The sequence below is a fragment of the Paenibacillus sp. JGP012 genome, assembly GCF_014203995.1.
Taxonomy (GTDB): domain Bacteria; phylum Bacillota; class Bacilli; order Paenibacillales; family Paenibacillaceae; genus Paenibacillus; species Paenibacillus silvae.
On sequence record NZ_JACHKG010000003.1, the window covers coordinates 57,672 to 406,933 of the forward strand.

Annotated in this window: 292 protein-coding genes, 8 pseudogenes and 1 riboswitch (1 of these 301 only partly in view); of the genes and pseudogenes, 224 read left to right on the forward strand and 76 right to left on the reverse strand. The window is 46.1% G+C overall.

The window, feature by feature from the left end; genetic code table 11:
• Positions 1-15, reverse strand: the 5' portion of a protein-coding gene (locus tag HNR77_RS05085) for a stalk domain-containing protein (RefSeq protein ID WP_184181418.1). The gene continues 1,266 nt to the left of window position 1, outside the view; only the first 15 of its 1,281 coding nucleotides appear in the window; it begins with the start codon at positions 13-15; the stop codon falls past the left edge of the window.
• Between the two features lie 264 nt (positions 16-279).
• Here HNR77_RS05085 and HNR77_RS05090 point away from each other — a divergent pair, with 264 nt between their 5' ends.
• Positions 280-648, forward strand: coding sequence for a hypothetical protein (locus HNR77_RS05090; protein WP_184181420.1), 369 nt, complete (start codon positions 280-282; stop codon positions 646-648).
• Between the two features lie 17 nt (positions 649-665).
• Positions 666-1,898 (forward strand): beta propeller repeat protein, encoded by a 1,233-nt coding sequence (locus HNR77_RS05095; RefSeq protein WP_184181422.1) that lies wholly within the window; start codon positions 666-668, stop codon positions 1,896-1,898.
• Between the two features lie 85 nt (positions 1,899-1,983).
• On the opposite strand, the gene HNR77_RS05100 is transcribed toward HNR77_RS05095, so the two are convergent.
• The gene (locus tag HNR77_RS05100) at positions 1,984-2,409 is read right to left on the reverse strand and encodes a hypothetical protein (protein ID WP_184181424.1); all 426 of its coding nucleotides are present in this window, start codon (positions 2,407-2,409) and stop codon (positions 1,984-1,986) included.
• Positions 2,410-2,626: 217 nt separating this feature from the next.
• On the opposite strand from HNR77_RS05100, the gene HNR77_RS05105 reads away from it, so the two are divergent.
• The 10 genes from HNR77_RS05105 to HNR77_RS05150 all read left to right on the forward strand — a co-directional run bounded on the left by HNR77_RS05105 (position 2,627) and on the right by HNR77_RS05150 (position 13,635).
• A complete protein-coding gene (locus HNR77_RS05105) occupies positions 2,627-2,935 on the forward strand; it encodes a hypothetical protein (RefSeq protein WP_184181426.1) in 309 nt (102 codons plus the stop codon).
• A gap of 159 nt (positions 2,936-3,094) precedes the next feature.
• Positions 3,095-3,709 (forward strand): esterase/lipase family protein, encoded by a 615-nt coding sequence (locus HNR77_RS05110; protein WP_184181428.1) that lies wholly within the window; start codon positions 3,095-3,097, stop codon positions 3,707-3,709.
• 114 nt (positions 3,710-3,823) lie between these two features.
• A complete protein-coding gene (locus tag HNR77_RS05115) occupies positions 3,824-4,822 on the forward strand; it encodes an AraC family transcriptional regulator (RefSeq protein WP_184181430.1) in 999 nt (332 codons plus the stop codon).
• Positions 4,823-4,951: 129 nt separating this feature from the next.
• Positions 4,952-5,746 carry an SDR family NAD(P)-dependent oxidoreductase gene (locus HNR77_RS05120; RefSeq protein ID WP_184181432.1) on the forward strand — a complete coding sequence of 265 codons (795 nt, stop codon included), beginning with the start codon at positions 4,952-4,954 and terminating at the stop codon, positions 5,744-5,746.
• Between the two features lie 223 nt (positions 5,747-5,969).
• Positions 5,970-6,710 carry a LytR/AlgR family response regulator transcription factor gene (locus tag HNR77_RS05125; RefSeq protein WP_184181434.1) on the forward strand — a complete coding sequence of 247 codons (741 nt, stop codon included), beginning with the start codon at positions 5,970-5,972 and terminating at the stop codon, positions 6,708-6,710.
• A 1-nt stretch (position 6,711) separates the two neighbouring features.
• Complete coding sequence (locus tag HNR77_RS05130; RefSeq protein WP_184181436.1) at positions 6,712-8,010, forward strand: sensor histidine kinase; 1,299 nt, start codon at positions 6,712-6,714, stop codon at positions 8,008-8,010.
• A gap of 111 nt (positions 8,011-8,121) precedes the next feature.
• Complete coding sequence (locus HNR77_RS05135; protein WP_184181438.1) at positions 8,122-10,173, forward strand: serine hydrolase domain-containing protein; 2,052 nt, start codon at positions 8,122-8,124, stop codon at positions 10,171-10,173.
• Positions 10,174-10,335: 162 nt separating this feature from the next.
• On the forward strand, positions 10,336-11,325 hold the full coding sequence (locus HNR77_RS05140) for an SDR family NAD(P)-dependent oxidoreductase (RefSeq protein ID WP_311768579.1): 990 nt from the start codon (positions 10,336-10,338) through the stop codon (positions 11,323-11,325).
• A 491-nt stretch (positions 11,326-11,816) separates the two neighbouring features.
• Complete coding sequence (gene murB / locus HNR77_RS05145) at positions 11,817-12,710, forward strand: UDP-N-acetylmuramate dehydrogenase (RefSeq protein ID WP_184181440.1); 894 nt, start codon at positions 11,817-11,819, stop codon at positions 12,708-12,710.
• A 286-nt stretch (positions 12,711-12,996) separates the two neighbouring features.
• Positions 12,997-13,635 carry a hypothetical protein gene (locus tag HNR77_RS05150; protein WP_184181442.1) on the forward strand — a complete coding sequence of 213 codons (639 nt, stop codon included), beginning with the start codon at positions 12,997-12,999 and terminating at the stop codon, positions 13,633-13,635.
• Between the two features lie 25 nt (positions 13,636-13,660).
• On the opposite strand, the gene HNR77_RS05155 is transcribed toward HNR77_RS05150, so the two are convergent.
• Positions 13,661-14,434, reverse strand: a complete 774-nt coding sequence (locus tag HNR77_RS05155; RefSeq protein WP_184181444.1) for a DUF817 domain-containing protein — start codon at positions 14,432-14,434, stop codon at positions 13,661-13,663.
• Between the two features lie 255 nt (positions 14,435-14,689).
• Here HNR77_RS05155 and HNR77_RS05160 point away from each other — a divergent pair, with 255 nt between their 5' ends.
• The 8 genes from HNR77_RS05160 to HNR77_RS05195 all read left to right on the forward strand — a co-directional run bounded on the left by HNR77_RS05160 (position 14,690) and on the right by HNR77_RS05195 (position 22,330).
• On the forward strand, positions 14,690-15,034 hold the full coding sequence (locus HNR77_RS05160; RefSeq protein ID WP_111271225.1) for a YojF family protein: 345 nt from the start codon (positions 14,690-14,692) through the stop codon (positions 15,032-15,034).
• 20 nt (positions 15,035-15,054) lie between these two features.
• Positions 15,055-15,732: a bacillithiol biosynthesis deacetylase BshB2 gene (gene bshB2 / locus HNR77_RS05165; RefSeq protein WP_184181446.1), complete on the forward strand. Its 678-nt coding sequence runs from the start codon at positions 15,055-15,057 to the stop codon at positions 15,730-15,732.
• Positions 15,733-15,901: 169 nt separating this feature from the next.
• Complete coding sequence (locus HNR77_RS05170) at positions 15,902-17,356, forward strand: right-handed parallel beta-helix repeat-containing protein (protein ID WP_260410322.1); 1,455 nt, start codon at positions 15,902-15,904, stop codon at positions 17,354-17,356.
• Positions 17,353-17,967 (forward strand): nitrous oxide reductase accessory protein NosL, encoded by a 615-nt coding sequence (locus tag HNR77_RS05175; protein WP_184181448.1) that lies wholly within the window; start codon positions 17,353-17,355, stop codon positions 17,965-17,967. The genes HNR77_RS05170 and HNR77_RS05175 overlap by 4 nt, the downstream gene beginning before the upstream one ends.
• A gap of 24 nt (positions 17,968-17,991) precedes the next feature.
• Positions 17,992-18,813 carry an ABC transporter permease gene (locus HNR77_RS05180; RefSeq protein WP_184181450.1) on the forward strand — a complete coding sequence of 274 codons (822 nt, stop codon included), beginning with the start codon at positions 17,992-17,994 and terminating at the stop codon, positions 18,811-18,813.
• Positions 18,806-19,519 carry a heme ABC exporter ATP-binding protein CcmA gene (ccmA, locus tag HNR77_RS05185; RefSeq protein WP_184181452.1) on the forward strand — a complete coding sequence of 238 codons (714 nt, stop codon included), beginning with the start codon at positions 18,806-18,808 and terminating at the stop codon, positions 19,517-19,519. Before HNR77_RS05180 ends, ccmA begins: the two co-directional genes overlap by 8 nt.
• Positions 19,520-19,569: 50 nt before the next feature.
• A complete protein-coding gene (locus HNR77_RS05190; protein WP_311768580.1) occupies positions 19,570-20,163 on the forward strand; it encodes a redoxin domain-containing protein in 594 nt (197 codons plus the stop codon).
• 235 nt (positions 20,164-20,398) lie between these two features.
• Positions 20,399-22,330 carry a fructose-1,6-bisphosphatase gene (locus tag HNR77_RS05195; RefSeq protein ID WP_184181454.1) on the forward strand — a complete coding sequence of 644 codons (1,932 nt, stop codon included), beginning with the start codon at positions 20,399-20,401 and terminating at the stop codon, positions 22,328-22,330.
• Positions 22,331-22,421: 91 nt separating this feature from the next.
• Here HNR77_RS05195 and HNR77_RS05200 read toward each other — a convergent pair whose 3' ends face one another.
• From HNR77_RS05200 to metE, 3 genes are all read right to left on the reverse strand, one after another.
• Positions 22,422-22,703, reverse strand: a complete 282-nt coding sequence (locus HNR77_RS05200; RefSeq protein WP_184181456.1) for a GNAT family N-acetyltransferase — start codon at positions 22,701-22,703, stop codon at positions 22,422-22,424.
• Positions 22,696-22,947 carry a (4Fe-4S)-binding protein gene (locus HNR77_RS05205; RefSeq protein ID WP_184181457.1) on the reverse strand — a complete coding sequence of 84 codons (252 nt, stop codon included), beginning with the start codon at positions 22,945-22,947 and terminating at the stop codon, positions 22,696-22,698. The genes HNR77_RS05200 and HNR77_RS05205 overlap by 8 nt, the downstream gene beginning before the upstream one ends.
• Positions 22,948-23,575: 628 nt before the next feature.
• Complete coding sequence (metE, locus tag HNR77_RS05215) at positions 23,576-25,873, reverse strand: 5-methyltetrahydropteroyltriglutamate--homocysteine S-methyltransferase (protein WP_184181461.1); 2,298 nt, start codon at positions 25,871-25,873, stop codon at positions 23,576-23,578.
• A 404-nt stretch (positions 25,874-26,277) separates the two neighbouring features.
• Between metE and HNR77_RS05220 the strand changes: the two genes are divergently transcribed.
• Entirely contained in the window at positions 26,278-26,946 is a 669-nt protein-coding gene (locus tag HNR77_RS05220) for a hypothetical protein (protein WP_184181463.1), read from the forward strand.
• A 100-nt stretch (positions 26,947-27,046) separates the two neighbouring features.
• Here HNR77_RS05220 and HNR77_RS05225 read toward each other — a convergent pair whose 3' ends face one another.
• Positions 27,047-27,859: an undecaprenyl-diphosphate phosphatase gene (locus HNR77_RS05225; protein WP_184181465.1), complete on the reverse strand. Its 813-nt coding sequence runs from the start codon at positions 27,857-27,859 to the stop codon at positions 27,047-27,049.
• Between the two features lie 215 nt (positions 27,860-28,074).
• Between HNR77_RS05225 and HNR77_RS05230 the strand changes: the two genes are divergently transcribed.
• Entirely contained in the window at positions 28,075-29,187 is a 1,113-nt protein-coding gene (locus HNR77_RS05230; protein WP_260410323.1) for an ABC transporter substrate-binding protein, read from the forward strand.
• A 90-nt stretch (positions 29,188-29,277) separates the two neighbouring features.
• Here the strand turns inward: HNR77_RS05230 and HNR77_RS05235 are convergent, their stop codons facing one another.
• Positions 29,278-29,733 carry a MerR family transcriptional regulator gene (locus tag HNR77_RS05235; RefSeq protein WP_184181467.1) on the reverse strand — a complete coding sequence of 152 codons (456 nt, stop codon included), beginning with the start codon at positions 29,731-29,733 and terminating at the stop codon, positions 29,278-29,280.
• Between the two features lie 206 nt (positions 29,734-29,939).
• Between HNR77_RS05235 and HNR77_RS05240 the strand changes: the two genes are divergently transcribed.
• Complete coding sequence (locus tag HNR77_RS05240) at positions 29,940-30,980, forward strand: NAD(P)-dependent alcohol dehydrogenase (protein WP_184181469.1); 1,041 nt, start codon at positions 29,940-29,942, stop codon at positions 30,978-30,980.
• Between the two features lie 247 nt (positions 30,981-31,227).
• On the opposite strand, the gene HNR77_RS05245 is transcribed toward HNR77_RS05240, so the two are convergent.
• On the reverse strand, positions 31,228-32,208 hold the full coding sequence (locus HNR77_RS05245; RefSeq protein ID WP_184181470.1) for an aldo/keto reductase: 981 nt from the start codon (positions 32,206-32,208) through the stop codon (positions 31,228-31,230).
• 336 nt (positions 32,209-32,544) lie between these two features.
• Here HNR77_RS05245 and helD point away from each other — a divergent pair, with 336 nt between their 5' ends.
• Positions 32,545-35,019 (forward strand): RNA polymerase recycling motor HelD, encoded by a 2,475-nt coding sequence (gene helD, locus HNR77_RS05250; protein WP_184181472.1) that lies wholly within the window; start codon positions 32,545-32,547, stop codon positions 35,017-35,019.
• A gap of 78 nt (positions 35,020-35,097) precedes the next feature.
• Here helD and HNR77_RS05255 read toward each other — a convergent pair whose 3' ends face one another.
• From HNR77_RS05255 to HNR77_RS05265, 3 genes are all read right to left on the reverse strand, one after another.
• Complete coding sequence (locus tag HNR77_RS05255) at positions 35,098-35,928, reverse strand: carbohydrate ABC transporter permease (RefSeq protein WP_111268873.1); 831 nt, start codon at positions 35,926-35,928, stop codon at positions 35,098-35,100.
• Between the two features lies 1 nt (position 35,929).
• Positions 35,930-36,802, reverse strand: a complete 873-nt coding sequence (locus HNR77_RS05260; RefSeq protein ID WP_184181474.1) for a carbohydrate ABC transporter permease — start codon at positions 36,800-36,802, stop codon at positions 35,930-35,932.
• 109 nt (positions 36,803-36,911) lie between these two features.
• Entirely contained in the window at positions 36,912-38,177 is a 1,266-nt protein-coding gene (locus HNR77_RS05265) for an ABC transporter substrate-binding protein (protein ID WP_184181897.1), read from the reverse strand.
• A 261-nt stretch (positions 38,178-38,438) separates the two neighbouring features.
• Here HNR77_RS05265 and HNR77_RS05270 point away from each other — a divergent pair, with 261 nt between their 5' ends.
• The 3 genes from HNR77_RS05270 to HNR77_RS05280 all read left to right on the forward strand — a co-directional run bounded on the left by HNR77_RS05270 (position 38,439) and on the right by HNR77_RS05280 (position 42,621).
• On the forward strand, positions 38,439-40,205 hold the full coding sequence (locus HNR77_RS05270; RefSeq protein ID WP_184181476.1) for a sensor histidine kinase: 1,767 nt from the start codon (positions 38,439-38,441) through the stop codon (positions 40,203-40,205).
• A 17-nt stretch (positions 40,206-40,222) separates the two neighbouring features.
• On the forward strand, positions 40,223-41,740 hold the full coding sequence (locus tag HNR77_RS05275) for a response regulator transcription factor (RefSeq protein ID WP_184181478.1): 1,518 nt from the start codon (positions 40,223-40,225) through the stop codon (positions 41,738-41,740).
• Positions 41,741-41,871: 131 nt separating this feature from the next.
• Positions 41,872-42,621 carry a gamma-glutamyl-gamma-aminobutyrate hydrolase family protein gene (locus HNR77_RS05280; protein WP_184181480.1) on the forward strand — a complete coding sequence of 250 codons (750 nt, stop codon included), beginning with the start codon at positions 41,872-41,874 and terminating at the stop codon, positions 42,619-42,621.
• A 105-nt stretch (positions 42,622-42,726) separates the two neighbouring features.
• Here HNR77_RS05280 and HNR77_RS05285 read toward each other — a convergent pair whose 3' ends face one another.
• The gene (locus tag HNR77_RS05285) at positions 42,727-45,048 is read right to left on the reverse strand and encodes an MMPL family transporter (protein ID WP_184181482.1); all 2,322 of its coding nucleotides are present in this window, start codon (positions 45,046-45,048) and stop codon (positions 42,727-42,729) included.
• Positions 45,049-45,131: 83 nt separating this feature from the next.
• A complete protein-coding gene (locus HNR77_RS05290) occupies positions 45,132-45,749 on the reverse strand; it encodes a TetR/AcrR family transcriptional regulator (RefSeq protein ID WP_260410325.1) in 618 nt (205 codons plus the stop codon).
• A 955-nt stretch (positions 45,750-46,704) separates the two neighbouring features.
• On the opposite strand from HNR77_RS05290, the gene HNR77_RS05295 reads away from it, so the two are divergent.
• Together HNR77_RS05295 and nspC are read left to right on the forward strand one after the other, a co-directional pair.
• Positions 46,705-47,949, forward strand: coding sequence for a saccharopine dehydrogenase family protein (locus tag HNR77_RS05295; RefSeq protein ID WP_184181484.1), 1,245 nt, complete (start codon positions 46,705-46,707; stop codon positions 47,947-47,949).
• A 1-nt stretch (position 47,950) separates the two neighbouring features.
• The gene (nspC, locus tag HNR77_RS05300) at positions 47,951-49,078 is read left to right on the forward strand and encodes a carboxynorspermidine decarboxylase (protein ID WP_111268865.1); all 1,128 of its coding nucleotides are present in this window, start codon (positions 47,951-47,953) and stop codon (positions 49,076-49,078) included.
• A 139-nt stretch (positions 49,079-49,217) separates the two neighbouring features.
• Here nspC and HNR77_RS05305 read toward each other — a convergent pair whose 3' ends face one another.
• The gene (locus tag HNR77_RS05305; RefSeq protein WP_184181486.1) at positions 49,218-50,000 is read right to left on the reverse strand and encodes an SDR family NAD(P)-dependent oxidoreductase; all 783 of its coding nucleotides are present in this window, start codon (positions 49,998-50,000) and stop codon (positions 49,218-49,220) included.
• Positions 50,001-50,113: 113 nt separating this feature from the next.
• Here HNR77_RS05305 and HNR77_RS05310 point away from each other — a divergent pair, with 113 nt between their 5' ends.
• Together HNR77_RS05310 and HNR77_RS05315 are read left to right on the forward strand one after the other, a co-directional pair.
• Positions 50,114-50,470, forward strand: coding sequence for a MerR family transcriptional regulator (locus tag HNR77_RS05310; RefSeq protein WP_184181487.1), 357 nt, complete (start codon positions 50,114-50,116; stop codon positions 50,468-50,470).
• Between the two features lie 145 nt (positions 50,471-50,615).
• Positions 50,616-51,488, forward strand: coding sequence for a YitT family protein (locus HNR77_RS05315; RefSeq protein ID WP_145402370.1), 873 nt, complete (start codon positions 50,616-50,618; stop codon positions 51,486-51,488).
• 97 nt (positions 51,489-51,585) lie between these two features.
• On the opposite strand, the gene HNR77_RS05320 is transcribed toward HNR77_RS05315, so the two are convergent.
• Entirely contained in the window at positions 51,586-52,257 is a 672-nt protein-coding gene (locus HNR77_RS05320) for a cyclase family protein (protein WP_184181489.1), read from the reverse strand.
• A 311-nt stretch (positions 52,258-52,568) separates the two neighbouring features.
• On the opposite strand from HNR77_RS05320, the gene HNR77_RS05325 reads away from it, so the two are divergent.
• Entirely contained in the window at positions 52,569-52,766 is a 198-nt protein-coding gene (locus tag HNR77_RS05325) for a hypothetical protein (RefSeq protein ID WP_111268858.1), read from the forward strand.
• Between the two features lie 222 nt (positions 52,767-52,988).
• A complete protein-coding gene (locus tag HNR77_RS05330; RefSeq protein ID WP_184181491.1) occupies positions 52,989-54,122 on the forward strand; it encodes a serine hydrolase domain-containing protein in 1,134 nt (377 codons plus the stop codon).
• Positions 54,123-54,184: 62 nt separating this feature from the next.
• Here HNR77_RS05330 and HNR77_RS05335 read toward each other — a convergent pair whose 3' ends face one another.
• Positions 54,185-54,718: a TetR/AcrR family transcriptional regulator gene (locus tag HNR77_RS05335; RefSeq protein WP_184181493.1), complete on the reverse strand. Its 534-nt coding sequence runs from the start codon at positions 54,716-54,718 to the stop codon at positions 54,185-54,187.
• A 117-nt stretch (positions 54,719-54,835) separates the two neighbouring features.
• Between HNR77_RS05335 and HNR77_RS05340 the strand changes: the two genes are divergently transcribed.
• Positions 54,836-55,879 carry an SDR family oxidoreductase gene (locus HNR77_RS05340; RefSeq protein WP_221443707.1) on the forward strand — a complete coding sequence of 348 codons (1,044 nt, stop codon included), beginning with the start codon at positions 54,836-54,838 and terminating at the stop codon, positions 55,877-55,879.
• Between the two features lie 71 nt (positions 55,880-55,950).
• Here the strand turns inward: HNR77_RS05340 and HNR77_RS05345 are convergent, their stop codons facing one another.
• The gene (locus tag HNR77_RS05345; protein ID WP_311768581.1) at positions 55,951-57,030 is read right to left on the reverse strand and encodes a DMT family transporter; all 1,080 of its coding nucleotides are present in this window, start codon (positions 57,028-57,030) and stop codon (positions 55,951-55,953) included.
• Between the two features lie 265 nt (positions 57,031-57,295).
• Between HNR77_RS05345 and HNR77_RS05350 the strand changes: the two genes are divergently transcribed.
• From HNR77_RS05350 to HNR77_RS05390, 9 genes and pseudogenes are all read left to right on the forward strand, one after another.
• Positions 57,296-58,285, forward strand: a complete 990-nt coding sequence (locus tag HNR77_RS05350) for a LacI family DNA-binding transcriptional regulator (RefSeq protein WP_184181496.1) — start codon at positions 57,296-57,298, stop codon at positions 58,283-58,285.
• Positions 58,278-59,156, forward strand: coding sequence for a ribokinase (gene rbsK, locus HNR77_RS05355; protein ID WP_184181498.1), 879 nt, complete (start codon positions 58,278-58,280; stop codon positions 59,154-59,156). Before HNR77_RS05350 ends, rbsK begins: the two co-directional genes overlap by 8 nt.
• A gap of 260 nt (positions 59,157-59,416) precedes the next feature.
• Positions 59,417-59,818, forward strand: a complete 402-nt coding sequence (gene rbsD, locus HNR77_RS05360) for a D-ribose pyranase (protein WP_184181500.1) — start codon at positions 59,417-59,419, stop codon at positions 59,816-59,818.
• Positions 59,819-59,835: 17 nt separating this feature from the next.
• Positions 59,836-61,317: a sugar ABC transporter ATP-binding protein gene (locus HNR77_RS05365; RefSeq protein ID WP_184181502.1), complete on the forward strand. Its 1,482-nt coding sequence runs from the start codon at positions 59,836-59,838 to the stop codon at positions 61,315-61,317.
• Positions 61,318-61,327: 10 nt separating this feature from the next.
• Positions 61,328-62,290: an ABC transporter permease subunit gene (locus tag HNR77_RS05370; RefSeq protein ID WP_373288458.1), complete on the forward strand. Its 963-nt coding sequence runs from the start codon at positions 61,328-61,330 to the stop codon at positions 62,288-62,290.
• Between the two features lie 15 nt (positions 62,291-62,305).
• Positions 62,306-63,238, forward strand: coding sequence for a ribose ABC transporter substrate-binding protein RbsB (rbsB, locus tag HNR77_RS05375; RefSeq protein WP_184181504.1), 933 nt, complete (start codon positions 62,306-62,308; stop codon positions 63,236-63,238).
• 239 nt (positions 63,239-63,477) lie between these two features.
• Complete coding sequence (locus HNR77_RS05380; protein WP_184181506.1) at positions 63,478-64,221, forward strand: YggS family pyridoxal phosphate-dependent enzyme; 744 nt, start codon at positions 63,478-63,480, stop codon at positions 64,219-64,221.
• Between the two features lie 20 nt (positions 64,222-64,241).
• Positions 64,242-65,447, forward strand: coding sequence for a benzoate/H(+) symporter BenE family transporter (locus tag HNR77_RS05385; protein WP_184181508.1), 1,206 nt, complete (start codon positions 64,242-64,244; stop codon positions 65,445-65,447).
• A 26-nt stretch (positions 65,448-65,473) separates the two neighbouring features.
• Positions 65,474-66,733 (forward strand): annotated as a pseudogene (locus HNR77_RS05390) (serine hydroxymethyltransferase).
• A 65-nt stretch (positions 66,734-66,798) separates the two neighbouring features.
• On the opposite strand, the gene pdxR reads toward HNR77_RS05390, so the two are convergent.
• Positions 66,799-68,229: a MocR-like pyridoxine biosynthesis transcription factor PdxR gene (pdxR, locus tag HNR77_RS05395; RefSeq protein WP_184181510.1), complete on the reverse strand. Its 1,431-nt coding sequence runs from the start codon at positions 68,227-68,229 to the stop codon at positions 66,799-66,801.
• Positions 68,230-68,487: 258 nt separating this feature from the next.
• Between pdxR and HNR77_RS05400 the strand changes: the two genes are divergently transcribed.
• The 4 genes from HNR77_RS05400 (at position 68,488) to HNR77_RS05415 (ending at position 73,610) form a co-directional block, all read left to right on the forward strand.
• Positions 68,488-70,563 carry a serine hydrolase domain-containing protein gene (locus HNR77_RS05400; RefSeq protein ID WP_184181512.1) on the forward strand — a complete coding sequence of 692 codons (2,076 nt, stop codon included), beginning with the start codon at positions 68,488-68,490 and terminating at the stop codon, positions 70,561-70,563.
• A gap of 349 nt (positions 70,564-70,912) precedes the next feature.
• The gene (locus HNR77_RS05405; RefSeq protein WP_184181514.1) at positions 70,913-72,361 is read left to right on the forward strand and encodes an amino acid ABC transporter substrate-binding protein/permease; all 1,449 of its coding nucleotides are present in this window, start codon (positions 70,913-70,915) and stop codon (positions 72,359-72,361) included.
• Positions 72,354-73,082: an amino acid ABC transporter ATP-binding protein gene (locus tag HNR77_RS05410; RefSeq protein ID WP_184181516.1), complete on the forward strand. Its 729-nt coding sequence runs from the start codon at positions 72,354-72,356 to the stop codon at positions 73,080-73,082. Before HNR77_RS05405 ends, HNR77_RS05410 begins: the two co-directional genes overlap by 8 nt.
• A 165-nt stretch (positions 73,083-73,247) precedes the next feature.
• Entirely contained in the window at positions 73,248-73,610 is a 363-nt protein-coding gene (locus tag HNR77_RS05415; RefSeq protein WP_221443708.1) for a D-aminoacyl-tRNA deacylase, read from the forward strand.
• Between the two features lie 84 nt (positions 73,611-73,694).
• Here HNR77_RS05415 and HNR77_RS05420 read toward each other — a convergent pair whose 3' ends face one another.
• Together HNR77_RS05420 and HNR77_RS05425 are read right to left on the reverse strand one after the other, a co-directional pair.
• Positions 73,695-74,984 carry a glycoside hydrolase family 27 protein gene (locus tag HNR77_RS05420; RefSeq protein WP_184181518.1) on the reverse strand — a complete coding sequence of 430 codons (1,290 nt, stop codon included), beginning with the start codon at positions 74,982-74,984 and terminating at the stop codon, positions 73,695-73,697.
• A 116-nt stretch (positions 74,985-75,100) separates the two neighbouring features.
• Positions 75,101-75,982, reverse strand: coding sequence for a helix-turn-helix domain-containing protein (locus tag HNR77_RS05425; RefSeq protein WP_184181520.1), 882 nt, complete (start codon positions 75,980-75,982; stop codon positions 75,101-75,103).
• A 267-nt stretch (positions 75,983-76,249) separates the two neighbouring features.
• Between HNR77_RS05425 and HNR77_RS05430 the strand changes: the two genes are divergently transcribed.
• The 9 genes and pseudogenes from HNR77_RS05430 to HNR77_RS05465 all read left to right on the forward strand — a co-directional run.
• Positions 76,250-78,568, forward strand: a complete 2,319-nt coding sequence (locus HNR77_RS05430) for a glycoside hydrolase family 95 protein (protein WP_184181522.1) — start codon at positions 76,250-76,252, stop codon at positions 78,566-78,568.
• Between the two features lie 369 nt (positions 78,569-78,937).
• Positions 78,938-80,515 (forward strand): response regulator, encoded by a 1,578-nt coding sequence (locus tag HNR77_RS05435; RefSeq protein ID WP_184181524.1) that lies wholly within the window; start codon positions 78,938-78,940, stop codon positions 80,513-80,515.
• The gene (locus HNR77_RS05440; RefSeq protein WP_221443709.1) at positions 80,515-82,251 is read left to right on the forward strand and encodes a cache domain-containing sensor histidine kinase; all 1,737 of its coding nucleotides are present in this window, start codon (positions 80,515-80,517) and stop codon (positions 82,249-82,251) included. Before HNR77_RS05435 ends, HNR77_RS05440 begins: the two co-directional genes overlap by 1 nt.
• 119 nt (positions 82,252-82,370) lie before the next feature.
• On the forward strand, positions 82,371-84,050 hold the full coding sequence (locus HNR77_RS05445; protein WP_184181528.1) for an ABC transporter substrate-binding protein: 1,680 nt from the start codon (positions 82,371-82,373) through the stop codon (positions 84,048-84,050).
• Positions 84,051-84,197: 147 nt separating this feature from the next.
• Positions 84,198-85,169 (forward strand): ABC transporter permease, encoded by a 972-nt coding sequence (locus tag HNR77_RS05450; protein ID WP_184181530.1) that lies wholly within the window; start codon positions 84,198-84,200, stop codon positions 85,167-85,169.
• Between the two features lie 16 nt (positions 85,170-85,185).
• Positions 85,186-86,106, forward strand: a complete 921-nt coding sequence (locus HNR77_RS05455; RefSeq protein ID WP_111268835.1) for a carbohydrate ABC transporter permease — start codon at positions 85,186-85,188, stop codon at positions 86,104-86,106.
• A gap of 139 nt (positions 86,107-86,245) precedes the next feature.
• Positions 86,246-86,599, forward strand: a pseudogene (locus HNR77_RS30845) (carbohydrate-binding protein); the annotation flags it as partial.
• Positions 86,600-86,989, forward strand: a pseudogene (locus tag HNR77_RS30160) (carbohydrate-binding protein); the annotation flags it as partial.
• A gap of 18 nt (positions 86,990-87,007) precedes the next feature.
• A pseudogene (locus HNR77_RS05465) lies at positions 87,008-87,988 on the forward strand (glycoside hydrolase family 30 beta sandwich domain-containing protein); the annotation flags it as partial.
• On the opposite strand, the gene HNR77_RS05470 reads toward HNR77_RS05465, so the two are convergent.
• The 3 genes from HNR77_RS05470 to HNR77_RS05480 all read right to left on the reverse strand — a co-directional run bounded on the left by HNR77_RS05470 (position 87,966) and on the right by HNR77_RS05480 (position 89,709).
• Positions 87,966-88,253, reverse strand: a complete 288-nt coding sequence (locus HNR77_RS05470) for a barstar family protein (RefSeq protein WP_260410326.1) — start codon at positions 88,251-88,253, stop codon at positions 87,966-87,968. The pseudogene HNR77_RS05465 and the gene HNR77_RS05470 sit on opposite strands and share 23 nt — an antisense overlap.
• Complete coding sequence (locus HNR77_RS05475) at positions 88,253-88,693, reverse strand: ribonuclease domain-containing protein (protein WP_184181532.1); 441 nt, start codon at positions 88,691-88,693, stop codon at positions 88,253-88,255. The genes HNR77_RS05470 and HNR77_RS05475 overlap by 1 nt, the downstream gene beginning before the upstream one ends.
• Before the next feature lie 122 nt (positions 88,694-88,815).
• Positions 88,816-89,709, reverse strand: coding sequence for an AraC family transcriptional regulator (locus HNR77_RS05480; protein WP_184181534.1), 894 nt, complete (start codon positions 89,707-89,709; stop codon positions 88,816-88,818).
• 208 nt (positions 89,710-89,917) lie between these two features.
• On the opposite strand from HNR77_RS05480, the gene HNR77_RS05485 reads away from it, so the two are divergent.
• From HNR77_RS05485 to HNR77_RS05505, 5 genes are all read left to right on the forward strand, one after another.
• Positions 89,918-91,402 (forward strand): glycoside hydrolase family 43 protein, encoded by a 1,485-nt coding sequence (locus tag HNR77_RS05485; RefSeq protein ID WP_184181536.1) that lies wholly within the window; start codon positions 89,918-89,920, stop codon positions 91,400-91,402.
• Positions 91,403-91,417: 15 nt separating this feature from the next.
• Positions 91,418-92,953, forward strand: coding sequence for a glycoside hydrolase family 43 protein (locus HNR77_RS05490; protein WP_184181538.1), 1,536 nt, complete (start codon positions 91,418-91,420; stop codon positions 92,951-92,953).
• A gap of 191 nt (positions 92,954-93,144) precedes the next feature.
• Entirely contained in the window at positions 93,145-94,836 is a 1,692-nt protein-coding gene (locus HNR77_RS05495) for an extracellular solute-binding protein (RefSeq protein WP_184181540.1), read from the forward strand.
• A gap of 38 nt (positions 94,837-94,874) precedes the next feature.
• A complete protein-coding gene (locus HNR77_RS05500; RefSeq protein ID WP_184181542.1) occupies positions 94,875-96,632 on the forward strand; it encodes a sensor histidine kinase in 1,758 nt (585 codons plus the stop codon).
• Positions 96,617-98,254 carry a response regulator gene (locus HNR77_RS05505; RefSeq protein WP_184181544.1) on the forward strand — a complete coding sequence of 546 codons (1,638 nt, stop codon included), beginning with the start codon at positions 96,617-96,619 and terminating at the stop codon, positions 98,252-98,254. Before HNR77_RS05500 ends, HNR77_RS05505 begins: the two co-directional genes overlap by 16 nt.
• Before the next feature lie 147 nt (positions 98,255-98,401).
• Here the strand turns inward: HNR77_RS05505 and HNR77_RS05510 are convergent, their stop codons facing one another.
• Positions 98,402-99,166, reverse strand: a complete 765-nt coding sequence (locus HNR77_RS05510; protein ID WP_184181546.1) for a helix-turn-helix transcriptional regulator — start codon at positions 99,164-99,166, stop codon at positions 98,402-98,404.
• A gap of 273 nt (positions 99,167-99,439) precedes the next feature.
• Here HNR77_RS05510 and HNR77_RS05515 point away from each other — a divergent pair, with 273 nt between their 5' ends.
• The 14 genes from HNR77_RS05515 to HNR77_RS05580 all read left to right on the forward strand — a co-directional run bounded on the left by HNR77_RS05515 (position 99,440) and on the right by HNR77_RS05580 (position 120,571).
• Entirely contained in the window at positions 99,440-100,795 is a 1,356-nt protein-coding gene (locus HNR77_RS05515) for an extracellular solute-binding protein (protein WP_184181548.1), read from the forward strand.
• 106 nt (positions 100,796-100,901) lie between these two features.
• Complete coding sequence (locus HNR77_RS05520) at positions 100,902-103,799, forward strand: extracellular solute-binding protein (RefSeq protein ID WP_184181550.1); 2,898 nt, start codon at positions 100,902-100,904, stop codon at positions 103,797-103,799.
• A gap of 58 nt (positions 103,800-103,857) precedes the next feature.
• On the forward strand, positions 103,858-104,775 hold the full coding sequence (locus HNR77_RS05525) for a carbohydrate ABC transporter permease (RefSeq protein ID WP_229729797.1): 918 nt from the start codon (positions 103,858-103,860) through the stop codon (positions 104,773-104,775).
• Positions 104,772-105,653, forward strand: coding sequence for a carbohydrate ABC transporter permease (locus HNR77_RS05530; protein ID WP_397366182.1), 882 nt, complete (start codon positions 104,772-104,774; stop codon positions 105,651-105,653). The genes HNR77_RS05525 and HNR77_RS05530 overlap by 4 nt, the downstream gene beginning before the upstream one ends.
• A 66-nt stretch (positions 105,654-105,719) precedes the next feature.
• Positions 105,720-107,144, forward strand: coding sequence for an NHL repeat-containing protein (locus tag HNR77_RS05535; protein ID WP_184181903.1), 1,425 nt, complete (start codon positions 105,720-105,722; stop codon positions 107,142-107,144).
• Entirely contained in the window at positions 107,128-107,763 is a 636-nt protein-coding gene (locus HNR77_RS05540; protein ID WP_111268824.1) for a YIP1 family protein, read from the forward strand. Before HNR77_RS05535 ends, HNR77_RS05540 begins: the two co-directional genes overlap by 17 nt.
• A gap of 16 nt (positions 107,764-107,779) precedes the next feature.
• On the forward strand, positions 107,780-110,350 hold the full coding sequence (locus HNR77_RS05545; RefSeq protein ID WP_184181554.1) for a DUF5696 domain-containing protein: 2,571 nt from the start codon (positions 107,780-107,782) through the stop codon (positions 110,348-110,350).
• Positions 110,347-111,249, forward strand: a complete 903-nt coding sequence (locus HNR77_RS05550) for a carbohydrate ABC transporter permease (protein ID WP_184181556.1) — start codon at positions 110,347-110,349, stop codon at positions 111,247-111,249. Before HNR77_RS05545 ends, HNR77_RS05550 begins: the two co-directional genes overlap by 4 nt.
• 17 nt (positions 111,250-111,266) lie before the next feature.
• A complete protein-coding gene (locus HNR77_RS05555) occupies positions 111,267-112,214 on the forward strand; it encodes a carbohydrate ABC transporter permease (RefSeq protein ID WP_111268821.1) in 948 nt (315 codons plus the stop codon).
• Positions 112,215-112,440: 226 nt separating this feature from the next.
• On the forward strand, positions 112,441-114,144 hold the full coding sequence (locus HNR77_RS05560; protein ID WP_221443723.1) for an RICIN domain-containing protein: 1,704 nt from the start codon (positions 112,441-112,443) through the stop codon (positions 114,142-114,144).
• A 327-nt stretch (positions 114,145-114,471) separates the two neighbouring features.
• Complete coding sequence (locus tag HNR77_RS05565) at positions 114,472-116,796, forward strand: helix-turn-helix domain-containing protein (RefSeq protein WP_184181560.1); 2,325 nt, start codon at positions 114,472-114,474, stop codon at positions 116,794-116,796.
• A 289-nt stretch (positions 116,797-117,085) separates the two neighbouring features.
• Positions 117,086-117,940 (forward strand): ABC transporter permease, encoded by an 855-nt coding sequence (locus HNR77_RS05570; RefSeq protein ID WP_397366251.1) that lies wholly within the window; start codon positions 117,086-117,088, stop codon positions 117,938-117,940.
• 27 nt (positions 117,941-117,967) lie between these two features.
• Complete coding sequence (locus HNR77_RS05575) at positions 117,968-118,894, forward strand: carbohydrate ABC transporter permease (protein WP_184181562.1); 927 nt, start codon at positions 117,968-117,970, stop codon at positions 118,892-118,894.
• A gap of 69 nt (positions 118,895-118,963) precedes the next feature.
• The gene (locus HNR77_RS05580; protein WP_397366253.1) at positions 118,964-120,571 is read left to right on the forward strand and encodes an ABC transporter substrate-binding protein; all 1,608 of its coding nucleotides are present in this window, start codon (positions 118,964-118,966) and stop codon (positions 120,569-120,571) included.
• A 105-nt stretch (positions 120,572-120,676) separates the two neighbouring features.
• Here HNR77_RS05580 and HNR77_RS05585 read toward each other — a convergent pair whose 3' ends face one another.
• Complete coding sequence (locus HNR77_RS05585) at positions 120,677-121,819, reverse strand: family 8 glycosyl hydrolase (protein WP_184181566.1); 1,143 nt, start codon at positions 121,817-121,819, stop codon at positions 120,677-120,679.
• Between the two features lie 336 nt (positions 121,820-122,155).
• On the opposite strand from HNR77_RS05585, the gene HNR77_RS05590 reads away from it, so the two are divergent.
• The 7 genes from HNR77_RS05590 (at position 122,156) to HNR77_RS05620 (ending at position 129,483) form a co-directional block, all read left to right on the forward strand.
• Positions 122,156-123,439 (forward strand): SGNH/GDSL hydrolase family protein, encoded by a 1,284-nt coding sequence (locus HNR77_RS05590; protein ID WP_184181568.1) that lies wholly within the window; start codon positions 122,156-122,158, stop codon positions 123,437-123,439.
• A 57-nt stretch (positions 123,440-123,496) separates the two neighbouring features.
• Positions 123,497-124,264: an alpha/beta hydrolase gene (locus HNR77_RS05595; RefSeq protein WP_184181570.1), complete on the forward strand. Its 768-nt coding sequence runs from the start codon at positions 123,497-123,499 to the stop codon at positions 124,262-124,264.
• Between the two features lie 34 nt (positions 124,265-124,298).
• Positions 124,299-124,931, forward strand: coding sequence for a glycoside hydrolase family 11 protein (locus HNR77_RS05600; protein ID WP_184181572.1), 633 nt, complete (start codon positions 124,299-124,301; stop codon positions 124,929-124,931).
• An 88-nt stretch (positions 124,932-125,019) separates the two neighbouring features.
• Positions 125,020-125,862: an SUMF1/EgtB/PvdO family nonheme iron enzyme gene (locus tag HNR77_RS05605; protein WP_184181574.1), complete on the forward strand. Its 843-nt coding sequence runs from the start codon at positions 125,020-125,022 to the stop codon at positions 125,860-125,862.
• Positions 125,863-126,112: 250 nt separating this feature from the next.
• Positions 126,113-126,826, forward strand: a complete 714-nt coding sequence (gene bglS, locus HNR77_RS05610) for a beta-glucanase (RefSeq protein WP_184181576.1) — start codon at positions 126,113-126,115, stop codon at positions 126,824-126,826.
• A 222-nt stretch (positions 126,827-127,048) separates the two neighbouring features.
• A complete protein-coding gene (locus tag HNR77_RS05615) occupies positions 127,049-127,615 on the forward strand; it encodes a hypothetical protein (RefSeq protein ID WP_184181578.1) in 567 nt (188 codons plus the stop codon).
• Between the two features lie 182 nt (positions 127,616-127,797).
• Positions 127,798-129,483: an extracellular solute-binding protein gene (locus tag HNR77_RS05620; RefSeq protein WP_184181580.1), complete on the forward strand. Its 1,686-nt coding sequence runs from the start codon at positions 127,798-127,800 to the stop codon at positions 129,481-129,483.
• 149 nt (positions 129,484-129,632) lie between these two features.
• Here HNR77_RS05620 and HNR77_RS05625 read toward each other — a convergent pair whose 3' ends face one another.
• Both HNR77_RS05625 and HNR77_RS05630 read right to left on the reverse strand, forming a co-directional pair.
• On the reverse strand, positions 129,633-131,273 hold the full coding sequence (locus HNR77_RS05625; RefSeq protein ID WP_184181582.1) for a response regulator: 1,641 nt from the start codon (positions 131,271-131,273) through the stop codon (positions 129,633-129,635).
• A 9-nt stretch (positions 131,274-131,282) separates the two neighbouring features.
• The gene (locus HNR77_RS05630) at positions 131,283-132,992 is read right to left on the reverse strand and encodes a sensor histidine kinase (protein WP_184181584.1); all 1,710 of its coding nucleotides are present in this window, start codon (positions 132,990-132,992) and stop codon (positions 131,283-131,285) included.
• Positions 132,993-133,137: 145 nt separating this feature from the next.
• Between HNR77_RS05630 and HNR77_RS05635 the strand changes: the two genes are divergently transcribed.
• The 7 genes from HNR77_RS05635 to HNR77_RS05665 all read left to right on the forward strand — a co-directional run bounded on the left by HNR77_RS05635 (position 133,138) and on the right by HNR77_RS05665 (position 142,354).
• The gene (locus HNR77_RS05635) at positions 133,138-134,088 is read left to right on the forward strand and encodes an ABC transporter permease (RefSeq protein ID WP_397366189.1); all 951 of its coding nucleotides are present in this window, start codon (positions 133,138-133,140) and stop codon (positions 134,086-134,088) included.
• Positions 134,089-134,103: 15 nt separating this feature from the next.
• Positions 134,104-134,982: a carbohydrate ABC transporter permease gene (locus HNR77_RS05640; protein WP_145402318.1), complete on the forward strand. Its 879-nt coding sequence runs from the start codon at positions 134,104-134,106 to the stop codon at positions 134,980-134,982.
• Positions 134,983-135,023: 41 nt separating this feature from the next.
• Positions 135,024-139,511, forward strand: a complete 4,488-nt coding sequence (locus HNR77_RS05645) for a carbohydrate binding domain-containing protein (protein WP_184181586.1) — start codon at positions 135,024-135,026, stop codon at positions 139,509-139,511.
• A gap of 378 nt (positions 139,512-139,889) precedes the next feature.
• Entirely contained in the window at positions 139,890-140,264 is a 375-nt protein-coding gene (locus HNR77_RS05650) for a response regulator transcription factor (RefSeq protein WP_111268804.1), read from the forward strand.
• Positions 140,254-140,880 (forward strand): chemotaxis protein CheC, encoded by a 627-nt coding sequence (locus tag HNR77_RS05655; RefSeq protein WP_111268803.1) that lies wholly within the window; start codon positions 140,254-140,256, stop codon positions 140,878-140,880. The genes HNR77_RS05650 and HNR77_RS05655 overlap by 11 nt, the downstream gene beginning before the upstream one ends.
• Positions 140,881-140,882: 2 nt before the next feature.
• Positions 140,883-141,857 carry a sensor domain-containing diguanylate cyclase gene (locus tag HNR77_RS05660; RefSeq protein ID WP_184181588.1) on the forward strand — a complete coding sequence of 325 codons (975 nt, stop codon included), beginning with the start codon at positions 140,883-140,885 and terminating at the stop codon, positions 141,855-141,857.
• Positions 141,858-141,925: 68 nt separating this feature from the next.
• Positions 141,926-142,354 carry a DUF3237 domain-containing protein gene (locus HNR77_RS05665; RefSeq protein WP_260410328.1) on the forward strand — a complete coding sequence of 143 codons (429 nt, stop codon included), beginning with the start codon at positions 141,926-141,928 and terminating at the stop codon, positions 142,352-142,354.
• Positions 142,355-142,603: 249 nt separating this feature from the next.
• On the opposite strand, the gene HNR77_RS05670 is transcribed toward HNR77_RS05665, so the two are convergent.
• Positions 142,604-143,161 carry a DEAD/DEAH box helicase family protein gene (locus tag HNR77_RS05670; protein ID WP_184181590.1) on the reverse strand — a complete coding sequence of 186 codons (558 nt, stop codon included), beginning with the start codon at positions 143,159-143,161 and terminating at the stop codon, positions 142,604-142,606.
• Positions 143,162-143,380: 219 nt separating this feature from the next.
• Between HNR77_RS05670 and HNR77_RS05675 the strand changes: the two genes are divergently transcribed.
• Both HNR77_RS05675 and HNR77_RS05680 read left to right on the forward strand, forming a co-directional pair.
• Entirely contained in the window at positions 143,381-144,013 is a 633-nt protein-coding gene (locus HNR77_RS05675) for a TetR/AcrR family transcriptional regulator (protein ID WP_311768582.1), read from the forward strand.
• 1 nt (position 144,014) lies between these two features.
• Positions 144,015-144,362 (forward strand): DUF4260 domain-containing protein, encoded by a 348-nt coding sequence (locus tag HNR77_RS05680; RefSeq protein WP_184181594.1) that lies wholly within the window; start codon positions 144,015-144,017, stop codon positions 144,360-144,362.
• Between the two features lie 96 nt (positions 144,363-144,458).
• On the opposite strand, the gene HNR77_RS05685 is transcribed toward HNR77_RS05680, so the two are convergent.
• Both HNR77_RS05685 and HNR77_RS05690 read right to left on the reverse strand, forming a co-directional pair.
• On the reverse strand, positions 144,459-145,022 hold the full coding sequence (locus tag HNR77_RS05685) for a GerMN domain-containing protein (protein WP_184181596.1): 564 nt from the start codon (positions 145,020-145,022) through the stop codon (positions 144,459-144,461).
• Between the two features lie 54 nt (positions 145,023-145,076).
• A complete protein-coding gene (locus HNR77_RS05690) occupies positions 145,077-146,510 on the reverse strand; it encodes an N-acetylmuramoyl-L-alanine amidase family protein (protein WP_184181598.1) in 1,434 nt (477 codons plus the stop codon).
• A gap of 493 nt (positions 146,511-147,003) precedes the next feature.
• Between HNR77_RS05690 and codB the strand changes: the two genes are divergently transcribed.
• The 4 genes from codB to HNR77_RS05710 all read left to right on the forward strand — a co-directional run bounded on the left by codB (position 147,004) and on the right by HNR77_RS05710 (position 151,710).
• Entirely contained in the window at positions 147,004-148,281 is a 1,278-nt protein-coding gene (codB, locus tag HNR77_RS05695) for a cytosine permease (protein WP_184181600.1), read from the forward strand.
• On the forward strand, positions 148,250-149,518 hold the full coding sequence (locus HNR77_RS05700; protein WP_184181601.1) for a cytosine deaminase: 1,269 nt from the start codon (positions 148,250-148,252) through the stop codon (positions 149,516-149,518). The genes codB and HNR77_RS05700 overlap by 32 nt, the downstream gene beginning before the upstream one ends.
• Before the next feature lie 471 nt (positions 149,519-149,989).
• A complete protein-coding gene (locus HNR77_RS05705) occupies positions 149,990-151,054 on the forward strand; it encodes a polysaccharide deacetylase family protein (protein ID WP_111268794.1) in 1,065 nt (354 codons plus the stop codon).
• Positions 151,055-151,227: 173 nt separating this feature from the next.
• Positions 151,228-151,710: a hypothetical protein gene (locus HNR77_RS05710; RefSeq protein WP_260410330.1), complete on the forward strand. Its 483-nt coding sequence runs from the start codon at positions 151,228-151,230 to the stop codon at positions 151,708-151,710.
• Between the two features lie 88 nt (positions 151,711-151,798).
• Here the strand turns inward: HNR77_RS05710 and HNR77_RS05715 are convergent, their stop codons facing one another.
• On the reverse strand, positions 151,799-152,662 hold the full coding sequence (locus HNR77_RS05715) for a LysR family transcriptional regulator (protein ID WP_184181603.1): 864 nt from the start codon (positions 152,660-152,662) through the stop codon (positions 151,799-151,801).
• 116 nt (positions 152,663-152,778) lie between these two features.
• Between HNR77_RS05715 and HNR77_RS05720 the strand changes: the two genes are divergently transcribed.
• The gene (locus tag HNR77_RS05720; RefSeq protein ID WP_184181606.1) at positions 152,779-153,834 is read left to right on the forward strand and encodes an alkene reductase; all 1,056 of its coding nucleotides are present in this window, start codon (positions 152,779-152,781) and stop codon (positions 153,832-153,834) included.
• On the opposite strand, the gene HNR77_RS05725 is transcribed toward HNR77_RS05720, so the two are convergent.
• Positions 153,817-154,167 (reverse strand): winged helix-turn-helix transcriptional regulator, encoded by a 351-nt coding sequence (locus HNR77_RS05725; protein WP_184181608.1) that lies wholly within the window; start codon positions 154,165-154,167, stop codon positions 153,817-153,819. The genes HNR77_RS05720 and HNR77_RS05725 overlap by 18 nt on opposite strands.
• Before the next feature lie 183 nt (positions 154,168-154,350).
• On the opposite strand from HNR77_RS05725, the gene HNR77_RS05730 reads away from it, so the two are divergent.
• On the forward strand, positions 154,351-155,265 hold the full coding sequence (locus tag HNR77_RS05730; protein WP_184181610.1) for a DsbA family oxidoreductase: 915 nt from the start codon (positions 154,351-154,353) through the stop codon (positions 155,263-155,265).
• Positions 155,266-155,458: 193 nt separating this feature from the next.
• Here the strand turns inward: HNR77_RS05730 and HNR77_RS05735 are convergent, their stop codons facing one another.
• Complete coding sequence (locus HNR77_RS05735; protein WP_184181612.1) at positions 155,459-156,022, reverse strand: GNAT family N-acetyltransferase; 564 nt, start codon at positions 156,020-156,022, stop codon at positions 155,459-155,461.
• Positions 156,023-156,378: 356 nt separating this feature from the next.
• Here HNR77_RS05735 and HNR77_RS05740 point away from each other — a divergent pair, with 356 nt between their 5' ends.
• The 9 genes and pseudogenes from HNR77_RS05740 to HNR77_RS05775 all read left to right on the forward strand — a co-directional run bounded on the left by HNR77_RS05740 (position 156,379) and on the right by HNR77_RS05775 (position 165,790).
• Complete coding sequence (locus HNR77_RS05740; protein ID WP_184181614.1) at positions 156,379-157,758, forward strand: cytochrome ubiquinol oxidase subunit I; 1,380 nt, start codon at positions 156,379-156,381, stop codon at positions 157,756-157,758.
• Complete coding sequence (locus HNR77_RS05745) at positions 157,755-158,768, forward strand: cytochrome d ubiquinol oxidase subunit II (RefSeq protein ID WP_184181616.1); 1,014 nt, start codon at positions 157,755-157,757, stop codon at positions 158,766-158,768. Before HNR77_RS05740 ends, HNR77_RS05745 begins: the two co-directional genes overlap by 4 nt.
• A gap of 100 nt (positions 158,769-158,868) precedes the next feature.
• Entirely contained in the window at positions 158,869-160,668 is a 1,800-nt protein-coding gene (gene cydD, locus HNR77_RS05750) for a thiol reductant ABC exporter subunit CydD (RefSeq protein WP_184181906.1), read from the forward strand.
• Between the two features lie 2 nt (positions 160,669-160,670).
• Positions 160,671-162,482, forward strand: coding sequence for a thiol reductant ABC exporter subunit CydC (gene cydC, locus HNR77_RS05755; RefSeq protein ID WP_184181908.1), 1,812 nt, complete (start codon positions 160,671-160,673; stop codon positions 162,480-162,482).
• Positions 162,483-162,996: 514 nt separating this feature from the next.
• Positions 162,997-163,259, forward strand: a pseudogene (locus tag HNR77_RS30595) (lysostaphin resistance A-like protein); the annotation flags it as partial.
• A gap of 27 nt (positions 163,260-163,286) precedes the next feature.
• Positions 163,287-163,517 (forward strand): hypothetical protein, encoded by a 231-nt coding sequence (locus HNR77_RS30600; protein ID WP_311768586.1) that lies wholly within the window; start codon positions 163,287-163,289, stop codon positions 163,515-163,517.
• Between the two features lie 249 nt (positions 163,518-163,766).
• Positions 163,767-164,366 carry a hypothetical protein gene (locus tag HNR77_RS05765; protein ID WP_184181618.1) on the forward strand — a complete coding sequence of 200 codons (600 nt, stop codon included), beginning with the start codon at positions 163,767-163,769 and terminating at the stop codon, positions 164,364-164,366.
• Positions 164,367-164,535: 169 nt separating this feature from the next.
• Positions 164,536-165,327, forward strand: a complete 792-nt coding sequence (locus HNR77_RS05770; RefSeq protein ID WP_260410356.1) for a MerR family transcriptional regulator — start codon at positions 164,536-164,538, stop codon at positions 165,325-165,327.
• Positions 165,314-165,790: a hypothetical protein gene (locus HNR77_RS05775; protein ID WP_184181622.1), complete on the forward strand. Its 477-nt coding sequence runs from the start codon at positions 165,314-165,316 to the stop codon at positions 165,788-165,790. The genes HNR77_RS05770 and HNR77_RS05775 overlap by 14 nt, the downstream gene beginning before the upstream one ends.
• 436 nt (positions 165,791-166,226) lie before the next feature.
• Here the strand turns inward: HNR77_RS05775 and arfA are convergent, their stop codons facing one another.
• On the reverse strand, positions 166,227-167,738 hold the full coding sequence (arfA, locus tag HNR77_RS05780; protein ID WP_111270964.1) for an arabinosylfuranosidase ArfA: 1,512 nt from the start codon (positions 167,736-167,738) through the stop codon (positions 166,227-166,229).
• A 239-nt stretch (positions 167,739-167,977) separates the two neighbouring features.
• On the opposite strand from arfA, the gene HNR77_RS05785 reads away from it, so the two are divergent.
• The 6 genes from HNR77_RS05785 (at position 167,978) to HNR77_RS05810 (ending at position 175,495) form a co-directional block, all read left to right on the forward strand.
• A complete protein-coding gene (locus HNR77_RS05785) occupies positions 167,978-168,913 on the forward strand; it encodes an ArsR/SmtB family transcription factor (RefSeq protein WP_184181910.1) in 936 nt (311 codons plus the stop codon).
• 244 nt (positions 168,914-169,157) lie between these two features.
• The gene (gene licT, locus HNR77_RS05790; RefSeq protein WP_184181624.1) at positions 169,158-170,006 is read left to right on the forward strand and encodes a BglG family transcription antiterminator LicT; all 849 of its coding nucleotides are present in this window, start codon (positions 169,158-169,160) and stop codon (positions 170,004-170,006) included.
• 160 nt (positions 170,007-170,166) lie between these two features.
• The gene (locus tag HNR77_RS05795) at positions 170,167-172,146 is read left to right on the forward strand and encodes a beta-glucoside-specific PTS transporter subunit IIABC (RefSeq protein ID WP_184181626.1); all 1,980 of its coding nucleotides are present in this window, start codon (positions 170,167-170,169) and stop codon (positions 172,144-172,146) included.
• A 90-nt stretch (positions 172,147-172,236) separates the two neighbouring features.
• A complete protein-coding gene (locus tag HNR77_RS05800; RefSeq protein WP_184181628.1) occupies positions 172,237-173,703 on the forward strand; it encodes a glycoside hydrolase family 1 protein in 1,467 nt (488 codons plus the stop codon).
• Between the two features lie 176 nt (positions 173,704-173,879).
• Positions 173,880-174,182 (forward strand): ArsR/SmtB family transcription factor, encoded by a 303-nt coding sequence (locus HNR77_RS05805; RefSeq protein WP_123066653.1) that lies wholly within the window; start codon positions 173,880-173,882, stop codon positions 174,180-174,182.
• A 140-nt stretch (positions 174,183-174,322) separates the two neighbouring features.
• On the forward strand, positions 174,323-175,495 hold the full coding sequence (locus tag HNR77_RS05810) for an MFS transporter (RefSeq protein ID WP_184181630.1): 1,173 nt from the start codon (positions 174,323-174,325) through the stop codon (positions 175,493-175,495).
• A 9-nt stretch (positions 175,496-175,504) separates the two neighbouring features.
• Here HNR77_RS05810 and arr read toward each other — a convergent pair whose 3' ends face one another.
• Positions 175,505-175,921: an NAD(+)--rifampin ADP-ribosyltransferase gene (gene arr / locus HNR77_RS05815; RefSeq protein WP_184181631.1), complete on the reverse strand. Its 417-nt coding sequence runs from the start codon at positions 175,919-175,921 to the stop codon at positions 175,505-175,507.
• Between the two features lie 187 nt (positions 175,922-176,108).
• On the reverse strand, positions 176,109-177,035 hold the full coding sequence (locus tag HNR77_RS05820; protein ID WP_184181633.1) for a LysR family transcriptional regulator: 927 nt from the start codon (positions 177,033-177,035) through the stop codon (positions 176,109-176,111).
• A 157-nt stretch (positions 177,036-177,192) separates the two neighbouring features.
• On the opposite strand from HNR77_RS05820, the gene HNR77_RS05825 reads away from it, so the two are divergent.
• A complete protein-coding gene (locus HNR77_RS05825) occupies positions 177,193-177,939 on the forward strand; it encodes an acetoacetate decarboxylase (protein WP_184181635.1) in 747 nt (248 codons plus the stop codon).
• A 13-nt stretch (positions 177,940-177,952) separates the two neighbouring features.
• The gene (locus tag HNR77_RS05830; protein ID WP_184181637.1) at positions 177,953-178,990 is read left to right on the forward strand and encodes a ketopantoate reductase family protein; all 1,038 of its coding nucleotides are present in this window, start codon (positions 177,953-177,955) and stop codon (positions 178,988-178,990) included.
• Positions 178,991-179,071: 81 nt separating this feature from the next.
• Here the strand turns inward: HNR77_RS05830 and HNR77_RS05835 are convergent, their stop codons facing one another.
• Entirely contained in the window at positions 179,072-179,782 is a 711-nt protein-coding gene (locus HNR77_RS05835; protein WP_184181639.1) for a MerR family transcriptional regulator, read from the reverse strand.
• 151 nt (positions 179,783-179,933) lie between these two features.
• On the opposite strand from HNR77_RS05835, the gene HNR77_RS05840 reads away from it, so the two are divergent.
• On the forward strand, positions 179,934-180,821 hold the full coding sequence (locus tag HNR77_RS05840) for an alpha/beta fold hydrolase (protein WP_184181641.1): 888 nt from the start codon (positions 179,934-179,936) through the stop codon (positions 180,819-180,821).
• 143 nt (positions 180,822-180,964) lie between these two features.
• Here the strand turns inward: HNR77_RS05840 and HNR77_RS05845 are convergent, their stop codons facing one another.
• The gene (locus HNR77_RS05845) at positions 180,965-181,621 is read right to left on the reverse strand and encodes a TetR/AcrR family transcriptional regulator (protein ID WP_184181643.1); all 657 of its coding nucleotides are present in this window, start codon (positions 181,619-181,621) and stop codon (positions 180,965-180,967) included.
• Positions 181,614-182,816 (reverse strand): MFS transporter, encoded by a 1,203-nt coding sequence (locus HNR77_RS05850; RefSeq protein ID WP_184181645.1) that lies wholly within the window; start codon positions 182,814-182,816, stop codon positions 181,614-181,616. Before HNR77_RS05850 ends, HNR77_RS05845 begins: the two co-directional genes overlap by 8 nt.
• Positions 182,817-182,955: 139 nt before the next feature.
• Here HNR77_RS05850 and HNR77_RS05855 point away from each other — a divergent pair, with 139 nt between their 5' ends.
• The 6 genes from HNR77_RS05855 to HNR77_RS05880 all read left to right on the forward strand — a co-directional run bounded on the left by HNR77_RS05855 (position 182,956) and on the right by HNR77_RS05880 (position 189,609).
• Entirely contained in the window at positions 182,956-183,708 is a 753-nt protein-coding gene (locus tag HNR77_RS05855) for a class I SAM-dependent methyltransferase (RefSeq protein WP_260410331.1), read from the forward strand.
• Positions 183,709-183,772: 64 nt separating this feature from the next.
• A complete protein-coding gene (locus HNR77_RS05860; protein ID WP_184181647.1) occupies positions 183,773-183,961 on the forward strand; it encodes a hypothetical protein in 189 nt (62 codons plus the stop codon).
• Positions 183,962-184,214: 253 nt separating this feature from the next.
• Entirely contained in the window at positions 184,215-184,916 is a 702-nt protein-coding gene (locus HNR77_RS05865) for a response regulator transcription factor (protein ID WP_184181649.1), read from the forward strand.
• Positions 184,916-186,160: a HAMP domain-containing sensor histidine kinase gene (locus HNR77_RS05870; protein WP_184181651.1), complete on the forward strand. Its 1,245-nt coding sequence runs from the start codon at positions 184,916-184,918 to the stop codon at positions 186,158-186,160. The genes HNR77_RS05865 and HNR77_RS05870 overlap by 1 nt, the downstream gene beginning before the upstream one ends.
• A gap of 112 nt (positions 186,161-186,272) precedes the next feature.
• Positions 186,273-186,965 carry an ABC transporter ATP-binding protein gene (locus HNR77_RS05875; protein ID WP_184181653.1) on the forward strand — a complete coding sequence of 231 codons (693 nt, stop codon included), beginning with the start codon at positions 186,273-186,275 and terminating at the stop codon, positions 186,963-186,965.
• Positions 186,958-189,609, forward strand: coding sequence for an ABC transporter permease (locus tag HNR77_RS05880; RefSeq protein WP_184181655.1), 2,652 nt, complete (start codon positions 186,958-186,960; stop codon positions 189,607-189,609). Before HNR77_RS05875 ends, HNR77_RS05880 begins: the two co-directional genes overlap by 8 nt.
• A gap of 71 nt (positions 189,610-189,680) precedes the next feature.
• Here HNR77_RS05880 and HNR77_RS05885 read toward each other — a convergent pair whose 3' ends face one another.
• Complete coding sequence (locus HNR77_RS05885) at positions 189,681-190,298, reverse strand: TetR/AcrR family transcriptional regulator (protein ID WP_184181657.1); 618 nt, start codon at positions 190,296-190,298, stop codon at positions 189,681-189,683.
• A 139-nt stretch (positions 190,299-190,437) separates the two neighbouring features.
• On the opposite strand from HNR77_RS05885, the gene HNR77_RS05890 reads away from it, so the two are divergent.
• From HNR77_RS05890 to HNR77_RS05915, 6 genes are all read left to right on the forward strand, one after another.
• Complete coding sequence (locus tag HNR77_RS05890; protein ID WP_184181659.1) at positions 190,438-190,683, forward strand: hypothetical protein; 246 nt, start codon at positions 190,438-190,440, stop codon at positions 190,681-190,683.
• Between the two features lie 2 nt (positions 190,684-190,685).
• Positions 190,686-190,823, forward strand: coding sequence for an alpha/beta hydrolase (locus HNR77_RS05895; RefSeq protein WP_184181914.1), 138 nt, complete (start codon positions 190,686-190,688; stop codon positions 190,821-190,823).
• 273 nt (positions 190,824-191,096) lie between these two features.
• Positions 191,097-191,804, forward strand: a complete 708-nt coding sequence (locus HNR77_RS05900) for a response regulator transcription factor (protein WP_184181661.1) — start codon at positions 191,097-191,099, stop codon at positions 191,802-191,804.
• A gap of 41 nt (positions 191,805-191,845) precedes the next feature.
• Positions 191,846-193,231 (forward strand): sensor histidine kinase, encoded by a 1,386-nt coding sequence (locus tag HNR77_RS05905; protein ID WP_184181663.1) that lies wholly within the window; start codon positions 191,846-191,848, stop codon positions 193,229-193,231.
• Positions 193,232-193,346: 115 nt separating this feature from the next.
• Entirely contained in the window at positions 193,347-194,063 is a 717-nt protein-coding gene (locus HNR77_RS05910) for a hypothetical protein (protein WP_184181664.1), read from the forward strand.
• A gap of 255 nt (positions 194,064-194,318) precedes the next feature.
• Positions 194,319-195,218 (forward strand): cation diffusion facilitator family transporter, encoded by a 900-nt coding sequence (locus tag HNR77_RS05915; protein ID WP_184181666.1) that lies wholly within the window; start codon positions 194,319-194,321, stop codon positions 195,216-195,218.
• Positions 195,219-195,483: 265 nt separating this feature from the next.
• Here HNR77_RS05915 and HNR77_RS05920 read toward each other — a convergent pair whose 3' ends face one another.
• Positions 195,484-195,822, reverse strand: coding sequence for a cupredoxin domain-containing protein (locus HNR77_RS05920; protein WP_184181668.1), 339 nt, complete (start codon positions 195,820-195,822; stop codon positions 195,484-195,486).
• 545 nt (positions 195,823-196,367) lie between these two features.
• Between HNR77_RS05920 and HNR77_RS05925 the strand changes: the two genes are divergently transcribed.
• The 10 genes and pseudogenes from HNR77_RS05925 to HNR77_RS05970 form a co-directional block, all read left to right on the forward strand.
• Positions 196,368-197,672, forward strand: coding sequence for an ABC transporter substrate-binding protein (locus HNR77_RS05925; protein ID WP_311768583.1), 1,305 nt, complete (start codon positions 196,368-196,370; stop codon positions 197,670-197,672).
• A 138-nt stretch (positions 197,673-197,810) separates the two neighbouring features.
• The gene (locus HNR77_RS05930) at positions 197,811-198,692 is read left to right on the forward strand and encodes a carbohydrate ABC transporter permease (protein ID WP_184181672.1); all 882 of its coding nucleotides are present in this window, start codon (positions 197,811-197,813) and stop codon (positions 198,690-198,692) included.
• Positions 198,692-199,510, forward strand: coding sequence for a carbohydrate ABC transporter permease (locus HNR77_RS05935; RefSeq protein ID WP_184181674.1), 819 nt, complete (start codon positions 198,692-198,694; stop codon positions 199,508-199,510). Before HNR77_RS05930 ends, HNR77_RS05935 begins: the two co-directional genes overlap by 1 nt.
• Positions 199,511-199,528: 18 nt before the next feature.
• Positions 199,529-201,235, forward strand: coding sequence for a protein O-GlcNAcase (locus tag HNR77_RS05940; protein WP_184181676.1), 1,707 nt, complete (start codon positions 199,529-199,531; stop codon positions 201,233-201,235).
• The gene (locus tag HNR77_RS05945) at positions 201,222-202,751 is read left to right on the forward strand and encodes a DUF4127 family protein (protein WP_184181678.1); all 1,530 of its coding nucleotides are present in this window, start codon (positions 201,222-201,224) and stop codon (positions 202,749-202,751) included. The genes HNR77_RS05940 and HNR77_RS05945 overlap by 14 nt, the downstream gene beginning before the upstream one ends.
• 53 nt (positions 202,752-202,804) lie before the next feature.
• A complete protein-coding gene (locus HNR77_RS05950; RefSeq protein WP_184181680.1) occupies positions 202,805-203,497 on the forward strand; it encodes an N-acetylmannosamine-6-phosphate 2-epimerase in 693 nt (230 codons plus the stop codon).
• Positions 203,484-204,317 carry a MurR/RpiR family transcriptional regulator gene (locus tag HNR77_RS05955; RefSeq protein ID WP_184181681.1) on the forward strand — a complete coding sequence of 278 codons (834 nt, stop codon included), beginning with the start codon at positions 203,484-203,486 and terminating at the stop codon, positions 204,315-204,317. The genes HNR77_RS05950 and HNR77_RS05955 overlap by 14 nt, the downstream gene beginning before the upstream one ends.
• A gap of 18 nt (positions 204,318-204,335) precedes the next feature.
• Complete coding sequence (locus HNR77_RS05960) at positions 204,336-205,289, forward strand: ROK family protein (RefSeq protein WP_184181682.1); 954 nt, start codon at positions 204,336-204,338, stop codon at positions 205,287-205,289.
• Positions 205,282-206,868, forward strand: coding sequence for an FAD-dependent oxidoreductase (locus HNR77_RS05965; RefSeq protein WP_184181683.1), 1,587 nt, complete (start codon positions 205,282-205,284; stop codon positions 206,866-206,868). The genes HNR77_RS05960 and HNR77_RS05965 overlap by 8 nt, the downstream gene beginning before the upstream one ends.
• Positions 206,869-207,028: 160 nt before the next feature.
• Positions 207,029-207,191, forward strand: a pseudogene (locus HNR77_RS05970) (transposase); the annotation flags it as partial.
• A 134-nt stretch (positions 207,192-207,325) separates the two neighbouring features.
• Here the strand turns inward: HNR77_RS05970 and HNR77_RS05975 are convergent.
• From HNR77_RS05975 to HNR77_RS05985, 3 genes are all read right to left on the reverse strand, one after another.
• Positions 207,326-207,796 (reverse strand): ferritin-like domain-containing protein, encoded by a 471-nt coding sequence (locus HNR77_RS05975; RefSeq protein WP_184181685.1) that lies wholly within the window; start codon positions 207,794-207,796, stop codon positions 207,326-207,328.
• 105 nt (positions 207,797-207,901) lie between these two features.
• Positions 207,902-208,375, reverse strand: a complete 474-nt coding sequence (locus HNR77_RS05980; RefSeq protein WP_184181687.1) for a hypothetical protein — start codon at positions 208,373-208,375, stop codon at positions 207,902-207,904.
• A gap of 80 nt (positions 208,376-208,455) precedes the next feature.
• Positions 208,456-208,641, reverse strand: a complete 186-nt coding sequence (locus tag HNR77_RS05985) for a hypothetical protein (protein WP_184181688.1) — start codon at positions 208,639-208,641, stop codon at positions 208,456-208,458.
• A 111-nt stretch (positions 208,642-208,752) separates the two neighbouring features.
• On the opposite strand from HNR77_RS05985, the pseudogene HNR77_RS05990 reads away from it, so the two are divergent.
• The 3 genes and pseudogenes from HNR77_RS05990 to map all read left to right on the forward strand — a co-directional run.
• Positions 208,753-208,908: pseudogene (locus tag HNR77_RS05990) on the forward strand (family 1 glycosylhydrolase); the annotation flags it as partial.
• Positions 208,909-209,068: 160 nt separating this feature from the next.
• A complete protein-coding gene (locus HNR77_RS05995) occupies positions 209,069-211,072 on the forward strand; it encodes a glycoside hydrolase family 16 protein (protein ID WP_397366257.1) in 2,004 nt (667 codons plus the stop codon).
• 266 nt (positions 211,073-211,338) lie between these two features.
• Entirely contained in the window at positions 211,339-212,079 is a 741-nt protein-coding gene (gene map / locus HNR77_RS06000) for a type I methionyl aminopeptidase (RefSeq protein ID WP_184181692.1), read from the forward strand.
• A gap of 160 nt (positions 212,080-212,239) precedes the next feature.
• Here map and HNR77_RS06005 read toward each other — a convergent pair whose 3' ends face one another.
• Positions 212,240-213,466 carry an NAD(P)/FAD-dependent oxidoreductase gene (locus HNR77_RS06005; RefSeq protein WP_184181694.1) on the reverse strand — a complete coding sequence of 409 codons (1,227 nt, stop codon included), beginning with the start codon at positions 213,464-213,466 and terminating at the stop codon, positions 212,240-212,242.
• A 185-nt stretch (positions 213,467-213,651) separates the two neighbouring features.
• On the opposite strand from HNR77_RS06005, the gene HNR77_RS06010 reads away from it, so the two are divergent.
• Both HNR77_RS06010 and HNR77_RS06015 read left to right on the forward strand, forming a co-directional pair.
• Positions 213,652-215,079: an MFS transporter gene (locus HNR77_RS06010; RefSeq protein ID WP_260410334.1), complete on the forward strand. Its 1,428-nt coding sequence runs from the start codon at positions 213,652-213,654 to the stop codon at positions 215,077-215,079.
• Positions 215,080-215,142: 63 nt separating this feature from the next.
• Positions 215,143-216,342: a macrolide family glycosyltransferase gene (locus HNR77_RS06015; RefSeq protein WP_184181696.1), complete on the forward strand. Its 1,200-nt coding sequence runs from the start codon at positions 215,143-215,145 to the stop codon at positions 216,340-216,342.
• Positions 216,343-216,524: 182 nt separating this feature from the next.
• Here HNR77_RS06015 and HNR77_RS06020 read toward each other — a convergent pair whose 3' ends face one another.
• Complete coding sequence (locus HNR77_RS06020) at positions 216,525-217,886, reverse strand: alkaline phosphatase (protein ID WP_397366258.1); 1,362 nt, start codon at positions 217,884-217,886, stop codon at positions 216,525-216,527.
• A 434-nt stretch (positions 217,887-218,320) separates the two neighbouring features.
• Between HNR77_RS06020 and HNR77_RS06025 the strand changes: the two genes are divergently transcribed.
• From HNR77_RS06025 to HNR77_RS06070, 10 genes are all read left to right on the forward strand, one after another.
• The gene (locus HNR77_RS06025; protein ID WP_184181699.1) at positions 218,321-219,619 is read left to right on the forward strand and encodes an NCS2 family permease; all 1,299 of its coding nucleotides are present in this window, start codon (positions 218,321-218,323) and stop codon (positions 219,617-219,619) included.
• Between the two features lie 238 nt (positions 219,620-219,857).
• Positions 219,858-220,838, forward strand: coding sequence for an alpha/beta hydrolase (locus tag HNR77_RS06030; protein WP_184181701.1), 981 nt, complete (start codon positions 219,858-219,860; stop codon positions 220,836-220,838).
• A 233-nt stretch (positions 220,839-221,071) separates the two neighbouring features.
• Positions 221,072-223,450, forward strand: coding sequence for a glycoside hydrolase family 95 protein (locus HNR77_RS06035; protein ID WP_184181703.1), 2,379 nt, complete (start codon positions 221,072-221,074; stop codon positions 223,448-223,450).
• A 196-nt stretch (positions 223,451-223,646) separates the two neighbouring features.
• Entirely contained in the window at positions 223,647-224,666 is a 1,020-nt protein-coding gene (locus tag HNR77_RS06040) for a LacI family DNA-binding transcriptional regulator (RefSeq protein ID WP_184181705.1), read from the forward strand.
• Between the two features lie 227 nt (positions 224,667-224,893).
• Entirely contained in the window at positions 224,894-225,880 is a 987-nt protein-coding gene (locus HNR77_RS06045; protein ID WP_184181707.1) for an ABC transporter permease, read from the forward strand.
• Between the two features lie 14 nt (positions 225,881-225,894).
• Positions 225,895-226,782: a carbohydrate ABC transporter permease gene (locus tag HNR77_RS06050; RefSeq protein ID WP_111272952.1), complete on the forward strand. Its 888-nt coding sequence runs from the start codon at positions 225,895-225,897 to the stop codon at positions 226,780-226,782.
• A gap of 54 nt (positions 226,783-226,836) precedes the next feature.
• On the forward strand, positions 226,837-228,480 hold the full coding sequence (locus HNR77_RS06055) for a type 2 periplasmic-binding domain-containing protein (protein WP_184181709.1): 1,644 nt from the start codon (positions 226,837-226,839) through the stop codon (positions 228,478-228,480).
• 50 nt (positions 228,481-228,530) lie between these two features.
• Entirely contained in the window at positions 228,531-229,904 is a 1,374-nt protein-coding gene (locus HNR77_RS06060; RefSeq protein ID WP_184181711.1) for a glycoside hydrolase family 30 protein, read from the forward strand.
• Between the two features lie 314 nt (positions 229,905-230,218).
• Entirely contained in the window at positions 230,219-231,856 is a 1,638-nt protein-coding gene (locus tag HNR77_RS06065) for a response regulator (RefSeq protein WP_184181713.1), read from the forward strand.
• A gap of 46 nt (positions 231,857-231,902) precedes the next feature.
• On the forward strand, positions 231,903-233,657 hold the full coding sequence (locus HNR77_RS06070; protein ID WP_184181715.1) for a cache domain-containing sensor histidine kinase: 1,755 nt from the start codon (positions 231,903-231,905) through the stop codon (positions 233,655-233,657).
• Between the two features lie 372 nt (positions 233,658-234,029).
• On the opposite strand, the gene HNR77_RS06075 is transcribed toward HNR77_RS06070, so the two are convergent.
• From HNR77_RS06075 to HNR77_RS06085, 3 genes are all read right to left on the reverse strand, one after another.
• On the reverse strand, positions 234,030-234,920 hold the full coding sequence (locus tag HNR77_RS06075; RefSeq protein WP_184181717.1) for a carbohydrate ABC transporter permease: 891 nt from the start codon (positions 234,918-234,920) through the stop codon (positions 234,030-234,032).
• Positions 234,921-234,935: 15 nt separating this feature from the next.
• Complete coding sequence (locus HNR77_RS06080) at positions 234,936-235,826, reverse strand: ABC transporter permease (protein WP_111272945.1); 891 nt, start codon at positions 235,824-235,826, stop codon at positions 234,936-234,938.
• Between the two features lie 100 nt (positions 235,827-235,926).
• The gene (locus HNR77_RS06085) at positions 235,927-237,519 is read right to left on the reverse strand and encodes a type 2 periplasmic-binding domain-containing protein (RefSeq protein WP_184181719.1); all 1,593 of its coding nucleotides are present in this window, start codon (positions 237,517-237,519) and stop codon (positions 235,927-235,929) included.
• Positions 237,520-237,821: 302 nt separating this feature from the next.
• Here HNR77_RS06085 and HNR77_RS06090 point away from each other — a divergent pair, with 302 nt between their 5' ends.
• From HNR77_RS06090 to HNR77_RS06140, 11 genes are all read left to right on the forward strand, one after another.
• Positions 237,822-239,051: an RNA polymerase sigma factor gene (locus HNR77_RS06090; protein ID WP_184181721.1), complete on the forward strand. Its 1,230-nt coding sequence runs from the start codon at positions 237,822-237,824 to the stop codon at positions 239,049-239,051.
• A gap of 280 nt (positions 239,052-239,331) precedes the next feature.
• Positions 239,332-240,315, forward strand: a complete 984-nt coding sequence (locus HNR77_RS06095) for an alpha/beta hydrolase (RefSeq protein ID WP_260410335.1) — start codon at positions 239,332-239,334, stop codon at positions 240,313-240,315.
• A 563-nt stretch (positions 240,316-240,878) separates the two neighbouring features.
• Positions 240,879-241,499, forward strand: a complete 621-nt coding sequence (locus HNR77_RS06100) for an NAD(P)-dependent oxidoreductase (RefSeq protein ID WP_184181723.1) — start codon at positions 240,879-240,881, stop codon at positions 241,497-241,499.
• 283 nt (positions 241,500-241,782) lie between these two features.
• Positions 241,783-242,250, forward strand: coding sequence for a hypothetical protein (locus tag HNR77_RS06105; RefSeq protein ID WP_184181725.1), 468 nt, complete (start codon positions 241,783-241,785; stop codon positions 242,248-242,250).
• A complete protein-coding gene (locus HNR77_RS06110; RefSeq protein WP_184181727.1) occupies positions 242,247-243,368 on the forward strand; it encodes a CehA/McbA family metallohydrolase in 1,122 nt (373 codons plus the stop codon). Before HNR77_RS06105 ends, HNR77_RS06110 begins: the two co-directional genes overlap by 4 nt.
• 5 nt (positions 243,369-243,373) lie before the next feature.
• Positions 243,374-244,132, forward strand: coding sequence for a glycerophosphodiester phosphodiesterase (locus HNR77_RS06115; RefSeq protein ID WP_184181729.1), 759 nt, complete (start codon positions 243,374-243,376; stop codon positions 244,130-244,132).
• A complete protein-coding gene (locus HNR77_RS06120; protein WP_184181731.1) occupies positions 244,110-245,147 on the forward strand; it encodes a LacI family DNA-binding transcriptional regulator in 1,038 nt (345 codons plus the stop codon). The genes HNR77_RS06115 and HNR77_RS06120 overlap by 23 nt, the downstream gene beginning before the upstream one ends.
• Positions 245,148-245,149: 2 nt before the next feature.
• Positions 245,150-245,974: an ABC transporter permease gene (locus HNR77_RS06125; protein WP_184181733.1), complete on the forward strand. Its 825-nt coding sequence runs from the start codon at positions 245,150-245,152 to the stop codon at positions 245,972-245,974.
• A 48-nt stretch (positions 245,975-246,022) separates the two neighbouring features.
• On the forward strand, positions 246,023-247,060 hold the full coding sequence (locus HNR77_RS06130; protein WP_184181735.1) for an ABC transporter ATP-binding protein: 1,038 nt from the start codon (positions 246,023-246,025) through the stop codon (positions 247,058-247,060).
• Between the two features lie 14 nt (positions 247,061-247,074).
• Positions 247,075-248,241, forward strand: a complete 1,167-nt coding sequence (locus HNR77_RS06135) for an extracellular solute-binding protein (RefSeq protein WP_184181736.1) — start codon at positions 247,075-247,077, stop codon at positions 248,239-248,241.
• The gene (locus HNR77_RS06140; RefSeq protein ID WP_184181738.1) at positions 248,238-249,077 is read left to right on the forward strand and encodes an ABC transporter permease; all 840 of its coding nucleotides are present in this window, start codon (positions 248,238-248,240) and stop codon (positions 249,075-249,077) included. The genes HNR77_RS06135 and HNR77_RS06140 overlap by 4 nt, the downstream gene beginning before the upstream one ends.
• A gap of 147 nt (positions 249,078-249,224) precedes the next feature.
• Here the strand turns inward: HNR77_RS06140 and HNR77_RS06145 are convergent, their stop codons facing one another.
• A complete protein-coding gene (locus HNR77_RS06145; protein ID WP_184181740.1) occupies positions 249,225-249,647 on the reverse strand; it encodes a VOC family protein in 423 nt (140 codons plus the stop codon).
• Positions 249,648-249,845: 198 nt separating this feature from the next.
• On the opposite strand from HNR77_RS06145, the gene HNR77_RS06150 reads away from it, so the two are divergent.
• The 7 genes from HNR77_RS06150 (at position 249,846) to HNR77_RS06180 (ending at position 261,497) form a co-directional block, all read left to right on the forward strand.
• Entirely contained in the window at positions 249,846-251,666 is a 1,821-nt protein-coding gene (locus tag HNR77_RS06150) for a glycoside hydrolase family 43 protein (protein WP_260410336.1), read from the forward strand.
• Between the two features lie 233 nt (positions 251,667-251,899).
• Positions 251,900-253,252, forward strand: coding sequence for a glucoamylase family protein (locus HNR77_RS06155; protein WP_184181742.1), 1,353 nt, complete (start codon positions 251,900-251,902; stop codon positions 253,250-253,252).
• Between the two features lie 1,060 nt (positions 253,253-254,312).
• A complete protein-coding gene (locus HNR77_RS06160; protein ID WP_184181744.1) occupies positions 254,313-255,281 on the forward strand; it encodes an ABC transporter permease in 969 nt (322 codons plus the stop codon).
• 16 nt (positions 255,282-255,297) lie between these two features.
• Positions 255,298-256,179 carry a carbohydrate ABC transporter permease gene (locus HNR77_RS06165; protein ID WP_184181746.1) on the forward strand — a complete coding sequence of 294 codons (882 nt, stop codon included), beginning with the start codon at positions 255,298-255,300 and terminating at the stop codon, positions 256,177-256,179.
• A 32-nt stretch (positions 256,180-256,211) separates the two neighbouring features.
• Complete coding sequence (locus tag HNR77_RS06170) at positions 256,212-257,732, forward strand: extracellular solute-binding protein (RefSeq protein ID WP_260410338.1); 1,521 nt, start codon at positions 256,212-256,214, stop codon at positions 257,730-257,732.
• 305 nt (positions 257,733-258,037) lie between these two features.
• Positions 258,038-259,891, forward strand: a complete 1,854-nt coding sequence (locus tag HNR77_RS06175; RefSeq protein ID WP_184181748.1) for a sensor histidine kinase — start codon at positions 258,038-258,040, stop codon at positions 259,889-259,891.
• Entirely contained in the window at positions 259,872-261,497 is a 1,626-nt protein-coding gene (locus HNR77_RS06180) for a response regulator (RefSeq protein WP_184181750.1), read from the forward strand. Before HNR77_RS06175 ends, HNR77_RS06180 begins: the two co-directional genes overlap by 20 nt.
• 35 nt (positions 261,498-261,532) lie before the next feature.
• On the opposite strand, the gene HNR77_RS06185 is transcribed toward HNR77_RS06180, so the two are convergent.
• Positions 261,533-262,570, reverse strand: a complete 1,038-nt coding sequence (locus tag HNR77_RS06185; RefSeq protein ID WP_184181752.1) for a LacI family DNA-binding transcriptional regulator — start codon at positions 262,568-262,570, stop codon at positions 261,533-261,535.
• A gap of 128 nt (positions 262,571-262,698) precedes the next feature.
• Here HNR77_RS06185 and HNR77_RS06190 point away from each other — a divergent pair, with 128 nt between their 5' ends.
• The 5 genes from HNR77_RS06190 to HNR77_RS06210 all read left to right on the forward strand — a co-directional run bounded on the left by HNR77_RS06190 (position 262,699) and on the right by HNR77_RS06210 (position 269,598).
• A complete protein-coding gene (locus HNR77_RS06190) occupies positions 262,699-264,060 on the forward strand; it encodes an FAD-dependent oxidoreductase (protein WP_184181754.1) in 1,362 nt (453 codons plus the stop codon).
• A gap of 58 nt (positions 264,061-264,118) precedes the next feature.
• Positions 264,119-265,246, forward strand: a complete 1,128-nt coding sequence (locus tag HNR77_RS06195) for a SurA N-terminal domain-containing protein (protein WP_184181756.1) — start codon at positions 264,119-264,121, stop codon at positions 265,244-265,246.
• 162 nt (positions 265,247-265,408) lie between these two features.
• Complete coding sequence (locus HNR77_RS06200; RefSeq protein WP_184181758.1) at positions 265,409-267,991, forward strand: beta-xylosidase family glycoside hydrolase; 2,583 nt, start codon at positions 265,409-265,411, stop codon at positions 267,989-267,991.
• A gap of 372 nt (positions 267,992-268,363) precedes the next feature.
• Positions 268,364-268,723, forward strand: a complete 360-nt coding sequence (locus tag HNR77_RS06205) for a hypothetical protein (RefSeq protein WP_184181760.1) — start codon at positions 268,364-268,366, stop codon at positions 268,721-268,723.
• A gap of 119 nt (positions 268,724-268,842) precedes the next feature.
• The gene (locus tag HNR77_RS06210) at positions 268,843-269,598 is read left to right on the forward strand and encodes an SDR family oxidoreductase (protein WP_184181761.1); all 756 of its coding nucleotides are present in this window, start codon (positions 268,843-268,845) and stop codon (positions 269,596-269,598) included.
• 124 nt (positions 269,599-269,722) lie between these two features.
• Here the strand turns inward: HNR77_RS06210 and ureC are convergent, their stop codons facing one another.
• Both ureC and ureA read right to left on the reverse strand, forming a co-directional pair.
• On the reverse strand, positions 269,723-271,435 hold the full coding sequence (ureC, locus tag HNR77_RS06215) for an urease subunit alpha (protein ID WP_184181763.1): 1,713 nt from the start codon (positions 271,433-271,435) through the stop codon (positions 269,723-269,725).
• A complete protein-coding gene (gene ureA, locus HNR77_RS06220) occupies positions 271,432-272,058 on the reverse strand; it encodes an urease subunit gamma (RefSeq protein WP_184181765.1) in 627 nt (208 codons plus the stop codon). Before ureA ends, ureC begins: the two co-directional genes overlap by 4 nt.
• A gap of 314 nt (positions 272,059-272,372) precedes the next feature.
• Between ureA and HNR77_RS06225 the strand changes: the two genes are divergently transcribed.
• The 4 genes from HNR77_RS06225 to HNR77_RS06240 all read left to right on the forward strand — a co-directional run bounded on the left by HNR77_RS06225 (position 272,373) and on the right by HNR77_RS06240 (position 276,202).
• Complete coding sequence (locus HNR77_RS06225) at positions 272,373-273,257, forward strand: AraC family transcriptional regulator (protein WP_184181767.1); 885 nt, start codon at positions 272,373-272,375, stop codon at positions 273,255-273,257.
• A 121-nt stretch (positions 273,258-273,378) separates the two neighbouring features.
• A complete protein-coding gene (locus HNR77_RS06230) occupies positions 273,379-274,593 on the forward strand; it encodes a hypothetical protein (RefSeq protein ID WP_184181769.1) in 1,215 nt (404 codons plus the stop codon).
• A 114-nt stretch (positions 274,594-274,707) separates the two neighbouring features.
• Complete coding sequence (locus HNR77_RS06235; RefSeq protein WP_184181770.1) at positions 274,708-274,905, forward strand: hypothetical protein; 198 nt, start codon at positions 274,708-274,710, stop codon at positions 274,903-274,905.
• 316 nt (positions 274,906-275,221) lie between these two features.
• Entirely contained in the window at positions 275,222-276,202 is a 981-nt protein-coding gene (locus HNR77_RS06240) for an ROK family protein (RefSeq protein ID WP_184181772.1), read from the forward strand.
• On the opposite strand, the gene HNR77_RS30605 is transcribed toward HNR77_RS06240, so the two are convergent.
• Positions 276,186-277,421, reverse strand: a complete 1,236-nt coding sequence (locus tag HNR77_RS30605; RefSeq protein WP_184181774.1) for a helix-turn-helix transcriptional regulator — start codon at positions 277,419-277,421, stop codon at positions 276,186-276,188. The two genes, HNR77_RS06240 and HNR77_RS30605, sit on opposite strands and share 17 nt — an antisense overlap.
• A gap of 265 nt (positions 277,422-277,686) precedes the next feature.
• Here HNR77_RS30605 and HNR77_RS06250 point away from each other — a divergent pair, with 265 nt between their 5' ends.
• The gene (locus HNR77_RS06250) at positions 277,687-279,042 is read left to right on the forward strand and encodes an MFS transporter (protein WP_184181776.1); all 1,356 of its coding nucleotides are present in this window, start codon (positions 277,687-277,689) and stop codon (positions 279,040-279,042) included.
• Between the two features lie 75 nt (positions 279,043-279,117).
• A complete protein-coding gene (uidA, locus tag HNR77_RS06255; RefSeq protein WP_184181778.1) occupies positions 279,118-280,917 on the forward strand; it encodes a beta-glucuronidase in 1,800 nt (599 codons plus the stop codon).
• 291 nt (positions 280,918-281,208) lie between these two features.
• Here the strand turns inward: uidA and HNR77_RS06260 are convergent, their stop codons facing one another.
• The 3 genes from HNR77_RS06260 to HNR77_RS06270 all read right to left on the reverse strand — a co-directional run bounded on the left by HNR77_RS06260 (position 281,209) and on the right by HNR77_RS06270 (position 284,636).
• Positions 281,209-281,946, reverse strand: a complete 738-nt coding sequence (locus tag HNR77_RS06260) for an AAA family ATPase (RefSeq protein ID WP_311768585.1) — start codon at positions 281,944-281,946, stop codon at positions 281,209-281,211.
• Positions 281,947-282,045: 99 nt separating this feature from the next.
• Complete coding sequence (locus tag HNR77_RS06265; protein ID WP_184181924.1) at positions 282,046-282,567, reverse strand: DinB family protein; 522 nt, start codon at positions 282,565-282,567, stop codon at positions 282,046-282,048.
• A 1,271-nt stretch (positions 282,568-283,838) separates the two neighbouring features.
• Positions 283,839-284,636, reverse strand: coding sequence for a helix-turn-helix transcriptional regulator (locus HNR77_RS06270; protein ID WP_184181782.1), 798 nt, complete (start codon positions 284,634-284,636; stop codon positions 283,839-283,841).
• Between the two features lie 221 nt (positions 284,637-284,857).
• Here HNR77_RS06270 and HNR77_RS06275 point away from each other — a divergent pair, with 221 nt between their 5' ends.
• The gene (locus HNR77_RS06275; RefSeq protein ID WP_184181784.1) at positions 284,858-286,279 is read left to right on the forward strand and encodes a family 43 glycosylhydrolase; all 1,422 of its coding nucleotides are present in this window, start codon (positions 284,858-284,860) and stop codon (positions 286,277-286,279) included.
• Positions 286,280-286,399: 120 nt separating this feature from the next.
• Here HNR77_RS06275 and HNR77_RS06280 read toward each other — a convergent pair whose 3' ends face one another.
• Positions 286,400-287,308: an AraC family transcriptional regulator gene (locus HNR77_RS06280; RefSeq protein ID WP_184181786.1), complete on the reverse strand. Its 909-nt coding sequence runs from the start codon at positions 287,306-287,308 to the stop codon at positions 286,400-286,402.
• A gap of 184 nt (positions 287,309-287,492) precedes the next feature.
• Here HNR77_RS06280 and HNR77_RS06285 point away from each other — a divergent pair, with 184 nt between their 5' ends.
• The 4 genes from HNR77_RS06285 to HNR77_RS06300 all read left to right on the forward strand — a co-directional run bounded on the left by HNR77_RS06285 (position 287,493) and on the right by HNR77_RS06300 (position 293,639).
• The gene (locus tag HNR77_RS06285; RefSeq protein WP_184181787.1) at positions 287,493-288,371 is read left to right on the forward strand and encodes a fumarylacetoacetate hydrolase family protein; all 879 of its coding nucleotides are present in this window, start codon (positions 287,493-287,495) and stop codon (positions 288,369-288,371) included.
• A gap of 39 nt (positions 288,372-288,410) precedes the next feature.
• Positions 288,411-289,874 carry an alpha-ketoglutaric semialdehyde dehydrogenase GucD gene (gene gucD, locus HNR77_RS06290; RefSeq protein WP_184181790.1) on the forward strand — a complete coding sequence of 488 codons (1,464 nt, stop codon included), beginning with the start codon at positions 288,411-288,413 and terminating at the stop codon, positions 289,872-289,874.
• Positions 289,875-289,891: 17 nt separating this feature from the next.
• Complete coding sequence (locus HNR77_RS06295) at positions 289,892-291,952, forward strand: YjhG/YagF family D-xylonate dehydratase (RefSeq protein WP_260410347.1); 2,061 nt, start codon at positions 289,892-289,894, stop codon at positions 291,950-291,952.
• Positions 291,953-292,049: 97 nt separating this feature from the next.
• Entirely contained in the window at positions 292,050-293,639 is a 1,590-nt protein-coding gene (locus tag HNR77_RS06300; RefSeq protein WP_184181792.1) for a glycoside hydrolase family 43 protein, read from the forward strand.
• Positions 293,640-293,761: 122 nt separating this feature from the next.
• Here HNR77_RS06300 and HNR77_RS06305 read toward each other — a convergent pair whose 3' ends face one another.
• Positions 293,762-295,336: an FAD-dependent monooxygenase gene (locus HNR77_RS06305; protein WP_184181794.1), complete on the reverse strand. Its 1,575-nt coding sequence runs from the start codon at positions 295,334-295,336 to the stop codon at positions 293,762-293,764.
• Between the two features lie 119 nt (positions 295,337-295,455).
• Between HNR77_RS06305 and HNR77_RS06310 the strand changes: the two genes are divergently transcribed.
• Positions 295,456-296,094: a TetR/AcrR family transcriptional regulator gene (locus tag HNR77_RS06310; RefSeq protein ID WP_184181796.1), complete on the forward strand. Its 639-nt coding sequence runs from the start codon at positions 295,456-295,458 to the stop codon at positions 296,092-296,094.
• A gap of 31 nt (positions 296,095-296,125) precedes the next feature.
• A complete protein-coding gene (locus HNR77_RS06315) occupies positions 296,126-296,479 on the forward strand; it encodes an SH3 domain-containing protein (RefSeq protein ID WP_184181798.1) in 354 nt (117 codons plus the stop codon).
• Here the strand turns inward: HNR77_RS06315 and HNR77_RS06320 are convergent.
• Together HNR77_RS06320 and HNR77_RS06325 are read right to left on the reverse strand one after the other, a co-directional pair.
• Positions 296,474-297,043 (reverse strand): GNAT family N-acetyltransferase, encoded by a 570-nt coding sequence (locus tag HNR77_RS06320; protein ID WP_184181800.1) that lies wholly within the window; start codon positions 297,041-297,043, stop codon positions 296,474-296,476. The genes HNR77_RS06315 and HNR77_RS06320 overlap by 6 nt on opposite strands.
• Before the next feature lie 69 nt (positions 297,044-297,112).
• A complete protein-coding gene (locus tag HNR77_RS06325; protein WP_397366261.1) occupies positions 297,113-298,003 on the reverse strand; it encodes a LysR family transcriptional regulator in 891 nt (296 codons plus the stop codon).
• A 123-nt stretch (positions 298,004-298,126) separates the two neighbouring features.
• Here HNR77_RS06325 and HNR77_RS06330 point away from each other — a divergent pair, with 123 nt between their 5' ends.
• Positions 298,127-299,290 carry an MFS transporter gene (locus HNR77_RS06330; protein ID WP_184181804.1) on the forward strand — a complete coding sequence of 388 codons (1,164 nt, stop codon included), beginning with the start codon at positions 298,127-298,129 and terminating at the stop codon, positions 299,288-299,290.
• Between the two features lie 129 nt (positions 299,291-299,419).
• On the opposite strand, the gene HNR77_RS06335 is transcribed toward HNR77_RS06330, so the two are convergent.
• From HNR77_RS06335 to lpdA, 3 genes are read right to left on the reverse strand one after another with little or no spacing between them, the layout of a single operon-like run.
• Positions 299,420-300,571 carry an ABC transporter permease gene (locus HNR77_RS06335; protein WP_184181806.1) on the reverse strand — a complete coding sequence of 384 codons (1,152 nt, stop codon included), beginning with the start codon at positions 300,569-300,571 and terminating at the stop codon, positions 299,420-299,422.
• Complete coding sequence (locus tag HNR77_RS06340; protein WP_184181808.1) at positions 300,555-300,977, reverse strand: HlyD family secretion protein; 423 nt, start codon at positions 300,975-300,977, stop codon at positions 300,555-300,557. Before HNR77_RS06340 ends, HNR77_RS06335 begins: the two co-directional genes overlap by 17 nt.
• 18 nt (positions 300,978-300,995) lie before the next feature.
• Positions 300,996-302,381: a dihydrolipoyl dehydrogenase gene (lpdA, locus tag HNR77_RS06345; RefSeq protein WP_184181810.1), complete on the reverse strand. Its 1,386-nt coding sequence runs from the start codon at positions 302,379-302,381 to the stop codon at positions 300,996-300,998.
• 230 nt (positions 302,382-302,611) lie between these two features.
• On the opposite strand from lpdA, the gene HNR77_RS06350 reads away from it, so the two are divergent.
• The 6 genes from HNR77_RS06350 (at position 302,612) to HNR77_RS06375 (ending at position 307,378) form a co-directional block, all read left to right on the forward strand.
• Entirely contained in the window at positions 302,612-303,226 is a 615-nt protein-coding gene (locus HNR77_RS06350; RefSeq protein ID WP_184181812.1) for a TetR/AcrR family transcriptional regulator, read from the forward strand.
• Positions 303,227-303,230: 4 nt separating this feature from the next.
• Positions 303,231-303,653, forward strand: a complete 423-nt coding sequence (locus HNR77_RS06355) for a GNAT family N-acetyltransferase (protein WP_184181814.1) — start codon at positions 303,231-303,233, stop codon at positions 303,651-303,653.
• 10 nt (positions 303,654-303,663) lie between these two features.
• Positions 303,664-304,032, forward strand: a complete 369-nt coding sequence (locus HNR77_RS06360) for a DUF4180 domain-containing protein (RefSeq protein ID WP_184181816.1) — start codon at positions 303,664-303,666, stop codon at positions 304,030-304,032.
• A gap of 227 nt (positions 304,033-304,259) precedes the next feature.
• The gene (locus tag HNR77_RS06365; protein ID WP_184181818.1) at positions 304,260-305,864 is read left to right on the forward strand and encodes a xylulokinase; all 1,605 of its coding nucleotides are present in this window, start codon (positions 304,260-304,262) and stop codon (positions 305,862-305,864) included.
• Positions 305,865-306,289: 425 nt separating this feature from the next.
• The gene (locus HNR77_RS06370; RefSeq protein WP_184181820.1) at positions 306,290-306,895 is read left to right on the forward strand and encodes a TetR/AcrR family transcriptional regulator; all 606 of its coding nucleotides are present in this window, start codon (positions 306,290-306,292) and stop codon (positions 306,893-306,895) included.
• Between the two features lie 36 nt (positions 306,896-306,931).
• Complete coding sequence (locus HNR77_RS06375) at positions 306,932-307,378, forward strand: DoxX family protein (RefSeq protein WP_184181822.1); 447 nt, start codon at positions 306,932-306,934, stop codon at positions 307,376-307,378.
• Between the two features lie 156 nt (positions 307,379-307,534).
• Here HNR77_RS06375 and HNR77_RS06380 read toward each other — a convergent pair whose 3' ends face one another.
• On the reverse strand, positions 307,535-308,416 hold the full coding sequence (locus tag HNR77_RS06380) for an alpha/beta hydrolase (protein WP_184181824.1): 882 nt from the start codon (positions 308,414-308,416) through the stop codon (positions 307,535-307,537).
• 103 nt (positions 308,417-308,519) lie between these two features.
• Here HNR77_RS06380 and HNR77_RS06385 point away from each other — a divergent pair, with 103 nt between their 5' ends.
• From HNR77_RS06385 to HNR77_RS06435, 11 genes and pseudogenes are all read left to right on the forward strand, one after another.
• The gene (locus HNR77_RS06385; RefSeq protein WP_184181826.1) at positions 308,520-309,434 is read left to right on the forward strand and encodes a LysR family transcriptional regulator; all 915 of its coding nucleotides are present in this window, start codon (positions 308,520-308,522) and stop codon (positions 309,432-309,434) included.
• Between the two features lie 153 nt (positions 309,435-309,587).
• Positions 309,588-310,439: a DegV family protein gene (locus tag HNR77_RS06390; protein WP_184181828.1), complete on the forward strand. Its 852-nt coding sequence runs from the start codon at positions 309,588-309,590 to the stop codon at positions 310,437-310,439.
• Positions 310,440-310,776: 337 nt separating this feature from the next.
• On the forward strand, positions 310,777-311,790 hold the full coding sequence (locus HNR77_RS06395) for a phosphotransferase enzyme family protein (RefSeq protein ID WP_221443714.1): 1,014 nt from the start codon (positions 310,777-310,779) through the stop codon (positions 311,788-311,790).
• Between the two features lie 44 nt (positions 311,791-311,834).
• A pseudogene (locus HNR77_RS06400) lies at positions 311,835-312,065 on the forward strand (alpha-amylase family glycosyl hydrolase); the annotation flags it as partial.
• A gap of 105 nt (positions 312,066-312,170) precedes the next feature.
• On the forward strand, positions 312,171-312,440 hold the full coding sequence (locus HNR77_RS06405) for a metal-sensitive transcriptional regulator (RefSeq protein WP_184181930.1): 270 nt from the start codon (positions 312,171-312,173) through the stop codon (positions 312,438-312,440).
• A gap of 124 nt (positions 312,441-312,564) precedes the next feature.
• Entirely contained in the window at positions 312,565-312,885 is a 321-nt protein-coding gene (locus HNR77_RS06410) for a rhodanese-like domain-containing protein (RefSeq protein WP_184181830.1), read from the forward strand.
• A 50-nt stretch (positions 312,886-312,935) separates the two neighbouring features.
• Positions 312,936-313,334 (forward strand): rhodanese-like domain-containing protein, encoded by a 399-nt coding sequence (locus HNR77_RS06415; RefSeq protein WP_184181832.1) that lies wholly within the window; start codon positions 312,936-312,938, stop codon positions 313,332-313,334.
• A 276-nt stretch (positions 313,335-313,610) separates the two neighbouring features.
• Positions 313,611-314,234, forward strand: coding sequence for a DUF2239 family protein (locus tag HNR77_RS06420; protein WP_184181834.1), 624 nt, complete (start codon positions 313,611-313,613; stop codon positions 314,232-314,234).
• A 61-nt stretch (positions 314,235-314,295) separates the two neighbouring features.
• A complete protein-coding gene (locus HNR77_RS06425) occupies positions 314,296-314,730 on the forward strand; it encodes a DUF1330 domain-containing protein (RefSeq protein ID WP_221443715.1) in 435 nt (144 codons plus the stop codon).
• Positions 314,731-314,746: 16 nt separating this feature from the next.
• The gene (locus HNR77_RS06430; RefSeq protein ID WP_184181836.1) at positions 314,747-315,640 is read left to right on the forward strand and encodes an alpha/beta fold hydrolase; all 894 of its coding nucleotides are present in this window, start codon (positions 314,747-314,749) and stop codon (positions 315,638-315,640) included.
• Positions 315,641-315,870: 230 nt separating this feature from the next.
• The gene (locus HNR77_RS06435; RefSeq protein ID WP_184181838.1) at positions 315,871-316,851 is read left to right on the forward strand and encodes a patatin-like phospholipase family protein; all 981 of its coding nucleotides are present in this window, start codon (positions 315,871-315,873) and stop codon (positions 316,849-316,851) included.
• Between the two features lie 328 nt (positions 316,852-317,179).
• Here the strand turns inward: HNR77_RS06435 and HNR77_RS06440 are convergent, their stop codons facing one another.
• On the reverse strand, positions 317,180-318,337 hold the full coding sequence (locus HNR77_RS06440) for a serine hydrolase domain-containing protein (protein WP_184181840.1): 1,158 nt from the start codon (positions 318,335-318,337) through the stop codon (positions 317,180-317,182).
• 171 nt (positions 318,338-318,508) lie between these two features.
• Between HNR77_RS06440 and HNR77_RS06445 the strand changes: the two genes are divergently transcribed.
• Positions 318,509-318,952, forward strand: a complete 444-nt coding sequence (locus HNR77_RS06445; RefSeq protein ID WP_184181934.1) for an Lrp/AsnC family transcriptional regulator — start codon at positions 318,509-318,511, stop codon at positions 318,950-318,952.
• A 7-nt stretch (positions 318,953-318,959) separates the two neighbouring features.
• Here HNR77_RS06445 and HNR77_RS06450 read toward each other — a convergent pair whose 3' ends face one another.
• Positions 318,960-320,159, reverse strand: coding sequence for an MFS transporter (locus tag HNR77_RS06450; protein WP_184181841.1), 1,200 nt, complete (start codon positions 320,157-320,159; stop codon positions 318,960-318,962).
• A gap of 546 nt (positions 320,160-320,705) precedes the next feature.
• Between HNR77_RS06450 and HNR77_RS06455 the strand changes: the two genes are divergently transcribed.
• The 4 genes from HNR77_RS06455 (at position 320,706) to HNR77_RS06470 (ending at position 325,254) form a co-directional block, all read left to right on the forward strand.
• The gene (locus HNR77_RS06455) at positions 320,706-321,281 is read left to right on the forward strand and encodes a phosphotransferase (RefSeq protein ID WP_184181843.1); all 576 of its coding nucleotides are present in this window, start codon (positions 320,706-320,708) and stop codon (positions 321,279-321,281) included.
• Positions 321,282-321,663: 382 nt separating this feature from the next.
• Positions 321,664-322,500: a class I SAM-dependent methyltransferase gene (locus HNR77_RS06460; protein ID WP_184181845.1), complete on the forward strand. Its 837-nt coding sequence runs from the start codon at positions 321,664-321,666 to the stop codon at positions 322,498-322,500.
• A 413-nt stretch (positions 322,501-322,913) separates the two neighbouring features.
• Complete coding sequence (locus HNR77_RS06465; RefSeq protein ID WP_184181847.1) at positions 322,914-323,660, forward strand: ABC transporter ATP-binding protein; 747 nt, start codon at positions 322,914-322,916, stop codon at positions 323,658-323,660.
• Positions 323,644-325,254, forward strand: coding sequence for a hypothetical protein (locus HNR77_RS06470; protein WP_184181849.1), 1,611 nt, complete (start codon positions 323,644-323,646; stop codon positions 325,252-325,254). Before HNR77_RS06465 ends, HNR77_RS06470 begins: the two co-directional genes overlap by 17 nt.
• A 93-nt stretch (positions 325,255-325,347) precedes the next feature.
• On the opposite strand, the gene HNR77_RS06475 is transcribed toward HNR77_RS06470, so the two are convergent.
• Positions 325,348-326,400: a YeiH family protein gene (locus HNR77_RS06475; protein ID WP_184181851.1), complete on the reverse strand. Its 1,053-nt coding sequence runs from the start codon at positions 326,398-326,400 to the stop codon at positions 325,348-325,350.
• A gap of 180 nt (positions 326,401-326,580) precedes the next feature.
• On the opposite strand from HNR77_RS06475, the gene HNR77_RS06480 reads away from it, so the two are divergent.
• The 4 genes from HNR77_RS06480 to HNR77_RS06495 all read left to right on the forward strand — a co-directional run bounded on the left by HNR77_RS06480 (position 326,581) and on the right by HNR77_RS06495 (position 329,855).
• Positions 326,581-327,477 carry a LysR family transcriptional regulator gene (locus tag HNR77_RS06480; protein ID WP_184181853.1) on the forward strand — a complete coding sequence of 299 codons (897 nt, stop codon included), beginning with the start codon at positions 326,581-326,583 and terminating at the stop codon, positions 327,475-327,477.
• A gap of 230 nt (positions 327,478-327,707) precedes the next feature.
• A complete protein-coding gene (locus HNR77_RS06485; RefSeq protein ID WP_184181855.1) occupies positions 327,708-327,869 on the forward strand; it encodes a hypothetical protein in 162 nt (53 codons plus the stop codon).
• Positions 327,870-328,338: 469 nt separating this feature from the next.
• Positions 328,339-328,605 carry a CD3324 family protein gene (locus HNR77_RS06490; protein ID WP_184181857.1) on the forward strand — a complete coding sequence of 89 codons (267 nt, stop codon included), beginning with the start codon at positions 328,339-328,341 and terminating at the stop codon, positions 328,603-328,605.
• A 158-nt stretch (positions 328,606-328,763) separates the two neighbouring features.
• On the forward strand, positions 328,764-329,855 hold the full coding sequence (locus HNR77_RS06495; RefSeq protein WP_184181859.1) for a nucleotidyltransferase domain-containing protein: 1,092 nt from the start codon (positions 328,764-328,766) through the stop codon (positions 329,853-329,855).
• Between the two features lie 110 nt (positions 329,856-329,965).
• On the opposite strand, the gene HNR77_RS06500 is transcribed toward HNR77_RS06495, so the two are convergent.
• The 3 genes from HNR77_RS06500 to garR all read right to left on the reverse strand — a co-directional run bounded on the left by HNR77_RS06500 (position 329,966) and on the right by garR (position 333,742).
• Entirely contained in the window at positions 329,966-331,285 is a 1,320-nt protein-coding gene (locus tag HNR77_RS06500) for a gluconate:H+ symporter (protein WP_184181861.1), read from the reverse strand.
• Positions 331,286-331,410: 125 nt separating this feature from the next.
• Positions 331,411-332,847 carry a four-carbon acid sugar kinase family protein gene (locus HNR77_RS06505; protein ID WP_184181863.1) on the reverse strand — a complete coding sequence of 479 codons (1,437 nt, stop codon included), beginning with the start codon at positions 332,845-332,847 and terminating at the stop codon, positions 331,411-331,413.
• Positions 332,834-333,742: a 2-hydroxy-3-oxopropionate reductase gene (gene garR / locus HNR77_RS06510; protein WP_184181865.1), complete on the reverse strand. Its 909-nt coding sequence runs from the start codon at positions 333,740-333,742 to the stop codon at positions 332,834-332,836. The genes HNR77_RS06505 and garR overlap by 14 nt, the downstream gene beginning before the upstream one ends.
• 291 nt (positions 333,743-334,033) lie before the next feature.
• Between garR and HNR77_RS06515 the strand changes: the two genes are divergently transcribed.
• On the forward strand, positions 334,034-334,684 hold the full coding sequence (locus tag HNR77_RS06515) for a GntR family transcriptional regulator (protein WP_184181867.1): 651 nt from the start codon (positions 334,034-334,036) through the stop codon (positions 334,682-334,684).
• A 91-nt stretch (positions 334,685-334,775) separates the two neighbouring features.
• The gene (locus HNR77_RS06520) at positions 334,776-335,081 is read left to right on the forward strand and encodes a histidine phosphatase family protein (protein ID WP_184181868.1); all 306 of its coding nucleotides are present in this window, start codon (positions 334,776-334,778) and stop codon (positions 335,079-335,081) included.
• Between the two features lie 181 nt (positions 335,082-335,262).
• On the opposite strand, the gene HNR77_RS06525 is transcribed toward HNR77_RS06520, so the two are convergent.
• Positions 335,263-335,619, reverse strand: a complete 357-nt coding sequence (locus tag HNR77_RS06525) for an AMP-dependent synthetase and ligase (protein ID WP_260410350.1) — start codon at positions 335,617-335,619, stop codon at positions 335,263-335,265.
• Positions 335,620-335,756: 137 nt separating this feature from the next.
• On the opposite strand from HNR77_RS06525, the gene HNR77_RS06530 reads away from it, so the two are divergent.
• Positions 335,757-337,199 carry an amino acid permease gene (locus HNR77_RS06530; protein WP_184181870.1) on the forward strand — a complete coding sequence of 481 codons (1,443 nt, stop codon included), beginning with the start codon at positions 335,757-335,759 and terminating at the stop codon, positions 337,197-337,199.
• A gap of 343 nt (positions 337,200-337,542) precedes the next feature.
• On the opposite strand, the gene HNR77_RS06535 is transcribed toward HNR77_RS06530, so the two are convergent.
• The 3 genes from HNR77_RS06535 to HNR77_RS06545 all read right to left on the reverse strand — a co-directional run bounded on the left by HNR77_RS06535 (position 337,543) and on the right by HNR77_RS06545 (position 341,095).
• On the reverse strand, positions 337,543-339,051 hold the full coding sequence (locus HNR77_RS06535; RefSeq protein ID WP_184181872.1) for an amidase: 1,509 nt from the start codon (positions 339,049-339,051) through the stop codon (positions 337,543-337,545).
• 180 nt (positions 339,052-339,231) lie between these two features.
• Positions 339,232-340,212 (reverse strand): DMT family transporter, encoded by a 981-nt coding sequence (locus HNR77_RS06540; RefSeq protein ID WP_184181874.1) that lies wholly within the window; start codon positions 340,210-340,212, stop codon positions 339,232-339,234.
• Between the two features lie 144 nt (positions 340,213-340,356).
• Positions 340,357-340,508, reverse strand: a riboswitch (FMN riboswitch).
• Positions 340,509-340,591: 83 nt separating this feature from the next.
• The gene (locus HNR77_RS06545) at positions 340,592-341,095 is read right to left on the reverse strand and encodes a DinB family protein (protein WP_184181875.1); all 504 of its coding nucleotides are present in this window, start codon (positions 341,093-341,095) and stop codon (positions 340,592-340,594) included.
• A gap of 159 nt (positions 341,096-341,254) precedes the next feature.
• Between HNR77_RS06545 and HNR77_RS06550 the strand changes: the two genes are divergently transcribed.
• From HNR77_RS06550 to HNR77_RS06575, 6 genes are all read left to right on the forward strand, one after another.
• The gene (locus HNR77_RS06550) at positions 341,255-341,851 is read left to right on the forward strand and encodes a CGNR zinc finger domain-containing protein (RefSeq protein WP_184181877.1); all 597 of its coding nucleotides are present in this window, start codon (positions 341,255-341,257) and stop codon (positions 341,849-341,851) included.
• Between the two features lie 213 nt (positions 341,852-342,064).
• On the forward strand, positions 342,065-343,438 hold the full coding sequence (locus tag HNR77_RS06555) for an amidohydrolase family protein (protein WP_184181879.1): 1,374 nt from the start codon (positions 342,065-342,067) through the stop codon (positions 343,436-343,438).
• Positions 343,439-344,000: 562 nt separating this feature from the next.
• Complete coding sequence (bcaP, locus tag HNR77_RS06560; protein ID WP_221443717.1) at positions 344,001-345,410, forward strand: branched-chain amino acid transporter BcaP; 1,410 nt, start codon at positions 344,001-344,003, stop codon at positions 345,408-345,410.
• Between the two features lie 175 nt (positions 345,411-345,585).
• Positions 345,586-346,677 (forward strand): hypothetical protein, encoded by a 1,092-nt coding sequence (locus HNR77_RS06565; RefSeq protein WP_184181881.1) that lies wholly within the window; start codon positions 345,586-345,588, stop codon positions 346,675-346,677.
• A 75-nt stretch (positions 346,678-346,752) separates the two neighbouring features.
• On the forward strand, positions 346,753-347,679 hold the full coding sequence (locus HNR77_RS06570; protein ID WP_184181883.1) for a tyrosine-type recombinase/integrase: 927 nt from the start codon (positions 346,753-346,755) through the stop codon (positions 347,677-347,679).
• 66 nt (positions 347,680-347,745) lie between these two features.
• Positions 347,746-349,011 carry a chromate transporter gene (locus HNR77_RS06575; RefSeq protein WP_184181885.1) on the forward strand — a complete coding sequence of 422 codons (1,266 nt, stop codon included), beginning with the start codon at positions 347,746-347,748 and terminating at the stop codon, positions 349,009-349,011.
• The last annotated feature ends 251 nt before the right edge of the window (positions 349,012-349,262 follow it).

Here is a 349,262-nt window from a genome sequence, read left to right on the forward strand (position 1 = left end):
ACGTTGAATGAACATGAATTTGCTTACCTCCAGATGTGGTTGTTTTCGTATGCTCCAATGAATCATTAAGAACACATATAATTGATTTGAATTCGACTCAGCATTATGGTTCTACAAGTCTATTAATTAAATCTGGCAAGTTTATTGATTATAGGAATTAGCCAAATCTATCATAACAAAATTTTCATATTGTTCCAATACGAGAAAGCATAGAGTGTGCATAACACAAGCTTAATGGAAAGTATAGTGGAATATATGGTGCGAAAGGAGTGTGACTCTTTGCCGAACTCTACAGGATTTATCTACAATCCGACTTCAGGCCCGACCCAGTCTACGCAGATTATTGTCACTTGCATTAATGACTCACTTAATGCTCCTGTTAATGTTGAACTGGAAGTATTCAGATGGGATACTACACAACTAGCACGGGTTCCTATTGGTCATGATTTAGTTGAAATCTTGCCTCAAGCAACAAGAACCTTCATCTATCCGCTGATTAACGCTGCCTTTTTTGAAGTGCAGAGTGATTTTTTCAGTGCGACGAGCACCATCATTCATGTCTATGGCGTGGATTCTACAGGTCAGATTATACAGCGGATTCTTCAATCGGAAATGACGTTAATTGACCGGTTCACGAATATCCCTTAGAAAAAGAGGTGATGAAATTGGCTGTTGTAAATATTACCGGCGCTTTGGGAGGGAACCAGTTTGAGCCTTCCATTGCAGTTAACATATTAAATCCTAATATTATGTGTGTGGTAGCTGTGGATACGAGTACCGGGCCAACGCTTACGGGATTTTATCGTTCTATTGATGGGGGGCTGACATGGTCCACTACCGTTCTTGCACAACCCGCAGGTTATTCAGGGGCGGAAGCACCGACTATAGACTATACGTTTCCAAGCACTTTTATCGTTACAGTGCATGTATTTAACGGAATCAATGACGGAACCATTGTAAGTTATACTTCCTTCGATGATGGGGCAACTTTTCAACCTCCAGTGATTGTGCAATTAGGGTTTGGAACAATCGTGCATAATGATGAACCTTTCATTGCTGTAGATCGTTCCCCAGGCAGTCCATATCGAGGTCATGCGTATGTAGGGTATACCCCGCTTGCTACAACCTCTTCTGCTATCTTTACTCAAAGATCTGTGGATCAAGGAATCTCGTGGGAACCCCCAGATCGACAATCGAGTCCACGTGGAATTCACGACCGGGCAGCTTTAGCCGTTGGCTTCTCTGGCGAAGTCTATGCAGGTTATATTATTACAGGGCCAGCAAGCCCCTCTGCATTGCTACGCATATCGTATGATGGCGGAATCAACTATCAACCCCCTATAGAACGTCAGTCTACGTTTATTTCTTCCGTTGTACCATCGCCATCGCCGCTACCTGTGCCGAACTATAATTTTCGGGTGCAAACCAATCTGAGTTTAGCAGCTGATATATCCGTTGGACCGAACAGCGGAACCGTTTATGCCGTATGGAATGACGCTCGTGCTGGATATACCGATGTTTTGCTTTGTGAATCTCCAGATGGACTTCTCTGGTCTGATCCGATAAGCATCACTGGCGCGCCCGCAGGTACACAGAACTTTTTTCCAGCCATCACCGTTTCTCCATTTGCGGGAACGATACGGGTAATTTACTATACGAATCAAATTGATGGCTTTCTGCTTGATGTATTTGTCGCCGAGTCCTTTGATGGCGGAGCGAGCTTCAGCAATCGTCGTCTAACAACAACGTCATTTAATCCCAATGGTGTTGCTCCGGTACCAACACCGTTAATCGGAGATTATATTACAGCGGCTACATATGCTCCGGATAACCTGGCTGCTGTGTGGATGGCAACCACGCCGCCAACGGGCAAGCTGGATGTCTATTTCGGCAATTAGCTTAACGTACAAACGCATCCATCCCTGTTCTCTACAATCCAGATGTAGATCACAGGGATGGGGTGTTAGTCATCAAAAGCAAAGCTTAATCTGAAACGATAAATCCGTCGAAATTTTCAGGACCTACCCGGACGGTGCCAAGCAGATTGGTACTGATAAAGGCAGTATAGGTTAACTGTGGAGCAATAGGTGGATTAAAGTCATTGGCAGAAAACATGATGACCTCTGGCACAAGTAATCCGCCCAGACCGTACGTGTGATTGGCCGAATAAATGATCGGATCGCTTGCAACTGTGCCTCGTACAATCGTGATTCGGACCTGAAACAGAGCAAGTGGAAGCTGTACGGTAATCGTTCCCTTCAAAGAAACTCTTGGATTGGAACCTGAGCCTGCAGTCAATAAACCGATCTGTGCAAATAATGTAGGCGTATTAATGACAGGAATAGGAATGGCAATGGAATTAAAGGTAGATGCATTCACTGACACTCTCGCATCAAGTAATTTGGTCAAGGGATATTCCTCCTTATCATTCAGATAGAATACTATATTCAATGTGACCGCGTTCGCATGGACGAGCGCTCATGTTTATCTAAATTGGGAGATTCAGGTACATATCAACTAAACAATCTTGACGTGTATTTTGACATAGCCATAATGAAATGAGAAAATATGTTGTTATGAAATGAATCAGAGAACACAAATTAAATGAAGTTGGGGGCATAACAAAATGAATCAGCGTTTTAAAATAACCAGATCGATGCAGGAAAACAATCCGGAACAACAAATCTCGCTGGAAGAATGCAAAGCTTACTTTGCCTCCAAGCCGGAATTCACTTATTCGACAGTACTTAATATCGTTGGAGCGGAGAGCACGATGACCATTGAAGGGGATTTCTTTATGTGGGAGCATGAAGGGCAAGAGTATCCGTTCCGATTATATATGGGGGAGTTATACGCTGCTATTTCGAATGAGGCTATCGTTCCGGTGATGATGGAAGCGGCGTCGCATCTGCATGCGGATATCGTGGAGGGATAGTCAGGCAGTGTAATGGGCCAAGTAAATTGAGAACCTTAGCGCTGCTTAAACAAAATCATTAGAAGTTAACATCATACTCATTTGGTGAAATGAGACTAAAGATCCATTTTATTTCCATTTTTAAAATTATAAAATATGGATATCTCATTTCACAGGAGGATGATCTTTTTGAGAAAGTTAAAGCTGCTGCTAATGGTTTGCATGAGCATGGTCTTTATTTTTACTTTGCCTGGTATTGGACAGAGCTTGAAGGCTTCTGCTGCAACTGAACGCACGCCAATCGTTTTTGTCCACGGTTTAACCGGGTCAGACAGCAATTTTGCTTTAATTGAGAGATATCTGCGGGGAGAGGGATGGTCGAGTGATGAATTATTTGCCATTGATCTCCCGAGCAAAGCTGGGAATCAACTGTTGAATTCTGCGGCAATCAGTCGATTTGTGGACGATGTGCTTCGCCAAACGGGGCATTCAAAAGTCCATATCGTTGCTCATAGTATGGGCGGAGCCAACAGCCTGTATTACATATTGAACCGTGGTGGCATAGGTAAAGTGGATAAACTGATTACGCTGGGCGGGGCGAATCGACTGACAACAAGCAGAGCACCAGACGGCATTAGAGTTACCTCGATCTATTCAACGAGTGATACCATTGTATCACCTGCCTTGTCCAGGCTGGACGGTGCGAACAATATTTCGGTTAATCTGGTGACTCATATCGGGTTGCTCTATAACTCAAGGGTTAATGCCTTGATCAAGGCTGCACTTATCGAATAGTCGTAACAAATGTTCATGACACGATTGACCATTCTTGGTCAGTCGTGTTTTGCTGAATGGGGGCTTGCTATGAAAAGGCGATGTCTCAGGTACAGAGCAAAGGAGATGATAACGATGAAGTCTGCTTCCTCTCCCTGGATTAAAATACATCCCGGATTCTGGGACAGTTTACATCAACTTGGCATAACGATAGAAGATATAACAAAAGAGGCGGGATTACCCCAGTCCTCTCTCCATGAGTCGAAGGTCACTCAAGATCAGTACTTTGCTATTTGGCAGGCATACGCAAATCTTGTTGGAGATACAGCCGAAGCTATAGTGAGGCTTGCAACGTCATTTGAGGTTTTCAAATATCCTCCAACCGTACTGGCAGCTTATCATGCCAGGGATTATCGGGAAGCACTGGTGCGTATGACACGGTACAAGCAGATATGTCCGCCGGAACGGTTGCATATGACGGAAGAAGGGGATCAATGCATTATTGAACTGGATTGGCGCCAATCCGGGCAGACCGGTCCTGCTCTCCTGGTTGGCACAACGCTGGCTTTCCTGCTTGAGCTTGGCAGGCGTGGAACAGGACAACCTTTGGTTGCGCAATCAGTCGATTTCATACATCCAATGGGGAAGGTCAGCACTCTTGAGGCTTTTTTTGGGTGTGAGGTACGCACGGAGTCGCAGCTGAATCAACTGAGGTTGAACAGATCAGACCTTGACCTGAAATTTCAGTCTTATAATGAGGAACTTCTAGACATGTTGACCCCGATGTTGGATCAATCCTTGAGCCGAGAGCAGCGTCAATCCATGGCCCAGACTGTGAAGTGTATCTTCAAGCGGAATCTTTCAGACAAACGTCTCGATATATGTACTATTGCAAGAGAATTGCATATGAGCGAGCGATCCCTTCAGCGTAAACTGATGCAGGAGGGTACCACCTTCAAACAACTGTTGACCGAGGCGCGTCACGAGCAAGCCCGGGCATATCTGTCCGATCTCTCGCTTGATATTAAAGAGATTGCTTATTTGATCGGTTATCAGGATCAGAATTCATTTTATCGTGCTTTCCGTACCTGGGAAGGAGATACGCCGTCCAATTGGCGTGTCACGCATGTGTGATGGCGCTCGGGACTAGTTACGGAGCAGCGCAGATTCTGTAATATCATCCTTATCCGAAACACGCGGCTGCTGCAGCTGCTGATGAGTTGAATATCGGACAGTTTTTACACAAAAAAGGAGATATACAGGATGGATATGGAGTTAAAAGGAAAAACAGCATTAATTACCGGATCAACCAGAGGTATTGGCAAAGGCATTGCCATAGAACTCGCCAGAGAAGGCGTTCACGTGCTCATTAATGGACGGCACGACAATGAGGTTGAGCAAACGGTTCTTGAACTGCAGGCGATGTTTCCTGATACATCTCCGCAAAGGGCAACAGCTGATCTTACAGACCGAGCGGAGAGGGAAGCCTTGTTCGGGAAGCATCCAGAGGTCGATATTTTAATTAATAGCATGGGGATCTATGAGCTGATGAGTTACGAGCAAGTGAGCGATGAAGTATGGGAGACCTATTTCCGTACCAATGTGCTTGCCGCCAACGCATTATGCCGTTTTTATATGCCGGGAATGATAAGCAATGGCGCCGGCCGTATTGTTTTTATTGCAAGTGAAGAAGCAATTATGCCGTCGGGTCAGATGCCGCAGTACTGCATGACCAAGAGCATGCTGTTGTCTCTGTCCAAAACGCTGTCCAAGCTCACAGCCGGAACAGAAGTAACCGTGAATACGATTCTACCGGGTCCAACTCTTTCGGAGAATGTCCAGAGCATCATCGAAAGCATCTATGCGGATGAATTGCTTGATTTCGAGGCCAAAGAAATTCACTTTATGAAAAAAAATCTGCCTCAATCCGAGCTGCAGCGATTCATCAGGCCGGCTGAAATCGGAAAAATGGTTGCCTTTGTATGCAGCCCATTCGCTTCAAGCTTCAGAGGATCACCCATCCGCATGGATGGCGGTATGGTCCCTACCATTTTTTAAGCCCGTAATTGAAAAAGAAATACAATCAGGACGAGGCAGTGTAACCGCTGCATTGTCCTTTTTCTTGTGTTCTGGGTTATGGCTTAGCAGAGCTCATCACTGCAATTTTTGCTGCTCAGGGTCTGCTGTATGCACTTCGCCCTTAATTCTTCTACAGCGGAAGACAACATAGTATATTAATAGAATGACTGAATGGATCTGCATTAACGAAAGGCGGGATTAAATGTACCATATAGCCATATGTGATGATGATGTACAGCAGAGGCAGATTGTAAAAAGCATGCTGGCCAAAATCTCCCTCAAAACGGATATGGAGTTTCATACCATGATGTTCAGCTCGGGAGAAGAGCTCATCACATATTATAAGGACCAGGGGGATACGTTTCATCTGCTTATTCTTGATGTTGAGATGGGCGGGATTAATGGTATACAGACAGCAAATGAAATCAGGAAAATGAAGATGATGGATGTGCAGATCATGTTTCTGACCAGTTATCCCGAGTATATGGTTCAAAGTTTCGATGTCATGACGTTTCAATATTTGATCAAGCCTATTCAGGAGAGCGTACTGGAAGAGAAGCTGATCAAACTTCATCAGTATTTCCAAGCTATGGATAAAAAGTACGTTGTGATTAAATCGGATTACGATGATTTGATGCTGAAATATGAAGATATTTTATGGATTGAGGTCATCAAAAGCCTCACGGTTAAAAACAAGCTAAAGATTATCACTAGTGATCACTCCTATGAAACGAAAGGTATTTTATCGACTTATGCTGCCACGCTGAAAGAGCATGGTTTTATGCAGATTCACCGATCCGTTCTTATCAATCTAATGCATGTACACAAGTTTACGGGAGCACAAGTAACGATGCTGGATGGAACCTCATTGCCCATAGGCCGTTCCAAAATCAAAGAAGTCAAAGATACGTATACCAAATTTATGATCATGAGGGTCCAGTAAGATGAATATTTTGCATCTGGTGCCCGTCATTTTTATGACCCTGCTCATGACCTTTCAAGCGAATTATTATTTTGATTCTGTGTTGGGCAAGACCAGACGCAAACCTCGCAGAGTAATCTATTTTATTGTGTTTATCCTGTTGAATTTCTTTTATTTGGCTACGCGATTACCTTCAGTTCTATCGACTGCTCTTGCATTGATCTATATCTTCACTCTGGCACAATCCTATCGGGTAGAATTAAAATTGAAGATTATGTTTACGGTTATGTATGCAGCCCTGCTAACGACGGTAAATATCATTTCAGTTTATGTTGTAAGTGAGTTTGACGGCATCGACTACCTTAAAGAGGCTGTCTATGGCCCGGAAGCTATATGGCTGTTCTCCAAAGTTCTGCTGTTAGGATGCAGCATCATGTTTGTGGTGATTACCATTGTTCATCTCATTGCCAAACGCCGGAGCTTTGCCGTGCATTATCGGTTTTATGTTTTATTTTTAATTGTAACCGTGATTTCGGTATATCAGATTAATGTCATTTCTATATACAGTGAAAAAAATATCTATTATATTTTTTCGGTGCTCGGCTCCCTTTTTCTCAACGTGTTCATTGTATATGTGTTCGATAATATCGTAGAGAAGGCGCAGCTTGCTCATGAGAATGAACAATTGCAGCGGCAGATGGATTATCAGGATGCCAATTATGAGAAGACCGTACACAGTTTCAAAAGCATAAAAAGTATTATCCACGATATCAATCAACAGTTTCTATATATCGAAGAATGTGTGAAGCGTAATGAGCTGTCAGCAGCAACAGAGCATATGCACGTAACCTTGAATACGATTGAACATGCTTACCAACGTGTGAATAGCGGTAACCTTGTCATTGATGCTCTGGTTACAAATACGCTGGCGGTTGGGCAGGCAAACGGAATTCGGGTCGATACGCGCATACAGCTGCATTCCCAGCATATAGGCATCGAACGATACGATTTGTGCGTGGTACTTGGTAACATTCTGGATAATGCTGTTGAAGCATCCAAAAAAGTACGGATTGCCGAAGATCGCTATATGTTAGTATCCATTCATTCCACAGCTTCTGCACTGGTGATCCAGATTATGAATCACACAGCATTACCCGCAACGAATCTAAAGAGTGACAAAACGGATTCAGAATTTCATGGTTTTGGCCTGACCAATATATCGAGAATATGCAGCAAATATGGAGGCCACATGACGATTGAGCAAGGGCAAGGATCGTTTAACAACATGGTTGTTCTTCCTTATAACACAAACAACGTCTGAACTGTCGTTCAGGGGTTGTTTTTTTCCATTCGGGGTTCTTTTCCGCAGGCAACTTCTTTGTCGGGTATGATGAATCCATTCATGCATATCTATCCAAAGGAGGAAGTCTGAATGAAAAGGATAATCACGGTTTTATGTGCCTTGATGCTCGTCATCATGCCTGTATCCGGAGTCAAAGCCCAGGCGGGTGAACAGCAGACGATTCAAGGAAAAGCCAAGCAAATTGCTGAGATGCTTGTTCAACATTACGGTGTCACAAGTCTGCAATATGCCATTATGGACGAAGGGGAAATTATTTTATCGGATGGTGCTGGATTTCATGACAAAGCGAGCCAGAAAGCCGTGGACAAAGACACTATGTACGGCATAGGCTCCGTAAGCAAAATGGTGGTGACTACTGCGGTTATGATGCTGGTCGATTCTGGTCAGGTTGACCTGGATCAGCCACTTACCACGTATATTACCGATTTCAAAATGGCAGATCCCCGCTATAAAGAAATCACTCCGCGTATGTTAATGAACCATTCATCCGGGTTATACGGTTCGCAGTATGGAAACAGCATGTTGTTTGATGATAACGATACACGTAACCATGATGAATTACTGATCAAACTTCAGGCCGAACGGCTCAAATCCAAGCCTGGCGAATACTCGGTCTATTGTAATGATGGATTTCAATTGCTGGAGATTTTGGTGGAGCGCATAAGTGGACTAAGTTACAGCAAATATGTGGAACAGTTTATCAGTAAGCCGTTGCAGTTGGATTCAACGAAGACTCCGCTGGATTCTTTCAATAGAGACAGGTTAGCTGAGACCTATTGGCCAACACTCGAACCGAAGATGCCTGTTGAAAATGCGAATATCATCGGCACGGGTGGCATTTATTCAACGGCTGAGGAGTTGACGCGATTTGCTGAGATGTTAATAGGCAACCGCCCGGATCTTCTATCGGATGCTTCCGTCAAGGCAATGCAAAGTCCTGAATATCGCAAAGGCATATGGGTATCTGACGAAATCAATTCTTTCAACTTCGGGCTTGGCTGGGATGCCGTTGAGCTTGCTCCATTCAGTGAGTATGGTGTCAAGGCATTGACCAAGGGAGGTGATACGATGATGTATCACGCTTCTTTAATTACAATTCCAGAGCATGACATCTCTATGGCTGTATTATCTTCGGGCGGTTCTTCCGTTTTTGATCAGATGTTTGCCACTAAAGTGTTGCTGGAAGTACTGAACGAACAAGGCATCATTGACAACATCAAGCCGGATCGCACCTTCTCTGCACCGGTCCGGACCGAGATGCCTGCTGAGCTGAACGATTACTCCGGTTTGTATGGAACCGTTGGTGCAACGACGGAAATCGATATTCAGAATGCAGCATTCACATTACCAGCTATGCTGGGCGGACTGATTGCTGAACAAAATTATGTGTATACAGGGGACGGGTATTTTACCAGCAAGGACGGAAGTGTGAAGGTGAGCTTTGTGAAGGAACGAAATGCTAAAACATATGTGAAAGTTCAAGGGTATCTGACCTTGCCTGGGCTGGGACAAATGAGGATGAGCGCATATGATTATCAAAAGCTGGAGCATAACAAACTGGATGCGGTTATCAGTGAGAAGTGGACTGCACGGAATGGCTTGCGATATTTTGCGCTGGACGAAAAAATTACATCTATCTTCTATCTGCTCCCATCACAGCTGATTAAAACCTTCAAGGTCAATGCAGAGCACGGCTATGTGAACGGGACGAAAATTACGGATGTGAATCACGCTGTCAATGTGGCCGAAATCCCGATCATGAACGGCCGAGATGCTTTTGACTTGGAATTAATGAAGAAACAGGATGCTGAAATTCTCACGCAGAACGGACAGCAGTACATCTCGGAAAAGGCCATTCGGCCGATTTTTAGTGGAAAATCAGGAATGGTGACCATTCCAGCGAACGGTCAGGCACGATGGTATGCCATCGGTGGAAAATCTGCAGAAAAAACGATAACAGTGAGCTCTCCTGAGCACGGCGGTTATGCGGTTTATAATGATCAAGGTGAAGTGCTGCAATTCTCCATCGCGACTGGTGAACAGATAACCAAACTTCCGAAGCAAGGGTTTATCGTATTTGGCGGCAACGCTGGGGATGTCTTCCAGCTTCATCTGAAGTAGAGTAAAGCCGCCGTAATGGCGGCTTTTTTCGTCCTTCACTCTTAACGGGCATCATTTGACTTCGAGTGTACTCTAAGGTGTAGACTGTTTATAGAAGTCCCAACCGGGATCAATACGATTAGCAATTACAGTGACTAATGAGAGTATAAGGAGCTAAATTGAATGGATATGAACAAAAATACAAATACACAACAGCAAAAAATGAATTCAGGTTTTGACAAGAGCAGTACAGCGGATGAGGTTTTACGCGGCCTGGATCTGTCTGGACGTCTTGCCGTTGTAACTGGCGGATATTCAGGTCTGGGCCTGGAGACTACACGGGCACTGGTTCGTGCAGGAGCACATGTTGTTGTAACTGCACGCAGACCTGAAGCTGCGCGGGAAGCTTTGACGGATTTGAAAAATGTGGAGGTTGATGAGCTTGACCTTGCCGATCTGTCAAGTGTTCGTGCATTTGCCGAGCGTTTTCTGGCAAGCAAACGCAGTATTAATATGTTGATCCTGAATGCAGGCATTATGGCATGCCCCGAGACACGAGTAGGTCCAGGCTGGGAAGCACAATTTGCCACGAACCATCTGGGGCACTTTGCTTTGACCAATCTATTATGGTCTGCTCTCGTGAATGAGGGCGGAGCACGTGTTGTGTCTGTTTCCTCTACAGGGCACCATTTCTCTCCGATTCGCTGGCATGATATCCATTTTGAACAGGGATACGAGAAGTTTCCGGCTTATGGCCAATCCAAAACAGCCGTCAGCTTGTTTACGGTGGAGCTGGACAGACTTGGCAAGCAGCATGGCGTTCGTGCGTTTGCGGTTCATCCCGGTGGAATCATGACTCCATTACAGCGCCATATGCCCAAAGAAGAGATGGTTGCACTCGGCTGGATTGATGAAGCTGGCAACGTAGCTAACCCAGCATTCAAATCACCTGAACAGGGGGCTGCAACTCAAGTGTGGGCGGCAACGGCTCCCAAGCTTGAAGGCATGGGCGGAGTGTACTGTGAAGATTGTAATATCAGTGAGATGGCTCCCGAAGACGGTGCTTTTTACGGTGTGAAGCCATATGCTATTGATCCAGAGCAAGCTGTTCGGTTATGGGCGTTATCTACTGAATTGACGAAGACTGATATTCCAGTCGACGGACGGGAATGAAACGGGCTTGTACTCAAAAGATAGATGATATCCAGAATATGTGGTAGAATGTTCAAGCGCTGCGGTGGATAAATCCGCAGCGCTATTGTTTTTTATGCCAACCGATTCGAATATTCATGTTCATTTATAATTTAGCTTGTACTTGAGTACCTATTCAATAAACAGGCGAATATCATTATAGTATACGGTTGAATTTCATCGGTCTGTACAGGGAAATATAAGGAAATATAAGTTGAACTATTCGTTTACACGTGAACGGAGAGGACAGAAAAAACCTGAAAAAGCGAAGCGGTCGCCTTTATCACCGGATTTTTCCCTTTGGAAAAGGGAATCGAAAAAATCTGGGGATAACAGCGATTGGAAGGTTGTTCTGTCATCGGAGTGGATTGTGTAAATTCTTTAGTTCAACTTATATAGATTGTCTTCGGAGTGTGTTTCGATTTACAATGTAGGAATCATGTTCTTTTTGAAGAACGCAGGGAGAGAAAATCATGAACATTTTTGAGAACCACATACCTAGTGAAAAAGTGAAATTTAATGAACCTTTAAAAAACCATACGTTTATTCAAATTGGAGGCAAAGCGGACATTCTCGTGCATCCGACTACGGTTGAGGAGATTACCAAAGTTGTGGAGATCGCGAACAGCCATCAGCTGCCCCTGACCGTCATTGGCAAAGGCTCTAACGTGATTATCAAGGATGGAGGCATCCGGGGGGTAACGATCTCGCTAAGCCACTTTGACCAGATCAAGGTAGAGGGAACGCGCATTATGGCACAGAGCGGATCGGATATTATTGATGTATCCCGTACTGCTTTGGCGCATAGCCTGACCGGGCTGGAATTTGCTTGCGGCATTCCTGGCAGTACCGGGGGGGCTCTTTATATGAACGCTGGCGCTTATGGTGGTCAGATTGCGGATGTCATTGAAAAGGCGACGGTCATTACCCGTGAAGGCAACGTTGTTGTTATCCCGCGAGAAGAGATGAAGCTGAGCTACCGCAACAGTCTCTTCAAGATGGATCATTATATTATTCTCGATGCTGAATTTTCGCTACGCCAAGGTAACAAGCAGGAGATCGCCAGCAAGATGGATGAATTGACATTCCTCAGAGAATCGAAGCAGCCCCTGGAGTACCCGTCTTGCGGAAGTGTGTTTAAGCGCCCGGAGGGATATTTTGCCGGTAAACTGATTCAGGATTGTCAGCTTCAGGGCACCCGCATCGGTGGAGCTGAAATTTCGATGAAGCATGCAGGCTTTATCGTAAATGTGGATCATGCCACAGCCAAGGATTATGAGGACTTGATTCAGTTTATTCAGAAAAAGGTGTGGGATACGTTCCAGGTGGAACTGGAAACAGAAGTGATCTTCCTTGGAGAATATTAATTCAGGACAGGACATATGAACAATCTTCACCAGGGTTGCCTAAGGCATGACTATGCGACCTTAATAAGATGAAGCCGCCGAATGGCGGCTTTTTTGCCGTACACTATAAAAATGAAAGAACGATTATGATAATTATTGTAATATTAGATTTGTTTGTGTGTTATATTGTTAATTTATCTATTCTTAAGAAGGAGGCTTGAACATGAGTAAAGGGAAGAGAAATTTTAAGATTATAATCGTAACGGTTGCATTTTTAACGCTCTCTTTGATAATGGTCTATACATATATGTATATAAAAGAAAGACCTGGTGGTCTGGCTGACCAGACCATGTCCAAAGCCATGGGGCTAGACGAAACTATGTCGATTCCGATCGGCAGCACACCTGAGGATGCCGTTGAACAATTCAGAAGTTCATCTCATCATGTCCGTGTTGTTCATCAGGAACCCGCTGACGGTGGTATGATCTTGTTTACAGAAAGAACGAACAGTGGGGCATCCAGTAATCTGCAGCTGGAGTATGTGCGTAAAAGCCTGTTTGGATGGAAATGGGTATGGGGCGGCGGTTATGGTACCAGCCAGATTGACCCGTCTGAATATACGTTACATTATATGAATATGCCAAGGCTGGAGGGCTTGGAGACACCATTCCCAATGGTGTTTGGTACGATAGAGCATTCGGGAGTAGTCCGTGTTACTGCTGAATCGAAGCCTCATGGTGAAGACGCTGGGTTTAGTACGGAAGCGAGGGTCGTCCAAGCAGGTATAGACAAGCTGATCTGGTTTGCCATGCTGCCTGTGTCAGACCATGCCGCATATACGATCCAAGTATACGATGAAGCAGGGAAACAGGTCGGCGAGAAGCAGGTGGAGATGACAAATGATAGCGGATCACTGACGTTCGGAAAACGAATTTCTTCCATGTGATAGTGATCCGCAGGCCAACTCTCCCTTAGGATTGCAACGTCCTTTTCGCTTTCACATATTTAAGCTGTGCAACGATGATTACGCTGATAATCACGAGCAGAAACCAGGAGCTGATCTTGCTGAAGCTGACCAGCTGCCAGCTTTCATGCTGATCTGGATATTTCCAGGCCCCTAGAAAAGTAGAGATATTTTCGGCCAGCCAGATAAAAAATCCGACAATGATAAACGCAAGGGACAACGGCATTCGATAAGTAACGGATCGTACCCGGTAGATGATCCACGTTTTCCAGAAGACCACAAATACAAGAGCCGTGAGCCACCAGCGAAAGTCAGGAATAAAGTGATGAGTGAAAAAATTGAGATAGATGGCTCCGCCGAGCAGTGCAGAGGGTAGCAGACCAGGCCAGCCAGTCATATCCATCCGCAGTCTTCGCCAGATTTGACACATAAAGCTGGCCACGCTGGCATACATAAATCCGCTATAGAGCGGAACGCCGAAAATTTTACTATACGCAGGTTCAGGGTATGACCATGATCCCATATGTACTTTGTAGATTTCGAGAAGAAGACCAATCAGGTGAAACACACAGATGACCTTGATCTCGTCCCAGGTTTCCAGCCCGCTGCGAAACATCAAATATTGTACAGCAAGCAGAATGAGCAGGATTGCATCATACCGATGAATATAAGGAAACGGAATGACACTGGACAACGCAAGTGTTCCAAAAATGGCTACAGGAAAAATGCAGCTCATGGCCTGATGATAGCCAAAATGTAATAACTGAATAAAAGATTTCATGGAAGCAGCCCCTTTTAAAACAATGAATCGGCAATGCTGAATTCTGATGAGTTTCAGAAATTTTGTGTTATATCTAATGTAATCGATCAGGCGACCAATGAAAAATAGAAAAATAAACAGAAGAATGTTCCTGTTTTAGTGAATACATCTGAGGCAGACCACCTCATTTTATGCTGCAAGCCAGCTTTGAATGTATATTCCTTGTTGCATATGATAAAATAGAGTTCACACTTTACATGAAACAGGGAGGCCGTCATGCAACTGATACAACCACAAGATATCCAGCTTCGGCTCGATCGCCTTGTTAATCAGGATGTATATATGCATCTTGAAATGACAACGGGCGCTTACGCTCAACATTACGATAGTTCACGGCATCCAGCTTCAGCTTTTATTACCAATGCGGCCATTCGATATACACAAGGCTCTATTTCAGGTGAGGGACCTTACCGTGTCGGTTTGAAGACGACAGATGGCTGGGTTTATGCTGAAGGACTTACACATATTGATGAGCAGGAACAAGAAAAATTGATTATGGCCGGCCATGACAGCCAAGGCAAACTGGTTGTAGCTTTACAGCTGAGCCGGGAGAAGTTCTAATGGGAGCGGAGGAACAACATATGACAAAGAATGCACAAGATGAGCACCAACGCATCCTGGTGGTTTATCCCCATCCAGACGACGAAGCATTCTCGGTATCGGGCACATTAGCCAAATACATTGATCGTGGAGCACAGGTTACATATGCTTGCCTGACCTTGGGCGAGATGGGACGTAACATGGGGATTCCGCCTTTTGCCAACCGTTTAACGCTGCCTTCCATTCGTAAAAACGAGCTTATTGAAGCAGCAAGCGCCATCGGGATTCAGGATCTGAGGATGCTTGGTTTCCACGATAAAATGGTAGAGTTTGAGGACCCGCAGCTGCTGGATGGCAGCATTATGGCCCTGCTTGAGGAAATCAAGCCCACTCTGGTCTTTACTTTTTATCCGGGATACAGCGTACACCCTGATCATGATGCAACGGGAGCCGCAGTGGTCAGAACGATAAGCCGTCTTCCAGCAGACGAGCGTCCTGTCGTGCAATGCGTAGCCTTCTCCAACAATCACGAGCAGCATATTGGCAAACCGGATGTGACTGTAGATGTCAGCGGGTTTTTGGAGCAAAAGCTGGCTTCCATTCGTGCCCACCGCTCTCAGTTCCAGGCCGCCGAGCTAATGGGCAACCGCAAGCTGAATGATGAGGAGCTTCAGGCACGTTTCGGACGCGAGCGGTTCTGGACCTATACATTTGAATAATTCATGTTTCAAAGTCGCCTATGTGGCGGCTTTTTTTCGTTTCCATCACAATTTGGACACAAAACGAACAAGCCTATAGCCTGATGGAGCTATATGGGAAATGATACATTTTCGATACACTGTGTAGAGGACTGTGATAACGCTTAACTGTACAAGGAATCATGAAAGAATGGAGGGAAGCGGCGATGCAATGGAGGGAAAAAGCAGAGGGAACGGGGGCATACACATCCTGAATATGAACGATCAAAGTAATGCAAACAAACGATTCGGGCCGGGCTGGCTGCCTTCTCTTAAAGTTGGTTTCATGATGACGACTGCCCTGTTCCTTATACTGCTGCTCCCGCTGCAAGCAGCCAGGGCAGCGGAGGTCAACCGGGAACGGATTCCGCTTCAGCCCATCATCGATAATGCGGCCCCAGGTGCTGTGATCCAGTTACAAGCGGGCATTTATTCGGGTCCGGCAGTTATTGAAAAACCACTTTCTCTGATTGGTGATGCTGCTGTAACGATTATTAACGAGCAGGATAAAGCGGCAATATTCATTCAGGCAGACGATGTGAAGCTTCGTGGTTTTACTATGGAACATCATGGAGGACAGCCGACTGCTGCTGTGCACATAACGGGCAGCAATAATGAAATCAGTGAGCTTACCATTCACACGGAAGGTGCTGGCTTGCTCCTGCGTGATGCTGCTTCAGCGGTGCTGCGTCACAACACGATTGAATGGGCAGGGGCAAGCACAGCCTCCAGCACGCAAAAAGGGAACGGTATCGATCTCCTGAATTCGGATAACAGCCGGATTGAGGGGAACCACATTCAAGGCGTGCTCGACGGAATCTACCTGGAGAACAGTCGGAACGCACGGGTACAGGATAATCGGTTACTTCGAACAAGGTATGGCATTCACTGCATGTATATCGACGGTTCCTCTGTGCTGAACAATACGGGAGAAGAGAACATGACGGGCGGCATGATCATGGGTGTGAAAAATACGATTGTCACAGGTAACACGTTCCGCAAACAAAGCACAAATGTGCATTCTCAAGGCATTTTGCTCTATGACGTACACCAGTCCGAAATTACCAGCAATACGGTTGAGGGGAACCGTGTTGGCATGAATATTGCGGAATCGTCGAATAACGAAATTCGGGATAACGACGTTACGCGCAATTTTGTGGGAATCCAGATGGTGCTGGCAGAGGGCAATACGTTCACGCAAAATCGGTTTGTTTCCAACGTGATTGATGCATCTGCGATGGACAGTAAAGCCAACAAGATGAAGGGTAATTATTGGGATTCCTTTCAGGGACTTGACGTGAATCAGGATGGAATGAGCGAGCTGTCTTATGCGATCAATCCGTTCTATGAGCAGCTGATTAGCCGGAATGCTGCATATCAGCTTTTCTTTCAATCACCTGGCATGGTGTTTCTGAGTGATTTGCATTCGGAAGGCAAGGGCAGCTGGACAACCGACGAAACACCGCAGATTCGAATCGGAGAAGAACATACAGGAGCAGCTGCAGCTGATGGGCACACCCGATCAGGGTTAGTGGGGCTGCTTGGTTTGCTTCTGGTCGGTTTATCTGCAGGTACGATGATCTATATGGGGGTATGGAGAAAATGAATAGAAGATTGATACAAAGATGGATGCTGGCGATGGTGCTGCTTCTGGGCACAGTGATGTTAACGGCTTGCGGACAGAAATATGCGGCTGTACCGATTAACGAGGACGTAGACATCTGTGCAATCTGCAATATGCAGGTGAAGGATGATGCATTTGCTACACAACTCACAACAAAGGACGGCAAAAACTACAAATTTGATGATATCGGCTGCATGAATGAATGGAAGAAACAAAACGGCACGGACAATATCGGCATGGATTATGTTCGGGATTACAATGACAAAGAATGGATTGAATTCAGCAAAGCGACGTATGTGTATGATGCTTCCCTGAAGACACCGATGGCTTATGGTGTGTTGAACTTCAAGGACAAAGCTTCAGCCGAAGCGTTTGTAGCGGAGCAGGGTGTAGGCACAATTATGACAGCAGATGAACTGGCCACCCATGACTGGACTCAAAATATGGATAACATGAACATGGAAGGCGATGGGCATGGACACAGCCATGACGGGGACGGAATGAATCATGATATGGATCAAGGCTCGGATCATGACATGAGTGAAGGCGACCATCAAGAGGGCCAATCGAAAGAGAACTCGGGTCATCACTGATGCTGATAAGGAATGGTGAATGTAATGTCTGACATGATACAGATCGCCAGAAGAGAGTTGAAAACAGGATTTCGCAATCCCTGGGCGTACTCGTTTCTGGTCCTCTTTTGTACATTCAGCTTAAGTTTGTTACTGCTAAATGCGCAGAATCCGGTGCAGGGATACTCCAGCACGACAGGTTCGATGCTGAATCTGATTCTGTATCTCTTACCCTTGATGACACTGTTTCTGGGCTCCTTCTCGTTGACTGCTGAAAAGGAGGACGGAAGCTGGCAGCTGTTATCCACGTATCCTATAAGCACCTTGTCTTTCATTACAGGCAAATATATTGGGCTGGCTGCGGTGTTATTGACGATTGTTGCCTTTGGATATGGGCTGATGGGAGTCATTAGCTGGCTGCTTGGCAATCCGATCGATCTGCTGACATATGGGCTGTTTCTTGCATTTTCCTGCGGACTTGTTCTGTTGTTTCTCGGGATTGCGCTCTTGATTGGATCATTGTCACGTAACCGCTGGCAGGCCTTGACGATATCCGTGTCGATCTGGTTCTTTGCCGTTATCGGCTGGCCGGCATTGTTACTTGCCGTATTGGGATTGATGCCATATCTCTGGATCAAGCCACTTCTGGTGCTGCTGACCTTTCTTAACCCGGCTGAGCTGGTGAGACTGTATATTGTAATCAAGCTCGGCGGCGGCTCCATCCTGGGACCTGAATATTATCAATGGGTGACATGGGTCCAGCAGCCAGGCGGAAGTGCAATATTTATCGGAATCTGCTTGTTATGGGTGCTCTGCTCCATTCTCATTGTATACACGATTTGGGAAAGGGGGCGCTCGTATGCATGAACCGCAAGTTAAAGTGTGTGAGCTAAGTAAACGTATTAAAAATCAACTCATTGTGGATAAGATATCTTTTGAGCTGGAAACGGGTCATGTACTCGCAGTATGTGGTGGAAACGGTGCGGGGAAGAGTACGCTGCTGCGAATGTTAGCGGGTATTTTACGGCCGACCTCTGGAGAAATCACGGTGAATTCTTTACGCTGGGCACAGGATCGCAAACGGTATGCCCATCAGATCGGATATATGCCGGATGACTATCAATTCAGCCAAGGGCTCACAGCGGAGGAGGCTTTATTGTTCTGGGCATCTCTGCGCAAGCTTCCGAAGCAGCGAGTACAGGAAGTATTGGAGATGGTGGGTCTGGACAGTCAGAAGCATAAACGAGTCACCACGTTCTCTAAAGGGATGCGGCAGCGGATCTTGTTCGCTCAGGCTATGCTTGCCAAGCCTGCACTGCTAATTATGGACGAGCCTACGAACGGACTTGATCCGTTCTGGATGCAGGAGTTTGTACATCTGCTCAGTGAGATCAAACAAGAGGGGCATATGGTCGTTTTTTCTACTCACCAGCTCGAAGTTGCGAATGATATAGCGGATCAAGTGCTGTTTATGAATCAGGGACGAAATGTTGGGGAAGGCTCGACGACAGCTATTCGAGAGCAATATGGCTCGCTTCATGCAGCGTTTCATCATAGCTTGGGCTTGAAGTGAGATGATGAAGGTGAGTGTGAAGTAAAGACGAAGATGAGTGTGAACTAAAGGTGAATGATAAGTGTGAAGTGAAGGTGAATACAGTGCCAGATCAAGCGCAGGAGAATAAGCCCGGACGAAAAATAAGGCGTACCGTTACCATGTTGATTGCAATGGTGGCGCTAGGTGTTGGCATATGGGCTATAGTGACCAATCTATTGAATGCCGAATCCAAAAGCAGCACTCCTATTCGTGCAGGAGCAGAAGCACCCGATTTTGAAGCGGTAAACTCCAAAGGGGAGCAAGTCCAGTTGTCTGATTACCGGGGCAAAGCCGTGATGCTTAACTTCTGGGCGTCCTGGTGCACGCCATGTGTTAGAGAAATGCCGCTGGTGCATGAGCTGGCGCAGCAGCATAGCAGCAACGTAGAGACACTGTTTATCAACGTGGGGGAGAGCAAAGGCACTATTAACGAGTTTATGAAAAGCCATCAATTTGACTTTCCGGTGATCATTGATGCGACAGGCAAGGTATCCAGTCTCTATCGTATTACGGGTCTTCCGGCCACGATGGTTATTGACCAAGCCGGGCAATTCAAACATATTTTGCTTGGTGAACTGACGGAGGATACTCCTTTGCAACAATGGCTGGAGGAAAGTATGTGAATGTTGACGATTGGTCAAACGCATAAATAGGGCTCAAATGGGCGGTAGAAAGGGCAACGATTAGATATCGTTGCCTTTTCTTGTTTCATAGTTAAATACAGAAATTTGTTCATGTATGATGAACTGGAGTATGATTAGGGAGGACAATGCTGATAATCTTCATATAAGTAAAAGTCCCTTGGAAACTTACTATAAAATCAATACCACATAACTTCTTTGAAGGGGGACATCTGTTTTGGATGAGCAGTTTCTAGATTTATTGGCCCAGAAATATGATACCGAAGAAAAAATCATCACAGAGATCATCAACCTTGAAGCGATCTCCAATCTCCCAAAGGGAACCGAGCATTTTGTCAGTGATTTGCATGGGGAGTTCCAGGCTTTTCAGCATGTACTACGAAACGGTTCGGGTACCGTCAAAGAAAAAATCAAGGAATTATTCCGGGAGGTATGGACGGATCAGGAAATCAATGATTTTGCAGCGTTGGTTTATTATCCGGAAGAAAAAATACAGCTGGTTATAGGGGAACTGAGCAATAAACCGGCTCTAGACCAGTGGTATAGACAAACGATTGAACACATGCTTAAGCTTATTTCTTATGCCTCTTCCAAGTATACGCGCTCGAAATTGCGTAAAGCTCTGCCGGAGCAGTATGTATATATTGTAGAGGAGCTTCTGTACAAGACGGATTCGACCAACAATAAGGATCCTTATTATGAGGAAATATATCGGCAAATTATATCCCTGGGCCAAGCGGACAAGCTCATTATTGGCCTTGCTTATACGACCCAGCGCCTGGTGGTTGACCATCTTCATGTGGTTGGAGATATTTATGACCGGGGTCCGGACCCCGATAAAATTATGGATACGCTCATCAATTACCATTCTGTAGACATTCAGTGGGGGAATCATGATGTCCTCTGGATCGGTGCTTACGCGGGTTCTCTGGTCTGCCTTGCGAATATTATCCGGATCTGCGCCAGATACGACAATCTGGACATCATAGAAGATGTATACGGAATCAATCTGCGCCCACTGCTAAACTTGGCGGAGAAATACTATGAAGACAATCTGCCCTTCAGACCTAAGCTGCAGGCTGGCCATAATGTATCAGAGCAGGAAATTCTGCAGATCACCAAAATTCACCAAGCCATTGCCATGATCCAGTTTAAACTTGAAAGCCCGATTATCAAGAGACGCCCATACTTTAATATGTCTGAAAGACTTTTGCTGGAGCAGATTGATTACGACAAAAATGAAATCACGATCTGCGGAAAAACGTACCAGCTGGAAAACACCTGTTTTACAACCGTAAATCCGCAAAAGCCTGAACAATTGCTGGAGGAAGAACGTCAAGTGATGGAGAAACTGCTGTTCTCCGTTCAGCATTCCGAAAAGCTGGCCAGACATATGAATTTCCTCATGAAAAAGGGAAGCCTTTATTTAAAATACAACGGGAATTTGTTAATCCACGGCTGTATTCCTATGGATGAAGAAGGAAATATGGAAGAAATGCAGATTGAAGACAAGACATATGCGGGCCGTCAATTGCTTGATGTTTTTGAGGATTATTTACGTTACGCCTTTGCCCATCCGGAAGAGACTGAAGATCTGGCGACGGATATGGTATGGTACATCTGGACAGGAGAATGTTCTTCACTCTTTGGCAAGAGAGAAATGACCACTTTTGAGCGTTATTTTATTCAAGAAAAAGAAGCACATAAGGAGAAAAAAAATCCTTATTACCATTTACGTGAAAATGAAGAGATCTGTCGAAGAATCTTGCAGGAGTTTGATTTGAATCCGGATCATGGACATGTCATTAACGGCCACACGCCAGTCAAAGAAATCAGTGGAGAGAGCCCTGTTAAAGCAAACGGAAAAATGATCGTGATTGACGGCGGTTTTTCCAAAGCCTATCAATCTACAACAGGCATTGCAGGATATACCTTGCTTTACAATTCTTTTGGCATGCAGCTCGTCGCCCATCAAAAATTCAATTCAAAAGAAGATGTGTTATGCAACGGAACTGACGTATTGTCTGTAAAAAGACTGGTGGATAAAGAGCTGGAACGGAAACTGGTGAAGGAAACCAATGTCGGGGAGAAGCTGCTACAGAAAATCTCAAACTTGAAGGATCTGCTAGACTATCGCTACATGAAATGAGAGAAAATGATAAAAGTACAAAAAGTTCCCATGCGAGGGGGCTTTTTGTACTTTTTTTCTGCACTTATAAAAATCAACTACAAATATAGTATTATTGATGGAGAACATCCGCATATTCAGAGATACGCTCGAAACGACCCTTGGCAAAGGGACATAAAGGTAAAATCTTAATACCGTTTTCCCGCGCGTATTCCACCATAGCTTTGATAAGCTGATCACCAAGCCCTTGTCCCCGGTATGCATTTTCGACCAATGTGTGATCAATAATGTACAGCTCTGGACTTGAGATTACATACGTCATCACCGCAGCAATGTCGCCGTTATCTTGAATAATAAATCTTTTATTGGCAGCTTCATGTTCTACATTATGCATGTTCATCCTCTTTCTTCGTTGAGACTTCATCGTTCAGAAGTTTATACGTCAATGCTCCGCTTGGACATGTGTCAATATGCCGGGCAATAGCCTCCGAAGTGTCACCATCGGGATCAACCCAAGGACGCTTGCTCAAATCAAAAACAGCAGGGAGGCCCTTTACGCAGATACCGGAATGAATGCATACATCCGAATTAAACATGACCTCGATATCTTTACCGTAATACAACTTCTCCTTAATCATAATCTCTTCACATCTTTCACTATAGAGTTTGAGTTTGTATACAGATCGCTCTCCCATGCATTCATGGTTCATGTCTGCCAGGCTCTCGATGTCCGAATTATAATGAGGAATCATGGATTAGTCAACGAGACGAAATACCTAATACGTTGATGTCTGGTCTGCTGAACCCTGGAGAAGCTCTGCTCTTGCTCCCGCTGCTTCAGGCATTGTACTTAGTTTGCATAGTGCGATCGGACAAGTTGGAATGGCTGCCGGTGCTGGAATCGGGGGTATTGCTGTCAACAGCAACTTGTTGAACTATATTCCATGGATTGGTGCGCTTGCTCTTGTGATTGGGGTTGTAACAGCGTTACTTGATAACTCCCTAGCTAAAAGAAAACAAACTAAACCATGGTTGCAATGACAACTGGAAAGTTGTTTTTACAGGAATTTTATGCTCTATGATACTGTAGTTGGAGTCATTAAAGATTACAATATTGATTTTAAACGTGCATATCTTTAAAAAGCCGGAATCCTGTATCATGCAGGATTCCGGCTTTTTAAGTGTTTTTGTTTAGCGCATAACAGTTACTCTACAGGTTATTCTGTTGGTGAAACCTCTGTATAAATCATCAGCTGTTCAGTTTATCTAGTTCAAAACAGGAGTAGCATTGTACTTCGCCCGTGCAATCCGGGTAGCATCCACCATGTTTTTCAGAGAAGCCACGGTTTCTTCCTGTCCTCGGGTTTTCAGACCGCAATCCGGATTGATCCAGAACAGCTTCGGATCGAGCACACGCAAAGCACGTTCAATCATGTTACTCATTTCTTCGACGCTTGGTACACGCGGGCTATGAATGTCGTATACGCCAAGTCCAATACCGAGCTCATACGTATTCTCTTCAAAGCTATGAATCAGCTCGCCATGACTGCGCGATGTTTCAATGGAGATGACATCGGCATCCATCGCTTCAATAGAGTCGATCATATCATGGAATTCGCAATAGCACATATGGGTATGAATCTGGGTTGTTTGTTGTACAGTACATGTCGTAATGCGGAATGCTTTGACTGCCCAATCCAGATAATTGGCTTGTTGATCTTGCTTGAGCGGCAAGCCCTCACGAACGGCAGGCTCATCCACCTGGATCATGCCGATGCCTGCTTTTTCAAGAGCCTCAACCTCTTGTCTGAGTGCATATGCCAATTGATAGGCGATCGTTTCCCGTTCAATATCCTCCCGGACAAAGGACCAGTTCATGATGGTGATCGGGCCAGTCAGCATGCCTTTGACAGGGCGATCTGTTTTCGACTGAGCATATTTCGTCTCTTCAACGGTCATCTCATTCGTAAATTCAACATCACCATAAATAATCGGTGGTTTCACACAGCGAGAACCGTAGGACTGTACCCAGCCGTATTGGGTGAAGGCAAACCCGGCAAGCTTCTCTCCGAAAAATTCAACCATGTCGGTGCGCTCAAATTCACCGTGTACCAGCACATCAATGCCGATTTCTTCTTGAATGCTAATCCAGTTGTCAATCTGATCACGGATAAAGGCACTGTACTGTTCATTGCTGAGTTCGTTTTTGCGCCATTGCTGGCGAGCCTTTCTGACCTCCGTTGATTGCGGGAAGCTGCCAATTGTTGTTGTCGGGAACAAGGGCAACTGCCATTTTTCCTGCTGTGCAAGATGACGTTTTTCAAACGGATGTGAACGATTAGGCTGCTGCACACGGATGGAAGCCACAGCATCCTGTACTGCCTTGCGATTACGATCTCCTGAGCGCTGCAATGCTTGCAGCTTCAGCTCAGCTTCATTTATTTTAGCGGTGATGTCTGCATCGGTAAGCTTGAGTGCTTGGGTCAAAATAACGATCTCATCCAGCTTTTCATCCGCAAATGCGAGTGCCTCTTTAAGTTCAGCAGCAAGCTTTGTTTCTTTTGCTGTTGTCACAGGCACATGCAGCAAGCTGGAAGAGGACTGTACAATTAACCTTTCAGGTGTAACCAGTGAGGTAAGGGTGCCCAGCAATGTCAGCTTGTCCTGAAGGGATGCTTTCCAGATGCCGCGTCCATCAATGATGCCTGCGCCAAGCACTTTGTCTGCTGGAAAACCGCTCGTTTGAATGGATTGCAAGTTGCCTTCAAGTCCGTGTACAAAGTCGAGACCGATGCCTTGTACTGGCAATTGAATGATTTCGTTATAGTTTTCGACGGATTCGAAGTACGTTTGCAGCAGGATGTTCAAGTTCGGAACGGCGGATGCAAAAGCAGCATAGATTTTGTTCAAGCGCTGTACATCACCGTCATTCAATTTTGTCACGAGAACGGGCTCATCAATCTGCACCCACTGTACACCAGCGTCCGCAAGTTCCTGTAATACCTGGGTGTAAAGAGGAAGCAGCTGATCCAGCCAAGCATCGGTTTCGGCTGCATCATAGCCTTTGGAAAGCTTCAGGAAGGTCAGCGGTCCAACGATGACTGGCTTACCTTCAATACCTAACTTTTCTTTCGCTTCAAGGTATGCAATCAGCGGCTTGTTCTCGGTCAGAAAAGGAGAAGCATCATGAAGCTCAGGTACAATATAGTGATAGTTCGTGTTGAACCATTTGGTCATTTCACTGGCTGCGGCATCTTTCGTTCCACGGGCGATGCCGTAATAGACGGAGAGAGGCACAGCACCTCCGGTATAAGCGAAGCGTTTTGGCACAATACCAAACATCACGGCTGTATCCAGAATATGATCATAATAACTGAAGTCGTTCACTGGAATCAGATCGATGCCTTTGGCTTGCTGTTTGCTTAAATGATTCAAACGAATCTCTTGTAATCTCGTGTGAAGCTCATTTTCTTCCAATTTTCCTGACCAGAATGCTTCAAGTGCCTTTTTCCATTCCCGATCGGCTCCGATTCGTGGATACCCCAATACGCTGCTTTTTGTCATTTGTCATAACCCCTCTGCAATGTGTTAACAGTAAGGTATCATATAAGCATGGCTATTAAGTAATTCCATTAAATTATATCCAGCTATAGCTTGTGGCTATATCGGAGAAAGTGGACATGATGATGTTCCGATGGTTAACTATATAATTGACCTAAGAATTTACACAATCCACTCCGATAACAGAATAACCTTCCAATCGCTGTTATCCCCAGATTTTTTTGATTCCCTTTCTTAAAGGGAAAATCCGGTGATAAGCGTATGCTTCCGAAGCAGCTTTCTTTCAGAAAGCTTTTAGGCGACCGCTTTGCTTTTTCAGGTTTTTTCTGTCTTCTCCGTTCACGTGTAAATTAAGAATAATTCAACTTATATAGGTTTATGGCATGATAGAAGGGATGGATGCATTCATGAATTTGTTTTATATTCAGTCCGCTGTAGATGGTGTAAATAAAGTAAAAAGTTATCTGAAAGATCATTATGTGGGCATTCCGTGGTCAGCGCTTGGTGATCTTGAGCAGGTGGCAATGGATAGCATTGTCGAACAGCTGGAACGGCGTTATAGCCTTATTGGCGGAGAATTGAACGATGCGGTTGAGACGGTACATACCTTTGTCAACCTGATGGAAGACAGTGATTATGTCGTGATGAAGGATGAGGATTGGATGTATGTCGGAGACCTCGGCGATTATTATTATGACGACTCGATTGGCACAAGTGACGATTTGATCTGCCACCGAAGGGGCGTAACCTGGCTTGGGCGAGTACCGCTTGAGGAGATCAATGAACATATGCAGAAATTGCTGAGCGAGCCCAAATTTATTGCTCAATTTATGTTGCCCGTAACGCAGGCTAAGCTGGAACAGGCCCTTAGGGGAACGGAGGGGGCAGCGGGCACAGCATTAACCGAAACGACAGAACTTGCAGCAATCAACACGTTAACAGGTAATATACCAGCGAGAGTTGAGCAAACAACAATCAATGCAGCACTGGAGGTTCTTAAATGTGCTTTGCAAAGTGAGAACGAACAGCTTCGAGTACAAGCGGCAGCAGCGATTCTGCAATATGCCAAATGCTAGCTCCCAAATTCGAGACGCAGTCTCTTACGGATCGTTGAAGTAAAGCAGCAGAAAAGGGACAACCGCTGTGGTTGTCCCTTGCCGTGCATAGAGAATCTTTTTACAAAAAGATAAGCAACAATGTTCCTGCCGCAAAGCAGTAGTATGAAAAATACTTCAGATTGCCACGAGCCATAATGCCCATAAACCATCTCATCGAGAAATAGGTAACGACCAGCGTGGTGATAAACGCAATCAGGTAAGGAATAGCCAGCTGAGCACGATTAGGATCATGCGCTATATCTGAAGCACCCATAATCACACCGCCCAAACTGATAGGGATGTAGAGCATAAAGGAAAACTTTAACGCCGTTTCCTGTTTCATGCCGACTGCAATGGACGAAATAACGGTAGCTCCTGAACGGCTGATGCCCGGAATAAGAGCAACGGCCTGTGCGAGTCCAACAAGCACAGCGTCCTTTGTTTTTAAATCACCGTCCTGTTTGCGACCGCGCAGATTACGAATAAGCCAAAGGGCCACACCTGTAATTAACAGGGCAAATGCAACTGTATAGACAGATGAGAAAATGTTTTCAATCGTATCCTTGAAAAATACAGCGATAACAGCAGCTGGAATCGTTCCAATCACGATATATAAGCAAAACATAAAGTCTGCCCGATATTCCGGTTTGCGGGTGCGCAGGTAACCCCATCCACCGGTGATCAGCTTCATGATGTCTTCCCGAAAAATAAATACAATCGCAATTAATGAGGCGGTGTTTGTCAAAATTTCAAATGAAAGGCCATTTTGCTTTAGCCCCATTAACCGCTGGGCAATAATCAAATGGCCGCTGGAAGAGACCGGGATCGGCTCCGTTCCGCCTTGAACAATGCCCAAAAGAAAGTACTTTAACCACAGTATAATCTGATCCATCTTGTCCTCCTTGAAACATTTCTTTACATTTTCTGGAATCATTCTCTTTGTTAAATCTCTCTATCCACTCTAATGATGATAGCCTTTTAACTTACTAGATGGCAAGTTTGGAATGAAATTGTCAGGGTAAAATGGAATATGAAGCCTGTTTCTGCAAGGAATAGATGAAGTTCGGAATGAATATATGAAGCTAGTATTGTCAAAAGGCTAGAGTCATGATATCGTTGATAACGATTATCAATATCATTTATTTGATTGAATCCAATACATTAAAGGTGGGGTTATTTTTGCGTATTACAAAAAGAAGTTCAATATGGATGATGATGGCTCTTGTATTTGTACTCATCCTGAGTGCGTGTGGTCAGTCTGTTTCAAATACAGCTAAAGACGGGGCAGAGAAAACGGCTGCATCCTCAGATGCCGCAGGCAAAACAAGTAACAATTCAGATGGTTCGACCGACACGGGAGCAGGTGCAGAAGATGAGATGGTTTCATTCCAGTCCGATGCTGGTGAAGTGAAAGTGCCGAAAAATCCGAAGCGGATTGTGGATCTGACAGCTTTCACCACAGGATATTTCGTAGCATTGGATGCTCCTGTCGTTGGAGCTGCATCAGGCTCGATGAAAAACAAATACATTAAGGAACAGCTTGCTTCACAAGGCACAACGGATTTAGGTGATCAGCCGCCTACGCCGGAGCAGCTTCTTGCTCTGAAGCCGGATCTGATTATTGTGTACACTGGTACGGAAGGCATCGACAAGCTGTCACAGATTGCACCTGTGGTTCAGATCGAATATGGTAAGCGCAACTACAAAGACTTGATGCTGGAACTGGGCAAACTCACCAACAGGGAAGATGCAGCTAAGGCCTGGATCAGCAAGTGGGAAGCTCAGATTAATGAATTGAAACCGAAGGTAGAAGCTGCTGTGGGCAAGCGAACCGTATCGATCCTGAATCCGTATGACAAAGGATTGTATGTGTTCGGTCATAACTATGGACGCGGGGGAGAGATTATTTACGGCGAGTTTGGACTGAAGGCACCAGCCAAGGCTCAGGCAGAAGCGATTGATAGCGGAACTGGCTGGGCTTCCATCTCCATCGAAGTGCTGCCGGATTATGCAGGGGACATTATTTTCACCAGCCCGTGGTCCGGGGACACAAGTGATTCCAAAAAGGTATACGAAAATGCGCTATGGAAAAACCTTCCGGCTGTAAAAGCCAATCATGTATTCCAGCTTGATCCATCGTCGGACACCTATAATGATCCGGTATCGTTGGAAGGACAGCTTAAATTTATTACAGACAGCTTGCTCTCGGCTTCCAAGTAGTTTTACAGATAGACTGGATATCTTACGATATAAAAAAGAAAAGAGGCTCTCATCATTAAGTGAGGGCCTCTTTTTGCACGTGGCGGGACATTAACAAACAGGCGAAATCCCCGTTCTCTTGCTCAACGAGCTTGCAACATGCTCACGGTTAGGAGCCAGTACAGTTTTGTGAATGCTTTCCGTTCCAGCTTCAATGGCCTGCTGATAATAGCTGCGTTTATGCTCAATAACCTCCATTGTTCTTCGGAGTTCTTCCATTTGGGCCTCGACGCTGGCTTTGCGCTCGGTAAACATGTCATACCTCTGACGCAAGGTTGTATCACCTTCCGAGCACCAGGCAATGAATTCTCGGATATCCTTGATCGGCATTCCGGTAGCTTTCAGACATTGGATTATTTTCAGGAAATCAATATCCGAGTCCTTGAATTGCCTCGTTCCGGTCGAATTGCGTTCGACGAAGGGCATCAGGCCTTCTTTATCATAGTAGCGTAATGTATATACAGTTAGATTCAGTTTTTTAGCGACTTCACTAATGGAATATGTCATATAGGTTTGTTCCTTTCAGTTCTAATCAGATCGAGATTAAAGCCGTATGGTACAGGCCATTAATTGATGCGAATGAATTCTATCATGCGGTCAGGAGTGATGTCAAAACGAACACTTTTAAAAAAAGTAGAGCAAAACATTTGACCTAGAGTTAACTATAGGGCGTAAGATAAAGAGGATTCCAAAATCATGAGGAGGTTATAACATTGATTACAGCTAAAGCCAGAGCCGTGGATGGACCAGATCAAGCCTTTCGTTCCGCAGAAATTAACCGCCGTGATCTGGATACCACAGATGTGTTAATTGAAATTAAATTTGCCGGCATCTGCCACTCGGATATTCATACAGCCCATGGGGAGTGGGGGCCAGTCAATTATCCACTCGTACCAGGGCACGAAATTGCAGGGATCGTCACTGAAGTAGGAAGCGGTGTATCAAAATATAAAATAGGCGACCGTGTAGGTGTTGGCTGTATGGTCGACTCTTGCGGCGAATGTGAGAATTGCCTTAAAGGTGAAGAGCAGTACTGTCTGAAAGGCAACATTCCAACCTATGCAGGTGTAGACAAATACGGTGAACCGACCCAAGGCGGCTATTCCACACATATTGTAGTAACCGAGGATTTTGTAGTACGCATTCCTGACAATATGGAGCTGGATGCTGCTGCACCGCTGTTATGTGCCGGAATTACCACCTACTCTCCGCTGCACCATTGGGGTGCTGGTCCAGGTAAGAAGGTAGCTATCGTAGGTATGGGCGGCCTTGGTCATATGGCAGTTAAAATCGCACATGCGATGGGAGCAGAAGTTACTGTTCTCTCTCAATCCCTGAGTAAAAAGGCAGATGGCCTGCATTTTGGCGCAGATCACTACTACGCAACGAGCGACCCGGAAACATTTGCAAAGCTGGCAGGATCATTTGATCTGATCCTTAATACGGTTAGTGCCAGCATTGACATCAATGCCTATTTCTCTCTGTTGACGCTGGATGGCACACTTGTCAACGTAGGTGCTCCGCCAGAGCCTCTCGCTGTCAATGTATTCTCATTGATCGGTCACCGCCGTTCATTTGCCGGCTCCCTGATTGGCGGCATACGGGAAACACAGGAGATGCTCGATTTCTGTGCCGAACACGGTATTGCACCGAGCATTGAGGTCATTTCTGCTGATCAGATTGATGAAGCATACAAGCGCGTACTTGCTTCTGATGTGAAATATCGCTTCGTTATTGATACCAGCACGATTTAAGGTAGAGAGCTCACAAGAAAGCCAATTTTGCCGAATTTTCGTTCCAAGCAAGGAAGTTTCCCGCAGGCGTGCCGAGGCACTTCAAGGGAAAGTGACGTAGCAGGGGGCGAAAAGGGGGGAAGATGCACTTCAGTAGGTTTCAAGACACGCCCTAGTAAAATAAAGATAATGCATCAGCAAAAGGAGCCCCTGTTTCCGAATATGGAAGCAGGGGCTCCTTGTTTCTTGCATCACGTAAGACGATTTTTTATTGCGCACCAACGACAGCATGAGGGATATATGGCTCTTCCAGAAAAGCGATGTCCTCCAAGGTCAGGTTTACGGATAATGCGCCTGTAGCGACATCCAGATGGGAATGTTTCGTTGCACCGATAATCGGTGCAGTCACCGGATCCTTTTGTAAAAGCCATGCCAGCGCAATGTGTGTGCGAGGCACATTGTACTTCTCGGCAATAGAGGCCACTCGTTCCACAATAACGCGATCCGCGTCACTAGTGGCATTATACTTCGATTTTTGTATCGCATCCGTCTCAGACCGATGCGTAGTCACAGACCAGTCTCTTGTCAATCTGCCAGAAGCGAGAGGGCTGTAGGGAGTAACGCCGATTTTTTCCTCTTTGCACAGAGGCAGCATCTCACGTTCCTCTTCACGGTAGATCAGGTTCAAATGATTCTGCATCGAAACAAACCTTGTCCAGCCGTTCTTCTCAGCCACATACAATGCCTTCTGGAACTGCCATGCAAACATGGCGGAAGCACCGATATATCGGGCTTTACCAGATTTGACCACATCATGCAGTGCTTCCATTGTTTCTTCAATAGGCGTGTTATAGTCCCAGCGATGAATGATATACAAATCCACATAATCCGTTTCGAGTCGTTTCAGACTTTTGTCGATTTCACTTAAAATGGCTTTCCTGGACAAGCCGGAACCGTTGGGGCCTTCATGCATTCGGCCATGAACTTTGGTTGCAATCACAACCTCATCACGGTTGGCATAATCCTTCAATGCTCGTCCAAGGTACTCCTCACTTGTGCCGCCGGAGTAAACATTTGCTGTATCAAAGAAATTAATGCCCAGATCAAGCGCCTTTCGAATAACAGAACGGGAGTCTTCTTCGTTAAGCACCCATTCGTGAATCCACTTGGTTGCATCCCCAAATCCCATACATCCGAGGCAAAGTCGGGATACATCGAGTCCTGTATTGCCCAGTTTGACGTATTCCATCGCGATCACATTTCCTTTCCATTCAAAAATTGCCGCGTATACGACAGGTTGGCTGTTTTCTGTTCTATTATGTCACAGTTCATGAATCAATCCCCTTGGAAGCAAGGGGGGCGAATAAAAGTATGGTTAAGTTTGAAAAACCAGGTCACTTGTACTTAGGTTACGAAAAAAGATTGAACGCAAAAATGCGCTATGATATAATCATGAGCGCAGTTGATATTTCATCGAATTAAAAAGGTGTAACATTATTTCTCCTAATTTAATCTTACATCGAATTCTTTGTTTTGTCAACCTGCTTTTTTATTCCAATAAATGGGTTAAGGAGTGGTTAAAACGATGACAGAAACAAATGATCGACAGTGGGAAAAGGAAAGACTGGCTCATGTTCGTCAAGAGCTGCAAGAACGACTTGATGAGCTAGAACCTCAAGTGGCTGGACTTGCAGAACAGGCGGCTGATATTCGCAAGCGCTTCTGGGAAGAAGTAACGATAAATACGAGTTCCTATACCGATTTTGAAGAGGCTTTTTATACGATAAACCAGCAATCACGCGTACTGGCTGAGCGAGAACGGGGACATCAGCTGCTCGTGCAGCAATGGAAAAGCGTGAATCGTCTGCTTCCTTCACCCTATTTTGGCCGAATTGACTTTAAGGAGAAGGGAATTAACTTCACCGAGCAGGTTTATATTGGCGTGTCCTCATTTACGGATAGGGAAGGGTTGAATTTTCTGATCTATGATTGGCGTACCCCGATCGCAAGTCTTTATTATGATCATGCCTCTGGTCCGGCAGATTACGAGACACCGATGGGACGAATCGAGGGTAGCGTGGAGCTGAAACGCCAGTTTCAGATTCAGGATGGTCAGCTGCTTGGCATGTTTGATGCCAGTGAGACGATTGGAGACGCTTTGCTTCAGGAGGTACTCTCCAAGGGAGCCAATTCTCAGATGAAAAGCATCGTGGCAACGATTCAAAAGGAGCAGAACGCGATCATCCGCGACGATCGAAGCCGAATGCTGATCGTGCAGGGGGCAGCGGGCAGCGGCAAGACGTCAGCGGCGCTCCAGCGAGTGGCCTATCTTTTATATAAACACCGCCAGAGCGTTAAAGCGGATCAGATGGTTCTTTTTTCGCCAAATCCGATGTTTGCCAGTTATATCTCGACCGTATTGCCTGAACTGGGTGAAGAAAATATTCAACAGACCACGTTTCAGGAATATTTGAATTACTGGCTGGGATCTTCCCTGAGCCCGGAGGACCCGCTCGACCAAATGGAGTATGTGCTGACAGCTGGAGAGGAAGCAGGGTATGCCGCACGATTGGAAGGAATTCGGTACAAAGCGTCCCCTGCATTTCTGGAGGCGTTGAAAAATTACGGTGAATGGCTCGGCCGGGAAGGCATAAAATTTGTTGGCATTCGATTCCGCGATCGCGAGTTCATTACTTCAGCACAGATGAAGGCGCAATTTTCCAGCTATGATGTGAAGTTATCGTTGCCCAGTCGTATTCTGCTATTGCAGGAATGGCTGCTGAAAGAGCTGGCCCTGTTGGAGCAGCAGGAGCGGCATGCAGATTGGGTGGAGGAAGAATTGACTTATCTCGATATGGATGATTACGCGGATGTGTATCGCAAACTGCACAAAGAGAAGCCTGTTTTTGAAGTGGCTGAGCAGTATGCAGCTCGTGAGAATGCGAGTAAACGCCCTGATCTGGATGAAGGAGCCTTTGATTTTGTGGAGCGAGAGGAGCGACTGCTGCGGCGTAATGTTGTGAAACAGATGTTCAAACCGTTAAGACAGCGGGTGCGGAAGTTCAAATTCGTGAATGTTCAAGCGGTGTATGAGCAGTTATTTGTAGACGAGGCTGCTTATAAGGAACGCACGAGTGGTGCAATTGTTCCGCCTTACTGGGACGAAATCTGCAAACAAACGATCGACATGCTGCATCAAAACAAACTGTTTCATGAAGATGCTACTCCGTATTTATATGTCAAAGAAATCATTGAAGGTGTGCGCATCAACACGGATATCCGTTATGTATTTGTGGATGAGGGGCAGGATTATTCGGCATTCCAGTATGAATATATCAAAAAGCTGTTTCCCCGCGCCCGATTGACCGTGCTGGGTGATTTCGGTCAGGCCATCTATATGCAGGCAACGGAGCTTGCTGCTGCGGATTCTCCATTAACCGGATTATACGGTGAAAAAGAAACCAGACTTATCCGGCTGCTGCAAAGTTATCGTTCAACACGTGAAATTGTCGAATTCACCAGAGCCATGCTGCCAGGCGGCGAAGAAATTGTTGCTTTTGACAGAAGAGATCAGAAGCCGCAGCTCATACAAACGGGCATAGCAGAGAGCCGACATGATGCGCTTATTAGCAAAGATGTTGCCGAGCTGCAAGCGGAGGGCTTTCAATCGATTGCCATCATAACCAAAACAGCAGCAGAGAGCCGCATGGCTTATGAGCGTCTACAGGCACAAGGGATGGGAAAACTGAAGCTGATTACGAAGGAAACCGAACAGTTTGAAAAAGGCTGCATGGTGATCGCGGTTTATCTAGCCAAAGGTGTGGAATTTGATGCTGTGCTCGTATATGACGCTTCAGCGGAACAATATGGCGAAGAGTATGATCGCAAGCTGCTCTACACGGCCTGTACTCGCGCGATGCATCGTTTGCATTTATATGCCAAGCAGCATTGGTCACCTTTTGTGCAAGCACTGCCTGAAGGACTTTATGAGAAACGCGAAGAAACTTGTGCTCCTGGAAAAGCTGCTGACCAGCTGCCTCTCCATGATCTGGAGGATTGAGTTTTCGACTCATGAATTACATGAATTACACATCGAGCCCTCGTCATGTTTGGTGACGGGGGCTTGATGTTGTAAGGTTTAACCTTTGACTGCGCCGGCTGTAAGACCGCTGACGATATATTTTTGACCAAACAGATAAAGAATGAACACAGGCAGGGAGGTCAGTACGAGATTAGCGAAGATCAGATTCCAGTCCCGGCTGTACTTGCCGTAGAAGTTGTAGATGGATAGCGGCATGGTCCAGGTCGAGCTGTCTGTCAGGAAATAGACGGGAATTGTGATATCGTTCCACACGGACATAAATACCATGATGGCTACCGTGGCATTTACAGGCAGAATGAGCGGTGTAACGATGCGGAAGAACACACCGAACACACTGGCACCTTCCAGAAAAGCAACTTCGTCCAGTGCTCTTGGAATGGTTTTGATAAACCCGCTGTACAGGAAAACACTAAACGCTGTATTAAGTGCAGCGTAGATCAGGATCACACTTGTGATGCTTCCGTAAAAGCCCAGGCCTTGAACTACACGGATGGTTGTGATGATCGACATTGGCGCGATAAGCCCCATGAAAAAATACATATAGATCGTTCCGGACCAACGGGTATCCCGTCTGGCGAGAATAAAAGCAGCTGCCGATGAAGCGGCAATGTTAATAATAGAAGAGATTCCCGTGATCCAGATGCTGTTAAGGAACGCCCGTGACAAGCCACCCTCCTGAAAGACACGAACATAGTTCGAAAATTGCCAGCTTTCCGGCAGGCTTAGCGAGAAGCTTAGCACTTCTGCACTTGTTTTGAAAGATCCCAGGATCAGAATGACAAGTGGCAGCAGAACAATCAGGGAAGCGAGAATCAGGAAACCTTCTACAATGAAGTCGCGGATGGCGAGTTTGCGAGTATAGCTCATATTATTCCGTAACCTCCTTGCGCCGCATGAAAATCAGGAGTGGTATAGCGATAATGGTCACAACTACAAACAGAAGGGTGTTCACAGCCGTTCCAAGCCCCCAGTTTCCTTCTCCAAAGGAACGCAGAATGATTGTACCTACAACCTGAGATGCATTGCCCGGACCTCCGCCCGTCATAACGTAAACCTCCGAGAACACTTTCAGTCCGCCAATTAAAGTCAGCATCAGGTTGATGTTAATCGCGGGCAGCAGGAGAGGCAGTGTAATTTTGAAAAAGCTTCTCCATGAGCTTGCTCCGTCGATTTTGGCGGCTTCATAATATTCCTGTGAAATGGATTGCAGACCGGCCAGATAGATAGCCATCTGAAACCCTGCGCTTTGCCAGATCGAAACGATGGCAATCGTCCAGATGACAATCGAAGGATTCGTCAGCCAGGCTTGACTCAGGGAGCTGAGTCCGATGGCTTCGAGCAGGTTGTTTATTGTGCCCTCGGTACGCAGCATCGGTGTAAACAGAATACTGATCACCAGGATGCTGAGGATGGAGGGAGAGTAGAAGATGGCTCGCAGCAAATTTTTGGTGCGAAGTCTCATATTCAGACCTACGGCGAGCAGCAGACCGATGACATTTTTGCCAACCACCGTCACAATGGCAAAGATGGCTGTGTTCTGAAGCGCCAGAATCAGCGTTTTGTCCGAAAAAATTTTCCTGAAATTATCCCAGCCAATGAAACTTAACTCCAGCCGATCCAGCCGCCAATCTGTAAAGGAATAATAAAAACCCGTGATGGCCGGAATAACAAAGAAGACAGAGTAGATGATCAGCGCAGGAAATATCATATAGTATGAATATAAATTTTTAGCCCGTTTCATATGTCACGCTCCGTTATAGGCAGACAGCATAACCTGTCATCAGATGAAGCTGACCGTGTTATGCTGCCTTGGTTTTGTATTGGATGTGTATTGTTCTGCTTGCTGTAAACTAGAAGCCGGAAATGCCTTTGTCCTGCATCAGCTGGCTGAATTTCTCATCCCATGATTTCAATACTTCCTCCGGTGTCAGGCCGCCTGCGAACTGGTCCTGCAGCAAACGGTACAGCTCACTGCGGTCAACCAGCATGTAGGCATCTGTTGTGAGCACGGTTTTCTTCGGTGTAATGTAATTGTCGACAATATCCTGTTTGTATGCCGGCAGTTCAGGTGTAGTAACGTCATTAAGATTGGATACATATCCTTTGGCGTCCACAATTTTTTGTGCAACGTCTTTGGAGGCAATGTAATCAAGGAACTGTTTGGCTTCTTCCAGATGTTTGGACTTTTTCGGGATAAACAGCTGGCCGCCGAGCGGACTTGCACCCAAACTTGCATCTTCGGAAGATGGAATCGGGAAGACCCCCAGCTCCATGCCTGGGTCCTGTTCTGCTACGCCTTCAATCAGCCAGTCTCCCATAAACATCATGGCAACTTCCTTGTTGAGGAATTTGCCTACCGCCATATCATAGCTGTCACTCAGCACATCCGCGTTGGTGTATCCTTTGGAATACACCTCGTACTGCTGCTCAAGAAAGGTTTTGAACTCAGGCACATCCGACCATTTTTTCTTGTTGCTATTCACATCGTCAAAAAAAGTGGGGTCATGTTTAGCGGCAAAATCAGCAAAAGCGGCAGCGGGCCAAATGTTGGCTGCCCAGGCATCTTTATATGGCATGAATACAGGGGTGATGCCGCTGGCTTTGATTTTCTCGCAGATGGCTAGAAATTCTTCATAATTCTTCGGAATGGATAAGCCGAGCTCCTCAAATATCTTCTTGTTGTATACAACGCCCTGCATGCCTGTATCCTGACTGACATGGAAGCTATAGATGTGACCGCCAGAAGAAAGCACGTCTTTATTCACAATTCTGCCGGCCCAAGGTTCGTTGTCCAGAATCTCGAAATTGCGCTCCAGATTCAGGTCAGTGACGGCGCTTGCGAGGTTGTACTGAATAATGTCGGGTGTCTCGTCAACAGCCAGCTTGGTCTGAAGCACCGTAGTCGTTTGCTCTGCGGGAATCAGCTGCAGATTCACTCGTATATTTGTCTTTTTCTCGAAGTCATCCAGCACATCTTTTTGAATGAAGGCGGAATCCTGTGAGCTTTTGGATATGGCAAGTTCAAGCGTGACCTTGGCGTTTTTGCCCTCCTCACCTGCTGATGAGCCGTTGTCCGAGCTGTCTGATCCGCAGGCTGTAAGTCCGATCGTTAACATGCTTGCCAATATCAAGGCTGGTACTTTTTTTGCTTTATGCAATTTCAATGTGAAATCCCCCTCTAGATCATCTCTTGAATCCGTTTGCACATCCGATTATAGATATATTCATGCTGTGGGTACATGTCTGTGGTTGAACATTCATGTGTAAAATACTGAACTTGAAATCGCTATCATTTCATAAAGACCCGTGATACAGTGGTCATGGAACGTTGAAGCACGGATATAACACCATGGTTATTCAGGAGTGTGATGCAGGACATGTTTAATCTTGTAAAGAGCGCACCACAATTCAGCTTGCAAACGAAGGTGCTTCTGACCTTCTTGGTTTTGCTTTTATTTGTGCTAGGATGCTTCATTGTCTACGTTAATGTCGTGGTGGTTACCCCGCTTAGACAAAAGACAGAGCAGGATTTGCTCGTTGCTGCAACAAAAGTGCGAGAGCAGGTGGATTTGTATGTTGAGCAGCAGAATCAGATGTCACAGCGCATATTGTCTAACAAGGATATTTTCACCGCAATGAACAAAAGCTCGCTTGCTCCGAATAATTATGAACGCTTGAAGCAGATTCGCGTCCTGAAGGATATTATGTTCCAGGCCATTGGGCCAAGTATGAACATAAAGGACATGTCCATTTATGATAAGCAGGGTGTGCTGCTTACATCGTATCTGGGCATCAGTAACCCTGCTGCTCTCCTTCGGGATATGCTGGATAAAAGTCGTGCAGGACGCGCATGGCAGGAACAGGGGTTTGTGCTGGTGCGCCAGTCCAACCATATCTCCTTTGTACGTACGATTAATGATCAGAACGGCAAAGTATATGGTTATCTCAGCATTCAAATGGACCAGGCGTATATTCAGAATCTGACCGGAGGTATTACGGTAGGGGATGTCTATATTCTGAATAAGCATGGAGAACAGATGACGGGCTCGCAAACCGAAAGCGGACGGTTACAAGAATGGACAAATCCGTCAACTTCGGAAGGGTTGAATGTCAACAGGTTTGATCAATACATCACACATGCCATGTCTCCACAAACAGGCTGGATTACAACCATTATTACGCCCAAAGCATCTGTTCTGGGCTCCATTCGCTCCGTGCAGACGATGTCCATTCTTCTGATTACTGGCCTTATGCTGTTTTCCTTTGTATACATTTTTGTGTCGACACGTAATCTGCTGCTTCCGATTCGTAAGCTCCGCAGTCAGATCTGGCGTATGAATTACAGTAATTTGCATCTCAAATTGGAGAAGACCCCTAAAAATAATGATCTGTTGCTTCTTAATGAAGCTTTCCAGGATTTACTCCATCGGTTACAGCGATCCATTGAGCGTGAAAAGGAGGCTTTGCATGAAGAGGTAAAAGCTCGCAATTCGGCTCTACAGGCTCAGATTGCGCCTCACTTCATTCATAATGTGCTTTATCTGATCAGTATTGCTGCTCAAGAAGGCAGGAACAGGGCTGTATCCGATATGTGCAAACATCTCTCGGATAGCCTGCGCTATATTGTGTCATCACCCTATGCACACGTGACTCTGGATGAAGAGCTGGAGCATACCCGTCATTACCTGTCGCTGGTGCAACAGAAATATGAGGAGGATCTGGAGTGGGAGATTGTTGCTGATGAGATGGGCAGTGAGGTCAAGCTTCCCCGGCTGGTCATTCAGCCATTTGTGGAAAATTGTATAGAGCATGCCTTTACCCGGACAGCACCTCCCTGGCGTATCCGGATTACAGTGAAACAATATAACGGACTATGGGCTCTTGAGATTACAGACAACGGCGATGGGTTCCAAGCAGACAAAATCAAGGAAATCATGGACAAGCTGCAGACAACAGATGACGAATCACAGATGGTCCTGAGTCAGCAGCCAGCACTCGGCAATATGGGTATAATCAACAGCGTCAATAGACTCAAACTCATGTACTGCAATCGATTGTTTGTGAATATATTCAATCATTCATCCGACAAGGAACAGGGTGCTACCGTTCAGATCATCGGTTCATTGACCAAGGATTTTTATTAATACAGGAGGGACAGCAGATGTACAATGTGATGATTGTGGAAGACAGCAAACCGATCCTGCGCAACATTCAAATGCTTCTCTCTTCCCTGGAGTATCCTGTGCAAGTGGCGGCTACAGCCGCCAACGGAGAGGAGGCGCTGGAGGTGATTCAGAAGCATCATATTGACTTGATTCTGACGGATATCCGTATGCCGCGAATGGATGGATTGGCGCTGATTGAACAGGCCAAGGAGGCCAATCCCGATCTGAAGGTTGTATTGATCAGCGGGTATAGTGATTTTGTATACACCAGAAAGGCACTAAGCTTGCAGGTATTTGATTACTTGTTAAAGCCGGTGGAACGGGAGTCGCTGGAGGAGGTCATCGGAAGAGTTGTAGAGCAGCTGGATCAACGGAAAGTGAAAAATCTGGTTGATCTGCGTGAAATTATTGACGTGCAGCATGTTGATGCAGGCCAAGACTCTGGTGAATATGCACCGCTCTATACTCAGGTGATGATTATGATGCGCAGACAACCTTTTACAGGAGACAAAGGGGCTTGGGGGCTGGAACAGCTTCAGGCCATGATGAACTCTTTTTTCACACCTCATTACTGCCGGGTGTATTTAAGCCAAAAAGAAGATCAGTATGTCGTTTTTGTTCATCACCGTGCAATGGATTCGTATACTTCCATGTATGAATGTCTTGAAACGTTACGCAGAACCCTTGCGACACATGAGATCCATGTCATGATCGGAGGACAGCCGCTGTCTTCTGAACGGGATAAGGTAACTGACATCTACCATCGTATAGGTTCCCTGCTGGCTGAACAGCAGCGTCTTATGCAGGGCATCACCCTGGATACAGGTAATCCGGTCTCTATGGTTCGGTCCGAAGCAGGCGTGCTGGACCGTGCAGCAGAAGCTTCCTTTGTGCAAATGATTCAACTGCTTCGCAAAGAAAATGTTACGCTCAAGCTTACGGAACTGCTTCAGCGCTGGCTTGACGAGCATGTGCATATGACGGAGATTGAACGTTTCATGGGTTTGATCGTTGATACGTTTGCTCATTTTTTTGAAGAGCAGGGGTCGGGAATGAGGCTGGCATTAGAGATGAGATGCAGACAGCTGATGGACTTGCCAGTATACACTGATTTTTGCAAGGAACTGACGGAATGGATCGAGCAATGCTTTGATATGCTGCAATCTCAGGTTCGACGGAGCGGTTCGCTATTATTTGAGAAGATTGATGAGTATATACGTTTAAATAAATACTCTGCCTTGTCCATTCGTGATATTGCGGACAAGTTCCACATCAGTCCTTCTTATGTTAGCCGGGTTATCAAGAGTGAAACAAGTGTTACTTTTGTGCAATACTATAACCGCCTTAAAATTGAGGAAGCCTGCCGTCTGATGGCCGATCAGCCCGAGATGAAATTCAGAGAGCTGGCTGAGCTGCTTGGCTTCACCGATCAACATTATTTTTCCAGGGTGTTCAAAGAATATAAGGGACTTCGTCCAACGGAATACAAGCAACAGCTGATCGATCTTTCATAAGCAGAGAGTTGGAGCAGGCGTTCATTCAGGTGCAGAAGTGCAAGGTTTTATGCAAATTATTCAGTAGAAATTCTGATAAAATAGAAGCAAGTTTTCAGAGGATAAAAAGTATGCTTAGGAGGTCGCACGGCATGAACAAACCGATGATTGGGGTACTGCCTTTGTATGATACGGACAAAAAAAGTTACTGGATGCTTCCTGATTATATGAAGGCGATTGAAGCGTCGGGCGGGATACCGGTCATGCTGCCATTAACGACGGACGAGGACATGATCACAGCGCTGGCGAACACCTTTGACGGATTTCTGTTTACCGGTGGACATGATGTGAATCCGGAGCTTTACGGTGAGCGGATGCAGAGCGTCTGTGGCGAGTTATGTATAGAGCGGGATAGAATGGAGGCTGTTCTGTTTGAAAAAGTGATTGCGCTGGGCAAACCTGCCTTCGGCATATGCCGTGGATTACAGCTGTTTAACGCTATATTAGGCGGAACGTTATATCAGGATATCCCCACAGCTTTTGATGCAGAGCAGAAAATTGCTCATCAGCAAAAACCCCCGTACACCAATCTCGTACATTTCGTACATATTGAAAAGCATAATTTGCTGCATGATATCTTGCAGACGGACCAGATTCGGGTTAACAGTTATCACCATCAGGGCATTAAAACGTTGTCCGATCAATTAGTAGCTGCAGCGATTGCGGAGGATGGGCTGATTGAATCTGTCGTCATGCCTGGCTGCTCGTTTGTGCTCGCTGTTCAGTGGCATCCGGAGTATAGTTATGCCGTGGACGAGTACAGCCAGCAGCTGTTTACAGCTTTCGTGAGCGCCTGCTGTTCAGCTCGATTCAATAGTCCGATGCAGGATATTATAGCCTGATTCAATGTGTAGGGCGTGGTCAAGGGACATTCGGTGAATATGACAAAGACCTTCTCATTTGACTGAGGAGGTCTTTTGCAGAAGAACATGTTAGTTGAAAATATGTCACAATCCGGATTCTGCTTTTGCATTCCCTTCATTGGCACTGAGGGTAGCAATCAGTTTTTCGCCTTCAACGTCGAGATTAGGCAGGATGCGATCCAGCCATTTCGGAAGAGACCAGGCTTTGTCGCCAAAAATCGCCATAATGGCAGGCACCAGAGCCATTCGGATGATAAAAGCATCGATTAGAATGCCGATCGCCAGCGTGAATCCAATCTGTTTAATCATTACATCATCGGTAAAGATAAAACCAGCAAATACGGAAACCATGATAACTGCTGCTGCTACAACGACACGACTAACCTGATTATAACCATGTACAACCGATTCGGTGCCGCGGTGACCGTGGACATAGGATTCGCGCATGGAGCTAACCAGGAACACCTGATAATCCATGGCAAGACCGTACAGAATCCCGGTTACAATAATAGGCATGAAGCTAAGCAGCGGGCCGCCTGTATCGAAACCGAAGAGGGAATGCAGCCAGCCCCACTGGAACACAGCTGTCGTCATGCCGAATGTAGCCAGGATACTAAGCAAGAATCCGATGGTTGCTTTGATCGGAACGATGATCGAACGGAATACAAGCAGCAAGATAATTAATGAAAGTAGAATGATAATGCCTACATAGATCGGGAAAACCTGAGCCAGCTTGGCGGACATATCAATATTTACGGCGGTAAGTCCGGTGACGCCAAGTTTGACGTCATATGTCTTGGCCATGCTGGAGTCTGCCGACCGCAAATCGTAGACTAGCGTTTTTGTCGCATTATCGTTAGGACCTGTCTTGGGAATCAGACTGAAAATAGCCATTTCCTCCGTCATGCCTAAAGGTGAGACTTGAGCCACGTTATTCTGGCCTTGCAGCTCCATGGCGAGTCCGCCCAGAAGCTCAGGTGTCATTTTGGCAGAGGCATTACGCGGTTCAGCGACCAGGATCAATGGTCCGTTGAAGCCTTCTCCAAAACCTTTCGAGATCGCATCATAGCTCTGTCTTGCATCCGTATCCAGGTTCGCTGACGAAGCACCCGGGATACCCATTTCCATTTTTGTAATCGGAGTGGCGGCAAACCCCAGAACGAGGATAATCGCAATAATGGTCGCCCAGCGATTTTTAATGATGAATTTGACCCATCTGTTGGCCACGCCATGACTTGACGCCTCTGATGTACTGGCAGCTTTCGCACGTGCTTTTTTCGAGCAGATTCGTTCACCAACAAGACCAAGCAAGGCGGGCAGAAGGGTTAACGCAACGAATACGTTGATCAGTACTGTCGCAGCTGCGACGAGTGCCATCGTGGACAAGAAGGTCAGTCCAATGACAAGCATACCGCATAGGGCGATAATGACCGTTAATCCAGCAAAAAACACAGCACTGCCCGATGTGCCAATCGCCCGGGCTGTAGCTTCCTGTGCGCTCAGGCGCTGATCAATAATCATCCGGCGCTGACGGTTGACGATGAAGAGTGCATAGTCGATGCCGACAGCCAGACCTACCATCAGAGCCAGAACGGATGTAACACTTGGCATATCAACAAATTTGGAGATTGAGAATGCTCCGCCGACCCCGATAGCTACTCCAAGAAGGGCTGTGATCAGTGGCAGACCTGCTGCAACAACGGAACCAAGGGTAATCAGCAGTACGATGACCGCGATAACAAGCCCCACAATTTCAGCAGAGCCAACCCCGATGGATACCGATTTAAGCGTTTCACCTGGCAATACTTTAATCTGTGTTCCTTGTTCAACTTTCATGACCGAATGAATGACGGAATCGAAGACATCCTGCGTAATGGCGGATTGTTCAATTGTGAACTGGAACTGAAACAGCGCCGTGCTCCCATCGGAAGAGATCAATACGCCTGGAACAGGAACATTGTTCACTATTAATGGGCCATATGGAGGCGGAGAAGCTGTAGCTGACTGAGCCATGCTCATCGCTTGAGCTGCGTCCGCAGATGCTCCTGAGCTATTCGCTTGCGCAGCTGCTGCATAGTCGGCTGGATTGATCACTTTCTCCAGCCCGTAAACTTCGCTGACACCTTTCATGATGGCAGCTCCACGCTCGGGTGTATCCAGCCGCTCATTGTCCGGCGCTTTGAACACAACGCTTCCTTGACCGCCGGAGGCCGCAGGCAGTTCTTTTGCAAGCTGATCCAGAACTTTCTGTGATTCTGTGCCTTCAATTTTCATTTCGGAACTGATACGGACGCCGTTGATGCTGATCATGGAGATAACAATCCCCAGAATAATCACCCATCCAATAATGAAATAAGCGGGCTTGCGAAAAGCGGTTTTTCCTATTTTGTATAATAAGGTAGACATTTCTCTCTTTTACACTCCTTCTATTATAAGTATGGCATTTACGATGATGGATTATTAAAAGGGTAGGGCAGGAATGGAAGAGATTAAAACCCTTTCCGCAAATGATCAAACACCGTTTCCATAAACTGCTCAAACGGGACTGCATCAGAGGCAGCGCTGGCAGCGATCTGCTGCCCGGGCAAACGCACATTCAATCTTCCCTCAATCAAGGGCAGCACGGTGCCATAGATGGCGCTGATCAGCAAGTACGTATAGATCTCGTCGTATTGTCCGTTTGACAGGTCGAGCAGGGTTTCCTGAGCCTGAGTCTGCAGCCGGTGCATCGCAGCCAAATAGTGAGGTTCAAGCACGGGATAGGTTCGGGACAAGATGACAAGTTGATGCAGTCTGCCAATCAATTCGGACGTGAGTTGCATTTTAACCAGTTCATACATAATCTCCAGCAATGTTGCATGGTCCGGAAGCTGGGTGAGCAGATGTTCCAGCTCAGCTGTATTCGGCACGGACAGGGCCCCTAGCGCAACCGCTTCTTCCTTGCATGTAAAGTAGTTGGCAAATGTTCTGCGCGAACATCCGACCTGCTGCACGATATCTTCTACCGTGAACCCGTCGAGTCCATGCTCTAGCGTCAGGTTAAAAGCCACTCCTGCGAGTGCTTTCTCCGTGGCTTCTTTTTTTAAATGTCGCAAAGTTCGTTTCATAATGGTATACCGCCTATGCGTTCGCCTCCTTGGGATGGATAGAAGAAAATAAATGGTTGTTTCATTTGTGAAAATAATCATAACAATAACTTGCTCATTGTGCAAATTTACTCATTGTGCAATATTTTTCGTGGATGAATATCCAGTAAAAATTTATGAATATACATTGAGGTTCAGTTCAGATTGTACAAAGGTATTCATAAAATCTATACAAACATTAATAGGGAACAATACAAGTACGTGAACGGGTAGATTAAAAGCACATGATTATTCGTTTAGCTTCGATTACGTATACAAAGGAAGGAAGACAAACGGAGAGTATATTTATACAAAAATACGTTTTGACGTATCTATTCCATTTTCCATCCTCAACAAACGAATAAAATTAATTTTAAAATATCCCTTGATTTTTAGAGAAACGTCTGATAGTGTAATACCTGTGATTTTGGAAAGTTGATTTATCAATATGAATTGGAGCTTTCCAGCAGATAATTTTTGACCACTTCTACCAAGGAGTTAAGGCCATACGGACAGCCGGGTCAAATGCCGATTGGCAACTTCTGTTGCCTTATTGATTGAGTTCAAAGCTCAAATTTTATAAGTTGGTTACTTTACAACCAGTGCATCTGCACATCAACTTGTGAAACGGTCAATAAGAGTGGTAAAGGCGAATTATTTGCTATATAGACTCTGATCCAATATTGATATACATGAAGGAGCTTTCCGCCGAAGGAGTTCTTGTGGACTTTTTTGGTCATGGAGTCTTCACGTCTTTTTTATGATGTATATCGACAAGCAAGTGTGATGGTGTGCGCAAATGCGACATTTTTCACCTTGCTTTTTTTATTGTATCCGGAGCGGGTGGACGTTGCATAATGAAACAATACAACTGCGAACGTCTTGGAATTTTATGAAAAAACAAAAAACCTAATTATGGGGATAGGAGAATGAGAAAATGGGAAAAGCACTAATCATCGGCGCCGGCGGCGTGGCTTCTGTAGCAGTACACAAATGCGTTCAAAACAGCGAGGTTTTTGAAGAAATCTGTATCGCAAGCCGTACGAAATCCAAATGCGACGATTTGAAAGCAAAGCTGGATGGCGGCAAAACTAAAATCTCGACTGCTCAAGTAGACGCTGACAACGTGGATGAACTGATCGCTTTGATCAATGAGTTCCAACCAGATATCGTCATGAACCTTGCACTGCCATACCAGGATCTGACGATCATGGATGCGTGCCTGGCTACAAAAACACACTACATGGATACAGCAAACTATGAGCCGGAAGATACGGCGAAATTCGAATACAGCTGGCAGTGGGATTACAAAGAGCGTTTTGAAAAAGCAGGCATCACTGCGCTGCTGGGCAGCGGATTCGATCCGGGAGTAACAGGTGTATTCTCTGCATACGCATTGAAGCACTATTTTGACGAAATCGAATATATTGATATCCTCGACTGCAACGGCGGCGATCACGGTTATCCGTTTGCTACCAACTTCAACCCGGAGATCAACATTCGTGAAGTTTCTGCGAACGGCAGATACTGGGAGAACGGTGAATGGATCGAAACAAAACCGATGGAAATCAAACGTGTCTATGACTTCAAAGAAGTGGGCGAAAAAGACATGTACCTGTTGTATCACGAAGAGCTGGAGTCTCTCGCGAAAAACATCCCTGGCTTGAAACGTATCCGTTTCTTCATGACATTTGGTCAAAGCTACCTGACTCACCTGAAAGCTCTGGAAAACGTAGGCATGACTTCGATCGAGCCAATCGAATTCGAAGGCAAACAAATCATTCCTTTGCAGTTCCTGAAAGCTGTTCTGCCTGATCCGGCGTCCCTTGGACCTCGTACTGTAGGTAAAACAAACATCGGTTGTATCTTCAAAGGTAAAAAAGATGGTCAAGACAAAACGTACTATGTGTACAACATCTGTGACCATCAGGAGTGCTACAAAGAAGTTGGCTCCCAAGCCATCTCTTACACTACAGGTGTTCCGGCAATGATCGGCGCAGCGATGGTGATGACAGGCAAATGGAACAAACCAGGCGTATACAACGTGGAAGAGTTCAACCCGGATCCGTTCATGGAAGAACTGAACAAATGGGGCCTTCCTTGGGTAGAAGACTTCAATCCGGTTCTGGTTGATGCACTTCCGGAAGAGTCCAAAGCAAAAGAATCGGAGCTTGTTCGCTAAGATGCAGTTTGAACAGCTGCCTACGCCTTGTTTTGTTGTTGATGAAGCTTTGATTGAGAGAAACTTGAAAATCCTGAACGGTGTAATGCAGCGTACAGGTGCGAAAATTGTACTTGCACAGAAGGCATTTTCCATGACAGCTATGTATCCGCTGATTGGAGAATACTTGAGCGGTGCGACCGCAAGTGGTTTGTATGAAGCACGTCTCGGACATGAAGAGATGGGCAAGGAAAATCATGTTTTTGCTCCGGCTTTTCGTGAGGAGGAGATGGATGAGATTGTTTCGATCTGTGATCACATCATTTTCAACTCCTTTTCACAGCTGGCGAAATTCAAGGATAAAGCACTGCAAGCTGGCTGTAAGGTTGGTTTGCGTGTGAACCCGGAATGCTCCACGCAGGAAGGACACGAGATCTATGATCCGTGTTCTCCAGGTTCACGCTTCGGCGCCAAGCAGGAGGATTTCCGTGCAGAGCTGCTGGAAGGCGTATCTGGACTGCATTTCCACACTCTGTGCCAGCAAAACTCGGACGATCTGGAAACAACGCTGAATGCTGTTGTTGAAAAGTTCGGACAGTGGCTGCCGCAGATGGAATGGATTAACTTTGGCGGGGGACATCATATTACCCGTGAAGATTACGACATTCCAAGACTGGAAGCATGCATTAAACGGATGCAAAATGATTACGGCTTGGAAGTATATCTGGAGCCGGGAGAAGCAGTTGCCCTCAATGCAGGCTATCTGGTGACTTCCGTTCTGGACTTCCACAAGAACGGTATGGATATCGCCATTTTGGATACTTCTGCTACTTGCCATATGCCGGATGTGCTTGAGATGCCATATCGTCCGCCGTTGATCGGTTCAGGTGAAGCGGGTGAGAAGCCTCATCTGTATCGTCTTGGCGGCCAAACATGTCTGTCTGGTGACGTCATTGGCGACTACTCCTTCGATGAGCCTTTGAAAGAAGGCGACCGTCTTGTATTTGAAGACATGGCGATCTACTCCATGGTTAAAACAAATACGTTCAACGGCATGCCACTGCCAGCGATTGCGGTGAAACGCAAAGACGGCGATTGCGAAGTCGTTCGTGAATTCGGATATCAGGATTTCAAAATGCGCTTGGCTTAAAAAAGAGAGCTGCTCCAGGGTCACATCTGATGTGATCAGGAACAGCTCTTTTCGCGTATTTTCCCGGTTCCACTGCTCATTTGGCACGGCTTCGGGTTCATTTATATTGCGGTCAGTATAGTTAGCTGTACTATTTGAATTAATGCTGTGAATCGACAGGCTTGCTGGCTGCTCTTGCGGCATAAGGAAAGATCGGATCTTTCAGTTCAAAATCATAGGTTAAACCGTTCACAAGACCTACAACATATTCGCTATCGTAGAGGTCCAGCAAAAATCCAGCCATCTGCTCCGCAGTATGGAACTTGGGTACACGGCCTTCATATTCAAACTGATCCAGATCAAAGGCACGTTCGGCAAACTCGGTCTCTGTGGCAGCAGGGGCAAGCACTTTGGCTTGCATCGGTACATTTTTGCTTTTCAATTCTTGTGCCAAGCCTTCTGTAAATGCACTTACATAAAATTTGGTTGCACAGTATGTTACCGCATCCGCGACGATGGTATACCCGCCTCCTGAAGAGATGTTAATAATCTGGGTACCTGGAACCGCGGCATAATCTCGAACATACAGGGTGGAGAGGATCGTAAGAGCTTCAATATTAAGATGAAGCATTTGTTCAATTTTGGGCAGATGCTGCTCGCCAACGGAAGCAAAATTGCCAAAGCCCGCGTTGTTAATCCACGTTTCAATGGAATAATCCTTCAAGCTTTCATAGAAGGCATGTACTTCTGTGGCAATGGACAGATCCACGGTACGGATTACAACATCCAGCTGCGGATGAAGTTCAGCTATTTTATTTTTTAACGAATTCAATGCTTCTGTTCTGCGGGCAGCGAGAATTAAATGTTTGCCTCGTGCTGCAAAAGCAAGAGCGGCTTCATATCCAATGCCTGAGCTGGCGCCTGTAATGACCGTATATTTCATGTGAATTCCTCCTGGGATCATTTCAATCTATATTGTGGGATGACCACGAATTGATTATACTGATTAGAGTTTACTCTAAGTCAAGCACTCAGCTGAAGGAGGTGAAAATAACAATGCATACCATCGGAGAAGTTGCCGAGATGTTAGGCATTAGCGCACATACGCTGCGTTATTATGAGAAGGAACAGATCATCATCCCGCTGCGTGATTCCAGTGGAGACAGACGATATAACGAGTCACATCTGAAATGGCTCCAGTTTGTCATCAAATTAAAGGAAACACAGATGCCGATTGCGGTAATCAAGCAGTATGCTTCATTATTTCAGCAAGGTGAGCATACCGCCGTTGAGCGGCTGAAGCTGCTGGAGGACCACAAAAAGTCAGTGGAACAGCAGATGAATACACTCCATGCGGCGAATGAAATGCTGGAACTTAAAATTATAGCATATCGCTCATTGATCGGGAAATAATGTAAGGAGGTCAAATAATGCGATGAGCAGACTAACCTGGGTTTTGCAATGACCTTCTATTGCCAAATGTGTGATTTTTGTTATAGACTATTTTTTATGTTTATTGATTATTTAGCTGTTTATCGTTCACCAAGGGGGAAAAGGAATGCATCAACACAAAGCGCACAAGTCAAACCAGCTTAAAATCCTCTCCAAGGCTCTGCTCATCATTATCGGAGGATTCATCACAGCGTATGGCCTGGAGGCCATACTGATTCCAAACAAGGTATCCGATGGTGGTGTTACGGGTCTGAGTATCGTCGGCTCGAATTTGTTCGGATTACCGCTTGGATTATTGATCGGACTATTAAACATTCCGTTTGTATGGCTCGGATACAAGCAAATTGGTAAAAGTTTTGCGCTGTACTCCGTGATTGGTATTGCATCACTTGCCATCAGCGCCAGTCTCATGCACCATGTGCCGACGATTATTGAAGGGGACACACTGCTGGTTACGGTTGTGGGCGGTATCATTATCGGTTTTGGTATGGGTCTCGCACTGCGTAATGGCGGAGCACTGGATGGGATCGATATGCTGGCCGTGTTGTTATCCCGTAAGCTGCCCTTCGGAACGAGTGACCTGATTTTGTTCCTGAACATGTTTGTATTTATCGTCGTTTCAACCGTATTTGGCTTGCAAGGTGCTATTTTGTCTGGACTGGCATACTTTATTGCTTCCAAAGTAATACATATCGTCGAGGAAGGTTTGAGCGGTTCCAAGACGTTCAAAATCATTACGACTCAACCTGAAATTATGGTGGAGACCATTCGTGACCGGCTTGGACGGGGAGCAACGTATACGGATGCGTATGGCGGTTATTCCAACGAGCAGTTCAAGGAAATCACCTGTGTCATCAACCGGATGGAAGAAAGTAAAATCAAGGATATCATTAACGAGATTGACCCTGCAGCCTTTGTTGTTGTCTACGACGTAGCCGAAGTGAAGGGCGGAAATTTCAAGAAGAAGGACATTCACTAAGAACAAGCGTTGATAAGAGTAACCCTCTTGTCGGCGCTTTTTCTTATTTTTTTAAAACTAGAATCAATCAGTCAACCAATTAATAACCAGCCAAGCGTTAATCTTCTGTAAAAACTGTAGCAAAGCTGCTATCTACACCTTCGATATACAGAGGGATAGCGTAAACTTTCGTAAAGTGGGAAAGGTCTTGATTCAGATTGAGATCTTCAATGACAAGAATGTACTTGCCATCGACCCGGTCTTTGCCCAAAATCGTTTGATGGAAAGCAATGGCTTCGTCTGGATGATTCGCTGCACCAGCGGATATCATATCAATACCAATGGCACGCAAGGATTCAAATATCATCAGATAACGTGCTGCGGAGGATGATAGGCCCGGATTGTGATTAGCGTACCGTTCAGGATCAGATGAGCGAATTTTGCCAAAACCCGTTCGAATAAGCAGCAGATCCGCTCCAGCGATTTGATGTTCAAAAGGCTGTAGATCAGCTTTGGTGATCAACTCATCATCACTTTTGGGAATATCAATAATGACAGGGTGGGTAAAAATAAAATCGTCAATCGCAATCTCACTGATTTTCTTGCCTTGAGGATTAAAGTGCCATGGGGCATCAATATGTGTTCCGTTATGATTAAGGCTTGTGATGACAAACTGGTTATACGGATCACCTTGAGCGATACTGGCTTGCTGCTGTATAACGACTGGAGGATTATCTTTGTATACCGGCGTGTTCACACCTAGCGGATAAGACAAGAGAAGACGCTTCATTTTTGGCGTTAACTCCTTTCCTGACGCATTGACTTGGATTACTTGCATAAGTAAGGCTTCGGTATGGAAAACTTGAGTATATAAGTTGAACTTATTGGTTTGCATAAAAACGGAGAGGACAGAAAAAACCTGAAGAAGCGAAGCGGTCGCCTTTATCACCGGATTTTCCCTTTCAGAAAAGGGAATCAAAAAAAATCTGGGGATAACAGCGATTGGAAGGTTATTCTGTCATCGAAGTCCCGTGCAAACCTTCTTTAGTTCAATTTATATAGTGAAGAAATACATGACATTTCAATAAGGAGGTTAGCGAGATGACAAAGCAGGACCCGCAGGAACTTTTGAAGCAGAAGCACGAACAGGACGAGCACAAAAGACAATTCACCAATTTCTCCCGCAACGTATCCGGTCATAGTGAGATGGAAGCAGGGCAGGAATTCAGTCAGGATCATGTGACGGATGACCAGAACCGTATGAAATCGGTTGAGAATAGACGAGCTTATCCAAATTAGTGTGCAAATACGATGGTAGGGTTATAAGCTGGTCCAGTTATGGATCAGCTTTTTGCCATTAGAATTGCAATACTTCACCTAACGAAATTAACATTTAATCAAGCTGGTCAACAGGTTAAAAAGGTCGTATAGTAGTATATGTTAAACGGAAGAGAAGTATATTTCGCTAAGTGCTCTTGATGGGCACAAACCAAACAATTTTACATATAAGGATGGGGAAATATGGACTTTACACCGGTTGCTTCATTAATTGATCGCTTAACATCATGGAGAGTCCCATGGGCAGAAGTGCTTGTTATGCATCATAACGAAATCGTTTTCCAGTATCGGAACGGATTCGAAAATGTGGAGGAGAAGACGCCCATTCGGGAGAATGCGATCTTTAATCTGTACTCCATGACCAAGATCATGACTTGTGTGGCTGCACTGCAGCTGGTTGAAAAAGGGTATATCCTTTTACTCGACCCACTGTCTCAGTATTTACCTGAATTTGCAGAAATGCAGGTGAAGAAGGCACTGCCCAATGGCGAAGTTTACTATGAGAAAGCGGCCAGACCGATTACGGTACGTGATCTGTTTACGATGACTGCGGGCTTTTCATATGATATCCATGCGCCAAGTATCAAGGAAGCGGTGGAACGTACCCACGGAACACTGCCTACACGGGAGTTTGCGAGAGCTTTGGCGAAAGAACCACTGATGTTTGAGCCAGGTACACACTGGAATTACAGCATGTGTCATGATGTGCTTGGCGCGCTGGTGGAAGTGGTAAGTGGTAAACGATTCGGCACATATTTGCAGGATGAGATTATTCAACCGCTCGGCATGTATGACACCACTTTTGATCTGAAGGAAGAACAGCGGTCTCGCTTGATTCCGCAATACCTTTTCGATGAACAGCAAGATAAAGCGGTACGAATGGATGGCAATGGCTTCCGTGTAGGTACAGAACTGGATAGTGGCGGTGCGGGATTGTTTTCCACCGTTAACGATTACGCCAAGTTCTTGAATGCACTGACCGGATTTGGCACAAGTCCGGAAGGTATTCGCATATTGTCCCGGGCTTCCGTGGAGTTGATGAGAACCGATCATCTGAACGACATGACACGGCCAGATTTTTCATGGGATCATATGTATGGTTACGGTTATGGTCTCGGGGTTCGTACACATATCTCCAAAGCAGGCAGTGGTTCATTAAGTCCAATTGGGGAGTTTGGATGGGCTGGAGCGGCTGGCTGCATGGCTATTATAGACCCGGATTCCGGGCTGACGGTGATGTATGCGCAGCATCTGCTGAACAGCCAGGAGCATTATGTGCATCGTCGGTTGCGTAATGCAGTGTATTCTTGTCTTTGATGTCAAAGAACCTTCTACAGGATTCCTGTAAAAGGTTCTTTTTTTGTGAGCGCCCGGTGATTTTATTTATGGAACAGTCGTATGAGTGATGATATTTCTTCTATGGTTTCTTGTTGTCCATTTTTGATCCACGTCATCCAAATTTCAAAAACACCGGCACTCATAAAGTGAATCCAATAATTTCGTTTTGCACCTGTCCAGTTTGGAAAGGGAATGAGCTCATCATAAAATTGAGTAATATGGTTCTTGAAAATTTGATAAAGTAACCCTGTGTACTCACTCTCAATGGACATTTTTATGTCATTGGAAATGACCAGAAAAAACTTGGTCAAATCTTTTATTTTTTGTTCGTTATTCTTTTTGTGAGCAAGTTTATTGAATATATCAGCAAATTTAGGCTCGTAGTACTCCACTAATACCTGTTCGAGGTTTTCATAATTTCTATAGAATGCCATTCGACTGACACCGGCTTTTTTTACGAGTTCTGAAATGGTTAATTGTGATATTTTTTTCTTTTTTAGTAGCTCCAGCAATGCAATCGTAATCCATTCTCTAGTGTCTTTTTTTATAATTTGTGCGTGATCCGTTGCTGCCATTACAAATCCTCCAATCTGTCACATATGCTTGATACTTGCTTGCGTTTGATAATGCCTGATCTTATTATAGGGTAAAACATGTTACAAGTGTAACGTCAATTGAAGGGAGTTTTTATGGTGGAAGACCCTAACAAATCTTTAGTGCTGGTAACCGGAGGTTCAGGATTTATCGCTGTTCATATAATCTTAAAATTACTGGAGGAGAAGTATCGTGTCCGGGCCACCCTTCGTACAATGAGCAGACAAGATGAAGTAAAAGCCATGATCATATCGGGCGGGGCGACAAATCTTGAGAATTTGTCATTTGTTCAAGCAGATTTAACTTCTGATAATAACTGGGATAGTGCTGTTGAAGGGGCGGATTATGTCATTCATGTGGCATCTCCAACACCCAATAAAATATATAAAGATGAAAATGAAATGATTGGGCCGGCACGTGATGGTGTTTTACGAGTGTTGAGAGCCGCACGTAATGCAGGGGTTAAACGCGTTGTTCTAACTTCTGCTTTCGGAGCAATCGGTGTGGGACATAAGCATCACACAGGGCCATACACCGAAGAAGATTGGTCCAATATAGACGCAAAAATTCATCCCTATCAAAAATCCAAGACAATCGCTGAATTAGCTGCCTGGGAATTTATTAAAATGGAAGGGGATGGTTTGGAATTAGCAACCGTAAATCCTGTTGGTGTGATGGGGCCAATTCTAGGAAATGATTATTCCCATTCAAATGATATTGTTCGTCAGATGTTAGAAGGTAAACTAAAGTCTGTCCCCAAAATTTATTCAGATTATGTGGATGTTCGAGATGTTGCAGAGCTGCATATCTTGGCGATGGTTCATCCCGAAGCAAGTGGAGAGCGATTTATAGCTTCTAGTGCAGAAAACCTCTCAACCTTGGAAGTTGCTAATATATTGCGAGAAAATTTAGGGCATGATGCCTTAAAAGCTCCAAAGAGAGAGGTCCCAAATTATATTGTTCGTGTTATGGCAATTTTCAATCCTAAATTAAGAATGATTGCAACACTCTTGGGAAAAGATATGTCAACGAGTAACCAAAAAGCCAGACGTATTCTTGGTTGGACACCACGTTCGGCAGAAGAGGCAATTATAGCAACTGGAAAAAGTATGATGAAAGTCATCAAAGGTCAGATGAAGTAACAAAAATAAAAAGCTAAGATCAACGGCCATAGAGTAGCATATTAAAATTTTTACTGATACGAAACATCATTTTATTCACGTAACGTTCCCAATGAACGGTCAATACGTACCCGGTTCACCAGATAAATACCTACGGACACCAACACTAACGCGACCAGATTTTTCATTTCCCAGATGGTTTCACCCAGAAATAGTGCAGACAACAGTGCGCCAAAGATGGGAATCAGGAAGTTATACACGGATACCTTGCCGACCTTGTTGTATTTCAGCAGCACATTCCATAAACAGAAGGCTACAGAAGATAACAACGCCAGATACACGAGATTCATCGTGGATTCCCATGTGAAATGAGTAACCCGACCGCCTAACGAGAGCCCGAGCAGGGTTAGCACCAATCCGCCTACCAGCAGGCTCACACCTGTAATCATCATAACATCAATAGCCGCTGTTAAACGCTTCGCGTAGATGGCTGTAATCGAAAATACCAGCGCTGCCATAATGATGAATCCCTCTCCAGTAAAAGAGAATGAGAACGTAAGCAGGTCTGCATGAAAGTTGACGATAATAACGCCGATGAATCCGAGCACACAGCCAATAACTTTGTTGCGGCTCAGCTTGTCGTTTTTATAAATGAAATGCGCCAGTACAACACTGAAAAACGTCGTGGTTGCGTTCATGATGGAGCCTTTGACACCAGTTGTATTCGCGACGCCTACATAGAAAAACATATATTGCAGTCCCGTCTGCAGCACGCCGAGTATACTCAAACTTGCCCATTCACGTCCGCTAAGCTTCAACCTGCGTCTAAAACCGACACGATATAATAGCAGGAGCAATATACCCGCCAGGCTGAAACGATAACCGGCAAAAACGTATTTTGAAGCAATATCAGCAGGCAGAATATGAAATGCAACGTATCCGAGCTTGATGGAAGGGTAGGCACTTCCCCATAACAGGCAGCACAGAGCGGCAATTAACATAACGATGATGGGATCGCTGAATCTGCTCCGCGGTTGTTCCAACTCTCTATGGTCTGCGTTCGCTGCGTCAGTCCGTTCGTTCGCAAGAGGGATATTAGCCGCTTTTCCTGTAGAACTTTCGACTTTTGCCGAGCTCTCGATTGTTACTGTTCTTTCTGTTCTTTCGATCACACTTAATCTTCTCCTCGCTTATTGTACAGAACGATATGTATGTATAAAACAAAATATCATGCCTTATAGACCATATCATAAAATGCAGCGTTTGTGTTGGGAGAAAACAGGGTAAGGGAGCATTCATCATCCCGGCTTGCAATGAGAGCGTATGCTTCGTAAAAATGGAGTTGGGACTTAATTCCAGTTAGAGAAGGCTTGCTAAACGGCTAAGAATGTGATAATTTATGTCTGTAACCGGTTACACATAAGGAGAACATATTCCATGACAACGATTAAAGATGTAGCGAATCTGGCCGGTGTATCGGTAGCCACTGTGTCCAGAGTAATTAATGACAGAGGTTATGTGCATGCCGACACACGTAAAAAAGTGGAAGATGCGGTAAAAGCACTTCACTTTTCCCCAAACGAAGTAGCACGGTCACTGTATACACGCAAGTCGAAACTGATTGGACTGCTGCTGCCCGACATTGCCAATCCGTACTTTCCCCAGCTCGCACGAGGTGTGGAGGATCGGATGCAGGAGCAGGACTATCGATTGATATTTGGAAATAGTGATGAGGATGAGCGGAAGGAGCAGGATTACATCCAGACGTTCATCCAGAATAACGTGGTGGGTGTGATCTCGTCCACCAATTATCCTCACTCTTCAATATATGAAAAGCTGAAGATTCCCGTCGTATTTCTGGACAGAACTTCACTGGATCGCCCCTCGGTATATGCTGATGGGAGAGAAGGAGGCAGACTGGCCGCAAAGGAAATCATTGAACGGGGCAGCAAGCGCATTACCGTTATGCAGGGGCCTTCACACATTAGACCGGCTCAAGATCGGTTTGAAGGTGCAATTGAAATTATCCGCAAAGCCGGGCTCAACTATGAGATCGTTCAAACCACCTCGTTTTCATTTAATGAGGCGGGAATGTGGGCTGAAGAGCTGTTCAGAGAGTACCCTGATACGGATGGGGTAATTGCCAGTAACGATATTGCGGCAATGGCCGTACTGCATGAAGCTTATCGCATAGGCAAAAACGTACCAGACGATGTGCAGGTCATCGGGTTTGACGATATCCCCATGAGTGGTTTGTTGTCGCCAGCGTTGTCCACGATCCGTCAGCCAGCATATGAGATGGGGCGGGAAGCGGCCGGATTACTTATTCAATTAGTAGAGCAAAATAAGCTGGAGAATAAAAACATACAGTTGCCCGTGTCCTTTATTGAACGGGGAACAACAAGAAAGGTGAGAAATGATGGCTAACATATGTGTAATTGGCAGCAGTTCAATAGATCTGGTGGTGACTTCTTCGAGAAGACCGGGCGCAGGAGAAACTGTGCTTGGTCAGAGCTTCAAAACGGTTCCCGGCGGTAAAGGCGCCAACCAGGCTGTGGCGGCGGCCCGCTTGGGTGCAGAAGTAGTGATGATCGGTCGAGTAGGTGATGATACCTTCGGTACAGATATTTTAGAGAACTTCAAGGCGAATCATGTTAATACAAGCAATGTGAAACCGGTTACACATTGCGAGAGCGGCACGGCTCATATCATATTGGCTGAGGGAGATAATAGCATTGTAGTGGTCGAAGCGGCTAATCGTGAAGTTACACCTGCATATGTTGACGAGGCTGCCGAAGTGATTCGTCATGCCGATATTGTACTGATTCAACAGGAGATTCCAGAAGAAACGGTAATTCATGTCAGCCAATTGTGTGCTGAATACCAGACGCCATTGCTGCTCAACCCGGCTCCAGCACGGGAGGTTCCACAAGAGGTAATCGACAATGCATCCTACATTACACCGAATGAGCATGAGGCTGAAATCTTGTTCAAGGGCATGAAGCCTGCTGAGGCATTACGTCAATATCCGAACAAGCTGTTTATTACGGAAGGCAGCAAGGGTGTCCGCTATTTTGACGGTAATGAAGAGATTCTCGTTCCAACGTATAAAGTCGAAGCCGTAGATACAACCGGAGCTGGCGATACCTTTAATGCAGCATTTGCAGTGGCTTTGGCTGAGGGCAAGTCCATTCAGGACAGTGTGCGTTTTGCCAATCGGGCAGCGTCATTATCCGTAACCAAGTTTGGTGCACAGGGAGGCATGCCGACTCGGGACGAAGTAGAAGCAAGTCTGTAAGAAGAAGCTGAACATAGATTTTTATATAAGTTCCACTATCTCATTTACACTTTAACGGAGAGGACAGAAAAAACCTGAAAAAGCGAAGCGGTCGCCTTTATCACCGGATTTTCCCTTATGGAAAAAAGATCGAAAAAATCCGGGGATAACCGCTACTCTCCAGGTTGTTCTGTCATCGGAGTGGATTATGTAAAATTTTTAGTTCAACTTATACAGTGAAATAAATGTGAATTTGCGAAAAAGATAAAGGGGAACTCGTAATGAAGAAAAACGGCATCCTGAACAGTCATATTTCAAAAATATTATCTGATCTCGGTCACACGGACCGGATTGCCATTGCGGATGCGGGCTTGCCCGTTCCGGATGGTGTGCTCAAGATTGATCTGGCACTCAAGCTCGGTACACCGAGCTTCCGTGAAGTGCTGGACGTCATTGCAGACGACATGGTTACGGAGAGAGTCATTGTAGCCAGCGAGATTCGGGAGGGGAATCCACAAACGCTTGCTTATCTGACAGAGAAGTTTGGTTCAGAGATTATTGATGACAGCTTGGATCATGAACAATTCAAGGCCTTGACCCGGCAGGTAAAGGCGGTTATTCGCACAGGCGAGGCTACGCCGTATGCCAATTGCATTTTACAATCGGGAGTAAATTTCGGTTAAAAGGAGGCACCATAACCATGCACATTCAGATGCATAACATTCATAAAGCGTTTGGCACCAACCAAGTGTTAAGCGGCGTGGATTTTGATCTCAAAGAAGGTGAGGTTCATGCCCTGATGGGGGAGAACGGCGCTGGCAAATCCACGCTCATGAACATTCTGATTGGCCTGCACCAGCGTGATCAAGGAACCATCGAGATTGACGGCAAGGAAACGTATTTTGGCAGTCCAAAGGAAGCTGAGCAGCTTGGCCTTACGTTCATTCATCAGGAGCTGAATGTGTGGCCGGAGATGACGGTGCTGGATAATCTGTTTATCGGCAAGGAGATATTCTCCTCCACGGGATTGCTAAACACCAGACAAATGAAAGCGCTTGCCAGTGAACAGTTTGCCAAATTATCTGTAGATATTCCGCTGGAACGTCCTGCTGGAGAGTGCTCTGTCGGGCAGCAGCAGATGATCGAGATTGCGAAAGCATTGATGACCGATGCAAAAGTGATCATTATGGACGAGCCTACAGCGGCTTTGACGGAGCGAGAGATTCAGAAGCTGTTCGAGGTGATTCGTTCCTTGCAAAAGAACGGTGTCTCCATCGTATATATCTCTCATCGAATGGAGGAAATCTTCACGATCTGTGATCGCATCACCATTATGCGTGATGGTCGAACCGTGGACACCAAAGCCATTCCCGAGACCAACTTTGATGAGGTCGTGCGCAAGATGGTAGGCCGCGAGCTTACGGAGCGTTATCCGGCGCGCAATCCGAAATATGGCGATGTTGTGCTTGAGGTGCGCAACGCAAGCCGGAAGGGTTTGTTTGAAAATGTCAGCTTTGACGTCAAAGCTGGCGAGGTCCTCGGATTTTCCGGACTGATGGGATCGGGGCGTACGGAGATCATGAGAGCTATCTTTGGACTGGATCGGCTGTACAGCGGAGAAATCAAGATCCGCGGGAAAAAAGTAAACATCCGCAAGCCGTCAGATGCGGTGAAGCATGGCATCGGTTTTATTACCGAAGACCGGAAGGATGAAGGGCTGGTGCTCGATTTTTCCATCCGTGAAAATATGGCATTAACGAACTTGTTCAGCTTTTCAAGCAAAGGCTTCATCTCCACTGCCAAGGAACAGGAATTTGTGGACACCCTGATCAAACGGCTTCAGATCAAAACACAATCCTCGGAGACAGCGGCCCGGAACTTGTCCGGGGGGAACCAGCAAAAGGTTGTCATTGCCAAATGGGTAGGTATCGGTCCGAGCGTTCTCATTCTGGACGAGCCTACACGCGGGGTGGACGTTGGTGCGAAGCGTGAAATCTATCAGCTGATGAACGAACTGACGGATCGCGGGGTGGCTATCATTATGGTTTCGTCCGAACTGCCTGAAGTGCTCGGGATGAGCGATCGTATTGCAGTGGTACATGAAGGTCACATTACCGGCGTGCTGCCGAAGGAAGAAGCGACACAGGAACATATTATGACTTTAGCTACAGGAGGACTGTAACATGACAACGATGCAGGAAAATAAAACAGCCAAAAGCGGCTTCCGCTTCTCAGGTGTAACGCAGAAACTTGGACCACTACTCGGATTAATCATTCTGATTGTTATCGTATCCGTGCTGAATCCCAGCTTTTTGGAACCGCTTAATATTCTGAACCTGCTGCGCCAGGTTTCCATTAATGCGCTGATTGCATTTGGCATGACGTTTGTTATTCTCACTGGCGGGATTGACCTCTCGGTTGGTTCTATTCTTGCGTTATCCAGTGCGTTCGTAGCCAATATGATGTTATCCGGCCTTGATCCGATTCTGTCCATCATTATCGGGGTTGCGCTGGGTGGTGTCATGGGTATGGTAAACGGACTCATGATTACGAAGGGCAATATGGCACCGTTTATTGCAACACTCGCAACGATGACTATTTTTAGAGGTCTGACGCTGGTTTACACCAATGGTAATCCGATCACAGGTCTTGGTGACAGCCTGCTGTTCCAGTTGTTTGGACGCGGATATCTGCTAGGCATTCCAGTGCCAGCTATTACGATGCTGATTACGTTTGTTATTCTTTGGACCATCTTGCATAAAACGGCCTTCGGCCGCAAAACGTACGCCATCGGCGGTAATGAAAAAGCGTCTATTATTTCAGGTATCAAGGTTTCCCGTGTCAAAATTATGATCTACTCCCTCGCAGGTATGCTGGCCGCGCTGGCAGGTGCAATCCTGACCTCGCGTCTGAACTCTGCTCAGCCTACGGCGGGTACTTCTTACGAGCTGGATGCCATCGCAGCGGTTGTACTTGGGGGAACAAGCCTTTCCGGTGGACGCGGACGCATCGTAGGTACATTAATAGGTGTACTGATTATCGGCGTACTGAATAACGGTCTGAACCTGCTTGGTGTGAACTCCTTCTACCAGATGGTTGTAAAGGGTGTCGTAATTGCCATCGCCGTCCTGCTGGACCGCAAGAAAACCGCATAAGGGAGAGAATTCAACATGAAAAAATGGACATTAACACTTGTAAGCATGATCCTGATCGTTGTGCTCGCCGGATGCTCGCTGGAGCCGCCGGGATGGGCAAAACCTAAGACAGCTGGAGGCAAGGAACAGAAGAAAATCGGCTTGTCAATTTCTACACTGAACAACCCGTTCTTCGTATCTTTGAAAGATGGTGTTGTGGCGGAAGCGCAGAAACAAGGCATTCAGGTTGTGGTCGTGGATGCACAGAACGACTCTGCGAAACAAACCAATGATGTGGATGATCTTATTCAACAAGGTGTAGATGCCTTGCTGATTAACCCGGCCGATTCCGCGGCGATCTCGACAGCTGTGCAATCTGCCAATACGGTAGGTATTCCGGTGATTACACTTGACCGTTCTGCAGATAAAGGGGAAGTTGCAGCACTTGTCGCTTCCGATAATGCGAAGGGAGGCCGGATGGCAGCGGAATATATCGTGAAACAGCTGGGCGAAGGAGCCAAAGTTATTGAGCTTGAAGGTGTGCCAGGGGCATCGGCGACAAGGGAGCGCGGCAAAGGATTTCATGAGATTGCTGACCAGAAGCTTGACGTGGTTGCCAAACAATCTGCTGACTTTGACCGCTCCAAAGGTCTGAATGTCATGGAAAACCTGCTGCAAGGCAACCCGGGTGTACAGGCGGTATTTGCCCATAATGACGAGATGGCACTCGGTGCGATTGAAGCCATTCAAAGCTCGGGTAAAGATATTCCGGTGATCGGGTTTGACGGCAACGACGATGCCATTAAATCCATTCAGGATGGTAAACTGACAGCAACCGTTGCTCAGCAGCCTGAGCTGATTGGACAGCTTGCGCTGCAAGCGGCACTCGATGTACTGAGTGGCAAGCAGGTGGAGAAATCCATCCCGGCTGAATTGAAGCTGGTAACGAAGGAAAACGTGAATCAATAACTCAATATTTAAAAGGTTTAAAGATAATCAAACGAATCCCGCTCTGGCTCAAAAAGCCTGAACGGGATTTTTTATCGTGGAAATCATAGTTGATTGAACTCGAAATTAGACTCGTACCTGACTCCAATTGAACACTACAAAGTTTTGGATTGCTCTAAACTCACATCTTTGGATATACATATTCAGTCCATAGATTGTTATACTGGCATTCAAATGGTGAGTAGAAAGGGGGATCCTGCTTGGATCATCCGGTTGAAGAAAATTTGAAGATGGTTAGAAAACAAATGGCACTGGCTTGCAGGGCTTCTGGACGAAGCGTTACCGATGTGCAGCTGCTTTTAGCCACGAAAACGGTCCCGCTTGAGAAGTTACAGATAGCTGTACAGGCAGGTGAACAGCTGTTTGGAGAAAACAAGGTGCAGGAACTGCGAGATAAATATCCTCTTATGGAGCAGTCCAAAGCGGTGGAATGGCATTTTATCGGACATCTGCAGACGAATAAAGTAAAGGAGGTTGTTAAGTATGTGACAATGATCCATTCGGTGGATCGTCTGAAGCTCGGGCAGGTCTTACATGACCAGCTTGTCAAAGAGCAGCGGACTATGGACATTTTAGTACAAATCAATACGTCCTATGAAGAGAGTAAATTCGGAGCTTCTCCAGAGGATGCAGTGAAGCTCGTTGAACAATTATCTCAATTCGAAACACTGCATGTAAAAGGTTTAATGACGATTGGGAAACTGCATGCATCAGCTGATGAGACCCGTCAATGTTTTCGGTTGTTGAAACAGCTCAGCATACAGATCAGAGAGAAAAACATCCCACGCGTTGAAATGGAAATGTTATCGATGGGCATGTCCGGTGATTTCAGTATGGCGATTGAAGAGGGGGCGACTATCGTTCGTGTGGGAACCAATGTATTTGGCCCGCGTTATGTACCCGATGAATACTACTGGAACGAACATACAAAGATAGAAGATTAGTTGAGGGGCAGGGGTTTACATTGAAAACAGCATCTAATAAGATTCGCGGGCGCGATCTAATATCGCCAGTGACCGCCGCTTTAATTTCTGTAATTGTCAATTACGGAGGGACCTTCATTCTTGTGTTTCAAGCGGCCAAAGCAGCAGGGTTAAGCCCGGAAATGACCGCTTCCTGGATATGGTCCATTTCGATTGGCGTCGGGATCACGGGTATATGGCTTAGTTACCGCTACAAAGAACCTATCATTACAGCGTGGTCTACTCCAGCTGCAGCCTTCCTTGTCTCCATGCTGGCTGTGACTCCTTATTCCGAAGCCATAGGTGCTTATATGATATCAGCGGTTGGTTTTGTCATTTTGGGCATGTCTGGCCTGTTCGAGCGGTTCGTCCGATTAATCCCGCCAGGGATCGCTTCTGGTTTACTTGCAGGAATTCTACTCCAGTTTGGTATCTCCGCGTTTGAAGGGGCCAAGGTCGAACCTGTACTTGTTATTCTGTTGTTTACCGCCTATATCGTGTTAAAACGGTTTACATCCCGCTATGCAATCGTTGGTATATTGATTCTCGGCCTGATCTACCTGGTGATTATGGGGAAAACCGATTTCAGCTCCATTCAGCTCGCGGTCGCTTTACCTGTATTCACAGCTCCCGAATTCTCAATTCAGGCGCTGCTCGGTGTGGCCCTGCCGTTGTTTATTATCACACTGACGGGGCAGTACATGCCCGGTATGCTGGTTCTCCGCAATGATGGTTTTCGGACGAGTGCCAACCCTATATTAACGGTAACCGGCCTGGGTTCACTTATCGCTGCACCATTCGGCTCACATGCATTTAACGTGGCAGCCATTACCGCAGCCATATGCACAGGGAAAGATGCGCATGAGGATGCATCCAAGCGTTATATTGCGGGCATTGCCTGCGGAGTCTTCTACATAACTGTCGGAATTTTTGGCGTAACCTTAGCCGCATTATTTTTAATTCTTCCCGCAGCATTTATCGCTACATTAGCAGGCTTGGCTTTACTTGGAACGATCGGCGGCAGCCTGGCTAACGCTCTAGCGGACCCAAAAGGACGGGAAACGGCATTAATTACATTTTTAGCAACAGCGGCTAATGTAACTTTGTTTGGCATCGGCGGTGCATTTTGGGGACTTGTGGCTGGAGTCATGGCGCATCTTCTAATTCATCAACAATTTGCCAAAAAACAACTTGGAACGAGTGGTTAAGAAACCAGGAAGGGACGATGATCAGGATGTTAAAACATATAGAGAGCCAAGATAAAAATTTGGCAGCAGCAGCCCGTCACGAGCTTGCGAGACAGCGAAATACGATAGAACTGATTGCTTCGGAGAATTTTGTGAGCCAAGCCGTAATGGAGGCCACGGCCAGCGTATTAACCAATAAATATGCAGAGGGCTATTCGGGCAGAAGATATTATGGTGGCTGCGAGCATGTTGATACGGTAGAGGATATTGCTAATCATCGCCTGAAGCAACTATTTGGTGCTGAACATGCGAATGTGCAGCCTCATTCCGGTTCACAGGCGAATATGGCTGTATATCTTGCATCAGTCGAGATGGGTGATACGATTCTTGGAATGAATCTTGCTCATGGCGGTCATCTGACACATGGAAATCTTGTTAATTTTTCAGGAAGATTTTATCACTTTGTTCCCTATGGTGTGGATCCAGAAACAGGTCTTATTGACTTTGACGAAGTTCGAAAACTAGCTCACAAACATCGTCCACGAATGATCGTTGCAGGAGGAAGTGCATACCCGAGGCGTATTGAATTTGAGCTTTTTGCACAAATTGCTTCCGAAGTGGGAGCCTTGCTGTTTGTAGATATGGCACACATTGCGGGCATTGTTGCAGCAGGATTACACCCTAACCCCGTACCGCATGCACATATCGTATCAACCACGACACATAAGACGCTGCGAGGTCCGCGTGGAGGAGCTATTTTGTGTAAAGAATCCTGGGCAAAGGCCATCGATAAAGCTGTTTTTCCGGGAACGCAGGGTGGGCCATTTATGCATATTATTGCGGGAAAAGCAGTCGCTTTTGGGGAAGCAATGCAATCCGATTTCATTGTTTATATGAGAAACGTTCTGAATAATGCCAAAGTAATGGCGGAAACGCTAATGAATGAAGGGCTTTCTCTAGTTTCTGGAGGTACCGATAATCATCTCATTCTCGTGGATCTGCGCAGCGTCGGCCTTACGGGTAAAGACGCTCAAATTATGCTGGATGAAGCAGGCATCACGGCAAACAAAAATTCGATTCCTCATGATACAGCAAGTCCGTTAGTTACAAGCGGTATTCGATTTTGAACTCCTGCCATAACAACCAGAGGACTTGGTGCCGGGGAGATGAAAGAAATTGCCGAGCTTATCGCACTTGCATTTAAAAATCCAGGGAACACTAAAGTAAAGCAGCACATAACAGGTTGTGTGCGCGAGATCACATCACGATTTCCTCTGTACGAAGCAGGGGCATCGTTCACCTCGTAAATAGATACAGCCCGTCTGCAATCTTCTTATCCGATTCTGGATTGCTGGCGGGCTCTATTCAATGGTTATAATACGGTCCGGGCAAATCGGGAGATGCCTTCTTCGATTCGTTCCTCATCTACTTTAGCAAAACCTAATACCCACCCCTTACGATCACTCTCCAGACAGTATCTGCTCAGCGGATAAACACAGACACCCTGCCTGCGGGCGGCAGAGGTGATTGCTGCTTCATCACATGACGCATCGGCTTCAAGAAGCATATGTAATCCCGTTTCTACTCCGCTTAATCTAAAACGCGAACTAAGACCGGAAGAATGGATGGCTTTGGTCATAACCTCGTGTCTGCGGCGATAAATGTTACGAACCCTTCTCATATGGCGCATAAATTGCCCCCGCTCAATAAAATGATTCAGCGTTAGCTGCTCCATTATGGGTAAATGGCGATAAGTCAGTTCATGAATCTGGGTAAGCCGCTCAACCGCTGCTTGAGGTCCTATAATGGCGGATAAACGTATACCTGGCGCAATCATTTTGGAGAAACTCATCATATAAAGCGTATTCTGAGGCAGTTGGCTGAACAGGGTCGGGATGGGGTCTCCACGGTATCTGAATTCGCTATCGTAATCGTCCTCGATAATCCACATTCCACGTTTCCCGGCTAATTGCATGAATTGCTGTCTGCGCGGCTCTGACATCATGATTCCGGTGGCGCATTGGTGCGAAGGGGTGACAAATACGAGTCTGGATTCTGGATGGATGCGATCTACACATAGTCCCTGCTCATCAACAGGTACGGCATCGATCTGCATATTTCGGTATTTCATGGTGGTCCAGGCAGCAGGAAAACCGGGGTCCTCCACGGATACTCTGTCACCTTCGGTCAGAAGTGCCTGAGCAATCAAATCAATGCTGTGCTGTGCACCTGAAGTTAACAAAATCTGATCAACTTCAATATGGATTCCTCGTTCCAGTGATAAATAACGCTGAATTTGCTCCCGTAATGGCATAAAGCCTCTGGCATCCCCATACGACCAGATATCAAGGTCGGGTTCAGCAGACACCTGCAAAAATGATTTCCTCCAGGAATGCGTGAACGTTTCATCGATGTAAGGCTCGTGCGGGTTGAAATCAATGTCCACCTGGGTTGCATCTCCATCTCCAAACCAGCTCTGCAGTTTGGCAATGGATTCGTGTACTACGGGCAGTACGGGAGGTACAGGCCCGGACGCTGGCTCCTCTTCTGAAGAACGGAGCACTTGAATCGAGCGGCTGACTCTTGTTCCACCGCGACGTGAAGTTACCGTATAACCCCGGCTGAATAATTCTTCGTAAACGATCTGGATTGTAGACCGTGAAACACCGATACGAGCGGCTAACTCGCGTGACGGAAGCAGCAGCTCACCTGGAGGCCAGTTCCCTGTTGTAATGTTGTGAATAGCCTGGTCAAGCAGCTGCTGCCAGATCGGACGCTCATCATTTCGATTCACTTTTAACATCTTGACAACTCCATTGTTGTTGGAATTATGGATTGTAAATTATTTAACAATGCTAATATATAAGGCAATCCATTGTTGGAATACTATCATGATAACGGTTCAAGCTGCAATGATGAATCACGATTAATATATTTATTTGGCTGTTCATCCCCAGTTCATATTCAGGACGTGGGCAGTTCATTTTCTTTTTTTATACTGCGTTAGGTAACTGCACGAATACTACAATCACAGAGCAGAGCAGGATAGGAGAAGATGAATATGACACGTAAAAAAAGAACCTCTATCGTTGCCATGACCTTGGCATTTGCGATGTTAGTTCCCACAGCTGCATACGCAGCTGAAATTCCAGGGAAGCTAGATTATGGATTAACTCAAAAAGCAGTCACTGCAAAAACCAAAACATTGACTGAAAATTACGGTGTTGCAAGTGTGCAGTACGCGCTGATCGATGGAGGAGACATTGTTCTCTCTGGACAGACAGGAATCAACGACCCGTCGAATCATGTACCTCTTACGTCAGATATCATGTATTGCATAGGATCAACAAGTAAAATGTTCCTCACAACCGCTGTCATGAAGCTGGTTGATGAGGGCAAAGTGAAACTGGACGATCCTGTAGTGGGCTATATTCCTGAATTTAAAATGAAAGACAAGCGTTTTGCTCAAATTACAGTACGTATGCTGTTAAATCATTCATCGGGACTGCTTGGCACATCCAGTAATAGTGCTATTTTATTTGAAGATCCGGACACTCACGCTCATGATACATTACTGGAACAGTTATCCTCACAGCATTTGAAGGCAGATCCGGGAGCTTATTCGGTTTACAGTAATGACGGGTTCTCTTTAGCCGAGATTCTGGTGGAGCGAGTCAGCGGGCTGAGTTTTACAGAATTCATGCACCGTAATATTACAACGCCTCTTGGCATGAATCATACCAAGACGCCACAAGATCCGCTCGATTTGAATCAAATGGCAGCGACGTACTCCGCCAAGAAAGAACAGCAGCCTTTGGAGACAACCAACATGATTGCTTCTGGCGGCATCTATTCCACAGCCGAAGACTTGGTGAAGCTGTCACAAGTATTCACGAATGAGAAGAATGGTGTTCTTTCCAAAGAATCAGCGAAAGCTACCGGACAGGAAGAGTACAAACGTGGAATGTGGCCAGAGGACAGCGATTCGTCTATTGCCTATGGACTGGGATGGGACAGTGTTAACCTGTTTCCTTTCAATCAATACGGGATCAAGGCGTGGACGAAAGGCGGAAATACGATAGCCTTTCATTCATCTCTAATCGTATTGCCCGAGCATAACATGGCCGCAGCCGTTACATCATCGGGAGGTTCAAGTTCAACGAATCAATTAATAGCAACGGAGCTCTTACTCGGTGCGCTTGAAGAAAAGAAGCTGATTCCGGAGCGTAAATCGGAGAAGTCACATGGAGTGCCTGTAAAAGCGGATATGCCAAAAGAAGAGATGAAACATTCAGGAATCTATGGCGGCGGCGCCAACATGTTAATGAAACTGGAAGTGCAGGAGAGTGGCCAACTCACGATCTCGATGTTAGCGGCTCCCAATAGTCCGAAGCAGACGTACACATACATTGCTGATGGCTCTTTTGTTAATGAAGCAGGTACGGAGAAATTGAAGTTTGTTAAGGAAGATAACGGAAATACGTATCTCTGGACACGTTCGTATCAATCGGCACCTGGACTCGGGCAGCTTGCTTCCTCAGAGTACAAGGCACAGAAGCTTCAAGCGAACCCTTTGTCGGATGAGGTGAAAGCAACGTGGCAGTCACGTGCAAATAAAGCATATGTGCTCGTGAATGAGAAACATACCTCAACACTATATAATACAGCGATGCCGCTTATCCCTATTCAGTTGTTAAGTGAACTGCCAGGCTATATTTACACCAACGTGATTACGGGCGCGGATCAAGCTATGAATCGATTACAAATTCCTGGTGTAGCCGGACGTGATACGATGGAATTTACATTTTTTAAACAGGACGGTGTAGAGTTTGTTTCACAAGGAGGCAATATATATGCCAGCCAGGATATTGTTAAACCGATGTATGCAGGTCAGCAATCGAAAACGACAATTCAGGCGAATGGTTACGCCAGATGGTTCTCGATCCCGACTTCGGCTGGAGGGAAAGAAATGAAAGTGAACGTCCCTTCAGATGGTTCTTTTGTTGTGTACGATGCGACTGGTGCTAGCCTGAATCATAGCGTAGTTAGCGGTCAAACAACAATGATACTTCCAGAGAAAGGCTACATTGTCTTTGCAGGTGAAGCGGGATCTGTTTTTGAGATTAAGTTAAAATAAAGGCTTGAAAATTTGTTTATAGACGTAAGCGTATTGTTTTAAAACATCGTTGATTGATTTTATTTATTAATATTTTTCCATCGAGAATGAATGCTTTTCCATAAGATAGCTAAAAAGTCGCATTTTGCGGCTTTTTTGACGTTTTAATGTTTCAAATTTTAAACTTAGGTTTCGCATACCTCACCCCCGGGGTAAGTATAATAGAATTTTACAAGTACATTTGAGGAATGCCATGGAAACATTAGATGAAGGTGGGGAGAAAGAGCATTGATTGGTCAAGAGCTGAGAATAATAAGCTTGGCATGATGCGGAACATAACGATGGTATGACGTCAAGACGAGGAGGACATATGAAGAATAACAGGATTACAATACTTATACTTACGATGGTACTGCTTCTGGTGTCCGGCTTTGCAGGTTGGATAGGAAGCGTACAGGCACAATCCGGAACAGAAAAGACTTATGTCATCGGTACGGATGTCACCTTTGCACCCTTTGAGTTTCAGGACATCAATGGTGATTTTGTCGGAATTGATATGGATATACTGGATGCCATTGCGAAGGATCAGAATTTCAAGTATGAAATCAAGGCATTAGGCTTCAATGCCGCAGTGCAGGCGCTGGAATCCAATCAGGTGGATGGCGTAATCGCAGGCATGAGCATTACAGATGAGCGCAAAACGAAATTTGATTTTTCCAATACTTACTTTGAATCTGGCGTCGTGATGGGTGTTAGCGTTAACAATAATTCCGTAAAAAGCTATGAGGATTTGCGTGGTCAAAAAGTAGCCGTTAAAACGGGTACGGAGGGATATCGCTTTGCTGAGGCGAATGCTTCAAAGTATGGATATACGATTGTGCCATTTGATGATTCAGCGCAGATGTATGATGATGTCAAAACGGGCAATTCCGTCGCTTGTTTCGATGATTTTCCTGTACTGAAATATGGAGCGAATCAGAATAACGGACTGAAAGTGGTTACGGAACAAGAAAAAGGAGCACCTTACGGTTTTGCTGTAAGCAAGGGCAAAAATCAGGAGCTGCTACAGAAGTTTAATGCAGGTCTTGCAAACATCAAGGAGAATGGTGAATACCAGCGTATCGTCGATAAATATCTGGGTGATAACGCCGAAACGGTTGCAAACCTGGGACGAATGGAACTTGTCATCAAATCCCTTCCAGCTTTGCTGAAAGGTCTGTGGCAAACGCTGTTATATACGCTGATGTCGCTATTTTTTGCTTTTATTATCGGTTTGATTTTTGCCTTTATGAAAGTAGGACATAACAAAATTTTGCGTGGCATCGCTACAGTATTTGTTGATATTTTCAGAGGTATTCCGCTGCTGGTGCTTGCGTTTTTCATTTATTTTGGTATCCCGCAAGCCTTTGGCTTTACGATGCCACTGTTTCTTGCAGCTATCCTGACGCTGAGCTTGAACGCAGGCGCCTATGTCACCGAAATTATCCGTGGAGGTATTCAATCAATTGATCGCGGGCAGATGGAGGCGGCTCGTTCACTGGGTCTTCCTTATCGGAAAGCGATGATGAAAATTGTCATTCCTCAAGCGATTCGTGTGATGATCCCTTCATTTATTAACCAGATGGTCATTACGCTGAAGGATACATCGATTCTCTCCGTTATCGGTCTGGTTGAGCTTACCCAATCGGGTAAAATTATTATTGCCAGAACGTTTGCTTCCTTTGACATCTGGTTAACCGTTGCGGTGATGTATCTGATCGTTATCATTACACTGACCAAAATTGCTGATTATATGGAGGTGAAGATCCGCCGTGGCTAAAATTAAAGTAGAAGGTCTCAAGAAAAGTTTCGGTTCCAATCAAGTGCTCAAAGGCATCGATGTTGCAGTGAACGAAGGTGAGGTCGTATGTGTCATTGGCCCCTCCGGTTCAGGGAAAAGCACATTTCTGCGCTGCATTAATCGACTGGAGGACATCACTGCAGGTCATGTGATCGTTGATGATCAGGATTTGAACAGCAGTGAAACCAATATCAATAAAGCTCGTGAGAACATTGGCATGGTATTCCAGCACTTTAATCTGTTTCCGCATTTCAGTGTACTCAAAAATATTATGTTTGCGCCAATGGAACTTGGCAAATTGAATCAAGCACAGGCACGGGACACGGCGCTTCGCTTGCTTGACCGTGTTGGTCTGGCGGATAAAGCGGATAGCTTTCCGAGCCAGCTCTCGGGTGGACAGAAGCAGCGGGTAGCTATTGCTCGTGCACTTGCGATGAACCCGGATGTGATGCTGTTCGATGAGCCTACGTCGGCGCTTGACCCCGAAATGGTTGGCGAGGTGCTTGGCGTTATGAAGGACCTCGCTAGGGAAGGTATGACGATGATCATTGTTACGCATGAGATGGGCTTTGCCCGCGAAGTTGCGGATCGGGTTATTTTTATGGATGGCGGATATATTGTTGAGGAAGGTAACCCTGAACAGATCTTCGGTAAACCGCAGCACGAACGTACAATCAGTTTTTTGGAGAAGGTGCTCTGATCCAGTTCTATCATGGTTCAACAAAAAGGTCGCGATATGCGGCTTTTTTTGTTTTGTACATTTATTCCGTATAGGACTATAATAGGATTCCTGAAAACAGTGAACGTATTGTATCTACATCCATATAACAGCCATTTTAAATCCCTTGCAAAGGAGCATTATCCTATGATCGAACCCGTACCTGAGATTGTACAACGACAATCCATTGAAGCATTTCAGTCTGCGATCCGCAAATCGGAAAACGCGCTGAAGAACATGAAGGGAAAGGAAGCGAATACATCTGTTATAGAGAAACGTCTTCATGCGCTAATCGTCAGTTTATATACATTGGAACACACCTGGAATGGGAGAGATGACCAACATTATAGCAGCTTGGAAATATCCGAGGCACGTCAAGTGATGAACAATCTTCTTCCTTCTCTTGAACGAATGATGGAAAAGTCGGCAGCTGGAACACCTCAACATACGTTGCTTGAAAGAAGAATTCGGGCTTTTCAACTTGCTATCCAAGCCATGGAGCAGTTCTGAATGTGCAGGTCGTTTACAATTTAAAAATGAAATAACGAAAGAAGAGGTCTGTCACAAACGACAGGCCTCTTCTTGATGAAAATCTCACGCAAAAAGGTACAAGCGCACGCCATGTGACGGCACATCGGCGTGTAAAATGTCCCCATCGACTTTGGCCGCAACGCCGCTCCATAGTTCCGTTCCTTGTCTTGCAACGGAAGCAGATAAACCGACCGTTTTCAGGTCAATTTCCACCGGGAGCACTTGCTGTTCACCTACATTAAACACAGCCACGTAAGTAGAACCATCCTCATGTTCAGCGGTCCACACAATCAGATCGTCCTGCCGCAGTGCTTCCCTTGCCCCATGACTTTCACGATGCATCCGCAGTACCTCGCGATTCGTCAGCAGAGACAGTGTCCAGTCATCGTTATCCCGCAGTTCACCGCCAAAGATGAGAGGAGAACGGAAGATGCTCCACAGTGACATCATCGTTAACTGCTCGTCCGGGGTGAATCTGGTCCATCGGTCAGCACCGCCTCCATCTACAGAACGAATACCGATGTGTCCCAGAGGCAGCATATCACAATCTGGCCAGCAACCCTCCTTCGGAATACCCTGCCATGTACGGCAGCGGTCGAACATATCGAGCAGCAGGGGCCATCGATCCCAGAAATCGTCCGTAACCCGCCACATATTGGCCTGTTCTGCAAAAAATGCTGCATATTCTACCGGAGCAGGACCAGGAGAAAGGCTGAGCACCATAGGGCGTCCGGCACGCTGTATAGCTGTTGCGATCATCGCAATCTCAGGCTGATGTGTGTCGTATAATCTGGAAGCGGCAATATCGTCCACCTTTACCAGATCCACGCCCCATGAGGCGTATAATTCAAACAATGAATCATAATAGGCCTGTGCGCCTTCTTTGTTGTGATCCACGCCATACATATCCGTATTCCACGGACAGATGGAATTGGTGTGAGCGATATCACGAGCAGTGGCCTCGGTTCCTAGAAGAGCCGTACCTGCATGAACAGCTTGCCGCGGGATACCGCGCATAATATGAATACCGAATTTGAGTCCAAGACTGTGTACGTAGTCAGCCAGTGGTTTGAAGCCCTGTCCGCCGGCTGCGGAAGGGAAACGGTTCTCAGCTGGCATCAGACGAGAGTATTCATCCATAATCAGCGGCACAAAGGGTCGATATAGAGAGGATTGCGCCAAAGGTTCATACCACTGAATGTCTACGGTGATATATTGCCAGCCATATTCCTTGAGATGTTCAGCCATGTAATCTGCATTACCGCGAATCTCGGCTTCCGTTACGGCAGCGCCGTAGCAGTCCCAGCTGTTCCAGCCAAGAGGGGGTGTTGGTGCCGCATGAGTATGGTTCATGTGTATGCTCCTTTGGTTCAACGGATTTAAATTATTGCTCTGAATATCTTCATCTTAATCAAGAGAAATATAATTATCTACAGTAAAGTTGAGCCTTGGATAGCAATATATTGCGGTCAGTCAAAAAATAGCTTGCGATACACCAGACTCTCGCCGCCGCTCCGAAAATCTCCAGGCGTAAGTCCTGTTAATCCTCGAAAAGCTTTAATAAAATAACTTCCGCTGGAATATCCAACCTGTGATGCAATCTGTTCAATGCTTAGTGTTGTGCCCCGCAGCAATTCCATCGCTTTTTCGATACGTACGCGCGTAAGATACACACCTGGAGTGATCCCGGTACTTGCGGAAAACCTGCGGATGAGATGATATTTGGACAGGGAAACCTGCTCTGCGAGCTGATCCATACTGATCATGCTGGCATAATCGTTCTCGATGTAAGCCGCTGCCTGCCGAATATGCTCAGACCAATTCTCACGATTATGACGTGTTGTCGTCTGCAGACGAACCAGCTCAGTCATGAACTGATATACACTGGAGGAAGCGATGAACGGGTCCGTAATTCGTCCTGCTGCAGCATCGGTTACAATCATGCGCAGAAGGCGAACAGGTGCAGAGTCCATGTGCAGAGAAGGCACTTCACCGGCCTCACGTTTAAACTTCCTCCAGTGAGCGGAGATGAGATCCGGCCGAAATAACAGGAAAATGAAATGCCATGGTTCAGTGGCATCTACAGGATAGTAATATCGATGCGGTCCCGGAATTTTTGCCATAAAAGCTTGTCCGGATCTGACGCGATATGTTGTGCTGTTATTTTCAAAGATGCCTTCTCCTGAAAACGTATATTGAAATAAAAGAAGTGGGCCGTCCGTGCGCTCCAGCCCGTCCCAATAATATGAAGAATCCGTGATGATATCAGCCCCCGCAGCATACAGTTTGCATAGAGCAAGCTCATGATCATCTGCAAAGCGAAAGCCGTATGTACCTTTTGAAATATCCATGAAGGTCCTCCTGAAGATTGATTGCGGTTACAATCCATTATATCGTATCGTGCTACATCTGAAATGGCTGTATGCTGGCGCTGAAGCCTGTAAAAATAAAAGTGCTCTCAACTGTAGCGTTATAGAGAAAAAAGGTTAATATCGTGAAGCTCTAGGTTAGTTTTCTACATTCTGTCATGCGGGTGAAGCAGGTAAACTGATTAAATAGACTATGAGGCCTACCTATGGTGTCGTAGCGGACTGAGCATTTTTCATTGGAGGTGCAGGATGAACTTGAATAAAATCTCGTTTGATAACGCAGCACAGCAGTGGGAAGAAGCATTTCCGATTGGAAACGGAACCCTTGGCGGTATGGTTTTCGGAAGAGCACATCTGGAAAGAGTTCAGCTTAACGAAGACAGCTTGTGGTATGGCGGGCCGATGGAACGGAACAATCCGCGGGCACTGGACTCACTGGATGAAATACGGCAGCTGCTGTTCCAGGGCCGGATTCAGCAGGCCGAAGAGCTAGCACTCACATCGCTGGTGGGTGTACCCGACGGGCAGCGTCATTACGAGCCGCTTGGTGATTTTTATATGGCTATGCATAATACCAATGAGGAAATAACGGATTACCAGAGGCATCTTGATCTGGAGCAAGGGCTCGTTGAGATGCAGTATACTTCCGGCAAAGTAACGTTTACGCGCAGCTATTTTTCGAGTTATCCCGATCAGGTCATGGCTGTTCACCTATCCGGCAGTATGCCTGGACAGTTATCATTGACTGCACTTTTCGGGAGAGGTTCCGTGCTGAACTGGTCTCCGTTATCCGGTGCATTAAGACACCCGGTTGGCTTCCAGTCGCTGCTTGATCGAATTGAACAGCGCAGTAATGGCGATATGATCATCCGGGGAAGAAGCGGCGGCGAAGGTGGCGTTCGCTTCTGCTGTGCCATTCGGGTTATACACAAAGGCGGAGAGCTCCGATACTCGGGTGGTCAAATATCGCTTGGGAATGCGGATTCGGCAACTGTGCTGATTGCAGCCTGCACCGATTTTCGCTATGCCAAAGAAGAGCTTGTTACGGAATGCCTGCGAAGAATAGAAGCAGCCGCTGCCAAGTCATACGAGCAGCTGCTTGAAGATCACATTTCGGATTATCAAGCTCTGTTCAAACGGGTAGATCTGCGTCTTGAAGGTGGAGGTAGAGACCGGGATTACATCCATCTGCCCATAAATCAGCGTCTAGCGAGACTTCAGAGCGGAGCTAATGATCCTGAACTGGTCAGTTTGTATTTTCAGTTTGGACGTTATCTGCTCATTTCCAGCAGCCGTCCGGGTTCACTGCCTGCTAATTTGCAAGGTATATGGAACAAGGACATGCTCCCGGCGTGGGACAGCAAGTATACCATTAACATCAACACTGAAATGAATTATTGGCTTGCGGAAAGCTGTAATTTGGCAGAATGTCATATTCCTCTGTTTGATTTTATCGACAGATTGAAGGTGCATGGGCGGGAAACGGCACGCCAGATGTACGGATGCAGGGGTTTTGTAGCGCACCATAATTCAGATATATGGGCGGATTCTGCACCGCAGGACGTATGCCTGACATCTACTTTCTGGACGATGGGTGGCGCATGGTTATCTCTACATCTGTGGGAGCATTATGCATATAGCGGGGATAAAGCTTTCTTGTCCCAAGCATATGAAACAATGAAGGAGGCAGCCCAATTTATACTGGATTTCCTCGTGGAAGACCCGGAGGGCAATCTTGTCATATGTCCATCATCCTCGCCAGAGAATATTTACATACTAGAAAATGGTGAGTCAGGTGCGCTTTGTTACGGGGCATCGATGGACAACCAGATCATTCGTGAGCTATTTATCCGTTGTATAGAAAGCGCACATATTTTGCAGCAGGATCAATCGTTTGTTACACAGTTACGCGAAGCATTATCGCGTATTCCTGACATTGACATCGGGAAGCATGGACAGATCCAGGAGTGGAGCAATGATTACGAGGAGCTTGAACCAGGCCATCGGCATATCTCTCACTTGTTTGCTTTACATCCGGGATCACAGATCACTCCGCGCACAACACCTGAACTGGCCAAGGCTGCTCGGGTTACGCTGGATCGCAGACTTCAGCATGGGGGAGGGCATACGGGCTGGAGCCGTGCCTGGATTCTCAATATGTGGGCCAGACTGGAGCAGGGTGAGCTGGCACATGATAACGTAGTTGAGCTGCTGCGATCTTCTACGCTGCCTAATCTGTTCTGTGATCACCCCCCGTTTCAGATCGACGGTAACTTTGGGGGGACGGCAGGTATTGCCGAGATGCTGCTGCAAAGTCATGCGGGAGAGATTCGCCTTCTTCCTGCTCTGCCAAGTGCATGGCCCAGAGGCTCAGTTCGGGGGCTGCGAGCACGTGGTGGAATTGAGGTGGATATGGAATGGCTTGATGGAGAATTGATCTCAGCTACGCTGCGTTCAAGTGCAGCTGCGACCGTTACCGTATCATATTTGGCACAACAGACCGAGCTGGATTTTAAGCATGAACAGCATTCGATTTCATTAAAAGGGAAAGAGTTGGTGTCTGGCTGACACCTTGGTGGAATCAGGGGACAGTTATCAACGCATATTTTTCTTAATGATATAATTTCGAGAAGAGCGAAACGTCCGGGTACATTACCTGGTACGGGTCGCTTTTTTGCTTTTTACCGATGATGATGCATACTTTCGCGCAATAAAATGCATCATTTTCGCATTGAAAATGGTCACAACAAACTATAGAATGGAAACAATCTCATGATTTATCCATAAAAATGTAAGCGTTTACTATTATATGGATACATACTTTAGATTGCTTATTATTTTTGGTAGACAGCTTACGCACCACGTCTTATCGTATTCCGTCTGAAGAAGATTTACGGCAGATGGATTATTTTTCGTTACTGTGAAGGGGAGGATGTCATGTTAAAAGTATTGCTGGTCGACGATGAAATGTTTATTCGCAAAGGGATGTATGAGCTGATTGATTGGCATAGTCTGGGCATGGAAATTGCTGGTGAGGCAGAGAATGGACTGGAGGCGCTCAAAAAAGCGGAATGTTTGCAGCCCGACATCATTATTACCGATATTCGAATGCCAATCCTCGATGGATTGGAGCTAATCCGGGCTGTAACCAATTCACCGACTATGGAGCCGGTTTTTATCATTATTAGCGGATACCATGATTTCAAGTATGCTCAACAGGCCATTCGATATGGTGTGCAGGATTATATCCTGAAACCGATTGACGATGAAGAGATGACGGCAACGCTGCAAAAGTCGGCTGACTTGATTCGAAACAAGCGGAAGCATGCCTTTTTGGCAGAGGAACAGGCGAGTCGCATTATGCTCAAAGACATGATCAAGGGACAGGTACGCAAAGAAGATGAGAACCGTTATGCAGACATGCTCGGTATGGATCGTCAAACTTCACTCATGATTGTGTTGATTGAAATTTTGATGGGGGCAGAGATGAGACATATCACGGTTCAGCATATTAACGATTTGCTGCAACCGTTAGAGGGGGATTTATTCAAGTTATACGTCATTGAGGAGCAGCGAGGCAGATTTGCCTTAGTCCTTCTCTGGAAAGAATCACACAAGAAACATCGTACAGATGACGTAGAAGATCAGATTCAGAAAATTCAGAACAGATTAAGTGAGCAGCTGCAGGCAGATGTGGCGCTGTATGCCGGTACGATGGTGAATGACATGAGTGATGCACCACGGTCTTACGCTGAAGCAGATGAAGCATCCCGACATAAATTTGCGGAACACGGTAATGTGATCTGGTATTCCGAAGTAAAGGACAAGCCTTTATACGTTTTTAATGTAAATCACGAAGTGGTTGATCCGTTGATTTTGAGCCTGGAAGAGCGTAATCGTGCCGCTTGTCATACCGTGGTGGAGGAGATGTTCAAGCTGTTTCATTCCCGCCGTTTCTCTCCTCAAGCAGTCACGGGTTCACTTGTGCGCTGCATGACGGGCATTCTCGCTGTAGTTCATGAGATGGGAGGCAGTGAGGCGGGATTGCAGCAGCTCAAGTCACTCGCGGAGCAAGGAGAGGATGGCTGGAATTTGCGTCTTCTCAAGGAAGCGTTTGTTTCTGCACTTGAGCAAGCGGAGCAATATATTGCGCAGCTGCGTTCAGAACAGTCCAAGGGTGATATCAACAAGATCAAACGATATATCGATTCCCATTATACGGAGAATATCAGCCTTAAAAGCATTGCAGCCGAGTTCTATATGAACCCGGTCTATCTGGGTAGGCTTTTTCGCAAAAGCTATAATCAGTATTTTAATGAATATTTGCTTCATCTTCGCATTCAGGAGGCACAGAAGCTTTTACGTCAGACAGACCTGCGAATGTATGAGGTAGCTGCCCGCATCGGATTTCAGAATGCAGATTATTTTGTGACGCAGTTTGAGAAAATCCTCAACATGACTCCTACAGCCTATCGTAATCTGCTGAAAGATGAAGGACTGCGGGGGGCCGAGTGATGCGCTGGAATCTGAATTATATGAAGCTTCGGGACAAGCTGCTGTTAATGTATGTATTATCCGTATTTATCCCGATCGTGTTTACCAATATTGCTTTCTACCAGGTGACAACTGCGAATATTCGCAGTCAGAAGACACGTGATGCAGGAGTTGCGTTAAACAATCTGAAGAATGAGCTGCGCGTTACGATTGATCAGGGAGTAGGGCTATCATATTCTCTGTATGCCGATCCCGTATTTAATGAGACATTATCCCGTTCGTTTAGCAGTCACTCGGAGTACATTCGTGCGTATAATTCCTATCTCAAGAGTGAGTTCTCTGGTCAAATGAGCCAAGGCATTCGTTGGTATCAGGTGTTCACGGATAATCCGACCATTTTGTCATCGGGCTACATTGAGCATCTGACCGAAGCCGTGCGCAAGTCAGGCTGGTACCAACAATTGAAGAATCACACAGCACCCTATCCAACCTTGGTTACTGGAGATCAAGGGTTAAGTCTTGTGCAGCGCTTGAACAACAGTGATACCGGGGGAATTGAACAGCTGCTCAAAATTGACTTTAACATGGACCTGATGAAAGAGCAGTTTCGCAACAGCGGTTTTGATGGCAGTGTGTATCTGGTTGATCCTGAAGGATATATCCGTTTTTCTAATCGTTCCGGTTCAGGGTCGGCTTCTGTTGGAGAGCTGTACGGCAATATGGAGTTTCCCAACAAGACCATTCGCTTTGAGCGGGTCTATTCAGGCATCAACTATCTCGAAGGCTGGTCATTGCAAGGGGTCATGGATGAAGAAATTGTGCTGCAGGAGGTACGCCAATCCAGGTCTTTTGTAGTCTGGCTGGCATGTATCAACTTTGTGCTGCCTACTATCATTATTGCGGCGATGTCCAGATCCATACATGTAAGACTGGTCCGAATTCTGAAACATATGAAGAAGGTGAAAACCCAGAACTTTCAGACGATTCCACCTGAGGATGCCAGAGACGAGATCGGTCAGTTGACCACTGAATTTAATCGAATGACCGAGACGATCCGAAATCTGATCGATGAAGTATACCTGGCTGATATTCAGAAAAAAGATCTGGAGCTGAAGCAGCAGCAGGCTCAGCTGCATGCGCTGCATAGTCAGATTAATCCGCATTTTCTGTTTAACACGCTCGAATCTGTGCGGATGCGAAGCTTGATTAAGGGAGAGAAGGAAACCGCCAAGATCGTGCACCATATGGCCAAAATGTTCCGCAAGTCCATTAGCTGGAACCAGCATGAAGTGACCGTAAAAGAAGAACTGGAACTCATCGACAGCTTTTTGCAAATTCAAAAATATCGTTTCGGAGAGAAGCTTCAGTATCAGATTGAGGCGGATGAGGCTGCTTTAAAATATCGGATTCCTAAAATGGTTATTTTGCCATTTGTAGAGAATGCCAGTATTCACGGTATTGAGTCAACCCCCGGAGTAGGTTTAATTCAACTGTTCGTACGTGTAGAGGAGCAGGAGCTGCATATCCGCCTGGAGGATAACGGGATTGGCATGTCTGCCGCCAGATTGCAGGAATTGCTGCTGTATCTGGATCAGAATGTAGATATGGGCGAGCATGTTGGCATGAAAAATGCATACAGCCGATTGAAGCTTTGTTACATGGATCGCTTTTCTTTGACCATACAATCCGTAGAAGGCCAGGGAACAACAATTCATATCAATCTTCCTCTTGAGCATAATTTACTTAAAGGCGAATAATGGAACGATATACTTTTTAAAGAACAAAGTACATTTTTGTGGGTAACTATGAAAGCGTTATCTTGATATATTGAAAGTGCTTACAGACAACGCTTAATTAAAAAGGGGGAACAAAACACATGTTAAAACCGCTTCTGAAAACGACAGGCTTAGCCTTGTTACTGGCTTCCCTTCTGGCTGGTTGCAATTCAAGCAGCTCCTCTCCAGGGGATTCGTCTACAGCCGAAAAGGATGATAACAGTCCGGTAACATTCTCGTATTACATGTTCTCTTCAGGGAAGAAGGATACGTTGGCCAGCGAAACGACGATTGGCAAGGAGCTTCAGAAACAGACTGGCGTAGACTGGAAAATGGAATATCTCGTTGGCGACAGCGCGACCAAAGCTGGCGTCATGATTGCGAGTGGAGATTACCCGGATGTTATCGCCTCCAGTGGAGAAATGTCCAAGCTGCTGGACGCTGGTGCTTACATACCGCTAGATGATCTGATCGAGAAATATGGACCAAACATTAAAAAGGTATACGGGCCTTATTTTGACAAAATGAGAAATCCGGAGGATGGCAAAATATATGCGCTTCCTTATACGGCAAATCAGGGTGAGTATGCAGCAAGTCCAAATTTCGGGGGCGGAGCCTTCTGGATTCAACGTTCTGTACTGAAGGAATTTAACTATCCGAAAATTTCAACACTGGATGAATATTTCGACCTGATTGAGGACTATAAGGAGAAACATCCAACCGTTGACGGGGCAGAAACGATCGGTTTTGTATCTCTTGCAGGAGTACCCAACAACTTCTTCACGCTGCAGAATCCAGCCATGCACCTCGCAGGATATCCGAATGACGGTGGCGTTATGGTCGATATGAACACCCATGTAGCCAGAACCGTTGCCGGAACGGAAGAGCAGAAACGATGGATCAAAAAGCTGAACGAGATTAATGCAAAGGGATTGCTTGATCCGGAATCATTCACGATGAACAAGGACCAATATCTCGCCAAACTGACCTCGGGTCGTGTTCTTGGTTATTTTAACTACGCATGGCAGGTTGGAGATGCATCCAAAAACCTGCTTGCAGCAGGTATTGATGAGAAGCGTTATGCGCCTCTTCCGATCGTCTTCGACAAAAGCATAAAGGATCAATACATCGATCCTCCGGGCTTTGTAAACAACTATGCAACCGGAATTACCGTCAATGCGAAAGATCCGGTGCGGATTATCAAGTATTTTGACAATTTGCTCAAAGAAGAGAATCAGATTCTCACGCAATGGGGCATCAAGGATCAAACCTACAGTGTAGATGAAAATGGCCGTTTCTATTATGCGAACGACGAGCAACGTAAAATACATGATGACGTCGAGCTGGGCCGCAAGTTCGGGTTCACCTACTTCAGCAATGACTGGCCTCGTTATGGAGGAGAATCCACTCTGTCCGATGGAAACGCATTCAGCCCGGGGAACCAGCCGGAGGTGGTTGCAGCAACTTACACCGAAGGAGATAAAAAATTTCTGGAAGCGTATGGCGTCAAAACATTTAGTGAGCTCTTCAACAAGCCGGATGACCGTCCATGGTTCCCGGCATGGTCTATCGCTCTGGAGCAGGGTTCACCTGAGCAGCTTTTCACAACGAAATCAGATGACCTGCAGCGCAAATATTTGCCTGAAATGATTCTCGGTGCGCCATCGAATTTTGATAAGATCTGGAACGATTACATGGCTGAGTTCAACAAGCTGGACAAAGCAGGTTACGAGAAAAAAATCACCGAGGTAGTGCAGAACCGGGTTGCAGGTAAATGGTAATTCGTTAGAGCTAACCAGAAACAGAACGATTTAGAGCTGTTAGAAGCATACAAACTGTTGCGTGCGCCGAAGAAAACGGGAATCCATCAAGGGTAGCTCTTTATCTTGGCGCACGAATGACAGCATAGGGAAAGGAGTATCTGCATCATGGAGAAGCCAAATGTATCCCTTCACTCTGTTCCACCAGTCAATAACGCCAAAAGGGAACAGAAAAACACATTTTATAGACGGCTGTTACAGCAGCGAACCTTGGCATTTATGTGTATACCCTTTGTGATCTGGGCATTTATATTCAAATATTTGCCGTTATGGGGCTGGACGATGGCTTTCCAGAATTTCAAACCGGCAAGAGCCTTCGCCGATCAGCAGTGGGTAGGCATGAAACATTTCCAAACGCTGTTTGAGGACAACACATTCTATCGTGTACTGCGAAATACACTGGTGATGAGTTCCATCAAGCTGGTGCTTGGCTTTGTCACAGCGATTACACTCGCACTGCTGTTAAATGAGCTCAAAAATATTATTTTCAAACGTTTTGTGCAAACGGTAAGTTATTTGCCTCACTTTATTTCCTGGGTTGTTGCTTCAAGTATTGTACTCACGGTCCTGTCTCCTGACGGTATCGTCAACCTTATTCTTACGAAGCTTCATCTGATCGACAGTCCTGTACTCTGGATGGGAAAAGGGGAGTATTTCTGGGGTATACTGGGGGCCACCGAAGTTTGGAAGGATGTGGGCTGGAACACGATTATCTATCTGGCAGCCATAACATCCATTGATCCTGCCCAGTATGAAGCCGCAGAGATTGATGGGGCGAGTCGTTTCAAACGCATGTTATACATCACCCTGCCAGGCTTGAAGCCGGTTATCGTAATTTTGTTGATTATGAATATGGGAAGCATCCTGGAATCCGGATTTGAACCGCAATATTTGCTGGGCAACGGAATGAACATGGATTATTCAGAAAACCTGGATATCTTTGTCCTGAAGTATGGTTTGGGACTCGGGAACTTCTCCTTGGGTACAGCAGCCGGTATTTTCAAAACGGTGGTCAGCTTCATCTTCCTGTTCACCGCCAACTATATCGCCAAAAAAATGGGAGAAAGCAGACTATTCTAAGAGGAGGGCCTAGGCCATGCCAAAAGCAAAATCATCCCGCTTGCGGAACAGCAGCGCCGGGGACCGTGCGTTTGATGCATTTAATATCATTTTCATGATCTGTCTAATGATTGTTACCATCTATCCGTTTATCAATATGATTGCTGTGTCATTAAATGATGCCAACGATGCGATTCGCGGGGGGATCTATCTGTGGCCGAGGGTATGGACACTCGATAACTACAAATACATCTTCGGTGAATCCGATATCTATCATGCCACGCTGATCTCGGCGCTTCGTACGATTATTGGTACCATAGTGTCCGTATTCTGTACTGCGATGCTTGCGTACACGCTCAGTCGGCAGGAATTTGTGCTTCGCAAGTTTGTCACCATGTTCTTTGTATTCACGATGTACTTCAGTGGTGGATTGATTCCTGGTTACCTGCTGATTCGTGACCTCGGTCTGATTGGCTCATTCTGGGTTTATATCATTCCGGGAGTCATTGGTGTATTTAATATGATTGTCATTCGTTCATTTATTGAAGGGCTGCCTGAAGGAATTCTGGAATCGGCCCGCATTGACGGAGCCGGCGAATTTACGACATTTATCCGGGTTGTGCTGCCGTTAACAATACCGGCTATGGCGACCGTATCTCTTTTCGTAGCCGTAGGTCAATGGAATTCCTGGTTTGACGTTTTTCTATACAACTCGTCTAACAAGGAGTTAAGCACACTTCAATATGAATTGATGAAGATTCTGCAAACCTCGACCACCTCCGCAACTTCTTCAGCAAGTGATGTGTATCAATCTGCCGATAATAGCGGCGTTGCCGTTACACCGACCTCCATTCGGGCAACCATGACAATTATTGCGAGTGTTCCGATACTGATGGTGTATCCGTTCCTGCAAAAATACTTTGTTCAGGGTATGACGATTGGCGGCGTGAAAGGGTAGTCAAGGATTAAGTCATAGTGTCAGGAGTAAAGGAGTAAGGAGTTGTGCGGAAGCTTCAGGTTTCGTAACCAGCTTCATATCTTATACGTCGGGAGATGAGCAGCACGTGAATTCATTGATCAAAAAATCCTTATGTACGATGTTGGCCGCGGTAACAGCATTACCCTTGTTTTATGTTCCTGCTTCCTCCAATGTAATGGCAGCTAATGATGTAGTCGTTAATGCATCTGCAACAAAACAATTGATACGTGGTTTTGGCGGCATGACACATTCCGGCTGGATTGGCGATCTTACTGCGGCGGAGCGGGAAACCGCTTTTGGCAACGGGGCAGACCAGCTTGGCTTTTCGGTACTCAGAATTCCGATTGATGAGAATAAGGACAACTGGCAGCGGGAAGTAGCAACGGCCAAAAAAGCGATTGAGCATGGTGCCATCGTATTTGCATCGCCCTGGAATCCACCTAGCGATATGACAGAGATTTTCACGCTTAATATGAGCTCTGGCGGCGGCTCAACGTATGAAGCCGAATCCACAACAACGCTCTCTGGTGGTGCCGTAGCAGCCACAGCCTTTACAGGATACACAGGCACGGGGTATGTTTCATTCCAAAACGCGAGCGGAGCAGCTGTTCAGTTTAATACGATTCTCATTGGCAGCACCGGTACTAAAAATATCAAGATACGTTATTCCCAGCCGTCCGGCACGAGTAATGTGGATGTCTACGTCAACGGTTCATTAGCTCTGAGCAGTGTAGCATTTGAAGCTACGGGCAGCGGAAGTACGTGGAAGGAAAAGTCAATCCAGGTGCCGATGGTGAACGGTACAAGCACCTTAAAGTTCGTGACTACAGGAACAGGTGGACCAAACATCGACAATATCAACGTGACTGCATTTGTACAGGACACACAGGCCAAACGTCTCAAATACGACAAGTATGAGGCATATGCGCAGTATTTGAATGAGTTTGACACATTTATGAAAAATAACGGGGTTAATCTGTACGCCATCTCCGTACAAAACGAGCCTGACTATGCGCATGACTGGACCTGGTGGTCTCCTGAGGAAATGCTGCGCTTTATGAAGGAAAATGCCGGTTCCATCAACAACCGGGTCATTGCTCCGGAATCCTTTTCTTATGTGAAAACCATGTCAGACCCGCTGCTTAATGATCCCCAGGCGTTAGCTAATATGGATATTCTCGGCGCACATACGTATGGTACACAATACAGCGATTTCCCTTATCCGTTATTCGAACAAAAGGGAGCAGGGAAAGAGCTATGGATGACAGAAGTGTATTATCCAAACAGCGAAACGGATTCTGCAGACCGTTGGCCTGAAGCTCTCGGCGTGGCAGAGCATATGTACAATGCGATGGTTGAAGGGAACTTCCAGACCTATGTTTGGTGGTACATTCGCAGACACTATGGTCCGATCAAAGAGGACGGTACGATAAGTAAACGGGGTTACAGCATGGCGCATTATTCGAAGTTCGTTCGTCCAGGCGATGTTCGGGTAGATGCAACCAAAAATCCGGTGAGCGGCGTATATGTATCGGCATACAAAGGGGAGAACAATAAAATCGTGATTGTGGCCATTAACAAAAATACATCCGTCGTGAATCAACGATTCACGGTTCAGAATGCAGCGGCCTCCTCGGTGTCCTCCTGGATTACGGACAGCACACGCAATCTGGCAGCAGGTTCTCCGCTGCAGGTATCAGGCAATGGATTCACGGCAAATCTTCCGGCTCAAAGTGTGACAACTTTTGTTGTTCAGCCAAAAGCAACAGGGAGAGTAAGCTACAAAGAAACGATGACTATACAACAGCAAAATAGGCAGCCCGCGGGCTGCCTATTGGTCATGGTCTTAATTCCAGTGTAAAGCCGTGAATCTCTTGCTGCGCCTCGCGCATAACATCAATGACTTGGTCAGCATAATCACCGAGCATTTCTCTCGTTGAATCCAGAAAACTCCAGTGAATGGTTAGCGGCATATGCACTTCGCCTGTCAAGGCATCCCACAAGGCATCCAGGTTGCGTCCATAATGCTCGCCCAATTGAAGCCTGTCCTGAAGCAATTGATGGAGCGCTTCACGGCTATGTAATTGCCGCCCGTCAATCTCAATGATACGCATATGTTCCTCCATTATTTAACCTGCTGAAATGACTTGTAATGATCCGTCGTTTGATAGATCAGTCCGTCACTCGAATATAGTATTCGGTCGCTTCCGCGTTTCCCGCCAGTGTAATGAATGTCCGCCTCATACCAGATTCGTCCTTTTTTGTTAGGAAGCAAGCCTTCGCGGTTTCTGAAAACATCGCCGCCGATGCTTTTGCCTGGGGCGACCTGCTGTAAATTGCCCTCGCTCGGCTCCCAGCCCAGTGCCCGGGCATCTTTCTTGGTGATATAATTGGGCGGAAGCTCGTGGTGCTCCCTGATGTAATCGGCAACCTCCTGAAAGCCCATTTCCTTCGAGATGTGAGCAGCGCCGGAGCCGGTATCGGATACGATCTGCGAAGTGCAGCCTGCAAACAGCAGTGCTGATAACAGGATGAACAGAGGGTACAGCCACTTTCTTAAAAGCATGTTCAGATCTCCTTTTAACGATGACAATGTTTTTAATGTTAATCCGTTTTGCACAATAAATCAATTCTCACGAACAGCGGCTGAGACTTTGCATGCACCTCATAAAAAAAACACCAAGCCGTTTATGGCATGATGTTGTTGGTTATGATCTGCTGACTAAACGTGGAAGCCACAGCTTCACGTCGCTGCTTCATATATTTTCCTGGCGAGATGCCTACAATTTTGGTAAAGCTTCGAATGAAATTGGCATAGTCACTGAATCCAGACTGATAACAGGCATCAGTAATGCTCATTCCATCTCTAAGATGTAACTTGGCTAATTCAATGCGCCGACCCAGAATGTAGGAACGAAGGGTAAGCCCGGTATGCTTTTTAAATTGCCGACTTATTGAAGTGCTGTTCATGTAGAATTCTTCAGACAGTACGCCAAGAGTAATATCTTGAGTAATATGTTTATCAATATACTGCATCGTTTTTCGCACCAGCTCTGGCATAATATCCTGAGGCACAAAGGTATTATGCTGAAACCACTGATTGATCAGGACCAGTATCTGAGCCATTGCTGCATTGGTTCTGACATCAGCGCCGAACATGTTACATGAAGCGTAATGTTCGATCTGCCGGGTCCAATAGAGCAGCTGGTTTAACTGATCATCATGCAGATGAATAATGTTGCCTATACCCTGAGGACGATGGTCAAAACAGGACAATAAATTGGTCAGCATGGTAGAAAGCTGGGAGATATACGTTTTCTTCAAATTAATGGTGATGCGTTCATATTCCGTTTCATCCAGAATGAGCGTGCGATGCATCTCGTCCGGAGAGATGACAAGAAGATCTCCACGCTGCATGGGATAACAACGATGATCCACATAGAAATGCACATGACCTTTCAAAAATAAAAAGATTTCGTATGCATTATGCCGATGATAACTGGATTCAAGCTTATATGACGTTGAAGGATGACGGTACAGCAGTTCAGGCTGAATGGGGTCATAAAAGTACTCGGAAGACATCTGAAATGGGCACCTCCGGTCATTTCACGCAATAAATCAAGCAAACAACGCAATGAAATGGGATTCAGGTTCACTTAAAATGTAATCATCCTATCACGAAGGCGTTTGTTTTGCAAACGCTCTCTATTTGCTATGCCCAAAAAGCTGCAAAATCTCATTGAAGTTAAAATATGAGGTGCATTCATTCTATTTTAGGGAGGAATACGAGATGAATAATGAAATGATGCCGCAGGTTGTCTGGCAGCAGGAGATCGGCAAGCTTCGTCCAAACGCTAACCCTCTGGTGGCTCACAAATTCGGTGCTGATCCATATGCGCTAGTGCACAATAATCGTGTCTATCTGTATATGACAAGTGATAAGCTGGAATATGATACAGACCAGATTCCTCAGAAAAACAGCTATCAGTCCATTAACAAAATAACGGTCATCTCTTCGGAGGATCTGATGAACTGGACGGATCATGGCGAGATCAAGGCGGCTGGTCCGGAAGGAGCGGCTACCTGGGCCTCCCAATCCTGGGCTCCGGCAGCGGCACATCGCAAAATTAACGGGGAAGACCGTTTTTATTTGTATTTTGCCAATAACGCAAGTGGAATTGGTGTATTAAGCGCTCCAACCCCGACAGGTCCCTGGTCAGACCCGATCGGGAAAGCGCTGGTGACAAGAGAGACCCCTGGGGTGGAGGACGTCACCTGGTTATTTGATCCGGCTGTGCTGGTGGATGATGACAATCAGGCCTATCTCTATTTTGGCGGAGGTGTTCCAGAAGGAAAGCCTGAAAGACCGGACACAGCGCGCGTGATGCGACTTGGAGCGGATATGGTCAGTGTTGAGGGGAAGGCCGAGGTGATTCCAGCTCCCTTTATGTTTGAGAATTCAGGCATACATAAGTATGACAACATATATTACTATACGTATTGCTCGAACTTCTTTCAGGTGGAACGGGATGAAGACAGTCCGCCGCCGGGGGAAATTGCATATATGACGAGTATGCATCCGATGGGTCCCTGGACGTATCAGGGAACCATTCTGAAAAATCCGGGTCATTTCTTTGGAATTGGCGGTAACAATCATCATGCCATTTTCCCGCTTGGAGATCAATGGTACATCGCTTATCATGCGCAAACACTGTGTCAGGCTATGGATATTCCCGAAGGGTATCGTTCTACACATTTGAATCTCGTAGAATACGAGGAAGGGAGCGGAAGAATCAAGGCTATCCAGGCGGATTACGCAGGGGTGGAGCAGTTGAAGCCTTTGAACCCGTTTCATATAGTTAGCGGTTCCACAATCGGGTGGAGTGCTGGAGTCACCACAAGTGAAATGCAAGAAAATGCCCAGAGTCAGTCCGTGAATCGGAATACGGTGGTTAGTCAACTGCATGCGGGCAGCTGGATTGCTCTATCCCGTGTCGATTTTGGCGAGCAAGGAGCGGCTGGTTTTACAGCATGGTTACGCAGTCAAGCCGGACCAGGTGCACTGGAGCTGCGATTGGGCAGTGAAGAAGGGGAACTGATTGGTACGGTGCAAATTCCTGCATCAGAAGACAGCCGGGGGTGGACGGAAGGCTGGACTTCGATTACGGGAGCGGAGCGTGTCCATGATCTGTATCTTGTGTTGAAGTCGCCGGATAATCACCCGAACAGCAACCCGTGTATTCTTTTGCAGCAATGGACATTTGAAAAGGCATAGGAGGTGTGTGACAACATGCATGCAAACCCAATCATTTGGGCGGATTATCCGGATGTAGATGTCATTCGGGTAGAGGATACGTATTACATGGTGAGTACAACCATGCACATGATGCCTGGCTGTGTCATTCTGCGTTCTTATGATCTCATGCAATGGGAGACGGCTGCGTATGTGTATGACAGACTGGACAATACGCCAGCGCAGCGGCTGGAGAATGGCAAGCAGATTTATGGCAAAGGCATGTGGGCCGCTTCATTGCGTTATCATCAGGGCAAGTTCTATGTCATCTTTGTGGCCAATGATACTCGTCAAACGTATCTCTATACTGCGGATGAGATTACGGGACCGTGGCACAAACAGATTGTGGAAGGATTCTATCACGACTGCTCGCTGTTTTTTGACGATGACGAGCGGGTGTATCTGGTGCATGGCAACAGAGAGATTCATCTGACCGAATTAAACGCGGATCTGTCCGGGCCGAAGCCTGCCGGGAGGCACCGCATCATTGTAACGGATCATCAGCCGCATTATCTGGGCTATGAGGGTGCACATTTCTATAAAATGGATGGCATTTACTATGTATTTCTGATTCATATGACCAAGGCGGCCGGACGCAGAACACAAGCCTGCTACCGGGCTGATTCGCTGGATGGAACATTTATTGGCGGTGAAGTGTTTAACGATGATATGGGGTACTTCAACTCGGGAGTCGCTCAGGGCGGCATTGTGGATACACCGGAAGGTGATTGGTATGCCATGCTTTTTCAGGATCATGGTGCGGTCGGCCGAATTCCGGTGCTGGTGCCCATGAGCTTCAAAGCAGGCGTACCGGTATTTGCCAAAGAGGCTCCGAAACAAGTGCAAATTGCCAGTACAAGACCGGGTTATTCATACAAACCGCTGGTAGCAAGCGATCGTTTCGAATATACACTGGATGATCGGGGCCAGGTGCGGCTTAGTGATGTCTGGCAATGGAACCACACGCCGCATGATGAGTTATGGTCTGTAACCGAGGTTCCGGGTGTATACCGGATTCGCACAGGTCAGCTAAGTCCAAATTTGACGTTTGCGGTCAATACACTAACCCAGCGTTCCATGGGACCGGCTTGTGCAGCCCGCGTAACACTTGACGGCAGCGGGCTGAATGACGGTGATTATGCAGGATTGTGCTTTCTCATTGGCACTTACGGTCTGATTGCACTTACCAAAGAAGCGGGTCAATATTATCTTGTAATGCAGTCAAGAGAGAGTCAGGATGCCAGCATCTTCGGCAATTTGATCGATCAGGAGCCTGCGACAGAGCATGCACGAATCCCTATACAAGGTGCCGTTGTGACGCTGCAGGGATCGGCCAATTTTGTGGAAAATCAAGATGAATGCCGTTTTGCTTATCTCGACGGCTCGGAGTGGAAGAGTCTTGGCATTGCTCATAAAATGGTCTATAAGCTGGATCATTTTATGGGCTGCCGAATAGGTCTGTTTCTTTACTCCACACAAGAGATTGGCGGACGGGCTGATTTTTCCAATTTCGAATATGAACTTCTGGAATAGACGGTTTGAAAAAGAGTCAATAAAAGTCGCCGGGCGGCGGCTTTTTTCGTACTCAAGGCGGATAAGATGTTGTACAATAATAACAATTCTGGATGATTGGTTTTGAAAAAGTGGATGATTGATTCAGGAAAAATGGAATCGTGACACAGATCATGAATATGTTCATTCAATCAAACTGGGGGCATGTTATCATGCATAAGAGATGGATGTACAAAACAAGATGGACCATCATCATTATTTTAACGGTTTGTATGCCTGCCGGACACACACAAGGGAATTCTGGACAACTACTTTCTTCTTCCGGACAGCAAACGGAGACTTCGGAGGAGGCGTATTCTCCGCCTATTCAGGTTTCTTTTGTCAGGGAAACGGGGGAGGATTTGCAGCGAATGATTGATCAGCTTCCGGGTGAGACACTGGTAGATAATCGCTGGACCCGTCTGTATGAGCAGGAGCTGGGCATTCAGATTCGTTATGACTGGATTGCAACAGGGGACGTATACAATCAAAAGCTGGGCGTTTCGTTAGCTGCCGGGCGCTTCCCTGACGTGGTCAAGGTCAATCCGTACCAGCTCAGGCAGCTAAGCAATGCCAATCTGATCGAAGACCTGACAGACGTATACCGTGATTATGCTTCACCACTTACCAAACGAATTCTGGAAGCCGAAGGCAAAGGTGCATTTGATGCAGCAACAATTAACGGCAAGCTGATGGCTATTCCAGAGTCTTCTTCTTCGATTGAGACAGCACAGTATCTGTGGATCAGAACGGATTGGCTGGATAAACTGGGCCTGCATGCGCCGGAAACGATGGAAGACGTGCTTGAAATATCGAAAGCGTTTACAAAGCTTGACCCTGACGGTAATGGAAAGAAGGATAGTTATGGTCTGGCTTTAACGAGTTATCTCTGGGACCCTGTCATGGGTGTATCTGGATTCATGGCCGGTTACGGTGCTTTTCCAAACATATGGATTCGTAATCAAGAGGGAGAGCTGATGTATGGCGGCATTCAGCCTGAGGTGCGCAAGGCACTCAAAATATTACAATCCATGTACAAGGAGGGGCAGCTTGATCCGGATTTTGCCTACAAAAATGGCAGCAAGGAATACCGACTGATTCAGCAAGGAAAAATCGGCATGTTATACGGGGAGCAATGGACCCCGTTTGCTATTCAATCCACTCGTGAACAGGACCCTGAAGCAGAATGGCAGGCTTATCCTATTGTAGCGGAGGAGGGTCGGAACAGAGCTGTACCGCTTCGTTCCAATACAGGGCATTATTTTGCGGTGAGAAAAGGGTTTGCTAACCCTGAGGTTGTTGTCAAGCTGATGAATCTGCATCTGGACAAAAACTGGGGCCAGCACGCGGAGTATGAAACGTATTACAATGATGATTCTCGCGCTGTATGGATGCTTTCACCGGTTACACCTTTTCCGGGTACCAAAAATATAGACGCGTATAGAGACATTCGTGACGCCAGACGTTCTGGTGATTTCTCCAGGTTGGAGAATGAAGCCCTTGCGATCCACAAGCGAATCGCGGCTTATGAAGCAGAAGGCTTGCAGAGTGGCTGGGGGTGGAGACAGACCTACGGCCCGACAGGTGCCTTTAGCATTGCAGACCATTATGAGCAGAGCGGTCAGCTGCTTTATGATCAATTCACAGGTGGAATCACAGCAACGATGGTGGACCGTCAAGAGATCCTTCGTGATCTCCAGCTTGAAGCGTATATGAACATCATTCATGGTTCACCCATCGAAGAGTTTGATCAATTCGTAGAAGATTGGTTTGAGCTGGGAGGAAGAGAAATTACAGCAGAGGTGAATGCATGGTATAAAACCACGGCTGCACGTTCACCACAAGCGTTTGTCCTATCGTATTAAGGCAGGTATTCTTGAACTGAATTCAGGAGGGGAGTGCATTGTTCAAGATACCCGCTCAGTCGTGGTTTAACAGTATATTTGCACGACTGATTATGACCTACCTTGTTTTTGTGATTCCATTAATTCTGCTTGGCGTTTATCTTTACCACTGGAGCTATGATACTGCGAGCCAGGAAATTTCCTTGTCTACAGAGAGGCGGCTCAGTCAATATGCGAATGAGCTTGGCAGAGAGATTGAATGGATGGAGCTGCAGCAGTTTGATATTGCAGAGGACCGCAAGCTGAATCGGCTTGCGATCCTCTGGAACAATATGGGTCAGATTGAAAGACGTGAAACGTTAAATTACTTATCTGATCGGCTTGCTGGCTTCAAGAACAGCAGCGCATATATCAAGAATGTGTATGTACATATACCTGCAGTCAACAAGAGCATTTCTGCGATGCAGGGCATTGATGAGTACAATCGGGCCTCTTATGAATTTTTCAGTTCACATCCGCAGGGCGAAGCGACCCGATTTACTGTAAAAGATGATGCTCTGAATCTGAGTGCGGTACGATTAACAGGTAAAATGGGAGAAGCGCCGTTGTTTGTCATACAGGTAGAGCTTGATAACGCCGCCTTTCAGAATGAACTTTCCCAGCTTAATCTGTATCCGGAGAGTGCCTCTCTGCTCATTGAAGAGAAGACCGGTTTTGCTATTTCCGATCAGAAGGAACGAAAGATCATTCTTGACAATTATCTTGAATATAGTCAAAAGAACTCGCTCGATAGCTTTGAGGTCAACGTAGAGAACACTTTGTATTATGTCAATCAGCATCATATGGAACCACTGGGATTATCCATTGCTACGTATTTGCCTGAAAAGATGGTCACCAAACCGCTGAGCAAATTTTACAAATGGGCCTGGATTTTTGCGATTACATCCTTTATAGCCATTACAGCCTATCTCTATTCTACGTACAAGTTAATTCATATTCCGCTCCTGCTGCTAGTGAAGAGATTCAAAAAGATGGAGGGAGGTGTGCTCGATATTCCGATTGTACATCACCGCAAAGATGAATTCGGATTCCTGTATGACCGCTTTAATCACATGATTGAAAATCTGCAGCAGCTGATTGACCGTGATTTCAAAAAAACGATGATGATGCAGCGAGCTGAATTGAAGCAGCTTCAATCACAGATTAATCCGCATTTTCTCTACAACAGTTTCTTCATTCTCAACTCGCTTGCAAGAACGGGGGAGACGGACCGGATCGAGCAGTTCACGAATATGCTGGGTGAGTATTTTCGTTTCATCACACGAAATGGAACCGATCATGTACCAATGAAAGAAGAAGTGCATCATTCCCGTATCTACACCGAAATTCAGCAGCTTCGCTTTTCCAGACGAATCAAGGTTGATTTTGGGGAAGTGCCACCAGAAATGCAACAAATTCAGGTTCCACGGCTTGTCATTCAACCCATTATTGAAAATGCCTATGAACATAGTCTCGAAAAAAATACGGCTGAAGGGCTGCTGCGTGTTCAATTCCAGATGCAATCATCCTTTGCGGAGATCATTGTAGAGGACAACGGGAATGATCTTCAGACGGAAGATATCAAGAAGATGCAGCAGCTCTTGCATAGCGATTCAACGACGGATGACGTGACAGGACTAATGAATATTCACAGGCGTCTTGTTCTGACATTTGGACCAGAAAGTGGCCTGTTTCTGACCAGAAGTGAATTGCATGGATTAAAGGTTGTCATTCGAATCCAGTGGAAGGAAGGGGAAAACGAATGTATCGTCTTCTGATCGTGGATGATGAGGAAATCATTACGGATAGTCTTTATGAAACATTTTCCAGACATATGCCTGACCAGTTGGACGTATATAAAGCCTATTCGGCTGCAGAAGCATTGTCCTTGATGCGGCGTTCAAGAATAGATATGGTGCTGACGGATATCCGTATGCCAGGTGTCAGTGGACTGGAACTAACCGAAGAGATTCAAAGCCGCTGGCCGCTGTGCCGCATTATTTTTCTTACAGGACACAGTGATTTTGAATATGCATACCAGGCCTTTCAGATGAATAATGTTCGGTACCTGCTCAAAACAGAAGGATATGACAAAGTGATGCACGTTGTGACGCAGGTTATGGAAGAGATTAGACAAAGCCATGATATGAACAAGCTGTTACAGCAGCAGCGCGAGATGACTTCACGGTTGACCGCATTCAAGCAGGATGAGATGCTCCGCAAGCTGCTGCAGGAGGGGGCATCCGCAGGGGCATTGAATGAGCTACAGCAAGTTTTGGCGGAAACGACCGCCGATTTAAAGCTTGATTCTCCCATATATCTGGTACTGGGACGCTCCAATCAACTGCACGAATCGGTCACTGAGCAGGAAGGAACACAAGCCTCTGTACGTATCATTGGAACCTCATTATTGGGAAAGCATACACAATGCGTCAGCACAACGGATCATTACGGAGATGTTGTCTGGTTATTGCAGCCTAAGAGTGAGCAGGGAACAGCAGATCAACATTTTGCCCGATACATTGAAGGCACGCTTGAGCTTGTACAGGAATCCTGTGCTGCTTCACTGGGGATATCCATTACGTTTACATTCAGCGGACACGAATGCGACTGGAGTCAGATTCCTAGACAATACGAGCGACTGAGGTTGCTGCAGTGGATGAGGATCGGAGACGGTGTGTCGATGGTATTAATGGATAGATACGATGAACCTTGGGTTGCTTCTCCGAAAGAGGCTGTACGGATCTCAAGCCGTGTGGAAGCCATGTCGGGTTTTCTCGAAACAGGACGGTTTCAATCCTTCTATGAACTGTTTGAAGAGCTTGTCGGTGAACTGCTTCAACAGGACATGACGATGGAGCGTGCGATGGAAACGTATTATCATTTGGCTTTATCGCTGCACACTGCATTTAATCGTTGGGGCCTGAAGCAGAGAACACCGGATCAGCGAAGTTTGCTTCATTTAAACCATTTCCCCAGCATGAAGGAGGCCGTTCAGTATCTGTATCAAGCGGCTGATGAGCTCGTTAATTTCAAACGTGCCAATGAGGAGGAACGAGCCAATCTGGTCGTGCAAAGTTTATGTAATTATATCAAGGACAATCTGGAAAAGGATCTTACTCTCGTTCGGCTGGCTGAATTGCATCACTTTAATCCCTCATATTTGTCACGGTTTTTCAAACAGGAGATGGGCATTAATTTGTCCGAATTCATTGATGACAGCCGTATTCGCAAGGCCAAGGAGCTGCTTCTGGACAACGAACTCATGGTGCGCGAAGTCGCACTTCAGGTCGGTTATGAATCCGCCCATTCGTTCACCCGGCTGTTCAAGAAACTGACGGGTATGACCCCGCAGGAGTATCGGGAATCCCTGCTTACACGCTCATCAGCACATCGATAAACCCATCATTAGCACAGCAATAAACCGATCAATAGCACATCGATAAACCCATCAATTAATCCATAAAACAACATAAAACACGCAGGAGCATCTCCTGCGTGTTTTATGTTTAATGCTCTGCTGCAAATAGTCTGAAGTAGCGAATCCTTATGCAGTGTTGGCTTTTTGCCTGCGATAGGCATTGGGACTTGAGCCTGTGCAGGCTCTGAACTTTTTGTAAAACCAGTCAATATCACGATAACCGACCTCAAGCGCAATTTCGTATATTCGCAGATTGGTGGTTAAGAGGAGGTGCTTCGCTTTTTTCATGCGCTCCTGGAGCATGTAATCATTAAAGGATACCTTTTCTTCTGTTTTGAACTTTTGCCCGAGATAGGCACAATTAAAATGCAGCATATCGGCAATGCGCTTCAGCGTAAGTTCTTCATTCAGATGATCCCGTACATATGCTTTGACAACCCGGATGACATGGCTGGAATCCATCGCTTTGCCATTAAGCTGAATCGGCGGCTTGAGCGCAGGGCGTTTCTTGGCTGGAGCTGGCCCAAGTCTGTCCTGTACCCCATGCAGACTATGCAGCAGTGCTTCTGGTTTAAAGGGGGCTGGCAAATAGTCATTCACCTGATAGGTCATTGCTTTGCGTACCAGACTGAATTGATCTCTGCCACCCAGCAGCACGATCGGAATATCACTTATTTGTCGGATATGATGACACAACCACAATCCTGCGGCATCGTAACGTTCTGTATGCACAATAACAACGTTAAAATCCTGTTTAGACAGTGCAGCAAGGGCCTCGCTGGAATTGGAGACGTGATGTTTGATGACAAATGGAGATTTGCTTTCTTCCAGAAGTGATCCGAGAATTCGGACCAAGTGGTGGCTATAATCTACAAGTAAAATATGGTGCATGAAACATGACCTCACCTTCTTGTTATATTCCGATCAATGTTTAACTGAATTAAGGCTTAGTTTCATTATGTGAACAAAAGAAAGCGCATACAATGTGCATTTTTTTGCAGAGCGTGCATTTCTTTACCAATTGCAGATGAAAAAGCTCGCTTCCTTCCTCAAATCAACCCGATCTATATTTTGACCGGGTAAATACCTGCATTTAAGCAGGTTGTTTGCGCTTACATTTGGACGATACACTGTGGAAGCACACGATAATCAGGGGGGAAGACAATGAAGAAAAACAAGTTTATGCTGCTCAGTCTGATCTTTGCCGCGCTGTTGCTCATTAACGCTTGCAGCTCTGCGCCTGCAGCTGAGCCTGCACCCGAAAAGCCGGCTCCACAGGAGGAGCAAGCACCAGCGGAAACCGAACCAAAGAATGAAAATTCTACGCCTGAGATGGACTTCGACATGGGCGGCAGAACGATCAAAGTTGTAGCTTGGTGGAACATGGAGATTACAGACAACAACCCGGACAACATCAAACGTCTGGAAAATCTGGAAGCATTGAAAAAGAAGCATAACTTTAATATCGAATACATTTCTATCGACTTTGGTGAGTATCAAGAAAAGGTTGTAGCCTCCCTGATGGCAGGTGAGCCGCTGGGCGACTTTGTAAGACTGGGTAAAAGCTACGCTATTCCAGCATTGACCAAGCAGAATCTGTTGTGGCCACTGGATGATTATATCAAGAACGATAAAGTGTTTAATCAGAAAACGACGAAGGAATATATGCAGTATGAAGGCAAAGGTTATGGCTTCACAGAAGATCAGTCCTCGTTTATCAACGGCATTTTCTATAACCGTACACTGATGCAGGAGCTGGGCTTAAAGCCGCTTCAGGAATATGTCGATGCAGACGAATGGAACTGGGATACCTTCTTGAGCGTAGCAAAGCAAGCCAATAAAGACCGCAACAATGATGGCAAGCTGGATACATGGGGTCTCGCCCAAACAGGCCTGCTTGAGCCGATTTTGTACTCCAACGAAGCTTCTCTGACCAAAGGTGATAAACAAAACCTCGACGATCCGAAAACAAAAGAAGCGCTCAATTTCTTGAACAAATTGGCTACAGAGAAAGTGGGCAGACCGACAGAGGGCGGCGACTGGACTGAACCGGCAACATTCTTCCGTCAAGGCAACACGTTGATGTACTCTGGCGCGATGTATGAAATTGAAGGCATCAAAAATGATATGCCGGATTATGATATCGGTTTCCTGCCTTATCCGAAAGGACCGAGCGCTACAGCATATCACTCAGGTGAATCCCAATATCAAGCGATTACGATCCCTAAGGCTGTCGAAAATCCGGAGCAGCTGATGTACATCTGGGAAAAAATCAATGAGATTGATTCCATCTATGACTATCCGGAGCAATCCACACTGGAAAGACATCTGACGGACGAAGCTGATATTAACAACGCCAGAGAAGTTGCAGCTGGCATGCTTGTTCTCGACCATAACACCTTCCCATCCCTTCCTTATTGGGATTTTGATGGAGAGCTGAAAGAAGGCGTGTCCGTATCCACACTGATTGAGAAATACAAGGCTCCTTTCCAGGCCGCAATTGATGAGGTATACAAATAAGCATTCCTAATTACGGGCAGAACGCACGGGCAGCAGGTGCGGTCTGCCCGGGTTAGTCAATCGTTCAATTGTCGATACGCTTACAGGAAAGGGGATACATTCGAACATGCGGTCACGTAAGAAAAAGGGACTGATTCTGGTACTTGTTCTGGCTTTGGTGTTCTCGATCATCGTGATCTATCCATCGCAGGATAAAAGCCCCGGAACGGTACATGCACTTGAGGATTTTGAAGCTGTATCAGGCAGCAAGGATTCACGAAGCTATGAACATTATCGGGAAACGTATGCGAGCACTGCCAAACCGGATGCAACCGTCCGGGTTGAAGGCGAAGCTTACACGCAGGCAGACAGCTCGGAGTTCGAAGTGGTGCAAGGTTATGCCGATTTGGACGGCAGTGCGGTTATTACTCCTGAATCCGGAACCATTCGCTGGGATGTACCCGTACAAGTGAGTGGTTTATATCACGTTCGCATTCATTATTATCCTGTTGAAGGCAAGAGCTCGGGAATTGAACGCAAGCTGGAGCTGAACGGAGAGGTTCCCTTCCGGGAAGCGGATGTGCTTCTCTTCGACAGGGTATGGGGAAATCGCGAAGATCACATCCGGCAGGATGATCGCGGCAACGATCTCAGACCGAGACAGGTGGAGCAGCCGGAATGGCAGCTTGCTTCGTTCAGAGACAGTGGCGGGTATTTCGAGGAACCATTTCAGTTTTATTTTGAAAAGGGCACCCAGCAATTATCATTAACCTCTCTGAGAGAAAGTATGGCGATTGATTACATTGAGTTATACCAGGAAGAGGCGGTTCCTTCGTATGCAGAGCTGAAGAAGAATTATGAATCGTCAGGCTTGAAACCAGCCAGCTCTGTGATGCTGAAGGTTCAAGGGGAAGAGGCTATCACCAAATCATCTCCTACCCTGGCACCTATATCGGATCGCTCCAGTCCTTCGCTTGAACCCTACGATGTCTCCAAAATCCGGATCAATGCCATTGGCGGCGTGAACTGGAAGCTGCCTGGGGAATGGGTCGAATGGGAGCTTGATGTACCTGAAGATGGACTGTACCAGATTGCGTTAAAAGTGAAGCAGGATCAGCTTCGCGGCATCTATGCCACGCGCAGCCTGACCATTGACGGCAAGACGCCGTTCGAGGAGATGAAACGAATTCGCTTTAATTACAGCCCTTCCTGGCAGACAGAAGTGCTTGGAAATAGTGAAGATGAGCCTTATCTGTTTCATCTCAAGCAGGGCAAACATCGCTTGCGCATGACGGTTACACTTGGCGACATTGCTCCGCTGCTGCGAACCGTGGAATCAAGCGTGCTTGAATTAAATGAGTTGTATCGCAAAATTTTGATGATCACCTCCAACAAACCTGATCCTCTCCGGGACTACCAGCTGGAGAAACGTATTCCGGAGATGACCGAGGTATTTAACAGACAGGTGGAGGTTCTCAGCTCTGTTGCTGACTATTTGGAAAAAGCAACGGGCGAGCAGAGTGATAAAGTCGCTATTCTGCACGCGATGGTAGTACAGCTCAAAGATATGGCTGCAAGACCGGAGACGGTTCCTAAACGGCTGGATACGTTCAAAATTAACGTTGGCGGTCTCGGAACATGGATTCTGACTGTACGGGAGCAGCCGATTACGATGGATTATTTGATGGTAACTGCGCCTGGTCAAGAGCTGCCCAAGGCAGAAGCGTCTGCACTGCAGCAGGTGAAGCATGAACTTGGCGCTTATGTTGCATCGTATACCGAAGATTATGACAGCATCGGTAATGTGGAGAAGAAGAAGGATTCCATTACAGTATGGATCACTACAGGACGGGATCAGGCTCAGGTGCTGAAGGGAATGATCGATGATACGTTCACGCCAGACACTGATGTTTCCGTGCAGCTTCGGCTTGTTCCACCCAATATTCTGCTGCCTGCAACACTGGCTGGGGAAGGGCCTGACGTTGCGATGCAGATGGGCGAAGATATTCCAGTGAACTACGCGATGCGGAATGCAGCAGCTGATCTGAGTCAATTCCCGGATTATGAGGAGGTTGCAAGCCGTTTCCGTGCGAGCGGGTTAACACCTTATCAGTATAATGGCGGCGTGTACGCACTGCCAGAGCAGCAGCATTTTCCGATGCTGTTCTACCGCAAGGATATTCTGGATGAGCTCGGTTTGGAGCCGCCAAAAACGTGGCAGGATGTGTACAATGCAATCGCCGTATTGCAAAAACACAACATGGAGTTTTATCTGCCGATCGAGGACACAACGAATAACGCCAATATGGTTCCAAATGCTACGTTTGCAATGCTCTTGTACCAGAATGACGGAACATTTTATACCGAAGACGGGAAGAAGAGTGCACTTGATTCGGAAATTTCCATGGATGCGTTCAAACGCTGGACACAGTTTTATACCAATTACAAATTTCCGCTCAAGGCTGACTTTCCTAACCGTTTCCGTACAGGCGAAATGCCCATCGGTATTGCTGATTATACAACGTACAACATGTTGACGGTGCTCGCTCCTGAAATACGGAATCTGTGGGACTTCACCATCGTGCCAGGTACGCAGCTTCCTGATGGCTCCATCCGACATGAAGTAGCGAGTGCAACGAGCGCGGTCATGATGCTCGAAAATGCGGCTAATAAGGAAGCGGCATGGAAGTTCTTGAAATGGTGGACGGATGAGTCAACCCAGATCGAGTACGGACGTGAAATGGAAGGTCTGATGGGTGCAGCTGCTCGTTACCCTACGGCAAATATTGAAGCGTTAGAGCAATTGCCATGGCCGGTTAAGGACTATCAGAACCTGGAGAAGCAGTGGGAGTGGGTGCAGGGTATTCCACAGCTGCCGGGAGGATATTTTACAGGCCGACACTTGGATAACGCCTTCCGTAAGGTTGTTAATGCCAATGAAAATCCGCGAGAAGCTTTGTCGGACTATGTGCTTTATATTGACGATGAGATCGAATTGAAACGCAAGGAATTCAATCTGAAATAAAGGAAAGGGAGGGTAACGGTTGCAAGCCAAAACATCCGAGACAGCCGCCGCTCCTGTCATGCATACTCGCCAGGTCGGCTGGTGGTCGCAATTAAGAAGGAATCTGTATCTCAGCAGGCACTATTACGTATTAATGGCACCGTTTATGCTGATCTTTTTCATGTTTACGGTGATTCCGGTCGGCATTTCACTGGGGCTCAGCTTTTTTCACTTTAACATGCTGGAATTTCCGCGATTTGTCGGTTGGCAAAATTATTCACGGTTATTTCTGAACGATGATGTATTTTTGATCGCGCTTAAAAACACACTGCTCTTTGCCGTGATTACGGGTCCAGTCAGTTATATCGCCTGTTTTTTGTTTGCATGGATCATCAACGAGCTTTCTCCGAAAGTTCGGGCAGTCATGACACTGGTTTTCTATGCACCCTCTATATCAGGCAACGTGTTTTTCATCTGGCTGATCATTTTCTCGGGCGACAGCTACGGTTACATGAACGGATTCCTGATGCGGCTCGGCATCGTGCTGGAGCCCATTCAATGGCTGGCCAACGAGAAGTATGTACTAGGCATCGTTATTCTCGTACAGCTCTGGCTTAGTCTTGGAACGAGCTTTCTCGCCTTTATTGCCGGTTTACAGACAATTGACCGCTCACTGGTGGAAGCAGGAACGGTGGATGGGATCAAAAACCGCTGGCAGGAGCTATGGTACATTACGCTGCCATCCATGAGACCGCAGCTGATGTTTGGTGCAGTCATGCAGATTACAGCCTCGTTCGCTGTAGCCGAAATCTCGATAGCGCTTGCCGGATTCCCGAGTGTTAACTATGCGGCGCATACCGTAGTTACGCATCTGATGGACTATGGCACGATTCGCTTCGAAATGGGGTACGCCTCCGCGATCGCGACTGTTCTGTTTGCACTCATGCTCGGCACCAACGTGCTCACGCAAAAAATGCTTAGAAAGATAGGTGAATGACGATGACCAGCAAAGTTCGTGCCATCTTCGGCATGCCGAAGAGACTCAATCGGTCATTTGCCGTCAGTTTCATGTTGTTTGCGCTGCTGGCTGTGTTTGGGGCATTTATGGTGCTTCCTTTGATTTATGCCGTTAATAATGCCTTCAAGCCGCTGGATGAACTGTTTATATTTCCGCCGCGCTTCTGGGTGAACAATCCAACCACTGAAAATTTTGCTGATTTGATTAACCTGATGGGCAATTCATGGGTACCGTTATCCCGTTATATTGCCAACACATTGCTCATCACGCTAGTGGGCACGGCCGGACATATTCTGCTTGCCTCGGCAGCAGCTTATCCGCTTGCCAAATACCGTTTTCCAGGGTCCAAAATATTGTTTACCATTGTGATTCTGTCCCTGATGTTCTCGCCGCATGTTACGGCAATTCCAAACTACATGGTCATGTCCTGGCTTGGCTGGATCAACACCCACGCATCCATCATTGTGCCTTCACTGGCATTTTCGCTCGGTTTGTTTCTGATGAAACAGTTCATGGAGCAGATTCCCGATGCATTGCTGGAGGCGGCGAAAATTGATGGGGCGAATGAATACCGGATATTCTGGAGCATTGTGATGCCTAATGTAAAGCCAGCATGGCTAACATTGATGATTTTGCAATTCCCTGCACTGTGGGGAACGGACGGCGGCAGCTTTATCTACAGCGAAAATCTGAAAACACTGCATTATGCACTCAGTCAGATCGTTCAGGGGGGGATTGCACGGGCAGGTGTTGGTGCGGCGGTAGCTCTGCTGCTGATGATCGTTCCAATCACCCTGTTCATTATCTCTCAGAGCAGTGTGATGCAGACCATGGCGACTTCTGGCATGAAAGAATAGAAAGGAGGCAGCAAATTGCAGCGTTACACGCCAAAAAGCAAATGGAAACAACGAAAATGGGTCATCATGAGCATGGTCTGCCTCCTGCTGTTCAGTTCAGCAGCATTACCTGCGAGCGCAGACGGTAAAGCCGATGCTTACCATTATTCATTCTATGGGGATGCTGTTCCGGCTCCGGCTGCATACGAAGCAACCATGATTATTACTGGCAAGAAGCTGAATATCAGCGCGTTCAAAGAGCCGAGTGATATGCATGTTACCGAGGATGAGCGTGTTTATGTGCTGGATTCAGGCAATGGCCGCATCGTAGAGCTGGATCGGAATTTCAAGCTTGTACGGACCATTGATTCGTTTATAAACGAAGGCAAGAAAGATCAGTTTAAAAATCCTCAAGGTCTGTTTGTTACAGGTAAAGGAAATATCCTCGTTGCCGATTCGGATAATCACCGGGTTGTTCATTTGGATGACAAAGGGGAACTCGTCAAAATTGTGGCTGAACCGAAATCGGATTTGTTAAAAGAAGATTTTCAATTCAAGCCGATTCGGATCGTGATGGATAAAGGGGATCGCATCTATGTGATGGCCGAAGGGGTATTTGACGGCTTCATGGAGTTCAGTGCCGATGGTGTATTTTCCTCCTTCATCGGGGCTAACCGGGTTCAGGTTGATCCTGTGGAGTATCTGTGGAAGCGACTCGCCACCCGCGAGCAGCGCAGTCAGATGGTCATGTTCACACCGACCGAATTCACCAATCTGGATATGGACGAAGAGGGCTTCATCTATGCAACCAGCGGGGATCGTGGTAAAGATCCGATCAAAAAGCTGAATGCGCAGGGAACGGACATTTTGCGGAGAGAAGGGTATTCAGCACCCCAAGGTGATCTGCGATACATGAATGAAAGCGGGCCATCACGTCTGATTGATGTGGATGTAGGGGACAGCGATATGTACTCCGTGCTGGATTCAAACAAAGGCCGGATCTTCACCTATAACGGTGACGGCTACTTACTTCATATCTTTGGCGGAATCGGTAACCGGATAGGCCTGTTCAATACCCCTGTCGCATTGGAGAGGGCAGGTGACCGCATGCTTGTACTGGATAAAGCACTCGGTGAGATCACCGTGTTCCAGACAACCGAATACGGACGCACCTTGCATGATGCGGTACGTAGTTATTACAACGGCGAAGAAGATAAGTCCTCGCAGCTCTTTGCCAAGGCGGCCGAGATGAATGCCAATCTGGAATATGCCTATGCGGGTATTGGCAAAGCGCTGCTTCGCCAAAAGCAGTATGCCGAGTCAGTCGAATACTTCAAACAAAGCATGGAGCGCAAAGGGTACTCCAAAGCGTTCCTGCTGTACAGGAAAGAACTGATGCGCGAGCATTTTTCATGGGTGATGTCCGGTATATTCCTGGCTGTAGCTGCGTTCGTCACCGTTGTTATCGTTCGCAGACAGAGAAGGAGGACAACGAATGCAGGCATCAAGTAAACAATTGTACCAGTACCCGCTCCATCTGATTTTCCATCCCTTCGACGGTTACTGGGAACTGAAATATGAACGGAATCAAAGAACGACATTGCTAATCTCGTTTATGATTATGGCTTTGCTCGTAATCACCAAAATTTTGCAGGCGCAGTACAGCGGATTTTTGATTAATTTTAACAATCCCAAATATCTGAACAGCCTGCTTGAAACGGTATATGTGATCGTTCCTGTCCTGTTCTGGTGTGTAGCCAACTGGTCATTAACGACATTGATGGACGGGGAAGGCAAGTTCTCTGAAATATTTATGTCCACCTGTTTTGCGCTGGTGCCGATGTTCCTGGTGCATTTTCCATGGATTTGGCTGAGTCTTGCAATTTCTGCACAGGAGACGGCATTTTATTATTTCTCTAACGCGATAGCCGTGTGCTGGACGGTTTATCTGCTGTTTGTGGGCAACATGACCGTGCATCAATATACACCAGCCAAAACCATTCTGACGATGCTGCTCACCCTTGTGGCTATGGCATTTATGGCATTTCTATGCTTGTTGTTCTTCAGTCTTATACAGCAGATCGTATCCTTTGTATACACCATCTATCAGGAATTAGTGCTTCGGGGCTAGGAAGGAGGAAATCACAATGAAATACGCCGCAGCCAAAAAAATTACCGGAATCCTGCTGATCAGCAGTTTGCTTCTTAGTGGTTGTCAACTCTCGCCATCACCAGCGGCTCGCGAGACGGCAGCAGATGTTAGTCAAGTAGAGACTCCTTCCCTGCCTCCCGGAGAAAAGCTGAAATCTGCGTTTAGCGATGCCCGCATCCCTGGCATGATCGGCATTGCCCGGAATGACGCCTTACAGCTGTTGATTAACGAAGAGACCGCCGAAATTGCAGTAATTCATAACCAGAGCGGACAGATCTGGCGCAGTAACCCGGCAGATCGTGAGAAGGACGGCATTGCCGCCGGGATCAACAAGGATCTTCTATCCGCTCAATCAAGGCTCAGTTTTTTCAATAGCTCAGGACAGAGCAGTATGGTCAACTCCTACACAGACAGCACGCGGCATAAGCAGGTGAGCTACGAAGCATTACCGAACGGAGTACGGGTTCACTATCAGTTTGGCAGCACCGAACGTTCCATCGAGGATTTGCCTGTAAAACTCAGCAAGGAACGCTTCGAGCAAAATCTGCTGGCAAAGCTCGACAAGTCCGGGGAACGTGCCCTGAAGGTCGGGTATGCCGAGGACAAGGATGAAGGAGTGTATGTCCGAATCGACAAGGCGATGCAGGGACTGCAGCTGACTCGTGCCTTGAAGGCTTTTGAAGACGCCGGTTACACAGAAGAAGATCTGGCCCAAGACAATGCCGAGCATGGCATCGAACATGAACGAAGCGGGCCGCGTCTGTTTATGCTAACGATGGAGTATGAACTGGATGGAGAGCAAATGCTCGTTCGTGTACCTGCATCCGGTATTCACTTCCCGGAAGAGTATCCGATCAACACCTTGTCGGTGCTTGAATATTTCGGAGCCGGAGGCTCCAAGGATGAAGGATCAATTCTCGTTCCCGATGGCTCGGGAGCACTCATTCATTTTAACAACGGCAAATTGCAGTACCCTTCCTATCAGCAGGACATTTATGGTCCAGATCTGACGATGAAGCTGCGGGAAGCAAGCTCGAATGAAAGCAAGGCCAGATTGCCAGTCTTTGGAGTGATTCGGCCAGAGGGGGCTTTCCTCGGCATCATCGAACAAGGCGATGCGGTAGCTATGGTAAATGCGGATATTAGCGGCAAGCTCAATAGCTACAATAACGTGTATCCCAGCTTCTATGTCGTAAACAAAAGTGATATCACCCTGCAGTCGAGTGACATGGTTCGTACGCTGCCGAAGTTCCAGAATAAACCGACCTCTTCCGACTTTGTTGTTCGATACGCATTTGTTGGAGCAGAGCAGGCTTCCTACTCAGGGCTGGCTTCACTGTACAGGGAGCATTTGCTTTCAACAGGAGGACTGCCGGAGATGCAAGCTGATCAAAAGCCTGCAGGTGTGCCGTTTTACCTCAAGCTGTTCGGCGGCATGTCCACCAGACAGCATATGCTTGGTATCCCGTATAATTCCACGGAGGCACTGACTACTTTTGAAGAGGGTCAAACGATACTTTCGAAGCTGATGGAGAAAAATGTGTCCAACATTCAGGTCCGCTATGCCGGATGGTTCAATGACGGTCTGCACCATCGCCTGCCGGATTCCATCAAGGTGGATAGTGTGATTGGCGGGAAAAAGGGAATGAAGGCATTCAGCGAATATACGAGTGGCGCAGGCATTGGCTTTTATCCGGATATGGCTATGTTGAATGTGCAGTCCAAAAAAGGATTCAGTCCTTCGAAAGAGGCATCCCGGACTTTAACGCAGGAACCTGCGATTTTGTATCCGATGGACCCGGCTTTACAGCGCCGAGCCAAGGATTTATCCGCATCCTATGTGCTTTCTCCGAATGAGATTAATGAAGTAACGACAGATATGCTGAAGGACCTGAAACCGCTGCAAGCAGGCGGCATTTCGCTTAAAGATATGGCTGAACAATTAAATAGCGACATGAATCCGAAAAAACTGCTGGATCGCACACAGGCATTGGATACGGTTCGTAAAGCTTTGGATCAGATCAGGCAGCAAGCTGGCTCAATCGTAGCCGAGGGCGGGAACGGTTATGCTCTGCCTTATGTTAAAGGGCTTACGGATGCTCCCATGACAAGCAGCAGGTTCAAGCTGGAGGATGAAGAAATACCGTTCTTCCAACTGGTTGTGCATGGCAATATCAGCTATACCGGTTCTCCGTACAATCTGTCCACGTATACCGATGCAAGACAATATGTCCTGAAGCTGATTGAATACGGCGCGAGTCCTTATTTCGCTTGGTTTAATGCACCTAACCATGTTGTGAAAGAGACGGACTACAACAATCTCTATGCTGCGAATTATGAGCAGTGGATTGATCTGGCCGCTGATATTTACAAGGAAGTGAGTCAAGTCAATTTGCCATTTAAGGGGCAGTCGATGATCGCTCATGAAGCTGTTGCCGAAGGTGTATACCGAACAACCTATGAAGGCGGAGGCTATGTGATTGTGAATTACAATGATTTCTCTGTTGAAGCAGAAAATCACAAGATTGAAGCCCTAAGCTATGTGACGGGTGGTGGGCAGCAATGAAGACACTCATGAAATTGAAATGGGGAAATCGAACGTATGCCCAGCAGAAAGCCATGTGGGGCGTAATCTATGTACTGCCGTGGCTCATCGGCTTTGTATTATTTTTCTTTGTTCCGCTGCTCGCTTCGCTGCGATACAGCATGAGCAAGATTCAGGCGAATGCAGATGGAATTGCTATTCAATTCACGGGATTCACCAATTATATTCAGGCGCTTACCGTAAACACCAGCTTTAACCGGGCGCTCATTGAGTCCATAACCGATGTACTCGTCAATGTGCCGTTGATCGTCATCTTCAGCTTGTTCCTTGCGGTGATTCTGAATCAAAAGTTCAGAGGGCGCGCCGTGGCCCGATCGATCTTTTTCCTGCCGGTTATTCTGGCATCCGGCGTTATCATGTCGCTGGAAAGCACCAGCCTGATCGAAGCGGTTAATCAGAGCAATTCAGGGGGAAGTACGTTCGGAACATTGGAACTGGAAGGCCTGATGCTTAATGCAGGCGTAAGTGAATGGGTTGTCACCTATTTGAGCGGTGCAGTGGATCGAATCTACCAGATTGTCAGTCAATCGGGTGTACAGATTCTGATCTTCCTCGCTGGCATCCAAACCATCTCGCCCCAGCTGTACGAAGCATCCAAGATGGAAGGTGCGACAGGGTATGAAGCATTCTGGAAAATAACATTTCCGATGGTGAGCCCGCTTATTTTTGTCAATGCGATCTACACGATTATTGATTCATTTGCTAATAACGCGATGACGGAGCTGATCCGTGATACAGGATTTGTCAAATTTGATTTTGGTCTTAGCTCTGCCATGGCCTGGGTGTATTTCGCAGCCATTGCCATCATTCTTGTCGTTGTATCTATCATTTTCTCGAAACGAGTCTTCTATCAAGATTAGAAAGGAGGGCATTCCGCGTGACGACATCACGATTATTATCACTTGAGCATTGGAAAAGCTGGCTGTGGTCTGTCATCCGCTTTGTGCTGATTACCGGACTTTCCTTTGTAATTCTGTTTCCGATTTTTCAGAAAATCTCGACAGCGATCAAAGCTAAAGGGGATCTGTATTCGGCTGTAGTCGTATGGATTCCCCAAAATTTCTCCATCGATAATTTCAAACAGGCCATTCGTGTTATGGATTACTGGGCAACATTGTTCAATACGTTTGCGCTTTCGGCAACAACAACGCTGCTGACAACTGCTTCTTGCGCACTCGCAGGTTACGGATTCGCAAGATTGAAGTTCAAGGGCAGCAACTGGCTGTTTGCCGGTGTCATTCTGACGATTCTTGTACCGCCAACGACCATTCTTATTCCGGTGTACCTGAATCTGAAGAGCTTTGATCTCATGGGGCTGATGACGCTGATTGCGGGCAAGCCTGTGAATCTGCTCAATACGTACTGGCCGTTTATTCTGACCGCAATTACGGCGAATTCGCTCAAGGCAGGTCTGTATATCTTTATTTTCCGACAGTTCTTCAGAGGTATTCCGAAGGAGGTAGAAGAAGCTGCCTATGTGGATGGAGCAGGTATTGGACGTACCTTCTCTCGAATCATGCTTCCTAATGCGATTCCTTCCATGGTCACGGTGATGCTGTTTTCCTTCGTGTGGCAGTGGAACGACAGCTTCTATACGACAACATACCTGACCTCCAGCAAAGTGATGTCTACACAGTTATCGTCGCTGCCGTACAATCTGGCACAACAGGTTACGGATGGTGCAGCTTCCCAGGCTGATCCGTTCTATCTGAGCATGATTCAGGATACAGGTATTTTGCTGGCGATCCTGCCGTTAATTATCATTTATTTATTCGTGCAGCGATATTTTGTTGAGAGTGTAGAACGTACAGGTATCGTGGGATAACAAGAGTAGCTTGAGGGGCAGACCGATGATACCCAATACACCAAATAAAGGGGGGATATTGTGATAACTCCCGTGACAAACAGTCACTCGCATTGGATATGGAATGGCTTGAGGGAGCGAGCGCCAACGAGATTGTTACAGCTTGTTGAAACGATGCCTTTCGGCCGCTTCCTATCGCAGTAATGTAAACCAATTTAATCAAACAGGAGGAATAGCAGTGAAAAAGATGTTGATGTCCTGCAAGCTTTTACTCGTTTTGGCATTACTGATTACGATTGCTCCATGGGGAGGAAACCGGGCTGATGCCTGGGTAGGCATGCCTATGGGAAAACTGCATGTCAGCGGTAAACATCTGGTGAACAGCAACAATCAACCGGTGCTTTTGAATGGATGGCATCAGCCTTCCGGTGCATACTGGACGTATCAAGACAGCAATTATTATCTGAATCTTCATGGAAACAACCGCCACGCAGCAACACTTGCCTATCTGAAAGATATTACAGACACCTTCGCAGATACCAGCCCGAAATATGGCAGCAATCATGGCTGGAAGATGAATCAGGTACGTCTCTTTATTGATCGTCAGGACATGGGGGATGTGGCGGCAGGTACATACAACTTTGCCGGCGTGCAGACTGTAACACAGAACGTGATCATCCCGTATATTCAGTACGCCAAAACCAAAGGCGTATATGTGGTTCTGGGACTGGACTTCACCTTGAAGGATGATCAGGCGACAACAGCAGCGAATTTGCAAAAATTCAATCAAATCTGGGGTTATCTTGCCTCCCGTCCGGAGATTAAAAGTGCAGACAACGTTCACTTCGAGCTGATCAATGAGCCGGTGAAGTCGTATGCTAATGGACATTGGGGTGGATATAACGGGGAAAATGATTTCGTGGATCACTGGAATGACCTGCGTAACTTCCAGAATTCCATAATCTCAACCATTCGTAATCAGGGAGCAGACAACGTCATCTGGGCAGCTGGTCTGGGTTACAATCAGTTCTACAGTCTGACAGCAAGTCATCCGCTTACGGACCCGCTGAACAACTACGGTTATGCCGTTCACTGGTATCCGGGCTACGGAGCATATGACAACTTTAACATTTTGCAAGATCAGTGGAATACCAACGTTAAAGCAGCGGCTGATAAATATCCAATTAACATTACAGAAGTAACCTGGTTCAAAAACAAACCTGGAGATTCCGCATACTGGAACCTGTTCAACGGAAGTAACGAAGGTTTCGGTACGAATACCAAAACGATCTTCAACGCAGCAGGCAATGTCAGCATCGCAGCTCATATGAACGGTTTCATTCTGGAGCCGGGTCCACGCAGTTCTTTCGCTGATCCTACAGCAGGACTGAAATGGGATGGAGATGCATCACGCAGTGCGATGGGACGATTCCTGTTCAACTGGTATAATGAACGTTCCCAGAATTATGGAAGCGGTAATCCAACGAATCCAACGAATCCAGGTACCGGTCTGGTGTCTGGTGCAACCTACAAAATTGTAGCACGCCACTCCAACAAGGTTATTGATGTTCCTGGCGGACAAAATGCGAATAACCTGCAGCTCCAGCAGTGGAGTGATCTGGGGGGAAATCCTCAGAAGTGGGTGCTCACTTCAATCGGAAACGGTAACTATACTTTAACAAGTGTCAATTCCCCGGATAAGGTGATTGATATTCGCAACGGCACAACGACAAACGGGGAAGCCGTGCAGTTGATGGTCAATCTGAATACCACTGCACAGCATTTCAAAGTCAATGATCTTGGCAATGGCTACTATAGTATTATTAACGTCAACAGCAACAAAGCGATTGAAGTTGCAAACGCCTCCACAGCGGATGGAGCGGTTCTGCAGCAAAATACGTACACAGGTGCTACGAATCAACAATGGAAATTTGTTGCTGTGAGCAATTAATGCGATAATCAGCTTTTCTATCACATGTTAAATAACCTTTTCAAGTCCATGAGTGACTTGGGAGGGTTATTTTTTTCGTTTATTTATTTTCAAATCGCCCGTTAGAAAGATTTACAAGGGTGCTATAACTGCTATACTTAGCCAAGCAACACAGTACAGCACAGTACAAATCAGATTCGTAAATCAGTTTTGTTTCATTACGGGGGCAAATGTACCATAAGGAAGAAGTTGTACCTTCACTGTTAAGAAAAGCCCGTTGTATCATGAACTAACCATTATGCAAACTCAAAATGTAAGCGCTTGATCAGAAAAAAGGGGGGAGTACATTTGAAACTCCTATGGTCCAAATTTTCACCGATGTTCCGCAGATTTTTGATCTCTTATTTAATCATTCTCATGATCCCGCAGATTGCCGGATATGCCTCTTACAGGGCATCCATTGAAGCGGCTCGGGCGAGCTCGATCGAGAATAGTCTGAAATCCCTGAATCTCGGTAAAGAAATCATCGAACGGAATTTGCTACAAGTGGAAGCCTTCACCCGGCAGCTCGCAATCAATCAGGATCTCTACCGTTTGATTGCCGATCCAAAGCCGCTTGATGTGTACAACGTCTACGGCATAGGCCGCATGCAGCGCAGCTTGTCCATGTACAGCAGTACAAACGAGTATTTATCTCATTTTTTCATCTATATCCCTAATTACAATGTCATTATTACACCAACCACAGTGTATTACAGACCTGAGCACTACTATGCAGCCAATGCACTTGAAGGTATGACCTATGAGCAGTGGAGCGAAAACATTTTAAAGAAACCACATTTCAACGAAATCATTCCGCTTCGAAATTATAAACGTGAAATAAGCAGCAATGTACTTACTACTGTTCCGGCTATTACATTTCTGCAATCACTGCCGCTTAACAGCTTTAACAAACCGCAGGCAACAATCGGTGTGTTGATTAACGAAGACAAGATGGCTAATCTGACACAGCACATTGTGGATCAGTATGGCGGCTGGACGCTGGTTCGGGATGCTGACGGGAATGTGATCTTTTCACGTGGTATTGAACAGGCGGAGGCGCAGCGTATGGCGGAAACTTATAATCGTGATGCACATCAGGTACAGCCGATTGAAGGTGGACGATTGCTCCTGTCTATTGAATCGGGTCAGAACGGCTGGAGCTATATGGCCGGTATTCCCGAGAAAGCACTTATGACCAATGCAGAACAGATCAAACAAGTTACGTTTGCGTTCACACTTGCGACGCTGGTGCTTGGGCTTGCGATCGGGCTGGTATTAGCTTACCGCAACAGTGCACCTATCTATAAATTGCTGTCCGTATTCCGTGAGCAGACAAGTGAGCCTTTGGGCAAAAGACGCAATGAATATGATTTTCTCGCGAGCCACATTCATCATCTGATTGCCAACAATCATTCACTTGAGAATGCGCTGAATGAACAGATTCCGCTGCTGCGGGACGGTTTCATTAAACGGCTGCTCACGGGTGAATTCTATACAACGAGAGAGCTGGAGGCCATCTCTTCCCAGACTCAGATTGCACTTCAGAACACACATGGAATGACAGGGCTGCTCAAGGTGAATGGGTATGCAAGCCTGGATAGTGAGGAGACAATTCAGGAGCTTGGTGTGGCGAAGCTGATTGTCAGGCAGACCATTACAGAGTGGAACGCGGAGGTGCTTATGACAGACTGGGGAACAGATCAGATCGCATTTATCTGTCCTGCCTCTAATGAACCGCTGGAACAAGCCATACACCATTGTGAGTCTGAACTGGAACGGCTGAGAGAGCTGATCTATAAAGACTACCGCATATCAACAACCATTGGCACAGGAGCAGCGTATGAGGTGTGGAATGATGTAGGACGTTCATTTGACGAGGCAAAGCAAGCGATGGATTATGCTATTCATTGCGGGGCCGATCAGCTTGTCAAATTTGAAGATACACTCAAGGAAAATGAAATGTATTATTATCCGATTGAATCGGAGCAGCGTCTGCTGAATACGGTCAAGGCGGGTGAGGTGCAGGAGGCGCTTCGCATTCTGGACCAGCTGTTTGTACGTAATTTCGAAGAACGAGAGCTTTCTTATGAGATGGTGCAGCAGTTCATTATGGAATTGAAGGGAACGTATCTGAAGCTGGATGAGTCCAAAATCAAACTCGGCGATTCGTTTACGGATGAATACAAAAACTGTGTCGCAAGCATCCAGACCACCGATTCCATTCCCGCATTACGTGGCAAATTCAAACGTCTGACCGAAGAGATGTGTTCGGAGGTTGTCAAAAAAAGATCATCCACTCATGCCGATACCGTCCAGGAAATCATGAGCTACATTGAAAACAACTACGGCGACGCGAATCTGACCATCTACCGCATCGCTGAACATATGGGAAAATCCGAAAAATTCATCTCCCAGTTATTCAAAGAGCATACGGGAGAGAATTTGTCCGATTACGTGGAGCGTGTCAGAATCAACGCAGCATCAGGACTTCTCCTGGAGAGTGGTCAAACCATTGATGAAATCGCACTGACTACAGGTTATAATAGCGCGCATTCATTCCGTAGAGCATTCAAACGTGTACGCGGCATTTCACCAAGTGTATTTCGCAAAATGGACAATCAGAGCGGTTAATGTACCATCCGTTATTGAAACGATATTCGTGTAATGTACCTTGAAAGCCGAGATGTACCTTTACCTCAATTCCCGGTCAACCGTATGATTACAGCACAAAGAAAGCGCTACCACATTTGGCTTGAAGGGGTGGCGTGAACTTGATCATAAGGTATCGTTGACTGGGGGGATGATTCTGAGAACAATAACGACAAGTGAACGCAAATCTGATGTGCAGGAGCGCAGGCGATCCACATTACAGCATGCGCTGGCAAGAAGTTTCAGGAGACATTGGCAGCTGTATCTGCTGATTTTGCCTCCGGTGGTGTATTTTATCATTTTCAAATATGTGCCGATGGTTAATACCGTGCTTGCATTCAAGGACTACAACGTGATCAAAGGTATATGGGGCAGTCCGTGGGCTGGAACAAAGTATTTCGAGATGTTATTCCAGAATCCCGCATTTGTGATGTTAATCAAAAACACGCTGCTGATTTCGTTCTACAGCCTGATTGTTGGATTTCCGATCCCGATCTTGCTGGCACTGGCCTTAAACGAGATCAAAAACATCAGGTTCAAGAAAACAGTACAGCTGGTCACTTATGCTCCTTATTTCATATCAACCGTCGTTATGGTATCCATCATTATGCTATTTCTGTCGCCACGACTGGGGATTGTGAACACCATTGCTGGTGCACTCGGCTTTGAAGCAGTGAATTTCCTGGGAAATCCAGACATGTTTCGGTCGATATACGTACTCTCAGACGTATGGCAGAGCATGGGATATTCTGCTGTAATCTACCTGGCCGCGCTGGCGGGCATTGATCCCTCCTTATATGAAGCCGCCAAGGTGGATGGAGCCAATCGGCTGCAGAAGATCATCAATGTCGATTTGCCAGGACTGCTTCCGGCGGCCGTCATTATTTTGATTTTGAGTGTGGGCAATATTATGGCGGTGGGCTTCGAGAAAGTCTATTTGCTGCAAAATCCGTTAAATCTGTCTGCTTCCGAAATAATTTCAACTTATGTGTACAAAATGGGTCTGTTAAACGCCAATTACAGCTTCGCTACAGCGGTAGGTTTGTTTAACTCTCTGATCAACCTCATTCTGCTATTGGCGGTCAATTCTGCTGCGAAACGATTGTCCAACACAAGTCTATGGTGATCACACGGGAGGGAGGAGATTTCATAGATGGCTAACGTACACACACAGGCCGGACGTCCGGGAAGGAAGAGAAACACCGTCATCCGCGAATCGACGGGAGACCGCCTGTTCATTACCTGCATCTACATCGTTCTGTCACTCGTGCTGGTTGTTGTGCTGTATCCCTTAATCTACATCGTCAGCTCGTCGCTGAGCAGCCCGGCAGCGGTATCGTCGGGTAAAGTCTGGTTGTGGCCGGTTGATCTGTCACTTGAAGGATACAAGGCCGTTTTGCGCAATGATCAGGTGCTGACGGGATATGCGAATTCCTTGTTTTATACAGCGGTTGGCACGTTTATCAGTGTAGCTCTTACTATTATGATCGCGTATCCGCTATCCAAAAAAACCTTTGTCGGACGCAGCACACTTATGATTTTCATTACTTTTACGATGCTTTTTGCCGGAGGGTTGATTCCGACCTATCTGGTTGTCAAATCACTGGGATTAATTGATACACGGTGGGCACTGCTGATTCCGAATGCGATCTGGGTGTGGCAGGTCATTATCGCCCGAACCTTTTTCCAGAATTCCATCCCGGATGAACTGTCAGAAGCTGCTGACATTGATGGCTGCAGCGATATTCGCTTTATTTTCAGTGTCATTTTGCCGCTTGCCAAGCCGATTGTAGCTGTATTGTCACTGATGTACGCCGTTGGGCAGTGGAACGCCTATTTCGACGCACTGATCTATCTGAAAACACAGTCGCTCTACCCGCTACAGCTGATATTACGAAGCATTCTTATTTTGGGCAGTTCGGGCAACATGGACGCTTCAGAGATGATCAAGCAGCAGCAGATGGCAGAACTGATGAAGTATTCCCTGATTGTCATGGCGAGCTTGCCGGTTCTGATTATTTATCCGTTCGTACAGCGGTATTTTGTGCAAGGCATGCTGATTGGTTCGGTTAAAGGATAAGCTGTAGTTACAACTTACATGAGGGAGAGGATTTTATTGAGGAAAACGGGTGCATTACTGTTAGCTTGTATGCTGCTGTTTACGTTGGTCATGGCGGGCTGCTCGTCGTCTGAGAAGGGAAGCGGCGAAGTGGATGCTAACGGAAAAATTCCGATGAATGTATTTGTACACCAAGGCTCGGATATGAATCTGGCTACGAACAAATTCACCAAAAAGATGGAGGAAAAGTTTAATATTCAGTTCAACTGGACAACGGTCCCGTTTGACGGCGCAGCTGAAAAAAGACAGATTTCACTTGCATCGGGTGACTATCCAGATCTGTATTTGCTTATTCCATGGGTGGACCGCTTCTCACAGACAGACCTGTTGAAGTTTGGTCAGCAGGGCGTTATTCTGCCGCTCAATGATCTTATCGATCAGCACGCGCCGAACATCAAAAAAGTGCTCGATAGCAATGAATACTATAAAGCGATGAATACGGCCCCTGACGGTAAAATCTATGGATTAACCGGACTGAATGAATGCTTCCACTGTTCTTACCCGAACAAAATGTGGGTGAATACCAAGTGGCTGGATCAGCTTAATATGAAAGTACCCACAACAACAGAAGAATTCAAGGAAATGCTCAAGGCATTTAAAACGAAGGACCCGAACGGTAATGGCAAAGCGGATGAAGTGCCGCTCAGTGGTTCGACCGAAAACTTCGGTGTACACATTATTCCGTATTTGATGAATGGATTCATCTATGACGATGATCGCAATTATCTCATTTTGAATCAAGGCAAAGTGGAAATGGCAGCGAATAAACCCGAGTGGAAAGAGGGGCTGACCTATATCAAATCCTTATACGATGAGGGTTTGATTGACCCGGGAGCATTTACGCAAAATGTAGGCGCATTCAAGAAAATCGGTGACAATGCGGACGCACAGCTTCTCGGAGCAGGTGCAGCCATGCACCCGTCGTTGTTCGTTACTACGGCTGAAGGTTCCCCATACGGTAATGATTACAACGCGATCCCACCACTGAAGGGACCACATGCAGAGTATGCAACGTACAACTATCCGATTGATCCGGGAGCAACGTTTGTATTAACCAACAAAGCCAGTGAACAAACCCAGATTGCAGCAATACAGATGCTCGATTACTTCTACACCCAAGAAGGTGGAATGGCTGCGTACCTGGGAGAAGAGGGCACAAGCTGGCGTAAACCGGAGGCGGGCGAGGTAGCACTGAACGACCAGGTCGAGCCACTCTACAAGGCAATCCCCGTTCCATCCGGGGAAGAACCTCGCAATGACAGCTGGTCCGCACTGAGTCAATACAATCATCACCGCGCTTATCGGGATGCAGAAGTGCAGGGAACTGATATCTACGCTAACGATGGTTATGAACGCCGTTTATATGAAGCGACATTGTTAATGGAAGGCAAGGAGCCTAAAGAGGTGTTCCCGCATTGGGCATTATGGGTAGATCCGTCACTTGCTGATGAAACGAGCATGATGCAAACCAATATCAAGGATTACATCGATCAGAACGCGCTTCAGTTTGTAACAGGTGCAAAGAGTCTGGATAAGGACTGGGATGAGTATGTGAAAGGACTTGAAGGGTTGAATATCAGTCGATACCTGGAAATTATGCAGTCCGCTTATGATGCGTCTTCGGTATCTTCGAAGTAAATAAAGGTGAATCAAAGAGAAAGACGTCCTCATTCGCTCATGCGAACGAGGACTTCTTTTGGCTGGTGCATGCATGGTGTTAGCTGAGTGAGAGTGAATGAAGGCTCAATACATCCGGTAGTTCCCACTTAATGCAAGCATGGCGAAGAAATACAGGCAGTTATCGTAATAACGGTGTTTCCCTTGCCGGAGAGGTGTATTCCAGAACAGTTTAACGAAAGCATCAGCATCAGGACCATCAGCGGCGAGTGATGCCATAGCATTGGTGGCCAGCAGGCCTACTGGGTGGAGAGCGGGTTCATCGAAAGGTTTGCCCTCAATGGTATAGCGTCGGTAATCCGATACATCAATACTGCTGAAAAAAGCTTGAATTCGATTGGACTGCTGTACCTGCCACGGGTCCTTGCGGAACCACTCCCAGTCCAGTGCAATGTTGGCTGCAACACGATAGGCGTCACTGTAAAAATGTCTGAAATCACCATGCTGCTGTACGGGTGCAGGAGTGCCATCATAATTGGCATATTCCGGCGAAAGTCCGGTTACAGGGTGGCAGGCAGTATGAAGATAGGCTCGGCTTGCCTCAGCCGCTTCTTTCCAGAACGTACGATCCTGTTCATTGGCATATTGTGCAAACAGCTCATAGAAATGAGGAAGATGATAGGATGGATCACTGAATGGCAACTCTGGAATAAACTTGATCAGCCGATTGCTCGGCTCCCACATGGGATCACCCTCGCCATGTTCCCCTTGATGCAAACAGGCATGAAGAATTTTACGCGCCTGAGCTTTATAGTCGTATGGAGCTGTGCCATCTCCCCAGCGATTAGACGCAAAGAAGAGCGCCATAGCAAAGAACTCTTCACCGTCCGGGGCAGGCCCCGGAGACAAGCGTGTTCCATCCGGCTTGCAATGCCAGGCAAAATAGTCTTTGTATCGACCTTCTGTATGCTGCATATATGTATATGCATAATTCCAGAGACGATCGAACTCTTGCTTCTTATCCATCTGCACAGCCATCATCATGCCATAGGACATGCCCTCGGAACGAACATCGTCGTTTCCTGTGTCGAGCATATATCCTTTGTCTTCTCCTGCAGGGTAATAGATTCGAGTATGCTCATCCCCGTAAAACAGATCATTCCAGGTCTGCTCCAGCCTCGCGTTTATCTCCTCTTCACTGTAACCAGACCTTAGAAAGAGATTGGTATATGTACCTGTATCAATAGCGCCTTTGCCTGTTAAATTCATACGTTCCTCCTATAGAATGTTTCGTTAAAGTTTCCATTGAATTTTTCATTAAAGCGTTTATAAGCGTTCATATAAGCAAGTATAACATCCAGTATACTACTCAAATTAAAGCGTTTACATGGAAAATTATAGGTGTAACATTCCATCTATTTCCATATATCGTGGTTGATGATATATTTAGGCAAGTCCTATAGTTTATCAGGTTGTTGCTAAATTATGTAAGCGCTACACTCGGAGAGAAGGAGCCGCCTGATAGTGACATCATTAAGTTCTGGTTCCTTCACACGGTATCACTTGGAGTGTAAATTTTCGCTGGAAGGCTGGTGAACATGTAACATGATTGGCAATTCTGGAGATGTAGAACTGAATCAAGGAACCCATGCACCGCGTGACCCTGTGCAGGTCGGAGTTTCATTAGCAGAAGCCGAATTCGATTACACTTCTCCAAATTATCTGGATATGATCGACCGTTCTCTACTGAGTACGGGGAATAATGTCAGATTGAAGAGAGTCATTGAAAAGGCGAAGCGAGGTGAACCTGTTGTTCTTGCGTTTATCGGGGGCTCCATTACTCATGGCGCTGGTGCAGCACCGATTCATCTCCAAAGTTATGCCTACCACTCGTTCAAGCATTTTAAAAAAATGTTTGCTCCATTGGACAGCAATACAGTTCAATTGATCAAAGCGGGTGTAGGCGGGACGCCCTCACAGCTTGGCGTCATACGATATGAGCGGGATGTGCTCCGGAATGGCAGTGTGCAGCCGGACATCGTCGTTATCGAATTTGCGGTAAACGATGCAGACGATGAAACGAGAGGTAACTGTTATGAAAGCTTAGTGTTGAAAGCGCTTGCTTATGATAACAAACCCGCGGTCATCCTGCTTTTCAGTGTATTTAAAAACGACTGGAATCTTCAGGACAGGCTTGCTCCCGTAGGGTTTCATTATGATCTGCCGATGGTGAGCATGAAGGATGCTCTTGTAGAGCAATTTCGAAAGACCAAGCACGAGGGTAACGTCATAACCAAAGAACAGTATTTCCATGATATTTATCATCCGACCAATGTGGGACATCGCATTATGGCTGATGCGCTGGCCAACCTGTTTCAAGTAACAGATCGTTCCCCTGTGGACCAGGAAGAGAACGAATTGAACAGGGCTCCAATGATCGGGAACGATTATGTGAACGTGCAGCTGATGGATCGGGAAAATGGTGAGCAGATTGCCAGAATCGAGCCAGGTGGCTTCTGTCATATCGACACTGAGCTGCAGATGGCGGAGATGGATGATCATGCTTACGCAACACCACTTTTTCCGAATAACTGGATGTATATCCCCGATGATACAGCAGAGCATCATGGTTTCAAACTGTATTTGCGGTGCAGTCGTCTCATTCTGATCTTCAAAGACTCCGATAGCGACGTATTCGGAACGGCTCATATCAAGGTAGATGGTGAGCTTGTCAAACAAGCTGATCCGCATGAAGTGAACTGGACACATTGCCATGCGATGCTCCTGTTCAGTAACCAAGAGGCTGCTGAGCATATTATTGAGATCGAGATGGCACCAGGACATGAGGATAAGCGGTTCACTATTTTGGGCTTCGGATATGTAGAATAACGGAAGTCGACATGAACGCAAACGAATTATGCTAACCGTGAAGGGAGTAGGAGACTAATGATAGCTTCAGCATCAGCGGGTTTTGACCAATATCGCGATCATATTGAGCGAGGTAAGGTCGAGACAATCGAGTATGATTCCAAGACAGTTGGTAGTGTGCGCAAGGCGATGGTGTACACGCCGCCGGGCTTTTCCCCGGAGCGAACTTATCCTGTACTCTATCTGTTGCACGGTATTGGAGGGGATGAGACGGAGTGGCACACTCACGGTGCTCCTCAGATTATTTTGGACAACCTGTACTGTGATAATCTTATCCAGCCGATGATCGTGGTCTGTCCCAATGGGCGCGCGATGATCAATGACCGGGCAGAGGGTGACTTGTTTGCTCCTGAGAAAATTCGGGCCTTTGAAAGATTCGAGTCTGATCTGATTCAGGATCTTATTCCACATATCGAGTCACACTATCCGGCAGCAAAATCAAGGGATAAGAGAGCAATCGCTGGTTTGTCCATGGGAGGAGGACAGTCCTTAAACATAGGGCTTCTCAATCTGAACCATTTTGCCTGGGTTGGAGCTTTTTCGGCAGCGCCGAATACGAAAACCCCGGAGGTGCTGATGCCGGAACCGGATAAAGCATCGTCGCTGCTGTCTTTATTGTGGGTGTCATGTGGAGATCAGGATAATCTCATTCAGATCAGTATGGATGTTCATGAATACTTGAAGCAGCAAGGTGTGCCCCATGTCTGGTACGAAGAAAGCGGGGGACATGACTGGCCAGTGTGGAAAAATGATTTGTATCTTTTCTCACAACGTCTTTTTAAGTAAACCAAAAATTTAAAATTCCAGGAGGTATTTCGTTATGTTCAAATTCGGTAAAAAATTGTTGACTGTTGTTCTTGCAGCTTCCATGAGTTTTGGTGTTCTCGCCGCTACAACAAGCGCTACAGATTACTGGCAGAACTGGACAGATGGCGGGGGTTACGTTAATGCTGTGAACGGCTCTGGCGGGAATTACAGCGTAACCTGGCAAAATACCGGGAATTTTGTAGTTGGTAAAGGCTGGACTTACGGCACACCTAATCGTGTAGTTAATTATAACGCTGGCGTATTTTCGCCTTCCGGCAATGGTTATCTGACGTTCTACGGCTGGACTCGAAATGCCCTTATTGAATATTATGTAGTGGATAACTGGGGCACATATCGCCCGACAGGAACTTACAAAGGCACGGTAACTAGTGACGGAGGCACGTATGACATCTATACAACGATGAGATACAATCAGCCATCCATTGACGGGTATTCAACATTCCCGCAATACTGGAGTGTTAGACAATCCAAACGTCCGATCGGTGTGAACTCCCAAATTACGTTCCAGAATCACGTAAATGCGTGGGCGAGCAAGGGAATGTACCTGGGTAGCAGTTGGTCCTATCAGGTTATGGCAACGGAAGGATATCAAAGCAGCGGTAGTTCGAATGTGACTGTTTGGTAAGCGTTTTCATTATACTAAACTCCAGCAAGGCAGGTCTGTGATCTGTCTTGCTCTCCATTCCAGTTTCAAAGTCAAAGGAGACATACAGATGAGAAAGTGGCTTATATTTCTGCTCATCGCAGCAGTTGCCGGTTTGAGTGCTTGTTCAACGAGCAGTAATACCACTGTAAGCGATGATCTTGTACTGGTTGAGGGCGGTGCTTTCAAGAGCAGCAAATCCAGCTTTACAGATAAGGACATTACACTGTCTGACTATTATATTGGCAAATACGAGGTGACACAGAAGCAGTGGATGGAAGTTATGGGGGACAACCCTTCCGGTTTCAAAGGTGAAGAGCGGCCAGTTGAAAGAGTGACCTGGTATGATGCAATAGAATATTGCAACGCACGGAGCGTTAAGGAAAATCTGAAGCCGTATTACACGATTGATAAAGAAACTACGGACCCTGACAATAAAAATGGAAATGATAATATAAAATGGACAGTAACTATCAATGAAGGCGCGAACGGGTACCGTCTGCCAACTGCAGCAGAGTGGGAATATGCGGCGAGCGGAGGACAAAAAAGTCAGAATTTCACCTATAGCGGAAGCAATAATCCAGACGAGGTCGCATGGTACTGGATGAATGCCGGGGAAAAACCGTTAACAGGAGACTGGAACTGGCCGGCAATCGAGAATAATCGGAATCAAACCAAGCCAGTCGGTCAGCAAAAAGCAAACGAGTTAGGCATTTATGATATGTCTGGCAATGTGAGAGAATGGTGCTGGGAATGGCACAGTCATCCGGAAACCCCGGAAAACACCTGGAGAATCAGCAAGGGGGGCGGCTGGGTCAGCAGTGTGAACACGGCAGAGATTTCATATCCAGGCAAATTTGATGCAAACGGTCTCGGTCCCGATCAGGGATTACGAGTGGTACGCAGTAAGTAACATGGCCTCTTCGATTAACGAAGGGCCTTTTGGCATAAGATGTCTTGCCGGAAAACATCTTTAAAAGTGAATATCTATTCTTTAAACTTTGCTATGGTTCGTGAATCGAACTGGATATAAAATGGAAATACCAACCGTGTAAGCGCTTTATAAAATGCGAGGAGGCTGAATATCAGCATTAGGCTGCAGGATCTTGAAGACGTTTCCTATCCTTTGTTTAAATGGTTGGAATCAGAGACGGAGGTGTATGATGAAAAGGAAAACATGGTTCACATTAATGGTATCGGGAGTGGTTTCATTATTTATTTCAGTAAGCGCTTTCGCGGGGTATGTATTTTGGGAGCCGCTGACGTATCACAATGCAAGCACGTGGCAGAAAGCAGACGGTTACTCCAACGGTTCAATGTTCAACTGCACATGGCGAGCGAACAATGCTAATTTTACCAATGACGGTAAGCTGCGCTTGAGTCTGACAAGTCCTTCAAACAACAAGTTCGATTGCGGCGAGTATCGGTCAACGAATACTTACGGGTATGGTCTGTATGAGGTCAGCATGAAACCTGCTAAAAATACAGGCATTGTATCCTCGTTCTTTACGTACACAGGTCCAGCCCATGGTACACAATGGGACGAGATTGATATTGAGTTCCTTGGCAAAGACACCACCAAAGTGCAATTCAACTATTATACAAACGGTGTAGGAAATCATGAGAAAATTGTAAATCTTGGCTTCGATGCGTCCCAGGGATTCCATACGTATGCATTTGATTGGCAGCCAGGGCATATCAAGTGGTATGTGGATGGAGTGCTCAAGCATACAGCTACAACAAACATTCCAAAGACGCCAGGCAAAATTATGATGAATATCTGGAACGGTACAGGTGTTGACAGCTGGCTTGGGTCATATAACGGGGCTAACCCGCTGCATGCAGAATATGATTGGGTGAAATATACGAGCAACTGATAAAGGTTGAGCTGCGTGCGACGTTTGAAGCATGCACATGAAAATATGCAAACATGCACAACAGAGGAGCGGAGTTTATCCGTCATCCTCTGTTTTCTATTTTTGATTAAATTCATTCCCAACCATGATTGTATATCATCTGAGACTTTACAGAACTAAAGAAACGTAAGATGATGAGGGAAAAGGGTGGATTACCACTTCATTTCGAGAGGATGGAAATACATGTTCAGTAACGATAATCGAACTCAAGCATCCGAGCAGTTAATCGAGCTGTTAGGACAACCATATGATGCCAAGCAGATACAAGCTATACTAGAAATATTCGGTGTAAAAAGAATAACGAAACCGGATAGTCCTTTTCAAGACGACATCATCTGGTCTGTCAAGGCATCTGTTCGTATCGATGTGTATCGCTCCCCGAAAATCAACAAGCTAACCGGACGTGATGATCTCTCTGGCGATCAGTGGATCGTTGGAGCTATTTTATTTCTTGCACCGGGATCGGATGATCGTATTAAAAAACCGTTTCCCGGACAACTGCCCAAAGGAATAACGATGGATGCAAAACCTGATGAATGGATCAAGGCATATGGCCAACCGGATATTTATGAGCAGGGTGACTGGCTTGGCGGCAGCGGCCCCTATCTGGCATGGCGCAAGTCCGGAATCAATATTTCTGTTGAGTATGAAACCGATGAAGACACCAGTGTGCTAACTTGTGTGAAATTCTGTCTGATTGGCTGCATGGGTGCATGGCGAAGCGATTACCCGGAAGTGTTTGCTCCTTGATAAGAAAGAAAGAGAACAGTGAGACATTATACACATTGTACTAATGCAACATCCGTATTCACTTTTTAATATCCTAAATTAATGCAATAAATGTTGCAATATTAGTATGGGCATACATATAGGTCATTCATTATGATGGACTCTGTAGACAACATCATTACATAGACAGGGGGACACACAAGTTGAAAGCATTGAAGAAAAGAAAGATGGGCGCTTTAGCTTTGGCAGGAATGTTCGCGCTTACAGCAGTATTAAGTGGATGTAACAGCGGGGCGAGTAAAGAGGCTGCTCCAAGCACGCCAAGCACTGCACTGGAAATGAAGGACGGGAAGTATGATCCACCCGTAAAACTAACTTATTTGCGTCCTTGGGGACCTGAAATCAAATTCAAATCTGGTGAAGATCAGGACAATAACGTGCACACGAAATGGGCAAAAGACAAGCTCGGTATTGAATTGAAAAATCAATGGGTCTCACCATCCACAAACAACGCGTTTGAAACGAAGCTTCGTCTGTCGCTGGCTTCCAATGCAGAAATGCCGGACATCATCTCGTATCGCGGCGACTTCAATCTGGCACGTGAGTTGATTGAAACGGGCAAGTTCGTTGATGCTGGTGAATTGTTTGATCAATATGCAAGTGATACCTGGAAAGCCGCAGTGAATGAAGATCCTTCTGTATGGTATCCGTACATGCAGGATGGTAAACGGATTGGTATTCCGATTCTCGATTACTCCTACAATAGTGATCCAGTGATGTGGATTCGCGAGGATTGGATGAAGAAGTTTAATTTGAAAGCACCTGAAACGCTGGCTGATCTTGAAGTAATTATGGAAACGTTTACGAATAAAGACCCGGATGGCAATGGTAAAAAAGACACATACGGTCTCACCATCGGATTCAAAAACTGGTTGAGCACATGGATGTCTGATGCTGGCTGGATCTTCGGAGCCTACGGCACGATGCCAAATCAGTGGAATCTGAACGCAGAAGGAAAACTGGAGTACGGCTCTGTAAACCCTGGAGCAAAACAAGCTTTGGCAACACTGGCTGACTGGATGAGCAAAGGATACATTCCAGAAGAAGCCGGGGTATATGATGAAACCAAAGCAGCAGAAGAGTTCACAGCAGGTAAAGCAGGGATTGTTGTCGGGCCTCACTGGATGCCGTCATGGCCGCTCGAAGATGTGAAGAAAAACAATCCGGAAGCGGAGTACAAAGCTTACCCGATTCCATCTGGACCTGATGGCAAGGCAGGCAGACGCGGTACCGCGAACGACAACGGTGTAATTCTGATTAACAAAGATATGAAGAACCCGGAAGTCTTTTTCACATATCAAAACTATCTATTTGATCACTATGCCAATCCATCAGCAGGTGATGAATTCGAACATGGCTTTGCTGAAGGATATGACTGGGCAATGAAAGACGGCAAAGTAACAACGGATGCTAGTGTGACAGGCGGTTATGCACCTGAGAAATACACATTAACGTTTGATGGTGCACGTATTCCGAGTCTGAACATGGCTACGCTTGCGAAGTTTGCTAACGGTGAAGAAGCAACAACACCTTTCGAGAAAAAACTCAAATCTGGCGTACCGACACCAATGGTGGAAGCGGCCAAGATTGTTCAGGATCAAAAAGATATCGCATTAAAACAGATGTTCACAGGTGCGCCAACGATGTCGATGCAAATGAATAACGATATCTTAACCAAAATGGAAAAAGATACGTTCTCTCAGATCATTTACGGTAAAGCTCCAATCGACGCATTCGATACGTTCGTAGAGAAATGGAATTCTTCAGGTGGAGAACAAAATACGAAGGAAGTTAATGAGTGGTATCAATCCGTAACTAGCGGCAAGTAAACTGGAGAAAAACAGAGCAATAGAGAAAATGCCTTGCTGGAGTAAGCTCCGGCAAGGCATTTTGCTGTCTCAATCTTTTACAAAATTGACGAAATACTCGTGCCGCTTAAATCAGGCAGGCAGCTAAGCAAGGTTTTGAACAGATTTCATCAAACAGGCAGGTTCTCTCTGTATTCCTGTGGAGTCAAATCGTAAAACTTCTTGAATACCCGAATGAAATAAGCGGTGTTGTTGTACCCGACAAGCTCGGCAATTTCAAATACCTTGGCGCTGGAGGAACGCAAATAATATGCTGCTTTTTCCATCCGCAATCGATATACATAAGCTGTTAACGCCTCACCGGTCTCGGTTTTATATACTTTGGACAAATATACCGGGTGCAGGTGGACATGCTCGGCAATGGCCGGGAGTGAGACATCTGATGCGAGGTGCTGATCCACAAAGCTTTTGACACTTCGAACGATGGTGCTGTGATTGTCCTTCAGCTCTTGTTCTGCATCCTCACTGATCGAAGACAGTGTCCGTATGGACCAGTCCTTCAGCTGCTGTGCTGTGGCATATACGGGAGCCTGGAAGTACTTATAGCTTTCTGCAGGCAGAACAGAAGAAATCTGTTTGCCATTCTTATGAATGATATAAGCAAATGCACCGGCCAACGCGTGGTAGACCTCAATGGTTGTTTCGGCAATATCGTGATGCTGTCCTGACTCCAGTAATTCTTCAAAAATAACTTCAATTTTCTGCTCAACCGCATCAAACCGTCCCGCTTCCAGCAGACTGATCAGTGTCGGTGGATTGTAAAGAGATCGAATGGCAGGCAGGGGATGTACATCCTTGTCATCGGATGCGGTGATAAAAAGACCCTGTGCCTGACCCATACGCTTCCGCATGGACCGAACAGCACTTTCATAGATTGCTCCGATCTCGTAAGGAAACTTGCCCCAATGGGAGACGGAGATCGAGATGGCTCCTTTGAGGTACAACTGAACATTGGTCTGAATTTGCGCCGCATAATGCTCCAGCAACGTCTGAGGTTTCTCTTCTTTGTTCATGTTCTGCAAGGCGCCCTTTTTAACACTGACCAGGACCACCAGATAGTCATGCACGTCCCGTGTGTGCCAGATGTGAAAATGATGCTGCATCACTTCACTGATGATATTGCTAATGGCGTACTGCATCAGTGACAGATCGTGATCTCCCATCTCGGATAGATGCTCCTCCATGCGAATGACCAGCATGCCGAGTTCCTCGCCAATGGAGTAGGGCAATTCAAGCAGCTCCAGCTTGTCCGCCAGCGCAGAAGGAGAGTAGGTTTTGCCTGTAAGCAATTCGTGAAGCATGGTGGACCGCAGCAGTGGCAGATTATCCTGGAACGCATGCAAAGCCCGTTGATAGGATGCGGCCGTTTCCCACTTTTCCTTGATCCGATCGACCAGTCGCTGCACGGTTTCAATCAGGTCCTCATCACTCACGGGTTTCAGCAAATAATCAAAGCTCTCCTGAGCCATCGCTTGCTTGGCATATTCAAAGTCGGCAAAGCCCGACAGTAAAATCGTTTGCACATGAGGCCACTTCTCGTGAATGGTCGTAATCAGATCAATGCCGGACATCTCTGGCATACGAATGTCGGTGATCACAATATCGATATCATGGTTTTCCATAATTTCAAGTGCGACAGCACCGGATAATGCCTCGTGCACCGTACTGATTCCGCAGCTTTCCCAAGGGATCGTTTCAGCCAGTGTTTCTACGACGGATCGTTCATCGTCTACCAATAAAATTTGTAACATGTACTTCACCTACTCGTTGATATTGTTGTACCATGTGATGCTCACTTTGACTCCGCCGCGTGACCCATGTTCATAACTCAGACCCGCTCGTTCACCATACAAAAAAGACAAACGCTGATGAACATTCCAGGTCCCGCATCCCATGCTGCCGTCAAGCGGTTTGTGCAAATTATTTGTTAACTCTTGCATCTGATTTTCTGTCATACCCCGTCCGCTGTCCTCCACAGTTATCGTGCTTAATTCATCCGTATGATGGCCTGTTATCGTGATATGCCCATCTTCTGTACGAGGTTCGATGCCGTGAATGATAGCGTTCTCAACGATCGGCTGCAGGGTTAATCGGGGTAATGTTTTATGCAGCATATCATCTGGCACATCAATCGTAAAATGCATGCGTTCCAGCCGGAGCGCCTGTATTTCCAGGTAGTTTTTCACCATCGTAAGCTCTTCCTTGAGGGTGGCCTGATCATTCTCTGATCTCGTTATGTAACGGTAATATTCGCCCAGATTAAGCGCCATCGCCACAACAGCTTTTTCATTTTTCATCCTTGCCATATTTTTGATATAGAAGAGACAGTTGTACAGAAAATGCGGATTAATCTGTGACTGCAGCTGCTTCAGCGTAGCTTCACGTCTTCTAAGCTGCTCCTCATATACATTCTCGATCAGCTCTTGAATCCGCTGAGCCATGATGTTAAATCGTGCAAATAACAAACTGAACTCATTACGAGAAGTATAATGCAAACGAACGGAAAAATCTCCAGTCGATAAACGATTCGTGCCCTTAACAAGCTGAAGCAGTGGAAGCTGCACACTTCGGTACAGCACATACAGCACAACTACACTCATCGCGATCAGAACGGCGATGGAAGCATAAAAGAGGTTACGGCTGTTTGTAATGGGGCCTAAAATCTGCTGCATCGGTACATAATCCACGTAGTACCATCCAAGACTGCCCGATTGAATATACGAGACATAGTACTCCGTGTGGTCAAGGGTTGCGGTAAATCCGCCTTTATCCGAAAGTTCCGTCGCTTTGAGCTTGGACTGGATCGCATTCAAGGTGTCATTTGCGCTGCTGTTGCTAATTAAGCCCAGATCGGGATGGAACATAAAGGGGTCACCTTTATTATTCAGCTTGTTCTGATCGAGCATGCTGATTAAATGATGTACCGGGAAGCTGATCTTGGTGATAAGTCTAGATTTTCCCGGAGTATCCATAGCCGTTGTGGGGTCCGTTGTGTACCACTCAAACTGCTCATGTGTATAAGCCCAGGATTTTGAAAGCGGTTTGGAAAATTCATCCTTCCTGTATGGGATATAAGCATAATAATCCGTGGAAATGACTTTTTGCAACCTTGGAAAATACAGTGTAATCGTCGAATGCCATTTGCTGGCAGCGTTATACAGATTTATTTTTTCGAGAATAGCACTCCCAACCTTGACACGTTCATAAGGTACATCCTTGTAATCCGGGCGTTGATATTCCTGAATGCTGGAATCCTGTCCAATAGACAAACCATAAAGTGATAATTGGTATATATTGGATTCTACCGAGTCGGCAAAAGTGGACAGATGGTTCATCGTGTTGTTCTGAATTTCATGTTTAATCACACGTACACTTTCCCGGTTCGAATAGGTGTAAAGGAACAGCACCAGGACAAGCAGCGCCACGAAGAGCAGCGTAATTTTGGTAAAGACATTCAGACGAGCGAACAATGCTTAACCTCCTCAAGTCATTAAAATATTGATATCGTTGTTGCAATATTAGGATATAGATCGCTAATAACCGTTGCTATAATTTTAATATACAAGTTCATATCCACTTGTAAAATACAAAATTTAGAACATGGGGGATGTAGGGGTGAAGGAACATACGTTAGAGACGCCTCGTAAGGGGAGAGCCGCCAAGGTGAAACAGCGCTGGAATATGCAACGGAATTGGTCCTTGCATATGATGCTTGTACCGGCAGTTTTGCTGGCTATTATTTTTCAGTACATACCAATGGGCGGTATTGTCATTGCCTTTCAGGATTTTAAACCGTACCTCGGATTTACCGAATCCAAGTGGGTAGGTTGGGATAACTTCAAGTATTTATTTTTATATCCAGACGTAGGTCAGGTCATCTGGAACACACTGGTTATTGCATTTTTCAAAATTATTGCAGGTCTGGTTGCTCCATTTCTGTTCGCCATTTTGTTAAATGAAGTACGTTTGACTGCTTTTAAAAGGGTCAGCCAAACGCTCGTATACCTGCCGCACTTTCTGTCCTGGGTTATCCTTGGCGGGATATTGCTGGATATTCTCTCTCCGCAGGGAGGTATGGTGAACCAACTGATTGTTGCACTGGGCGGTCAGCCGATATTCTTTTTGGGAGATGGAACATGGTTTCGGATAACACTGATTGTCAGTGATGTCTGGAAAGAGTTTGGCTTTGGTACCATCGTATTTCTGGCCTCGCTGTCCGGTATTAATCCGGCTTTGTACGAAGCAGCTGAGGTGGATGGAGCGAATCGTTTCAAGCAGACGCTGCACATTACGATTCCTGCACTGATGCCGATCACAATTGTACTCATGACACTCTCCATCGGTAATATTCTGAACGCAGGCTTTGATCAGGTGTTCAACCTGTACAATCCGCTCGTTTATGACAAAGGCGACATCATTGATACGTTTGTATACCGTCTTGGTATCCTGAACGGCAAGATGAGCTTTGCTACTGCTGTAGGGCTTTTCAAATCTGTCGTAGCTACCATTCTCATCGTGATCTCATATCGTATGGCTTACAAATTAGCGAACTATCGCGTGTTCTAGAGAGGAGAAAAGGGCTTGTATTACAAAACTCGAGGCTATCGAATATTCAGTGTTGCCAATTATATTTTTCTGGGCGTATTATCCTTGCTTTGCATTTTGCCAATCATTCATATTTTGGCCGTATCGTTCAGCAGCATGGCACCGGCTTCGTCCAATCTGGTCGGCTTCTGGCCGATCGGCTTTACGACAGATGCATATGTGAAGACGTTTGGCAATTCAAACTTTATCAACTCATTGCTCGTTTCGGTGAAACGTACAGTGATTGCAACGGTCATCGGTATGGTCATCATGCTGATTACCGCATTTCCGCTGTCGAAGGAGGACATTAACTTCAAAGGCCGTTCCATGTACACCTGGTTCTTTGTGTTCACAATCCTGTTCAGCGGTGGTCTGATTCCAAGCTACATCCTGATTCAGAAGCTGGGGCTCATGGATACGATCTGGGCGCTGGTGCTTCCGGGAGCCTTGTCTGTATGGAATGTCATTCTGATGATGAACTTCTTCCGGGGTCTGCCTAAAGAGCTGGAGGAAGCGGCTTATCTGGATGGTGCAGGTCACATTAAAACGCTGGCGCTGGTTTACATTCCGTTGTCCATGCCAGCGATTGCTACACTCTCCTTGTTCACCATGGTTGGTCAATGGAATTCCTGGTTTGACGGCATGATCTATATGTCCGATATCAAAAATTATCCACTGGCCTCCTTGTTGCAAACCATTATCGTGCAGCAGGACCTTAGTAAAATCAACGTTGACCCGTCCATGCTGGAAAACGTATCACAGCGTACGGTTCGTGCAGCTCAGATTTTCATCGGGGCATTGCCGATCTTGGTGATTTATCCATTCTTGCAGCGCTTTTTCGTGAAAGGCATCGTTATCGGGGCAGTGAAAGAATAGCACTGCCCTGCAAGTGAAACACATTCGAGGGAGGAATATGGGTGAAAAAAGGGTTGGCTTGTCTCGTAGCAGGAAGCATGATCGTTTCTCTAACCGCTCCGGCAACAGTCGGGGCAGAACAGGGGAAGCAGCAAACAGCAGCGGAGCAGGTGCAGGCATCAAGCCTGCTTCTGTCCCCGTACAAAGATTTGAAGGGCCATTGGGCCGAGAACGCTGTGATGCGTATGCAGAACATGGCATTAACCAAAGGTTATGCAGACGGTACATTCAGACCGAGTGAACGTATTAGCCGCGCCGAGTTCGTGGTGATGCTGGACCGGGCATTCGGATTCACAGGTGGACCTGAAACGGCAGCATTCGCGGATGTAAATGAAAAAGACTGGTATTATGACGCTGTCACACGGGCTAGTGCATCAGGCATCATTCAGGGAACCGATGAAACCCATCTCTCGCCGCACCTTTCAATCACGAGACAGGATGCTGCAGTGATGGCCGATCGTGCATTTCAGCTATCGACGGGCAGTGAGAGTGAGCAGCTTGGGTCTGCATTTAGTGATGAGCAGGATGTGGCTGAGTATGCCAGAAAAGCGCTAGGATATCTTGTTCAAAATAAAATTGTAAACGGATACAACGGGAAGCTTGCGCCGCAGTCAGCTATAACACGAGCCGAAGCTGCTATGCTGATGTCATCATTAATTGCAGATATTAAACATGTTCCAGGCACATACGAATCCAAAGTGGATGGCAATCTGATCGTACGCTCAGCAGATGTGACATTGAAAAATACAACCGTTAACGGTAATTTGCTGCTTACAGAAGCGATTGGTGAAGGAACAGTAACCCTTGACGGTGTGACTGTAAGTGGAAGTGTCATCGTGAAGGGCGGAGGAAGCCATTCGATCGTTATTCAGAACTCCAAGCTGAAGCGTATTGTAGTGGACAAGAGCAGCAGTTCTGTTCATATCGAGATGACAGGCACAACAGAGGTTGAAGAGATGCTGGTTGCACGTAAAGCAACAATCGAGCTGTCTGCCGAGAGCTCCATTGATACATTAAAAGTAAGCAGCAAGGCACGTCATACGACGATTGATGGCAAAGGGAAAATCAAGCTGCTTGACGTAGAAGCGGATAACGTTTTGTTTAATGGGAAAGCGGTTACACCAGGCAAGCACAGTGATAACAATACACCTGGAACTGGTCAGACTGAACAACCCAAGCCAGATGCAGCAGGCAATTCCGGTGGTGGCAGCAGCAGTTCCAATGCAGGCGGCGATGGCGGGTCCTCCAATTCGGGTGGACAGACACCTTCCGTGCCTGGCACACCAGCGGGCGAGAAACCGGTTCCGGCGACTACAATTCCGGATGAACAATGGGAAATGGTCTGGAATGATGAATTTAATGGCTCTGCTGTAGATGCTACGAAATGGACAGTACAGGATACAGAGCTGGTCTATAACAATGAGCTGCAATATTACAGCCCGAACAACACACGTATCGTAAAGGATGGCAATCGTAACGTACTGCAGATTGAAGCGAAACGGGAGCAAAAGGGCAGCAAAAACTACACTTCCGGCAAATTGATCACCAAGGAAAAAGGGGATTGGACTTACGGCAAAGTAGTCGTGAGAGCCAAGCTTCCCATCCAGCAGGGCATGTGGCCAGCCATCTGGATGATGCCTACGGATGAAGCTCATTACGGAGGATGGCCAGCTTCCGGGGAGATCGACATTATGGAGCTGATCGGCGGCCAGAACAAGGATCATGAGATCTACAGCACCATTCACTATGATTCGATCCAAGCCGATGGCTCTCATGGGCATGATCAAGGCAAGTTTACGCTGCCGCAAGGCGAATCCTTTGCCGATGAGTATCATGATTTTCAGGTGGAGTGGCTGCCTGGTATGATTCGCTTCTATGTAGACGGACAGCTGCATCACCAAATCAACAACTGGGAGACAACAGCGGCAGGACAGCCGGAAAGTTATACGTTCCCTGCACCGTTTGACCGTCCGTTCTACCTCATTCTCAATCTTGCCGTTGGTGGAGACTGGCCGGGATCACCAGAAAATGCATTTGTGTCTGATAAGATGAATGTCGATTTTGTGCGAGTGTATTCGTATAAAAATATGAATGAATGGCCGGACGTAACCTCCAGTCCAATCCAGCCTGAAGAGCTGCGCGCACCGCAAGAGAATGGAAACCGGATTTACAATGAACATTTCACACAAGGCGTTGATGCAAACGGTGTTCCTGCTGACTGGCAATTCATCAAGAATGCCGGCGGAGAGGGCAAGGTAGAAGTTGTCGATGATTCAATGAAAGGCAAAGCAGCCAAAGTCACGATCACTAACGCAGGCACGGAAACCTATTCCGTTCAATTAACCCAAATGCCGATGTATCTGAAAAAAGATAAAAAATATAAAGTTCAGTTTGAAGCCAAAGCTTCAGAGAATCGGATTATCCGCTCCAAATTGACGCAGTTTGAGAAAAGCTGGACGAACTATTCCGGCGAAAAGGAATTCTCCGTGACAACGGATTGGCAGCGGTACGAATATGAATTCAATATGCGGAATGGTTCAGACAATAATGCAAGGTTTGAATTCAATCTGGGCAAAGCAGAAGGCGAGGTACTGGTGACCAACGTGATACTTACAGAGGAAGGCGATGCCGATCCGCTTGAAGTAGAACGCAAAGCTCTGCCTGATGGCAATTACGTCTATAATGGTACGTTTGATCAAGGAAAGCAGCGGCTTGGCTTCTGGAACACTCAGATTCAAGAAGATGCGGATGCGCACGTATCGGTCAATAACTTCTCGAAGTTCCCGATCATGGAAAGACAGCTTGTTGTCGATGTGAAGCAAACGAACGGACAGCCGGAGCAGGTTGCTGTTGCTCAGCCTGGCATGAAGCTGGAAGGCAATACGTCCTATGGCTTCTCCTTTGATGCCAAGGCAGATGCCGAAGGCGTTATGGATATTGGTTTATCTACCGCTGAGGGTCACAACGTACAGGTTCATCAAGGACAGCAGATTCAGATCGGGCCAGAGTTGAAAACGTACACAGGTGAAATTGTGATCGGAGAGGGCGAAGCAACTGCAACGTCTGAATTACAGCTTTTGTTTGGCAGATCTTCTGGCAAGGTTTATGTCGATAACGTACGCCTGACGAAACGTGGAAAACCGGTAACCATCCAGGGTTATAACCACATTCAGGCTGCCGATGCTTATGTGATGCAGGGACTGCAGCTCGAAGATTCCGATGAAGGCGGCAAACATGTCAGCTACATGGATGAAGGTGATCTGCTCCAGTTCAAGATTGATACAGCGAACGATGGGGTATATGCCTTCTCTACACGGATGGCAAGTGCCGAGGCTGACTCAAAAGTACGTTTTACGGTCAAAGATGAGGAAGGCAATACCGTTGCAAACTCCAATCTTGTGCTGGGAGATACGGGCGGCTGGCAAACGTATAAAACCGTATATCTGCCAGCGGTTTCCCTGCAAGCAGGAAAAACCTACTACGTAAATTTTGAAGGAAACGAGTATAATACACGCTGGCTGGACATTTCACAGAGTAAAGTGAAAAATGGCGGGCTGAATGCAGATGCCTCGGGGTGGATGCTGCCGCAGAGCATAACTACAGCGACCTACAGCAACAGCGTGGATAATGGCCTCAGCATGACTTTGTCTGGCACGACGGAGAATTGGTGGGACGACATCCTGCAGCAGGGCGAGCTTTCGCTTGAAGCAGGTAACACGTATCGTCTGAGCTTCGATGCTTCATCATCCGCACCAAAAACGATGCAGGTTGTTGTATCGAAGGCTGATAGTAACGATGTCAAGTATTTGGAGCAGCCGGCAGAACTGACAGCAACGAAACAGCCGTATACGTATACCTTCACGATGGGGGAGAACGGTGATCCAGCAGCATTGTTGAACTTCGGTCTCGGGAAGCAGCCCGATCCAGCCGGTGAGCATACTGTATCTATTCAAAATGTAATGCTGTTTGAGGTGAATCCGGGTGCAGAAGAGGGTGGTCAGCCGGTAAACGTCAACCTGATCAAAAATGGTGGCTTTAATCAGGGAACAGACGGCTGGTTTGCTTATACGGCTAGTAATAAACCAGAAGACTTGTCTATTAGTGCTGTTAATCAGCAGCTGCAAGCCAAGATCGGTCAGGTTGGAGAGAATCCATGGGATCGGCAATTGATCCAGGAGGGCTTTGCAATGCAACAGGGTTACACCTACAAGCTGACATTCAAAGCAAAAGCGGATAAGGCGCGCAAGCTGGGCGTGGGCATCGGTTGGGTAGACGTTCCTGCAGGTTATAAATGGACTGGATTCTATGGTAATCAAATGGAACTCACGACAGAAGAACAAGAATTTACATTTACGTTCCCGGTGACTGAAGCGAGTTATCCGAATAGTCGAATGGTGTTTGATATGGGGAAAATTAAAGGGGATGAACAGGCAGACACCACGATAACATTGTCTCATGTTAGTCTCGTCAATTTGGGAAAAACGCAATAAAACAGGGATGCAATCTTATTCTTTCATTGGAGTAAAAAATGATTCATTTAATGTAGCTTTTATAACTAAAAAGGGACGAAGCAGATTTATTCTGCCTCGTCCTTTTAGAGTCATTCAACTGCGATCCAGGTCTGCAGTTTTTTGCGTTGACTACAGCCAGGAGCTTCACAGGATTGACAGATGAATGCGTTCTATTTTAATCTATAATGTTGTTGACAATCTAATTTTATAATTAATATAATTATATTGTTTTGCCGTTCCAACGGTCAGTCACTTTTAAGGGGTTCCACCTGTGCGCGAAGCTCCTTCTCAAGAACTGTCTACAGCGCCTGCTTTCCCTGCGCCCCTAATACGTAATCGAGGAGACTGAGTTGAATCATGAAAGTATTAATTGTGGAAGACTCAATATTTGTACAGAAGATGATGAGTAAGTTAATTGGCGATCATATCCCCAATTGTGAGATTCGAACGGCTACCAATGGAGAAGATGGCTTCCGGCTTTATCAGGAGTTTGAACCGGATATAATCACCACAGACCTTTTGATGCCTGGATTGAATGGACAAGACATGCTTCGCATGATTCGGGAGATGGATCAGGACGTCAAAATTATTATATTATCCGCGGATATTCAGAAGGCTACTCGTGAGGAAGTGGAGCAGCTTGGGGTGTCGGGATTTCTGAACAAACCATTAACGGCTGAAAAAGCCAGTACATTGCTTCAAATGATTCAGGTGGCATATCATGCTGAATGAGCTGCAGAAAGATCTGCTTACTGAGCTCGTGAACGTTTATGTTGGACAGGCAGCTAATATGTTATCGGAAATTGTAGACAAGCATATTGTGCTGAGTATCCCTGAAGTTGAACTAATCTCTATCACCGAGGTTGATCCCGAGGATCGGAGATACAATATTCTGTTTACAGAAGGCCATTTATTTCGATCCTCGCTGCAGTTTGGATATCAATTTCAAGGTAAAGCCTTTCTGATGTTTCCGGCGGAACAGGCAAAAGTGCTTGCTAACATGTGCCTGGGAGAGCTTACAGAGCATGTAGACCCAAACGATTTCAGGTTAATGGATACCGATCTGGATGTGCTTCAGGAAGTCAGCAATGTGCTGCTTAATGCAATTATTGGTGAATTTGGGAACTTTCTCGAAATGAAGCTGGAGTACGTGTTGCCTGAAATAGAGCTGATTCATGTCACTCGCTCCGACCCGCAAGTTCTGCTCCAAAATGAAGTCTACATACTGGTGCTGCATACGTCCTTTTTACTTGCCGATACAGATGTAAAGGGGATTATTGTTATTGCGCTCAGCATGGATTCCATCTCCAGTCTGCTGGATAAAATAGATGCTCTACTGGGGGGATAACCATGGACAATCTCATTGTACAAGCGCTGAACAAAACGAAAATGGGCATTTTAATTGTGGATAGACAACTGAAAATTATCGTATGGAATGGCTGGCTTGAACGTTTTACAGGCTTGGCTTCTGAGGATGTGCTGGGGAAAAACTTGCTGGAAATCTGCCCTAGGTTCAAGATTAAGATGTATATGGATATATTACAAAATGCACTTTATCACGGGCAGAGCAGATTTTGCTCCAGCGCTTTACATAAGACGTTCTTTCTTCCGAAGGACGCGGGAGAGGAAACCCTTTACAGACAGAACTTGCATGTAGAACCGCTCTATGATAATGACCATAGCTATGCAATGCTTCAGGTTAGTGATACGACCAATACAAGCACTCGCGTATATAAACTTAAAAACCTCATCAAAGAACTGGAGAGCGAGTATACCGAGATTAAAAAGGCTGAGAAAATCAGTAAACATCTTTCCTTGCATGATTCATTGACTGATCTGCCCAATCGTCTGGCATTCAAGGATCGCCTGGCGTGGTCTGTCAGCAATGCGCTGCGCAACGAATCACGGTTTGCCTTGATGTTTGTAGATACTGACGGATTCAAAAAGGTGAATGATACCTATGGTCATGAGGTTGGGGATCTGGTTTTACAAGAAGTGGCTGAGCGTCTGAAGGGAAGAATACGCAGTACAGATAGCGTAGCCAGATTGGGCGGGGATGAATTTTGTATTATTTTGAATCATCTCAAGCAGGATGAGGATGCGAGTACCGTTGCGGCTAATCTGCTGAATGCCTTCGATCTGCCATTTCATGTGAATTCCATTGAGATCAACCTGTCTGTCAGCATTGGGATCAGCTTGTTTCCATTGCATGCGCAAGACCCTTCTGAGCTTCTGAAATTTGCAGATATGGCGATGTACAGAATCAAGAAAAATGGGAAGCGTGGATTTTCGTTCTATGATCCTGAGATGGAGCAGCTCTGGTAATATAAGCAAGCTGTATCCGATTTTTTATTCATGATTATTCCTGAGTGGAGAGGATGCTGTGATTAACGATGACGCTGGAGATGGAAGAGATGTTTACTGTACATGTGCAGATCAAGGATACCATTCAACTGGAGAATAAACACGGTGAATCGGTTATACTGATTACTTTCGGCGGGCATGTTACCGGAGCGATGTTCGAAGGCATTGTACTGGAGGGCGGCGTGGATACCCAGATTATCGGAAAAGATGGAGCAAGTCACAGCCTGTCAGCCAGATATATGCTGAAGGGACAAGATTATACCGGACAGCAGTGTGAAATATATATCGAGAATAACGGTTATATCGGAAAACCGCAGGGGACGAGGCTGTTTCGTACCTCTCCACGCATCATAACCAACAGCCAAGCCTTGGCATATCTGAATCTGGAACCATTGATAGGTGAGGGCTTTTCTGCAGCCGGCGGCGTTGATATTAAGTTTTTCAGGGCAATATCCTGAAACTGACAAGGCATAATATCCGATACCTTTGCAAGCATCATTATTCGAAGGTCAGATCGTTTACATACATTTCAAAAAAAGCGTTGGCCTGAAGAACAACGCTTTTTTGACATATATGCAACGTTAACGTCTCAAAATTCTCCGAATCAGTCCGATTACAAGAACCAGAAAAATGATCAAAACAATCATACCCGGTATGCTTACACTACTCAGCATTGTCTGAAACCTCCTGTATGTATTCTAAAATGATTATAAAGCGAATCTGTTTTTAATGGTCTCAGCAACTTCACTAGCACTTAGATTAGAGTTGTTAATTCTGATATAATTTGCTCTTTTGATTTCTTCCTCGAAGGAGTTTAATCGATGTTGCTCCATTGTCTGTATCAGGTTCTGTTCAGAACGTGTAACATCTCTTTTGGTTGGCTTGTGCTCAAGTCTGTGAGGCGTCTTGTTACGCTCAATTCTTTTCTCCAGATCGGCTTCAAGCTCGACAAAATACACTTCTCCGTCTTTATCTTCAATGATTTTGCAAATTTTATCAATATAGTCCCAATCCTGCTGCAGATCGAATCCCCATACATAAGTGAAAATCATTCCATACATATCACTACTAGCGGCGGCTTCAAATATGTCTTGACGAAATTGATCTACTAATCTCCACATTTCACTATTAAAACCGAATAGGGGAGCTAACATTTCAATGGTTACGTGATTGTGGAACAACTTTAGTTCAGTTACCTTCTCCAATTGATGTCCTACTGTCATTTTTCCTACCGCCTGCGGGCCAAAGATTATAACCAATTTCATTCATTCATCTCCTTGGAAGATATTTCAATAATACTACCATAATTCGAACCATAATAGTGCCTTTATCACAGATGGTTTGTTCGAAATCATCGATTATCAACAATCTGATTTAATGATGAATTTATTTTTGGAAAAGACTATTGACTGTTCGATCAAACAGTTTTATGATGAGTACATGAAATTGACTGTTCGACCAAACAGTATTGGAGGAGAATGGAAGTGACAAAACAACCAGCAACAAATCAGGACGAACGTAGAAATGCAATCTTGCAAGCCGCTTTTACACTTTTCGGGCAGGTAGGTTACAGCAAAGCTACAATGAAAGAGATTGCAGCCAAAGCGGGCGTAGCACAGGGACTAATCGGATACCATTTTAATACCAAAGAAACGCTTTTGGTGGAGGTAGTGCGAGAGTGGATGATTAACCGGGGCATGCAGCAGGCCCTTCAGCAGCTGGACATGAAGGCCGCACCGTCAGAGCTTCTGTCGCAGGCTTTGCTGCATGTTGTGGAATTTCGCAAAAATAACCCGGAGTGGTTTACACTTCTCATCAGCTTGTGGACTGAAAGTGTGAACAACGAGAAGCTGGCTCAAGAGTTAGCGAAGCTGTACCAGGAGATGAAAGCAGGTATCCGGTTAATTATTGGACGGTTGGAGCTGCCGTTGAATGAAGCGGAGCAGGAGACCTTGGCATCCTTGATTCAAGCCGTTTTTGATGGACTTACGCTCCAATCACCAGTGCTGCTGGCAAGTGATCCGCTCTCTCACAAGCAGGTATCGCAAGGCATCGGCTGGATGCTTCAAGGTATCAGCACTTCTCACACTATCGAACCAACAAAGGAGAATAAATAAAATGACCAGATTATGGATTCGATTAGAAGGGTTGTTCGTATTTGCGGCAGCAGCAACGATGTATTTCTACAATGATTATTCCTGGTGGCTCTTTCTGCTGCTGCTGCTCTTCCCCGATGTATTCATGATCGGTTATACAGTGAACAATAAGGTCGGAGCCTGGATTTATAATTTGGCACATACGTATATTACGCCAATGATATTTCTGGCGGCAGGGTTTATGATGAAGGTGGACTTCCTGATATTGATCAGCTTCATCTGGATTGCACACATCGGCATGGACCGGATGTTCGGCTTTGGTTTAAAGTATGAAACAGAGTTCAAGGATACTCATCTACAGCGTGTGTAGAGCCTGATTGTGCCAAAGCTATATTCGTACACACACTAAAAACCTTGCTTCCATTACAGAAAGCAAGGTTTTTAGGCCAATGAAAACTCCGTTGTTTTATTCTGATTCACGGAGTATAGGATTTGGCAGCTCGGCATGGCCCATCAGGCTCTCGGTTTCTTGCCCATCCACCAGAAGCTGAATGCTTTTCACTTCTTCAAACTGAAACATCGTTTGCTGCAGCACAGAGAGAAAAAGAAGCTCCCCGCCAGCACCTAGTCTGGCTTCATCCGGGATGTGAATGTCTAACGTTAGCTTTCCGTCTTGAAAATCCATGGATTCAAGCTCGATGTCACTCCATAAGGAGATGAATGCCGGATCATCCGAACGCTGCATGACATCAAAAGCTTGTCTATATTTTTCGCTGCTATCCGAAAATGTGATTTCGGCTTTTTTAGTTTTGACCTCAGTCAGCTCAGCGTCTACATAACCCACTTCAATTTCTTGTTTCGTTGGCTCGTTATCTGGCGTGGTGGGGGAAGAGGCGTTCGATGTAGACGGGTTGGCGGCTTCAGACTGCTTGTTACCAGGGTCTACAGCTGGTTTATCGCCGCAGCCGGCAAGCACAAGCATTAAGCTGATCAAGGAGAATACGAGTGTGTAGCTAGACTTTTTTCTCATATAAGCACATCCTCATCGTTACATTCGTTTTTGGCTTGCTGCAAGCGGTGTTTTTTATGACGGCTGGTGCAGAAACTCCTTGATTGCATCAACAATCGCCTGAGCAGCTTTATCCTGGACCGTTTCGCTCAGCATCGCTTGTTCCTCGGCAAGGTTGCTTAGAAAACCGATTTCAAGCAGCACAGCTGGCATCGTTGTGTCCCTGAGCACTTCCAGATTACCGTTCTTGACACCTCGATCTTTAAAGCCTAATGCATCAACCAGATGTCTGTGCATTATATCTGCCAGTGCTTTACTGCTGCTGCGTTTGTAATAAAATGTCTCGGTACCCGTGGTCTGTGGAGAAGCCTCTACACTATTCCCGTGAATGGATACAAATACATCTGCATTTAATGTGTTGGCGAGCTGCACGCGTTCCGGACGAGTGGGATAAACATCTGTCTCACGTGTCATCACCACCTCTATATCAGGCTCCTGGGCTAGGAGCGCCTGAACCTTCAAAGCAAGCGGCAGCGTGAAGTTTTTTTCCTGGGTTTTCGAGATGCCAATGGTACCGGGATCCTTGCCTCCATGGCCGGGATCAATGACAACGATGCTTTTGCCGTTATCCTGCTGAGCAGGGGAAACCGGGATTCCGATTATGCCAGTTACAGCTAAATCCACAATCAGCTTGCCGCTGACATATTGAACATTAACCTGAACGTCACTCAGATTGTTCAATTCCATGACAACTCTGACTTGTGCCGGATCATTGGTAAAAAGTGAATATCGAACTTCTGTCACATTTGGTATACCGCTGACATCAAGCTTTCCCATTGTGCCTTGCTTCATGCCTGGCGCCATGTCTCCGAAGGTTGTGTCAGGAAGATCCACCACAATCCGATCCGGGTTGCTCAACCTTGTAATCCGTGGTGTAACCTCATGGTCGATGGATACAACAAGCTGATGATTCGCAAAGCTGATATCGTTCACTTTGCTCCATACGGTGGATAGATCCGGACCAGAAACAACAGGAGGCGGAGAAGGCGCAGGTTCAACAGAAGGTAGAGCAGCACTTGTCAGACCAACAATCTTGTCCTTGTTGTTCCAGCTTACCGAAAGTCCCATTTCTTCACTCACAAAACGCAGGGGAACAACAACCGTATTTTTAATCAGCTGTGGTGCGGTGTTCAGAGTGACTTTTCCATTCTGCCCGTAAGCTTCCGTCCTGCCTACATGCAAGGAAATAACCTTATTGTTTTGTTCAATGCTTACATTCTGTTTTTTTTGATCCCATTTCACCTTAAACTTCAAATTTTCAGCCACAACACGAATCGGAATCATCACGTTTTTGTTGATATTGACAACTTCAACATCGGAAGGCAGCACCAACTCGTGTCCATCTAAAATAATTTTGGTTTGCGGGGATGCTGTGGCAGCATGTCCCGAATCAGTCAAGATGAGCAGAAATAACAAACTGAATAAAAGCAAACTTGCCATTTTTTTCATTGTACACCTCTGTTTTAATCGATATTACGGGAAGGGCAGAGCAAGCAGCCAGCAGACAACACTTATGACAATATTCTACATATATGCGAAATTCCCCTGCCTGTTTGCAGTTTCTTTTTTAATAAAATGATCTGCGGTGCTCCTGTGGTAAAAACAGTTTTGAAGCCTTGTCTATTCCGGTATTGAGCCTGATTGTCCTGTTTCATGCAGAAAAAATTAATATTCATTGGAACATAATTACATTGACAATTTCAGGTTTTTCCAAAATAATAGAAAGCAATTGAACACTGGTACCTTTAATTCAGTCCAGAGAGGCTGGCAAGGGCAGCGGATTTTATAATCACGCGACAGAAGGGCATTCTTTCCACAGAATGCTCTGCGTCTTCGCGCGGATTATGATGCAAAAAGAGGCTACTTGTCAGCATAAATGGCGACGAGTAGCCTCTTTTTCTGCTTTTTACGGTATCAGAACACTTTATCTGGAGGGTTTCTGATGAGCAAACAAGATCAAGAGTTTTCATGGCAAGAGGTGCCCAAGACACAGCGTAACAACTTCTGGAAGACATTATCCGTTATGCTTGGTTTTACGTTCTTCTCGGCTAGTATGCTGGCAGGAGGTACACTCGGTGTCAGTCTGACGTTTATGGAATTCATGGGCATTGTGCTGGCAGGCAATCTGGTGCTGGGCATTTACACTGGAGCGCTGGCCCATATCGCTGCCAAGACAGGACTATCTACCCATCTACTGGCGAAATATTCGTTTGGTGAAAAAGGCTCTTATCTGCCCTCATTTTTGTTAGGCTTCACACAGGTTGGCTGGTTCGGGGTTGGCGTAGCCATGTTTGCTATTCCCGTTGCCAAAGCGATGGATTGGAATGTGTATCTGCTCATTTTCCTGTTTGGTCTGGCGATAACAGCTTCAGCGATCTTCGGTATGAAATCACTTGTCATTCTTGGATATATTGCGGTTCCGGCTATTGCTATTCTCGGAGGATATTCCATGTTCGAGGGGGCCGGGGCGCTGGGGGGACTGCAAGGCTTGCTGGATTACACACCAACACAGACGCTTACTGCGGCTGCGGCTCTGACGATCTGTATCGGTTCTTTCATAAGCGGGGGTACACTCACTCCCGATTTTGCACGCTTTTCCCGTACGTCCCGTCAGGCTGTGACCGCTACCGTAATTGCCTTTTTTCTCGGTAACTCGCTGATGTTCCTGTTCGGCGCAGTTGGCGCTATGGCTTATAATCTCGCTGACATATCAGAGGTAATGTTCCTGCAAGGTCTGCTGATTCCCGCCATCATCGTACTGGGTCTGAATATCTGGACAACCAATGACAATGCGCTGTATGCTTCGGGTCTTGGCTTTGCCAATATTACGAAAATTTCGAAGAAATTTTTTGTAGTGGTCAACGGTATTATCGGAACTGTGCTCGCGATGTGGATGTACAACAACTTTGTAGGGTTCCTGAACGTGCTGGGCGCAGCCATCCCTTCGATTGGAGCCATCATTATTGCAGATTATTTTATTGTCAAAAGAAGAGTCTACGCACCGTTTGCTGATATGAATTTCAAAAAAGTAAACTGGGCTGCCATGGCCGCATGGGCCATTGGCGTTGCCTTTGCACAGCTTGCTCCTGGAGTAACGCCACTTAATGCACTGCTCGGTACAGCTGTAGCTTATATCGTAATCATGGGCATCGTGTCCATGACATCATCCAAAGAAAAGGGGAAGACAAATGATTATACAGAACGCAAAATTGCGGGGTAAAGAAGGACTATGGAACATCATCGTCAGAGACGGGAAATTTGAACAGGTTACACAGGAACAGCAGGCTGCTGAAGACGAAGAGACGCTGGATGTGAACGGTGCCCTGGTGCTGCCTCCATTTATCGAGCCACATATTCATCTGGATACTACCTTGACAGCAGGGGAGCCGGAGTGGAATCTGAGCGGGACCTTGTTTGAAGGCATTCAGCGCTGGTCGGAGCGTAAAGCATTTCTGACACAAGAAGACGTAAAAAAACGTTCCAAAACCGCATTGAAATGGCAGATGGCTCAGGGCATTCAGCATGTAAGAACACATGTAGATGTCACAGACCCAAGCCTGACGGCAGTCAAAGCGATGCTGGAAGTGAAGCAGGAGCTGGCTCCTTATATCGATATTCAACTGGTGGCTTTCCCGCAGGAGGGCATTCACTCTTATCCGAACGGCGCTGAACTGCTGGAAGAGTCGTTGAAAATGGGTGTAGATGTAGTCGGCGGCATCCCACACTTCGAGTTTACCCGTGAATATGGTGTGGATTCGATGCGAGTGGCTTTTGATCTGGCGGAAAAATATGATCGTCTCATCGACATTCACTGTGATGAAATTGATGATGAGCAGTCCCGATTCATCGAAGTTGTAGCCAAGGAGGCATATGAACGCGGCCTAGGCTCACGCACCACGGCGAGCCATACAACAGCGATGGGCTCTTACAATGATGCGTATACGTACAAGCTGTTCCGCCTGCTGAAGATGGCTGACCTGAACTTTGTGTCCAATCCGCTAGTGAACATTCACCTTCAGGGACGTTTTGACACGTATCCAAAAAGAAGAGGTTTGACACGCGTGAAGGAGCTGCAGGAGGCAGGCCTGAATGTATGCTTTGGACATGATGACATTTTCGATCCATGGTACCCGCTCGGTACAGGCAATATGATGCAGGTGCTGCACATGGGCATACACGCGTCTCAGCTGCTGGGGTACGACCAAATTGTAAATTCTATTGACCTGATTACGCAAAATAGTGCAAGAACACTGCACATCGAGGATCGTTACGGTATTGAGTCAGGCAAGCCGGCCAATTTCATCGTGCTTGAGGCGGAGAATGAATACGAAGCGGTTCGCAAGCAAGCAGCGGTTCTGTATTCCTTCAGAGAAGGGCGCAAAATCGCAGAATCGAAACCGCGTGACACATCCATTATTCTGGATGGCAACATGGAGAAGGTTACGTTTAACAAATAGTTACAGAACAACTATGGTTTTGAGATGTAGCTTATAACCAAAACGTTGCTATACAATTGTGCCAAGCGAGATATCTTCTCTCCCTTTATGCAGGGCTAGACTTCTATAAGGAGGATAGCCCTGTATCAGGGAGTTTTCTTTTTATTGAAAAAATCTGGGGATAACAGCGATTGGAAGGTTGTTCTGTCATCGGAGTGGGATTGTGTAAAATCTTTAGCTCAAATTATATAGGATATATTGTAATAATTTGAATTTACTTCAATATAAACATCGTTTATACTAGATTCAACCCGAAGTTTCATAGATGACATCCAGAGAGAGGAAGTTTGCTTATTTTATTTTGAAAGCGCTTCATCACAAGCGGCATATCAAAATATTGAGAGGAGGGATCAGAGTCCTGGCAGTAAAAGCACCAGATTAAAACAAAACAAAATAAATATTATGTAAACCAAAATATTCGGAGGTGTGTTCATGTTTAAGTCCAAATTGTTCAAAGCTGTTATGTCCGTTGCTCTCCTTGGTTCTATATTTGCAATTCCGCCGCTTCCTTCAGCTACTGCCGCTGATGCGAGCTGCCCTAACGGGTACGTTGGCCTTACCTTTGACGATGGGCCTTCCAACAATACAAACAATATTCTTAATGCATTGAAGCAGGCAGGCTTGCGTGCCACAATGTTTAATACAGGACAAAATGCGCAGAACAACCAGGCTTTGGTGCGGGCACAGGTGGCCGCCGGGATGTGGATTGGCAATCACTCCTATACCCATCCCGATATGACAAAACTGAACGCTTCCCAGATGGCTTCCGAGATCACTCGAACACAGCAGACTATTCAATCCATTACGGGTACAACGCCAACGCTTTTCAGACCGCCATATGGTGCTACCAATGCAACCTTGAAATCCGTTATAAGCCAGAACGGTTTAAGGGAGATGCTCTGGAATGTCGATTCACAGGATTGGAATGGAGCTAGTGCTTCTCAGATCGTAGCAGCCGTAAATCGCATGGCGAGCGGTGACGTCATTCTGATGCATGATCAGTACCAGACTACACTTCAGGCAATTCCGCAGATTGCCCAGAATCTGAAAAATCGCGGCCTGTGTGCGGGTATGATCTCCCCGGCTACTGGACGTGCTGTAGCACCGGATGGAGGCACGAACAACCCGCCGGCAACCACCGTACGAATTGAGACGGAGAATATGACCAAGAGCGGTCAATATACTTCCAACATCAGCTCGCCATTCAACGGTGTAGCCTTGTATGCCAACAATGATGCTGTGCGGACCACACATAACTTTACGACGGGAACACATTCCTTCTCGCTTCGCGGGGCATCCAACAATAATAATATGGCAAGGGTGGATCTGAAGATTGGCGGTCAGACCAAGGGGACGTTTTATTTTGGAGGCAGTAGTCCCGCTGTGTATACGCTGAATAATATCAGTCATGGTACAGGAAACCAGACCATTGAGCTGATTGTAACCGCAGATGACGGTACATGGGATGCATATCTGGATTATCTGGAGATCAGCTAATCAGTCGATTTTTCTTTATGAGTGGGCATCCATCTGAAGGACAGATCATGAGTATCTAGTATGCTCGAACATTTATTTTAGGGAGTGTCTGAAAACGCTGAAGGCGGTAAAAGATGCACTTCAGTAGGTTTCAAGACACACCGAATTCTGCTGACAAGGGGATTAAGGCAAGCATGCTGCCGTTAGTTGTTTACCGTGACCATGTGTATACGGAATCTGCAACGACGCTGGAGGGCGCGGATGCTTTGGCGCTTCGAGGTGCGAAGCTCGGTACAACTAGCGGCGGCATCCATGAGTTGAGCAGTAAGGACGACTACAAAGAGCTGGCTTCGACGATCGGTGAGGCAGATATCTACGCTGTGAAAGGATATGATACCGATTTTCGGGTGATGTCTTATACCGAGATAGACGGTCAAGTATATGCGCAGCTGTTTGATAAAACGAATGATATGACAATCAGCGGCGGAGCAGAACTGGAAGAACGGCTCTATGGAAAAGAAGATCGCAAACTGATTTACTTGACTTTGGAAGATAAAACAACGGTTGCCCTTGTGCTGTTTGGAGAAGAAGGGTTGGTGCGTTACGGTCATGTGCCTGTATTTTTTGAAGTAGAGCAGGGGGCATTCCAGAAATTCTGGAACAGCTTGGGTAAATAAGTTACATTGGAATCGAAGAGAGCAGCCCCGGGCTGCTCTTTTTTTATATGTGAATTGTTGTCAAAAAGGAGAAGTACGAGCTGCCGGTTCAGAAGGTGATACACTTCTCGTTTAACAGTCTCATGAACTGCTGAAGCGCGCTGCTGATATATCGATTCTCACCCCGAACAAAAGTGGTGGAGGTTGGCGTAAGTACATCAGACAGATCATGCAGTGAATAGGCTTCGGGATGATTGTGCACAACGCTGCACGGCATAATGGTAACCGCAATGCCGGATTCTACGCAGCTAAGCAGATTTTCCATTGTACTGACTTCAATCAGCTTTTTTGCAGACAGTCCTTCCTCCTGAAGAAACTTCTCCGTAATTTCCCGATAAGGGCAGCCTTGCGGAAACACAACCCATGAAAGTTGACAAAACGTTTCCAGAGGGGTGTCGGTCCGTTTGGATATGATGTGAACCGTATCCTGCATCTCGTATTCAACCTTCAACCCTTCTGTAACACAAGCGCCGCTGATAAAAGCGCCATCGAGCTCGGAAGACTCGATTTTATGCCGCAGTACCTTGGGTGAGGTAGCATTCACAAGCGATATGGACACGTCTGGATACAAGATCTGATACTCGTTCAAAATGTCGATGAAACGACGTGAGGCGGCTGTTTCCACAATCCCGATACGCAATGTGCCGGATGGCTCCACCGGGTCTGTCATCTCCTGTTCCAGATCATACAGCAGATTGCGAATGCGTGCAGCATAAGCAAGGAACTGCTCTCCTTTTTCCGTAGGCATCACACCCTTGGAAGAGCGGTTAAACAGCTGCACCCGGTATTCTTCCTCCAGCTTTTTAATACGTGTCGTCACATTGGACTGGGCATAGTTTAGTTCTTTGGCGGCTTGAGAGATTTTGCCCGAGCGACCAACGGCGAGCATGATATCAATATCGGATAATTCCATGACAGCCTCCTGCAAGGTATCTCTCTGAGTGATACACCTATATATTTTAATCATTTTACGATATGTCTTATCCATTCTACAATAGCTTTAATTTCAAACAGAGAGAAGGAAAAGACATGTCAAATTCAGAATTAACCATTTTTAAACCAGTAACGATCAACCAGTGGAACCTGCGTAATCGTATCGTCATGGCTCCGTTGACCCGGGGGTTTGCACGAGATGAGGATGGGACAGTAACCGAAGAAATTGCCGCATATTACGAACAACGTGCCAAAGATGGTGCGGGACTAATTATTACGGAGGGCATCAACCCTATGCGCTCAGGCAAAGGGACTTATGGCATACCCGGATTATATACGGAGGCACAGACGGCTTCATGGAAAAAAGTAACCGAGGCGGTTCATCGGCACGGCGGCACGATCATCGCGCAGTTATGGCATGTGGGCCGCCTGTCGCATTCGGACCTGATTGGCGGGAAGCCACAGGCCCCATCGAGCATACAGGCTGAAGGAAGGGTTCATAAACTTCATAAGCCTTATGAACTCCCTCATGCAATGACGATTCGAGAGATTGAGGACGTGGTTGCTCATTTTCAGCTGGCTGCTCGCAATGCGGTTCTGGCAGGATTTGACGGAGTGGAAATTCACGCAGCACACGGTTATCTGATTGATCAATTTATCAATGAGCGCACCAATCTACGGAATGACGAGTATGGGGGAGACCTTCAGCAGAGACTTCGTTTTTTGAAAGAAGTTATTGCAGCCGTACAAAAAGAAATCAGCGCAGATCGTATAAGCATCCGATTTTCCGAGAAAAAGGATGACGATTCATCCTATGAATGGGCCCTTAAAGCAGAGACACTGGCCGCATATCTGGAGCTATTCCGTGAAACGGGCATCACCATCCTGCATCCCTCGACTGAAAATTACACCAAGGCGTGGTCAGATGGACTTCACTTTCATCAGGCGGTGCGGGCACAATGGGAGCATATTGTAATTGGAGTAGGGAACCTTGATTTGCAGACCGCGGAAAAGGCGATCCATGACGGAGTTATCGACCTTGCAGCCTTTGGTCGGCCATTTATTGCGAATCCCGACCTGGTACAAAGGTGGCAATCCGGACTTCCGATAACTACGTACAATCAAAATGAACATTTATCCATTCTGCGGTGATTCGGTAACTCTTTGCATATTTTTCTGACCCCACAGCACCATCGATTCAATGAGTGGAACCAGCTCCTTACCGGATGATGTGAGTGAATACTCCACTCTTGGCGGTATCTCATTGTACTGCTCCCGATGAACAATTCCATATTGAATCAGGTCCTTCAGGCAGTTCGTTAACATCGTTGGTGTGATCCCGGGAAGTCTTCTTTTTAACTCGTTATATCGAATGCTGTCATCTTCACTCAAAATAGCCAGAATCGGAAGATTCCACTTGCCGCCAATCACTTGAAAAGCATATGTCGCCGGGCAAAGCTGATCAAAATTAAAGTCATATTTCAATTGAAAAACCTCCAGAGAATGGTTAGTGTGAAACAATGATTTAAGAAAAACGTTGATGTGACTCAATAGTATACTTTTTGATACTTAGTCAGAAAAAGAATCGTACTTGTTCTAAAGATTATAGATATTATAATCATACTAACACATTAATCTATTGAATAAGATCAAAAAGGCGGGATAACGATGAGTCATGAATCGATGATGTGTGACCTGGAAACAGGTGTATGCGGCATAAATGATGAAGAAGAGATGCAGGTTATTGATCTGAAGCAGGAAGAGAAGAAAATAACGTTGTATTATGCGACAGACCCGATCTGTTCACACTGCTGGGCACTGGAGCCTGTGCTGAATCGGTTTATAGAGGAGTACGGTCATTATTTTCAGGTGGAAACTAAAATGGGCGGTTTGTTAGCAAGCTGGGAAGGGTTTTCCGATGGGGCAAACGGGATTCAGAAGCCTTCGGATGTGGGTGGACATTGGAGAGAAGTAGGGGAGCACTCACGGATGCCAATTGACGGTTCCTTGTGGTATGATCATCCGATTCAGTCTTCCTATCCGCCGTCTCGTGTATTTAAAGTCATTCAACGTATGGTTCCGGGGAAGGAGCAAGTGTTTCTAAGAGCTGCACGTGAAGCTGTCTTTGCATTGAATCGTAACATCGGGGAAGATGATGTGCTTGTTGAGCTTATTGATGATCTGGGGCTGAATGGCAAAGTAATCGTAGAAGCAGCATCACAGCAATCGGCACAAGATCTATTGGAAGAGGATTTCGAGATGGTGGCCCGGCTGGGAGTTAGAGGTTTTCCATCGATTATTATTGTGAATAAAGAGCAGCAAGGCATCAAGGTGGTTGGTGCCCGTACACTGGAGACGTATGTTCAAGCGCTGCAGCAGGTTTTGGGTGAAACACCGAAGCCGAAGAAGATCAAAGCATTGTCTCACAAAATTGAAGAAGGACATCTTCTGTTTTCCAAAGAAATTGAAGTGCTGTACGACATCGAGCAGCAGGATGTGGAGTCTTATGTACAATCCCAACTACAGGAAAACACGTACCGGGTACAGCAAATTCTAAATGAAATGGCTATTCAGCGGGTGTAATGTCTCAGGAAAAAGATGACAGCAGAATTAGTACATTTATCCATGTATTATTACAAATTCCCCGAGGGATATACTTTGAAAAAGTCACATTAATACATGTTTATTTGTTAATTGAACAAACGTGAAAAAGCAGCTGCTCTGAACATGGGCAGCTGCTTTTTAGATATACATCTTAGAATAGACGAAGTCCGTATCACAGGTTTTTGTAATAAACGAGATGATCCACCCATTCCTCATGTTCATAGATAAAGCCTTTGCGGACACATTCAAATTGCAAGCCGACACGTTCAGCAAGCTTGATCGAAGCATGATTATCCAGATTAATATGGGCCTCCAAGCGGTGAAACTTCAATATTTCAGCCGCAATCCGAAGCACCTCGCTTACGGCCTCTTTGCCATATCCGTTTCTCCAATGCTGATTGTGGATCGTGTAACCAAAGCTGGCCCATTGAAATGGTTCCCTAGCCAGCGTGGCGATATCAATCATGCCCAGGTGGGTGCCATCTTCTTTGCTGAATACTCCAAATATATAAACCTTATCGGTACGCGCCAATTCCTGGTGCCGTTCAACGAGTCGTTCGAACCATTCCGGTGTGCATTCGCTCATATCTATTTTTCCAGGATCATGGCGATGCAGGGAGGGAGCGCGGCTTTCGAATTCATGCAGCCAGTTCGCATAGTCTTCGTTCCGTAATGGGCGGATCACTAATCGTGTCGTCTCCGACAGATGATCAAATGGACCTTCAATAATATTCAATAAAACATCTCCTTATGTATGGGTTTATCCGAATAATACAGTATGTCTGAATCAAGCAACAGTGAGACAAGCGTGCGAGCTTCCTCAGTTTAACATAAATCGTTGCTCTTATAATGGGTTTCATCCGATAAATCAATAGCCCGAAAGGGTGGTTGTGAACAATTTCACCAACTTGTCAGAAAATGTTGAGCCTTTCTTGAACGTTTAGAGGCGAAGACGTGTCATCGATTGAATTGCTTCAAATTGAGGATATACTAATTTTGAATATTAGGTCTGGGTCTAGTGGCAATCTATCACTTTCATTTGAATTGTGAATTTTTTTCATGAGACATTTACTACAGAGGAGGCATTACAAGATGGCAATCGATACGGTGTTATGGAGCAGACTAGTAACAGGTCTGACCCTAGGTTTTCACGTCATTTTTGCAACACTTGGTGTGGGTATACCCCTGATGATCTCGATTGCAGAATTCATCGGCATTCGCAAGCGGGACCCTCATTACATACTGATGGCCAAGAGGTGGTCGCGAGGATTTGTCATTTCAGTGGCCGTAGGGGTGGTGACTGGTACGGCGATATCCCTGCAGCTGGCTCTGGTCTGGCCAAACTTTATGAAGCTGGCCGGCAATGTCATCGCACTGCCGTTATTTATGGAAGTGTTCGCGTTTTTCTTCGAGGCGATCTTCCTGGGCATCTATCTGTACACGTGGGATCGGTTCAAAAATCCTTACATCCACTGGCTGTTAACCATTCCCGTTGTAGCTGGAGCAGGCATGTCGGCTGTTTTTATTACAACTGTGAACGGATTTATGAATCAGCCAGAAGGTTTTGTCATGCAGGCAGGGCAGTTCGCAGCCGTCAATCCCGTGCAGGCCATGTTAAATACGGCATCATTCTCCAAGGTATTTCATGTGCTTAGTTCTGCTTATGTTACAGGAGCCGCTCTGCTCGCGGGCATCGCCGCGCTGGCGATGCTAAGAAGAGGTGCATCAGCCTACCACAAAAAAGGCTTAAATCTGATGATGGCCGTTGTGCTGGTGTTCAGTTTGCTAAATACACTTGCTGGTGATGTATCCGCCAAATTTTTGGCTGAGCATCAGCCGGAGAAGCTGGCAGCTGCAGAATGGCATTTTGAAACAGAACGTGGTGCGGATTTGATTCTGCTGGGGTGGCTGAATGCCGAGCATGAGATTATAGGCGCACTGCATCTGCCCAAGGTGCTCAGCTTTCTGGCCTTTGGGGATTTTAATGCCGAGGTCACTGGGCTGAACGAATTCCCGCCTGATGAGCAGCCGCCATTGCTGGTGCATTACCTCTTTGATCTGATGGCAGGTATCGGGTTCGCGCTGTTAGCCGTGTCTGCTTTGTACTTTCTCTTTGTGCTCTGGAAGAAGCGTAACCCGCTCAACAAATGGCTGCTTCGTCTGGTTGCTCTCAGCGCGCCGCTTGCCTTTCTGGCAGTAGAAATGGGCTGGTTCTATGCCGAGATCGGGAGACAGCCCTGGATTATTCGAGGATACATGCGCGTAGAGGAGGCTGCTACGACATCCCCGAGTGTACGCATTTTATTTTTTGTTTTCCTGCTCTTATATATTGTGCTGGGTGTGATATGTGCGCTCGTTCTGAAGCGTTTGTTCAATAACAACCCTGCCGAGCTTGAAATGGAGAAATGGATCAAGACGAGGGAAGATCGGGATCAAGCTATTGAAGCAGGGAAGGGAGGACATTTGACATGAGTTATGAATTGATTGGCATTTCGGTGCTCTGGCTGTTCCTGTACGGATATCTGATCGTTGCATCGATTGATTTCGGAGCCGGATTTTTTGCCTTTTACGCACGCCTGACCAAGCAGGACCATCTGATTAATCGTTTAATCTCTCGTTATTTATCTCCTGTATGGGAGATTACGAATGTATTTTTTGTATTTTTCTATATTGGCATCGTCGGTTTTTTTCCAGATACGGCTTCATATTATGGCGCGGCATTGATCGTTCCGGGCAGTATTGCCGTCATTCTGCTCGCCATTCGGGGATCGTTCTACGCGTTTGAAAATTATGGCTCCAAGAACAACATCGTATACCTGTTCTTATATGGAGCTACCGGATTGCTTATTCCCGCATCCCTGTCCGTGGCACTGACCTTGTCGGAAGGGGGATTTATTCTGAAGCAGGGTGAGACCGTGTCGCTGGACTATTGGGCCTTGCTGACTAATCCGTTGTCATGGAGCATCGTTGGTCTCGCCATCGTTTCGGTCTTATTTATCAGCGGCTCGTTTCTAACGTTTTACGCCTCGCGGGCAGAGGACGGTGCTGCACTTCAACTCATGCGGAATTATGCCTTGTTCTGGAGCACGCCAACGATCATTTTGGCCCTGACCTCCTTTATATATCTGGGGCAGCACAATGCGCGTCATTTTCAAAATATGATGGACCTCTGGTGGCTTCTCGCCTTATCCGTGGCGTTCTTCATGATTGCGATGTGGCTGCTGTACAACGGTCGCCGTTACGGACTGGCATTTATCAGTGTTATGCTGCAATTTTTCTGTGCGTTCTTTGCCTATGGCATCGGTCAGTATCCTTACATTCTAGATCCGTATATCACCATTCATAGCAGCGCAACTCCGCCAGCGATGGGTTTCGCCCTAGTCGTCGTATTTATTGGAGGGCTATGTCTGCTCATTCCTTCCCTGATTCTGGTGTTCAAGCTGTTTCTATTTGATGCCGATTATGTCAAAGGAAAAAGATAAAGGAGGGTATCTTGTGAAAAGGCAAAGGAAAAAGCGGGCCGAACAATCAACAACCAAGCAAGCTGCACGGCAAAGGAAACCATCTGGTCGGCGGAAGTCCATGCTGATTCAGCAGCAAATGTCATCACTTCGTAAAAGCAGGCTTCTCCTTATGGCCTTTTCACTAGCCCTTGGGGCAGCTGTGATCGCTCAGGCCGTATTCACAGCTGAAGCAGTGCAGCGAATCTTTGTAGAGAAAGCTGCATTGGGCTCGATTGTGCTGCTACTCGGCACGCTGCTCGCGGTTATGATCATCCGAACTCTGCTCATGTACGGTAACGGAAAGGTTGGTCTGCATATGGCAGCCCATGCCAAGACACGGATGCGAGCCATGGTGCTGCAGCACCTGACCCGGGCCTCCATGTTTTCCTCGTTACAGGGGCAGACAGGAGGTAAAGTCAGTGTTGCACTGGACGCGGTAGATGAAGCGGATAGCTATTTTAGTCAGTACACTCCGCGTATGATGGAGGCAGCGATCATTCCGATTTTAATATTAACGGCTGCCTTCATCTTACATGCGAATACAGGCTGGATTATGCTATGCACTGCACCCTTTATTCCACTCTTTATGATTCTGGTGGGTCTGCAAACCAAAAACAAGTCTGAAGAGAAGTATGAACAGCTGGCTATGTTCTCGGGAACGTTTCTTGATTCACTTCAGGGGCTGGTGACACTGAAGATATTCGGTCGTGCAGACCGTCAGCAGCAGGAGATTGAACGCAGCAGTCTGGGATTCCGCGATACAACGATGAGCATTCTGAAAATTGCGTTCACCAACACATTTATGCTGGAAGCGATTGTTATGTTAAGCATCGGCATTGTTGCACTGGAGCTCGCCCTTCAGCTGCTGGTGTTCAAGTCCATGAGCTTCCATACCGCTTTTCTGGTGCTGCTGCTCGTTCCTGAATTTTATAGTTTGCTCAAAAATACAGGAACGGCCTTCCACACCGGACGCACAAGCATGGGGGCTATTCGCAAGGTTGAGCAATTGTTAGAAGAGGCATCTCAAAAGGAACATCAAATATCACGGTCACCTCAGGACGAGATGACTCATCCGTTTGCACAATCGGAAATGGAGACATACAGCGTATCCGAAGAGGAGCGATCTGCATCTTATCTACCGCCAACGATTGAACTTCAAAATCTGCGTTTTCGCTATGCTTCGGAGGGGTTTGAACTTGAAGTGGAGCAGCTGGGGCTTAATCCGGGAGAACAAATCGCAATCGTTGGCAAAAGCGGCTCGGGGAAAACGACCTTGCTGCATGTCATTTCGGGTTTATTACAACCGACAGCAGGAGCTGTACTCGTTAATGGAAGGCCGCTCGCGCAATGGAGTGAAATCAACTGGTTCAAACAGATCAGCTATATTACACAGCATCCGTATATTTTTGCAGGCACGCTTGCTGAAAATATCGCTATCGGTGCAGGGAAGGATGTATCCCGAAAGGATATCGAAGCAGCGGCTGAGCAGGCAGGTCTTGCTGACATGGTTGCCGGGCTGGAAAACGGATTGGACACCCCTGTGGGAGAAGCAGGCAGAGGATTATCTGGCGGGGAAAAGCAAAGACTTGCTCTTGCTCGCGCGTTCCTGAAACGACCTGCCGTTATTTTGTTTGATGAACCAACGGTTGGACTTGATCTGCACACAGAGCGAATACTGCAGCGCTCGATCGCATCACTGGCTCAGACAGCAACGATGATTACCGTAGCCCACAGGCTGTATACCATTCAGCAAGCGGATCGGATTTTGTTTATGGCAGATGGCGTGCTCGCAGATCAAGGCACACACCAGGAGCTTATGGAGCGTTTACCCGCATACGCCGAGATGGTTCATATGCAGCAAAGAGGAGGGATCGCATGAAGGTGAAGGAGCTGGCCGTACTTTCCAAAGCCATGATGCAGGAACGCAAAGACATTCTGTTATCCATTATGTTCGGATTTATTGCTGGTACAGCGGGAGTAGCACTCTTCTCCGCCAGTGGATACATGATCTCTCAGACCGTATTTGCGCCGCCGTTATACACGCTGATTGTGCTCACATCGATGGTTAAACTGCTTGGGTTTGTGCGTGCAGCGAGCCGTTATGGGGAACGACTCGCCTCACATCGGGCAACGTTCTCCATTCTGAGCCGTTTGCGCACCACATTTTTTGCCAAGCTGATTCCTCTCACTCCGGGAATATTGAATAAAAATCGAAGCGGAGACCTGCTGGCGCGCATCGTTGGTGATGTGGAAAGCTTGCAGCATTACTTTTTACGTGTAGCCTATCCTCCAGTGATGGTCGTGATGGTGTTCCTGTGCACCGTCATATTTACCGCCGTTTATTCCTTCTGGATTGCATGTTTGCTTGTGGCAGGCATGCTGATTACAGCGTTTGTTGTACCCGGACTGGTGGTCAGCTGGCAGCGTAAACGAAGTGATCAGGTGCGTCAGCAGCGCGCAAAGCTGTCTACCGAAGTGACTGAAGTGTTATATGGCTTCCGTGATCTGAAAATATATGGACAATTGGCACAGCGGGAGCAGATGCTGGAGCAGGCCTCTGATTTGCTTGCCCGTGAACAACAGAGATCAGCCACACAGCTGCTTCGAGGACAGTCGATGCACATATTGGTCACCTACCTGGTAACCTGGGGAGTGCTTGCAATCGCTGCTTTTTTGATCGGAAAGGGGGAGCTGTCCGGTGTATTCCTGGGGATGCTGATTCTTGCGGCACAGACGGTATTTGAAGAATCGGCCGCAATGGCTGTGCTGCCTGCTTATAAACAAGACAGTGAGTATGCAGCCAAACGCCTCGCGGAGGCTGTACAGCCCGGTCATGTGCAGGATATACAAGCTGAACGAGCCGAACAAGATGAGCCGGGTCAGCAAGTGAAGCGAGGTAAGCCAAGTCAGGATCTGCAAGGAAATCACTCAATGATCGTAGACGTATCAGCGGTTGCGATCGAGCTTGCTAATGTTTCTTTTCAGTATGAGGGCGAGTGGCGTTCTGCCTTGAAGGAGGTTTCTCTTCATTTTGCAGCCGGCTCCAAAACGGCCATTGTCGGACCCAGCGGCTCAGGCAAATCAACCATTCTGGATCTGCTGCTCAAGCTGCGTACTCCGGCATCCGGCGTTCTGAGACTGAATGATGTCTCGATTAATGAACTGCCTGAAGAGAGTATCTGGCGCAATACTCACGTTGTACTGCAGCAGAGCCATTTCTTCCGTGGCACAATTCGGGACAACCTGCTGGCAGACGATCAGAATCTGGACGAGGAACGGGAGGCAGAGCGGTTACTCCGTGTGCTGAATGCGGCTCAATTACAGCATCTGTCTCTGGAAGACATCGTGTATGAAAAGGGTGAAAATCTGTCAGATGGTGAGAAGCAGCGCCTGGCCATAGCAAGAGCAATGCTTCGCCCTGGAACATTATGGCTCCTGGATGAGCCTACATCTGCGCTGGACTATGTGACAGAAGCTCGTGTACTGAAGAACCTGATGGCCCAAGCAGTGAATGATACACTGCTGCTCATCTGCCATCGGTTGACGGGGCTTGAACAGATGCATCAGATTGTCGTAATGGATCAGGGCCGAGTCGTGGAAACGGGTACGTTCGATGAATTAATGAGTCAAAAGGGTTATTTTTATGAGATGAAGCAAATTGAACTGCAGATGATTGGAGATCAGGACGCTTAACCTGTGAAGAAGAAAAGCCGCATATTGCGGCTTTTTTGCGTTAAAAGTTACGGGCATATTCCAAGTTACATATACACCCAAGCATGACAACTGATTTCTGAATGTTTGAAGTGAAAGCAGTGTTGCAGATATTGACGAAATATATCAGTTCCAGAATTTAGACATAGATGTATAATATAAGAAGTCAGTCCAACACTTGAAAGAAGGGTTTGTTAAGATGAAAAAAAAGATGAGAACGATGATTCAATTCCCGTTGATATGGGTGATTACAGGCGTGATTTTTCTAGGAGTATCAAGCTTCATCACTCAAAGGATGTTCACTAGAACAGAAGGCATCATGTCAATTGTGCTGGCGCTTGCGGGAAGCGCTCTATCCATTGCGATATACATACTAATTATGAAGCTCATGGCAGGTCGAAAAGTACAGGAATTACATAGGCAACGGATGATAAGAGAGTTAATGTTCGGTGCAGGAGTTGGACTGCTGCTGATTGGAACCTCTGCCTTGATCATTATGCTGCTAGGCGGATACAGCTTCACACGGTCGCAGGAGCACGCCGCTGGTTCAATTATTGCTTTGGCGATTGGTGCAGCTGTGGTAGAGGAGTTGATCTTTCGCGGTTTGTTCCTGCAGGCGATTGAGAAGCGCGGCGGAAGCTGGATTGCTCTGGCGGTAACGTCTCTTTTTTTGGTCTGGCTCATCTGCCGAACCCGGGAGCAACACTGTGGAGTTCAATTGCAATTGTCATTGAGGCGGGTGTTCTGCTTGGGGCAGGCTTTCTGTGGCGACGCAATTTGTGGTTTGTGATCGGACTTCATTTTGCGTGGAATGCAGTGGAGGGCATGCTGGGCATTCCGGTTTCGGGGATTGTTTCCCAAGGATTTTTTGATGTAGAGCTGTCAGGGCCAGCCTTGTTGACAGGCGGCAGCTTCGGACTTGAAGCATCTATTGTACCTGTCATGATCAGTTTAATGATTGCCATCCCTATGTTGATCCGTGCACAGCGTAAAGGACATATTCACTCCAGGAAATAAGGGAGCGATCTCATTATCACACCGTATTTTCACCATATTCGCAAACAAGAGGCAGGCCGGGAAACGGCTTGCTTTTTTTTTGTGTTGGCATGTATACGCGGGAAGGAAAAGATTAAATATGATCTGATGCTGCCTCGTTTCACCCGCGAAGCATTTCCTGTTTTGAACTGAAAGCTGTGTTATTCGCACAGGCAAGTCGTCCACCCATTGCGTAGACTACAGTAGATCAAGTCGAGTGAGGTGAATTCCATGGCTAGAACCAGTGAAATACACGACAAGGCAAAGCGATTCAAGGATCGCCCGGTCTGCGTGACTCTTCATAATGGCGAAACGTACATCGGGTACATCTCTGGCGTGAACGACGAGGGCGTAATGCTCAGCGGTGGCGGGAAACTTGCAAAATCTCAAACATCCACGACCAAAACCAAAACAGCAGGTACAGCACACAGTGCTTCTTCTAAAATGAAACCCAAGTCAGCCGGAGCTGGTAAAACCACATCCTCCCGAAGTCGGAGAAAGGTCAATGGTGCTCGCAAGTCAGGCACACGATCTCGGGCTGCTTCCCGTACTTCACCGCATCAAGCTCAAGTGTCGTCCTTTATGCCAATGATGGGCTCCCTGTTGGGCGGCTTTGGTGGATTGGGCGGAGCAGGGGCGGTTGGCGGTATGCTTGGCGGCGGGATGCGCTTGTTTGGCATGATTCAGCGTTTCGTGCCTGTTGTGAAAATGGGCTACGGCATGATCAAACAGATCCAGCCGTTTATGGGTGCTGTGCAGGGCCTGATGACACCGCAGAATCAGGCTCAAGCCACACAGGCCGAGGCTGAAGCGGAGGAGCAAGAGGCTTGAACATTACCAAATAACAGAGGGGAAATTGCAGCTTCCACCAAGGGCGATGGATACATCGCCTTTTTGGCGTTCTATTTTGAAGCAAAAGGAGTATGTGAGAATTTACAGGCTTTACAATGACGTTAACGTTATTGTTTATAATGGTTGAAGGAAGGAGTGAAGAACCGTGATGCTCATTGGAGAATTAGCCCAAAAAACGAATATTAGCAAAAGAACACTTCATTACTATGAACAGATTGAGTTGTTACACCCCACACGTATACTGGAGAATAAATATCGTTACTATGATGAACATGCCATCCTGAGACTTCAAAAAATTCTTCTGTTGAAATCCATTGGCTTTACGTTGGAGCAGATTAAGGAACTGTTTCAAAACAAGAACAATATGAAAGAAAACGAAGATTGGGTGACCTCTTTAAACGAACAAATAGAGCTTATTGAACGGAAAAAGCAAGAATTGAGCCGGAAGCAGTATTATCTCAGGTCAACGATTCACAGCATTCAACTCAAAGGAACCAATGATCTTGAAGACTTGTTACAAGTTATATCCAAGATGGAGGACCGCCCCCTTCAAGAGGGGATAATTCAATCTGAATTCAGCGATGATTTACAATTAACTTCAAGAGAAAAGGATATATTGCATCGTCTGCCTGTCCTCGGCAGTAATGATCCACGAACAGAAGAGCTTATCACGATTTTCCAGCACATACGTGGATTGATGTCTTCTTCTCCTTATTCTCCAGAAGCCCAGATGGTTGCCGGACATTTGTACGAAAAGGCATTAGCGTTATTTGATCAGGATGAAAGCCTGCTGGACAAATACTGGGAACTTATCATCCCCAAAGAAGATGGTGTGGAGCCTGTAGTGATGGGAATGGACAAGGAATTCATGTCTTATGTGAATGAGATGATCGACTATTTTCTCAAACAAAGAGAGGACAATGGACATGCTGGAACGTAAAAAAGTACGGTTGTACAGTAACAATGCCTGGCTCCTGATCTTGCTGACAGGTCTACTGATTATGCTTTCTGCTTGTGGCAATATAGAAGATGCATCCGATGAAATGAATCGTGAACATTCAAAAAGCCAAGCTGAGCAAAACTCAGATGTAATTAATGTAGAGGTACTGGTGGAAAGTGATCTGGATTCGGTCGTTGACCTGAAGGTAGAGATCGATGCTCGAAAACATCCGCAAAGTGTTTATTCGGAATCGGTTGAAGTTCCTTACAGGGAGAGCTTTGTCATTCCCAAAGACACCTTCATTCCGCTGACATCCACCCATGTTGAAGCAAGCATACAGGAAGGTGCCAGCTGGATAAGCTGTTCTATTCTGTATGATGGAGAATTAGTAGTAACTCACAAGTCACGGGGGAAGGGGGCAAAAGCCCTTTGCGAGAAAAATTTCCGACTGGGCCCCGGGTGACCTTGTGGAGTAAAGTAGTTGCCAGAGGTTACTTTACTGCAGGACGTCATGTGAGCGCTAACGATTCCCAGCGAGCTTATTCGGGCAAAAATCGAGCATTGGAAAATCTAACGATTCTGAGGAACGCTATTTCGCTCTGAAATAGGTTTTCGGTGCAGAAAACAGCCAGTTTGTTCAAAATAGTGTCTTCTGGGATCGTTAGCTCATCAATTGGGCTTAACAGAGGCAAATAAGCCTCCCTGAGATCGTTAGAGCCATGCCTAAGATTAGGTAGTTAATTCGTTGTTTAGCATCGCTTGTTGGAGGAGGGGGGATACGGTCGCAAGTGTGCCAAAGTCTCCTGTTCTTATCTACAGCAAATCACCCCGTACCACAATCCAGGTACGGGGTGAAAAGTCTTGAAGTTACTACATCAGGCGGAACGACTAAACAGCGATTAGGCCTGTTTTGTTGTTTTCAAACGAATGACGTTCCAGGAAGCCTTGTTCAGCACAGCTTGCACTTTCCCTTGATCCACTGTAGTGTGTCCACCGTTGTGAGGCAGCACGTTATGTGGATTTTCTTTCGTGTTGGTTGCTTTAATGTCATTGCTCTCCAGCACGATATGTTCCACAAATGTCGTTTCTCCGAAGGAACGAAGATCAACATTCAGTTCCATGGACTCATCCAGATGGCGATTCACTGCAAAGATCGTGATGGTGCCGTTTTCCTCATCGTGTACACTGATTGCTTCAAGATAAGGCACATCAGTGAATTCTTTGGAATCATATTTAGGCGAATTTGTGATAGAGCGCAGCACTGTACCACGTCCAAAGTTGGAAGCGTGCAGGAACGGGTAATACGTTGTCTGGAGCCAGATCGCTCCGTTGTTTTCCGTCATGATTGGAGCAATCGTGTTAATCAGCTGTGCGAGACACGCCATTTTTACACGGTCAGCGTGCTTCAGGATCGTAATCAGATAACAGCCCACGGCAAGTGCATCTTCATGCGTATATACATCTTCGAATTCTGGCGGGGCAATCTGCCAGCGCTCCTCCATACGGCTTGTTCCGATGGAGTTCCAGACATTCCACTCATCCAGAGAGAGCATCAATTTCTTTTTACTGCGTTTTTTGGCTTGTACAAAATCACAGATCGAAGCAACACTATCAATAAATTGGTCCAGATCCAGCGATGTCGCCAGGAAGTCATACGTGTTGTCCTTGTTATTGTTGTAATACTGGTGCAGGGACAAATAATCCACATTATCATAAGTGAGATCGAGCACAGTTGCTTCCCAATCGGCAAATGTACTCATGCCGGAGCTGGAGCTTCCGCACGCGACAAGCTCGATATCCTTGTCTACCCATTTCATCGCTTTGGCCGTTTCGTTAGCAATACGTCCATACTCATGAGCAGTCATTGCACCAATCTGCCAAGGGCCGTCCATTTCGTTACCGAGACACCATGTTTTGAATTTATGAGGGTCTTTGTAGCCGTGCGAGACACGCAGGTCACTCCAGTATGTTCCGGATGGATGGTTGCAGTATTCAACCAGATTTCTGGCTGCATCAATACCGCGTGTTCCCAGGTTAACCGCCATCATCACTTCGGTGCCGACCAGCTTGGCCCAATCCGCAAATTCGTTTGTGCCCACCGCATTGGTTTCAATCGTCCACCAAGCAAGCTCAAGTCTGCGTTTACGCTCCGCTACCGGACCAACACCATCTTCCCAGTTGTAACCGGATACGAAATTACCGCCTGGATAACGAACGATCGGTACATTCAGCGCTTTGATTGCTTCAATTGCATCCTGACGGAAGCCTTGTGCATCTGCTGTTGGATGACCCGGATCGTAGATACCGCCGTATACGGCACGTCCCAGATGTTCTATAAATGAGCCATAGACACGCGGGTCTACTTCAGCGATTTGAAAATCTTTATCGATCAGCATTTTGGATTGCAGCATAACGAAAACCTCCATAAGTTTGAATTGGTGTTTTTGTAATACAACGACTAATTATTTTGTTTTCATCTAAATTGAATTCGCTTAAAAGCAAAATCAATGCATTGATTTGTTATCTAATATGTATCATAATGCTAATATATTGAGCAAGTTCATTTTATACAGTTCGCTAAATAACGAATCCTAAAAAAGGGGAGCAACCATCCTCAAGATGAATATATATGATCAAGGAAGTGGAATTTATGATGCTTGGAACCGATGCGAAGTCGCTGCTTGTGTACGAGGCTCTGGCAAGTGAAGCTCGTCTAAATATCGTGCGGCTGCTGCTTCAAAACAGAGAGATGCACATTAATGCTCTCGCCGGGGAGCTTTATCTCAGCAAAGCTATCGTCAGCACACATGTCAGCAAGCTGCAAAAAGCAGGCATTGTCGGCAGTCGAATGAAACGGGAAAACGGCGGCACCTACAAATATTGCTTTATCGTGCAAGAATTCATGACCATCCATCTGTCACCACCCTTGCCCGTGAAGACTTCTTACCACGAAGTATCCATCCCGGTAGGACAATATACAGATTATGAAGCATGGCCAACTTGCGGGATTGCAACAACAACCCAGGTTATTGGACAATTCGACACACCCGCCTGCTTTATGGACCCCGATCGGGTTAATGCGGGAATTCTTTGGATGGCAAGAGGTTTTGTTGAATATAAGATTCCCAATTATCTGCATAATGATCAGCATCTGCGAGAGATTGAAATTTCACTTGAACTCAGTTCGGAAGCACCTAAAGTCAACGAGAACTGGCCATCCGATATTCGCTTTACACTTAACGGTTATGATCTTGGAACATGGACAAGTCCAGGTGACTTCGGTGATCGAAAGGGTAAGCATACCCCTTTATGGTGGAAATTAGACGTTAATCAGTATGGAGTATTGAAGGTGCTGCGTATCAACGAGGAGGGTACGTTTATGGATAGCCAGCGAATCTCGGATGTTTCCATATCAGACCTGAAGCTCCAGTCAGCCACGTATTGGACGTTTGGATTGAAGCCCGAGGAAAGCGCGGCGGGACGTGGAGGACTTACACTCTTTGGCAAGGGCTTTGGCAACTACGATCAGGATATTATGATTCGATATTATTATGATGCACAGAAAAACAATACTTCGAATGAATAGAATATGCTATTTGTTATCAATTTAAATAAAGGCGGTATCAGGCATGAAGTCAGATACCCAAAAAGCATATCATTATTCCAGAGGTATAGTATTGACAACGATTACATGGCTGGTATAGAATACAGCTATATAAGGAGTGTCACTGATTCGATCAGGCACCACCACAGTCTGGATTTCACAAGTGTATTGGCTTGTGTATTCGACCATGGTGGTGCTTTTTGCATATTGGGGGGGTGAGAACATCATGAGGTTCAAGAAATCATTAAACAACAACATCGCCCTGGCGGAAGACGCCGAAGGCTGTGAAGTCATTGTCATCGGGACAGGCGTTGGCTTCAAAAAAGTAAAGGGACAGCCGATCGAGCAGAGCCAGATTCAGAAAATGTTCCGGGTTGGTTCGAATGATAAATATCAGCGAGTCGAGCAATTTCTTAGCGATATCCCTCTGCAAGTCATTGATATCACGGATCAGATTATTGAAGAAGGCAAAGAGATTATCGGAAAAAAGCTGAATGACTCCATCCTGTTAACCCTTGCGGATCATATTCATTTTGCTCTGGATCGTTTCAGAAAAGGGGTGGATATGCAAAATCCGCTTCACTGGGATATCAGGCATCTGTATCCTGCGGAATACCGCGTTGGAGAATTGGCAGTCAAAAGAATCAATGACGCTTTTCTGGTCTCGTTGCCTTCTGGTGAGGCCAGCTCCATTGCCCTTCATTTTGTGAATTCGCAATTTGATTCGGGCAGTATGAACCAAACGATCAAGATCACACAGATGATTAACGACATTTTAGGTATCATGACTGCTCATTATGGAATGGCGCTGAATCAGGAGTCGGCTGATTTCTCCAGATTCATCACCCATCTGAGATACTTCATCGTTCGACAAATGAACCGGGAAGTGCTCTCATTCAAGGATCAGCAGTTTTTATATGATGTATTGTCGGAGCGATATCCTGTCAGCTTCCAATGCGCACTCAAAATAAAGGAGGCGATGGAGCAGCAGCGCGGATTCGTGATTACTCCCGATGAGATGGTATACCTCATGATTCACATCGAGAGAGTGACATCCCGTACCGACGCGGGTTGACCTCAATGCAACCAGTTTGAAGTTATACCATTATGCATGTGAATTGAATATGGAGTGTTACTGATACGATCAGGCACCACCAAATGTTTCCGATTCCGCTTCTGCAGCGGGCCGGGTTTACATTTGGTTTTTTTTTTTCGCCAAAAAAGGAGGAAGCAGCATGAATCACCGGGAGTTGTCCAAAGAGATTATTCGTTTAACGGGAGGACAAGAAAATATTACACAGGCTTGGCACTGCATTACTCGCTTGCGTTTTAATGTGCGGGAAGAAAACAAGGTTCAACTCGAGCAGATCCGCGCACTGGATGGTGTTCTTGGGGCACAGTTCCAAAGCGACCAGTTTCAAGTGGTGATTGGCAACAAGGTTGCTGCGGTGTATGAAGAGCTGGAGGAGCAATTGAAGCAAAACGGCGTAGTAAGAGCAGAAGCGGAACCGGAACCGAAGCGTTCCAGAGGCATCAATGCCGTACTGGATACGATCTCGGGCATATTCACTCCGATCCTTCCTGCCATTGTAGGTACAGGTATGCTCAAAGGCATATTGGCATTACTCGTGACCTTGGGAGCTATACAGGAGACAAGTGGTGAATATCAGATTTTGGCGTCTGTAGCCAATGCAGCCTTTTATTTCTTGCCTTTCCTGCTTGCTGTATCGTCTGCACGAAAGTTCAAAGTGAATGAATATATCGCTTTAACCCTTGCAGGCACATTATTATATCCGACCATTCTGAATGCTTATCTGGAAAATCATCTGGAACCGATTCGTTTTCTCTCGCTGCCGGTGTCCATCGTCAATTATACCCAGTCTGTCATTCCGATTATTCTCGGAGTATGGCTCTTGAGTTATGTACATCGCTGGGTGGATCGGTTCATTCCTGGACCTGTCAAAGTGATTTTCACCTCAATGATCGTACTGGTTATCACTGTTCCTATCTTGTTAATCGCCATTGGACCACTTGGGAATTACATCGGTATTTATCTGGAGATCGGCACATCCTGGCTTTTTGCTCACTCGGGTCCATTAACAGGCATCGTGCTAGGCGGACTTATGCCAGTGATTGTTATGACGGGTATGCATTATGCGTTTTTCCCGGGAACATTACAGAACTTGAGCAAGCTCGGTTATGACGTGCTGTTACTGCCGCTCAACCTTGTAGCCAATATGAGTCAAGCTGGTGCCGTAATGGCTGTATTCCTCAAAACCAAAAACAAATCGATGAAATCCATTGCTTTATCCAGCGGTATATCTGCTTTTCTGGGCATTACAGAACCTGCAATCTATGGTGTAACGCTGAAGCTGAAAAAACCGTTCTATGCTTCTATTATCGGTGGAGCAGCTGGCGGTGGTTTTATTACAGCAGTTGGGCTGAAATGCTTCGGTTTTGCCGTACCGGGCCTGTTGTCACTGCCTTTATATATCGGTCCAGATGGGGGTATGGCAAACTTCTGGTATGCGCTCATCGGAATTGGCATCAGCTTTGTCGTTTCCTTTACGGTGACCTTGCTGCTCAAGTGGGATGAACCCAATGCTGTGCAGGCTGCAGCGCCAACTGCATCCCAGCAAGGAAATGCAACCAAGTCAGAGCAGGCAGCAGCGACAACAACTTTGGCATCAACAGCATCAACAATATCGTCTGATCAAGACATGTCTCCGTCTGTAACGGTTCATTCCATTGAGGAAAAGAAAGGTGAAATTTACAGCCCGCTCACTGGCGATCTGGCCTTGCTCAAGGAACTGCCTGATCCTACTTTTGCAGAAGAAATGACAGGAAAGGGTATTGCGATTTATCCCAAAGAGGGACGTGTAACCGCGCCGTTTGACGGAACCGTAACGATGGTAGCCAAAACGAAGCATGCAATTATGCTGACCTCCTCCAGCGGAATTGACATTCTCATTCACGTTGGGCTGAACAGTGTGTCGCTCAAAGGCAAGTTTTTTGACGCCAAGGTGACTGCCGGACAAGAGGTGAAGAAGGGCGATCTGCTGCTTGAATTTGATATGCAAAGCATTCAGTCGGCCGGCATTAATCTGGTAACCCCGGTGATTGTAGCCAACACGCCAGATTATCTTGATGTGGTTCCCGTTCAGGTGAAGGGGGTGATTCCAATGAATGAATTGCTGCTGCTCACCGTTCGTTAAAAGTTTATTACAAAACGAATGAAGGCTTTCTATTGTACAGGAGTTTTAAATTTAACGTTATATTTACACAAAAAAAGGAGAGAAACCATCATGACAAAAACAACAAAACACACATTTCCTAAAGGCTTCCTATGGGGCGGCGCTACCGCTGCCAACCAGCTTGAAGGCGCATTTGACGCTGACGGCAAAGGACTTTCCACCTCTGATATGGCACCTTATGTGCCGCATGAGGAACGGAATGGCAAGGATTTCACGTTTGACGTTAATTCCGTGGAGCTGGAGCAATATTTGAGCGGCAACACCGATGTGTATTTCCCGAAACGTAATGGCGTAGATTTCTACCACCGATACAAAGAGGATATCGCCTTGTTTGCAGAGATGGGCTTCAAAGTATTCCGCCTTTCCATCGCTTGGCCACGAATCTTCCCGACAGGAGAAGAAGCGGTTCCTAACGAAGCAGGGCTTGCTTTCTATGATAAAGTGTTCGACGAACTGTTGAAATACGGCATTGAACCGCTGGTTACGATCTCGCACTATGAAATGCCAATTGAGTTAACCCGCAAATACAACGGCTGGGAAAGCCGCGAGATGATTGATCTGTATTTGAAATTTGCCAACACGCTGTTTGACCGTTACAAAGATAAAGTGAAATACTGGATTACCTTCAATGAGATGAATATGATGCTGACAAGCCTGTATACGGGCGGCGGCATTTTGGAAGATAAAATCAAGGGCACACCGGAACAAGTAGCCTACCAGGCAACGCACCATCAGTTTGTAGCGAGTGCGCTTGCTGTGAAAAGTGGTAAAGAAAAAATGCCGAACGCTCAAATCGGTTGTATGATCTGCCGTCTGGAGACATACGCTGCATCCAGCAAACCGGAAGATGTGCTGCAGACCATGAAGGAAGATCAGATGAATCTGTTCTATCCGGAAGTACAGGCGCGTGGGGAGTACCCGTCCTACATGCAAAGATATTTTGAAGAACAAGGCATTGAACTGGTGAAAGGCCCTGAAGATGATGCGATTATCCGCGACAATACGGTGGACTTTATTGCATTCAGTTATTACATGACGTATATCGGAAAATACGATCCGAACGACAACAGCAACTCCGGTATGCTGGTAAGTCAGATCAAAAACCCGCATCTGAAAGCAACCGAGTGGGGATGGCCGATCGACCCAATTGGTCTTCGCATCGCGCTGAATCGCTTGTATGACCGCTATCGCATGCCGCTCTTCATTGTGGAGAATGGACTGGGTGCTACGGATACGCTGGAAGAGGACGGATCGGTGCATGACCCGTATCGCATCGATTACCTGCGCAGCCATATCGAGCAGATGAAGGAAGCAGTAGCTGACGGTGTGGAACTGATGGGTTTCACAAGCTGGGGACCGATCGATATCATCAGCTGCTCTACTTCCGAGATGGGTAAACGTTATGGCTTTATCTATGTAGATCAGGACAACGCGGGCAATGGATCGCTTGAAAGAACCCGCAAAGATTCATTCTTCTGGTACAAACAAGTGATTGAGTCCAATGGAGAGATTCTTTAATTCAATTGCAATCACGACTCATCATTTTTAGCCCAAATTAGTTTAATACAAATATAAGAAGGCTGCCCCCTAAGGCGGTCTTCTTATATTTGATCTCACATCCCTGAAGTCTGACCAAAAAAATCAATAAACCATTTTAAATTGACATATCGCAAAAGATCGATATAATAATGATTATGAATCCAATTGACATTTTAAAAGCTGTCTCGAATGAATCCAGGTTTCAGATCTTACAATGGCTCAAAGAACCATACGAGCATTTCAAACCCCATGAAGGAGTGGATATGAACGAAATAGGGGTATGTGTAAGTCAAATAACCGACAAACTTAACATGACACAGTCAACGGCTTCCCAGTATCTTACGATATTGCAGCGGGCAGGGCTGATCACAACAAAACGGATAGGCAAATTTACGTATTATCAGAGAGACGAGGAAGCGATAGCTGAATTTACTCGTTATATGATGAGTGATATGTAAGTTGCAGCTGAGTTCTTACCAAGAATTCAGTTTTTTTTCAGCCTATTATATCGACAATTCTTAATATGTCATTCTGTGATTATGTATATCTATAATTTTAGATATAACATTTTATTAATTTATCAAGGAGTGGTGTTCAATTGAGGTCGTCAAGTTCGAAAGTTTACATTTTGGCAATCGTTAGTTTTTTGGTCGGGACTTCCGAGTATGCTTTATCAGGTATTTTAGATAAGGTAGCCGCCTCTTTGGATGTCTCACTGGCTGCAGCAGGTCAGCTAATCACCATTTTTTCTTTGATCTACGCTCTGTGTACACCCATTTTAATGGCGCTCACCGCGAGTATGGACAGAAGAAAGTTAATCGTTATCAGTATGGGCATATTTGTTGCTTCCAATATTCTTGCATTTGTCCTGCCAGGATATGGACTCTTTGTCGTTGCTCGTATCCTGATGGCGATTGGAGCAGGAGTTGTCGTGGTCACTGCTTTGAACATTGCCGCTAAAATTGCACCGTCAGGTAAACAAGCAAGTGCTATTGCTACAGTGGTCATGGGTTTCACAGCGTCATTAATCATTGGTGTTCCGCTCGGGAGAGTCACAGCCGATACTCTGGGTTGGAAATCGATTTTTGGAGGAATTTCGATTTTAGGAATTTTGGCTATAATCATTCTTTATCTCGTAATTCCACGTATTGATGGGGACGTGCCTGTGCCGCTCAAGCAGCAGCTAAGTCTATTGAAAAAACCTAAGGTCGCGTTAGGCTTGGCGATCACTTTCTTTTGGCTGGGTGGTTACTCTATCGCTTATACTTATCTTTCACCTTATTTACTTCAAGTATCAGCATTAAATGAACAATTTCTCAGTGGAGCTTTGCTTGTATTTGGTATAGCAAGCATGATTGGTTCCAAACTTGGTGGCCTCAGTGCGGATCGGTGGGGAGTTAATCGAACATTATTCGGTGGATTTACACTGCATATTATCATGCTGATCCTGTTATCCGTTGTAACCCATACATTAGTGGGCGTAATAACCGTACTTTTGTTGTGGTCCTTTTCCGCCTGGTCCTCCGGTCCAACGCAACAATATCATTTAACGACCATTGAACCGGAAGCTTCAGGAGTGATGCTAAGTCTTAATCAGTCCATGATGCAGCTTGCTATGGCAGCTGGCGCTGGTATGGGAGGAATCGCGATTGAAATGTTCTCTCTCTCATCGATAACCTGGATTGGTGCTGGCGGGATTGCGATCGCAATCATGGCATTGATCGTCCTAAATAAAGTGAATGTCGCTGCAAAAGTGAATGTCAATCATTAATTAGAGTGATTAATCATATATCACATTTTTACCTTCTTCACTCAGCTTTTGCAAAGAGGCCACCATATGATCAATTTCTTCATCGGAGTGTCTTTCCCATGAACCTAATTCGGCAACTATTTTTAGCGGTGATTTGGATCGATAGGAGCGAGTGGGATTTCCAGGGAACCTTTTATCCGTTACATTGGGGTCATTTTCGAAATCTCCTAATGGCTCGACAATGTAGATTCTTTCCTTTGCACTCGATCGAGCTAGTTCAGCACCCCACTTGGCGGCATTCAAGGTTCCAGTGAAGTAGATGTGATTCGACTTTTTGTCTTGATAATTGGATAAAAATTGTGGCTCTAATAAATCGCCAATGTTTAATTCTGCTTTTGTACCGTGAAAAAAAGGACCTGGATCCAAGACATTTTTTTTGTCATCCATACGGACACACCTCTACTTTTTTGGATTTGTATTTAGCAGTATAGTGTACGAATCACCAAAAAAACAGTCTATAAAAGAGGATAGAAAAAAGGTATAATTGAAGTAGAGAACGAGATGTGAATCAGAAGAAGCTGTACATTTATTATTCCCATCAAGACCGATCATAAATCCCATCAAAGCCGCTAATTCAGCGGCTTTTTTTATTCAAATCTGGATGGGGCACGTTGTACGTTTTTTTGTACGCCGGAGTATTCAAAGTGTAATAAGAGGTAATGAAGTCACGAAATTGCGACACAGCCGGGGAGTGATTGCGATGTTTAGTCCAAGATAAGCTGATAGGATACACCGAGGACTCGTCAGCTATAGATACATAATGCAAGCCAAGATTATGGCAAACGGAAATGGGCAGTAATGCAACACCACGATCCATCCTGATAATCTCCATGAGCGTGTGTGAATCCACCTCAAAAGCGAGATGAGGCACAAAACCAGCCGTTTCACATAGTGTCATTGTAAAACGGCGGTACTCATCGTTGTCAGCGAGTGAAAGGAAGGATTCGTTAGCAACTTTATGTAGAGAGATTTGCTTTTCCCCACCATATTCATGTGCGGACGGCAAAACGAGAACAATATCTTCCTCCACAAGCACACAACTTTCAATATCCTCATCCTGAATCGGATAACCTGTGATCCCCAGGTCAATCTCTCCCTTTTTCAACTGCATAATAATATCACTCCGGCTTGCAATACCTTGATGAAGCTGCGAATCAGGGAACTCTTCAATGTACTCGCTAATCAGCCCCGAAAGAAACCTTGAATTCGAGATCGCAATACGGATCAGCCGTGACAGTTCATCATGCTTTTCCTTTAATGCCAGCGTAGCATTTTCCAGCTCCACAAAAATTCGATTGACATGTTTTAGCAGCACTTCACCAGCCGCATTCAGCTCAATATGTCGACCTTTCCGATGAAACAGCGCTGTCCCAAGCTCGTCCTCCAATCTCTTGATCGTAAGACTCAGCGAAGGCTGAGCAATGTTTAACTGAGCTGCGGCTTTGGAGATATGTTCCGTATAAGCGACGGTTTGAAAATATTTCAGTTGAAGAAGCTCCATTCATATGCACTCCTTATTTATTTTGATAAATATATATAGTGCTTATTATGTATTATATTAAATTTAAAGAAAGATGTAGACTTTATTTATAGCCAATAAACAAATAAGCCAACAACACAATCAACCAATAATTTAATGTAAAGGCAGGTGTCTGTTTATGAAAATCGATGTGCACAATATTGCCAAAAATCTGAATACACCTTTAACAGCCCCGGCATACCCAATGCCACCTTATAAATTCGTCAACCGTGAATATCTGAACATCATATATCGGACGGATGAGCAAGCTTTACGCGCAGCCGTTCCCGAGCCATTGCAAATCACCGAACCGCTGGTGAAATTTGAAGTGATGTGGATGCCGGACGTTTCTGGACTAGGTGCATATACCGAGGCAGGACAAGTGATTCCGGTTCAGTTCAATGGCGAAGAGGGCGATTATGTGCATTCAATGTATGTGGACAACTTTCCTGCAATCGCCAGCGGAAGAGAGTTAACGGCTTATCCGAAAAAACTCGGCGCTCCCAAGCTGTATACGGACTCTGATACACTCGTGGGCTTGCTGGACTACGGATCACTGCGCGTTGCCACAGCAACGATGGGTTTCAAACATGTGGAGATGGACAAAGAGCTTGCGAAAAAAGAAATCTGCCGTCCCAACTTTATGATCAAAATCGCTACGGATTATACAGGTAATCTTCGCATCTGTGACCTGATTCGTACCCAAATTACCGATATCGAGGTGAAGGAGGCATGGACAGGCCCGGCCCGGCTGCAGCTATTTGAGCATGCACTTGCGCCTTTGGCAGATTTGCCGGTGCTTGAAGTCGTGTCCGCTTCCCACATCCTGACGAACTTAACGTTGAATGCAGCACAGCCTGTATATAACTATCTGGAACAAAAATAAGGAGGTTACACATATGAGAATTGCGATTGTAGGTGCAGGTTCACTAGGAACTATCGTTGGAGCTTATCTGGCCGATGGTGGAATGGATGTAGAGTTAATTGATGCGTACCAGGAGCATGTCAATGCGCTTAATCAGACGGGTGCGAGAGTAACTGGAACAACCGAGTTTCAGTCCAAAGTAAAAGCAATCACCCCTGAACAAAAATCAGGGAAGTATGATCTTGTACTGCTATTGACCAAACAGCTATACAATGAGTCCGTGCTGAATGCACTGCTGCCATTCTTGCATGCGGAAAGCATCGTATGCTCTCTCCAGAACGGGATTCCTGAAGATAGCGTAGCATCCATTGTAGGAGCTGAACGGGTCATCGCGGGTTCGGTTGAATTTGGCGCTACATTCATGGAACCTGGCGTATCCAGTCTGACCACGGCGTATCCTCAATTCAAGCAGTATGCGTTCCAGATCGGAGAATTGAACGGAGCAACGACCGAGCGAATTCAGCGTGTAAAAGAAGTGCTGGATCTGGTTGGCGGTACACATATCTCGGATAACCTGGTAGGAACCAAATGGTCAAAACTGCTGATCAACAATGCTTTCAGCGGCTTGTCCGCTGCACTGAACGGGACGTATGGAGATATTCTGGATCATGAGACAGGTATTCGAAGTGCTGTTCACATTATTGACGAAACAATCAAGGTTGGACATGCAAACGGTGTTTCTTTTGTCACCATGAACGGATTCGATATGGCTTCACTGGAGCTGCAGAGCGAAAACGAAATCCCGGCACGTATTCAAACGCTGCGCCAGGTAATGGAACCTTCCAGATTGCTTAAAGCAAGCATGCTGCAGGATCTGGAGAAACAACGTAAAACGGAGATTCATTACATCAACGGCGTAGTTTCGAGCAAGGCAAAGGGTACAGGGATTGCAACACCGTATAATGATATGGTGGTTAAACTCGTCGAAGCCGCAGAAAAAGCACAGAACGTACCTGAGTTTGCAACCAACATTCATGCTTTTGAACAGCTTTTGAATGTGTCACAGGCTTAGACTTAAACGATAAACAATAAAAAAGCTCTCCACCTCATGATTACGAGAAAAAATCATGGGTGGAGAGCTTCTTTTGTTTTCTTATGAATTCATTTTTTGGTGAAAGTGTATATAATTCATCAGTTCTGCAATTCCTTTTAATTGAAGGAAGAGTTGATTGTTCAGCTTTTCCAATGCTAATTGAAAGGAATGTTCAATTTTATCATATTTTTGTGTGTCTATATCGTTTAATAATTTCTTCACATTTTCGATATAATAAACGGTTTTTCTCAAACTGCTTATGATCAGTATTTTCCGAAGTTCAGATATCGAATATATTCTATAACCGTTTTCATTATTTCTTTCGGAATGGACTAATCCTTCGTTTTCCCAATGGCGGATCGCTGAAGTATTTACTCCCGCTATTTTGGCGGCCTCTCCAATACGCATATATTTATTTAATTTCACATTTTTATATTGCTTAAATTCACCATGCTGAATCATAGTCAGGATTTCTTCCACTCGCTGTTTCTCCACTTGTATCTGGAATTGCTGTTCATTCACTAACCAAAGAGCTTCTTCACACCTCGAACGTTTAATCATTCTCATCGCTTCATATACAACAGGTATATTATACCCTTTTAACAAGGCTCTGACGGTCGTAAAAGCATGGAAGTGAATCGATGTATAAAAACGGTGATTACTATTCGTTCTCGGTACAACTGGAATGAGGTCTTGTTCTTCATATCTTCTCAACGTTGTTGTACTAACATGTAAGGCGTTTGCAATTTGTTTAGGGGTATATGTCTCCATGGATTGACTCCTTATTCAAGTAAAACCTTCAAGTGCTACGATAACATAGTTTGAATAAAAACCCCAATAGATAAAGGGAAAATGCCGGGAAGCCGAAATATTGCATGAATGTTATAAGATATATAGTACAAACAAGTGAGGAGTGATAAATATGGAGAAGAACATAAAACTTATGGATGAATCAGAATTAAAGGTTGGCTTGGTTGGGAATTCTGACTCTCCTACAATCATGCTTCCGGTTGCTAAAGAATCTGTATGTGGACAAGAGGCTGAACACTTGAAATTGTGGGGAGTAGACCCCGAATCAGGAAAACATTTTATTGAGGGACTCATGGACAAGTTTCGGATTCTATATTTTGACTATGAGGGACACCGTCTGCAGAATCCGAACCCTGATAATCTCACACCCGAACATATAGTAAAGGATTTGTTAACCATTGCGGATGAAATGAATGTTAAGAAGTTTAGCTATTACGGATATTCCTGGTTAGCTTTAGTCGGGTTACAATTGGCGATTCGCACGGATCGATTAGAAAGCTTAATCATGGGTGGTTTTCCTCCAATAGAAGGTCCATATAAAGAAATGATGGCGGTAACATATAAAACATACGAGCAAGCTCTGGGTAAAAAGAATTCTCCTGATATTAAGGGACATGATCATATGAATCCAGAAAAGGTTGATTGGGATAACATACAAGTAAAGATCGACACGAACCAAACTAAACAATTTGTTACATTATACGAAAATCTGATGGATTTTGATGATCGTGAAATTCAGCATAAACTAAGTATTCCAAGATTGGCATTTGCCGGGGAGAAAGACACGATAGTTTATGGAGAAAACTTTGGCAGTGTAACCGTAGATATCATCGGTATACTTCAAAAAAATAAGGAAGTGTTAGAACACCTTGGATGGGATATAGAAATCATAAAAGGAAATGATATGGATCACACCAGAGCCATGCAGCCTGTAACGGTGGTATCGCTGATAAAACACTGGTTGATTAAATGTTTGAATAAGAGTGAAGAACTGAGTTGACTAGGAGACAGATAGAGTTAATGCAAGAATGGCTATAGCCACAATTGAAGAAAAAGGGTCACTTCATGACCCTTTTTCTTTTTCAGCATAAAATCTGAATGCCTGTTTTCATATCATATTTTGTTGGAGGTGTTGTGATCAATCTATTCGTTCATTCTTTCTTCAGTACTATTATTGCTTGCAAACTGCAGCAGCATATCGACCAACTGCTTTGTCATCTGATCATCCAGTTGATGCAGTTCATGAGATCGATGTGTAAACATTTTCTGCAACATGCCCATCATCACCGTAAATATGAACTGAGCCAGCTTAAGCGGAGGTGTAGCATTACGGATGCTGCCGTCGGCAACTCCTGAGTTCAGCGCTTCCAGCAAAAAGTGGTTCTCTTTACCGTTTTGGATAAACCGTTCATAGGTATCTTTCAGTTCTTGCTTAAAATGAACAACTTCATAATTGATATCGAACAACTGGATAAAACGAATATGGTCAGGATTCATCTTGGCAAAAGAAACCCATGCGTTCAGCATTGTAGCTAGTTGTTCACGGCCACTACCACTCGGCTTTGCAGCTTGTCTTACATGATCCGTCATGGTTTCAACCAATTGCATCTGAATAGTGAGCAACAGCTCATCGATCGATTGAAAATGTTTATAAAAGGTCACCCGGCTAAGATTCGCCTCGGCGCAGATGTCCTTGATCTTCACTTGAAGCAGTCCATGCTTTAGAAACAGTTGCTTGCCAGCTTCAATCAGCTTATCTCTGTGCTGGTTTTTCAACTGCTGATGCCAACTCTCATTCACTTGCATACCGGTTTCCTTTCCTGGAACGTTGTGTCTTCAGCGTAAGTGATAACGCCGCCAGTAACATAAAGGCACCAAAAATATACGGGAAGTTCACGTTTTTGTCAAACAGCAGACCGGCAACGAGAGGGCCAAAGACGGTTCCCAGACTGGAATAGGTCGTATTCAGACCAGAGGCATAACCTTGCCGATCTCCAGCGTTTTGCGAAATTAGCGAGCTGACAGTTGGGCGCAGAAATGCATTAAAAGCAAAGTATAGTGCTGACGCAAATAATAGAAATGCCAAATTAACTTTAATTAACATGAGCAAAAGGGCAATCGGGGTCATGATTAAGGACAGACGGATGAGCTTGATTTCGCCCAACCGTTTCACAAAAAAGTCCAGTAGCCAGATTTGGATCACGATGCCTATAATCGCTCCCATGGTAATGATAATCGAGATGGTTGAAGCATTAAAGCCATATTTATATTCAGCAAACAGCGAGAAGACGGTCTCATAACTCATCAAACCGAAGGTCATCACCAGAATAATCAACAAGTATCCGAAATAAGGCACCTTGAACGAACTCCAGATTTGCTCGCTCATGGCGAACCCTTTTTTCTTCGACGTTGAGATCGTTCTTTTTTCAGGCGGAAGAGTCTCCGGCAAGAGAAGGGTAAGAAGTGCCGCAACCAAACCCAAACCGGAAGCGACGAAATACGGCATACGCACACCCATCTCGGCAATAAAACCGCCCAGACCTGGCCCAAGAACCATACCCAGGTTCATCGATGCACCGAAATATCCCATCCCCTTGGCACGGGTCTCCGGGGTTGTAATATCGGCAACATAAGCCAGATTGGCTGGAACCATCAGACCTAGACTGATTCCCCCGATGAAACGAGCGATATAGAGAAGAGGCAGAGATGTGGATACCGCAAAAATAAGATCAGACACGACAACCAGAAACATGCCTGCCATAATCAGCTTTTTACGTCCAAAACGGTCAGCCCATTGTCCTCCGAGCGGCGAAAATAGAAACTGGGCTGCACCAAAGGCCGCGACCAGAAAACCAGCAACGGTGCCCCCTGCATGGAACAGCTTGAGATACTCCGGTAAAATCGGAATCAGCATCCCTTGGCCTAATAAAGCGATAAATAGATTTAACATCAAAATAAACATTGGAAAGCGGGTGGATGGTGTCATCGTGCTCATATGTTTAAATTTCTCCTTCTCCATCATTTACATTTATTATAATGGTATACAATAAGTTAACCTTTACTCGATGTAAACTATTATATTGTGTTATGATCACTGTTGTAAATACATTGTTATGGAAGAAGGTTGAGACGTATTGATTGATCACAACAATCAGGAAGAGTACCTGGATCCAATGAACTATGATCTGGAATTTGGCGGCGAAACTGATAAATACGAATTTTTTCTTCAACTTGCCAAGAAATATCCGGGGCACGTGCTGGAGCTTGCTTGTGGAACCGGACTAGCCACACTTTATTTAGCCGAAAGAGGTGTTCGAATCACAGGAGTGGATATCGTGGAGCCCATGCTAGCCTATGCGAGGGTCAAAGCAAAGGAGCTATCGGTTGAGTTTCCGGCTGAATTCCTTGAAGCCGATGCTCGTACGTTTGAGACGGATCAGCGGTATTCCATGATCTATCTAACGGGGAATGCATTTCAGGCTTTTTTGAGTGATGATGATCAGCAAGCATTGCTGCAAACCGTGTATAACCTTCTGGAGCCCGGCGGTATATTTGCATTTGAAATGCGAAATCCAGACGGTAATGATTTATCTGATGAAGAGGAAGAGAGCTGGGGCACATTTGTTGATGTTGATGGTGTTACCGTCAAGGTATCTGGCACCCAGACGTATGATGCCGAGAACCAGATCATGCACTGGGTAACCATTCGGGATTGGGGACATCGGCGTACGACGTCACGCATTGCTTGCCGATTTACAGATGTGCAGTCCCTTCAGCAGTTGCTGGACAAGCAAGGGTTTATTGTTGAACATCAGTATGCAAACTGGGATCACACGGCGTTTCAACCCTCAAGCCCGATGGTCATAAGTGTGTGTAAGAAAGGGTAAGTATGCATTGAAATGATTGAAATGATGGATTGAAATTACATAAGAAGAAAGGGGAATGTTTGATATGACAACAACATCCAAGACTTGTAACGACTGTGGAGGTACATCCTTTGTCGAAGCAACCGACTTTATTAATTTGCGGCCTTTGGATAAAAAGCTGTCGCTTGGTTCTGAACGCGTATATACGATCTGTCTGAACTGTGGTGAAGTTGTTTCAATTAAGGTGAAGAATCCGGAGAAGTTGATGAAATAAAATGAGTCTCGGGAGAGAGTGCAAAAGGAACCCTGCACCTCTAGCACGACTTGACCGTTTGATCATTTCTCGTCAAAGGCAACCGATAAATACATCGGTTGTCTTTTTTTGTTGTTTTTCCCGTGAGCATCGGAACATCTTCATACAACAAACGGCAAACGAGCCCCTCCTTGTATTTCAAATGTGACATTTAGTAGAATGATGAGGCAAATACACTTGGATTTAAGAGGTTACGCTAGGATAGGGGGCAGCAATGAATCGCATTTTACTTGTTGAAGATGATGACAATTTTGTGTTTGGAATAGAGTATACGTTAACCAATGAAGGTTATGAGGTCACTCATGCGGGAACCTTGAAGGAAGCTCGCGATGCTCTTGTGCAGAACGAAATAGAACTTATTTTGCTCGATATTAACTTGCCTGACGGAACGGGATATGAATTATGCAAGGAGATTCGTGTGAAATCACAGGTGCCGATCATTTTTCTCACCGCGCTGGATGAAGAGATGAATGTGGTCGCAGGACTTGATCTGGGTGCTGATGATTATATGACCAAGCCGATTCGTACCAAGGAGCTGCTTTCCAGAATCAAGGCTGTTTTACGACGACACTCCCGCCCTGATCAGCATTCAAACATTTGGAAATCTGAGGCGTTGGAAGTTCGCGTGCTGGAAGGAGTTGTTCTCAAAAATAAAAAGGAAGTTCCGCTGACAACGCTGGAGTTCCGGCTGCTTCTTATGTTAATGTCCCATCCCAAACAAATATGCAGTAGGACATCACTCCTTGAGAAGTTATGGGATGTTTCTGGCGAATTCATTGATGATAATACGTTGTCCGTTCATATACGCAGATTAAGGGAAAAGGTGGAGGAAACGCCCGCCGCGCCTACGTATATTGTTACGATTCGTGGAGTTGGATACAAATGGAACGCTGAAACGACAGGAGCGTACCGCTGATGAACGAAGTCATCCGTAATCCGGAATGGAAATCTGTTTTCACCAAATTCATTCTTGTTCAATTAGGCTTGACTGCAATCATTTACGTTGTGATGAACCTGCAGATCCAAAGCATCAATGAAACGGTTGTCAATCAGCATGCGGCCTTTGTTGGGCAAGTATTAAGCAAACAGCCACAACTCGAAGAGCAGCTCATTCACAATATCACTCAAGGCTCAGACCAACAGGATCTTACGTTAGGTAAACAAATATTGTCTCAATACGGGTATACGGAGCAAATGAACATTCAGGATCAGCCTGCCCTGTCGGGCACAGCATTACCTGGGAATACAGCGTTGATCTTTTTCCTGTGTGGTATCCCGATTTTAATGCTTTTATTTTGGGAGTACCGCAAGCTGTTTTCCAGAATTCGCGTTGTAACGTATGCAGCGGAGCAGGTGGTGGAAGGTCGATTCGATACATCTCTGCCTGAGAATACAGAGGGAGACTTCAGTGCCCTCGGCCATAGCTTCAACATGATGGCAGAAAGATTAAGCCATAGTGTAGATCAGCTAAAGCAGGAGAAAACATTTCTAAGCCATCTGCTTACGGATATATCGCATCAACTCAAAACACCGTTAGCTTCCCTGCTTGTGTTTAATGACAATATGCTGCATGACCCACATATGAAAGAAGAGATACGAACCACTTTCCTGGAACGAAGCAGGCAGCAGATTGAACGGATGGAATGGCTGATTATCAGCTTGTTGAAGCTGGCAAGAGTGGAAGCGGGAGCTATCGTTTTTCAACTGCAAAACATTAGACCCAAAGACATCATTGAATCCACTGTGCAGACCTTGCAGCCCTTGGCGGAGCAGAAGAAACAGACGATCATCGTTCAAGGCGGCGAAGGCATGTTGCTGCATGCAGATGAAGAATGGTTAACCGAGGCGATTATTAATCTGACTAAAAATGCGCTGGAGCACTCTCCCGTATCAGGCAAAGTGTACATTACGATGGAGGACGAGGGATTGTTTCACTCTATTATCATCCGGGATGAAGGAGAAGGAATTAACACGGATCAAATTCCTCATGTGTTCACCCGATTTTACCGCGGAAGAAGTAATGCCAAACCCCACAGTACCGGGGTAGGTCTGTCCCTGACGAAGTCTATTATTGAAGGTATGGGTGGAACCATCTCGGTATCAAGTGAACCTGGAAAGGGAGCCGAATTCCGAATTACTTTCATGAAAACAGTATATTAAGAGGAAGCTTACAATAACGTAAGCTTCCTCTTCACTTTAACGTAAGCTTCCGAGCCGATAATAACCCATATGAATACATCAATTGTTCAAGCTCTTGAAGGAGGCACATGCTTTGGAGATTTTAAAAACGCATGATTTATGTAAAACATACGGAAGCAACGACGCCAAAGTCGATGCACTGAAACATATTAATTTAACGGTTCAACAGGGTGAATTTGTCGCTATTGTTGGTGCCAGCGGTTCGGGGAAAAGTTCGTTACTGCATCTGCTTGGCGGTGTGGATCGTCCAACCAGTGGACAAGTCCATATTGATGGGACAGATTTGTATTCTCTGAACGAGACGGATTTAGCAATTTTCAGAAGACGAAAGATCGGATTCATTTTTCAGGCCTATAACTTGATTCCGGTTCTAAGCGCAGAGGAAAATATTAAACTGCCTATGCTGCTTGACCATCGTCAAGCCGATGAAGACTATGCAGACGAACTAATGAACGTACTGGGTCTAAAAGATAGAAAGCATCATCTCCCTAACCAGTTGTCGGGTGGACAGCAGCAACGCACAGCCATTGGACGAGCCTTGATTAACAAACCTTCGATCATTCTGGCTGACGAACCGACGGGGAATCTGGATAGCAAAAACAGCAAGGAAATTGTAGATTTGCTCACCTATTCGGTTCGAAAATACAATCAAACCTTAATCATGATTACACATGATTCCAATATAGCCCGGAGAGCGGATCGGATTGTGAACATTAAAGACGGGGTTCTTTTCGATCAGCAATTTGAGGGTCAGCACGATGCATAAGTACACGGGACTCACGGAGAAATATTTACTTGGCCAGAAAAAAAGATCCATTCTCACCATTGTTGGCATTATTCTATCCGTAACGCTTCTTACTGCTGTCGGCACACTTGCCATGAGTTATCAGGACAAGCTGGTACGTCAGACGATTCAAGATTACGGTAATTATGAGGTGTCCTTCAATGGGGTTCCAGGCCAAGATGTACCTCACATCGTAAATCAGGCCGTCATAGGCAGTGCGGGAGTCATACATCGTATTGGTTATGCAATCATAAGTTCCACGAGTGAAAAGGAGCAAAAGGAAAACCCGTTTGCTGCGCCGTATCGTTATTTGAATGTGAAAGGATACGACTCGCAAGCCATGTCCAAGCTTCAAGTTCAGTTAGAGAGTGGACGCTTGCCACAAAAGCCTAATGAAATCATCCTGTCATCCTGGAGCCTGAATACTTTCGCTTCGAAACCAGCAATTGGAGATAAGATAACGCTAAACCTGGGAGATCGGATCGAAGCTTCCACTGGAAAGGTGAAGAGTGCGAACTCCGTTGGTGATTATGGGTGGGACCTGGATGAGAAATTCAAACCGCGCATGAAACAGCAATATACCGTCGTCGGTGTGATGAAACCAGCCAAAAATGTAATGTGGTCATCCACCTTTATCTATTCAGCAATTACGTATGATGATCATCAAAAAATCGATCCTTCTCAGACTTTCTTTATCTATGCAACCATGAAATCAATGGACAACATAAAGGATAAAACGGAAGCCATTCTGTCGTCCTTGGGTTGGGAAAGTGTAGATCAGGATTCAGCTCAGGAGCTGAACCGGGAATCGATAATTAAAAATATTCGGATCGAATATAACAATGAATTGCTCAAACTGTTTGGCAAGAGTACCTATACCAATGTTAATCAAAGTTCAATGTATGCATTAGCAGCCGTTGTTCTTATCATTATGGGATGCACAAGCGCAGTTATTTACAATACGTTTCATATTTCAGTGCTCGAACGCATTTCTCAATTTGGCATGCTGCGATGTATCGGTGCAACACCCTCTCAGATCCGCAAGATTGTATTCAAGGAAGCAACGGTGCTTAGTCTGATAGCCATTCCGATCGGTTTATTTACAGGAACCATTTTGATGAAAGTTTTATTCTATAACATCAGTTTCCAGACATTAGGTTTTCTGAACGATATGCACATGATTATTTCAGTGCCTGTTCTACTAGCGGCTGCCGGTTTAGGACTGATTGTTGTCAATGTGTCAGCGCTGGGTCCGGCGAAGCTGGCATCCAGCGTCTCACCACTTGAAGCACTGAAAACTTCAGGCAGCACGGTGGTTGAGCAGGGGGATTTCAAACGCTTGTCCTTTGCTGGAAGCAAATGGCTTGGATTCGAAGGGCGGTTTGCCAGTCGAAATATTCGGCGGAACCGAAAGAGATTTCGCATTACGGCATTTTCGATGATTATCAGCATTGTCATGTACATTGTGTTTAGCGGCTTGGTGAGCGTTCTAGGCACAACTTCTACATCGGGCATCAATTACTCTTACTCCTTGGACTATCAGGGTATGAAAAAACGTATCCCTAATTCGGTTTATAACAAGGTGGCTACACTTGATGGAGTTAAACAAGCCTATCCTTTTTACAATCATCAGCTCCAGGCGATCATTCCCAAAGAGAAAGTGAATCCGGATTATTACCAGCAGCGAAAGGAAATGTACTCCGTTGAAAAGGAAAACGGATATCGGACGGGCAACAATTTTTTGATGTCTTTCGGTATAAACGGACTTCAGGAGCTTCGTCCCAAGCTCACTTCCGGAAGCATAGATGCGAGCCAAATGAACGACGAGAACGGTGTAATCATCATTCAGAAAATCAGCATGACCACAGAACAAGGAACGAATATGATCATTGATCAAACCCGTTTCAAGGTTGGGGATAAAATTAGAGTCCGGTCAATGGATGATAAGCAGTCATACAAAACCGTTACTGTTGTCGGGATTGCAGATCAAGGTCCTCTCTCTGATAAATACTCCGAAAGTGCGATTATTCAAATGATAACAACACCAAAGGTGATTGAAAACATCACTGGTGATAACACCTACGACAGAATTTTCATTCAAGCCAATCCTGAGACAGATAAAGGGGCAATTGTAGATTATTTCAAAAGCCTTGTCCAAAAGGATGCAGGGTATAGTTACCAGAATCGGGTAGAGGAAATGAAGCAAGCCCGGAACGATGCGATGACGTTAAATATTTTCCTATATGGCTTCATAGGTGTCATCTCAGCCATTGCGTTCCTGAATATTTTGAATACGGTGAGTACGAATCTCATTCTGCGAACCAAAGAGTTTGCTGTATTAAAAGCCATTGGCATGACTCAGAAGGAAATTCGCAAAATGGTGCTGCTGGAAGGCATGTTCTACGGCATATTCGCAGCGATGTATGGAAGCCTGCTGGGAACAGCTTTAAGTTACGGCGTATCTTATCTGATGAGAAACGCTGTGCAGATGGAATGGTTAGTCCCATGGAGCAGCATTCTAATCGCCAGTGCAGGAGCCATTGCAGCTACACTGTTAGCTACATATTGGCCGCTCAGACGGCTTGAGCGCATTCAAATCACAGATGGTTTGCGTGGGGAAAACTAACCGCGTCAAAGAACCCTCGTTGCTGAGCTTTCGAGCGAAGCGCGGGGGTTCTTTGACCTTCATAACAAGATCTAAGATAAGGTCACGCCTTTGAGAAAAACACGTACAATCTTCTCCGCCAGGACGTGATGCGACTCATATTTCTTCATATCATGTTCGCGATTGCCCATTAACATTAACGTAGAGAACGCCTCTGCCAGAAATAACGGATCCTCCTCGCGGAACATCTGCTGCTCCATGGCAAGCTTGAAATGCGCAGCCAATACTACATGAATCTGATGCTCCGCCTCTCGAATTGCATGAATGTGTGTCTCCTCCAGCAGCGGCTCTGCTTCTCGCATCATCGTTTCAATCTGGCCATGCGGATTGGCGAGCCGGGCCTCGGCTAATTGAATTAATCCATCCTGCAAATGCGCTGCTTCCTCCAGCATACGCGCGGTAATTTTTCTTACATTCTGCAGCATCGTTGTCATGGCCGCCTGGAATAGATCAGCTTTGCTCGCAAAATGATAATATATGGTCGGTTTGGATACACCGCATTTCTTGCCAATCTGCTGGAGTGTTACCGTCTCGTATCCAAATTCTTTAAAAAGGGTGGAGGCAGTATAAATAATCGTTTGCTGGATGGAAATATCATTGTCCGTCTGTTTAGGTCTGCCCCGTAAACGTTTAGGTACTTGTGCTGGCATAGATTCGTACACGCTCCTTCATCAATATTTTATGTTAAAAGATACATTTAAGCAAAGAGGCTTGTAATTTTACTTACCAGTAAATATAATAAAAATCGTCAAGGAATACGATAAGTTATAAAAGGTGGGTCATCAGGTTATGGCGAAGACAGCAGCGCGCAGGAACAGACGGAAAAAATTTGCGATATGGGCCAGCGTGATCATTATTGCCTTGGTTGCAGGATTGTTTGCCTATTTGGCATCCGTAACCTACAGCCCGTCCAAACAAGCAGAAGCCGCAATGAAAAGCGACGGCAAGGTGCTTGTAAGTGAAATCAGGCATGGGTACCAATTTGAACCGAAGAATCAGGATATCATACAGCCTAATGTTGTTTTTTTACCCTAAGCATTGAAGGCAGAAATCATGGTCAATTTGGCTCCTATGGCATGCAGAAGGGAGATAATACACCTCAAATTACAGAAGAAGAGCAGCTTCAGCAGGTGGTTCATGCCCTGGAAGTGTGGTTTGAGAAATGGAATAAATAAATATACAACTGTTCCAACTAAAAAGACTCAAGGCGATAAACCGATCGAGTGGTTTATCGCTTTGAGTCTTTTTTTAACGTCTTCGGAATGCACCGCATTGCATTTGTCTCCTTTCCGTTGGTTTCTTTAAGTTATGTTTGAAACAGAGCAACTTGAACCAGGAAGCCGATGTTTTTTTGACAAAGCATTGTTATAGTAAAGACATTGAGTTCTTAAGCGATGAAGGATAAGCAGAAAATGAATGTGCGGATATACCGAACTGGAGGAAATCCCTTGAAGAAAATTCTAGTGATCGATGATGAAATTGCAATTCGAGATTTAATTGAGCTGGTGCTTAGACGAGAAAACTATGATGTGCAGACCGCAGAGGATGGCAGAGCTGGCCTGCAGCTGCTGGACTCCTTTCAACCTGATTTAGTAGTGCTTGATCTGATGCTGCCAGATTGCTCCGGATATGATTTGTGCAAGGAAATTACGGGAAAACGCGCCATTCCGGTGATCATGCTTTCTGCCAAAAATGAGATTATAGACAAGGTACTGGGGCTTGAGCTGGGAGCGGAGGATTACATGACCAAACCCTTTGACAATCGGGAATTGCTGGCCCGCATCAAGGTCATTCTGAGAAGAAACGAGAGCAGGGAGGACACAAGTGAAGGAACAGAGGTGCAATCGACACGCATCATTCATGAAGAGCTGACATTTGATCTGGAAAGCCGAAGGGTGATGAAAAATGATATCCCTGTGTCTTTAACAGCCAAAGAGTTTAAAATTCTGGAAACGCTGCTGAAAAGGCCTGACAAAATCTTTACGCGGGATGAATTGTTACAGATTGGATGGGGTTATGACTTTATGGGAGACAGTCGCAGCGTAGACATGACCATCATGCGTTTGCGGAAGAAGCTGGAGGATAACGCGGATGATCCGAAGTATGTCAGAACCATCTACGGTTTTGGCTATCAGCTTGGAGGTGGGCCGGTCTGAAGTATGCAACACGGTTACTGCTGAATTATTTATTTTTCTCCGTGCTTTCCTTTGGCATCATCATATTTGCAATCAACAAGGCGATTGATTACTACAGCTTCGTTACCATTGAGAAGCAAATGACGGAGAAAGCCGATCTCTCCGAGTTGTCCTTCCGAGAGGTTTTATCACAGCACAGGTCATCATCTGGAGAGCCGCAGACCAAGGAGATTGTCAGACTTGCTCTGGAGAAGCTGAAAGCTTCTGGCAAGGAAGTACGTATCTACGACAGTTCCAGGCAGCTGCTGGGCCTGGCTGTAGATGGCATCATCATTAATGATGGCAAACCGATTGTTTTTGCAAAAAATATAGAGAAAGCTCTTGGCGGCAGCTATGCCTACACGGTTACGGATGATCATCTGCTTTATTTTGCGACTCCGATTCAGGACCAATACTACCAGAACGCTTATGTGTATGAGTTCGTTGAGGATATATCGTACTTTTATACAATGATGGATCAGATACGTTATATCCTGTTTGCAGGTGCAGGCGGATTCATTGTGCTGATTACCTTATCCAGTCTCTGGATTGCACGCAATACAACCAAACCGGTCAAGGTACTGCTCGGCGCTGTGCAAAGCTTCTCCAGACAGGAGTTTCGCAGAGTGCATCTGAAGCGGAAGGATGAGCTTGGCATGCTGGCTGAAGGGTTAGACCAAATGGGGAAGCAGCTTCATGATTACATTCAGTACCAGAAACAATTTGTCTCCAATGTATCGCATGAGCTCAAGACACCCTTGGCAGCCATTCGCGGTTTCTCACAATACCTGTATGAAGGAGAGACGGAGGACAAGCAGCTTCATAAGATCTATGCTCATCTGCTGCAGGAATCGGATCGACTGACCCGTTTGATCAATGAATTGTTATTACTATCCCGATTCGACAAGGCTGGTTCTGACGAGCTGGAGGTCGAGAAGACAGAAATGAACGAGCTTATTCAGCAAGTCGCTATCAATATGGGAGGCAAGGCCAAGGAAAAAGGAATCGCAATCATAATCAACAGAGCAGAGGCAGCAACGCAGGGTGAGGGTACAACCAAAATTTATGCGAACGTAAACCCCATGCTGATGTCTCATGCGATCGCTAACCTTGTGGACAACGCCATCAAGTACTCGGAAAATCCGTCACAGATTGAAGTGCAGATCGAACATACTTCGAGTGAAGTGGTTATACGGATATGTGATCAAGGCATCGGCATCGCGGGAGATGAGCTGGAGCGAGTACAGGAACGTTTTTACCGGGCAAAAAATGCAAATACAGCGAACGGTTCAGGTCTTGGTCTGTCCATTTGCAAAGAGATTGTGGCACGGTTTAACGGATACATCGACATCGAAAGTGAACTGGGAGAAGGCACGACCGTTACGATTGTTTTGCCTCGAACATCATAAATCAGCCCGGTCAAGTAACGTTACAAGATTGATACAATTCTGTTATGAGACTAACAAATGCATTTTTTATAATCACTTCATAAGAAGAAATCACACACATTATGGAGGGATCATGATGAAATTAACAAACCAATCTGCAAGTCTTATCCTGCTTAGTGCTTTACTAACGATGGCACTGACGGGCTGTCAGTCCGGTAACTCCAATTCTCCAGCTCCTGCACCGAACTCGGCTGAACAAGGTACATCGAATGAACAGAACAAAGGCGAAGGTGCAGCAAATTCCAATACGTCTCCTTCCGAAAGTTCCGAGGGAGAGGGCGGTGAAGTCATTAAAGAAGGTTCGATGGAGAAGGAAGGCAACGTGGTGCTGAAGGAGCTTGCTTTTGTCTATAACGAGCACACTATTGCGATCTCCGATACAGCGAATGAAGAGCAGATGGAACAGATGCTGGGCAAACCGGATAACCTGAAATCTCATACCTACAGCGCTGACGATGGAACGAATATGGACACATTAATCGGTTTTACGGAAAAAGTGTACTCGTATCCGGGTCTGGAGATCAAAACAATCAGTATACCGGAGGGGAAACAAGACTCCATCTTTCATATTGAAATAACAGAACCCACATATACGACAGCGCGGAATATTAAAGTAGGAGACAGCCTGGATACACTAAAAAGTGCTTATCCTGAAGGGAAATTGCTCGGTGACGGAGCCCCGAATGAAGAGGACGATTTCCGTTACGAGCCGTCCAACTATGTGGATGTAATGTCGTTTCATATCAAGGATGCGAAAGTGGAGAGCATTCAGATTTATACGCTTCTGGATTAATTTTTGAATGATGTTTAAAGCTAATTTATAAAATTTGTTTAAAAAACCTGCCCGGAGACGGACAGGTTTTTTAAATTGTCAAAGACAAGGGACACAAGTTTTCCAGACGCAACTTTTTTGGTTTCTCGTTAAACTCTTGCCGCCCTCAGACTATGTTGTCTTACACTTAAAACGTTTCTCTAGACCCACACAAATGTTCAATGATACCATCATACGAGTGTTAGTAGAGTTGAAGATTGCAGGAGGAATTTGAAGGTGGATCAGCAGAGATACGATAATTTAAAACTCGGGGAGCGCGGGGCGATCATCAGTATCGTCTCTTATATATGTTTGACTGCACTGAAGCTGATTATTGGTACTATGGCGGGTTCCGAAGCGCTCAAGGCAGACGGACTGAATAATGCAACGGACATCGTGGCATCTATTGCGGTGTTGATTGGCTTGAAGCTTGCACAGCGTCCAGCAGACAAAGATCATACATATGGGCATTGGAGAGCAGAAACGGTGGCGTCTCTGGTTGCTTCGTTCATTATGATGGCTGTCGGACTTCAAGTTTTGTTCGAAGCCTTCGGTTCTGTTTTTCAAGGCAAACATGAATCCCCCGATCTTCTTGCGGCGTATGCCGGGGTTTTCTGTGCGGTGATTATGTACCTGGTTTATCGTTACAACAAGAGGCTGGCTACACGAATTAAAAGTCAGGCTGTGATGGCTGCCGCACGGGACAATATTTCGGATGCATGGGTAAGTATCGGTGCAGTCATCGGGATTGTAGGCTCACAATTCGGTCTGCCTTGGCTTGACCCGGTAACGGCGATTATCGTCGGTTTGCTGATCTGCAAGACGGCATGGGATATTTTTAGAGAGGCTACACACCATCTTACGGATGGCTTTGATGTTGAATTGATTGAGGAATATTGTGATACGATTGCCGGAATTGATGGTGTCGAGACGGTGAAGGATGTACGGGCACGTAATTATGGCAGCAATGCTGTAGTGGACGTTGTGATCACGGTTCGAGGTGATTTGGACTTGCAGCAGGCCCATGATATCTGCACAGATGTCGAGAACGAGTTGCTGGAAGAACATGATGTATATACGGTGCATGTGCATGTAGAGCCTGAGCCCGAGCAGGAAAGTGTCAAGGAATCCTTGTGATCATAGAGAATCATATACACCCGAGAAGAACGTGAAAGGGGCTGTCCGATAAGTCATAAAATGGCTAGGATCAGTCCCGCCAGGTGTATCTGGAGGATGCCAGTCAATTCCAGTACACAGAGGCACGGCATAGGCCAGACAAGTTCAGGTTTGTTGATTTTGCCCGGCGTAGGGGATACAAGTTAATACTAGTCTAAAAAGGAGAGTACCTTTTCACTATTTATTGGTGATTAAGGTACTCTCTTTGTGATTAGTACGAATTAAATTATTTTACGACTACTGAATAATACATCCAGTTTCCATTACCAAAATCAGCTCTTATAACCGTAACCCCTGGTCTGAGAGCATAAAACGCATAATCGTTATAGGGTTCTATGATAACGCTCCCATCGGTAGTGATGATCTGAAATGAATAGCCAGTAGCCCAAGTACGTTGGCCGACATTTAAATTAATAACTGCTCCAAAATCCTGATAGGGTTGTATCACTGGTGAAGGAGAGGATGCAGCTTGACTCATTGTAGAGTTGTCTGAAGCAAATGATGTTGATCCAACAGAAAAGCATGCAGCAACAGTTAACAATCCAATTAACATTTTCTTTTTCATATTAAGTGCTCCTTTTCTATTATTTGGTTACAAGTTTAGTATAGAACAATAACAAATATTTGTAAATATAAGTATTATATTACATTTTATTTAAAATATAAAATAACTTTTTGATTGAATTAAAATCCGAAGATCTTCCATCAAGAACAGCTTAATGTCAACGTTCTTCCTTCTTGCCTGAGCACATGATCAAAATATATACGAGTCTAAGGAGTAAATGGATTGACATCACGATATGGAAGGGGCAAAGGTTAGAGTATGGGAAGAAATCAGAAATATCACGACCCACGGTACAGGCAATCCGAATCAAAATACGATGTTTCTTGAAAAGCGAATCGATCGGGAAAGTCGGGGAAGGTGTTTCCGTTACTTCTTAAAATCAGTACAAAAAAAGAAAAATTATTTCTCTTTTTAATTTAATTTTGGAAAAATACTTCATTTTAATGTGAATTCTGCTATACTCTTTGCAAAGAGGGAGCAACAAGTCAGGAATGCTTACGCGGGAAGGGCGCTCACCTCACACTTATACTGAGGGGGAATGTTGTGTGAGAACGAACAGGAAGGGCTTCACAGTATTGTTGCTGCTGACGGTGTTTATGCTACTTGCGGCTTGCGGAGGGAATGGCAGTACCAAGGGTACACCGGATACAGGAAGCACGGGGCAGTCAACGGCTGCTGCGAAGGACGTAACTCTCGAATTCTGGACGATTGCACTTCAGCCTACGTTCAATGATTACTTCAATGATCTGATCGCCAAGTATGAGGACAACCACCCGGGAGTGAAGGTCGAGTGGAAGGATTATCCTTATGATGCCATCTCGCAGCGCCTGTTGACCAGCACGGCCAGCGGCAAGAGTCCCGATGTCGTAAATCTGAACACCGAATTCGCCAGCCAGTTAGGCAGCAAGGGGGCACTGCTTAATCTGAGCGAGTATCTGACGGATGAGCAGGCGAAGAATTATTTTGAGGGAATCTATAATTCTACCGTGCTCGGCGGCAAAGCTTATGCGCTTCCCTGGTATACAGGCACCGAGGTGCTGTTCATGAACAAGAAGCTGGTGGAAAAAGCCGGCCTCGACCCCGCGAACCCGCCGCAGACCCGCGAGGAGTTGGTGGAGTGGGCCCGTCAGGTTCATGAGAAGACCGGAGCAGCCGGGTATGCCCAGCAGTTGGTCTCCAAGTTGTTCCCGATCGATGGCATTCCGATTCTGAATGAAGACAAGACAGCCGCCGCGTTCAATACGCCGGAAGCCGAAGCGATGATTACCCAGATGCGTGATCTGATGAAGGAAGGCGTGGTGCTCAAGGAGGACGCGGATTTCAGCAAGCAGATCCAATATTTCTCCGGTGAGCAGGTAGCCTTCCAGTTATCCGGCCCGACCTTCATTAACTTCATTAAGACCTCCGCGCCGGATGTCTACAAGAATACGATCGCGGTCCCGCTGCCAACAGGCAAGGCAAATCTGCGTCTCTCCAACTCTATGAACCTGGTCGTGCCACAAAAGTCGAAGAACCCGAAGGAAGCCGTGGAGTTCGCCGCCTTCATTACGAACGCCGAGAACCAGACGGCCTTCTCCAAAGTCGCCAATACACTGCCGTCAAGCAAGGCTGCCATACAGGACCCGTTCTTCACCGATTCCGACGGCTCACTGGAAGCGGAAGCGAAGGTGGCATCCTCGCAGAGTCTGGATAAGGCTACTGATTACATGGTCGGTGTGCCAAGCGCCTCGGATATCAACTCTGCGCTGACGCGGGGACTGCAAGAGATTCTGATGAACGGCGCAGATATCAAAGAGACGTTGAACAAGGTAGAGAAGGAAGTTAACGACATTATCAGTCAGGGTTCCTAAGCTGCTGAAACATAGCTGGATCGGGGATTCCCCCAACAAGAAATTTTATATGTTTTGGGTACCCGAAAGTATCTGAGTAAACATCTAAGCTAAAGACACACTTTGTGGGGTTATTTGAAGGAGAGGGAGGTGTAGAGGATGTATAAAGGAATTCGTTCCGAGACGTTTACCGCATGGGCTTTTATGGCGCCGGGCCTGCTGTTTCTGGCGGTGTTTACCTTTTGGCCGATCATATACGGAATACCGCTCTCATTGACAGATTATTCGGTTATTACCGAGACGCATTACGTGGGTCTGGATAACTTCACCCGGGCCTTCCAGGATCATAATTTCCTGATTTCACTATGGAACTCACTTGTGTATGTGCTGATTGTGCCGGTAATCCAGATCCTCTCAATCCTGATGGCGATTCTGGTGAACAGTAAGATTCCGGGAGTCAAAATGTTCCGGGCCGCCTACTACATCCCGGTAGTAACGTCCATGGTAGCAGTGGCGCTGATCTGGAGCTGGCTGCTCGGCAATAACGGAGTGGTCAATTATCTGCTGTTGAAGGTGGGTATTCTCAGTGAGCAGGTCTCCTGGCTCTCCACTAGCAGTACAGCGCTGTATGTCCTGATGTTCATTACGATGTGGAAGGGTCTCGGTTATTACATGATGCTTTATCTGGCCGGGCTTCAAGGCATTCCAGCAGACCTGTATGAGGCAGCCAGAGTAGACGGAGCCGGGCCGGTTAGGCTGATTGTGCATGTGACGCTACCGCTGCTGCGCCCGCATATTCTGTTCTGCACGCTGATCTCGGTCATGGGGGCAATCCGGGTATTCGATGAGGTCTACATACTGACCAAGGGCGGACCGGGGACGTCCACGCTGACCTCAAGCGTCTATATTTTTCAAAAAGGGCTGGAGCAGTTCAATTTCGGCTATGCCTCGGCTCTCGGACTGATCGTCAGTGTGCTGGTGGGGGCGCTTAGCGTGCTGGTATTCCGGCTCAACCGGAGAGGCGGGGTGAATTCCTATTGATGCCGCGTAGCTTGCGTTATCTGATTACTTACATTCTGCTGATACTGCTCGCCCTGTTCATGATGGGGCCGTTCTTATGGCTGCTCAGCGTATCGCTGATGCCGGGGCGCAACGTGTTTGCGAATCCGCCCGCCATTCTGCCGACCTTCATCGGTTTCGAGAACTATGTGCAGGTGTGGAACTTCATGGATTTTCCGCGTTATATTCTGAATACGGTGGTTATTACGCTGCTTGGGGTTGCCTTCAATATCTTGCTGTCCTGTCTGACTGCATACCCACTGGCGGTCTTTCGATTCAAGGGCCGGAATCTGGTGTTCACGCTGCTAATCTCGACCATGATTATTCCGTCGGCTACCGCTATGATTGTGCATTATTTGACGATTCAGGCTTTTGGGCTGGGCAATACCTTCCTGGGTGTGGTTCTTCCAGCAGCGGTGTCGGTGTTCAATATCTTCCTGATGCGGCAGACATTCCTGGGCATTCCTGTTGACATCCGGGATTCGGGTAAAATGGACGGGGCATCCGAGCTGCGGATCTTTATGCAACTGGTGATGCCGCTCGTCAAGCCGGGGATTGCCGTCATCGGGCTGCTGGAGGTCATGGCGTTCTGGAACAACTTCCTGTGGCCGATTGTTGTCCTGGACGACCCGCAGAAGTATCCGCTCGCCGCGGCGCTGACTTATCTGAACGGGCAATTCTCTTATAACTTCGGCTGGATTGCCGCCGGAACGATGATTTCAGTGCTGCCGATCATCATCGTGTTCCTGTTCACACAGAAGTATTATATGGAAGGAATTGCCGGAGCAATTAAAGGGTAACTAAGGAGGTATAACTCAATGGGAATTTCGTTACGGGACTGCCAGTATCTGTTCCGCGACTATTATACGCAAGGCAAAGAGCTGGTTGTGGAGGGTCCGCAGCTGCGCTGCGAGCTGGCTTCCCGGTATGCGATGAATCAGGATGTCCACGGGCTGCTGGAGGAAGGCGGCATCGTGATTCTGGAGCCTGCCGGTCCGGGTGTAGCTACCGCAGACAAGGGGAATGCACAGCTGATGCTGGAGTATGACTGCGGGCTTGCTGCAGACGGATACCGCCTTGTGATTGGAGAGGATGCGAAGCTGGTCATTACTGCGTCAGGCCGGCGGGGACTAAAATACGGTCTGGATGCGCTGAATCGGCTACTTACGGTGGAGGAGGACCGTTGCCGCCTGCCGGTGGTTACAGTGGAGGATGAGCCTTCTTTTGCGGTGCGGGGCATTATTGAAGGGTTCTATGGTATACCATGGAGCTTCGCAGACCGCATGGATTCGGTCAAATACATGAGTGAACACCGGATGAACGCCTTCATGTATGCGCCGAAGGATGATCTCTATCACCGGAAGCTGTGGCGTGAGCCGTACCCGGACGATGTGTTCGCCAAGATTCATGACCTGAAGCAGGAATGCGACAAACATCTGGTAGATTTCTACTATTGTATCAGCCCGGGCAATGATCTGGAATTCCGCAGCCGGAAGGACTTCGCGAAGCTGGAGGAGAAACTTGCTGCGATGATCGCGATTGGGGTGCGGCATTTCGCGCTGCTGATGGATGACATTGATTATGTGTTAAAAGGTGACAACAAGCAGTTCCTGGAGCGCTCCGGGAACGCCCATGCCTATGTGACGAACCGGGTCTACGATTATCTGGCCGGTTGTCTGCCGCACTTCTCCCTGGTGATGTGTCCTTCAGAGTACTGGTCGTATTGGAATACGGAGTACAAGAAGGATATCCGGGAGCAGCTTCATCCCGCTGTCAAAGTCTTTTGGACCGGCTACTTCGTCTTCGCCCCGGAGATCGGCCGCAAGCATGCGGAGGATAACTTCAATTATTACGGGCATGAGCTGTGGCTGTGGGACAATATTCCGGTGAATGACTGTGACAAGGACCGGCTGTTCCTTGACCCGGTGCGCGGGCGCAGCTCACGGCTCGGCCAACTCGGGCATACCGCTGTCGTGGCCAACCCCATGAACCAGTGGGAATGCTCCAAAATTACGCTCACCACCATGTCCCACTATATGTGGAACAGCGAGCGCTACATGCCGGAGCTGTCCTGGGAGCTGTCCGTGCGTGAATTCTCCGGGGAACTGGCGGATGAAATGATGTTCTTCTGCCGCCAGAATCTGAACAGCCGCCTGTACTCCGGTGGCTACCCGGAGCTGGACGATGCGCTGTCGGAGCGCGATCTGGATCGGCTGGATGCTTATTTCAGCCGGCTGGATCAGACGGCCGTGTCACTGGGCGGATTAGACAATACCAAGTTCATCGAAGAAGCAGGGCCGTGGCTGCGCCGGGCCATCGCAGATTCAGCGCTCTGGAGGGCGGTGCGCAGGCAGTTGGAGGACCCGCTGGAGCCGCAGGCTGCAGCAGAAGTCCATGAATGCATGGAGAATTGCCACGGTTATGGTGTACGGCTCGGCAGTGATCCGGCCGTCCGTGCGGCTAAGGCGCTGGGCATCGAACTGCCGGAGGAGACAAAGGAGGAGAACGGACATGACGAAGCCTAGGAAGTTGATCCTGGTCCCGCTGGATGAGCGGCCCTGTAATTATGAATTCCCTTATCTGTTGGCCCAGGGAACAGATTATATAGTGGAGCGCCCGCCTGCCGAAATCATGGGGCTGAAGAAGCGACCGGGTGATGTAGAACAGTTGTGGTCCTGGTTCGAGGCTGCCTGCGAAGGAGCGGACAGCGCAGTAGTCGCGCTGGATACGCTGCTCTACGGCGGGATCATTCCGTCAAGGCTGCACGGACTGAAGCCCGATGAACTGGATGCCCGTCTGGAGCAGCTGCGGGAGATCAAGCGACGCTATCCGCAGCTTAAGCTGTATGCGTTCCAACTGATTATGCGCTGTCCGCAGTATTCTCTATCAGACGAGGAACCGGATTATTATGCCGACTGGGGCCGGGAGATCTTCCGCAAAGGCTTTATTGGCCACCGGCTGGAGCTCGGAATTGCCACTGACGAGGAGATCCGTGAGCTGGCCGATATTGATCTGCGGCTCCCGGCCGCAGTACTGCAGGATTATCTCGGCCGCAGAGCTGTTAATATTGAAGCCAACAAGCAGGCGCTGGAACTGGTCCGGGACGGAGTGATTGACTTCATGATTGTGCCGCAAGATGACTCGGCCCCGTACGGGCATACCGCTAAGGATCAGGAGAAGGTACGGGCGCGGATCATGACGCTTGATCTGGAGCTTAAGGTCTATATGTATCCGGGAGCAGATGAGGTGGGTTGTACGCTGCTTGCCCGGATGTTGAACATGGCCGAAGGGCGGAGGCCGCTGATCTACCCGCGTTTGTCCGCTGTGCAGGGGGCGTTCGTGACGCCGCTGTTCGAGGACCGCTTCTTCTATGAGACGCTGAAGTATCAGATTCTGGCCGCAGGCGGGCTAATCGCGTCCAGCGCTGCAGAGGCGGATCTAGTCCTGCTGGTCAGCACACCGGGCGAGACGATGGCGGAGGCGGTATCGCAGCATCATGCTTATTTCAGCTATGATATACACCGGAACCTGATGGATCTGGTAGAATATGGGTCGTACTTGCTGCGGCACAAGAAGATGCCAGTAGCTGTAGCCGATGTCGGCTATGCCAATGGAGGCGACCAAAAGCTGGTCAAAATGCTGCGTCAGAAGAACATGCTGTTTGACCTGGCTGGTTACGCTGGCTGGAACACGAGCTCGAACTCGCTCGGAACCGTCATCTCCCAGGCGATGATCTATCTGCACTGCGGGCGGACACAGGAGCATCTGGATTTCCTGGCGCTCCGCTACGCGGAGGATGTCTGCTATTGCTCGGTTGTGCGGGGAGAGCTTAGTGACGGCCCCGTTCAGGAGATGGGTTACGGCAAATATGAGCTTGACGGGCCGCGCGGCCGTGTGGCTGCACGTGTACAGGAACGGCTGAGCGAGGAACTGGCGGTGCGAATCGACAGTCCGGAGGGAAGCGTAAAGATTACGGACTGCTATATGCCTTGGAACCGGATGTTTGAGGTGGGCTTGTCTGTGCAGTATGTGTTCGGTTGAGGCAGGCTGATTATAATATAAGAGAGAGGGTGGGGATCCTGAGCAAAAGTATAATGGAAAGCCTGCACCTCGGATTAGTTGTCTCCTGCCAGGCACTGCCGGATGAGCCGCTGCACGGGTCGGAGATCATGGCACGGATGGCCGTAGCCGCTGCGGAGGGAGGAGCTATCGCCATCCGGGCGAACGGGGCGGCAGATGTAAGGGCGATCAAGCAGGCGGTTTCGCTGCCGGTGATCGGCATCGTGAAGCGTGATTACCCTGATTCTGCCGTCTACATTACGCCTACACTGCGGGAGATAGAAGAGCTACTGGAAGCCGGAGCCGATATTATTGCTTTTGACGGAACTCTGCAGAGGCGTCCGGGGGGGTGTACATTGGAGCAGATCATTGACCTGCTGGGCACAAGCTCTGCCGCTTCCATGGCGGATATCTCTACGCTGGAGGAAGCGGTCTATGCCGAATCGCTGGGGGTCAGCTGTGTCTCGACCACCCTGTCGGGGTATACGCCGTATTCGCGGCAGCAGGAGGAACCGAATCTAGAGCTGCTGGAACAGGCTGCCCGGCGGCTGCAGATTCCGGTCATTGCCGAAGGTCGGATCAGCCAGCCCGCTCAGGTGGAAGCGGCGCTGGACCTGGGAGCCTACGCGGTGGTGGTAGGCTCGGCCATTACCCGGCCGCAACTGATTACCCAGCCGTTCGCAGCAGCGGCGAGAAAAGTGAGGATGAACCGCAATGGAAATGAATGACCGGATTAATACGTATTATCCTTCAATGACCAAATCAGAACAGAAGGTTGCCCGTTGTGTGCTGGAGCACCCGGACAATCTGATCTATCTGTCAGTCACCGAGTTGGCTGACTTCGCAGGAACGGGCGAGACTACGGTGATGCGCTTCTGCCGCAAGATCGGCTTCAAGGGATATCAGGATTTCAAGCTGATGCTGGCCCAGGGACTGCCAAAGCGTCAAGCCCAGCATCATGGAGAGCAGGGGGCAGGCGAAGGTGACTATGCCGACCATCTGTATGCCTCGATGGTTGGTGTGCTGCAATCCAGCCTGGGGATGCTTGACCGGGAGCAGCTGCGGCAGGCCGTAGATGATCTGGACCAGGCGCGGTTTGTCCAGTTCTTCGGCGTAGGTTCGTCAGGAATCACAGCACTGGAAGCCAAGAACCGCTTTCTGCGTATCGGACGGCGGGTTGAAGCAAATTCCGACAGCCACATCCAGTCGATGATGGCGGTCACCATGGGGGAGGGGGACGTTGCTGTGGGGATCAGTGTCTCCGGCAGCACGCTGGATACGAATGACATGCTGATGAAGGCGAAGCAGAACGGGGCCAAGATCATTGCCATGACCAATTATGCGAAATCCCCGATTGCTTCCATTGCCGACATTGTACTGCTGACCGCCGGGAAGGAGTCGCCGCTGGAGGGCGGCTCTGTCGGGGCTAAGATCTCACAGCTGTTCATTATTGACCTGCTCTGCCAGGGACTGGAGCGCCTCCATGGAGAAGAAACCAAGCGGATGAAGGAGCTGACTGCCCGGGCAGTTATTGATCGGATATATTAAATAGTGGAGGCGGAGCGAATGCGGCAAGTCATAGGTGTGGATATCGGGGGGACAGGCATCAAGGGGCTTGTGACCGATGAAGAGGGGACCTTTCTAGCGGAAGCCGTGCGCGATACGGAGGCCCGGCTGGGCCGGGATTCGATTCTGGGCCAGCTCAACAGCCTCGTGGAGGAACTGCTCGCGGGGCATCCCGCGGTGAAGGCAGTGGGAATTGCCTCGGCGGGCCGGATCAACGCAGACTCCGGCGAGGTGGTCTACGCCACCGATAATCTGCCCGGCTGGCAAGGAGTGCAGCTTACGCAGTGGGCGGAGGCTGCCTTTGGCCGGCCTGCGGCGGCCGATAATGATGCAAACGCCGCGCTGCTGGGCGAGGCCTGGCTGGGCGCCGGGCGCGGCCGGCCGAACCTGGTCATGCTGACCTTGGGCACCGGGGTCGGTGGGGCTAATATGGCCGACGGGCTGCTGCCGCGCGAGGCCTCTTGTAGCACGGGCGACTGGGGCCACAGCGTGCTGGTGCCGGATGGTCGCCCCTGTAATTGCGGAAAGCGGGGCTGCGTGGAGCAATATGTGTCCGGCCGGGCGCTGCTGCGGCTGGCAAGGGATGAGACCGGCCGGGAATATACGCACGGTCGTGAGGTTATGGCAGCCGCTGAGCAGGGCGACGCGGCTGCGCTGGCTGTGCTGGAGCGCTTTACTGCGTATCTGGCGCAGGTGACAGCGAATATCGGGGCGACGATAGACCCCGAGTTGATTATTATTGGCGGAGGCGTTATCCAGAGCCGTGCCGTCTGGTGGCCGCTGCTGGTCGCTAAGGCGGGCAAAAAACCGGCCGGCCGGATCGTGCCGGCGAAGCTGGGCAACCGGTCCGGCTGCTTCGGTGCGGCACGGCTGGCACAGGAGCTGCTGCACCGAATTGAGATAGACAAAGGCGGGGATACCTGCCGGGACAAGGAGGAGAGGGAGCATGGCTAGTGGAGAGGAGAAGCGTTCGGATGTTGTAATTATCGGCGGCGGCCTCGGAGGAACGGCAGCTGCGCTGGCAGCTGCCAAGGCAGGGCTGCGCGTGATTGTTACGGAGGAGACAGACTGGCTGGGCGGGCAATTAACCTCGCAGGCTGTACCACCAGATGAGCACCGCTGGATTGAGCAATCGGGCAGCACGGCCACATACCAGGAGTTTCGCAGCAGGGTCAGGGACTATTACAGGCGAAATTATCCGCTCACGGATGAAGCCCGGAGTAATCCCGTGCTGAATCCCGGGAACGGCTGGGTCAGCCGGTTAGCACATGAACCGAAGGTGGCGCTGGCTGTTCTCCAAGAGATGCTTGCTCCGTATGTGAACACCGGGCGGATCGAGGTGTTCTATCATACGGTGCCAGTGGCGGCTGATACTGAAGGGGATCATGTTACTGGAGTCACTGTCCGGCAGGGGGTGGGCCGTAACCTGATCCGGCTGCGCGGGGACTACTATCTGGATGCTACAGAATGCGGCGATCTGCTGCCGCTTGCTGGAGTAGAGCATGTCAGCGGCGCAGAAGCCCGTAGCGAGACAGGGGAGCCTCATGCATTGGAAGCAGCGGACCCGCTCGATATGCAGTCTATCACTCATGTGGCGGCCGTGGACTATGTGGAGGGCGGGGACTACACGATTCCGCGCCCAAGAGATTATGATTACTGGCGCGAATATGTCCCATCGTTTTCGCAGTATCCGATCTTGAGCTGGTTCGCTTCGGATGCTGATGATACGAGCAAGCTAAAGCAGTTCACGATGTTCCCGAACGATCAGGGAATTGTCTCCTTGTGGGATTACCGGCGGATCGTGGACCCGGCCATATGGACAGAGCCGCTGAATGACGGCGAAGTTACGCTGCTGAACTGGGCGCTGAACGATTATTATGCCGGGCCCATTATCGGCGTATCGCCGGAGGAACGGGACCGGCACCTGGAGGGAGCACGGCAGCTCACCCTCTCACTCGTGTACTGGCTTCAGACCGAAGCGCCCCGCCTGGACGGCGGGAAGGGCTATCCGGGCGTACGGCTGCGCGGGGATGTGCTTGGCACAGAGGATGGATTGGCCAAGGCACCTTACATCCGGGAATCCCGGCGCATCTGCGGCCTGTACACGATAGCCGAGCAGGATGCGAGCAAGGAGCTGCGCGGGCTAGAGGGACCGAAGCGTTATGAGGACAGTGTGGGCGTAGGCAGCTATCATCTGGATCTTCATCCTACCACGGTAAGCCAGCGGACTTTCTATATTCCGAATCATCCTTACGAGATTCCACTGGGCGCTTTGATTCCGGTTCGGGTCAAAAACCTGCTTCCAGCCTGCAAGAACATATCCATGACCCAGATCGCGAACGGCTGCTACCGCCTGCATCCAACCGAATGGAATATAGGCGAAGCGGCGGGAACGCTCGCGGCCTATTCCATCAAGCAGCAGGTAGAGCCAGCTAAGGTCAGGGAGTTAGCCACGCATCTTGAGGCATTTCAGCAGCAGCTGATTGCCCTTGGCGTCCAACTGCACTGGACCAACGAGGAACTGGAGTCCTAACTGGACTCCTTCCCCTATAATCCAGCCAGCTCAGCCGTCTATAATCAGATATACAAGGTAAGGGGGCTATCCCATAACATAAGTCATCAAATGGTTAGGACCAGCCCCTTCTCCAAAATTGTACATTCAATCTTCCCTGGCAAGGGACGCCACAGCTCACAGCTATCATCCCCAAATGCTCACTAAAATCATCATCTACACCTACACCCAGCGCATCTATTCTTCCGGGCAAATCGCCAAGGCGGTTCTCGAAAATATGATGTTCATGTGGCTCGCTGGGCAGCAGAAACCAGACTTCCCGTACCATTAATCGTTTCCGTTTTTAGCGGATGAAAGAACTATTGGAAACCGTGTTTACCCATGTCCTGGAGCTGCTGAATCTGCTCAGAAATGCGTCAATGGTGGAAAAACGCAAACGGGACAAAGCAAGATAAACCTCGAATCCCGGTCTGCGAAATTACTTAGGCATATTGTAAATAATGAGATTATTGTACTTGTCCGCATGTTTCTGCTCATCGAGAATAATGCCCCATACCGTGTTCTTGTAAATGCCGTAGGGCAGACCAAACCATATCTTTCTGTATTTCTCTACCGCAGCAAGTTCACCCTGGAATGCCTTTTGCAAGCCGCCAAGATAGGATGAGACCGTTTCCGGGGCTTCACTGCTGACCCCTGTGATTTCCTGACCTGTGAGGTCCTTGTACATTTGTCTGAACATCATGTTATGTCCGCGTTCATCATCGCGTATGCTTGTAATGATAGCCACTTGGTGTGAATCAGGGGCCATCCGAATGAGCGCATCATAGAACATCTCGTCGTTACGCTCTCCCTGAACAGCCGATTGAATTAACCCCAGTGCTTCTGCTGTCGAAGTTGCCCATACGGGAGTGAATGTGTCTCTGTAAAAATAAGGATACGCTGTGTACATACTATCCCTCCATAACCATTATGGATTAGGATATGCGCACATGCCTAGACACGTTAATCCGATTTGGAATATTTTGCGCAAGACAGTTTGAATTTTACGCATACTTCATTTTTTAGATGGAGCCCTCTCCTGACGCTCTGGAAAGGTCATCTTTAATAGTTTACTGTATCCGTAAGCGAGCACAAAGGGCAGGAAGTAAGACCAGAAAGTCCAGAAAATATTCCAGCCATTAAAATAAACGACATGTCCCATCAACTTAGCAATCCACTCGATTAATGTTAATAAAAGTGCCGAAACAACGATACTCGGCCAAGGTCTGGTGTGTTTGACTAAGATCAGATACATCATAATACAGCCCGTAACGGGATATATGCCAAGATCCATCGGAAGGGCCGCAAAGGACTCATTGCGAGTATGCGGTAAGATATTCCAGAAGAAATTAAAACCAACATTGTTAATACAACTGGATACAGCAACACCAAGCGGATAATAGATAACGAACAGTCTATAGCGGCGCCGTAAAATCCATGCACCCAGCAGCAGGGGAAGTACCATACCAATAACCCAGTTGCCCAGCATATCATTTCCCTCCTAACTTAACTGTGAGCTTTGAATCCACGCTCAGGTTTATAAATCTTATATATCTGACATCGTGCATTTCAATCTGTTTTGTTCTGTTCGAGGAGACGGTTCACTTTATCCGTAAGTGCATCTAATTTTTGATCATAATGCCTGTACGTGTACCAGCCAATAACAGCTTTGACTGCAAAAAAGAGCAAGGCAGCGATGACAATCAAGATGTAATTATGTGCGATATGTTTTAACCAATCATTAATGTGCTGCATTGTTTACAACCTCCGTCGTGTACATATATCATCTGGTTAAGATGCCCAATAAAACCTAAGGTAATGCATACAAGATAATAAGATCCTTTGCGTAGGCTGGAAACGGTTAGCGGTAATACGATGGGTGGCGTGAAAAACCCTTTCCTGCCTGTCAGTGATTGGGGATGGCAGATCGATCCAATTGGACTGAGACTTGCGCTTAACAATCTGTACAGCCGTTATCAGGTTCCTTTATTTATCGTGGAAAATGGTCTGGGTGCTTACGAAATTATAAATATATCTTTCAGCACATTCTTCTTTTCGGTAGAATAGAGTTATCTGATCTGTAATCTTTTTCCTTATTGATAACGGATTGGAAAAATGATTTGAAGGAGGAGAATGAATGAAATCGGCTGCTTGCAGGGAGAGGCAATTGGTGTACAGAAGGATGGGTGTGATGCTCGTATTCATCATGCTGACCAGTGTTTTACTTGGGCCCGGCTCAACGGCTCGGGCTGCCGGAAAGACGATTACGTCCATGGAGTACTTTTCATCTGCTGACGGACCTGTCATATCCAAATCCGGGGTTGGCAAGGCCAGTTTCGGGTTCGTGATGCCTAAGTTTAATGGGGGTTCTGCTGCATGGAGCGAAGTGAACGGGGATTTAGGTGTTAATGTCAAGGTAGGAAGCCAATGGGTGGATATTAATCAGGCGGAAGGCTTTACGTACAACCAAAACTGGGGGCACTGGACTGACGCCGGCTTTCATGGGTATTGGTTCACTCTCTCCTCAACAACCGATGTTCGATTGTATTCCAAAGCGAACGGAATAAAGCTTGATTATCGACTGGTCTTTCAAAACATTAACGAAACAACGATCACAGCAATGAGCCCTACACAGGGGCCTGACATCATTGCCAGCAGCACCGGAGGCGCAGGATTCACGTATCCCACATTTAACAATAATCCATCAGTCACCTATGAAGCCGTCGCTCAGGATCTCAAGGTGTATGTGAAACCTGTGCAGAGCAACACGTGGATTGATATTGACAATAACGCAGCCAGCGGCTGGATTTACGATCAGAATTTCGGCCAATTCACTGAGGGTGGAGGAGGATATTGGTTTAACGTAAACGAGTCTATTCACGTCAAGCTGCAGTCCAAAACATCGGCTGTGAATATTATTTACACCATTACATTCAATGAACCTGTGCGTAATTCATTCGTAGTTACTGCCTATGAAGGGACAAGTTTCACAGCAAATGAAAGCGGTTCCATAGGTATCCCATTGCCCAAGATTGGCGGGAGCGCACCTATTGCGAAGGAATTACAAAATTTTGTATACCAAATCAATATCAATGGTCAATGGGTAGACTTAAGTAATAGTGGTCAAAGTAAATTTACGTATTCCGGCAATGGCTACAATCCGATTTCCGATGCCAATCAGTGGGGATACTGGGCCGATCATATCTATGGTCTATGGTTCAGACCTATTCAGGAAAATATGCAAATTCGAATCGGCTATCCGCTTAACGGACAGCCCGGTGGAAACGTGGGCAGCAACTATGTGAACTATACACTCATTGGCAACCCGGATGCCCCACGTCCCGATGGTTCGGATCAAGAAGACATCTCCATAGGTACACCGAACAATCCGGCGATTGAAGGCATGAATCTTATTTGGCAGGATGAGTTCAGTGGTTCTGCGCTGGATACAAGCAAATGGAATATAGAAACAGGGTATTATCTCAATGATGATCCGGGAACCTGGGGTTGGGGCAATGCTGAGCTGCAGCACTACACTACCAGTCCGCAAAATCTTTTTGTTCAGGATGGAAAATTAAATATCCGTGCAACACATAGTAACCAATCATTCCCTCAAGACCCGAATCGTTTTGCGAAATATGCCTCCGGTAAGGTGAATACCAAAGACAAGTTATCCTTGAAGTACGGGCGTGTCGATTTCCGTGCCAAGCTGCCTACAGGGGATGGCGTCTGGCCTGCACTCTGGATGCTGCCGCAAGATTCGGTATATGGCACATGGGCTGCATCAGGTGAAATTGACGTGATGGAGGCAAGAGGTCGTCTGCCTGGAACAACCAGTGGAACGATTCACTTTGGCGGGCAATGGCCTGCCAATCAGTATGCAGGTGGAGAGTATCACTTCCCCGCAGGACAAACTATTGCTAACGATTATCATGTATATTCTGTAGTTTGGGAACCGGACAACATCAAATGGTACGTGGACGGCAAATTCTTCTATAAAGTTACCAATCAGCAGTGGTCGTCTGCAGCTGCACCGAACAACCCTAATGCTCCATTTGATGAACCGTTCTATTTAATCATGAACTTGGCAATCGGCGGTAATTTCGATGGTGGTCGCATTCCGGATGCTTCCGATATTCCTGCAACCATGCAGGTGGATTATGTTCGGGTATACAAACAGCAATAATGGTTTTAATGTAGTTCACTTGAGTTAATTTAGCGAGAGCGAAATCCATCATGCAGCAAGATCATTAACGTTACTTACCAGGGGTGAACTTCGGTTCACCTCTTTTTCTGCATGCTGTGAGGTCAGCAGCTTTTTCATAAAGAAAATAGTTGAGTTTTGCCTTTGCGCCAGTACATCAAATCCTAAAAATGTTGCAAACAACGCTGATTTATGATGCAATCAAAGTGAAACACGTTAATAATGATGAAAATAGTGAGGTACCGGTTATGATTGCAAAAACAGAAGAGGATTTTAATGGTTTGAAGGAAATTGGTAGAATCGTTGCTTCCATTCGGGATACGTTGGTGGAGCGCACGGTTCCGGGTGTAACGACAAAAGAGCTGGATGATTTGGCTGGAGAGCTTTTTGACAAAGAAGGCGCCATCTCTGCTCCCAAAAGTGAATATGACTTTCCCGGTTTTACGTGCATTAGTGTCAATGAAGAAGTCGCTCACGGGATTCCGGGCAATCGGGTCATTCAGGAAGGCGATATCGTCAATATTGATGTTTCCGGCTCCAAAAACGAATATTTTGCGGATACAGGCATTTCGTTTGTTGTAGGTCAGGGAGAAGAAGTATTAACGAAAATATGTGAGGTAGCCAAACAAGCGTTTGAAGCAGGTCTGAAAAAAGCAAACCCTGGCTCCAAAAAGAGCGGCATTGGCAAAGCTGTTTTCCTGACTGCACGTCAGCATGGCTTAACCGTTATTCGCAACCTGACTGGACATGGGGTGGGACGCGCAATTCACGAAGCACCAGACCATATCTATAATTATAATGATACGTCAGATGATGAGCTGTTGAAGGAAGGTATGGTTATTGCCTTTGAACCCTTCATATCGACGTCCGAAGAAGAGGTATATCAAAAAGGCGATGGCTGGACGTTTGCTACGAAAAACAGCTATGTGGCACAGATTGAACATACGATTATTCTCTCTAAAAAAGGCCCGATCATCATCACGCTGTAAGGGCGATTCTTTCCTTTTAGGATTGATACTGTCCTTGTGAGGCTTAGCTATGTTATGCAGACACAGCAAAAAACCGATTCCACCTAAGGAGTCGGCTTTTTTGTGCATGAGTGCGAGTATATACTAAACAACCGGATGATCTAATCCTAGACGAAGCAAGCTAAACTTTCACTTTTTCAAGAAGGGGTCTGTTCTGCAAATAAAGTTCCATATCCGGGCTGGAGCCATGCACAATCTGATCTGTAACGATCTTTGCCAGGACCCCGTTATATACAGTCCCATTGTCTCCGTAAGCCATAATGACATAACAATGCGGATATGTTTCGTAACGACCGATCACAGGCAGACCATCATGTGTTCCTCCGTAAAAAGCTCCTAAATAATAATCTGCTTCCACAGGGATATTCGGGAAAAGCTTTGTGAACTCGCTGATCAGTTTATCTTTGCTGGCCAGGATTTTGGAGTCCCTTGTGTCGGCGTATGCCGTATCTTTATCCATACCACCGATAATGATACGGTTATCCGGGGTCGTGCGCATATATACATATGGACGTGCCGTTTCCCAGATTAGCGTTCGTTTGTACCAGTTTTCCAACTGTTCTACCGGCTTGGTAATCACCGCATACGAGCTGGAGAGCGTAGCATTTTTCTCTACTTTGAAATCTTTATCCTCATACCCGGCAGCGATAATCACATGTTTGGCGCGAATTTCGCGGCGCTCCTTGGTGAAGAAAACAGCGGCATCCTTTTCAAAACGTTTACCCGCAATTTCGGTTTCCTCGTAGATTTGAACACCTTCCGACCTCGCTTTCTCCAAAAGTCCATATACAAATTTTAACGGATTCATCTCCGCGTCATTGTAATAATACAAGGCAGAGGATTTACGGAAAGGATATACACTCCCTATACGCTGTTCATCCCACAGCTCCACATTGAAACCATGTTTACGAAGAAGAGCATACTCCTCCTGCAACGAGGGGATGTCTTCCTGGTAACTCGCATAGTACAAACTGTCACGTCGAATAAAATCGGGATCAATAGGCAGCTCGCTGCTGATCTGCTCAATATGACGGATCGCTTGCTCACATAATTTCAGATGACGTGTGGCAGAGGCTTCACCAAAGGTGTGGCTTAATGAAACAAAGCTTTTCTCCCCGGCATATTGAATTAATGCAGTATTGGTGCTTGTACTGCCTTCACCAACCTTGCGCTTGTCCACAACAACGACGGATAATCCTTGATTACATAAAAAATGAGCACACTGCGCGCCTGAACTGCCCGCACCGATAATGAGAACATCACAGGTAACATCCTTATCAAGCCGGGGGTAGGAAGGTGGTTTGGTTACCGTAGTTGGCCAATATAGTTTGCCGCTCTGCAGATCCATGTCGATCTCTCCTTATATATATTCGGTACGTAGTATGAGCACTTTTTTGGAAGTCGATGCAGAGGTTCCCTTGGTTGCTTCTACTTTTTAAACATTTTAGTTTACAAAGTACACTGGTTACTCTATATTAAAGATACATCTGCAGGTGTATTTTACTAATATTTCAATTTTTATGGGAGGTGTGAATGAAAGAACATAAAAGCGTTGGTATTTTTAACAAACAATACAGAGCCATGACCCTTGGTATTATGCTGGTATTAACGACTTCAGCATTTGAAGGACTAGCGATAACAACAGTTGCCGCGAAGATCGCTCAGGAACTGCAGGGCATTCATTTATACGGCTGGATTTTTAGCGCATTTTTGTTATCTCAGCTTGTAGGCACATTAGTGATGGGACAGCAGGTGGATAAACGAGGCGTATACACATCCTTGCTTATATCTTTTACCATCTTTGTACTTGGAACCGTTGCTGCTGCTGCTTCCATTAACATGTATATGCTCATTGGGGGAAGAGTCTTTCAAGGCTTTGGTGCCGGCGCTTTAATTACATGTGTCTATACATGTGTTACGTTATATTATCCAGATATGCTGCGATCACAGATTCTGGCGGCGTTCTCCATGGCTTTTGTGCTGCCGTCGTTGATTGGACCTTATTTGGCAGGACTGCTTGCTTCCTTTGCTTCCTGGCGGCTTGTTTTCTGGATTGTCATTCCTTTGATTGCTGTGGCATTGCTGCTTACATACCGTTCCTTCCAAGCTTTACAGCGCAGTCAGGAAGTCATTGAAAGCGTACAGGGAGGGGACTCAAGGATTAGTCAAGCGATTCTGCTTGCTATTGGAACCGGCTTGTTACTCACAGGACTTGGAATGGTAACTCAATGGCAAGGGGCCGTTCTATCCCTTGGGGGTTTACTGATCATGATACCGTTAATGTACAAGCTGCTGCCTCAGGGAACATTTCGGGTGCAATCCGGTTTGCCAGCAACACTTGTAACCAAAGGATTGTATGTCGCCTGTTATTTTGCAACAGAGAGCTTTGTCATATTGGGACTGACGGAGATGAAAGGTTTATCTGCACACAATGCCGGATTGTTAGTCGCAGCTGGCTCCTTGAGCTGGTCTGCAGCAGCATGGCTGCAAGCCAAGTGGGACGCCAAAGACAAGGGCGCAGGGCGTAAGCAGAGAGTTATGCTGGGCATCGGAATCATGATTAGCGGAGTAATTCTTGTAATGCTCGCATTGTTTTTATCGGATACCGGAATCACACTCATTCTGCTCTCCCAGATCATTATTGGATTTGGAGTGGGTCTGGCTAACCCGACAACAGCGGTCATTGCTCTGCAGTATGCCGAGTCTGGACATGAGGGGAAGATGTCGTCCAATCTGCAGTTTGTTGATTCCTTCTATGTAGCGTTGAGCATTGGTGTCAGCGGGGCATTGATTGCTCTAGCAGAGAACATGGGATGGGGAATATCGACAGGCATTTTCATGGTATTAACGCTTCAACTTGTATTGGTTTTATGCAGTTTCCTTTCTTCGTTACGAATCTCAAGTCTCGCTTGGCACAAACATCAGCCCGCTGGGCAGAAAACAGATACACTTCCGATGTAAGATTCACAACCGGTCAGACAGCGTAAGGATCGGAGAAAATATTACATTCAGGAGGTGGGCAGGATGGCGCGTGTTTTGGTTGTTATCACCCCGGCTGAAGGTCATGTGAATCCATCGCTGGGATTAATTACGGAGCTGGTCAAGCTTGGAGAAGAAGTGGTTTATGTATGTGTAGAGGAGTATCATTCACGGATCGAGCAGACTGGGGCTCAGGTTATCACATATCCTTTTTTATATGATGCATTCTCACATGACCCGATTCTGCAGCCCTTGGAATACAGCCACCCTTATCAATTCATTCACATGGTCACGTGTGGTATCATTCCCAAAATGATTCCCGAAGTGCTTCGAGTTATAGAGAATCAGACATTTGACTATCTTATCTATGATTCTCTGATGGGCTGGGGTGGCCAGATTCTGGCTGAGAAATTGGGCATCCCGGCTGTATGTACAATCTCCTCCTTTGCTTTGGTGGAGCCTTCAGGTCTGGATGACAAACCTATAGATACGGAAGAACTGTATGAAGGCATCATGAATACAGCACGGAAAATCTCATCAGAGCTTCAAGTAAGTCTACCTGCTGTGGAGGACATGATGGCACATCAAGGTGCATTGAACATTGTGTACACCAGCCGTTTTTTTCAGCCGCGAGCAGATGAGCTGGACGACCGATATTGTTTCTCAGGGCCATCCATCATCCCGCGTCAGGATGCGCCTGTATTTCCTCTGGATTTGCTCCGCGAGCATCCGCGTGAGAACGTGTATATCTCGATGGGAACGATTCTGAATAAAAACCTGGAGTTTTACAAATTGTGCTTTGATGCATTAAAAGATCTACCGATAAACGTCATTCTATCTTCTGGCAAGTACACGGACATAGAGCCACTTCGCGAATTAATCCCGGATAATTTCATAGTAAAACCATACGTTGCACAGCTTGAGCTTCTGCAGTATACGAACGTTTTTGTTACTCATGCAGGCATGAACAGTGTCAGCGAGGCATTATATTTTAATGTACCGCTTGTGATGATTCCGATGACTTCAGATCAACCGTTTGTTGCAAACCGGGTTCAAGAACTTGGGGCAGGGATCGTATTGGATAAAAATAACCTGTATGCAGTCGACTTGCGAGAAGCAGTCATGGAAGTGCTAGGCAATCACGTGTACAAAGACAAAGCTCATCGGATCGGTGAATCGCTGAGACAAGCAGGGGGTTGCGCTCGTGCTGCCACAGCCATTATGCAGCAGTTTGCTAAAGTATAAGCAGCGTAGTATCCACTATACTTAATGGCAACAGTGATTACATCAACATCATAACCCTTCCCTGCTTTTTTTGTTGAAAGCAGGGAAGGGCTTTGGATTTAAAGGCGTATTTTATTAGACCGAAACTTCAAGCAAAAACGGCAAGCTAAAATTCAAGTCAATTAGAACTTGTAGAACTCGTATTATTTGCTCTTTTTCAAAATATCGAAAATGATTTTTGCATTGTCCGTGTTATCAATCAGGCCGGAGAAACGATCACTTCCAGGACCATATGCATAAACCGGTACATCTTCACCTGTATGACCACCTGTTGTCCAGCCTGTGAAGGAGCGGTTATTGATAATGGCTTCAATGGCATCATCAATTTTGGTAAGATCAGCACTTTGGGCAGCATCCTTAACGGATTGAAGCTCTTCTGCTGTCAGCTCCAGTTTAAGATATTTGTTTAAGGTTTCCTCTACGGAAGCCCCTTTGGCAATCTGGGCAGCCATGAAGTCAGGTGTACGAGTTGCCGCTTTGATCGGATCAACAAAGAAATTGTATTCACCGTCTTTGCCCAGTGTAAGACCGCCTGTAGAGTGGTCAGCCGTAGCCACTACGAGTGTCTGGCCGTCTTTTTTGGCAAAATCAATAGCAGCTTTGAAGGCTTTGGCGAAATCGTCCATTTCACTCATTGCACCCACAATATCGTTATCATGGCCTGCCCAGTCGATTTGACTGCCTTCAACCATAAGGAAAAATCCTTTTTTGTTTGTTTTCAACCGATCAATTGCTGAATTGGTCATCTCGGCAAGTGAAGGCGTTGCATTTGTACGGTCGATGTATTTGTCGAGTCCGCCGTCAGAAAACAGTCCCAGCACCTGTTTATTTTTGTTTGCAAGCAGGGATGTACGGTCGGTGACGTAACTATATCCTGCTTTTTGAAATTCTTTGGTGAGATCGCGATCCTTGCGAACAAAATTGTTTTTTCCACCGCCCAGCAGCACGTCCACTTTATGCTTGCCATTAATCATCTCATCAAAATAATCATTGGCAATGGCGTCCATGTTTTTACGGCTGATGTCATGCGCACCAAAAGCAGCAGGAGTGGCATGTGTAATCTCCGAAGTGGCTACCAGGCCTGTGGATTTACCGATTTGTTTGGCTTGCTCCAGCACGGTTTTGACCGATTTTTTATTCGTGTCTACCGCGATGGCTGCATTGTATGTTTTTACACCCGAGGACATGGCCGTTGCTGCGGAAGCAGAATCGGTCACATTTTGCTTGTCATCATCCGGATATGTCATTTGTGCACCGACGAGATAAGGGTCGAAAATCGTTTTTTCCATCACTTTGGTTGAAGGGTTATCCTTCATATACCGATAAGCTGACGTGTAGGAGGTTCCCATCCCATCTCCGATGAGGAATATAATATTTTTGATTGGTTTCTTTGCTGCACCCGCAGCCTGAACAGTTCCTGCTGGTCCGGCAGACAAGAGGGCAGAGGCTGATACAGCCAGGGTTAATGCGAATGCGGGCAATGTTTTTTTGGACAATTTCACAATAAATTCCTCCTCGTTATATCTCTAACATGAATGCATGAAGCCTTGTTCATGTGTTGATTCTTATGAAGATTATCATTCATTTGTAAATAAAAACCATCATCATTGTATGTTTAATGTAAAATTAAAAAACGCACAAAAGTAAGAGATTCCCCTTAAAAGCGAATATAACAAATGAGTTATCATAAAATAGTTCGTAAATAATGTGAACAAACACGTTATTTCATTGACAATGCATGTTATATTTAATAAAATTCGAAATGGACTTCAGGTTAATAACAAACAATAGATTTCCTTATCTTTACATTCGGAGCTATTTTGATCCTAATGACGAATATAGGAGCTAAAGAAATCCAATCCTATGTGAATTAGGATTTTTTGTTTTTGGCAATGAGGATTCATGCAGAACAATATGAAAGTTGGAGGCTGGCTTTACAATGAACAACTGGTTTAAGCTGAAGGAAAGAGGCACCACGGTTTCGACAGAAATCATTGCGGGTATTACTACATTTTTCACCATGGTATACATAGTGATTGTCAATCCCGGAATCCTCAGCGGCACAGGAATGAGCTTCAACGGGGTATTTATTGCTACGATTTTGGCGAGTATTGTCGCAACTTTGATTATGGGACTGTGGTCCAATTACCCGATCGTCATTGCACCTGGCATGGGTTTGAATGCCTTTTTCGCGTTTAGTGTTGTACAGGGATATGGCGTATCCTGGCAGACAGCACTTGGTGCCGTATTCATTGCGGGGATTTTATTTATCATTCTGTCGCTCACTTCATTTCGTTACATGCTGTTGGATGCGATTCCGGCGAGTCTCAAACATGCCATTACAGCTGGTATTGGATTATTTATTACAACCGTTGGTCTGCAAAATGCGGGCATTATCGCTAATTCCGAATCGAACCTGATTACACTTGGTAATTTGGCGCAGCCTATGACGTATCTGACGATTATCGGATTGATCATTACGGTTACGCTGATGGCCTACAATGTGAAAGGATACCTTTTCATAGGCATGGTCGTTACGGCAATCATTGCCTGGTTCATGGGTCTGTTCCAAATGCCGGATTCCATTGTAGCCATGCCATCGGGTCTGGGGGAAACGGCGTTCCAGATGGATCTCGCAGGCGTTTTCTCCAATGGGCTGTATACGATCATCTTCACCTTTTTGCTCATTACTTTGTTTGATACGACCGGAACGATGCTGGGCGTTGCAGAACAAGCCGGATTGCTCAAAGACGGAAAATTTCCGCGTTCCCGCGGTGCGCTGCTGGCTGATGCTGTGGGTACAACGACGGGGGCCATGCTCGGGACAAGTCCGACCTCGGCCTATATTGAGTCCAGTACAGGGGTTGCAGCTGGAGGAAGAACGGGACTGACTGCGGTGACTGTAAGTATACTGCTCGCACTGACTCTGTTTTTCAGCCCGATTGTGAGTGTTATATCCAGCATTCCGGCAATCACATCTCCTGCCCTGATTATTGTCGGGTTCTTCATGATCAGTGTCATTAGCAAAATGAACTGGAGTGATCTCGAAGAGGCCTTCCCGGCGTTCCTGATCATTATTCTGATGCCACTGACTCACAGCATTGCCACAGGCATCGGTATTGGCTTTATTTTCTATCCTGTGCTCAAGCTGCTACGGGGTAAAGGTAAGCATGTTCATCCGATCTTCTATATTTTCGCGATACTGTTCTTTATTCAACTTGTTTTCCTTGACCATTAAGAGACGGTCTGAAGTGAATCTGAGATGCACAGAGAGAGCTGCTTTCAATAAAGCAGTTCTCTTTTTTTGATTTAATCATGTATCTATGTTGAACAATCTATTTATATCTTCAGCTTGTATTCCTGTTCATACTCCGTTCATATTGGCGTCATTGTGACGACATCTTGCCAGCTTATACTGTACAGAACAGAAGTCAACAAGACTCTTTATTAGACTCAAGGAATGGGAGAAGATTGCAATGGGAGAGAGCGTAAAGATCAAACAGAAAGAGAAGAAACCGGGCAGAAAACGAAAGTTATTATTTAAAATAGGTGGGGGAATCATCGCAGCGCTTGCATTGTTCATGGGCATTGTGTTTGTGGTCAATGTGATTTGCAACGGAATTGAAAAAAAACAAATTGACTCATACGGACAGTACGTGCAAGTGGATGGTAAAAAAATGAACGTATCCATACAGGGTGACGGTGAGCAGACGATTGTATTGCTTCCAGGGCAGGGAACCCCATCGCCTATACTGGATTTTAAATTGTTGATTGATCAATTGACCTCCGATTATAAAGTGGTAGCGATCGAACCCTTCGGCTACGGATTGAGTGATCGTACGGATAAGGAACGTACCTCGGAGAACATTGTCAGCGAAATTCATGAAGCTGTAGAACAGCTCGGTCTTGATCGGTACATCCTGATGGGTCATTCCATCACAGGGCTGTACGGTGTGTCGTATGTGAAGCAATATCCAGATGAAGTCATGGCCTTTGTTGGCATTGACAGCAGTGTTCCGAATCAGCCTGGCATGGATGTGAAATTGCCTTTGAAATCCATGCAGTTCCTTCAATCCTCGGGGCTGATGCGATTGCTCAAAAAGGTAAGCGCAGATCCCTACGATGCGATGGATTACGATGAACATACCAAAGAGCAGATGAATTTGATCTCTAATCAGGTTTCGAGTAACTCGACATTGATGAATGAATTGAAAAATCTGGGTTCTAACTTCATAAATGCAGAGAACATGATATATCCGCGTGAGCTGCCGATGCTGCTATTTGTGCAATCCAACAACGATAAAAATCCGAACTGGCTACCTCTGCATGAGCAGCAGATCAAACAATCCGATCAGGGCAAACTGGTTCCGATGGAGGGCTCGCACTATCTGCATCATACGAAATATAAAGAGATTGCCGAGCAATTCAAAGATTACATGAAACATATTAAACTGTAATAATACTCTGATATAGAAAAGCGTCACCGACCTGGTGGCGCTTTTGTCCTCTCAATTATAGAAATAAACAGATCGATCTGGGATTTTAAGTTATATCTGTAATTCGTTTAAGTTTTTCCACACCATTTTTATCAAAATATATATCCTCTCCTTGAATTGAAAGATATAATGATTGCTGAACAAGTTATCAGAACATCTCCAAAATACAAGTGCATTCGGAGGGAACAATCAGCATGAATATTCAGTTTGGTTCTCCAGCCACCTATTGGGTTGAAGCACTGCCTATCGGCAACGGCAAGCTGGGCGGAATGGTCTTTGGCGGTATTGAAAAGGAACGCATTGCATTAAACGAGGATACGTTATGGTCAGGATATGCTCAGGACTGGAACAACCCGGAGGCCCGGGAAGTATTGCCTCGGATCAGAGAGTTGATTGCGAATAAACAGTATGCAGAGGCTGATCTGCTGAGTAAAAAAATGATGGGGCCTTTCACACAATCATACCTTCCATTCGGTGATCTGGAGCTGGTTATGGAGCATGGTCAGTTATGTGAGCGGAAAACATATCAACGCAAGCTTGATTTGTCAACAGGCGTTGTAAGCGTTTCCTATGAAATCGGTGGCGTGCGTTATGATCGAGAGGTATTCGCCTCACATCCCGATCAAGGCATCGTCATTCGTTTGACAGCGAGCAAGGAAGGAAGATTAAGCTTCCGTACTCGACTGGGCAGCCCTTTAAGACATACAACCTCGGTTGCTAATTCTCAATTCGAGTTGTCGGGTACAGCTCCGGAATATGTATCCCCCAACTATCATGATGTTGAAGTTCCTGTACGTTATGGAGACCCCGCTTCTACACAAGCGATGTCCTTCCATGGCAGACTTGCAGTTTCTCATCGGGGCGGCACACTGCTTACAAACGGTACTGAGCTGCAAATCATTGATGCTACCGAAGCAGTGATCTATTTTGCAGGAGCTACGAGTTATGGGGCAGGAGAGCGGGGGAGTGACAAGCTGATCTCTCCCGAGGCAAAAACCGCAGACGTCATAAAGCAGATTATGGCACATGATTACCAGGATCTGCGTCAACGTCATGTTGAGGACCACCAGGCGTTGTTTAATCGTGTTCAATTGCATCTGGGTGACAGCATTGCACCTGAGAACATGTCTACAGATGAACGGATTGAGAAATACGGCAGCAGTGATCCAGGCCTGGTAGAGCTGTTGTTCAACTATGGCCGTTATCTGATGATTGCCAGCTCCAGACCCGGTACACTGCCGGCGAATCTTCAGGGCATCTGGAACCAGGATACACGGGCTCCCTGGAGCAGCAACTATACGTTAAATATTAACGCCGAGATGAATTACTGGCCTGCGGAGACATGTAATATGGCCGAGCTGCATCAACCGCTGATTGATTTTATTGGCAAGCTTGCAGTCAATGGACGCAAAACCGCCGAGATCAACTACGGAGCTCGAGGCTGGGTTGCTCATCACAATGCGGATATATGGGGACAGACGGCTCCGGTTGGAGATTATGGCGCAGGTGATCCGGTATGGGCACTGTGGATGATGGGCGGCGTGTGGCTGACACAGCATCTGTGGGAGCATTACGCATTCTCGGAAGATAAACAGTTCTTGCAGGAAACGGCCTATCCGATTATGAAGGATGCTGCTCTGTTCTGTCTGGATTGGCTGATCGAAAATAAAGAAGGACACCTCATTACATCACCTTCCACATCACCTGAGATGAAATTTGTCGTTAATGGTGAACAGGCGGCGGTCAGCGAAGCAACGACCATGGATATTTCACTTATCGCCGAGTTGTTCGATAACTGTATTGAGGCAGCAGAAGTGCTGCACACGGACAGCGAATTCGTTGAACTTCTGCGGACAAAAAGGGCGCAGCTGCTTCCACTGCAAATCGATGGACAGGGACGACTTCAGGAGTGGAGTGAAGACTTCACTGAGGAAGATCCGCAGCACCGCCATGTTTCCCATCTGGTTGGTGTATTCCCTGGAAGGCTGATTACGCACAAAAAATCACCTGATCTGATGCGTGCAGCCCGCACTTCCCTTGAAATTCGCGGCGATGGCGGAACAGGCTGGAGTCTGGGCTGGAAAATCGGTCTATGGGCCAGGTTCGGAGAAGGCAGCCGTGCCGAGCAGCTGATCTCTAATCTCCTGACCCTCGTCAAGGCGCATGAGCCAGGCAAACATGAGCAGGGCGGAGTATATGCCAACCTGTTTGATGCTCACCCGCCGTTCCAGATCGACGGTAATTTCGCAGCAACAGCTGGTATTGCCGAGATGCTGCTGCAATCCCATCAAGGATATTTGGAGTTCCTGCCCGCACTGCCAGAGCGATGGTCTACAGGCTATGTCAAAGGCTTGAGAGCAAGGGGCGGGTTCGAGGTCAGCCTTCGCTGGGAGAATGGCAAGCTGATTGAAGCTGAAATTCTCTCACATAAAGGTAATGTATGCTACCTGCAGTCTACTGCTGGCTTGAAGGTGCGTCTCCATGAAACGGAAGTAGAGACACATGCGGAGAAAGACGATCAGATAAGCGTGCCAACGCAAAAAGGACAAACGTATATTATCTCATTTGAATAGAATGAACGACATCGCATGAACCTTATGAATGCTCAGAGCTTTGGCAGTATGCAATGCTTGAGATCATGTGCCGCTGATCACTCCCGATCAGCGGTTTTCTTTTTGGGTAATTTCGTAAGTTTAAGGTTGTAATGAAAACGGTTTTATGCTATTTTGAATGTATTAAAACGTTTTTATAGCAAAGGAACCGGAACTTATGGGAAAAATCACAATTAAAGATGTGGCAAGGGAAGCTGGCGTGTCGATCTCTACCGTCTCGAATGCGTTGAATGGCGTGGATGTACTGAACCCGGAGACCAAGTCCCATGTGCTTAAAGTGGCGGAGCGACTGAACTACATACCGAATCTGAATGGCAAACTTCTGAAATCGGGACAGACCAAAATGCTCGGTTTTTTCACTACGAGTGTATCGGGGCCTTATTTCTACAAGCTTGTTGAAGCGATGTCGCGTGAATGTGACCGTCTCGGATATGGACTGAATGTATTTGTTACCCGGGATAAACATGTCATTATGAGCAATATTCTGGGCAGACGGGTGGATGGCGTTATTATTTACGAAGAGCTTCGAATTGATGAACAGGACATTCTGTCTATGGAGAAAGACAAGATCAAGGCCGTGTTTCTCGACCGTGAATATGAAAGTGAACGCATGGGGAGTGTTATTTTTGACTCGTACGTTGCCAGCTACGAAGCCACCAAATATTTGATCGGGCTCGGGCACAAGAAAATCGCCTATATCTGCGGTGTGGATACGATGTTTGACAGCGTGCAGCGGAGAGAGGGATATCTGGCGGCGCTGCGTGAATATGATCTGCCTGTCGATGAGGACTGCATTATTCAAGGCTACTTCGAGGAGGAAGCCACCTACAGTGCTATCAAATCCTTCATTCATCAGCAACCTGGCAAGCTGCCTGATGCTTTCCTGGCCGGCAATGACCTGAGTGCAATTGGTTGCATTCAAGCCTTGAAAGCACATGGTTATGAGGTTCCGAGTGATATCAGTGTGGTGGGGTTTGACGATATTGATATTGCTCAGTATTACTCTCCGCCACTAACAACGGTACGGAATCAGATTGCAAGACAGGGAATTCTGGCGGTTACTCAATTGGTCCATATGATCAAGGGGCAGGAGCAAGGAGTCGCACAGAAGCTTGCGGGAGAGCTTATTGTAAGAGGTTCAAGCCATGTGAAAATGGACCGAAGAGACGTGCGTTAATACGGATGAAGCTTGATGCCGTTATTTTCTCCAATCTAAATAAGTTGAACTATTGTTTACACGAGCATAACTGCTGCTCTCCAGATTATTCTGCCGTCAGAGTGCACGGTGTAAAATCTCTGGTTCAACTTATATATTCCAAGGAAAGGAGTTTTTTGGCGCAAAATAAAAACGTTTTTATTGTAGAGTGACTAAACTTATATAAGCAGAGGGGAGCAGCGAATACAATGAGTCATCTGACCACCGCGGCAAACAAGCAGCAGCCTCACCAGCCCGGATGCAAACCGCCGTTAGCCCAGCGCTTTAAGGCATTCTGGGCCGATTACACCAGGCAATGGGAGATTCAATCCATGGTTATACCCGGTATAATCTTTATGATTGTTTTCTGCTACATACCTATCTATGGGTTGACCATTGCTTTCAAAAACTACACTGTTATTGATACCCTTTCTACTGCACCTTGGGTTGGCCTGGATAATTTCAGAATTATTCTGTCTGATAAATATTTCTGGGACGCAGTCGTCAATACGCTTGGTATCAGCTTTCTGAAGCTGGGGATCGGCTTTGTCATCCCGATCATATTGGCCATCATGATTTATGAGTTGAATAGCGGACGCTTCAAGAAATTTGTGCAAACGGTTTCATATCTACCTCACTTTCTCTCCTGGATTGTACTCGGCGGCATGCTGATTACCTGGTTCTCCACGACAGGATTGTTCAATGAGCTGCTGGTTGGACTAGGCATCATCTCCCAACCGCAAAATATTTTGCTGGACGCGGGCAAGTACTGGTGGATTGCAACGCTGTCCGATATCTGGAAAGAAGCAGGCTGGGGTACGATTCTGTATCTCGCCATTATGTCAAAGATTGATCCGACCTATTACGAGGCTGCCAAAATAGATGGCGCCAGCCGGCTGCGGCAAATATGGAACATTACGCTGCCTAACATGAAATCCATCATCAGTCTGAATCTGATCCTGACGGTCAGCGGTCTGCTTGGCTCGAATCTGGATCAAACGCTGGTGCTGATGAATTCACAAAACCGTGAAAAGGCGGAAGTGATCAATTCCTATGTCTATCGCATGGGGATGTCACAGGGTGATTTTTCCTATGCAACCGCAGTAGGTTTGGGTGTTTCAATCGTGTCCGTCATTCTGCTCGTCACCGCAAACAAAATTACAAGCAAACTGAATGACAATCAATCAGTGCTGTAGAAGGAGGCCTCCCCGTGAACGGAAAGGTGGCAAAGGAAGATCTGGACAGCCGGGTCTTCGATACCGTCAATGTCATGCTGCTGCTGTTATGTACGATTGTGATTGTCGTTCCGCTCTGGAATGTGATCATCTCATCCTTTAGCTCCGGCAGAGCCCTCGCAGAAGGTGGATTTATCTTCTGGTCCCCCGAGTTCTCGCTGGAAAACTATCGAGCTGTGTTCAACGACTCCAGCATCTGGCAGGCATTTTTTATCTCTGTATCCAAAACAACGATCGGTGTAGCAACACATGTTTTCTTTTGTGCCATGGTTGGCTACGGTTTAAGCAAGAAATATTTGCGCGGCCGCAAATTATACGTCACGATGGGTGTCATTACGATGTTTTTCTCCGGCGGAATGATTCCAACATACCTCTTGATCAAATCCCTTGGTCTTCTCAACAGCTTCTGGGTGTACATCATACCCGCCTTGTTCAGCTTCTATGATGTCATTATTCTGATGAACTTCTTCCGCAATGTACCCGATTCTCTCGAGGAATCAGCCAAGATGGATGGGGCGGGAGACTGGCATATTTTTCTGAAAATATTTATTCCGCTGTCGATGCCGGCGATGGCAACGATTGCTTTGTTTAACGGGGTAGGCCAGTGGAATGACTTCATGACCACCAAGCTGTATATCACAGATCAATCGTTATATCCGCTTCAGATGATGTTATATGAAATTATTGTCCAGTCACAGACACAATCCATGCAAAACATTGGCGGATCAGCAGTCATAGAAACAACAACCAAAGGGGTGCAGCTCGCCACGATTGTAATTACAACGCTGCCCATTGTGCTGATCTATCCTCTACTTCAAAGATACTTTATATCAGGAATGATGCTTGGAGCGGTAAAGGAATAACGAAGCAACCCAATACATCTGCATATTTGCATTTCATAATGAGGAGGCAAACACATGTTCAATTCTCATGAATGGTCCAAAGTAAAAGGAGTAAGGGGCTTTGCAGCGCTGCTGGCGGCAGTTCTCATGGTTACCGGATGCAGCGGCGGCTCCAGCGGTACGGGTGAAGGCAATTGGATTTCCATTGAAGACCGTTATACGGTTGATCCGGATAAGCCTGCCTGGCAGCTGGACCAGAAGCAAGAAGCTACCGATCTGACCTGGTATGTGAATGCAGATTGGTGGAATACAGATTTTGGCAAAGACATTGTAACGAAGAAAATCAAGGAGGATTTGAATATTAATATCAAGTTCATCACGGGAGATGACACGAAATTAAATACCTTTTTTGCAGGGGGAGATATGCCTGATCTGCTGACGGTGTTTGATTCCAATTCAGCCGTGGTGCATAAGGCATCCACCTGGGCGATGCCCCTGAATGAACTGGCCGAGAAATATGATCCATATTTCAATAAGGTTGCTGCTGCGGACACGCTGAACTGGTTCCAGCAGGAGGACGGTAAAACCTATGGTTACCCTAACTATTCGAACACGCAAGAGGATTATGATAGCGGTAACATTCCAGCGAAAACGGCGTTTATCATTCGTAAGGATGTATATGAAGCTCTGGGCAGTCCGGTTATGGGCACACCCGAGCAATTCCAGCGTGTCATGAAGCAGATCAAGGAAAAGTTCCCTTCCTTAATTCCATTTGGTTTTAATGCGATTGGTGAAGGCACAGGTTCACTGGGCGATACACTTCAGGATTTTATCGGCGTGCCGCTGGAGACGGACACTGGCGAGTTCTACGATCGTAATCTGGACGAAGACTACCTGACCTGGCTGAAAACAATAAACGCTGTGTACAGAGATGGCAATATTAGTGACGACAGCTTTGCGGATGATGGGACGGCTTTTGAAGAGAAGGTCAAGTCGGGCAAATATGCTACGATGCTGCTGGATGGCACACCTCAACAGGGAGGAAATCTCCAGATTTATATGAGTGCTAATGAAGGCAAGGAGTATATTGCCATTGACGGGCCGCAGAGCACCAAGGGGCATGCACCAACGCTGAATCAATCCGGAATTACAGGCTGGATGATCAACTTTATCTCCAAGGATTGCAAGGACCCGGCAAAGGCCATCCAGATTTTCACCTATTTGTTGAGTGAAGAAGGACAGATGCTGATGAATTACGGCATTGAAGGAGAGACGTTTACCAAAAAAGCAGATGGTACGGTGGAATTACTCCCTGCGGTGAAGGACCTGCAGCTGCATAACGCGGATCAATTCAAAAAGGATTACCGCATGGGCGAGTTTATGTTCTTTGGTCATGACCGTCATAAAGCACTGAGCGCTGATGCTTTTCCCGAGGCCATCAAGCAGATGCAGGAATGGGGCAAAGGCAAGCTGACGCCACATTTTATTTTGGAAAATATTAATCCAAATCTGGGAACGCCCGAAGCCCGTGCGCTGTCAGCGATCCAGACCAAGTGGAACTCTACGCTTGTCAGTATGCTGCGGGCCAAAGACGATGCCTCGTTTGATAATGCGCTTGCTGCGTACCAGACATTTCTGGAAGAGAATCGCTGGCCGGACATTGTGAAGATTCGCAGCGAGAAGATGAAGCAGAACAAAGAGAAATTAGGCATTCAGTAAGCTGAAAACAAAAACCGTCTCATAATACACACCTGAAAGGGAGCTGCGCAATGACCACATATAAAATATACAGGACTACAAGTGAGAATGAGCTGTTTCGGTCCGTAAGTCTGGAGCAATGCCGTGCTGACATGTCAAAAAATACGGGCACAGCCAATGCCGCTTCAACTGTAAGCGTTCGATTAAATGATCGTGAAACGTATCAGGAGATGGATGGTTTCGGCGCTTCGTTTACGGATGCCGCTGCCTATCTGATGCATCAGAAGTTAACTGAGGAACAGCAGGACGAAGTGATGACACGACTGTTTCATCCTGTGGAAGGCATAGGTTTGTCTGTGATCCGCAATCCGATGGGCGCTTCGGATTTTGCACGCACGGTCTATAGTTACAATGATCTGCCGGAACATCAGACTGACCCGGATTTATCCGGGTTCACCATTGCCCATGATGAAGCAGATATCATTCCGTTAACCCGCCAGGCGCTGGCTCTCAACCCTGAGTTAAAGCTGTTTGCTTCGCCATGGAGCGCACCAGGCTGGATGAAAACAAGCGGGTCGATGATTACAGGACAGTTAAAGCCCGAGTGGTATTCGGCATATGCAGCGTATTTTGTAAAGTACATTCAGTCTTACGCAGCGCACGGTCTGCCTATCTATGCCGTTACACCGCAAAATGAAGCATTGTATGAGCCTGGGCATTACCCCGGCATGCTGATGCCTGCCGAAGCACAGGCCGAGTTTATCCAGCACCACTTGAAGCCTGCTTTCGTACGCAATAACCTCCACACCAAAATCCTCTGTTATGACCATAACTGGGATCGCCCGGACTATCCGCTCACGGTGCTTGAGCAGGCGGGGGAAGCCGTCGATGGGGTCGCCTGGCATTGGTATGGCGGCAATGCGGCTGCGCAGACTCAGGTATATGAAGCATTTGCAGGTAAAGAGGTGCATTTCACAGAAGGGTCTGGCGGCGAATGGATACCTCCATTTGAACAGGCGTTCTCCAATGTGATACGAACAGGTATTCAGATTCTTCGAAATTACAGCAAGTCCATGATTTTATGGAATATGGCACTGGATGAGCAGAATGGGCCTACTGTGCCTGGCTTTGGACGGAGCACTTGCCGGGGGATCATACAGATCAACCAGCAAACCGGCGAGCTAGTGTATACGCTCGATTATTATGCGCTGGCGCACTTCAGTATGTTTATCCGCCCCAAAGCAGTCCAGATTCAATCCATCTCCAGTGATGAAGCAGTATTCACGGTTGCTTTTCGCAACACGGACGGATCTACAGCATTGGTCCTGTTCAACGACGGGCAGGAAAGCAAACAGATTATGGTGGAGATGCAGGAAGGAGAGCAGGTTAGTCTGTGGATGGAGCCAAAGTGTGCATTGTCGATACTAATGAGCGATATAAGTTGAACTAAAGATGGTTTACACGGACACTCCGATGACAGAACAACCTCCTCTCCGTTTTAGTGTAAATCAATAGTTCAATTTATATAGAAAGTGGCTATGACTTTTAAATGGTAAAATACACAAGATATCAAATATACATGTAATGTCTCTGCAAACCCAGGACCGCCGAATTCGGCGGTCTTTTAATCGTTTTATGTTTTTTTAAAGGAGATTTCCAGCATCAACTCCGAATACTTTACAAGATGGAACACATTTGTCTGATGTTTGCATTGCTCAGGGCGAAGACTCATGATAAATAACAACTTGGGAGGAAGTACATGTATAAACTGATCATTGTGGAAGATGAACTGCTGATGCGTGTGGGCATTCGCTCCATGCTGAATTGGGAAGAGCACGGCTTTTGCGTGGCGGGTGAGGCCAGCAATGGCAGAGAAGCCTTGGAGATGGCGCTGGAAAAGGCTCCAGACCTGATCATTACCGACATTAAAATGCCTGTCATGGATGGACTGCAGCTGATTCAGGAAGCGTCCAAGTCCAATAAAATAAAACATTGCAAATACGTCATTCTCAGCAATTTCGACGAGCTGCATTATGTGAAAAGGGCACTAAAGCTTGGTGCTGCAGATTACCTAATCAAAAGTGAGATCAACGAATATTCTCTCATCCAACTGCTGGAGACGATTCGTGAGAAGCTGCAGAGTGAACAGAAGCTTATACACGGTTTCCCGCCTGCGGCAGCAGATTATTCGAAGAGCCTCCGATATTTGAAGGATAGCTTTTTCCAGGATGTTGTAAGCGGATTCATATCTAATCACGACATGTTAGTCAAAGCAGAGGAGCTTCAGTTTCGCATTCAGTCAGACGATCTGGTCGTCATCAAATTCATCGTCAATCATGTGGAGCAGGTCAAACGCAAGTACATTGAAAAAGGGGAGAAGCTGCTTCGTTTCTCTATCCTTAACATTATGGAGGAAGTAATTCCTTCCCGGTGGGCCAAGGAGATTTTTGTGGAGAGCTCATCCGAATACTGGGTTGTGGTGAACGCAGGTTCAAGCGTCGAATCTGACGTGAAAGCCACACAGACTGATCTGGACAAACTTATTCGCAAAATAATGTCCTCTTTAAAAGATTTCATGAACCTGTCTCTTACAGCAGGTGTAAGCTCGGTTGTTTCTGATTTTACAATGATACGCAGGGCATGTCAGGAAGCAGAGGCCGCATTAGAAGAACGATTTTTCGCTGGTGCTCATCCGATTTTACATGTTCAGGATGTACGACAGCAGCCAGGCAGGCAAGAGGTTGTCATTATGCTGAACACAGAGCAGGAACAGCGGTTCAAAAAGATTTGTGTCAGCCAGAACAAGGAGGGCATGCAGCAATTTATGGATGAAATTCGCTCTGAACTGATGACCATGCAAGCGGATGAGAGCAGTGTTCGCAAGCAGTACATTGTAATGATGGAGACGATGCATGCTCACTTATTACACGTTTCATCACGAAGCAAGCTCCCCGTTTCCAGGAAATCACCTTATGAAATTGTACTGCATGGAGAGTGCTGGCACGAAATCCATGACAACGTCGTAGCTCATATGTTAGATACTTTTCATGCTTATTCGCAATCTGCACAGGAGCTTTCCTATACAGACCTCGCCATTGATCTGATTCACAAGTATTATGCAGAGGATATTTCGCTGCAAAGTGCAGCCAGCCAGATTAACGTGAACCCGTCCTATTTAAGTCGATTGTTCAAGCAAGAGAAGGGGGAGAACTTCATCTCTTACCTGACTCGGGTTCGTATTGAACACGCGAAGGCTTACCTGCTCAATAGAGAGCTGAAAGTATATGAAATCGCCGATAAGGTGGGATACCACAACTACACCTATTTCAGTAAAATTTTCAAAAAGAATGCGGGTCTTACGCCAGAGGAATATCGGGAGCAGCAGCATGTGAACTAATCGCGAACCCGAATAATGGATATTACATCAGATAGAGGTGTAAGGAATGAAGCATACCCGGCCTTTCCAGATCAAGTACAAAATTATGGTGATCTGCATCATCGTTATTATTTTTCCTGTGTTCGTGATGACGATTAACTCCTATTATTCTTCTGAACGTTTGTTATCGCAAAATTATACAACTCTGCTCACTGATTTGACCAAACAGACCAATATTCGCATCGACGAGTTTCTGAAGGAGATTGAAAAAATCACCCTGCTTGCGAGCAATGGTCTCAGTGACAGCTTATCGGCTACCCATGAAGGCAGCTTTCCTATTCAGGATTTTCTGCGTGTAGGTGATGAAAACAATGAGATCGCTGCATACAACATCCTCATGAATTACATTATGATGAAGGATCGTGTATTTTCCATCTATCTGTATAATATGAACGGGGGACAAGACCTGTTTGTAAGTCCACACCAACCGATTGACCCCGCCTTTAACGTCAGAAACGAGCTTTGGTTCAAAAAATTCATGCATGATGATGATCGAACGATTACGTTAACCACCCGGCTGGACAAGCAGCTGGAAAATAAAGTGCTCGCCGTATCCCATGCCCGAAAGATTCATGATGTATCTAACGGGAAGCTGCTTGGTGTCATCGTTGTCAGCATTGATATCAAGTTTATTGAGATCGTCAACCGCAACCTGCAGGAAGGGCTTCGCTCAAGATTTATGATTATCGACGAAGATGAGAAGATTGTGTACAACGTCAATGAGCAGCTGATCGGCACCTTGTTTCGGGATAACGTTCGCCCGCCCGAAGCCTATAATGTGGTCGTGACGAGCCCGCTCAGTCAGCAGAAATGGACTACATATGTCTATATGCCGCTTGAAGAGCTGACCGCCGATGGCAAAATTTTAGGCCGCAATCTCGTAACCTTGGCGATCGTCATGTCACTCTTTGCCGCAGTCATTTCTGTTTTCCTGTCTCATGTGATAACAAGGCCCATCAAAAAGCTGCTGAACAACATTCGGCTCGTCGAAAAGGGACAGTTCGAGCATGTACAGGATATCCGCTCTCGTGATGAGATCGGTCATCTGTCGACCCGGTTTAATCGCATGTCTCATGAATTGAAACGTATGGTTGAACGAATGCAGCAGGAGGAGGTTGAGAAGGCTGCAGCCGAGATGCGGGCGCTGCACGACCAGATCAACCCGCACTTTCTGTATAACACTTTGGGCTCTGTGAAGTGGATTGCATCCATGCAGCATGCTGACAAGATCGTAGATATGACCGATGCACTCATCTCCATGCTGCGATATGCAACGAGGTCGGATGGCAGTCTTGTCCGAATTCGGGAGGAGCTGAATCACATTATGCATTACGTGACCATTCAGAAGGTTCGATATTACGGCAGTATCCAGATGAGGTATGAGATTGAAGAGAGATTACTGGATTATGTTATGCCCAAAATGATTTTGCAGCCTATTGTTGAGAATGCCTTCTTTCATGGTCTGGCGGAGGTGGAAGAGGATGGGGTTATCACCATTCGAATCCAGCCGCAGGGCAGCGAGATTTGTATTGAAGTTGGTGATAACGGTACAGGTATGGACGCGGATACGATTCGAAGTCTGATGGAGGACAGAAACGAACCCGGAAGCGGCGGGCGGGGCATTGGACTTTATAACGTGCAGCGCCGGATTCAGCTTCATTTCGGGAGTCCGTACGGGGTAAAGGCGCACAGTGAGATTGGAAAAGGAACTACATTTACGATCCTGCTGCCTGCGATCACCTGTTTGCCAGAGAACAAGTGAGGAATAACCTTCGACTTTAAGGGAAAGACGTTTATACGATAATAATGACCTCTTCTTGAGGTTAAGTGTGGAAGAAAATGAAGAAAAGGCCTGCAGACGAATCTGCGGGCCTTCTCTGTATGCTTGCAGCACTTTACACGTTAACGGAGAGGACAGAAAAAACCTGGAAAAGCAGAGCTAAAAGCTTTCTGAAAGAAAGCTGCATCGAAAGCACAGGCTACGCCTTTATCACCGGATTTTCCCCTTTAGAGAAGGGGATCGCAAAAATCTGGGGATAACAGCGATTGGAAGGTTATTCTGTCATCGGAGTGGATGGTGTAAAATATTTAGCTCAATTTATATAGTAAGCCCGTGATGATACTATTGAATTCCTCAACCTTTAACACTGCCAAGCACCAGACCTTTGGTAAAATATTTCTGCAAGAAAGGATAGATCAGCAGGATCGGGATTGCACCAAGGAACATCTGCGCTGCACGTCCTGTTCTTGCATTCATCATAGACAGCAGATGGGTGTAGTCTGATCCGGATTTCAGCATCATCTGCTCGAAGCTTTGAAGCAGCGTTTGCAGATAACTCTGCAAAGGATAATTCGCCGGATTATTCATATAAATTATGCCATCAAACCAGGAATTCCAATGCCCCACGATGCTGAACAAACCAACGGTTGCGAGAGCCGGCTTGAGAAGTGGCAGCATAATTCGAATCAGTACCTGCAAGGGGCCAGCCCCGTCAATGATGGCTGATTCTTCGATCTCTTCAGGCAGGCCTCGAATAAAGTTCATCAGAATAATCATGCTGAACACAGGCAGAGCTCCCGGAAGAATCAAAGACCAGATGGAGTTAATCAGACCCATTTTGACGACAACCAGATACGTAGGAATCAAACCGCCGCTGAACAGCATCGTTACGATGAAAAAGCCCATGTAGAGGTTTCGTCCCGCAACCTTCTGTTTGGTTTTGGAGAGCGGATAGGCTGTGAGCACAATCAACACCAGATTGACCAGTGTGCCCAGAACGGTACGCTGAATTGCAACCCACAGCGAGGAATAAAATGCCCCTCCAGATAAGGCAAACTCGTAAGCCTTCGTGGTGAATTCTATGGGCCAGAACGTCACACTGCCCGCCGACACTGCCGAGCTGCTGCTGAAGGACACGGCGAGTAAATTCACAAACGGCAGGACACAGAGCAGTGAGATGGTCAGCAATATCGTGTAATTCAAAATGTGAAAGAGACGCCTGCCTATACTTTTATCATAAACCATGCCAATGTGCCCTCCTTAGAAAATACGATAACCTGCCACGCGATAAGCCAGAATGTAAGAAACAGCGACCAGAATACAGGAAATGACCGATTTGAACAAACCAACTGCGGTTGCAATCGAATATTGTGCCTGCTGAATACCGAGACGGTACACATAAGTATCAATAATATCCCCGGTCTGATACACCACAGGTGAATAGAGATTATAAATCTGATCAAATCCGGCATTTAACACGTTCCCCAGTGATAAAACCGACATCAAAACAATCGTTGGCATCAGGAGAGGAAGGGTGATATAGATCGTTTGCTTCCAGCGTTTGGCCCCGTCGATTACTGCGGCTTCGTATAATCCGGGGTCGATGCTGGTCAGGGCTGCCAAATAGACAACGGTGCCAAAACCAAAGCCTTTCCAGATATCACTCACAATCATCGTCCATGGAAAAATGGAAGGTGTGCCAAGAAAGGAGATCGGTTTAACGCCAAACAGACTGAGAAATGTGTTCACGATGCCATCAGCACTCAGAATGTCCAGCATAATGCCCGCCATAATAACCCATGACAGAAAATTAGGGATATACACGAGGGTCTGAAAGGTGCGTTTGATTCCGTTATGCATCACCTCGTTCAGCAGCAGCGCAAATACAACCGGTACAACGATACCCCCAATCATCTTGAAGATGGACATGTAAAGGGTGTTCCAGATCGTTCTTATGAAATTAGGTTGGTTGAATACATGTGTGAAATTATCCCATCCGACCCAGGGAGAGCTGAAGCCAAGTCCGGGGTTATATTTCTGAAACGCAATAATGAGCCCATAGAACGGGATGTAGCTAAAAATAAATACCAGCACGACGCTGGGAATTAACATGAGGTGATACGGACTTTGCTGCTTCCATTTTTTCAGCATGACTGTTCCTCCGTTCGGCATAACTAGATCAGTTGTACCTTTTATCAAAAAGAGGGGGTGAGAACAGGCTCAACCCCTCGGCATTCACACTGCAGATGCTCTATTTGCCGTAGGCCTCGTTTACTGCTTCAATCGCAGTATCCCCGCCGGCTGCACGCCAGTTCTGTACCACAACGTCAAAATAATCAATGCTTTCACTGCCCATAATGATTTTCGTAAAACCTTCGGTCAAAATATCATCAAGGGTTGTGCCATAGCTGGACAGCGCTTCGGGGGATACTCCCCAGAGTGCCGTTTTGATATAGTTCTCACTGTCGAGCACTTTTTTCGCCAGACCATATGCATTTTTGGGAGCACCCTGCTGCAAATAATCACCAACCGATCCCGGTGTAGCATTTTTCTTGAACTCCACACTGTTGTTATATTTCTGCCACATCCCTGAAGTAGTAAGCCCGCTGGTGTCCTCTGTTTCCAGAGCCTTGGATACGGCCTCATACTGCTCATAGTCCGAGTTCGGGTTAAGCACACGGAATGCGCCAACGACATGTGCAATATCATTGTCCAGCAGGGCGGACAGAGTCTCGGGTGATTCCTTGCCGTTGCCCTCGTCAACGATATAGGCATAATCATTCAGAATCTCGATCACTGCCTGCGGGTTGGCAGCATCCTTTTTCATGACGATGTAATTGTTGTTTGCAAAAAAGATAGACTGCTTCGCTTCCTTGCCATCCACTGTTGGAATGAGATATGGATAGAAGATGGCGTCCTTGCCCAGGTTCGCGACCGTATCAACACCGGGGTTATAACCCCACCATTGATAGTAGGGCTGAACGCCGACTTTGCCCGCGACAATGTCTGCATTCATCGCATTAAAGTCCTTGATGGCAAACTCCGGATCAATGATGCCCCGCTTGTACCAATCGGCCCATTTCGCAAGCGCGGCCTTCATCTCGGGCTGAATGGAGCCGTAGGTCAGTTTGCCCGAGCCGTCATCAATCCACATGTCTGGATGTGCATTCCAGGCAATGGCAAGCAGGTTCAGATAGTCAAGGGATTGATCTACAGCGATACCGTATCCACCGTGTTTTTCCATAAATTTGAGAGCAATATTTTCAATATCATCTACCGATTTCGGGTCCTGCAGTCCGAGCTCTTCCTTCCAGTCATTGCGAATCCAGATAAAGTCCGGCTGATCAATCAACCCCCAATGCATCTGCGGGATGCCGTAGAGCTTGCCGTCTTTTTTCCCTGATTCATAGCTGTCTGCATCCGCTTTCATATATGATTTGAGTCTCTCCGAGGCATGTTGTTCAAATGCTTCCGTCAAGTCCATGACCATATCGGCCTCAACCAGCTGACGCAGCTGAGAAGGATTTACGCGAAATACATCAGGCAGCTCATTGGATGAGATAGCCAAATTCAATTTGGTTTCATATTCATCACTCACCCAGTCCGTTTTGACGTTAATGTTTAATTTCTCTTTGTAACGGCGCGTCCAGACGTTATTCGTAATATCGTCGCCCTTTGGATATTTTGCCGAGCTGTATTCAGACGTTACGGTGTGAATGGTGACCGCCCCTGTGTCGTCCTGATCAGCATCCGTCGGTGTTTTCTTTCCTCCATCACTGCACGCTGCAACGAGCAGAGCGGACATGCTCATGGACAGCACCAGAAGCTTCATCTTTTTGTTCATTAGCGTTCCCCCTCAGATTCAAGTTGTCATGAATAAATGTTGTACTTGAAGATATTGTAATGGAGAATACAGGGAGAGGATATAAACGGAATTGACCAGAACCTGTATGATTTTTTACTTTAAACGGTAGTGAGAGAGCCAGTGGAGATTAAATGCACAGCACTTATTTGAACTGCATTGCACTTTTTTGACCTGAGCAAGCTGGTAGCAAGACGGGGACGTATACATATTTTGAGAAATACTTGTGGCTAATCGGTGTGCTTCGGTGTCTAATTCATTGTAAATCAAGAGGAGGTTACACCATGTCAGGAGCTCAGGACCAGATTTTAACTTCTGTTCAACCGGATGAACAGGAGAGCACACACTCGATCGAATACATCTATTCACGATATCGTGATCGCATCAGCCGTTACTTTTCAATGAAACTGGATGCTGCCTCTGCGGATGATCTTACACAGCAGGTATTTATGAAAGCCGCCAAGAACATGCATCGTTTTAAAGGCAACGCCCATATTTTCACATGGGTCTTCAAGATCGCCCAGAATACGCTCAAAAATGAATATCGCAGGCTTGCACGCCAGCACGAAACACCACTTGACTTTACACAACTGGAATCACAGTCCATTTCTCTTGAATTTACCAAATATGTTGACTTTCGTATCGACATTGGAGCGGCATTGAAGAAGCTGAGTGAGAAGGATCAGGAGATTATAGTGCTGCGATTTTTTGCAGATTGTACGCTGCCTGAGATCGCAAATCTGGTGGGCATGCGGGAGAGTGCAGTGAAGAACAGGCTGTACCGCGCACTTGCAAAGCTCAAAAATGAACTGAATGAATGGGGGAGCATGGCTAACATGTCAATGGAGCAATTTATTTCGATCGTTAATAAAGGAAATTCCGAACATTCAGACGATCAGTTGAAGAAAGCGAATCACGACCTCTTTACAGAACTTGACGCACACATTGAACGACTCGCGGTCAAATATCATTATCAGCCTTCACGAAAAGTCATCATTGAGATGTACTCTGATCTACCCACATTTCACCAGGCTGTAGGGGAGAAAGATGCACCGAACTGGTTTACGGGGACATACCAGGATGAGATTCTGAAAATCGTATCGCCGCTGAATCCAGGTCCTGAGCACACGTATGAATCTATCATCAAAGGTACCGTTCATCTGTTTGCGATGTGGATAATTGAAGAGATTAACCCTAAGGCCCCCAAATGGATCAGACAGGGAATTGGCGGTTACGAAGCCAAATTGATGACCCCGGAATATATCCAAAGCTCGATTAAAGAGACCGTTCGGAACCATGCGATCCCGACTTTTGCTCAGCTGCAAGATGATACTTGGGATTTTGAAACCAAAAAAGGCTTTCAATTCTCATATCTGTTCGTTGAGTTTGTACTTGAAACGTATGGGATCGAAGCGATGAATCAGCTGATTCGAGATCCGCAGCATGTTGAACGCATTCTGAATTGTTCTGAGGCGGCACTGCATCAACAAATCGTTGACTCTTTGCAAAATTAACCTGCTCGGTAATTAAACGTACAACGATACGTATTTTCAACAACATCTTCAACAACATCTTCAACAACATCTTCAACAAGGCCTCACTCTGTTGCAGCATAGGAGTGACCTGCTTGAAGGTGTTTTTTAGTATAGTCTCAAGTTCATCTTCTGTTCATGTTTCATTCATCAACAGGACATTTTCATTCATTACAATGGAATAGCTCAACTGAGAAATAATTCAACGGATATGAAAAGAATCAGTCGGGTGCATTTACATCATTGAAGGAGATGAAGAGTCTTGACACATACAAAGGGTAAACATCAACAACCATATTCCAGATTACGGCGTATACTGCGTATTTTGCTGAAAGTCATCATGATCATCATATTGGCCATTGTGCTGTTTGTTGGCATTGTGTATACCGTGAATCGGGTCAGCAGCCATTCCGAAATGCAAAAACTTGAGCCCTACGGGCAGCTCGTATCGGTTGCCGGAAAACAGATGAATGTGCTTGTTGAGGGAGAAGGAGAGGAAACGATCGTTATTCTGCCTGGATTTGGTATGGCTTCTCCTGCACTTGATTTCAAGCCACTGCTATCTAGGCTGAAGTCTGATTACAGGGTCATTGTTATTGAACCTTTTGGTTACGGATTGAGCGATCAGACCGAGAAGGAGCGCAGTACAGCCAATATCAGCAGCGAAATTCACGAAGCGTTACAACGTCTCGGGACAGATCGTTATATTCTCATGGCTCACTCCATCTCCGGGCTCTACAGTCTGGATTATGTGAACCGTTACCCGGACGAGGTAGAGGCATTTATCGGGCTGGATCACAGTGTTCCATCGCTCAGCGAACAGAAAGTGGAAACATCGGATATTGTACCGGTGAAATGGTTCCGCAACCTGGGGTTTGCCCGTTTACAATTGAAGCTGGGTGACGACCCTTATGAAGGGCTGCCTTATGATGAGAAGACCCAAGAGCAGTTAAACATTCTGATTCGCAAAAATATGTATAATGACACGCAATTAAACGAAGCGGTGAGTATGTATTCCAACTTTCAAGCGGCAAAAGCATTAACGTTTCCTGCGGATTTGCCAGTGCTTTTCTTTGTGCAGAAGAATCACCCTGTAGTGCACGAGTGGGTTTCGGAGCATGAGAAGCAGATCGTGAATTCTGAACAGGGAGAGATCGTTCTGCTTGAGGCTGATCATTATCTGTATCGCTCCCACTCCACCGAAATTGCAGATAAAATTAAGGATTTCACGGAAAGCAGGATGTAACCGCAGGAAATATCCCAGTTTTTTGAAAAGGGGATTAGTTAGTTATATAAGTTGAACTAAAGATTTTACACCATCCACTCCGATGACAGAACAATCTGGAGAGTAGCGTGTACCGGGAGCTGCACACGCTGCGAAAATGCAAAACTTTATAAGCTGTTGGGCTCTAACGATTCTGTGAAACCTTATTTGGTCGATTTGGCAGCGTTTTTACCGCTAACGATTCGCAGAGACACTATTTCATAGGGATCGTTCAGATTGGCGTCGAAAAGCTGACTTTTTCCCAAAATAAGGTTTCTACGAATCGTTAGATTTTCAAGATGCTCAAAAATGGCGAAATAAGCTTTCTGGAGAGCGTTAGCCGGCATTAATTATGGAATCAGAGCCGTCTAAGGCGAAATGATCCATTTCATTTTGCTTTATCCTGATACACCATGAGTGATTTTTCTGTTATTCTATTCTTTTGGAATCGAAATCCACCGAATTCAATTCCATAGACAACGGTATTCAAATCTCAGATCAAAAATATGGAAAATCAAGATTGAACCCTGAGGAGGATGCTTCACTTGCACATATTATTACTAGGAGCAACGGGACGGGTGGGAAGCCATATCCTTGCACAAGCTTTACAAGAGGGGCATCAGGTGACAGCGCTCGTTCGTTCCCCGGAGAAAATAAAGAGTCATCACGAGAACTTGACTATTGTACAAGGTAATGTGCTGAGTCAGGAGGAATTGCTTCGCGGTATTCATGGCACCGAGGTGGTTATCAGCGCGCTGAATACAGATGGAACCAGCACCCTGTCTGACAGCATGCCACTGCTTATCGAGGCTATGTACAGCGAAGGTATAAAGCGTATTATTGCGGTGGGCACGGCCGGGATTTTGCAAAGCCGAACCGAGCCTGACAAACTGCGCTATCAATCCAGTGAATCCAGACGCCGTTCAACTCGCGCCGCCGAGGAGCATGAACGGGTATACACGCTGCTGCAGCAATCTTCGCTGGATTGGACCATTGTATGTCCAACGTATTTGCCGGATGGAGAGCGGGTAGGAAGCTACCGGGTAATGCCTGATTTTCTACCCGAAAACGGCACTGAAATTTCTGTAGCGGATACCGCTGCATTCACCTATCAACAGCTTACGGATCGTCAATATATCCATAAACGTGTGGGCATCGCTTACTGACTGTTGTGCATCTGTTTCAAGTAAGTGAGGCGCGGAGCAAGTATGGTTCCGTTTGGTAAAACACGGTAAATGATGTTGTCCATGCGAAAACAATCTGCTCAAGACATACCAAAAGGACCTGACTTCTTTTAATAGAAGACAGGTCCTTTTGCGCTTTACAGAATATTAACATGTGCCAGAAACAGTGCTGATGATTTCACTTTAACATAAGTATTGGATGTGGGAACGGTCCCACAAGAATGAATGCTTTTTTAATAGTCTACTGAAGGGTGGTGTGCTTCGAATGAAGCAGCTGGATCTACAGGGAAGCCTCACTCCCAATGATTCCAAAACACATATCCGCGTGCCGTTTGTTGTCGAAGCCGGATGCGCGAAGCTGCATATACGTCTGCAATACAGTCCCAAAATCCTTGAAGATCGGCACCGATCCATCGAGTTGCTCAATGAAAGTTATAAGCTGTATATTCTGCCTGAACATCAGGAATATGCCACAGCCCATGCAGATCAGCATCTTCCGTTGAAAAACCTGATCACCCTCTCGCTAGACGATACCAACGGGTATCGCGGGGCATGTCATCGCCATGACGACATTCAGGAGCTGTATATCAGCAAACAGGAGGCCTCGCCCGGACTAATGGCAGGTATTCTGCCTATGGGTAACTGGAGTATCACATTAAGTGTGCATTGTATCGTGACCGAAGCGTGTGCATATCAGCTGCAAGTCTGGACAACAGAGGAGGATGTGTTATGAAATGGTTTGCCAGTGAACTGCACACCCATACCCTGCATAGTGATGGCCGCCAGACACTGGAGGACCTTGCTGCGGGTGCGGCCGAGCTCGGGTTCGATGCCATTGCCCTAACAGATCATAATACAATGTCAGGCTTGATCGGGAGAGCCGAAATCGGGCAGAAGTATGGGATACATATCATCCCGGGAATGGAGTGGACCACCTTCTACGGTCATATGGTGACTATTGGGCTGGAAGCATTCGCAGATTGGCGGGATGTGAACCGCCATGATATCGGCAAGGGAATTGCTGCCGTTCATCAGCATGGCGGAATTGCCGGGATTGCACACCCATTCCGCATTGGAAGTCCGGCATGCACAGGATGTTACTGGGAGTATGAGCTGAACGACTGGAACCAAGTCGATTATATCGAGGTATGGTCAGGCACATTCCCCTCAATTCTGCGAAGTAACCACCGGGCGTTCAAGCTGTGGACCCAAAAACTGAATGAAGGATACCGCATCACCGCCACTTCAGGTCGGGATTGGCACACACAGGAACCGACGGATGATCCAATCTCCGTAACCTATCTTGGCATTGAAGAGATAGATGAAACGAGGCAAAGCGAGAGTTCGCTGGAAGGTCATTCGGGGATGAATACATATGCTGAGTATGGTGAAGCATGGAGTGGTTCCGTTGATGAGAGAAGCTTGATCAACTCACTGCGCAAAGGCCGGGCCACTGTCACTATGGGCCCTCTGCTTACACTGACAATCAGCAGTGATGAGATTATATATTCTCTCGGTGCTGTCATTCCGGCGCAGCAGAACAGGTCGCAGTCTGTCGATGCAAAGCTGCTCGCGCATGTGGCCCTGGACTTCACGGTACGTGCCGGAAAGTGGTCGATGCCAGAGCAAACTTTAACCTTGAAGCTTTGCTCCAATCTGGGCGAGGAGCAACAGGTGAAGACAGAGTGGCATCCAAACCAGCAAAGGATCAACTTCAGTATGCCTCTGAAGATCGGTATTGCGCCTGAATCTTGCCGCAAATGGATTCGGGCCGAATGCTGGGGAACGATCAGAGGCGCATATGTACAAATCGCCTTTACAAATGCGATCTATTTCGAGGAAGGAGATTGACAAACATGAACAGCTTTCCGCTGATTACGGCACATACCGGCAGCATGGGGTACCCGGACCATTCCCTTGAATCCCTGCAGGCTGCCTTGTCACTCGGGGTAGATATTTACGAAGATGACATCCGTGTAACCCGAGACGGGATTCCCGTGCTGGCACATGACGATGAGGTCATATTGACGGAAGGTGTGCAGAGCAGTCTCGAAAGCTTGACATGGCAGGAGCTGGCTGAAGAAAGTGGTGTGGCGCTCCCCACCCTTGAGCATACGCTAAGTCACATTCGTGACGCTGACAACATGATGAACCTGGATATTAAAACAACGCTTGCGCTTGGACCGATAGCGGCTCTGATTGAGCAGCTGCATATGCAGGAACAGGTATTTCTCAGCGGCTGTTCTTATGAGATGGCTTGGAAGGCCGCCAAATTTGCACCTCGCATTCGCCGGCTGTTAAACGTAAACCTGCAGCATTTCGAACGTCTTCCCTATACGGAAGCAATTGTTCAGATGTGCAGAGAAGCTAAAGCTGCTGGTTGTTTCGGGCTGAATTTACCTTATCAGGCTGTTCAGGAGCAATGTATAGATATTGCAGTCTCAAATGGATTGAGTGTGTATGTATGGACCGTTATGGAGGCAGACGATATGCGCAGGCTTGCACGTTGGGGAGTGCATTCAATTACAACTCGTAATCCACTGTTGCTGACAGCAGTACGGGAAGAAATGAAACGAGCGGAGGAGAACGGATTTGAATCAAAAGCTGAACTATAGCTTGCGGGAACTTGCAGAGCTGGCGGGTGTATCGAAATCAACAGCATCCCGTGTCATCTCCGGTAACGGATACGCAAGCCCGGACGTACGAGAGCGCGTGCTCCAGGCCGCTGATCAGCTGCGCTACAAACCGAGCGCGGTTGCCCGAGCCATGGTTGCCAAGCGTACGTACAACATCGGTGTTATCGTCTTTCGCGATAAGCTGCCGATTGTATCACACACCTTGTACGGGCGTATTATTGATGAGATTCTGATGGCGGCTGAAGCACTCGGCTATTCCATTTTTCTGAAGACAGATCGGGAAATGTCGCTGCGCTCCACCGACTATATGCTGGAACAGCGCGTAGACGGACTCATCCTGATTAGCAGATTGCAAAAAAATGTAATTGATTACGTTAAAAAATTTAACATTCCCTATCTAATGGTTAACGGCTCAACGGAAGACCCCGATGTGGTGCATCTCGTCAGCAATGATGAGGCGGGAGGTGAGCGCGCCGCTGAACATCTCGTAGCTAGTGGTCATCGCAATTTTTTTGTTATTGCCGGACCCGGCGAGCATCGAAGCCACTCCTTACGCTTGAAAGGCTTTTGCCAACGTCTGGAATCCCTTGGTATATCGTCCTCTCAAGGACAAGTCACCATTGTGAAATCACTCGACTCCAGCTTTGAATCCGGTCACGAGCTGATGGAGCAGCATTTTAATTCATTTCTGGAGGCACAGTACAGCGCAATCTTCAGTACCAATGACATGCTTGCGCTGGGGGCGATGAAGGTGATGCTGGATCGCGGAATGAAAGTGCCGGAAGAGGCCGTTGTCATGGGGTACGATAACACAGAACTGTCGAGCATGGTTCACCCCTCATTGACTACGGTTAGCGTGGATGCCGCAGGCATCGGACGAGATGCTGTATCCATACTGGATCGCCTGATACGTGGGGAAGAGAATATACCTCGTCTGACCGAATATGAGAGCCGCGTACTGGTTCGACAATCAACGACAAGAGAGGAGAAGTAGATATGCTGTGGTACTGGAAACATGTTGGAGCCAGAAGAATTATTGAATTCTTTTTACTCACCATCTTTGCCGTTTTCTTCGCCGGACCTCTGGTCAATCTGCTGGTACTCGCTTTCAGTGAAAAATGGAACTACCCGGACATTCTACCTCAGGTCTGGGGCTTCAAATGGTGGAATTTCGTGCTCGCCAAGGACGATATCGTGTCATCCATCTCGCTGTCATTCCTGATTGCCGCGCTTGTAACACTGTTTTCTATCGTGATCTGTATTCCGGCAGCGTATGCTTTCGCCAGATTGCAGTTTCCGTTCAAGCGTATGTTCCTGTTCTCGTTTCTGCTGACACATGCCTTTCCCAAAATGGGGCTTTACGTATCCATCGCCGTGTTATTCTATCAGATCGGACTGATGAACACGCTGCTCGGTGTTGTGCTCATTCATATGATTAACGTGTTGATGTTCATGACGTGGATTCCTACCTCCGCATTCCGCAACATACACCGGGCACAGGAGGAATCTGCAAGAGACGTTGGTGCAAGCCCGTTCAAGGTGTTTCGCAGCATTACATTGCCAATGGCCATGCCTGGTATTATGGTCGCGTCCATCTTCACATTTCTAAACTCACTGGATGAAGCACAAGGCACATTTTTGGTCGGTATCCCGGATTTCAAAACGATGCCGATTGTGATGTACTCAATTATCTCCGATTTCCCGAGCAGTGCGGGAGCCGTCTTCTCGATTATTTTAACACTGCCCACCATTATTCTGCTGCTGGCAGCCCAGCGGCTGGTTAGTGCAGATGTGCTGGCAAGTGGTTTTCAGATGAAATAACAATGTTTCGGTAGTCCACACCAGGGGAAAAGGGAGGCCATACGTACCATGCAGTTGTCTGTACGTGAGTTAAGCAAACGATATAAAACCGGTGATGGTGTCAGCGGCATCAACATCGATATTCAGAAGGGCGAGCTGGTCACCCTGCTCGGGCCATCAGGCTGCGGTAAAACAACAGTACTGCGGAGCATCGGTGGATTTCTGGAGCCGGACTCGGGAGACATTTTAATAGAAGGCAAAAGTGTCATCCAGCTACCCCCGGAAAAACGCCCCACCTCCATGGTGTTCCAGAGCTATAATCTCTGGTCCCATATGTCGGTACATGACAACCTGGCCTTTGGTCTGAAGATCCGTAAAATGCCAAAGGCCGAGATTCAAACCGCTGTAGAGGATGCACTCAAGCTGGTTCGGCTGTCGGGCTATGGCAAAAAATATCCCGCAGAGCTGTCCGGTGGACAGCAGCAGCGCGTTGCGCTTGCACGTTCACTGCTGCTTCATCCGGCTGTACTTCTGCTGGACGAGCCCTTCTCGGCGCTTGATGCCAAATTGAGACATGAGATGCGCGAGGAACTGCGTGAGATTCAGATGAAAACAGGGCTTACCATGGTGTTTGTAACACATGATCAGGAGGAAGCCTTATCCTTGTCGGACCGCATTATTGTCATGAATCACGGGCGCATTGAACAAATTGCAGAACCACAGCGCATCTATGATGAGCCCGCTTCATTATATGTTGCCGGTTTTATCGGCAAAATGAATTTCTTGAGAGGGGTGGCAGCAGGGGAAAGCATTCAGATCGGAGATATGTATCTCCCAAACGAAAAAAAGCTAGACGGAGAGGTAGTGGCAGCGATTCGTCCAGAAGATGTGCAGGTGGGAACAACTAAAGGTCAGCAGAGCCTGGCGGGTAAAATCAAACAGGTCATGATACTTGGACATTATGCCGAGGTTACCGTTGATCTGGAGCAATGGGGCGTCATCCGTGCGTTTCTGAACAAAGACCGGGTGGAGCAGCTTCACACAGGCAAGCGGGTTCACATTTCGATCAGCAAAATGACTGCATTTCCACATGAGGAATCATACTGAGGAGGATGAAGAGAATGCGTAAAAACAAACCATTGTTATCACTGTTGACCGTAGTTGGCTTGTCGATGTCTTTGCTGGCGGGCTGTGGCAGCGCAAGTGATGCCAAGAGCACTGCAAGTGAGAGCGGAACGGCTGCATCCAGCAGCACGCCGGCATCCTTTAACTTTTATTTTACCGGCTCGCAAAATGTGAAGGACCTCTGGGATTCTCTCGAACCGATGTTTGAAAAGGAACACCCGGATATTGACGTGAAAATGGTCTACATTCCGTCTGGAACCGGGGCGGAGCCAACATATGACCGAATCGTAGCCGCGAAGAAGGCTGGCAAGGGATCAGGCGATATTGACCTGTATGAAGATGGCATCGTTTCTGTCTCTCAAGGCATCAAAGATGGGGTGTGGGCACAACTGGACTCCAAGGACATTCCTAATCTGAACAAAGTCAGCGCAAGCACCATGAAGGATGTGAACAACTATGCGGTTCCGTATCGTTCCTCCGCAGTAGTCCTGGCTTATAACAGCAGTAAAGTAAGCAGCCCGCCCAAAACACTGGATGAACTTCTGACATGGATCAAAGCAAACCCTGGTCAATTTGCATACAATGATCCGTCCACAGGAGGTTCCGGCAGCTCATTTGTGCAGACGATCGTATATAAAGACCTGCCGGACGAAGACATTCACAACGCTGACCCGGCTGTTATGGACAAATGGAGCACAGGCTTTAATACACTCAAAGAGCTGGGCCCATATGTGTACGGCAAAGGCATCTATCCTAAGAAAAACCAGGGTACGCTTGACTTGCTGATGAACGGAGAGGTGTCCATCATTCCGGCTTGGTCCGATATGGTGCTGCAGCAGCTGAACGAGGGTTTACTGCCGGATACGATTAAAATGCAGCAGATTACACCAGGCTTCAACGGTGGGCCAACCTACTTGATGGTCAATCAGGCGTCCGACAAGAAAGAAGCGGTGAACACCTTCCTGAATTTCGTGCTGTCCCCAGAAGCGCAGGAAGTGATTGTGAACAAAATGAACGGTTTCCCCGGTATTGAGCTTTCCAACATGCCACAGGAAGTGCAGAGCAAATTCGACGGGGTAGCTGAAGGCTTCCGCACATTTAACATCGGGGATCTGGGCACAGAGATTAATAAACGCTGGCAGAGTGACGTAGCTGCCCAATGAGCAAGGACATCAGACAGTCCATTACAGGGTTAGCGATGGTGCTCCCCTCCTTCGCAATTCTGCTGATAGTGGTCATTATTCCGATCATTCAATCCTTTGTAATGAGTCTGAGCAATGATTCAGGCGGATATGATCTGAGCCGATATACGTTTTTGTTTACGGATAAAGGCATGCGTGACAACATCATCTTTACACTGAGGATCACAGCCATCACTTGTATTGCCGTGATGCTTGTCAGCTACACCTTGGCAATCTACATGCGTTTTAACAACGGGCCCATTGTGAACCTGATTCGTAAAACATACATGATTCCGCTTTTCATTCCAGGGGTCATCGCAACGTATGGATTGATCAATCTGCTTGGCAATCACGGCTGGCTTGCCCGCATGCTTGAAGTCGCAGGCATCACGCTGCCACGCATCATTTTTGATGAAAAAGGCATTATCATTGCCAATCTCTGGTTCAACATTCCGTTCACCACAATGCTGCTGAGTTCCGCGTTGTCGGGTATTCCTTCATCGGTGATTGAGAGTGCAAAGGATGTGGGCGTAGGAAAGCTCGCCCTGTTTACCCGGTTTATTTTCCCGCTGTCGTACAAAACGTTCCTCGTTGCTTTAACCTTTGTCTTTATGGGTGTTATCGGATCGTTTACCGCGCCGTTCCTGATTGGAGCCAACTCTCCTCAGATGCTCGGTGTATCGATGCAGCAGGTATTTAGTGTATTCCAGGAACGCGAACAGGCAGCTGCCATTGCATTTTTCTCGTTCTTGCTCTGCTCGGTGCTGGGGGCATTCTATATCCGTTCCATGGCGGAGGAAGAGAAGGGGAAGATCTAAAAGTGATGTACAGTTAAAGTACGCAAACAGTATATAAGTTCAATCATTTCATTACTTATGCTGCCCCTCAAACAGAGGGGCATTTTTGTCTTCTGTTTTCTGTTTTCCAATCTGCCAGTACAGTTACATAATTTCATCCCAAATACATTACATCATCCGTTTGGAGATGGGATGATCCTCGTTCATCTGGAGCAAGTCCCACAGGTTTCCGTACAGATCTTTGAAGACAGCAACGATACCATAGGATTGCTCCTTAGGCTTACGAACAAATTCGATTCCTTTAGCTACCATGTCATTGTAATCTCTCCAGAAATCATCCGTATTCAGAAAAAGGAATACACGCCCTCCGGCCTGATTGCCAATAAACGGCTCCTGTTCAGGCTTGGAAGCTCTGGCCAGCAGAATTGTTGTGCCTACGGAGCCGGGAGGGGAGATGACAACCCATCTCTTGTCCTGCTCGGGTTGATAGTTATCTTCAAGCAACGTAAAGTTCAGCTTTTGAGTATAAAATGCGATCGCTTCATCATAGTCGTGTACAACGAGGGCGATATGTATAATTGATTGAATCATAACGCTTTAACTCCTCCATTTCGTAGCTTGCTCAGCTGGGCAGCTATACCATTGTATATGATGGCATAGAGTCAGTAAATAAACGAATCCGGCAAGTTTTTCTACTCCTGTGGCACATTTTGAAGTATGATACTAAATAAATTAAGCGCTTTATTTTCCTGAAAATCATGCATAATTATCGTGGGGAGGCTAATCAATTTGTCGAACACTAATGAGAATATGAACTACGCCGGATATCTTTTTGTGCATTTTATAGGTGAGCAGCCTGACGGAGAGCAGGTTTATTTCTCATACAGCGAGGATGGTCTTCACTGGAAAGACCTCAATGCGGGCAGACCTGTACTACGTTCCAATCTGGGAGAACAAGGCGTACGTGACCCGTTTCTCATTCGTTCTGCGAAGGATAACAAGTTTTATCTGATTGCAACCGATCTGCGCATCGCAAATGGCAAAGGCTGGGATACTGCCGTTCATGCAGGCAGCCGCGATATCATCGTCTGGGAATCCGACAATCTGGTGGAATGGTCATCTCCCTGGAACGTTACGGTTGGTGTTGAAGGTGCAGGGTGTGTGTGGGCCCCTGAAGCAGTCTATGATGAAAAGACAGCCGAGTTTCTTGTGTTCTGGGCTTCTGCCACACAGGAACCACATGAAACTGAACGTAAACAAAAAATTTACAGTGCGCGTACCCAAGACTTCCGTAGCTTTACCCCATCGGAGAAGTACATAGAGCGAGAGAATCATATTATCGATACGACCATTCTTCCTTCATCCGGTTTTTATTATCGCTACTCCAAGGATGAAACAACCAAGAACATTCGTGTTGAAAAGGGAACTTCACTTGAAAAGCATACTTTTGAACCATTGCATGCTCCGCTTCTGGAAGCAATTGAAGGGGTAGAGGGACCTCAGATTTTCAAATTGAATGACCGGGAAGAGTGGTGCCTGATTGTGGATCGCTTTGCTGAGGGCAAAGGGTATCTGCCGCTGCTGACGACCGATCTGCACAGCGGTGATTTCCGTATTGTTCCAGAGCTAGAGTTTGATATGGGAACAAATCAGAAGCGGCATGGTGGCATTCTGCCCATCACGGCGGAGGAGTGCAACCGTTTGCTGGCTGTATACGGGGATGGGCAGCAGGTGCTTGCTGGACAGTATGCTGATCCTGACGTGGCAAAATTCGGCGACCGCTATTACATGTATCCAACCACCGATGGCTTTGAAGGATGGTCAGGAACACAGTTTAAAGTATTCTCCTCCAGCGATCTGAGGCATTGGCAGGATGAAGGCGTTATTTTGGATTTGGCAACAGATGATGTGCCTTGGGCAGTAGGAAATGCATGGGCACCAGCAATCGGCAGCCGTAACGGCAAGTATTATTTCTATTTCTGCGGTAAAATGCCTAATGATGAAAGTGCCATTGGTGTCGCTGTAGCGGATTCTCCAACTGGACCTTTTCATGCCGAGCCGCAGCCTCTAATTACGATGGATCAATTAAGGCGTCTTGGCATCACGATGAGCCAGGCGATTGATCCTTCCATTTACATTGAAGAGGATGGGAAAGCGTACATGTTGTTTGGCAACGGAGATGCCGCCATTGTTGAGCTGCATGACAATATGATCCGTGTACGTGAAGAAACGATGCGTAATCTTGCAGGCCTGTATGATTTCAGGGAAGCCGTCACTGTATTGAAGCGTGATGGGGTCTATCATTTTACATGGTCCTGTGATGATACGGGCAGTGAAGATTATCATGTAAATTACGGAACCTCGGAGCATTTATACGGCCCGGTTACGTATCACTATACGGTTCTCAGCAAAAATGTGGAGAAAGACATGCTTGGTACAGGTCACCACTGTATGGTTTATGATCCGAAAAGCAAGCAGTATCACCTGGCATATCACCGCTTTGTTACGCCGCTTTCCCGCTTCTCCACTGGCAAAGGATATCATCGTGAAGTGTGTATTGCCCCTGTCTTTTTTGGAGAGGATGGCCGGATGAAACCCGTTGTACTATAACGAAAATATATGTATGGAAGCCGCTGCATTCAGCGGCTTTTTGTATGCTGTTTGTTCTGGCACAATTCATGTTCAGGATGAACTATGAAACGTTTCGAAAATTAAGTGCACTCGAAAAATGATCATCACCCCTTAGAAAGTAAGGGTTTTCATTTTTGTGTTTACCAAATATGTACATCCATGATATCATAAACACGAAACGTTTCGAATTTAGTATTGAAAGGAGAAAAGGGATGAACATTGTAAAAAGGTTAGGATTTGTAATCAATTTTTGTTTGTTTGCCACCACAGCTTTCACTCCTGTCATATCGGCACATGATTCAGGCAAGCCTCCAGGCTTCAAGCCAGAATTGAAAGCGGTTGCCAAGAAAACGTACACATATTTCGAGGACTTTACCGACCCGACAACCGGGTTGACGTTTGATGAGGTCAGAATGAAGGACAAAGGGATGGAAGAAGCGAAGCGCACCTCACCCACGAACATTGCCATGTATATGATGAGTACCGTTTCAGCGGAACAGATGGGGATCCTTTCGAAGAAAGAAGCGGTATCCCGCTTGAGAAAAACACTAAACACGCTGGAAAAAATGGATAAGTGGAACGGATTATTTTATAACTGGTACAACACGGACGACGGCTCCGTCAAAAAAGATTGGGGGCAATTTATATCTCAGGTAGACAACGGCTGGATGTCCGCAGGGTTAATCGTTGTGGGTCAAGCCTACAAAGAATTGAATGCACAGACCAGTACACTGGTTAAACAGATGAACTATACAACTCTGTATGATCCTGAAGTCGGCCAATTCCGGGGTGGTTATGATGTCGCTAAAGGCGCACTGACAGAGCACCACTATGGATCATTTTATACAGAACCTCGTGTAGCAAGTTATATTGCCATTGGCAAAGGGGATGTGCCGCAGGAGCATTGGTGGAAGATGTATCGTACCATGCCTCTGGAGTGGGATTGGCAGTCTCAGACCCCGCAGGGACATACGGCAAATTATGATGGTGTCGATGTTTTCGAAGGAAGTTATGAGTATAAAGGGAAAAAGTTTGTCCCGAGCTGGGGAGGCAGCATGTTTGAAGGGCTTATGCCTGGTTTGGTGATTAAGGAAAAAGACTTGGGCACGAAGGCCTTAGGTTTGAACAACAAACGTCATGTTGAACTGCAAATCGAATATGCCAAAGAAAAAGGGTATGCTGCATGGGGATTCTCCCCGTCTGCAACACCAACCGGATATAGTGAGTTTGCTGCAACACCGCTTGGCATCTCGGGTTATAAAGACGGAGCTACAGTAACCGCACATGCAACATTCCTCGCTCTGGACTATGCGCCTGAAGAGGCACGCAAAAACATCAAAACATTGAAAAAGCTAAACATGATGGGCAAGTACGGATTATACGACTCCATCAATCTGGAAACCAAAGAAATCGCCAAAGCTTACCTGGCACTGGATCAAGGTATGATCATGGTATCCATTGCGAACTATCTGGAGGATGGAGTTATTCGTGATTATTTCCACAGTGATCCCATCGGCCAGAAACCTGAAGCGTTATTGAAAAAAGAAGTGTTCTCCATTCAGTAGATCCTAACAGAAACCTTTCTTGCATATCAAAAGTAATAAATGGACCGAGGCATCGCTTGATGACGCTTCGTTCCGTTTTTGTTTTTCGGGCACATGCGAGCTCATTCTCAGCATATGGCATCGCATCGTAACCGACGATTGGATTGATGGATTTAAGATGGATGTAATTAAGATGCATGCATTTAAATGTGTTCTCAACACACCTATTTATTCTAACGATCTCAGATGAGCTTATTTAAGCAAAATAGAGCCTTCTGGAATACTAACGATCCCCAGAAAGCTTATTTCACCGAAAACACAAGATAAACAGTCATTTTCTCATCAATTTCTAAAAATAAGCTCTCCTGGGATCGTTAGAAATGAAAAACGTTTGATTTCGCCTAAATAGCGTTTGTGGAGATCGTTAGAGAAGCAAACCTCCCCGGGACAACGATATATGGATTAACTCTACAAGCGGATAGCGGTTCATCCCCTTGAAAATTGGAGATAAACCAGCTCATGCTTCAATTAAAGAACCCAATCGGCAGCTTCGCAGAAGACATACCCTACGTCCTCACCATGACCCTCCGTAGCAGACCTACACCTACGTCCCCACCACGCCTCTTTGCAGAAGATGTACCTCACGTTCCTCACCATGACCCTTCGCAGGAGACACACCTTACGTCCTCGCCACGACCCTTTGCAGAAGACATACCTTAACGTCCTCACCATGCCCCTTTGCAGAAGACATACCTTACGCATACCGTACGCACTCTCGCCACCAACCTCTACTATTTGGAAGCCTGTGCCTAAGACAACCCTACAAAAGCCTGCCTACGATATTCTCCTTTTTGCAAAGACAAGCCATCTTCATCGTCTTCTCATGAGCGTTCTTCGTTTTCATTTCCGGTAGTTGAAGTGGCCTATGTCATCCATTGGATTATGGACTTCTATGCAAATAGTCATCAAATTCACCTAAACAGTCATGGGATTGGTCTTAAAGCAGCGTATGTTCGGAAGGTACAATGAGAGTGTTCACAGAGAACATCAACGAGGAGAGGCACAACGAAGAAGAGGAGGTATGCTAGTGGCATCAGATGTGGCAGCGCTGGAACAACCAGAAACTCCCGTACCCCGCAAGGTCAAACCCGAGCGATTCAGATCCTTTAAAAAATATTGGGACTTATACTTGATCATGCTGCCAGGGCTCGCGTATTTTATCATCTTTAAATACTTGCCGATGGGGGGCATCGTCATTGCATTTCAGGATTTCAGCGCATTTGCCGGCATACGCGGCAGTGAGTGGGTAGGACTCACCCATTTTAGAAACATGTTCATGGATAGTGAATTCTATTCGGTTTTCAAAAATACGCTGTTAATCAGTCTTTACAAGCTGGTCTGGGGTTTCCCGGGGCCGATCATTCTGGCTTTGATGCTGAATGAAGTTCGCAACATGTTGTATAAACGCTCCATTCAGACGCTCGTGTATTTGCCGCACTTTTTATCCTGGGTCATTATCGGAGGTATTCTGATTAATGTCTTATCCCCGTCTACGGGCATCATTAACCAACTTCTGGGCATGATTGGGCTGGAGCCGATCTTTTTCCTCGGAAGCAAAGAATGGTTCAGAACGATTCTTGTAGCCAGCGATATTTGGAAGGAGGTAGGCTGGGGGGCGATTATCTATCTGGCGGCGCTTTCCTCCATTGATCCCCAAATTTATGAAGCCGCAGTGGTGGACGGAGCAAACAAGTGGAAGCAATTGATTCATATCACGCTGCCGTCCCTCATGGGAACGATTGTTATTTTGTTTGTGCTTCGTTTGGGAAGTGTGCTGGATGTGGGGTTTGAACAAATTTTTGTGCTTTACAATCCACTCGTCTACGACGTCGCCGATGTCATCGAAACCTATGTGTACCGAACGGGTATCACCCAGGCCCAGTACAGCTTTACAACAGCCGTAGGTTTATTCAAATCGGTCATCAGCCTCATTCTGGTCGTACTCGCAAACAAAGCAGCCAGAAAACTCGGGCAGGACAGTTTATGGTAGAGGAGGAGCAAATCACGTGAGACTTACAAGGGGAGAACGACTGATATCCCAACTGAATGTTGTGCTGCTTGGCCTCTTCGCGGTGCTGGCCTTGCTTCCTTTCCTGCATGTCGTTGCCCAGTCCTTCAGCAGTCACCAGGCCATTACATCAGGGCGAGTACACCTGTGGCCCGTCGATTTCAGTTTCGAGGCCTACCAGAAGGTGCTGGCAGAGCAAGCTTTTCTGAACGCTTTTCAAGTGAGCTTGCTTCGTACGGTCATCGGAACAGCGGTAAATGTCGTGATCACATGTATGCTTGCCTATCCTTTATCCAAGTCCTATATTCAGGGGCGTTCAGCCATTATGTTTCTGATTGTATTTACGATGTTGTTTAGCGGGGGTATGATTCCAACGTTTCTGGTAGTGAAAGCAACAGGGCTTCTGAACTCGTTCTGGGTGTATATTATACCTGGAGCTGTCAGTGCGTTTAATGTAATTATTATGAAAAACTTTTTTCAAAGTGTGCCGCTCGAACTTGAGGAATCTGCCAAAATTGACGGCACTTCCAATGTCGGGACATTAATACGCATCGTTGTTCCACTATCCATGCCTGTGATCGCAACGATCACACTGTTCCACGCTGTCGGGCATTGGAATGCCTTTTTTGACACCGTATTGTATGTGACCGATCGCAAGCTTTTCCCACTTCAAGTCTATTTGCGAGAATTAGTGATGTTCAATCAATCCAACATCAGCAATAATAATGGATATTCCGCCAACATCGATAGCACCTTGCTCGCTTTGGAGTCGTTGAAGGCTGCGGCACTGATCGCAAGTACACTTCCAATATTGCTGGTCTATCCTTTCTTGCAAAAACATTTTGTCAAAGGCATTATGCTTGGCTCTGTAAAAGGATAATATACAGCTGACCACACGGAGGGGATTGTCATATGAAAAGAAATAAAAGTAATGGTTCAAGTATGGGGATTTATATGAAACGGTCTGTAACTGTGTTGGCTCTGGCCGCCCTGTTCATCGTTACCGCATGTTCTTCTGGTGCAAAAGAAGCAGCAACAGATGGAACCGGTGAAAAACCGTCCATCGAGATTGTATTAAATAATGCGGGTCGGAAGTTTCCGGAAGGCATGGACGAAAACAAAAACCCGTACATTGATTACATTCGTGAAAATACGAATATGGACATCAAGCTGACTACCCCGCCAGCAGACGGTTATGGGGAAGCATTGAATGTCATTATGGCATCAGGTGATCTACCGGATATGATTCTGTCCTACGACCCGAACTGGTTTGAAAGTTATGTTAGACAAAAAGCATTAACACCATTAAACGATCTGATTGATCAATACGGGCAAAATCTGAAAAAAAATATACCTGAAGAAGCGTGGAAAACAGTAACCGTCGACGGGAAAATTTATGCCATTCCAAGTCTGAATCCGATCCCGGGAAATGAAATTATATTTGCACGCAAAGACTGGCTTGATAAACTGGGGTTGAAGGCACCCAAGACCCTTGAAGAGTATAAAAATGTGATGCGTGCTTTTGCACAGGAGGACCCGGACGGAAACGGTAAAAATGACACCTTTGGATTGATCCTGCAAGAAAATCTGGGCAAAACAGCTCCGTTCATCGGTGCATGGGGAATTCAGCGCGGTCAATGGACAGAACGAGACGGCAAGCTGGTGATGTCCAGCACTTTACCTGAAATGAAAGAAGCTTTGGCGTATCTCGCCGACCTGTATAAGGAGAAATTAATTGATCCCGAATGGGCTTTAAACAAAATGGCGAATGTGGATGAGAAGGTTGCGAGTGGTAAAGTCGGGCTGTTCTCAGGGAACTGGTATGATACGAGAGGACCTATTTTAACCAATCAGAAGAATGATGCCAATGCCGAGTGGATCACGCTGGAGTACCCGACTGGGCCGGATGGTAAACAAGGAACTTGGGGCAATAATTATGTATCCGGTTACAATGTAATTCCAATTACAAGCAAAAGCCCGGATGCGGTCATTCGCATGCTTGATTTCATGATTGGTGATGGATATCGTACACTTGTTCTCGGCTTCGAAGGGGAGGTGTGGAACACGCAGGACGGAAAGGTTGTCACCAATTTTGATGAACACAACAAACATATTTATCGTCAGACACTGAGTGAAGCCATCGTTCCGTTTGAAGCGGAAGTTTCCAGAGACCGCCTGGATTCACTCGGGATGGAGTTCAAACTCAATGAAATTATTGATCAGATCAATACGGTTGCCATTCGAAATCAATACCTGGGAGTTCCGACAGCTGGTATGGGGAAATATGGTCCGAAACTCGGAAAAATGGAGAACGAAATCTTCACCAAAATCATTATGGGTGATTTGCCGTTGGATGCCTTCGACCAGTTTGTTGAAGACTGGAAGAAGAACGGTGGAGAGGAAATTACGAATGAAGTGAACCAGAATAATTGAACTTAAATGTTTTACACGTACACTCCGATGACAGAATAACCTTCCAATCGCTGTTATCCCCAGATTTTTTCGATCCCCTTTTGAAAGGGGAAAATCCGGTGATAAAGGCGAACGCTCCGCTTTTTCAGGTTTTTTCTGTCCTCTCCGTTCCAGTGTAAAAAAAGTTCAATTACTATAGGTAGAGAAAGGCAACTTTGAAACAGCGCTCAAATCGGGCGCTGTTTCAGCTGGTTCAACAAGTAACACCCTTGCTAAGCCTATCAGTAAACGCAACATATCGCATTTGTCATTGGGGAGGGCAGCGTATGAAATGGCTCAAACGATTCCAGCATCTTTATTCCCAGTCCATTCAGGTAAAGTTGACCTGTTATTTTCTCTTGATTCTGCTTCCACTGGTGGCGTTCAGTATCTATGCCAATGTGAAATCCCAGCAGATTCTGGAGCAGGAGCTTGGAGAGCGGACGATTAGTGCAATGAGTTCGGGTCTGGAGTTTGTGGATCTGACGCTCGGCAGCATCAAAAACTTGTCTACGCTCATTTCAACAGACTCTAATTTATTATCTTTACTTTCTCATGAAGAAGAGACCCTGAGCCCCAGTGCCATTATGGATTTCTCCCGCGTGATTGAGCGAATCACAGACATCACTGCGGTTAACGATTATTTAAGCAACGTCATGATCTATCATCACGCCTCAAATTCATTAATGACAACCAAGCTTGGTTTGATACACCTGGATTCCTCTGATTCGGAGAGTTGGCATGCGCAAGCCCTGAAAGCAAATGGTGCAAGTATCTACTACTTGCCAGACCGTTACAAAGAGACAATGGCAGGAAAAGCAGACTCCATCTATAATCGTAACGACCTCATCATGATGAGACTGCTTGATTTTTACCGTATGGATAAGGGTGAAAACGTACTGATGTTGTCCATATCCAAAAGCAAGCTGCTGCGTTCTCTGTCCTCGTTAGTGGAAAAAAATCAATCCAAGCTCTATCTGTACGATGATCAGGATCGAATGATTGTCTCCAATGCTGCCGGAGAGCCGCAAACTTTTGAGCTTCATGAGTTTCAGGCAGATCAAATCATTGTGCAAGACAGCCTGGAGAGCAACGAAAAAAACATGATACTACGGGTGACCTCACCCCGAAGTGGATGGTCCATTTTACTGGTGCAGCCTGAGAAAGAAGTATATATGAAATCAAAACCGCTGCAAATTTTCACCTACGGTATCATTGTGCTCAGCGTAATTCTTGCTTTCTGGATAGCTTGGCTGGTGTACAGTGGAATAGCTTCGCCCATTTCCGGCCTGGTCTCAGGCATGAGGCAGCTGCGAAAGGGAAATTTAAACATCCGGCTTGAGAATAAAAGACAGGATGAATTGGGCTTTTTGACGGATTCCTTTAATCAGACGGTGACTCAGCAGCGGCATTTAATCAAAGATATCTATGAACAGCAGCTGCGCATGACCAAAACAGAGCTAAAGCTGCTGCAAGCGCAGATTAATCCGCATTTTTTGTACAACACACTCGATTCCATCTACTGGACAGCCAAAAATTATGATGCCGAAGAAATCAGTACCATGGTATTGAATTTGTCGAGCTTTTTCAGACTTAGCCTGAGCAAAGGTCAAGAAACGTTTACGGTAGAGGAAACGTTCAAGCATTTGCATTATTATGTACGCATTCAGCAAATCCGTTTTTCCGAACAGTTCTCCATCGCCTACCACGCCTCTGAGAATAGTCGTCATCTGCATATTTTGAAGCTGCTGCTTCAGCCGTTAGTTGAGAATGCCATTTTGCACGGGCTTGAAAAGCGAAAAAAAGGCGGCGCTTTGAACATAAGTACGAACGTTATTCGAGATCGATTAATCATTCAAGTTCGTGATAACGGGCGCGGAATCCCGGAAGAACGGTTAGACCAGATTCAGGAAGCAATCACACTCACGAAGAAAGGAAATTTAACGCTGCCTTCGGAACGAAATTCATCGTTTTTTGCTTTGCTCAATGTACAAGCACGTATAGGCATTTATTACGGAGAGACCGCTGATCTGATCATTGAAAGCATAGAAGGTGAAGGCACAACGGCCACCATGAACTTACCCGTCAACCGCTGCAACAATGACAGAAGGGAGTCAGAACATGAACTTGATGATCGTTGAAGATGAGATTCGAATTATGAATAGTCTGGTTAACAATATCCCGTGGAATGAGCACGGCATTGAGGTGGTGGCTGCTGCCGAGAACGGGCACGAAGCGTTAAGTCTCATCGAACGTAAAAAACCGGATATTGTACTGCTTGATATTGAAATGCCGGAAATGGACGGTCTGACTTTGGCTAAATGCGTTCGAGAAATGGAACCACAGATTAAATTGGTTGTGCTCAGCGGCCATGACGATTTTCATTATGCTCAAGCTGCGGTGGGACTGGGCGTGATGAAGTATTTGCTGAAACCTGCCGGAGATCAAGAGATTATGGAGGCTGTTCTACACGCTGCTGGGGAGATTCGTAAAGAACTTATGGAGAAACACAGCATGCTTGAATTAAAGCGGAAGTGGCAGGATCGGCTGCCTCAGCTTCAAGATGACTTTTACCGAAACTGGATGCTGGATCGCTACGCCACATGGGAATTGCAGAAGCATATGCAGGAGTTAAATCTGTCCCTGGATGCATTCACGCGCTTTGTCGTTACGGTATGTGAAATAGACCCGCTTCCTGAGGAGGAGGGAAGATATACATCGTCCGATCAATCCCTGCTGCAATTTTCGCTGGAATGCATTAGCTCCGAATGTCTTCAGGATGAGGACTGCCGCGTGTTTGCAGATGCTGACGGGGCCACTGTACTGTTATTTCTGGGAAAAGCAGAAGAATCCGAGCAGCACATGATCCAGCGAATCAATGTTAACGTATCGCGGCTGTTAAATGTCGTTAAGGAATGCTTGAAAATTACAGCCAGTGCTGGTCTGGGCACCTTGGGCGCTCTGGATCATGTATCGCTTTCATATCGTCAAGCGCGCAGAGCTTTACAAGAGCGAGCGATCTATGGGAGCGACATGTTCATCCCGTATCTGGATGTGACAAGCAACAGACACCACGTACAATTTGATTCTGAATTTGAAAAACAACTGGAGATCGCTGTTCACACTGATGATTCAATTGCAGTCACCCGATTGATCGACAATTACTTTGAGCAGTTGTATTCACATGAAGTGTCTACCCACCGCGTATATGAACATCTCTTGTATTTGAGCACTGTGTTTACCAGAATCATTCAATCTAGACGCTGGTCGATGCAAGAGGTGCTTCAAGAAGACTATTCGGCTTTTCTGTCCTTCGGATCGTTGTTGTCCAAGGATCAGATCGTGGCGTGGGCGAAACGAGTCGCTGGGCGAATCATTCTCTATCGGGAGAAAGAAAGGACGCATTCCAGTCATGAGCTTGTTAAAAAGATGATCGAGGCGGTTGAGCTTATGCTGGGAAAAGAAGAATTGACATTGCACACGCTTGCCGAGCGTTTATATGTCAACCCTTCGTACCTCAGCCGCCTCTTTAAAAAAGAAGAGGGGAGGTCGTTCTCCGAATACGTTCTGAAACGCAGTATGGAATACGCCAAAGAACAGTTATTAAACGGGGTTAAAGTCTATGATGCCGCTGAAGCAGCCGGTTACCGGGATGTCAGTTATTTTGCCAAAGTGTTCCGCAAATATTGGGGAGTGGCACCGGGCGAATTCAAACGACAGGAACGTACTGGACCTGAAGCAGAGTAGCGCGAACACAATGGGTATTATTCTCATGTTTATGGTTACGTAATATCTTTTACGGTTGCTCCAGAGTGAAATCCGCCTTGCAGCCGGATATGTTCAAACGGCAGACTCGGGTTGGAAATTCTCCATAACATCCGATCAGCACCCCGTACACCGACCTCTTTCACAGGCAGTTTAGGCCGGGTCAAATCAGGAATCAGCTCTGGAGCAGCATGCTCCAAGCCAATCAGAGAGCAATCCTGAGGGATTTGCCGGCCCAGCAGGCTGCAGCCGTAATAGATCCAGGCCAGATCATGCTCCATGCCAACCAGAATCGCCGTTGGTTTTTCTTTCTCCAATAGGTCCGTCAACTGCTGGATATACGTCTCTTTGGACTGCAAACGTGTCAAATGCCGCTCTTCACTCACCGAAATGCCTTCCAGTTGCAAAGCTTCCTGAAAAGCATGCCAGCGCAGCCGGAAGCCGCGATGCATACGTATATTGCCAATATACAATATCCGGCGGTGTCCTTTGTGAACTAGATATTGAACAGATTGATGAACAGCAGACGATACGTCCCATATGACACTATCCACCTGTGCAATGGATGGCGGATAATTAAGCAGAATTTTGGGGAGCTGAAGCTCCATTAACTTGGCCTCCACAGGAGGAAGAATCATCGGCCCGATAAAGAAACCGTCCAGATAAAGTACTTCATTCTCTTCCATCCAATCGATAAATTGCGAATCAGAAACGGTACCCTGTGGTGCAAAAAGCATTTCCAGTTTGTGTCCAAACTCGGCTAGCCTGGACTTGATTCCTTCATATAAAGAGTGATGAATAAAAGCCAGTTCAGTGCTCGGAACGATAAACGCGAACCTTCTTGACTTGGAGGAATAGATTGGAATCTGCTCTACTGCCATACTGCGTTCCTGTTCCTTGGTGCGATACCCCAATTGTGCGGCAAGAGCAACCACCTCGTTACGTGTATGTTCAGACATCCCTGGTAGACCACGCAGCGCTTTGGAAACCGTATGTACAGTCAGATCAAGTTGATCTGCAATCATTTTTAACGTAACTTTTTTAGGAATGGGCATATGAACCACCTTTGTGACTACTTTTACGATTATTATAGAAAAAAACAAAACAAAAGTGAAACTAAAATGTAACTAAAAATCATGCTCTATGGCAGTTAAAATGAAAGTAATTCATGGAGGTGGTTCACATGACTCACACAAAATCTGAAATTCATGTCCCGGAGCGTCGTATTCCGTTATATAGCGAAGTAGATGTTGTGGTTGCTGGAGGAGGGCCGTCTGGTGTAGCCGCAGCACTTGCTGCTGCAAGAAACGGAGCATCCGTTTTACTGATAGAGCAGCGAGGTTACCTTGGAGGCATGGCAACGGTATCTCAGGTTCCCGCCTTTTGTCCCTACACGGATCAGGTTAAACCCGTGATTCGCGGGATCGGGCTCGAAATTTTGAATGATATGAAGCTTAATATGGAGGAAACGTTCCGTAAGGACTGGCAGGATTTACTCGACTGGGTTCCGATTGATGCCGAAGTATTAAAACGAGTGTTGGACAAAAAGTTGATGGAAGCTGGCGTTCAAGTGCTGTACCATACGTTCGTTGGCGATATTTTGCATAAAGATGGCTATGTAGAAGCTGCTGTGATTCATAACAAAAGTGGCACACAAGCCGTGAAAGGAATTATCTATATCGATGCAACCAGTGACGCGGATATCACCCATCTTGCTGGCGGACAGCTCATAAAAGGCGGAGAAAACGGAGAGCTGCAGCCAGGAACGATGTGTTTTGTGCTGAACAATCTGGATCGGAGCAAGTTCTTATCCAGCGTGGAGGTGCACGGCAAAGATTTAAAACACGCCATTCGTCAAGCTAAAGCAGAAGGACGTTTGCGTGTAGCAAGAGAGTGGGCGGGAATTTCATGGCTGAACAACCATACGGCAGGTCTTAACTTCGGTCATGTCTTTGGTATCGACGGCTCGAATGCGGAAGATTTAACACGCGGGGCGATTGAAGGGCGGGCATTAGCTGCGCATATCACCGAATGGCTGCGTGAGACCATCCCTGGCTTTGAGAATGCTTTCCTAACGGTGACAGGTGAACAGGTTGGCATTCGGGAGACCCGGCGCATTGTGGGCGACTATACGATTACAGCTGACGATTTTATGGCTTGCCGTTCATTCCCTGATGACATCGCACGCAATGCTTATTTTATCGATATTCATATGGCCAAACCGACAAGTGGTATGACGATGATTCATCTGCCGGCAGGGGAATCACATGGCATTCCTTACCGTTCTCTACTTCCTGCGGGTATTCATAATGTCATCGTTGCCGGAAGATCAATCTCCACGGACCGAGCAACTCAGGGCTCTGCGCGCGTTATGCCGAATTGTTTTGCCATGGGTGAGGCCGCCGGAACAGCTGCTGCGATGCTTCGAGAGAATGGGGCGAAGGAGACACGAAGCATAGATGTGAGTGCCTTGCAAAGCAGACTTGTTCGTCAAGGGGCTTGGCTTGGGGAAGGCATAAACGAGCGTTATTTGGAAAAAGCGTAGGCCTAGCAGAATAAAAGGATCAAGAACTTTGGATGATGCTGAAGGGGGCGTATTGAATTTGAGAATAAAAAAGAGAAGCCGAATGAAGCGGTTCACATTAGCTGCCGCCATTTTCATACTCGCTGGCTCTGCTTATTTTGCTATTTCAGGTCATGCGCCTTCGGAGGACACTTACGTTGCCAAGGTCAATGGGAGCTGGGTGACCCAACATGAATTCAAACGTGAGATGCAGCAGCAGAGGGCGAGGGCTATTCAATATTTCCTATCCACATACGGAGCGCAATACAACAAAGATTTCTGGAAAACTGATTTTGAAGGGGAGAATCCCGAACAGTACTTGAAACAACTCGCCATGAAAGAGATCACCAGGGTTAAAGTAGAGTTGGAGCTTGCACAAAACAAAGGCCTGATTAGTGGCTCAAGCCATGATGATCTGATGCACGAAATGAAGATCGAGAATCAGCGCAGAAGGGAAGCGTTAGCTTCTGATCAGCCTATTTATGGGCCAGAACAATTCGATGAAGTCTCCTTTATGAATTATTATACGAGTAAAGTACGGAACAAACTCAAAGAGACCTTATCCGTTAATGAATTAAAGCCGACAGACAAGAAGCTTGAAGAGCACTATACACTGGTTAAAGATCAGCTGTTTATGAGAGAGAATACAATAAAATTCCATAAAATATCGGTATCCTATAAACATGCTAATCGGAAACTTGATCTGGATTCCAACCGGAATCAAGTACATAAACAGACGGCCAAAAAGGTCATTGAAGCTGCACAGCCACTTTTGGAGCAGGGGGCCGAGGGAGAGATGTCTGATACGGTCAAAATTCTCCAAAACAAATTCAGCAGCACAATCCTTCACCATACGATAGAAGAATTCAATCCTCATACGGCGAGCACATATTTCAAATCACAACCTGTATTGTACGCAGCTCTCCAAAACCATTCGAATGCTGAGCATAACAGCTTTATCATCGACGAACCAGCACAGAGCCAGTACGTTCTGATCAGAACCTTCGGAGAACAGAAATCAAGCGATAATCAAGGTTATACAGCGGATCAGAATCTCCTCTGGCAAAGTTACCTGAACCAGGCATACTCCCGTTACATCCTCAAACTAACTTCCGATGCTCAAATCGATATTCACTCTGAAGCGTACCAACATGTCTCGATCGAATAACTATTATACGTTGATCTTGAAAGCGATTACTTTGGATATAAAAGTTGAACCATTCTTTTACACTTAACGAAGTGGAGTGTGTAAAATTTTCAGCTCGACTTATATAGAAACGGTAATTTGCTATTAAGATAAATACAATTTATTAAGGAGGTTCATATGCAATTGAGTAATGTCAGGGTTAAACACTGGTTTAGCTGCGTTGTCGCTTTTATGATTATGGTATCAGGCGTTATTCCTCTATCGGGAGCAACTGTTTATGCAGAGAACAGCGTATATTACGTAGATTCGGTGAACGGGAGTGATGATAACAACGGGAAAACTCCAGAACTTGCTTGGCAAACTCTTGATAAAGTAAACGCGACTGAATTTCAGCCCGGTGACACATTAATGTTCAAAGCTGGCGGTGTATGGACCGGAACCCTTCATCCTAAAGGTTCAGGGGAAGAAGGTAATCCCATCAAGATTGACAGGTATGGGGAAGGGAGTAAACCTTTCATTTCGGGGGCTGGCGCACCCGCAGCGGTCTATTTTCACAATCAGGAGCAATGGGAAGTTCGCAATCTTGAGATTACGAACGATGCGCCAACCAAAGGAGTACGACGAGGCATTCATGTCGATGGCAGCAGCGGCACCTGGTCTAATCCAAAGGTGTATAAACATTTCGTGTTTGAAAATTTGAACATCCATCATGTTAAAGGTGACGTATCCAACGATTATGCGCACAATGGGGGAATCATCGTTTGGGGCACGGCTTGGGATTATCATGTATCCGATGTTGTCGTGAACAATTGCAAAATTTACTCTCTTGATAGTGTAGGCATATATCTGAACGGCGCTCAAACGAAATATTCCTCGAATCTGAAGGTGACCAACAACCTGATTTACGATGTGGCTGCAGATGGCGCGTTTATTCTGAATACAACCGATGGTCTCATTGAAAACAACGTTGTTCATGATACTCATGTACGTGCAAGCGGTTACCATGTACCTCTGTGGGTGTTCTCTGCTGAAAATAATATCATCCAGTTCAACGAGGTATACAACACAGCACCTGGTGGCGATGCCATGGCCTATGATGCGGATTATGACAGTGACGGAACGATCATTCAATACAATTACAGTCATAATAATGCTGGTGGAGCCTTTCTCGTAGTCAATAACGGGACTAATGCTGCCAACAAAAACACCAATACAACGATACGATATAACATCAGCCAGAACGACAGTGGTGCTGTCTTTAATTTTAGCGGCTCACCCGATACAACGACGATCTACAACAATACGGTTTATTTGCCAGCACACGCCAATACCAAAATTATAGATACGCTGGACTGGGGAGGATACGCCAAGAATACATTTTTCTATAATAATCTAATCTACAATCTGGGCTCTGGAGGGTACAATTTTGCCAGCAGTACAAACAATGTGTTTGAAAACAATCTATTCTTCGGCTCTCATCCAACGAACGAACCAGCTGACCCTTACAAAATTACCGCAGACCCGCTGCTGGCTTCACCCGGCTCTGCCGGTATAGGTCGAGATACGCTTGCCGGTTACCAATTGCTGAGCACATCACCAGCCATCGGCGCAGGCAAGATCATTGCCAATAACGGAGGACGGGACTACTATGGCAACCCGGTTTCTTCAACTACCGCACCCAATATCGGAGCATACCAAGGTCCTGGACTTGATCCAGATAATCTGCCTCCTTTGCCAGAAGCCCCTTCCGGGGAAAACTTATTAGCGAATCCGGGGTTTGAAACGGGAGATTTCTCGGACTGGCCTATCCATTATAATGGAGCATCCATAGAAAATAACAACGCTCACAGCGGAACTTATGCCGCCAAGCTGACCGGAAGCACCGCTGGTGCAGAGCAGACTGTAGACGGACTGTATCCGAATACGATGTACAAATTAGTCGGGTGGGCGAAAAGTGTAGATGGCGGCCGTGCTGTTTTAGGTGTGAAAAACTATGGTGGAACCGCCAAAGATGCACATATCAGTTCAACCGATTATAAAAGAGTGGAGCAGATCTTCACTACAGGAAACACTAACAACAGTGCAACGATCTACCTCTATAAAGCGGGTGGCAACGGCCACGTATACTTTGATGACCTGGAGCTCATTCAGTACAGTGCTTCCCCAGGACAAGAAGAACCTCCTGTAACGTACCCAGAAGGCACCGACGATGATTTTGACTCCACCACACTAGATGAGCAGTGGCGCTGGGTAAGAGAGAATCCGGCCAAATGGTCGCTTGGATCGAATCCGGGGTACATGCAGATCACTAGTGAGCAGGGGGATATCTCGGGTGCAACCGGGGATGCCAAAAATATTCTGCTGACGGGTGCACCTTCAGGGGACTGGACCATCGAAACCAAACTGGAAGGTAAACCTGCTTCAAAATGGTCCCAGGGCGGGCTGGTTGTATATGTAAACGATCAGACGTATATTCGAATGACACGTTTGTATGGAGAAGGCAATCAATTTCAATTGGATACGAAAATCAACGGGGTTCGCGACCATACAGAAACTCCAGACATGCTCTCATCCGAAATTTCTTATCTGCGTATTGTAAAAGAGGGAGATACGTATACCGGCTATTACTCTGCCGATGGCACAAACTATACACAAGTCGGAGATGCACAAACAGCCTTTCTGGAAGATCCGAAAATCGGCCTTATTACATGTGCAGGCACGGGACTTGTCGCCAACTTTGATTATTTTCACATCATCACTGAATAGGCTGAATCCATAGAAAACAGCTCTAGATCCAACGTAAGCCGCAACTAAAAAGGCATATGCAAACGGAACGAAACAGAGAATTTTCCCTGGATCGTTCCGCTTTTTGTTTCTGCCTAAGGTGAGCTTCAACCTTTCCTGATAAGCCTGACATTTCTATTCATTAAATGCCGAACCGTAACTAACTCACGGCATTATGAATTTGCGGCAAACGTTTTTTAATATATTCGGCCATCACTAGACTAAGCTCTGAAGGAAAATTCGCATAAAATATTTAGCGTAATTTTCCACTATGCATAACGAAAATGCTTCACTATAATGCAACAGGGCATACGTAGATCATGATTTAAAAATAGACTAAAATGAGGATTACATGTGATTAACTTGTTATGGACGATTTATCTTGGACTACTTGGAACAGCATCCCTTGGTTATTTGCTAAAGGGTAAGTACAAATCAATACCCGGCAAAATCGATTTTGTTGTATCTGTTATCACTTGGATTGGATTGTTAGGATATGTAAAACACATTCAATGGCTGAACCCTCTGACTTGGAAAGTAATCACAATTTCGGCGTTGTTGTGGGATATACTGTTCGGGATGCTGCTTAAGGATCACCAAGGTGAAGACATTTTACAAGAAATCTCGATAGGAAAGAGAAGAGCGTTAATGTTCGTTACCTTAGTACTCGCGCTTGGGCCTCTTTACTACGGGCTGTTCAGATATTCATTTTAAGGAAAGAAGTATAAAGCCTATACTAAACTATAAATTGGACAGAGATGTTTAATAAGTCACTTCTATTCACTATAATTGACGAGAACAATACACGTCTTTTATATGAGGAGGTCAATAGAATGACTCAAAACCACAGAAAAATTGCAATCATCACAGGTGCCAGCGGCCCGAGAGAGATGGGGAGTGCCTTTTGCCGCAAGTTAGCTTCACGAGATATAGACATTTTCTTCACACATTACAAGGCTGATCCTGAGTGGATCATAGCATTTCACAAGGAAATAGAGGACATGGGTGTGCGTTGTGCGTCACTGGATGTCGATCTGGCTGAACGATATGCAGCGCAGCAAGTATATGAAAGTGCAGTCGAGAAGCTGGGTCAGCCCTCTATTTTGATTAATAATGCGGCTTATGGTGTAAACGCAGATTATCGAGACTTTGACGCTGATCTCATGGACAACCACTATGCCGTTAATATGCGATCTACTTTTCTCTTATGTACGATTTTTGCGCGCGAATTTGAAAAATCCAGCCTAACCTCAGGCAGAATTATCAACATGACGTCTGGACAGGATATATCGCCAATGCCTGGTGAATTAGCATATGTTGCGACCAAAGGGGCGATCTCTGCTTTTACCAGGTCCTTGTCCCGTGAACTGGCACCACTCAAGATTACCGTAAATGCCGTAAACCCGGGGCCGACGGATACAACGTGGATGGATGACTCCGTTCGTGACTATCTGTTGCCCAAATTCCCATTGGGGCGGATCGGAGCACCAGAGGATGCAGCCAACATCATTGATTTTCTGGTGAGTGAAGCAGGGGCGTGGATCACGGGTCAGGTGATTCATTCAGAAGGCGGCTTTATTCGGGAGTAGTCTGAAGAATCGGATGATACAACTAGAAATAAAGTCAAAACGTAAAAAGCTCAGCTGCATCAGCTGGGCTTTTTTGACGATTATACGAAGCGTTTGAAATAAGTCCGATGACCCTCTAATCATGTTAACTCAAGAAATAGCGCTGGGCCATCGGAAGTTCATCAACCGGCAGGCACTGCAATGTTTCTCCATTAACGGATACGGTGTAATTTTTCGGATCGACCATGATATTCGGTGTTTCACCATTCAAAATCATGTCTTTCTTGCTTGCTGCACGACAGCCAGTCACAGGCTTTAATGACTTGCTCAACCCGAGAGGGGAGAGGGTGCCGACATCAATTGAAGCCTGGGAAACAAAGGTCGCACAAATTGCTGAACGTGCCCTGCCATAGCTGCCAAACATAGGTCTGTACATGTACGGCTGTGGTGTCGAGATGGTGGAGTTTGGATCGCCCATCACACTATGGATAATCATGCCGCCTTTAATGACAAGCTCCGGTTTAACGCCGAAGAAGGCTGGTTTCCAGAGGACAAGATCGGCCATTTTACCGACTTCAATAGAGCCTACATAAGTGGAGATGCCGTGGGTAATGGCCGGATTAATCGTGTACTTGGCAATATAACGTTTGACGCGCGCGTTATCTGCCTGGTTATCACCGGTAAGGGAGCCGCGTTGTTTTTTCATTTTATCCGCCGTCTGCCACGTTCTGATCGCTACTTCACCTACACGACCCATTGCCTGTGAATCCGAACTGGTCATACTGATTGCCCCGATATCATGTAAAATATCTTCCGCACCAATCGTCGTTTCACGAATTCGTGAAGCGGCGAAGGCCACATCCTCGGGAATTTTGGGATCGAGATGATGACAGATCATCAGCATATCCAGATGCTCATCGACCGTATTTCGGGTGTAAGGCATGGTTGGACTGGTAGAGGAAGGCAGCACGTTAGGCATGGAAGCGACACGTAATAAATCCGGCGCGTGACCACCACCCGCACCTTCCGTATGATAGGTATGGATGGCACGACCGTTAAACGACCGCAGGCTGTCTTCTACATATCCGGCCTCATTCAGCGTATCGGTATGGATATTGACCTGAATATCATACTGCTCCGCCACGCTTAAACACTTGTCGATCACATAAGGCGTACTGCCCCAATCCTCATGAATCTTCAAACCGCCGACACCTGCGAGCACTTGCTCCTTCAGCGCTTCAGGCCTTGAGCTGTTGCCGCGGCCAAGCATCACAAAATTCATAGGAAGTGAATCGAGCGCCTGCAGCATTCGTTCAATGTGCCATACACCTGAGGTACAGTTGGTCGCGAGTGTCCCTGTCGCTGGCCCGGAACCTCCGCCGATCATCGTAGTAACACCACTTTGTAGCGCAATCTCAATTTGCTGCGGAGAAATAAAGTGAACATGGCTGTCTACGCCGCCAGCAGTCACGATCAAATTTTCACCAGAGATAACTTCTGTACCAACGCCGATATACATATCCGGATCAACGCCATCCATCATAAACGGATTTCCCGCTTTGCCGATCCCCTGGATCAATCCATCCTTAATCCCGATATCGGCTTTGACGATGCCCCAGGTGTCTATAATGACAACGTTGGTAATGACCGTATCCAGCACACCTTCATCCCGTGTCGCCAGAGGGTGCTGGCCCATGCCGTCCCTGACTGTTTTTCCTCCGCCAAAAACACATTCATCTCCGTACACGGTAAAGTCTTTCTCGATCTCAATCTTTAACGAGGTGTCTGCGAGCCGAATCCGGTCTCCTGTCGTTGGTCCATACATGCTTGCATACGTTGCGCGATCTATTGTGTTCATGACTCAACCCTCCCGTTTGTTAACCCGGCAAATCCATAGATTTCTTTGGAGCCACCAATTTCAACCAGCGTGATGTCATGTGTTGCTCCCGGTTCGAAGCGAACGGAAAGGCCTGAAGCAATATCCAGCCGATAGCCCTTGGTGCCTTCGCGGTCGAACGATAACGAGGGGTTTGCTTCAAAAAAGTGAAAATGTGATCCGACCTGAATCGGTCGATCTCCCGTGTTGGTCACGGAACGCGTAATGCGTTTACGGTCAGGCAGCAGCACTATAGGATCGTCAGCGAATTCATATTCACCAGGTATAATCGCACCATCTATACGGGCAATAGGCTCATGTACGGTCACCAGCTTCGTTCCGTCTGGAAATGTAGCCTCAATCTGAACCTCGCTCATCAGCTCGGCCACACCATCCATGACCTGTGATGCAGTTAAAAGGTGACGTGCTTCTTCCATCAGCTGTTTCACTGTTTTTCCATCCCGTGCACCCTCGACAACAAACCCGGAAATATAAGCAGCGGCCTCCGGATAATTCAGTTGAACGCCCCGTTTCAGACGCTTTTCAGCCATATCCGCAGCCAGATACATCAGTAATTTCTCACGTTCCTGTACCGTTAAATGCATAGACAGCAGCTCCTTTGTAATCATTTCCAGTTCTTGCTTATGTATGAAAATGTAACATGTGTATCGGTTCCAGTCAAATAAATATGTCAAATAACATAACATAATTGATTTGATTTGTGCGAGATGACAAACAGAGAGAACTTACGGAAAATATTTCGTAGTATACGAAGGGAAGATAAAGTATTCTTAAACTTGATGTTTGTTATACTCGACAATATGCTTCTGCAACATCCCATTACGAAACTAAAGTGTGCACAAATCGTTGCGAAACAGGACCGACAGAACATTATACTTTGATCGAGAGGAGGGATCAGATGGATTGGCTGATGAGAATGAACCGCGCTTTGGATCATATTGAAATGAATCTAGCAAATGAGATTATGCTGAAAGACGTTGCTCAGTGTGCTTGTTGCTCATCCCATCAATTTCAGCGAATGTTCTCGTTTATTACTAATGTTTCACTTGCAGAGTATATAAGGAGAAGGCGGCTTACTCTGGCGGCCATCGAACTTCAGAACAGCGATACCAAAGTGGTTGATATTGCAGTCAAGTACGGCTACGAATCTCCAGTATCGTTTGCAAGAGCATTCTATGCGTTACATGGTGTGAATCCTGCCAAGGCTAGAGAAGAAGGAACAGCCCTCAAAGCCTATCCGCGGCTGTCCTTTCTCATCTCGATTAAAGGGGCTGAGCCTGTGAATTATCGGATTGAAACCAAAGAGAGCTTTGAAGTGTTTGGAATGGAGCGCATATTCAGTCTAAATGGACAAGAAACTCCGGCTGACTTCTGGAAGCAAAGTCATGAGAACGGTGAGGTTGAGCGCCTTGCTGCGAATGCAGGAGGAGTGCCTGATTTCTTGAATCCGCACTATCATCAGGTTCATTCGGTGTGTAGTTATACAGCGACGGAGGAAGAGACATTTCCATATATGCTGTGTGCTTTCAAAAAGGAAAAAAGCACAACCAAAGGGTACACGGTAATCAACATACCTGCGTATACTTGGGCGATCTTTCCATCCGAGCCGTTTACTTGGGATCAATTCGATGGGGTCATGGAAACCTTATACCAACGTTTCTTTACCGAATGGCTCCCTACGGCGGGATATGAGCAGGTGAACGGTTTGGAATTTGAAATTACAGGTAGTAAGGATGGACAGCAATTTGTAGAACTTTGGTTTGCTGTACGCAAAATAACTTAGCTTGCTTTGCGTGCAGCAGCTCACCCAAACAGCAGCCTTTCATAAGAAGGCTGCTGTTCATTTTACTAGAATAATTGACGATAATTAATTTGTAATTAATAAAAAAGAAAAGGTGATCTTCTTGTTTCATGTTAAACGTTGGTTAGCTTTAGTAATCATTATGTTATTGAGCAGCACACTTTCCACCTCTGTTTCTGCTAGCACGATTCAGAGCCTGCCAAAACCGGCATGGACATTTGCCATTCCAGAAGGGCACGACTATATTTCGGATAGTAACGTACGAGTTACAGATCAAACATTCCACTTTATGAGTATGGATAATGAGATGTACATTTTGGACAAAAAGACAGGCAAGCTATTATCCAAGACCAGTTATACAGCAGGAAGTAACATGTTCTTTAGCTTTTTCGGTACATATGCACAAGTTGCTCCAAACGGTAATGTATATATTCTCACTCCTGTTAAAAATGGCTCTGGCATCGAGAAGCAGCGTTTAACTGCCTATCATGCAGACGGAAAAGTGCTGTGGACTCGCTACTTTAATGAAAAGGTTCGCTCCATATCAGGAATATCAATCATGCCTGATGGCAATTTATTTATCTACCTGGAAACGGCATCTGAGCGTGTAACAAGTTATCGATATACTCCGCAAGGCAAGTTTTTGGGCAAAAACAATTGGAATTCATCCATTTTTAACGGCTTTGTCAACGGATTACTTCAAACCATCAACAGCACTAGTAAAGCGTCCAGTCGTATGACGTATTATGATTTTAGAATGAAGCAGCAGTTCCAGTACCTTTTCGATTTTAAAGAGGGCATGTTCTCAGGATTAGGACCTGACGGATTACTTCATTTTCAGAAAAATCATGGGAACAATGTCATAAGCTTTACGGCTAAAACCAAAAATGGTAAAGAAGTATGGAACAAAAAAATTAGCAACGTGAGCTCCTATGATGATCTCGAGACATCGATGACGGTGAAGAAAAACGTATTTTCGAATGGTTTCACAGGTATTCAATCAAATGGCAACTTTTTTATTATAGATCGCAAAGGTGTCATGCAGACCGTTCCAGCCTCAGCAAAAATGTATCAGACTGCTCCAGATGGAACCGTAATGTTGGTTGAAAAATCCAAAATATTGATCTACAAGACAAGTGAGTCAGCATCTACCAAACTAAAATTGCTCTATACCCTTGATACTTCTGAACTTATTGGTGCTGATCCCACTTTTGTGTATGAAGGCGGAGGGGTTGTATATGTCATGACCGATAGAAATCTCATAAGCCGTTTGGATTTGACTAAGCAGCCTTCGAGCAATACAGCAACAAATAAATAAATATTCCTTTCAAAGCCGCCGATAAAGCGGCTTTTGTTTTGTAAATACAATTCATTCTCGTTCTCTCGTATAAAGAATTACCTAATCTGAGCAAGTGCTGCCGTAATTACCGAGATGACTTTTGCATGGCTCGTTCATCGTTTTGCTTCTCTAATACGTTTCAAAGGAGCGCAGGCGCTATTCGGTACCAAACCAATGCAACCAAGCCCGATATATTTTGTTGCCGCAGCTTCATCCGCGCTCGTCGTGTTAATGATCTGCATTGAAGCAGCTGAAGGACCATTGGAACAACTGATGCGGCGATGGGAATAAGTACATGTGAATGACAGACTTTCACCATATTGGTTTATATGGTTTAATGAATTAAATATTTCTATATAAGTTGAACTAAAGACTCTACACAGACCACTCCGAGGACAGAATAACCTTCCAATCTCTGTTATCCCCGGATTTTTTCGATTTCCTTTTCTAAAGGGGGAAAATCCGGTGATAAAGGCGAAGCTTATGCTTCCGATGTAGCTTTCTTGCAGAAAGCTTTTAGCTCCGCTTTTCAGGTTTTTTCTGTCCTCTCCGTTCACGTGTATATGAATAGTTCAACTTATATAATAAACAGAATCGGGGAACTGCAATGAGTAAATATATTATCGGGATTGATCTCGGCGGTACGAATATCAAATCTGCTGTATTCACTACGGAATTCAAAAAAATTCACGAACGAAGCGATGCAACAGAAGCAGACCAAGGGCCCATTCATGTGCTGAATAAAATGGTGAACATTGCTAAAGAGCTGATGCTGCTTGTCGGTATCCAGCCGGATGCAGTTCAATGCATGGGAATTGGTGTGCCGGGATTGTTGGACCCTGAAACGGGCAACTCTGTTTTTTCGCCTAATTTTCCTGAATGGGAGAATATTCATGTAGTCAACCATATGAAACAGCATTTTGAGTTTCCTGTGTTTATTGATAATGATGTGCGCGTAAATCTGTATGGTGAATGGTTGTTTGGTGCGGGGGTCGGGTATCGCAGCATGGTACTGATTACATTGGGCACCGGGTTGGGGTCTGGTATTGTCAATGACGGGAAGGTGATCTATGGTACAACCTCCAGTGCCGGGGAAATAGGTCATATGAATATGTACAGAGAGGGCCGCGCTTGCCGTTGCGGAAGCTCAGGCTGTTTGGGAAGATATGTATCGGCTATCGGCATGGTCAGAACACTGACGGATAAGCTTGATGCAGGCAAGCTTAGTATCATTACGGAATGGGTAGAGGGAGACCACACCAAAATTACAGCTCACATGATCTCCGATGCGTACGATCTTGGCGACACACTTGCCATGGAGGTTATGCATGAAACAGGAGAGATTCTTGGCTTTGGCCTGGCCAACGTAATCAATCTGTTAAATCCGGAACGGATTATCGTAGGCGGAGGCATGTCGGCAGCAGGTGATCGTCTTCTCAACAGCGTTCGGGACACCGTTCGAAAGCATTCATTACAGCTCGCTTCAGGCGCTTGTACAATCGTACAAGCGAAGCTGGGTGGACAAGCCGGGATGATTGGTGCTGCTGCTTATGCGAGTCGCAGGATGTCTTTTATTTTTGGTCCTTGAATTGTTTCGGCGTACAGCCCGTATAGGTTTTGAACACTTTCGCAAAATAACTCTGATCATTAAAGTTCAAAAGAGTAGCGATCTCTGCAAGAGAATAATTAGAATATGTCAATAAATTTTGAGCCTCTTCTATTTTGGTTTTCAACATAAATTGAGATATGGAGATCCCTACTTCTTTTTTGAACAGATTGGATAAATAATTAGGATGAAGTGAAGTCAGTTCAGCCAGACGCGCAATGGTGATCCGTTCATGCAGGTGATTGAAGATGAAATCTTGACAAATATTAATAGGTTTGGAGTATTTATTTTTTTTGCTGTGTTCCACACGTTTCGTAAAGTCCAGCAAGGCATCCTCCATCAAATCATCTAACGCTTTACTATCCGTCAACTCCTCAAGTTTAAGAATATACAGATCACTGAGATTGTAAGCAATTTCTTGAAATACACCACCTTCTACCGCTGCTCTGGTTGCAAGCGTAATAAGGGAGATGGCGAGATTTTTCTGACTTCTTACATAACTGGTTTTGGACAGAACACTTTTCTTACCTTGTTTATGGATGGAATGAAAAGTTTCCAGCACTTTATCTGTTCTGCCTAACCGAATAAAATCCAGCAGTTTTTTCTCCTTATGCATCTCGGTGTGTATGAGATTATTTTGGCGCGCATCCATAATTTGATGATACGGGTGTTCGATCTCAAGTGCTGTTTTTCTCCAGTCATCCTTCTCCAGATTATCCAATACATCGGCCAACGTTAACTGCTCCTGATAGAGCATGAAATAAACAACCATCGCAAAATTGATAAATGTGTAATTGCTCATTACAGGAACATGATCGTAGTAGATACTCAGTTCCTTATTATTTGCCTTGGTTAGCAAATCACTTAACGTGACATGAATGATGGCCTCGGTCATTTTGAAATGAATCACAGGTCCCGCAACGAGGCGTCCCATCCGCTGATCGTCAACAAAGAGGTTTATAGCAAAAAACTTCTCCAGATAGACCGTTTCCCGAATAATCGGATATCGCCGATCCTCCGTGCCATCAAACAACGCTGCGATCATCTCGTGATCCGAGGAAAACAGAGGATTATGTTCAATATTCACAGGAATGCGATAAAGCAGTTGATTATGCTCTCCGAAATAGTAGAAGGGTACATTGTATAAATGATGGGCCACCGTACATATAAACTCCAGATGTTCATCCGTAAAGCTTTGCACGTCAATACCTCCAATTCAATTCATTCCTATCAAAATCAAACGTGAATCATCCGATTTATCTGTGAAAAATACCATATCAAACGGATCATACCGATTATAATTTTCCATGAAATCGATTTCAAGCATAGATTTGAAGGAGGTCACATCACTGGAACTTGCGTAAAGAGCTGTTGTATTCCATAAATTGAGAACGTTATCATTCTGTCTCATATCATCCATGATCATTCAGAGATATGCCCAATTAAACATAAAAAGGTGGGTTACTATGCGTCCATTCGGATATAAAGATAAATTCGGTTATTTGTTTGGTGATTTCGGGAATGATTTCTTTTTTGCATTGGTAGCTTCGTTTTTGATGGTGTATTACACGGACGTATTCCATATTCATCCTGCAGCGGTGGGGGGCTTGTTTTTGTTAGCACGCTTATGGGATGCCGTAGCGGATATTACCTGGGGGCGTTTTATTGATACGAGAAAAGCATCGAAGCATGGGAAGTTCAAGCCATGGATTTATCGTATGTCCTTCCCGCTGGTCATCTCAGGTGTGCTTATGTTTGTATACATCCCGGGAATGTCCGACGGATTCTATCTTGCCTATGCTTATGTGACTTATATCTTGTGGGGAACGTTGTACAGTACGGTCAATATTCCTTACGGCTCCATGGCTTCGGTTATTACCGCAGACCCTGTAGAGCGAACCGTGCTGTCCACCTGGAGATCACTCGGCGCAACTCTCGCTCAGCTTATCGTTGGCGTGCTTGGCCCGTTGCTGATGTTTGTGAATAATGAAGCGAATGCCAATCGATTCCTGATGGGTGCTGTCATTTTCGGAGTTTTGTCAATCACGTCGTATATGGCATGTTATAAACTTTCCATCGAACGTGTTGTCATGGATGAGAACGAGAAGCCCAACACAAACTTGAAGAAAACATTGCAGGGGCTGCTGAAAAATAAACCGCTGATCATTTTCCTGATCGGATCATTAATATTTTTAATCAATCTCATGCTGATTGGTACTGTAAACACGTACTTGTTCAAGGATTACTTTGGTAACGCGCAACTGTTAAGTGTGCTCAGCCTGGTTCAATCGGCAGCGTTATTTATCGGCATGCCCTTAGTTAAACCGCTAGTTGCGAAATTTGGTAAAAAAGAAGTCGCCGCTGCCGGATTTTTACTCTCAACCGTGATCTATTTGCTTTTGTATCTCATTCCTGATCTGTCAGTGGTGCAATATATGATCATTTTGTCCGTCGGTTTGTTTGGTTACGGTCTGTTTAATCTGATCAGCTGGGCGTTTATAACAGATCTGGTAGACTATCATGAGTATTTGACAGGGCTTCGAGAGGACGCCACGATCTACTCCATTTATTCCTTTTCACGCAAAGTCGGACAGGCTGTTGCCGGAGGGATCGGTGGTTTAGCCGTTGCGGCCGTTGGATATAACGCTTCACTGCATGTGCAGACTGCGGAGACACTTAAAGGGATTTACCTGCTAGCAACACTTGTACCCGCAATCGGATTATTTCTTGTCTTTGTATGTATTGCTGTGCTGTATCCTTTAAACAAAAAACGCACGGCTCAACTTGTAAGCGATATCAACGCAAAGAGAATGAGCAATTAGCTGACTAACAAGATATACAGTGAAAGGAGGTAGAGCAAGGATACCTTTTTAAAAGAGAATGAAGGAGATGTTCATATGTTATACCCTATACTTACCGAGACTCGCAATGTGATCGATCTGAACGGAATATGGAATTTCAAACTCGATTCAGGCCAGGGATTTCAGGAAAATTGGCAACAGGAAAAGCTCAAAAATACTCTATGCATGGCTGTACCTGCTTCATATAATGACATTGGAGTAAATGCAAAAATTCGTGATCACGTGGGCTGGGTGTGGTATGAGCGAGACATCACCATTCCGGATTTGTTAACCAGGGAGAGAGTAGTTTTACGGTTTGGTTCGGTCACTCATGCTGCAAAAGTGTATGTGAATGGCGAATTTGTAGTGGAGCACAAAGGCGGATTTCTGCCTTTTGAGGCTGTGATTAACCCTTATCTGCAAAGAGGGAAAAATCGGTTAACCGTTGCTGTCCATAATGTTGTGGACGAAACAACCTTACCCGTCGGTTCAGTCGTTGAGAAGCACGTAGCCGGTGTAGGGAAGGTCGTGCAGAACCTGCCTAATTTCGATTTTTTCAACTACGCCGGTCTTCACCGTCCCGTCAAAATATACACCACCCCTGCAACTTACGTCCAGGACGTCACCATCGTTGCTAAATTGGATGGACAGGTTGATTACGCAATCAAGATTGACGGTTCGGCAGCAGTTAAAGCGAAAGTGAAAGTACTGGACGAATCAGGAGCGGTTGTGGCAGAATCTGCAGGTGCATCAGGTCTGGTACACATTCCAGACGTCAGATTGTGGGAGCCGCTGCATGCCTACTTGTACACGCTTCGTGTTGAACTGGAAACGGAATCTGAAAATGAAACCGTAGATGTCTATGAACAGCCATTCGGGGTGAGAAGCGTTGAGGTAAAGGAAGGCAAGTTCCTCATTAACAACAAACCGTTCTATTTCAAAGGATACGGCAAACATGAGGATACCGCGATGCATGGCAGAGGTTTTGATGAAGCAGCCAACGTGCTCGATTGTAATCTGATGAAGTGGAGTGGGGCGAATTCATTCCGCACCGCGCACTATCCATATTCGGAGGAGATGATGCGGCTGGCCGATCGGGAGGGCTTTGTTGTTATTGACGAGGTGCCCGCAGTGGGTATGCATCTGAACATGCTGGTTCTCCATCGCGGCGGGGTATTGAAAAATACGTGGGATGAACTGGAAACGTTTGAACATCATCAAGACGTGATTCGGGAGCTTATTCAGCGGGATAAAAATCACCCCTGTGTTGTCATGTGGAACATCGCTAACGAGCCTGCTTCAGAAGAAGAGGGCGCCTACGAATACTTCAAACCGTTGGTGGAGTTAACCAGAGCATTAGATCCGCAGAAGCGTCCAATTACGATTGTCACTCAAATTGAATCGTCTCCGGAGAAGGATCAGATTGCAGAGCTGCTGGATATGCTCACCTTCAATCGTTATTACGGATGGTATGTGGATGGCGGGGAACTGAACCTGGCAAAACAGAAACTACGCGCTGAACTCAATGGTTGGCTAAAAAGATGTCCACACACACCTATGATGATGACAGAGTATGGAGCAGATACCGTTGCCGGATTACACGATGTCGAGCCCGTTATGTTTACTGAAGAGTACCAGGTTGAATTCTACAAAGCCAACCATGAAGTGTTCGATGAGTTTCCACAGTTTGTTGGAGAACAGGTTTGGAATTTTGCTGATTTCGCAACCAGTCAGGGCATCATTCGAGTGCAGGGCAATAAAAAAGGCATTTTCACACGCGATCGTAAACCAAAGGCAATTGCACATGAACTTAAAAGACGCTGGACAAGTATCCCGGATTTCAACTATAAGGGTTAAAAAGAAGTATACACAATAGGGTACAGTAGAATTAAGAGGAATAGAGGAAGAAGACAGCTCATCATATAAAGTGGCTGTCTCTTTCTCATGGAAATAGAATAAAAATATAATAGGGGATTTAGTATATCATTTATATCACTCGCTGCTTCAAGGGTATAACGCCTCGCTGAGTGACAGGAATTGATCAAAGCAAAGACCTACCCGCGTATATCGCGTCAAAATTGCTGCTCATGCTCTTCTTTTTACATTATCCCTTATTCTTCGTTGCAGGTTTGCTTATGCATGTGCCCTTTATCCCTCAGAGTCAGCTTCCTCAAATAACTGTTGGAGCATCTTATCCTTGTTGTTCAGAAATTGCTTCATGATCTGATAATGATCGGTTTCCTCCAACGTCTGGAGCTCGATGCCTTCTGAACTCAGATTATAGATCTGTGAATCCGGGTACGCCATTAAAATAGGGGAATGGGTGGCAATGATGAATTGTGAGTTTTGCTGCACCAGTTCATGAATGCGAGCGAGCATAGCCATCTGGCGAAGCGGTGACAAAGCCGCCTCGGGCTCGTCCAGAATATACAGACCATGGCCCCCAAAACGATGTATAAACGTAGCAAAAAAAGACTCTCCATGAGATTGCTCATGTAAAGATTTTCCCCCGTACGAATCTTTTATCGGAGGTCCATACGAAGGCTCGTTGTCCAATTCATCGATCGTTGTCGCCAGATTATAATAACTTTCAGCCCTGAAAAAGAAGCCGTCCCTGGGACGCCGAGCCCCTCTGACCAGTTGGATATACTGAAACAGATCAGAATGCGTGGCCCGGGTAGAAAATGAAAAATTCATCGTTCCGCCTTCGGGATTAAATCCCCAGGACACAGCAATAGATTCCATCAACGTAGACTTGCCCATTCCATTTTCACCGACGATATACGTGACCTTGGGGTGGAAATCCAGCGTATGTAGATGTTGAATCACGGCCAAGTCAAACGGATATTGATTAAAAGCAGCAATTTGATCACGCTTCAGCCGAATCTGGCTTAAATAAGATGCAGATAAGTTCAACTGGCTTCACTCCAGACGATAGAATAGATGGGCTGTTGTCGTCGTTCTCACTTCTATACTGCCATTGCGTTATACACGTACTTCATAACGATCACGAAGAACAGATAAATGATGCAGCTCATGTCCAGTGATCACCCAGGCAATTGCACGAGCCGTAGTCGAGTAATCATTTACGACACCTGTGCGCAGCCATGCTTCAGGACTGAGGCGGCGAAGCATGAGCAGGGTGGAATGCCGAACAGCTTCATATTCTTCTGCCAGATCGGCCACTGTATACGAGTCAAATGGATGACTTCCCATCAGTGTGTCCTGATCATATCCCGGAAGCGATGTCATATCACCTCTCGCAACCCGAAGCAAGCGACCGCTCATAATACGTTCATTGTCAATAAGATGGCCGAAAACCTCTTTAACACTCCATTTCCCTTCGGCATAGCGGTAATTCGCTTGATCCTCAGTCAAGGATTGAAGAGCTGCAATCACTTGTTTAGCTTGCTTCTCAAGCAGTTCCAACACATTGCCTTCAGGAACCTGACGAATGTATCCTTCATAAAAGGAAGCATATTCTTGTGGCTCAGGTCTTTCGTTCATGTGGTTGTTGTTCATATTCATGCTATAACCCCTTTAAGTAGAATTGATTTTTGTTTATTTTACCATTAATCAAGTTAGAACCCCAGCGCACATCACATTGATAGCATGATATTACAGTTAGAGTCCCGCCATGGTTACAATATTGGTGCACAGTTCCGTTTTGACTCTGGTTCGGATTTAACCCTTCATTTATCGGAAACTCCAATGGATTACTTTCTCCAATTATCGGATTTACCCGCCAAACACCGATTTATCAGCAGCCTTTCTCAGAAGAACCTACCTATCTAGCTATCTACCTGCTCTAACGAATCCAGATGAGCTTATTGGAGTGATTTGGAGCGTGCTGGAATTGTAACGAATCCTACAAACCTTATTTTGCTGAAATCGCAGAATAAACAACCTTTTTCCCACCAAATGCCGAAGAATAGGGTCCCCTCGATTCGTTAGAATTGAAAAACGCATAAAATCGACCAAATAGCGTTACCTGAGATCGTTAGAGGAAATAGAGCTCTTTGCAGCATCGGCGGAGCTTGTCAGTCTTGAAAGGAGCAGGTTTAAAGGAGCGAGCTCTAGTGGTGCATTTTTACAGATTCGCATTATAATATACAGATCACGGTCAATAACATTTTTCTGAAAGGAGGGATCGACATCATTACGCTGACGGAAGGCTACATTATTATTTTTGGATCTATTTTTCTATTCATTCTGATTTATATAGGAATTCCGGCTATCCTGATCTTTACAACCTATATGACGTTCCAAAAACGCAAAAAGCTGAACCAACCGACAACTCTAAACCAACTGAATCACCTAAACAATCCAGATAGCCCGAACAACGTGGACCACCTGAACAACGTAGACAAATTAGATAACCCAAACCATGTAAATCTAGACAATGCTGACAATCCAGATCTTCTATACAAACCTAAGCCTTTTCACCAATACAAAGTTAAACCCTAGCAAGCAGCAGACTTTCCAACGTGAGACCTATGATAAAAAAATTCTTAACCCCAGATACATAATCCACCACCAAGCCGCCGTTAATTCGGTGGTTTTTTCATTTTACAGAATTCAGCATAAGCTGATTCGTATGAAAAGCATATGAGGATTGATCAAAAAACCATCAGTATATATCATTGCATCTGAATGCTCGATAGCTTACCCTGAATTTATAAGTAAACGCTACCATCACATAATCAGAGAGGATCTGAACATAGGCTGAGCGTAAATACAAAATGAAATAACCTTCAAATGTCTATTTCGTCATTGAACTATTTATCAAGATTGGCTCTGGCCGTCAATACGTTGACGCTCTGCTGCTTGAACCGCTTGGGTGATACCCCTGTGATCTGTTTAAACTGTCTGCAGAAATGCTCCACATTGCGATACCCGCAGCGGTCAGAGATTTCGGCTACCGAGTAGAGGTGATGCCTGAGGTATTCTTTGGCTAAACGAATGCGGCTGTGGATGACATCATCCATACACGATACACCAAAGGATTTCTTATAAATCAGCTGCAAATACCCTGGACTGATACTCATCGTTTTGGCCATAGCCGCAACCGTCCATGGGTGACCGGGATTGTTGTGAATCGCCGTCCGCAGTTTCATTAGAGGATAATGCTGCGGGCCAATATTCTCAAGAACACAGGACTCCAGCAGCTTGTTAAACAGCGTTCGAAGCAAGAAATCCATCGAGGATTCCTGGTAATCCTTCTTGAAAGAATGCTCTGTAACCAGTAACTGAAACAGCTTGTGACAATATTCAGGATCATCTAACGGGAAAGGCTTCCCGCGCGGGATGCGGCTTTCGGTGATATAAGGCTCATCACTATGCAAACGAATCCAATCATTTACATACTGCTCCGCACACGCACGATAATAGATTTTCTGATGGGGTGGATATAAAACAGCGTGATGGGGCGGATATTCCTTCAGCTCACCATCTACCCAGAACTGTGCTGCCGTCTTTGTGATGACCAAAAGCCAGCAATCATGCCCTTCGGGCACATCAAACACAAACCCACTGTGATGTACCGCATCATGCTCAACGTAAAAAATAATATTCATTGTTCTTCACCTTTACTATGCAAGTTGTGGAATAGATGATCTTGGACACCTTTACTCCTGCTTTCTAAAATATGGTTACTCCTGATTTCTATTATACGGTTACTTTTGCTTTCTATTAAACGGAAGTTTGTCTCAAACGCTCGGTAAATACAATCATCTATTTTCATCTATACCTTTTCATCAATATTTTCAATATCTTTTCAATAAGGAGTGCATCTCGAATGAAAAAGCAAGCGTTTAATCCCTACCTCCCGGCGTGGGAGTATGTTCCTGACGGTGAGCCTTACGTATTTAACGACAGAGTATATGTGTACGGGTCGCATGACCGTTTTAACGGGCATGTGTTTTGCCTGAACGATTATGTATGCTGGTCTGCACCAATAGACGATCTTGGTAACTGGCGCAATGAGGGCGTCATTTATCTGAAAACAGATGATCCGCTGAACCCGGACGGCCATATGTGTCTGTACGCGCCCGATGTAACGGTAGGGCCGGACGGACGATATTATCTATTTTATGTGCTGGATAAAGTGCCGGTTGTTTCCGTTGCCGTGTGTGATACACCCGCTGGTAAATATGAATTCTATGGTTATGTAAAATATGAGGATGGCACCCGTCTCGGAGAACGAGAAGGGGATGAGCCGCAGTTTGATCCGGGTGTACTGACGGAAGGACAACTGACTTATCTGTATACCGGCTTCTGTGCACCTGGAGATCGTTCCAGACACGGCGCCATGGCAACCGTACTTGGCCCGGACATGTTAACGATTGTGGAGGAACCCGTTTTCATCGCACCAAGTCAGCCGTACAGCGAGGGCAGTGGATTCGAAGGACATGAATTTTTTGAGGCACCTTCGATTCGCAAGAGGGGGGACCTCTACTATCTCGTTTATTCCTCGATTGTGATGCATGAATTATGCTACGCCACCAGCATATCCCCAACGGCAGGTTTTGAATACGGGGGCGTAATTGTGAGTAACTGTGATCTCCACATCGATACCTACAAACCGGCCGATATGCCGATATATTACGGAGGCAACAATCACGGCAGCATCATCGAAATGAATGCAGACTGGTATATTTTCTATCACCGGCACACGAATGGAGATGCATTTAACAGGCAGGGTTGCATAGAGAAAATTTCATTTCAAGAGGACGGATCGATTCCCCAGGTGGAGATGACCTCTTGTGGCGCCAATGGAGGCGCACTTGAGGGTAAAGGACAGTATCCTGCACACATTGCATGCAATCTGTTTACTCGTGATGAACAAATATACACCGGGGGTTTCGGTGCAGGGGCCTGGCTGGACAGTCGCTTTCCGAAAATTACACAGGACGGCAGAGACGGTGATGAAGAGATCGGGTATATTGCCAATATGGTTGATTCAGCAACAGCAGGCTTTAAATACTTCCATTGTCATGGCATTCGCCAGGTTACCCTGAGGGTAAGAGGATACTGCAGCGGAGCTTTCGAGGTGAAAACCTCATGGGACGGCCCGGTTCTGGGAACCATCCCGGTTCACTTTACCAATGAATGGAAGGCTTACACCGCGCCAATCACCATCCCGGACGGCACACAAGCATTGTATTTTACTTATAGAGGAAATGGCGGAGCAAGTCTTGCTTCATTTGCCTTGGATTAAGATGTTAGGCGGAATTCTAAAAATGCCTCAGGAGAAGCGGTTACACGCCTTTTCCGGCATGTGATGTATATCTGCATCATCTGATCGGTGGATAGCAGCTATTGGAGAGTCAATCGTCCATTAGCTGCTTTTTTCATGCTCTGCCTGCTGTGAATGGCTGCGAAACTCGCTTGGTGCAATGCCCGTCCACCGCTTGAATTGACGACTGAAATGCGCATTGGTCTTATATCCCAGCATCATGGCAATATGGTCGATCGTCAGGTCTGTCTGTTTAAGGAGCCGCTGTGCTTCGTTCAGAAGTGTCTCGGATAAAAATTTGCGTGGCGGCTGACCATAGATTTCGCGAAAAATCCGATTCACCTGAGATGTGCTCATATTCAGCGATTTGGCGATATCCTGAATCCATGTACGGTTATTCTCCTGAATCTCGCCATGAAGATGAATGTAGTTTACTGAGTCCTCGATGTGCTCCGCGATCTGATGGGCAATGATTTCTTTTCTGGATAATGTAACGGAGGCGTGATCAGATAACTGTCCAACCAGCGAGCCAAGCAGCTCAAATACGGCAGCATGCACCTTCATCTGCTTGGAGGAGGATAATGAATCGGACAAATGCTCCGTAGACAGCTCATATAATGCAGACAGGGAGGCCGATAGTCCCGAGGCCAGATTGGAAGCAGCCGGATAATAGATATCATTACAACGGTTGAGCTCCCGGCAGAAGGATGTATCATGCACACTGAAATGCACTGAAAAATAACTGAATCCCTCTGGCCCTGCGCCTGTACAGGAATGGGTCATTCCAGGGCGGATGAACAACAGGTCACCTTTGGACTGTTTGTAAAGCTGCCCATTAACCACCATATCCATCTGACCCTCCATCATCCAGTGTATTTCGTACATCGTGTGCTCGTGAGATGGATAGGTCCAGTTCGAATCTGCCTTTCGGGCATGCAGACCCATGAGTTGAAAAGACATGCGAACATCAGGAAGACGGCCCAGATACATCGCTTCCGCATGTTTGGTCATACCAGCTCAGCTCCTTTTTCAAGTTTCATCTGGAACGATTTGTTCAACACATAACCTTATCTTACCAGAAAAATAATGCGTGAAAAGGGTAACTCTTTGGATGGATTAGAGCATCGTCATGAGACATCCATGATGCTAAGGTATAATTATCAACCCGCCAAGGGAAAACAGGGGGCACGCTTACATGCGAATTATTCGATTTCTGGATGGAGAACAGAAGTGGCTTGCAGCGGTTACGGATGATGAACAAGCCTATCGTTTGCCACAAGCCGATTTCATCACACTAATCCATCAGTCCAGAGAGCAGGGGGTATCTCCAGTACAGCTTGTTGAAAGCGCTCTTAAACCCGTGAACCGTTTGACAGAGGATTGGACATCCCTGCATTTTATTAATCCAATTGACGCACCGGAGGTGTGGGCTGCGGGTGTGACGTATCAGCGAAGCCGGGAAGCGCGGAATTATGAAGCGACAGACGGCAAGCTGGATGCGAACACCTTTTACGATAAGGTCTACGATGCAGAACGGCCGGAAATCTTTTTCAAATCAACAGCTGCCCGGACCGTGGGACCTAATGAAGCCGTAACACTCCGCAGCGATTCCACCTGGCAGATTCCAGAGCCCGAGCTCGGGCTGGTAATTACCGCTGATGGCAGCATTGTGGGATACATCGTTGGAAATGACATGAGCTGCCGGGACATCGAGGGTGAAAATCCGCTGTATCTGCCGCAGGCCAAAATATGGCGCAGCTCCTGCGCTATAGGTCCAGCTATACGTTTGGCAGAAACGGTAGCTAATCCTTATGATCTTGACATCGTCTGCGAAATTTATCGCGATAGCAAGGTTGTGGTGAATAGTGAGGCCAGTACAAGCGAATTAAACCGGAAGCTGGATGAGCTGGTTTCCTTTTTGGCAAGAGACAATGATTTGTTTGACGGAACAGTGCTGCTGACAGGTACAAATATCGTACCGCCTAACGATTTTACACTACAGCCAGGAGACCGCATTGAAATTACAATCAGCGGCATCGGCACACTGGTGAATCCTGTTATTTCAAACCAATAATCGATGAATTCGAATAAATGAACAGGGAGGATGAGCGCAATGGGTTTTCAGTTAGAGCAGACGTATAACAATTTTATTAACGGTGAATGGGTAAAAGCAGGTTCCGGCCAGACCGAATCCAGCCTTAATCCGGCGAATCGCAAAGAAATTGTAGGTTATGTTCCAGCCTCTGGTGTGGAGGACCTGAATCAAGCTGTGGCAGCAGCCAAAACGGCAGCCAAAGCATGGCGCAGGTTAACTGGCGCGGAACGCGGAAATTATCTGTTTCAGGCTGCCAACGTACTCGAACGTCGGGCAGATGAAGTAGCCGAAGCGATGACAAGGGAGATGGGGAAGACCTTCCCTGAAGCCAAGGGAGAGACGATGCGCGGCGTTGCGATTCTCAGGTATTACGCAGGAGAAGGCATGCGCAAAACAGGTGATGTTATTCCGTCAACGGACAGCGAAGCCCTGATGTTCACAACTCGTGTACCGCTTGGTGTGGTAGGTGTGATTGCGCCATGGAATTTTCCGGTGGCGATCCCGATCTGGAAAACAGCGCCTGCGTTGATCTACGGCAATACCGTTGTACTCAAGCCAGCTCAGGAAACGGCGGTTACCGCAGCCAAAGTAATAGAATGCTTTGAGGAAGCGGGTCTTCCAGCAGGAGTTCTGAACCTGATATGTGGTAAAGGTTCCGTTATCGGTTCCGCGCTGGCAGAGCACCCGGATGTTAATGGCATCACATTCACCGGCTCCAATGAAGTCGGTAAACGGGTTGGTGCGGCAGCACTCGCTCGGGGCGCCAAATACCAGCTTGAAATGGGTGGTAAAAACCCGGTGATCATTGCCGCAGACGCTAATCTCGATCTGGCTGTAGAAGGAACGATCAGTGGAGGTCTGAAATCAACAGGGCAAAAATGTACAGCGACCAGCCGCGTTATTATCGAACGAAAAATATACGATGCTTTCAAGGAAAAGCTGCTGTCACAGGTTCAGGAGATTCGTTTGGGAGACGGCATGTCTGCTGGCAGCTGGATGGGGCCGTGTGCAAGTGAAGCGCAGCTGAACACCGTGCTGAGCTACATTCAGAAAGGACAGGATGAGGGCGCAGTTCTGCTTGCTGGGGGAAAAAGACCAGACAATCCCGAGCTTGCAGCAGGCTTTTATGTAGAACCGACCGTATTTGAAGGTGTCGAATCCCATATGTCTATTGCCAGGGAAGAAATTTTTGGTCCGGTGCTGGCCTTGATGCCCGTCGACTCCATTGAGGAAGCGATAACACTTGCCAATGACAGCGATTATGGTTTAAGTGCTTCAATCTACACGCAGAACGTTGGTTCGATGCTCTCGTTTATCCGGGATATGGATGCAGGACTTGTCAGAATTAATGCAGAAACCGCGGGGGTAGAGCTGCAGGCACCGTTTGGCGGTATGAAAATGTCCAGCTCGCATTCCAGAGAGCAGGGACAAGCGGCTATTGAATTTTTCACCGCGATCAAAACAGTCTTCGTGAAATCATAACCTGCGGGGAGGGTATCATGTACGAACAGATCCTATCAATTATGCAGGGAAAAGCAGCTGTTCTGGAGGGAACGGCGTCTGAACAGGATGGAACAGTGCCCGAACTGAAGGGAACGGAGTCTGATCCAGAGAATAAGGCATCAGACCGCTACGAGATTACAGCTCACGCTTCAGGGCCAAATGGTCATCTGCCATTGACCGATGATTTGCTGCGTAATGCTCCAAGCGGTGACTTGTTCGGCATGTCCCAGAATGTTGGCATGGGCTGGAAGCCAGGAGAGCTAAATGGAAAACAGTTTCTTATTTTAAGCACACAGGGCGGTATTCGCAATGAGGACGGCAGCCCTGCAGCTCTTGGTTATCATACGGGCCACTGGGAGGTTGGGCTGCTGATGAAGGCAGCAGCAGAGGAATTGTGCAGCCATGGCGGCATCCCCTTTGCCGGTTATGTCAGCGACCCTTGCGACGGCAGATCACAAGGAACAACCGGCATGTTCGACTCGCTTCCGTATCGGAACGATGCGGCGATGGTCTTCCGCCGATTGATTCGATCTTTGCCCACGCGAAAAGGTGTGCTTGGTGTTGCAACCTGTGACAAGGGATTGCCCGCCATGATGCTTGCGCTTGCAGGTATGCCGCAGCTGCCAGGCGTGATCGTTCCGGGCGGTGTTACCCTTCCGCCTACGGATGGAGAGGATGCTGGCAAAATTCAGACTATTGGTGCAAGGTATTCGAATGGAGAGCTTTCACTGGAGATGGCATCAGAGCTGGGGTGTCGGGCTTGTGCTACACCTGGCGGGGGATGCCAGTTTCTAGGTACCGCTGCAACTGCGCAGGTTGTCGCGGAGGCTTTGGGCATGACGGTACCTCACGCCGCTTTGGCCCCATCAGGACAGCCGATCTGGACCGAGATGGCACGTCAATCCGCGCGCGCGCTCATGCATATGGAGAAGCAGGGTATGACGATGTCTGACATTATTACCGATGCTTCCATTCGCAATGCCATGGTTGTACATGCCGCATTCGGCGGGTCTACGAATCTGCTGCTTCATATTCCAGCGATTGCTCATGCGGCAGGGTTAACCCTGCCGGGTGTACAGGACTGGATTCAGGTCAATAAACAGGTGCCCAGACTGGTAAGTGCGCTGCCGAACGGCCCCGTCTTTTACCCGACCATTCGGGTATTTCAGGCCGGCGGTGTTCCCGAGGTCATGCTTCATCTCAGACGCCTGGGTCTGTTGGATGTCTCTGTACCGACCGTAACGGGCATGCCTTTGGATCACGTACTGGATTGGTGGGAATCGTCAGAACGTCGTCATGTCATGCGCAAGCAGCTGCAGGAGAGGGATGGCATTGATCCGGAAACCGTCATTATGAGTGCAGAACAGTCGAAGCATCTGGGGATTTCCTCCACGGTGACCTTTCCAACCGGAAATATCGCTCCAGAGGGCTCGGTTATTAAATCGACCTCCATCGACCCGGATGTTCTGGATGAGCATGGTGTATATCGTCACCGGGGCACTGCAAAGGTGTTTACCACCGAACGTGCAGCCATTCGTGCCATTAAAACAGGCGGGATTCAGGCAGGAGACATTATCGTACTGCTTGGACGCGGTCCTTCAGGCACAGGCATGGAGGAGACCTATCAGCTAACGTCTGCACTCAAACATCTGTCTTTTGGCAAATACGTCTCACTGATTACGGATGCAAGGTTCTCGGGTGTGTCCACAGGTGCATGCATTGGTCATGTTGGTCCTGAAGCTCTGGCGGGCGGGCCAATTGGCAAGCTGCGGGATGGTGATCTGATTGACATTGTAGTGAATCGAAGCACACTGGATGGAAGTATTAATTTTGTCGGAACAGTGGGCATGGAGGTAACCCCGGAGGAAGGATCCTTTATTCTGGCACAGAGATCGTTTCATCCGAATATGCGTGCAGATGAAGCGCTGCCAGATGATACACGCCTGTGGGCCGCACTTCAAGCGGTCAGCGGGGGAACCTGGAGAGGCAATGTGTATGATGTCGATCGAATTATCACCGCACTCGAAGCGGGTAAAAAAGCACTGGGTTGGCACTAAAAAAACAGGACCTGGACAAACAAGTCACTCTGGCATCGGTGCTCTGGCCTGTATATATTTTGGAACAGATATTACTCATGTACCGGAGGTTTCTTCAATGAATACGATCAATCCTGTGATCACCAATCCCGTTCTTCCGGGGTTTCATCCCGATCCCTCTATATGCAGGGCGGGAGAAGATTATTATATCGCTACATCTACGTTTGAGTGGTTCCCGGGTGTACGCATTCACCATTCCAAGGATCTCGTTCATTGGCGCGCAATGCCGTATCCGCTAACTCGTACGGCGCAGCTCAACATGGAGGGCAACATTAATTCAGGCGGCGTATGGGCGCCCTGCCTCAGTTATGATAACGGAATGTTTTATCTAATATATACCGATGTGAAGAGCCGGGTGGGTGCTTTTAAAGATACACATAATTACCTTGTCACCGCATCGGATATCGAAGGGCCATGGTCTGACCCGATTTATCTGAACAGCAGTGGTTTTGATCCATCCTTATTCCATGATGAAGACGGGCGCAAATGGCTGGTTAATATGATCTGGGATCACCGTAAAGGCAAAAATCACTTCGCAGGCATCGTGCTGCAGGAGTATTCAGTTCAGGAACAGAAGCTGATCGGACCAACAGTTAATATTTTCAAAGGGACAGAGCTGGGACTGACAGAAGCACCGCATCTGTATAAGCATAACGGCTATTATTACTTGGTCACCGCAGAAGGTGGAACGGGCTATGAGCACGCCGTTACCGTTGCACGTTCACGGACGTTACAAGGCCCTTATGAGGTTGACCCGGCAAACCCGATACTCACATCCAATGGCAGAACGGATTTACCCCTGCAAAAAGCAGGTCATGGCAGTCTCGTGGAAACACACACTGGTGAATGGTACATGGCACATCTCGTAGGAAGACCCGTGCAGGATAAGCACTGCATTCTTGGTCGAGAGACGGCTCTGCAGCGCTGTATCTGGAGTGAAGAAGGATGGCTGAAACTTGCTAACGGAGATCGTTATCCAGAGCTTCAGGTCGCTGCACCTAACGTAACACCGCATCCTTTTGAAGCGCTGCCCGATAAGGATCACTTTGATCAGACCGTGCTTCGAAACGACTGGAACACACTTCGCATCCCGCCTGACCCGTCGTGGCTTAGTTTGACGGATCGCCCCGGATACTTGCGTCTGTATGGTATGGAGTCGATGAGCTCTACGCATCGACAAAGTATGGTTGCCCGCAGACTGCAAACCTTTGAAGGTGAAGCAGAGACCTGCCTTGAGTTCGCCCCGGATCATCCACAGCAGATGGCTGGACTGATTCTTTATTACGATACTCAGGATTATCTCTATCTGCGAGTGACACATCATGAAGAGAAGGGACTGTGCCTCGGGATCATTCAATCCAGATATGGAGTGTATGATGAGCTTTTGGAGGAAGATATTCCACTGACGCAGGGGAATCGAATTCGTCTGAAAACGGTGATTGATCATGATCGTGCCTGTTTTTACTACAGCTTGGACGAGCATTCCTCCTGGATTGAGGCTGGTAAGTGGACGGATATTACGCATTTATGTGATGAATCTCCGGAGTACATTCGCTTCACCGGAACCTACATTGGGCTTTGTGTGCAGGATCTTGGCGGAACACGCAAGCATGCTGATTTTGATTATTTTCGTTATACCACATCTTAAAGACTAAGAAGAAGGCTCCCGTTATCTGGGAGCCCTTTTTAGACATCAGGAACTTTTAATCTATAATCTACTCATCTCAAGTGAGACTCGAATAATGGTTGTTTTATGAATAAAAGCCATGTTCAAATGAGTTCGAGTGATATTCTGGATTTGAAATATTCAAAGATCGCCGGGCTGTCATGGATGGAGGTGCGGAGTGCGATGTAACCATCGGGACGAATTAATATAAGTTCTTCGATGGCTACATCGTAAATTCGATAGGCATTTCCTGCTTTGTCGATTATATTTTCCACACCCTCCGCATACGATGGCAGAATGACATGTAGATGAATTTTGTCGTATGTGAGGTTCTCGAGAGGAAGGATATCTGCGGAGTCTACAAAAGCCAGAAGAGTCCAGTGGGGACCGCGAAACAAGTCAAAAAGACTTCCCGCAAACCCTGCACCCTGCAATCCCTTCGCATCAGGAGCACGATCGCCGGGCATCAAACGAGAAATATTCGTTTGATGAGATGGATAGGCAAGAGAACTCGACCGATAGGAAATGAGTAACCCGCTCGTCAAATCGTCGGAAACCGTACTTAACGATTGGGATAATGCTCCGCGCTCACTAGCCGTTCTGATGACTCCTCCCATCTTTTTGGTACTATCCTCAAGCACGGCTTGAGCCACAGGTCGGCGCTCCTCATCGTACGTGTCAAGCAAGGCTGCATCCGCTCCTCGCAGGACGGTGTCCAGCTTCCATCCCAGGTTATATGCATCCTGAATCCCCGTATTCATGCCCTGACCGCCGGCTGGCGAATGAACATGAGCAGCATCACCCGCAAGGAATACCCGGCCGTTACGGTAACTTTCAACCATGCGCACATTAATGCGGTAGATGGACAACCAGGAGGCTTCCATAAGCCGAACCCCCTTGCCACTCGCTCGTCGGTCAAACATAGCTTGGTACACTTCTAACGTCGGCTCATCCGGTTCCTTGATTTCAGCCGGAATTGTGGCCTGCAATTGCCAAATGTCGGATTTCGGCAATGGTGTCACCCCAACCATACCTTCCGAAGAAGTCCAGATATGAATATGATTACGGTCCAGCCCTTCCAAACGCACGTCACCAAGATACCATCGCTCATGATCGTGTGTTTCACCAACCAGCGGCAAATGAATAAACTTCCGTATATTACTTTTCCCCCCGTCAGCACCAACTACATAGCGAGCGTGAATCTGTTCTTCTCCTTGTGGCGTGTTCACAGTCACCACTACACTATGCCAATCCTGAACAAGCTCTACAGCTTCCTTCCCCATCTCAATTTGGCCGCCAAGCACCGAATATCGATTGCGCAATGCTTTTTCCACATCGAATTGAGCAATCCATAGTGGATCACGATAGGGGGTCTCAAGTTCAGCGCTGGCTGCAACTGTAATTGGCGGCTTATCTACAAACCCGCCATCTTCAGTGTAATAACGAACAGGCAAATCCACGACACCTGTGTCGATAATGTACTGAACAGCCTCCAAATCATCAATGATTTCAAGTGAGCGAGGTTGGATTCCTTTGGCTCGAGAGGCTGTGTTATACGAGATGCTTCGTTCAATAATACGATGATCAACGTTTCGACGGGCAAGGTCGCAAGCAAGTGTAAGTCCTGTTGGTCCTGCTCCGACAATAAGAACATCAACAAAAGACTGCATGGCTTTCATGGACAAAATCCTCCTTGATTCATATTTTAGTATGTCACAAATACTAAACTACACCGTGCAGTGTAGTTTGTAAAGTGGAACTTATTTTTGATAGTATATCTATAAGGGGGAACTTACGAATGGATATTACGGAAAACAAAAAAGTTCGCAAAGGCTCTTTAGACAAACGAGCTAAAATTATCGGGGCAGCCAGAGACCTGTTCCTTTTAGATGGATTTGATCGTTCCAGCGTCGATGCAGTGGCAGCAAAAGCAGGAGTTTCCAAACGGACCGTTTATGATTATTATGGTGACAAGCAGAGCTTGCTGCTTGCCGTTGTGGAAGAAACGAGCGGGGCGGTTCTCGAACTGATCAAACAAGGGATTGCAAACCATCTCTTCGAATTCGAGGATTTGGAGCAGGCACTTGTCACATTTTGCGAACAATTCGTGGCTTCTGCCAATGGTTCGTCTGATTACAGTGCTTTGATCCGTCTGGTTACGGTAGAAGCTGATAATCTACCAACCTCTTTTCTGGAAAAGCTGGATCATGCAACGGAAGAGGGGATTATCAGAAGGTTTACCGAGTTTGGAGAAACCGGATTGCTCCATGTAACTGATCCTGAAATGGCGGCAAAACACTTTGCTGCATTAACGTTTTTATTGGTATTTAATCAACCTAAAAAAAATGGGGCTTTGGAGAAAGAACAGACCAAACGTATCATCACTGAAGGTGTACGTGTCTTTCTTTGCGCTTATGGACATCATTCCATGATGTAGAATACAGCCTTGAATTATGGAGGGAATACATATGAAACAGTATAAAGTCATTCATACGCATCATTCGAATTATCCAGATCCGATTGTGTTGTGCAAGGGCGATGTGGTTCTGTACGGAAAAGAAGATACCGAATTCCCGAACTGGATTTTCTGTGAAGCAGTGCACTCCAAGAAGAAAGGCTGGGTACCAAAGCAAATCCTGAGTGCACCTGATGATAAACTGATGGCAAGGGTTCAACAAAACTATTCTGCACATGAATTGAATGTTACCCCGGGCATGATCGTTGAGAAGGAATCGGAGTTGAATGAGTGGAGTCTCGTATTCACTGCTGATGGGGAGAAGGGGTGGGTACCGAATAAAGTAATCACCCCATTGAAATTATAAACGATACGGCTTGTCTATCCATTCTGATCTTAAAACTGCATATTGATACTCATCTATCCACTGACCCTTGGACATGTAATTTTCGAGCATATGCCCCTCCTGTCTCATTCCTAATCGTTCAAGCACTCGAATGGATTTGGCATTACGCACATCGGCAAAAGCAATCACTTTATGTTTGTTTAGTGAGCCAAATACATAGTCAAGCAGGGCGCAAAGTGCTTCATGCATATACCCCATACCTTGGTACTCGGGGGCAAGTGTGAAGCCAAGCTCGACAATACGAGGTTCAGCTCCAAGGGTATGGATCGCACAATCCCCGATCAATTGATTATTCTCGGACAAGGCAATGGCGTATTGAAACCACGCCCCGGCCTGATCGGGGGATTGTGCCATTTGTTTGCTGACAAAGGCTTCGGCATCCTGGAGGGTGTAATTTTCCCAAGATTGAAAACGAGCAACCTCCGGATTAGCCCTGTATTGATAAAAAGCCTGTATATCCTGCATATTGAATGACCGAATAACAAGTCTCTCCGAAACCGCATACTCTTCGTTTGTTTTCTCCATCTATAAATCACCCTTTTACTTTAATAATCTTCGCTGTTCTCCGTAATGTTCAAACAGGCCTACTGAAGCTCAGTCTACTCTCGATTTAAAAAAGTCAATCAGCCATTCCATTAACTGCTGTTGAGCCTTGCTAATAAAACGGTCCGCATAATAAGTCAGCTCCATATGCCTGACAGGCACAGGTCCAGCAATCGGTATGGATACGATATCAGACCAGCCGGAATGCTGTTTCAGCAGATCTCTTGGCTGTATTGTGGCACCGATGCCTGCCGCAACCAGCTGCAGCAGGGAAGACGCAGACCCAACCTCCATAACTGTACTTAATTCCAAGCCATGTTCCCGGCAAACATCATCCACCAAATCTCTGCCCAAATATCCCTTCGGATACATGACAAGAGCATGCTCCGTCAGTTCTTCAAGAGTAATCTCATGTCTCTTCGCCAGCTCGCTTGAGGTATGAACAAACACTTCATACGGCTCACTGCCTAGCGGAATCTGTACCAGCCTTTTATCCACAGCAGCACGCAGACCAACCCCGAGATCGACTTGATGTGCCAGCACTTCATCCCTAACGTAGATGGTGGAGAAGGCCTGCAGTTTAGTGTCAGGATAGCGGGTTTTGAACTCAACAAAGAGCGGAACGAGCTGAAAATCAAGGTCAGAGGGTAATACAGCCAGACGCACGGTTCCACGTTTCTCGGATAACAGCTCTTTAATCGCATTCTTCGCATCCATCTCCGCCTGAAGCATTTTCATTCCGTATTGATGGAGAAGCCTGCCTGCCTCGGTTGCAATGACTTTTTTGCCGATCCGGTCAAAGAGAGGTGTACCCAACTCCGCTTCCAGCAGACGAATCTGCTGACTCAGCGTAGGCTGGGAAATGCCCAATTCTTCTGCTGCTTTTGTAAAATGAAGATGCTCAAATACGGCCATAAAATACGTAATATTTCGAGTATCTATATATTTCACCCCAATGAATAATAGTATTTTACTATCATAATAATACGAATTATTGGATTGATCAATGGAACAGGCGGGCTTATACTCAAAGTGACTTCAACAAGACTCAGGAGGAAGAACACGATGAAAAAAACATTCTTATTATTGGCGCTATCGATTGCGGCATTGAACCTGCGTCCTATCATTACTTCTGTAGCTTCAATGATGGGCATGATTCAGTCCGAGCTTGGGATAAGTGCATTAACAGCAAGTCTGCTAACAACGCTGCCTGTGCTGTGTATGGGACTGTTTGCCCCTGCTGCCACAGCGCTTAGTCAGCGGTTGGGTCTGGAGCGAACGCTTTTTATATCACTGCTGCTGATTACACTAGCGACTGCACTGCGCGGTGCAGATCAGTCCGTCACTATGCTTCTGGTTACCGCTTTTTCGGGAGGAATTGGGATCAGCTTCGCTGGCCCACTGTTATCCAGCTATATCAAAAAGTATTTCCCCGGCAGCCCCGGCATTGTCAGTATCTACTCCGTCTCCATGACGATTGGAGCAGCGCTGGCATCAGGGTTGACCATTCCGATCTATCATCAGGCCCAAAATAACTTAACACTCGCTCTGTCCTGCTGGACTGTGCTGGGAATACTTGCTTTGATGTTCTGGCTGCCACTTATTCGCAAAAAACAATCTTCCAGTAGCAGAATGCAGCGTCTTCGGCTGCCGCTGGGCAACAAAAAAGCGATTCGATTCACCTTGTTCTTCGGCTTTATGGCCAGCATGTTCTACAGCCTGACAGCCTGGATATCACCGATTGCTCTCAGCTTTGGATACAGTACACAAGATGCATCGATCCTGCTTACCTTGTTTACATTGATTCAAGTGCCTGCTGCGCTGCTCATTCCGAATCTGGTGAATCGCTCAGGCAAGCTCAAGCTGTGGCTGGTCTTGTGCAGCATTTCGGAACTCATTGGTCTAGCATTACTCTTATCACCAGTTCCCATGCTTCCAGCCGTACTTTTTCTCGGCATAGGTGCCGGTGGATTATTCCCTTTGGCCTTAATGCTGCCTATTGTAGAAACGCGTACGGCAGAGGAAGCGGGAACCTGGTCGGCCATGTCACAGATGGGTGGTTATACTATGGGTGCTTTCGGCCCGCTAGTTATCGGAGGGATTTTTGATCTGAGCGGACATTTCAACGCCTCGATCATTGCTATGCTGGTCATTGTAGTGCTGATGATCAGTGTACAGCTGTCCATGTCGATGGGGAGCAAAACGGTAGAAACACCTCATAAACTATGAGCTGTAAGCACTACAAAACTGATGATACGCCACCGTGTAACGAGTAGACTCCAGTGTACTTCAGCTTATATACAACAATCGCCGCCAGCCTGTCGTAGTAACAATAACAGGCTGGCGGCGATTTTCATGTTATACAGCAGCTTCAGCGTAGGCTTGGGATGACTGTTTCCGCAGCTCTCGCCGCAGGAATATCCCAATCCCTAGTGAGGCCAAACCTATGATGAGAATACAAGCTCCCAGCTCCAGGCTGTAAAAACCCAATTCACCGTGCCGGAAGGCCATTCCCCGGATTATGCGATTGAGCCAGTTCATCGGCAGAGCCCATGCAGTTACCTGGAAGAATGTCGGGAACGCAAGCGGTGTTAATTGAATACCGGTTACCAGAAATGAAGGGTACAGAATAATACTCATTCGTGCACCAACCTTGGACACATTTCGAACAGAGTAACCGAGCAACACTGCCAGCAAACATAATGCCATGGAATACAGCAGTAGAGGCACAACAAAGATATAAGGTGCTGCTTCAAATCGCATATGTCCTACCTGCTTTAACATCCCGTAACTGAGCAGGGAAGAGCAGGTACACAATAACGCGTAAGGCACAGCTCTGATCCAGAGATGGAAAGGCGAATCTCCCGCCGACATCAATTTTCCTTCCTGCCGAAGGCGGGGAGCAATTGCACCAGCCGCACCTGTCGTAAGCATCAGTATAATGATGTTTACAAAGCCAATCACCATTGTACCAACATAACTGGAGGTTGGATTATATAACATGCGTTGTGCCATAGATAGTGGGGACAACAGATTTCTGGCTGATTCCATGTCCATACCGCTTTCAGCAAGATGGGTTAGAGAAAGCGTCATATTTTCGGTCGTTATAATCTCCTGAATGGCAGGCCGAATCCCGCTCAGGCTGGAAGGCATCGTATTGTCCATCCAGATTCCAATACTTGAAGACAACCTCTTGTCTTTACGCTGCTGCAAGCCTTCCGGGATGTATATAACAGCCACAGCCTGCTCATTAGCCAGCAGCATATCGGGAGAGAGTCGATTGGCAAACACATTGGTGATATCCATATATTGAGATGCATTGATTTTCTCAATAAGTTGTCTCGAATAGGAGGAATGGTCCTCATCCACCACGACAACAGGTGTTTCGCTTAACTGATTTCGGGAGAACATAAGCCCGAAAAATACAGCAGCAATCAGAGGAGCAATGAAAATAACAATAATCCATTTACTCCCGCGTATGTGTTTCCACTCATCAGCCAGTGATTTCATCAACCCGCACCTCCGCTGTCATCCCGGGAAGCAGCTCTTTACTGGATGGAATGGATACTCGAATCAGGAACATACTCAAATCTGACTGCCCCTTATCCCGCGTCATGCGCAGGTTGGCGAACTGGGGAGAGGGAGTTACCGAAGTAATCACACCTTGCTTTACAAGAGGTTCTTCCAAATAAGGAAAATGAACATTTATCTTTTGCTGAGTACGAAACTGCTTAATCTGTGATTCCGGGATGTACAGGTCTACATAAAATGCTTCTGTCTCGGGCTCTGTATTCAAAATAGCTTGCTTTGTATTCTCAGCCTGACTCACAGCGTCTGTACCTGCAGCAACTAACAAACCGCCTGCCAAAATAATAATTACAGCTATGACCATATAAATTACCCATTTAAACTTCACAACGATCTCTCCCTATTTTTAATTTTTCCCCATTTTCCGGCAGGCATGTTCTGCTGCCTCCATGATGATCTCCCCCAACGTCGGGTGGGGATGAATGGTCATCGCCAAATCCTCCACCGTTGCGCCCATCTCAATTGCAAGCGACAGCTCGGATATGAGGGTAGAAGCCTCAGCACCAACAATCTGTGCACCTAATACAAGACCGGTTGTGGCATGAGCAACGATTTTGACAAAACCTTCGGTTTCCTTCAGAGCCAGAGCACGACCATTAATAGAAAAAACGGATTTCCCAACGATAACCGGGATGGATTGTTGCTTGCACGACGTCTCGCTTAACCCTACACTTGTTACTTCTGGATGTGAGAACACAACCAGCGGAAGTGCCTTGTAGTCAATCGCGGACGGTTGGCCTGCGATCGCTTCTGCTGCAATCTTTGCTTCATACGAAGCTTTATGAGCGAGAGCAGGGCCTTGAACGATATCGCCAATCGCATAAATATGCGGGATAGCCGTTCTGCACTGCTCGTCGACCTCGATAAAACCTCTTGAATCAGAGGTCAAACCGATATGTTCGAGCCCGAGAGCTCCGTCCGTATTGGGTTTTCGACCCACGGTTACCAGTGCATATTCAGCCTGTATAACATACGGTTCATTCTGACGTGTGTAATGCAGATCAATATAGCTGCTATGCTGCTCGGCACCTGAAACCTTAGCACCTGTAATCATCGTGATGCCATCCTTCTGCAGCTGGCGAATGACAGGGGACACAATTTCACTTTCGAATCCGGGCAGCACTTGCTCACCGCCCTCCAGAATGGTTACGTTAGCACCGAACCTGCCAAACATCTGACCCAGCTCTACTCCGATATAACCACCGCCAACGACAACCAGACTCTTGGGAATATGAGGGAGGGACAGTGCTTCAGTGGAGGACAGGATGCGACCGCCAAAGGGAAGAGAAGGGATCTCAATCGGGCGAGACCCCGTTGCCAAAATGAGATGTTTAAAGCCGATCTGCTGCTCACCGTTTTCAGCATGATGTATCCGGGCCGTATGAGCATCGATTAAGCGAGCTTCGCCTTCCAGAAGGGTAACACCCGCCGTTTTTAGCAAAAACTGAACTCCTCCAGACTGCTTGTTAACCACTGCCTGCTTGAAAGCTTGAGCTTGCGGATAAGCATCAGCTTCGTGAACTGCCCCGAACTGCTTGCGTATATGAAAACGCTCTGCTTCTGCAATCAGCGCTTTGGAAGGAATACATCCCACATGTGTACACACACCACCAACCTGCTCACGCTCTACAATGGCGGTCTTCATACCAAGCTGTGACGAGCGCAATGCGGCAACATAACCTCCTGGTCCTGAGCCAATGACTAAAGTATCTACGAGTTCTAACTGTTTCATTGTGGAGCACCTCCGGGTTTAAAATATGATGAACGTAATATATTATAGTCATCATATTTTAAAGGAGTCAATATGCGATTTGGATTGTATTTTGTTTGTACAACGTACTCTCATCAGAATTGACACCCATACAATATGATGGTTATAATATTTTATAGCTACATTAAAAACTATTAGAACTACTATATGAATTGGAATATTTTAGAGTTATATTAAGGAGTGGAAGTCACATGCCTTATCCCGAAGGGCATAAGCTCAAAGTGCGACAGCATATTATCACCAGTGCGGCAAAAGCTTTCCGAACCCACGGGGTTCAAAACATCAGTCTTCCCTACATTATGAAGGGGGCGGGGCTGACACATGGAGGGTTCTACTCTCATTTTGAGAACAAGGATCAGCTTGTGATGGAGACATGTCAGTTTGCCATTGGTGATACCATTGAAACGTTACAGCGCGTCGCTGACAAAAACAAGGATGAAGATAAGCTGCGCATTGAGGCCGTGATTGAATTTTATTTAAGCCCCCTTCATCGGGATCAGTCAGAGATTGGGTGTATTCTGCCCGCTTTGTCGGGAGAAATACCTCAATTATCGAAGGAGATTCGCGAAGCCTACACCCAGGAGTTACAGCGCTTTATCGAGTTTGTCACAAACATGGCAGAGATCGATACTTCTGCCGGGTACGCGCTGGTAAGCAGTATGGTCGGTTCAGTTGCTCTGGCACGTGCGGTCAGCGATTCAAAGCTCAGCGATGACTTGTTGCAAGCTGGACTGATGCAGGCCAAACGAATTATAGAAACGGCCACCCATGAAACCACAACACCAAATAAAGAGCAGGGGGATTGATCGAATGATCATAAGAGAAGCGAATATTGAAGACATTCCACAATTAAGAAAAATATATCTGGATTCCCGTCGTGAAAGCTTCCATTGGGCCAATGCCGATGAGATGTCGCTTGACGATTTTGATCGGGATACATCAGAAGAACAAATTCTGCTGGCAGAGGAAGACGGTCAAGTGCTTGGATTTGCTTCGCTGTACGTACCAGACCGCTTTATTCATAATTTATTCGTGCACCCGTCTGCTGCGGGCAAAGGCGCGGGTAAACTGCTGCTTCAGCAATCCGTCGAAGAACTGGGAACACCCGTTACATTGAAATGTGTGTCTGACAACCATAACGCACTTGGTTTCTACAAGAAGCAAGGCTGGCAGCCTGTTGTAGAAGAAGGCGAACCTGGGTCAAGATATTGGGTCATGAAATTTGAGAAATGAGTGAATAAAAATGAACATTAAAAAAATCAACGAAAATGGCGTAACTATTGCTTACGTTACTGGCAGTGAACAATTAATTACAGATGTTCAGTCTGCGATCGATCTCATGGCAACGGTTAGATATGAAGTCGATTGTCACCGCATTATTGTTAACAAAGCTGATGTATGTGAAGAGTTCTTTGATCTGAAAACACGTTTGGCAGGAGAAGTGCTTCAAAAGTTCATCAACTATCAGACCAAAATTGCAATCGTCGGTGACTTCTCGAGTTACACCAGTAAAAGCCTCAAAGACTTTATTTATGAGAGCAATAATGGTAATGATATATTCTTCCTGCCAGATGAACAGCAGGCTGTTGAAAAGCTGAGCAGCTTAAAGTGAGTAGGGAGATATTTAGACAACACTGATGAGACATGTTTTGTTCTCATTTGCGTAGACGGTTGGTCATCCTTCTAATTAACGCAAAGAGAGAATAAGAGATGTCTTTTTACATTTTATCAACAAACTTAGTTTATCCAATATACAAAGTCTCTTGAACATGTTATCATCTCATCATAAATACAATTTAAAGCGCATTCATCAACATATAAGGTGGTGCATCGAGCCCAATGGATCAACATCTTAAACAAGCGATCGTCAGCGGAGAAAGCTCACTTGGTATTGAATTTGGTTCTACACGAATCAAAGCTGCCCTGATCAATAACCAGTTTGAAATTATCGCTTCCAGCAGTTATGAATGGGAAAATCAACGAATCGGTCATTATTGGACCTATCATCAACTTGAGATGGTTCATGGGTTACAAGATGTATATGGTCAACTCAAGCAACAGGTTATGACAAACTATGGAGTAAAGCTGCAAAAAATAGGTGCCATCGGATGCTCTGGCATGATGCAGGGGTATATTGTTCTGAATGAATCAGGAGAACTATTAGTTCCATTTCGTACATGGCGTAATGCCACCACGAGTACAGCAGCAACTTGCTTGACCCGACAATTTCAATTTAAAATTCCAGAGCGATGGAGTATTGCACACCTGTATCAAGCCATCTTAAACAATGAGGAACATGTCAAGCACATTAAATATATAACAACGTTGTCAGGTTACATGCACTTTCTTCTAACAGGAAGTAAAGCTATCGGTGCAGGCGATGCTTCAGGCATGTTCCCGATTGACAGGACAACATGCAGATACAATGAGAAGATGCTTGCACAGTTTAACGAGCTCATTAGCGATAAAGCTTACCCTTGGCATGTTGAAGACATTTTACCTTCTGTACTTACGGCTGGTGAACATGCTGGTTATCTTCACGAGACCGGTGCACGACTTATCGACCCATCTGGCGATCTGCAAGCTGGCATTCCGTTCTGCCCCCCGGAAGGTGATGCCGGAACAGGCATGGTTGCTACGAATAGTATCCAAACGCGCAGCGGCAATATATCGGCAGGCACATCCATTTTTGCAATGTTCGTTCTGGACAAAGATATCGGGGTGTATCCCGAGATTGATATTGTCGCTACACCTGATGGAAACCCGGTTGCCATGGTCCTGGCCAACAATTGCACCAGTGATATCAACGCATGGATCAGAGTGTTCCATGAATGCTGTGAGGCCATGGGATTAGAAATTGACCACAATCATTTATTTCATGTTCTGTTTAATAAAGCGATGGAGGCAGACCCCGACGGCGGCGGTTTGTTGAGTTATGGTTACTATTCCGGTGAGAACATTACTAAAATAAGCAAAGGGCGTCCGCTATTTGTCCGTTCTCCCGAAAGTCGATTTAATCTGGCTAATTTGATGAGGACACATCTGTTCAGTGCATTTGGCGCATTAAGACTTGGAATGGATATTTTGACGCAAAAGGAGAATGTAACTGTCGACCATATTCTGGCACATGGAGGATTATTTAAAACGCCCCTTGTCGCTCAAAAAATATGTGCAGCTGCACTTGATGTTCCCGTATCCGTGATGTCAACTGCTGCTGAAGGCGGATCATGGGGAATAGCCGTATTAGCTTCCTATATGATTCAGAAGAAGAAAAACGAGAGCTTGGTGGATTTTCTAACACTTCAAGTGTTTAATGGTATAGAAGCGAGCAGGGTGGAGCCAGACCGTATTGACGTGCACGGATTTGCCCGATTCATGGAACGTTACAAGAAAGGGCTTGCCATTGAGCAAGCCGCAGTAGATCATTTTATAGAAAAGGATTGAGAATGATTGACAGATAAATACGTCTGGGGAATATTCGTCGCGGATGTTTCGGCCAATTTCCCCAATTTCTATCCCATAGGCATATACAGCACAAAAGAGTCAGCCATGAAAGAAATCCTTTCTCTCCCACGAGATCACAATGTTCAACTACTGCAGCTGCCATTGAATCGTAATTTTGCATATTATCACAAAAAGAACGGTAAATTGGTGGGCATGGATTCCGTATCTCATGAGCATTTTCATTTTAAAGATGAAGACTGCGATTGAAACGATCAGGCTGTAACGCAACTTGAGGCTGTGGTGCAGCAATACGACTCGTTTTCCATACGTTGACGTTCTTAGGAAAGAGGAATGTCATCGCACACCTATTTACAAACCGCTGGTCGGTTTATATAATGGAGGTAACATATTGGGGAGGACTTCTGATGAAAAATGAAGATCGACGTAAACAGACAACAGAGCAGCTGTTAAAAGCAACAAAGGAACTTCTGCATGAGAAGGGCTGCCATTCCATTACCTTGAAAGAAATTATGGAGCGATCCGGCTTGTCCAAAGGGGCCATCTTTCATTACGTTAAAACCAAAGACGAAATTTTTGTCTGGATCCTTCTTGAGCATCTCGACATGATTCATGAAGCTGTATTAAATAACGTTGCTGAAGCCGAGATCAAAACGTTCGAGGGACCGATGCAGATTATCGCAGCCAATCTATCGGGGATGGAGGACCGGGAGCTGATTACGAATAAGGTTCTAGCGTATTTGCTTGGGAAAGAAGATGATCCTGAAGTATCCGAAGCTTTGCAGCAGTTCTACGATACCTCGGTTAAACATTCTGCTCACTGGATTAAACTTGGGCAGCAGCATCAGGTCATTAACCGTTCTGTTGACGCTAATAGTATGGGAGAACTCTTTGTACTGCTTTCCATGGGATTACGTGTGCGAAGCTTTATGAAAACGAACAATCAGGACGGACTTAAACCAAAGGAACTTGCTTCATTTATGGCAGAGACATTAAGAACTGCTTCACAATAACACATTCACTAACGAATGATGAAAAGGGGATGCACCATGGCACCATTTATCGTATTATGTACAACGTTTCTCCTGTTCCGTGGAATCGGCTGGCTTGGCGTTCCAATGCTGGATCATTGGTATCCCGCTCTCCAGCTTGCAGTAGCGCTTATGTTCCTGATGACCGCATCGGCTCACTGGGGCAAACGAAGAACAGATCTGTTGAATATGGTCCCGCCGGGCATCACGAACAAAGAGCGGGCAGTAACCTGGACAGGCATACTCGAAATTGCAGGCGCTGCAGGCCTTCTTATACCTGGGGTTGACTGGATTGCCTCAATTGGACTTTTGTTTATGTTGATCGGTATGTTTCCTGCAAACATCCATGCGGCACGCAAAAAATTGACCATCAATGGAAAGCAGGTACTGCCCGTGTTTCCCCGCTTGCTGCTCCAATTATTTTTTATCACGGCCGTTGTCCTGGCCTCACCATGGTTCAAATAAAGAAACTGGCCCAACCTTCAGCTCAGGCGGATGTTGGGCTTTTTGATGTTTCTGAACATTCTTTTCATATAACGTATGATCACAGTCAGGACACTTCCAGATGTTCAACAGGGCAGTATTTTCGGTTGCTTATATCTGAGGAGTTGATCTCAGCATTTAGCTTTTGATGATATCGACAATTTGCTTGAGTGCCTTTTTGGCTTCGGGGATTGGGAACACCGGGAATACATGGTTCATCTTAGGGTATTCAAAGTAGTTGATAGCAACGGATTGCCGGGCTGCTTTTTCTTTGAATTTACGTGCATCCGGAAGGAAAAATTCATGGGTTCCGATAAACACCGATATTTTACCCAGGTTTTTGATCTCGCCATGGAGTGGGCTGACCAGGTAATGCGAGCGTGGCAGTTCACCTGCATATCGTTTGCCCGACTCAACCAACATGTCCCAATTCAGCATCGGCTCCTTATCAATCATAGCCATGACCTCGGGGCTGCTCAATGTAACATCAAGCCATGGTGACAATAAAATAATGTCTTTTGGCTGCGGCAATCCTTGTTCTTTCAAATACTGCGCGAAGGCGAGAGAAAGGCCACCACCCGCGGAATCACCCATAATGGTGATGTTTTCTGGTTTAGCTATTTTCAAGATATGCTGATAGACGTTCAGCACACTTTCAATCGCTTCCATACATTGATGATTCGGAGCCTTTGGATATATTGGGGCATATACCGTACAATTTAATTGCTCCGTCAAATGATCCAGAAAATGCCAGTGCCATGTCAGCGGCTGCTCAACATATCCTCCGCCGGGCAAATATAGAACGATCCGTTCATCAGATCGAGACTTGGATTTCATCATATAAGTATCTACCGGGAGGCTCTGATCCTTGGTTATACTGTATTTATGTTTTAGCTTTGAAGGAACTTCATAAGGCACACTATTGATCTTTCTGCGTTCTTCCATGAAATCATGTACATTCATTTTTCTTTTGGTTATTTTGAGCAACAATTCTACAAGAAAACTTCGAATACTACGCATAATACCGACCTCCTTGGACCCCATCATACATGATTAGCATTATAAAAGATATTTAATTATAATTTAGTATCATAAACTTTTATTTAAGGATAGGGAGAATGAGATGAACATTACCCAGTTGCAGTATTTGATATCCGCTGCACAATTCGGTTCATTTACCAAGGCAGCAAGTGTGCATCATCTAACCGTACCTACAATCAGCCAATCCATCAGGCAGCTTGAAGAAGAGATGGACACCATTATTTTTCATCGCACCAAAAAGGGGGTTGCTCTCACAGCCGAAGGCGAGTTGGTCTTGAAGCATGCAGCAGCTATTTTGAAAAATATAGAAAGCATGCAGCACGAATTGCTCACGCTAAAGGAAGATCATATAGAGAGCATCACGATAGCCACCATTCCCGGATTTGTTCCGCAAGTCGTTCAGGGTACGTTAGAGCTCATGCAAAGTTATCCCGCACTCAAGGTGCAGATGATCGAAGGGGATACACAAACTGTGATGAAGCATGTACAGGACGGTTATGCAAACATGGGTTTATTATCCTACAGTAAAAGTCAACAGAACTCTTCGTTTGAATGGGCGCCGCTCGTAGACGGTAATGCCGTAATCATTATGAATACTAGTTCACCACTACGTTATTTCAAAACGATATCTCCACAAATTCTGGAAAATGAGGTGTTTGTTCTTTATAAAGATGAACATATCGAAAATATTGCCCATTATCTGATGTCTGCCAGTGCTGGTAATCGTATATCTCTGATTACAAATAATACGGATGCATTGGTTCAGATGGTCGTTAAAGGGAATGCAATTACCATTGCGCCCGATTTCATCGTTAACGCCTTGTCCTCCACCTATAAGGAACAGCTCGTCACAGTCCCAATTGAACAGCTCAGTTCTGATAACAAAGCTATATTGGGCAGAATTACAAAAGTGAATGAGCCGGTTCCTAAAATGGTTGAAGAATTTACAACCAGACTTACAGATCGGGTTAATCATATTAGTCACCAGATGGATTAAATGACATACCTGGAGTAAATATGAGTATCAACTTTCTATCGTTCTCATAGAAAAGTTGACTCGCATCCCAAAATGATATAATTTTGTATCAAATGATATTTCAATTTATACATTTAACAAATCCTACGAGAATGGATGGATGCAGCTATGGGAATGACCTCGAACATTAAATTAATGGTGGACAGCACCTCAGATTTATCTAAGGAACTACTTGACCGTTACGATATCAGCGTTGTGCCGTTATATGTCGTTATGGGTTCTCAATCGTACAAGGACAATATAGATATCACCACTGGAGAGCTGTACCGCCGCTCCGATGAAGAGGGCATCATTCCCAAAACTGCCGCGCCATCACCGGCTGATTTCATTCGTTTTTTCGAACAGGAGCTTGAGGAAGGCAAACAGATCTTATATATCAGCATGTCATCCAAGGTGTCGTCTACTAATCAGAATGCACACATTGCAGTCTCCGAGCTGCCGGATGGGCAGATTCATATCGTCGATTCAATGCACTTGTCTGCAAGTTATGCCATACTGGTGGTACGGGCAGCCCGGGCACTCGAAGCAGGACACTCGCTGGAGCAGGTCATCAAGGATATTGAAAATGTACGAGAGAAGGTTAATATTGACGTATTAGTGGACCGTTTGGATTATTTGTATAAGGGTGGTCGAGTGAGCAGTTTACAGCATTTAATTGGCAATGTCCTCAAAGTACGCCCTGTGCTGAATATTATTCAGGGAGAAGTGCGCTCTATTCAGAAGTATCGCGGAAAAATGGAAAAGGCGCTGGACGGAGTAGTACAGAAAATCGTTACGCGTAAAAGCGAAATTTGTCCAAACGTACTTATTATCGCTCAAACCTTTGCAGAGAAAATGACGGAAAGATTACATGCTTCGCTTATGCAGACAAATCATTTTAAAGACATTATTCTGATTGAAGGCGGTTGTGTCATCGGCTCTCATACGGGTCCTGGTACAATTGCTGTCAGCTATATCGATTTGTAAATATAGATCCAACCATCTCCTCCAAGTATACTTGGAGGTTTTTTTGTGAAAAAACAGGAAGTTGTTGAATTAAGTATAACCCTGAATTGAATTCAAACTTGAATGAGAAAGGCTGGTAATTACACTGAATCATGCCGCGCATACATCCGGTCATTCCAACGAGCACAAGAATGATGAGCTGGGCGCTCCCATCATCTTCAGGAATGTTATGTAAGGAATGAATATAAAACAGACTCTGCCTATAATTGAAGATCAGCTTCCCTGTAAACTACAGATATGGATACTTTGTAATACATGTTCATATGACACTAAACGTCAGGAAAAGGGGATACTCATCATGTTTCATTTTGAATCAGAGAAAGAACTTCAGCAGACGCTGCTTCAATGTAAACAGGCCGCTTTACAGGCACTATCCAATTATCAGCTGGACTGGGAGCAGATTCGATTCAACCAGCTCTCGGGCACATGTACCTTTGTATTGGAAACACAGGAGAAGCAAAAGCTTTTGCTTCGAATTCATTCGGGAACGGATATACAGGAGATTGAATCTGAATTATTATTCCTTGAATCTCTTCATACAAACAGTGATCTGATCATACCTCAAGGGCTTGTAAGCGCTGCCGGCTCCAGAGTAATTGCACTCGAACGAGATGGTGATGTTGAATATCATGCCACATTACTAAGATGGGTTGAGGGTGAGCATTCGCATGGGGCGCTTACGGATGATCAGGTGTATCAGGAAGGTGTGCTTTTGGCTAAACTGCATCAAGCCACCGAGGGTTTGACGTTCGCCCAAAGCTCCAATTTCAAACTTCCTGCATGGGGTCAGCAGACATTTCAGCAAGCCTGGGCTCGATTAACGAAGTATTACAGCAACTTTCTGCGTGAAGCAGAATTCCAGCTTTATCGTGAAGCCGCCGACCGGGTTTCCTCATGGCTCGCCACACTTTCGGTTGGAAATAACAGCTACGGCTTGATCCATGGAGACCTCCATCAGGGCAATATTGTTTTTCATGACGGGCAGCCTCGCGCCATTGATTTTGGAAGATGTGGCTACGGATTCTTTACATACGATATGGCCCATGTGATTCTGGGACTGTATCCCGCACAAAGAAAATTAGTCATTCAAGGCTACGAAAGCATCAGAACGCTGGATCAAGATTGGTATGCTGCATTAGAGGCATTTGCCGTGATGGTCCTGATTGAAAATACCAGCCATCATGCCCCCAATCCTCGGGAAACCGAGAGTCTTCAAGCGGAGCAGCCATACGCTCAAGCGATCCTTCAGCACTATTTAGACGGAAAACCATTTCTGTTTAATGCCATTGAGATTCATCAGGATTCCAGATGACTTGGAACATCCCGATGTGTTTGCTTACAAACGAAAGTTACATGTACATCTGGAGAGACGGCAGGAACGAAGAGGAGCCCAACAACTGGGAAAGCATCTTTGGCGGCTCGGCCTGGCAATACGACGAAACTACAGGGCAGTATTATCTTCATCTGTTCTCCAAAAAACAACCGGACCTCAACTGGGCCAATGCCGAGGTTCGTAAATCCATCTACCAGATGATGAACTGGTGGATGGACAAAGGCATTGACGGCTTTCGGGTGGATGCGATCAGCCCCGCTGGTTCGAATATGAACCAGCGCTTTGTGTGTAAATTGGTACAATGGCGAATTTTCATTTATAATATACCCATACAGGTATGCATAAGGAGCGACATCGAAATGGAGTATAACTATACAGATAGCTTGAAAACACGTTTACGGAGAATTGAAGGTCAGGTTCGGGGTGTTTTGCGTTTAATGGATGAAGGAAAACCATGTAAAGAAGTCGTGGCTCAACTGTCTGCGGTTCGTAATGCCTCTGACAAAGCACTTGCTCAGATGGTTGCCGAGAATCTCCAGCAGTGCATCATGGCAGAGCAGGAATCAGGCAACAAGGATACAGACAAGCTGGTGAAAGAAGCGATCGAACTGCTTGTGAAAAGCAGATAGCTGAACATATTTCCATTCAGAGCTTGAGCAGGCTCTAATCTCACGTTATAATACCCATAGGGGTATATGTTTATTTACGTAGTTAGCTGCGTTTCAAACCAAAACAGATTGGAGACAGATTGAGATGGCGTTTCAGATTCCAAAGGCAATTACACCGCAAGAGGTAGCAGCACAGTTAAAACAAGGAAAACAGCTGTTTCTGCTGGATGTTCGGGAGGAAGCGGAGTGGATTGAAGGTCATGTACAAGGGGCAAAACATATTCCGTTAGGACAGTTAATGGAACGGGTAGAAGAGCTGCCTGAATCTGAGGAGATCATCGTGATGTGTCGTAGCGGTAACCGCAGTGGTCTGGCCTGTGAGCTTTTGCATGAGAAAGGACTACAGATTGTGAATATGACAGGTGGTCTTGGCAGCTGGACGGACTACGATCAATTGGTTAGATGAAGCCTGTGAACTGTTGTAACCCAAGCACGTGTGAAGAAAGGATGTCATGAATGACACTGGTATTTATCGCAGTCGCAATCGGTATCATATGGCTTATTATTCAGCTGTGGCCAGTCTCCTCACTAACCTATGTGAACAGCAAGGAGTGGGACCCGTCACACCAACGGTGGTCTGATGTCAAAATGCTGGATGTCAGGGACTCAAGCGAGTTTTGGCAAAATCATATCCCGGGTTCAATCAATATTTCCATTGGCCGTTTGTCCGCAGTCTGGATGAAGGAGCTGTCACCGGATCAGGAAGTCATGATCTTCTCACGGAATTGGCTTTCCCGTCAAAAAGCTGCACGCATTCTGGCACGCCGTGGCTTCAAACGTTTGTATGCCGTCAAAAGCTGTTATTTTGCTATGAATGGAAAGGAAGATTCCTGTGAGCGCAAATGCTGTTATTAATATCGGCATTCTAATCTTCAAGGCGGCATAATGGAGCAAAACCTATTCTCAACATGCATTAGAAAATATCATAGCATTTCTTGAGGGAAGTCCAGTTCGAAAGCTCAGTGTATAAACTCTAAAAAAGTATGAACTACAAACTTGACTATAATTGATAACAGCAGTCCATCCATCGGGCTGCTGTTTTGTTTTAGCTAAAATAATTAAACCCGGGTAATATTGACTTTGTGTTTTTATCCGGGTAATATTAGTAAAGCATCAAAAAGGAGGCATTCTATGCAAGCTTCATCAAATCCAATCAGCTGCACTGCTTTTGTAGATCAAGCATGCTTCGCCAAAGGCTCATTACAGCATGTTGTGACCACCGTGAAGGATTCTCTGGAGGACAGCAAACTTGCACAAATTGTTATTTTCAATGATGGAACAGGTAAGCCAATCGACGTTGACTTTCGCGGGAGCACAGTTGAAGTGCTTGACCGATTAAGTAGTGAGAGTGGGGAAGGGTATGCTTCGGTTACAAAAGAAAAAGAAAATGAGCAGCCCGCTCGCAAGGTTGGTCGTCCCAAGCTAGGCGTCGTATCGGGTGAAGTTACGCTGCTCCCCAGACAATGGGAATGGCTCAAGGCTCAACCCGGGGGCGCTTCTGTAACACTCCGAAAACTGATTGACGAGGCCCGCCGTGTGGGAGAGAGCGAAAGTAAAGTTCGCGCCGCTCAAGAAGCAGCGTATCATTTTATGACTGCAATGGCAGGGGATCTTAATCAATATGAGGAGGCTTTGAGAGCATTGTATGCCGGAAATGAAGCTCTCTTTCACGAATTAATTGATGATTGGACACCAGATATCAGAGACTATGTTAAGTCTTTAGCCAAGGGTGCGTTTATGCAGGAAGACAATTAATGCAGCACTAACCCTGTGTGCAAAAGCACAACAGATCCAGAAGGAAAGTGAGGAGTACAACTTGATTGAAGCAGCTCGTTACATTGAACCGACTCAAAATAGCGGCATGAAGTTAATGCGACGAAAACTTAAAGGCAGTATATTCATGTTGAATCTGTTGCATTTTCGTGAAATCGCTGACTATTCCTCTCATCCTGATCTAACCCCTGAGCAGCCGATTAGCGGAGAGGAAGCATTTCAGCGTTACATTCAGCACACACTTCCGTTTTTAGAAGAAAGCGGAGGCGAGATTGTTTTTATGGGCAAAGGCGGAGAGTTTCTGATTGGTCCCGAAGCTGAGCAATGGGATTTTGTCATGTTGATCCGACAGAGCAGCATAGAGTCATTCGTTGCCTTTTCGGATCATGCATCTTACCTGGAAGGGATCGGACATCGAACTGCCGCCATCGAAGATTCACGACTATTGCCTATTACAGAGTTACCGAAATATAAATAAGAAGGAGAACATAACAATGAATATGTTAAACGTTAACGGTATTGATCTTGCTTATGACAGTTATGGCGATGAGCACCATGAAACCATTCTCTTGATTGCCGGACTGGGAACACAAATGATCCGATGGACTGTTCCATTTTGCGAAATGTTGGCGGAAAAAGGATACAGAGTAATTCGTTTTGATAATCGGGACACCGGGTTATCTACCCATTTTAGTGATCACGAAACACTGGATTTTGAAGCACTTGCCAGAACACTGATGTCAGGACAACGCCCGAATATTCCTTACACGCTTGAGGATATGTCCAATGATACGATTGGATTGTTAGATGCACTGGGCATCGCGAAAGCACATATCGTCGGACGTTCCATGGGCGGCATGATTGCCCAGCTTACTGCTAGCCGTTATCCCGAGCGTGTGCTCTCGCTGACTTCTATCATGTCAACCACAGGCAATCCCGAACTTCCGCCAACCTCGCCAGAAGTGATGGCGTTAATGACTCGTCCGGCTCCAAACCCGAGAGAAGATGAAGCAGGTTACCTTGCCCAAAGCACAGCTTTTGCCAGACGGATTGCAGGGAAGGGCTATCCGTTTAACGAGAACGAGTATCACTCGATGATTCGTGAGGAATTGCAGCGAGCTTATGATCCGGGTAGTATCGGAAGGCAAATTGCAGCTATTGCCGTATCCGGCGATCGGCGTCCCCAACTCGCAAAAGTAGTTGCGCCAACGTTAGTCATCCATGGAGCGGAAGATCCCATGTTTGTGCCAGCATGTGGTGAAGACACGGCGAAAGCTATCTCGGGTGCTGAGTTTATGTTGCTTGAAGGCATGGGGCATGATTTGCCAGAACAGCTATTTGAAAAGGTCATTGACGGAATTGTGCGAACAGCTCGGCGCAAAGTTTAGCAGGTTGAAATGGCAAGCGACTAGACAGGCATATGGACGAATTACGGGCCACAATCTTTAAATGACATGTACCATTGCGATAAACATTTAATTGTAATTCTAACAGCAGCGCCTCTTAGGCTGCTGTTTTTTTAGTTGTGCAAAGAAAACCATTTCTTAAAGTGAATAATTTAGTTTACAAAACCAATAATACAAAAATTAAAAATTTCATTTTGTAAGGAGGATAAAAAATGAAGGCAGATGCGGTCTTTGAAGGTGGGGGCGTCAAAGGAATTGCTTTTGTGGGTGCCTTAGAGGTGATGGAGGCCAAAGGGTATACTTGGAACAAACTTGCAGGGACATCAGCTGGAGCAATTGTTGCAGCATTATTAGCCTCCGGCTACAACAGTGCTGAGATTCGCAATTTGATGAGTTCGCTTGATTATACGAAGCTGCTTGGACGGACAGGAATGAACAAATTGCCTCTGTTTAACAAGACCCTTCCATTAATATTTGATTCTGGAATCTATAGCAATCACATTTTAGAGCAAGTGATACACGATTGGCTGAAACGAAAGAACATTGTAACGTTTGGCGACCTTCCAGAAGGAAAGCTCTCAATTATCGCCTCCAATATAAGTAATGGTAAGATCGTCGTTTTCCCCAATGATTTGCCTCATTACGGACTGAAGGCTTCCGAGTTTCCCATTGCTGCAGCTGTGCGAATGAGCACGACACTGCCTTTCTTTTTTAAACCTTATCTGTGGCATACGCCATTACAGAAGAAACCGTATTATATGTTGGACGGAGGCATGCTCAGTAATTTTCCTATCTGGCTCTTTGATGTGGATGGGATTCCACGGTGGCCAACCTTTGGATTCCGGTTATCAGAAAAGCGTACGTATGCGCAATCTATGGATATTAACGGTCCGGTTTCTTTGCTCAAAGGAATATTCAAAACCATGCTACAGGCCCATGATCAAAGACATGCAGATGAACATACGGAAGAACGAACCGTGTTTATTCCCACTGGAAAAGTAACAACGACGAAGTTTGATTTGACGGAAGAAGATCAGAATTTCTTACTCTCATCGGGGCATGCTGCAGCAGAGAAATTTCTGGAACATTGGGATTTCGAGATGTACAAGAAGAAGTTCAGAGAAAATCAGGCACCCAATCCGATGGGAATGTATTTCGAGGAACAGCAGGAGACATCCCGAATTTATCACTAACTCTGTCTTCCCATGATATATAGACATTAAGGAACAAACATGACCACTCGGTGAACGGGTGGTCATGAAGACTTAACAGTCATATATCCTGCCTGTTTTATTATCCACTGCACATCGATCCTCTTTAGCTGGCTGCGCAACAATCGTACTCGCAAGACGCTTTTCAAGTTCATCGATATCCATCGTTGCACCTAACGAAACAAAAGATTTTATAACAAGTTTGTGGGGCGCGAACAATTGCAAAAAAACAGCCACAGTCCTCGACTCGAAAAATAAAGTCATGGACTGCGACTGGTGTAACGACCTCTTTATGCGTCTAAGTAAACATTTAAAGCAATGCTTTGTAAACAGATTCACACAGCTCCGTGGTAAACCTGCCTGACATGCCCTCAATCGCAGTATTGGTAAATGCTACAACACTAAGCTCCTCACTCGGATCAACAAACCAGGAGTGACCATAGGTACCACCCATGCGCCATGTACCCGGCGATTCAGGTGTATTGGCAGCAGCCGGGTCTTTTAACAGCGTAAATCCAAGTCCAAAACCTCGCCCAGGCCAATAGGGCATGGCAAGATCACCAATCTGATTGGTTGTCATTTCTGTGACGAGATTCCTCGGCAGAATCGGATGTCCTCCTTGTCGTAAAACTTCCAGGAGTTTAAGAAAATCTCCCGCGCTGCCAATCATACCGGCTCCCCCGGAAGGATATGCTGACTGATCAGCAAACCTGTCAGGTGAAAGGAGGAAGCCCGCAGTTCCCTCCAGGAAAGGTACCGAATCCAACTCATGCAATCGCCGCGGTTCTTCCTCTCCGTCTGCGTATGCCGTGGTCAATCTGTCTATATCCACAGGGCTGAAATCGGTGTCCATCATAAAGAGGGGATGTGTTACAAGCAGCTGAACCGCTTCACGCAGCGGCATGGCCGTAACCTTTTCAATAACTGCTCCAAGTACATCTGTTGCGATAGAATACCTCCACATGGTTCCCGGCTTATACAGAAGCGGGGCAGAAGCAAGCCTGCGCAGATTCTCTTCCAAAGTTATTCCCGCTAGTTCCATGCCGTCCGATACCCCTGCCAGCGCATAAGTTCCCCCTTCTTCCTGAAAGAATCGATAGGTTAAGCCAGCAGTGTGTGTCATCAATTGTTGGATCGTTATAGAGGTATGTTGTCCGTTTGGCAGCTTGGGACAAAATCCAGGCAGCCATTTCTCCACAGGATCATCTAAATGCAGTCTGCCTTTCGAAATTAATACTAAAGCTGCCGTGGATACAACAGGCTTGGTTACCGAAGCATATCTGAACAAAGCATCCTCCTGCATCGGTCGTTGCTGCTCGCGGTCGGCCCAGCCGGCAGGCCTGCTGTATACAAGCTCCCCGCCTTTTGAGATTTGCACGACAGCACCTACAATTCTTTTCTCCTCAAGTGTGCGATTAATGACTGCATTAACTTCATTATGCAGTAATTCAATATCCATTTTTCTCATCGTCTTACTCCTTTTCTACAGTGATTTACTTGATTATTTATAGCAAGTGTGTTTATTATATAAATAATTTGTAACGCCTTACATAAGACAAACAAGGTAAATAAATTGATTTGCAGTGATTACAAAGGTATTCTGAAGAAATTACTTTATAAAAGAAGGATGGCGATCACCCTGGACGAAATTGATAAACATATACTGCTCCATCTGCAGAATCAGGCCAGATTATCGATGACAGATTTAGGAAAGCTGGTGGGGCTGTCTCAGCCAGCCGTTACTGAACGTGTAAAACGCATGGAAGAAAAGGGAGTTATCGAGGAATACCGAACCGTCATATCTTCGCAAAAATTGGGAAAGCAATGCACAGCCTATATGCTTGTTCGGACTCGGAATTGTTATCCTTTTCTTGATTTTTGTCGTTCTTCACCAGAAGTCATAGAATGTTCCCGCATCAGTGGAGAGCATAACTATTTATTGAAGGTCCTCACAGAAACAACTCAGGAACTGGAGGAGTTTGAAAATCGTTGCGATCAATTTGGCACCTATACTACGCTAATTGTGATGTCTTCACCGATTGCTTACAAAAACCTGATTGAAGAAGCGAATTTACTCACATAAGACTCCTTCAGGAAGGAAAGCCATGCTTTCTAGTCAGCCATACTGCAAGCAGGGAGGGAATCAAGAGGAGCAGTAAGGTGCCTGGAAGAAAGGCGGCTCCAAGCCATTCGAGAAATAAGCCGCCAATAATACCTCCCCCGCCGATGGCCACATTCCATGTTGTAACCAGCATGGATTGGGCTATATCTGCATTTTCCCTCCCGGCTTGTGCAATGGCTGTTTGCAGCAAAGTGGCAGCTCCGCCAAATGTGAGTCCCCATACAGAAACCCCGATCATGATGATGGCCGGTTGATTCATTCCCAAGCCCAAGGATAGAGAAGCCAAAGCAAAGCCCGTGATGCTGATTAGAACCAGTATTCTTAGAAAGCGGTCAATCAGCAGACCTATCACCCAAATGCCAGCAACCGAGGTGACTCCAAAAATAAGCAGAACCAAATCCACGCGTTCAGATAACGCAGTTTCCGCAAGATACGGTGCAATATAAGTGTATAGAATATTATGAGCTAACACCCATGCAAGCACGACAAACAGAATCGGTCGTACCCCCGGCATCAGGAACACCTTGTGAATCGGGAGCTGTTCACCTGCAGTTTCTCCTTTAAAATCCGGTACCTTCCAGAGTAACCAGCCAATAAGGACTACAGTTAGCAACGATACTGCTCCAAAAATAAGACGCCATCCTGTATAAGCACCTAAAAAAGTGCCTAAGGGAACGCCCAGCGCCAACGCCAACGGGGTGCCCATCATCGCTACAGCCATTGCTTTACCCTTCTGCGCATCAGGCACCATACGCCGTGCATAACCAGCTGTCATTCCCCACAGAACTCCTGCCGAGACACCTGCAAAGAAACGCGCCACAAGTGTAAGCACATAAACGGAAGATAGTGCGGTGATCGTATTAAATACAAGAAAGCCAACGATACACAGCAGCAGAAGCGGGCGACGTCTCCAGCCTCGGGTAGCTGTTGTTAAAGGAATGGCTGCCAGAAGTGATCCAACCGCGTAGAGCGTAATCCATTGTCCAGCGAGTGCTTCTGTGACCCCTAGATCTTTTGCAATCTGCGGCAGCAATCCAGCAGGCAGGCTTTCTGTAAGAATGCAGATGAATACTGCCATGGCCAAGGCCAGCAGCTCAATCCACGGAAAACGTTTGGAAGACGACAACTCAGCGTTGTCTTTCCTTACAAGAGCAATGTTTGAGTTCACGAAAAAATCTCCTTTATTTATTTTGGCCGCTATAGAAAATTCAGCCTCCATATAAGCATATATAAATCAAACACGGAGCTACATAGATGAATAAAGGCAGATACAGCGAAAAAAGAGGAACTTGCTTTTATTTTTATAGAAAATTCATGATTTTAAAGGCAAAAAAGCAGCATCGTCAGATGCCGCCTGTGTATGGTGTCAAACACTTCCAAAAATGATCTCAGCAAAGCTATTGTTTACTGACTATTGAGTTATATCGATTACTATAAAGATCAACTAAAGCACCCGGTTGACGTAGAGTAGATATATTTTCCTGAAACAGGTATATTTCTAGTGAGCTGACTTTATTGGTAAAGGCCAGCTGGTTCCATATTTTATACCGTATACTTATGAATGGATGAGGGCAATTGATGGAAATGAATCATGAGCTTCAAAATCTTTTGCAGCACACAATAAAGGAATATATACATCCTACAGCAGAAATTCTAAACATCGAGACCACGCCTATACATTCGGGTACACAGGCCGTGCATTTGATGCGTCATCATGTACAATGCAAGATATCCTATCAAATATCAAGTATATCTCTTGTTTCAAAACAAGCTGCCCGAGATAGACACTCGCTATGTTGAAAAAATGATTGGCGAGTATTGGAAACCGCAGTGGCAAGCAGTTAAACAATATGAACAATTCATCGAGCTTTTTGGCGACTATATACCCATTATAGAATCAGCAGCAGATGCCATTTTAAAGGACATACAGCATGTATTAAACGATCAGAGCAGTCAAACCTTGATTCATAACGATCTTAACCCAGGCAACGTTCTGGTTCGTCAAAATACGGAGGTCATCTTTATTGATTGGGAGGAGGCTAAATACGGCTCATTGTTCCTCGACATCGCTATGCGCTGTAGGACGCCGGAACAAATGAATGGCTACAGGGAATTGCTATCTGCCCAGAACATAGAATTTACAGATCATCATTGGAATCAAATGTACACCATCGCTTCTCGTTACCTGGGGCTTCGATACATGACTGGGAATCTGGGAGCTTGGACTACTCAGCCGAATGCCAAAGATCAGCTGAGAGGGTATTTGGATATGGTGGCGGGAGATCGCTAATGGATTCGCAAGGGCATGGTTCGACGTATGATGAATGATCAAGACAAACGCTGCTGACGGTTAAGGAAGCACATGATCATGTCACACGTGGTCTAGAGCCTGACGAAATAAATCAATCAAAAGTGACATTAGATAAGTTGTACCGAAATGTGAGAGAAGATTAATTAGAATTTATACGGGTAATGCACTCGACCATAAACATGCCATAGCATGTAAATAAACTGAATTCTATTCGACTATGTCTTGGGAATTTCAGGATGATAATCAGGTCAGGTCGCAGTAATAAATGCAAGCGGATTTGGAGGAGGTGGTTGTATGAGTGAAAGCGATATTACTGATATTGCTCCGATTTTAGAACTAAATAGTAAAGGGAGATGCTTTCATGAGTTACAACCCCGAAATTCCAAGAAACCGATATGATAACTATGGTGACCGTGAATGGACACGTCTTGAAAAAGATGGACATGGCGAGCTTTTGTATCAGGTACATCTTGATATTTTGAAGCGTTATGTTAAGCCTGCGGATAGAGTGTTAGAGATTGGTGCGGGATCAGGAAGATATACGAAAGATCTCGCCGTCATGTGTTCCGAATTAACCGCTGCTGATCTATCCAGTCATCAAATTGAATTCAACAAAGCCAAAATGCGCGAGCTGTCGCTGATTGACAAAATCAAGGCATACCATGTTCTGGATGTTCTGGACATGCGTATTTTCGAGAACTCTTCCTTCGATTGCGTTGTATGTATAGGCGGCGTAATCAATTACCTTTTGGACAAAGAGAACGATGGAATTCAAGAAATGTTAAGACTTCTCAAACCGAATGGCATATTAATTGTGGGTGCTATGAGCTTCATCGGGGCTTCGCTGTATTATCTTGAAGGAATCAGGTATGAAAAAGACCAGTTCGGGATGGAAGCAACAAAATGGCTCATGGACACAGGGGTTCAGGATGAAGAGCATTATCCCGTCCCAAGCAAGCATTTCATTCATATGATGAGAAGCACCGAATTGGATGCATTACTTGCTCTGTTTCCAGTTAGGGTTCAGGAGAGAAGCTCTGCCGGACTATACACGCAAGCTGGAGATTCTGCCCTGGATCATGCGCGCAACGATCCGGAATTTTGGAAGCTGATTGTTGAAAAAGAAATTGAATTCACCAAATTACCGGGCACTCTTGATGCTGGCATGAATCTCATCTATGTTGTACAAAAGCTGTAAATTGCAAGGAGTGAGCATTTGAAAATAGAATTGCCTCATTTTAGATTTCTTGCGTTTAATCACAATAATCAGCTTGTGGGGCAGGTTGGTTTAGACTAATCCGATCATACGTATCGAAGGACAAACATAAAATCCTCATTGAAGTCGCTATTTTAGCGACTTTTTTGCTATGCCGAGTCTTCTCTTTTATGTGAATACAAGGAATTACATCGTTCGAAATAGAATACAAATAAGATTGATTGTCTTATTTTCCAATAATGATCAAACGGGTTAAGTAAGACGATTCAATTATAAAAGGATGTTCATCGTTGTCCTTTTATGAAAAAAATCGAAGGGATGGATCTGTATGAAAACTGAACAATTATTAAATATGAATATAAAAATGAAATGTTTTGAAAGCGAGGAACAAATAAATGAAATTGGTATTACAGCATGTAAGGAAGAGTTTTGGTGAAAAAAAGGTATTAAACGATTTACATTTTCAATTTGAAAAGGGAAAGATTTATGGTCTGCTCGGGCGAAATGGCGCTGGAAAAACAACTTTATTTAATTGTTTAAGTGGTGAGCTTCCAACAGATAACGGTACGATGAAACTTGTTCATGAAGCAACAACCCGTAATTTAGAGATGCATGACGTAGGTTACGTGTATTCTCTGCCTATGCTGCCAGAATTTCTGACGGGATATGAGTTTGTACGTTTTTTTATCGAGGTTAATGCAGATGTCATCGAAGGGCGAGGAACGGATCTAGATGCCTTATTCGATATGATGCACATTGCGGAGGATGACCGGCACAAGCTCATTAAGCATTACTCGCACGGAATGAAAAATAAAGTTCAAATGTTGTTATTTTTACTTATAAAACCTACGGTGATTCTGTTGGACGAACCATTGACTTCCTTCGACGTCATCGTTGCAAGCGAGATGAAACAATTGCTGCGTGATATGAAAAAGGATCATATCCTCATCTTCTCCACGCACATCTTACAATTGGCAACGGATCTGTGTGATGAATTAATTATTTTAAATCATGGCAGTTTGACTCCAGTTTCACCTGAAATCCTCACTCAACCCGACTTTGAGGAACAAATTATTGAGTTATTGCGAGATGACAACGAGCAGGATGCCCAGAAGGAGAATGCCGATGCAGGGAATCTTTAGTACGATTTCTCGCATGTGGCAGCTGCAGGTAATTTCGCTAGTCAACCGCTTAATATATTTCATGCAAAGCTTGCCGGTTATAGGCACGTTAATCCGTGATCAAACGTATGCTGCTTTTCGCACGAAACGTATATTAGGTGCAATCGCCGTAATTTTAAGACTTGGTGCTGGTTTGTTCGAAAGTATACTCTACTTTGGAGGATTACTCATATGGCCCATACTGTTATGGACGGAAGGGCCTGATCCGGAGCGGTTTACACTTCTTCTTCATATGTATTTATGCATCAGTGGCATAATGGGCGGGGTAACTGGTGCAAAAGTGTTGGAATCCAACAAGATGAAGTATACTGCTGTCCGACTTATGCGAATGAATCCAAACCGGTTTATACGGGCTGTGCTCCTTAACAGGTATACAACGTTTTTCTTGTATCAAGGCATTGCATTGACCCTTGTTTCTGTATTTTTTAACTGTTCGATCATTCACGCATGGATAGCCGTAGGAATCATGACGTTTTGGCGAGTGCTATGCGAATTTTTTCATTTGCAGCTGTTTCAACGGAAAGGCATCGTTCTTGTCCGGAAAACATGGGTTATGAGTTTGACCATGTTACTTACACTGACTGCTGCTTATCTTCCCTTGACGCAATGGAGCATTCCTCCATTTGGAGCCGCAGTATTTGATCAACGATGGCTTGTTATATTGATATTGCTGTCAGGAGCTGTCGCTGGGTATGTGCTGCTTAAACATACGGATTATACATCAGCAGTCCGCGCAGTAACCAATTATGCTGATCCATTGTTGAACACAGAAATTATGATGGCCGATCTCCAGCAAAGAATGGTTCAGTCCAAAGACAATGATCTGGCCAACCTCCATGTCGGTGAACAGAGTACTCTAAACAACAAGGGATACAAGCAAATGCACGCACTGTTTGTTGAGAGGCACGCTAATCTCTTTCGGCCACCGTTCCGCAGACGTTTAATCGCGATTATGGTCATTGGTTTCATATTATTTTTCCTGGCACTGATCTTCAAAGATCATATTTCTGTTGAATTCATTGCAAGATTTTCTCCTTTACTCATTGTAGTTATGCTGCATCTAACTGTAGGAAGCCAGATTTGCAGAGCTTTCTTCTACCATTGTGATAGACCCTTGATGCGTTATCCATTTTACCGTGAGCATGCGCAACAGCATTTTCTGTTAAGATTGAGAAGTATATTAAACTTAAATCTAAAATTAGGTCTATGTTTAGCAGCTGTGCTAAGTGTACCAATACTCATACTAACTGAAGGGACAAAAATAAGTGCACTACTTCCCGTTTGGGTTATAACCGCTTCACTTGCTGCATTTTTCTCAGTACACCATCTATTGTTATATTATCTGTTTCAACCTTATACAGTGGAGTTAGAGACAAATAGTCCTTTATTCTCATTCGCAAACGGCTTCATTACTTTGGGTTTTATTGTGACGATGTATTTGGCACCTCCACTATGGGCATTAACCGTTGTTTTAATGGTCCTGACTGCGGCCTATTCGTATAGCGCTGTTTTTCTCGTAAAAAAATATGCTCATAACCGTTTTAGATTAAAATAGACGGAGAATCTTCGCTGTGTTAAAACCGTTGATCCGAAAGGGCTCAACGGTTTTTAGCATTCTGGGATTGGAAATGAGAGCTTAATCGCCCTATCAGCCAAGCCCAAACATTTGGATCAAGGCATACCCCAGAAGGGAAAGAATCACAGAGCCAATAAAACCGGCCGTAAAAGCCTTTAAACCCTTCTGTCGAAACGAGGCTGTATCTACAGTAAGACCCAGACCCGCCATCGCCATTGCAATAAGCAAATAAGCAACAACAATGATGAGATTGGTTAGATCATGTGGGATAATATGCAACGTATTGACTGCACTCATTATGAGGAAACCCAATATAAACCAAGGGATCGGCAGAGCTTTCCAACTTCTCTTACTTAATGCGCTGTTACCCGTATCGTTAGAATGAGACTGACGATTGGACCAGAATCCCAACAACATAGCAACCGGAACCAGAAGGGCAACCCGTGTTAATTTTACCATGACTGCCAGATCCACAGCCTCTTTATTCACAGGTTCCGCAGCTGCAATGACATGAGCGATTTCGTGCAGCGTTGCTCCTGCAAAGATGCCATATCCTGATGTAGACAAGTGCAGAAAGGGATATAGAAGCGTATAGGCGATTGTAAAAATAGTTCCGAGAATGGCTACGGTAGCCGCACCGATTGCTGCTTCTTCATCCTTGGCTTTGATTTGCGGGGCGATGGCCACAACGGCTGCCGCGCCGCAGATGCCTGTTCCACATGCCGTTAACAGCCCCAAGTTTTTTTCAACCTTGAACCATCTTGCAAGGCCGTACACAACAAATATCGTTATCGTAACGTTTAGAATGGAGATTACAGCAACCTTAGGACTTGCATGGAGGATATCACGTAAGTTCAATCGCATGCCAAGCAGAATAATTCCATATCGTAGAAGCTTTTTGGATGAAAAAGAAATGCCGCTTGCCATGTGCTCAGGCACATTGCGAATAGCCCGCCAGATCATGCCAAGCAGGATCGCAAGCACGAGCTGGCCCATAATGTTTAGCAATGGAAAGCTGGCTGCATATTTGGCAGCCAGCGCCAGGATGAGTGTTAAGGCAATGCCGGACAGGAATCCTCGTTTTTCCTTGTGGTTCTCCTGCTGTAAAACGTAAATTTGACTCATGCAGATCACATCCGATTCCTTTATTTCGTGCTCATCTATAACTATAATTAGTTATGATTCAGAAGAGAAATACAGAAATGTAATGCTTATCATCATTAAAACTAATTATTAAATGAATTGAAGCCGTATGAAATAGAAAATGAATTAGAGCGATCTAAACGAGAAAAGGAGACCTTCATCATGATTGTTGAAAGCTTGAAGTTATACGTCACGGTGGTCGAACAGCGTAATTTTTCAAAGGCAGCAGAAATATTGCACATGTCACAACCTGGTGTGAGTTCGCAAATCCGGAATTTGGAGAAGGAATTTGATGTAAAGTTAATGCATCGTTCGCCCAAGTGGGTCAAATTGACGGAAGCAGGAGAGCTGCTCTATGTGCGTGCCAAGGAAATGCTGAATCTGTATGAATCGGTGAAATTGGATATAGCCAGGTTACAAGATAACGTAAGTGGGTCACTACAGATCGGAGCAAGCTTTACTATTGGAGAATATGTTCTTCCTCGCCTGTTCTCATCCTTTGCCAAGCAGTACCCCGACGTGTTCATGGAAGTATTCATCCGAAATTCGTCTCAGGTTATTGAAGCTGTTCGACGTAATGATATCGATTTTGGTTTGGTTGAGGAAGACATCGAGGCTCCTGACTTGAATGTGACAACATTTATGCGGGATGAATTGATTATCGTGGCTGCGGAAGGGCATCCGCTAAGTCTTTCCATGAATATGGATCTGGAGCAGCTGCAGCATCAAGTATGGGTACTTCGGGAGACAGGTTCGGGAACCAGATCTGTTAGTGACCGATTTCTAGCTCAGACGGGACTCCGCATAAGCCGTTCATATGTGTTTAACAGCAGTCAGAGCGTGAAGGAAGCCGTGTTCTCTGGTTTAGGCATCGCGATGTTGTCTCGCTGGGTTGTAAAAAGGGAGCTGTCCGCAGGAGTGCTCAAGGAAATTTCTATTCCGGGTATTCTGATGGAGAGAAACTTTTCTCTCGTTCGACGAAAGGATCAAATACCTACCCGAGCCAACGAAGTATTCTCTGAAAAACTACTGAAGCTGGACAACCACTTTATTTGGTGAATTCGCGAGTAAGGTTTAATGGAAATCGCACTGCAATGCATGGCTTGTCCTCAATTGATCCCGTAGGAAGAAAAAACCTTTTACAATCATTGGTATTACGATATAATGCAGTAAACAAGTGCATTATCCAACAATAAAAGCGAAATCCTGCTAGCTGATGAATGAACCCTGTGAGAATTCATGTTAATGAACCGGAAAATGAAAATCCTATCTACATTGGAGGTATCGTTATGGTCAAAAAGAAAATGTCCAAAGCCCTCAGCGCAGTCTTAGCCGTATCCATGCTGGCTGCTGGCGCGATCGTGTTTATCCAGGATAATCCAACATTAGAGATAGCAAAAACAGCAGGGGATAAGAAGGTCGAAGTAATTAAAGGTATTCAAAGCGCCTGATGCGTTATTAACGGAATCAGAACGCTACCTCAGCTGGTTTAACCGAGCTGAGGTTTTTCATTTTGCTATATAAGTTGTTGAACTATTCATTTACACGTGAACGGAGAGGACAGAAAAAACCTGAAAAAGCGGAGCGGTCGCCTTTATCACCGGATTTTCCCCTCTAAAAAAAGGAACCAAAAAAAATCTGGGGATAACAGCGATTGGAAGGTTGTTCTGTCATCGGAGTGGATGGTGTAAAATTTTTAGTTCAACTTATATAGAAAACAGTTTTCATTAATCTGGGGAGGTGAATCTGTTGAAAGAAATCGGAGTGGGGTTCTTACATGCTAGGCTCTATGCAAAGCCAGTGAACGATATGGCAATGCTTTGTGTAGAGCTGATTAATAACCAAAATTGCCAACGTTGAATCCTAGTATTCAAAACTGGCTTTGCACCTTATTGATCCATTAAATAAGGAGTGAGGCCCATGAAATATTCCAATGCCGAATCTATTCTTCCTGAAGAACTGCTGCGCACCATTCAAGAATACGTTCAAGGTGAACTGATATATATCCCGAAACCCAAAGAGGCCCATCTGAAATGGGGCGAGAAAACACATAGCAAGAGCAGGGTATCTGCTCGAAATGCGGAGATTCAATCGTTATTTCGCAATGGGCTCAGCATAGAAGAATTGGCGAGTCAGTATTTTTTATCCTACGAAAGCATTAAGAAAATTGTTTATAAAAAAAACTAATGTCATCCGCTAAATGGTCGTATCGACCCTTTAGCGTTTTTTTGTGCAAAGATGGATTAAATCAACTTATACATAGTCACCGCACTACTGCATTGTTAGACTCAAGTTGAGGTGGCCGGGAAGAGGAACGAGCCGCTTGTACAAAAGGAGTGTAACGAATGAACGAAATGATTAAGAAGAAGCTGCAGAACAAAAATGAACAGCTGATTAACATGGTTATTGAACGCGCAAAAAGAGATTTCCCCGATGATATCGCCATTATTGGTCTTACAGGTTCATTTAGCACAGGGGATTTTCATGAGAAGAGTGATCTTGATCTGATTATTATCAATCATACAGATCGGGGGTGGGGAATATCCGATTGCTTCATTCTGGAGGACGTTGGATATGACATCTATTGCACGCCATGGGATACAAGAATACGAGCGCAATCCACCTTGGAAAGTCCCGCGGTATCGAGCTTGACCAACTTAAAAATTCTCTATTATGCAGCGCCAGAGGATTTGGAGAGATTGAACGATTTCCGGCAAAAAGCTCTTGATGCACTTGCAGCCCCAATTGAAGAAGCATGTCTTAACCGGGCAAAGGAATGGATCAATCAGGCCAAGCAAGCATACAGCGACACCATGCTGGGCGAAAATATCGGTTCAGTGCGACAGGCATCTGCCAATGTTCTGTACAATCTGGTTCATGCCCTGGTTAGCATGAATAATACATGTATCCAGCGAGGTATCAAGCGATATCTGGAAGAAATCCAATCGCTTCGTTATGTACCGAATGATCTTGAATTCTTATACATGTCAATTATCGACGCTCACACTATTGAAGAGATCCGCACGGCATCCTTTAATATGTTGAAAAGCGTTGAGATGTTACATCGTACGCTGTGTGATATGTTTATCGTAAAACCCGCTCCAAGCTTTGATAATCTGGGAGGAACGTACGAGGAATTATGGTGTAACTATCGCCATAAAATCGCGAACAGTGTTGCTACAAACGATGCCGCCTATGTCTTCCTTTCTGCTTTTGGAGCACAAGAGTATCTTGATGAAATGGCTATGACAAGAGGGACGAAGAGATTTGATCTGATGCAATACTTTAATGCAAGTGATCTTCCTGTCATGAAAGAGCGATTCCTTGAAGTAATGGATGAATATCTGGTTGAGTATCATAAGGTCGGCAGGGAAGTCAAACGTTTTGCAACCTTTGAGGAGCTATATCATGATTATATGAAGGGCCATGAAGAGTAACCTGCTCCTGACAATCGAAAATACGAGCGGGAATGACCGAAAACATTAAAGAGCCGAAGCGAGATGACCTCTGCTTCGACTCTTTCTTCACTTCTAGTTAAGCTAATACATCACATAAACATGTCCAAAATCAGAACACCCGCAAGTCCTACCAAGGATATAATCGTTACCATGACGGACCAGGTTTTTATCGTTTTGCCTATACTCAGATTAAAATACTCTTTGTAAATCCAGAAGCCTGCATCATTTACATGAGAGAACGTCACACTACCTGCACCAGCTGCCAGAACCATAAGTTCCGGACTGACCCCGGTTGCGGCAACTAGTGGTGCGGCAATACCAGCTGCTGTCATACCAGCCACCGTTGCAGAACCAACAGCAATTCTCAAGATGGCTGCAATCAACCATGTCAGTACGAGGGGAGAAAGAGTGGAGCCTGCCATAAGATCAGAAATATATTGGTCAATATGACTGTCAATCAACACTTGCTTGAACGCACCGCCACCAGCAATGATGAGAAGAATCATACCGATTCCGCTTACAGACTCACTCAGCGATTTCATGATTTCCGGCATTTTTTTGCCCAGATTCAATCCAAACGTGAAGATAGCAACCATGACAGAGATCAACAAAGCCACATTAGCATTACCGATAAAATCAGTCACGGGTGAGATTACCGATCCAGGTGCAAAAATATGCACAATCGTTTGCAGCGCAATCAAAATGACGGGCAGAAGTGCTGTGAAAAGGCTGATTCCGAATTTAGGCAGCTCTTCTTCCTTGAATTCCTTCGGATCAAATAGCCCTTTGGGGATGTCAATCTGCAAGGCTTCTTTTTTAAACAACTTGGTATACACAGGGCCTGCAAGGATAAATGCAGGGATTGCAATCAGGATGCCCAGGATCATCGTTAATCCGATATTGGCTCCAAAAACATTAGCAACAGCTGTTGGACCAGGGTGTGGAGGCACGAATCCGTGCATCGTTATAAGGGCTGCAATGACAGGCATTCCAAGATAAAGAACAGGCACACGTGCAGCTCTGGCGATGGTAAATACCAACGGGATCAATACCACCACTCCAGTTTCGAAAAATAAAGCGATTCCAACAATAGCTGCTGTAATAACGGCTGCCAGCTGCGTTCGCTTCTGACCAAAAGCGCTGATCATCGTTGTTGCAATTCGCTGTGCGCCACCGGAATCTGTCATTAATTTACCGAGAATACCTCCAAAGATGATAATCATCGTTAAATGACCAAGTGTTCCACCTAAACCGGATTCGATGGACTCAACCGCCTGAAGCGGTGTCATTCCTTCCAGCACTCCAACAGCCAGAGACACAATAATCAATGATATGAAAGCGTTTAACTTAAAGGCCATCATTAAGATGAGCAGTAGAACAACTCCAATGGTAACGGAGATAATTGGCATATGTTTTCCTCTTTTCTGATTGGTCTTGATCCAAAAGACCGCATGCAGGGAGGGCACTGTTTTCATATTTATAGACAGACCAGTGCTGCTCCATACATAAGGGTCATATTAAACCTGTATTTGAATCACTTGGCACTTAACATTTCAACGACTTCTCTTAAATCCGTTTTGGTACCCACGTTACCAGGGAAGATGACATAGGAAATGCCCGGGAACTTGCTTTCATTACCTGTGGTCCACACGGGAATCCCTGGACGAATTTGCCCCGCAACGGTAGCTCTTTTGACTTCAAGACCGTTGGTTCCAATATCGCTTGAAGTAATGCCGCCTTTAGCGATGATGTAGGCCGGTCGAACTTCCAAACGTTTCACAATGCTCGTAACGGCATCGGAAATTTGAACGGACAGCTTTAATTCATCTTCTTTTCTGTCCTCTCCAAGATCTAATCGCTCCCTTTTGGTGTAGACAGCGACATTTTTACCCTCGAGAATCCATTTATTCGTCGTTTCAACAACTCTGTTCAGTTCGTTCTCAAATTGATCAGGTTCCAGAACAAGATGTACGTTAAACTCAACAAACTCAACTGCATTCGATTTCTTTAGCTCTTCGAACTGTTCTGTTGTTTTTTGGACGTGTGACCCAATAATAACTAATCCGCCATGATTGGTTTCGTCACTCATCATCTCTGCACGCGTAAGCAGACTTCGGTCACTAATGCCTCCAATGACCTTGGTCAGTGCAGCAGCACTTCTAAACATAAACTGTTTACCTTTATGGATCGCTCGAATCAAAGCGATGGTGAAGAGCTGTACGTCGGTATAATCAACCGCATTGACAATGACTTTATTAAAATCCTTAACACTCAACAACTGATTTTCGATCAGGTCAATGTTCATGCTGCGCAGACTTTCGAGAGAGATGTAAGTCATATGTTCTGCTGAATACTGGCCATTCGACTTTTCTTCAGCCCATTCGCCTAAGTGTGATCGGGAGTAACCAAAGGTGCGATCTTTAGCAAACTCGGTTTCTCCAGCAGGCACCAGTTCCGTACCATATTGAACATAGTGAACATTATCAATGGTGAAGCGTCCGCCTTCTTTGAAAAAGGGAAGAATGATCTCACCGTCAAATTGCATATCTGACTTGGCTTCAACTGTATCCTTCAGCACTTCCGTCTCTAACGGGTAGTGACCTCTTAATGTGGAATCTCCACGACTAATAATCGTAAACTTGCGATTATTTCTCTTTGCAGCTTCAACAATATTTGCACCAATCTCCTGATGTGCCTTTGTTGTCTCGGCAGCTGTAAATCCGCGTGAGTTTGTAAGAATGAAGAACATAGGATGATCTTCCTTAAAACCTCTGTCGATGCTTTCCAGTGACCAATCCGTATAGACCGATACACCATGTACCGTTTGCACACCCGTTGGATCATCATCAAGCACGATAATTTTGTGATCGAATCGTTGGAGTTCCTTTTCCATCATTTGCTGAACAATGGACGTATCTACAGAGGGTATGTTATTGAAAACTTCCTCAACAGATCGATTATTGTTTTGCATGATCAAGACCCCTTACTTCAACATTCGCTAATTTTTCATAATACTGCACAATCCCGCCGTGGTCATCCATCAATTTCCCGACAACCTTCAGCGCGTGGAACATCTCTAACAGATGACTGGATAGGGGAAGAGGTACACCAATCTCGTGTGCTGTCTCCATGACGTTAGTGATATCTTTCATATTAATCGCGATCGTGCCCCCTGGAGCAAAGTTTCTTTCCAGAATCAGCGGAACTTTGGCGTCCAGAACTGCACTGCCTGCTAAACCGCCTCGGATGGCCTGGTACATTTTCTCGATATCTATACCTGCTTTCGCTGCAAGGACAAGCGCTTCAGACATGGCAGCAATGTTCAAGTTTACGATGATCTGGTTTGCGAGCTTGGCTGTAACTCCGCATCCGCTATCCCCAACGAGAGTGACTGCCGTCCCCATATCAAACAATACTGACTTGGCTTGCTCGAATACGCTTTCTTTACCGCCCACCATAATTGCCAGAGTTCCATCAATAGCTTTAGGTTCCCCGCCGCTAACCGGCGCATCCAGAAAGCCAACTCCTTTTTTGGCCGCTTCTTCTGCCAGAGCGATGGAAACAGCAGGAGTGATGGAGCTCATATCGACAATAATAGAGCCTTCTTTTGCTCCCGATAAAATGCCATGTTCACCCAAAACAACAGCCTGCACATGCTGAGAAGCAGGCAGCATCGTAATAATAATTTCACAGTTCTCAGCGACTTCTCTTGGCGAGGAAGCTGCAGCAGCACCAGAGTCTATCAATATCTGAACCGCTTCCTGATTAAGATCGTTGACGGTTAATTCATGTCCTTTTTTTCTAAGATTTAGAGCCATTGGTTTGCCCATGATCCCCAGTCCGATAAAACCTACTTTTTTAGCCATAATGTAGTCCTCCTAAACCTTTTCTAAACTAGAGCCTGTTAATCTCCATGGAAGAATATTGTTCAACAAGCTGCATCAAAAATCATTAAAGCAGCTTGAGAGCAAATTAATAATGAAATCCTGTCAGCAACCGCTTACATCGTTGTTTGCGTTTTCATTGTATACTAAAAATATAAAATTGTATACATTAAAATCTTATTTTGTATACAATTTTTAAATTTTTGTATATTTTAATTGCGAATTCTCGTATATTGGAATGCTTTTATGAACATAATTTGGTACTATATTGATATGAGAAATGAAACTGAGGTGAAATTAGTGCATGAAAATAATAGTTCGCGACCCGCGTATCACCAGTGTTATGAAATTCTCCGGGACAAAATATTGAATGGTGAGCTTCCTAGCGGTACGAAGATCGTTGAAGAGAAGCTGGCTGCAGAGCTCGGAGTGAGCAGAACACCCATCAGGGATTCGATACGCAAGCTTGAGAACGAGGGCTTAATTCTTCAGAAGAAAGTAGTCAAGCCTACCGAGAAGGATTTACGTAATTTATTTAATGTTCGCATCTTGCTAGAAGGGTATTCGGCCAAATGCGCGGCGAATTTCCTGAAAGACAATGAGATTGAGGAGCTGTACAAGTATGTGGAGATCGGAAGATCGGGGACCAAGGACGAGATCATGTCAGCCAACGAAAGTTTCCATAACGATATTGTAAAAGCGAGTAATAATCCACTCATGATCGATATTATAGATCGGATGCAGGCTATTATTTATCTGTTCCGAAAAACAGTTGTGATTTATAATCGTCCTCATCTTATTGATGAACACGAGGAAATTTATAGTGCAATAAAGTCCAGAGATGGAGAGAAAGCAGAAGCATTGATGAAAAAACATTTAGAAAACGATCTGAACTTTTATTTGCACGTGATGAGCAATCAATAAGGAATCGGAATGTTGGAATAAAAATGGATAACAAGGGGGAACGTAGGAAGAAAAAAGGTGGAGTTCCATGTACCGTTTATGCGTTTTGTTCATGAGTCTTTTTCTCATCGTTGGAGCATCTTATAAAGCCGATGCCTCGGAAATTTCCGGAGCTTCTATCCTAAATGATCTGCAAAAAGGTGGTTACATCCTTTATGTTCGTCACGGGGATGCAACAGTAGGGGAAGATCAGCAAAATTTTAGTCTGGCAGATTGCTCCACACAGCGGAATTTAAGTGCACTTGGAAGGGAACAGGCAGAGAAGTATGGTAATGCTATTCTTGGAGATCATAAAGGGTATCAAGTTGTTGGAACATTGAAGCTAGAAGATGTTTTGCAGCTCGCCGGAATGCAGTAATCCTATAGAAGTTTCTACATTCTGGAGAACACTATTTTTTGTTGAATGAATCAGGACCACCCGCATAGCGGGTGGTTTTTTGTTTCGCGCGTTTCACGCACTCAACTGGCTAAAGCATACCAAAAAAAGAGCCCAATTTTCGGGCTCTTGCTTTGGTATAACCAGTATAGTATGCAGAGATTTATTGGCGATGCTGATTTGAGAAATTGCCGAAAGACTGGCCTTGACCTTGAATCGAAATGTTAGGTGTGTTGTAAGGTTGGTCGATGTATGAACTGTGTTGTGAAGAAGTATTCGCAAGCTGCTGAGCCAGGTTGGCAATTTGCTGCAGCTGTTGAATGGCTGTCTGATGTCCTTGAAGTGCCGTCTGAATAATATGAGCTGCTTGCTGCTCGCGCTGAGCCAGCTGTTCAAGCTGTTGGGCATTGCTTTGCTCTTGTCTCATTAGTTGTTGATACTGCATGGAAGCTTGTTGCGTTTGCTGTGTTAACTGTTGGGCGAGCTGTGTAATTTGTTGTGTCTGAGAGAATTGGTTCATGAGTGGTTCCTCCTATGTGTTTGAATTTACCTGTATATTATGATGTTAGATTTTTAGAAATATTCAGGGAGATGTTTTGGTCTAAACAGGGCAAGCTACCTTGTAGTGATTAAATTACATCGGAAAGGATTGACGAAATGTCACAGGGCTCAACCAATTCCACAGCAGAAAAAAAACTGAAATGGTGGCAGCTCAGTTTGTTAGGTGTAGCAGGTACGATAGGAACCGGATATTTTCTGGGCTCAAGTCTGGCCATTTCAATTGGCGGTCCAGCTGTATTAATCGCTTATGCTCTGGCCGCTGTAGGTACATATATCGTTTTTGATGCTCTGGCACGCATGACCTCCAAGCAACCAGAGCAAGGCTCGTTCCGCTCTTATGCGAAGAAGGCATTTGGCGCTTGGGCAGGTTTTGCCAGTGGCTGGGTCTACTGGTTTTCCGAATTGCTTATTATGGGGAGTCAGTTAACGGCGTTATCTATATTTTCACGTTTCTGGTTCCCGTCAGTGCCTTTGTGGATTTTCGCCGCGGGCTTCGGGCTGGTTGGATTATGTATTGTTTTCTTTGGAAACAAGGGTTTCGATCAGGTGGAAAATGTACTGGCCATCATTAAAATTGCGGCGATTATTATGTTTTTAGTTCTTGCTATCGCTTTGCTCGCCGGCTGGATTGGTGGTACAAAGTATGCTCATAAAGTGCCTATGGACATGGCTTCTATTTTTCCTAAAGGCGGTCTGGGATTGTGGTCCGCATTTCTATTTGCGTTTTATGCTTATGGTGGAATTGAAGTGCTGGGTATTATGTCATATCGACTAGAGAAGCCGGAAGATGCACCGAAGGCGGGCAAAGTCATGCTTACTGCCCTGTCTATTGTATATATCGTATCCATCGGGCTCGCACTAACGATGGTTCCATTAAGCGCGTTTAATCCTAAGGAAAGTCCGTTTGTGCTTGCACTGAGCAGTGATCATCTCGCCTTTGTACCGCACGTGTTCAATGGGGTGTTGATTGTTGCCGGATTTTCCACAATGACAGCATCGCTCTATGCGGTAACGTCCATGATGATTACACTTGCACAGGAGAGTGATGCTCCACAGATATTTTCACGGAAATGGAAGGACAAATATCCCCTTTTTGCACTCTCTTTGATCGGATGCGGTCTTGTGGGGACAATTATTATGTCACTTCTTTTACCCGGAAAAGTATACGAATATATAACTACAGCTGCGGGGTTAATGCTGATGTATAACTGGCTGTTCATCCTGCTTTCTTCAGCTCGCCTATTGGAATCCAGAACGTTGGACGTAGTCAAACGGTGGACAGGGTTTGTATTAATCAGCTTGGCTGTAATAGGAACGCTGTTTCACAGCCTGAGTCGACCCGGTTTCCTAATCAGCTTGTTATTGGTTTGCCTGATTGGCATAAGTGATTTCATCGTGCAGCGAATGCGAAAGAAAAAGGGGATGGAAAACGATATGAAACAACAGGACATGAAGAACACGGTAGACGAAAATGCTCATTCAAAAGGCACTCACTTTCATATAACAGGGATTCGAAAGAAAAAAAGCAAAATAAAGTGAGCTTCTATACGTTGCATAGAAGTGTAGCGGACAAGAACATTGTCGAGAACAATGATAAGGTATTATTGAACAGCGTGCAGACAGGCTACCGTGAACCGTCAGGCTGTTCAAGTGAAATACGCAGAACAATAAACATAGAGACAAAGAGATGACATGTCTGATTTCCCAGCCATTTGCCCCTTGCAATAATGAATCGACTTCTACTAAAGTATCTTTATGGGTACATCATAATTATTATGTAAACTTATATGCTTTTTATGAGCCTCAGAGCAGCCGAACGAGTTTCAAAAGGAACCCAAAAAGCCAGCAGAATCTGCTGGCTTGATCGGGATTTGTCCAAATTTTAAGTATTGCTTGAATTAGGAAACATCGGGTTGTCTTTCATGCCAACCCATAGATCAGATAATTCCAACTGTCCCGCCAGATGTAATAACCAGTCTTCACGGCCTTTGGTCGCCATGACCTGCACACCCATCGGTAAGCCTTCTGCAGTTAAATGCAGTGGAAGACTTATGGCGGGCTGCCCTGTTAAATTCGCAAGCTGCGTGAACGGGGTGTAGGTAAGGCTTGGCTCGAACATATCATAGATCAGCTCTTGCTGGGCCCCTTTGTCGAGATCACTGACACCCATTAATTGCTGGATGCGCTCTGCATGAGGTGTTAGTTCTCCAACCCGTGGAGCGGCAAATGCATTAACAGGGGAGATGTAAAAGTCATACCGTTCAAACAGCGTGGACATTTGCGCAGCAGCTACGTCCCATTCTGCCAGGCTATGTACGAATTCGGCAGCAGATACTTTTTTACCAGCTTCGGCCAGTACCCAGGATTCAATCTCCATATCCTCGGCAGTAAGTGCACGGCCCATGCTATATTCCATAGACGAGATCATCGCGGCCATCTCGCCGCTGTTCATCATATAATAGTTCTCCATCAGCCGCACGCCGTTGACAGGACTGAGCTTCTCTTCGACGTGATGACCCTGAGCTTCAAGGAAACGAACAAGTTTCATGACGGCTTCTTTGGCATCTTCGCTGACAGGTGTGCCTACAGGAGAGTCTACTGTATAGGCGATTCGCCAAGTGCGTTGATGCGGATAATTCATATCCGCCAGATAACTTCCCGGGAATAACGGGGCATGAAATGCAGCTTCCGGCTGAAGGATCTGCAGCGTATCCAGCAGGGCAGCACTGTCTCGCACGGAGCGGGATAATGCAAAATCAATGGAAGCTCCTTGCCACTGTCTTCCGACACCCGGTCCAACCGGGGTACGTCCGCGTGTAGGTTTTAGTCCGAACAAACCGCTGAACGAAGCCGGAATGCGGATTGAACCTCCACCATCGCTTGCACCGGCAAGAGGTACGATGCCTGAAGCAACAGCGGCTGCGGCCCCGCCGCTTGAGCCGCCTGGCGAATGATTCACATTCCACGGATTGCGCGAGGGTCCGTGCAGCCGGGGCTCTGTTATATTTTTTAACCCGAATTCCGGAGTGTTGGTATGACCAATAACAATAAAGCCGGCCTGCTGCAAACGAGTTACAAAGTTGGAGCTCCGCTTGGCGCGATGCTCGCTGAACAGACGTGAACCAGAGGTGAGAATTTCACCTTCCAGTGCTTGAGAAATGTCTTTTAACAGCAAGGGTACACCCGCAAAGGGCTGTTCCCCTGGCCGAACTGCATCGGCTTCCTGCCGGGCACGGGTTTCATATGTACGAATGACCGCATTCAACTGCGGATTAACTTCCTCCAGACGTGCGAAAGCGGCTTCGAGCATTTCCACTGGAGATACTTGCCGGGAGCGGATCAATTCAGCCAGACCAATAGCGTCATAAGCTGTATATGTGAATGAAGACATGGGTTATCGTTCCTCTCTAATCCTGGATCATGTAGTTTACCGAGGCACACGAAATCTTTGTGTTCCTTATCTCATCGTACCACCCCAGAGGACAAAAGACAAAACAAGCTGTAAAGATAGAAAAAGCACGGCTCCCCTTGAAGGTGAAGCCGTGCTTTCGTTGAGTTGTTGTTGTAAAGGTTACTCTGTACGTAATTTTGGTGCAGCATCAGCGATCGGTACTGAACGCTCACGCTGTTTGGAGATCGCGAACAGGGCAATCCAGATCAGGATAAAGCCGATTAATTGTTCCCATGTCACCAGCGTACGGAAGGCAATCCAGTTCACAAGCACACCAGCCATAGGGAAGCTGAGTTCTGCAAGTGTTGCAACAGAAGCTTTTGTTGATGACAAGCCTTTGTAATATAGAAGCAGACTAAGCAAACCGGGCAGCAAAGCCTGACCAAGAATATTCAGAATAACAGCAGTTTGTGCTCCGGCACCGGCTGGCAGTGTCCACGGTGCACCTTCATTCCAGGTCATAAAGATCAGGAGTGGAAGTGCAACGACAAAGCGAAGGGCGGTCACTGTCTCATATCGAGCTTGCCCCAGCATCAGACGACCCATGACGGTTGAACCGCCCCACAACGCTGCCGCACCCAGAGAGAGCAGGCTGCCTGCATGAATCCAGTTATCCCAATTGCCCAATGGCAAGGTAAAGCCAAATGTGAGCAGGTATGTTCCTGCAAGCGCAATGATGAAGAGGCCGCCGAAATGACGCGGCAATGTTTCTTTCAATAACACTTTGGCGAGTACAATCGCAAAGAGTGGCTGCATTTTTTGCAGTAACAATACGGTGTTGGGATCGTTATGAGTCAGAGCCAAAGTAAACAATACCGTAGCGAGTGCCGATCCACCCCAGGAGATAAAAATCACAGCGATCCAGTGACGTGCGCGCAGCTGCTTCAGATCATCACGGAATTTCCATAGCACAGGAAGCGCAACCAGACTCACGATAATGTGTTCTACGAGCACAATCTGTGTAGAGGTCATCGTTTCAAGCAAAAGGATACGGAATAACGGGTCTACACCCCAGAGGGCCGCCCCCAGTACGACAAGCCAAAAGCCGGTGTTGCTTCGTTCCTTGCGATAAAGCGTTGATGCAGATGATGTGTTTTCCATATTCAGAACTCCTTCGTCAGAACACGGAATCTTCAGTTGGCAAAATCGACAAAATCCCCCGTCTTGGCGTACGCCAAATAAACGGGGGACCATTCAAAGACAAGACGTCAGGGAAAAAGACTCCCAAAACAGGCCTGTCATTGTGTTGATCTTCTCTCATCCGGACTGTACCGTCGGCCTTGGAGTCTCACCAAGTCAGTCGCTGGAAGTCATCGTAAGCACAAACAGCGAGTCGCGGGCTGGTTCATCAGAACATCACCGCCGGTTGGGAATTGCACCCTACCCCGAAGATCCTATTCAATTCATTAGTATATTGAACAAGTTGTAACCTTATGGATTCCATCTTATCCTTGTAAGCGCTAGCAGTTCAAGTGTTTTTTTAGAAAACAATACTCCAGCTTCCTTGCTGTCTGCGGAGCAGAACGATCTGCCCGGAGTGATAAGCATCGTGCAGAACCCACCGTGCAAGGGTTTGAGCCCAGTTTTGTTCGGAATCCATATAAGCTTCTTCGAGCTTCGCTTCCTGCAATGTACGAAGGTGATTGTGCAGTTGCTCTGCCAACTGAGCGGTATGCTCCATAAGATTGTTCCAGTCAGCCTGGTTCAAGGCATCACCGGTTGTACCAAACGTAGCTACGTTCGATTCCGCGGCGGGTAAAGAGGGATTAATACCCTGAAGGCGCGCAAGAATACGTTGATTGTAATAATACATATGATTCACCAGCTGCCATATGCTTAATCCTCCTGAAGGGGGAACCCAGGCTGCTTGCTCTGCGGTAAGGCCCTCCAGTGCCTTCGACAATGGAACAATCCAGTTGCATTGATCCCAGGTATCTTCTTTTTGAATAAGCAGAACATCTAATGCCGTTGTCGCTGACTTCATCTTTGGTTTCATTCCTCTCTTATGGACTCATTTCACTCTTATGTCTTGCCTGGATGTAACTAGCTAACGAGGATTGAAATGGTTACAATTAATATAACACAATTCGAAGAGGAGTAACCACCTTTTCCATTTTAGATAGTTACATAAGCGGAGGTATGTATGGACAGATTATGGACCGATTTTGTGAACAGTGATTATCATGACTGGCGTGGTGGGGACCGATCAGAAGACAGGCTGGGGAAAGCAAGCTGGCAGCAGAATTTTTTGAATCGTTGGCAATTAAAAGCAACGGTACCCGCCTCGAGTGCAGAGGAATTCACGGTGAGAAGTTTTAGAGATGAATTACAGGCTCTGGCTATTCGCATGTCTGCTGGAGGTCTGTTAACGGATAAGGATCAAGCCTGGTTAAATGACTGGTTGCAGGCTGGCGGGGTAACCAGACGACTGATCTCACAAGAAGAAGGACTGGATGTTGTACTGGTTCCGATGCATGCTCATTGGCAGCAGGTCATCGCAGAAGTGGCCGCTGATTTTGCCATGACATTAGTAAAGGGAGAAGGACAGCGCATTCGAAGCTGTGACAATCCGGATTGCCGCTGGATCTTCTATGATGATACCCGGAGCAGAACACAGAAATATTGTGATGACAAAATGTGCGGTAATCTTATGAAGGTTAGGCGGTTTCGGGCTAAACGAAAAAAGGAATCTAGTGAGGAATCTAGTGAGGAATCTGGTGAGGTAAAGAATGAAATTTAACCCGGTAGCTTTACCTTGTAAGATCAGTAAACACTAACAGAGTAAAAGTGAGCTGTACCAGAATTGATAAATATTAACACTTGATATATAATGTATATATACTAGCGAAAATATAGTCATAAGTAAAAAGAAATGAAGCAATGCGAATCAGATCTTTTCACAAACCACTATGTCAGATCATTTTACAAACCAGTATGATGGGAGAGATGTCTCATGGGGACAAGTTATCTTTTGAAAAACGGTTGTGTAATATCGATGGATGCTCGTATTGGTCAGTATAAGAGGGCAGATGTGCTGATTCAGGATTCTGTCATTGCAGCTATTCAACCTGATCTAGAGGTGCCAGGTCCCGAGGTTGAGGTGATTGATGCGTCAGAGATGATTATTATGCCTGGACTGGTGGATACACATCGGCATATGTGGGAATCGCTTGTCAAGACAACTGGAACGAACTGGTCACTGCCCGTGTATTTGCAAAATCTGTATTATGGCGCAATGGGAAGCAAGCTTCGGCCGCAGGACAGCTACGTTGCCAATCTGCTCGGATCGTTGGAAGCGCTTAATGCCGGAGTCACTACAGTACTGGATTGGAGCATGCCCTATTCGCCTGAACATACAGAGGAATTGATTCGGGGCCTGCAGGATTCAGGCATTCGGGCCGTTTTTGCTCATGGTGTACCGGGGGAGACAGAATATTGGAATCGGGAGAGCAAGCTCTCTTATCCAGAGAATGTCAGAGCGGTGAAAGAGCGTTATTTTTCCTCCAAAGATCAGCTGCTCACGTATGGTCTCGCCATCCGCGGCCCGGAATTCAGTCACTGGGATACCACGGTGCAGGATATTCGGCTTGCGGAAGAGCTGGATGCAATTTGTTCCATGCATGTCGGGTTTGGCAGCTGGGGATCAGCAGATCGTTCGATCAGCCGAATGTATGAGGCAGGACTACTTAATCCACGCATCAATGTAGTTCATGGCAATACAATGGGCATGGATGAATTTAAAATGCTTGCAGACAGTGGGGCCTCCTTGTCGGTTACCCCTGAAGTCGAGATGATGATGGGGCATGGTTATCCGGCTACAGGATATTTTCTCGAACATGGCGGCACACCAACCCTTGGGGTCGATGTGGTGACTTCGACAGGTGGAGATATGTTCTCACAGATGAAGTTTGCGCTGCAAGCAGAGCGTTCCAGAACCAATGAGTCACTGCTGGCGCAGGGAGAAATGCCAGGGGAATTAAGTCTGCAGGCAAGTCAGGTGCTGCGCTTTGCAACTTCGGCGGGCGCTCAGGCGTTAGGGCTGGAGCAGAAAACAGGCTCACTTACACCGGGAAAGGAAGCGGATTTGATCATGATTCGCACGACGGACCTGAACGTGTTCCCTGTGCATGATCCGATTGGTGCTGTTGTGCAATTCGCGAATCCGTCCAATGTGGATACGGTTTTTGTTGCCGGAAAACCGGTGAAGCGGGGTGGCACGCTGCTGCATGTGGACCTGGATGCCATTCGCAGCAAAGCGATGCAGAGTAAGGAGTATTTGTTGACGCAGTATCGGATGTCCGATGCGGAGCGGATTGTTTTTTCATAACAGGGAAGAGCAGGGAAATAACCTACCAGATTATGAGATAAATGTAGAAATAACATAGCAAGCAAACAGAGTCCCATACTATTGTGCGGCTCTGTTTGATGTGCCAAAAGTGTAAACGTTTATTGATTTCAGTTAGCACGATACGCCCAAAGACGACAGAGTATAGGAACGAACGACAGCGGAAAAAGACGAAAAGGGATGCTATTTTATAAAATGCATATAACAACGTATTTTAATGATAAAAGTCGCAAATTGTGATTTCAAAAAACTGCGCATAATATAAATTATACGCAGTTTTTATTTAAAGCGATTTTCTTTCTAAGGCGCAGGCAACAGATCATGATAAATTTCGCGGAAAAAGGCCAAAATAAGCTGTTATCCAAAATAATTTTAATCATTCAACGCGATAACGTGTAGAATTCGATAGGTTTTTATAGGTAATCGATAAGATAGAACAAATGAGTTTTTCGTAGAACAGATGAGATGAAACCATACCATGCTCCATCGTTATTATGCGATAACACATAACACATTCCAGATTCATCATGAAAGGAACATGCTTATGCGCACAAATGAAATATTCAGCTTATTATTCCGTAAAAAACCGATTGTCAGTGAAGGCAACGAGGGCGGTGCATTGAAGAGGGCGCTTGGACCCCTGGATTTGACAACACTTGGAGTTGGAGCCATCATTGGCACAGGAATCTTTGTGCTGACAGGTGTGGCGGCAGCCAGATACGCCGGACCCGGGCTGGTGTTATCCTTCCTGCTGGCAGGTATCATCTGTGCGTTTGCCGCCTTGTGTTATTCTGAATTCGCTTCTACGATTCCGGCATCGGGCAGTGCATACACGTACAGCTATACTGCATTTGGTGAAGTGATTGCGTGGATTTTGGGCTGGGACCTAATTCTGGAGTATGGTTTTGCGAGTGCGGCGGTAGCAAGTGGCTGGTCGGGATATTTTCAAACGTTATTGTCCGGGTTCGGACTGGAGCTGCCTCATGCTTTAACCAGTGCATTTAATCCTGAGAAGGGCACATATTTTGACATCACCGCGGCTGTAATTACTCTGATTATTACGTTTCTGCTCACTCGCGGTGTAAAGGAAGCCGCCCGTGCGAACGGGATTATGGTAGGGATTAAAATTATTGTAGTGCTGATTTTCATTGGAGTCGGTGTGTTCTATGTTCAGCCAGCAAACTGGCATCCTTTCCTGCCATTTGGCTTTTCGGGGGTAACGGCTGGTGCTGCTACTGTATTTTTTGCTTATATCGGCTTTGATGCAGTTTCCACAGCAGCGGAAGAGGTGAAACGCCCGCAACGGGATCTGCCGATTGGTATCATTGCCTCGCTTGCTGTGTGCACGATCCTGTATATCGTGGTGTCTCTTATTCTCACGGGCATTGTGCCATTCAACATGTTAAATGTAAGTGATCCGGTGGCCTTTGCTTTTGAATTTGTTCACTTGAATGGTTTGTCCTGGATTGTATCTCTTGGTGCAATTACGGGCATTACGACGGTATTGCTCGTCATGATGTATGGTCAAACACGTCTGCTTTACTCGATGTCTCGTGATGGTCTGTTATCTCCCGTATTCTCTAAAGTTAGCGGCAAAAGCCAGACTCCGGCGGTCGGAAGCTGGCTGGCAGGTATTATCGTAGCCTTGTTTTCCGGGTTTATCTCTCTCGGACATTTGGCTGAGCTGACGAATATCGGAACGTTATTTGCTTTTGCTGTCGTGAGTCTGGGCATTATCGTGCTGCGCAGAAATAACCCTGATCTCAAACGTGGCTTCCGGGTTCCGTTGGTACCGTTCATTCCCATTCTGAGCGCAATCGGTTGTGTATATTTGATGACTCGCCTTGCAGCATTAACCTGGATTACGTTTTTTGGCTGGCTGATTATCGGATTAGTTATTTATTTTGCCTATGGACGTCACCACAGTCACCTGAATCCGCTTAGAAGAAAGTAATTACTCGATAGTCCATTATAGGTACTAATGTAGGATGCGATCTGCCAAATCCCTGTTTACTTTCGCTGGACGAAGGTGAGCGGGGATTTTTGTGTTCTGGATTAAACTTGCGGCTGAGCCAAATATGAAATATATTTGGTGGGTATGATCTGCGACCAAAGAGAGGGGTTACTTTATGAATATACCATTACATAATGATATAAATGAGCACTCATCCCATTTTGCATTTGCACTCTCGGATTCATCCGTTCTCACCGAGGCGAAGCTAATCATATCGCATGGAGATCAAGCAGATGAAGTGCCACTGGATATCGATCCGCAGTCACATCTCAAAGATGGTCGCAAGGTATCTGTCATTGCACAGCTATTTCAAAATCCGCTGCAGCGTGAGGAGGCCAGCGTTCTCTATGGACCTGAGCTGTCCTATGTACAATATGCAGTCTCTCTAACAGACACTAGCAGCATAAGCATTGCGTCTATTCAGGGTGTAGACTACCCGATTACACTTGATCTGGGACCTTATATAGCAGGAGATTATGAGGTTCGCATTGCGCTGCACCGAAAAACACCTCGAATCGCTGAAGGTCCATTAGAACCCGAGCAGCTGGCGATGGTGAAATACGCACAAGTGAATACGGTACATATCATGCTGTTTCCAGCAGAATTTTCACAATTTGCTTCTTCATCTGCCGCGGTATGGACACGAAATCATCATGTGTTTGATTCCTATGGCAGAAGAGGTTTTATTCTTGCTGATCTGAAACGACTCTCTGGACGAGTAGAGGAGATGTTCGGGCCAGGCCATCATAATTTATTGGAACATTTTACAGAAGGACGGCTCGATTCATTGCTGGAAGAAGGACTTATGGCTATTGTATGGGGGATTACGCCATGGTGTTATTCGCTATACTGTCCGCCAAACGAGCAGGCAGCTCAAGTGCTTGCGTGGGACAAGTTAGGAGAAGAGCCTGCAAGACAAGGGATATATTACATCGATCCCGAAGTACAGCGTTTAAGTATTATTCCAGCGAATGAACTGGCCTTCTGGGCAGACTGTATCCGCAAAGAGTGGCCTGTCGTGGAGGTTTCGGGAGAAGGAGAGACACTTCATCTGGATCTGTATGTGCAGATTGCCGAATCGGTGAATGGGCTGCATGAAAATCCGCTTCCAACCTTTGTACTCACTCGTAGTGAGGGTAAACCGGACATGATCATGCTCATGGCGAATGTCGTAATTGTGGAAGAGATTGATTTTCCAATGGCTTAGATGTTCACTTTCTATAATGGAACTAGCAATTTTTCGTAAAAGTGTGCAGGAAATATCGGTGGAGGTGACAAGCAGATGATGAACGACGAGATTCAGGAGCAGTACGCTGACGAACTGGAGGCATTTCATATCTGGATGAAGGATGCAGGTTATACTGGCCATACGGTTAAATCATACACAGGTGATGTGGTGGAATTCCTCATTTCCATTCAAGGTAAACCGCTGGAGCAGGTGAAAAAGCTGCATGTGCTTTCGTATCTGTCCCGTGCACGGGAGCGTGGTGTAAGTGATGCTACCCGGAATCGTAAACATGCGGCAGTCAACTGCTTTTACAAGTCCCTCATCGAACTGGAAATATTGACGAATAATCCGGCAGCGGGCATCAAAAAGTCCAAAACCGAGAAAAATCGGGCTCCCGTTTTCCTGGATGAAGGCGGGTTGACTCGTTTTCTGGCTTCTGTAGACGGCAAGTACCGCACACGTAATTTGGCAGTTTTTTTGCTAATGGGTTATATGGGGCTGCGGGTTGGCGAGGTGCATGCACTGAACTGCAAAGACTATAATCCGGAGCGGCGTACGCTCGATGTATTTGGTAAGGGTCGGAAATGGCGTTCCATCCCTGTGCCTGAAACTGTAGCAGAGGTGTTAACCCTTGCTCTTCAGGAACGGCTGAAGCCGTGGCGCGGCGAGAAGGAGGAGGCTCTGTTTATTTCGCAAAAAGGAAAACGTCTATCCATCCGCAGCATTCAGCTGATCTCCACAGAAACCTTCCAACGCTTCCAGCAGGAAGCGCCAGCTCACGAGCGTCAAAGCTACTCCAGCCATAAGCTGCGTCACTCGTTTGCAACGATGATGCTTCGGCGCGGAGCTGATTTGCGAACGGTGCAGGAGCTGCTGGGACATGCCTCGATCCAGACAACAACAGTCTACACCCATGTCACCAGCCGGGAAAAAGAAGAGGCGATGGCTCTGCTTGAAGTACAACTTCCGGCAGTGAAATGAAAAGAGAGTACGTAAAGTCAGTGACACAACAGCAGCATATCTATCTGCCAGGAGAGATGAACGAGCATGAATGAACGAAAGCAGGCTGCAACTGTTCAAGATCGCGATGAACTTTCAACTCAATCTGAACTTCAATCTCAACCTCAAGCTCAACATGTTCAGCCAAACCGACTGCTGGCTCTGTGGGAAGTGCTGTTGGTTGCAACAAAATTAGGGCTGACGTCATTCGGAGGCCCTACAGCACACCTGGGTTATTTTCACAACGAATATGTACGCAAACGAAAATGGATGGACGAGCACAGCTATGCTGATCTGGTTGGACTGTGTCAATTTCTTCCCGGGCCGGCGAGCAGCCAGGTGGGCATTGGTATTGGTGTCATGCGTGCCGGGCTTCTGGGTGGATTGGCGGCCTGGATTGGCTTTACTCTTCCATCGGTGCTTGTCTTAATAGCATTTGCCTTACTGTTAAAAGGGGTTGATGTGAGCCACGCTGGCTGGATCAGCGGACTGAAAATGGTAGCTGTAGTGATTGTCGCTCACGCTATTCTAGGCATGGCCCAGAAGCTTACGCCGGATAAAGAGCGAATTACACTGGCCGTGCTTATCGCTGCCGCGGCGTTAGTGTGGACGGTGCCCTACAGCCAGGTCATGCTGATTGTGCTTGCAGGTGTGGCTGGATGGAGCATGTACCGAAAATCACCTGTTATTCCCGCTGCAACGATGAAAATCCCTATACGCCGCAGCTTTGCCGTAGGCTGCTTGGCCATATTTGCAGGCTTGCTCGTTGTGTTACCCGTCCTTCGCCAGACCTTTAACGTAGAGTGGATCGCTCTGTTTGATTCCATGTATCGTGCAGGCTCGATGGTATTTGGCGGTGGACATGTCGTGCTTCCTCTGCTGGAGCAGGAACTCGTGCCTCATGGCTTCGTGAGCAAAGATGACTTCCTTGCGGGTTATGGTGCAACGCAAGCTGTACCGGGGCCATTATTTACGTTTGCTGCATACCTCGGTGCTGTTTCAATGGGCGGAGGAGGGGCGATCATCGCCACAATTGCGATATTTTTACCGGCATTTTTGCTGATTATCGGGGCATTGCCCTTCTGGAGTGCGCTGCGCAGCAACTCTCACATGCAGGGTGTGCTTGCTGGGGTTAATGCAGGTGTAGTAGGTATTCTACTTGCTGCACTCTATCAGCCTTTATGGACAACCGCTGTGCTGTCATCCGTTGACTTTGCGCTGGCATGTATTTTATTTGTGCTGCTTACCTTCTGGAAATGCCCGCCTTGGGTCATTGTTTTACTGGGAATCGTCGGAGGCATGATCGTGCATTGAAAGAATAGTGAACTTTTTGAAATAGAGCAATAGTGTTTCCGTCATTATTATTATGTAAACCATTGTCGCAACGATACAAAGATCAATTTTTTAGTGCATTTGATAAAAGTAATATTTACGTCAGCCTTTTGTTAAATCACGCGATAGCATTGCTGGAATCGAGTAGGAGGCTACCCATTAGTTGAGTAGCCGACCTCTCACACCACCGTACGTACCGTTCGGTATACGGCGGTTCAACCGCTTGCGTGCAA

What these genes read in the sequence shown, in the direction of transcription:
- rbsB (WP_184181504.1), top strand. Translation starts at nt 62,306, where the DNA reads ATGAAAAAATGGACATTAACACTTGTAAGCATGATCCTGATCGTTGTG.
- HNR77_RS05475 (WP_184181532.1), bottom strand. Translation starts at nt 88,693, where the DNA reads ATGCTTTTAAGAAAGTGGCTGTACCCTCTGTTCATCCTGTTATCAGCA.
- HNR77_RS05605 (WP_184181574.1), top strand. Translation starts at nt 125,020, where the DNA reads ATGAGAAAGTGGCTTATATTTCTGCTCATCGCAGCAGTTGCCGGTTTG.
- HNR77_RS06330 (WP_184181804.1), top strand. Translation starts at nt 298,127, where the DNA reads ATGAAAAAAACATTCTTATTATTGGCGCTATCGATTGCGGCATTGAAC.
- HNR77_RS05945 (WP_184181678.1), top strand. Translation starts at nt 201,222, where the DNA reads ATGACGAAGCCTAGGAAGTTGATCCTGGTCCCGCTGGATGAGCGGCCC.
- HNR77_RS05960 (WP_184181682.1), top strand. Translation starts at nt 204,336, where the DNA reads ATGCGGCAAGTCATAGGTGTGGATATCGGGGGGACAGGCATCAAGGGG.
- bglS (WP_184181576.1), top strand. Translation starts at nt 126,113, where the DNA reads ATGAAAAGGAAAACATGGTTCACATTAATGGTATCGGGAGTGGTTTCA.
- HNR77_RS06375 (WP_184181822.1), top strand. Translation starts at nt 306,932, where the DNA reads ATGGCACCATTTATCGTATTATGTACAACGTTTCTCCTGTTCCGTGGA.
- lpdA (WP_184181810.1), bottom strand. Translation starts at nt 302,381, where the DNA reads ATGAAACAGTTAGAACTCGTAGATACTTTAGTCATTGGCTCAGGACCA.
- HNR77_RS06500 (WP_184181861.1), bottom strand. Translation starts at nt 331,285, where the DNA reads ATGCCAATTATCTCCGTTACCATTGGAGTTGTTCTACTGCTCATCTTA.
- HNR77_RS05115 (WP_184181430.1), top strand. Translation starts at nt 3,824, where the DNA reads ATGAAGTCTGCTTCCTCTCCCTGGATTAAAATACATCCCGGATTCTGG.
- HNR77_RS05140 (WP_311768579.1), top strand. Translation starts at nt 10,336, where the DNA reads ATGGATATGAACAAAAATACAAATACACAACAGCAAAAAATGAATTCA.
- bshB2 (WP_184181446.1), top strand. Translation starts at nt 15,055, where the DNA reads ATGACAAAGAATGCACAAGATGAGCACCAACGCATCCTGGTGGTTTAT.
- HNR77_RS05615 (WP_184181578.1), top strand. Translation starts at nt 127,049, where the DNA reads ATGTTCAGTAACGATAATCGAACTCAAGCATCCGAGCAGTTAATCGAG.
- HNR77_RS05655 (WP_111268803.1), top strand. Translation starts at nt 140,254, where the DNA reads ATGCTGAATGAGCTGCAGAAAGATCTGCTTACTGAGCTCGTGAACGTT.
- HNR77_RS05105 (WP_184181426.1), top strand. Translation starts at nt 2,627, where the DNA reads ATGAATCAGCGTTTTAAAATAACCAGATCGATGCAGGAAAACAATCCG.
- HNR77_RS05840 (WP_184181641.1), top strand. Translation starts at nt 179,934, where the DNA reads ATGGAGAAGAACATAAAACTTATGGATGAATCAGAATTAAAGGTTGGC.
- HNR77_RS06210 (WP_184181761.1), top strand. Translation starts at nt 268,843, where the DNA reads ATGACTCAAAACCACAGAAAAATTGCAATCATCACAGGTGCCAGCGGC.
- HNR77_RS05665 (WP_260410328.1), top strand. Translation starts at nt 141,926, where the DNA reads ATGACGCTGGAGATGGAAGAGATGTTTACTGTACATGTGCAGATCAAG.
- HNR77_RS05455 (WP_111268835.1), top strand. Translation starts at nt 85,186, where the DNA reads ATGCCAAAAGCAAAATCATCCCGCTTGCGGAACAGCAGCGCCGGGGAC.
- HNR77_RS06035 (WP_184181703.1), top strand. Translation starts at nt 221,072, where the DNA reads ATGAATATTCAGTTTGGTTCTCCAGCCACCTATTGGGTTGAAGCACTG.
- HNR77_RS06030 (WP_184181701.1), top strand. Translation starts at nt 219,858, where the DNA reads ATGGGAGAGAGCGTAAAGATCAAACAGAAAGAGAAGAAACCGGGCAGA.
- HNR77_RS06550 (WP_184181877.1), top strand. Translation starts at nt 341,255, where the DNA reads ATGGACAGATTATGGACCGATTTTGTGAACAGTGATTATCATGACTGG.
- HNR77_RS05860 (WP_184181647.1), top strand. Translation starts at nt 183,773, where the DNA reads ATGACAACAACATCCAAGACTTGTAACGACTGTGGAGGTACATCCTTT.
- HNR77_RS05230 (WP_260410323.1), top strand. Translation starts at nt 28,075, where the DNA reads ATGATATCGTTGATAACGATTATCAATATCATTTATTTGATTGAATCC.
- HNR77_RS05580 (WP_397366253.1), top strand. Translation starts at nt 118,964, where the DNA reads ATGCTGCTGTTTACGTTGGTCATGGCGGGCTGCTCGTCGTCTGAGAAG.
- ccmA (WP_184181452.1), top strand. Translation starts at nt 18,806, where the DNA reads ATGCATGAACCGCAAGTTAAAGTGTGTGAGCTAAGTAAACGTATTAAA.
- HNR77_RS06535 (WP_184181872.1), bottom strand. Translation starts at nt 339,051, where the DNA reads ATGTCTTCATTCACATATACAGCTTATGACGCTATTGGTCTGGCTGAA.
- HNR77_RS05125 (WP_184181434.1), top strand. Translation starts at nt 5,970, where the DNA reads ATGTACCATATAGCCATATGTGATGATGATGTACAGCAGAGGCAGATT.
- HNR77_RS05700 (WP_184181601.1), top strand. Translation starts at nt 148,250, where the DNA reads ATGATTATACAGAACGCAAAATTGCGGGGTAAAGAAGGACTATGGAAC.
- HNR77_RS06320 (WP_184181800.1), bottom strand. Translation starts at nt 297,043, where the DNA reads ATGGAGAAAACAAACGAAGAGTATGCGGTTTCGGAGAGACTTGTTATT.
- map (WP_184181692.1), top strand. Translation starts at nt 211,339, where the DNA reads ATGATTGCAAAAACAGAAGAGGATTTTAATGGTTTGAAGGAAATTGGT.
- HNR77_RS06555 (WP_184181879.1), top strand. Translation starts at nt 342,065, where the DNA reads ATGGGGACAAGTTATCTTTTGAAAAACGGTTGTGTAATATCGATGGAT.
- HNR77_RS06190 (WP_184181754.1), top strand. Translation starts at nt 262,699, where the DNA reads ATGACTCACACAAAATCTGAAATTCATGTCCCGGAGCGTCGTATTCCG.
- HNR77_RS05775 (WP_184181622.1), top strand. Translation starts at nt 165,314, where the DNA reads ATGCTGGAACGTAAAAAAGTACGGTTGTACAGTAACAATGCCTGGCTC.
- HNR77_RS05660 (WP_184181588.1), top strand. Translation starts at nt 140,883, where the DNA reads ATGGACAATCTCATTGTACAAGCGCTGAACAAAACGAAAATGGGCATT.
- HNR77_RS05575 (WP_184181562.1), top strand. Translation starts at nt 117,968, where the DNA reads ATGGCTAACGTACACACACAGGCCGGACGTCCGGGAAGGAAGAGAAAC.
- HNR77_RS05930 (WP_184181672.1), top strand. Translation starts at nt 197,811, where the DNA reads ATGTATAAAGGAATTCGTTCCGAGACGTTTACCGCATGGGCTTTTATG.
- HNR77_RS06235 (WP_184181770.1), top strand. Translation starts at nt 274,708, where the DNA reads ATGACTTTTGCATGGCTCGTTCATCGTTTTGCTTCTCTAATACGTTTC.
- HNR77_RS05985 (WP_184181688.1), bottom strand. Translation starts at nt 208,641, where the DNA reads ATGCAGCACATTAATGATTGGTTAAAACATATCGCACATAATTACATC.
- HNR77_RS06480 (WP_184181853.1), top strand. Translation starts at nt 326,581, where the DNA reads ATGATTGTTGAAAGCTTGAAGTTATACGTCACGGTGGTCGAACAGCGT.
- HNR77_RS06355 (WP_184181814.1), top strand. Translation starts at nt 303,231, where the DNA reads ATGATCATAAGAGAAGCGAATATTGAAGACATTCCACAATTAAGAAAA.
- HNR77_RS05715 (WP_184181603.1), bottom strand. Translation starts at nt 152,662, where the DNA reads ATGGAATTATCCGATATTGATATCATGCTCGCCGTTGGTCGCTCGGGC.
- HNR77_RS05650 (WP_111268804.1), top strand. Translation starts at nt 139,890, where the DNA reads ATGAAAGTATTAATTGTGGAAGACTCAATATTTGTACAGAAGATGATG.
- HNR77_RS06070 (WP_184181715.1), top strand. Translation starts at nt 231,903, where the DNA reads ATGAAGCATACCCGGCCTTTCCAGATCAAGTACAAAATTATGGTGATC.
- HNR77_RS06335 (WP_184181806.1), bottom strand. Translation starts at nt 300,571, where the DNA reads ATGAAATCACTGGCTGATGAGTGGAAACACATACGCGGGAGTAAATGG.
- HNR77_RS05745 (WP_184181616.1), top strand. Translation starts at nt 157,755, where the DNA reads ATGAGTTATGAATTGATTGGCATTTCGGTGCTCTGGCTGTTCCTGTAC.
- HNR77_RS05825 (WP_184181635.1), top strand. Translation starts at nt 177,193, where the DNA reads ATGAAAATCGATGTGCACAATATTGCCAAAAATCTGAATACACCTTTA.
- HNR77_RS06415 (WP_184181832.1), top strand. Translation starts at nt 312,936, where the DNA reads ATGACACTGGTATTTATCGCAGTCGCAATCGGTATCATATGGCTTATT.
- HNR77_RS06520 (WP_184181868.1), top strand. Translation starts at nt 334,776, where the DNA reads ATGAGTCTTTTTCTCATCGTTGGAGCATCTTATAAAGCCGATGCCTCG.
- garR (WP_184181865.1), bottom strand. Translation starts at nt 333,742, where the DNA reads ATGGCTAAAAAAGTAGGTTTTATCGGACTGGGGATCATGGGCAAACCA.
- HNR77_RS06110 (WP_184181727.1), top strand. Translation starts at nt 242,247, where the DNA reads ATGAAATGGTTTGCCAGTGAACTGCACACCCATACCCTGCATAGTGAT.
- HNR77_RS05155 (WP_184181444.1), bottom strand. Translation starts at nt 14,434, where the DNA reads ATGAAATCTTTTATTCAGTTATTACATTTTGGCTATCATCAGGCCATG.
- HNR77_RS05290 (WP_260410325.1), bottom strand. Translation starts at nt 45,749, where the DNA reads ATGAAACGAACTTTGCGACATTTAAAAAAAGAAGCCACGGAGAAAGCA.
- HNR77_RS06275 (WP_184181784.1), top strand. Translation starts at nt 284,858, where the DNA reads ATGAAAAAGCAAGCGTTTAATCCCTACCTCCCGGCGTGGGAGTATGTT.
- HNR77_RS06370 (WP_184181820.1), top strand. Translation starts at nt 306,290, where the DNA reads ATGAAAAATGAAGATCGACGTAAACAGACAACAGAGCAGCTGTTAAAA.
- HNR77_RS05175 (WP_184181448.1), top strand. Translation starts at nt 17,353, where the DNA reads ATGAATAGAAGATTGATACAAAGATGGATGCTGGCGATGGTGCTGCTT.
- HNR77_RS06305 (WP_184181794.1), bottom strand. Translation starts at nt 295,336, where the DNA reads ATGAAAGCCATGCAGTCTTTTGTTGATGTTCTTATTGTCGGAGCAGGA.
- HNR77_RS05560 (WP_221443723.1), top strand. Translation starts at nt 112,441, where the DNA reads ATGTTGATGTCCTGCAAGCTTTTACTCGTTTTGGCATTACTGATTACG.
- HNR77_RS05330 (WP_184181491.1), top strand. Translation starts at nt 52,989, where the DNA reads ATGGACTTTACACCGGTTGCTTCATTAATTGATCGCTTAACATCATGG.
- HNR77_RS06295 (WP_260410347.1), top strand. Translation starts at nt 289,892, where the DNA reads ATGTACGAACAGATCCTATCAATTATGCAGGGAAAAGCAGCTGTTCTG.
- HNR77_RS05850 (WP_184181645.1), bottom strand. Translation starts at nt 182,816, where the DNA reads ATGAGCACGATGACACCATCCACCCGCTTTCCAATGTTTATTTTGATG.
- HNR77_RS06265 (WP_184181924.1), bottom strand. Translation starts at nt 282,567, where the DNA reads ATGAACGAAAGACCTGAGCCACAAGAATATGCTTCCTTTTATGAAGGA.
- HNR77_RS06065 (WP_184181713.1), top strand. Translation starts at nt 230,219, where the DNA reads ATGTATAAACTGATCATTGTGGAAGATGAACTGCTGATGCGTGTGGGC.
- HNR77_RS05995 (WP_397366257.1), top strand. Translation starts at nt 209,069, where the DNA reads ATGGGTGTGATGCTCGTATTCATCATGCTGACCAGTGTTTTACTTGGG.
- HNR77_RS05135 (WP_184181438.1), top strand. Translation starts at nt 8,122, where the DNA reads ATGAAAAGGATAATCACGGTTTTATGTGCCTTGATGCTCGTCATCATG.
- HNR77_RS05835 (WP_184181639.1), bottom strand. Translation starts at nt 179,782, where the DNA reads ATGGAGACATATACCCCTAAACAAATTGCAAACGCCTTACATGTTAGT.
- HNR77_RS05805 (WP_123066653.1), top strand. Translation starts at nt 173,880, where the DNA reads ATGAATCCAATTGACATTTTAAAAGCTGTCTCGAATGAATCCAGGTTT.
- HNR77_RS05310 (WP_184181487.1), top strand. Translation starts at nt 50,114, where the DNA reads ATGCATACCATCGGAGAAGTTGCCGAGATGTTAGGCATTAGCGCACAT.
- HNR77_RS05420 (WP_184181518.1), bottom strand. Translation starts at nt 74,984, where the DNA reads ATGAACCATACTCATGCGGCACCAACACCCCCTCTTGGCTGGAACAGC.
- HNR77_RS05950 (WP_184181680.1), top strand. Translation starts at nt 202,805, where the DNA reads ATGGAAAGCCTGCACCTCGGATTAGTTGTCTCCTGCCAGGCACTGCCG.
- HNR77_RS05370 (WP_373288458.1), top strand. Translation starts at nt 61,328, where the DNA reads ATGCAGGAAAATAAAACAGCCAAAAGCGGCTTCCGCTTCTCAGGTGTA.
- HNR77_RS06040 (WP_184181705.1), top strand. Translation starts at nt 223,647, where the DNA reads ATGGGAAAAATCACAATTAAAGATGTGGCAAGGGAAGCTGGCGTGTCG.
- HNR77_RS06280 (WP_184181786.1), bottom strand. Translation starts at nt 287,308, where the DNA reads ATGACCAAACATGCGGAAGCGATGTATCTGGGCCGTCTTCCTGATGTT.
- HNR77_RS06460 (WP_184181845.1), top strand. Translation starts at nt 321,664, where the DNA reads ATGAGTTACAACCCCGAAATTCCAAGAAACCGATATGATAACTATGGT.
- HNR77_RS06465 (WP_184181847.1), top strand. Translation starts at nt 322,914, where the DNA reads ATGAAATTGGTATTACAGCATGTAAGGAAGAGTTTTGGTGAAAAAAAG.
- HNR77_RS05280 (WP_184181480.1), top strand. Translation starts at nt 41,872, where the DNA reads ATGAACAAACCGATGATTGGGGTACTGCCTTTGTATGATACGGACAAA.
- HNR77_RS05170 (WP_260410322.1), top strand. Translation starts at nt 15,902, where the DNA reads ATGGAGGGAAGCGGCGATGCAATGGAGGGAAAAAGCAGAGGGAACGGG.
- HNR77_RS05600 (WP_184181572.1), top strand. Translation starts at nt 124,299, where the DNA reads ATGTTCAAATTCGGTAAAAAATTGTTGACTGTTGTTCTTGCAGCTTCC.
- HNR77_RS05830 (WP_184181637.1), top strand. Translation starts at nt 177,953, where the DNA reads ATGAGAATTGCGATTGTAGGTGCAGGTTCACTAGGAACTATCGTTGGA.
- HNR77_RS06250 (WP_184181776.1), top strand. Translation starts at nt 277,687, where the DNA reads ATGCGTCCATTCGGATATAAAGATAAATTCGGTTATTTGTTTGGTGAT.
- HNR77_RS05265 (WP_184181897.1), bottom strand. Translation starts at nt 38,177, where the DNA reads ATGTTAACGATCGGACTTACAGCCTGCGGATCAGACAGCTCGGACAAC.
- HNR77_RS06440 (WP_184181840.1), bottom strand. Translation starts at nt 318,337, where the DNA reads ATGAGAAAAATGGATATTGAATTACTGCATAATGAAGTTAATGCAGTC.
- HNR77_RS06240 (WP_184181772.1), top strand. Translation starts at nt 275,222, where the DNA reads ATGAGTAAATATATTATCGGGATTGATCTCGGCGGTACGAATATCAAA.
- HNR77_RS05730 (WP_184181610.1), top strand. Translation starts at nt 154,351, where the DNA reads ATGAGTCATGAATCGATGATGTGTGACCTGGAAACAGGTGTATGCGGC.
- HNR77_RS05120 (WP_184181432.1), top strand. Translation starts at nt 4,952, where the DNA reads ATGGATATGGAGTTAAAAGGAAAAACAGCATTAATTACCGGATCAACC.
- HNR77_RS06225 (WP_184181767.1), top strand. Translation starts at nt 272,373, where the DNA reads ATGGATTGGCTGATGAGAATGAACCGCGCTTTGGATCATATTGAAATG.
- HNR77_RS05110 (WP_184181428.1), top strand. Translation starts at nt 3,095, where the DNA reads ATGATCTTTTTGAGAAAGTTAAAGCTGCTGCTAATGGTTTGCATGAGC.
- HNR77_RS06470 (WP_184181849.1), top strand. Translation starts at nt 323,644, where the DNA reads ATGCAGGGAATCTTTAGTACGATTTCTCGCATGTGGCAGCTGCAGGTA.
- HNR77_RS05260 (WP_184181474.1), bottom strand. Translation starts at nt 36,802, where the DNA reads ATGAAACGGGCTAAAAATTTATATTCATACTATATGATATTTCCTGCG.
- HNR77_RS05525 (WP_229729797.1), top strand. Translation starts at nt 103,858, where the DNA reads ATGCATACTCGCCAGGTCGGCTGGTGGTCGCAATTAAGAAGGAATCTG.
- HNR77_RS05490 (WP_184181538.1), top strand. Translation starts at nt 91,418, where the DNA reads ATGCATGCAAACCCAATCATTTGGGCGGATTATCCGGATGTAGATGTC.
- HNR77_RS05940 (WP_184181676.1), top strand. Translation starts at nt 199,529, where the DNA reads ATGGGAATTTCGTTACGGGACTGCCAGTATCTGTTCCGCGACTATTAT.
- HNR77_RS06145 (WP_184181740.1), bottom strand. Translation starts at nt 249,647, where the DNA reads ATGATTCAATCAATTATACATATCGCCCTCGTTGTACACGACTATGAT.
- HNR77_RS05670 (WP_184181590.1), bottom strand. Translation starts at nt 143,161, where the DNA reads ATGAAATTGGTTATAATCTTTGGCCCGCAGGCGGTAGGAAAAATGACA.
- HNR77_RS05225 (WP_184181465.1), bottom strand. Translation starts at nt 27,859, where the DNA reads ATGGATCAGATTATACTGTGGTTAAAGTACTTTCTTTTGGGCATTGTT.
- HNR77_RS05495 (WP_184181540.1), top strand. Translation starts at nt 93,145, where the DNA reads ATGCATAAGAGATGGATGTACAAAACAAGATGGACCATCATCATTATT.
- HNR77_RS05975 (WP_184181685.1), bottom strand. Translation starts at nt 207,796, where the DNA reads ATGTACACAGCGTATCCTTATTTTTACAGAGACACATTCACTCCCGTA.
- HNR77_RS05685 (WP_184181596.1), bottom strand. Translation starts at nt 145,022, where the DNA reads ATGAGAAAAAAGTCTAGCTACACACTCGTATTCTCCTTGATCAGCTTA.
- HNR77_RS05430 (WP_184181522.1), top strand. Translation starts at nt 76,250, where the DNA reads ATGAACTTGAATAAAATCTCGTTTGATAACGCAGCACAGCAGTGGGAA.
- HNR77_RS06085 (WP_184181719.1), bottom strand. Translation starts at nt 237,519, where the DNA reads ATGAACAAAAAGATGAAGCTTCTGGTGCTGTCCATGAGCATGTCCGCT.
- HNR77_RS05520 (WP_184181550.1), top strand. Translation starts at nt 100,902, where the DNA reads ATGCGGTCACGTAAGAAAAAGGGACTGATTCTGGTACTTGTTCTGGCT.
- HNR77_RS06080 (WP_111272945.1), bottom strand. Translation starts at nt 235,826, where the DNA reads ATGCTGAAAAAATGGAAGCAGCAAAGTCCGTATCACCTCATGTTAATT.
- HNR77_RS05510 (WP_184181546.1), bottom strand. Translation starts at nt 99,166, where the DNA reads ATGCACCATATTTTACTTGTAGATTATAGCCACCACTTGGTCCGAATT.
- HNR77_RS06060 (WP_184181711.1), top strand. Translation starts at nt 228,531, where the DNA reads ATGACCACATATAAAATATACAGGACTACAAGTGAGAATGAGCTGTTT.
- HNR77_RS06385 (WP_184181826.1), top strand. Translation starts at nt 308,520, where the DNA reads ATGAACATTACCCAGTTGCAGTATTTGATATCCGCTGCACAATTCGGT.
- HNR77_RS05305 (WP_184181486.1), bottom strand. Translation starts at nt 50,000, where the DNA reads ATGAAATATACGGTCATTACAGGCGCCAGCTCAGGCATTGGATATGAA.
- HNR77_RS06390 (WP_184181828.1), top strand. Translation starts at nt 309,588, where the DNA reads ATGACCTCGAACATTAAATTAATGGTGGACAGCACCTCAGATTTATCT.
- HNR77_RS05545 (WP_184181554.1), top strand. Translation starts at nt 107,780, where the DNA reads ATGAAATACGCCGCAGCCAAAAAAATTACCGGAATCCTGCTGATCAGC.
- ureC (WP_184181763.1), bottom strand. Translation starts at nt 271,435, where the DNA reads ATGAACACAATAGATCGCGCAACGTATGCAAGCATGTATGGACCAACG.
- HNR77_RS06045 (WP_184181707.1), top strand. Translation starts at nt 224,894, where the DNA reads ATGAGTCATCTGACCACCGCGGCAAACAAGCAGCAGCCTCACCAGCCC.
- rbsD (WP_184181500.1), top strand. Translation starts at nt 59,417, where the DNA reads ATGAAGAAAAACGGCATCCTGAACAGTCATATTTCAAAAATATTATCT.
- HNR77_RS05325 (WP_111268858.1), top strand. Translation starts at nt 52,569, where the DNA reads ATGACAAAGCAGGACCCGCAGGAACTTTTGAAGCAGAAGCACGAACAG.
- HNR77_RS05785 (WP_184181910.1), top strand. Translation starts at nt 167,978, where the DNA reads ATGATGCTTGGAACCGATGCGAAGTCGCTGCTTGTGTACGAGGCTCTG.
- HNR77_RS05285 (WP_184181482.1), bottom strand. Translation starts at nt 45,048, where the DNA reads ATGTCTACCTTATTATACAAAATAGGAAAAACCGCTTTTCGCAAGCCC.
- HNR77_RS05865 (WP_184181649.1), top strand. Translation starts at nt 184,215, where the DNA reads ATGAATCGCATTTTACTTGTTGAAGATGATGACAATTTTGTGTTTGGA.
- HNR77_RS06170 (WP_260410338.1), top strand. Translation starts at nt 256,212, where the DNA reads ATGAAAAGAAATAAAAGTAATGGTTCAAGTATGGGGATTTATATGAAA.
- HNR77_RS06380 (WP_184181824.1), bottom strand. Translation starts at nt 308,416, where the DNA reads ATGCGTAGTATTCGAAGTTTTCTTGTAGAATTGTTGCTCAAAATAACC.
- HNR77_RS06155 (WP_184181742.1), top strand. Translation starts at nt 251,900, where the DNA reads ATGAACATTGTAAAAAGGTTAGGATTTGTAATCAATTTTTGTTTGTTT.
- rbsK (WP_184181498.1), top strand. Translation starts at nt 58,278, where the DNA reads ATGGCTAACATATGTGTAATTGGCAGCAGTTCAATAGATCTGGTGGTG.
- HNR77_RS05365 (WP_184181502.1), top strand. Translation starts at nt 59,836, where the DNA reads ATGCACATTCAGATGCATAACATTCATAAAGCGTTTGGCACCAACCAA.
- HNR77_RS05295 (WP_184181484.1), top strand. Translation starts at nt 46,705, where the DNA reads ATGGGAAAAGCACTAATCATCGGCGCCGGCGGCGTGGCTTCTGTAGCA.
- HNR77_RS06515 (WP_184181867.1), top strand. Translation starts at nt 334,034, where the DNA reads ATGAGAAATGAAACTGAGGTGAAATTAGTGCATGAAAATAATAGTTCG.
- HNR77_RS05820 (WP_184181633.1), bottom strand. Translation starts at nt 177,035, where the DNA reads ATGGAGCTTCTTCAACTGAAATATTTTCAAACCGTCGCTTATACGGAA.
- HNR77_RS06430 (WP_184181836.1), top strand. Translation starts at nt 314,747, where the DNA reads ATGAATATGTTAAACGTTAACGGTATTGATCTTGCTTATGACAGTTAT.
- HNR77_RS05870 (WP_184181651.1), top strand. Translation starts at nt 184,916, where the DNA reads ATGAACGAAGTCATCCGTAATCCGGAATGGAAATCTGTTTTCACCAAA.
- HNR77_RS05740 (WP_184181614.1), top strand. Translation starts at nt 156,379, where the DNA reads ATGGCAATCGATACGGTGTTATGGAGCAGACTAGTAACAGGTCTGACC.
- HNR77_RS06315 (WP_184181798.1), top strand. Translation starts at nt 296,126, where the DNA reads ATGAAACAGTATAAAGTCATTCATACGCATCATTCGAATTATCCAGAT.
- HNR77_RS06090 (WP_184181721.1), top strand. Translation starts at nt 237,822, where the DNA reads ATGTCAGGAGCTCAGGACCAGATTTTAACTTCTGTTCAACCGGATGAA.
- HNR77_RS06490 (WP_184181857.1), top strand. Translation starts at nt 328,339, where the DNA reads ATGAAATATTCCAATGCCGAATCTATTCTTCCTGAAGAACTGCTGCGC.
- HNR77_RS05935 (WP_184181674.1), top strand. Translation starts at nt 198,692, where the DNA reads ATGCCGCGTAGCTTGCGTTATCTGATTACTTACATTCTGCTGATACTG.
- cydD (WP_184181906.1), top strand. Translation starts at nt 158,869, where the DNA reads ATGCTGATTCAGCAGCAAATGTCATCACTTCGTAAAAGCAGGCTTCTC.
- HNR77_RS05130 (WP_184181436.1), top strand. Translation starts at nt 6,712, where the DNA reads ATGAATATTTTGCATCTGGTGCCCGTCATTTTTATGACCCTGCTCATG.
- metE (WP_184181461.1), bottom strand. Translation starts at nt 25,873, where the DNA reads ATGACAAAAAGCAGCGTATTGGGGTATCCACGAATCGGAGCCGATCGG.
- HNR77_RS05485 (WP_184181536.1), top strand. Translation starts at nt 89,918, where the DNA reads ATGAATAATGAAATGATGCCGCAGGTTGTCTGGCAGCAGGAGATCGGC.
- HNR77_RS06135 (WP_184181736.1), top strand. Translation starts at nt 247,075, where the DNA reads ATGCGTAAAAACAAACCATTGTTATCACTGTTGACCGTAGTTGGCTTG.
- HNR77_RS05245 (WP_184181470.1), bottom strand. Translation starts at nt 32,208, where the DNA reads ATGGAATACGTCAAACTGGGCAATACAGGACTCGATGTATCCCGACTT.
- HNR77_RS06300 (WP_184181792.1), top strand. Translation starts at nt 292,050, where the DNA reads ATGAATACGATCAATCCTGTGATCACCAATCCCGTTCTTCCGGGGTTT.
- HNR77_RS06015 (WP_184181696.1), top strand. Translation starts at nt 215,143, where the DNA reads ATGGCGCGTGTTTTGGTTGTTATCACCCCGGCTGAAGGTCATGTGAAT.
- HNR77_RS05505 (WP_184181544.1), top strand. Translation starts at nt 96,617, where the DNA reads ATGTATCGTCTTCTGATCGTGGATGATGAGGAAATCATTACGGATAGT.
- HNR77_RS06285 (WP_184181787.1), top strand. Translation starts at nt 287,493, where the DNA reads ATGCGAATTATTCGATTTCTGGATGGAGAACAGAAGTGGCTTGCAGCG.
- HNR77_RS05890 (WP_184181659.1), top strand. Translation starts at nt 190,438, where the DNA reads ATGGCGAAGACAGCAGCGCGCAGGAACAGACGGAAAAAATTTGCGATA.
- codB (WP_184181600.1), top strand. Translation starts at nt 147,004, where the DNA reads ATGAGCAAACAAGATCAAGAGTTTTCATGGCAAGAGGTGCCCAAGACA.
- gucD (WP_184181790.1), top strand. Translation starts at nt 288,411, where the DNA reads ATGGGTTTTCAGTTAGAGCAGACGTATAACAATTTTATTAACGGTGAA.
- HNR77_RS06055 (WP_184181709.1), top strand. Translation starts at nt 226,837, where the DNA reads ATGTTCAATTCTCATGAATGGTCCAAAGTAAAAGGAGTAAGGGGCTTT.
- HNR77_RS06175 (WP_184181748.1), top strand. Translation starts at nt 258,038, where the DNA reads ATGAAATGGCTCAAACGATTCCAGCATCTTTATTCCCAGTCCATTCAG.
- HNR77_RS06495 (WP_184181859.1), top strand. Translation starts at nt 328,764, where the DNA reads ATGAACGAAATGATTAAGAAGAAGCTGCAGAACAAAAATGAACAGCTG.
- HNR77_RS05220 (WP_184181463.1), top strand. Translation starts at nt 26,278, where the DNA reads ATGAATTTGTTTTATATTCAGTCCGCTGTAGATGGTGTAAATAAAGTA.
- nspC (WP_111268865.1), top strand. Translation starts at nt 47,951, where the DNA reads ATGCAGTTTGAACAGCTGCCTACGCCTTGTTTTGTTGTTGATGAAGCT.
- HNR77_RS05445 (WP_184181528.1), top strand. Translation starts at nt 82,371, where the DNA reads ATGTTAAAACCGCTTCTGAAAACGACAGGCTTAGCCTTGTTACTGGCT.
- HNR77_RS05530 (WP_397366182.1), top strand. Translation starts at nt 104,772, where the DNA reads ATGACGATGACCAGCAAAGTTCGTGCCATCTTCGGCATGCCGAAGAGA.
- HNR77_RS05770 (WP_260410356.1), top strand. Translation starts at nt 164,536, where the DNA reads ATGCTCATTGGAGAATTAGCCCAAAAAACGAATATTAGCAAAAGAACA.
- HNR77_RS05205 (WP_184181457.1), bottom strand. Translation starts at nt 22,947, where the DNA reads ATGATTAAGGAGAAGTTGTATTACGGTAAAGATATCGAGGTCATGTTT.
- HNR77_RS05550 (WP_184181556.1), top strand. Translation starts at nt 110,347, where the DNA reads ATGAAGACACTCATGAAATTGAAATGGGGAAATCGAACGTATGCCCAG.
- HNR77_RS06505 (WP_184181863.1), bottom strand. Translation starts at nt 332,847, where the DNA reads ATGCAAAACAATAATCGATCTGTTGAGGAAGTTTTCAATAACATACCC.
- HNR77_RS06540 (WP_184181874.1), bottom strand. Translation starts at nt 340,212, where the DNA reads ATGGAAAACACATCATCTGCATCAACGCTTTATCGCAAGGAACGAAGC.
- HNR77_RS06565 (WP_184181881.1), top strand. Translation starts at nt 345,586, where the DNA reads ATGAATATACCATTACATAATGATATAAATGAGCACTCATCCCATTTT.
- HNR77_RS05400 (WP_184181512.1), top strand. Translation starts at nt 68,488, where the DNA reads ATGACACGTAAAAAAAGAACCTCTATCGTTGCCATGACCTTGGCATTT.
- HNR77_RS05765 (WP_184181618.1), top strand. Translation starts at nt 163,767, where the DNA reads ATGGCTAGAACCAGTGAAATACACGACAAGGCAAAGCGATTCAAGGAT.
- ureA (WP_184181765.1), bottom strand. Translation starts at nt 272,058, where the DNA reads ATGCATTTAACGGTACAGGAACGTGAGAAATTACTGATGTATCTGGCT.
- HNR77_RS06350 (WP_184181812.1), top strand. Translation starts at nt 302,612, where the DNA reads ATGCCTTATCCCGAAGGGCATAAGCTCAAAGTGCGACAGCATATTATC.
- HNR77_RS06185 (WP_184181752.1), bottom strand. Translation starts at nt 262,570, where the DNA reads ATGCCCATTCCTAAAAAAGTTACGTTAAAAATGATTGCAGATCAACTT.
- HNR77_RS06545 (WP_184181875.1), bottom strand. Translation starts at nt 341,095, where the DNA reads ATGAAGTCAGCGACAACGGCATTAGATGTTCTGCTTATTCAAAAAGAA.
- HNR77_RS06485 (WP_184181855.1), top strand. Translation starts at nt 327,708, where the DNA reads ATGGTCAAAAAGAAAATGTCCAAAGCCCTCAGCGCAGTCTTAGCCGTA.
- HNR77_RS05255 (WP_111268873.1), bottom strand. Translation starts at nt 35,928, where the DNA reads ATGAGCTATACTCGCAAACTCGCCATCCGCGACTTCATTGTAGAAGGT.
- HNR77_RS06125 (WP_184181733.1), top strand. Translation starts at nt 245,150, where the DNA reads ATGCTGTGGTACTGGAAACATGTTGGAGCCAGAAGAATTATTGAATTC.
- HNR77_RS05920 (WP_184181668.1), bottom strand. Translation starts at nt 195,822, where the DNA reads ATGAAAAAGAAAATGTTAATTGGATTGTTAACTGTTGCTGCATGCTTT.
- HNR77_RS05625 (WP_184181582.1), bottom strand. Translation starts at nt 131,273, where the DNA reads ATGTTACAAATTTTATTGGTAGACGATGAACGATCCGTCGTAGAAACA.
- HNR77_RS05880 (WP_184181655.1), top strand. Translation starts at nt 186,958, where the DNA reads ATGCATAAGTACACGGGACTCACGGAGAAATATTTACTTGGCCAGAAA.
- HNR77_RS05680 (WP_184181594.1), top strand. Translation starts at nt 144,015, where the DNA reads ATGACCAGATTATGGATTCGATTAGAAGGGTTGTTCGTATTTGCGGCA.
- HNR77_RS05150 (WP_184181442.1), top strand. Translation starts at nt 12,997, where the DNA reads ATGTATATAAAAGAAAGACCTGGTGGTCTGGCTGACCAGACCATGTCC.
- HNR77_RS05690 (WP_184181598.1), bottom strand. Translation starts at nt 146,510, where the DNA reads ATGAAAAAAATGGCAAGTTTGCTTTTATTCAGTTTGTTATTTCTGCTC.
- HNR77_RS05335 (WP_184181493.1), bottom strand. Translation starts at nt 54,718, where the DNA reads ATGGCAGCAACGGATCACGCACAAATTATAAAAAAAGACACTAGAGAA.
- HNR77_RS05200 (WP_184181456.1), bottom strand. Translation starts at nt 22,703, where the DNA reads ATGCATAATGTAGAACATGAAGCTGCCAATAAAAGATTTATTATTCAA.
- HNR77_RS05705 (WP_111268794.1), top strand. Translation starts at nt 149,990, where the DNA reads ATGTTTAAGTCCAAATTGTTCAAAGCTGTTATGTCCGTTGCTCTCCTT.
- HNR77_RS06105 (WP_184181725.1), top strand. Translation starts at nt 241,783, where the DNA reads ATGAAGCAGCTGGATCTACAGGGAAGCCTCACTCCCAATGATTCCAAA.
- HNR77_RS05425 (WP_184181520.1), bottom strand. Translation starts at nt 75,982, where the DNA reads ATGGATATTTCAAAAGGTACATACGGCTTTCGCTTTGCAGATGATCAT.
- arr (WP_184181631.1), bottom strand. Translation starts at nt 175,921, where the DNA reads ATGGATGACAAAAAAAATGTCTTGGATCCAGGTCCTTTTTTTCACGGT.
- HNR77_RS05440 (WP_221443709.1), top strand. Translation starts at nt 80,515, where the DNA reads ATGCGCTGGAATCTGAATTATATGAAGCTTCGGGACAAGCTGCTGTTA.
- HNR77_RS05470 (WP_260410326.1), bottom strand. Translation starts at nt 88,253, where the DNA reads ATGGAGGAACATATGCGTATCATTGAGATTGACGGGCGGCAATTACAT.
- helD (WP_184181472.1), top strand. Translation starts at nt 32,545, where the DNA reads ATGACAGAAACAAATGATCGACAGTGGGAAAAGGAAAGACTGGCTCAT.
- HNR77_RS05980 (WP_184181687.1), bottom strand. Translation starts at nt 208,375, where the DNA reads ATGCTGGGCAACTGGGTTATTGGTATGGTACTTCCCCTGCTGCTGGGT.
- HNR77_RS05885 (WP_184181657.1), bottom strand. Translation starts at nt 190,298, where the DNA reads ATGCCAGCACAAGTACCTAAACGTTTACGGGGCAGACCTAAACAGACG.
- HNR77_RS05480 (WP_184181534.1), bottom strand. Translation starts at nt 89,709, where the DNA reads ATGTCTTCCGAGTACTTTTATGACCCCATTCAGCCTGAACTGCTGTAC.
- HNR77_RS06005 (WP_184181694.1), bottom strand. Translation starts at nt 213,466, where the DNA reads ATGGATCTGCAGAGCGGCAAACTATATTGGCCAACTACGGTAACCAAA.
- arfA (WP_111270964.1), bottom strand. Translation starts at nt 167,738, where the DNA reads ATGCTGCAATCCAAAATGCTGATCGATAAAGATTTTCAAATCGCTGAA.
- HNR77_RS06180 (WP_184181750.1), top strand. Translation starts at nt 259,872, where the DNA reads ATGAACTTGATGATCGTTGAAGATGAGATTCGAATTATGAATAGTCTG.
- HNR77_RS06420 (WP_184181834.1), top strand. Translation starts at nt 313,611, where the DNA reads ATGCAAGCTTCATCAAATCCAATCAGCTGCACTGCTTTTGTAGATCAA.
- HNR77_RS06395 (WP_221443714.1), top strand. Translation starts at nt 310,777, where the DNA reads ATGTTTCATTTTGAATCAGAGAAAGAACTTCAGCAGACGCTGCTTCAA.
- HNR77_RS05180 (WP_184181450.1), top strand. Translation starts at nt 17,992, where the DNA reads ATGTCTGACATGATACAGATCGCCAGAAGAGAGTTGAAAACAGGATTT.
- HNR77_RS06475 (WP_184181851.1), bottom strand. Translation starts at nt 326,400, where the DNA reads ATGAGTCAAATTTACGTTTTACAGCAGGAGAACCACAAGGAAAAACGA.
- HNR77_RS05515 (WP_184181548.1), top strand. Translation starts at nt 99,440, where the DNA reads ATGAAGAAAAACAAGTTTATGCTGCTCAGTCTGATCTTTGCCGCGCTG.
- HNR77_RS06455 (WP_184181843.1), top strand. Translation starts at nt 320,706, where the DNA reads ATGTACAATGCAAGATATCCTATCAAATATCAAGTATATCTCTTGTTT.
- HNR77_RS05795 (WP_184181626.1), top strand. Translation starts at nt 170,167, where the DNA reads ATGAATCACCGGGAGTTGTCCAAAGAGATTATTCGTTTAACGGGAGGA.
- HNR77_RS05235 (WP_184181467.1), bottom strand. Translation starts at nt 29,733, where the DNA reads ATGACATATTCCATTAGTGAAGTCGCTAAAAAACTGAATCTAACTGTA.
- HNR77_RS05450 (WP_184181530.1), top strand. Translation starts at nt 84,198, where the DNA reads ATGGAGAAGCCAAATGTATCCCTTCACTCTGTTCCACCAGTCAATAAC.
- HNR77_RS05435 (WP_184181524.1), top strand. Translation starts at nt 78,938, where the DNA reads ATGTTAAAAGTATTGCTGGTCGACGATGAAATGTTTATTCGCAAAGGG.
- pdxR (WP_184181510.1), bottom strand. Translation starts at nt 68,229, where the DNA reads ATGTTAAAAGTGAATCGAAATGATGAGCGTCCGATCTGGCAGCAGCTG.
- HNR77_RS05540 (WP_111268824.1), top strand. Translation starts at nt 107,128, where the DNA reads ATGCAGGCATCAAGTAAACAATTGTACCAGTACCCGCTCCATCTGATT.
- HNR77_RS06435 (WP_184181838.1), top strand. Translation starts at nt 315,871, where the DNA reads ATGAAGGCAGATGCGGTCTTTGAAGGTGGGGGCGTCAAAGGAATTGCT.
- HNR77_RS05585 (WP_184181566.1), bottom strand. Translation starts at nt 121,819, where the DNA reads ATGAATTTAACAGGCAAAGGCGCTATTGATACAGGTACATATACCAAT.
- HNR77_RS06360 (WP_184181816.1), top strand. Translation starts at nt 303,664, where the DNA reads ATGAACATTAAAAAAATCAACGAAAATGGCGTAACTATTGCTTACGTT.
- HNR77_RS06115 (WP_184181729.1), top strand. Translation starts at nt 243,374, where the DNA reads ATGAACAGCTTTCCGCTGATTACGGCACATACCGGCAGCATGGGGTAC.
- HNR77_RS05315 (WP_145402370.1), top strand. Translation starts at nt 50,616, where the DNA reads ATGCATCAACACAAAGCGCACAAGTCAAACCAGCTTAAAATCCTCTCC.
- HNR77_RS06410 (WP_184181830.1), top strand. Translation starts at nt 312,565, where the DNA reads ATGGCGTTTCAGATTCCAAAGGCAATTACACCGCAAGAGGTAGCAGCA.
- HNR77_RS06575 (WP_184181885.1), top strand. Translation starts at nt 347,746, where the DNA reads ATGAATGAACGAAAGCAGGCTGCAACTGTTCAAGATCGCGATGAACTT.
- HNR77_RS06530 (WP_184181870.1), top strand. Translation starts at nt 335,757, where the DNA reads ATGTCACAGGGCTCAACCAATTCCACAGCAGAAAAAAAACTGAAATGG.
- HNR77_RS05910 (WP_184181664.1), top strand. Translation starts at nt 193,347, where the DNA reads ATGAAATTAACAAACCAATCTGCAAGTCTTATCCTGCTTAGTGCTTTA.
- HNR77_RS05350 (WP_184181496.1), top strand. Translation starts at nt 57,296, where the DNA reads ATGACAACGATTAAAGATGTAGCGAATCTGGCCGGTGTATCGGTAGCC.
- HNR77_RS06130 (WP_184181735.1), top strand. Translation starts at nt 246,023, where the DNA reads ATGCAGTTGTCTGTACGTGAGTTAAGCAAACGATATAAAACCGGTGAT.
- HNR77_RS05955 (WP_184181681.1), top strand. Translation starts at nt 203,484, where the DNA reads ATGGAAATGAATGACCGGATTAATACGTATTATCCTTCAATGACCAAA.
- HNR77_RS05160 (WP_111271225.1), top strand. Translation starts at nt 14,690, where the DNA reads ATGCAACTGATACAACCACAAGATATCCAGCTTCGGCTCGATCGCCTT.
- HNR77_RS05320 (WP_184181489.1), bottom strand. Translation starts at nt 52,257, where the DNA reads ATGAAGCGTCTTCTCTTGTCTTATCCGCTAGGTGTGAACACGCCGGTA.
- HNR77_RS05800 (WP_184181628.1), top strand. Translation starts at nt 172,237, where the DNA reads ATGACAAAAACAACAAAACACACATTTCCTAAAGGCTTCCTATGGGGC.
- licT (WP_184181624.1), top strand. Translation starts at nt 169,158, where the DNA reads ATGAGGTTCAAGAAATCATTAAACAACAACATCGCCCTGGCGGAAGAC.
- HNR77_RS06140 (WP_184181738.1), top strand. Translation starts at nt 248,238, where the DNA reads ATGAGCAAGGACATCAGACAGTCCATTACAGGGTTAGCGATGGTGCTC.
- HNR77_RS06010 (WP_260410334.1), top strand. Translation starts at nt 213,652, where the DNA reads ATGAAAGAACATAAAAGCGTTGGTATTTTTAACAAACAATACAGAGCC.
- HNR77_RS05720 (WP_184181606.1), top strand. Translation starts at nt 152,779, where the DNA reads ATGTCAAATTCAGAATTAACCATTTTTAAACCAGTAACGATCAACCAG.
- HNR77_RS06365 (WP_184181818.1), top strand. Translation starts at nt 304,260, where the DNA reads ATGGATCAACATCTTAAACAAGCGATCGTCAGCGGAGAAAGCTCACTT.
- HNR77_RS05710 (WP_260410330.1), top strand. Translation starts at nt 151,228, where the DNA reads ATGCTGCCGTTAGTTGTTTACCGTGACCATGTGTATACGGAATCTGCA.
- uidA (WP_184181778.1), top strand. Translation starts at nt 279,118, where the DNA reads ATGTTATACCCTATACTTACCGAGACTCGCAATGTGATCGATCTGAAC.
- HNR77_RS05595 (WP_184181570.1), top strand. Translation starts at nt 123,497, where the DNA reads ATGATAGCTTCAGCATCAGCGGGTTTTGACCAATATCGCGATCATATT.
- HNR77_RS06025 (WP_184181699.1), top strand. Translation starts at nt 218,321, where the DNA reads ATGAACAACTGGTTTAAGCTGAAGGAAAGAGGCACCACGGTTTCGACA.
- HNR77_RS05270 (WP_184181476.1), top strand. Translation starts at nt 38,439, where the DNA reads ATGTTTAATCTTGTAAAGAGCGCACCACAATTCAGCTTGCAAACGAAG.
- bcaP (WP_221443717.1), top strand. Translation starts at nt 344,001, where the DNA reads ATGCGCACAAATGAAATATTCAGCTTATTATTCCGTAAAAAACCGATT.
- HNR77_RS06570 (WP_184181883.1), top strand. Translation starts at nt 346,753, where the DNA reads ATGATGAACGACGAGATTCAGGAGCAGTACGCTGACGAACTGGAGGCA.
- HNR77_RS05535 (WP_184181903.1), top strand. Translation starts at nt 105,720, where the DNA reads ATGAGCATGGTCTGCCTCCTGCTGTTCAGTTCAGCAGCATTACCTGCG.
- HNR77_RS05405 (WP_184181514.1), top strand. Translation starts at nt 70,913, where the DNA reads ATGAAGAATAACAGGATTACAATACTTATACTTACGATGGTACTGCTT.
- HNR77_RS05590 (WP_184181568.1), top strand. Translation starts at nt 122,156, where the DNA reads ATGATTGGCAATTCTGGAGATGTAGAACTGAATCAAGGAACCCATGCA.
- HNR77_RS06405 (WP_184181930.1), top strand. Translation starts at nt 312,171, where the DNA reads ATGGAGTATAACTATACAGATAGCTTGAAAACACGTTTACGGAGAATT.
- HNR77_RS05275 (WP_184181478.1), top strand. Translation starts at nt 40,223, where the DNA reads ATGTACAATGTGATGATTGTGGAAGACAGCAAACCGATCCTGCGCAAC.
- HNR77_RS06160 (WP_184181744.1), top strand. Translation starts at nt 254,313, where the DNA reads ATGCTAGTGGCATCAGATGTGGCAGCGCTGGAACAACCAGAAACTCCC.
- HNR77_RS06525 (WP_260410350.1), bottom strand. Translation starts at nt 335,619, where the DNA reads ATGAACCAATTCTCTCAGACACAACAAATTACACAGCTCGCCCAACAG.
- HNR77_RS06310 (WP_184181796.1), top strand. Translation starts at nt 295,456, where the DNA reads ATGGATATTACGGAAAACAAAAAAGTTCGCAAAGGCTCTTTAGACAAA.
- HNR77_RS06270 (WP_184181782.1), bottom strand. Translation starts at nt 284,636, where the DNA reads ATGAATATTATTTTTTACGTTGAGCATGATGCGGTACATCACAGTGGG.
- HNR77_RS06075 (WP_184181717.1), bottom strand. Translation starts at nt 234,920, where the DNA reads ATGGTTTATGATAAAAGTATAGGCAGGCGTCTCTTTCACATTTTGAAT.
- murB (WP_184181440.1), top strand. Translation starts at nt 11,817, where the DNA reads ATGAACATTTTTGAGAACCACATACCTAGTGAAAAAGTGAAATTTAAT.
- HNR77_RS05965 (WP_184181683.1), top strand. Translation starts at nt 205,282, where the DNA reads ATGGCTAGTGGAGAGGAGAAGCGTTCGGATGTTGTAATTATCGGCGGC.
- HNR77_RS05415 (WP_221443708.1), top strand. Translation starts at nt 73,248, where the DNA reads ATGATCGAACCCGTACCTGAGATTGTACAACGACAATCCATTGAAGCA.